Raw genomic sequence first — 452,141 nt, 5'->3', positions numbered from 1 at the left:
GGCGACTAGGCCTTGGTCCACATTTGGGTGCGACAGAACACCGCGACGCAACCGCGCACGCGCAGCCTGGCGCCCTCGCGCTTGACCTGCGCCTTGAAGTAGCGCCCGTCCTCGGGTGAATAGCCGCGCCCTTCGAAATCGTCGCCGTCCGGAGCGAGGTCCCAGAAAATGCGCAGGCCTTTCAGCTTGCGGTCGCGCTCGTCCGCATCGGGATTCTTCGTGTCGCGCGCGCCGCCTGCCGGTTCGGCCACGAGGAAGCGCTGGATACGACCGCAGAAAGCATCGCCGCACGGGTAGAACCGGATTACGCTCTTGCCGTCCTCGGTCTTCCAGTCGCCCGCGATCGAGGCTTGCGGGGCTTCGGCAGTCGAGGGGCCAGCGCCAAGGACGGCAAGGGCGAGGGCGGCGAATGCGGCGGAACGGGCAAGTATCATCAAAATCTCCTTCGCTTGCCTATACGGATGGCAGCAGCAATAAGATGCATTGCAATTGAAAACCTTGGGGAGAGGTTCGTGACCAGATCGCTGTTTGCCGCCATCGCACTGCCCGCGCTCGTCCTCGCCACGCCGGCGCTTGCCGATACGCACATGATCGCGCCGGGCGAGGGCGCGCAGGAACGCCTGCAGGAAGCGCTGATCCTCGCCGAGCCGGGCGACGAGATCGTGCTCGAGCCGGGGCGCTACGCGCTCTCCGACGGGCTCAGCCTCGATGTCGACGGGGTGACGCTGCGCGGCGCGGGAATGCAGGCCTCGGTGCTCGATTTCAGCGGCCAGCAGGGCGCGGGCGAGGGGCTGCTGGTCACCTCGGACAACGTCACCCTGCGCGATTTCGCGGTCGAGAACCCCAAGGGCGACGGGATCAAGTCGAAGGGTGCGGACAATATCGTCTATCACGCGATCCGCGTCACCTGGACTCGCGGGCCCGACGAGAACAACGGCGCCTACGGCATCTACCCGGTCGAGAGCACCGGCGTGCTGGTCGATGCGAGCGAGGTCACGGGCGCGTCGGATGCCGGCATCTATGTCGGCCAGTCGTCGAAGATCACCGTGCGCAATTCGGTCGCGACCGACAACGTCGCCGGGATCGAGATCGAGAACAGCCGCGACGCGATCGTCGAGGGCAATTTCGTGTCCCGCAACACCGGCGGTATCCTCGTCTTCGACCTGCCGAACCTGCCGGTGATGGGCGGCGGCAACGTGCTGATCCGCAACAACCTGGTGATCGCCAACGACACCGACAATTTCGCGCCCGCGGGCAATATCGTCGCCAGCGTACGACGCGGCACCGGGGTGATGGTGATGGCGAACGAGAACGTCTGGCTGCAGGATAATCTCATCCGCGGCAACGAGACCGCCGAGGTCATGGTGATCGCCTACCCGCTCTCGTTCGACGATCCGGACTACAATCCCTATCCGCGCGACGTGGTGGTCGCCGACAACGTGCTGGGCGAAGGCGGCACCGATCCCGATATCGAAGGCGGCGAGATGCTTGTCGCCGCGTTAGGCGGCAAACTTCCGCCGATCCTGTGGGACGGCCTCGAGGAGAACGAGGAACGCTTCGCGCTGCTGGTCCATCCCGACCTCACGGGCTGGACGCTCAACCTTCAGCGCCAGGGCCAGCGGATCGAGGAAGCGCAGCCGGGGCCGCTCGATGCGCCCGCATACGGTCAGGGCTGGAGCATCGAGGGCTGGGGCGCCCCGGAAGAACTCGAGGCGCGGCTGAAGTGATCGCGCGCGCCGCCCTGCTGGCCTCGCTGGCGCTGGCGACCGCGGCGGTCGCCGCGCCGCGCACACCCCAGACGGCAATGGCGCCCGTCAGCGACGTCGCGGTGATGGAGGGCATGCCGCGCCTGCTGTCCGAATATGCCTTCTTCACCGACCTGCGCGAGCAGAACCCGACCTGGCAGGTGGTGCCCTATCGCTTGAACACGCCGTTGTGGTCGGACGGAGCGGACAAGCTGCGCTTCGCCTACATTCCGGAGGGCAAGCAGTTGTCGGCGGACGGAGAGGGCCTGCTCGGCTTCCCCGTCGGCAGCGCATTGATCAAGACCTTCGCCTTTGGCGAGGGCGACGAACGGCGCCTGATCGAAACGCGGGTGCTGCTTCACCGCGCGGATGGCTGGCTGGCGCTGCCCTATCTGTGGAACGAGGAGCAAACCGACGCGAAGCTGGCGCTGGCCGGGGCGCGGGTCGAGGTCGTGACGCCGCAGGGCGAGGCGATCAGCTACCGCGTGCCGAACAAGAACCAGTGCAAGGAATGCCACTCGGTCGACGGCGCGGTGGTGCCGATCGGGCCAAAGGCGCGCAACCTGTCGGATCAATGGCTGGCCGGCCGCTACGAGGCGGATACGCTCGATGCCGTGCCGAGGGTCGCAGTCCGCCTGCCGCTGTGGGAAGCGCGGAAGGAGGCCACGCCCGAAGCGGTCGCGCGCGCCTATCTCGACGTCAATTGCGCCCATTGCCACCGCCCCGGCGGATCGGCCTCGAATTCGGGGCTCGACCTGCGCTGGGGGCAGGACGATCCGGTGAAGATCGGCATCCGAAAGCGCCCCGTCGCCGCGGGGCGCGGTTCGGGCGGACTGGCCTTTTCGATCGCGCCGGGCGATCCCGCCGCTTCGATCATCCTCCACCGGATGGAAAGCCTCGAGCCGGGGGTGGCGATGCCCGAACTCGGCAGGTCGACCGTCGACGAGGAAGGCGTTGCCGCCGTGCGCGCCTGGATCGAGGGAATGGACAAATGAAGTTGTTCTGGCGTGTCCTCGGCGCCTTGGCGGCGGTGCTCGTGGTCGCCTTCCTCGTGCTCCGCACGCCTGACACCGATGCGGCCGAAATGCGCGCCAAATATGGCGGTACGCCCTCGCAGTTCGTGACCCTAGAGAACGACATGACCGTCCACCTGCGCGACGAAGGCCCGCGCGATTCGCCCGCGATCGTGCTGCTCCACGGTTCGAATGCGGACCTGCACACCTGGCAGGCATGGGTCGACGGGCTGCGCGAGGATTATCGCGTGATCCGCTTCGACCAGCGCGGCCACGGCCTGACCGGCCCGGGCGCGCGCGATAGCTATGCGCTCGAGGATTTCGTCGCCGACCTCGACTTGGTCGCCGACGAGCTGGGTCTCGAGCGCTTCGTCCTCGGCGGCAATTCAATGGGCGGCTGGATCGCGGCGGGCTATGCGATGGAACATCCCGGCTGGCTCGACGGGCTGGTCCTCGTCGACGCCGCGGGCGCCCCGGTCGAGCGCGAGGGCGGGGGCAATCTCGCCTTCACGATCGCGCGCATGCCCGTGATCGGCGCTGCCATGAGCCAGCTCCTGCCGCGCTCGCTCGTTGAGCGAAGCCTGTCGCAAAGCGTCTCCAACCAGGCGGTGGTCACGCCCGAAGCGGTCGACCGCTATTGGGAACTCGCGCGCTACCCCGGCAACCGAGCCGCCACCCGCGCGCGTTTCTCCAATACGCGCATGGCTTTCGATGCGAAGGCTGTTGCCGCGCTCGAGATCCCGACCCTGGTCATCTGGGGCGAGGAGGATGCGCTGATCCCGGTCGCGGCGGCGCGCTGGTACGACGAGCGCCTGCCGCAGAGCACGCTCGCGATTTATGCGGGCATCGGCCATCTGCCGATGGAGGAGACGCCGAAACGCTCGCTTGCCGATCTCAGAACATGGCTAAATACCGTTTACCCTTCTCCCGCACCAAAGTGATGAAAGAAAGTTTCATCGGTTATCCGTTTTTTATACCCAAACGGCAAATTCGAGGTGGACTCGGCGCAATCAAATTGTGAGATTGGCCGGTGTTGATTTCGATCGACGGGACTGAAACCCTGCGTTCTGCGGGGGCAATTGGAGGGTCTACATGAATACCAAGATTTTGCTCGGCCTCGCGGCCGCAACCGGCGCGCTGTGCGCCGCAACCCCGGCCGCCGCACAGGCGATCCCCAACAGCTATATCTGTTCGTTCGACAAGGCGCAGGTGAACAAGGGGCAGGTGCGCGCCGAAGCGGTGCGCTCGGCCAACGCCCAGGGCGGGCAGGTCAAGTTCGTTTACGAACACTCGATCCGTGGGTTCGCCGTGAACATTTCCGCCCAGGGCGCGGCGCGCCTCCAGGCGATGGGCAAGATCAAGAATTGCGAACAGGACCAGGTCGCCAAGATCGTCCTGCAGGGCAGGGGCAAGCCCGGCGGCGGTGGTGGCGGGAGCGATCCGGCCCAGACCACGCCGTGGGGCATCGCCCGCGTCGGGGGACCGGGCGGGACCAGCTCGGCCACCGCCTGGATCATCGATAGCGGGATCGATCTCGACCACCCCGACCTCAATGTCGATGTGTCGCGCTCGGTCAATTACACGCGCGACAAGAGCGCGGACGACCTCAACGGCCACGGCACGCACGTTGCGGGTACGGTCGCCGCGATCGACAACGGCATCGGCGTCGTCGGCGTCGCTCCGGGCACCACCGTCGTCGCGGTCAAGGTACTCGATCGCCGCGGTTCGGGCTCCTATTCGGGCGTCATCGCGGGGATCGACTACGTCGCGGCCAACGGCTCGAATGGCGACGTTGCCAATATGAGCCTCGGCGGCGGTTACAGCGCAGAGCTCAATGCGGCGGTCGAAGCTGCGGCGGCGACCGGGGTCAAGTTCGTGCTCGCGGCCGGCAACGAGAGCACCGATGCGGCGACCAAGTCGCCGGCCTCGGCCAACGGTCCGAACGTCTACACGATCTCGTCCTTCGCCCAGGGCGACAACTGGTCGAGCTTCTCGAACTACGGCAACCCGCCGGTCGACTTCGCGGAACCGGGTTCGGCGATCCTGTCGACCTACAAGGACGGCGGTTACGCCACGCTTTCGGGCACGTCGATGGCGTCTCCGCACGCTGCCGGCATCCTGCTGCTCGGCGGAATTCGCGCTGGCGGCACCGTCTCGGGCGACCCGGACGGCAACCCCGATACGATCGGCGTGCGCTGATCGCATCACGTGAATGAGGATTAGGGGCGGCGCGTCGCTGGACGCGCCGCCCCTTTCCTGTCTAGGGCAGCGCAAAATCGCTGGAGGAAAGATTGCGCAAACTCGGATTGATCGGCGGGATGAGCTGGATCTCGACCCGCATGTACTATGAGCAGCTCAATCGCCGGATCCAGAAGGCTCGCGGCACCGAACACAGCGCGCCGTTGCTGATCGAAAGCCTCGATTTCGCGCAGCCGCGTCGTTTCGTGCGCGAAACCAGCTGGCAGGAATTGGCCGATTTCGTCGCCCCGTCCGCGCAGCGTCTCGAACAGGCGGGCGCGACCGCGATCCTGATCGCCGCCAATTCGGTGCACCGGGTCTACGACGACATCCAGGCCGCGGTCGACATTCCCGTGATCCACGTCGCCGACGAGATTGCCGACCGCGTCAATGCCGATGATTCCGGGGTCGCCGCGCTGCTCGGCGCGCGCCACGTGATGACCGGCAATTTCTATCGCGATCGCCTGACCGAGCATGGCCTCCAGTTGATCGAGCCAGAGGAAGAGGTCGTCGCCGAGATCGACGAGATCATCGATACCGAGCTCATGCTCGGCAAGGCGACCAAGGATTCGATGCGCGACATGAAGACGATCATCACCAATCTCGAGCGGCGCGGGGCGGAGGCGATCATCCTCGGCTCGACCGAGCTCGAGATGATTGTAGACGTCGATGCCAACATCATGCCGATTTACGACAGCACGGCGATCCATTGCGAGGCCGGGGCGGAGTGGATCCTGGGCGGCTGAGGCTGCGGTGAAACACCTGTCCCATCTCGCGAGCGATCCGGCAGCCACTCGCGGGCGCGAATTCCTCGCCGACGAGAACCTCCAGCGCGGCCCCCGCAGCGTGTTCCAGCGCGACCGCGACCGGATCGTGCATTCGATCGCGTTCCGGCGGCTGCGGCACAAGACGCAGGTCTTCGTCGCGCCCGACGGCGATCACTACCGCGTGCGGCTGACCCACAGCCTCGAGGTTGCGCAGGTCGCGCGCACGATCGCGCGCACGCTCGGGCTCGACGAGGATTTGACCGAGGCGCAGAGCCTGGCGCACGATATCGGCCATCCCCCCTTCGGCCATGCCGGCGAGAAGGCCTTGGACGATGCGCTGTTCACCCGCGGCGGATGGGATCACAACGCGCAGACGCTGCGCACGCTGATGCGGCTCGAAAGCCCCTATATCGAGCATCCGGGCCTCAACCTGACCTGGGAGTCGCTCGAGGGGCTGGCCAAGCATAACGGGCCGGTGGCCGATCCCGATCCGGCGCTCGCCGCGCTCGACGAGGCCTATCCGCTCGCGCTCGGCGACTGGCCCTCGCTCGAGGCACAGATTGCGGCGATCTCGGACGATATCGCCTACGACAACCACGACATCGACGACGGGTTGCGCGCGGGCTTCCTCGAAATGGACCAGCTGCTCGCGCTCGATTTCGTCGCCGATCGCTGGCGGGCGATCGAGCGGCGCTTCCCGAATGCCTCGGCCGAATTGCGCCAGCGAGAGCTCGTCCGCAGCCAGATCGGCTGGATGGTCAACGACGTGCTCGAGGAAACCCGCAGGCGCTGCGCGGGGATCGACTGCGTCGCCGACGTGCGCGCCGCCGGTCGCCAACTGGTCGGGTTCTCTGACGAGGTTACGGCGCAGGAACGCGCGCTCAAATCCTTCATGTACGAGACCGTCTACTACCACCCCGAGCAGCAGGCGGCGGCGCGCACCGCGAAGGGCGTGATCGAGGCGCTCTACGAAGCTTATGCCGCCGACCCCTCGCTGATGGCCGAGGGCTGGCGCGACGTGCCCGCGGAGGCCGCCGCACGCGCGCGCCACATCGCCGATTTCATCGCCGGGATGACCGATCGTTATGCCATCGACGCCTATCGCCGAATCACCGGCATTTCGCCCGAAGGATTGCAGAATGTCTGATCCCGTGCGGCTGACTCTGGTCGGTGCGACCGGCCTCGTCGGATCGGAAATGATCGCCGCCGCCGTCGGCCGCTGCGACTATCGGTTCAGCGCGGTGATCCGGCGCGAGGTCGCCTTTCCGCGCGGTGCGCGGATGGAGGCGGTGCTCGCCGATCCCGCCGACTGGCCGAGCGCGATCGCCGCGACCGCGCCGCAGGTCTTCGCCTGCGCGCTCGGCACGACCTGGCGGCAGGCGGGCAAATCTGAAGAGGCGTTCCGCGCGGTCGACGAGCGGCTGGTGCTCGACAGCGCCCGCGCCGCGCGCGCCGCCGGGGCGACGCGCGCCATCGTCGTCTCCTCCACCGGGGCGGACCGGCATGCGAAGAATTTCTACCTCCGGGTGAAGGGCGAGGTCGAGAAGGCGCTGGGCGAAATCGGGTTCGAGCGGCTCGACATCCTGCGTCCCGGGCTGCTCAGGGGCGCGCGCGGCGGCGACCGGCGGACAATGGAACGGCTCGGAATCCTCGCCAGCCCACTCACCGACCTGCTGCTCCACGGCAAGTATCGCCAGTACCGCTCGATCCCCGCGCGGATGGTAGCCGAGGCCATGCTGCAACTGGCCGGCGAGACCGCGCGCGGGCGGCAGGTCCACGACAATGACGCAATCCGCCGTCAGGCCCTGCGCTTTCGCCGGAAATCGTAGTTCCTCGCGATTGACAGCCATCGCGGTCACGGCCAGTGATCGCGCATCGCTGAACCGCGCGGGAGAGTGCTCTCGATTCGGATTCCGGACCGAGAGACGCCGAAGGAGCAACCGCCCCGGAATCTCTCAGGCGCAAGGGACCGCGCGGGGCGCATGCGAACTCTGGAAAGCGCCGCTCACGGGTGGCCACCGAAGGGGTAAGCGCGGGATTTCCCGCGTAATCTCTCAGGTCAAACGACAGAGGGGGCTCTGGAAAGTGCGGGTGCGCCCGCGAAGGAGCCTTGCGTGACCGCCGAAGCCGACAATTCCCCCGAAGACGTGATCGAGACCCAGAACCTGCCACTCGATGCCTGGCATCGCGAACGGGACGCACGGATGGTCGAATTCGCCGGCTATCACATGCCGATCCAGTATGAGGGAATCATCGCCGAACACCTCTGGACGCGCGAGCATGCCGGCCTGTTCGACGTCTCGCATATGGGCCAGCTCAGCGTCAGCGGCGAAGGCGCGGTCGAGGCGCTCGAAGCGATCATGCCGGGCGATTTCGCGATCCTGAAGCCGGGGCGGATGCGCTATTCGATGTTGCTCGACGAGGACGGCGGGGTGCTCGACGACCTGATGGTCACCAACGCCGGCGATCACTACGCGCTGGTCGTCAACGGCGCGTGCAAGTGGGACGATATCGGTTTCCTGCGCGAACACCTGCCCGACGAGATCACGCTCACCCATCACGAGGATCAGGCACTACTCGCGTTGCAGGGGCCCGAGGCGGCAGTCGCGCTGGCGCGGATCACCCCGATGGTCGACGAGCTGAAATTCATGCAGGCCGGGCTCGCGGATTGGAACGGCACCCCGCTGTGGATCAGCCGCTCTGGCTATACCGGCGAAGACGGGTTCGAGATCTCGGTCCCCGCGGACAAGGCATGGGCGCTGGCCGAAGCGCTGGTCGCGATGGACGAGGTCAAGCCGATCGGGCTCGGCGCGCGCGACAGCCTGCGCCTCGAAGCCGGGCTCCCGCTCTACGGCCACGACCTCACCACCGACAGCGAACCGGTGAGCGCCGGGCTGACCTTCGCGATAAGCAAGCGTCGCCGCGCCGAAGGGGGCTTCCACGGCGCCGATCGCATCCTGAAACTGCTCGAAAACGGGACCGAAACCAAGCGCGTCGGGCTCGCGCTCGACGGCCGCCGTGCCGCGCGCGAGGGCGATGCGATCATGGCCGGCGACACGCAGGTCGGCACCGTCACCAGCGGCGGGTTCGCGCCCAGCCTCGGCCATCCGATCGCGATGGGCTATGTCGCCTCCGACCGCGCCGGGACCGGCACCGAACTCGAGATCGACGTGCGCGGCAAGCGGCTTGCCGCCACGGTCGTCACAATGCCTTTCGTACCCAACCGCTATTTCCGCTGAGGAGACAGTCAAATGCCCCGTTACTTTACCGAGGATCATGAGTGGATCGACGTTGACGGCGATGTCGGCACCGTCGGTATCACCGACTATGCGCAGAGCCAGCTGGGCGACATCACCTTCGTCGAATTGCCGGAGAAGGGCGATACGCTGAAAAAGGGCGACGCTCCGTGCGTGGTCGATTCGGTGAAGGCCGCCAGCGATGTCTATGCGCCGGTCTCGGGCGAGGTGGTCGAGGTCAATGGCGACCTCGACGGCGAACCCGAACTGGTCAACAACGACGCCGAGGGCGACGGCTGGTTCTTCAAGATCCGCCTCTCCAACGCCGACGAGTTGTCGGGCCTCATGGACGAGGACAAGTATTCGAGCTTCGTCGACAATCTGTGACGAAATTCCCCTCCCGCTGGCGGGAGGGGCAGGGGGTGGGCATGGGCCGCAAGTCCCACCCCGCTGCGACTGAAACCGTTTCGCGGCTCGCGTCTCGCTCCCCTCCCGAAGGCGGGAGGGCAGACTGGGGAAGAAAATGCGTTACCTGCCACTGACCGACGACAACCGCCGCGAGATGCTCGAAGCGATCGGCGCGAGGGAAATCGACGACCTGTTCGTCGACGTGCCCGCCGAAGCGCAGCTTAAGGGCGATATCGAGGGCCTGCCCAAGCAGGCCAGCGAGATGGCGGTCGAAAAGCACATGCGGCGATTGAGCAAGAAGAACCTCGCCGCGAACGACGCGCCGTTCTTCCTCGGCGCGGGAGCCTATCGCCACCATGTCCCGGCGAGCGTCGACCACCTTATCCAGCGCGGCGAGTTCCTGACCGCCTACACGCCCTACCAGCCCGAGATCGCGCAGGGCACGCTGCAGGTATTGTTCGAATTCCAGACGCAGGTCGCGCGGATGTTCGGCACCGACATCGCCAACGCCTCGCTCTACGACGGGTCGACCGCCTGCTGGGAAGCGATCGTGATGGCCGGGCGGATCACGCGCAAATCGCGCGCCGTGCTCGCACATGGCCTTCACCCGCATTACGTCTCGACCGCGCAGACCATGGCGAAGTTCACCAAGGACGAGTTGTTCTCGGGCGCGCCCGATCTCGATGCCGATTGTGACGAGGACGCGATCATCGCCCAGATCGACGACAGGACCTCGTGCGTCGTGGTGCAGTATCCCGACATCCTCGGCCGCATTCCCGACCTCGCAAAGATCGCCGACGCCGCGCACGACAGGGGCGCGCTGCTGGTCGCGGTGGTGACCGAGCCGGTCGCGCTCGGTCTGATCGAAGCGCCCGGCGCGCTGGGCGCGGATATTGTTGTCGGCGAAGGCCAGTCGCTTGGCGTCGGCCTCAACTTCGGCGGACCCTATCTCGGCCTGTTCGGCTGCCGCGAGAAATTCGTCCGCCAGATGCCTGGGCGGCTTTGTGGCGAGACCGTCGACGCCGACGGCAAGCGCGGTTTCGTGCTGACGCTTTCGACCCGCGAGCAGCATATCCGGCGCGAGAAGGCGACTTCGAATATCTGCACCAATTCAGGTCTTTGTGCGCTCGCCTTCAGCATTCACATGACGCTGCTGGGCGGGGCAGGGCTCGAGACGCTGGCGCGCATCAACCACTCGCGTGCGCGGCTCGCGGCGCAGCGGCTGGGCGACGTGAAGGGGGTGCGCGTGCTCAACGACGTCTACTTCAACGAGTTCACCATCGTGCTGCCGTCCGATGCGCGCGAAGTGGTGCGCGAACTGGCCGAACGCGGCGTGCTCGGCGGGGTATCGCTGGGCCGCCTCTATCCCGACGAGGAGGCGCTCGCGAACGGCCTCGTCGTCGCGGTTACCGAAACCTGCACCCCCGAGGACATCGAGACATTCGCCACCACCCTGAGCGCGGTACTCGAAGGAGAAGCGGCATGAACGCGCCCAACGCATCCGGCTGGAAGCCCGCCATGGGCGATGGCAGTGGAGAAGCCGCCCCGACCAGCAGCGGCGACGCCGCGCTGATGCTCGAGGAGAAGCTGATCTTCGAACTCGCGGGCTGCGACACGACCGGCGTCGATTTCGACGAGCAGCCGGGCGAGATCGATCCCGCGCTGGGCCGGTTCGCGCGCAAGCAAAGGGCTCAGCTGCCCGGCCTCAGCGAGCCCGAAACGGTGCGCCACTACACCCGCCTCAGCCGCCAGAACTATGCGATCGACCTCGGTCCGTTCCCGCTCGGCTCGTGCACGATGAAGCACAATCCGCGCCTCAACGAGAAGGTCGCGCGGATGCCCGGCTTCGCCGATGTTCACCCGCTCCAGCCGGTCGACACCGTGCGCGGCGCGTTCGAAGTGATGAACGAGCTCGCGCACTGGCTGATCGAGCTGACAGGGATGCACGGCGTCGCGATGAGCCCCAAGGCGGGTGCGCACGGCGAATTGTGCGGAATCCTCTGCATCCGGGCCGCGCTCGAGGCGCAGGGCGATGCACGCGAGGTGATCCTCGTCCCCGAAAGCGCGCATGGGACCAATCCTGCGACTGCGGCCTTCGCCGGCTACAAGGTCGAGGCAATCCCCGCGACCAAGGAGGGGCGCGTCGACCTCGCCAAGTTGAAGGAACGGCTCGGTCCCGACGTCGCGGGCGTGATGATCACCAATCCGAACACTTGCGGGCTGTTCGAGCGCGACATGAAGGCGATCTCCGACGCGGTGCACGCGGCGGGCGGTTACGTCTATTGCGACGGGGCCAATTTCAACGCGATCGTCGGGAAGGTGCGCCCGGGCGACCTCGGCGTCGACGCGATGCACATCAACCTCCACAAGACCTTCTCGACCCCGCATGGCGGCGGTGGCCCGGGCTCCGGGCCGGTGGTGTTGTCCGAGGCGCTTTCGCCCTACGGGCCGTTGCCCTTCACCGCGCGGATGGAGGACGGCACGGTCCACCTCGTCGAGGAGGAAAGCCTCAAGGAATTCGACCACGCCAAGAGCTTCGGCCGGATGGCGGCGTTCCACGGCCAGATGGGCATGTTCACCCGGGCGCTGACCTATATCCTTAGCCATGGCGCCGACGGGCTGCGGCAGGTGGCCGAGGATTGCGTGCTCAACGCCAATTACGTGCTGCGCCGGCTCGAGGACACGCTCGACGCGCCCTACGGTGCCAGCGGCCCGTGCATGCACGAGGCGCTGTTCAGCGATGACGGGCTGGCCGAGGGTTTCTCGACGCTCGACATCGCCAAGGGGCTAATCGACGAGGGCTTCCACCCGATGACGGTCTATTTCCCGCTGGTGGTGCACGGTGCGATGCTGGTCGAGCCGACCGAGACCGAGAGCAAGGACGGCCTCGACCGGTTGATCGAGAGCATCCGCCACGTCGCGCAGCGCGCCAAGGACGGCGACGAGGCGCTCCACGGCGCTCCGTATTACGCGCCGCGCCGCCGCCTCGACGAGACGCAGGCCGCGCGCAAGCCGGTGCTGGCATGGCAGGGCGAGCCGGGCGTGCCGCGCATCCCCACTCCCAGCGAAGTCGGGGACCGCTAGGGCATGTGGGACGCGCTGTTCTCGGCGACCAACTTGGTCGCTGTGGCGGGATGGGGCGTCCTGATCCTTGCGCCGCGCACCGAAGCCTTGCGGCGCTTCGTGCTGACGGTGCCGATCGCACTGCTCTGCGCGACCTATGCAGTGCTGCTGCTCGGTCTCTCGTCGGGCTCGTTCGACCCCGAGGGCAGCGCGGGCGGCATGTCCGAGCTGTTGGCGAACTATTCGGTCGACGGGATCATGCAACTGTTCCAGTCGCGCGGCGGGGTCGTGGTCGGCTGGACGCATTACCTCGCCTTCGACCTGATGGTCGGCTGGTGGATCGCGGGTGACGCCGATGCGCGCGCCATCCCGCGCTGGTCGCAGGCGGGGATACTGCTCGCGACCCTCATGGCCGGACCGCTCGGCCTCGCGATCTACCTTTTCTACCGCGCGACCCGGCCCGGTATGGAGACCGACGATGCCGCTGGTTGACGACGACAGTCCGCAGGTCCGATTTCCGCCGCCGCTGATTTACTTCGGCTGCCTGTTGCTCGGGCTGTGGGCGGGCCGCACGCTCGAATGGCCGGTGCTCGTGGGAGCCTGGCCCCAAACGCTCGGCTGGGTGCTGGTAGGGCTCGGCAGCGTGCTGATCGGCGCGGCACTCGGCTGGTTCTTTTCGGCCGGGACGAACCCCGAACCGTGGAAGCGCGACAGCGCGCTGGTGACCAAGGGGTTCTACCGGATCACGCGCAATCCGATGTATCTCGGCATGGCATTCGCCTCCTTCGGCATCGCGCTGGTGTTCGGAAGCTTCGGCGCGATGATCGGCACGGTCGTGGCGGTGCTGCTGGTCGACCGTTTCGTGATCGCGCGCGAGGAACGCCATCTCGCGCATGTCTTCGGCGAGGATTACGCGGCATATCGCAAGCGCGTGCGGCGCTGGATCTGAGCCGCATGGGGCCGCCCAGTTCTCCCGCCGCCCTCCGCAATCGCGAACCGATTGCCGACATCCTCGCCGACGAACTCCCCGAGACCGGCCTGGTGCTCGAAATCGCCAGCGGGGGCGGCGAGCACGCAACCTATTTCGCCGAGCGATTCCCCGCGCTCGAATGGCAGCCGACCGATCGCGACGAGCAAGCACGGCTGGCAATGCTCGCGCGCTTCGCAGAAGAAGCGCGTGACAATCTTCGCGGTCCGCTCGGGCTCGATGCAGCGCTGGGACGATGGCCGGTCGAAAGCGCCGCCGCTTTGCTCTGCATCAACATGGTCCATATCAGCCCTTGGCCCGCCACGGTCGGCCTGTTCGAGGGCGCGGCGAGGGTGCTCGCCGCCGAAGCGCCGCTGATCGTCTACGGACCGTTCTTCGAGGCGCGGACCGAGACAGCCATGTCGAACGTCGAATTCGACCACAGCCTGCGCAGCCGCGATCCGCGCTGGGGCCTGCGCCCGCGCGAGGATCTCGACAGGCTGGCGGATCGCTCGGGCTTCGACCTGTCGCGGCGCGTCGAAATGCCCGCGAACAACCTGCTGCTGGTCTATCGCAAGCGCGCATGAAAAAGGCCGGCGCAATGGCCGGCCTTCTCGACTGTTATCGGAGCGTGGCGATCAATCGATCGCGTCTTCACCGGCTTCGCCGACCGATTCGATGTCTTCGCCAAGACCCTTGACCGTGTTGCAGGCGGTCGTGCCGAAGGCGAGAGCTGCCACACCGGTGGCAATAATAATCTTGCGAACCATTGTATTATCCTTCCTGTATGGCGCATCTGCTGCGCAATGGCAGGTCAACGGCTTCACATGACTTAGGTTCCGCCGACGGTCTTGCGCCGAGCGAGGTGGCGTTCGCGCAGGACGATGATCGTGCCCGCCGCGATGATCAGCGGCGCGCCCAGCCACAATGCAGGCCCCGGCAGGCGATCCCAGAACAGCCAGCCATAGGCGGTCGCCCAGACCAGCGCGGTGTAATCCATCACGATCACCGTCGCCGCCGAACCGAACCGCAGGCTCGTGGTCAGCAGCAATTGCCCCGCCGCGCCGGTCAGGCCGACACCGCCGAGCAGGAGCCACCCAGTCGCGTCGTGCGCGCTAGCGAAGAAGGGCAGGAACAGCGCCAGCAGCGGCAGGGTCAGCATGCAGAACCAGAACACGATGCCCTGCGCGGTCTCGGTGCGGTTCAGATCCTGGATCTGGATCGAGACCAGCGCGATCATGAACGCGCCGCCGAGCCCGATCGCGACCCCGAATGGATCGATCGTCGCATTGCCGGGCTGGGTCACGATCAGGATGCCGGCGAAACCGATCGCGACGGCCGTCCAGCGATAGCGGCCGATTTCCTCCTTGAGGAGCACCATGGCGAGGATCACCGCGAAGATCGGGGCGGTGAAATTGAGTGTCGTCGCCTCGGCCAGCGGGAGCAGCGTGACCGCACCGTAGACCAGTGCCATCCCGGTGATCCCGAATAGCGCGCGCACGAAATGGGCGGAGAAGCGGTTGGGCTTCAGGCTTGCGAGGTCGGCGACAATCAGGGTCCAGCCGAACACGATCGGCAGCGTGATCGCCTGTCGCCAGAACACGATTTCGGTGAGGTGGACGCCCGCTTCGCCGGCCAGCTTGACCAGCGCCGACATCGTCGCGAGCACCAACGCGGCGCAGATGCGGAGAATGACCGCCATGAGCGGGCGAGGGGCGGCGACGGTGGAATCCACGTCGCTGGCCTTAGCGACCACGCAATTCGGTGCAAGCCGGGCCGTTGCTATCGGCTATGCAGCGCCCATATGCGCGCGATGGATTTGAACGAGCTCTGGAGCCACATTCGCTTTGCCAGCCCCGCCACGCAGGCGGCGCTGTGGGCGCTCGGGCTGGTGCTGCTCGCGATATTCTCGATCTGGTCGGACAACCGCCGCGTGAAGCGTAGTTCGCCCGATGCGGTCGGCTTCATGCCGTGGACGTTTATCGCGCTGGCGTCGCTGTTCGTTGCCGCGGGCCTCGCGATCGCCGCGGTCAAGGGTTGGAAAGCGGCTTAGAGACAGGCTTCGAGGAACGCCTGGTCGAACCCGAACTGGCGGGCCTTCTCCAGCGTGTAGGGGCGCAGGCCGGACGATCGGTATTCGCCCATGATCTTGCCGTCCTCGCTCTCGTCGAGATATTCGAACTTGAACAGTTCCTGCGTCACGATCACGTCGCCTTCCATCCCGATCACCTCGGTGATGTTGGTGGTGCGGCGCGAACCGTCGCGCAGGCGCTTCACCTGCACGATCAAATCGACCGATTCGGCGATCTGGCGGCTGATGGCTTCTTTCGGGATCTTGATGTCGCCCATCAGGATCATGTTTTCCATACGGCCGAGGCATTCGCGCGGGCTGTTGGCGTGAAGCGTGCACATCGAACCGTCATGGCCGGTGTTCATCGCGGCGAGGAGGTCGAAACACTCCGCGCCACGAATTTCGCCGAGGATGATGCGGTCGGGGCGCATACGCAGCGCGTTCTTGACGAGGTCGCCGATCGTGATCGCGCCCTGGCCTTCGAGGTTCGGGGGGCGCGTTTCGAGCGGCAGCCAGTGCGGCTGCTGCAGGCGAAGTTCGGCGGCATCCTCGATCGTCAGCACGCGCTCGCCCGGGTCGATCATCTTGGACAGCGCGTTGAGCATCGTCGTCTTGCCCGAGCCGGTACCGCCCGAGATCACGACGTTCATCCGGCACGCGCCCGCGATCTTCAACGCGGTGCACATCTTCTCGCTCATCGAGCCGAAGCCCTTGAGCATGTCGAGCGTGATCGGCTTCTCGGAGAACTTACGAATCGAGAGCGCGGTGCCGCGCAGCGAAAGCGGCGGAACGATCACGTTGACACGGCTGCCGTCCTTGAGACGGGCGTCGGCGAGCGGCGTGGTCTGGTCGACGCGGCGACCGACCTGGTTCACGATCCGCTGGGCGATCTGGAACAGGTGCTGCTCGTCGCGGAAGCGGATCTGCGCGAGCTGCAGCTTGCCGTTCTTTTCGACGTAGGTCTGGTCGGGTCCGTTGACCATGATGTCCGAGACGTCGGGATCGTTGAGCAATTCCTCGAGCGGGCCGAAGCCGAGCAATTCGTCGACGAGGACCTTTTCGAGCGCGAACTGCTCGCGGCGGTTGAGCGTGACCTTGAGCTCGGCGAGCACCTCGAGGATGATCGGCCGGAATTCTTCCGACAGTTCATCCTTGGTCAGCGTGGCCGCCGCCTCGGGGTCGACACGTTCGAGCAGGCGCGGGAGCACCTGTTCCTTGATCTTGTGGACGCTGGCCTCGAAACCGTCCTGCGTCGCGGGCTGGTGGACGCTGTTCGAACGCTGGGCGAGCCGCTCCATCGCATCTCCGCCGCGCGGGTTCGCCGACGCGGGCGCATCACCGTCGGCATTGTCGCTCGGAAGCGGGGGAAACTGTTCGCCGCCGCCCGGTGCGGGCGCGTCTTCGTCGCGCTTGGGCGGGGGAGAGCCGCTACCCTTCATCGGGCGGGCGACACCGAAGCTCGGGCGTCCGCCACCCGGGCTGCCATTCCCTCCGCTCCTGCGTCCGAAAGCACTCATTCGCTGCCAATCCCGTTCATTGCGGCGGGCGACCCGCCTCATGTGCGTGCCCTTCTGCAGGGAAATGGTAAATTTTCCGGAAACCTCCCATCGGGCGAAACCTGTGCTGGCCTTTCGAGCGCAGCCCATTAGGGCGCATGCGATGCAACACGACGAACGCACCGGCCTGCTCCTCGCCCTGTTGGGCTTTTCGGTCCTGTCCGCCGGCGACGCGGTGGTTAAGACGATGGCGGGCGACTGGTCTCCTGCGGCGGTCGCGGCACTGCGTTACACGATCGGCACCGTCGGGCTCGGCGTGCTGCTGTGGTGGCGCGAGGGACGCAAGGGCTTCGCCTATCCGCGGCCGGGCGTGCAACTGATGCGCGGGCTGGGCGTGGGCGGGGCGACGCTTGGCTTCTTCAGTGCGGTGTTCGTGATGCCACTGGCGACCGCGACCGCGATCGTCTTCCTCAGCCCGATCATCACCGCCATTCTCGCGATCATGTTTCTCGGCGAACCGTCTCGGCGAGCGACCTGGGTCGCGGCGATCGCAGGCTTCACCGGCGTGCTGGTGCTCCTGCGCCCGGGATTCTCCGATCTCGGCTGGGCCGCCGCTTTGCCGCTGGTTTCGGCCTTCGGGGTCAGCCTGATGATGCTCGGCAACCGCATGTCGGCCAATCTCGCGAGCCCGCTGGCAATGCAGTTCTCGATCGCGAGCATCGCTGCGGTCTTCCTCGTACTCGCCGCGGCGATCGGCGCCTATAGCGGGGTCGAGGCGCTGGCGGTCGGTGCGCCGGACTGGACGGTGGTGGCGCGCTGCGCGATCGTGGCGCTTACGGCCACCACCGCGCACTGGCTCGTGTTCCTCGGCACCACGCGGGCAGGCGCCGCGACCATCGCGCCCACGACCTATGTCCAGATGATCGTCGCGGTGCTGCTCGGCATGGTCCTGTTCGGCGACGTGCCCGATGCACTCACTTTGCTGGGCGCGGTGATCATCATCGGGGCGGGGCTCTACCTCTGGCGCGAAACCGGTCGCGCGCCGCCGCAGGTTCGCGAATGAGCGAGGCGCTGTCCTGCTGGCTGTGCGAACGGCCACTGGGCAAGCGCCTGCAATGGCACCACACCGTGCCCAAATCGAAAAGGGGCCGCGACACGGTGCCGGTCCATCCGATCTGCCACCGCACGATCCACGCCCATTTCACCAATGCCGAATTGGCACGATTCGACGGCGATCGCGCGCCGCTGCTCGAGAACGAGGCGGTGGCGAAATTCCTCCGCTGGATCGCCGACAAGCCACCCGATTTCCACGCGGTGACGCGGCGTCCGAAACCATAGCAAAAGGGCGGCCCCGCAGGACCGCCCTTTCGTTCGCGATCGCGAGCGCCGCTCAGCCGCCGTCGCGATCGTCGGCCAGCTGCTGGAGCAGGTAGACGATCTGCATCGCGCGCAGCTTGGCGCGCTGTTCGTTGTCGACGCCGCCCGAATGACCACCCTGCATGTCCTCGTAATAGAGGTACTCGTCGCCCTGGGCGGCCATGCGCGCCGCGGCCTTGCGACCGTGGCTGGGATGGGTGCGGTCGTCGGCGGTCGAGGTCACGTAGAATACGCGCGGATAATCCTTTTCCTCGAGCAGCTTCTGGTAGGGCGAATAGCCTTCGATCCATTCGCGCTGTTCGGGGATGCGCGGGTCGCCATATTCGCCGATCCACGAGGCACCGCGGCCGATATACTGATAGCGCAGCATATCGAAGAGCGGGATCTGGACGATCGCGGCATTGAACAGGTCGGGTGCCTGGGTGAAGGCGGTGCCGACCAGCAGGCCGCCTTGGGAGCCACCCTCGACGCCGAGATGTTCGGGGCTGGTGATCCCGCGCGCGACGAGATCGCGGCCCACGGCGATGAAATCGTCCCAGGTGCGCTGCTTGTTCTCGCGGATCGCGCTCTGGTGCCAGTTCGGGCCGAACTCGCCGCCGCCGCGGATATTGGCGAGGACATAAGCATTGCCGCGTTCGAGCCACATCTTGCCGGTCGAGCCGAGATAGGAGGGCAGGCGCGGGACCTGGAAGCCGCCATAGCCGCCCATCAGCACCGGCGTGCTGCCGTCCAGCGGCATGGCTTCCGCATGGACCACGAAATAGGGGATCTTGGTCCCGTCCTTGCTGGTCGCCTCGAACTGCTGGATCGTCATGCCGGTCGCGTCAAACCGCGTCGGGCTTTCCTTGACGACTTCGAGGTTCACCCCGTCTTCGGCATAGTAATAGGTGCCGGGCGAGAGGAAGTCGGTCGAGGTGAACATGATCTGGTCGGTCTCGTCGGACGCGGTCGCGACGCCGACGGTCGAATTCGCAGGCAGGTCGATCTCGGTCCAGCCCCAGCCACCGTCCTCGTAATCGAACTTGAGGACCTTACCCTTCACGTTGTCGAGGATCGAAACGTACATCGAGCTCTTGGTGCTGGCCCCGCCGCGCTTGGTCTGGCGCTCGCCGGGTGCCCAGACGAGGACCTTCTGCGCACCGTTGGGATCGGCTTTCCATTCCTCGAGGTCGACCGCGACGATCGAATCCGCGGGGAAGGTGACGCCGTCCGATTCCCAATCGACATCGGTGGTGAATAGCATGTGCCCGTCGATGATGCCGTAGGGGCCGGCCTTCTTCGGCAGGTCGAGCTTCAGCCATTCGCCATCGTGCTCGACATAATATTCGCGTTCGTGGAAGGAAATGCCGCGATAGGCCATGCGGCCGTGCACCGTACCTTCGCCGTCGCGCAGCAGGTAGGCGCCGGCCGAGACGTCGCTCTTTTCGCCGCGGAAGATTTCCTGGGCCTCGTCGATGCTCGTGCCGCGCTTCCACTCACGGGTGGTGAAGGGGTAGAAGCTGTCGGTGACGGTATCATCGCCGAAATCGCGGCTGATCAGCAGCGTGTCCCGGTCGACCCAGCTGGCACCGCCCTGGCTTTCGGGCAGTTCGAACCCGCGCTCGACGAAGTCCAGCGTCTCGAGGTCGAATTCGCGCGCCACGCGGGCATCCTTGCCGCCGTCGGACAGGTAGACCATGCAGCGGGTGCCGTCGGGCGGCAGGCAGCTCATCCCGCCATAGACCCATTCCTTGCCTTCTTCGGCGGCGAGCGCGTCGACGTCGAGGATGGTTTCCCACTCGGGATCGTCGGTGCGCCAGCTCTCGAGCGTCGTGCGGCGCAGCACGCCCTTGGGATTGTCGGCATCCTGCCAGAAATTGACCATCCCGTAATGGGTGAAGCTGACACCCGGGATGCGGTCCTCGGCGTTGTAGATCGCCAGCGCCTCGGCCTTCAGCTCTTCGAACCGGGGATCGGTCTGCAGTGCGGCGATGGTCTTTTCGTTCTCGGCGCGAACCCAGTCGAGCGCGCGCTCACTGCGAGTTTCCTCGAGCCAGATGAAGGGATCGTTTTCGGCTTCGAATTCGGGTTCGACCACGGTGTTGGAATCCTGCGCAGCCAGCGGAGTGGCGGTGATGGTGGCGAGCGCGAGCGAGGCGGCCAGCGCGCGGGTTGATACGAGTTTCATGAGTAAGCGTCCCCTTTCCCGTAAGACAGGCGGGCACAGTGCCATCGGGGGTGGCGAACACAAGTGATTCGACCGAAGCCAGCGCGACGTTCGTCGATTGCGGTCAGTCGCAGGCGTAGACCAAGTGTGGGCGGCGGATACGTCGCGGCTCGTGCAGGTACCCATCCCACACGACACGACAATTCTCTGCCGTGTAATTTTCCACCAACTCGCGGATATCCTGATCGAGCTCGGATCCATAAATCTTGCGTGTGACGATCACTTCCGGACGCGCCCTGATCATCCTGTCCAACTCGTCATAGGTATCGAGATGGCTGACATTGCGCTCGAGCGGATCATAGAGGTGGTTGGAGAAGACCAGCGGGCTCATCGGCATCGCGTCGGCGGTCTCGTAGAACAGGGTCGGGCCGAAAAAGACCAGGAGGCGGCCATCCTCCAAGTTTGCCTTTATCGCCTCGTTCACCGCCTCGTACGAGGCCCGACTATCGCGATAATAGGCAAAGTTGAAGGTCGAACCGAGGATCGAGGCGACCACCACGGTGGCGCCGAACAGCACCGGGCCGACCAGGCGCTTGCCGAAGGCAATCGCCGCAAGCGGGGTGAGGGGGACCAGCAGCGGAAGCAGGTAGTGGGTGAAGGCATTGGCAATCACCGCGAAACCGAGGAAGGCCGCCACCAGCCACCCGAGCATCAGCCCCCGATAGCGCGCGAAGCCGGGCGCACTGCGCTGGAACACCAGCCCCAGCGCCGCGCAGCCCAGGAAGACGAGGATCAGGCGGAAGATCGCGTAGAGGTTGTGCGTCTGCACCGCGAGCCCGAGCGACTGGCGCGCAAGGTTCGACAGGAACATCGCCTGCCACCATTCTCCGATCCAGCCATGCGCGGCAAACCATGCGGCCACGGCCGCGGTCGGGGCGAGCCCGATGGCGATGGCGGCGGCACCGGTCTTGACGATACCGGCCGCTCCCACGCCGTCGCGATGCAGCCGCCACAGTCCGGCGAGGCCGAAGAAGATCGCCTCGAACATCGTCGTCTGCTTGATCGTCAGCGCCAGCGCACACAGCAGCATCGCCGCAAGGTAGCGCCGCATGAACCGCGCGCGGTCGAAATCGAACCACCCGCCGATCACCAGCCATGCTGCGCCCGCGATCAGCAGATTGTAGAACACCGGCCCCTGCCCGCCATAGCCGTCGAGCGGGTGGAGCATGGCGAGATAGGCGATCCCCGCCATGGTCGGGCCCCAGCCGGACATCCACAGTCGGGCTATCCGCGTCAGGATGTACGCCGTGCCCGCGGCGCAGAGCAGCGCGGGGATCTGGTAGGCGAGGACATGATCGGAGAAGGCCGCGAACAGCCAGTACAGCACGAACAGGCCGAAGGGCTTGCGGTCCCAGATATCGATATAGGGGACGGCGCCGTCATGCATGGCCTGGCCGACCATGAAGTAGAACGATTCGTCGACATGGAGGTTGGGGTCACCGAAGCTCGGGAAACGAAACACGAGCGCGGCGAGCAGGAGGATCAGCGCCTCCTGCCACCTGCCCTGCCATCTCGCTGCTGTCGCGCCGTCGTTCATGCGTTCCCTGCCCCGTCGCCCCGGGATAGCGCAATTGCCCGGCGTTGAAAGTCTCGCCGCCCGCTTCTCCGCAGGCGCGCCGGTTCACGAATTGGTGAAACCCGACTGCTATCAGCACTGTCGCCATGATCATGCCGCTTCGCAAATTCCTCAACCTGGTTGGCTGGCTTGTCGTGAGCCTTGCGGCGCTCGTGCTGGCATTCTCCGCGTGGATCATCCTTCCTTTTCGGCCGGGACTGGCCGAGGTGCTGACGACGGCCGAAACGCTGCTGCGCGCCCCCTTCGCCGCGACCACCGTGATCGGCGACAGCCGGATCGAACTGGCCGACGAACCTCAGGGCGCGCTGTTCGCGGGCTATCCCAGCGCCACCAGCCGCGATCTCGAACGGCTCAGCGGTGTGGTGTGCGCGATTTCTTCCGCGCGGGTCACAATCGCGCTCGGGATCAACGACACCAAACCCGACGAACTCGATCTCGCGGCGACGCGCGGCGCATTTGATCGCATCGCCGATCAATGCGCGCGGCCCGATCTGCGCTTCGCCGAGGTCTGGCCCGCCGAACCGGACGTCGAGCCTGCGGGCGCGAATTACGACATCCAGGCGGTAGCGGAGATCACCGCCCATCTCCGCGAGCTGGCCGCGCAGGGGAGGGTGCAGCTTATCTCTGCTCCCGACCTGCCAAGCGGCTTCACCCACGACGGCGTCCATTTTGTGCCCGGGGTTTCGCGCGACTATGCCCGGATGCTTGCCTTCGGTTCCGCGACGCGGGCCGATTAACCCGAATTCAACCGCGTTCGTGCAATCGGGGGCGATGGAACGCGCACCGTTCATCACGCCCGCCATGTCGATCGTGCTCGACGCCGTCCGCGGCGGCGCGGCGCTGGTCGTGCTGGTCGGTCACATGGTGCAGATGGGCATATACACCGGCCCGTTCCCGTTCTCGGACCTGATGCAGCACAATGCGGTGATCGTGTTCTTCGTGCTGTCGGGGCTCGTGATCGCGCATTCGGTTCATGCCCGTCCGGGAACGCTGAAGGACTACGCGATCGCGCGTGCGGCGCGGATCCTCCCGGTCTCGCTGACCGCGCTGGCATTCGGCGCGCTCCTCTACATGGCGGTGAGCGCGCAGGGGCTTGTGCCCAGCGAGGCACCGGCGCCGTATGACGACTTGACCGCCTCGTCGCTCCTCTTGCCGGCCATCTTCCTCAGCGAGAGCGGGGCGGCAGAGGCCGGGCCGGTCTGGAACCCGCCCTACTGGTCGCTGGTCTACGAAGTCTGGTTCTACGCGATCTTCGCTGCGGGGTTTTTCCTGAAGGGAAGGACCCGGATCGCGTTCGTCGTGCTGCTTGGCTTCATTGCGGGTTGGCGGATCCTGCTGATGCTGCCGATCTGGCTGCTAGGTGCCGCTCTCGCGCGCTACCGGCCCAAGCCCGACCTGACCAAGGAGCGTGCCATCCGGCTCGCGATAGTCGGGGTGATCGCGATGCTGCTTGCCAGTGAATTCGCGCGGGCAATCACGACCCCGGTCGGACTGTTCCACAAATCGTTCGGCTACGATCTGAAATACTCGCACTATTTCGTGTCCGACTATCTGTTCGCGATCGGGATCGCGCTCCTGTTCGTCGCCGCACGTCCCTTCGCCGATGCAGGGCAGGCGAGGCTCGAGCGGATCAAGCGCCCGATCGACTGGCTCGCGGGCTTTTCCTTCTCGCTCTACATCTTCCACTGGCCGATCATCTCGGCACTCTCGGCCCATGGGATCGGTGTCAGCGACAGCGTGATGGGTTTCGCGGCGCTGGCGGGCGGGGTGGCCGGCACTTGCGCGCTGATCGCCACCGTCACCGAACATCGCAGCCGCGATATCCGGCGCTGGATGACCCGCAAGCTCGAACCGCGCGTGCCGGTCGTGCCAGCCTGAACGAAAAAGGGCGACCACAAGGCCGCCCTTTCAAGAATTCGATGTGAGAACGATCAGCCCTCGACGTGCTCCGCGAGCACCGTCAGGCCCTTGTCGCCGACCTCGGCGAAACCGCCGCGGACTTCGATCTCTTCAGGCGCAGCGCCCTCGGTCTTGTAGACCTGGACCTTGCCGTCGCGGATCGTCGACATGAAGGGCGCGTGGCCTTCGAGCACGCCGAACTCGCCTTCCGCACCGGGGACGACCACCATGTGGACATCTTCGGAGCGGACCAGCTTGGCCGGCGTGACGAGTTCGAAATGCAGGGCCATGTCTTAGGCGTCCTCGGCCAGCTTCTTGGCCTTTTCGACCGCCTGGTCGATCCCGCCGACCATGTAGAAGGCGGCTTCGGGCAGGTGGTCGTATTCGCCGTCGACGACGGCCTTGAACGACTTCACCGTGTCTTCGAGCTGGACGAACTGGCCCGGGATGTTGGTGAACACCTCGGCGACGTGGAACGGCTGCGAGAGGAAGCGCTGGATCTTGCGGGCGCGGGCCACGGTCAGCTTATCTTCTTCGGAAAGCTCGTCCATGCCGAGAATGGCGATGATGTCCTGCAGGCTCTTGTACTTCTGCAGCGTTTCCTGGACCCGGCGCGCGGTGTTGTAGTGCTCTTCGCCGACGATGCGCGGTTCGAGCACGCGCGAGGTCGAGTCGAGCGGGTCGACTGCCGGGTAGATGCCCAGTTCCGAAATCGCACGGTTGAGGTTGGTGGTCGCGTCCAAGTGCGCGAACGAGGTCGCGGGCGCGGGGTCGGTAAGGTCGTCCGCGGGGACGTAGATCGCCTGCACCGAGGTGATCGAGCCCTTGGTGGTCGAGGTGATGCGTTCCTGCAGGTTGCCCATGTCGGTCGACAGGGTCGGCTGGTAGCCCACCGCCGACGGGATGCGGCCGAGCAGCGCCGAAACTTCCGAACCCGCCTGCGTGAAGCGGAAGATGTTGTCGACGAAGAACAGGACGTCCTGGCCTTCCTGGTCGCGGAAATATTCGGCCATGGTCAGGCCCGACAGCGCGACGCGGGCACGCGCGCCCGGCGGTTCGTTCATCTGGCCGAACACCAGCGCCACCTTCGAACCCTCGGAGATCGCCTGGCCTTCATCGTTCTTGGCGATGACGCCCGCGTCGAGGAATTCGTGGTAGAGGTCGTTGCCCTCGCGGGTACGCTCACCAACGCCGGCGAAGACGGACACGCCGCCGTGGCCCTTGGCGATGTTGTTGATGAGCTCCTGGATCAGCACGGTCTTGCCGACGCCGGCGCCGCCGAACAGGCCGATCTTGCCGCCCTTGGCGTAGGGGGCGAGGAGGTCGATCACCTTGATGCCGGTGACGAGGATCGCGGCGTCGGTCGACTGGTCGACGAAGGCCGGGGCCTCGGCGTGGATCGGGGCGGTCTGTTCGGCACCGATCGGGCCGAGCTCGTCGATCGGTTCGCCGACGACGTTCATGATGCGGCCGAGCGTCTTCGGACCTACGGGGACCGAGATCTGCGAACCGGTGGCGACGACTTCCTGGCCGCGGGTGAGGCCTTCGGTCGAGTCCATCGCGATGGTGCGGACCTGGTTCTCGCCGAGGTGCTGCGCGACTTCGAGGACCAGCGTCTGGTCACCGTTCTTGGTTTCGAGTGCCGAGAGGATCGCCGGCAGTTCGCCGGGGAACGACACGTCGACGACGGCGCCGATAACCTGGCTGATCGTGCCGTTGGTGGTCTGGTTCATTACGGGGGCGGTGGCCATTGCTGTGCTTCCTATGCCTTTACTGCACCGGGCAGTCTTCGGGGATATCGATCAAAGTGTAGGTATCGCCGTCGGCGGCGATGAACGCTTCTCGTTCGGTCGTGTCGCCATCGAGCGTGTAGCGACAGGTAAATTCGGTTCCTTCGCCGGTCGCCGAGCAGTCAGCGTCGATCACATCGCGCTCATAGGCGCACTGCCTCAAGGCATATTGCACCTCGGCAAGGCTCGGAACGTTTTCGTCTGCTTCCAGCTCGGCGGTGTCGCCAAGGCTTTCGGGTGCAGCCGGCGACATTTCGCCGACCGGCGGCACCACGCTCGCCGTATCGTCGCTCACGGCATCATCGGGCGCGGATTCTCCGCACGCGGTGAGCAGGGCGAGGGCCGCGAAAGAAATTAATACTCGCATCACAGCGCCTCCGCGCCCGCGATAATTTCGATGAGTTCGGTGGTGATCGCGGCCTGGCGGCTGCGGTTGTACTGGATGGTAAGCTTGTCGATCAGCTCGCCGGCATTGCGCGTGGCGTTGTCCATCGCGGTCATCGACGCGCCCTGTTCGGAAGCTTCGCGTTCGAGCAGCGAGCCGAACAGCTGCGTCTTGATGTAGCGCGGCAGGAGCTCTTCGAGGATCGCTTCCTCGTCGGGCTCGTATTCGACGATCGCCTCGCCGGTGCTCGCCACGTCCTTGGGATCGGCGTCGACTTCGGGAGTCGGGACCGGGATCAGCTGGTCGACCGTCGGGTCCTGCGTCAGCGCCGACTGGAAGATCGGGTAGACGAGGTGCGCGAAGTCGAATTCGCCGTTGTCGAAGCGTTCGAGAAGGTCGTCGGCGATCGCTTCGGCTTCGTCGAAGCCGGGGGTCTTCACGTCGGCGGTGTCGAAGTGCTTCTCGATCCGGTCGGCGTAGTCGCGCTTGATCGGAGCGCGGCCCTTCTTGCCGACGAGATAGAACTGGACGTCCTTGCCCTCGGCCAGCAGCGCGCGCGCCTTGACCTTGGCGGCCTTGACGATGTTCGCGTTCAAGCCGCCGCACAGGCCCTTGTCGGTGTTGACCACGACCAGCAGGTGACGCTGGTTGCTGCCGCTACCGGCGAGCAGCTTGGGCGCACCGTCGCCGCTCACCTTCGAAGCGAGCGATGCCATCACGCCCGACAGGCGCTGGGCATACGGGCGCGCGGCTTCGGCACGCTCCTGCGCACGGCGCAGCTTGGCTGCCGCGACCATCTGCTTGGCCTTGGTGATCTTCTGGGTCGACTTGACCGAGTTGATCCGGCCCTTGAGTTCTTTCAGGCTAGCCATTTCGGCTCCCTATCTCGTGTTCTCGCGGGTCTTAGGCGAACTGCTTGGCGAACTTGTCCAGCGCGGCGACGACCTTGTTCTTGGTGTCGTCTTCGAACTTGCCGGTGGTGCGGATCTCTTCCAGCACATCGGCGTGTTCGTTGCGCATGAAGCTGAGCATCGCGCTTTCGTATTCGGTCACGCGGTTGGTATCGACGCTGTCGAGGTAACCGTTGGTGCCTGCGAAGATCGACACGGTCTGCTCTTCGAACGGCATCGGCGAGAACTGCGGCTGCTTGAGCAGCTCGGTCAGGCGCGCACCGCGGTTGAGCAGCTTCTGCGTCGAAGCGTCGAGGTCCGAACCGAACTGCGCGAAGGCGGCCATTTCGCGATACTGCGCGAGGTCGAGCTTCATCGAGCCCGAGACCTTTTTCATCGCCTTGGTCTGGGCGGCACCGCCCACACGCGACACCGACAGGCCGACGTTAATCGCCGGACGGATGCCCTGGTAGAACAGGTCGGTTTCGAGGAAGATCTGGCCGTCGGTGATCGAGATCACGTTGGTCGGGATGTAGGCCGACACGTCGCCCGCCTGCGTTTCGATGATTGGCAGCGCGGTCAGCGAACCGCCGCCTTCGGCCTTGTTCATCTTCGCCGCGCGCTCGAGCAGGCGGCTGTGGAGGTAGAACACGTCGCCCGGATAGGCCTCGCGGCCCGGCGGGCGGCGCAGCAGCAGCGACATCTGGCGGTAGGCAACGGCCTGCTTCGAAAGGTCGTCGTAGACGATGCAGGCGTGCATGCCGTTGTCGCGGAAGAATTCGCCCATCGCGCACCCGGTATAGGGTGCGAGGTACTGCAGCGGAGCGGGCTCCGAAGCGGTCGCGGCGACGACGATCGAGTATTCCATCGCGCCGTTTTCTTCGAGCGACTTGACGATCTGCGCGACGGTCGAGCGCTTCTGGCCGACGGCGACGTAGATGCAGTAGAGCTTCTTCTTCTCGTCGTCGCCCTGGTGCGCGTCCTTCTGGTTGATGAAGGTGTCGATCGCGACGGCGGACTTGCCGGTCTGGCGGTCGCCGATGATCAGTTCGCGCTGGCCGCGGCCGACGGGAACGAGCGCGTCGATCGCCTTGAGGCCCGACTGCACCGGTTCGGAAACCGATTCGCGCGGGATGATGCCCGGCGCCTTCACTTCGACGCGGCGACGCTCGGTCGATTCGATCGGGCCCTTGCCGTCGATCGGGTTGCCCAGCGCGTCGACCACGCGGCCCAGCAGGCCCTTGCCGACGGGGACGTCGACGATGGTCTGGGTGCGCTTGACGGTGTCGCCTTCCTTGATCTCGGCGTCCGAGCCGAAGATCACCACGCCGACATTGTCGGCTTCGAGGTTCAGCGCCATGCCCTGAACGCCGTTGGCGAATTCGACCATCTCGCCGGCCTGGACCTTGTCGAGGCCGTGGATGCGGGCGATGCCGTCACCGACGTTCAGAACGGTGCCGGTTTCGCTGACTTCGGCTTCGGTGCCGAAATTGGCGATCTGGTCCTTGATGACCTTGGAAATTTCTGCGGCGCGAATGTCCATGACTGTTTAGCCCTTCATGGCTTGAGCAAGAGAGTTGAGGCGGGTGCGGATCGAGCCGTCGATACGCTTCGATCCGATGGTGACGACGAGCCCGCCGAGGAGGTCGGGGTCGATTCGGGTATCGAGCTTGACCGTGCGGCCTTCGCGCGCGGTCAGCTTCTTCTGCAGTTCGGCGACCTGCGCGTCGGTCAGCGCATGGGCGCTGGTGACTTCGGCCGAGACTTCACCGCGCTGGCCGGCGGCGATCGCGCGAAAGGCGCGGATCATCTCGGGCAGCTTCGACAGGCGGCGGTTTTCCGCCAGCGTGCCGAGGAAGCTCTGCGTCAGCTCCGAAATGCCGAGCAGCGGCGCGATATTGCGCAGCGCCACTTCGGCTTCGCGGCGCGAAACCTTGGGGCTTGTCGTCAGCGAAGCGAATTCGGGCGACTGGTCGAGCGCGGCCTCGATTTTCTCGAGGTCGGTTTCGACCGCGGTCACGGTGCCCGCTTCGGATGCCAGGTCGAACAGCGCGGACGCATAGCGCCCTGCCAGGCTGGCCTTGAGTGCGGCGGAAATCTCCACGCGGTATGGTCCTCTCGGGGCCGGAAAATAAGTGCGACGCCAGGCCGAATCTATCGTGCGGAGGGTGCACCCCGGCAAGGCTGGCGCGCGCCTAGCAACACTCCCGATTCTTTGCAAGACGCTGGCCCGTATCCGGGAAGATCGCACGCCAATTCGCACGATAAATGCGCCAGGATGGATGCCGGCTTTGCGATTCCTGTCGTGCGTCCGGTCAGTCGGCCGCGGCGCTCACTTCGCAGCGATAGACCAGCCGCTCGTTCGGGCGCGCAGGGAGCAGGTCGAGGATCGTCTGCTGGTTCGAGCCGAGTTCGAGCACCTTGTCCTCGCCCGCGTCGCATTTGGGGGCCGAATACTCGCCGCGCGCCTCGCGCGCCTGCTGCATCGTCGACAGCGGGAGAAGATAGCGTTCGGTGAGGAAGATGCCGGTGTCGGGATCGTAGCGGTTAACGGCGACGGTATCGTCCTCGTTGGGCACCAGCACGCGGCTCCACTGGCCGTCGTCGGCACGGGCATACTGGGTGCGTTCGGAGACGCAGCCGTCCTCGGCCCAGGCGAAGGCGAAGTCTCCGCCACCCGAGACGGTCACCCGGCTGCGCGCGGGATCGAGCGTGCAGATGAGATCGCCCGCGACGATCGTCCCGTCCTCGGGCTCTTCGGCCGAGGCTCCGGCCGATTCGGGCAGCATCGCTTCGGCACGCGCCTCGATGTCGGTGATCTCGGGGCGCGAGAACCACGCGAGCAGGCTGCCGAGCAACACGAAGGCCGAGGCGGCACCGGCTCCGATCGCGTATTCGCGCTTCGCCCCCGAAGCGACGAGCCAGGCCGAACCGCCGCCGGCGGCGAAGGCGAGCAGCAGCAGGACCGCGGCGAGCGCCATGCCGTTCTCGCGTTCGGCCATCACTTCGAGCTGCGCGCGGCGTTCGGCGCGGATCATCGCGCGGGTACGCTCGCTCTCGGCGGCGCGGCGCGCGGCATCGCGGCGGCGCTCGGCCGCAGCGGCGCGCTCGGCCTCGTCCTCGTCGAAATCCTCGAGGCTGCGACAGGGCGCGGAGGAGAGGCGCGGCTGCACGTCGGCCTCGCGCAGGAATTCGAGGACTTCGCGCACCGACACGGCGAAGAAGAATTCGCTGTCCGAGCCGTCCGACAAGGTACCGAAGCTGTTCACCCCGATCACACGGCCGCAGCCGTCGACCAGCGGGCCGCCACTGTTGCCGCCACCGATCGCGGCGGTGTGGAGGATCGTCTCGAAACGTTTGGACGATCGCCCGCCCGAGACGTTGCCGCGCGTCTTGACCGGCGAGATCGGCGAAATGAGGTCGCCGAAATCCAGCCCCTGCGCGATATCGACATTGGCTGGGTAGCCGATCGCGAAGACTTCGGCCCCGTCGGGTACCGCGCCGGGAGTGAAGGTCATCGGCACCAGTCTGCCTTCCTCGGTCAGCTTGATCAGCGCGAGGTCGACCCGCGGGGCGAAACGCTGGACGCGGGCGAAGTAGCCGGTCTTGCCCTGGCTCGGGATCACGCCGAGCCGGAGGTCGCTGTCCTCGGCCAGCGGCGCGATCACATGGGCATTGGTCAGCACGAGGTCGCGCGACACGACGATGCCCGAACCGTGGCCGACGATCTCGACCGTGTCGCCATCGTCGGCAACCACGACCACGCGCACCACCGATCGCGCGGCGGCGTTGATATCGGCCTGGTCGGCCTGCGCAGCGGTGGGATGAAGGGCGGTCAGCAGGACCGCGATTGCGAGGATGAGCCGGGTCATGTTGTCGCCTGTCTATGGGGAGCGTCTTTTGACCGCAAGCTTCGGGATGCGCGCTATCCGCCACCGCGCTAGGAAGGACGCATGAGGATCGACGACGACATTCGCTGGAACGCCGTGCTCCGCCGCGACCGCGCCTTCGACGGACGCTTCGTGACCGGCGTGCTGACCACCGGCATCTACTGCCGCCCGAGCTGCGCGGCGCGGCACCCGGCGCGCGCCAATGTGCGCTTTTTCGCCAGCGGGGCGGAAGCGCGCGATGCGGGGCTGCGCGCCTGCAAGCGCTGCCTCCCCGACGACGTCACGCGCGACGAGGCGGCGGTTGCGGCGGCGATCGACGAGATCAAGGCCTCCGAAGGCAAGCCGACACTGGGCGAACTCGCGGTGCTGACCGGCTATTCGGCGAGCCATTTCCAGCGCGTGTTCAAGCGCGCGACAGGGCTTTCGCCCTCGGCCTATGCCCGCGCGCTGCGCGAGGAGCGGGCGAAGGATGCGCTGGGCGGCTCGGCGCGGGTTTCCGATGCGATCTACGACGCCGGCTACGAAGCGCCGAGCCGCTTCTACGACGATTCGAAAGGGAAACTGGGCATGAGCGCGAGCGAATGGCGCGATGGCGGCAAGGGGCGCACGATCCACTGGACCGTGGTCGATACGAGCCTCGGCGCGATGCTGGTCGCCGCGACCGAAACCGGCGTGTGCTGCCTCAGCTTCGAGGAAGGCGAGGACGAATTGCGCGCCCGCTTTCCTAACGCCGAGCTAGTCGAAGGGGGCGAGGCATTTCGCGACCTGTTCGAACGAGTCACCGCAGCGGTCGAACGCCCGGGCACCGGCGGCGACATCCCGCTCGATGTGAAGGGCACCGCCTTCCAGCAGCGCGTCTGGCAGGCGCTGTGCGATATCCCGCCGGGCGAGACCCGTAGCTACGGCGAACTCGCCGCCGCGCTCGGCAAGCCGAAGGCCAGCCGCGCGGTGGGCGGGGCCAACGGGGCGAACAACATCGCCGTGCTGATCCCGTGCCACCGCGTGATCGCCGCCGATGGCGGGCTCGGGGGCTATGCCTACGGCACCGAAATCAAGGCGGAGCTATTGCGGCGCGAGGCCGGCGGAAAAGCCTAGCTGACGCGGAATTCGACGATCCGGCCGTCATTGCGGAAGACGCAGTAGAATTCGTCGTTGCGGCGATCGCGCGTGTCGATGCGGCCGCGGACCTGAACGTATTCGCGATCGGACTGGCGCGCATCTGTGACCTGGACCCGGCCATAACGCGACGCCTCGCGCCCGCAGGCCTCGACCGCGGCGCGTTCGAACTGGCTCAGATTGCGGTCGTCGTAGCGGTCGTTGCCGAGCACGGGGTCGAGCAGCCCGCCGAGCCCGGCGCAACCGCCGAGCAGAAGGGTGGCGGCGAGGGTGGCGGGTACAAACGTCTTTTTCATCGGGGCTCTCCTGGGGGAGGGGATGGCACCTATGTGCCGGATGCCTAGACTACGTTAAGGCTAACGCCTTGTTCCGGTTAACCTTTGCAAGCGTGCGGACGGGTCGCGAGCGCGGGCCGCCACGAAGACCGGGCTTGTCAGTCCGCGCGCGCCCAGCCCTCGCGCGCCGGTTCGAGCGTGTCGAGGAACGCCTCGGCGCTGGTGAGATATTCGCGCTGGCGGTCCTCGCCCATCCGGTCCCAGGTCGCGTAGATCCGGCCGATGCGGTGGTTCTTTTCGAGCCGGTCGCGGTGGCGGTCCATGAAGTGCCAGTAGAGCGGGTTGAACGGGCAGGCACCGTCGCCGGTCTTCTTGTTCGGCGAGTAGGCGCAGCCCGAGCAGTAATTGCTCATCTTGTTGATGTAATTACCGGAGGCCGCATACGGCTTGGAGGCGAGCTTGCCGCCATCGGCATAGAGGATCATGGCCGAGACGTTGGGTAGCTCGACCCATTCGTAAGCGTCGGCGTAGACCACCAGGAACCAGTCCTGCACTTCGCGCGGGGAAATCCCGGCGAGCAGCGCGAAATTGCCGAGCACCATCAGCCGCTGGATGTGGTGCGCATGCGCGTTGTCGCGGGTCGAGCGGATACAGTCGGCCATGCAGGCCATGTCGGTCTCGCCGGTCCAGTAGAATTCGGGCAAGCCGCGCTGTGCGTTCAGGGCGTTTGCCTTCTGCAGGTGCGGCATCTGGTGGAAATAGAAACCGCGCACATATTCACGCCAGCCGATGATCTGGCGGATGAAGCCCTCGACCGAATTGAGCGGCGCATTGGCGTCCCTGTACGCCTGTTCGGCGCGGCGGCAGAGGTCGAGCGGGTCGAGCAGGCCCTGGTTGATGCTGGTCGAGAGCATCGAGTGGAAGAGGTCGTTTTCCCCCGCGACCATCGCGTCCTGGTAGGGACCGAAGCACTCGATCCGCTCGGCGAAGAAGGCATCGGCGGCTCTCTCGACCTCGTCACGGGTGACGGGCCACTCGAACTTTTCCAATGATCCGAAGTGATCGCCGAAACGGTCTTCGACCAGGGCGATAACTTCCTGCGTGATAGCGTCGGGCTCGAACTTGGGCCGCTCGGGCGCGGCGAGCCCCTCTTTGGGCGGCTTGCGGTTCTCGCTGTCGTAATTCCATTCGCCGCCTTCGGGCTTGCCGTCATCGTCAATCAGCAGCCCGGTCTTCCGCCGCATCTCGCGATAGAAGAACTCCATCCGGAGCTCCTTGCGATCCTCGGCCCAAGCATCGAACTCGGCCTGGCTGCAAACGAAGCGATCGTCGCGCAGGATCTCGACTGCGCAGGCGAACTTGTCGGCCCATTGCTCCATGTCCTGCCGCACGCGCCATTCGCCGGCCTCGACCACGCTGACGAGGCGTGGATCATGCTCCTCGATCGCGCGTGCGAGCTCGCCGGTGAAGCTGCCGGAATTGCCATCGTCGTCGAGCTTCACATAGTCGACCGTCCACCCGGCATCGCGCAGTTCCTCGGCGAAGTGGCGCATGGCGGAGAAGACCAGCACGATCTTCTGCTTGTGATGCCTGACGTAGGTTGCCTCGTCCCATACCTCCATCATCAGGACGACCGTGTCATCCTTGGTCCGCCCACGAAGGCTCGCCAGGTCGCGCGTCAGCTGGTCGCCGAGGATGGGAACGAGAACGGGGCCGTCGCTGCTGCTTGCCATGCAAGCGCAACGCGGCCCCGCTCGATTGGTTCAGACTATCTGATCAGGCGGCGGCTTCGACCTTGGTCAGGCAAGGCCATTTCTCCTCGTCCGACTTGTCGTCCCATTCCTTTTCGCTTTCGTCCATCGGGTGATCCGGGCGCAACATGTCGAGCAGCAGCTCGTTGTCGCCGGCTTCGGCCAGCGTGTAGCAGGCCGAAAGCTCGCGCGGATACTTGCCGGCACCGATCAGCGTGCGCCGCAAGAGGCCCTGCGACACCGAATAGCGTTCCTCCTTGGCAAGCCGGTAGGCGAGCGTGTTGCGGATCGAATTGTCGTACCGGGCCAGCACGAAGGCGCGCTCGAGCGAAGCGATCGCATCGTCCGGGGGCGTTTCGTCCGAATAGAGAAAGCTCAGGTAGTAGCCGTAGAGCGGATAGGCGTGATCGGGCTGAAGGTTGTTGGCTTTCGCGAAACGCTCGCGCGCAACCGCGATCTGCGACTTGTCTTCATACCCGCGCATCAGTGCCACGCGGGCGTAGTAGATCGCCGCGTCGACATTGTCCGGATCGATGGCGAGGATGCGCTCGGCGAGCGATTCGGCCTCGTTCCAGTTCTTGGCGTCGAATTCGGCTTCGACCGCGGTGAGGAGGACCGGAACGCTCTCGGGATAACGCGAGACCAGATCGCGCGCGGGATCGACCTGCTTTTTCGCCTGGTCTTCGTCGACACCGGCCTTGGCACGGATCAGCACGTCCATCCGCGCTTCCTCGGCCTCGGTCATCCGGCGTACCGAGACTTCGGGATCCTGCTTGGTCAGGAACGGGACCTTGAGCACCTTCGCGGCGCCGCCACGATAGTCGTCGAGTTCCTTTTCCAGCACGTCGAGATCGCCGAATGCGTTCTTGGCTGCTTCGAGCGGATCGACGCCCTCGTTGATCGCCATCAGGTAGGGGCCGATCTGGCTCCGGCGTTCGGGCGTCAGGTTGAGGAGGCTGGCGAGCAGCCAGCCATGGGCATAGACCCGCGAGGTGTATTCGCGGCTCGGTTCTTCGCCGGGCGCGAACATTTCTTCGAGATCGAGATTCACGACTTTGAGCGCGATACTGCGCTCGGGCGGTACGTCGCCGATAACGAAACGATCCTTTTCGAAGGTCATCGTGCCGAACAGTTCGGCGAAGCCTTCGCTGTACCACAGCGGGTAGGGCGCATCGCGGTGGTGGAACATGAAATAGTGCGTGTATTCGTGGAACACGATGTATTTCGGGTTGATCGGAATATCCCCGGCAGTGCGCTCGAAACCACGTTCGCGGCGGACATCGTCACGGCGGGGGGCGAAGGCGACCGAGCCGGCCGCGTCACCGCGGAAGAATCCGCCGACGCCACGGCGCCCGAGCAACTTGCCCATGTCGCTGGTCTCACCGAAACGGAAGACGGTCACCTTGGACGAAGCGGGAAAATCATCGTCGGACGGGCCGACGCCGCTGATGATCCTCAGCGCTTCGTCCAGTCGCTCGAGTTCCTTGCCGTATTCTTCGGCGTTCTTCTTGGTGTCTTTGGTGTACACCGTGAAGTGCTTCGTATCGACGACGTACCATTCCGCCGCCATTGCCGGCGCGGAAAACAGAACCGCGAACGCGGCGAATAACGATGCGATGATGCGCATGACCCAGTCCCCATAAATATCCGGAAAGCGGATCGCCCCTGCGATCCATCCGTGATTCCCTGTCGCAAAACGTATGACAAGTCTGCCGAGGGGTCAAACGAAGGAATCGGCACTGGATCGAAACCGGCCTGCTCGACAATGCAGGTGCAGCTAGCGGCAAGGCGGGGCGGCGTTCATCCCGATGGCCAGCGCCGCTTAGACCGGTGGGTCCGGGATCTGGTCGAGCGCGCGTTGCGCCGCCTCGCTGTAGCGCGGATCGTTGAGCAAGGATTCGAGCAAGCGACGGGCGATTGCGTGTTCGCCTCGGCGGATCAGTTCTGCCGCATAGGCATAACGAAACGAACGCACGCCTGCGCTACCGAGAAAAGCGCGACCGAAAGCATCGAAGGCTTCCTGCGGGGCGCGTAGGCCCTGTTCGATATTGGTCTGGTAATTGAACACGGCGGCGAAGGGGAACTCCTCCGGCCGTTCGACCAGCGTACCGAGCAGCGCGCGAATCTCGGCGAATTGTTCCGCATCGTCCCCGTCGCCGGCATTCAGCATGCGCGCGAGCATGATCTCGGCCTTCAGGCGGTTCGCATGGGAATGACCGGAATCGAGCGCCAGCGCGCGGTTCACCGCCGCCCATGCCTCCCTGTCCGAGTAGTGCCACGCCTTGATCACAAGCACGTTGTCGGCAAAGCCCAGCCCGCCGAATGCGGGCTCGCCATCGCGTTCGCGGCCCTTGGTCAGCGCGAACTCGGCGGCCGCATATTGATACCAGGTTTCGGCGCTGTCGGGAAACCGTTCGGTCAGCTTGCGCAGGTCCTTCGCCACGTCTTCGCGATCTTCGTCGATCAGGCGGCGGAAACGCGGCACGATCAGCGCCACCTCGTCCTGCCCCATCGGCCGGATGAAGATCTGTTTCGGCGCCTCGGGGTCGATCGGAACCGCCCGCAGCTTGACCTTGCGGCCCATCTTGTTGCGCATGTCCACGGTAAGCGGTCGAAGGTCGCCGAAGACCGCCATCGCTTCTTCGTACGATTTGCCGGCATTGAAGAGCGCAAGGTACCGGCCGATGAGCGCATCGTTGGCAGGATCCGACAAGAGCAGGTTCGTGAACACGGCGTTCGCACTTTGAAGCGTTCTGAACCTGCCGAAGCTTTCCGGCTTCTGGCGCGTGGTCAGCAATTCCTCGATCCGGCTGACGCTCATGGGCTCGTTCATCATGCGCGGGTTGTCGGGCGCTCCCAGCAGGAACTGTCCTTCATCGACATAGGCGGTCGCGAAATAGATCGGCAGGCCGTCCGCCAACCAGTAGGGAAGGGTGCGTACGAACCCGTTGGACAGGTGGAACCGGCCGACGGCGGAATATAGCGGGTAGTAGCGATATCGCGGGTTCTGTCCCGGATCGTATTGCGCGAAGGCTCCCGGCAGGTCGTGCCAGTCGCGCGCCGCGCTGAAGATGCGGTGGCCGAACAGGCCGGAGATGCGGTTCATCCCGCCGTCCAGCCAGATATGGAACTTGCGGCCCGGGCGCAGTTGGGCGGGCATCTGGCGCTGGAGCAGCCGGTTGAACTCCTCCATGTGCAGCGCGACGTCGCGAAGCTCCTCTTCGTCCAGCTCGGCATGGATGACGAAATTCTGCGTTTCGGCTTGAAGCCATTGTGCGGATGCGGGTTGCGCCGAAAATAGCGCGCCCAGCAGCGCAGCCATTGCTGTCAGAAACCTGCGAGACATCCTGCTCCCCCCTGCGACCTGCCGGAAGGCTATCCACCCGGCGGAACGGATGCAATCGCTCGCTAGACGAAGCTGTAGGGATCGATATCGATTCCCACGCGCACGCCCGGACCGAACTGGAAGCCGCCCACCCAGTCGCGGATCGCGTGTTGCAGCTTCGCACTGCGCCGGGCGTTGATCAGGAAGCGATAGCGGTAGCGCCCGCGCAGCAGCGAGAGCGGGGCGGGAGCGGGGCCGAACACCGCGATGTCGGGATGGTCGGGGCGCTGGGAGCCCAGCGCGCGGGCGGCATCGCGCGCCTCGGCCTCGTCCTCGCTCGACACGATGATCGCGGCCCAGCGGCCGAAGGGCGGGGCGCCCGCATCGCGGCGCGCCTCGGTTTCGGCCTCGTAAAAGGCATCGCGATCGTTGGCGGCGAGCGCTTCGATCACCGGGGCATCGGGGTGGCGGGTCTGGATCAGCACCTCGCCCGGCTTGCTCGCGCGTCCGGCGCGGCCTGCGACCTGCGCGACCTGCTGGAAGGTGCGTTCGGCCGCGCGCAGGTCCCCGCCCTCGAGCCCGAGGTCGGCGTCGATCACGCCCACCAGCGTCAGTTCGGGAAAGTGGTAGCCCTTGGTCACCAATTGCGTTCCGACGATGATGTCGATCGCGCCGCCCTCCGCGCTCTCGACGAATTCGGCGATCTTCTCGGGGCTGGTCAGGGTGTCCGAGGTGACCAGCGCGATGCGCGCCTCGGGGAACAGTTCGGAGACCTCGTCGGCGATCCGCTCGACCCCGGGGCCGCAGGCGACGAGGCAGTCGGGCTCGCCGCATTCGGGGCAGGCGGCGGGCGGCGGGACTTCGTGGCCGCAATGATGGCAGGCGAGCCGCTGCGAGAGCCGATGCTCGACCAGCCAGGCGCTGCAATTGGGGCACTGGAAGCGATAGCCGCAGGTGCGGCACAGCGTCAGCGGGGCATAGCCGCGGCGATTGAGGAACAGCAGCGACTGCTCGCCGCGCTCGAGCCGTTCCTCGAGCTTTTCGACCAGCGGCGGCGCGATCCAGCGACCGCGCTCGGGCGGTTTTTCGCGCAGGTCGAGTACCGCGATGTCGGGCAGGGTGGCCCCGCCGAAGCGGCTTGGCAGTTCGAGCTTTTCGTACGTGCCGTTGGCCGCAAGGTGCATCGATTCGAGCGCCGGTGTCGCGCTCGCCAGCACCACCGGTGCGCCTTCCAACTGCGCGCGGATCACCGCCACGTCCCGCGCATTGTAGCGCACCCCGTCTTCCTGCTTGAACGAGGTTTCGTGCGCCTCGTCGACCACGATCAGGCCGAGATTGCGGAACGGCAGGAACAGCGAGCTGCGCGCGCCGATCACCACCTGCGCGCCACCATCGGCGACCGCACGCCACGCCCGCCGCCGCTCGGTCGATCTGCGCGAGGAGTGCCACACCACCGGCTTGGCACCGAAGCGATCCTCGAACCGGCGCAGGAAATTCTCGGTCAGCGCGATTTCGGGGAGCAGAACGAGCACCTGCTTCTCGAGCCTGATCGCCTCGGCGACGGCCTCGAAATAGGTCTCGGTCTTGCCCGACCCGGTCACCCCGTCGAGCAGCAGCGGGGCGAACTCGCCCGCGCGCACCAGCTCTATCATGCGCGCCGCAGCGGCCTGCTGGTCGTCGGTGAGCGTGGGCTGGTCGAAATCGGGATCGGCGGGGCGGTAGGGGCGGTCGATATCGACCTCGACCGGCTCGATCAGACCCGCGCCGACCATGCCGCGCAGCACGCCCTCGGAGACTTCGGCGATTTCGGCTAGTTCGCGGATCGTAGCCTGTTCGCCGTCGAGCCGTTCGAGCGCCTTCCTGCGCTGCGGGGTCAGGCGCGGCGGTTCGGCACCGTCGACCAGCCGGTACTCGGTCATCGTGCGCGCGCCCTTCAGCGCATTGCCGCTCGACAGCACCATCCGCGCGACCGAACTCATTGGCGCGACGTAATAATCCGCTGTCCACTCGACCAGCCGGCGCAGCGGTGCCGCCAGCGGGGGGACCGGCAGCACGCCGAGGATCGGCCGCAGCCGCTCGGCCGGAACGCCCTTCGCCGGGAGACGTTCTTCTTCCCATACCACGCCGATGATGCGGCGCGGGCCGAGCGGCACTTCGACCACCGCCCCCGGTTCCGCCCGCATGCCTTCGGGCACGGCATAATCCAGCGCGCCGAGCGCGGCATTGAAGACGAGGACACGGACGCGGTTCATGTTCGCTCTGGTATATCGGTCGCAAACGACGGAACGCCAGTCGCGTGTTCCGGAATTCGGGGAGTAGATTCGATGGAAAAGACTTTGGACGCGCCGCTCGCCAAACCGCTCGGGCGCCGCGGCTTCATCCGCAACACGCTGGTCGGCGGTGCCGGCCTCGGCGCCCTGGCGACGCTGCCGGGCTGTTCGGCATTCGGCGGCTTCGGGCTGGTCGATGCGATCCAGCGCATCCTGTTCCTCTCGAGCGAGCGCGCCTTCGCGCAGCTTTTGTCGGACGACGGGTTCTGGAACAGCCAGGTCGCGCGGCTCGACCTTCCCGGCGTGATCGGCTCGCGCGGCGACGTGCTGTCCGGCATCCTCACCTCGGTGGTGTTCAAGGACCGGCTCCAGCGCGCCTTCAACGATATCGCCTATGAAGGCGCCGAACGCGCCGCCCCGCTGGTGACCGACGCCGTCCGCACGATCGGCATCCGCAACGCCGTCGACCTCGTCAATGGCGGCCCGACCGCGGCGACGAGCTACCTGCGCAGTTCGATGGGCGCGACGCTGGTCGAGGCGATGATCCCCGAGCTCGGTGGCGCGATGCGTGTGGCGAGCGATCCGCTGGTCGGCCGCGCGCTCGATGCGCTGGTGGGCGTCGACGTGTCGCGCATTGCGACCGATTTCTCGCGCGATGTCGACGATGCGATCTGGCGCCAGATCGGCTTCGAGGAGACCGAGATCCGCCGCGATCCCTACGCCACCAACGATCCGCTGATCATCGGCGTGTTCGGAGCGGGCCGCCGCTGACGAAAGCATGCCCTGCGGGGTGGGAATGAGCGGGCGGCCTCCCTATATCCGTCCCGACTCAACCCTCTTGCGGAGCGCCGCCATGAAATTCTTCGTCGATACCGCCGATACTGCCGCCATTCGCGAGCTTGCCGACACCGGCCTGCTCGACGGCGTCACCACCAACCCCTCGCTGATCGCGAAAGAAGGCAAGGACTTCATCGAGGTCACGAAGGAAATCTGTGGCCTCGTCGATGGCCCGGTCAGTGCCGAGGTCGTCGCGCTCGACCATGCCACGATGATGAAGGAAGCCGACAAGCTCCGGAAGATCGCCGACAATGTCTGCATCAAGGTGCCGCTGACGGTGGACGGGCTCAAGACCTGCAAGGCGCTCACCGACGACGGCACGATGGTCAACGTGACGCTGTGCTTCTCGGCCAATCAGGCGCTGCTCGCGGCCAAGGCCGGTGCGACCTTCGTTTCGCCCTTCGTCGGCCGCCACGACGACAATGGCTCCAATGGCATGGAGCTGATCCGCGATATCCGCACGATCTACGACAATTACGCCTTCGACACCGAGATCCTCGTCGCCAGCGTGCGCCATGCCACCCACGTGCTCGAAAGCGCGCTGATCGGCGCCGACGTGATGACCGCGCCGCCCAAGGTGATCCTCGGCCTGTTCAACCACGTGCTCACAGACAAGGGCATCGAGGGCTTCCTCAAGGACTGGAAGGCGACCGGCCAGTCGATCCTGTAACGCCCGATCCTGTAACGACCGCATCATGAAAGACCGTTCCCCGCTCGACGATTTTCGCAGCGCGCTCGCCGGTGCCGCGCGGGCCGTAGCCCGCGAGCACGAGGTCGAGCTCGCCTGGACCTCGGACCAGGCGTCGGCCAGCGGCAAGTCGATGCGGGTGCCGATGCCCGGGCGCGATCTCGAACCGCGTGCTGCGAGAAAAGCGCGCGGCGCGGCCGATGGCTTCGCGTTGCGGCTGCGGCACCACGACGAATCGCTCCACGCCAGCCGCATGCCGCGCGACCCGCTCGCGCGGATGGCCTACGAGGCGGTCGAGCAGGTCCGCTACGAGGCGCTCGGCGCGAACAATTATGCCGGGATCGGCGAAAATCTCGACGCCGCGCTCGACGATCGCCTCGCGCGCGACCCGATCACCCGCGCCGGTTCGCCCGACGAAGTGCCGCTGTCGACCGCGCTGTCGCTGATGCTGCGTGAGAAGCTGACCGGGCGCCCGATCCCCGAGGCCGCGCAGCACGGCGTCAATATGATGCGCGAGCGGATCGAGGCGCAGGCGGGCGGCGATTTCGAGGCGCTGGCGCTGAGCCTCGACGACCAGGAATCCTTCCAGAAGCTGTCGCTCGACATGCTGCGCCACCTCCAGCTCGAGATGCCCGACGACGACGCCGATCCCGAGGGCGACGAGGGCGAGGACGAGGACGGCGAGGAGGATACGCCCGAGGAGGACACCGACGCGCCCGACGAGGGCGATGCCCAGCCGTCGCCTGACCAGAAACAGGACGCGCGCGGCGAGGAACAGGACGGCGAGTCCGAAGGCGAGATGTCCGATTCCGAGGCCGAGGGCGAGCCCGCCGACGACGGCGAGGAGGGCATGATGCCCGTCCGCCCGAACCGGCCTGCCGACGAGCCGCCCGGTGGGCTCGACTACCGCGTCTTCACCACCCGCTTCGACGAGATCGTCCACGCCGAGGAGCTGTGCGACAACGAAGAATTGGGCCGCTTGCGTGCCTATCTCGATTCGCAATTGCAGGGCCTCCAGGGCGTCGTCACCAAGCTCGCCAACCGGCTCCAGCGCCGGTTGATGGCGCAGCAGAACCGCAGCTGGGATTTCGACCAGGAGGAAGGCCTGTTGGACGCCGCGCGGCTCGCCCGCGTGGTCATCAGCCCGGGCCATTCGCTCAGCTACAAGATCGAGCGCGAGCAGGAGTTCAAGGACACCGTCGTCACGCTGCTGATCGACAATTCGGGTTCGATGCGCGGGCGGCCGATCAGCATCGCCGCGATCAGCGCCGACGTGCTGGCGCGCACGCTCGAACGCTGCGGGGTGAAGACCGAGATTCTCGGCTTCACCACCCGCGCGTGGAAGGGAGGCCAGTCGCGCGAGGCGTGGCTCGCCGACGGCAAGCCGCCGCATCCCGGGCGCCTCAACGATTTGCGGCACATCGTCTACAAGCAGGCCGACGAGCCGTGGCGGCATGCCAAGTCCAATCTCGGCCTGATGATGCGCGAGGGCATCCTCAAGGAGAATATCGACGGCGAGGCGCTCGTCTGGGCCCATCGCCGCCTGATCGCGCGGCCCGAAGAACGCCGCATCCTGATGGTGATCTCCGACGGTGCGCCGGTGGACGACAGCACGCTCAGCGTGAACCATGCCGGGTACCTCGAAGCGCACCTGCGCGGCGTAATCGACTGGATCGAGAAGCAGTCGCCCGTCCAGCTGGTCGCGATCGGCATCGGCCACGACGTGACCCGCTATTACAAGCGCGCGGTGACGATCATGGACGTCGAACAGCTCGGCGGCACGATGATCGAGCAGTTGGCGGGGTTGTTCGAGGAGGAGGGGTGATGGCGAAACTCGGCACCCTCCAGCTAGCTGTGCTCGGGTTCGTTGTTGGCCTCATGTTCTGGGGCCTGTTCATAAAAGTCACCCATACACCCGAGCCGTGGGACCATCCCTATTTCATCCTAGCGTACGTTTCCGCTCTGTTAATTTCGATAGGGCTTGGCGCAATCGCGAAAGGGTCTGCTTGGCTGGCTGGTGCCTTAGTAGTGATGGCGATGTTGCCGGTCATGCTTGCCGTTTCGGGGAATGGTCCACTGATTGTCGTCGGGATACTTCTGCTCATGCTGTTGAGTGCACCCTGTGCCGGAGTTGCGGCGTTGAGCGCTAATCGCAAACGACCTTACTGAACGGATGAAATGACAGTCTCCGAAGCCCTCCAGACCCGCCGCTCGATCCGCAAGTTCACCGACCAGCCGGTCGATCGCGAGCTGCTCGAAAGCGTGCTCAAGCGCTCACAGCGCGCGCCGTCGGGCGGGAACACGCAGCCGTGGCACGGGATCGTGCTGACCGGCGATCCGCTGCAAAAGCTCATCGGCCGCATCCAGCAGGAATTTCCCAAGGGCCGCGCGGCGCATGCGCCCGAGTATCATATCTATCCGCCCGAACTGGACGGGGCCTATGAGGAGCGCCGCTTCGGCGTGGGCGAGGATCTGTACGGCGCGCTCGACATCTCCCGCGAGGAGAAGGGCAAACGGCTGATGTGGTTCGCGGAGAATTTCCGCGCCTTTGGGGCGCCGGTCCTGATGCTGGTGCACACACCCAAATATATGGGCCCGCCGCAATGGTCCGATATCGGCATGTGGCTGCAATCGATCATGCTGCTGCTGCGCGAGGAGGGACTCGATTCCTGCCCGCAGGAGGCCTGGGCGGTCTATGCCCCGCAGATCCGCGAAGTGGTCGATATTCCCGACGACCATATCTTCTTCTGCGGGCTCGCGATCGGCTATCGCGACGCGGACGCGCCGGTGAACAATTTCGACGTCAAGCGCGCCCCGCTCGAGGAAAGCGTCCGCTGGGAAGGTTGGGAATAGCCTCTAGCTCGCACACACGCTGAAATTGGGCCCCTGCCAGCAATCGGGATAACCTTCCGGCTGGGTCGCATAGCCCCAGCGGCGCGTCTGGCCCGATGGCGTGCGGCTGACCACTTCGGCGCGGCCATCGCCCACCAGTCCGACGCTGATCGAGGCGATGCCGGGCATCATCGGCGCGCCGTCGCTGCGCGCGAGCGAGAAATCGCCATTGGCTTCGGGATAGAAGGCGCACGGGCCCTGGTATTCCTGTTTGCCGGTCCTGATCCCGCAGCTCGCCGACCAGCTCGGGCGCGGCGGTGCCTTGCCCTGTCGCGCGGCGACTTCGGGATTGACCTGCGTGCCGGGCTGGACCTCGGGTTTGGGCGGCGGCGCGGGCACCGGCGTGGCGCGCGCGGTCGGGATCGACTTGTCGAGCAGGCCGCCGCGCACCTTGGCCTCGTATTCCTGCGCGGTTTGCTGCTCGGACTTGGGCGCCTCGGCCTCGCGGCTGCCGCAGGCGGCGAGCAGGAGTGCGCAGAGGAGTATCGAGAGTGAGCGACCGGTCATGCCTTCCGCTTGCCTCGCGCCCCCGCGCTTGGCAAGGGCTCTCACGATGACCGACCACCCGCTCAAGCTGTTCAACTCGCTCACCCGAACGATCGAGACGTTCACCCCCGTCCACGAGGGCGAGGCGCGCGTCTATACCTGCGGGCCGACGGTCTACAATTACCCGCATATCGGGAACATGCGCGCCTATGTCTTCGCCGACGTGCTGGGCCGCGCGCTGAGCCATCACGGCTACGACCTGACCCACGTGATCAACATCACCGATGTCGGCCATTTGACCGACGATGCCGATGCGGGCGAGGACAAGCTCGAAAAGGCCGCGGCGAAATCCGAGCGCTCGATCTGGGATATCGCGAAGCACTACACCGAGGCGTACTGGGACGACGTCAAGGCGCTCAACATCCGCCAGCCGGCGCACTGGTCGGTCGCGACCGATTACATCGACGAGATGCTGGCCTTCGCGAAGAGGATCGCCGACGAGCATTGCTACGAGATCGAGAGCGGGCTCTATTTCGACGTTTCGACGGTCGCGGATTACGGCCGGCTCGCGCGCGCCGTCACCGAAGAGGGCGAGGGCCGGATCGAGAGCGTCGAGGGCAAGCGCAACGCGCAGGACTTCGCGATCTGGCGCAAGACCCCGCCGGGCGAGAAGCGGCAGATGGAATGGGATTCGCCGTGGGGGAAGGGCGCGCCGGGCTGGCACCTCGAATGCTCGGTGATGGGCGAGAAACTGCTCGGCTTCCCGTTCGACATCCATACCGGCGGGATCGACCACCGCGAAATCCACCACCCCAACGAGATCGCGCAGAACCAGGCCTTCTGCGGGTGCGGAGGTCTTTCCGAGGCGACCAATTCGGGCGCGCGGATCTGGATGCACAACAATTTCCTCGTCGAGCGCAGCGGCAAGATGAGCAAGTCGGCGGGTGAATTCCTCCGCCTCCAGCTGCTGCTCGACAAGGGCTATCATCCGCTCGCCTACCGGATGATGTGCCTGCAGGCGCATTACCGCAGCGAGCTCGAATTCTCGTGGGACGGACTCGGCGCGGCGCTCACGCGGTTGAAGCGGATGGTGATGCAAGCCGAGCGGCTCAAGGACGCCGAAGCGGGCGATCCCTCGCATCCCAAGTTCGCCCCACTGCTCGACAAGTTCGAGGCCGCGATCGCCGACGATCTCAACACCGCGATCGCGCTCACCGCGTTCGAGGAAGCATTGGCGGTCAAGAAGGTCGATGCCGGGGTGAAGCGCGCGGTGATCGAGCGGATGGACGAAGTGCTCGGAGTCGGCCTGATGGACCTGACCCGCGAGCAATTGCGCGTGCGTCCGAAGGATGCCGAGATCGACGAGGCGACCATCGAAGCGCGCCTCGCCGCCCGCATCGATGCCCGCAAGGCAAAGGATTTTGCCACCTCCGACGCGATCCGCGACGAACTCGCCGCCGCCGGGGTCGAGGTGATGGACGGCGACCCGCTGGGCTGGGAGTGGAAGCTATGACCAAGGCCGTTTTGTCCGCACTGATCCGCCCGCTGGTCGAGCCGCGCCTGCCCGACTGGGTCGAGCCGCTGTGGTTCGCCTCGATCGACGAACTGTACGAACTCGCGCCCGAGGCCGAGATCGGCTGGTTCGATCTCAACGACAAGGAACCGATGATCGAGGGCGTGAAGCGCGCCGGGAAGCTGAAATGGCTCAATTCGATCTATGCCGGGCTCGATTTCCTGCCGCACGATATCCTGCGCGAGCGCGGGGTCACGGTGACCCACGGCGCGGGGATCAACGCCATCACCATCGCCGAATACGTGCTGATGGGGATGCTCGACATCGCCAAGGGCTATCGCGAGGTCGTTCGTGCGCAGGACCGCAAGGAATGGCTGCTCGACAGCCCCGGCAAGCGCGAGCTGGCGGGGAGCAAGGCGCTGCTGCTCGGCTATGGCGCGATCGGCAAGCTGGTCGAACAGCGGCTTGCGGCGTTCGACGTAGAAGTAACCGTTGTGCGGCGCTCGGGCGGCGAGAATGCGCTCGGGCCGGAGCAGTGGCGCGCGCGTCTCGGCACCTTCGACTGGGTCATCCTCGCCGTGCCCGCCACGCCCGAGACCGAAGGCATGATCGGCGCGGACGAGCTGGCGGCGATGAAGGAAGACGCGGTGCTGGTGAACATCGCGCGCGGCAGCGTGGTCGACCAGGACGCGCTGGTCGCCGCGCTCGGGGACAAGACGATCGGCGCGGCCTTCCTCGACGTCACCACGCCCGAACCGCTGCCCGCAGACCATCCCCTGTGGGAGCTCGACAACGCGCATATCACCATGCACCTGTCGGGCCGCGCGCAATCGCAGATGTTCCAGCGCTCGGCCGACCGTTTCATCGAGAATCTCGACCGCTACGAACGCGGCGAGCCGCTGCAGCCGCAATTCGACCTCACGCTCGGCTACTAGTCCTCGTTCAGCACCAGCAGCTCGGCCTCGACCGTCATCACCGGCCCGGGCAGGCTGTCATAGGTCACGGCGCGCACCTGCGCATCGGCCACGAGCAGGCCGGGCAGGGCGAATTCGTGCTCGGGCAGGGCCTCGATAAACCGATCGGCCGCCTCGCAATCATCCGTACCGTGGAAACGCAACGTGACGGTGTGCCGCGCGCCCGAAAAGGTCGCGCTGGCCCAGGCGCGTTCCTCCATCGCGAGCAGATCGGCGATGCCGCCGACCATCTCCTGCAGGGCACAGGCCACGCGCTTCCCCGCGCGTTCGGCGGCGCGCGGAATCGGCCCGGGACGGATCGGATCAACGTACATGGGCGGCTCCATCGCGGTACTTGTTCATGAAATGTTCTATACGTGCTTCTGTGGCGGAACGCGGGATGCGGCCATTGCGCAGATCCTCGACGAAGCGCGGATCATGCGCAGCGAGGCGACCGAACTTGGTCCACGGCATTCCCGTCTCGCGCAGGAAAATCTCGATCTTTCGGATCAGCATCGGGCGGTCTCTCCATCGGCAGGCAGCGAATCGATGAAGGATATGTCCCGCGTGAAATCCTACTTGTCTAGGAAAAATCTTTCGTCTATAGGATTTTCATGGGAAATTCCGACGCGCGCGCCAACCTGCTCGATCTCGCCAACGAACGCGGGGCGAGCCTTGCCGGCCTGTCCACGCTGATCGGGCGCAATGCCTCGTATCTCCAGCAATATATCCGCAAGGGCAGTCCCAAGAAACTCGAGGAGCAGGACCGGCGGACGCTGGCCAAGTTCTTCGGTGTCGACGAGACACGGCTGGGTGCGCCGGCGGATATTTCCTCGATCCATGCCGATCGCTATCTGGCCATCCCGCGCCTCGACGCCGAGGCCGCCGCTGGTGCGGGTGCCGAGGGGAGCGACGAGGCGATCGGCCAGCTCGGCTTCGCCCCGGGATGGCTGCGCGCGCAGGGGCTCGACCCGGCGCACCTTTCGACGATCGCGGTGCGCGGCGATTCGATGGAGCCGACATTGGCCGAGGGGGACGAGATCCTCGTCGATACCCGTCCCGCTACGCTACGCAGCGGCGTCCACGTCGTGCGCGTCGACGACCAGTTGCTGGTCAAGCGCCTCCAGTCCGAGCGTCCCGGCACGCTGATCAGCGACAATGCGGTCTACCCGCCGCTCGAGCGCGCGCCCGAAGAGGTCGAGGTGATCGGCCGCGTGGTGTGGAAGGCCGGGCGGCTGCGTTAGGACGGGAAGCGTTTGTAGTCGTCGCGTCGCAGCGTGAGCATGTAATCGGCCACCACTTCGACATCTGCGCGGCTCAAATCGACATCCATGATGTCGGGATAATTGTGCGAGTCGGCGAGGAAGGCGATCAGCGTCTCGCGCGTCAGCCCGTCGAGATTGGCGATATGCTCGAAGGTCGGCGCCTGCGGGATCGGCGAGAAGGTGCCCGGTGTCACCGCGTGGCAACTCATGCAGGTGGCCTGCACGAGCACCGGCGGCTCGGCCAGTTCGCGGGGCTCCTCGCGCTGGGCCTCTTGGGTCGTGGCGCAGGCGGCAAGCGCCAGGGCGATTCCTGTTGCGATCGCTGCCCTCGGTCCCGTCATCTCCGGCCTCCCTCTTGCCTTCGCGTATTATCGCGGCATCTCTCTCCCTAGGCAAGCAGACGCGCGTTGCATTGATCCCGATCAACCGCCACATCGCCCTCATGTCCGAACAAGCCAAAATACCGAACGAACCCAAAATGAAGGTCGCGCTGCTGCCGGTCACGCCGCTGCAGCAGAATTGCTCGCTCGTCTGGTGCACCGAGACGATGAAGGGCGCGCTGGTCGATCCCGGCGGCGATCTCGACAAACTGAAGGCGGGCGTCGCCAAGGCCGGCGTCGAGCTCGAGAAGATCCTCATCACCCACGGCCATATCGACCATTGCGGCGAGGCGGGTGTGCTGGCGCAGGAATTGTCGCTCCCGATCGAGGGTCCGCACGAAGCCGATCGCTTCTGGATATCGCGGCTCGACGAGGACGGAAGGAAATATGGCATTCGCGGGCAGGTGTTCGAGCCCGATCGCTGGCTCGACGATGGCGACCAGGTGACGGTCGGCAATCTTACGCTCGACGTCTATCACTGCCCCGGCCATACGCCCGGCCACGTCGTGTTCCACCACGCGCCGAGCAAGTTCGCGATCGTCGGCGACGTGCTGTTCCAGGGATCGATCGGGCGCACCGACTTCCCGATGGGCAACCACCAGGACCTGCTCGACGCGATCGTGCAGAAGCTCTGGCCGCTCGGCAACGACACCACTTTCGTGCCGGGACATGGGCCGGTGAGCACCTTCGGGCGCGAGCGGCAGAGCAATCCTTTCGTGGGCGACGCCGCGCTGGCCTAGACGATCCGCGCCGCGATCAGCGCGGCGTACACGGCGAGGCCGATCAGGGTCAGCATGGTGACCAGGACTCCGATCATCCGCGCCTTGTGCGGGGTGTCGGCATCCATCCCGATTCCGTGCGCGATGCGGGCGAGCATGTAGGCGCCGACCACCGCGGCAAGCCAGGTGGATCCGTGACCGGCAAGTTCGATTCCGGCCACCAGCAGCAACACGAAGGGTGTGTTCTCGACGAAATTGAGTTGCGCGCGCATCCGCCGGGTGAGCGGGCCGCCGCCATCGTCGCCGTGCAATACCTTGTGTTTCCCGCGCAGTTGGCCGACCCGCCAGGCGAGCCAGAAATTGAGAATCGCGGCGGCAGCGCAGGCGCACAAGGTGATGGGCAGGATAATCGGCATATCGGGTCTTCCCTCCGGCGCGACCCGTGGCGGCGGCGTTGCTAGCGCGCCCTCGCAACGCTTGCAACGCAACGAGAATCCGCTATAGGGCGCGCCTTCGCCGCATCCGAGGCCCAGTCGTTCCGCGCCCTTGCGCGCGCGGGAGGCATGGCCTAGGTCGGCATCCGAAATTACTGATTATGCGAAAGTAAGGTGCCGAGATGGCAGTCCCCAAAAGAAAAGTATCGCCGCATCGCCGTGGCAATCGCCGCGCCCACGATTCGCTGAAGGTCGAAGCGTTCCACGAATGCTCGAACTGCGGCGAACTCAAGCGCCCGCACAACATGTGCGCGGCCTGCGGCCATTATAACGGCCGCCTCGTGGCCGAGCCCAAGGGCATCTGATCCCTCTTACCCGCCAGCGGGAGAATAACGCATGAGCCTGCCGCGGATCGCCATCGATGCGATGGGCGGTGATGAAGGCGTGCGTGTGATGATCGACGGAGCTGCGCTCGCGCGGCACCGCCATGATCGATTCCAGTTCCTGCTGGTGGGCGACGAGACGCGGATTAGGAAAGCGCTCGAGGCTCACCCGAACCTCGCCGCCGCGTCCGAAATCCTCCACGCCCCCGATACGATCGCCGGCGACGAGAAGCCGAGCCGCGCGATCCGCCGCGCCAAGACCACCTCGATGGGCTTGGCGATCAATGCGGTGAAGGAAGGCAAGGCCGGGGCCGCGGTGTCCGCCGGCAATACGGGTGCGCTGATGGCAATGAGCAAGCTCGCCCTGCGCACGATGCCGGGAATCGATCGCCCCGCGCTGTCCGCGCTCCTGCCCACGCTCGGCGAGCATGACGTCGTGATGCTCGATCTCGGTGCCAACACCGAATGCGATGCGCGCAACCTCGTCCAGTTCGCGGTGATGGGCGCGGCCTATTTCCGCATCGCGACCGGGGTCGACGAACCGCGCGTCCGCCTGCTCAATATCGGGACCGAGGAAACCAAGGGCACCGACGATTTGCAGGATGCCGCGACTCGGCTGAAGGAAGCGGCGGGCGACCTGTCGATCTCGTTCGACGGCTATGTCGAGGCCGACAAGATCAATCGCGGCGAAGTCGACGTGATCGTTTCCGACGGGTTTTCCGGCAATATCGCGCTGAAAGCGGTCGAGGGCGCTGCGCGCTTCGTCACCGACCTGCTGCGGCGCGCCTTTACCAGCTCGCTGCGTTCGAAGTTCGGCTTCCTCGTCTCCAAGCCCGCGACCGAGCTGCTCAAGCATTCGCTCGATCCCAACAATCACAACGGCGCGGTCTTCCTCGGCCTCAACGGGGTGGTGGTGAAGAGCCATGGCAGCGCCAATGCCAAGGGCGTCGCGAATGCCGTCGCGCTCACCGCGCGCCTGCTCGAAAACGATCTCACGGCCCGGATCGAGGCCGACCTCGAGCGGCTCGGCGAAGGCGACTGGCGTAAGGGCGGGCAGCGCTGATGCGTCGCTCGGTACTCCTCGGAACGGGCTCGGCCCTCCCGGCGAAATGCGTCACCAACGCCGAATTGGCGGAGCGGGTCGACACGACCGACGAATGGATCGTCGAACGCACCGGCATCCGCCAGCGCTATATCGCGGGCGAGGGAGAAACCACCGCCAGCCTCGCCACCGAAGCCGCACGCAAGGCGTGCGAGGCGGCGGGTGTCGAACCGTGCGATATCGACCTGATCGTCCTCGCCACCGCGACTCCCGATCATACCTTCCCCGCCACCGCCACCCAGGTGCAGAAGCGCCTCGGCTGCCGCGGCGGGATCGCGTTCGATGTGCACGCCGTCTGCACCGGCTTCCTCTACGCGATGGGCGTGGCCGATTCGATGCTCAAGAACGGGCTCGGATCGCGCGCGCTGGTGATCGGCGCCGAAACCTTCAGCCGCATCCTCGACTGGGAAGACCGCACGACCTGCGTGTTGTTCGGCGACGGCGCGGGTGCGGTGGTGCTCGAAGCGCGCGAGGGTGAACAGGAACGCGGCGTGATCGCAAGCAAGCTCCACGCCGATGGCGAGCACAAGGAACTGCTTTACGTCGACGGCGGGCCGTCGAGCACCGGCACGGTCGGCAAGCTGCGGATGAAGGGGCGCGAGGTCTTCCGTCACGCCGTGGTCAATCTCGCCGAGGTGCTCGGCGAAGTGCTCGAGGAAGCGGGCGTCGCGGTCGAGCAGATCGACTGGGTCGTGCCGCACCAGGCCAATGCGCGGATCCTCGACGCGACCGCGCGCAAGCTGGGACTGCCGGCCGAAAAGGTGGTGGTGACGGTCGACCGCCACGCCAACACGTCGGCGGCCTCGGTGCCGCTCGCGCTCGACACCGCGATCCGCGATGGCCGCATCAAGCAGGGCGACCTGGTGATGCTCGAAGCGATGGGCGGTGGATTTACGTGGGGTGCCAGCCTGCTGAAATTATGATCGAAATATGGTATCGGCGAAATATCCGGGCTTCAAAAGGTCCGGTTCCGTTGCATTTTTGAGAAATTCGACTACGAAAATAACAGGGTCGCGAAAGATAGGTAGAACCGAATGCGTTCGACGAATACGCTGACCAGAGCCGATATATGCGAGGCCGTCCACAAGAAGACCGGCTATCCGAAAAGCGAATCCCAACAACTCGTCGAGGATGTCCTCGACCTGATGACCGAAGCTCTGATTTCGGGCGAGAACGTGAAGATATCCGGCTTCGGCACCTTCCTCCTGCGCGACAAGGCGGAACGCGTCGGCCGCAATCCCAAGACGGGCGTCGAAGTTCCGATCACCCCGCGCCGGGTTCTGATCTTCCGCGCCAGCCAGGCCTTGCGGGACAAAGTCTCCAACGCATGAGCGAGAGCGCTTTCCTCTTCGACGACGGCAAGGATCCGCAGGCGCTGCGCACGATCGGCGAAGTGTCGAATGCGCTCGGGATCAAGCCCCACGTCCTGCGCTATTGGGAAGAGCAGTTCCCGATGCTCAAGCCGACCACCCGCGCCGGCGGTCGGCGTTATTACCGCGCCGAGGATATCGCGCTGGTGCGCCGGATCGACGACCTGGTGAACGCGCAGGGCTATACGCTCAAGGGCGCGAAGAAGGCATTGGCGAAGAAGGTCGAGCCGGTGGGCGAGGCAATCGCCGCGCCGCATCCGCAGCAGCCGGATGAGCGTCCCGGAACGCCGGCCCCCGCGCTGGTGCCGCAATTGCGCGCGATCCGCGATCGGCTCGCCGCGGCGCTCCAGCACTGATTTTCGTTCAGGCCAACTTTCAGGCCAACTCTTCGACCGGATAGCGTCGCACCTCGAGCTTGCACGCCGCCTTTCCGAGGTCGGCCCAGCGATCGACCTCGCAGGAGAGCTGGACATAGGCTCCGGTGGGAAATTTTTCGGCAATGCGCTCGCGCTCGACCGCTGCGGCGTCCTCGCGGATCAGCTCGAGCGCGAGATAGGTCAGACCCGGATTGTGCCCGATAAGCAGCAACCGGCTGAAGGCATCGTCCTGCGCCTGCACGAGGTCGAGCAGGTCGCCGGCGCTGGCGAGATAAATCCGCTCCTCGAACTGGGGCGACAGGCTGCCGCCATAGCCAGCATTGACCTGGTCGAAGGTTTCGCGACAGCGCCGCGCCGGGGAGACGAGCGCGCGCTCGAACTCGCCGCGTTCGCGGCGCATGTATTCGCCCATTTTCGCGGCTGCCTCGATCCCGCGCCTGCTCAGCGGGCGATCGAAATCGCTCGGGGCACCGGCATCCCAATCGGACTTGGCATGGCGCAGTAGGGCGAGGGTCTTCATGCCCCCTGCTACGCACGCGAATAGTGGGACGTTCCAGCTTTTGATTGCTTTTTGTTAACCTCGGCGGCCGCGACTCGCGCGATCGCCTCGTCGAGCGGGCAGCGGATTACCGGCGTACCTTGCGGAAATGCGGTGAGAAAACGGCTCGGGAAGGCGGGCGAAAGCATCACGAACTGGCCGCGGTCGTCGGCTCGGCGCACCAACCGCCCGAACGCCTGCGCGAGCCGCGCACGGATCATCCGGTCGTCATAGGCCTTGGCCCCGCCTTCCGTCTCGGCCGCGGCCAGCCGTCGCGCCCGGTGGAGGATCGTCGGCCGTGGCCACGGCACCTGTTCCATCACCACGCAACGCAGCGAATCGCCGGGCACGTCGACTCCGTCGCGCAGCGCGTCGGTGCCGAGCAGGCTGGCGCGCGGATCGTCGCGGAAAATGTCGGTCAGCGTGCCGGTGTCGATCGGATCGACATGCTGGGCGTAAAGCGGCAGGCCTGTGCGTGCGAGCCGGTCTGCGATCCGGCCATGCACCGCGCGCAACCGGCGGATCGCGGTGAACAGGCCGAGCACCCCGCCGCCCGCCGCCTCGATCAGCCGCGCATAGGCGCCGGCGAGGGCGGGGATGTCGCCCTTGCGGATATCGGTGACAACCAGGATTTCGGCCTGGGTGGCATAGTCGAACGGGCTCTGCGCCGCGAACAGCGCGGGCTTGACCTCGAGGTGCGGCGCTCCGCTGCGCGCGACCGCGCTGGGCCATTCGGGCGCGCCGTCCTCATCGCGCTCGGCCAGCGTCGCGCTGGTCAGCATCACGCCGTGCGCGCCGTCGAGCACGGTGCGTGCAAACGGCTTTATCGGGTCGAGCCAGTGGCGGTGGATCGCGACATCGAATTCGCGTGCGTCCGAGCGTTCGACCGCCAGCCAGTCCACGAATTCGGGGTCGCCGGGGCCGCCGAGCCGGTCGAGCATCGCTTCCCACGCCGCGAGCAGGTCGATCCGCCAGCCGAGCGAGTAGCGCGCACCCTCGACCCGTGCGCGCCCCTGCGCGTCGAGCCAGTCGGGCGCGTCCTCGATCACCGCTTCGAGCCGCCCGGCGAGTTTCAGCAGCGGCTTGCGGATCGCGGCGAGGGCGTCTGCCGCGTTGGCCGCCTGCTCGACGATCGCGCCGTCGAGCCCGGCGGCCTCGGTTTCGATCCCGTAGCCCGCCTCGATCCCGCCGCTCTCGTCGCGGGCATAGGTCGCCGCGCGAACCGCGGCGAGCAATTGCTCGATCGGACCGAGCGGCGCGCCTTCGGCCAGCCTCCCGAGCCAGCCGCTCGCGGGCAGGGCCTGCGCGGCCTCGGTCGCGGCGTCGATCGCCTGGCCGCCGCTTTCGTCGTAACTGGCGATATCGGCGAGCCGCGCGGCGAGGCCGCGGCGGCGGCCTTTGGAACCGCGCTCGGGACCGAGGATCCAGCGCTTCAATTCGATCGCCTCGCTGCCCGACAGGGCGGCGGCGAAGGTGCTGTCCGCCGCATCGAAGACGTGATGGCCCTCGTCGAAGATCACGCGGCTCGGCTTGTTCGCCGTATCGCGCCCGCGCGCGGCGTTGACCATCACCAGTGCGTGGTTGGCGATCACGAGGTCGGCCTGCGCCGATTGCCGCGCCGCGCGCTCGATGAAGCACTTCCGGTAATGCGGGCAGCCGGCATAGACGCACTCGCCGCGCTGGTCGGTGAGCGAGCGGATCGCGCGGCGGCGGAACAGCGTGCCGAGCCAGCCGGGCAGATCGCCCCCGATCATGTCGCCGTCGCGCGTATAGGCAGCCCAGCGCGCCACCAGTTGTGCGAGCACGGCGGGGCGTCCGCCGAAGCCGCCCTGTAACGCGTCTTCGAGGTTGAGCAGGCAGAGATAGTTCTCGCGCCCCTTGCGCACGACCACGGGCGGGGTGCCGTCCTCGCGTGGGGCGGGCCAGGCGCGCGCGCTCTCGCTGCGGAGCTGGCGCTGCAGGTTCTTGGTGTAGGTCGAGACCCACACCGTACCGCCGCTCTCCTTCGCCCACAGCGAGGCGGGGGCGAGATAGCCCAGCGTCTTGCCGATCCCCGTGCCCGCCTGCGCGAGCAGCATGTGCGGCGCGTCGCGGCGCGCACGCGGGGCGAAGACATGCGCGGCTTCGCCAGCATATCGGCGCTGGCCGTCGCGCCGCTCGGCCGCATCGCCGGTAAGCGCATCGAGCTGCGCCTCTATTTCGGCGCGCGACAGGTCGACCTGTTTCGGCTGCGGGCGGTCGTCGTTTTCCTCCCATTGCGGCAGGCGCGAGAAGAGCCATTTCTCCGCCCGCTCGGGCTGGCGGATTTTCGGCATCAGGAGCTGCGCCCACGGCCAGCGCAAACGTGCGAGCGATTGCAGCGAGGACCACGCGCCCTCGCGCTCGCCCCATTCCTCGACCTCGCAGCGATCGAGCAGTTCGGCGGCGGCCTGCCGCAGCAGGGCGGGGACCTCGGCATCGCTCGCGGGGGCGGGAAGGCCGAGCGCTTCGGCCAGCCCCTTGGGCGTCGGCACGCAGAATTGCGCCGGATGAACGAAGGCGAACAGTTCGAGCAGGTCGAGCCCCGAGAGGTCGGGATAGCCCAGGCGGGTCGCGACCAGCGGTGCGTTGAGGATCAGCAGCGGGGTGTCGGCCACCGCCATCACCGCCTCGCCCTTGGCCACCTCGCGCACCGCCCCGTCGCGGCCGCACATCCAGGTGCCGGCATGCGAAGCGTGAAGGGCTGGCAGGTCGAGCGGCGCGGTCACCGAACGGACCATGATGGGCTCGGAACGAAAAGTAAACAAAGGTAAGCGAGAATGTGCCGAGGGCCGTTCCGTTCGTCGCAAGGACTCGGCGGCTAGCCGCGAAACGATTCTTGAATAAGACACTAATTCAACGTGTTGTAGAAATCTGAACCGTGGATTGCGGGAACTGTGACGAAAATGTGCCCGTTTTTAGGGCATGACCAAGACACGCCATATGCTCGCCAGCGCCCCCATCGCGATTGCCGCCATGGCCGCGCTTTCCACCACCCCGCTCGCGGCGCAGTCGGCCGATCCGGCAGCCGCGCCGCCGGTACAGGATACCGTCCCGCAGTCGCCGCCTCCGATCGTGCTGCCCGAGCCGCAGCCGACCGCCAGCCCGGCACCGCTCGTGATCCCCGACTTCGAACCCGAAGTGCAGGGCCAGAGCGCTGCGCAGCCGACCAGCGAACCCGCGGCTCGTACCAGCGCACAGCGCCCCGCCGAGCCGCGCGCCGCCACTCCTGCGGCGCGCACCCAGCCGCGTACGGCTGTCGCCACGACCGCCCCGGCGAGTGAGTCGGTCGCCGAGGCCGAGACGGCTCCATTCACGGAAAGCGCCGACGAGCCGGTCGCCGCTGCCGCCGCGATGCCGACGGTCGATTCGTCCCGGCCGGTAGTGTCTGACTTCGATACCGGTCCGGCTTCGGATGAGGGGGCGACCAATTTCGCGCTGCTCGCCCTGTTGCTCGGGCTCGGTGGCTTCGGCCTGATCGTGTTCCTGCTGATGCGTCGCCGCAAGCGTGCCCAGTCGGTGCCTGAAATCGAGCGTCCGATCGCCGCACCTGCCGCCGCGGTCGCGGTGAGCCCCGCGCCGCGTACCGCCGCGCCGCTCCGCGAACGCCAGGACCGCGCACTTGCCGGCGGAACCAACGCTGCCGGTTTCGCGCCCAGTGCCTTCGCTCGCAGCGATGGCGCGGCGGTCGAACTCCCGCGCGAACTGCCCGCCGATTTCGAGCAGCGCGACAGCCTGCTCAGGCGGATGGTGCAGGCCAAGCCGGACCGGGCTAATCCGTTCCGTTCGCCCAAGGCCCGCGCCAAGCGCGCCCGCCTGATCCTCCAGTCGATCGGGCAGAGCTTCCGCGATCGCAAGCCGCGGATCGACCTGAGCCAGTACACCAATGTCTGGCCCGAACTCCGCGGCTGGAAACCCGCCAACGGTTAGGCTTGGTCGCAGAAGACGAAGCCGGGGGGCGTCCCGCGAGGGGCGCCCCCCAATCGTGTCGAGCCCGATCGAAGCGCTGTCCTACATCCGCCGCCGGGCGTATCTTGCCCGGATGCCAAACGCCCGCTGTCCTCGCCGACCCGAAGGTTACACTTCGACGCTGTTCAATGGACGTCGAGCCCGCGGTTTCGCGCGGCTGGCGGGTGAGCGGACAGTTTTGCAAAGGGGTGGCTTCGGCGGTCCATCGCTCCCTGTTCGCACTTGCAACATCGCAGCGAGTCGGCAAAGGCAATGCCCATGAGCATGGAAGACCTGATCGCCGCCGCCCGCACTTCGAAAGCCTGGCCGTTCCAGGAGGCGCAGCGCCTGCTCAAACGCTATCCCGAAGCGACCAAGCCGGACGGTTCGCCGGTGCTGTTCGAGACCGGCTACGGTCCCTCGGGCCTGCCGCATATCGGCACCTTCCAGGAAGTGCTGCGGACCACGCTGGTGCGCCGCGCGTTCGAGGCGATGATCGGGGCCAAGCCCGAAGACGGCAAGACCCGGCTGGTCGCCTTCAGCGACGACATGGACGGGCTGCGCAAGGTGCCCGACAACGTGCCCAACCGCGAACTGCTCGAGGCCAACCTCCACAAGCCGCTGAGCCGGGTGCCCAACCCGTTCGGGACGAGCCACGAGAGCTTCGCCGCGCACAACAACGCGATGCTGCGCGCGTTCCTCGACCGCTTCGGCTTCGATTACGAATTCATCGCCGCCAACGATCGCTACAACTCGGGCCGCTTCGACGAGGCGCTCAAGCAGGTCCTGCGCAAGAACCAGGACATTCTCGACATCATGCTGCCGACGCTGCGCGAGGAGCGGCGACAGACCTATTCGCCGATCCTCCCGGTCTCGCCCGCCACCGGCAAGGTGCTGCAGGTGCCGGTCGAGGTGGTCGATGCAGAGGCCGGCACGATCCGCTTCACCGACGAGGACGGCAGGGTGGTCGAACAGAGCGCGCTCGGCGGCCAGTCCAAGCTGCAATGGAAGGTCGACTGGGCGATGCGCTGGTACGCGCTCGGCGTCGATTACGAGATGTACGGCAAGGATTTGACCGACAGCGGCGTCCAGTCGGGCCGGATCGTCAAGGTGCTGGGCGGACGCAAGCCCGACGGGCTGATCTACGAGATGTTCCTCGACGAGAAGGGCGAGAAGATCTCGAAGTCGAAGGGCAACGGGCTGACGATCGAGGAATGGCTCGATTACGGTTCGGAAGAGAGCCTCGGTTTCTACATTTTTCCCAATCCCAAGAGCGCCAAGCAATTGCATGCCGGGGTGATCCCGCGCGCGGTCGACGATTACTGGGCGTTCCGCGAGCGGCTGGCCGAACAGGAACTCGACAAGCAGTTGGGCAACCCGGTGTGGCACCTCGCGCGCGCCAATGGCGGGTTCGAGGGCAGCGAGGCACCGGGCGCGGGCGACAGCCTGCCGGTGACCTATTCGCTGCTGCTCAACCTCGTCGGTGTGCTCGGCGCGGAGGCCGATCGCGACCAGGTGTGGTCCTATCTCGGCAACTATGTCGACGATGCCGATCCGGCCAAGCATCCCGCGCTCGATGCGCTGGTGACCAATGCGGTCGCCTACAACCGCGACTTCATCGCCCCGACGCTCGAAAAGCGCGCGCCGACCGACAGCGAGGCGGCGGCGCTGCGTGAACTCGATGCGCGGCTGGCCGATGTCGCGCCCGAGGCCAGCGCCGAGGAGCTGCAGACGATGGTCTACGAGATCGGCAAGGACGAAAGCTACGGCTTCGAGAACCTGCGCGACTGGTTCAAGGCGCTGTACGAAATCCTGCTCGGTTCCCCGCAGGGGCCGCGCATGGGCAGCTTCATAGCGCTCTACGGGATCGACAACACCCGCAAGCTGATCGCGCGGGCGCTGGGCTGAAGACGTTCGCGCCGGGGGGCTCTCAGCCCCAGCGGCGGGTGCGATACCACTTGGTGATGACGTATTTGACCCCTTGGGTCACCGGCGTCCCGGCGTGCATCGTGTCGTAATTGACCAGGCCGTCGGGCGTGGCGTTGTTCCAGATCAGCAGTGCGCCGCGCTGCGGCGGGACCGAGACGCCGATCCGCGTGAAATCGGTCGAGCCGCCTTCCTCGACCTCGTTGAGATAGGCCATCGCGGTCCAACTGCGCTGACCGCCATGCGCCTTCTCCTCGGCCCAGTAATCGGCCGCGGTATAGAACCAGTCGCAATGTTCCTTGAACTGCTGGCCCGGCAGGTAGCGCTGGCCCTGGATGTTCTCGCCGAAACTCGTGTCGATCCCGAGCAGGTCGTCGATCCGGCGATTGATCGAACGGACGAAGGGATCGGCGAAATTTACGTCGCCCGAATAGCTGGTGCGGTACTGGTCCTGGTAGTTCATGTCGAACACGGTCGAGGGCTTGGCGACCCCGTCGACCATTGCGATCATGCGATCGCATTCGGCCGCGCTGAGGAACTCGCCGACCGCGAAGATTTCCGCTCGGTCCTCCATCACGGTCTGCACCCGCGGGTTGGCGGCGAGCCGTTTGCGGACCTTGGCACCGAGCTTCTTGAGCGCGGACTTGTCGGCGGCGGGAGCCTTGGCGGCGTGCGATTGGACGGTGTCGTTCATCGCGCCACACCTACCCAACGCGAAACGTCATTTCCAGACTGCTCTGGCAGCGTCGGACGGGCATGAAAAAAGCCCCCGCCTCGCGATGGAGGCAGGGGCCAGTCTGGTCCCCGAGGACCCGTTTCGGGGACGATCAGTAGAAAAAGTCGTAGATCACGTCGTGCACCTCGCCGGTGTAGATGTTCACCAGCAGCACGTCGTCGTAATAGCGGACCCAGCGATAGGGGCCGTAGACGGCGGGCAGTCGATAGCGCCACGGGTCGACGATCCGGTAGCGATTGCCGAAGAAGATCGATTCGAGGAAGAATCCGATGCTCAGGCGGCGATAGCTGTAATTGCGGTAGGGCGCGTAATAGCGGCCCGCGCGGAAGTAGCGGCGGTTCTGCGCGCGATAGCGGCGCCAGTCGTAACGGCGCTGGTCGCGCCAGCGACGGTTCCAGCGGCGATAGTCGCCCCCGCGATAGTCGCGCGCCCGGCGCTGGTCGCGATATCGTCGCTGGTCGCGATAGGCGTCGCGGGTGCCGGCGCGGCGCCCCTCGCGATAAGCCTCGCGCTGACTGCGACGCTGGTCAGCGCGGCGTTCCTGACGCCGTTCTACGCGACGGTCGCGGCGTTGCTCGGCACGACGTTCCTGCCGGCGTTCCACGCGGCGGTCGCGACGTTGCTCGGCGCGGCGCTCCTGGCGCCGTTCGACCCGGCGGTCGCGACGTTGCTCGCTTCGGCGATCGCGGCGCTGTTCGGCACGGCGCTCCTGGCGTTGCTCGGCTCGTCGTTCCTGGCGGCGCTCGACACGTCGCTGGATCGGGGCCGTCTCTTCGCGCGGTGCGCGCTGGGCTCCGCGCGGCCCGCCGCTGCGGCTTTCGCTCCGGGAGTCGCGTCGCTCGGCACGTCGTTCGCGACGCTCCTGCCGCGCCTGCTGGCGATCCTGTTCGAACGCGGCATTGCTCAGCCCCGCTTCGGCGGTCGCTTCCATGGCGGCGGTCGGCATCGCCATCAAAGCGAGCGCCGCAGCGAGCGCGGCGAGCGCGGTCTGGTTGAGGAGCTTGTTGCCTTGCATGTTCTGCTTCCCTCCATTCCTCCGTCACCCCTTGTGGCGGATTATCTATCTGTTTGTAACCGGTCGAGCGTGACACCAGACTGAACTGGCCTGTTGCTTGCCGTTCAGTTTCAGATAACCTTTCGTGAATGGCGCTTTGCTTGCGGGGAAGGCGCGGCTGGGGCAGGACGGTAGCGATGCTGGAGACCTTCGAAGCGATCCGCGAGGATATCGATCGGCGGCTGGCCGAAGCGGTGCGCGATCGCCGTGCGCCGATGCACACGCCGGTGGTGGCGACCGAGGATGCGGATGCGCGGGTGATGGTGCTGCGGGGCTGGGATCCGGCGAACCGCACCTTGCGCTTCCATACCGATGCGCGCGCGCCGAAGTCCGCTACGGTCGGCGAGGGCGCGCGGGTCGGCGTGCTGTTCTACGACAAAGAGGCCAAGGTCCAGATCCGCGGTCGCGGGATTGGCCGGATCGAAAGTGAAGGTCCGACAGCCGACCGTGCATGGGCTGAAAGCGAGAATTTCGCTCGGCGCTGCTATCTCGGAGCGGCACCGGGCGCGCCTTCGGAAGGACCGACATCTGGTTTGCCGACGCAGTTCGAAGGCGTCGAGCCGAGCGAGAGCGAGCTCGCGCCGGCGCGTGCGAACTTCGCCATCCTGCTCGTCGCGCTCGAGGAGATCGACTGGTTCAGCCTGTCCAAGGACGGGCATCGGCGCGCGCTCGTCACCGCTGACAGTGCTCGCTGGATCGCGCCCTAGCGGCGCAACACGAAGTCCGCTCAGGCGGCGATCACGCCCTGGGAGATCCCGCTGATCGCGGCCGAGACGCGGTCGTGTACACCGAGCTTCTTGAACACGCGCCGTGTGTAGGTGTCGATCGAGCTCGCGCTGAGATCGAGGATGGTCGCGATATCAGAACTCGACTTGCCCCGCGCGATCCATTTGAGGACCTCGTTCTCGCGGTCGGACAGGCCGGCCTTCTCGACCGTGGCATCGCTGTAATAGGCGACCAGCCCGTTATGCACCGCGCTCGAGAAGGATTCGAGCAGCACCAGCGTGGTCGGGTCGACCTCGGCGACGCTGCAGTCGAAACCGAACGAGATCACCGCGTTCAGGCCGTAAGGGCCGAACACCGGGACCATGAATTCGTCGATCACGCCCTTGTCCGAGACCTTGTCCGTGATCTTCGCGATCAACTCGGGTTCGTCGGAACGGAAATGCTCGGTCGCGACGGCGAGCGAAACCGGTCGCCCACTCGAAATGACGTAGCGGTGGCAGGTCGATACCGCCGCTGCGATTTCCTCGCTCGGTTGCGAATGTGATAGCGCACGTTCGGAGGCGAAATAGGTGAAGCTGCGGCACCCGATCACCGAGGAGAACTGCGGCACCAGGTGATAGCTCAGTGAAATGGCGCCGAGCCGCCGCGACGCCTTCAGGATCCCTCGCGCCAGTTCGAAACTCGTGGCTTTCCGCGGGGCGGTGGAAAGCGCCTTGACCAGCGACTGGATCGAGACGTCGACCCAAGGATTTACGGAATTCGTCATAGTCCCAGCTTTCGAATTCCCCCGTTTGCGGCGGCTGCCGCCTTCCGGACGACAACCAGCGATGCCCCCACCCGATAACGTTCAGCTACCGGAGGGACAGTCACGTGCTTCCGTGACAATACTTTGTGGGACCAACGCGTGTATCGGGGTGGCGGAGCCCTTTCGGGGTACCACGCTGCGCAACGACCAGGGCGGAACAACCGTTCCGCCACCGGCCGCTGTCAGCGCACGATCCGCCGCGTAGCGGGGATCAGGCCGCCTGCTTGATCTCGCGCAGGGTGACGTCGAAGGTGATGTCCTTGCCCGCCAGCGGGTGGTTGCCGTCGGCCTTGACCGATTCCTCGCCCACTTCGACGATGTGCAGCATCAGCGGCTGGCCGTCCTGGCCCTGCGCCTGAAGCTGCATGCCCGGCTGCGGGGCCGGTTCGGGCGGCAGGTTGGCGCGCGGGATGTCGATCACCATTTCATCGCGGCGCGGCCCGAAGGCGTTGTCGCTGTCGACCTCGACGGTCTTCTCCGCGCCGACTTCCATGCCGGTCAGCGCTTCCTCGATCTTGGGCATGATCTGCCCCTGGCCGAGCACGACCTGCTGCGGGCCGCTTTCCTGGGTGTTGCCGACGACGGTGCCGTCTTCGGTTTTCACGACGTAATCGATGGTGACGGTGTCACCCTGCTTTGCAGTAGCCATATTGTCCTCTTGGAATCTCGTGTGTGCGGCGCGAAAGTGGCCGCCGGGGGAAGTCGCCGTGTTGCAGGCGCCGAGGTTCCATTGTCGCAAGGCTGCCCGGGCGAGTCAAACGAAGCGGTAGCGCGGCCTGCACGCTTCAGCCCGCGAGCTCGGCGATACGGGCATGCGCGGCGGCCACAGCCTCGGCCTTGGTCTCTTCGCTGACCTTGAGGCCCTCGGCGATCACGAAGACCGGATCGTCGATCCCGATGAAGCCCAGCACGCTCGTAAGGTAGCGCTCGGCATGTTCGACGCTGCGCTGGGCACTGTCCTCGCCATAGAGCCCGCCGCGGGCGATCGCGACGATCACGCGCTTGCCGCCCATCAGTCCCTCGACGCTGCCGTCCTCGCGGTAGCGGAAGGTCTCCCCGGCGACGAGCACGCGGTCGATCCACGCCTTGAGCTGGGTGGGAATGGTGAAATTGTACATCGGCGCGCCGATCACCACCGTGTCGGCGGCCTTGAACTGCGCGAGCGCATCGAGCGAATCCGCCTCGCCGAAGGCGGGCAGGGTGAGGTGGTCGAGCGGCTCGGCGGCAAGATCGCGATAGGTCACGTCCGCGTTGCCGAGCGCCTCGACGATCGCCGCGCTGAGTTCGCGGCTGACCGATGCTTCGCCGCTGATGGAGGAATCGATGTGCAGGATGGTCATGGATAGGGTCTCCGGTCAGAAATGTTGACCAGGCCCATCTATGCGACCATCTAGAACCGGCAAGAACGCAAAACTTCCTGACCAGGTCACACCTCTATGACTGCTCCTTCCGACCACCCCCCTTCCGACCATCCGCATGCCAACCCCGATTGCCGCGCGGTCAGCGAATTGCTGAGCCGGGTGGGCGACAAGTGGACCGTGCTCGTGGTCGAGGCGCTCGCCGAGGAGACGCTGCGCTTCAACGAGCTCAAGCGCCACGTCGGCGGGATCTCGCAGCAGATGCTCACCCGCACGCTGCGCGCGCTCGAACGCGACGGGATGGTCGCGCGCACCGTCCACCCCACGATCCCGCCGCGCGTCGAATACGCGCTGACCGATCTCGGCCGCTCGCTCGCGGAGCCGGTGATGGCGCTGGTCGGCTGGACATTCGCCAATCTGCCGACGATCCACGCCCACCGCGAGACGTTCGATCGCGCGCAGGACGAGGCCGAAGCGGCCTGATCGCGGCGCGGCGTGGACCACCGATCGCAGGGTTTTGAAAAACTCTCGGACACTGTAGAAGTCTGCAATTCCAACCGCTTGCGCTCGGATTCGCGTCCCGCGGTGTAACCTTTCGCGCGGGCCGACGCGCGGCGATGGAGATCGGGCGGGCATGGCGCGATCATACCGCGCGCACTCGATGTAGGACAGCGCGCACCGCCCGGTCCCAATTCCGGAAAAGAAAAGGCCAGCGACACACTGGGTGCGCTGGCCTCTGTCCGGCTGGTGCCGGAATTTGCGAAACGGTTACGGGCTGACCGGATCGTCCTCGCTGTCGGCGACGATGAACACTACGAGCACGAACAGCGCGAAGGCAGCTGCGAGCGCACCGGCATTGCCGCCAAACGCGGCTTCTTCCTCCTGCGGTGCGACAGGAGCCGCTTGCTGCGCCGCGACCGGGGCGGCGACGAGGGTGGCAGCCGCTGTACCCGCGACCAAGGCTTTGGAAAATTTCATAGTCCGCCCTTTCTGTGATTGAATGCATCGTGTTAGGGGCTGTTCACGCAATATGCAAATCATCTCGTCGATGATAGGCCACGGGTCGTCGGGTCGAATTGACCGCGAATTGGCTTGTCTGCGGGCAAGTCCCGCGAGGCGTCAGGCCGCATTTCCGTGCGCCGCGAGGCTGCGTGTCAGCCCTGCTCGGAACCGGACGCCCTGACGCAATAGGCGTCGTAGGCATCGGGGTCGAATGCCTTCATCCCGATCTCGGCGCGAAACTCGGTGACCCGGTCGATATCCTCGACCTCGCCGAAATCCGCCTTGCCCTCCGCGCAGCCGATCTGGGTCGCATAGCGCTGGGGCTTGCCGCGGGCGCGGGCGATGCGATCGAACATCGCGGCATAGTGCCACGGCGTCAGTTGCCCGGCCTCGGCGGCCTCCTTGACCTGCGGGAGGACGCTCTCGGCCAATGAGACATCCCAGTCGAGGTTGCCGTTGCCGTCGAGCGCCATGGCGTGTTGGGCGAGGTACCAGGCGGCGTTCTGCGCCGCTTCGCTGAAGAGCGGCGGCTTGGGCCAGCCGTGCAGCGCGATGACCTGCTTGAGACGCGCGGTGTTGGGCATGTCGACCTTGAACGCGGTCGCTCCCATCGCCTGCCCGAAACAGTTCTGCGCGAGCTCGCCGGAATAGTCCGCGCAGAAAGCGCCTCCCATCGCTTCCCCGCGCGCCCACTGATCGACCCGGTAGCGTTCGAGCAGTTCGGCGGAGAGACAGGCGATGTCGTCGTCGGCGCAGTCCATCGCCTCGAGCGTTTCGAGCTCCGCCGCGAACGCGGCCGAGATCCGCTCGCCGATCGTCATCGCTACTCGCGGTGTCGTCTCTTCCTGGGCAGTTGCCGGAATGGCGAGCGCGAGGCCGAGCCCGGCAAGGCCTGCGGCGATCGATCGATGCATGATGGTCCCCCTCAACGTCGTACGCCCGGCACGCTAGGACCACGGAATGAACGGGAGATGACACCCCCGCCCGATCACCGCCGCTCGAAACTGTCCAGCCCTTCGGCGTCGATGGCACGGGCCTCGATCCGCTCGACCCGCGCGCGGGGAGGGCCGCCTTCCATCGCCGCGACCATCCGCTCGACCGCCTGCCGCTCGCCCTCGACCTGCGCCTCGACCGTCCCGTCGGGCAGGTTGCGGACCCAGCCGGCAAGGCCCAGCGAACGCGCGGTCTCGACCGTCCAGTCGCGGTAGAACACGCCCTGCACGCGGCCATGGATGTTGAGGTGACGGGCGGTCATGCGGAGGTCTCTAACATGCCGCGGTTCCGGACTCACCCGGTCGGTCCATAGCCTCGAACCCGAAATTTTCCGCCAGGTCGCGCCACCCGGGATTGGCGTCCTCGATCAGCCTGATCTTCCAGCCGCGCTCCCATTTCTTCAACTGCTTCTCGCGCCGGATCGCCGCTTCCATCTCCGCATGGACTTCGAACCAGACGAGCATTTTCACGTCGTAGCGCTTCGAAAATCCCTCGAAGGTCCCGTCGCGATGCCGATGGATGCGACCCGGGAGATCGGACGTCACGCCGATATACAGCGTACCGTTGCGCTTCGAAGCGAGGATATAGACGCAAGGCGTGCGTTCGAACGGCATGACCGAGGCCTAAGGCACTGCCCGCGACCCGTCATCCCCCTTTTGGTCTTCCCCAAGCCTCATCGTCATCCCCGCGAAGGCGGGGATCCAGGGCGAACAGGCACCAAGCCAGACTGGATTCCCGCCTGCGCGGGAATGACGACAATGGGGTGGGAAGCGGACAGTTAGTCAGATGTTTGCGCCGCAGTGGGTGAGGGATAGTCGATCCTCTGAGACGTCGTATTCGCCAAACGCTACCTTGTAGGGCCTGTCGTCCAACATCCGTTGATGTTCCGGCACGCGAGCATGGATATGTCGCCCGCCTTTGAACTCTTCGAAACCTGCTTCCCGCAGATCCACATCGATCTTTCCATAATCATACCAATCGTAGTCCCAGCCCAAGAAAGGCTCGGACATAAAGGTATAATGACGCTCCCAGCTATCTAGAGAGCCAATGCATGATACCTTGCTCAGCCGTTGCTCCAGTCGGTCAATAGTCTGCTCTGTTGGTCGACTTGGAATAAATCCGGAAGAGCAACCAGTGAGCGAAGCCGCACACAGTATCAGCAGGAAGCGCATGGCCCATGTTTCGCACAGGCCCTTAATGTCAGCAACCGGGGCGTAAGCGGACATTCCGCTTACGACCCGACACCTCGTCCTACCTAGTCAGCTTCTTGTAACTCACGCGGCTCGGCCGATCCGCGGCATCGCCCAGACGGCGCCGCTTGTCCTCTTCATACGCCTCGAAGTTGCCCTCGAACCATTCGACGTGGCTGTTGCCCTCGAAGGCGAGGATGTGCGTCGCCAACCGGTCGAGGAAGAAGCGGTCATGCGAGATGACCACGGCGCAGCCGGCGAAGTTCTCGATCGCTTCTTCGAGCGCGCCGAGGGTTTCGACGTCGAGGTCGTTGGTCGGTTCGTCGAGCAGCAGCACGTTGCCCCCCTGCTTGAGCATCTTGGCCATGTGGACGCGGTTGCGTTCGCCGCCCGAGAGCTTGCCGACGTTCTTCTGCTGGTCGGGGCCCTTGAAGTTGAACGCGCCGACATAGGCGCGGGTCGAGACGTCGTGGCCGTTGACCTTCATGTAGTCGAGCCCGTCGGAGATTTCCTCCCACACGTTGTTCTTCGGATCGAGATGCGCGCGGCTCTGGTCGACATAGCCGAGGCGCACGGTCTCGCCGATCTCGACCTTGCCCGAGTCCGGCTCTTCCTGCCCGGTGAGGATCTTGAATAGCGTGGACTTGCCCGCGCCGTTGGGGCCGATCACGCCGACGATGCCGCCCGGGGGCAGCATGAAGGAGAGGTCTTCGAACAACAGCTTGTCGCCATAGGCCTTGGTGATGTTCTTGGCTTCGATCACCTTGCCGCCGAGGCGCTCGGGCACCTGGATGACGATCTGTGCCTTGCCCGGCTTGCGGTTGCCCATGTCTTCCTGGAGCTGGTCGAACTTGCGGATACGCGCCTTCGACTTGGTCTGGCGCGCGGCCGGCGTCTGCCGGATCCATTCGAGTTCGCGCTGCAGCGCCTTCTGCTTGCCGCTTTCCTCGCGCGATTCCTGTTCGAGGCGCTTGGCCTTCTTTTCCAGGTAGGTCGAGTAATTGCCCTCGTAGGGATAGTAGGAGCCGCGATCCAATTCGAGGATCCATTCGACGACATTGTCGAGGAAATAGCGGTCATGGGTGATCATCAGCACCGCGCCGGCATATTCCTTGAGGTGGTTTTCGAGCCACTGGACGCTTTCGGCGTCGAGGTGGTTGGTCGGTTCGTCGAGCAGCAGGATGTCGGGCTTCTGGATCAGCAGGCGGGTGAGCGCGACGCGGCGCTTCTCGCCGCCCGAGAGGTTTTCGACGCTCGCCTCGCCGGGCGGGCAGCGCAGCGCCTCCATCGCGATCTCGAGCTGGTTGTCGAGCGTCCACCCGTCGACCGCGTCGATTTCGGCCTGGAGCTCGGCCATTTCCTCGCCGAGCTTGTCGAAGTCGGCGTCGGGCTCGGCCATTTCGGCACTGATCGCGTTGAACCGCTCGACCTTGTCGGCGATGTGGCGCGCGCCGTCCTTGACGTTTTCGAGCACGGTCTTGCTCTCGTCGAGCTCGGGCTCCTGCTCGAGATAGCCGACCGTGATGTTCTCGCCCGGCCAGGCCTCGCCGGTGATGTCGGTGTCGATCCCGGCCATGATCTTGATCAGCGTCGACTTGCCCGCGCCGTTGGGACCGACGATGCCGATCTTGGCACCCTGGTAGAACTGCAGGTTGATATTGCTGAGCACCGGCTTGCTGGCGCCGGGGAAGGTCTTGGTCATGTCCTTCATGACGAAGGCGTATTGCGCTGACATCGAGCGTGTCCTTTGAATCGGGCGATGTGGAAGAAAAGTTCGGGCGCGAGATAGGCGTTGCGGCGCGCGCGGGCAAGCGGGCGTGACAACGGGGAACATGTCGCACGCGGCTTGCGTTCGAAAGACCATGAAACATTTGCTTTTTGCCTCGCTCGCCGTCTCGGCGCTGACCCTCACCGCCTGCTCGGGCTCGGACGATGCCGAAACCGACGCCGCGACGGAGACCGGCACCGCCGCGGTCGATACCTCCGCCGATGACGAGATCGGCGCCAACTGGGCAAGCCGTGAGGGCTACGACAGCGATGCCGAGGCGAGCCGCGAGGAAGCGAGCGAGCAGGGCGGCACGCTCTCGCTGACGCTGCCCGACGGCGTGACCCAGGCGATGCTGGGCGAGCGGACCAAGCGGATGATCGCGGTGCAGGTGCTGCTCGACAAGAGCAACCATTCGCCCGGCGTGATCGATGGGCGAGAGGGCGCCAACACCAATCGCGCGATCCGCTACTACCGCGAGGCCAACGGGCTCGCTGCGGGCGAGGGGATCGACGGCGAGCTGATTTCCGCGCTGCTCGACAATCACGGCGGCGACGTCTTCCGCACCTACACGGTCACCGAGAAGGACGCCGCGACCGAGTTTTCGGACGTGCCCGAGGAATTCCCCGACATGGCGAAGAAGGACGCGCTGGGCTACGAAAGCGCGCGCGAAATGCTCGCCGAGCGGTTCCACATGGACGAGGATTTCCTCGCCGCGCTCAACCCCGACGCCGATTTTGCCAAGGCGGGCACCAAGCTCGTGATCGTCAGCCATGGCGACGACCGGATCGATGCCGATATCGCCAAGGTCGAGGTCCGCAAGGGCGAAGCCACCGTGGTCGGGCTCGACCAGGCGGGCAAGGTGCTGGTGAGCTTCCCGGCGACGATCGGCAGTTCCGACTTTCCCAGCCCGAGCGGCCGGATGAAGGTCGCCGCGATCGCGCCCGAGCCCAATTACACCTTCGATCCCGACGACCAGGACTGGGGCCCGGACGAGACCTTCATCCTCCCGCCGGGGCCGAACAACCCGGTCGGTGGGACGTGGATCGATCTCGGCAAGGATGGCTACGGTATCCACGGCTCGCCCAACCCGCAGATGGTCGCCAAGGAAGCGAGCCACGGCTGCGTGCGGCTGACCAACTGGGATGCTGCGGCCTTCGCCAAGGCGCTGAAAACAGGCACGCCGGTGGAGTTCGTCTAACCGGACTTCACAAAGCGCGGGGAGCGCGGTAGCCCCTCGCGCCATGAACAAGACGCTCTTCGCGCTCGCCGCGCTTTCGCTCCCGCATTTCGCGCTCTCCACACCCGCCGCCGCCCAGTTGGGGCCCGGACCGTGCGAGGATAGCTGCTCGCTCGAGCAGCGCGCCGATGCCGCGCTCGAAGGCGACCAGTTGGCGTGGCACTTCGTCGAGGGGATCACCACCGAGGTCGGGCCGCGCCAGGCCGGCACCGAAGCCGAGCAGCGCGGTCGCGAATGGGCCATGGCCTGGCTGCGCGCGCAGGGCTTCACCAATGTCGCCGACGAACCCTTCATGATGGACACCTGGGTGCCGGGCGACACGCACGAGGCCGAGATCCTCGCGCCCTTCGCGCAGCCGCTGGTGGTCCAGCCGCTCGGCAATTCGGCTTCGACCGGCCCCGAGGGGATCACCGCCGAGGTGGTCTATTTCCCGACCGTCGCCGAACTGCGCGAGGCGCCCGACGGCAGCCTGAAGGGCAAGATCGCCTTCGTCAGCCATGCGATGACCCCGACGCAGGATGGGTCGCAATACGGCTTCGCCGGGCCGGCGCGCTGGGTCGGCGCGGGGATCGCCGCGAGCAAGGGCGCAGTCGCGACCGTGATCAAGTCGGTCGGCACCGATCGCAACCGCCTGCCGCATGTCGGCGGGACCTCCTTCCCCGAAGGGGTCGCGCCGACCCCGGCGGGCGCGCTGTCGGTGCCCGATGCACTCAACCTCGAACGCATGTTCGAACGCGCTGATGGCAAGCCGATCACGATGAAGCTCACGCTGACCCCGCGTCGTCTCGGCCAGACGCAGAGCGGCAATGTCGTCGGCGAGATCGTCGGTCGCGATCCCTCGCTGCCGCCGGTGCTCGTCGCCTGCCACATCGACAGCTGGTGGAACGGCACCGGCGCGTTCGACGACGGTGCGGGCTGCGGCATCGTCGCCGCCGCGGCCAAGCACGTCGCCGCCACCGGGCAGCCGTTGCGCACGATCCGCGTGCTGATGGCGGGCGCAGAGGAAACCGGGCTGTGGGGCAGCCGCGCCTATTCCGACGCGCATATCGACGAGCCGATCGCGGTCGGGCTCGAGAGCGATTTCGGCGCCGATCGCATCTGGCAATTCCAGAGCAATTTCCGCGTGGCCAATCCCGACCTTCATGCCAGGATCGCGCGCGCGGTCGCCCGCTTCGGCGTTTCGGACAGCACCGCAGTCGCCAGCGGCGGGGCCGACATCAACATCGCGCGCGACCAGGAAACGGCGATCATCGACCTGCAGCAGGACGGGACACGCTATTTCGACATCCACCACACGCCCAACGATACGCTCGACCGGATCGACCGCGCACAGCTGCGCCAGAACGTCGCGGTGTGGACCCAGGTGGTCGGAATCCTCGCCAACGAGGAAGGGCCGATCAAACCCTGACACGATCGGTCGGTTTTCCCCGACCCCGTGGAGTTTACTAAAGGGGATTTTAACCCCGCATAACTATACGGCATCGCTGGAGGATTGGGGTAGTCGATGAGCGAAAAGATCCTGGCCATGGCGAATCCAATGCTGTGCGCAGTGTTCGCTGTCGCGTTCTTCGTGCTTTGGCGGCGCGAGACCAGCGCGACCTGGATTGTCATCCTCGCGGCGACCTATGCTTCGCGCGCGGTCGGTTTCTTCGTCTTCCATTTCACCGCTAATCCGAACGGGGTGGCGGCGATCGTCACCATGCACGTGTTCTACTCGGTCAGTGCGATCACGATCGTCTGGGCCATCTGCGCGCGCAACCGCCAATCGGCAGACCTCAAGACCTATCTCCTGATTTCCGTGCTCGGCCTCGCGCTGATCGTCGGCGCGACCTACGGGGCCGATTACAACGCCAGGCTCTACGCGGCCAATGCCAGCTACGGCCTGATCCTCGCGCTCGGCACGCAGACCGCGGCGCGCAAGGTGGAAAAGGATTTCCTCGACAAGGTGATCCTGTTCCTGCTCGCCATGGGCGCGTTCCAGTTCTTCGTCCGGCCGATGCTGGCGATCATCGTCGAAGGCTCGATGACCGCCGAGCAATATCGCGAAACGCCGTTCTACGCGCTGATGGTAGTGTGGCTGGCGCTCGCGTCGCTGCTGATGGCGATGGCGCTGCTCGCCGCCGCGCTGACCGACCAGATGAACGCCATGCGCGAGGAATCGCAGCGAGATTCGCTGACCGGGCTCAAGATGCGCGGACCGTTCGAGGAGGCGGCGATCGCCATGCTCAGCCGCGCCAAGGAACAGAACGTACAGGTCGGCGCGATCGTCGCCGACATCGATCACTTCAAGCAGGTCAACGACATCTGGGGCCACCAGGTCGGGGACAATGCGATCGCCGCCTTCGGCGACCTGCTCGGCTCGACGATCCGCACCACCGACCTTGCCGGTCGCATCGGCGGAGAGGAATTCTGCGTCCTTGTCTGGGATTGCGAATCCGATCCGACCACGGGGCTCGCCGAACGCATCCGCAGCCGCTTCGAACGGCTCCCGATCGAGGGAATTTCGGGCGACGTCCGCTTGACCGCGAGTTTCGGCGTGGCCGCGTGGGATTCGCACGAAGGCTACGGCAAATTGTTCGCTCGCGCCGATGCGGCGCTTTACGCGGCCAAGGAGAACGGCCGCAATCGCGTGGTCGGCGAGGGCTGGGACAATCCCGTCGACGCCACGGTCGATGTGGCCGAATTTGCCGCGCGCCAGGAGGACGACCAGCCGGGCGATCGGCGCTCGGGCGTCCGCGGGATCGCCACCGCCTGACGCCGGGCCGGCTCGGCCCCGACTTGCAATCTCGGTCGCGCGATGGTCCATTCGGCGCGATGATCGTTCCCGGTGAAATTCTCGATACGATTCTGCGCGGCGTGATCCTCGCGACCATCGCCTTGCTCTGGATCGTCGTGCTCATCCGCATCAACGGGCTTCGCTCGCTGTCGAAGATGACGAGCTTCGATTTCGTTATGACGGTCGCGCTGGGCAGCCTCGTGGCGGGGGCATCGCAGGCCGAGAGTTGGCTCAAGTTCCTCCAGCCGCTTGCGGGGATGGTGGGGCTGTTCGTCGCCCAATGGGGGAGCGCGAGGATCCGCAAGAACTCGGCGTGGATGGAAAGGATCATGCAGAATGAACCCGTCCTGCTGATGCGCGACGGCGAAATTCTCGACGAGGCCCTCGAAAAGACGCGGGTCGCCCGCAGCGACCTGATCGCCAAGCTGCGCGAGGCCAATGTGACCGACTATTCGCAGGTGCGGGCGGCGGTACTCGAGACCACGGGAGACGTCTCCGTGCTCCATGGTGAGACGCTCGACGAAGCCTTGCTCGAGGGAGTGCGGAAGCAAACCGGTTCCTGACCGGTGCAAGTGGTCGGGGAGACAGGATTCGAACCTGCGACCCTCTGCTCCCAAAGCAGATGCGCTACCAGGCTGCGCTACTCCCCGACACTTTACTCGGCCTAACGCTTCGCTGCGTGCGGCCAATCCCGGCCCACCGCTTCGCTGCCTGAGGCCTGCGGACCGCGGCGGTGGTGGGCCCGGCAGGACTCGAACCCGCGACCAAGCCGTTATGAGCGGCCAGCTCTAACCAACTGAGCTACAGGCCCCCGCCTGGACTGGCGGTTACCGCGCCCCGATTGAGTATTCAAGCGCGGTTGTACGCGCGAGGCTAATCGAGCTCGACGGCACCCATGATGTCGCCGATATCGGTCGCGCGCACGCCGCGCTGGTCGAGATGGGCGAGGATCTCGCGCCACCAGTCGTAGAATGCGTCGAGATCGTCGTTGTCGCGCACATAGGGGGTGTTGCCGGGCACCAGCGAGGGGCTGTGGAAGGCGAAGTTGAGGATCGGCAGCCCGTCGCCGAGCGCGTGGTCGATCGCGGCCTTGGCCTCGTCGATGCTGACGCCCTCCGGGGTGAGCGGTACGCGGTTGAGGAGGCCGAGCCGCGCCGCCGCGCCGCGCAGCGCGGCGACCCGGCCGGACCGGCGATAGAGCTTCGGGCCATGGCGGCGCAGGAGTCCGGTGAACACGGTGGTCAGCGGCAATTCGAGGATTCGCACGTCGCGCCCGACCCAGGCCGGACTGGAATCACGCGTGCTGAAATCGGGGCCGTCCTCGGCGTGGTAATCGTGATAGGCGCGCACCGAGCTGTCGATCGCGATACCTTCTTCGCCGAGCAGCGCGATCGTGTTGGGCCCGATGCCATAGCGCCCGGCGCGATAGATCTTCGCATCGACGCCGAAGCGCGCGCGCACCGTCTTGGCGAGCGTCGCAATCTTGGCGCGTTCGAGCGCGGGCGGGAGGTTGCCGGCGAAGCTGTTGCGGCAGTTGACCTCCTCGTCGTGCGGCGGGGTGACCCAGGGATGGAGCTGGAGCCCGACATCGGCCTTGCGGCGGCGGAACGCGCCACCGAGGATATCCTGCGCGATCGACGAATTGGCGACCGGATAATCGACGAGGTAACAGGGAATTACCCCGGCACCTTCGCAGAAGGTCTGGAACTTGCGCAGGCGCACGACCGAATCGACCGCGGTATTCTCGCGTGCGAGCGGCTGGGTCCAGTCGAAGTCCTCCTCGACGTCGACCGTGACGAGGAAGGCCGGGCCGAACCCGTCGCGAAAACGCACCGCAGGATGTTCGTCGGTCGGCAAGATTCCCCCCTTGAATTCCCGCTGCGTCAGGTGCCGCCGTCGTTTCCGGCAGCTCCTTCCGTTCCTTCCACCTCGTCGTCGCTATTGGGCGATGCGGTGGCGGTCAACGGCAGGCTGAGGACAAGTTCGTCGCTGTCGCGCTGGAGATCGCCACCCGCGGCGCGTGCTTCGGCGCGGGCGAGGCGCAGCGCGAAGCCGCTCCCGAACATGCCCGCGCTGATCGCATTCTGGCCGTTGGCGATCCCGCCCTCGAACAGCTTTTCACCTTCGCGTTCGGCCAGCCGGCGCGGAATCCCGGCCGAAAACTGGGCGGTGTCTCCCTGGACGGTGAGGCGCAAGGCGAGGAATTCGCCCGGGGCGGTTTCCCCCGCAAGCGTGCCGAGCAGGCGCCACACCAGCCGTTCCCCGTCGCATCGCGACATCGCGATCGGGACCGGTGGCCGGGCGATCCGGCTCTTGAAGCCGCTGACCCGCGGCTGGGTGTAGGTCGCGAGCTGTTCGAGCGTCTGCGAGATCGTGGTCGACAGGTCGCAACCCTCGCCCGCGAGATCGATCTCGCCCCCGGTCAGCCGGGCGAACAATTCGAGCTCCTCGAACCCGGCCATCATCGCCGCACTGTCCGAGGCGATGGTCGCGGCGAAGGCGCGATAGGTGTGCGGGACGTCGCCGAAGATCTGCTGTTGGATCGATTCGGCGAACCCCTGGATCGCGTTGACCGGCGTGCGCAGCTCGTGGAGCAGCTGGCGCAGCTTTTCGGCGCGCTTGGTCGCGCGGGTGACGACCTTGCCCGGGCGGCGCAGGCGCCCGCGGAAATGCATGAAGCGACCGCCATCGGGATCGAACACCGGCATCGCGTCGAGCCGCCACCGGCCCGCGACCGCCGGGGCGCCCGAGATGTCGAGCATCTCGTCCACGATCGGCAGGCGGCGGCGCACGCTGCGCCCGATCCGCTCGCTCGCGCCCGACAGCGAATAGCCGACCAGCATCGGGGCGACCGAACGCGGCGCGTCGACGATCCGGCCGACCCGATCGGTGGTGAAATCGATCGCGGTGATGCGGGTCTCGTCGCCCTGCATCTCGTCGAGCGGCAGGCGCGGCGCGGCGGGGGCCGAACGGTCCGTGCCATCTCCCGCATCCTCGCGGTTCTTGCGGAAGCTCTCGATCCGCTTGACCAGCTCGCCGATATTCTGCGCCGGGTCCGACCTCACCGGTGCGAGCGGGATGGGCTCCTCCCGGGGCGCGGGTTGGGCGGGTGCGGGTTCGGCAGGAGCGGGAGGCGGGGCCTCGGCTTGCGGCTCGGGCGCGGCTTCCTCGTCGATCGGGTCGTCGAGTTCGAGCGGCTCGTCCTCGGGTTCCTCTTCGAGGCCCAGCGCGGCGGGGGTTATGAATGGCGGTGGCGGGATGTCGGCGAGCTGCGATCGGCGCGTTTCCGCTGCGGTCGTGCCTGGCTCGGGCTCGTTCTCTTCTTCTGGCGCGGCAGGTGGTGGCGGCAGCGCCGGAGCCTCGGCCTCGACCCCGATCCGGGCGAGCCGTTCGCTGACTTGCCGCGACAGGCCCGAGCGCCCGCGCAAATGGTCGCGAACCTCTGGCGGGATCGTCGGAATCAGCGCGAGCCATTGGGCATCGTCGAGCCGCGCTCCACGCATCGCGGGGCGCGCGATCTCGGGCTCGTGCAGCGCGAGCATCGACAGCAGGCGCGGCGTCTCGATGCGGTAGCCGGTTTCGGTAATGACCTGCGCCCGCTGCTCGACCGGCAGCTTCTGGCTCAGCTCGGCCAGCAGGACGTAGGCCTCGTCGAGCCGTGCCGAATCGATCCGCTCGGCATGCTTCTGCGCGAGGATGTCGATCAGCTGGCGAAATTGGGTCAGCCGCGCGGCATCGCTGCGCAGGGGCGTGCGCATCACCGTGTCGAGGCGGTCGTCGAAATGCATTCGCGGTTTCAGCGTGGTCCTTGCGATCAAATCTGGCGCATATCCACGCCTTCGCGTCGATTATGCAACGCCGCGGGTTATCATGAGGTTTCCATCGGACGGATCGTTCACTTGCCGACGTAGCAATGCGGGACGTTAACCTTGACGAGCGCTAATATTATTGCTGGAAATTGTTCGAAAGCGCGTTTATGTGTCGCCGCCGTGTAATAGGGGGAATCGTGCATGACCAAGCCGGTCACCAATCTCGATCCAATCGATCGCCAGCTATTGTCCGAATTGCAGGACAACGGACGGATCACGAATGTCGCGCTGGCCGAAAAGGTCGGGCTGACGGCGCCGCCGTGCCTGCGCCGCGTGCGCGCACTCGAGAATGCGGGCGTGATTCGCGGCTACCATGCCGATCTCGATCCGGGCACGCTGGGCTACGGCATCACCGTTTTCGCGATGGTCAGCCTGAAGAGCCAGTCCGAAGAAGCGTTGCAAGCGTTCGAGAGCCATGTCGGCGCGCTGCCCGAAGTGCGCGAATGCCACATGCTCAATGGCGAGATCGACTATATCCTCAAGGTGGTGAGCGAAGACCTCCAGACCTTCCAGAGCTTTCTCACCGGCTACCTCGTCAACGCCCCCAACGTGGCGAGCGTGAAGACCAGCCTGACGATCCGGACCACCAAGCACGAACCGGGCGTGCCGCTGGATTGAGGCGGCTCTCCCCCTGGAGGGGGACTCTCTCGGCTAGCCCTCGCGCTCCTTGAGCCACTCCTCGAGCCACTTGATCGAATAGTCGCCGGTCAGCACGTCGGGCTGGTTGAGCAGTTCCTGGTGCAGCGGGACCGAGTGCTTGACGCCTTCGATCACCATTTCCTCGAGCGCGCGCTTCAGGCGCATGATGCACTTGTCTCTGGAGCGACCGTAAACGATCAGCTTGGCGATCATGCTGTCGTAATAGGGCGGGATCGAATAGCCGGCATAGAGACCGCTATCGACGCGCACATGCATGCCGCCGGCCGGGTGGTAATGCGTGACCTTGCCCGGCGAAGGGGCGAAGGTGAACGGGTCCTCGGCGTTGATCCGGCACTCGATCGCGTGGCCGCGGAACTCGATCTCGTCCTGCGTGTGCGACAGCTCCTTGCCCGCGGCGATGCGGATCTGTTCGCGCACCAGGTCGACCCCCGTGATCGCCTCCGTCACCGGGTGTTCGACCTGCAGCCGGGTGTTCATCTCGATGAAGTAGAACTCGCCGTCTTCCCACAGGAATTCGATCGTGCCGGCGCCTCGATAGGCCATGTCGCGCATCGCCTTCGAGCAGACTTCGCCCATGCGCGCGCGCTCGGCATCGGTGATGACGGGCGAGGGTGCCTCTTCCAGCACTTTCTGGTGGCGGCGTTGGAGCGAGCAGTCGCGTTCGCCCAGATGGATCGCATTGCCGTTGCCGTCGCCGAACACCTGGAATTCGATGTGGCGCGGATTGCCGAGATACTTTTCGATATAGACGGTGGCGTCGCCGAAAGCGGCCTTGGCCTCGCTCCCGGCCTGCTTCATCAGCGTCTCGAGCTTGCTCTCTTCCTCGCAGACCTTCATCCCGCGTCCGCCGCCGCCCGATGCGGCCTTGATGATGACGGGATAGCCGATCTCGGCGGCGATCTTCTTCGCCTCGTCGTAGTCGGAGACGGCGCCGTCGGAGCCCGGGACCAATGGCAGGCCCAGCTCGCCCGCGGTCTTCTTCGCCTGCACCTTGTCACCCATCGTGCGGATATGTTCGGGCTTGGGCCCGATCCAGGTGATGTCGTGCGCCTCGACGATCTCGGCGAACTTGGCGTTCTCGGACAGGAAACCGTAGCCCGGATGGATCGCATCCGCCCCGGCGATCTCGGCTGCGGAAATGATGTTGGCGACGTTGAGATAGCTGTCGGTCGCGGGCGGCGGGCCGATGCACACCGCGTGGTCGGCCAGGCGCACATGCATCGCGTCGGCGTCGGCGGTGGAGTGCACTGCTACCGTCTCGATGCCCATCTCGTGCGCGGCGCGGTGGATGCGCAGCGCGATTTCGCCGCGATTGGCGATCAGGATGCGGGTAACGGACATAATCGCTTACTCGACGACGGCGAGCGGCTGGTCGAACTCGACCGGCTGGGCATTGTCGACCAGCAGCTGCTTGACGGTACCCGATGCGGGCGCGGTGATCGGGTTCATGACCTTCATCGCCTCGACGATCAGCAGCGTGTCGCCGGCTTCGACCTTGTCGCCGACCTTGACGAAATTGTCCGCCCCGGGCTCGGGCGCGAGGTAGACGGTGCCGACCATCGGCGACTTGATCGCGTGGGCGGGGGCCCCATCGGTGGCCGGCGCGGGCGCGTCGCTCGCCGCCGGGGCGGAAGAGGGCGCGAGTGCAGGTGCCGGGGCTGGCGCGGCGAAGTGCTGCGGGGCCGCGGCGACCATGCCGCCTCGCGATACCTTGATCTTGCGTTCGCCGTCCTCGACCTCGATTTCGGTCAGGCCGGTTTCACCCAGCAATTCCGCGAGTTCGCGGACGAGTTTGCTGTCGATATTCATGCCGCTCTGCTTGGAGTTCGCCATGTATGTCCCTGTTTGCTGCGATAGGATGCTGCGATAGGCGGGGCGCTATGCGCCGTGCGCGCCGTGCTGGCAAGAGGGGCGAGCCGGATCGTGCCCGATGGAGGGTCAGAATTCCGCTACGGAATCCAGCGCTTCGAGATAGGAGCGCGCGCCTCTGCCCGCGAAGGAGGCGCGCGCCGCCATGCCGACATAGGAGCGATGGCGGAATTCCTCGCGCTTTGCCGGGTCGGACAGGTGGACCTCGATCACCGGGGTTTCGATAGCGCGGATCGCGTCGTGCAGCGCGATCGAGGTGTGGGTGTAGCCGCCCGCATTGAGCAGCACCGCCTTCGCCCCCTCGGCCTGCGCCTCGTGCAGCCAGTCGATCAGGTGGCCCTCGTGATTGGTCTGGCGGACCTCGATTTCGAGCCCCAGCTCGCGCGCCCGGTCCTCGAGCATCCCGGCAATATCGTCGAGCGTGTCCGAGCCGTAGATTTCCGGTTCGCGCAGGCCGAGCAGGTTCAGATTGGGTCCGTTGAGGACGTAGACGAGGTTGGTCATGCCGTCCCTTATCCCGATCGCTGCGAAAGCAACAGGGGCAGCGCCGAAAGCTCGATCTCCGGTCGTTCCATATCGGATCGGCGCAACCCTGATCCCGAGCTTTCCAAACGAAACATCGGTGATCCGGTCGCTTTCTGCCGAATGAAGCGGAGCTGGCGGTGCCTTCCCGATCCGAAATGGTTCGATCTCGTCTGGCGGGCGATGCGAGACGAAATAGGGTGGCCGGGCAGGTGGAGACGATGCCTGCAGGCACGGGGGATGGGGCATGAGATTTGGCATTTGCCTGATGGCATTGGCGCTGGCCGGCTGTTCGACCGATCGAGCATTGCTGGAATTGAAGCGCGAGCGGCTGCTGCAGATCGAGCAACAGGCATTGTCGATCAGGGGCGGTGTTGAACAGGGCAGTTTCGACCCGACGCGCTACGACCTCTATCTTGCGCTGGATGCCGATGTCTTCACCCGCCTGCTGGAAGGGGTCGAAGGCAATACCGTCGAAGTGGTCGCGTCGAACCGCCCGATCGAGCTGACCGTCGACAAGGTCGAAATGACCTTCCGCCCGGGCAGCCCGGAAATCGAATTGGCGGCGAAGGCACGCGATGTCGGCAACGGATTGATTGCGGAGCTGCAAATGGACAGCCGGCTCGTGATCGAAGGCGATCTTGCCCGGCCCGACGAATTGCTGGCCCGGATTGTCGCGACCCGTATCGTGCCGCGGGTCCGCTGGGGTCCGTTCGATTTCACCAAGCGCAAGTTCGTGCGATCGCTGCTGTCGCTGGAGGCCGCGCGCTTTACCGAGAAGCTGCCTGCCGCCCGGCTCCCGCTGGCCCGCGAATTCGCCTTCGGCAAGCCCGCGAATTCGGTGGATTCGGGGCCGATCAAGACGACCCGGGACAGCTGGATACGCGGCAACCTGTCGTTTCCCTCAACGGAAATCCGGGGGCGATTCGTGGTTCACAACGTCCTGTTCCTCGAAAACGGGATCCATCTATTCGCCAATGTGGAGGGGATTTGAGATGTCTGGACGGTTGATGGTCCTCACCTTGTCGCTCGCGCCGGTGCTGGGCGGCTGTGCTTCCACCGGCGGCCTCGAGCGCGAAATCGCGAGTATCGAAACCCGGGTCCAGTCGGTCGAACGGGAGATCACGGAGGCGACGGCGGATATCGGGGGCGCTGGCAAAGATATCAGGGCCCGAATGCGCTACCGGCCGCTCGTCAGTTGGGCGGAGAGCTTTTCGGCACGCCCGGGCGATCAGCGGACGATAGAGTTTCGCCAGACCTCACGCGACGGCGACGTGTACGAGGTCGAGCACGAATGTCGGTTCACCATTCCCGGCGGCTGGCGTCGACGCGACGGCAAGCGCGCATGGGTCCATGAGGCCAATTCGACCAAGGTCGATCTCGAGATCGGCCGCTTTGCGATCGATCCGACCGAACAGGGCCTCGATTTGCGCACCGACCTGAAAATCGACGGGCGAACCCAGGTCGCCGGCAATTACCGGGTGGCCTGCGGACCGAGCGTGGGCGGGAATATCGGGATCACGGCCACTGCGCGCCCTTCCATCCTGACCCGGGTGACCTTCATCGATGGCCCCGACGGCCTTCCCCGCTATCGCATCGCGTTGGTATCGCCCGATCGGATCGGGCTGGAAATGCGCGGGCATTTTCAATGGTTCACCGTTGGGTTCACGATCCCCTTCGAGAAACTGGCGCGGGAGATCGCGCAGGGCGAATTGAACCTGCTGTTCGCGAAGGATGGGGAGATCGTCCTGCCGGACGGACAGACCCGCACCTATCGGCTTGCGACGATCGAGCCCGGGGTTGCGACATCGACCGAAGGGATGATGTTCGAGACCGACCTCGTCGTCGAGGTCGAACAACCCCGGTAACGTCCGGCCGTCGGCAAAAAACCCGCCGCGCGCCGGACGGGCGGTTGGTCGCCCCGCGGCGACGGTTCGGCGGATTGCAGGTGCCTGCCGATCGAGCCACGCATAATCGGCTCCGGACAACCACGGAGTTCGGTCGATGAAGCCGATTGCCAGTTCCGCCGCGCTCGTCGCGCTCGCCGCCTGCACCTCGATTTCCGCGCAAACCGTCCCGGTCGAGCCGACCGCCTACCGCTGCACCACGGTGCCCTGGCTCGAAGCCGGCAAGCCGCTGGTGCGCGTCAGCGTGAACGGACGCGAACTGACCTTCCTGGTCGATACGGGTGCCGAATATGATGGCTGGATCAAGCCGGAAATCGCGCAGGAGTTGGGCCTGCCGGTCGTCGGTTCGGTCCCGTCGGAAGGCGAGGACGATCCCACCGGAGGCGTACCGTTCTACGGGGCGAAGTCCTTCACGCTCGGCGCGATCACCTTCAGCGATCGGCGACTGGGTGAAATGCCCGAGATCGGCCCGAAGGGGCAGATGTTCGACGGGATCATCGGCAACGGCTTGTTCGCCGACATGCAGGCGGCGTTCGATTACGAGCGGGGGGTGCTGCACGCGACCGATCTAAAGCTCGACAAGGGGAGCACGGTTCCCTTCGACAAATACGGCATCCCGGTGCTGACGCTCGATATCGGCGGCGTGCCCGCCGAGGTGCATCTCGATACCGGCAATTTGGCGAGCCGGCTGTTCGTCACCGCCGAAACCGCCGGCAAGCTCGCGATCGTGGGCGAGCCCGAGGTGAAGGGCCGCGCGATGACCGTATCTGGCGCGTTCGAAGTGATCGAAGGCCGCCTCGCCGGCGCCGTCCGATACGGCGATACGACCTTGCCGATCACCGCCGTGCGGTGGCCGGGAGCCTACGATTCGGGACAGCTCGGATCGCAGGGGCTTGCCGGGCAGACCGTCCGCGTCGATTGGCGCAACCGGCGGGTGTCGATCATGCCCGAGGCCGATGCCCCGACCTGTGATTGAGCGCGGGCCGAGGCGGGGGCGCTAGCGCTCGACGCCCTTGACCTTCCCCCACTGGCGGGCGGCCGTGTAACCGAGATAGCCGGTGCCGAAGAGCGCGTAGAGCTCGTCGGGAAGGCCGCGCAGGTAGGCGGTGATGCCGTTGCCTATATCGAGCGCGATGCGCGCATCGAAGGCGCTGAGCACGCCCATCGGCAGCGCGAACAGGATCAGCGTGTACATGACGTAGAGGAAGGACGGGCGCGCGCGGCTGGTCCAGGGATCGCGCGAACCGGCCTCGGCGACGATCGCCTCCAGCCGCGCGCGCACCAGGTCCATCTCCTGCGTGCCCTCGAGCTTGATCAGTTCGAGCTTGGCCCGTTCGCGCGCTTCCTTGTCGGGGATGACCTTGTCGATGATGGCGGCGATCGGTCCGATCAGCGATTCTATGATACCCATGGTGCTGCTCCTGAAATGGAAAAGCGCACCAGATAACCAAAACGGTTCATGTAGGAAAACTATTTAACCGTCAGACCACACCATAGGCGAGCATTGCGTCGGCGACCTTCTTGAACCCGGCGATGTTCGCGCCACTGGCATAATCCACGCTGCCGTCGTCCCGTTCGCCGTAGGCGGCGCATTTGTCGTGGATGTCGCACATGAGCGAGGTGAGCATCCGGTCGAGCTTCTCGCTCTCCCAGCTGACGCGCTCGGCGTTCTGGCTCATCTCGAGGCCCGAGACCGCGACCCCGCCGGCATTTGCGGCCTTGGCCGGTGCGAAAATCAGCCCGGCATCGCGAAAGCGGTCGGCGGCCGCGGTGGTGCTCGGCATATTGGCCCCCTCGCAGATCGCGACCGCGCCGTTCTCGATCAGCGTCTTGGCGTCGTTTTCGTCGAGCTCGTTCTGCGTCGCGCAGGGTAGCGCCAAGTCGCATGCGACGTTCCACGGGTTCTCCCCCTCATGGAAGCTCGCGCCCTTGAATTGGTCGACATATTCGGACATCCGCCCGCGCCGTTCGAGCTTGAGGTCGAACACGAAGTCGAGCTTGGCGTCGTCGAACCCGTCGGGATCGTGGACGAAGCCGTCCGAATCGGACAGCGTGACCACCTTCGCACCCTCGCTCACCAGCTTGCGCGCGGCGTGGAGCGCGACATTGCCCGAGCCGGAGATGACCGCGGTCTTGCCGTCGAGCCCGTCCTTCGCCTGTTCGAGCGCGGCGCGCAGAAAATAGATCGCGCCGTAGCCGGTCGCCTCGGGCCGCAATTCGGAGCCGCCATAGTCGAGCGCCTTGCCGGTGAGCGCGCCTTCCCAGCGATTGGTGAGCCGCTTGTACTGACCGAACAGGTAGCCGATCTCGCGCGCGCCGACGCCGATATCGCCCGCCGGCACGTCGGTATGCGGCCCGATATGGCGGAACAGCTCGGTCATGTAGCTCTGGCAGAACCGCATCACCTCGGCGTCGGACTTGCCCTTGGGGTTGAAGTTCGCGCCGCCCTTGCCGCCGCCCAGCGGCAGCCCGGTGAGCGAGTTCTTGAAGGTCTGCTCGAAGGCGAGGAACTTGAGCACGCTTTCGTTGACCGATTCGTCGAACCGCAAGCCGCCCTTGTAGGGGCCGATCGCGTTGTTGTTCTGCACCCGCCACCCGCGCTCGACCCGGATATTGTGCTCGTCGTCCTCCCAGCACACGCGGAACGATACGATCCGGTCGGGCTCGGCGATCCGGCGCAGGATCTCGGCCTCGTGATATTCGGGCTTGTCCGCGATCCAGCCCCAGATGTCGTGCGCGACCTCGTGCACCGCCTGGACGAATTCCTCCTGTCCCGGATTGCGCTCGCGCAACCCCTCCATGAAGGTTTCCAGCTTCGGCGCGGTCTTGCTCATTCCCGGTTCCTCGTTCGCTTTTTTGCCCTCCCAACGCGCCAGTAGGGCGGGAGGTCCGGGCAAAGGGATTGGGCGGCGCAGCAAGGCCGCGCGCTTGCGCACCGGGAAGGATTGCGACGGGACGGGAATGTAGGGAGGGGGAGGGTTCCGATGGTCGGGACGACTGGATTCGAACCAGCGACCCCCACACCCCCAGTGTGGTGCGCTACCAGACTGCGCTACGTCCCGACCTGGAACGAGCGCGCCTCTAGACCGGGTCGTTCGCCTTTTCAAGCGCCGCTTCGCAACCCGTGCGGCACCGCGTTGCAGGCGATTGGCAATGCTGCTAGTCGCGGCCCACGAAATTTCGCCGGGACGGGGCTTGGCAGGGGATGGCGTGCCACCCACATCCCTGCTCGACCGCTTCGGCGTCCAACCCGACTAGAACTGAGCCAGGGAGCCCAGCCTTCATGCTTTCCGATCAATTGTCGCTGCTCGTGGCCACCGCAGGTGCTGCGGGCGATCCGCCCTGGTACGTCGCGGCGGTGCCGTGGATCCTGATGTTCGGCATCCTGTGGTTCTTCATCCTGCGCCCGCAGATGAAGAAGCAGAAGGCGCATTACGACAAGGTCAGCTCGATCAAGAAGGGCGACAAGGTCGTCACCGCCGGCGGGCTCATCGGCAAGGTTATCAAGGTCGACGACGACTACGTCGATATCGATCTCGGCGGCGGCACGAAGGTGAAGGCGGTGCGCAACACCATCGCCGACATCGTACCCCCGGGCGGCGCCAAAGCTGCGAACGACTAAGGGACGGACCGAAGAATGCTCGATTTTCCCCAGTGGAGGCGCATCTGGCTATGGGGGCTGACGCTCGTCGCATGCCTCGCCGCGGTGCCCAGTTTCTTCGCGCTAACCGGTCAGGATTATCCCGATCCGCTCAAGGCCGCCTACGACCAGTCGGTCAATCTCGGCCTCGACCTTGCCGGCGGTAGCCACATCCTGCTCGAGGCGGAGCGCAGCCAGGTCGCCGCGCAGCGTCTCGAGACAATGGAGGAAAGCGTGACCGCCGAGATGCGGCGCGCCGATCCGCGCATCCGCATCGGCGACATCTCGCGTCGTGACGGGCGGCTCAGCTTCATGATCGAGAACCCGGTCGACGTCGACCGGGCGCGAGACCTGATCGAGCCACTCACTACCGGCGCGGGCCTCACCGGCCAGCGCGACTGGACGATCCGCGTGGTCGACGGCCAGCGCATGATCTTGACGCCGACCGAGGCGGGGATGGACATGGCGGTCAATAACGCGATGGAAACCGCGGTCGAGGTCGTACGCAAGCGTATCGACGCGCTCGGCACGCGCGAGCCGACGATCATCCGCCAGGGCGACAACCGTATCGTCGTGCAGGTCCCCGGCCTGCAGGACCCGGGCGAATTGAAGGCGCTGCTCGGGCAGACCGCGAGCCTCGAATTCAAGCTCGTCGACGTCGAGGCCTCGGCCGCCGACACGCAGGCCGGCATCGCCCGTCCGGGTAGCCAGATCCTCCCCGGCGCACCGGGCAGCGATTACGAAGGCGCGACGCTCGCCGTGCGCCGTCTCGGCGGGATCAAGGGCGACACGCTCACCGATGCGCGCCAGAGCTTCGATCCGCAGACCAACGAACCGGTGGTCAACATCACCTTCGACAGCTCGGGCGGCCAGCGCTTCGCCAAGCTGACGCGCGAAAACGTCAACCGGCCATTCGCGATCATCCTCGACGACCAGGTGCTGTCGGCTCCGAACATCAACGAACCGATCCTCGGCGGGACGGCGCAGATCTCGGGCGGGTTCACCGTCGAAAGCGCCAACAACCTCGCGATCTCGCTGCGCTCCGGCGCGCTGCCGGTCGATCTCGCGATCGTCGAGGAGCGCACCGTCGGTCCCGACCTCGGCCAGGATTCGATCGAATCAGGTATCCTCGCGATGGGCATCGGGTCGCTGCTCGTGATCTTGCTGATGGTCGTCACCTATGGCCGTTTCGGGATGTATTCGACTGCCGCACTCGTCATCAACGTGGTGATGATCCTCGGCATCATGGCGATCCTCAACACCACGCTCACGCTGCCCGGCATCGCCGGCTTCGTCTTGACGATCGGTGCAGCGGTGGACGCCAACGTGCTTATCAACGAGCGTATCCGGGAGGAGCGCAAGCGAGGGAGGCGCGTCGTCGCTGCGGTCGAGAACGGCTACAAGGAAGCGAGCCGTGCGATCTACGATGCCAACGTCACGAACTTCATCGCCGGCGTGCTGTTGTTCCTGTTCGGCTCTGGCCCGGTGCGCGGCTTCGCCGTCGTGCTCGTGATCGGCCTCTTCACCAGCGTCTTCACGGCCGTCGTCCTCACCCGCATGTGGGTGGCGATGTGGCTGCGCAAGAAGCGCCCCAGCGACCTGCATATTTAAGGAGGACGGCCCCATGAAACTGCTCAAGCTCGTCCCCGACGACACGAACATCAAATTCCTGAAATACCGCATCCCGTTCTACGTGGTCAGCGTGCTGCTGATCGTCGCGAGCTGGGCGCTGGTCGCTACCAATGGCCTCAATTACGGGGTCGATTTCGCCGGCGGCCAGGAAGTGCGCGCGACCTTCACCGAAAGCGCCGAGGCGCCGGTGGCCGAGGTGCGCGAAACGGTGGGATCGCTCGGCTACGGCTCGCCCGTGGTCCAGCGCTTCGGCGAGCCCAACCAGGTCTCGATCCGCGTCCGGTTGCCCGACGAAGTCGCCGAGGACAAGGAAGCGGCGCAGCGCATCGCCAACGAAGTGGTCGGCTCGCTCGAGAGCGAGTTCTCCGATTTCAGGCTCGACGGCAACGACAACGTTTCGGGCAAGGTCTCGGGCGAGTTCTTCACCCAGGCGCAGCTCGCGCTGCTGGTCGCGATGCTGGCGATCGCGCTCTACATCTGGATCCGTTTCGAATGGCAGTTCGGCGTGGGCGCGTTGTTCGCGCTGTTCCACGACGTCTCGCTGACGCTGGGGATGTTCGCGATCTTCCAGATGGAGTTCAATCTGACGACCATCGCCGCTATCCTCGCGATCATCGGCTATTCGCTCAACGACACGATCGTCGTCTACGACCGCATTCGCGAAAACCTGAAGAAGTATCGCAAGATGCCGATCCCCGAACTGCTCGACCTCTCGGTCAACGAGACGCTGGCGCGGACGGTGATGACCTCGCTGACGCTGCTGGTTGCGCTGCTGCCGCTCCTGCTGTTCGGACCCGAGGCGTTGTTCGGCCTCACCGCCGCGATCTTCCTCGGCATCTTCGTGGGTACCTACAGCTCGGTCTACATGGCCGCGCCGATCCTGATCTGGCTGGGGGTCGATTCGCACAGCTTCGTGCCGGAAGAAACCGAGCTCGACCGGCAGGAAAAGGCTGCGCGCGACCTCGGTTAGGCGCGTCGCGCGATCAGCTCATCGTAATGGCGGGCCAGTGCTTCGGCATGGGCCCGCCAGTCGAATTGCTCGACGGTTTCCGCCACCTCGCGGCGCGTGTACCGATCCAGCAGCACCGCGCGGATACCCTGTGCGATCGCCTCGGGCGTGCGCTCGACGATGCGTCCGGCAGATCTGCTGCGCACAACCTCGCGCGCGCCGCCGACATTGGGGATGACGATCGGCGTGCCGCAGGCGAGCGCCTCGACCCAGGCATTGGCGAGCCCTTCGCGCTGCGAGGGCAGCACCATGACTTCGGCGGCCGACAGCAGCACTGGTAGCTGGTCGTGCGATACCCCTCCGAGGAAATGGACCCGATCGGCTACCCCTTCATCCTGCGCGAGCCTTGCCAGCGCGTCGCGCCGATCGCCAGTGCCGAGCAGGGCGAGATGGCCCCGTTCGAGCAGCCCGAGCGCGCGGATCGATAGATCGTGACCCTTGACCGGCAGCAGCGCTCCGACCCCGAGCATTAGCGGCTCGTCGTCGGGCATAGCCAGGCCGAACTCCTCGACGATCATCCGCCGCATCGAATCGTGGTCGAGCGGGCGGAACAGGTCGCGATCGAGACCGGTATAATGCACCCCGATCCCACGCCTTGTTAGAGCGAGGCCCTGCATGTCGCGCGCCAGCGCCTGGCTCACCGCGAGCACCCCTGCGGCGCGATCAAGCGTGGTTCGGATCGCCTTCTTGCTGTGCCCGCCGAGCCCCCAGTAATGCACGTCCGTGCCGCGCGCCTTGACCGAGAAGGGCAGGCCGAGCCGCTCGGCGAGGCCGGCCACTGCCGGTCCGTCGGGAAACAGGAATTGCGCGTCGAGCAGGTCGAACGGGCGTTCGGCATGGAGCCGTTCGGCGATCGGCAGGACCGACCGCCGGATCGCCCACGGATTGATCCGCGCGCCGACCTTGGGGATCAGCGGGAAGGTCGGGCGCAGCACCCGCACACCGCCGTCCACGCTGTCGACCGCAGCCTCCTTCAGTTCGGCATATTCACCCAGCGCCACCGGCGGGACACCGATCGGGTTGATGACCGTGACTTCCCATTCGGTGTACTTCGCCAGCGCTTCCATCGAGCGCGCGACGAACGCGCCGAAGCGCGGTCGGTGGGTGTTGGGATAGAGGGTGGAGACGGTGAGGACGCGCTTCACAGCTTGCGGACCACCATTTCGGCGAGCGCGAGCCAGGGCGGACTGTCGATCACGATCTGGCGCTCGCCCGCGCCGGGCGGGAGCAGGCCGACGCGGCTGCCCTGGCGGTCGATCAGCCGGCCGAAAGCGTAACGCCCGCCCTTGCGCGGAACGAGCACGTCGCGATTGACCGCGCGCTGCGCCTCGTCGGGATCGATCTGCCGCATCCAGAGCTGGTCGCCCACGCGATATTCACCCTGGCTGGTCTCGATCGCGAGCACCATCAGCGCGCCGCCTCCTCCGAGGTCGGTCGGCAGGATCGCGTCGCGCTGGCTGGCGATTGCTTCGGCCCCGCCGTCGGTCAGCCGGGCGACGATCTGCGGATGCGCGGCCTGTTCGGACCGGACGAGCGTTTCGGGCTCGACTCCCAGCGCGGCAGCGATCCGGTCCATCCACTTGATCGAGAGGTTGCGCATGCCGGTTTCGAGCCGGCCGATCGTCTGTGCCGTGGTCGGCGGATCGCAGGCCTCCGCGACTTCGGCGAGCGTTAGGCCCTTGTCCTTGCGAATGGCGCGGATGCGGTTGATCATATGGCGGCTTTCCGATCAGATACGGTTTCTTCTTTCCTACAATGTAACCGATTTGGCAAGTCGATTGCGAAGGAGATTCGCATGAAGAGAGTGCTGGCCGAACGCGAACTGACGAATGAAGGTGCGACCCGCAACAGACCGCGCCGCGGACGCCGCAGCGCGACCGTCAACCTCGCCGAATCGCCGCTGACCTGGCTTCATGCGCGCGGCCACCTGAGCGAGCGGCAGTTCGAGGCGGGTGAGCGGTTGCGCGCCGATTACGAGCGCGCGCAGCTCGCGCCGGGGGTGACGATGCGGTGGGATCCGGTCCGCATAAGAGGGACGGCTTCGGATCGCGAACTCCATCCGACCGAACGCCAGCTGGCGGCCAAGGCGCGCTTCGACGGCGCCATGGCGGCGGCGGGCAGCGGGTTGTCGGACGTGCTGTGGCGCGTGGCCTGCGCGGGCGAAGGGCTACCGGCGGCCGAAAAGGCGCTCGCCTGGCCCGCGCGCAGCGGCAAGCTGGTGCTCAAATTCGCGCTCGACCGGGTCGCGGGGTTTTATCGCGTTTCCTGATCGGCGCGCTTCTTCGCCAGACGCGCCTTGTCCTCGCCCGACAGGCGGGTGCCGATCGCGATCGTGAGCGTGACGTAGATCGCGATCATCAGCGCTCCGCAGGCGGCGACGATGCCGTCCCACAGGCTGAAGCCGCGCCATTGCGGCACGTCGGTGCCGAACACGATCATGCAGATCGTGACGAGGATGAAGGCGATGCGGATCTCGGTCGGGCCGAGGCCGCCATGCGAGAGATGGAACTCGCCGGTGACCTTGGCGAGCAGGAAGGTGTGGATCGAGACGAGGTAGTAGCCGGCGAGCGTCAGCAGCGCGATCTCGAGCTTCACAAACGGGCTGAGCCCCAATCCGCCGAGGATCAGCAGCCCGGCGAGCATGTCCGAGCTGTGGTCGATGAAGAAGCCGTAATTGGGTCGTTCGATGCTGCGATGGCGCGCAATGCTGCCGTCGAGCGAATCGCCGAACCAGTGGACTACGAACAGGCCGATCGCGACCCACAGCAGCACCGGTTCGCTCTCGGCGAAGACGTAGCACAGCCCGATCCCCACCGCGGCGAGGATCGCGAGCAGGGTCAGCTTGTCGGGTGTGACCCATCGGGGCAGCCGCGTGCACAGCCAGTCGAGCGCCGCGCGTTCGGCGCGGGTCACCAGCGTATGCTGGATCCGTTCGATCTTGTCGGGTTCGTCCCGTGACACTCTCATGACAGCGCCTATCGCGGAGTGGTGCTGCGGGTGCAAGCTATTGGCCCGTTCGCGGCAATGGTTTAGGCAGAATGGATGATGGCTCCCGACCGAATTGGCCTTGCGGGCAAGACACGAGGTCGCCTGTACTTCGCCTTGGCGTTACTGGTGTTCCTCTCGACGTTCTTCGGAATGCCGCTCGAAGCAACGGTTGCGATCATCATTGCCTTGGTGATCTGGCAGTTCATCTTCGATCCTGTCGATGTGAGAGGCGAACGAAGATTCCTTGGTTGGAAGGCAAAGGAAACCAAACCATTCGTCGGGAGCATCTTCGGTAGGAAGATCGACGACGAATAGATTCTAGCCCTCGACCCGTTCGGCGAGGTCGAGCCAGCGTTCCTCGGCGGCTTCCTTCTCGGCGCGGGCGGTGCCGATGCCCTTGCTCACGCGCTCGAATCTGGCCGGATCGCTCGAAAAGAGGTCGGGATCGGATAGGATTTCCTCGCCGCGCGCGATCGCCTTTTCCAGCTCGGCGATGCGATCGGGCAGCAGCTCGTAATCGCGCTGGTCCTTGTAGCTGAGCTTGCCCGGCGGGGGAGGCGGCGGCGGTGGCGGCGGTGGTGCGGACTTCTTCTTCGACCGCGCGGTGTTGTCGGTTCGAACCTTCCGCTTCTTCTCCCAGTCGGCATAGCCGCCCGCGACCACGTCGACATCACCGCTTCCGTCGAGGCCGAGCGTGAGCGTGACGGTGCGGTCGAGGAAATCGCGATCGTGGCTGACGATCAGCACGGTGCCCTCGTAATCGGCGATCACTTCCTGCAGCAGGTCGAGCGTTTCGAGATCGAGGTCGTTGGTCGGCTCGTCGAGCACCAGCAGGTTGGAGATGCGGGCGAATTCGCGCGCCAGCAACAGCCGCGACTGTTCGCCGCCCGACAACGTACCGACCTTGGCATCGACGAGGCCGGGATCGAACAGGAATTCCTTCAAGTAGCCCTGCACGTGTTTGCGGTTGCCGCGCACGTCGATCCAGTCGCCGCCCTCGGCGAGCACCTGCCTTACCGTCTTGTCGGGCGAGAGAAGGGCGCGCTGCTGGTCGATCATCACGCCGTTCAGCGTCTTCGACAGCGTGACCGTGCCCTCGTCGGGCTCCATCTCGCCGGTCAGCAGCTTCAGGAGTGTCGTCTTGCCCGCACCGTTGGCGCCAACGATGCCGATCCGGTCGCCGCGCTGCACGCGCAGGTCGAAATTGCGAATGATCGTGCGCTGTTCGCCATCGGGCGTCTCGAAGCGCTTGGCGACTCCCTCGGCCACGATCACCGCCTTGGTCTTGCTGTCGTCGGCCTCGATCGCGAGCTTGGCGGTGCCCTTGGGCGCGAGCATGGCGGCGCGCTGGGCGCGCATCTGCCACAGTTTCTCGAGCCGCCCCTGGTTGCGCTTGCGTCGCGCGGTGACGCCGCGCTCGAGCCAATGCGCCTCGATCTTCAGCTTGGCGTCGAGCTTGTCCGCCGCGCGCGCTTCCTCGGCATAGACCTGCTCGATCCAGGCATCGTAGCCGCCGAAGCCGATTTCCTTGCGCCGCAGCGAGCCGCGATCGAGCCACAACGTGGCGCGGGTCAAGCGCTCGAGGAAGGTGCGGTCGTGGCTGATGACGAGAAACGCGCCCTTGTAGCGCTGGAGCCAGCTTTCGAGCCAGTCGATCGCGCCGAGATCGAGGTGGTTGGTCGGCTCGTCGAGCAGGAGGAGGTCGGGATCCTGTGCCAGCGCGCGGGCGATCGCCGCGCGGCGCTTCTCGCCACCCGAAGCCGTCTTTGCATCGCGGCTCATGTCGATGCCGAGCTGTCCGGCGATCGCCTCGACCTCGAATTGCTGCGGCGCGTCGTCGCCGTGCAGCGCAAAGTCCATCAACGTGTCGTGCGGGCCGAAGTCGGGCTCCTGCTCCAGCATGACGACGCGAGTGTGCGGCTGGATCGTGCGCTTGCCGTGATCGGCCTCGATCTGGTCGGCGACCAGCTTCATCAGCGTGGTCTTGCCCGCGCCGTTGCGGCCGATCAGCGCGAGCCGATCGCGCGGCCCGACATGGAGGTCGATATCGCGGAACAGCCAGCTGCCGCCCTGCTGGAGCGACAGTCCTTCCCAGGACAAGATCGGTGGTTCGGCCATAGGCCGCGCCGCTTAGGCGAGGCGCGGGGAGGGAGCAAGCGCGCTCAGTCGGTCGCCACCGCTCGCTCCGCCTTCTGCTCCTCGACCATCCGCGCCACGTCCTCGAGCAGGGCGGGCGCATCGAACACCACGCCGTCCTTGATCGTCCAGCGCACGCCGCCGATGGTCTCGATTTCGTTGGTTTCGCGGTTCAGGCGGTCGTGGCCGGTGCCGTAGAGCACTTTCAGGTTCGCCAGCGGGTTCTCGGGCACGATCACGAGGTCGGCCAGCTTGCCCACCGCGATCCGGCCCATAGGCGGCTCCTCGCCGCGCGCGTCGTAGATCTCGCGCGCGCCGTTCAATGTCGCGGCCTTGATCACTTCGAGCGGAGTGAGCCCTGCCTCGCGCAGCATTTCGAGCTCGCCGATATAGGCGAAGCCCCAGGTCTGGTAGATATAGCCCGGGTCCGAGCCCGCGGTGACGCGACCGCCGCGATCGTGGAAATCCTTGGTCAGTTCCATCCACTTGACGAAGAAGTGCCGCCAGGCGACCTCCTGCTCGGTGCCCCAATCGTGATAGTAGCTGCCGTGATTGGTCAGGCTCGGCCGGTAGAAATCCATCAGCGAAGGCAGCGTGTAGCGCGCGTGCCAGTCGAGGTTGCGCGCACGCATCACGTCGCGGCTGGCGACGTAGATGTTGAAGGTCGGGCTCAGCGTCACGCCGCTCTCGACGAGGAAATCGACATAGTCGTCCCATTCCTCGCTGCCGGACTCGACCGCGCTGTAGCCGCGCAAGGCGACCTCGCCGAAGCGCGACTGCTCGTCGCGGTAATTATAATCGGCGGGGTAGGGGGCAAGCTGGCCTGAACGCGGGATGCTTTCGAAATGGCCGTAGAAATGGGTGATCCCGTCCATGCCCAGTTCGACCGCGCGTTCGGCGGTGACTTCGCCGAGGCCGCGCTGGCCGAGATGCGCGACCGAGCCGATGCCCTGCTTCTCGGCCTCGTCGAGCGCGGCTTCGAGCACAAGCGGGGTCTCGTTGTTGAAGAACTTGATGCCCCAATATCCACGCTGCTTGATCCAGCGGACCCATTCGCGTGCCTTTTCGGGGGTGTCGGGCGTGCCACGATCCCATTTCGATCCGAACACGGCATGGGGATAGAGCCGCGGCGCGGTGATCGTGTTCGCCGCGCTGCGGCGGGTCATGTCGAGATCGGTCAGGTCGCCGGCAAAGGACACTCCGCGCACGCTGGTTACGCCGTGCGCGAGCCACAGCTTGAAGCCGTAGGAAGGCTGCGGCGCCTTGTCCGGATCGCCATTGTGGCCGTGGACGTCGACGAAGCCGGGGAGGACGTACATGCCTTTCGCCTCGATCACCCGCGCGCCTGCATAGGCCTCGTCGGCGCGGTCGCTGCCGGTGACCGCGGTGATGCGGTTGCCCTCGATCTCGATATCGACCGGGCCTTCGGGCGGCGCACCCGAACCTTCGATCATCGTCGCGCCTTTGACGATCAGTTTCTCGAACGGTCCTTCGCCTTCGCCCGCAGGACGGTCGGGAATCGGTTGCATCTGGGCGAGGGCGGCTCCGCTCCATGCGAGCGCGGCGAAGGTCAGGAGCAGGCGGTGGATCGTGCGAAAGGTCGTCATGCCCGCCTGCCTAACCAAGCGTCGAGCCGATGGAAAGCGGAACGCGCGCATTCACTCGCGCGTAATTCGGCCTCGTGCAGGATCGCTGCAATATCAAGGAGACACGCCCATGTTGCGCTTTGCCATTCCGCTTCTCGCCGCCACCGCCTTCACCGCCACGGTTGCGGCGCCGGCGCAGGCCGGCGAAATCCAGATCCAGGTATCCAACCCGGTGGTCGAGCTCTCGGTCAACGAGATCGTCCGCTCTGCTCCCGACGTGGCGCAGATCGGCGCCGGCGTGCAGACGCAGGCACCGACCGCGCGCGAAGCCCTGGAGCAGAACTCGACCGCGATGGAGCGGATCGTCGCGCGGCTGCGCGCGCTCGGGATCGAGCGCAAGGATATCCAGACCGCCAATTTCAACCTCAACCCGCAATACCGTTACGACCGCGAGAACGAACAACAGGTCTTCACCGGCTACATGGTCAACAACAACGTCCAGGTGATGCTGCGCGATCTCGACCGTGCGGGCGAGGTGCTCGACGCGCTGGTGAGTGCGGGCGCGAACAACATCTACGGGCCGAATTTCATGCTCGAGGACGATGTGGAGGCCAAGGCGACCGCGCGCCGCCGGGCGTTCGAGCGCGGCCTGCGTCAGGCTGAGGAATTCGCGCGGATGGCTGGCTATTCCGGCGTGCGCCTGCTCGAAGTGTCCGAAAGCTTCCAGGGCTACGGCCCGGGACCGCAGCCGCAGATGGCGGTGCGCACCGCCGAAGCTTCGGCCGATGCCAAGGTCCCGGTCGAACCGGGCGAAGTCGCGACCGGGGTAACGCTGGGGCTCAAATACGAGATGACTCGCTAGCGCGACTGTACCTGAACGGGACGGTGGCAGAGGTATTCACTGGTCATTCAAGCCTCGCCCGATAGGACGCTTGCATCATGTTTCGCATTCTCGGTCTTTCCCTCGCGCTGACGCTCGCGCTGCCTTCGGCGGCGCAGGCGCAGTCGCGCGACGAGCAGGTCGAGGCGCGCAAGGAAATGCGAGCCGGCCGCCAGCTCACGCTCGATGAAATCCATCGCCGCGTGGTCCCCCAGTTCGAGCGCAAGGGGATGGAATACATCACCTTCGAATGGGACAATTCGGCCAAGGTATACCGCCTGAAATTCTTCGACGACCGGCAGGTGGTGTGGGTCGATGTCGACGCCCGCACGGGGCGCGTGCTGCGCATCCGCAGGTAGTTTGCGGCTGAGGACGCCGATGTCGCTCGCATTGACCATTGATCCGCAAACCTCCATCTGCGCCTCTGAACACAAGCCCAACCGGGGAATTGCAAGACCCATGCGGATCCTGATCGTCGAGGACGAGCCCACGCTCGGCCAGCAGTTGAAATCCACGCTCGAAGGCAATGGCTATGCCGTCGACCTGTCGACCGATGGCGAGGACGGCCATTTCCTCGGCAGCACCGAGGATTACGATGCCGTGATCCTCGATCTCGGCCTGCCCGAGATCGACGGGCTCACCGTGCTCGGCATGTGGCGCAAGGAAGGGCGCAAGTTCCCGGTCCTCGTGCTCACCGCGCGGGACAGCTGGTCGGACAAGGTCGCCGGCCTCGATGCCGGGGCCGACGATTACCTCGCCAAGCCGTTCCAGACCGAAGAACTCATCGCCCGCCTGCGCGCGCTCATCCGCCGCGCCTCGGGCAATACCTCGCCCGAACTGGTGGCCGGCGACGTGCGGCTCGACACCCGCTCGGGACGCGTCACGCTCGACGGCGAACCGGTCAAGCTGACCGCGCAGGAATACAAGCTGCTCGCCTACCTGATGCACCACAAGGGCAAGGTGGTCAGCCGCACCGAGCTGATCGAGCATATCTACGATCAGGATTTCGACCGCGATTCGAACACGATCGAGGTCTTCGTAACCCGCATCCGCAAGAAGCTGGGTGCGGACGTCATCACGACCATCCGTGGCCTCGGATACAGCCTCGACGATCCCGCCGACGCGCCCCGGGCCTCGTGATCCGAGCGATCCTGCCGCGGCGGTAACGCCGAGGGGCGAGGAGGCGCGGATCGAGGCCGAGGCGGCGGCGTCGGGGGCACCCGATCGCGACAAGCCCGTCGAACACACCGGCTCGCTCGGCCGGCGGATGATGCTGATCGCGGCGGGGTGGATCACGATCCTGCTGCTGGTCGGCGGTCTCGCGCTCGACCGCACCATCACCAATCTGCTCGAGCGCAATCTCGACGAACGATTGAACTACATCCTCACCTCGATGGTCGGCTCGGCCGAAATCGATGCCGAGGGCGACGTCTGGTTCAACCGCGTGCTCGGCGACCAGCGATTCCTCGAACCCAATAGCGGGCTCTACTGGCAGATCGACGGGACCGACAAGGAACCCTGGCCCTCGCGCTCGCTGTGGGACCGCACGCTGACCCTGCGCAGCGATCATACCCAGGCCGAGCCGGTCTATTACAACAGCGACCAGTTCGAGGGCGAGAGGCTCCGCATCGTCGAGCGGTCGACCACGCTGCCCGGCAGCGCCAGCGACTGGACCTTCGCGGTCGCCGCCGACCGCGCCGAGCTCGAGGCCGAGATCGCCGAGATCCGCTCGATCCTGTTCTGGTCGTTCATCATCCTTGGTTTCGGGCTGGTCCTGCTCGCCTGGCTGCAGGTCTATTACGGCCTGTCCCCACTGCGGCGCGTGCGGCGTGCGATCCAGCGCATGCGCGGGGGCGACGAGCACCGCGTCACCGAGCCGCTCCCACTCGAAGTCCAGCCGATGGTGACCGAATTGAACGGGTTGCTCGCGCATTCGGAAAAGCAGGCCGAGGAAGCGCGCATGCATGCGGGCAATCTCGCGCATGCGCTCAAGACCCCGCTGACCGTGCTGGTCAACGCGGCGACCGCGCGCGATCCCGACCTCTCCAAGCTGGTCCACCGAGAGACCCGCGTGATGCAACGCCAGGTCGAGCACCACCTCGCCCGCGCCCGCGCGGTCGGGCGGCGCGCCACCGGCTTGTCGCGCGCCGCGGTCTGGCCGAGTGCCGAAAGCGTGTTGCGCGCGGTGACCCGGCTCTACGAGGACACCCGCTTCGACCTTGACGGCAACAAGCAGGCGCTGGTCGCGATCGAGCGGCAGGATCTAGACGAAATCCTCGGCAATCTGATCGAGAATGCCGCCAAGTATGGCGGCGGTTCGGTTTTCGTTACGGTCGACGCGCAGCCCGACGATCCCGATTTCTGCGACATCTGGATCGAGGATGACGGGCTCGGTATCCCCGAAAAGGACCGCATCCGGATCTTCGATCGCGGCGCGAGGCTAGACACCGGCAAGCCCGGCACCGGCCTCGGCCTCGCGATCGTGCGCGACGTGGCGGAGATCTACGGCGGCGGCGCCGAGCTGCTCGAGAGCGAGGACCTCGGCGGCTTGCACGTGGTCCTTCGCCTGCCCCGCTCGAAGAATGCGCGCGACGACTGATCTGGTCGCTTTTTTCCGCGCCGGGGACGGAATAAGGCGGCGCATGCGCGAGATTTTCCTCCTGCTGGCCGCTGTCGCCGCGTTATGCGTCGCACCTGCCCACGCTCAGTCCTACGAACTCGACGAAACCGAGCCACGCATCGAACGTTCGCTCGCGGCGATGCGCGAAGGCCAGGCGGCAGGCGAGGCGGGGGATGAGGAACTCGCCGAGCGCCGCTTCCGGGAGGCGCTGGCGCTGCGGACCGCCGCGCTCGGTCCGCTCCACTGGGCGACCGGCAATGCCAGCCTGCAACTGGCGCTGGTGCTCGATCGCAGCGAGCGCACGGAAGAGGGGTTCGCCGCTTTCGAGGCCGCGATCGCGGCCTATCGCGCCTCACGGCCCGAATTGCTGGCGACGTCGCTCGACGATTATGCCCACGCGCTGGAATCCGCCAGCCGTTACGAGGAGGCGGAACGCCTGCGCCGCGAATCGCTCCAGGCACTGGCCTTCTCCGATTTCACCGAAGCGGAGCGCGAGGAGCTGGCCGTCGAATGGTCTCTTCGGCTCGGCACGATCCTGCGCTGGCAGGGACGCCATGCGGAGGCGATCCCGTTGCTGGAGGCCTATCTCGCGCGCGTCGATACGGGCAGCGAGGAGGATGGATATCGCTTGGCAGTGACGCTGTTCGACCTCGCCTATGCGCTGGCCGGGACGGGCGAGGCCGAGCGGGCGACGGCGCTTTATGGACGGATCATCGACACCTATCGCGCACCGGGCGATCTCGGCGACGGACTGCTGGTCGCCAGCCTGCTCAACCAGACCAACCTGCACGACAATGCCGGTCGCTTCGAAGCGGCGATCGTCACCATGCAGCAGCGCGTCGATTATCGCCTGCAGCTGGGCGACGATCCGGCCGAGATTGCGATGGACATGATGCGCGTGGCCGACCTCAATAGCCGGATCGGGCGGGCGGACCGGGCGGAGGCGTTGCTGCGCCAGGCGCTGGCGCAATACGAGGCAGTCGCACCCCCGCTGCGCCTCCAGCGTCTCGGCGAACTGGTGAAATGGGCCTACGATGCGGGCCTGCCCGCGCTGGCCGAGGATATCGCGCGGGCGCGGCTCGAACTGGCCGATCGAAGCGGCGACCTGGCGCAGCGCGCCGACGCGCTGACCGCGCTCGCCAACGTGTTCCTCGACTTGGGCCGTCCCGACGAGGCCGCGCCGTTGATCGCCCGGGCCGATGCGATCCTGACTGGTTCGGAAGCGGACCTCGCTCTCCAGCGCGGCGTGGTCCAATATGTCCGCGGGCGCAGCCTGACGCTCGCCGATCCCCCGCAGGCCGAGATCGCGTTGTTGGCCGCAATCAGGGAATTCTCCGGGCTGGAAGGGTGGCTGAAGGCGAATGAAGCGGTGTCGCAAGGGCTGCTCGGCCGCATCTACCTGCTCCAGCAGCGCCATGCCGAGGCGTTGGCGCGGTTCGAAAATTGCGCCGCCCTGTTCCGGCAACATGCCCCCGGCTATCGCGGCGATATCGTGATGTGCGAGACCGGCGGGGCGGAAGCGCTGGCGGGGACTGGCGAAGTCGATGCGGCGATCGCGCGCTTCCTGCCGATGCTGCCGCTGATGCGGCGCGAGCTCAGCGATCGTAGCCCGGTGATGATCGACCGGTTGGGCGCGCTGGGTGAAATCTACGGCCTGCGCGCATCTTCGGCGCGCACGGCGCGGCACTGGTTTCGCGATGCGGGTCGCCGGATCGCGACCCTGACCGAGCGCCAGGCCACCGATCTCGAGGCCAGTCGCCTTGCCCGGCGGTTCAGCCGGATTTACCGCAATCTCGTGGCCACCGACTGGCAATTGGCGCAGCAAGCCTCGAACACCGCGGCGAACGACTGATCGCAGGGAGACTTCAGTTCATCGTTCATTCAACCCCCGTTCTTTATGAACGAAGGCACCGTCGAACAGGCAGGGGAATTATCGTGAGAACATCCATCATCAAGCCCGCAATAGTCGCCATGGCCGCTGCCACGCTCGGCGGATGCAGCACGCTGGGTCTCTATGGCGTGTATGGCGACCCGTATGACCCGTATTTCGACAACGGCTATTACGACCCGTATTACGACGACTACTATTACGGCTGGTACGACAGCTATTATTACCCGGGTACCGGCTATTACGTCTACGACAGCTGGGGCAAGCGCCATCGCTGGTCCGACCGCCATCGCCGCCACTGGGAACGCCGCCGTGCCTACTACCGTGAACGCAGCGTCGCGCGCGACATCCGCGAGAACTGGGCAGGCTACACCCGCGGCGACGACGGTCGCTATCGCGACCAGCGCCGCGATCGCCGGGCCGAGCGCCGCGGGGAACGGCGCAGCGAACGCAGGGCCGAGCGCCGCGAGGAGCGCCGGGAAGAGCGTCGCGCCGATCAGCGCGGTGCCGAACAGGGCAGTGTCCAGCGCCGGGTCACGCCGCGCGTGCAGCAGGAGGTCGATCGCCGCGAAGCGCGCGGTATCGAACGCGGCGTACGCGGCCGCGACCGCGTCAGCGAAAGCCGTCCGGCGCCCGTCGATCGGCAGGTCCAGCAGCGCCGCCAGCGGCAGGCGGTAACGCCGCCGGTGCCCCAGCGTCGCGCCGCGCCCGCACCGGCGCCGCAGCCCAGTGCGCAGGCGCCCGCCCGTCCGCAGGCCCAGGCACCCACCCGCCGCGCGGCGACGCCGGCACCGGCGCCCGCGCCCCGCACCGAACGCCGCCAGGCACCCAGCCGCAATAACGGGGCTCCGCGCAAGGAACCCGATTGATCTCGTAGCAAGCGCCGTTGCGCGCAATATTCTTGCAAAGCCGCCGGGCTGTGTGCACGGCGGCTTTGTCATGTCTGCAGACGTTATTCCCCTTCCGCGCAGGGAAAATCCCTCGCTCGATCCGCTCCTCTCGCTGACCGCGAGCGGCATGAATTCGGTCAATCACATCATCCTCGACCGGATGCAGAGCGACATTCCGCTGATCCCCACGCTCGCCGGCCACCTGATCTCCGGCGGCGGCAAGCGCATGCGCCCGATGCTCACGCTCGCGAGTGCGGCGCTGCTCGAATATGAAGGCGACCGGCACCACAAGCTCGCCGCCAGCGTCGAGTTCATCCACACCGCCACGCTGTTGCACGACGACGTGGTGGACGGGTCGGACCTGCGCCGCGGCAAGAAGACCGCCAACCTCGTCTTCGGCAATCCGGCGAGCGTGCTGGTCGGCGATTTCCTCTTCAGCCGCAGCTTCGAACTGATGGTCGAGGACGGCAGCCTGAAGGTGCTCAAGATCCTCTCGAATGCCAGCGCGGTGATCGCCGCGGGCGAGGTCGACCAGCTCACCGCGCAGCGCCAGATCGAAACCAGCGAGGAACGCTATCTCAACATCATCGGCGCGAAGACCGCCGCGCTGTTCGCCGCCGCCTGCCGCATCTCCGCCGTCGTCGCCGAGCGCGGCGAGGCCGAGGAACAGGCGCTCGACGCCTATGGCCGCAATCTCGGTATCGCGTTCCAGCTGGTCGACGATGCGATCGATTACGATTCGAGTGCCGACGAGATGGGCAAGGGCCGCGGCGACGATTTCCGCGAAGGCAAGATGACGCTCCCGGTGATCCTCGCCTATGCCCGCGGCGACGAGGCCGAGCGCGCGTTCTGGAAGGACGCGATCGCCGGGCGGCGTTCGACGGACGAGGATCTCGCCGAAGCGGTGCGGCTGATTGCCAAGCACGATTGCGTCGAGGCGACCCGCGAACGGGCGCGCCATTTCGTCCAACGCGCGATCGACGCGATCGGCTGCTTCCGCCAGAACGCAGCGCGCGACGCGATGGAGGAAGCCGCGCTGTTCGCGGTCTCGCGCCGGTTCTAGTCCTTCGAGACTCGCTCCCTTGCGCGGCGCTTCCACAGATACCAGCAACCGCCCCCGGCGAGCGCACAGGCGCCGAGGATCACCACCCCGACCAGCATTCCGCTGATCAGGATCCCGGTGGTCAGCCCCACCACGATCTCGAGCAATTCGCGCATGCAGCGACCCTAGGGACATGCACGGGGTTTGTGAATCCCTGCGAGGACTATGTAAGAACCCGCTGGAAATGAGCGCAGACCTCCCCATCCACGACGTCCTGCCCGATCTGCTCGCGCATTTGCGCGCGCGGTCGTCGGCGGTGCTCGTCGCGCCACCTGGGGCGGGCAAGACCACCAGTGTCGCCCCCGCGCTGCTCGATGAGGACTGGTGCGAGGGCACGGTGATTCTCTTGAGCCCGCGGCGGGTGGCCGCGCGCGCAGCGGCCGAGCGGATGGCCGAATTGCGCGGCGAGAAACCGGGCGAAACGATCGGCTATCTCACCCGGCTCGACACGAGGCGCTCGGCGAACACCCGCGTGCTGGTGATGACCGAGGCGATCTTCGTCGCCACGATCCGCGATGATCCCGAGCTTGCGGGCGTTTCCGCGGTGCTGTTCGATGAGGCGCACGAACGCCATCTCGACAGCGATTTCGGCCTGGCGCTCGCGCTCGAGAGCCAGGGCGCGCTGCGCGAGGACCTGCGGATCGTCGTGATGTCGGCGACGATCGACGGGGCCCGCTTCGCGGCGCTGATGGGCGATGCCCCGGTGGTCGAGAGCGAGGGCCGCGCGCATCCGCTGCGGATCGAATGGCTCGGCGCGAAGCCCGAGCTGCGGATCGAGGACGCGATGGCCGATGCGGTGGCGACCGCGTGGAAGGCCGAGGAGGGCGACCTGCTCGCCTTCCTGCCAGGATTCGGCGAGATCGAACGCACCCGCGAACGGCTCGAAAGGCGCCTTCCGGACGTGCCGGTGCTGCCGTTGCACGGACAGGTCGATCCGGCGGGGCAGCGCGGGGCGATCCGGCGCGATCCCGACGGCCGGCGCAGGATCGTGCTGGCGAGCGCGATCGCCGAAAGCTCGGTCACGCTCGACGGGGTTTCGGTCGTGGTCGATGCAGGGCTCTCGCGCCGTGCTGAGTTCGATCCGGCCGCGGGCACCACGCGGCTGGTGACCGTGCAGGCAAGCCGCGCCAGCGCCGATCAGCGCGCGGGCCGTGCCGCGCGGCAGGGCCCCGGCGTTGCCTATCGCCTGTGGAATGCTGCCGCGCACGCCGGTCGCCCGGCCTACGATCCGCCCGAGGTCGAGACCGCCGATCTCGCCCCGCTCGCACTGGGTCTGGCCGAATGGGGCGCGAGCGCCGACCAGCTCGCCTGGCTCGATCCGCCGTCGGTAGCGGCGATGGCGAGCGCGCGCGAACGGCTCATGGCGCTCGATGCGCTCGAAGCGGAGGGCGGCATAACACCGCGCGGCAGGTCGCTCGCCCAGCTTCCGATGGGCCCGCAGCACGGCGCGATGCTGCTGTTCGGGGCGGAACACGGCGTGGGCGAGGACGCGGCGAAGCTGGTCGCCCTGCTGCAGGATCGCACGCTCGGCGGACGGGGCGAGGATTTGGAGCAGCGCCTGTCGCGCTGGAACGGACAGCGCGGCGGCAAGGCCGATGCGCATCGGCGGCTGGCGCAGGGCTGGGCGAAGCGCGTCGGGAAACTCGCCAAACCGGCCCAGGCATCGTCTCCCCCGCTCGGGATTATCCTCGCAGCCGGGTTGCCGCAGAACATCGCGCGGCGGCGCGATCAATCGGGCGAATACTGGATCAGCGCAGGCGGGCGCGGCTACCGGCTCGATCCCGCCAGCCCGCTCGCGCGCTCCGATTGGCTCGCGATCGGCGATGCGCAGGGGAGGGCCAAGGAAGCGCGGATCATGGCGGCGGCCACGCTGACGCTCGAAGCGCTCGAACAATGGCTTCCCGAGCGATTCGATCGCCGTTCGACGCTAGCCTGGCAGGAAGGCAAGGTCCGCGCGAAGCTCGAACGCCGGCTCGGCGCGATCACGCTGGCGAGCGAACCCGATCCGAATCCCGACGCAGAGGCGGTCGCCGCCTTCCTGCTCGAAAAGGCGCGCGAGACGATCGCCGAGCTCCTGCCGCCGACCCTGCTGGCCCGCGCCCGCTATGCCGGGATCGAGGCGCTGTCGCCCGAGGCACTGGCCGAAAGCGGCGACCAGTGGCTCGCGCCGCTACTCGAAAATCGTCGCGACCTCGCCATCGCGCCCGGGCGTCTCGCCGACGCCGCGCTCGGCCTCGTCGATTGGGACGACCGCCAGCGGCTCGATTCGGTCGCGCCGCGCCAATTCACCAGCCCGGCGGGGACCACCCATGCGATCGACTATGCCGATCCGGCGGGACCGAGTGCAGAGGTGCGGGTGCAGGCGCTATTCGGGCTCGATTCGCACCCGGTGATCGGGCGTGGGGAGGCGGCGGTGCCGCTGCTTATCAAGCTCACCAGCCCGGCCGGGCGCCCGCTGCAATCGACCGCCGACCTGCCGGCCTTCTGGCGCGGGAGCTGGAGCGACGTGCGCAAGGACATGAAGGGCCGCTATCCCAAGCACCGCTGGCCCGAGGAACCGTGGGCCGAACAGCCGAGTTTGAAGACCAAGAACGCCTTTGCAAAATCGGGTGGCTGAATTAGGGGAGCCGCATGGCCGCGAGAATCTACCAACGTCCCAAGAGCGCGATGCAATCGGGCAAGGCGCAGACCGATCAGTGGGTGCTCGAATTCGGGCCCGCCGAGGCGCGCCGTGCCGATCCGCTGATGGGCTGGACCGGCAGCGGCGACACGCAGGTGCAGGTCGTGCTCAAATTCCCCACCTGTGAAGCGGCGCAGGAATACGCCGCCAAGCACGGGATCGCTGCGCGCGTCCACCAGACGCCCAAAAAGACGCTCAAGATCCAGGCCTACGCCGACAATTTTCGCTAAGCGCAACGCTTGAAAGTTACGCCGACCCTCGCCATATGGGCGCTGGGAGTCGGGTGGACGTTTGCGTTCGCTCACCGGGTCAGGTCCGGAAGGAAGCAGCCCAGGTGAATTGCGACGGGTCGCTCGGCTCCTTTTGATTTTTTCACGACATCGACGATTCTCTGCTTCGACAAGCCTCGCGCCAGTCGCTAGCGTTGGCGCGTGACCGATTCCGATCCGAACGAACCCGCGCTCCCCACCGAAGAGGAGCCGAAGCCGACCGCTGCCGAGCTCGAGGCGGCGGGGCAAAACTCGATGTTCGGCGGGCCCGAACCGGCGCCGCCGGTGGCGCAGGAGCCGCCTGCCGCGCCGACCGCGACCGAAACCAAGTCCGAAACGTCGCCCGCCAAGGCGCCACCTGCCACCGCGCAGCCCTACCGCGTGCTCGCGCGCAAATACCGGCCCCAGACCTTTTCCGAGCTGATCGGGCAGGACGCGATGGTCCAGACGCTGGGCAATGCGATCGCGCGCGACCGGCTGGCACACGCCTTTTTGATGACCGGGGTGCGCGGGGTCGGGAAGACCTCGACCGCGCGACTGATCGCCAAGGCGCTCAACTGTGTCGGCCCCGATGGCGAGGGCGGGCCGACGATCGATCCGTGCGGCGTGTGCGAGCCCTGCGTGGCGATTTCCGAAGGCCGCCATATCGACGTGATCGAGATGGACGCCGCCTCGCATACCGGCGTCGACGACGTGCGCGAGATCATCGAGGCGGTGCGCTATGCTGCGGTTTCGGCGCGCTACAAGATCTACATCATCGACGAAGTCCACATGCTTTCACGCAATGCTTTCAATGCGTTGCTGAAAACTCTCGAGGAACCGCCGGGGCACGTCAAATTCCTCTTCGCGACCACCGAGGTCGACAAGGTGCCGATCACGGTGCTGTCGCGCTGCCAGCGTTTCGACCTGCGGCGGATCCCGACCGGATTGCTCAAGAAGCATTTCGCCAGGGTCTGTGAGGCTGAGCAGGTCGGGGCCGAGGACGAGGCGCTCGCCATGGTCGCCGCCGCCGCCGAGGGTTCGGTGCGCGACGGGCTCTCGATCCTCGACCAGGCGATCGCGCATGCCGATCTCGCGGGCGAAGGCACGATCGCCGCGGCGCAGGTGCGTGAGATGCTCGGCTTGGCCGATCGCGGCGCGGCGCGGACTTTGTTCGACGCGCTGCTCGAGGCCGATGCCGAGAAGCTGCTCGACGAGATGGACCGCCAGTTCGCGCTGGGCGTCGAACCCCTCGCGATGCTCCGCGCAGTGATGAATTTCGCCCACCGCGCGACCGTCGCGCAGGTCGGCGGGCGGGTACCCGATGCCGCGAGCGAGGAGGAGCGCGTGGCGATTTCGGGCTATGCCGAAAACGTGCCGACCGGCCAGCTCCATCGCCTGTGGCAATTGCTGCTCAAGGGCTACGAGGAAGTGCGCGCCGCGCCCGATCCGCTCGCCAGTGCGCAGATGGCGCTGCTGCGCGTGCTGCACGCCGCCGAACTGCCCGATCCGGGCGAACTGGCCAAGATGATCGCAGAAGGCGGCGCGAATATCGGCGGCGGGTCTCCGCAGTCGGCGCCCACGGGCTCTTCCGATAAGCCTGCCGCGACCGCTGCTGCGCCCGCGGCACCCGACTGGGAGCGGCTGGTGGAGCAGGTCGAAGCCTCGGGCGAATTGCTGGCGGCGCAGAACATGCGCGGCTGGGTGCGGGTGATCTCGCTGGAAGACGGCAAGCTCGTCTATGCGCTCGCGCCAGGGTTTTCGGGCGATCTCGGCCCCGAATTGCGGGACTCGCTGCTCACCGTCACCGGCAAGCGCTGGCAGGTAGAGATCGGAGAGGGCGAGGGTGCCCCGAGCCTCAAGGAACGCGCCGATGCCGCGCAGGAGGCGGATCGTCGAGAAACGCTTGAACAGCCGCTGGTAAAGGCCACCTTGGCGGCATTCCCCGATGCCGAGATCGTCGACGACGGTCCCGGCAGCGAAACCACATTCAGCAAGAGAGCCTGATACCATGCAGTCGATGGAAGAAATGATGAAGGCGGCGCAGGAAGCGGCGCAGAAGATCCAGCAGCAGATGAGCGACGCGCAGGCCAAGCTCGAGGAGATCGAAGTCGAAGGCGTCGCCGGCGGCGGCATGGTCACGGTCAAGTGCACCGCCAAGGGCCGCGTGATCGGCGTGACGATCGACGAGAGCCTGATGAAGCCGGAAGAAAAGCAGATGGTCGAGGACCTCGTCGCGGCCGCCTTCAACGACGCCCGGCAGAAGGCCGATGCCGCCAGCGCCGCCGAGATGGAGCGCATCCAGGGCGGAATGGGCCTGCCCCCGGGGTTCAAGATGCCGGGGATGTAGCAGCTCAGGCCCCGTTCATCGGGTTATTGCAACGGTTTACGCCAGGGTCGCGACGGATATCCGGAGAAGGAGATTCCCGATGCCCATCAAGACCGTCCTGATCGTCCTGTCATCCACCCTGCTTGCGGCCCCGGCTGGAGCGGTCGGCGACGAACTCGAACCGCTGGTCGAACCGGCGGTCAAGGCGCAATGGCTGAACAATGCCGAGGTCGAACGAATCTTCGTGCGCGAAACCAAGGGTTTCTCGCGGTTCGAGGCCCGCCCGGCAATGAAGATCGGATTGATGGTCGAGCCCGATGGCACGGTGACCGAATGCCTGCCGCTGGCGCTCGAGGAGGGTGGTCCGGCCTATGGCGCGGAACTCTGCCCGACGATCGTCGCGCACGCGCGGTTCGAGCCGGCGCGCGATGTCGATGGCAACGCCATCCGCAGCGTCTACATCGCCTATTTCAAGGAATTCCGCCCCGGCTCGGCCGCCGAAAACAGGGATTTCGGCTAGTCGCTTTCCTACCGGCGCGCGCTCGTGCAGATTGGCTGCATAACGCGCGTCGATTGCCGTTGCGGATTCCTTCGCCTGGACAGTGTAACACCCGGTCCATGCCCCGCCTTCGGCGCGGGTCCACAGCTAGGCGCGCACTCGGCATTGCGGGCGGGCGGCGGGCTTCCCATATCTCCGGTGAAACGGTGCGCTAACCAGAGCGCGCCTAGATATACTGGACGGCTAGCATGAAACTCTTCCCTCTCCTCCCCCTGCGCGACATCGTCGTCCTGCCCGGCATGGTGGTGCCGCTGTTCGTGGGCCGCGACAAGTCGGTCGCCGCGCTCGAGGCGGCGATGGAGAACGACAAGGAGATCTACCTCCTCGCGCAGCTCGATCCGGCCTGCGACGATCCCGACGAAGACGATCTCTACACCGTCGGCGTGATCGCCGAGGTGGTGCAGATGCTCAAGCTGCCCGACGGCACCGTGCGCGTGCTGGTCGAGGGACGCGAGCGCGCGAGGCTCGAATCGCTCCGGCTCGATGGCGACAGGATCGTCGCCTCGGTCGAGGAACTCGAGACCGTGTCGGCCGGCGGCACCGAAGTCGCCGCGATGATGCGGCAGGTGATCGAGCAGTTCGGCGAATACGCCAAGCTCGACAAGAAGCTGACCGACGATGCCGGGCAGGACCTGGCCGAGATCGACGATGCCTCGCTGCTCGCCGATGCGGTCGGCGCGAACCTCAACACCAAGGTCTCGGACAAGCAGGCGCTGCTGAGCGAGACCGACCCGATGAAGCGGCTCGAGATGGTGTTCTCCTTCATGGAGGCCGAACTCGGCGTGCTGCAGGTCGAGAAGAAGATCCGCGGCCGCGTGAAGCGGCAGATGGAGAAGACCCAGCGCGAATATTACCTCAACGAGCAGTTGAAGGCGATCCAGAACGAGCTCGGCGGCGAGGGCGAGGACGGCGACGAACTGGCCGAGCTGCAGGAAAAGATCGACTCGCTCGAGCTGACCAAGGAAGCCAGGGACAAGGCGCAATCCGAGCTCAAGAAGCTCAAGAGCATGCAGCCGATGAGCGCCGAGGCGACCGTCATCCGCAACTATCTCGACGTGCTGCTGGGACTGCCCTGGGGCGAGAAGTCGGAGCTCAAGCAGGATATCGGCGAGGCGCAGGAAGTGCTCGACGCCGATCACTACGGGCTGGCCAAGGTCAAGGACCGGATCATCGAATATCTCGCGGTGCAGGCGCGCACCAACAAGCTCAAGGGCCCGATCCTTTGCCTCGTCGGCCCGCCCGGGGTCGGCAAGACCTCGCTCGGCAAGTCGATCGCCAAGGCGACGGGGCGCGAATTCGTGCGCCAGTCATTGGGCGGCGTGCGCGACGAGGCCGAGATCCGCGGCCACCGCCGCACCTATATCGGCTCGCTGCCGGGCAAGATCGTCACCAACCTCAAGAAGGCCGGGACCTCGAACCCGCTCTTCCTGCTCGACGAGATCGACAAGCTGGGCCAGGATTTCCGCGGCGATCCCGCCTCGGCGCTGCTCGAAGTGCTCGATCCCGAGCAGAACGCCAAGTTCCAGGACCATTACCTCGAACTCGATATCGACCTGTCGGACGTGATGTTCGTGACCACCGCGAACAGCCTCAACCTGCCGCAGCCGCTGCTCGACCGGATGGAGATCATCCGGCTCGAGGGCTATACCGAGGACGAGAAGGTCGAGATCGCGCAGCGCCACCTGCTGCCCAAGCAGATCGAGGACCATGGGCTGACCGAAGGCGAGTTCGAACTCACCGAAGAGGGCCTGCGCGCGCTGATCCGCCACTACACCCGCGAGGCGGGCGTGCGTACGCTCGAACGCGAGATCGCGCGACTGGCGCGCAAGAGCCTGCGCAAGATCCTCGAAAAGGAAACCGACAGCGTCACGATCACCGCGGACAATCTCGGCGACTTCGCCGGGGTGCGCAAATTCCGCTACGGGCGCAGCGAGGACGAGGCGCAGGTCGGTGCCGTTACCGGGCTCGCCTGGACCGAGGTCGGCGGTGAATTGCTGACGATCGAAAGCGTCACGACGCCGGGCAAGGGCGACATCAAGACCACGGGCAAGCTCGGCGAGGTGATGAACGAGAGCGTCGCCGCGGCGTTCAGCTTCGTGAAGGCGCGTGCGCCGGCCTACGGCATCAAGCCCTCGATCTTCCAGCGCAAGAACATCCACATCCACCTGCCCGAAGGCGCGGTGCCCAAGGACGGGCCGAGCGCGGGCATCGGGATGGTCACGTCGATCGTCTCGACGCTCACCGGAATTCCGGTGCGTCCCGAAGTGGCGATGACCGGCGAGGTCACGCTGCGCGGCCGCGTGCTGCCGATCGGCGGGCTCAAGGAAAAGCTGCTCGCGGCACTGCGCGGCGGGATCGAGACCGTGCTGATCCCCGAGGAGAACGAGAAGGATCTCGCCGAGATTCCCGACCGCATCAAGGACGGGCTCGAGATCGTGCCGGTAAAGCATGTCGACGAAGTCCTGGCCCGCGCGTTGACCGATTCGCTCGAGGCGATCGAGTGGACCGAGGCCGACGATCTCGCGAGCCAGCCGCTCCATCCCGCGGGCGCTGTGACGCCCCCTCCGACCGCCCATTGAGACCCCAGCGCAACGCTTTATCGCACTATTCGCTGTATTTCGGCGGTTTTCGGGCGAATTGACCTTTGACAGCGCTTCGAAAAAAGTCTCAATTCGCGGCTTCGCCCCACGGTGATTCCACCGGGGTACGTATTCAAACCAACTTCTAGGGGGAGCTTCATGAACAAGAATGACCTGATCAGCACCGTCGCCGACAATTCCGGCCTGTCTCGCAGCGATGCGGGGAAAGCCGTCGAGGGCGTGTTCGATGCGATCCAGGATTCGCTCGGCAAGGGCGAGGAAGTTCGCCTCGTCGGTTTCGGGACCTTCTCGGTCGCGCATCGCAAGGCTTCGACCGGGCGCAACCCGCGCACCGGCGAAACGATGCAGATCAAGGCGTCCAACCAGCCGAAGTTCAAGGCCGGCAAGGGCCTCAAGGACGCCGTCAACTAAGACGCGTTCCAGCGAACTGAGAGGCCCCGCCGGAGCGATCCGGCGGGGCCTTTTTCATTGGCGCGTGATTTCAGCGCGCAGCGATGGCGTAAAGCGAGACCGCGGCGGCGTTCGACACGTTGAGGCTTTCCATCGTCTCGCTAATCGGCAGGCGGGCGAGCGCGTCGCAATGTTCGGCAATGTTGTGCCGCATGCCCGGGCCTTCGGCGCCAAGCACGATCGCGACGGGGCCTGCGGGGAGCGCTTCGCCGAGCGTCGCCTCGGCTTCGCCCGCGAGGCCGAGTCGCCAGTACCCGGCGTCCGCGACCTGGTCGAGCGCGCGCGCGAGGTTGACCGCGCGGACCCACGGCACCGTTTCGAGCGCGCCCGAGGCGGCCTTCGCCAGCGCGCCGCCCTCGGGCGGGGAGTGGCGGTCCTGGGTGAGGATCGCGCAGGCGTCGAACGCGGCCGCCGAACGCAGGATCGCGCCGACATTGTGCGGGTCGGTGACCTGGTCGAGCACCACCAGCGGGCGAGAGGGATCTCCGTGTAGCACATCTTCGAGGAACACCGTCTCGAGCGGTTCGCAATCGAGCACGATCCCCTGGTGCGGCGCATCGCGCGACACCAACCGGTCGAGATCGGGATTGTCGGCATATTCGATCGGGAAGTCGTGCGGGAGTTCGCCGTCGAGCGCCTCGATCGCCTCGTGCGTCGCCCACAGCTTGCGATGCTGGCGCGCCGGGTTCTTCAGCGCGGCCTCGACCGCGTGCCGCCCCCACAGCCGCACCGCACCCTTGCCCGCGCGCCCGCTGCCGCGACCGCCCTTCATCCGCCCGGCGCGTCCGCGCAGCACTCGTTCCTTGCCCTTCTTGCCCACGATATCGTTCCTTGCCTGTCGTTATGCGGCGGTCCCTGCCAGCGAGCCCATTGACAGGCAAGCGCGGCTTCGCCAATGGGGCGCCTCTCGGTCGCGCGAGGCTCTCCGGAGCTTGCCGAACCAGCGGGTCCGCCCGCTTCCGACACCGGTATGGACAGGTGGCCGAGTGGTTAAAGGCAGCAGACTGTAAATCTGCCCGCGCAAGCGTACGCTGGTTCGAATCCAGCCCTGTCCACCACCGCCCGTTCTCGGAACATCCCCGAAAAGCCCTAGAAATCTCAGAAAACCAAGGGTATTCTGCCTTTCGATGGCCGCCCCTGTTCGCTGCTATTTGTCTACAACCGACAGTGAGTGTGGGGAAGGTGTGGGGAAGGAGGTGGGCTTCCCCACACTGCGGCTCTCTTAATTGACCTCCAGAAATGTGGGGAACGAGAATGGGCAAACTTACGGCGGTGGCGGTCAAGGCCGCTTTGGCGAATCCGGGCACCTATCAGGACGGTGACGGACTTTTCCTGAAAGTTGGAAAAACTGGTGCGGCTTCCTGGCTTTTGCGACTCCAGCGCGATGGCAAACGACAGGATATTGGTCTGGGTAGTGCGAAGCTGGTGACGCTGGCGGAAGCGCGTGCGAAGGCTGCTGAACTCCGCAAGGCTGTAAAGGTCGAGAAACGCGACGTACTGACGGAGCGGAAGGACGAGGAAGCCGCCAAGGTCACTTTCCGCGAAGCCGCTACCCAATATCATTCCGAGAACGAAGCTGGCTGGAAAAGCGATGTCTATGGTCGGCAATGGCTGGCCAGTCTGGAAAACTACGCCTTCCCGAAGCTTGGCGACATGACGACTGGTGGAATCACTGCCGCCGATATCATCTCGGTCCTCACGCCGATCTGGCAGGAAATCCCCGAAACAGCCCGCCAGGTTCGGAATCGGATTTGCGCGGTGCTAGATTACTCCCATGCAAAGGGTTGGCGCTCTTCCGAAGCTCCATCAGGCAATAGCAGCCTCAAGGCAGGGCGAGGGCTGCCGCGACAGATCAAGAAACCGGCAAACCGCAAGGCGATGCCATACGTGGCCGTTCCTCCGTTCCTGACCGCGTTGCGCCGCAAACCATCCTATTCGCGTCTGGCGCTAGACCTTCTCATTCTGACGGGCGTTCGCTCGCAGGAAGTGCGGCTCGCGAAATGGGACGAATTCGATCTGGACCAGCGCCTTTGGACAATCCCAGCCGAACACATGAAGCGCAGCAGGGCGCACATCGTGCCGCTTTCAGAAGCGGCCTTGGCGGTGCTTGTGAAGGCGGACGCAATGCGGCTTGAGGGAGCCGAAGTGGTATTCCCCGGCATGACGGGAAAGGCGATGTCCAACATGACGCTGCTCAAGGTCATGCGCGACATGCAGGAGCCGTTCCACGTCCACGGTTTCCGCTCCAGCTTCACCGACTGGGCGGCGAACGAAGGCTTCCCCAATGCGGTCGTCGAAGCGGCACTGGCGCACAAGACGCCTGACGCTGTACAGGCCGCCTATCGCCGCACCACATACCTTGGCACGCCGGATAATCCCGGTGCGCGCGTGAAGCTGATGGAAGCGTGGGGGAATTATTGCGCGGGTACTGCCGGAGCAAATACGCCGATCAATGAAGGCGGCTAATCTGACGCTGGTCATGCAAACAGCGATTAGCCTTGGTTAGCCCGACAGCCATATTGCTGGGCGAGCATTTTCTTCCCATCGAGCGCAGCAAGCTCTGTCCGCATGGCCCCAAGCATCTGTGTTTCCAAAGTGCCGCTATTGGCTTCCCTCAAGGCATCGATCTGAGTTCGGTATTGGGCGACAGTATTCTCATCTAGCGTGAAAGGACACTCTTCGTATGGCCATTCGTTCTCACCGGTGCCGTATGTCGTTGTGTCTACGAATGAGAGGCGGCTCATGGTTCTCAAACCGCCACTGCAGTTTCGGTCACCTTGATAGAGATCGAGGCCCCGAACCGGACCGTCGAATCCTTCAGCCGCCCACCATCGAGCGCATCCGGCTGGGACATTATCCTCCCAAGTCCAAACTAAGCCGAAGCCCTTCCATTGATAACTGGCATCAGCACGGGATGGCACGTCTTTTGGCTTTGGAATGAGAGGGTCAATGATTGGGACTAACCAACCATATACGAAAATCGGGCCGATTGGCGTCAGCGTAATGAGCAACGTCGGTACGACAATTGCAAACAAGGCGAGAATGCTTTTCCTCATCCGATTGACGATCACAGATTAACTGCGGCAAGTCATCGATATTCGTGGGGTTGAGCAACCTGCAGATCATTTCGTGCTGAGGTTGGCATTCTACACACCAAGCCATTCGAGTCCGTGCGGCAGCTCTTCCGCCGCAAAATCTACCTGAAGGACTCTTCTGCTTTTCGGCGCAGAGGCAGCGTCGGACGCGTGAAGAATTGGCGTTGCGTATAGCCATACATCGCCAGCTTCGGCCAAACAGACCGCTGTTCCGCACCTGTCTACCACTCCCTTGACCCGATCTACGGCTATTCTTCCGTAGGTGTGGGATCCAGGAGCAATGAGCAGTGGTGCATTGCTAGCGGGCACATTGTCGATGTGCGCCCTCACCGTCACCATGCGGGTAAGAAGATCAAATGGCGGTGCAACGTGATTCATACCGCTTTTCAAGGTCCAGGGGCCAAACCCCGGTGCATCTCGCCTTTCTTTGACACAGATTGTTCGGTCTTGGTGCCAAGCGAGTGCCCAATTGCTTATCGTCGATTTGTTGAAGAGAATTGCCCTAACCGGTCGGGAAGAGTTACCCAAAGCGCTTGCGGCTATTGCCCCTATCGGACCTTCTCTCGCAAGAATTGGATCGAGCGCGGGTATCCCATGCAAACGAACGCCCGCCCCATCTGCTGGAACCTCGGCAAGCGCTGATATCACATCGTCAATGCAATGGGAGATCGCGCCTTTGAATAGCTGCGCCCCATAGGCTGCAAATTGAGTTGTCGGACGGTCTTTCAACATCCACTTCGCTAAGCATGAGAAACCCCTTTCGGCAACGCCCGCGATTGAGTTGATACGTCATTGCGCGATCCGAATTGAGCAACTGACCGGCCTTTCTTCCTTCCGCGCCTTTTCGGTGCATCGGCTCAATTTTTCGCGGTTTGCGCTAAGGACACGCTGCGCCTCCGCCAATTCTTCCCAAGCTTCGGGGTTCTGAGACCGGATGAGCCTGATTCCTGCTTCCACAATGGACGGCTCTCCAACAGACTTGCGAGCCATCCGTTCGGGTAGCTGCCAGCTTTCTGGCATGGCGCGGGCGATGGTGCCGGGGAGAATCGACCAAAGCAGGATGCCGACCAAGAATCCCATGCCTGCAAAGCGCCAGGTCTGACGCTTCTGCTCGTCCTCGGCGCGGACTCTTCCGACAATTGCGGCGAGCCGGCCGGTTGCATTGTCCAGATCTTTGCGGCCCTGTCGGAACAGGTCGCTGCTGTCGCACAGCATGTCGAGCGAGGCGCGCTTGATCTGAACCGCAATGTCTTCCGGCGTCAGCTCGATGGCAGGCTTGTTGCCGATTGCGGTTAACGTCTTGGAGACCTGTGCCAGCTGATCGGCCATCTGGCCGAGCGTTGCCGTGTAGTCCGGGATTACGATGTCGGCGCGCTCCCTGGCCATGTTCTGGACCGTATGCCGCACCATGGCCATTTCGCCTTCAAGACGGGCGAAGGCTTCTGTTGCCGGATCGGATTCTTCCGCCGTATCAATTTCCGGTTCTGCCTCCGGGGCGGGAGGTTCCTCCACTTCAAGGTCCAACTGTACTTCTTCGATTTGATCGTCTTCCATCATTCAGCTCCTAAATGCCCATGTCGAAAGCGCGGGTGCGTTCACGGGCGAGGGTTGCGGTGAGTTCTTTGGCGATGCTGCGTTCCGGCTTCGGATCGATGCCAAGTTCGCGGGTCTTGCCGCGCAGCAGGCCTTCGACTTGCGGGTCGCGTTCAAGCGACTTCGCCAGCTCGTTCTGCTTTGCCGATACGCGGACAGCACCGGCGCGGTCGCCCTGCTGTTCAAGCTGCTTGCGCGCCGTGCTGAGTCCCTGCCAATCACTGACAAAGCGCTCGGATCGCAGCGCAGGATCGGTGCGCACTGCGGCCTCTTGGTTCATGGCGCGCATGGCCTCCTGGCTACGCCCGCCAGCGGCCTCTGGGATCAGCTCAGGCCGCCGCTCCAGCGCCTTGGCGAGATCGGTGGCCGCATGGGGCCGAATCGCGTCGAGCGCTTTTCCTGCCTTCTCCAGCGCGTCCTTCTGGTGCGGGAGAACGGGCAAGCCCTGGGCTTGCATCGTTCCGATATCGCCAAGCGCGCGGGCATAGCGTTCGACCGCGCGACGCTGGTCGTTCTGCGTGTTCGACTTTGCCGGAAGCGGTTCGAGCTGACGGGCCTGCGGTCGGAAGTTTCCGAAGATGGATTTGGCCTTCTCCGGCACTTGCCGAACCATCGCCATTACCCGCTCGCGGAAGCTGATTCCGCGCAGTTCGGCGAAAGCCTGCTCGGGCTTGTAGTCGCCCGCCATATCTTTCCCGCGCTCGCGGCTAAGGGTGCGAACAAGTTTGGACTGGTCGGCAAAGTCATCGCGCCCATAATGCAGCGCTAGCCCCTCGCGGTGACGCGACATGGCGACATAGGCGGAATGGCTGTCCATGCCCGGTGTGGCGAGAATATGCGTGCGGTCCACTGTCATGCCTTGCGCCTTGTGGATCGTGGCGGCGTAGCCATGATCGATGTGGGCGTAGTACTTGGTGTCGAAGGCAACTTCCCGCCCATCGTCCGTGCGCACGGCCATGCGCTGCGGGCTGGACATCGCGACCGTGCCGAGCGTCCCGTTCTTCACCCCAAGTTCGCGTTCGTTGCGCAGGAAGATGATGCGGTCCCCCGATGCAAATTTCCGTTCGCCGCGTGCGGCCTTGATCGTGGCATCGGCACCTAGCGCGCCAGCCACGCGCATTTTCTCGCGCGCCATCTGGTTGAGCTCGCGGACCTCGTCATTGGTGTGGGTAAGGATGATCCGTCTTTCGTCTGGGCTGTCCTGCCGCTCGCGATCCCAACGCTCGACAAGCTCTGTCCGTGCGACCTCGCGGGTGTCGGTGGCATAGACCATGCCGCGCTCTTCGTAGGTGCGGATCGCTTCGCCCGTGCGGCCCGTGGCGAGCTGCCTGGTCGTATCCTGCTGCCATGCCGATAGCTGACGGCGAACCTCGCTGATCTCGACCCCGCCGTGGCGCTCGTGGATTGCCCGGAATGCTGCACCTGCCTCGATGGCCTGGAGCTGTTGCTGGTCACCGACTAGGACAAGTTTCGCACTGGACTTTGCGGCATGGGACAGCACGCGCTCCATCTGGCGCGTGCCGACCATACCCGCTTCGTCAATGACGAGCACATCCTTGGCAGTCAGCTGCTCGCACCCTTTGCCCCATTGATGCTCAAGGCTGGCGATGGTGCGCGATGCGATGCCGGAGCCGTTTTCCAGACCCTCGGCGGTAATGCCGGACAGGGCTGCGCCACGCACATTGTAGCCCGCGCTTTCCCATGCCTCGCGCGCCACGCCCAGCATCGCGCTTTTGCCGGTCCCGGCATAGCCAACGATCACGGCAAGGCCACCCTTCTTGGTGACATACTCGAAGGCGGATTTCTGCTCGCCTGACAGCACCAGACCGCGCTTCGCGGCGCTTGCAAACGCGGCGTTCCGCTGCACATCATTTACGGCGTGACCAGCGCGTTGCGCCATCGCGTCGGCAGCGCAATGCAGGCGCTGTTCGGTCTCGATCATCGCCCGCGAAGTGAAGCGGTCTTGCCCGCGTCCATCCTTGCCCAATGCGATCAGCTCGGGCGCCGCGCGCACGGCATTGTAGGCGGCGTCAAACTGCTCCTTCCCGTCGCTATGCCGGTGAACAAAGGCGGCAAGGTCGCGCCTGGTGAAGGTGGCTTGCTGGTGCGTGATCGCATCCAAGGCCAGCGAGGGATTGGCGATTATGCGTTCGCCATTGCGCTGGGCGATGGCGCGGTGTTCCTCAATCCGCTCGGCTTCCAGACCGCGTCCGCCAATGCGCGAGGCGGCGGGACCGATCTTGTCCTGCGGTTCCAGCGCAATGCCCTGCGCTTCCAGGCTGCGATGATCGATCCGCGTATCGATGTCGCGTTCCGCCAGCGCGCGGTTGACATGATCGGCCCAGCGCTCGCGCCACTGCTCGATCAGCGCGGTCTTGTTCCAGTCGCGGACTTTTGCGCCAAAGCCATCCTTGGTAACCTCGCGCATGGTCAGCATGACGTGGGCGTGCGGCTTGGCTTTGCCGTCCTCGCCAATATCCCAATGGACATTGAGATCGGCGATCATGCCTTTTTCGACGAATTCAGCCTTCACGAACTCGCGCGCCAGCCTGATGTTGTCTTTCTTCGACAGTTCGCGGGGCAGGGCGAACTCGACCTCGCGGGCAAGCTGCGCATCCTTGCGCTTCTCCGCAGCTTCGACCGCGTTCCACAAAGTGGCGCGGTCGGCGAGGGCTTCGGGTGCGCCTTTGGGCAGCATCACTTCGGAATGAAGAACGCCTGCCTTGTTGGTGAAATCGTGGGTTCTGTCGATCCGCTCATCGTGCAGTTGCTCGCCCGCACGATAGGCCGCAGCCGCCACGGCACTGCGTCCGCTCGACCTTCCGATGACCTTCGCGCTGAAATGAAAGATTGCCATGTCGGCAATCCAGTTACACCGCAAACGCCACGTCGGCACGACGTATAAGCGCGCCCTCTCATGATAAAATCCTGATCGGGACTAGGCGGTATCACACTGTCCCGGCGACCTTACTGCATTGAGATAGCTCACCGATTATCATGTCTCCATCACACCAACGATGGAGATATCCCATGCGCAAACCCCGCGATTTTGATTCGGAGCTCAAGGCCCTCGCCGACAAGGCCAAGCAGATGAAGGAACGCCGCGTGCGCGACCTCGGCGCGCTGGTCACGGCAACCGGAGCCGACGCACTCGATGCGGATGTGCTGGCGGGCGCGCTGCTCGAGGCTGTCGACAACAACGACAAGGCTATAAGCGAGGGCTGGCGCAAGCGCGGCGCGGCCTTCTTTCAGGGCAAGCAACGCAACACTGCGAGCGGACCTCGGCAGCAGCCGGAAGGCACTCTCCCGCTCGATGGCGGCGCGGCATCGGCTTGAGGCAGCAAAGGCACGAACCGACATGCGCGAATGGCAGGTCAAACGACGCGAACGAACCCGGCAACTGATCGAACTGGGCGGCTTGGTTGCCAAGGCCGATCTGGTAGAGCTGACCGATGATGATCGCGCCGCCCTCTACGGCGCATTCCTCACCGTCGCCGCCAAGCTGCGCGGGCCGGATGGTGCGCAGGCGCTGGTGCTGTTCCGGCGCAAGGGCAAGCGGGCGTTCGAGGCAGAGCAGTCTGACTGAGCGACAAAAGAAAGCGGCTCCGGTCCCTGTGAAATGGAGTTGATTGCTCGCGTCAGCTTTGCGCCCCACATCCAGCCATCGAAGGTTCAACGACGATCGCCTGAAAGCGGACATCGGATCAGTAGGCTCGATCTGGCAGCAACGTCGGACGGTCCGGAACGGCAGGTTTTGGGGAGTGAACGAGGGATAGCTGCCCTTCGTTGCGGCCATGTCCGATGGCAGCTAGCCGAGATCGATTTTACCGGCATTGCGGCTTCGCGCTTGTTTGAATAGGTCTGGCCCGGAATCCACTGGCAGGGAATGAGGCTATGCGAGAACATGAGGTGCGGCGGCAAGTTGTCAGCGAAATGCATTTGCGTCGCTGGCCGCTGTTGCAACTGCCGGTCGCAGTGTTCCAGTGGGTGCTTGAGGTTGGGCCTGGCGAGCGTGAGGCGGAGCGCTCAGTCTTGTCCGCTCTGTGCGGAAGCCAATCGGATGAAGAGAATCCGCGCCACCTGTCAGGTGCACTCTCCGGCGACGTCTCCTTTACATGGGAGCGACAGAGCGAAGGTTCGACGCTGACAGTGTTTTGTCCGGGACGCGCCATCGAAGTTTTGCTCGCCCCCGGACTGGACTCTTCGGTGGGCGAGGCCATTGACTGGGCGGAAACCCTGCCGGGCGCAATCATTCGCGCGACATCGATCTGGGTTGGTGGCGACGAAGCCGAAGTCGAAAGGGCATTGCCCGCGGTTGATTTCAACCGCAGCGAGCTTGTGTCGTGCGGCCTCTCCGGGGGAGTGCGTATCTGGTCGGATTTTCGCATTCACCCCGATGGCCGGGGGCGCCTTGTGGTGTCAGCCGGGGAAGTCGACCGGAGTGATCTCACCCGGCAACTGCAGCAATTGCAGGAGCTTGGGAATTACCGCAACAAGGCGCTCTTGGGGCTGCCGGTGGCGCAAGAGGCCTGGCCAAGGCTGGACGCGGCCGAACGCGAATTGGCCGCACTGGCCAAGGCCGTCACTTCCTCGGCGGCCTCTGACGATGATTTGCTGGCGCAATTGTCTGACCTCAGCCTGGAACTTTCGACCATTGCCACGTCAATCGACTATCGCATGAACGCTACCGCAGCCTATTCGCGTCTGGTGGAAGAGAGGCTCGCACAACTTGCTCCGGAACCGATCCGTGGGTTCGCTTCGCTCGTCGACTTCACTGAACGCCGCTTCCTGCCGGCAGCGCGCACCTGCGCCGCCTTGACTGAGCGCGAACGTCAGCTGACACGGCGTGCGCGCCAAATCTCCGAACTGCTGCGCGCCCGCATCGAGACGCGGATCGAGAACCAGAACGCGAAACTGCTTCGATCGATGGAGCGCAGCACGACGATGCAAGTGCGCTTGCAGCAGATCGTCGAGGGCCTCTCCGTAGTGGCCGTGAGTTATTATGCCATCGGCCTGCTAGGGTATGCCATAAAGGGTGCGTCCCATCACTTTGACTGGGTTGATCCGGAAGTTGCGATCGCTTTGCTGGTGCTGCCGGTCCTGGGATGCGTGTGGTTTGCGCTCCATTCGCTCAAAAAGCGGGTTCTGGGCGGCGATTAGCTGCATTCACGCGGAAATTGCGCACGCGACAACGCCTGTGACCAGCCCACAAGCTCATCTCATTGTTAAGTTGGCAGGCGAAATGCAAACTTTCCTTGCACATCGGGCGCGACTGGCGGTAGCAGTTGCGGTCCGCTGCATGTTGGGAGGTGCATTTGGCCGGGGAATTGACGATCCTTGTTGTTTCGCGCGACGATGCGCTGATCAGCGCGGCGCGAGCTGGGCTGAAGGAGCGGGCTGATTACCGGCTGGTCATAGCTGAGGACGGCAAGACCGCGCAGGAGCGGCTCAACGACATCGAAGTACACCTCTTGCTTTGCGATCTCGACACGGTGGACGATGCCCAGGACAACATACTGACACGCGCGCGCGTTTCACATCCGGGGGTTTGTCGAATTGCGGTCTCTTCGCAGAATCGCGACGATGCTGACAGCGAGGCAGTCCGTCGCTCTGCCGCCTATCTCTATCTGTTCAAGCCGCTAACACCTCATCAGATTGCGCTCATGGTAAAGCGCAGCCTGGAAATGAACGAACTTTCGCGACGGCATCGCCTTCTTTCGCGTGAACTGAAGATTTCGGTCGATGACCAGATCTTCGAGGAACGCGTGGATATGTCAGTCAAGGGCGGTTACTCGCAATTCGAGAAGCTCGTTTATGCCAGCGCCAAGATGGCTGATTTGATCGTTGAAGCGCGCAAGGCGGCAGTCACCGATCTGCCAGTCCTCATCGAGGGCGACACCGGGACGGGCAAGGAACTGCTGGCGCGAGCGATCCATTTCAACTCTACACGTGTCGATTCTCCGATCCATGTACAGAATTGCGGCGGTATGCTGGATTCCACGCTCCATTCCGAATTGTTCGGACATGTGCGGGGGGCTTACACCGGAGCCACCGCAGACCGGCTTGGGCTGTTCCGTGCCGCAGATGGCGGAACGGTGTTCCTTGACGAAATTTCAGATGTTTCGCCGAGTTTCCAGGTCAGCCTGCTGCGCTTCCTTCAGAATGGCGAGGTTAAACCGCTAGGGTCGGACAAGTTGTTGCATGCCAATGTCCGGATCATTGCGGCGTCGAACCGGCCGCTTCTGGAAATGGTCGAAAAAGGCGAATTTCGGCGTGACCTGTATTATCGTCTCAAGGGCTTTTCGCTGAGCATCCCGGCGCTGCGGGACAGGCGGGAGGATATTCCTGTTCTTACAGATTTCTTCATCGAGAAATATGCCGGAGTAGTCGGCCGCAGGGTAATTGGCATTACGCAGAGTGCGCTCGACAGGCTGCAGGCTCATCAATACCCAGGCAATGTCCGGGAACTGGAAAGCGAGATCAGGCGCGCGGTGGCGCTGGCTGAAAATGGTGGTTACATTACAGAGCGTAACCTCTCGGCCGTGTTTGATAATCTCGTTGTTGCCCCGGATGTCGGCCAGCAGGCGGAAATGGAAGGCGGCACACTCAAGGAGATGGTCGAGCGTCTGGAGCAACGGGTCGTGGTAGGTGCACTCACCCGTTTTCGCTGGAACCAGAGCAAGGCTGCCGACGCGCTGGGGCTATCCCGCGTGGGCCTGGCCAACAAGATCAAGCGCTACGGTCTGCATGATGGCTGACGGTGGTCTCATGCAGGAGCAGGAGCAGGAACGGGAGTGGCAGTGAAATGGCAGACCGGGACAATGTTGTTCGCTTGCGTTTTTCCCGCATGCCCTATCCGGGGCAAGAGGCGCCACAAGACCTCGGCTCGACAAAGCTGACGCGAACAGCGGGTGCAGGACTTTCTGGTGCGCATGGCCATTGGTGCGGGCGCTGCAAAGGCATCTGGTATTCGGCGTTCGGCGAAGTTGAATGCCCGGTCTGCGGCAACCGGCACGGCTAGCCTGAACGGTTGGCATACGCACCTCCTGCGGCTCCGACTGCAAAGAATGTTTCAAGGAGTGCGTGCAAAGTTTCTTTGCATTTTCTTCGCCGAAAATAAGGGCTTCGCCATACGATATTGAAAATGCTTTAGTATTTTTCTGGCACGAATCATGCTTAATGTCCTCCCATGGCCCGCAGGGGCATTTGGCCGGTCGGGCACTCCGCCGGGAAGTTGGGAGACTGAGAAATGGCGAATCTGTTGTGGCTTCAAGGCGGTGCGTGCTCTGGCAACACCATGTCCTTCCTTAATGCCGAGGAGCCCAGCGCATGCGATCTGGTGACGGATTTTGGCATCAATGTCCTTTGGCATCCCTCGCTTGGCCTCGAGCTGGGTGAGAATGTCAAAGTCATGATGGAAAAGTGCCTTTCCGGCGAAATTCCGCTCGACATTTTCGTGTTCGAAGGCAGCGTCATCAATGCGCCCAACGGTACGGGCGAATGGAATCGCTTCTGCGGTCGTCCGATGAAAGACTGGGTGGCAGATCTTTCTGCCAAGGCGCAATTTGTTGTGGCTATTGGCGATTGCGCCACCTGGGGCGGCATCCCGGCAACGGCTCCCAATCCGTCTGAAAGCGAAGGCTTGCAGTTCCTCAAGCGGGCCAAGGGTGGAGCGCTGGGCGAAGGCTTCACGTCTCAGGCTGGCCTTCCGGTCATCAATATTCCCGGCTGCCCCGCTCACCCTGACTGGGTAACGCAGATCCTTGTCGCCGTTGCCACGGGCCGCGCGGGCGACCTGACGCTGGACGAATTCCATCGGCCAAAGACCTTCTTCTCCAGCTTCACGCAGACGGGCTGCACCCGCAACATGCACTTCGCCTACAAGGTCTCGACCACGGCCTTCGGTCAGCGCAAGGGCTGCCTCTATTACGATCTGGGGTGCCGCGGCCCGATGACTCACAGCCCCTGCAACCGCATTCTGTGGAACCGCGTTTCGTCCAAGACCCGTGCTGGCATGCCCTGCCTTGGCTGTACGGAACCGGAATTCCCCTTCTTCGATCTCGCCCCAGGAACTGTCTTCAAGACCCAGACTGTGATGGGCGTGCCGAAGGATCTTCCGCTAGGGGTTGATCGTACCGGCTACGTCAAGCTCACAGCTGCCGCCAAGGGTGCGGCTCCGGCGTGGGCCGAAGAGGATATCTTCGTCGTCTGATTCATGAGGGTTCATGGCGCGCAGCGAAGCGCGCCGCACACAGAATTTCGGGAGAATTACAATGGCAGCTACACAAACCCTCGACATCTCGCCCGTTGGCCGGGTGGAGGGCGACCTTGATGTCCGTGTCGACATCGAGAACGGGATCGTCACCAATGCATGGACGCAAGCGGAAATGTTCCGCGGCTTCGAGGTCATCCTCAAGAACAAGGATCCACAGGCCGGGCTTGTCGTTACGCCTCGTGCTTGCGGAATCTGCGGTGCCTCGCACCTTTCCTGTGCGGCATGGGCGCTTGACACTGCCTGGGGTACGACCGTTCCGCGCAACGCCATTCTCGCCCGCAACCTCGGGCAAATCGTCGAAACCATCCAGTCGATCCCGCGCCATCATTATGGCCTGTTCATGATCGACTACACCAACCAGAACTATGCGAAGTCCAAGTTCTACGAAGAAGCGGTGAAGCGCTATGCGCCCTTCACAGGGACCTCCTATGAAGCGGGTGTGACCATTTCGGGCCGCCCGGTAGAAATCTATGCCCTGCTTGGCGGGCAGTGGCCGCATTCTTCCTTCATGGTTCCCGGCGGCGTGATGTGCGCCCCGACTCTGACCGACGTGACCCGCGCATGGTCGATCCTGGAGCATTTCCGCCGCAACTGGATCGAACCGCTGTTCCTTGGATGCTCGATGGAGCGCTATGAGGAAATCAGGACTTATGACGACCTGATGGCGTGGCTGGACGAAAAGCCCGAGCATGCCAATTCGGACCTTGGCATGTTCATCCGCATGTCGCTCGATATCGGGCTCGACAAATATGGCAAGGGCCACGGCAAGTTCATCTCCTGGGGCTATCTCCCCCATGAAGACCGTTACAACAATCCGACGATTGAAGGTCGCAATGGCGCGGTCATCATGAAGTCGGGCGTGTTCGATGGTGCCAGCGACACTTTCAAGCTCATGGATCAGGGCAACACCCGTGAGGACATGCAGCATGCCTGGTACGATGAAGGTGACGGCCTCCATCCGTTCGACCGGACAACCAATCCGGTAGCCAAGAACGACATCGACACAGACGGAAAGTACAGCTGGTCAACCGCTGTCCGCCACAGCGACAACGGACGTCTTGAAGCAGGGCCGCTGGCTCGCCAGCTGATAGCAGGTGGCGATCACGGCGAGAGTTGGCAGCACAGTGATGGCCTGGTGCTCGACATGTATCGCAAGCTGGGCGGCGCTTCGATCTACCTGCGTCACTTCGCCCGTCTGCACGAACTGTGCAAACTCTATCGGGAATCCGAGCGAATTCTGCGCGAGTTCCGCCTCAATGACGAGTGGTACATCAAGCCGACCGAGCGCGATGGCCAGGGATGGGGCGCGACCGAGGCTGCGCGCGGTGCCTTGTGCCACTGGATCGACGTGCGCGATGGCAAAATCCACAACTACCAGATCATTGCTCCGACCACCTGGAACGTTGGTCCGCGGGCGAGCAATGGCGAGTTGGGGCCGATCGAGGAGGCACTCATCGGCACCCCGATTGCAAATACTTCCGATCCGGTTGAAGTCGGGCATGTTTGCCGTTCCTACGACAGCTGCCTGGTTTGCACGGTCCACGCACACGATGCGAAAACGGGCGAGGAACTGGCCCGCTTCCGCACAGCTTGATATCGGGTCGCCGGGTGGGAGGACGCTGCAAGATGTCTCCCACCCGAGGCTGCGAATAGAATAACAACCCGTTGGGAGAATGCGCCGGAATGACTGGCGACAACACCGAATTGCAGCGCCAGCGCGAATGGCTCTTGTCCCGGTATGGCGTGGTGCCTTCGGAGGCCGATCATGCGACACTTCTGCGCATGATCGAGGATTATCTCAACGAAGGGCTGGAAACGCAGGTAGAGCCATTCCCCGAAACGGACCGCGAATTTTCAGGTATTCTTGATGAGTTAAGGGCGCTCGACCCGGATGATCTAAGGGCCAAGCTCGACATTTCCGGCTGGTTGCTTCGCCCATACGGGGCAGACGAGATGCGCTGTCAGGAATGCATGTATTATCTGGTCCACAGGCGCTGGTGTGACCTGCCGGAGCTAAGCTTGCCCGCCGAGCCCGAATGGTGGTGCCGCCTCTGGCGCATTTGAAGGAGTTGCGCATGGCCACTGATGCAGACGAAACCCTACGGCAGGAAATCGCGGGTCTTCTGGCTGGCGGCCTTGAAACCGAAGTCTTCCCCAGAGCCGAAGACTCTGCGCAGGTCAACGCGATCGTGTCCCGCCTGCAATCGGAAGGCAAGGATCTTGCTTCCAAGCTTGTGGTTGCTGGCTTTACAGATCACACCATCACGGCTGATGAACTGGAACAGCCCTGCGAAACCTGCATGTATTACCTTATCAAGCGCCGCTTCTGTGATCTGCCTGAACTTATGCTGCCGGTTGAACCCGAGTGGTCGTGCCGCCTGTGGCGAATTTAGACGCACCTGCCACTGCGATCATTGGCTGCGGCAATATCAATCGCGGTGATGACGGGGCTGGTCCGGCCGTCATCGCCCGGCTTGCTGCTGAAGATTTGCCGTCTGATGTAGAGCTGCTGGATGCCGGCACTGATGGGATGGCAGTGATGTACCGTGCGCGCGGGGCGCAGCAGCTTATCGTGATCGATGCAAGGGAGCCCGAAGGCAAGCCGGGGGCTATCTACGAGGTTCCCGGCGATGTGCTGGCGGCAGAACCGGTCCATGGCGTGGGTCTTCACGCGTTCCGTTGGGACAACGCCCTGTTTGTGGGACGCAAGATCTTTGGCGATGACTTCCCTTCTGATGTGCAAGTCTATCTGATCGAAGCGCAGACGCTGGACTATGCCACCGAGCTTTCCGGGCCGGTAGTTGCAGCGGTCGAGAAGGTGGCGGCCAAGATCGCGGCGCGGCTCGTCATCGCCCCCGAGGCTTAAGTCATGGAGCACACCATCTCCGTCGCGCGCGGGACGATCCGGTTTCCCGCAGGCCTGGTCGCTACCTATTTCTCGGGCATCGATGCAGTTGCGGTGCTGATCGATGGCGCGACCTTGCGGATTTTGCCGGTCTTTCACGCGGCGGCCGGAGGAGCGCTGTTGAAACAACGCAATGCTCAAGGCGATCGGGTGGTTGGCGCTTTCGATGTGTTCGAGGCGCATGGCCTCGCCGACTTCGAGGCGCAGGACGTCCCCGTAAGATGGTCAAGCGGAGACGCGGCGCTTCTTGCGGACCTTCCCGTAACTGATAACTAAGTTTACATAACGAAAAACTGATAGACAATTCATCCGGCGCTCGTTTTAAGAGCTGCAAGGCCCGAATCCGATCAAGGGGAGGCCGGGGAGAGTCGGGATGGTTGCGCTCAGTCGCACAGAGGATCAGCTGGCGGCCGCCTTGAAGGTGGTGGAGGAAAGTGACGCTTCGGTTATCGAGAAAGCCGAAATGCTCATGGAAATTGCCATGGGTCTTCAACAGCGGCCGAAGGAAGCCGACGACCTGCTGGCAGCCATCGAACTCTATGAACAGGCAATCCATCAGTGCGGAGACCAGGATGCACTGCTGACTGCCCGGATTCGTGCGCGAATGGCCACGGCGTTGATGGCAATACCCTCCGAAATTGCCGCACCGATCGAACAGGCTCGTGACCTGCTGAAACAGGCAATATCGGTTTTGGCAGAGGGCGGCAGCGGCGAAGAGCTGGCTGAAGCGGAAATGAACCTTGGCCTCGCCCTGCAGACGCTTGCAGGCGCAGGCATGGCGCGAATTACAGATGCAATATCCGCCTATCAGCGATCGCTGCGGACGTTCAACAAGCTGCGTCATCCACGCGAATATGCCATTCTGAACAACAATCTGGCGACCGCCTTCCTCTCCGTTCCGATTACGAGCGATAGCGGCAAGATCAGCGAAGCGCTGGCGGTGCAATCATTTGAAGAAGGACTTTCGGCGGTCAATCTGATCGATCAGCCGATGGAATATGCAATGCTTCAGAACAATCTGGGCAATGCGCTGCAATATGCATCATCGAGCCACCGGGTCGAGAACGGTTTCCGCGCGCTGGAAGCCTATGACGAGGCGTTGAAGGTGCGCCAGCGGGACAACACTCCGCTTGAATATGCCAACACCATAGCGAACAAGGCCAATTGCCTTTGCAACCTCCCTGACGATCCGCAAGACGGAGAAGCGGGCAATCCACGCAACATCGCGCAGGCGATCAAGCTTCTGCGCGAAGCGCGCGAAATATTTGCCGCTGCCGGAGCGCAGGACCGGGCCGAGAGCGCGGCGCAAACAATCATCGAACTTGAAATGGCAGTGCGCGGCGAACCCTCGCGCGCCAACGGCGGATTTTAGAGAACAATGGAGGTGAATTTGCTCGTAATTTTACTGCTGGCCCTGGTGGCCGGAATAGCAGGGGCTCTTGTCGGCGGCGCGCTCTCGGGCCTGAAGATTGGCGGGGCTGCGCTGGGCAAGCAACTGGCAGCCCAACTGGGCGGGCTATACGGCCTGCTCGCCGGAGTTCCCGGTGTAGTCATGGGACTCGCCGTGCTGTTTTTCATGCAATCGGCCTGAGGGAGACTACCATGTTTGATATGGTTTTCAGTTCAACCAAGTTGTTTTTTCAGGGCAAGCTGTTCCAGGATACGGCCCTCGCCATCCGTCTACTTGTGACCGGGGCTGCCGCAGCTACCGTTGCAACTGTATTGGTTGGCATGGTTGCACCACTTTGGGTAGCGGCGATTGCCGGGGGCCTGGTGGGCGGCTTGCTTCAGCCTTACCTCTACCGGAACATCAAGTACGCCTGATCCGATGTCAGAGGCGGATCCCCAGCGGCCCGAGCCAACGCTTTCCCGCCTGCTGGGGGATCTGACCGCGCTGGAAGCGCTGGCAGAGAACTGGGAAGAAGGTGCACGTAATGGTGCGCAGGCACGGGCAGCGGCGCTTGATGCGCTCAATGCCGAAGCCTTCCGTCGCCTGATCCGTTCGCTGCGTGAGCTGCCCGGCGCAGCCGAGGCCTTGCGTCAGGCGGCGGCGGACGAGGTGGTCTATTGCGTGCTCCGCCGCCATGGCATCCTCAAAGCCAGCCTGTTCGAGCGGGTCGATGCCGCGCTTGCCACGGTGCGCCCGACGCTGGCCGGCCATGGCGGCGATGCCGAACTGGTCGAAGTATCTGGCGACAAGGCAGTGGTGCGTTTTCTGGGGGCCTGTGATGGATGTCCCGCTTCGGCGCTGACTTTCTATGCCGGGGTAAAGAAAGCAATCACAGAGCAAGTGCCCGAAATCCGCGAAGTCAAGCAGGCCAAGGGGCTGGGCGGCGGCGGTGGTGATACGGTGCATTTCACTTCTCCCTTCGCCGCGCATGAGCATGAAGGCTGGCTCCATGCTCTGCAACTAACTGAATTGCCCGACGGGACGACTTCTGTCCTGGAGCTGGAAGGGCGTTCGCTGCTGCTTTCGCGATTCGGGGACAAGGTTACCTGTTTCGAGAACGCCTGTGCGCATCTTGGCATGCCGATGGACCAGGCGGAAATTGCCGATGGCTTCATCACCTGCCCGCATCATGGTTTCCGTTATGCGCTCGAAAGCGGTGAATGCCTGACGGCACCAGAAGTGCAATTGCAACCCCATGCCGTACGCGTCCGAGGGGATGCCATCGAACTGAGGCTGACGCGATGAAAGTATCGCTCGCGCCCTCCTTCCGTCCGGTCAAAGCCGAAGGGACGCAAATCGCGGGGGCACCGCTGCTGGAAGAAGGCGGGCCGCGCGTGGTACTCGGCTGGTCGCCGGGCGACGTTGCAACGCCGCTATCTCCCGCCGCTGCAAGCCTGTTCGGGCCGCGCGGTGTCTGCCTGCATCCTGATGGAACATTGTGGGTCGCGGATACCGGGCATCATCGGCTGCTGGGATGGCGAAAGATCCCACAATCGGACAATGAGCCTGCCGATATTCTGATCGGCCAACCGAGTTTCTGCCGCGAAGGCCGCAACGCCAAGGGGCCTCCCGGTCCTGCTACGCTCAATGTGCCGACTGGCCTGTGCGCATGGCGCGGCGGATTGGCCGTGGCTGATGCCTGGAACCACCGCGTGCTGATCTGGCGCGAAGTGCCAACAGGCAATGGCCAGCCAGCCGATCTGGTGCTGGGTCAGGAGGATAGTGAATCCGTTCTGGCCAATCGCGGCGCTGACCGTCCAACCTCGGCCAGCCTGCACTGGCCCTATGGCGTGGCCGAAGTGGCCGGCAGACTGGTCGTATGCGACAGCGGCAACCGCCGCCTGCTCGTTTGGAGCGATCCTTCAGAAACCGGCCAGCCAGCCGATCTGGTGCTGGGCCAGCATGACTTCTCTACGCGCGACGAGAACGCGGGCGGCGAAGTCACGGCGATGTCGATGCGGTGGCCGCATGGAGCCTGCTGGTGGAATGGCCATCTCGCGCTGGCAGACAGCGGCAACAACCGTGTGATGCTGTGGCGTGGATTTCCAGAGCACAATGGCTCGCCTTGCGACGCAATTCTGGGACAGCGGGACACCGCACATTGCGATCACAATATGTCCTCCTACTATCCCAGCGCGGCCAGTGTGAACATGCCCTATGCGACGGTTGAAGCCGGTGGCCAGCTGATTGTGGCCGATACCGCGAACTCGCGTCTGCTCGGCTGGGCAGACAGCGCCACCGGCATTGCGGCGAACCAGCTTTGTGGTCAGCCGGACTTCGCCAGCAAGGGCGACAATCGCTGGGGCATGCCCGAACGAGACAGCCTGTGCTGGCCCTATGGCCTGTCAGCGCTGGGTGATCTGGTGGCGGTTGCCGATAGCGGCAACAATCGCGTCCTTTTGTGGAATCTGGCGCGGTGACCGGCGAACGCCTTTTGGTACGCGGCCAGGTGCAGGGCGTAGGCTTCCGGCCCACTGTATGGCGGGTTGCACGCGAGCTTGAGCTAACCGGTGATGTGCGCAACACCAGCAGCGGGGTTGAAATTCGCCTTTGGGGCGAAGCGGTGTCGCGCTTTGAAAGCGAACTGCGCGCGGCGCTGCCTGCATTGGCGCGGATTGATGCGATAGAACGCGTGGCAATTGATGCTGTGCGGCCCGAGAGCTTCGTTATCGGTGCATCGGAAGGTGACGGCATGCGCGGGGCTGTAACGCCCGATGCGGCAATCTGCTCCGCCTGCCTTGAAGAAGTGCGCGATCCTTTCGAGCGTCGCTATCGCTACCCCTTTACCAATTGTACCGAATGCGGGCCGCGTTTCTCGATTATCGAGACCGGCCCCTATGATCGTGCCCGCACGACCATGAGAGGTTTCGCGATGTGCCCGGAATGCGGAGAGCAATATTCCGATCCGACAGACCGGCGCTTCCATGCCCAACCTATCGCGTGCCATGTTTGCGGACCGCGCGCATGGATCGAGCGCCTTGGCCCCGGTACTGTTAATCACGAAGCCTTTTCGATGATGGACGACGTGGATGCCGCAGGCGGCATGCTGATGAACGGGCATATCGTCGCCATCAAGGGGCTTGGCGGCTTTCATCTCGCCTGTGATGCCACCCGCGCGGAGGTGGTGGCCGATCTGCGTATGCGAAAACGGCGCAGGGGCAAGGCCTTTGCCCTGATGGCGCGCGATCTGGACGTTATCCGCCGTTATGCCGAATTCTCGGATCAGGAAGCCGAACTGCTGGCATCGCCTGAAGCGCCGATCGTGTTGCTGCGCGCATCGGGGGAGCCGCTGGCTGAAGCGGTGGCGCCGGGGCTGGACCGGATCGGCTTCATGCTGCCTCACACCCCGCTGCATCACCTGCTGTTGCGGCGGATGAAGCGCCCGGTGGTGATGACTTCGGGCAATCTCTCAGGCCGCCCGCAATGTACCTCTAACGAGCAGGCCCGTGCCGAACTGGAAGGCATTGCCGAATTTGCGCTGATGCACGACCGGCACATTGCCAACCGGATCGACGACAGCGTTACGCGGGTCGATCTGGGCCGGGTCCGGCTGCTGCGCCGCGCGCGCGGCTACGCCCCCAGAGCTATCGACTTGCCCACCGGCTTTCCGCGCGACCTCTCGCTGCTGGCCATGGGTGCGGAGCTCAAGAACAGCTTCTGTCTGGTGCGCGATGGCGAAGCTGTGCTGAGCCAGCACATGGGCGATCTGGAGGATGCGGCCACCGAAGATGATGTGCGCCGCAACCTCGATCTTTATACCCAGCTCTACGACCATCAGCCAGCGGCAATCGCGGTGGACGCGCATCCCGAATATCTTTCGACCAAGCATGGGCGCGAAATCGCGGATGGACGACCGGTGATCGCGGTACAGCATCACCACGCCCATATCGCCGCCTGTCTGGCCGAAAACGGCCGCTCGCTCGATGCCGCCCCTGCACTGGGAATTGCGCTTGACGGTCTGGGCCTGGGTGATGACGGCACGATCTGGGGCGGTGAGTTCCTGATCTGCGATTATCGCGGATACCGTCGTGCCGGGATGCTCAAGCCGGTCGCACTACCGGGTGGGACTGCGGCGATCCGCGAACCCTGGCGCAATGCCTATGCCCATTTGATGGCGCAGATGGGCTGGGCCGAATTCGCGATGAATTTCGCTGACCTGCCATTGTTTGCCCGCCTTTCCGCCATGCCGCGATCCACGATCGATGCGATGATCGCCAGCGGCACCAATAGCCCACTTTCTTCCTCATGCGGGCGGTTGTTCGATGCCGCAGCGGCGATCTGCGGTCTCGCCTGGGATCGGCAGGAATATGAAGGACAGGCAGCCATGTTGCTGGAAGCAGCAATCGATCCGGCGGCGCTGAATGAGCCGGACGATCTGGCCTATCCTTTTTCCATTCCGTTGCTGGGCGGGCGTGGGCTTCCCTATGTTGAACCGCTCGCCGTGTGGCGGGCGATGCTGGGTGACCTGCTGCTGAATACGCCGGTTGGGGTGATGTGCGCGCGGTTCCATCGCGGCCTCGCACGGTCTGTTGTGGCCATGGCGCAGCGCCTGACCGCAGACGATGGCCCTGATACTGTGGCCCTGTCTGGCGGCTGTTTCCAGAACGCCACGCTGTTCCGCCTGGTCCATGAAGGATTGGAACAGCTGGGGCTCAACGTCCTCAGCCACTCGAGAGTGCCCGCCAATGATGGCGGTCTGGCTTTGGGGCAGGCCGCTGTGGCCATGGCCCATTTGCACGAAGCGACCGCGGAAACCGAAAATGGGAGAGAAGTATGTGCTTAGGTATTCCGGGGCAGATCGTGGAGATCACCGATGCCGGGCGCAAGCTGGGCGTGGCCAATGTCTCCGGCGTGCGGCGCCCGGTCAACCTCGCCTGCGTTATTGGCGAAGGCAGTGTCGAAGACCTGATCGGCACATGGGTGCTGATCCATGTCGGATTTGCCATGAGCAAGATTGACGAGGATCAGGCGGCCGAAACACTGCGCATCCTGACCGAGCTGGGAGAGGCGCAGCAGGAACTTGCAGCCATGCGCGACGGCGATCGCGCGTTGGGAGACGCGCAGTGGTGACCACTGGCCCTGCCTTGAATGCGCTTTATCCGCATATGCGCAGAGGTGGCGAACAGCTCCGTGCCTCGGCGCAAAGCCTGCGCCATTCGGTTGAAAGCAAGGCTCGGGACCACACTGAGGTGTTCGGCAAGTTTTTTGCAGAACAGGCAGACGAACTGGTCGCCGCCGCGACCACGCTGGCCGCAAGCTATCGCCAGGGCGGACGCCTGCTGGCCATGGGCAATGGCGGATCGAGCTGTGATGCCGCGCATGTCGCGGTGGAGTTTCTCCATCCAGTGACCGCCGGAAGGCCGGCGCTGGGTGCGATCAACCTCGCGGCCGATGTCGCGATGCTGACGGCAGTCGGTAATGATGTCGGACAGGACCATGTGTTCGTGCGTCCGCTGATTGCCCACGGGCGGCACGGTGATTGCCTGATCGGCTTTTCGACCAGCGGCAATTCCGCAAACCTCATCCGGGCTTTTGCCAAGGCGCGGGAGATGGGCATTGCCACGATCGGCCTGGCGGGTGGTGACGGGGGCGAGATGGCCCGCGCCGGACTGGATCATCTGCTGGTGGTCCCAACAGGCTCGATCCACCGGGTGCAGGAATGCCACCTCGCGGCCTATCACATCCTCTGGGACCTGACCCACACGCTGCTAGCCAATGACCGGGCCGCACCGCTGGAGGCAGGCGCATGAAGTATGTCGACGAATTCCGCGATCCGGTTCGCGCCGGTGTCCTGCTCAAGGAAATCGAGGCCCTGACTGCACAGATCATGGCCGGGCGCGATCGCCCGGTCGTCATCATGGAAGTGTGCGGCGGCCACACGCATTCGATCTTCCGATACGGCATCGAGAAGATGCTTCCGCCGGAAATCGAGTTTGCCCATGGGCCGGGCTGTCCGGTTTGCGTGTTGCCGATGGGCCGGGTCGATGATTGCGTGGAACTGGCTATGAAGCCGGAGGTGATCTTCACTACGTTTGGTGATGCCATGCGCGTGCCGGGATCGCGGCTCAGCCTGCTAGGCGCAAAGGCCGAAGGGGCCGATGTGCGGATGGTCTATTCACCACTCGATGCCCTCGCGCTGGCCCGTGCGAACCCGGACCGCGAAGTGGTTTTCTTCGGCCTCGGCTTCGAGACGACGATGCCCTCCACAGCCCTGACAATCCTGCAGGCCCAGGCAGAAGGGATCGGCAATTTCTCGCTGTTCTGCAACCACATCACCATCATCCCCACGATCAAGGCGATCCTCGATTCACCCGATATGGGGATCGATGGCTTTCTCGGGCCGGGCCATGTCTCGATGGTCATCGGCACTGATCCCTATGACTTCATCGCACGCGACTACCACCGTCCGCTGGTGGTCGCCGGCTTCGAACCGCTCGACGTATTGCATTCGGTTTGGATGGTGCTTCGGCAGATGGCCGAAGGCCGGGCGGAGATCGAAAACCAGTATGACCGGATTGTGCCACGCCATGGCAATGAAGCTTCGCTGGCTGCGGTTACGGAAGTATTCGAACTGCGGGAATTCTTCGAATGGCGCGGGCTGGGCTCGATTGACCATTCTGGCGTCCAGATTCGCGAGGCCTATGCGGCCTGGGATGCTGAGCGAAAATTTGCCGTTGCATCGCCTAGCATTCCGGATCCCAAGGCTTGCCAGTGCGGCGAAGTGCTGAAAGGCGCGATCAAGCCATGGCAGTGCAAGCTGTTCGGTCGGTCGTGCACACCGGAAACACCGATGGGTGCCCTGATGGTTTCGTCTGAAGGAGCATGTGCCGCCTATTATCAGTATGGCGGGATCGATGCGGTGCCGGAGCCAGCGCAATGAACGCTGTAACTCCCACTGGCAACGGACGGCTGCGAGCGGAGCGGGTGACGCTGGCGCATGGCGGTGGCGGCAAGGCCATGCGGGATCTGATCGAGGATGTGTTTACCTCGGTTTTCGAACCCGACGGGTTGGAAGACCAGGCGCGGTTGAGCCACGAAATGTTGGCCGTGGAGGGTGCCCGGCTGGCCTTCACCACGGACAGTTTCGTAGTGCAGCCGCTCGAGTTCCCCGGTGGCGATATCGGCAAGATTGCGGTTTGCGGCACAGTTAACGACCTTACCGTCGGCGGCGCGCAACCGCTGTGGCTGTCGGCGGCCTTTATCATTGAGGAAGGCACCGAAGTCGCCTTGCTACGCCGCGTGGCAGCGGCCATGCGTAGGGCGGCCGACGAGGCCGGTGTGCGGATCGTGACCGGCGATACCAAGGTGGTTGAGCGCGGTGCTGCCGATACGCTTTTCGTCACCACTTCCGGAGTGGGAGTCATCCCTGCTGGACGCGAACTTGCCGCGGAGAAAGTTCGCGCGGGCGATGTCGCGCTGGTCAACGGTGTATTGGGTGATCATGGCGCCGCCATTCTGGCCGCGCGTGGAGACATGGCTTTCGAGGCGGATATTCGTTCGGATTGCCGCCCGCTCAATCACCTGATGGAAGCGGTGATCGAAGCCGCACCGGGTGTGCGCTGTGCGCGGGATGCCACCAGAGGAGGCCTGGCCAGCGCACTCAACGAAATATCGCAAGCCTCGGCCATCGGGATCGAGATCGACGAGGCCAGATTGCCAATGAGGGCCGAGGTCAAGGGCGTGTGCGAACTGCTCGGGCTTGATCCACTCTATCTCGCCAATGAAGGGGCGCTGGTGCTGTTCGTTCCAGAGGAGCAGGCGGAAGCTGCGCTGGCAGCCATGCGCTCAACCGAGGCAGGGCGCGATGCAGCCATTATCGGGCGCGCGGCAGAGATGCGCAGCCCGCGCGTGGTCATGCATAGCCTGTTCGGCGGAAGCCGGATCGTCGACATGCTGGTCGGCGAGCAACTGCCGCGTATCTGCTGAGGGAGAAGACCTGCCATGCAACTCTCGTTGATCGCCCTGGGTTTCCTTGCCGGAATGGGCCATGCGCTCGAACCCGATCACCTCGCCGCAGTCGGTGCCATGGCCACGGGACGGAATTCGCGCCGGTCGATGGTGCTGCGGGGTGCTGCGTGGGGGCTAGGGCATACGCTCACCCTGCTCGCGATCTGTTCTGCAGTGATCCTGCTGGGCATGGCATTGACAGGCCGCACGGCAGCCCTTCTGGAGAGCGCCGTTGGCTTCATGCTGATTCTGCTGGGGGGTGATGTACTTTGGCGGATGCGCAAGGCACGGGTGCATTTCCACCTGCACGATCATTCCGATGGCGAACGTCATTTTCATGCTCACAGCCATCTTGGCGAACGGGCGCCCCATGATGCGAGCCGCCACGAACACTCTCACCCCCACAAGTTTCCCTTGAAAGCGCTGGCTGTCGGGCTGGTGCATGGCGCGGCAGGATCGGCTGCCCTGCTTACCCTGGCAGTCGCTTCGGTTGGTGATCCTCTGCTGGCGGTTATCTATGTCCTGCTGTTCGGAGTTGGCTCAATTGCAGGAATGGCTGCGCTCAGCTTTATCGCCTCCTGGCCGCTTGGCTATGCAGAGCGTGTTGCCTTGCGACTTCATCGAGCGCTGAATCTGTCGTTGGCTGTGCTGGCACTTGGCCTGGGATTGCACACGATCTACGCCAACCTGTCTGGCGTGTTGGGGGCGGCCTGATGCACGAGCTGTCTCTTGCCCGGAATATTGTCGCCATTGTTGGTGATCACGCGCAGGGTCGGCGGGTGTCGCGTGTGCGCCTGGCAGTCGGCCCCTATGCCTGCGTAGAGCGCGAGGCGATCCGATTTTCATTCGAGGTGGCGAGCGAAGGTACGCTGCTCGAGAAGGCTGCACTCGAATTTCTGGAAGGCGAGACCGACCAGTTCATCATCAAGGATTTCGATATGGAGGAAATGGCCTGATGTGCGGCACCTGCGGATGCACCGATCCTGACAACGAGATCGCGATGATTGACCCGGAAACCGGAAAGCGAGTGCTGCTTCGCAGCGGCGATGACCATTCCCACGATCATGACCACTCCCACGATCATGACCACTCCCACGATCACACTCATTCACACGATCATGATCATTCACACGGGCACCATCATCACCACCATCATGATCACGGGCATGACCATCACCACCACGGCGAACAAGCGGCGCGTGTATCACTGGAAACCGCCGTGCTTGACCGGAATGATCGCCAGGCGGCTCGCAACCGGGGCTGGTTCGAAGGGCGCGGTGTTGTCGCGCTCAATCTCGTCAGTTCGCCAGGGGCTGGCAAGACGACCTTGCTCGAAACCACGATCCGGGCGCTGGAAGGAAGTCTGCCGATTGCCGTTATCGAGGGTGATCAACAGACGGCCAATGACGCCACGCGCATTCGCGAAGCGGGGGCCCGTGCAATCCAGATCAACACTGGGGCCGGCTGTCACCTCGAAGCCGATATGGTTGCCCGCGCTGTTGAAGAACTCGCACCGAAATCCGGCTCGTTGCTGCTGATCGAGAATGTCGGCAATCTTGTTTGTCCGGCGATGTTCGATCTGGGTGAACGGATGAAGGTCGCCGTTATCTCCACCCCGGAGGGCGAGGACAAGCCACTCAAATACCCGCACATGTTCCGCGCAGCAGAGCTGGTGTTGATCAACAAGATCGACCTCGCCCCGCATGTTGGATTCGACGAGGCCGCATGCCGTGCAAACATCTCCGCAGTAAACCCCAATGCGCTCGTCTTGCTGGTTTCCGCCCGCACCGGTGAAGGGATGGACGCGTGGTACGATTTTCTGCGAGCAATGGCGTCAGCAGCCGCAGATGGCGGGTGCCTCATTTAGGCGGGACTGCCCACGGGATTAAGATCGTCATCTTGCCCTATCGAGGAATGGCGTCTTTCTTTAGTTTTAGCGCACAGACCGGACGGTCCGAAACCGGCCCAGATTCGGCCATTTCGGGTGGCCAGGTTAGGCAGGAAATGAATTTCTCGCTTTATGCAAACTCGAAATCGGCAACGGTCGCCATTGCGGCGGATTCTGAATTCGATTCGCGCGAAATCCGGCACCGGTGGCACAGGAATCCGTCGTCGCATGCGCTCATTCGCGCAAGGCTGGCTCAATATCAGGCCAACGCAGAATAATGTTCAGAACTGAAGCTGGCGATGTCGTTTATCCTACAAAGTCTTTAACCGTCCAGAATCCTTTCAAGTAACTCAAATCGCTAAGGATGCGTCTGAATTTCCGCTCGTTCGACCTCTTGCGTTACGTCGAAAAGTTCTCACTATGTTCCGTAGAGGGGCTGCCAATGTCAAAGTGAGAACGCCCAATGTCCAATACCGAACGCATTATCCGACTGAAGACCGTGCTCGACCGAACCGGTCTCTCCCGCTCCACCATCTATCGCAAGATCGCAGAGGGCACTTTCCCGACGCAGGTGAAAATTAGTGTCCACGGCGCGGGCTGGCATGAGTCTGCTATAAATCGCTGGATCGCCGATCCCGTTCACTACCGCGAAGAAGATCTGGCTGAATGAGCGGTCAACGAACAGTCGAGCCGATCTGCGTCCGGGTCAATGATGCCGCACGCATGATCGGCGTCGGGCGCACAAAGCTCTACGAACTGATCTCCAGTGGCGAGCTCGAAACCATCAAGATTGGCAAGGCAACGCGCATCACGACAGCCAGTTTGCATAGGTTGGTGGAGCGGCATCGGGCATTGAACTGACCAGGCCGCTAACTCGCAATTGGACAGCGTCAGACCGTACCATTATGTTGCGATCAGGCGCAGCACGAACCACCCATTTATTCAGCTTTCCGGTCAAAACGCTGAACAGAACCACCGTTAAATGAACGAAAATGTGGGGGAGAGTGTGGGGGAAGGCCTGCGTTTGTTCCAAGAACAGGATTGATATCAAAAGGTTATTTTTTCGGTTCGATTCAAGCCCTGCCACCACCGGTACACCAGACTGACATCGAAAGACGACCGCCAAGAGCGCGGCACCTGCGCGACATGCACGCGAAGCGGGCGTGACGGGCCTTGACCGACGCATCGATTTGGCGCTGTGTCCATGAAAATCTCACTGATCGGCACCACCGATTGGACTTCTTCTAATGATACATTATATCATCGGCAGAGGAGCAATGACCATGGCAGACACAGCGCTGGCCGCCGCCGCCGAACAGATCGAGCGCGCGCGGGCCGAAAAGAGCAAACGCCCCACGATTGCGGGGTTTTTCGACGAGGCGACCAACACGATCAGCTACGTCGTGCACGATCCCGCCACGCGCGAGGCGGCGGTGATAGATTCGGTGCTCGATTACGAGGCGGCCTCCGGCCGGACCTCGAACGGCTCGGCCGACCGGATCGTCGAATATATCGAACAGAACGGGCTGTCGGTCACCTGGCTGATCGAAACCCACGCCCATGCCGATCACCTTTCCGCTGCGCCCTACCTGCAGGACAAGCTCGGCGGGAAGCTTGCAATCGGGCGTGAGATCATCCGGGTGCAGGACGTGTTCGGCAAGATATTCAACGCCGGATCCGATTTCGAACGCGACGGATCGCAGTTCGATCGCCTGTTCGACGATGGCGACACCTTCGCGATCGGCGAGCTCGAGGGGATCGCCTTGCATGTGCCCGGCCACACCCCGGCCGACATGGCCTTCATCGTCGGCGATGCGGCGTTCGTCGGCGACACGATCTTCATGCCCGATTTCGGCACCGCGCGAACCGATTTTCCCGGGGGCGATGCGGCGCAGCTGTTCCGCTCGATCCGGCGCCTGCTCGAGCTCCCCCGCGAAACGCGGATATTCCTCTGCCACGACTACAAGGCACCGGGGCGTGACGACTATGCGTGGGAGACCACCGTCGGCCAGCAGCGCGACGAGAACGTGCATGTGAAGGACGGCACCACCGAAGAGGAATTCGTCGCCATGCGCACCGAGCGCGACAGCACGCTGGCGATGCCCAAGCTGATCCTGCCCAGCGTGCAGGTCAATATCAGGGGCGGTCGCCTGCCCGATCCGGAGGAGAACGGCGTGAGTTACATCAAGATTCCGGTGAACGCGGTATGATGCTGCCCGGTTTTCCCGAAGCCGCCCCGCTCGAAGGGTTCGTCGGTGGGCTGCTGATCGGCCTCGCGGCGCTCGTCATGCTGCTCGGCACCGGCCGCATCGCCGGCGTGTCCGGCATGCTTTCGCGCGCCGTCCTCCTCAACCGCTCGGGTACGCCCTGGGTGGTGGCAGCGTTGTTCGTCGTCGGACTTGTCGTCGGCTCAGTGGTGTTCGCCCAAACGGTCGGTCCGGTCGAGGCGGATTTCCCGCCCGGCTGGGGCTGGCTGGTCGCGGGCGGGCTCGTGGTCGGATTCGGTACGCGGCTCGGCAGCGGCTGCACCAGCGGCCACGGCGTGTGCGGCATGTCGCGCCTGTCCAAGCGCTCGATCGTCGCCACGCTGACTTTCATGGCGACCGGATTCGCCACGGTCGCGATCGTCAACGCTGCGGGAGGAGCATGGTGATGCGTGCATTTCTTGCTCTCCTGTCCGGAGCGATTTTTGGCTTCGGTCTCGCGCTCTCGGGCATGATGAACCCCTCGCGCGTGCGGGGCTTCCTCGACCTGTTCGGCGAATGGGACCCTACGCTCGCCTTCGTGATGGGCGGGGCGATGCTGGTGATGGCGCTCGCTTGGTTCGTCCAGGCGCGAATGGCCGCGCCGATCGCGGAGGCCGAATTCCACCTGCCCGGAACCCGGGCGATCGATCGCCGCCTGCTCGGCGGAGCCGCGCTGTTCGGGATTGGCTGGGGCCTCGCCGGCCTGTGTCCGGGACCTGCGATCGCATCGCTTGGCACCGCCTTCCGGCCAGCGCTGATCTTCGTTGCCGCGATGCTTGCCGGCATGGCCGTGTTCGCGCTCCTCGATCGCAAGCGGACCTAGGCGCCGATGCTCGATACGATGCAATGGGTGCTCGGCGCGCTGTCGGGCGGGCTGGTCGGCTTTTCGCTCGGCCTGGTCGGCGGGGGCGGATCGATCCTCGCCGTGCCGTTGATGGTCTACCTCGTCGGGGTCTCGCAGCCGCATGTCGCGATCGGGACGAGTGCGCTGGCGGTCGCCGCCAATGCGGCGACCGGCCTGCTCCAGCACGCCCGGGTCGCCAATGTCCGCTGGAAGGCAGGACTGCTGTTCGCCGGGGCGGGCATCCTCGGTGCCTTCGGCGGTTCGACCGCGGGCAAGAACTTCGACGGGCAGGGCCTCCTGTTCCTGTTCGCGATCCTGATGATCTTGGTCGGTGCATTGATGCTGCGCTCGCGCAAGGACGCGGGCGAGACGGGTGCGGACCTGACTCGGGCGAACGCGCCGAAGGTGATCGGCTACGGGCTCGGCGCCGGGGTCGTCAGCGGGTTCTTCGGGATCGGCGGCGGATTCCTTATCGTCCCTGGACTGATCGCCGCGACGCGGATGCCGATGATCGCAGCGGTCGGCACCAGCCTCGTCGCGGTGACCGCGTTTGGGCTGACGACGGCGGCCAATTACGCCTTTTCGGGGCTGGTGAACTGGGAGCTGGCGCTGGTCTTCATCGTCGGCGGCGTGCTCGGAAGCTTCCTCGGCACGCTCGCCGCGCGTCGGCTTTCAGGTGGCGGGCACCTCAAGACGGTGTTTGCCGGGCTGATCTTCGTCGTGGCGGCCTATATGCTGTGGCAGAGCGCCTCCGCGCTCGGCATCTAGCGATAGACGAGCGATTGTCGCACAGCGGGACGGTGTCGCTTCGGGACTGCATCGCGCGGGAACTTGTGGTGCGGCCCATGCGCTCTTAAAGGCCATGACCATGTCATCACAGATCGTCGATAACCGCGGGAATGGCGAAGCCGGCTGGAGCTGGCCCGCGATCCATCCCGAAGGCCGCAAATACGGCCTCGCCGTGTTTGGGCTGAGCCTCGTATTCGCCTTCCTCGCTTGGGAAACCCTGGCCTGGCCGCTCGCCTTCCTGTCGCTGGGCGTGCTCGCCTTCTTCCGCGATCCGGTTCGCGTCACCCCGCAGGGCGAGGACAACATCGTTGCCCCGGCCGACGGCCTCGTCACGCTGATCGAACAGGTCCCGCCGCCCGCCGAGCTGGTGAGCGATGACGGGCAGGGCGGCGAAGGGCTCGGCGAAGAGCCGGTGACCCGCGTCTCGATTTTCATGAGCGTGTTCGACGTCCACATCAATCGCTCGCCGATGGCGGGGACGATCAAGCGGGTGATCTATGTCCCCGGCAAGTTCCTCAACGCCGATCTCGACAAGGCGAGCGAAGAAAACGAACGCCAGCACATCCTCGTCGAACGCGCCGACGGCCGGCGCATGGGCTTCACCCAGATTGCCGGCCTCGTGGCACGCCGGATCGTGCCGTTCGTGAAGCCGGGCGACACCGTCGCAGCGGGCCAGCGCGTCGGGCTGATCCGCTTCGGCAGCCGGGTCGACGTCTACCTCCCGCGCGATACGCAACCGCGCGTGGTGCTCGGGCAGAAGATGGTCGCGGGCGAAACCGTGATCGCCGAGATGAGCCAGCAGCCGCTGATCGAGGGTGTCTCCCAGTGAGGATGTCGACGTGAGCAAGCCGCAGGGAATGGGGCGCCGACGCGAAATTCGCGGGCTGACGCTGCGCACGCTCATTCCCAATGCGATCACCGCGGCGGCAATGTGTCTCGGTCTGACCGCGATCCGCGCCGCGATCATGCAGGATTGGGATGCGGCGGTGCTTCTGGTGTTCGCTGCAGGGATCCTCGATGGGCTCGACGGCCGCACCGCGCGCTTCCTCAATGCCCAGTCCAAATTCGGGGCCGAACTCGACAGCCTGGCCGATTCGCTCAGCTTCGGAGTCGCCCCGGCGCTGATCATCTACCTGTGGTCGCTGCAGTTCCTGCCGCGGATCGGCTGGTTCGCCGCGCTCGCGGTGGCGGTCGCCTGCGCCTTGCGGCTGGCGCGTTTCAACGCGCAGATCGATACCGACGAACAACCCCACAAATCCGCCGGATTCCTGACCGGGGTGCCTGCGCCGGTGGGGGCAGGGGTCGCCTTCCTGCCGATGTATCTGTGGCTCGAGACCGACAATCCGGTCCTGCGCGAGCCGGTGTTCGTCGCGATCTGGCTGGTGGTGATCGCGTTCCTGATGATCTCGAATACCGCCACGCTCAGCTGGACCTCGCTGCGGCCGCGCCGGAGCATCCGGCTAGAACTGTTGCTGCTGACGGGGCTGGTGGTTGCCGCGCTGATCCTAGAGCCGTGGATCGCACTGTCGGTGATCAGTATCGGTTATCTCGCGACGGTGCCGTACAGCATCCTGCGCTATCGCCGGATCAGGCGGCAGCGCGCAGAGGCCGCGGCGACGAAGGACGCGCCGGAACACCCCGCTTAGCATCGCACGGCGCGCGCAAGGTAAAGGCGGCGGGATCGCGCAGCGAATCGCGGTCGATCCGGGCGAGCTTCCCCTGCCATTCGTCATGTTTCGCCATCAGGTAGCCGGTATCGCGGACCAACACGTAAAGCGCGAAGGAAGCGGCGGCGGCAATCACGGCGGTGATCAGAATGGAGGTCATCTCTGGATTTCCTACGCTTGAAGCGGGGTTATTCCCGGCATGTTACGGATCGAAAACGGCGCCGGATGGTCGGCAGTTCCGCAATCTGTTCCATCGGTTTCCTGTTTGTTCCACACCTGTTCCTGTTCTGTCAACCGAAATCGCGGCCAAGCGAATCGGGTTTGCGACGAAATTCGGGCTGGAAATCGTGTGCCATCCCCGCTAAGGGCGCGCATCCGCAGATGAATCGGGTGCATTCCGCATCCGGCAATCGGCGGAAAATCCACATGGGAAGCGCTGACATACCGGTGCTCGCCGCGGGCCAACCGCTCGGGTTCCAGCTTCCCAGAGGCACAACCGGAAAGGAATTCCCTATGGCGGCTCCCACCGTCACGATGCAGCAATTGATCGAGGCCGGCTCGCACTTCGGCCACCAGACCCCCCGCTGGAACCCGCGCATGAAGCCGTACATCTTCGGCGCGCGCAACGGCATCCACATCATCGACCTGTCGCAGACCGTGCCGCTGTTCGCGCGCGCGCTCGATTTCGTCGAGCAGACCGCCCGCGCGGGCGGCAAGGTGCTGTTCGTCGGCACCAAGCGCCAGGCGCAGGACGCGATCCGCGAAGCGGCGCTGTCCTCGGGCCAGCACTTCGTCAACCACCGCTGGCTCGGCGGCATGCTGACCAACTGGAAGACGATCAGCCAGTCGATCAAGCGTCTCAAGGCGCTCGACGAGCAGCTCGGCGGCGAGATGAGCGGCCTGACCAAGAAGGAAATCCTCCAGCTGACGCGCGAGCGCGACAAGCTCGAGCTTTCGCTCGGCGGGATCCGCGACATGGGCGGCCTGCCCGACGTCATGTTCGTGATCGACGCGAACAAGGAAGACCTGGCGATCAAGGAAGCCGCCGTGCTCGGCATTCCGGTGGTCGCGGTGCTCGACACCAACACCGATCCGACCGGTATCGCCTTCCCCGTCCCGGGCAACGACGACGCGGCGCGTGCCATCCGCCTGTATTGCGATGCGATCGCCGAAGCGGCGCGCGCGGGCAAGGGCGGTTCGCAGGGCGCCGACGCCGGCGACATGGCGAACCCGCCGGCCGAAGAAGCGACCGCCTGAGCGAACGTTTCGGGCGCCGGGTAACACCGGCGTCACAGATACATTCCAGTGCGCCGGGCGATTCCTTCGATGAGCCCGGCGCCTCACACCACAGCAAATAAAGGATTCACCTCATGGCCTATACCGCCGCTGACGTGAAAGCCCTGCGCGAACGGACCGGCGCGGGCATGATGGATTGCAAGAAGGCGCTCACCGAAACCGACGGCGACATGGAAGCCGCGGTCGACATGCTGCGCGCCAAGGGCCTTGCCGCCGCGCAGAAGAAGTCGAGCCGTACCGCGGCCGAGGGCCTCGTCGGCATCGCCGTCGAAGGCACCAAGGGCGTGGCCGTCGAGGTCAACTCGGAAACCGACTTCGTCGCCAAGAACGACCAGTTCCAGGACTTCGTCAACAAGACCACGCAGGTCGCGCTGCAGTCCGACAGCGACGACATCGAAGCGCTGCGCAACGCCGATTACCCCGGTGGCGGCACGGTCGGCGATGCGCTGACCAACAACGTCGCGACGATCGGCGAGAACCAGCAGATCCGCCGCATGCGCACGATCTCGGTCGAGAACGGCGTCGTCGTGCCCTACATGCACAACGCGATCGCGCCGAACCTCGGCAAGATCGGCGTGCTCGTGGCGCTGGAAAGCGAAGCCGGCGCCGACGTGCTCGAACCGCTCGGCAAGTCGCTCGCCATGCACATTGCCGCGGCGTTCCCGCAGGCTCTCAACGCCGAAGGGCTCGACCAGGACGTGATCGAGCGTGAACGCGCCATCGCGCAGGAAAAGGCTGCCGAAAGCGGCAAGCCCGAAGCCGTGCAGGAAAAGATGGTCGACGGCGCGATCGCCAAATTCGCCAAGGAAAACGCGCTGCTCAGCCAGATCTACGTGATGGACAACAAGACGCCCGTCGCCGAAGTCGTGAAGCAGGCCGGCAAGGACGCCGGAAAGGACATCGTCCTCAAGGACTATGTCCGCTTCCAGCTGGGCGAAGGCATCGAGAAGAAGGAAGAGGATTTCGCCGCCGAAGTCGCCGCCGCGATGAAGGGCTGATCCTTTCCGAAACCGAATCGAGCGGCCGCGGGGTTTCGATCCGGCGGCCGTTTTCGTTCGCGCCGTAGAGGGCGGCGTAAACCTACCGGTCCTCGCTGCTCTCTTCTTCCGCCCCCAGCGCCACGGCGCTGGTGCGCGGGATGCTCTGGAAGGCGGACTGGTCCTCGCTCGGAACCGGATCGGCGGCATATACGCGCCACAGGCCGAAGCCGGTCGCCAGCAGCGCGGTCGCGCCGATCGCACCGAACAGGCCTGCCGGTCCGGCCATTGCCATCGCCAGCGAGCCGACCAGAGGTCCCGCCACCGCGCCGAGTGAATAGAGCAGGACGAGGCCGCCGCTCGCCCCGACGCGCTCATGCGCCTCGATATGGTCGTTGGTATGCGCGACGCACAGCGGATAAAGCGCGAAAGCGACACCGCCGAACAGGCTGCCCAGCACGAACAGCAGGCCGCGATGGTCGCCGACCAGCGCGATCGCACTGGCGACCAGCGCCGCGGCTAGAAAGATCGCCACGATCACCTTGCGCCTGTCGAACCGGTCGGACAGCAAGCCGAGCGGCCACTGGAACAGCACCCCGCCGCCGATCGCACAGGAGGTGAAGAAGGCGACGTCGGCAAGGCTCAGCCCCACCCGCCGCACGAACACCGCGGCTAGGGCATAAAACGCGCCCAGCATCAGTCCGGTCGCCGCGGTCCCGATCATCCCCAGCGGCGAAATGGCATAGAGGCGCGTGACCGAGAGCGGCTGCAATTCGCCGATGTCGGGTTGGGGGACCCGCGTCAGCACCACCGGCAGCAGCGCCAACGACAGCAGGATGGCCGAAAACATGAAGGGCAGGGCGGGGGCGTCCTCGCCGATATTGAGCAGGAACTGCCCCATCGCCTGGCCGAGATAGAGCGCCACCATGTAGGCTGCGAGCGCCGAGCTGCGGGTGCGTGTGTCGGTGCGCTCGCTCAGCCAGCTTTCGAGGCAGACGAACACCCCCGCGATCGCGAAGCCGTCGATAAAGCGCAACACCGCCCAGAAAGCGACGTCCTGCCACAGGGCATAGGACAGGCTGCTGGCCGAGAAAACCGAGACGAAAGCCGCGATCGAGCGGATATGACCGACCTGTGCGATCAATCCGCCGACCCGAAGCGATCCGACCGTCAGACCCGCGAAATAGGCCGTGCCGACGAGGCCGATCAGCGGCGCCGCCGTGCCGTCGTTCTCGAGCCTCACCGCGAGCAGCGTCGACAGGAAACCGCTGCCCGCCATGATCATGAAGATCGCAAGCAGGAAGGTCCGGACCTGGTTGAACGCGGCAATCATGGCCGCGCGCTATAGGCTCGAGCGCTGCCATTCGCCAGCGCAGTGCGCCTCCTCGGCCTCTCGCGCTCACAGCGCCCCCTTTCCCTTTGCGTGTCCGTCAATCATGGCTAAGGAGCCGCAAGCCCGCCAGAAAACGGAAAAATCATCCATGCCGCTCACCTCCGCCAAACGCATCCTCCTGAAGCTCTCGGGCGAGGTGCTGATGGGCGAGCAGGAGTTCGGGATCGATCCCGGCTTCGTGCAGGAGCTCGCGCGCGAGGTGAAGACCGCCAAGGAAACCGGGCTCGAAATCTGCCTCGTGATCGGCGGCGGCAATATCTTCCGCGGGATGGCGGGCGCGGCGCAGGGCATGGACCGGGCACAGGCCGATTACATGGGCATGCTGGCGACGGTGATGAACGCGCTCGCGATGCAGAATGCGCTCGAGCAGCTGGGCGTCGAAACCCGGGTACAGAGCGCGGTGCAGATGGACCAGGTGTGCGAACCGGTGATCCGCCGTCGCGCCGAACGGCATCTCGAAAAGGGCCGCGTGGTGATCTTCGCCGCCGGCGTCGGCGCGCCCTATTTCACCACCGACAGCGGGGCTGCCTTGCGCGCGGCCGAAATGCGCTGCGACGCGCTGCTCAAGGGCACCAGCGTCGACGGCGTATACGATAGCGACCCCAAGAAGAACGCGGACGCAAAACGTTTCGAAACCGTGAGTTACGACCGTGTGCTCTCGGACAATCTCAAGGTGATGGATGCCTCGGCCGTGGCGCTCTGCCGCGACAACGACATCCCGATCGTCGTCTTCTCGATCCGCGAGAAGGGCAATCTGGCGCGGGTCCTGTCGGGCGAAGGCGTGCAGACCATAGTCAAGACAAAGGAAGGCTGAGCGATGGCCAAATACGACAAATCCGATCTCGAACGCCGGATGAAAGGCGCGGTCGAGGCGCTCAAGAGCGACCTTTCGGGCCTGCGCACGGGCCGCGCCAATGTCTCGCTGCTCGATCCGGTGCAGGTCGAGGTCTACGGTTCGCTGATGCCGCTCCAGCAGGTTGCCACGGTCAATGCGCCCGAACCGCGCATGCTCGCGGTGCAGGTGTGGGACAAGGCCAATGTCTCGGCGGTCGAAAAGGGCATCACCAAGGCCGGGCTCGGTCTCAACCCGCAGACCGACGGCCAGACCGTGCGACTGCCGATCCCCGACCTGACCGAGGAACGCCGCAAGGAGCTCGCCAAGCTCGCCGGGCAATATGCCGAGAAGGCGCGGATCGCGATCCGCAACGTCCGCCGCGACGGGATGGAAAATATCAAGGACGACGAGAAGAAGAAGGAAATCGGCGAGGACGACAAGAAGCGTCTCGAGACCGAGGTCCAGGAAATGACCGACAAATATGTCGCCGAGGCCGACAAGGCCGCCGAGGAGAAGGAAAAGGAAATCCTCACTCAGTGAGCTTTTCCGGGTTCGTCCCGAGCTTGGCTCGGGGCGTTCGCGCAAACGTGCTACGCAGTCGCAGAGGGCGTACGGCGCCACCGGCTCGGCACGAACGGATGTGGAGTATCGTTCCCTGACCGCAAACCGCGCCAGACACGTCGCGATCATCATGGACGGCAATGGTCGCTGGGCCAAGCGCAAGCACCTGCCGCGCGCGATGGGGCACAAGCGCGGGGTCGAGGCGGTGCGCGCGATCGTGCGCGCGGTGAAGGACATCGATCTCGAGTGCCTGACCCTCTACGCCTTCAGCTCGGAGAACTGGAAGCGCCCCGAGGACGAGGTCGACGACCTGATGAACCTCATGCGGAAGTTCATCAAATCGGACTTGCCCGAGTTCATCGAGAACGACGTGAAGCTCCATATTATCGGCGACTGGCAAGGACTTGCGCCCGATATCGTCGAATTGCTCGAGGATGCGCTCGAGCGCACGAAGCACGGCACCCGCACGCTTGCCGTGGCACTCAATTACGGCTCGCAGCAGGAAATCGCGCGCGCCGCGGCCACGGCTGCGGACGCGGGGGAGATTACCGCCGAGAGTATCGCGAGAAACCTCGACACCGCGGCGCTGCCCGATCTCGACTTGCTGATCCGCACCAGCGGCGAAGTCCGCCTGTCGAATTTTCTGCTGTGGCAGGCGGCCTATGCCGAGATGATGTTCGTCGACACGCTGTGGCCCGATTTCACCCCCGATCACCTTCGCGCCGCGCTCGACGACTTCGCCAACCGGGAGCGCCGTTTCGGTGGCCGGTGAGAGCGAACCCGTCCCCGTCGCGGTGAAGACCAGCGACCTGCCGGTGCGCGCCGCATCGGCAGCGGTGATGATCGTGCTGGCGGCGGGCGCGCTGTGGGCCGGAGGGAGCGTGTGGCATGTGTTCGTCGCGCTCGTCGCGGGAGCGTGTTTCTTCGAATTCAGTCGCCTCGTCCGGCGCGGGTGGGGGCGGGGCCCTGCCGCCACGCTAGCGGTGTTCGCGGGGGCGGCCTATATTGCGATCGCCGGCTACGCGCTCGCGATCCTGCCGGTCGCGGTGGTGTTCGGCGTGATCGCGGTGGTGATCGCGACCGATACCGGGGCCTATTTCAGCGGGCGGACGATCGGCGGCCCGAAGATCGCGCCCCGGATCAGCCCGTCCAAGACCTGGGCGGGTCTTGTCGGCGGAGCGATCGCGGCGGGGCTCGTTGCAGCCGGCGCATTCGTCTACAATACCGGCGAATTCGAGCTGCGGCCGATGTTGTTCATCGCCTTCGCGATCGGCGCCGTGCTCGCAGTGCTCGCGCAGGCGGGCGACTTCTTCGAAAGTTGGCTCAAGCGGCGCGCAGGAGTGAAGGATTCCTCGCGTCTCATCCCGGGCCATGGCGGTGTGTTCGACCGTATCGACGGCATGCTGCCGGTTGCCATCGCCTCGTATTTTCTGTGGGCCGCCCACCCATGACCCGTTCGATCTCCATTCTCGGCGCGACCGGCTCGGTCGGATCCTCGACGCTCGACCTCGTGCGGCGCAACCGCGCCGGCTGGCGGGTCGTCGCGCTGACCGCCAATTGCAGCGCGGCCGAACTGGCCAAGCTGGCGCGGGAGTTCGGCGCCGAGATCGCCGTGGTCGGAGACGAGAGCTGCCTTTCGGACCTGCGCGACGCGCTCGGCGACAGCGGCATTGCGGCGGCCGGCGGCGCTTCTGCGCTGGTCGAGGCCGCCGCGCGCCCGGCCGACGTCACCGTCGCCGCGATCGTCGGCTGTGCGGGCCTCAGGCCCACCATGGCGGCGATCGAGCGCGGCGGGGCGGTCGCGCTTGCGAACAAGGAAGCGCTGGTGTCTGCCGGCGAGGTAATGACCGCCGCGGTAGCGAAGCATGGCGCGACGCTGCTGCCGGTCGATTCGGAGCACAATGCGATCTTCCAGTGCCTCCAGGGCAACCGCATCGAGGACGTCCGTCGCATTACGCTGACCGCCAGCGGCGGCCCGTTGCGCGGCTGGAGCCAGGCCGAGCTCGAGGCCGCGACTCCGGCGCAGGCGGTCGCGCATCCCAATTGGGATATGGGCGCCAAGATCAGCGTCGATTCGGCGACGATGATGAACAAGGGCCTCGAACTTATCGAGGCGCACCACCTGTTCCCGGTTGGTCTCGACCGGCTCGATATCGTGGTCCATCCGCAAAGCGTGATCCATTCGATGGTCGAATATCGCGACGGCTCGACACTGGCTCAACTCGGCCCTTCGGACATGCGCGTGCCGATCGCCAGCGCGCTCGCATGGCCCGACCGGATGGACACGCCGATGGAGCCGCTCGATCTGCCCGCGCTCGGCACCCTCACCTTCGAGGCTCCCGACGAGGAGCGCTTCCCCGCCACCCGGGTCGCGCGCGAGGCGGCGCAGGCAGGTGGGGGCGCACCCTGCGTGCTCAATGCCGCCAACGAGGTCGCGGTGGCGCGGTTCCTCGACGGGAGCTGCAAGTTCACCGATATCGTTTGTGTTAATGAGGTCGTGCTAGAACGGCACCAGGACGATCCGGCACCGAACTCGCTCGACGACGTTACGATGCTGGACGAAAGCGCGCGTGCCACCGCCCGTGCCGTACTGGAAAGCCTTTGATCCGTGTTCGATAGCCCCAACCTCTTGATCTACATCCTCGCCTTCGCGCTGGTGCTCGGCCCGCTCGTGCTGGTGCACGAACTGGGTCATTACCTCGTCGGTCGCTGGTTCGGGGTGAAGGTCGAGGCCTTCTCGATCGGTTTCGGCAAGGAATTGACCGGCTGGACCGACCGCCGCGGTACGCGCTGGAAGCTCTCCGCGCTCCCGCTGGGCGGCTACGTCCAGTTCGCAGGCGACATGAACCCGGCGAGCATTCCGGACAGGGATGCGCTCGATGCTGTCGCTCCCGAAGCGCGCAGCGAGCAATTTCATTTGAAGCCGCTGTGGCAGCGCAGCCTGATCGTGCTCGCGGGCCCGGTCACAAACCTGCTGGTCGCGGTGCTGATCTTCGCGGCGTTCTTCATGATTTACGGCAAGCCGGTGCCCGGCGACGTCGAGAACGAGAGCGTCGTCACCGGCTATGCCGAGCAATCGCCCGCGCGCGATGCCGGGATCCGGATCGGGGACCGGGTGGTCGCCGTCGACGATGTCGAGACCGAGACCTATCGCGAGGTGCAGCGCGAAATCTTCTATCGCCCCGGGACCGAGATCACGGTCCATGTCATGCGCGATGGCGAGCGGGTCGGCATCCCCGTCACCACGCGGCGCGAAAGCATCACCGACGAGTTCGGCAACAAGAGCGATATCGGCCTGATCGGGATCATGGCCGAGCCGAGCCCGCCCGAATTCGTTCCCGTCGGTCCGATCGAGGCGATCGGCATGGCAGGGCGCCAGAGCGTGCTGATCGTCGACATGATGATCACCGGGATCGGCCAGATCGTGAGCGGGACGCGCTCGGTCAAGGAACTCGGCGGGCCGATCAAGATCGCCAAGTATTCGGGCGAGCAAATGACCCTCGGAGCGCTCGCCTTCGTCAATTTCATCGCCCTGATCTCGCTTAACTTGGCATTCATCAACCTCCTGCCAATCCCGACCCTCGATGGCGGGCACCTGGCTTTCTACGCGGCCGAAGCGGTCCGTCGGAAACCCATCGGTCCCCGCGGTCAGGAGTGGGCGTTCCGCACCGGTCTAGCCTTCGTGCTCGCGCTGATGCTGTTCGTCACGGTGAACGATATCGCCTCGCTGCCGATCTTCGGCGGTTGATCAGGGCGGAAATTCGGGGAGGGCCTGCGCCGCAGATGCGACGCGAACTTGATACTCTCACACGCTTCGGGCAAGGGGCGACGGGTGCGTTGGGCCCGTCGGCAACAACGCGCGACTTTACTGGCCGGCCCGGGGCGTCGGCGCAAAATCTGCAATCGGGACCCTTATGACCGCTCAAGTTTCCGGACGGGATCGTTTCACGTTGAAGACGCGCTCCGTCGCCTCGCTTCTCGCCGCAACCGCATTGGCCGGCATGCCGGGCATCGCTCTGGCGCAGGACACCGGCGCCCAGGCCGCGCCGACCCCCGCACCGACGCCGACTGCCGCGCCGCAGCCCGCTCAGGCGCAGCCCGACATCATCCGCTCGATCGCGGTGATCGGTGCGCAGCGGCTCGAGCCCGACACGATCATATCCTACATCCGCCTGCGCAACGGCCAGCCCTATACGCCCGAAGCGGCGGACCAGGCGCTCAAGGACCTCGCGGCGACCGGGCTGTTCGCGGATTTCACGATCCGCAACAACCAGGGCAACATCGTCATCACCGTGGTCGAGAACCCGGTGATCAACCGCATCATCTTCGAGGGCAACGACCGGCTCAAGCCCGACAAGATCCTGCCCGAAATCCGGCTGTCGCCGCGCCAGATCTTCACCCGCGCCAAGGTGCGTGCGGACGTCAACCGCATCATCGAGCTGTACAAGCGCCAGGGCCGCTTCGCCGCCACGGTCGAGCCCAAGATGGTGATGCTCGACCAGAACCGTGTCGACGTGATTTTCGAGATCGACGAAGGTCCCAAGTCCAAGGTTCGCAAGATCAACATCATCGGCAACGAGGTGTTCTCCGACGGCGACCTGCGCGGCGAGATGGTGACCAAGGAAGCGAGCTTCCTGCGCATCTTGTCGAGCGGGACCAGCTACGATCCCGATCGCCTCGCCTTCGACCAGCAGAACCTGCGCAAGTTCTACCTCACCAACGGTTATGTCGACTTCCGCGTCGTCTCGGCGGTGGCCGAGCTCACGCCCGACCGGCGCGACTTCATCATCACCTACGTCGTGGAAGAGGGCGAGCGCTACAAGTTCGGCGACGTCAAGGTCGACAGCCAGATCCGCGATTTCGACTCGAGCGTCCTGACCAGCCAGCTGCCGATGAGCACTGGCGACTGGTACGACGCGCAGGCGGTCGAGGACACTGTCGAACAGCTGACCGAAACCGCCGGTGCCTTCGGCTATGCCTTCGCCGACGTCCGTCCGCAGTTCGAGCGGAACAAGGAAGCCGGCACGATGGACGTGACCTTCCTGATCAACGAAGCGCCGCGGGTCTACGTCGAGCGGATCGACATCAACGGCAACACGCTGACGCAGGACAAGGTCATCCGCCGCGAATTCCGTGTGGTCGAGGGCGATGCGTTCAATTCCTTCGCGATCGCGCGCACCAATGCGCGGATCAATTCGCTGGGCTATTTCCAGGAAGGCTTCGAAGTCGAACAGAAGCCGGGCAGCGCGCCCGACCGGATCGTGCTCGAAGCCAATATCGAGGAAAAGCCGACCGGCGAACTCCAGCTTTCGGCAGGCTTCTCGTCGATCGAGCAGTTCATCTTCCAGGGCTCGATCCGTCAGAAGAACTTCCGTGGGCGCGGCCAGACGGTCGGCGTCAGCGCGAGCTATTCTGGCTATTCGCGCAGCGCGCAGCTGAGCTTCTCCGAACCCTACGTGTTCGATCGCAACATCTCGGCCGGGATCGATATCTACTATCGCGATCTCGACAACGGTTTCCGCAACCTGCGGAACACCACTTACGAGCAGCAGACCGCGGGCTTGCAGGCGCGCCTCGGCATCCCGATCACCGAATATATCTCGGCGCTCGGTCGCTACACGCTCAATTTCGAGGACGTGACGGTCGACGAGAGCCAGTTCTTCTCCGACCTCGATGGCGACGGCGTGCCGTCGTGCGAACCGCTGCTTGCCGGTCGCTACCTGTGCGATTCGCTCGGCAATCGGGTCAGCTCGATCCTCGGTGCGTCGGTGGTCTATGACCGTCTCGACAACCGCGTCCGTCCGTCGAAGGGCCAGCTGGTCACCTTCAATGCCGATTTCGCTGGCCTCGGCGGCGATGTGAACTACCTGCGCCTGCGCCTCAACGCGTCGCAGTACTTCCCGCTCGGCAACGGCTTCATCTTCTCCCTCAGGGGCGAAGGCGGTGCGATCCGCTCGTTCGACGATCGCGGCATCCCCGGCACTGACGACGTTCGCCTGACCGACCGCTTCTTCCTCGGCGAAGGACAGATCCGCGGTTTCGACATCCGCGGCATCGGTCCGCGCGTGATCCGCCGTCCGATCATCGCCGACGAGAACGGCGTAGGCGTGCCCTTGCAGGACCGCGAGCGGGTGGTCGACGATGCCCTCGGCGGCAAGGCCTATTACCTCGGCCGGGCCGAACTCGAGATCCCGCTGGGATCGGGTGCGCGCGAACTGGGGCTGCGGCCGTCGATCTTCGCCGATGTCGGCGCGGTCTTCGGGCTGCGCGATCCGATCCTCCAGCAAAGTCCGTTCCCGGACGGGATATTCCTGCCGAGCCGGGATACCGACGGTAATCCCCTGTTCAGCCAGGTATTCGATACTAACGGCGACGGAACGCCCGAAACCTCCATCACGACCAATCCGCTGGCGCCGGACGGCTCCGCCAATACGGCGATCGGCAGTACGATCCCGCCCTTTGTCGAGGAATATGTCGGCGACACCGCTGCACCGCGCGTGGCGATCGGCGTCGGCGTGAACTGGAACTCGCCTTTCGGTCCTTTCCGGATCGATTTCGCCCATGTCCTGGTCAAGCAGGAAGGCGACGACACGAAGGCCTTCACATTCAATGTAGGAACGCAATTCTAATGAAATTCAAAGCACTTACCGCCGCACTCGCGCTGACCGCCGGGGCCGCCGCCGCGACTCCCGCCGCCGCGCAGGTGCAGGGCTCCATCGCCATCGTGAACGCCCCCGCCGCGGTCGCGCAGACGCAGGCCTTCCAGTCCGCCTATCAGCAGATTGCCGCGACCTACCAGACGCAGCGCACCACGATCCAGGAGCGCCAGCAGCAGCAGAACACGTTGCTCCAGCAGCTCGACACCAACAGCGACGGCAATCTCGACGAAAACGAGCAGCGCGCCGCGCAGGGCACGCCGCAGGCGCAGCAGTACGCTCAGCTCGACCAGGAGATCGCCGGCCTGCAGAACCAGATCGACCGCGCGCGCGTCTATGCCGTGGAGCAGATCCTGCGCCAGTACAGCACGACCGTACAGCAGATCGTGACGCAGGACGGCGTGGCCGTGCTCCTGTCGCCCGACAGCGTCCTTTACGCCCAGCAGGGTGCGGACATCACGCCCAAGGTCGTGACGGCGATCAACACCGCTCTGCCCAGCGTGCAGACCGCTATTCCTGCCGACTGGCAGCCGAGCCGTCAGGCGGTTGCGGTGTTCCAGCAGGTCCAGCAGCTGCTGATGGCCGCCGCCCAGCAGGCTGCACAGCAGCAGCAGCCGCCGCAGACCACCGGCGACTCGCGCATGTAATCGGTTCCCGCCCCCCGCGCGGGGGCGGGCCGATCGTTGAATCCATCCGACAAGGGGCAACCATGGCGGACGATACGTCTTTCGACATTACCAAGGTGCTGAAGGCGCTTCCGCACCGCTATCCGCTGCTTCTGGTCGACCGGGTGCGCGAGCTCGAGAAGGGTGAGCGCATTCACGCCGTGAAGGGCGTGACTTTCAACGAGGAATTCTTCCAGGGGCACTTCCCGGGCCGTCCGATTATGCCCGGCGTGCTGCAGGTCGAAGCGCTGGCGCAGGCCGCCGCGATCCTCGGAATCGAAACGCTCGAACTCGCGGGTACGGGCAAGCTGGTCTATTTCATGGGGATCGAGAACGCCAAGTTCCGTTCCCCCGTGGAGCCGGGTTGCCTGCTCGATCTCAAGGTCGAATTCGTCCAGAAGCGCAGCCGCGTCTACAAGTTCAAGGGCGAGGCCAGCGTCGAAGGCAAGACGACCTGCAATGTCGAGTTCACCGCGATGATCGCGGATCCTCCCGCATAGTGCTTGCGTTTTCGCGCGCCCGCGATTAACGGCACGCTTCACCGAAATTCCATCATCCGAGGGCCGGTCGGAACCGGTCCGTTCGCGGAGATATGACATGAAGACCGATACGCATCCCGAATACCACACGATCAAGGTCAAGATGACCGACGGCACCGAGTTCGAAACGCGCTCCACCTGGGGCAGCGAAGGCGACACGCTGACGCTCGACATCGACCCGACGAGCCACCCGGCCTGGACCGGCGGCGGCCAGCGTCTGCTCGACAAGGGCGGTCGCGTGGACAAGTTCAACAAGCGTTTCGGTGGGCTCTCGCTCAAGAAGAAGTAAGCGCTTCAACAGCTTGCCGATCGCAAGATCGGCCGGGGAGGGCGGTCCGACGGGGCCGCCCTTTCTATTTTTTTGGCCGTTCTCTTTTCGGTCAACTAGCGTGGCGGACGCAGCGCGTGGCGATCGGCCTCGCGCGGAGCCGCTCGATCGCGATCTCCTCGCCGCACACCGCGCACCGGCCGTAAGTGCCCTTCTCGATCCGGTAGAGCGCCATCCGGACCTGCGCGATCTCCTGTTTGAGGACATCGTCGACTCCCGTCAGTGCCTCGTCGTCGGCGAGATCGATCGCCTGGTCGTCGAGGTCCGATTCGAGCGGATGACGCAGATCGTCCTCGATCACGTCGGCGCGTTCGATCAGCTCGTCGAGCCGGGTGCGCAATTGCTGTTCGAGTTCGCTGTAGTCGCTCATTGCCATGGCCTTTCCCGATACCATTTGGTGATCACGTATTTCACGCCGCTGCGCACCTTCATGCCGTGATGGAGCGTGTTGACGTTGCCGCTGCCGTCGGGCTTGCGGTTGTTCCAGCATAGCAGCTTGCCCTTCTTGGGCTGCACCGTCTTCCTGATTGCCTTGAACCGCGTGCCGCCACCGGCCTCGACATCGTTGAGGTAGATCATGAAGGTCCAGGTGCGCTGGCCCGCGACGCTGCAATATCTCTCCCAGTCCTCCCCGTCGGGATTGAACCAGTCGGTGTGCTGCTTGAATTCCTGCCCCACCGCGTAACGCTGGCCCTGCGGGGTCTCGCCATGCGCGGGGTCGATGCCGTGAAAGGCGTCGAGCCGGCGTTCGAGCTCGGCGACATGGGGATTGGTCACGTCGAGATCGCAGGTCTCGCTGGTACGGAAATGCACGTCGCCATTGTAATCCGCCACGGTAGAGGGACGGCGATCGGCCTCGATCAGCGCAATCAGTGCATCGCACAGCTCGTCGGGCAGGAAATCGTCGACCATGAACAGGTCGAGCTTGGGCGTGGGGGCATGCCTGACGCCGGGATGGGCGCGCAGGATTTCCGGAGTCGTCTCGCCGGCCGAATGCATGCCCGGTGGATACCGACTCGCAGGCCGCTCGCCAACCGGTCGATTCTGGGCACGACACAATATTGCGATAATCGGGTTGCGAAGCACTTTTTACTTCCCAAATCGGGCCCGCTGTGCAACAGGCGCGCGCCTCGCAATTCCTTGCTTGAAACGGGGAACGCGACGTGCCTAAGCGGGCCTTTCGGCACGCTTTTGCGGCGGTATGGCGATCGTAGCTCAGTTGGTTAGAGCGCCGGTTTGTGGTACCGGAGGTCGGGGGTTCGAGACCCCTCGATCGCCCCATCCGCCCCCTTCAATCGCAGCGTGCCCCGATAGGGAGAGGCGTGATGAGCGCACTTTGGGACCTGCCCGATTACGACGATCACGAAGTCGTCCATTTCGTTCGCGATCACGCCAGCGGGCTTAGCGCGATCATCGCGCTGCATTCGACCCATCTCGGCCCCGCCGCGGGCGGCACGCGCTTCTGGCACTATGCCGACAAGACCAACGCGGTGAAGGACGTCCTGCGCCTGTCGCGCGGGATGAGCTACAAGAACGCCATGGCCGGCCTGCCGATGGGCGGCGGCAAGGCGGTGATCCTCGCCGACGAAGACCGCACCAAGACGCCGGCAATGCTCGCCGCCTTCGGCGATGCAGTCGAACGCCTCGGCGGTCGTTACGTCACCGCCGAGGATGTCGGGATTTCGGTCGCCGACATGCAGGCCGTGGCCGAACGCACCTCCTTCGTTTCGGGTCTCCCGGCCGAAGGCGACAATGCGGGCGGCGATCCCGGCCCGTTCACCGCGTTCGGGATCTTCCTCGGTATCCAGGCCGCGGCGAAGTTCAAGCTCGGCCGCGACAGCATGGACGGCGTGCATGTCGCGATCCAGGGCACCGGCAGCGTCGGCGGACGGTTGGCGCGCCTTCTCGCCAAGGACGGAGCGAAACTGACGCTCGCCGATATCGATGCCGACGGCGCGAACGACCTCGCCAGCGAGCTCGGTGCCGAAATCGTCTCGACCGACGAAATCATGCAGGTCGAATGCGACGTGTTCAGTCCCAACGCGCTGGGCGGCGTGCTCGACGATGCCAGCATCGCCGCGCTGCGCTCCCCGATCGTGGCGGGCGGCGCGAACAACCAGCTCGCGCGCCCAGAACACGGGAAGCTGCTCGCCCAGCGCGAGATCCTTTACGCCCCCGATTACGTCATCAATGCCGGCGGAATCATTTCGGTCGCGAGCGAATATTTCGCCAAGACCGAAAACCGCGAAGTCGACGTCGCCGAAGTGCGCGAGCGGATCGCCGAAATTCCGGGGCGGCTGGTGTCGATCTGGGAAGAGGCCGCCAACTCGGACCGGACTTCGGCCGAGATCGCCGACGCCCGCGCGCAAGAACTGATCGGGCGCGGATAGACATTGGGCGAGGGCGCGAAAGCCGCTAAGGCCGCACCATGCACGGATATGCCAATCCTGCCCGTTTCCTGAAGATTGCGCGCTGGCTCACGCCGGTGTTGCTGGTCGTCGGCCTCGTGCTGGCGGGCGGAGCGCTGGCCTGGGGCCTGACGCAAGTCCCGCCCGAACGACTGCAGGGCGAAACCGTGCGCATCCTGTTCGTGCACGTGCCCACCGCGTGGCTCGGCATGGCCGGCTGGACCACGATCGCCGGGGCGAGCTTCGCCTATCTGGTCTGGCGCCACCCGCTTGCAGACATCGCCGCGCGGGCCGCTGCCTGGCCCGGCGCCTGCTTCACCGCGATCTGCCTCGCCACCGGCTCGATCTGGGCGCGCCCGACCTGGGGCGTGTGGTGGGTATGGGACGGGCGCCTGACCAGCTTCCTGATCCTGCTGTTCCTCTATTTCGGCTATATCGCGCTGTCGAACGGCGCCGCGCAATCGGAGGCTTCGCGTCGGATCCCGGCGATCTTCGGACTGGTCGGCGCGATCAACATCCCGATCATCAACCGCTCTGTCGAATGGTGGGAAACCCAGCACCAGCGCGCGAGCATCACCGCGGGCACCTCGTCGATCGACGCGGCGTTCCTGTGGCCGCTCGGCATCGCAGTGCTCGGATTCACCTGCATCTTCGGCGGAGTGCTGCTGGCGCGGATGCGCGCGATCCTCGCCCACAGCCAGGCAGAGGCGCGGCTGCGCCGCAAGGCGATGCAGCCATGATCCGCGAATCGATCGACCAGTGGCCCTATGTGCTTGCCGCCTACGCCGTTGCGGCGCTGGCGACGCTGGCGCTGGTCGGCTGGAGCTGGATCGCGATGCGTCGCGCCGAGAAGCGGCGTGAGGAGGCCAAGCGCAAGTGAGCTGGAAACCGAAGCACCAGCGGATGGCGTTGCTCGGCGTCGCGCTCGTCGCGATCGTCGGCGCGGTGCTGCTCGCCATGTGGGGGCTGCGCAGCCAGGCGAGCTATTTCTACGTGCCCGCGCAGGTCGAGAGCGATCCGCCCGCGGTCGGCCAGAACATCCGCCTCGGCGGCATGGTGCTCGAGGGATCGCTCGGACAGGCAGACGACGGAGTCTCGATCCTGTTCACCGTGCACGACGGCGAGGCGCAGGTCCCGGTGCGCTATCGCGGCATCCTGCCCGACCTGTTCGTCGAGGGATCGGGCGTCGTGGCCGAGGGACGGTTCACACCGGAAGGGACCTTCGTCGCCGATACGCTGCTCGCCAAGCATGACGAGAACTACGTGCCACGCGAACTCGAAGAAATGACTGCCGCGCAGGCCAAGGCTGCGGTCGCGGAGACCACAAAGTGATCGCAGAACTGGGGCTGCTGGCGCTGTGGCTCGCTGCGGGCCTGTCCGGATTCCAGCTGTTCGCGGCGATCCTTGCCGGGCGCGGCGCGGCGGTGCTCGGGGAGGCGATCCGGCCGGTCGCGGTGATGCAGGGGCTGCTCGCCGCCTTTGCCTTCGCGATGCTGGTATGGCTGTTCGCACGCACCGACCTGTCGGTGGCGCTGGTCGCGCAGCATTCGCACTCGGCCAAACCGTTCGTCTACAAGCTGTCGGGCGCATGGGCCAACCACGAAGGCTCGATGCTGCTGTGGGTGATGGTGATGGCGTTCTCCGGTGCATTGGTGGCGCTGTTCGAACGGCGGCTGTCGGCCGCAACGATGCGCGCCACGCTCGGCGCGCAGGCGATCGTGACCCTGGGTTTCTACGCGTTCCTGCTGATCAGTTCGAACCCGTTCGAGCGGCTCGCGACCCCCGCGGTCGAGGGCAACGGGCTCAACCCGCTGCTGCAGGACCCGGGCCTCGCCTTCCATCCGCCGACTCTCTACTTCGGCTATGTCGGGCTCTCGGTGGCATTCAGCTTTGCGGTCGGCGCACTGGTGACCGGCGAGGTCGGGCGCGATTTCGCGCGCACGATGCGCAGCTGGGTGCTCGCCGCCTGGGTCTTCCTGACACTCGGGATCGCCGCCGGTTCGTGGTGGGCCTATTACGAACTCGGTTGGGGCGGATGGTGGTTCTGGGACCCGGTCGAGAACGCCTCGCTGATGCCGTGGCTGGCGGCGACGGCGCTGTTCCATTCGACCAGCGTGCTCGCCTCGCGCGATGCCTTGCGCGTGTGGACGGTGATGCTCGCCGTGGTCGCCTTCTCGATGGCGATGGTCGGGACCTTCCTCGTCCGTTCGGGTGTGCTGACGAGCGTGCACGCCTTCGCCGTCGACCCCGAGCGCGGGACCTTCATCCTTGTCCTGCTCGGAATCTTCATCGGCGGTGCGCTTGCGCTGTTCGCGCTGCGGGCGGGCAAGATTGCCGAGGGATCGCGCTTCAGTTGGAAGAGCCGCGAGGCCTCGCTCGTGGTCAACAACGTGCTCTTGACCGCGCTGCTCGGGATCGTGCTGCTCGGCACGCTTTACCCGTTGCTCACCGAGTCGATGGGGACGCGCGTGTCGGTCGGACCTCCCTATTTTAACCCGGTCGGCGCGATCTTCTTCTTTCCGCTGGTGCTGGCGATGATGGTCGGCCCGCTGCTGCGTTGGCGCGACACGAAATGGACCCCGGTGGTCCAGCGCCTCGCCCCCGCATTCGCGGCGATGGCTTTCGTGGCGCTGCTGGTGGTGATCGACGGCAGGGCAGGGCTGTTGTCGGGCACCGGCCTCGTGCTTGCCGCCGGCCTCGCGCTCGCCAGCCTGTTGCCGCTGGCTCGCCGCAAGCCATGGCGCGCCCCGCTGACGCTGTGGGGCATGGTGGTCGCGCATTTCGGGCTCGCGGTAACGCTCGCGGGCGCCTCGGCGGAAAGCGCGTTCATCGAGGAACGCCTTGTGTCGCTGACCCCCGGCGAAAGCACGCGGATCAGCGGATGGGACGTCACGCTGCGCGGCACCATACCCGTAGCCGGGCCCAACTGGACCGCAATTGAGGGTGAGCTTGCCGTTTCGCGCGACGGCGCGATCGCAACGATCCTCTCCCCGCAGCGTCGCAGCTTCTGGTCGCCTCCGCAGACGACCACCGAAGCCGCGCTGTGGACGCGCTGGAACGGGCAGCTCTACGCGGTGCTCGGCGAGCCCGCCGAAAGCGGCAAGCGCAAGGTCCGCCTGTGGTGGAAACCCTTCGTGACGCTGATCTGGTATGGTGCGCTGCTGGTCGCGCTGGGCGGCTTGCTGGCCTTGTCGGACCGCGCACGCTCGGCCTTGCGCCGGTCGATCGCCGTAGGGCGCGCCACCCAACGGCGGGAGGTCGCCTGATGCGCAAGCTCTTCATCTGGGTCCCGCTAGTGATCTTTGTGGCTTTCGCAGGCCTGGCGATCTGGGCGCTGGTCGCACCTCCTTCGCGCGACATCCCCAGTCGGCTGGTCGGCCAGCAGCTCCCCGAATTCGCGCTCGACCCGCAGATTGCCGGTCGTCCGGGCCTCTCGCGCGCCGATTTCCGAGCGGGCGAGGCGCGGATGATCAACGTTTTCGGGAGCTGGTGCATCCCCTGCCGGGTCGAGAACCCGCAGCTGGTCGAACTCGCGCGAGCCGGCGTGCCGATCGATGCGGTCGCAGTGCGCGATACACCGGCCCAGGTGCAGACCTTCCTCGCGCAATATGGCGATCCGTTCCAGCGCATCGGGGCCGATCCGAATGGCCGCTTCCAGGTGATGCTAGGCAGCGCGGGCGTGCCCGAAAGCTTCATCGTCGATGGTGCGGGGGTGATCCGCTACCAGCATATCGGCGAAATCCGCCCCGAACAGGTGCCGGAAATCATCGAGAAGTGGCGGGAGGCGTCACGATGAAGTGGCTGGCACCCCTGCTGCTGACGTTTGTCGCGCAACCGCTCGCCTCGCAGGAAGCCGCGGTGACGAGTCCCTATGCCGATCGCCAGCTGGAAGATCCGGCGCAGGAAGCCGCGGCGCGCGACCTCATGCACTCGCTGCGCTGTATCACCTGCCAGAGCCAGTCGATCGCCGACAGCGACGCGCCGATGGCGGCCGACATGCGCAGCCTCGTGCGCGAGCGAATTGCGGAAGGCGAAAGCCCCGACGAAATCCGCGACTGGCTGGTCGAACGCTATGGCGCCTACGTTACCTTCGAACCCGAACTCGACGCCACGACCTGGCCGCTCTTCGCCGGGCCGCTGCTGATCCTGCTTGCGGTCGGCGGGCTTGCCTGGAGCCGGATCCGGCGCAAGGGACGCGGCTGATGGCGTGGATCCCTATCATCCTGTTCGTGGTGCTGGTGATGGCGGCGCTGGTGGTCGTGCTCAAGCTCGAGCGCGGCGCGTGGGAAGCGGTCGCTGCGGCGCTGGTGCTCGGGGCTGCCGGCTATGCCCTGCAATCGGAACCCGGTCAGGCGGGTGCGCCCAAGCAACTTACGAGCGAGGCCGGCTACGATGGAGCCGCACTGGTCGAGGCGCGCCGCCAGTTCGAGGACGAAGCGATCTCGCCGACCCGCGAGATCGTCACCGCCGATGCACTCGCCCGCAATGGACGGTTCGAATACGCGGCCGGTCTCCTCAATGGCTACCTGCGCGAAAACCCCCAGGATTCCGAGGCCTGGACCGCGCTAGGCAATGCCCTGTTCGCGCAGGCCGAAGGCAATCTCACTGAGGCTGCGACCGAGGCCTATCGCCGCGCCGCGATCGCCGACGAGGCCAATCCGGCACCCTATTTCTTCCTCGGCGTCGGCTGGCTCACCGCGGGCGAATTCGATCGAGTGCTTGAATTGTGGGCGCTCGCGCTCGAGCGTACCGAAGAGGGCACACCCGCACGCGCTGTGATGGAGGCGCGGGTGGCGCAACTCGGCATGATGCTCGAGCGCGCTCGCCGGATGCCGGAATCGCCCCGAAGCGAGACGGAATGAACGCACGTTTGCCCTGGCTGCCGCGTGGTGATAGAGCGCGCGCCTTCGCGCCTGCGGGATCGACCGCATCCGCACTTCGAGTCGGCCAGCAACAGGCACTGCGATGAGCGCTAGCACCAGCGACAACATTCCCGAACCCGGCGATTCCGGGGCCGCCAAGGACCGGACCGCCAATGGCGGCCATCGCAAGGGTGCGACCAAGGGTGCACTCGCGCTCGGCGCGATCGGCGTCGTGTTCGGCGATATCGGCACAAGCCCGCTCTACGCCTTCCGCGAGACTTTTTCGGCGCAGCGCGACTATTCGATCCCGGTCGACGCGCTGCACATCTACGGCGTCGTCAGCCTGATTTTCTGGTCGATGCTGCTGGTCGTCGCGATCCAGTACGTCACCATCCTGATGCGCGCGGACAATAACGGGCAGGGTGGCAGCCTCGCCTTGGTTGCGCTGCTCTCGCGCCGTATGAAAGGGGGCCGATGGGCATGGCTCGTCGTGCTTCTCGGCGTCTTTGCAACTTCGCTGTTCTACGGCGACAGCATGATCACACCGGCGATTTCCGTCCTCTCCGCGGTTGAGGGGCTCACGGTGGTGAATGAATCTCTCGATCCGCTTGTCATTCCGATCGCGCTGTTTCTCCTCGTGTTCCTGTTCCTGCTGCAAAAGCGCGGGACGGCAACGGTGGGCAAGCTCTTCGCCCCGGTGATGGTGGTGTATTTCTGCGTGATCGCCACGCTCGGCACGATCCAGATCGTCGGCCACCCCGAAATCCTCGCCGCGCTCAACCCCTATTATGCGATCCAGTTCTTCATCACCGATCGCTTCGTCGCATTCCTCGCGCTGGGTGCCGTGGTCCTCGCGGTGACCGGTTCCGAAGCACTGTATTCGGACATGGGGCATTTCGGACGCGGGCCGATGCGGCTTTCGTGGTTCGGCTTCGTCATGCCGTGCCTGCTGCTCAACTATTTCGGCCAGGCGGCGATGATCGCCTCGCTGCCGCTGGCCGAGGCGCAAGAGGCAGTCCGCAACCCGTTTTTCCTGATGGCGCCTGAACAACTGCGTCTGCCGCTGGTGATTCTTGCCACCATGGCGACTTTCATCGCCAGCCAGGCGGTGATCTCGGGCGCGTTCTCGATCACCCACCAGGCGATGCAGCTCGGCTTTATCCCGCGTATGTCGATCCGCCACACCAGCGAGACCGAGGCCGGGCAGATTTACATCCCGGTCGTCAACTGGGCGCTGATGGTGGCGGTGATCCTGCTGGTGCTGACCTTCAAGGACTCGTCCAACCTCGCGAGCGCCTACGGCATCGCGGTGACCGGTGCGGTGACGATCGATACGCTGCTGATGGCGGTGCTGCTGGTCGGCGTGTGGAAATGGAAGTGGTGGTATGCCGCGCCGGTGGTTCTGCTGTTCCTGGTGGTTGACGGGGCCTATTTCGCCGCGAACCTGACCAAGATCCCCGATGGCGGGTGGTTCCCGCTGGTCGTGGGTGGGGTGGTCTTCACCATGCTCACCACCTGGGCGAGGGGACGCAAGCTGATGCGCGCACGCATGGCCGAAAGCGGGCTGCCGCTCGAAGTCTTCGCCAAGAGCGCGCGCTCGTCGGCCAAGCGCGTGCCGGGCACAGCGATCTTCATGGCCTCTGCAAGCAAGGGCGTGCCATCGGCGCTGCTTCACAACATCAAGCACAACAAGGTGCTGCACGAGCGCGTGGTGGTGTTGACGGTGCAGGTGGAAGACGTGCCGGTGGTCGATCCTGCCGACCGCTGCGAGATGATCGACCTGGGCGACGGATTCTATCGCTTGGTCCTGCATTACGGCTTCGTCGAGGAAACCGACCTGCCCAAGGCGCTGACCGCGCAGGATCTGTGCGGCGGACCGTTCGACCTAATGAAGACCAGCTTCTTCCTCTCGCGCCAGACGCTGCTGGCCTCGGACAATCCGGGCATGGCGCTGTGGCGTGAAAAGCTGTTCGCGTGGATGTTGCGCAATGCCGCGACGCCGATGGACTTCTTCCGCCTGCCGACCAATCGCGTGGTCGAACTGGGCAGCCAGCTGAAGATCTAGTCCTGGGGAATTATTCCCCCGTATGCGGCTTGTCCTTCAATGCGTCTTCTTCGACCGCGAGGCCGTGCTTTAGCAGCATCGGGACCTGCGCAAAGGTAAAGAGGAAGGTCGCGGGCAGGAACAGCCACAGCTTCGCTGCGAGCCAGGTTTCGAAATCGAACTGCAGTCGCAGCACCTCATTGGTGACGGCGAGCAAGAGGAAGAACACGCCCCAGCGCAGGGACAGCTTGCGCCAGCCTTCCGCGTCGAGCCCTTCGAACGCCGCTTCGAGCAGGTATTTGAGCAGCGCGTGGCCGCGCCACACGCCGACCAGCAGCGCGATGCCGAATCCGGCATAGATCAGCGTGGGCTTGAGCTGGACGAAGACAGGGTCGCGCAGGATAACGGTCAGCCCGCCGAAAAAAACGATCAGCGCGGTCGACAGCTTGAGCATCGGCGACACCTTGCCGAGCCTGAACTTGGAATAGAGAAGTGCGGCGACCGCCGCGATCATGAAGGCGCCGGTGCCCCACACTACCGCGATGACGTTCTGGATCGGGTTATCGCCCTCGGGGGCAAAATATTTGTAGACGCCGAAGAAGACGATGATCGGGCCGTAATCGACCAGCAGGTTGGCGAGGCCAGACTTGGGCTTGGGGGCAGGGGTATCGGTCATCAAGCCACTCCCGCAATGACGCGCGCGACGAGGTCGGGGTCGAAGGGGCGCAGGTCATCCATCTTCTCGCCGACGCCGATCGCGTGGACAGGGAGGCCGTATTGCTCGGCCGCGGCGACCAGCACGCCGCCCCGCGCGGTGCCGTCGAGCTTGGTCATCACGATCCCGGTCACGCCCGCCATCTCCTTGAAAACTTCGATCTGCGACAGTGCGTTCTGGCCATTTGTCGCGTCGAGCACCAGCACGACGTCGTGCGGCGCCTCGGGATTGAGCTTGCCGAGCACCTTCCGGATCTTCGCTAGCTCGTCCATCAGCTCGCGCTTGTTCTGGAGGCGGCCGGCGGTGTCGACGATCAGCGCGTCGGTGCCGATATCGGTCGCCTGCTTGACCGCGTCGAACACGATCGATGCGGGATCGCCGCCTTCAGCGCCCGCGACCACCGGTACGCCGAGCCGCTCGCCCCAGACTTTCAGCTGGCCGATCGCGGCTGCGCGGAAGGTGTCGCCCGCCGCCAGCATGACTTCGTAATCGTCCTCCTGGAACAGGTGGCCGAGCTTGGCGATGGTGGTGGTCTTGCCGCTGCCGTTGACCCCGATCACGAGGATCACCTGCGGGCGGGGAAAAGCCGTGACTTCGAGCGGCTTGGCCACCGGTCGCAGGATTTCGGCGATCTCGACCGCGACCTGTTCGCGGATCGCGCGTTCGTCGGCACCGCCTTCGAAGCGATGCTCCTCCAGCTTGTCGCGGATCCGCGCGGCGGCGCGCGGGCCGAGGTCGGAAACGATCAGCGCGTCCTCGATCTCGTCGAGCTGCGCAGGGGTGAGCTTCGTCGTCCCGCCGAGCCCGGCGAGATTGCCCGAGAGGCGCTCCGACGTTTTCTTGAAGCCGCCCGTCAGGCGTTCGGACCAACTCAGGCTCAAACCAGCATTCCTTCTTCAACTTTGCTCGGTGCGATGCGCACGATTTCGCCGGGCTCCGATGCACTATGGGGTCCGTCTCCGACCCTGAAAGGCGCAAAATCGGGGGCATGGCCGACTCCGCCCTTTTCGACCAGCACGTCCTGCGCGATCCCGACGCGGCTTTCGAGCCATTCCCGACGAACCCGCGCGACCTCTCCGCGAAGCGCCTTGGCGCGCGCCTTGATCGTCAGGCCGTCGACCTGCGGCATCCGCGCAGCCGGCGTGCCGTGGCGTGGCGAGAACGGGAAGATATGGCCGTGAACGATGTCGAGCTCGCCGATGATCGAAAGGTTGGCTTTGTGTGCTTCTTCGCTCTCGGTAGGGAAGCCGGCCATCAGGTCGGCACCGATCGCGATCTCGGGCCGGCGCGCTTTGAGCCACGCGACCAGCGAGACCGCGTCGGCGCGGCTATGGCGCCGCTTCATCCGCTTGAGAATCAAATCGTGACCATGCTGCAGCGAGAGGTGCACATGCGGCATCATGCGCGGCTCGTGCGCAAGCAGGTCGAGCAGGGTATCGTCCAGCTCGATCCCGTCGACCGAGGACATCCGCAAGCGGCGGACCTCCGGGTGGCGGGCGAGGATCGCCTCTACCAGTGCACCGAGCCGCGGTTCGCCGTGCAGGTCGTGCCCCCAGCTGGTGACGTCGACCCCGGTGAGCACGATTTCGGCCGCGCCGCGGTCTAGATGGCGCTCGATATCGGCGATGACCTCCGGGATCGGGCGAGAGCGGCTGCGCCCGCGGCCCTGCGGGATGATGCAGAAGGTGCAGCTGTGATCGCAGCCGTTCTGAATCTCTATGAAGGCGCGGGTGTGCTCCGGGGCGAGGACGCGTTCGGGCGCGACGTTCCAGCGCCGCGGATCGCGCTTTTCGGCATTGGGCACGAGGCCGTCGACCTCGGGCATCGCGGCGAGCTGGTCGCGTTCGGTCTCGGCCGCGCAGCCAGTCACCAGCAGGCGCGCTTCCGGGTGTTCGCGCCGTGCGCGGCGGATCGCCTGGCGAGTGTGCCTCACCGCCTCGCTCGTCACCGCGCAGCTGTTGATCACTACGAGGTCGTCCTCGCGCGACAGAATGCTGCGGATTTCCTCGCTTTCGGCAAGGTTCAGGCGGCAGCCCAGCGTGACGACGTGCGCGCCCATCAGGCGGCACCGTAATCGGCGGGATCGAAACTGCCGCGGAAGCTTTCGCTCGCGGGTCCGCGCATGGTGATCTGCCCGTCTTCATCGTAAGAGATGACGAGCTCGCCGCCCGGCAAGGCGACGGTGACAATACGATCGGTGAGACCGCGTTCGACCGCGGCGACCACCGCGGCGCAGGCGCCGGTGCCGCAGGCGCGGGTCAGCCCGGCGCCGCGTTCCCACACGCGCAGCGAGATGCGGTCGCGCGAAGCCACGCTCGCGACGCCGACATTGACGCCTTCGGGAAAGACGGGATCGCGTTCGATCGTCGGGCCGAGCGAGCCGAGCTCGACGTCCTCGGTCGCGGTTACGAAGAACACCGCGTGCGGATTGCCAACATTGACCGCGAAGGGGCGTTCGAGCCCGTCCCAAGAGAGCGGCATTTCGCTCGTGTCCATCCCGTAGTCGAGCGGGATATCCTTCCAGCCGAAGCGCGGTCGGCCCATCGCCACCGCCGCGCCGCCACCTTCGGGGGTGACCTCGAGCATCCCGCCGCCGGTTTCGATCCGGGCGGCGCTGCCGTGGAAAAGCGCGATCGCGCGCGAGGCGTTGCCGCAGGCCTCGACCTCGCCGCCATCGGCGTTGAAGATCCGCATGCGGAAATCGGCGACTTCGGACGGTTCGAGCAGGATCACTTGGTCGCAGCCGATGCCGGTGTTGCGATCGGCGAGGGCGGCCGCCATTGCGCGGTCCATGTGCACGTTTTCGCGCGCGCGCTGGTCGATCACGACAAAGTCGTTGCCGAGCCCGTGCATCTTGGTGAAATCGACACGCATGATGCGCGGTCTAGTAGGCGGCTGGACCCGGCAGGTCCAGCATCCGGACGACGGGAGCGTTCAGCCCTTGACGACCGAGCCGGCATCCTTGCGAAACGCGGCCGCACCGTCGACGACATTGGTCTTGAAGGTGGGATTTTCCTTCCGCAGCCGGTCGAGCTTGCGCAACCGGGTGCGAATGAGGTCGGCCGGCTCGGGGCGACCGTAGAGGTAGCCCTGGCCCTTGAAATTGCCGAGGCCGCGCAGCTTGGCGAGCACTTGCTCGTTTTCGATCCCTTCGGCGGTGATCGGCAGGCCGAACCCGTCGCCCAGCGACGTGATCGCCTCGACGATCTTCATGCCTTCCTGGTCCTCGGGCAGGTTCGAAACGAAGCTGCGATCGATCTTGATCCGGTCGAACGGGAGCGAGCGCAGCTGCGCCAGCGAACTGTAGCCGGTACCGAAATCGTCAAGGCTCACGGTGACGCCCTGGTTCTTGAGGCTCGAAACCAGCGAGCGGACCAGGCCGATATTCTCGTGCAGGCAGGTCTCGGTGACTTCCACGTCGAGGCGGTTGGCGGGGAAATTCGCTTCGACCATCAGCTTGAGCAGGCGCTGTGCGAACCAAGGATCGCGCAGCTGGACCGGCGATATGTTCACCGACAGCGTCAAATCCTCGTCCCATTCCTTGGCGTGGTCGAGTGCCTTGCGGATAAGCTGTTCGGACAATTCGCCGATCACGCCGAGTTCCTCGGCAATCGGAATGAAGACGTCCGGGTTGACGATCCCGAGTTGGGGCGAGTTCCACCGTGCCAGCATCTCGAAACCGACGAGTTCGCCCGTCGCGACGTCGATCTGCTGTTCGTAATAGGGTTCGAACTCGTCCTCGTGCAGCCCGCGGCGGATCCCGGCCTCGAGCTGGCTGCGGAACCGCAGTTCGTGCTCCATCTGGTGTTCGAACCAGTAGTAGCGGTTCCGGCCGTGCTTCTTCGCGTGGTACATCGCGATGTCGGCGAAATGCATGAGGCTCGCCGCATCGGTCGAGCCGTCGCTGCCGGGACGGCCGGAATCACTCCGCGCGAGCCCGATCGAGGCGGTGATATCGAGCGCGATGTCCTCGTGCGCGATCGGCTTGCAGATCCGTTCGATGATCCGCTTGGCAAGGTCGTCGACCACCTGCGGATGATCGCTCTCGAACCTTACCACGCAGCCGAACTCGTCCCCGCCAAGTCGGGCCAGCAGGCTTTCTTCGGGCAGGATAGAGCTGATTCGCTCGGTAATCTCGCTCAGCACCGTGTCTCCGGCGCGGTGTCCGTTGACATCGTTGATCGTCTTGAAGTTGTCGAGATCGATCATCAGGAACGCGATCGCATCGTCACCATCCTCGCAGGTGGCGATCAGGCGGTCGGTCTGCTTGTTGAGGCTGCGGCGGTTGAGGCAGCCGGTCAGCGGATCGGTTTCGGCCAGTATGCGCGCATGTTCTTCTGCGGCACGGCGTTCCTGGACTTCGACCCGCAACTCGCGATAGCGGCGCCAGCCGAAAATGATCAGCGCGATGTTGAGCAGCAGGGCGTTGGTCAGCACCGTATCGGGGCCCGCGATCCCTTCGAGCTGGGCGCGCACGATCTGGGGCAGGACGGCGCTGCCGGTGCCAAGGAACATGATGATGGCGGCCGCGGCGATGCCGAGCGCGATGAGATCGCGATCGGCCTGGGATTTGCTGTCGACGGGCTTTGCTTTTCTAGCAGACAACGCCTTACCCCCTTGAAACACGACCGAGGGGCTAGCCGCTTAAGCTTTATTTTTTGTTAAACGCGGCGGGAATCCGCGGTTATTTGAGCAGGCCGATCTCGCGCAAGCGCTGCTTCAGATAGTCGTCGGCGGTGATGCTTTCCGGGTAGCGATCGGGATTTTCAGCCGAAATGCACTGCGGCAGCGTTTCGAAGCGGTAGTCGCTGCGCAGGTGGAGGAAGAACGGCATCGAATAGCGGCTGTGCTTGGCGCGCTCGCCCGAGGGGTTGAGCACCCGATGGGTGGTCGAAGGCAGGTAATGGTTGGTCAACCGCTGGAGCATATCGCCGACATTGATCGCGAGCGCGCCGTCGGGCGGCGACACGTCGAGCCATTCTCCGGCGCGGGTCTTGAGCTGGAGCCCGGCTTCTTCGGCACCGAGGAGCAGGGTGATCAGGTTGATGTCCTCATGCGCACCGGCGCGGATCGCGCCTTCCTCGGCATCGTCGCCGAGTGGCGGATAATGCAGCAGGCGCATCACCGAATTGCCGTCCTCGATCGGGCCGTCGAACCAGTTTTCCTCGAGGCCGAGATAGACCGCGATCCGCGACAGGATCTTCGCCCCGGTCTCGTCGAACGCGGCGAAGAGTTCTTCCATCGTCTCGCGAAAGCCGGTGGGCGCGTCGGGCCAGATATTGTTGGGCTGGCTGTCGGCCAGCGGGTGGCCTTCGGGCAGGTCGCGGCCGACATGCCAGAATTCCTTGAGGTCGTGTGCCTTCGCATCCTTGGCGATCTCGGTCCCGAACGGGGTGTAGCCCCGCGCACCGGCCATGCCTTCGAGGTGATAGCGGTGTTTCTCCTCGCGCGGGAGGGCGAAGAACTCGGCGGTCAGCTTCCAGGCGCGATCGATCAGGTCGGAATCGATCCCGTGATCCTTGACCATCGCGAAGCCGAAGGTGCGGAAGCTGTCGCCGATATCCTGCGAGAACTGGCCGGCGGGGGCCTCGAGCGAGAGGACGGGAAGGGTTTCGAGCGGCATTGGCAAAGTCCGATTCAACTGGTTATGGCGCGCCCCATAGCACCCCGGAGAGAAATTTCATGAGCAATCTGCCCGAAAATCCCCGCTACTGGCTGATGAAGTCCGAGCCGTTCAAATACGGCTGGGACGACCTGGTCGCGGAAAAGGAGGGCACCTGGGACGGGGTGCGCAACTATCGCGCCCGCAACAACCTCGCCGCCATGCGCGTCGGCGAGCAGGCGTTCTTCTACCACTCGCGCGAGGGGCTGGAAATCGTTGGCATCTGCGAGATCAGCGTTGCCGACATCCTCGACCCGACCGACGAGACCGGGAAATGGGCGGCGGTGAAGGTCGTGCCCAAGACCAAGCTGCCCAAGCCGGTAACGCTAAAGCAGATCAAGGCCGAACCCAGTCTAGCCGATTGCGAACTGGTGAAGCTTTCGCGGCTCTCGGTCGCGGAAATCACCCCAGAGGAATGGTCGATCATCTGCGGAATGGCCGGCATCTGATCGCACGGTCGCATGCGAGTCTCGGTTCGTCGCCGGAGCGGAAACGCGTTCTCCGGTCGCCCGTTTTCTTTTCACAATGCGGCAATCAAGCCGTTGAAGCTGAAAGGAAATTCTAATGGGTGAACTGAAAGAGAAGATCAAGGGCAACGCCAACGAAGCGGCTGGCGAAATCAAGCAGCAGTCGAACGATCCCGAGACCCGCTCCGAAGGGCGCGAGCAGGAAGCCAAGGGCAAGGCCCAGCAGTTCAAGGGCGAAGTCGAAGGCAAGCTCGGCAACGACATCTGATCGCACTGCGATCGACAGGAAAAGGCCGCTCCGGAAACCGGGGCGGCCTTTTCTATGCCCGGCTGCGCAGCGTGCTGAGCTTCAAACCCGAGGCGGCGAGGTTCTCGATTTCGGTGCGACAATGGATCAGTCGTAGGCCAGAGCGCCCAGCCGCTTCCTTGATCGCCGCATCGAATCCGGCATTGTCGTCCGCGGTCGCGGTCCATGCGCCGAAGGCCTCGCCGAACCTGGCGAAGTCGGGATTGGCGAGCGTGGTACCCGAGACCCGCGCTGGGTAGTCGCGTTCCTGGTGCATGCGGATGGTGCCGTAGACCCCGTTGTCGATCACGAGCACGAGCAGGTCGAGATCGAGCGCGGCAGCGGTCGCGAGTTCCTGTCCGTTCATCAGGAAATCGCCATCGCCCGCGACCGCGACCACGCTGCGGTCGGGGAAACGCCGCGCGGCGGCGACGGCGGCGGGGACGCCGTACCCCATCGCACCCGCGGTCGGAGCAAGCTGTGAGGGGTAGCCTTCATACGGCCAGTAGCGGTGCCACCAGCCCGAGAAATTGCCGGCCCCGTTGCAGATGATCGCATCGGCAGGCAGCAGCTCGCGCATCGTTTTGACGGCGAGCGCGAGGTCGAGCCCGCTCGTCCCGCTGGCCTGCGGAGTGGACCAGTCGATCCACTCGCGATGCGCCTCGGCCCCGGCGTCGAAATCGATCACCTCGTCGGCCAACAGCGCGGCGCTTTCGGAAAACTCCGCCATGTCGGCACAGATCGCGAGGTCGGCCCGGTAGACCCGGCCGAGTTCTTCCGGATCGGGGTGGACATGGACCAGCGTCTGGTCGGGATGGTCGGGGGTGAGAAGTTCGTAGCCGTCGGTCGTCGCCTCGCCGAGTCGCGCCCCGACCGCGATCACGAGATCTGCTGCGCGGACCCGCTCGATCAGCTTGGGATTGGGGCCGTAGCCGAGATTGCCCGCCCACACGCTGCTCGAATTGGGCACCGCATCCTGCCGGCGGAAGGCCCCCGCAACGGGCAGCCCGACCGCTTCGGCGAAAGCGGTGAAGTGATCGCGCGCCTTGGCATTCCAGCCGGCGCCGCCGACGATCGCGATCGGCGCGACGGCGTCGCCGAGCATAGCCATCAGCGCACCCATAGCGTCGGGGCAGGCGGCCTGCGCGGGGCGGACGACTTGCGGGCGAGGGGAGATCCCGTCGATCTCCTCGCGCAGCATGTCTTCGGGGAGGGCGAGCACGACCGGTCCGGGCCGTCCGGCGATCGCGACCGACCATGCACGCGCGACATATTCGGGAATGCGCGCCGCATCGTCGATCCGCGCCGCCCATTTGCACATCGGTCCGAACACGGCCTGGAAATCGAGCTCCTGGAAGCCCTCGCGATCCTTCATCCCGCGATCGACGTCGCCGACGAACAGGATCATCGGCTGCGAATCCTGGTGTGCGACATGGACCCCGATGCTGGCATTGGTCGCGCCCGGGCCGCGGGTCACGAAGCACACGCCCGGTCGCCCGGTCATTGCGCCGTCGGCGCAGGCCATGAACGCTGCGCCGCCTTCCTGGCGGCACACCACGGTGTCGATCGCGGGCACATCGTGGAGCCCGTCGAGCACGGCGAGGAAGCTTTCGCCGGGGACGGTGAAGATCCGGTCGCAGCCCTGTTCGAGGAGGCAATCGACCAATAGGCGGCCGGCGAGTTTGGAATGTTCTGTCATGGGACGCATGCTCTAGCGATCCGGCGGAACGGTGCAATTGCGAAGCAGACTGTCCCAAGCCTGTGCAGTTCGAAAATACATGGTTAACGCGGGAGCCACATGGTTACCGAAGCGTTAACAGCCCCGACATGAGAAGAGCACTGGTCCTTACCGACGAGGGTGCACGGCACCCGTTCCGGATGTCGCTGCCCCGCCATGTCACCCGCATTCCGGTACCGCCGCAGACGACGGCAACACGACCGTGGATCACGCGGCAGGATGCGCGGACCTTCGTCCACTTCTACGTCGCCTGCTTCGTCGCGACGCTGCTCTACATTTCCTGAGCGGGCGGCGCCTCGGCGGCGATTTCGGCCTTGTAGAGGATCGCGCCGAGCCACGCCGAGACCAGGCACATCGCCGCGCTCAGCAAGACCTGCTCGACGATCGGGACCCCGGCCGCACTGAGGCCGATCGCGACCAGCGAGCCCACCGCCATCGCCAGCGCGTTGACGATATTGTTCGCGGCGATCGTGCGCGCGGCCTGCGAGGTTTCCACGAAGGTCGTGAGGAAGGCGTAGAGCGGGACCACGAACATCCCGCCCGCCACCGCGATGCCGAGCAGCGCGAGCATCAGCGGGATCGCCATGCGCTGATGGACGAAGCCTTCGGCATCGAGCAGCGCGCCGCCTTCGAGCGGCTGCCACAGCTGGCAGACGAAATAGAAGATCACCACGAAACCGCCCATCGCGATCACCGACATCGGCGAATAGCGTGCCGAGACCTTGCCCTTGAGCAGCGCGTTGATCGAGACCGATCCGATCGCGACCCCGATCGAGAAGATCACGAGGAACAGGCTCGCCACCTCCTTGCTCGCGGTGAGCACGTTCTTGGCCAGCGGCGGGAACTGGATGAACAGCACGGTGCCGATCGTCCAGAAGAAGCTGATCGCCACGATGGCGAGAAACACGCGCTTGTCGACCAGCGTGTCGCCGATCAGCCTTTTCGAGGCGCGCCACACGTTCCAGTCGAGCTTTTCCGGTTCCATCAGCGGCGGCGCTTCGGGCACTTGCCGCCCGGCGACGTAGCCGATCACCGCGGTCGCGATCGTCGCGATGGCCGCTACCTCGACCGGGATCCAGCCAGCGAGGATCGTGCCGAACAGGATCGCGATATAGGTCCCCGCCTCGACCAGCCCGGTACCCGCGAGTACTTCTTCCTTGTGCAGGTGCTGGGGCAGGATCGCGTATTTGATCGGCCCGAAGAAGGTGGAATGCATGCCGAGCGCGAACAGCGCGGCGAGCATCAGCGGGATCGCGAACAGGTCGATCGCGATGCCCTGCCACGCCATCAGCAGCCCGGCGCCGCCGATCAGCATGATGCCGATCTCGCACAGCTTCACGATGCGGATGATCTTCGCCTTGTCGCGCATGTCGGCAAGCTGGCCGGAGAGCGCGGAGAAGAGGAAGAACGGGATGATGAAGATACCCGAGGCGAGGGCGGAGAAGCTCGCCTCGGCACTTTCGGAATTGTAGATGCTGTAGACGACGAACAGCACCATCGCGTTCTTGTAGAGATTGTCGTTGAAGGCACCGAGCAATTGGGTGACGAAAAGCGGGGCGAACCGCCGTGTCCGCACGAGGTGCGTGGATGTCGTCATGTCGCTTCCCGGTAGCCCCTTGGTGCCGCCGTCCGTAACGGTTCAAGCCTGCAGCACAAGGCTTTTGCAGCGTCGATCCCCCTGTTAAGGCGGACGCGGAAAGACCAGGGGATCGTCCGCGCGCCATGCTCAACCTGCCCAATATCCTGACGCTGACGCGGATCGTGATGGTGCCGCTGCTGGTGGCGCTGATGTGGTGGCCCAACTGGACCACGGGCTACCTGTTCGCCTTCGCGCTTTACTCGCTGATGGCGCTGACCGATTATTTCGACGGCTATCTCGCCCGCTCGAGCGGGACGGTATCGAAGCTCGGCCAGTTCCTCGATCCGATCGCCGACAAGATCATGGTCGCCGCGGTCATCCTCACGCTGGCGGCGCAGGGCGTGCTGCGCGGGCCGTACGTGGGCGACGCGCATGTCGTTGCGGGGCTGATCATCCTGATCCGCGAGATCGCGGTCTCGGGCCTGCGCGAATTCCTCGGCCCGCTGAAGATCTCGATGCCCGTCAGCCGCCTCGCCAAGTGGAAGACGACCTTCCAGCTGCTGGCGCTCGGCTCGCTGATCCTCGGGCGCGGCCTACCCGAATGGACGGTGATGCTGGGCGAACTCGAAGCCAACGTGCCGCACACGGTCGGCCTCGCCACGCTGTGGGCGGCGGCGCTGCTCACGGTCGTCACCGGCTGGGACTACCTCCGCGTCGGCCTCAAGCACATGGATTGATGGACCGCCGACCGGGGGTGTTTGCAAAACTTCGCCGTTCGAGAAACCCAAGCGATTGCAGTCGCTTGCGCGCGTTCTTGCGGGCGCGGGTGTAACCTTAGCCGCGACCGTCTCCGCGCCCGCGTGGCGAAGGCGAGGCGAGGCTGAGGGCCGACAGAGAAAGAGGATCGATGCCATCGCGCGATGATGGCAGCTTGCGACGATGTAGGAAAATACGCTCGATCGCGGCTGGTGGGAGGGAAGCGGACTTCAGGTCGCGCGCAATTGCGGTGCAGCGTCGGCGATCACGCGAACGGCGGAGCGAAGGAAGATCAACGCCATCACACCACCAATCGCGATGTCGGGCCAAGGCGAGGCGAACCACCAGACAAGCGCAGCGGCGAGCAGCACGCCGCAATTATTGATCAGGTCGTTCCTCGAGCATTCCCAAGTGCTCGCCATGTTGACGTCCTGGTGCCGGAATCGGGTGAGGAGGCGGAAACACACGAGGTTGGCGGCGAGCGCCAAGGTGCCAAACGCCACCATCAGCGTCGAGGACGGCGGCACGCCGCTCTCGATCTTGAGCGCCACGTTGACCGCGATCCCGAGCCCGAGGCATAGAATCACCACCCCTTTGAGCATCGCTGCCCCCGCCTTCCAACGATCCGAGCGCGCGAGGGCATAGATGCTAACCGCGTAAACCACCGCATCGCCCAGCATGTCGGAGGCATCGGCCATCAGCGCGGTGGACCCGGCGATCACGCCGGCGCCGAATTCGAGCACGAACATCACGGCGTTGATGGCGAGGACGACCACGAGCACGCGCCGCTGCTCGCGCTGGCGGGCAAGCTTTTCAAGTTCGGTGGACTTGGCGGAACAGCAATCGGCCGACATGCAGGCTATGTGGTTGCGACAGTGGATGTCCGCAACCGGTTCGTTAGCGGTCGGTCCGCTCCTGGCACATCGCTAGCTCGGCGAAAGCGTCGCAAAATGGTTGGGAAAGCACCCGGTCCGCTTTCAGGATCAAAGCCGCGAAAGCCGCCGTCGGAAGGCTCGACAGCAACACGCTCATGTATCGCCATTCCCCCTCGCTTGCTGGTCCCTTCTAGCAATGCCTCTATCGGAATTGTCGAGACTAGCATCAAAACTCTTTTAGTGATGCGACCAAGTGGGAATAAAACTCAATCAACCAAGGAAAATCGGATCAAAGATTCTAATTCTCAGATCAAACTGAGCCACTATTCGCTCGAATATCCATTTTACGTGGTCAGATAAGCCACATATCCTGCGTAAAGAACTAGGAATAAACCGCCCTCCCACCGCTTAAGCGTCCATCCGGTGCGTAGGAATAGTCCAAGCAGTGCCGTCGTGCCTAGGAGCACCCATATGTCGAAGGAAGCGATTTCCGTCGGGATCGCAATCGGTTGAACGATCGCAGTAACACCAAGAATGCCAAGCACGTTGTAGATGTTCGAGCCAATAATATTGCCCAGCACGACATCTGAGTGACGACGCAAAGCTGCAACCACACAAGCTACGAGTTCGGGCAGCGAGGTGCCTACCGCGACCACGGTCAGTCCAATTACGGTCTCGGCCACCCCGAGGTTACGCGCTATCTCGATGGCTCCGTCGACGAGCAATCGCGCACCGACAATGGTGCCGACGATCCCCGTTAGAGCGAGGCAGAGTCCGACGAGCAGGCTCATTCCGGGAGAGGTTGCATCCACTGCGAGATGCTCGTGCATTTCCGCGCCTTCGTCAGGACTCTTCCTTTCGCTGCGATAGGCCCAGACGATGTACCCTACGAGCAGCGCCAGCAAGCCGATGCCCACTGGACGGCTGAGGAAACCGAACAGCACTGCTGCCAGACAGGCAAGCGTGGCTGCCGCCAGCGCCAGCCCGTCGCGCCGAAATGCCGCCGGACTGACCGCCAGCGGCAGGATCAGCGCCGAAACGCCCAGAATTAGAAGAATGTTCGCAATGTTGGAGCCGACGATATTGCCCACCGCGATACCGGGCGCTCCGTCCATCGCGGCGAACAGGCTGGTAACCAGCTCGGGGGTCGAGGTGCCGAACCCGACAATCGTGAGACCGGCAAGCAGAGGGGAAACACCAAGCCGGGAGGCAACGCCAACGGCTCCCCGGACGAGTATGTCGCCACCCACGGCGAGCAAAACGAGACCCAGAATGACAAGCAGGATCGTCATAGACCAGTTCCGAAAATGAGGTTTGCTCCCAATCGCATCGCCGCCAATATGCTCGCGGCGGCCGTCGCAATGGCCGCTCGTGCATTCAGGACACGGGATCGATTGAAGGCGACGACCAGCCGGTTGAAATCGGCATGATCGAGAATTTCTTCCCGGGAAACCCGGCGCAGCCCTCTCTGGCTTGCTTGCCACCAGAAGAGTCCCGAAACCAAAGCCGCCATGACAATGGACAAGTCGAAAAGGATGAAAAACACAGGCATGAGCGAACCTCGAGGCACGTATCAGCCAGCCGTAGCGAAATGCGGGGAGGCTAGCCTAATGTCGAAGAGTTGGACCGACCAAGCTGACCGTTAATCGAAGAAATCGGACAAGACCGATCTCTTCTTCTTCGGACGCCGATCATCATAGCGCTTTTCATAGCGGTCATCCCGGTGCCGGTTGTGCCTGTCGTCATCACCCTGCAGCAGAGAGGCAGCCATTCCCATAAGTCCGCCCGCATTTCCCGCGCGACCCCAGGCTTTGTCACCTGTGACATCGCGTGCAGGCTGTGGAGCGGTGCGTTCGATGATCTTGTCCAGCTCCCCGCGATCGAGCCAGACACCGCGACAAGAGGGACAGAAATCGATTTCGACCCCGCCCCTATCGGACATCGACAAGCCGGTGCGGCACACCGGGCACAGCATCGAAGAGACAGCTTCTTCAGTACGCATGAATTTTCCTTCCTGACGTTGGCTCGACAGCCAACCATGTTCGGTATCCGCTCGGAAAGAAGCGCTGATCTGAGGCAAAAGGCAAAAAACCCCAAGATCAGCCCCCCTTCTGGGAGCGATCCGACATCACGGGCAATGCGATACATACATCATCCGCCAGAGGGGCCCGGCTCGCGAAAGCAGTATAGGCAGTCGGCCATCGGACTACAATCGAAACTGGGATAGCTGCGCAACAATTGCCGCGCGTGACCGATGAGTTCAACCAGTACCACTACCTCACCGATGGACGCAGAGTTGTCACCCGAGGCGGAATACGAAGCTGCATTCGGCTGAAAAGCGTGGGCTGAGCCAACGGCAGTTATCGGGAAACGGGAGAGGCCATCCAATGACCGCTTCCGGGTCGCTAGCCGACGGTCCGCTTCTCGAGGGCATAGCGGCGAAAGCTGCCGTCGTTCAGCCCGCGCGCAATTCCTCGGCCAGCAACCTGAATTCGTCGCCGCGCGGCGAACCCTTGCGCCAGACCAGTGCGATTTCGCGGTTGGGAGTGTCCGACTTGAGCGGGCGCGCGATCACGCTGGTGCCTTCGAGGATTCCCGCATCGAGCGCCATTTCGGGCAGCATCGTGACGCCGAGACCGTTGTCGACCATCTGCACCAGCGTGTGCAGGCTGGTGCCGATCATCGTCGCCGACGCGCGCAGTTCGGGGCGGTTGCAGGCGGCCAGCGCGTGGTCCTTGAGGCAATGGCCGTCCTCGAGCAGCAGCAACCGGCCCTCGTCGATGAATTCGGGCTTGATGATCTCGGGCGGCTCGCGCGGATCGTCGCCGGGGAAGGCGACGTAGAGCGCGTCGAGCTCGATGATCTCCTGCTCGGTCTCGCCGGTGGGGTAGGGGAGCGCGAGCAGCACGCAATCGGCCCGTCCGTGATGGAGCGATTCGATCGCGTCGGCGCTGGTTTCCTCGCGCAGGAACAGGCTGAGCTCGGGGCGTTCGCGGCGCAGGCGCGGGAGCATGCGCGGCAACAGGAACGGCGCGATCGTGGGAATCACGCTCATGTGGATCTGCCCCGACAGCGGCTTGCCGCTGGCCTGGACGAGATCGGACAGTTCCTCCGCCTCGCGCAGCACGCGATGTGCCTTGGCGACGATCTGCTCGCCGAGCGGGGTGAAGCGGGTCGAGCGCCGCGTGCGTTCGACCAGCGTCACCTCGAGCGCGGTCTCGAGATCGCGCAGGCCCGCCGACAGCGTCGACTGCGAGACCGAGCAGGCATCGGCCGCGCGGCCGAAATGGCCGTGCTCGTGCAGGGCGACGAGATATTGCAGCTGGCGCAGGGTCGGCAGGTGAATCGTCATGCGACGGCGCTATTCGACCCGCAGGCGGACGGCAAGTGTTGCACCTTCCTTCCCCGGCACTTGCCGCGTCGAGGAAGGGGTCAGCCCTGCGGGCCCTCCGGCGGTGCATCGCTGATCTTGCTCATCTTTAGCCGACCGTTCTCGACCGCGAAGCCGGTCCGGCCCTCGACCAGTTCGAGCGCGTCGCGGCCGAACACCTCGAACCGCCAGCCCTCGAGGATCGGCAGGTCCTTGCGCTGCCCGGCGGCGAGCGCCTCGAGCTCGTCCGACTTGGTCAGCAGGCGCGAGGCGACGTCGATTTCGCGCGAGCGGATCTTGAGCAGCAGCTTGAGCAGGTCGGCGACCAGCGCGCCTTCCTTGCCCAGCGGGGCCCCGACCTTGCGCTTGGGGCGTTCGTCCTCGGGCAGCGGCTGGGCGCCGGCCAGCGTCTTCATCAACCGCTTGCCGATCTCGTTCTCGGCCCAGGTCTTGGACAGGCCGCGCACCTTGGCGAGATCCTTCTGGGTCTTGGGCGGGTGGCTGGCGAGGTCGGCAATGGTCTCGTCGCGCGCGATGCGTCCGCGCGGGATGTCCTTGTCCTGCGCCTCGCGCTCGCGCCATGCGGCCAGCGCCTTCAGCCGGCCCAGCACGGAGGGGTTGCGCCCGCTGGCGCGCACCCGCTTCCAGCTCTGCTCGGGGTCGACCGCGTAATTGTCCGGATCGGCGAGCTTTTCCATCTCCTGGTTGAGCCACGCGCCACGTCCGGTCTTGACCAGCTTCTCGAGCATCATCGGGAAGATCTTGGCGAGATAGGTGACGTCGCCGATCGCGTATTCGAGCTGGCGGTCGGTCAGCGGACGGCGGCTCCAGTCGGTGAAGCGCGCGCCCTTGTCGACCGTCTTGCCGAGCCAGCTTTCAACGAGGTTGGCATAGCCGATCTGTTCGGACTGGCTGATCGCCATCATCGCGATCTGGGTGTCGAAGATCGGCTGCGGGGTGCCGCCGGTGAGGTTGTAGAAGATTTCCACGTCCTGCCCGCCGGCATGGAAGACCTTGAGCACCTCGTCGTTCTCGCACAGCAGGTCGAGCATCGGGGTGAGGTCGATCCCGTCGGCGAGCGGATCGACCGCCGCGGCCTCTTCCTCGTTGCCGAGCTGCACGAGGCACAGGAGCGGGTAATAGGTGTTCTCGCGCATGAATTCGGTGTCGACCGCGACGAAATCGTGCTCGGCGAGCCGCTTGCAGAGCTTCGCGAGTTCTTCGGTGGTGGTGATGAGGGGGTGTATCTTCATTTTGTCCTTCACTCGTGTGGACGGTTCACCGCCCGGCGGGGTCACGCAGCTTGACAAAAGCCGTCGCTTCCCCTGTTGACGCGCGCGCAAAGCGCCTATGCGCCATTCCAAGAAATTCGCGCGCCTCTAGCGCCATATCGTCCGAAATGGGAAGAGTCCTCATGCACGCCTATCGTACCCACAATTGTGCCGCGCTGACCAAGGCCGACGTCGATGCCACCGTTCGCCTGTCGGGCTGGGTGCACAACAAGCGCGACCATGGCGGCGTGCTGTTCGTCGACCTGCGCGACCATTACGGGATCACCCAGATCGTCGCCGACGAGGACAGCCCCGCGCTGCCCGTGCTCGACAAGATCAAGCTGGAATCGGTCGTCACGATCGACGGCGTGGTGAAGGCGCGCGCCGATGCGGCGGTGAACCCCAACCTTCCGACCGGCGAGATCGAGGTGTTCGCGCGCGACGTGACCGTGCAGAGCCGCGCCGACGACCTCCCGCTGATCGTCAATTCGGCGGAGGACTATCCCGAGGAAACGCGGCTCAAATACCGCTTCGTCGACCTGCGGCGCGAGCGGGTTCACGCGAACATCATGCTGCGCAACCAGGTCATCACCAGCCTGCGCCGGCGCATGATCGACCAGGGCTTTTCCGAATTCCAGACCCCGATCCTCGGCGCTTCGAGCCCCGAGGGCGCGCGCGACTACCTCGTGCCGAGCCGCCTCCACCCGGGCCGTTTCTACGCGCTCCCCCAGGCGCCGCAGATGTTCAAGCAGCTGCTGATGGTCGCCGGGTTCGACCGCTATTTCCAGATCGCGCCGTGCTTCCGCGACGAGGACCTGCGCGCCGATCGCAGTCCCGAATTCTACCAGCTCGACTTCGAGATGAGCTTCGTCACGCAGGAAGACGTGTTCCAGGCATTGGAGCCGGTGCTCGCGGGCGTGTTCGAGGAGTTCTCCGGCGGCAAGAGCGTGACCCCCGCGGGCGAATTCCCGCGCATCCCCTATGCCGAGGCGATGCTCAAATACGGCACCGACAAGCCCGACCTGCGCAACCCGCTGATCATTTCGGACGTCACGAGCCACTTCGAGAAATCGGGCTTCGGCCTGTTCGAGAAGATCGTCGGCGGCGGCGGGCGCGTCCGCGTGATCCCGGCACCGAACACCCATGAAAAGAGCCGCAAGTTCTTCGACGAGATGAACGACTGGGCGCGCCGCGAAGGTTTCGCCGGGCTAGGCTACGTCACCCGCAAGGGCGGCGAGTTCGGCGGCCCGATCGCCAAGAACCACGGCACCGAGGGCATGGAGAAACTCTATGCCGAGCTCGGCCTCGGCGAGAACGACGGGTTGTTCTTTGCCGCGGGCAAGGAAAAGGACGCCGCCAAGCTCGCCGGTGCCGCGCGCACCCGAGTGGGCGAGGAACTCGAGCTGATCGAGCAGGGCTGTTTCAAGTTCTGCTGGATCGTCGATTTCCCGATGTTCGAATACGACGAAGACCTGAAGCGCATCGATTTCAGCCACAACCCGTTTTCGATGCCGCAGGGCGAGATGGAAGCACTCGAAACCAAGGACCCGCTCGAAATCCTCGCCTGGCAGTACGACATCGTCTGCAACGGCTACGAGCTGTCCTCGGGCGCGATCCGGAACCACAAGCCCGAGATCATGTACAAGGCGTTCGAGATCGCCGGCTATTCGCAGGAAGAGGTCGACGCCAATTTCTCGGGAATGATCGAGGCCTTCAAGCTCGGCGCGCCGCCGCATGGCGGTTCGGCCCCTGGGATCGACCGCATCGTGATGCTGCTCGCCGACGAGCCCAATATCCGCGAAGTGATCGCCTTCCCGTTGAACCAGAAGGCGCAGGACCTGATGATGGGCGCGCCCAGCGTGGTCAGCCCCCGCCAGCTTCGCGACGTGCATATCCGCACGATCGACCCGCCCAAGGCAGACGATGCGGAAAAGGCGCGGGTCGACAATATCGGCGATTGATCTGCCCGAGAGGGTGCTTCCGTCGACGTGAAAAGGGCGCGGGATTCCTCCCGCGCCCTTTTCGTCGGAACAGGCGGTGCGCTCAGCTCTGCTGGTGCGCGATCACGTCTCCGAAGCGCTCGCCCTGGCGGATCTCGTCGTAGACCTGCTGGACGACCTGCCGCTCCTGGGCTTCGAGTTGGTCGCTTTCGAGCGCCTCGCTGAACTTCCTGGCGATGTAGTCCTCGCCTTCCTCGACGCGCTGGGCGGCGGCTTCGTCGTTTTCTTCGAAGGCGCTGGTGATGCTCGCCCACATCTGGTGGGCTTCGCCTGTCACGGTGCCCTTGGTAACTAGCTCCTCGCCCTGCTGTTCGAGCTGGGCGTTCATCTGGCGCAGCGTCTGTTCGCGCTGCTGGCAACGCTGGTTCAGCGCCTGCTCGAGCTGCGGACTGTCGGCTTTTTCGGCTGCCTTGCGATAGCCCTCGACAGAATCGAAGGTGGTGTCGGTGAGGCTCTTGAAAACGGTACTGGTCATGGTTTGCGTCCCTTCAGTCTGGAATACACCTAACCAACCGCTCAGACGCGCGGTGGGTCCGTGCTTCGCGGCGTCGGGACGCAAGCATGGCTCGCTTCAACCGGTCTCCTCGACAAACACGTACTCGTGCTGCGCGTCGAGCAGCTTCAGCGTGCGCCTGCCGTCCTGTTCGCCGATGACGAACGGGAAGCCGAAGAAGCCCGGGGTCATCATGATGATCGAGTCGGTCCCGTCGTCATTCGCCTTCGTACCGATCGCGGATCTGCCCGATGTCAGCGTAGCGTAGTAGGTATCGCCCTCGCGGCTGATCGTGAGCGGGCCGAGCTCGGGGCTGACATAGCGCGAGGCAAGCGCGGCAAGGGTTTCGGGATCGCCCTTCTCGACGATGCCCTCGCGAGCCTTTTCACGTGCTTCGGCACCCAGGCTGACCGCAGCGGCGAGGCTTTCCTCGGCCTCCTTGTTCCCGTCATAAAGCACTTCGAGCAGTTTGCGCTGGAACAGGCCCAGAAGGCCCTGTCCGGTGTCCGAATTGGTCAGCAGGACCGCTGCGACGCCATCTTCCGGAATGAACCAGAAGTTGCTCTTGAAGCCGATCAGGCTGCCACCGTGCATGTAGATCGACTTGCCGAGATTGGCCGATTCCATCAGCCCCATCCCGTACCAGCTGTCCTCGCCGGTCGCGACGTAGCGCTCGCGCCGCTTGAGCAGGTTTTCGGCCGAGACCAGATCTGTTCCGTCCTCCAGCGTGCCTTCGCGCAATTCGTTGAGCGCGTAGAGCGCCATGTCGTGCGCGGTCGACCAGGCCCCGCCGGCGGGGCGATAGGGATAGACCATGTAGTTCCAATCCATCGGCGCGGCCTGGACCTCGCCGGAAAAGCCACGAGCATGCGGCCGCGCCCAGTTGTCATCCATCGCCGCCGCGTAATCGAACGTCGTCCGCTCCATTCCGAGTGGTTCGAAGATGCGCTCGTCCATTGCGCGGTCGAAAGCGGCGCCGATTTCCATGTCGGGATAGAGGAGGTGGCCGCCGATATAGCCAGCCGCACTCGCCATCAGGTTGTTGTACTGGAACACCTCGCCGAACCCGCTGGTCGGCTCGGTCGCCGCGAGTTGGACGAAGGTATCGCTCGCGGGCGTCTCGCGGCTGGTGTTCATCACCCACTGCATGTCCTTGCGCGGCAGGCCGGTGCAGGCGCAGATCAGGTGTTCGACACGCACGCTGTCGGTCGTTTCGGCGCTGCCGAGCCGGAATTCGGGATAGACGTCTGTGACCTTCTGGTCCCAGCCGAGCTTGCCGTCATCGACCAGCGTGGCGAGCAGCAGTGTCGCCATGCCCTTGGTGTTCGACGCGACCATGAAGCTCGTATTTTCGTCGACGGGCTGGGCTCCGGCGCGCCCGGTGGTCCCTAGGCCGCCCTCCCACACGATCCGGTTGTCCTGCACCAGCGCCAGGCCGACTCCGGGGATCTCGAGCCCTTCCATCGCGCGGGTGACGTAGTCGGTCAGTTCCGCGATCCGTTCGGGGGTGAGTTGGTGCGCATCGCGGCCGGCGAAGCTTTCCCGCTCGTAGTCGGTCGGCCGGAGCGAACCGAATGCCTGGTTGATCTGCGCACCGCGCTTGGCGATCGTGGCCAGCGCACCGTTGATGAGCACGACCGTCCACGTATCGCCCTTGCGCAGGGCGACGCCCTGGACGGCGAGCTTCTCTTCGGGCGAGGTCTTGTAGTTCACCACCGTGATCTGGTCCCAGCCGTCGCGTGCGGGCGGTTCCTGCGCGATCAGCACCTCGCGGTCGAAGCCGGGATCGAGGCGCGACCAGGCCGCGGCGACGGCGGCTTCGCCATTTTCCGCCTCGTCCACGCCCAGCACCGCGGCGGTCGCATCGCCTTCGGGGGCGGTGAACACCAGGATTCCATCGCGCGCGTCGCGCATCCATCCGGGAATCGGTGCCATCTGCGCGCCCGTTCCGGTGTCGATCGCCTCGACCTGTTCCTGCGGAGCGGCCTCCTGCGCGACGAGCGGGAGGGGCGAAGCGGCGGCCAGCAGAACCGAACTAGCAAAGGCGAGGCGTTTCATGCGGTTGATCTCCCTGTCGTTTGTCGCGAGGTTACAGTGAATCCGTGGCAGGTCAATTTGACGGCGGGGCATCCCTGCCCCTTGCCTTGCGCGCCCTCGTTCATTAGGGCGCAAGGCAATTCAAAAACCCCTATTCAAGAGAAGGGCCGTACATGAGCGATACCGCCGACCGCGTGCAGAAGATTGTCGTCGAACATCTCGGCGTCGAAGCCGACAAGGTGACCCAGGAAGCCAGCTTCATCGATGATCTTGGTGCCGACAGCCTCGACATCGTCGAACTGGTGATGGCCTTCGAAGAGGAATTCGGTGTCGAAATCCCCGACGATGCGGCCGAAAAGATCACCACCGTCGGCGATGCCACCAAGTATATCGAAGAGCACAAGGGCTAAGCGCCTTTTCTGCCACTTACCGCGCGCTGACCGGCGACGCGGCCTGACAGGCCCGACCCCATCGCGGGCCGGGCCTGTTGTATTTCGGAGAATGTGAATGCGTCGAGTGGTCGTTACAGGGCTGGGACTCGTTACCCCGCTGGGAGGCGATGTCGAAACCTCGTGGAAGAACCTGATCGCGGGCAAGAGCGGGGCGGCGTCGATCACCCGCTTCGACACCGAAGGTCACAAGTGCACCATTGCCTGCGAGGTGAAGGACAAGGACCACGAATTCGGGTTCGATCCCGACAAGCGGGTCGATCACAAGGTCCAGCGCCAGGTCGATCCGTTCATCGTCTACGGGATCGACGCGGCCGGGCAGGCGCTCGAGGATGCCGGTCTCGAAGACATGGACGACGCGCTGAAGGAGCGCACCGGTTGCTCGATCGGTTCGGGCATCGGCGGCCTGCCGGGGATCGAGAGCGAGTCGATCGTGTTGCACGAGCGCGGTCCGGGCCGTGTGTCGCCGCACTTCGTCCATGGCCGCCTGATCAACCTCATCTCGGGCCAGGTCTCGATCAAGTACGGGCTGATGGGCCCCAACCACGCGGTGGTGACCGCCTGTTCGACCGGCGCGCATTCGATCGGCGACGCCGCGCGCATGATCAAGGACGGCGATGCCGACGTGATGCTGGCGGGCGGGGCCGAATCGACGGTCAATCCGCTCGGCGTGGCCGGTTTCGCGCAAGCGCGCGCGCTCAACACCAGCTACAACGACCGGCCGACCGAGGCGAGCCGCCCCTACGACAAGGACCGCGAAGGCTTCGTCATGGGCGAGGGCGCGGGGGTTCTCGTGCTCGAGGAATACGAACACGCCAAGGCGCGCGGCGCGAAGATCTACGCCGAAGTGGTCGGTTACGGCCTGTCGGGCGATGCCTATCACGTCACCGCACCGCATCCCGAAGGCAAGGGCGCCGAACTCGCCATGCGGATGGCGCTGAAGAAAGCAGGGATGGAGCCGGGCGATATCGACTACGTCAACGCCCACGGCACCTCGACCATGGCCGACACGATCGAACTCGCCGCGGTCAAGCGCGTGCTGGGCGACGATCTGGGCGGGGCTTCGATGAGCTCGACCAAGTCGGCGATCGGACACCTGCTCGGCGGCGCGGGCGCGGTCGAGGCGATCTTCTGCATCCTCGCCATGCGCGACCAGATCGTTCCGCCGACGCTCAACCTCGACAATCCGGACGAGGGGACCGAAGGCGTCGACCTGGTGCCGCACACCGCGAAGAAGCGTGAGGTGAAGGCGGTGCTCAACAACAGCTTCGGTTTCGGCGGGACCAATGCCTCGCTGGTGATGAAAGCGGTCGGGGACTGACACAATGAAGCGCCGCGGCGTCCTGTTCGGCTTCGCATTGCTGGCCGCGGGCCTGGCCCTGCTGGGCTTCCTCCTGCTGCCCTGGTACGCGGACGGCCCGCTCGACGAGGATCGCAACTTCGTCGTGCCCCAAGGCTCGAGCCTCGCGAGTGTCGCCCAAAAGATGGAGGAGGAGGGCTTGCTCTCCTCCGCCGACGGCTTCCTGCTGCGGGCCAAGTTCCTCGGCGGCAACGCCCCGATCAAGGCGGGCGAGTTCTCCTTTCCCGCCGGGGCCAGCCCGGCGCGCCTGCTCCAGCTGATGCAGGACGGCGACGTGATCAATCGCATGATCACGATCCCCGAGGGGCTGCCCTCGATCCTCGTGTACGAGCGGCTGATGGCGAACCCGCTGCTGGTGGGCGAGATCGACGTGCCCGAAGACGGCACGATCCTGCCGCAGACCTACAGTTTCGAACGCGGCGAGCCGCGCGCCGACGTCGTCCGGCGGATGCAGGCCGCGATGCGCCGGGTGCTGGCCGAGGAATGGGAGAAACGCGGCACCGACCTGGCGGTCGCGACCCCCGAGGAAGCGCTGGTCCTCGCCTCGATCGTCGAGAAGGAAACCGGCGTGCCCTCCGAGCGGCGGATGGTCGCGGGGCTTTATTCGAACCGCCTCAAGCAGGGGATCCGCCTGCAGGCCGATCCGACGATCATCTACCCGATCACGCGCGGCAAGCCATTGGGGCGCCGGATCCTCCAGTCGGAGATCGACGCGGTCAACGATTACAACACCTATTCGATGGTCGGGCTGCCCAAGGGGCCGATCACCAATCCCGGTCGCGAATCGATCGCCGCGGTGCTCAATCCGGCGCAAACCGATGCGGTCTACATGGTCGCCGACGGCACCGGCGGTCACGTGTTCGCGTCGACATACGAAGAGCACCGGGCCAATGTGGAAAAATGGTTTGCCATCAGGAGGGCACGTGGAGAACTCTGACGACGCACCGTTGATCATGACCGCGCAATTGTCGCGCGATGTCGGTGCCTGGGCCACGGGCCTGCGGCGGGCGCATTTTCCGCGCAAGCAGAACTTTCTCGATGCGCATGTGACGCTGTTCCACGCGCTGCCGGCCTTCGCGCTCGAGGAAGTGAAGGGCTGCTGTGCGGTGCTCGCCGGCCAATACGGCCCGGTCGATGCCCGTGTGACCGGGGTCATGAACCTCGGCGGGGGGACCGCGATCAAGGTCGAGAGCGAGGGGATGGACCGGATTCGCGACGAATTGCAGAACCGCTTCCACGGCCTGCTGACCCAGCAGGACCAGGGCGGCAAGAAGCTCCATATCACGATCCAGAACAAGGTTTCGGACAATCGGGCGACAGCATTGCAGGAGGAACTCGAGGCGGTCTTCAAGCCGCGCGATTTCCAGTTCCCGGCGCTCGAACTGCACCGCTATCGCGGCGGTCCGTGGGAGCTTGTAAGGGGCTATCCGTTCCGCGGCCTTTCGCGCGCTTGACCGCGGGGCAAACGCGCCGTAAGTGCGCGCCTCGCCCGCCGGTTCCGAGACGATCGGGGCCGCCCGGCGCGCCCATGGGGCGGAGTAGCTCAGGTGGTTAGAGCAGCGGAATCATAATCCGCGTGTCGGGGGTTCGAGTCCCTCCTCCGCTACCAATTTTCCGATAATTTGACGCGAAATCCGGGTGGCTGGGGCCCGGGCAAATGGCGTTGGTCGATTGCCCGTTGCCCGGTGAATAACCGGGGCTAGGTCCGCCAGATGACCCGGATTCTGCTCGCTTTAATAGCGTTGTGCACATCGATTGGCGCCCAGGCCCAGGATCTCGTCGTCCGAGGCGATCGGCTTTTCCTCGCGATCGAGGTCGAGGGAACCGATACGGTCGCCCTGCTCGACAGCGGAGCCGAGCTGACGGTCATCAACCAGCCCCTTGCCGATGAAATCGGGCTTGGCGGCGGTGAGGAGGTCGCAGCCCGGGGAACCGGCGCGGCAACAACCACCGCGAGCCTCGTCGAAAGAGTGTGGCTCAATGCGCTCGGCCGCAAGATCGATCTCCCGCTGGTGGCGGTGATGGATCTGTCGGACATCGAGCGCCGCCTGGTGGGTTCGGCCGTACCTGTCATTCTTGGACGCGAGTTCTTCGACCAGGGGCCGCTTTGGATCGACATCGAGGGCGGTACGATCGAATGGCTCGCGGAAGGCGCCGCAACCGCCGGCGAACCGCTGCAGCTTGAAGCCGCGCACGGTATCGAGACGATCCCGGTGACGTTTGGCGAGAGCAACGTGGTTCGGGCCGATTTCGACCTCGGCAATGGGACCGGGCTCCTTGTCTCGCCGGCGCTGGCTCGCGATCTCGGTCTCGAGCCGGTGGGGGTCGAACCCGGGGGCGGCATAGGTGGCGGCGTGGGGCGCCTTGTGGTTCGCGTCCCGCAACTGACCATTGCCGGGAAAACCTTCCATAACGTGCGAGCTCACATATCCGAGAACCTGCAGGTCGCGGCGAATGTCGGTGTGGGCCTCCTTCGCAATTTCCTGATCGTCACGGACTTTCCGAACCGGCAGGTTTGGTTGCGTGAACGGGAGAAGAGCGAAAAGCCTCCCGTGGAAGTCATGGTGGTCGCGACCATGCATGGAGGCCATGCCGATAATCCGCGCTACTCCTATGAGGATTTCTACTCGCTGGTCGCGGCGTTCGCCCCCGACCTCGTGGGTACGGAGATCAGGCAGGAGGATCTCGACCGCGGCGAGGACTATCTCGCGCGCAACTATCCGCTCGAGATGCGCGAGCTTGCACTCCGCTATTCGGATCGCATCGTGGGTATCGACTGGTTGGGCGAAGATCTCGAGGGGCGCCCAGTCCCCGAGAATTACTGGCGCGACCTGAGTCCGATTACCCGCCTTCAACGTCAGCTTGCGCAGGACGATGCGCTGCGCTCACCCAAGGTCGAGGAAGCGCAGGCGCGCCAGCGGCGAATTCTAGAGGGCGCAACCGCAGCCTCGTTGAACGACGGGCAGTATGATCTCGCGACCTCGGCATATTATCTGGCGCTCGCCGAGTTGCTCGAAGGATCGCAGTTCGCCCGGCTGACTGAATTCTATGCGGAGAGAGACCGTCGGATCAGCCTGAACGCGATGGCTGCCGTAGCCCTTTTCCGCAGGACGAGACCGGGAGGCGGCGGGAGGATCCTCTTCGCGGTAGGTGCCGATCATCGCGGTCCGCTTGTTGACGCGCTTCGGCAGCAATTCGGCAACAATGTTCGCTTGGTGCCGGTTCGCTAAGAGGGATCGATCGGCTGCCTCGAGCGAACAAGCGAGCCCAATTCCGCGTGTCGGGGGGCGGGGCGCTCCTCCACTACCATTTCCAAACCTTCAGGCAGCAAATTCCCATCGCATTTTCGGTGCGGGGCCGAGTCGCTTGTATAACATAATCGCTGCGTGCAGCAATCAATAGCTGCACTGCGTAAAAACATTTATACAGATTATCGAAATATAATTCCGCAACGTTCTCCGCTTTCAATCAAAATATTAGCATTAAATAATGAGCTAGTGAATGGCGCTGCATGAATTGCTTGACTCCGGGTTATTCAAAATTAACCAATTGACGGCTGATTGGAATTAAGTGGTCGCTACCTCGGAAACGCTTAGTCGAGTATCCGACTTTGCGGGCGATTACTGGCGGCCGGGGTGGCGATTTCCAATGAACAGGGGGTTCTTTGGGTTCCAGAATGCCGCCCGCCCGAGGAGAGAAATCATGAGAAAATTGGTCTCAATCGCCGCCTCCGTTGCCCTGGCCGGCTCTGCATCGATCGTCGCGGTGCCCACGGCCGTTTCGGCACAGGGGGCGAGCACGCTGGTAGACGCATGCAAGCAATTCTATGACATTGCTGGTTATGAATCGATTGGAGACTGCGTCGGGTCAATTCGCAGCCAGGCACCGCGCACCTGCCGTGCGCTAGAAGGCACGCCGATCTATACCATCTTGGGCTTCCGCAACCGAGGTGATTGCGTGGCCTATATCCGCAACTTACAGAACGGTTGATCGGACATTTCTGTTGGGGGCGATCGGCAATCTCGGTCGCCCCCTGCGGAGCGCAGCAGCTGTTTGGTGATATGGGCAGCCAAGTCGCTTCTCCGCTACAAGTTGCCGGACCGGTAGCGGCCAAGGCCCCGCCTCCATCAATCGTAGACCGTCTCCAGCAGGAAGACCTTTCTCGCCATTAGGTCCTCGCCGACGGCGCGCGCCATGATTGCCGCCACGTCGCCGCGGGCGGCCTTGCCTTGCGGGTCGACATCGTCTCCCAGCCGAACATTGCCCGTTTCGCCCTCGTCGGTGAGCGCAACCGGGCGCACGATGGTGTATTCGAGTCCCGAGCGCTTCAGGTGCTCGTCGGCATCGTGCTTGGCTTCGAGATAGTGCGCGAGATCGGAATCGGGGTCGGGATCGCCGGCTCCGACCGAACTGAGCATCACGAAGCGTCGGACCCCCTTGCCGGCGGCGAGATCGATCAACCGCTTGGCCCCGTCGCGATCGACCTTGCGGGTCATCTCCTCGTCTGTGTCGCCGCCCGAACCCGCGGCGAACACGACGACGTCGGCATCCGCGCAGACATCGTCGGGCAGGTTCGTCAGGTCGGCTTCGCGCAGCTGCGTGTCCTCGGGCAGCACGCTCGTGTCGGAAGATGCTCGATGCATCGCGATCGGAGTGTGGCCGCCGTCATTGAGCTTGCGGACGATGCGGGCGCCGGTGTTGCCGGTCGCGCCGGCGATCAGGATATTCATACTGTCAGTCCCTGTTCGATTGGGTCGCGGCCCCGTGCGGGCCTGGTACGCCCCATCAATGGCCGACCGGACAAGAAGTTGCCGCATGTGCGGGCAGGCGGTGCGCGATTGCGGCGGGCCGTCCGGACCGTGTCCGCCCGGGATGGTGTGCGGGTCGGAGGGCGAGTTCCTTCGCCGCTTTCGATCCTCTGACCGTCCTCGCGCGCTGGAACGGGTCGGTTTCGTCGCCGGAAAGTCCGGCTTCGTCGCGGATCCGGCCTTTGGGCGACGATCGGACCGACCTTGGCTACGGGGGCGCGCCAAAACTGCGCCGAAATCCCATTGCGATTCCCGGAGCACCGAATTCCTCGGCGTTTCGAGAATCCGTGACGAATGCGTCACCAAGTTAGGGATTGATGAAATGAAGACTACTCTACTTGCGACCGCGATGTTCGTCGGTTCGCTCGGTTTTGCCGCACCCGCCTTCTGCCAGGACGCAGGAGCGTTCACCGGTCCGTGGGTCGCGGCCACCGCCGGTTACGACAATTTCGATGCCGGCACCGAAGAAGACAGCGAAGCGGAAGACGGCGCCGTCTATGGCCTCGCGTTCGGCTACGATTTCAACCTCGGCGGGCTGGTCGTCGGCGTCGAAGGCGAAGTGACCGAAAGTTCGGTCAGCGCCACCGGAACCGACATCCTCGAAGAGGGTGACGAACTGACCCTGTCCGTCGGCCGCGATCTCTATGCCGGCCTGCGTGTCGGCTTCCCGGTGTCGGACAAGGTGATGCTGTTTGCCAAGGGCGGCTATTCGAACCAGCGCATTTCGGCGACCTACACCCTCGACGACGAAACCGTCTCGGAAAGCGATACCGTCAATGGTTTCCGCCTCGGCGCGGGTGTCGAACTCGACCTGGGGCAGCCCTTCGCGCGCCTCGAATACCGTTACTCCGATTACGGGTCGTTTTCGGACACCGAACTGGAAACGAGCCGTCACCAGGTCATGCTGACCGCCGGCCTCCGCTTCTGAGGCAAACCCCGTCCATCCCCCCTGGACCTCGGAAGCACGCCCGCCCGGTGAAAGCCGGGCGGGCTTTTTCTTGCGACAAAGGATCCGGCTCGGCGATCAAGCCGCGCGGCCGAAGACTTTCAGCACTTCCTTGACATAACTCGGCCCGACCTGGACGGCGACGCCGTCGCGCAGGACCAGGTTCACGCCGCCCTTGCCTGGTCGTTCGATCCGCTCGACTAGGCTCGGTCTCACGAAGGCCGAGCGATGAACCCGCATCAGTGCCTTGGGATCGAGCGCCGTTTCGAGCGCGTTCATCGAGATGCGGTGCAGGTAGCTGCGGGTCGCGGTGTGAAGCAGCACGTAGTCCTTTGCGGCTTCGATCCATTCGATCTGGTCGACATCGAGCCGCGCCTGTCCCTCGCGCACTGCCACCCATATCTCGCGAACGAACGTGTCGGGTTCGCCGGTCAGTGCTTCGCCACGCGCCGCGGCGGCTACCAGATCGATCCGGCGTCGGGCGCGGATTATGGCCTGCCGCAGGCGATCGAACCGCACCGGCTTGAGCAGGTAGTCCGCCGCATCCACTGCGAAGGCATCGGGGGCAAAGTTTTCGAAGGCCGTGACGAACACGATTTCGGGTCGTTCGTCTTGCGGCAGATCGGAGGCAAGGCTCATCCCGCTGCCTCCGGGCATCTGGATGTCCAGGAGCACGAGGTCCGGCCTCAGGCTGGCGATGGCGGCACCTGCGTCGCGCGCATTGCTGGCCGTGCCCACGATTTCGACATCTTCGATGGCGCCGAGGAGTTCGCGCAACCGATCGACGGCGAGTGCTTCGTCGTCGACGATGAGCAGGCGCAGGGTCATTCCGAAGGAAATTCCAGCGGCAAGCGGACGATGGCGATAAAGCCGGCTTCGCGCTGGATCGTCTCCAGCCTGCCTTCATGGCCATAGACGGCTTCGAGGCGGTCGCGGACATTGCGCAATCCCACGCCGGTGCCGCCTTCGGAGGCGTTGCAAACCGAACAATCGTTCTCCACGGCGACGACGAGTTCGGTCCCTTGCGCGCGTGCCGAAATCGCGATGGATACCTTCGTTTCGCTCGGCGCAAGCCCATGCTTGACCGCGTTCTCGACCAGCGGTTGCAGCAGGAAATGCGGCAGCTGCGCATCGCGCAACGACGGAGGGCAGTCGATGCTGAGATCGAGCCGGTCGCCGAACCGGATCCGCTCGAGCCCCAGATAGGCATCGATCGTCTCGAGTTCTCCCTCGAGCGTTTGCGGGGCATTGGGATCGCCCGCCAGGGTCGTGCGGAGGAACTCCGAAAGACTGGTGAGCATCAACTCCGCATCCGCATTGCGCTTCGTGACCACGAGCGACGAGATCGAATTGAGCGTGTTGAACAGGAAGTGCGGGTTGAGCTGGTAACGCAGCGCGGACAGCTTCGCGCGGTTCGCGAGCGACTGGGCTTGGGCAGCCTGCGTGCGTGCCTCCTGCAATTCCCATTGCTGCAAGCGGTGTGCCTCGAGCGTTTCGAGCGTCCAGAACGCGACCGCGATCAACGAGTATTGCGAGACGAATATCGCGAAATTCCCGGACCATTTGACGGCATAGGCAACACTGGCGCCATGTTCGCGTCCGAAGAAAGCATGGATCCCGTCGAACAGGGCAATATCTACAGCAGCGAGCGTCCCGGCGAGCAGCAGAACAGCCAGCGCCGAACTAGCGAAACCGACCGTCTTGCCCATCGTCCGGAACCGTGTCGTCAGCCCCAGCAGCAGAAACGAAAATCCAAGCCCGACCGCCGAGACGCTGTAATGGGACAGCACGGCAGGCAGGTCGAAGCCGTCATTGCCGCGCAGGATATAGGGCAGGAGATACAACGTCCCGCAGGCGAACCAGATCAACGCGATCAATCCCAGCGTGCGCCGCCGTTGCCGCGTGAGGGACAATCCAAGAAGCTGAGGCGCTATGGCGCCATTCCGGGTGGGCTCGTGTGGCAAGACAGGAACGGAGGGGATGCTGGCCATCTAGTCGTCCAGCGCGCTGTTGGCCGGGTCCCAGAAGACCGCCAGGCTCGTGGCCGCCACGGTAATCGTCCGTGCAAGCCCGCTGTCGCGGCCATCTGCGAGGAACAATACGGGCGCACCGTTGAGCTCGACCGCTCCGACCGGCTCGCCCTCCTGCTCGAAAACGTATCCGATGGGATTGGCCATTTCGATCGGCGACCCGTCAAGTCTGTGGATCGAGCGAATTTGCACCGTTTCACCGCCCAGCGCAATCTCGCCGTGCCGCTCGCGCCGCGACAACGCTCCGCCGAGTCCGCGCCGGACTTCCTGGAGTTCGAAGCGGGCCGGGAAGGGGCGTCCATCAGCGGTGAAATCGCAGCGATAGGCCATTGGTCGTGTTTCGAACTCGGCGATGCCGAGGTCGATACGCTTCTCGCTCACCTTGCAGGCGGCTTCGATCGTGCTGCCGATGGCGGGTCCGGACATCACGAATGACGTGTGCCCATGATTCTTCACGAAGACATCGAAGACCGCGAGCCGCCGTTCGGACCGCGTGAACGAACCGTGATATGCGCCGACTTCGAAGCGGCCGCGGGTGCCGCCGCCGATACCGGCAAAGGGCTGTCGGACCGAGGTCTCGGCAAGATCGCTCGGCAGTCGCATCCGCGCCGGTTCGACGATCGAACAGGCGCCGAGCAACGTTACGGGAATCAACAACTGGAGTATGCGCATCGGGCAAACCTTCAGCGAAGCCCTGCTGGGCCGGGATGGCGAGCATGGAGGCGAGCTCGACATTTCCCTTTTTCACTCGCGATGAGGAGGATCCGTCGCTGAACTTGGACGATCCTGCGACGAAGATGTCCTTCGCCCACTGATTACGCTTGACCCTGACACGATGTCAGGGTTCATATGTGTCATCGGCCAAGGAGAAACGCCGATGCAAGATCACGATCGTTGCCACCATCGCCATGGTGCAAATTCGCACGCCGAACACGGCGCCGCCCAAGCTATCGACCCTGTCTGCGGGATGACCGTCGATCCGGCGGCAACCCCGCATCACGCCGACCACGCCGGGCAGGAATTCCATTTCTGCAGCGGCCATTGCCGCGAGAAATTCATCTCCGATCCGGAGCGCTGGCTGAGCGATCGCCCAGCGGTCGAGGAGAAAGATGCGCCGGAGGGAACCATGTGGACCTGCCCGATGCATCCGGAGATAAGGCAGGATCATCCGGGATCGTGCCCGATCTGCGGCATGGCCCTGGAACCGGAACTGGTCGATCCGAATGCCGGGCCGAGCGAGGAACTGGTCGACATGACCCGCCGGTTCTGGATCGGCCTGGCGATGGCGCTGCCCGTCTTCGTCCTGGAGATGGGCGGGCACATGTTCTCCCAGATTCACCAGCTTGTTCCGATGGGACTCTCGGGGTGGATACAGTTTGCCTTGGCGACACCGGTCGTCCTGTGGGCCGGGTGGCCGTTCTTCGTGCGAGCTGCCGACTCGATCCGCACCCGCAACCTCAACATGTTCACGCTCATCGCGTTGGGGACGGGCGTGGCCTGGATTTACAGCGTCGTCGCCATATTCGCGCCGCAGGTCTTCCCGGCGGCGTTCAGGGCCCATGATGGGTCGGTAGCGGTCTATTTCGAGGCGGCGGCGGTGATCACCGTGCTGGTCCTCCTGGGGCAGGTGCTCGAGCTGCGCGCGCGCGAACGCACCTCCGACGCGCTCAAGGCCCTCCTCGGACTCGCTCCGCAGACGGCGCGGATGGTGACCCCCGAAGGAGATCGGGAAGTCGCGATCGAGGAGCTCGTGATCGGCGACGTGCTCCGTATCCGTCCAGGAGAGAAGATCCCGGTCGACGGTTCGGTGACCGAAGGATCATCGGCGGTCGACGAAGCCATGGTCACCGGGGAGCCCATTCCCGTTGCCAAGGCGGTTGGCGATACCGTCATCGGGGGAACGATCAATGGCACGGGCACCCTGGTCATGGTCACCGAGAAAGTCGGCCGCGACACGCTGCTGTCGCGGATCGTCCAGATGGTGGCCGAGGCACAGCGTTCGCGTGCGCCGATCCAGCGGCTCGCCGACCAGGTGGCGGGATGGTTCGTGCCGCTCATCCTCGTGATCGCCGTGGCGGCCTTCGCTGCGTGGGCCGTGTTCGGCCCCGAGCCGCGATTGGCCCACGGCCTGGTTGCGGCCGTCGCGGTCCTGATCATCGCCTGTCCCTGTGCCCTCGGCCTGGCCACGCCGATGTCGATCATGGTCGGCGTCGGACGCGGCGCGGAACTCGGCGTGCTGGTGAAGAACGCCGAAGCCCTCGAACGTCTCGAGAAGGTCGACACGCTGGTCGTCGACAAGACCGGAACGCTGACCGAAGGGAGACCCTCGGTGGTGGCGGTCGAAGCGATCGGCGAGATCGGGGAGGATGTCCTGCTCCGCCTCGTCGCAGCGGTCGAGCAGGCCTCCGAACACCCGTTGGCAGAGGCGATCCTGAGAGAAGCCGACCGCCGGTCGATCGACATCCCCCAGGCGAGCGACTTCACCTCGCCCACCGGCAAGGGTGTGCAGGCCACCGTCGAAGGTCGCGAAGTCGTCATCGGCAATGCCCTCATGCTGGCCGAACGCGGAATCGAGGTTGCGGAGCTTTCGGATCGTGCCGATGCCTTTCGCGATGATGGTGCGACAGCTGTACTCGTGGCCATCGATGGCGCGCCGGCCGGGGTGGTCGCCGTTGCGGATCGGGTGAGGCCGACCACGCCCGAGGCGCTCGCGTCGCTTCGGGCCGATGGGGTGACGGTGGTCATGTTGACCGGCGACAATCGCCGCACCGCCATGGCGGTCGCCCGCAGGCTGGGGATCGAAATGGTCGAAGCCGACGTGCTGCCCGACCAGAAAAAGGACGTCGTCGAGAAGCTGCGACATAAGGGCCGCATCGTCGCCATGGCCGGCGACGGAGTGAACGACGCCCCCGCGCTCGCCGCGGCCGATGTCGGCATCGCCATGGGCGGCGGGACGGATGTGGCGATCGAGAGTGCAGGGGTGACCTTGCTCAACAGCGACCTGACGAGCATCACGCGCGCTCGCACGCTCAGTGCAAAGACGATGGCGAATATCCGCCAGAACCTCGTCTTCGCCTTCGGCTACAATGCGCTCGGAGTTCCGATAGCTGCGGGAATTCTCTACCCGCATTTCGGGATCCTGCTTTCACCCGTGATCGCGGCGGCCGCCATGTCCCTGTCGTCGGTGAGCGTGATCGCCAATTCGCTCCGCTTGAGGAGGGCCAGGATTTGAACATCGGAAGCGCAGCGAAGAAGTCGGGGATCTCCGAACGAATGATCCGACATTATGAGAAGATCGGCCTGATCCCGGCGCCCTTGCGCCGGGACAGTGGCTATCGCGACTATTCCGATGCCGACGTGCAGCGCCTCAATTTCATCGCCAACGCGCGCGACCTTGGCTTCACGATGCAGGAAATCGGCGAACTGCTCGACCTGTGGGGAGACGAGCACCGTGCGAGCGCCCAGGTGAAGTCGCTTGCCTTGGCCAAGGCCGAAGAACTGGGGCGGAAAGCCCAAGCGCTCTCGGCCATGCGATCGAGCCTGCTGCACCTTGCCGAGAACTGCCATGGCGACGATCGGCCCGGATGTCCGATCATCGACGTCATGGCTGGCCAGAACTGATCGATCCGGGCGAGCGACATCTGCAATATTGGCGATGAAGTCTTTCCCCTGCGAGGGAGGAAGAGACTTCTACCACTGCCATCCGCAACCGGCATTCGGTCCGGCTCCGCGTCAGTCGTAGACCGTCTCCAGCAGGAATGTCTTTCCTGCCAACAGGTCGTCGCCCACGGCACGCGCCATGATAGCCGCCACATCGCCGCGCGCGGCCTTGCCTTGCGGGTCGACATCGTCGCCCAACCGGAGATTGCCGGTTTCGCCGTCGTCGGTGAGCGCGACCGGGCGCACGATCGTGAAGTCGAGGCCCGAGCGCTTGAGGTGCTCGTCGGCTGCATGCTTGGCTTCGAGATAAGGGGCGAGATCGGACTCTGGGTCGGGATCGCCGGCCCCGACCGAACTCAGCATCACGAAGCGTCGTACCCCTTGTTCGGCCGCGATGTCGATCAAACGCATGGCCCCGTCGCGATCGACCTTGCGGGTCATCTCCTCGTCGGTATCACCCCCCGATCCGGCGGCGAACACCACGACGTCGGCATCCGCGCAGACATCGTCGGGCAGGTCGGTGAGGTCGGCTTCGCGCAGGCTCACATCATCGGGCAGGACGCTGGTGTCCGAAGACGCGCGATGCATCGCAATCGGCGTGTGACCACCGTCTTTCAGCTTGCGGACGAGGCGGGCGCCGGTGTTGCCGGTCGCGCCGGCGATCAGGATATTCATGGTGTCGTTCCCTGTTTGAATGGGTCGCGGCCCATTGCGGGCGCGGGTACATTCCATCAATCGATGGGACGGCGCGAGGTTGCAGCGCCTGCGGGCAGACGGTGCGCGGCTGCGACGACCCGCGCGACGACCAAGGCAGCGCTCGGGTGAGTTGATCGGCCGGACGATCTCGCGCATCATCATCGAGGGGCGCGCAGATCGGGACACGAGTGGCGGCATGATCATTCATACGCGGCTGAATGACGGCACTGCGGTGTGCATCCGGACGGTTCGGAAGGACGACGAGCAGCGTCTAACCCAAGGCATCGCCAAGCTGTCGACGGAGTCGCGCTACCTGCGTTTCTTCTCGGGCATGCGTCAGCCGCCCCAGCACGTGATCGACGCACTGCTCGATGTCGACGGACACGATCATATCGCGTGGGGTGCGATTGCCAGCGATGAACCGGGGCAACCTGCGCTCGGAGTGGTCCATGCGTTTCGCGACGCGGACGATCCCGGGCAGGCCGAATTCTCCGTCACGGTGATCGACGAATATCAGGGGCGCGGCATCGCCAGGTTGCTGTCGACGGTGCTGCTGCTCGATTGCCGCCGCGAGGACCTCGAAAAGCTCACCGTGCACATCCTGCCCGAGAACAGGGCGGCCATCCTGCTCGCCAAGTCGCTGGGCGCGGACCACGTGCATCGGGAAAGCGGCGTCACCATCTTCGATATCGAGATCGAGCCGGCCCTCGCATCGCTCCGGGAGGTGTCGGACGTACCTGGAATAGCGGACGTGTTCGCAGCGTTCGAAGCCGGCGAGGCGTGAGCCGCGCGCCGCTCGACTGCCTTGAATGCCTGCGCTCGGTCGATTTCGACATTTCGCTAGGAGAGCACTTCAAGGCCTCGCTGCCACGCAACAAACTCATCTAGAAGGATAACTATCGACCCCAATTTTAACCAAAAAACTATTTCTCGCGTATATGGCGGACCAGATGCATTGGGTCCTGCAATTTCTCTTTCCGGCGAAGAGCTTGCGCGAGCAGCGCGAACAGATTGTGGGGACGTTCGAGAACCTGCGGCGGCAGATCCCGCTGCTCTACGCGGTGGCTCTCGTCAATCTGATCGGCATGCATGTCGCGACCAACGGCGACGAACTCCGGTGGCTCTCGCCGATCACGCTGCTGTCGGGCATTCTCCTCGGCCGAATGATCTACTGGATCGTGTTCCAGAAGCCGATCGAGGATTTCGCCAAGATCCGCCGGGAACTCATCAAGATGGTGGTGTTCACCGTCATCCTGAGTTTCGGTTTCTCGATCTGGGCGCAGTCGCTGATCACCGGATATCCCGACGAGACGATGACGATCCTGCTCTACAGCGTGCTTGCGGCGCTCGGGGCGGCCTATGGCCTGGCCAGTTTCCCGCGGGCGGCGGTGATTCCGTTGCTGATCCTGGGGATCCCGGTCGCCGTGCGCCTGTTCGCGATGGGCAATGCCTCGATGCGAGGGGTTGCGGTGAGCCTGGTGCTCGTCCTCCTGCTCGTGACCTGGCTGTTGCACGAACATGGACTTGCCCTGTCGCGCCTCGTTCATGGCCAGATCGCGATCGTCCGCGAGCGCAACCGGGCCGTCGTGGCGGAGCTCGACGCGATCAAGCGCGCGGACGAAGACGCCTTGAGCGGCCTCGCCAATCGCGGGCGGCTGGTGAAGGAAATCGAGAAATCCATCGTTCGCGGTCCGATTTCGGGCGGTGGAAGCGTGCTCGCCATCTGCGATCTCGACGGGTTCAAGTCCGCGAACGATGCTTTCGGGCATGCCGCAGGTGACGCGATCCTCAGGGAATATGCCGGGCGGCTGACGCAGGCATTCGGCGATCAGGCGCTCGTGGCTCGCCTGGGGGGTGACGAATTCGCGGTCTTCTGGCCGAACGGCTTGCCGAAAGAAGGACTCGCAGCGGCGGCCGAGAAGATCTGCAGCCTGGCCGGTGAACCCGTCGAATGGGAAAACAAGGAACTGATCGTGGGCGCTTCCTGCGGGGTTACCGAGGCAGGACCGTTCAGCTGGTCGGAGAGCGAGTTCTTCCGCCAGGCGGACTCGGCGCTCTACAAGGCGAAGGCATCGAAGAGAGGTACCTGGCATCTCTATGATCTACCCCAGTTCGAGGCCGATCAGAGACGCACGAAAATCGAGACGCTGATCCTTTCCGGAGCCGCCATCGACGAGATGGAGATTCATTTCCAGCCGATCTTCGAGATCGAGACCGAGGCCCCCGTCTTCGCGGAGGCCCTCGCGCGCTGGAACAGCCTGGACTTGGGCCTCGTGACCCCCGACGAGTTCATTCGCGTGGCCGAAGACCTCGGCGAGATCGATCGCCTGAACGAAAGCCTGTTCGAGAAAGCCGTTTCGATCGCGACGCACTGGCCCGAAGACCTTTCGCTGTCGTTCAATCTCAGTGCCGTCCAGCTGGGGCGCTCGGCTGCCTCCGAACGGATCATCCGCATCGTCGAGAAACACGGGATGGCGCCGCAGCGGATCCAGTTCGAAGTGACGGAGACGGCGATCCTGGCCGATCTCGGATTCGCCGAGAGGGAGTTGAAGAAGCTGTCGGATCACGGCTTCGTCATCGCGCTCGACGATTTCGGATCGGGCTATGCGTCGGTGGCCTATCTGCGCGAGCTGTCGTTCGACACGATCAAGCTCGACGGCTCACTTCTCGAGAACGTCCTCGAGAGCGAACGATCGCGGCAGATCCTGCTCGGACTCGTGAATTTGTGCCATGCGGCGGGCGCGAAATGCGTCGCCGAACATGTCGAGACCAACGAGCAGCTCCAAATCGCGCAGGCGATGGGTTGCGATTTCGTCCAAGGCTATTGTCTCGGAAAGCCGAGCACGAGCGAAGCCATGTTGGAGACGCTCGGCTTCGGTGGAGAGCCGTCTCCCATCAAGTTGCGGCGCCTCTCGAACGCAAGCTAGCCGGGAATCCACGCCGCGAGTTGGTCGCAAGCGGTGTGCGCGTTGCAATTGGCGCGGGCGGGTTCGTGCGGAGCGACGGGCGTTTGACGCAAATCAAGGACGTGGTGCTGCGCTGGTCCTATCCGCAGGCCATGAGCAGCGACCACAACCCCGGCTTGTCGACAACGAGTGAACAGTTCGATCGCTTCGCTTCGGCGATCCTGCCGTGCGGAATCAGCGACCGGGCATTTGCGCGATTCCGCTCGCTGGCGCGGTTCGATGGCGCCGCGACCGGGAAGGCGCCCTTGGCAAAGACGGGAGAGGACCAGATCGTCTTCGTCGCCAGCGGAGCAACCAAGCTGGTCGCCCATGCCACGCACGGGCGCGAACAGATCGTGGCGTTTCACTTTGCCGGAGATCTCGTTTCGGTGCCGGCGCGCGCCGCGCATGCCTATACTCTCGTCGCCTTGCAGCCATGCGCGCTCGTCACTTTTCCGGCCGCGGCCTTCATGCTGGCAGCGCGCGCGGAGGCGGGCCTGCTCAACGAGGTGTTGCAGCGGGCGTTGCGGGCGCTCGACCGAAGTCGCGAGAAATCGATCATCCTGGGGCGCAAATCCGCGCAGGAACGCGTCGCGAGCTTTCTCACGATCATGGCCGAACGGATCGGCGCGCCGCAGGACGGCGGTTGCGTGCTGGACCTTCCCATGTCGCGCCGCGACATCGCCGACAGCCTCGGCCTGACGATCGAAACCGTCAGCCGCCAGTTCGGCGAGCTGCGCGATCTCGGGCTGCTCGATACCTCCGGTCGGTCGATCGTCAAGCTGCACGATCTCGCCGGGCTCGATGCGAGAGCGGGGCATCTGCCGGTCGCGGCATGAAAATTCATTCAATTTGACATGGATCAATGAAGCGCGGGGCGCCCGGTCCTACCCGCTGGCAAAACGGACGGAGAATCTGGTGCAAGCAGAATCGGCTTTAGCCCGCACGGGCCTTTGGTTCATTATCACGATCCTGGCTGTCATGGCGGTTGCGACCGCGGCCGACCGCGCCTTCGCGGCGCAGGCTACGATCGTCGCCGTGATCGCCTTCGCGCTGATGTGGATGAGTGCGGTCCGGTTCGATCCGGTGACCAGTGGTCGCAGCTTCTTCAAGATGCCCGAAGGACCCTCCCGCTACGATGACGACGTCGTCCGCTGGGGCGTCGTCGCGACGATGTTCTGGGGCGTCGTCGGGCTGCTTGCCGGCCTGTTCATCGCGATGCAGCTGGCCTTTCCGCAGCTCAATTTCGAACCCTACCTCAATTTCGGGCGGGTCCGGCCGCTGCACACCAGCGCAGTGATCTTCGCCTTCGGCGGCAACGCCCTGCTGGCGACCAGTTTCCATGTCGTCCAGCGCACCTGCCGCACCCAGCTGGCCTTTCCCTCGCTCGCGCGGTTCGTGTTCTGGGGCTACCAGCTGTTTATCGTCCTCGCGGCCAGCGGTTACCTGCTCGGGATCACCCAGTCGAAGGAATATGCCGAGCCCGAATGGTATGTCGATCTGTGGCTGACGATCGTCTGGGTTGCCTACGCGATCGTGTTCATCGGCACCATCATCCGCCGGCACGAGCCGCATATCTACGTCGCGAACTGGTTCTATCTCGCCTTCATCGTGACGATCGCGATGCTCCATATCGTCAACAACCTGGCCGTCCCGGTGAGCCTTGTCGGCTCGCAGAGCTACGTCCTCTTCTCGGGCGTGCAGGATGCGCTGGTCCAATGGTGGTACGGCCATAACGCGGTCGGTTTCTTCCTGACTGCCGGCTTCCTCGCGATGATGTACTATTACGTGCCGAAGCAGGCCGAGCGACCGGTCTATTCCTACCGCCTTTCGATCATCCACTTCTGGTCGCTGATCTTCCTCTACATCTGGGCCGGGCCGCACCACCTCCATTACACCGCGCTGCCCGACTGGGCGCAGACGCTCGGCATGGTGTTCTCGGTGATGCTGTGGATGCCCAGCTGGGGCGGGATGATCAACGGGCTGATGACCTTGAACGGCGCGTGGGACAAGGTCCGCACCGATCCGATCATCCGCATGATGGTGATGGCGCTGGCCTTCTACGGCATGAGCACTTTCGAAGGGCCGATGCTGTCGATCAAGAGCGTCAACAGCCTCTCCCATTACACCGACTGGACCATCGGCCACGTCCATTCGGGCGCGCTCGGCTGGAACGGCCTGATCACCTTCGCCTGCGTCTACTACCTCGTCCCGCGGCTGTGGAAGCGCGAGCGGATGTATTCGCTGCGAATGATCAACTGGCACTTCTGGCTCGCGACGCTGGGCATCGTCTTCTACGCCGCGAGCATGTGGGTGGCCGGCATCACCCAAGGGCTGATGTGGCGTGAATACGGGGCCGACGGCTACCTCGTGAACAGCTTCGCCGACACCGTCGCCGCGCTCCACCCAATGTTCATCATGCGCGCCTTCGGTGGTCTCCTCTACCTCGGCGGTGCCCTGGTCATGAGCTACAATGTCTGGATGACGCTGGCGGGCAAGCTGCGCGAAGAAAAGCCGCTCACCGACGCGTCCTACGATCCCGAAGCCGACCGTCCGATCGTCGATCGTCCCGCCGCAGTGCCTGCCGAATAGGAGCCGACCGATGAGCATGGCCGACAAGCACAAGAAACTCGAACGCAACATCACCCTGCTGGCGGTGTGCACCTTCATCGCTGTGGCGATCGGCGGGATCGTGCAGATCACCCCGCTTTTCTACCTCGAGAACACGATTGAGAAGGTCGACGGGATGCGGCCCTATACCCCGCTCGAGCAGGCGGGCCGCGACATCTATGTTCGCGAGGGTTGCTACACCTGCCACAGCCAGATGGTCCGTCCGTTCCGCGACGAGGTTGAACGCTACGGCCATTACAGCCTCGCCGCCGAAAGCATGTACGACCACCCGTTCCAGTGGGGGTCCAAGCGGACCGGCCCGGACCTGGCCCGCGTCGGCGGAAGGTATTCCGACGAATGGCATGTCCAGCACCTCGAGGATCCGCAAAGCGTGGTGCCCGAAAGCATCATGCCGCAATACGGCTTCCTCGCCGAAACCCCGCTCGAGATCGGCGATCCGGCGGCCAAGCTGACCGCGCTGCGCCGCGTCGGGGTGCCTTATTCGGACGAAGATATCGGGCGGGCGATGGCCGACCTGATTTTGCAGGCCGATCCCGATGCCGCCGGCGACGTCGATGATTTCCTTGCGCGCTATCCGAAGGCCCAGGTGCGCGATTTCGATGGCGACCCCGACCGCATCACCGAGATGGATGCGCTGGTCGCCTACCTCCAGATGCTGGGCACGCTGGTCGATGTCGATAGCGCCGCCGCGCAGGAAGAGCTCGCGCAGGAGAAGGGTCGATGAGCTTCTACGACACCCTGCGCCACTTCGCCGACAGCTACGGCCTCGTCGTAATGCTGCTCATCTTCTTGGCATTGTGCGCCTGGCCCTTCCGGCCCGGTTCGAAGAACCGCAATCGCGCCGCGGCGCGCTCCATTTTCAAGGATGGTATCGATGGAGAATAAGCGCATCGATGAACCGACCGGCACCGAAACGGTCGGCCACGAATGGGACGGGATCGAAGAACTCGACACGCCGATGCCCCGCTGGTGGTTGTGGACGTTCTATCTCACGATCCTGTTCTCGGTCGGCTATGTGATAGCCTATCCGGCCTGGCCGCTGGTCGACAAGGCGACTGCGGGCGTGCTCGGTTGGTCGAGCCGCGGCGAGTTGGCGAAGGAAATCGATGCGGCCGACTTGGCGCGGGAAAGCGTCCGCGAAGCGCTGGCGCGCGTCCCGATCGAGCGCCTGCCCGAAGACAGCGCCCTGATGGCGCAGGCGGTCGCGGGCGGCCGGGCGGCCTTCAAGGTCAATTGCAGCCAGTGCCACGGCTCGGGCGCGGCGGGCAGCCAGGAACTCGGCTATCCCAACCTCAACGACGACGACTGGTTGTGGGGCGGCGACCTCAAGGCGATCGAATACACGCTGACCCACGGCATCCGGCAGGCCGGCCACGACGAGACCCGTACGAGCCAGATGCCCCCGTTCGCGGGAGCTTTCGACCCGGCCCAGCTAGACGCGCTGGTTTCGCATGTCCTGTCGCTCAGCGGGAAGGGCCAAACGAGTCCTGCCGGTGCCCAGCTCTATGCCGATAACTGCGTGGCCTGCCACGGCGCTTCGGGCGAAGGCGATCGTGCGGTCGGCGCGCCGCGCCTGAACGATGCCATATGGCTTCGCGGCAGCAGCCGGGAAGCGATCATGCGCCAGATCCTCAACCCGCGCATGGGCATGATGCCGAAGTGGGAAGGGCGGCTCGACCCGGTCACCATCAAGATGCTGGCAGCATACGTCCACTCGCTCGGTGGGGGGGAGGACTTCGTCGAAGTCGCCGAGGATCCCGAGGTCGAGGTAGATGAACAACCCTGACCATCCCGGCGGCAAGGCCGAGCGCGACCGTTCGGTCGTCGTGGAGGACGGTCTCGCCAAGACCAACGAGCCCGTCAGCAGCGCGGTAGCCGAACCGGGTGCGGCCGCGCGTCGCCACGAGCCGCACGAGCCGCCGCGCCAGCACCTGCAGGAAAAGCTCTACAAGCCGCGCGAACCGGTCCACAACAAGCGGATCGACGGCCCCTTCCGCCGGTTCAAATGGTTCGTGATGCTGGTGACGCTCGGCATCTATTACGTCACGCCGTGGCTGCGCTGGGACCGCGGGCCCTATGCGCCCGACCAGGCGGTGCTGGTCGATATGGCCAATCGCCGCTTCTACATGTTCGGGATCGAGATCTGGCCGCACGAATTCTACTTCGTCGCAGGCCTGCTGATCATGGCCGGGATCGGCCTGTTCCTCGTCACCAGTGCGGTGGGCCGCGCGTGGTGCGGCTATGCCTGCCCGCAGACGGTCTGGACCGACCTTTACCAGCATGTCGACCGGCTGATCGACGGCGACCGCAATGCGCGCATCCGGCTCGACCGCGCCCCATGGACCTGGGGCAAGGTCTTCCGCCGCGGCTTCAAGTGGACGATCTATGCGCTGATCGGCCTGGTCACCGGCGGCGCCTGGATCCTCTATTTCGCCGACGCGCCGACGCTGTTCCGCGATTTCTTCGCCGGCGAGGCGGCACCGATCGCCTACGTCACGGTCGCTATCCTGACGCTGACCACGGTGACGCTCGGCGGGTTCATGCGCGAGCAGGTGTGCATCTACATGTGCCCCTGGCCGCGCATCCAGAGCGCGATGCTCGACGAGAAGTCGCTGATCGTCACCTACAAGGACTGGCGCGGCGAACCGCGCGGCAGCCTCAAGAAGGCGAAGAAGCAGCCCGAGGCGTTCGGCGATTGCATCGATTGCATGCAATGCGTGCAGGTCTGCCCGACCGGGATCGACATTCGCGAAGGTCCGCAGATCGGCTGCATCACCTGCGCGCTGTGCATCGACGCCTGCGACAAGGTGATGGCCGAGATCGGCCGTCCGCGCGGCCTGATCGATTACGCCACGCTTGAGGATTGCGAGCGCGAGGCCAAGGGCGAGACCCCGCGTTCGCCCTGGCGCACGCTGCTGCGACCGCGCACGGTGGCCTACTCGCTGATCTGGGGCAGCATCGGGCTGGCGCTCCTCTTCCTGCTCGGGGTGCGCAGCCATACCGAGCTGACGGTCTCTCCCGATCGCAATCCGCCCTTCATGCTGATGAGCGACGGCTCGGTGCGCAACTCCTACACGCTCAAGCTGCGCAACATGGAGAGCCGCCCGCGCGATATGGAAGTCTCGATCGAGGATCTGCCCGGCGCGCTCATGTGGTCCGACACGATCCGCCGTGCCGATGCCGCGCGCGCGCAGACCGTCACCGTGCCGGCCGACCAGACGCAAACGGTGCGCGCTTATGTCATGGTGCCGGCAGGCACGCCGGCGCGGGACTTCACGTTCCGCATCACGTCGCAGGACGAACAACGCGAGACAGATGCCGTCGAGACTCGCTTCTCGGCCCCGGGAGACGACCAATGAGGCAGCAATTCACCGGCAGGCACATGGTGGCGATCCTCGTCGGCGGTTTCGGGATCGTGATGGCGGTCAATTTCTACATGGCGTCGCTCGCCACCCAGGGCTTCGGCGGGGTAGTGGTCGAGAATTCCTACGTCGCCAGCCAGAAGTTCAACGGCTGGCTCGAAGAGGCCCGCGCGCAGGACGAACTCGGCTGGTCGGCGGATGTTTCGCGCGATGCCGACGGACGCCTGCGCGCGACCGCCGCGGGGGTTCCGGTCGGGGCCGAGATAGCCGCCCGACTGCGCCGCCCGCTGGGCCAGCCTGAGACACGTGAGGTCGTCCTGCTCGGTGAGGGCGGCGGGGCCTATGGATCGGCCGAGGCGATACCCGCCGGTCGCTGGATCGTGCGCGTGACGATCAGTTCGGGCGCCGATCGCTGGACCCGCGAACTGCGTCTCGAATGAACGCGCCCGTCGCCATCGATGCGCCTCGAACAGACGATCTGCTCGACACGCGCTTCACCGTGCCGGGGATGCGCTGTGCCGGCTGTATCGCCAAGGTCGAGCGCGGATTGAACGAACTCGAGGGGGTCGCGAACGCCCGCGTCAATTTCTCCGCCAAGCGGGTCGCGGTGCAACACGATCCGCGCCTCGACGAGGAGAGCCTGGTCGAGGAGCTGCGCCGTCTGGGCTTCGAGGCGCAGGCGCTCGCGGAAAACCCACTGGCGCAGGACGATAGCGAAGCGAAGGCGCTGCTCCGAGCGCTCGCCGTCGCCGGCTTCGGCATGATGAACATCATGCTGCTTTCGGTGAGCGTCTGGTCGGGGGCGGGCGGGGTGACGCGCGAGCTGTTCCACTGGCTCTCGGCGCTGATCGCGATCCCGGTGATCGCCTATTCGGGGCGCCCGTTCTTCGCCTCGGCGGCGATGGCGCTGCGCTACCGCCGGACCAACATGGACGTGCCGATTTCGATTGGCGTGTTGCTCGCGACGGGCCTCAGTATCCACGAGACGCTCTCCGGGGGCGAGCATGCCTATTTCGACAGCGCGGTGATGTTGCTGTTCTTCCTCCTCGCAGGCCGCGCGCTCGACGCGACGATGCGCAACCGCACCCGCGCCGGCATCAAGGCGCTGCTGGGGCGGATGGGGCGAAGCGCGGGCGTGGTGCAGGCGGACGGATCGATCGCCCGGCTCGACGCGGATAGGCTCGAATCGGGTATGGTGATGCTCGTGGCGGCGGGCGAGGCGCTCGCCGCCGACGGGGTCGTCGAGCAGGGCAGGGGGGCGATCGATAATTCGCTGCTCACCGGGGAAAGCGTGCCCGTTCCGGTCGGCGAGGGAGCTGAAGTCCATGCCGGGGCGATCAATTTGCTCGATCCGATCCACGTCCGCATCACCGCCACCGGCAGCGATACCGCGATTGCCGAGATCGCCCGGCTGATGGACGAGGCGGGCCAGTCGCGCAGCCGTTATGTCCGGATCGCCGATCGCGCCTCGCGCCTCTACGCCCCCGCGGTCCATTCGCTCGCGGCGCTGGCCTTCGTGGGATGGATGATCGCGGGCGCGGGATGGCACCAGTCGCTCGTGATCGCGATCGCGGTGCTGATCATCACCTGTCCCTGTGCGATGGGGCTCGCGGTCCCGGCGGCGCAGGTCGTCGCCTCGGGCGCGCTCATCCGCAGGGGCCTGCTGGTCAAGGACGGCAGTGCGCTCGAACGGCTGGCCGAAGTCGATACGGTCGTCTTCGACAAGACCGGCACGCTGACGCTGGGGGAACTGCGGGCCGAGGTGGATGCGCTCGACGCCGAGCAGCGATCGGTTGCGCTCGCGCTGGCCCAGGCCAGTCGCCACCCGCTCAGCGTGGGACTGGCAAGGACATTGGCCGAGCGCGATGTCCGGCCCGCCGAGGTCACCGCCATCGTCGAGCGTGGGGGCCAAGGCATGTCGGGCCGCCACGGCGATCAAGCGGTGGCATTGCAGAAGCCCGAAGGCGCGGGTGCCGTCCCCGCGGTCGACCTTCGGATCGGCGATCGGGTCGCCTCCATCGCCTTCGCCGATCGCCTGCGCAGCGATGCCGGCGATGCGGTGGCCCGCCTGCGAGTGCTGGGGCTCGCCCCCTCCATCATCTCCGGCGACGGTGACCGGGCCGTGGCCGAGATCGCATCGGGGCTGGGAATCGCCGGGGCGGGCACGATCGATCCGGCCGGCAAGCTCGCCACGCTCGAGGCAATGAAAGCCGAAGGCCGTCGCCCCCTGATGGTGGGCGACGGGCTCAATGACGGACCGGCGCTCTCCGCGGCGCATGCCTCGATCGCTCCGGGCACTGCCAGCGACGTCAGCCAGCAGGCGGCCGACGCGGTCTTCATCGGCGAGCGGCTGATGCCCGTGGCGCTGGCCGTCCAGGTAGCGCGGCGCACGATGGCGGTGGTGCGGCAGAATTTCGGGTTTGCGATCGGCTACAACGTCCTCGCCGTCCCGCTGGCGCTGGCCGGCTTGGTCACGCCGCTGATCGCCGCGATCGCCATGTCGCTGAGCTCGCTGGTGGTCGTCGGAAATTCGCTGCGACTGGCGCGCGCGGCTAAGGACGACGTGGCATGAGCGTGCTCGCCTATCTCATCCCGATCGCGCTCGGCATGGGGGCGCTCGGCCTCGCCTTGTTCTTCTGGGCGATGCGCGACGGTCAGTTCGAGGATCTCGACGGCGCGGCCAATCGCATCCTCATCGACGAGGACGAGGGCGAGAACGTCGGCGAGGAGGAAACCTCGTGAATGCGTTCTATCCGGCGCTCGTGGTGCTCCTGCCTGCTTTGCTCGGCCCCCTGCCGGCCGAGGAAGACCGGATTTCCTTCGCGCCTTGCGGCAGCGACGAGGTGGTGACGATCGAGATTCCCCGCGAGGCCCCCAGGCCGGCGAAGGACGCTCCGTGCCACGCCAAGGCATGTCACGCGGCCTGCAACCGCAAGCAATTTGATCCAGCGCAATGACTGAGGTCCGCGCCTCGCCCAAAGCGAGGGGCATGTGGACCTATCACCCCGACCTGCTCGCGACGCCGGTGCCGCGCTACACCAGCTATCCCACCGCCGCCGAATTCGGCGCGCTCGGCACCCACGACTACCGCCAGGCGCTCGAAACCGTCTCGGGCGACGTATCGCTCTACCTCCACATCCCCTTCTGCGAGAAGATCTGCTTCTATTGCGGCTGCAACACCGGGGCGGCGGGACGGCGGCACCGGCTCGAATCCTATCTCGCCGCGCTGCACCGCGAGATCGAGACCGTCGCTGCGCTGCTTCCCGCCGGTACGAGGGTAGGGCGGGTCGCGTTCGGCGGTGGCAGCCCGAATGCCATTGCGCCAAGCGACTTCATGCACCTGGTCGAGGCGCTGGCGACCCGGTTCGACCTCACCGATCCGGTCTATTCGATCGAGCTCGATCCGCGCACGATGACCCGCGAATGGGCGTCGACCCTAGAGACCGTGGGCGTCGAACGCGCCAGCCTCGGCGTGCAGACATTCGCCGCGCATTGCCAGCAGCGGATCGGGCGGGTCCAGTCGGAGGACTTGATCGTCCGGACCACCGACTGGCTGCGCGAAGCGGGCGTGAGCTCGCTCAATTTCGACCTGATGTACGGCCTGCCGGGCCAGTCGCGCGAAGACCTGCTCGACAGCCTTCATCGGACCCGCGTGCTCGGGGCCGACCGGATCGCCCTGTTCGGTTATGCGCATGTCCCGCATATCGTGCCGCGCCAGCGGGCGATCGATGCGAGCGACATGCCCGACCAGGCCGAGCGCTTCGCGATGGCGGCGCTCGGCTACGGCTATCTCGTCACCCACGGTTACACGCCCGTCGGCTTCGATCACTTCGCCCTGCCCGGCGGCGACCCGCTCGCGCATGCGGCCCTTTCGGGGCAGCTCCGCCGCAATTTCCAGGGCTTCACCGACGACGACGCCCCCAACCTCGTGGGGCTCGGCGCGTCGGCTATCAGTGTATTTCCGCATTTGCTGGCGCAGAACGAAAAGAACAGCGGTCGCTACCGGATGCGCGCGGGCGCAGGGAGGCTGTGCGCCGACAGGGGCATCCACCGTTCGCCCGAGGAGCGCCTTCGCGGCGATACGATCGAGGCGCTGCTGTGTCGCGGCGAAGCCCGATTGCCGCCATGCCTGCTGAACGAGGTGCGGGGTGGGCTTGAGCCTTTCATCGATCGCGGCCTCGTGTCGTTGCACGACGACCGCCTGACCATCGAACCCGACGGGCTGCCCTATGCGCGCACCGTCGCCGCATTGTTCGACCCGCATCGCAAGATGTCCCAGCGCCGCTTCAGTTCGGCGGTCTAGCAAATAGGGAGACTGACACATGCCGCTCTGGTTCTTTCCCGCCCTGATGGGCGTCCTCACCGTCATCAGCCTAGTGGCAGGCATCTGGCTGCTACTGCATCTGCAGGATCTGGCTGCGACCTTTTCCGGGCGTGCCGATGGCGAGATGGTCCGTGGCCCCGGCAAACGCCGCGCATCGAAGGGGAGCGTGTGGCTGGCACTTATCGCCTTCAATGCGGGGTGGATCGGCTGCCTGCTGATCTGGATGCTCGTCATCGGCGGCGAGGCCAATACGGTGACCGACGCCGCCGCGTGAGGCGTTGCCGGGTTCGTGCACTTGCTGACCGCGAGGCAACACATCCGGGCGAAAGATGGATCGAAATGCGCTCTTGCAGGTGTTACGGCGCCCGCAATCGTCGCATTCCCCCTCCATTTGCCCCGAAAGTCCGCCATGCCCGCCTCGCCGTTTCGCCGGTTCGACAAGATCCACAATGTCCGCGATTTCGGCGGGTTCGGAAGCGCCGGGGGCGGCAGGGTGAAGCGCGACCTGCTATGGCGGGCAGGGCACCAGGCCGATGCCAGCGATGCCGATCTCGAAGCCTTGGATGCACTCGCGCTGGCGCATGTCGTCGACCTGCGGGGAACCAGGGAGCGCGCCAAGTGGCCGAGCCGCCGGTCCGAGCGCTTCGATGCCCAGGTGATCGCCTTCGAAGGCGAAACCGCCGGGCTTGCGCCGCACATGGAAGCGGTGAAGGGCGCGCTCGACGTCGACAGCGCGCGGCAGGCGATGATCGACCTCTACGCCGCACTGCCCGAGCGCGAAGGTTTGAACGCGGTCATCCCGCGCTATTTCGCTGCGCTCGCCGAAGGGAAGGGCGCGAGCCTCGTCCATTGCGCGGCGGGCAAGGACCGCACCGGGATCGCCTGCGACCTCGTGCTCCATGCGCTCGGCGTCCATCCCGACGACCGGATGCAGGATTACCTGCTGACCAATTCGGCGCCCGACAACGAGGAACGGATCGCGCACGGCCTGTCGATGGTGGGGGAGAAATACGGTATGCGTGATGCGGAAGCGGGGCGCGTGATCATGGGCGTCGAACCGGCCTTCCTCGAGGCCGCGCGCGCCTCGCTGGTCGAAGCCGAAGGCTCGATCGACGCCTATCTCGAGCGCCGCTGGGGCGTCGACGAGGAGATGAAGGCGAAAATGCGGGGACACCTCTGCGAATAAGTCGGATGCGGATTTGCGCATGAGGCCGCGCGCAACTATCTCGGCCCCTCACACGAAATCGACGGGTAGTCATGGCAGTTCACAAGACCAAAATGCTTATTATCGGCTCGGGCCCGGCGGGGCTTTCGGCCGCGATCTACGGCGCGCGCGCAGGGATGGAGCCGATCGTCGTCCAGGGCATCCAGCCCGGTGGCCAGCTGACCATCACCACCGATGTCGAGAACTACCCCGGCTTTCGCGACGTGATCCAGGGCCCGTGGCTGATGCAGGAAATGCAGGCGCAGGCCGAACATGTCGGCACGCGAATGATGTGGGACACGATCACCGAGGTCGTCACCGACCAGGGCAGCCCGTTCCGCGCGATCGGCGATGGCGGCGACGAATATGTCGGTGACACGCTGGTGATCGCCACCGGCGCGCAAGCGAAATGGCTATCGGTGCCGGGCGAGGCCGAACTGGGCGGCAAGGGCGTCTCGGCCTGCGCGACCTGCGACGGGTTTTTCTATCGCGGCAAGAAAGTCGCGGTGATCGGCGGCGGCAACACCGCGGTCGAGGAAGCGCTCTACCTCACCAACCATTCGGACGACGTCACGCTGATCCACCGCCGCGACGAGCTGCGGAGCGAGAAAATCCTTCAGGATCGCCTGTTCGCCAACGACAAGATCACCCCGCTGTGGAACAAGACGGTCGAGCGGTTCGAGGGCGGCGACAAGCTCACGCACCTCGTGCTGCGCGACACGCAGACGGGCGAGGAATCGACACTCGTGGTCGACGGTGCCTTCGTCGCGATCGGCCATGCGCCCGCGACCGAGCTGTTCAAGGACAAGCTGCCGATGGACGAGAGCGGCTATTTGCTGGTCGAGCCCGGCACGCCCAAGACCGCGATCCCCGGCATCTTCGCCTGCGGCGACGTGATGGACCATACCTATCGCCAGGCGGTGACCGCGGCGGGGACCGGCTGCATGGCGGCGCTCGATGCCGAGCGTTTCCTCGCAACCGCGGAATTCAGCGCGAAGGAAGCGGCGGAATAATCCGTCAATCTTCCAGAAGCTTGACGAGATTTTCTTCGAGCCATTCGAGACTCTTTGGCTCGATAAAGGCGTGCGATGCGTCGTCGCAAACGGCAATCCGTCGATCGAATTTGGGCCAGCTGCCGCGGAATTGCTGACCGGTCCGGTCGCGCCCGGCGATCAGGATCGAAACCGGGCCCTCGAACCGAGCCAACCCCGTGCGCAGATCGTCGACCAGACCGGAGGGCTTCGGGGCGGGGCGGAGCATGGCGAGAAGCGATTTCACCACCGCGCCGAACTTCACCTCGCCGCGCAGAACGCGCTTGATCGCCGAACCGCTCTTGAGGCGCCGGCGATAATGCGCGCGTAGCGTTTGCGGGTTGGTCTCGGGCGCTTCGTCGTCCTCGAACGTCCACGGATTCGCCAGCGCGAGCGCATCGGCACCGCCACCGCCTTCGAGCATCAGCAGGCTCGCGGCGTCGCAATTCCCGTACGCGACGATCCGCTCGACCGATGGGGCCTCGGTGCGGAAGGCGGCGAGGGCGGCGGCGAGATCGTCCCCCGCGCCGCGATAGCCGCGATTCTCGCCCTCGCTGTCGCCGATGCCGCGCCGGTCGTAGCGAAACACCGGAAACCCGCGCGCCGCGATCCGCGTTGCGAGCGCGGCCTGGATTCCTGCCGGGCCCGAGCGGATCTCGTTCCCGCCACCGACGATGAGCAGGCCGACAGGGCGTGAACCTTCGTCGAGTGTGGCGAGACACGCGTCATCGCCGACCGTGAAGGAGAGGTGCCGCCGGGTCATGCGGTCAGCTCCCTGGCAACGATGGCCGCCAGCGCATCGGCCTGTTCGGGCGCGTCGCCGGGTTCGGCGCGCAGCCACATCCCGCCGCCGCCGACCGCGTCGCGGTCGATCGTCGCAAGACCCGGTCGGACGGGTACGTGGCGCTGGGTGAGAGCCGCGATCATCGATGCCCCCAACCGGTATCCGGCGAGATCGATTCCATCCCGCAGCCCACGCTCGAGCAGCATAGTGGCGTTTTCCTCGCGCCCCGCTTCGCGCGCGGCGATGGTGCGGCTGCGCAGCATCCGGTTGAGCGTCTGCGCACCGGCTACCGGTGCGTAGAGCAAGCCGGGGAGGTCGACGGGAACGAACATCGCGCCCCCGCGCACGCCGACGACATGGGTGGCGCGGAAGTGCTCCGCGGCGGCGCTCGCGGCGCTCTGCCAGCCCTCCGCATCCTGCCGCTCGAGTTCTGCAGTGCTCTCGTTCGTCCCGGGCAGGTCGATCAGGAAGCTGTCGATGTCGGCGCGATCGAGCCGACGCATCGTCTCGACGAGGAGACGGCGCATCTTGTTCATCTCGTCGAACAGCGGCGGGACGATGAGCAGCCGGCTGGTGCGGGCGCGGTCGATGGCAAAGGTGTATTCCGGGGGGGTCCCCCCGGTTGCGGCATAGCGCGCGATCAAGCCGCCGCCGCGCATTTGGCGCGCACGAAATCGCGCAGCCCGCCGAAGGTCTCGAGCATCTCGCCATCGACATCCTCGTCGTCGATCACGATCCCGAAACGATCTTCGATCTCGGTGAGCAGCGTGGCGACGGCCTGGCTGTCGAGCTCGGGCAGGTGCCCGAACAGGCCAGTCTCGGCGTCGAATGCGGCGACGCGCTCGGCGTCGAGCGCGAGGATATCGGCGAGGACCTGGCGCAGCTTGGCGTCGACGGGATCGTCGATCGCGCTTTCTATCGCATTTTCGGTGGCATGGCTGGTGGCCATCGGAGCTCCCTCGGCGGCGTTGGCGGGCCTGTAACCGCCCTTTTCCCCTCCGGCAAGCCGGGCTTTCAAAGCGTTCCGCACAAGCACAGGCCAGTTGCGCCAATGGCGCGGATCATGTGCCTCGATTCGGTAGCGCGGTCGCGCACCTTCCATCCAGTCGCGCTTGTAGCCATCGTCCCCGGTGCCGAAATCGACCGTCTTCACGTGGTCCTCGTCGATCGCGTCGCGCATCATCGTCGCGGTCAGCACCGAACCCGGCGAGAGGCGCTCGGCATCGGGTAGGTGGGCGAGCTTGTGGATGTAGGCGGTGGCGCGCTCGACGGTCCATAACTGCGCCGCGATCGGGCGCTCATCGGAGTCGTAGGCGAAACCGAACCGCAATCGTCCCTCCGCTGCCTCGGCTTCGGCAAAGGCGCGCCAGAAGGAGAAGGATGCCTCTTCGGGCTTCCAGCTGGCGCGGTAGATGGCCTCGTAGCTGCGCCAACGCGCGTCGTCGACGAAGCGGGTGGTTTCGGTCACGACCTTCCTACCCTTGCGCGCAATCGTGGTACGCAGTCGCCCCGGCCGTGCCGCGAAGTAATCCTCGAAAGTGCGCCCGTCGACATCGAGCCAGTGATTGGTGTCGTCCTGCTCGCACGAGACCGACCATCCCGCGCCACGGAGTGCTTCGCACACCGGTTCGACGACGCCGCTTTCGACCGGGAGGCGGTCGAGCGTCAGGCGAGAGAATCGGCGCCTTAGATCGCGGGCCAGCGGCGTGACGAGTTCGGCGAGCGCATCGGGTCCGCTGGCCAGCGGACGGGCCGTGAAGCTGTAGAAATTCGCCAGCGATCGCGAGGACCTGCCGGTGCGAGCGAGCGGCCAGACCAGCGCCCGCTCGCCGTCTACGGCGAGCGCGACGATCGGATCGATGCCGCATTCGCGCTGCAACAGCGCCCACCATTCGGGCCGATCGAACGGCGCGTGCGCCTGCGCCAGAGCGAGGGTGGCGCGCGGATCGGCTTGCAGTTTGCCGATATCGTCGAAATACTCGATTGCGACAGTCATCGCCGGTTCGAAAGGCCCCCTCAACTGCGACCCTTACCGCCATCGCGTCCGCTCGACCACCTCGCATTGATGGGCCAGCCCGACGCGCCGGCCCTGCGGCTGCGCGATCGCGTGCTGAGCTATGCCGAGCTCGAGGGCAACGTCGCGCGGCTCGCGGCGTGGCTGGCGCAGCGCGTCGAAGCCGGGGCTCGCGTCGCGAGCTGGGCGGCGAAAGGCCGGCTGACCTGCGTGATGCCGCTGGCGGCGGCGCGGGCCGAGCTCGTCCATGTGCCCATCAACCCGCTGCTCAAGCGCAGCCAGGTCGCGCACATCCTGGCCGATAGCGGGGCCGAATTGCTGGTCGGCAATCACGGTCGGCTGGTAACCCTCGAACCGGGCGATTTCCCGGGCGAGATCGTCGAGGAACGGACCGCGCTCGAGGAGGCCGACGCGCTGTCGGATGGGTTGGAACCGGGCGAAGGCGCGCCGCACGACCTCGCCGCGTTGCTTTACACCAGCGGTTCGACCGGGCGGCCCAAGGGCGTGATGCTCAGCCATGCCAATTTGTGGCTGGGGGCCGAAAGCGTGGCGCAATACCTCGCGCTCGAAGGGTCGGACCGGGTGCTGGGCGTGATGCCGCTGAGCTTCGATTACGGCCAGAACCAGTTGCTGTCGGCCTGGTATGCGGGGGCCAGCGTCGTGCCGCTCGATTACCTGTTCCCGCGCGACCTGATGAAGGCCGTGGAGGAGCACCGCATCACCACGCTCGGCGGAATGCCGCCGCTATGGCACCAGTTGCTGACCCTCGATTGGCCGGACGACGCCAAGGCATCGTTGCGCCGGCTCACCAATACCGGGGGCGCGATGGGCGAAGCGCTGGTGCGGCGGCTGTGTGACCAATTCCCGGACGCCGCACTGTTTTCGATGTACGGCCTGACCGAGGCCTTTCGCGCGGCCTATCTCGATCCGGCGCTGGTCGATGCGAAACCCACTTCGGTGGGCCGGGCAGTCCCGCATGCCGAACTGTTCGTGGTCGATCCTGCGGGCGAGCCGGTTGCAGCGGACGTGGAGGGCGAGTTGGTGCAATGCGGACCGCTGGTTGCACAAGGCTATTGGCAGGCGCCGGAGAAGACCGCCGAGCGCTTTCGACCGGCGCCGCGCGCATCGCAATATGGCGGGACCGCGGTATGGTCAGGGGACCGGATGCGCCGCGATGCCGACGGCGACCTGCATTTCGTCGGGCGCGACGACGCGATGATCAAATCCTCGGGCAACAGGATCAGCCCGCAGGAAATCGAGGAGGCGGCGATGGGAAGCGGATTGGTACGTCAGGCGATCGCCTTCGGACTGCCCGACAAGGCACTCGGCCACCGCATCGCGCTGGTCGTTTCCGCCGATGTCGAACGAGCCGAAGAACTATCCGATATCCTGCGGAAAGAATTGCCGACTTTCATGCAGCCCCATGTCATAAAATGGCGCGATAGCCTGCCACATACGCCCAATGGGAAGCTCGACCGCAAGCGGGTCCTGGCGGAGTTGGCGTCATGAAGCCGCTCGGGCCGGTCCCCGCCGGATTTGCGGCTGTCGACGGCGAATTGGCGCTTGGCGGCGTCAAGATATCGGAGTGGCTGGCCGAGGCCGGTGACACGCCGATTTTCCTCTATTCGGGCGATATGATCGCCAAGCGGATCGAAGCTTTGCGAACCGCTCTGCCTGACAGGATCGAGCTAAATTATGCCGTAAAGGCAAACCCTTGGCCGCCTCTTCTCGAATTCATCGAACCGCTGGTCGATGGGTTCGATATCGCTTCGGCAGGCGAATGGCTGCTGCTCGACGAGGCCGGGATTGCCGCGCGCCGCACCAGTTTTGCCGGACCGGGAAAGCGCGACGAGGAATTGCGTACGGCAATCGAGGCCGGGGTCACGCTCAATTGCGAAAGCGCGGGCGAGGCCGACCGCGCGCTGGCGATCGGAGAACGCCTCGGGCGCGCGCCGCGCTTGGCGATCCGCGTCAATCCCGATTTCGAGCTGCGCGGCTCGGGGATGAAGATGTCGGGCGGGGCGAAGGTCTTCGGGGTCGATGCGGACAAGGCGGCGGGGCTGGCGCGGCGCGTTGTCGATGCCGGGGTCGACTGGCAGGGGTTTCACATCTTCGCCGGGAGCCAGTCGCTCGACGCCGATGCGATTTCCGAGGCACAGCGCAATACGATCGATCTCGCGCGTCGGCTGGCGAACGAGGCCGGGATCACGCTGCCCAAGCTCAATCTCGGCGGCGGATTCGGCATCCCGTATTTCGCGGGGGACGAGCCGCTCGATCTGTACGCGGTGGGCGAGAAGCTGCACGAGATCGCCGCGCCGGACGTGCTTCCGGGCACGCGGTTGGTACTCGAGCTCGGACGTTACCTCGTCGGGCAGGCCGGGGTGTACCTGACGCGGGTCGTCGACCGGAAGGAAAGCCAGGGCGAGACCTTCCTCGTCATCGATGGCGGGCTCCATCACCAGCTAGCCGCGAGCGGCAATTTCGGCGCGGTGGTCAAGCGTAACTATCCGATCGCCGTGGCGCACCGGTTCGACGCCGAGCCTGAGGAAGTGGTCAATATCTGCGGCTGCCTCTGCACACCGCTCGACCGGCTGGCGACTCAGGCGCATCTACCGCGGGCCGAGGTCGGCGATCCGATCGCGATCTTCTGCGCAGGGGCTTACGGTGCCACCGCCAGCCCGATGCACTTTCTCGGGCATGGCCCCGCGCGAGAAATGCTCGTATAAGCGTCCCGAAACGGGACTGGATCGCAGAATCACAGGGAATCCAAGCGTTAGGCCACCCAAGGCTAACGCTATGTTCACCATTTTCCGCGATAGCCCACATACAGAAAACCCGGCCTGCGGCCCGTTCGCTCTCGGCGTGCGTGCGGCAAGGTGTCGGAAAACAAGGTGTAAGCGATGACGATCCGAACCCGAGTAGCCGCGCTGTTCGCACTCTTGCTTGCCCCGCTCGCGCTCGGCGCGTGCAGCGGGACTTCGGGCGCTCCCGAGCTGCCGCCAGCGCGTTTCGTCGCCTTGCAGGAGGGGCCGGGCGAGGAATACGTCATCGGCCCGCTCGACGAGCTGACGATTTTCGTCTGGCGCAACGAGGAGCTCGGCGCGAAGGTCCAGGTCCGTCCGGACGGGCGCATCACGACCCCGCTCATCCAGGACATGCCTGCGGTCGGCAAGACCCCGACCATGCTGGCCGAGGACATCAAGCTGGCGCTGTCCCAATATATCGACGAGCCGCTGGTTTCGGTTATCGTCAACAAGTTCGCCGGCACCTTCAGCCAGCAGATCCGCATCGTCGGCGCGACCGAGAAACCCGCCTCGATCCCCTATCGCGCGAACATGACCGTGCTCGACGCGATGATCGCGGTCGGCGGCCTGTCCGAATATGCCAGCGGCAACAAGGCCAAGCTTATCCGCTTCGACAAGACCGCCGGCACCCAGCGCGAATATTCGCTGCGCCTGTCGGACTTGCTCAAGGACGGAGACAGCAGCGCCAACGTGCTGCTGATGCCGGGCGACGTCATCATCATCCCCGAAAGCGCGTTCTGAGGGCGCCCCGGGTGAACGGCCAGGAACCATGAACGGCATGTCCTCCATCTATGACGAGTTGCGCGCGGCTGCGTTCACCGTCTGGCGGCGCAAGTGGCTCGCGCTCGCGGTGGCGTGGGGCACGTGCACGCTCGGCTGGATCCTCGTCGCGCTGGTCCCCAACAGTTACGAATCGCGCAGCCGCATCCTCGTCCAGCTCGAAGACCCGCTCGCGCAGCAGGTTGGGATCGGGGTCCAGGACCGCCGCCGCGAAATCGATCGCGTGCGCCAGACGCTGACCGGTGCGCTCAATCTCGAGAAGGTGGTGCGTTCAACCCGGCTCGGGGACGACGTGAACAGTGCGCGCGAGATGGAAAGCGCCGTGCTCGCCCTGTCGAACAACATCGAGGTATCGAGCGAGCAGGACAATTTGTTCGTCATCACGGGGAAAAGTGGCGACAGCAGCCTCTCCGATTCCGAAAATGCATTGCTGGCGCAGGATATCGTCCAGAAGATGATCGATATCTTCCGCGAGGAAAACCTCGCCGGTGGCCGCGGCGAACTGACCGAGACGCTGGCCTTCATGGACCAGCAGCTGGAAGAGCGTTCGAAAGAGCTCGAAGCGGCAGAACAGCGCCGTCTCGCGTTCGAATCCTCCAACCCCGAGTTCGCGCTCGGCGGCGGTGCCCTCGTCCAGCGGCTCGAAGCGGCGCGGTCGCAATTGCGTGCGGTCGAAGCCGATCTCGCTGCGGCGCAGAGCGCGCTCAGCGCGATTAACGCACAGCTCGCCTCGACGCCGCGCCGGATCGTTGGCGGCGGGGCGGACAATTCGATCGCCGGTTCGGTCGCCCGGGCCAAGGCCGATCTCGCCGCGATGCGGGCCCGGGGTCTGACCGACAATCATCCCGACGTGATCGCCCAGAAGAACCAGATCGCGAGCATGGAAGCGCAGGCGCGGGCCGCCGGCGGTGGGGGCGCCCAGGGCCAGCTCAACCCGGCCTATTCGACGCTCGAGTCGCTTCGCGCCGACCGGCAGGCCAGCGTGCTCGCACTGCAGACGCGCAAGGCCGGGCTGCAGGCCGAAGTCGCCGACCTCTCGTCCAAGCAGTTCAGCAACCCGCAGCTCGCCGCGGAGGCGCAACGCATCGGGCGCGATTACGACGTGCTCAAGGACCAGTACGACAAGCTCCTGCGCGACCGCGAGGAACTGCGCCTGCGCGGGCAAGTCGAGACCGAGCGCAGCGCGGTGAAATTCCAAGTCATCGACCCGCCGACGACGCCCGTTTCGCCCGCCGCGCCCAATCGTCCGCTGCTGTTGATCGGCGTCTTGATCGCCGGGATCGGGGCCGGGATCGCAGCGGCCTTCGTGATCGGCCAGCTTCGCTCGACTTTCGCCACCACAGCGCAGCTCGAGAAATCGCTCGGCCTGCCGGTGCTCGGGGCGATCACCCATACCTGGACGCAGTCGGGCCGTGCGTTGCGCGCCAAGCGGCTCAAGCTCTTCTACGCCGGCAGCGGTGCGCTAGCCGGGGTCTGCGTGCTGCTGCTTGCGGCCGAGTTCATCCAGCGTGGCATGGTGGCGTGAGGGAGAAGGACGACATGAACGACCAGACCCCCATTCGCCAGGGCGAGGCGCGCGACGAGAAGCCGCGCGACAAGGCACAGCCCTCGCTGCTCGAGCGCGCTTCGGCGCGGTTCGGTTTCGACGGCTTCGCCTCGCCCAAACTGCCCGATATCCCGGTGCCCGACAAGCGGCGGGCCCCCGCACGACCGGCCGCCGCACCGGCAGCTTCTGCCTCCGACGAAGCACCTGCAACGAAGGACGATGCGCCGCGCAACGAGCGCGCGCCGATCGGACCGCCGCTGGTCTTCTCGGGCAAACCGCAAGCGCTCGATCGCGACCTGCTCCACGAAACCGGGATGATCGTGCCCGACGGGTCGGTCAGCGCGCTGCTCGAGGAATTCCGGATCGTGAAGCGCGAGCTGTTCGCGAAATCGACGATGTTGCGCGGCAGCGACGATCCCAGGCTTCGCAACAAGGCCAACCGGGTGCTCATTTCCTCCCCGCTGCCGGGTGAGGGCAAGACCTATTGCGCGACCAATCTCGCGCTCGCCATTGCGGCCGAGAAAGAAAGCGAAGTGCTTCTCGTCGATGCCGATTTCGCCAAGCCCTCGGTGCTTTCGACCCTCGGCCTCGAGGGTGGGCCCGGCTTGATGGACGCGCTGGTCGATCGCGACATGAATATCGCCGACTGCGTCATTCCGACCGACCTGCCGGGGCTCAACGTGCTTCCCGCCGGGCGCAGCACCGGATCGGACACCGAATACCTGACCACCCGCCATGCGCGCGAAACGATCGAAAGCCTGGGCCGTGGTGCGGCGCAAAGGATCGTGATTTTCGACAGCCCACCCGCTTTGGCGGCTTCGCCCGCGGCCGAGCTCGCCAAGCTGGTCGGACAGACGCTGGTGGTGTGCCGGGCCGATACGACCGGTCGCAGCGCCCTTGAAGACACCGTTTCGCTGCTGTCGGGCTGCAAGGATATCGAATTGCTGCTGAACGCCGTCCAGTTCAGCCCTTCGGGCCGTCGTTTCGGTTCCTATTACGGATACGAGGTGTGACCATGCGTATCGTACCCCTGCTTTCGGGCGCCGTAGCGCTGGCCGCGATCACCGCGACGCCGCTTCAGGCGCAAGCGATCGGCGCGGAAAGCGTGGTCGACGAGGACACCGGCACCGACGGTGATATCTCCGCCTCCACGCGGCGCGGACCGCGCTATTCGATCACGCCCTATATCGAGGCCCAGCAGGTCGCGCTGTTCCAGATCCGTCCCGGCGACGACGTCGCGACCTATTCGGTGCTCGCCGCCGGAGTCGACATGACCGCCGCGGCCCGCCGCGTGCAGGGCGGGCTGTCGCTGCGCTACGAGCGCCGCATCCAGTGGGACGACGATATCGGCGATAGCGACACGGTGAGCGGGATCGGTCGCGTGGCCGTCGCGGTCGTGCCCGATACGCTCCAGATCGAGGCCGGCGGCCTCGCCACCCGCACGCGGACGGACGGTGCCGCCTTTCCCGGCCAGCTCGATATCGGCGACAGCGTCAGCCAGGTCTATTCGGTCTATGCCGGTCCCAGCGTCCAGACCCGGGTCGGCGACGTGACCGCGCAGGCTTCCTATCGCGCGGGCTACAGCAAGGTCGAAGCGCCGAACGCGATCGTTTCGGCGACCACCGGCGACCGCGTCGACCTGTTCGACGAGAGCACCACCCACCAGGCGACCGCGCGGGTCGCGTCGGCTCCCGGCGGGGTCCTCCCCGTGGGCGTCGGCGTCGGCGGCTCCTATTACCGCGAGGACGTCTCCAATCTCGACCAGCGGGTCGAGGACATCCGGCTGCGCGCCGACGTGACGCTCCCGGTTTCGCCCACGCTCGCCTTCGTCGCTGGGGTCGGATACGAGGATGTCGAGGTCTCCGGACGCGACGCCTTGCGCGATGCTGCCGGCGATCCCGTGATCGGGCCCGACGGGCGTTTCGTCACCGATCTCGCTTCGCCGCGCATCCTCGCCTACGATGTCGAGGGCGTGATCTACGATGCAGGGGTCCTCTGGCGCCCGAGCCGACGGACCGCGCTGCAGGCGACGATCGGCAAGAAATACGGCACGCTCAGCTTGACCGGCAGCTTCAGCTGGCAGCCGACCTCGCGTACCTCGCTCAATGTCGGGGTCTACGACACGGTCACCGGCTTCGGCGGCAGCCTCGTCAATTCGCTCGCCTCGCTGCCGACCGATTTCGGGGTGATCCGCAACCCGGTCACCGGCGAACTTTCGGGCTGCGTGATCGGTACCGAGGGCGGCAATTGCGTGAGCGGGGCCTTCGGCAATTTGCGCGCCGCGGCCTATCGCGCGCGGGGCGTATCGGCCGGTTACAATGTCGATCTCGGCACCGCGCAGGCCGGGATCGCCGCGGGCTACGAGCGGCGCGAGCTGATCGGATCGCAGGGAACGGTCTTCGCCGATCTCAATGGCCTGATCGACGAGACCTATTTCACCACTGCCTATCTCGGCGGCAAGATCGATCGCCGGTCGGGCTATTCCACCAACGCCTATCTCTCGCTGTTCGATGCGGCAGATCAGGCCGGTGGTGGCCTGAATGGTGCAATCGGCGCACAGGCAGCCTATTATCGCGAGCTGATCGACAACCTTTCCGCCACCGCGGCGGTCGGGATCGACGGCGTCGAGCTGGAAGACGCGGTCGATGTCTGGACCGCCTCGGCACGGCTCGGCCTGCGTTATTCGTTCTGATCCAGGGGCACTGAAGCATGTACGAAGAATATTACGGCCTCAAAGCGCGCCCCTTCGCGCTCGCGCCCGATCCCGATTTCTACTTCGAGAGCGTGACGCACAAGAAGGCGCTGTCCTATCTCGGCTACGGGCTGTCGCAGGGCGAGGGCTTCGTTGTCGTCACCGGCGAAATCGGGTCGGGCAAGTCGACGCTGGTCGCGCACTTGATGAAGAAGATCGACCCGGCGCGGCTGACCGCGGCGCAGATCGTCACCACCTCGCTCGAGGACAAGGACCTGCTGTCAGTGGTCGCCAATGCCTTCGGGATCGACCTGCCGAGCGGGGACAAGCCGCGTGCGCTGGGCGCGATCGAGGCGTTCCTGCATGACGAGGCGCGTGAAGGCCGCCGCTGCCTGCTGATCGTCGACGAGGCGCAGAACCTTTCGATCGGCGCGCTCGAGGAATTGCGCATGCTGTCGAACTTCCAGCTCGGCGCGCATCCGCTGCTGCAGACGCTGCTGCTCGGCCAGCCCGAGTTTCGGCAGAAGATCGAGGCCCAGAGCCTCGAACAATTGCGCCAGCGCGTGATCGCCTCGCACCACCTGACGCCGATGGGCGAGGACGAGGTCGAGGAATACGTGCTCCACCGCCTGCGGGTGGTCGGCTGGGAAGGGCGGCCCGAATTCACCGACGATGTCTTCCCCGCGCTCTACCAGGCGAGCGAGGGCGTTCCGCGGCGGATCAACCAGATCTGCCAGCGCCTGCTGCTCGCCGCGTCGGTCGAGGAAACCGACACGATCGACCTCGACATGTTCGATCGCGTGCTCGACGAGATGGAGAGCGAAGGCCATTCGGCGGTCGAGGATCACGCCGAACGCCAGGAAAAGCCCGTCCATGCCCCGACCAAGGTCGAAAAGGCCGCTGCGGCCGAAGCCTCTTCTGTGCGAGGGGCGAACACGCAGGACGTGCTGCACCAGCTGGCCGAACGGCTCGCCTCGCTGACCGCGGCACCGGCGGAAAACGGGGCGGGTCGCGACCACGAGGCGCGCGAGGCGATCGCGCGGATCGAGGCAAAACTGGAGCAGCTCGGCGCGGAAGCCGATCCCGACGCCGCGCGCGCCATCGCCACGCTCGAAGCGCGCTGTGCGGCACTCGAGGAAGCGAATGACCGCCTGTCCGAGCGCCTGACCGAGCAGGAGCAGACGCTCCGCCATACGCTCACCATGCTGATCGAATGGATCGAAGGCGGTGAAGATTCGCGCAAGATCGCCTGATCGCGATATAGGCTGAGCCATGGACACGCCGCGCCACTCTCCGACCGGGCCGACCAACGGACTTTCCGTCGACGTCGAGGAGTGGTTCCAGGTCGGCGCGTTCGAGAACGTGATCGATCGCGGCGACTGGGGCGAAATCGGCGACCGGGTCGAACGCAATGTCGACGCGATCCTCGAAATGTTCGACGAGGCCGAGGTCAAGGCGACCTTCTTCACGCTGGGCTGGGTCGCTAAGCGGCATCCAGCCGTCATGCGCCGGATCGCCGAACACGGCCACGAGATCGCCAGCCACGGCTGGGATCATGCGCGCGTTTTCACGCTGACCAAGGAAGAATTCGCCGAGGACCTGAAACGGACCAAGGCCGTGCTCGAGGACGCGACCGGGTTTGCGGTGACGGGCTACCGCGCGCCAAGCTTCTCGATCGATGCGCGCACCCCGTGGGCCTACATGGTGCTGGCCGAACAGGGCTACGCCTACAGTTCCTCGGTCGCGCCGGTGGTGCACGATCACTATGGCTGGCGCGAGGCCCCGCGCTTCGCCTTCCGCCCGCTGGCCTATTCGAACCTCGTCGAGATCCCCGTCACGACCGCCGAATTCGCCGGGCGACGCCTCGCCGCGGGTGGCGGCGGCTTCTTCCGAGTGCTGCCCTATGCCTTTTCGCGCTGGGCGATCCGCCAGGTCAACCGGCGCGAGAACCGCCCCGCGGTCTTCTACTTCCACCCGTGGGAAATCGATCCGGGCCAGCCGCGGCTCGAGGGCGCACCGCTCAAATCGAAGCTGCGCCACTACACCAATCTCGACAAGATGGGCGACAAGCTGCGCCAGCTGGTGCGCGAATTTCACTGGGGACGGATGGACGTGCTCGCCGCGCGCGAGGCCGGGCGCGCGACCGACCTGGCGGCGTGACCATGCCGTTCGCCGCCGATAGCTGCGCGCTCCGGATTGCCGATCCGGACGATGCGGCCGCCGCGCGTTTCGTGGCCGATCATCCTGCCGCACAGCTGTTCCACCGCCCTGCCTGGTCGCGGGCGGTCGAGGCCGCGACCGGACACCGCGCCGAGGTGCTGGTGGCCGAAGATGCACAGGGCGTCGCGGGGGTCGTGCCGTTCAACATTATCCACTCGCCGGTCTTCGGACGCATGATCGCCGCCTCTGGCTTCGGGGTCGGGGGTGGTGTGCTGCTGCGCGCGGGCGCGCGCCCGGCGCCGTTCTTCGCCGCGCTCGAGGAGCTGGCGCTTCGCGAAAACTGCCCGACGGTCGAATTGCGCGGCGGTGCCATGCCGCAAACGCGCGCCGGCTGGTCGATCCGCACCGACAGCCATGCCAATTTCGTGCGCGACCTCGCCGCCGACGACGAGGCCGAACTGCTCGCCATCCCGCGCAAGCAGCGCGCCGAAATCCGCAAGGGATTGAAGCAGGACTTCGCGATCGAGATCGGCAGCGGACGGCGCGATCGCGATGCGCATTACGCGGTCTATGCGACCAGCGTCCGCAATCTCGGTACGCCGGTCTTCCCGCGCGCGCTGTTCGAAGAGATGCTCGACCGCTTCGGCGACGATGCCGATATCCTCACCGTCCGGCACCAGGACGAGCCGGTCGCCAGCGTGCTGAGCTTCTACCATCGCGGCACGGTCATGCCCTATTGGGGGGGCGGGACCTGGGCAGCCCGGAACCTGCGTGCCAACGAACGGATGTATTTCGAGCTGATGCGTCATGCCCGGAGCCGCGGCTGTACACGCTTCGATTTCGGTCGCTCGAAGACCGCCAGCGGGCCCTTCGCGTTCAAGAAGAACTGGGGGTTCGAGCCCGAACCGCTGTCCTACGCCAGCTGGACCGCGCCGGGTGCCGAACGCCGCGATGCCGATCCGACGAGCGAGAAGCACGGGCTCGCGATCCGGTTGTGGCGGAAGCTACCGCTCCCCATGGCGAACCGGATCGGTCCGTGGATCGCCACCGGGCTGGGCTGACGCGATGGGTGACATACTCTTCCTCGCGCATCGGATCCCGTTTCCGCCGAACCGCGGCGACAAGATTCGCTCGCACCATGTCCTGAAGGCGCTGGCCAAGCTCGCGCCGGTCCATGTCGGTTGCCTCGCCGAGAACGCCGCCGACCGGGCGCAGGAGCAGGAGCTGGCAGCGGTCGCCGAAAGTCATTGCCTCGCCGACCGGAAGGGGGCGCTGCCCCTCGACGGGTTCAGGGCGCTTGCGACCGGACGCCCGTTGAGCGAGGCGACCTTCGGGTCACGCAAGCTCCGGCGCTGGGTCCAACGCACGCTCGCCACGCGGCAGGTCGACGCGATCTACGTATTCTCGGGCCAGATGACCCAATACCTGCCCGATCGCTTCGAAGGGCGGCTGGTGGTCGATTTCGTCGACGTCGATAGTGCCAAGTTCGAAGCCTATGCCAAGGATGGCGGCGCGATGGCACCGATCTGGCGGCGAGAAGCAGAAAAGCTGCGGGCGCTCGAAGCGGAATTCGCCGCCCGCGCCGATCACGCATTGCTCGTGACCGAGGAAGAGGCCGCACTGTTCCGCGAGCGCCTGCCCGAGGGGTGCGACGCCGATATCCGCGTGCTTCGCAACGGGATCGACACGGTGCTGTTCGATCCGGCGCGGGTGAAGGTGAACCCGTTGGTCGGGAAGGAGATTCCGCGGCTGATCTTTACCGGCCAGATGGATTATCCGCCCAACGTCGCCGCCGCGGAACGCCTGGCGAAGCGCATCCATCCGCTACTGCGCGAAGAGGTATCGGTCCACATCGTCGGCCGCGATCCAACACCGGAAGTCCGCGCTCTCAAAAGCGAGCATGTCTGCGTATGGGGTGCGGTTGCCGATATCCGGGATTATCTGTGGGGGGCGGATATTGCCGCCATCCCGCTCGAAGTCGCGCGCGGGGTACAGAACAAGGTGCTCGAGGCGATGGCGATGGGACTGCCCTGTGTCCTAAGCGAGGGTGCAGCTACGGGAATACCCGCGCAAGACGGGCGAGATTTCGCGATCGCCCGCAGCGACGAGGAATTCGCCGCGAAGATCGATCGTTTGGCGGTCGACCTGCCGCGCGGCCGGGAGATGGGCAGCAACGCGCGTCGCTGGGTGGTCGAGCATGCGAGCTGGGAATCGGCGCTGGCGGCGCTTCCCGGATTGATGGGCAGGGAGGCACCGGCATGAGCGAGCTCGCCGCCCGCCGCCGCGCTATCTGGGATAGCCTGCCCGCTACATGGCGTGGCCCCGCCGCGCGGCTCGTGGCGAGCTGGCTCGCGCTGATCGTCCTGTTCATGCCCGATTGGGCCGACATGGCCGACCAGTGGTGGAACGCCTCGACCTACAACCACATCCTGTTCGTGCCGCTCATCTCGGCCTGGCTGGTGAGCCTGCGTTGGCCGCAATTGCGTCAGCTGGAACCGCATGCTTGGTGGCCTGGCCTGGTCCTCGTCGGCGGCGCGGCGCTCGTCTGGCTTCTGGGCGCGTTTTCGGGCTTCAACCTCTTCCGCCATTTTGGCGCCGTGGCCTTGCTGCCGGCGAGTGCCGTCGCGCTGCTCGGGCCGCGCGTGACGCTCGGCCTGCTGTTCCCGCTGGCCTACCTCATGTTCCTCGTTCCGTTCGGCGACGAACTGGTGCCCGCGCTGCAGATGATCACCGCCGAAATCTCGATCGGCCTAGTCCATGCGAGCGGCGTGCCCGCGATCATCGACGGGGTATTCATCGAAACCCCGGTCGGGGTGTTCGAGGTCGCCGAGGCGTGCTCGGGGGTCAAGTTCCTCGTCGCGATGGTCGCGTTCGCCACCTTCGTCGCGAATCTGTTCTTCCGGAGCTGGTGGCGGCGGGCGGGCTTCATGGCCTTTGCCGTGGTGGTGCCGATCGTCGCAAACGGGATCCGCGCCTGGGGAACGATCTATATCGCGCAGTCGCAGGGCGTCGAGTTCGCCGCCGGGTTCGATCACATCGTCTATGGCTGGGTGTTCTTCGCGCTGGTGTTGGTGCTGGTGCTCGCGCTGTCGTGGAAATTCTTCGATCGCGAGGCCGACGACCCGATGATCGATGCCGAGGCGATCGCAGAACGCGATCTCGGACCACTCTCGCACGGGCAGGCGCGACCTCTGCTCCTGCTGCTGGCGACGGGTGCGATGGTCCTTGCGGTGCAGCTCTGGGCCGGTTCCGCCAATGCGATGGAAGCCTCGGTACCCGAGCGGATCGATCTCCCCGCGGTCGAGGAGTGGGAGCAGATCGACTACGCGCCCGCGCTGGCGTGGGAGCCTAAGGCCGCGGGGGCGCAGCATCGCCTGCTCGGCCGCTATCGCGACGGGCAAGGTCGGACGCTCGACGTGTTCGTCGCGCTTTTTGCTACGCAGCGCGAAGGGGCCGAGCCCGGCGCCTTCGGGCAGGGCGCGCTCGATCCTGCGTCCGACTGGGCGTTCAACGGCGAGGGCGCCCCGATCGCCGACGCCAAGAGCGAGATGTTGCTCGGCGCGGGAAGACAGGGCCGCGCTGCCGCGACCTTCTACCGGGTCGGCGACCGGCTGACCGGCAGCCGCGCCGCGCTCAAGCTCGCCGCGATGCGCGATCGCCTGCTGCTCGATCCGCGCCCGGTAACGATGCTGGTGCTGTCGCCCGAGACCCGCGACCCTGACGAGGCGGCGGCCATTATCGCCGATTTCCGCGAAGCGACCGGTCCGCTCGGGACATGGCTGGACCGCTTGACGGCGGGCGGCTAGGCGAACGCCCATGTGCGGGATCGCGGGGATTTTTCATCATGGCACGCCCAAGCCGGTCGATCCCACGCGGATCGAGCGGATGTGCGATGCCCTGGAGCATCGCGGTCCCGATGGCTCGGGGGTGTGGACCGCGCCCGGGGTCGGGCTCGGCCATCGCCGGCTGTCGATCATCGACCTCGAGGGATCGCCGCAACCGATGCCCTCGGCCGACGGTCGCGCGATGCTCACCTTCAACGGCGAAATCTACAACTACCGGGCGCTGCGGCGCGAATTGCAGCAACAGGGCGCGCGCTTCCGCACCGATGGCGACAGCGAGGTCATCCTCGCCGCCTGGCAGCGCTGGGGCCCCGATTGCCTGCAGCGGTTGCACGGCATGTTCGCCTTCGCGATCTACGACCTCGACCAGCGGCAAATCTTCCTCGCGCGCGACCGGTTGGGGGTGAAACCGCTCTACATCGCCGACCTGCCCGACGGTAGCATCGCCTTCGCATCCGAGATGAAGGCGCTGCTCGCGCATCCCTTGCTCCCGCGCGAAGTCGATCCGCTGGCGGTCGAGGACTATCTCGCCTGGGGCTTCGTGCCCGAGCACCGCTCGATCCTGAAGCACGTCCGCAAGCTGATGCCGGGACACTTCCTGCTGGCCGGTCACGACGCAGCGCTGCCCGCGCAGCGCAAATGGTGGGACGTCAGTTTCGCGGAGAAGGCGCGCGGGAAGAGCGACGACCTCGAGGCCGAACTGCTCCACCTGATGCGCGAGGCGGTAGGGAGCCGGATGGTGGCGGACGTGCCGCTCGGCGCGTTCCTCTCGGGCGGGGTGGACAGCTCCTCTGTCGTCGCGCTGATGTCAGAAGCGAGCGCTGCGCCGGCGACGACCTGTTCGATCGGCTTCGATGTCGCCGCGCTCGACGAGAGCGCACATGCCCGCAAGGTCGCCGAACTGTTCGGAACCGATCACCACGCGCGGACGGTCTCGCCAGACGACTGGTCGGCGGTCGATCGCCTCGCGGGGATTTACGACGAGCCGTTCGCCGATGCTTCGGCATTGCCGACGCTCGCGGTCTCGACGCTTGCGCGGGAGCACGTGAAGGTGGCGCTCTCGGGTGACGGCGCGGACGAAGCATTTGCGGGCTATCGACGGCACAAGTTCCACGCGGCCGAGGAACGGGTCCGAGCAATATTGCCGGGGAGCCTGCGCGAGCCGCTCTTCGGCACCCTCGGGAATCTCTATCCCAGGGCCGACTGGCTGCCCCAGAAGCTGCGCGCCAAATCGACCCTGCAGTCGCTCGCCGGCGATGGCGCGGCGGCCTATGCCCGGGCGGTCGGGGTCACGCCGCCGGCGGTGCGCGCCTCGCTCTTTACCGAGGACTTCGACCGCGCGCGCGGCGATTACCGCGCCGAAACCGTAGTCGAGGAGATGATGCGCAATGCGCCCGCTCGAACCGGGCTCGATGCCGCGCAATATGCCGATCTCAAGTTCTTCCTGCCGGGCGACATCCTGACCAAGGTCGATCGCGCGAGCATGGCGGCCGGGCTCGAGGCGCGCGAACCCTTGCTAGACCATCGCCTTGTGGAATTCGGCGCGCGCCTGCCGCAACGGCACCGTTTGCGTCGAGGCGAGGGCAAGTGGCTGGTCAAGAAAACGATGCAGCGCTACCTGCCCGACGACATCCTCTACCGACGCAAGCAGGGCTTCGTGACACCGATCGCGCACTGGCTGCGGGGCCCCCTGGCGCAGGAGGCGCGCAAGATTGCGCGCGGGTCGTGGCTTTCGCGCACCGCTTGGTTTCAGGAGAAACCGCTTTCACGCCTCGTCGAACAACATATTGCGGGTCGCGCCGATAATTCGCGCGTTCTGTGGCAGATGTTGATGCTCGAAAAAGCCCTGTCGCGGATCGATCTGCGCTAATTTTCCGAAAGTAATTGCCTGATTTTGGCACACTTCCAAAGTCTTGGTTAATTTTTCCTTGCCATGACGACTCCGTAAAGAATAGCCTTGGGGCATCTAAGACGGGATCGCAGCGTGTATCGGCGGTTTTGTCCAGCGGGCCAGGCAGATCGGAGATCGCCATGGATGGAATGGGGGACGACATGCGCGATACCAAGCCGGTCTTTGCGACCGCCAAGCCGAATGGTGCCGATGCGCTGATCGAACGGGCGAACCGGCGTCTTGCCGTGCCCGAAGCGCTGACGTCGCTCGACGAGCTCGACGTTCTCTACGATGACAAGATCGCTGCGCTGTGGACCTTCATGCGTCCCACCGGGCGGCCCAGCTTCACCCCGCCGATGCTCGGCGATTTCGAGCGCTGGCAGGACCTGATCGGCCGGAATTTCGGGCCGGAGAAGCTGCCGCTGCGCTATTTGCTGCTCGGCAGTCGTGCGCCCGGCGTGTTCTGCTTCGGCGGCGACCTCGAGCTTTTCGCCCAGCTGATCCGGCGCGGCGATCGGGACGGCCTGCGCCATTACGGTTATCGCTGCGTGCGCATCCTCGAACGCAATATCCGCGCGCTCGACCTGCCGCTGATCACGATCGGACTAGTCCAGGGCCAGGCGCTCGGCGGCGGGTTCGAGGCGCTGCTCAGCTTCGATTTCATCATCGCCGAACGGAGCGCGACCTTCGGCCTGCCGGAGATCATGTTCGGCCTGTTCCCCGGCATGGGCGCGCACGCCATCCTCACGCGCAAACTGGGCTCGGCGATGGCCGACCGCCTGATCCTCTCGAACGAGACGTGGAGCGCCGAGCAGATGTACGATCTCGGCATCGTCGACGTGCTGGTCGAGGACGGGCAGGGCGTCGAGGCGGCCCGCGAGTTCATGGTCAAGTCCGAGCGCCGCCATCCCGGCCTGGTCGCGGCCAAGAAAGCGACGCGCATTTCGGCCCCGACCCCACTGGCGGAGCTCTGCCAGATCGTTGACCTGTGGGCCGATGCCGCGCTCGATCTCTCGCCGAGCGATCTCAAGCTGATGCAGCGGCTCGCCTCGGCCCAGTCGCGGCTGGCCGACAGGTCGCGCGCCGCCTGACCGGCAAGCCCTCAGCGGGCGTCGACCATCACCACTTCGGCGTCGCCGAGCGCCTCGACCGTGATCGTGTCTTCACCCGTCACGGCAACACCATCGCGCGGTTGCGCCTCGACGCCGTTGACCCGGATCCGGCCAGTCGGCGCGACGAGGTATTGATGGCGCGAACCGTCGGTGCGCCATTCGGCCGACTGTCCCGCTTTGAGCGTTGCCGCGACAACCTTGGCATCGGTGCGGATCGGTAGCGCGCCGTCTTCATCGGGCGTGCCGCTGGCGAGGATTTCGAAACCGCCCTCGCGGCCTGCCTTCGGGAATTCGCGCTGGCCCCAGCCGGGCGCTTCGCCGGTGCGGGTCGGCATGATCCAGATCTGGAACAACGTCGTCGCCTCGTCCTCGAGATTGTACTCGGCATGGGTGATGCCGGTGCCGGCGCTCATCACCTGCACGTCTCCCGCGGCGGTGCGGCCCTGGTTGCCGAGCGAATCCTTGTGCGAGATCGCCCCGGTCCGCACGAAAGTGACGATTTCCATGTCGCGATGCGGGTGCGGGGGGAAGCCCGAACGCGCCGCGATCGTATCGTCGTTCCATACGCGAATCGCGCCCCAGCCCATGCGCTCGGGGTCGTGGTAATTGGCGAAGGAGAAGTGATGGCGGGCATCGAGCCAGCCATGGTCGGCGTGGCCCAGACTATCGAACGGACGGATATCGATCATCGGTTTTTCCTGCATCGGCGAGGTGTTTACGCCGGAATTATCGATAATGTAGTGGCCCGGCTTCGGACCGCAAGAGGGTTTCAGTCTTCGCCGTGGCCGAGAGCCATGTAGTCGGCGCTCTGCATCTCCTTCAGGCGGCTCACGGTGCGGTCGAATTCGAACGCGCCGTCGCCGGAGACGTAAAGGGCTTCGGGTTCGGCATCGGCGGTGACGAATAGCTTGACCCGAAGCTCGTAGAGCGCGTCGACCAGCTTGGTGAAGCGGATCGCCTCGTTGCGCATCTCAGGGCCCATTTGCGGGATCCCGACGACTATCACGCTGTGGAATTCGCGCGCGATCGCGAGATAGTCCGACGCACCGCGATTTTCGCCACACAGCCGCTTGAAGCTGAACACGGCGACACCCTTCAGCGCCTTGGGAACGTGCAGCGTGCGACCGCCACCCAGATCGAGATCGCAGGACGGGACATGCGCGGCATCTTCGGGTTTGTAGTCGGTGAGGCGGAAGAAGGCTTCGCGGACCTGCGCGGTCGCCGCATCGCCGAGCGGGGTGTGCCAGGCCGCGATGCTGCCCAGCCGGTCGAGCCGGTAGTCGGTCGGACCGTTCAGCGGCAACACGTCGAGCCGTTCCAGCACGAGGTCGATGAAGGGCAGGAACAGCGAGCGATTGAGGCCGTCCTTGTAGAGATCGCGCGGTGGCCGGTTGCTGGTCGTGACCACCGTTACGCCTTCATCCACCATCAGAGCGGTGAACAGGCGCGCCATGATCGCAGCGTCGGCGGTGTTGTTGACGACCATTTCGTCGAATGCGAGGCAGCGGACATCGGACGCGATCCGCTTCGCGACGCGCCCCACCGGGCCTTGGGCCTGCTGTTCGCGCTCCTCGCGGATCATCGCGTCGACTTCGAGCATGAAGGCATGGAAGTGGACTCGCCGCTTCTGCTCGATCCCGAGCGTGGCAACGAACAGGTCCATCAGCATCGACTTCCCGCGACCGACCCCGCCCCACATATACACGCCGCGCGGGGCCTCCGGCGCGCGACCGAGCAACCTACCGAAGAAGCCGCCTTCGCCGCCGCTTTCGAGTGCGCGCTGGAGCGCTTCGAGCCGTTCGGCGGCGGCACGCTGGTCCGCATCGGGCTGCAATTCGCCGCGCGCGACGAGCGCCTCGTACTCGGCGAGCATTCCGCTCATGCCTGCGATTTCAGCTTGCGGACGATCCCCGAGTAGCTCGCGACGACGTCGTCGTCCTGCAGCGCGGTCCCGCGCACGAACAGCATGCTGCCGGTCTCGCGCACGATCTCGCTGACCGCATCGAGCGGGCGTTGGGGATCGCCGGCCCCGACGAATTGGGTCGAGAGTTCGACCGTCACTGCGAACCCGTCATGCCCGCTTCCGAGGACGTGCATCGTCGCGAACAGCGCAATGTCGATCAGGCCGAGCGTGGTCGCGCCGTGGATGTTGTCGCCCAGGTTCGTGTGGTGGCGCTGTGGGAACATCCGCAACCGGCACTGCTCGTCCTCGCGCCGGACCCACATCGGGCCGAGCACGGCGGTATTGTAGCGGGTAGTGTCCTCGAGGTTCCAGCTATGCCAGCCGGGCTCGCCGGTCTCGCTTTCCGGGAGGGCGCGGTAATCGATGAACGACAGCGGTGAATCGCTCACTTACGCGGTGCGCTCCACCTCGAGCTTCTTGATCTCGGCGATCGCCTTGGCCGGGCTCAGGCCCTTGGGGCAGACATTCGCGCAATTCATGATCGTGTGGCAGCGATAGAGCTTGAACGGGTCTTCGAGCTCTGCCAGCCGCTCGCCGGTCATCTCGTCGCGGCTGTCGGCGATCCAGCGATAGGCCTGAAGCAGGATCGCGGGACCGAGGAACTTGTCCGAATTCCACCAGTAGGACGGGCACGCGGTCGAGCAGCAGGCGCACAGGATGCATTCGTAGAGGCCATCGAGCTGTTCACGCTGTTCGGGTGATTGCAGCCGCTCCTTGCCATTGGGCGTTGGGCTGACGGTCTGCAGCCACGGGCGGATCGAGGCGTATTGCGCGTAGAAATGCGTGAAATCGGGGACCAGGTCCTTGACCACTTCCATGTGCGGCAGCGGGGTGATGCGGATTTCGCCCTTCAGATCCTCGATCGCGGTGGTGCAGGCGAGGCCGTTCTTGCCGTTCATGTTCATCGAGCACGACCCGCAGATGCCCTCGCGGCACGAGCGGCGGAAGGTCAGCGTCGGATCGATGTCGTTCTTGATCTTGAACAGCGCGTCGAGGACCATCGGCCCGCAATCGTCGAGATCGATCTCGAACGTGTCGTAACGCGGGTTCTCGCCGCTGTCGGGATCGTAGCGATAGATCTTGAACGATTGCACACGCTTTGCGCCCTCGGCCTTGTAGGTCTTGCCGTCCTTACGGATCTTCGAGTTCTTCGGGAGCGTGAAAGTAGCCATGATCTATCCGGAATCCTTGCGTGTGCGGCCCTATCTAGCGCCTGTGGCCAGCGCGGCAAGGGGGAGGGCGGAGAGATCCGCGCAGGGGAGACATGGACCGCTTGGACCACACTCGGGGGGACAATTTATCTCACCGATCAACGCCATCGATTTTCCCGAAGCCAAGCGGATAGAAACCGGGGCCCATGCGTCAGAGATACGACACCGGACGGTTGGAGGACAGCGATAGATGACAGCAGTGGTTTTCGGCGGAAATGGCGGGATCGGCGCGGCGCTGGTCGAGGTGCTGGCAGCGCGCGGCGAGGCGGTCCATGCCTTTTCGCGCACCCCAATGCCCGGACTCGAAACCGTGGTCCCGCATGTCGGCGATCCGTTCGACGAGGACTGGCTGGCGGGCGAGCTCGCGCGTGTCGGCGAGGCAACGCTGGTCATCGTGGCGAGCGGGGTTCTGACCCTGCCCGGCGGCACCGGTCCCGAAAAGAGCTATCGCGCGCTCGACGCGGCGGCGATGGGCGAGGTGCTGCGGATCAACACCGTGCTGCCCGCGTTGATCGCCAAGCACGCGCTTCCGCTGCTACCGCGCAAGGCGCGCGGCGTGTTCGCGGCGATTTCCGCCAAGGTCGGGTCGATCGCCGACAACGGTCTCGGCGGATGGCATTCCTACCGCGCGAGCAAGGCCGCGCTCAACATGCTGGTCAAGAATTTCGCGATCGAGCTCGCCCGCACGCACAAGCAGGCGGCGGTCGTCGCGCTGCATCCGGGCACGGTCGACACCGCGCTCAGCGAACCGTTCCAGCAGGGCCTGCCCGAGGGCCAGGTGCGGCCTCCGCAAGAGGCGGCGCGCGACCTGCTGGCGGTAATCGACGCGGTGACGCCGCAGGACAGTGGATCGCTGATCGCCTTCGACGGCGAGCGTTTGCCTTACTGAAACGAACCATCGTCATCCCCGCGCAGGCGGGGATGACGAGGTTAATCTAGGCGAGCCTCACTCCCCGAAGGTGCGCTGCCACCAGCCGCGGCGCGGCTTGGCGGGCTTGTCTTCCACCGTCGCTGCGGCGCTTTCGGTCTCGCGCGCTTCGGCCACCGGGGCGGCAGGTTTCTTCGCGGTCGGCTCGGCATCGGCCTTCTTGGCCGCGGGCTTCCTGCGCGCGCGCTTGGGCTTTTCCTCGGCCTTGGCGTCCTCGGCCGGGGCATCTTCGGTATCGGCCTTCGTCTTGCGCGGAGCGCGCTTCGCCTTCGGCTTCTCCTCGGCCGCGGGAGCGACCTCGGCGTCGTCGACCTTCTTGCGACGGGTGCGCTTGGGCTTCTCCTCGGACTTGGCGTCCTCGGTCGCTTCCTCGCCGCCCTTTTCGGCCTTCTTGGCCGCGGGCTTGCGACGCGCGCGCTTCGGCTTGTCTTCCTTGGCCGCGGCTTCTGCGACGACGGGTTCGTCCTCGGGACCGGCCACGACCGCGATATCGTCGTCGAGCTGCTCGCTCACCTGCTCGAGGTTCTCGGCGTCTTCACCCGTCGGCGTATCCTTCTTGCGACCGCGTCCGCGACCGCCCCGACGCCCACGCCGACGGCGCTTCTTCGGACGACCTTCGCCGTCTTCATCGTCGTCGCTCCCGCGTTCGCCGGAATTGTCGTTGTCGCCCTCGTCGCCGTCGTTGCCGTCATCCTGTGTCTTGTCTGGCTTGCCGCCGCGTTGCTTGTTGCGGCCGCGACCGCCACGGCTGCGCGACTTCTTCTTCGGACGATCGTCTTCCTCGTCCTCGTCTTCGAAATCGTCTTCGATGATGTCGTCTTCGGGCTCGTCATCTTCGACGATCGGCTCGAATTTCGGTCGTGAGGCTGGCTTGGGGCCCGCGCTTTCGACCCGCATCTTGGCGCCTTCGTCCTCGCCCTCGGGCACCACATGGACGGTGACGCCATAGCGTTCTTCGATTTCGGCGAGGTCGCCGCGCTTGTCGTTGAGCAGGTAGATCGTGGCTTCCTGGCTCGCATAGAGCTTGATCACCGTGCCCTTGCCCTTGGCCGCCTCGTCCTCGATCAGGCGCAGCGCGCTGAGTGCCGAGCTTGAGGCGGTGCGGACGAGGCCGGTGCCGTCGCAATGCGGGCATTCGCGGGTGGTCGCCTCGAGCACGCCGGTGCGCAGGCGCTGGCGGCTCATCTCCATCAGGCCGAAGCCGGAAATGCGACCGACCTGGATCCGCGCGCGATCGTTCTTGAGCGCGTCCTTCATCGCACGTTCGACCTTCCGGACATTGGAATTGTAATCCATGTCGATGAAGTCGATCACGACCAGTCCGGCCATGTCGCGCAGGCGCAGCTGGCGGGCGATTTCCTTGGCCGCCTCAAGGTTGGTGTGGAGTGCGGTCGCCTCGATTCCGTGCTCCTTGGTCGAACGGCCCGAGTTGATGTCGATCGAGACCAGCGCCTCGGTCGGATTGATGATCAGATAGCCGCCCGACTTGAGCTGGACCTGCGGGTCGTACATCGCGCGCAGCTGGTCCTCGGCGCCGTAGCGCTGGAACAGCGGGACCGGGTCCGAATAGGCTTTCACCCGGCGCGCATGGCTGGGCATCAGCAGCTTCATAAAGGCCTTGGCCGATTTGTAGCCTTCCTCGCCCTCGACCAGCACTTCCTCGATCTCGCGATTGTAGACGTCGCGGATCGCGCGCTTGATCAAATCGCTGTCCGAATGGATCAGCGCGGGCGCGGCCGAGCCCAACGTCTTCTCGCGGATCTCGTCCCACAACCGGGCGAGATAATCGAAGTCGCGCTTGATCTCGGTCTTGGTGCGCGACAGCCCGGCGGTGCGGACGATCAGGCCCATCGTCTTGGGCAGGCTGAGGTCACCGACGACCTTTTTCAGCCGCTTGCGGTCGCCCGCATTGTTGATCTTGCGCGAAATGCCGCCGCCGCTGCTGCTGTTGGGCATCAGCACGGTGTAACGGCCCGCGAGGCTGAGATAGGTGGTCAGCGCGGCACCCTTGTTGCCGCGTTCTTCCTTCACGACCTGGACGAGCAGGACTTGGCGGCGCTGGATGACGTCCTGGATCTTGTAGCGACGACGCAGCGCGCGGCGACGTTCGCGGACTTCGTCGACTTCCTTGGCGCGGGCACGGCCCTGGCGGCGACCCTTGCCGGTCTTGCCACCCTTGCCGCGACCGCCCTTGCGACCGCGGGACCTGCGACCGTTCGAGGAATCGTCATCCTCGTCGGAATCGTCGTCCTCGTCTTCATCGTCGTCGTGGTCTTCGACTGCTTCGCCTTCTTCGAGGGTGGCGACCTTGTCCTTTTCGCTGCCGTCGATTTCCTCGAGGCCGTCTTCGGCGATTTCCTCGACCAGGCTTTCGCCGGTCTCGTCGTCGGCGTCGTATTCGTCGCCCGGCATTTCGCCGCGCTCTTCCTCTTCGGCGCGCAGGCGGGCTTCTTCTTCGGCCGCCTCCTGTTCCTCGGCGATCAGCGCGGCACGATCCTCGGCCGGGATCTGGTAATAATCGGGGTGGATTTCGCTGAAGGCGAGGAAGCCGTGGCGATTGCCGCCGAAATCGACGAACGCGGCCTGAAGGCTCGGTTCGACCCGCGTCACCTTCGCGAGGTAGATATTTCCCTTGATCTGCTTGTGATCGGAGGATTCGAAATCGAACTCCTCGATCCGGTTGCCTTTAAGTACCGCGACCCGCGTTTCTTCCGGGTGGCGCGCATCGATTAGCATACGCGTGGGCATTGAATATTCTCCGTGCACCCGACGGCGGCGCACCTTGCTGGGCAAGGGGCAGGGCGGGCGGGTGCAATGTCATGAGGGCCGGCATCGCATGGCGGGCATGTGCCGCCGCGTGGTGCCGGACGTTCGGATAAAAGCCGCGGAAGGATCCGGCGGCGGTGTGCGTGTCTGCGAGGCGGGACGTGCCGAACGCCGCAAGGGCTGCAAGGCCCTGCGCGCTGTTTCCGGTCATCGTTCCTGAAGTCACCTGCATCAACCTGTTGCGGCGGACGGTACGATCTCCCGTGCGGAAGATGCGCGACCGGTGCCGAGTATTCTGTGTCGGCGGGGATTTCCCCCGGTGTCAGCAGGACTAGCAGCGCGTTGTCCGTGCCACAAGCATTGTTCATAGCGGCGCGCGCGGAATTTGCGCGGCTCCGCCAAGCCGCTAAGGCTGGGCGCACCATGACGCGCCGGGTCCTCCTCGCTCTCATCATCGCGATCCCGCTCGGCCTGCTGGCGGGCGTGGCGGCGCTCGCAATGCGCGGCAGTGCGGGCGTACGCACGGCCGAGCCCGCGGGCGAATACGTCGTGCGCCTGCAATTGCCAGATGCGGGTGGCGAAATCGGGCTCCCTCCGGTGCAGGGCCCGCAGGATTCCTCGCGCCCGCTGGTGGTGATCGACGCCGGTCACGGGGCGGGCGATCCAGGAGCGGTGGGCAACGACCTGCGCGAGAAGGACGTAACGCTGGCGATCGCGCTCGCGGTCCGCGACCGGTTGCTTGCCGAAGGCGGGATCCGCGTTGCCATGACCCGCGACGACGACAGTTTCCTCGTGCTCGAGGAGCGCGCCAATATCGCGCGGCGACTTGGCGCCGACCTGTTCGTCTCGATCCATGCCGACGCCGCCGAAAACGACGGTGCCACCGGGGCGACCGCCTATCTGTTGTCCGAGGAAGGATCTTCGGCGCAGGCCGAGGCTTTCGCCGAGCGCGAGAACCGCAGCGTGACGGTCAATGGCGTGCAATTGTCCGAGCAGGAGGATTCGATCAACGCGATCCTCGTCGACCTGTCGCAGCGCGAAACTGAGGCCCGTAGCCGCGAACTCGCCGAGCTGATCGTGCGCGAAGCGGGTGACGTGCCGTTGCGCGGGAGGCCGGTCCAGTCGGCCAATTTTACCGTATTGCGCTCGCCCGACCTGCCCTCGCTCCTGTTCGAGGCCGGGTACATTTCCAACGAAGCGGACGCCGCGCGTCTGGCGACGGGCGAGGGACAGCGCGCGATCGCCGATTTGCTCGCGCGCACGATCCGGATCTACTTCGCGCGCCAGGCCGCGCTTTGACCGCTCACGGTTCGGCGACATTCATTTGCGCTGCAGCGCCGCGGCGCTAAAGCGAGATCGCAATGGAAGAGACGCAGCCTTTCCTCGCCTATCTCAGATACCGCGCGACCCGCGACCCGGGCGTGCTGTGGCAGGGCTTTCGCGAACAATGGGCGACGAGCCGCCGGTTTCGCTGGCTGACCCGAATCGGGCTCGGCCTGCTGATCCTCGCGCTCGCCCTGTGGGTCGCGCTCATGCGCAACCTGCCCGATGCGAAGACGCTGGTGACCTATCAGCCGCAGCTGCCCACCATGGTCCGCGGGATCGATGGCGAGGTGGTCCACTCCTACGCTCGCGACCGGCGCGTACAGTTGCAGTTCGGCGATTTTCCCGAGCCGGTGATAAACGCATTCCTCGCCGCCGAGGACGAGACCTTCTGGCGCCATGGCGGGGTCGACATCACCGGTACGCTCAACGCCGTGCTCGACTACGCGACCAAGGCGGGCTCGGGCCAGCGCGCGGTCGGGGGGTCGACGATCACCCAGCAGGTCGCCAAGAACATCCTTCTCGGCGACGAATATTCGGTCACGCGCAAATTGCGCGAGATGGTTCTCGCGCAGCGGATCGAGGAAGTCCTGACCAAGCAGGAAATCCTCGAACTTTATCTCAACGAGATTCCGCTCGGCCGCCGCAGCTTCGGGGTGCAGGCGGCGAGCCGCGCCTATTTCGGCAAGGACCTCGACGAACTTGAGCTGCACGAGGCGGCATTCCTCGCGATCCTTCCCAAGGCGCCCGAACGCTATGGTCGTGCGCGCTATGAAGACCTCGCGCTGCAGCGGCGCGCGACCGTCCTCAACCGGATGGAGCGCAATGGCTGGGCGACGCGCGAAGAAATCGCCGCCGCCAAGGCCCAGCCGCTCGGCCTCGTACGCGGGAGCACCAACATCCAGCGCGCCGATGCCGGTTACTATCTCGAGGAAGTCCGCCGCATCCTGATCGAGGAATACGGCGAACAGGCCGAGGACGGTCCCAACAGCGTCTATGCCGGAGGGCTGTGGGTTCGCACCGCGCTCGATCGCGAGGTCCAGGACGCCGCTCGCGATGCGCTGCGCCGTGGGCTGCTGCGTTATCACGGCGGGCGGGGCTTCGCCGGACCGATCGCGACGCTCAATCCCGACAAGGGCGATCTCGCCAGCCAGCTCGCTTCGTCGAATCTCGGGATCAATTACCAGGACTGGCGCGTCGGCGTCATCACCGAGGGCGGCAGCGCGCCGCGCATCGCCTTCACCAATGGCGACGAAGGTTCACTGTCGCGCGCGCCCTCCAGCCTCAAGCCGGGCGATGTCGTCGCCGCGACGAAGCAGGGCGAAACCAGTTTCCGCCTCGAATACGTCCCCGCGATCTCGGGCGGCTTGTTGGTCCAGCAGCCGCAGACGGGGCGCATCATCGCGATGCAGGGCGGGTTCGACGCGCGGCTTGGCTCGTTCAACCGCGCGACCCAGGCCGAACGCCAGCCGGGTTCCACGATCAAGCCGTTCGTCTACGCCACCGCGCTCGATCGCGGGATGACTCCCGCCAGCATGGTCGACGACAAGGCCTTCTGCGTCTGGCAGGGCGCGCAGCTGGGCGAGAAATGCTTCCGCAACTTCAGCCGTTCGGGTGGCGGCACGCACACGATGCGCTGGGGGCTCGAACAGTCGCGCAACCTGATGACCATCCACATCGCCGACGCGGTCGGCATGGAAAACGTCACCGGCACGTTCAAGCGAATGGGGATCGGCGATTACGACCCCTATTATTCCTTCGCGCTCGGCGCGGGCGAGACCACCGTGGCGCGCATGGTCAACGCCTATTCCGCGCTCGCCAATAACGGCGTCCAGTACGAAGCGAGCCCGATCGACTACGTCCAGGATCGTACCGGCAAGGTCATCTGGCGCGCGGACAAGCGCCGCTGTGACGGCTGCAACATGACCGAATGGGACGGCAAGCCGATGCCGCGCTTCGCGCCGCGCGGGAAGCAGGTGATGGACCCGGGCACCGCATTCCAGACCACCCACATGCTGCGCGGCGTGGTCCAGCGCGGCACCGCGCTGACGCTCGCGAGCCTCGATATCCCGCTGTTCGGCAAGACCGGGACCACCAACGGCCCGACCGACGTGTGGTTCGTCGGCGGATCGCAGCAACTCGTGGCCGGGGTCTATATCGGTTACGACAATCCGCGCGATCTGGGCGGATACGTCCAGGGCGGGACCTATGCCGCGCCGATCGTACGGCAGCTGATCGAGGAAACCAAGGATCGCTGGGGCACCGAGCCGTTCGTCGCGCCGTCCGACATCCGCATGATCCGGATCGATCGCCTGTCGGGCAAGCGCGTCTTTGCCGGCACGCCGGGCGAGGACCGCCGCGCGCAGGTGATCTGGGAAGCCTTCAAGGCCGATACCGAGCCGCCGCGCCGCGCCGATGCCGACCTGTTCGACAGCCGCCGCCAGGCGATCATCGCCGCGGTCCGTGCGATCCGCAATCCCAGCCCGCGCCGCACTGCGCCTGCCGAGGAGCAGGTGATCGAGGAAGATTTCGCCGAGGAGCAGGGCGGGATTTATTGACAGGTGGGCGCGAGACTTCAGCGCGCCCGCAACCTCAACTCACACCCGCAGATCCGCGAAGGTATCGCACTGGTCCTCGTCCTCGGTGCTGAAACCGCGACGCAACCATTGCATGCGCTGGGCGCTGGTCCCGTGGGTGAAGGCTTCGGGGTTCACCCCGCGGCCCGACCGTTCCATGATCGCATCGTCGCCGATCGAGGCGGCTGCGTTCATGCCCTCCTCGAGATCGCCGCGTTCGACCTGCGAACGGTTCTTCGCGGCCCACACACCGGCATAGCAATCGGCCTGCAATTCCATCCGCACCTGCAAATCGTTCGCCCGCCGCGGGTCCTGCTGCTGGGCGCTGCGAATCTGGCTCGCGAGGCCGGTGAGGTTCTGGATGTGGTGGCCGTATTCGTGCGCCATCACGTAGAGTCGCGCGAAATCGCCCTGTTCGCCCGACATCTGCGCGAGCTGGTCGTAGAAGCTGGTGTCGATGTAGATGCCGAGGTCTGCCGGGCAGTAGAACGGACCAACCGCGCTGCTCGCCGCACCGCAGCCCGATCGCACCCCGCCCGAATAGAAGGTCAGCGAGGGTTGGCGAAACTCGATGCCGGCCTCGCGGAATTCGGGAGCCCAGGTCTCATTGAGCGATTGCAGCGCGCTGCACGCCTCGCGCGAATAGGTATTCTGGCTGCACAATTCCTCTTCGCTTACATCCGATTGGCTGCTCCCGGTGGATTCTTGCACCGAGCCGATCGTCGAGAGCGTCGTCATCGGATCGAGCCCGAAGAAGACCGCGCCCAGGATCGCGATCACGATCGCGCCGCAGCCGAGCTTGCCGCCCGCGCCGCCGCCGCCTCCGCGCACGTCGATCTTGCTTGTGTCGAACGGGTTGAGCCGCATGATTTTCTCCCCTGCATCCGGCCCTTATTGTGGACAGCGCGCGCGCCAAGCGCGATGGACCGTTTCCACCCACAACAGCCAAGGGGCGATAATGTTTCTCGAAGGACGCCGCGCACTCATCACCGGATCGACATCGGGCATCGGCCTCGCCGTGGCCCGCGCCCTGCGGGCCGAGGGGGCGCAGATCGTGCTCAACGGCTTCGGAGATGAGGGCGAGATCGCGAAAATCGTCGACGAACTCGATGCCGTCCATTCGGGCGCCGATCTTACCGATCGGTCCGCGATCGAAGCGATGATGGAGGAACACGGCCCGGTCGATATCCTCGTAAACAATGCGGGGATGCAGCACGTTGCGCCGGTCGAGGAATTCCCGGTCGAAAAATGGGACAAGGTGATCGCGCTCAACCTGACCGCCTGTTTCCACACCATCCGGCTCGCCGTACCGCACATGAAGCAGCAGGGGTGGGGACGCATCATCAACACCGCGAGCGCGCATTCGAAGACCGCATCGCCGTTCAAGACCGCCTACAACGCCGCCAAGCACGGGCTCGACGGGCTGACCAAGACGGTCGCGCTCGAGCTCGCGCAGAGCGGCGTGACCGCCAATTGCATATCGCCGGGCTATGTCTGGACGCCGCTCGTCGAAAACCAGATCCCCGACACCATGAAGGCCCGTAACCTCTCGCGCGACGAAGTGATCAACGACGTGCTGCTCGCCAAGCAGCCGACCAAGCGTTTCGTGCAGCCGGAGGAAGTGGGGGCGCTCGCCGCGTTCCTGTGCCGCGAGGAAGCGGGCAATGTCACCGGCGCGAACTGGAGTATCGATGGCGGCTGGACCGCCGAGTGAAGGGACTGACCACGATGAAGAAGCTTGCAATCCTTGCCCTGCCGCTGCTGGCGCTCGCGCAACCCGCCGTCGCGTTCCAAGCCGAACCCGCGCAGGAAACCACCATGCCGATCGACGCCGGCGCGGTGGACGTCCCCTCGCAGGCCGACACCGAGACGATCCTGCTCGATCACATCCGCATCCTCGCCAGCGACGACTACCTGGGCCGCAAGCCCGGCACCGAGGGCGGTCGGATGACGGTCGCCTACCAGGTAGAGAAGCTCAAGGAATACGGCTTCGAGCCGGGCTGGAACGGCAGCTTCGAACAGGAAGTACCGTTCACCGCGGCGATGGCGCCCAAGCTCACCGTGACCGCGGCGGGGACCGAGATCACGAGCAACGACCTGCTCGCGCTTCAGGGCAATACCGATTTCGCGGATGTCGAACTGGTGACCGTCGCCAGCGCCGACGATGTCGACGAAGGCGTCGACGGCAAGCTGCTCGTCTTCAACGATTTCTCGCTGGCGCGTTCGCTGGCGCAGACCGCCGTGGCCGAAGGCGCGCGCGGTGCGATCATTCTCGCGCCCGCGGCGATGGTCGAGCAGTTTCGTCCCGGCGCGACGCGCGAGCGTGTCAGCCTGAAGCAGGCCGGTGACGATGCCGGCGGTCCCAACTTCATCGTCGTCGGTCCGGAAGCCGCCGAAAAGCTGAAGACGGCGCTGGGCGGCGAGCTCAGCGGCAAGATTTCGGGGACCTACACCGCCACCGGTCGTGACTTCACCTCATCCAACGTGATCGGCAAGCTGCCGGGCTCGCGGCCCGAGGCCGGCGCGATCGTGATGCTGGCGCATTGGGACCACACCGGCGAATGCGGCGCGCCCGACGACGAGGACCGGATCTGCAACGGCGCGGCGGACAATGCCTCGGGCATCGCCGCCATGCTCGAGACCGCGCGCCGGCTCGCGCAGGGCCCGCAGCTCGAACGCGACGTCTATATCCTCGGCACCACCGCCGAGGAGATGGGCCTGCTGGGCGCGCGCTATTTCGCTGAGAACCCGCCGGTCCCGCTCGCGCAGATCCATGCCGCGCTCAATATCGACATGATTTCGATCGCGCCCGAGGGCAAGCCGCTCACGGTGATCGGCTGGAAGCGGACCCCGCTCGACGCCTCGATCGAGGGTGTCGCAGCATCGCTCGGCCGCACGGTCGAAGTCGGCGAGGAATCGGACCTCTACGTCCGCCGCCAGGATGGCTGGGCACTCATGAACCGGGGCGTGCCCTCGGTGCTGGTCAGCAGTTCGTTCGGCGACAAGGACATCCTCGATGCCTTCATGTCGACCCGCTATCACCGCGCCAACGACGAAATCTGGGAAGGTTTCGAACTCGGCGGCGCGGCGGAGGACGTGCCGGTCTATGTCGCGCTGATGCGCCACTGGGCCACCGAAGCGCTCTATTCGAAACCCGAGGGTTGGGCGTTCGAGGACGGCGCGGGCGAATAATCTCTCGAAGTTTTCCGGCTTCGCCCCTAGCGGCAGGTTCCCGGTGCGGTTACATGGGCCGCCACGAATCTGCCGCTAGAGGAATTACGCGTGGCCATTGAAATACCGCTCGGACTGACTTTCGACGACGTGCTGCTGCGCCCGGCGGAAAGCTCGGTGTTGCCGAGCCAGGCCGATACGCGCACCCGGCTGACCCGAGAAATCTCGCTCAACATCCCGGTCGTATCCTCCGCGATGGACACCGTTACCGAGGCCGACATGGCGATCGTCATGGCGCAATTGGGCGGTATCGGCGTGCTCCACCGCAATCTCACCAACGAGGAACAGGCCGCCGCGGTGCGCGCGGTCAAGCGCTATGAAAGCGGCATGGTGGTGAACCCGATCACGATCCTGCCCGACGCCCCGCTGGGCGAGGCACAGGCGCTGATGACGCAGCACAAGATCAGCGGTATCCCGGTGGTCGACAAGCGCGGAAAGCTCGTAGGCATCCTGACCAATCGCGACGTCCGCTTTGCCGACAATCCGCGCCAGCCGGTCCGCGAACTGATGACCAGCGAGAACCTCGCGACGGTCAAGGTCGGGGTCAGCCAGGAAGAGGCGCGCCGCCAGCTCCACCAGCGCCGGATCGAGAAGCTGCTGGTGGTCGACGAGGCCGAGCACTGCGTCGGGCTGATCACGGTCAAGGACATTGAGAAGGCGGTCACCTATCCCGACGCAACGAAGGATTCGAACGGCCGCCTGCGGGTCGCCGCCGCGACCACCGTCGGCGACAAGGGCTTCGAGCGCAGCGAAATGCTGATCGACGCCGAAGTCGACGTGATCGTGATCGATACCGCGCACGGCCACAACAAGGAGGTCTCGCGCGCGGTCGAGCGGGTCAAGAAGCTCTCCAATTCGGTCCAGATCATCGCCGGCAACGTCGCCACCGCCGAGGCGACCAAGGCGTTGATCGATGCCGGGGCGGATGCGGTCAAGGTCGGCATCGGCCCGGGCTCGATCTGCACCACCCGCGTGGTCGCGGGCGTCGGCGTGCCGCAGCTGACCGCGGTGATGGACAGCGCCGAAGCGGCGGCCGAGGCCAATGTGCCGGTGATCGCCGATGGCGGCCTCAGGACCAGCGGCGACGCGGCCAAGGCGCTTGCGGCGGGCGCATCGACCGTGATGGTCGGCTCGCTTCTCGCCGGGACCGCCGAGGCACCCGGCGAGACGTTCCTCTACCAGGGGCGTCGCTACAAGGCCTATCGCGGCATGGGCAGCGTCGGCGCGATGGCGCGCGGCAGCGCCGACCGCTATTTCCAGCAGGACGTCTCCGACGCGCTCAAGCTCGTCCCCGAGGGGATCGAGGGCCAGGTTCCCTACAAGGGCCCGGCGGGCGAGGTCGTCCACCAGCTGGTCGGCGGGGTGAAGGCGGCGATGGGCTATACCGGCTGCGGCACGATCCCCGAACTGCACGACAAGGCGCAGTTCGTCCGAATCACCAATGCCGGACTCGCCGAAAGCCACGTCCACGACGTCGCGATCACCCGCGAGGCCCCCAATTACCCGACGCGCTGAGCCATGAAGCCCGCCGCCCGGGTCCAGTCGGCGATCGAAATCCTCGACAATGTGATCGAGGCGGCTGCCACTGGCGGCCCGCCCGCCGATCGCATCCTGGCCGAGTGGTTTCGGGGCCACCGTTTCGCCGGATCGAAGGACCGCCGCGCGATACGAGATCTCGTCTACGACGCGATCCGCGCCTGCGGACCGGTGCCCGAAAGCGGACGCGCGGCGATGCTGCGACTGGTCGAAAGCGGTGTGATCCCGGAGGAACTGTTCGACGGTTCGGATTACGGCCCCGCGCCGATCGCCAAGGGCGAGGGCGCGGCGAAAGGCGGGGGCGCGCCCGACTGGCTGGTCGCGCGGCTCGCAGCATCCGAAATCGCCGGACCCGAAGCCGATGCCCTGCTCGAACGCGCTCCGCTCGACCTGCGCGTCAATGCTCTCAAGGCCTCGCGCGCATCGATCCAGTTTCCCTTCGAAGCGGTCGAAACCGACGCGCCCCAGGGCCTGCGGCTCCCTCCGGGTTCGCCGATCGAGCAGGATGCGGCCTGGCGCGACGGGTTGGTCGAGGTCCAGGATACCGGCTCGCAGCTTGCCTGTATCGCCGCCGGCGTCGAGCAGGGCGAGACGGTGCTCGACCTGTGCGCCGGGGCTGGCGGCAAGAGCCTGCACCTTGCCGCGATCATGAAGAATGCCGGGCGCATCGTCGCCAGCGATATCGATCGCACGCGCCTGTCACGGCTCGCGCCCCGCGCCGAACGGGCGGGCGCGACGGCGATCGAGACCCGGCTGCTCGATCCGAAGAAGGAGCTCGAAGCGCTGTCTGATCTTGCCGGCCAGGTCGACCACGTCTTCGTCGACGCGCCGTGCAGCGGCACCGGCACCTGGCGGCGCAAGCCCGAGACGCGCTGGCGCCTGACCCCCGAACGGCTCGCCGCCTTTTCGGCCACGCAGGACATGCTGCTCGACCTCGCGGCAAGGCTGGTGCGCCCGGGCGGGAAGCTGCATTTCGTCACCTGCTCGCTGCTCGACGAAGAGGGCGCGGATCGCGCCGCCGCCTTCCTTGCGCGCCATCCGGACTGGAGCGCCCAGCCGATCGACCTGCCTTCCGGGCGGGCGCGGGGCGTCGGGCGGCGGCTGACGCCCTATCACGATGGAACCGACGGCTTTTTCATCGCAGGTTTTGTTTCGCCGTGATAGCAAGCGGGCAAATGGACGAGCCGTCTCGCCTCACGCACACCCTTTGGGAGCAGATCATGCGCTTTACCCCCGCCGCCCTCGCGCTTTCGACCGCCTTCGCGCTCACCGCCAGCTCGCTGATCGCCGCGCAACGTGCCGAACCCGATCCGCGCGCGCAGGCCTTCGTCGAGGATGGCCGCGCGGCGCTGGCCGCAGGCGAGATCGTACCGGCGGTCGATGCGTTCGAGGCCGCGCTGGCGATCCAGCCGGGCAATCTCGAAGCCTATCTCGCGCTAGCCGAGGCGATGCGCGCCAAGGGCCTGCCGGGCAAGGCGATCCGCTATTACCGCGTGGTGCTCGACGCCGAGCCGCGCAATGTCACCGCGCTGGCGGGCGAAGGCATGGCGCTGGCCGAGAAGGGCGCCTTCGAGCGTGCTCGCGACAGCCTCGCCCGCGCCGAGGCGATCTGCGGCAATTGCGCTGCAGCGGTCCAGTTGTCGGCGCTGATCGTCGAACGCGAGAGCGCGCCGCAGATGGCGGAAGTGCCGGTCGAGGAACGCACGGTCGACAATTGAGCCTGCCGCCGCGGGCTTTCAATCTATCTCGCGAAATTCCTCGACCACGGTGCGATAGACCGGCTTCTTGAACGGGATGATCAGCTCGGGCAGCGAGGCCCGGTCGACCCAGCGCCATTCGGAAAATTCGGGATGCGAATGCGCCTCGAGGTCGATGTCCTCGTCGGTGCCGAGGAAGCGCGCGCAGTACCAAGTCTGGCGCTGGCCGCGATACTTGCCACCCCATAGCTTGCCGTGAAGTTCGGGCGGGAGGTCGTAGAACAGCTCGTTTTCGGTCTCGGCGACGAATTCGACATGCTCGCGCCGGACGCCGGTTTCCTCGTGCAGTTCGCGATAGGCGGCCTCGCGCAGGTCTTCGCCCTCGTCCACGCCGCCCTGCGGCATCTGCCACCAGTCGCCTTCCTTGGTGTCGATCCGCTTGCCGACGAAGGCCTGGCCGTCGCCGTTGATCAGCATCACGCCCACGCAGGGGCGATACTGCGTCGCGTCCTTGTTGGCGGCGCTCATGCGACGTGTCCGTGGCGGCGCAGCAGCAGGTGCATCGCGTCGAGCAGCGCGCCGACGTCGTTCTGCGCGCTCGGCATCGCCTTTCGCAGCGTGGCGAAGCCGTGGATATTGCCCTGCGCCTCGAGATAGGTCGTGTCGACCCCGCGCTCGATCATGTGCTGGGCGTATTCGCGCCCCGAATCGCGCAGCGGATCGAGCCCGGCGGTGATCACCACGGTGGGCGGCACGTTTTCCGCTTCCTCGAGCAGCGGAAACATCCGGTGGCTCAACGGATCGCCGCGATACTGGTCGCTGAACCATTTCATCGCTGCGCCGGTGAGCAGGAATCCTTCGGCGAAATCGCGGAAGCTCGCCGTCTGCGAGATATCGCCCGCGATCGGGTAGATCGGCGCCTGCAGCACCACCGGAACCTCGGCCGGCTCGACGCCGAGTGCATGGGTGGTGACGATGGTGAGGTTGCCGCCCGCGCTGTCGCCGGTGATGACCAGCCCGGTGAATTCCCGGCCCAGTTCCTTCGGAGAAGTCGCGATCCACCGCGCCGCCGCCTCGCAATCGTCGGGCGCGGCGGGGAAGGGGTGCTCGGGCGCGAGGCGATAGTCGACCGACACCACCGGCAGGTCGAGCGTGGCGCAGATCTCGGTGCAGAGCGAGTGATAGACTTCGAGATCGCCGATCACGTGGCCGCCGCCGTGGAGGAACACCACCACCGGGCCGGGCGCGCGCTCTTCCTGCGTATCGTAGAAGCGCAGCGGAATGTCGCCTTCGGGGCCGGGACAGGTGAGGTCGCGGATCACCGCGAGCGCGCGCGGCTCGGCCTCGGCGATCGCGCCTAGCGCGCGCATCCCCGCGCGCCCTTGCTCGACCGGCAGTTCCTCGACCCCCGGTCGGCCCATCTGTTCGAGCATGGCGAGGAAGCCGGCGACGTCGTCGCGTACGTAGTGTTCGGTATCGGTCACGCAAATTCTCCTGTCGAGGCTTTCAACCGCTCGCTTAACGCGGTGTTCCGGAGGAGGAAAGCAGGGTTGTCCGCGCCGCCAGTCGGGAGCATAGGGGCTGGCCAACCAACGGGACATTCATGGCCACCGCAGTACACAATTCCGACGCTCCCGCAGCTCCCGACGCCATCGTCGTCCGCTTTGCCGGCGACTCCGGCGACGGGATGCAGTTGACCGGCGGGCAGTTCACGCTCTCGACCGCGCTGGCGGGCAACGACCTCGCGACCTTCCCCGATTTCCCGGCGGAAATCCGCGCGCCGCAGGGCACGCTGTTCGGCGTCTCGGCGTTCCAGATCAATTTCGGTAGCCGCGAGATCAATACCGCGGGGGACGCGCCCGACGTGCTGGTGGCGATGAACCCGGCCGCGCTGAAGGTGAACCTGAAGTCATTGAAGCCCGGCGGTCTGATCATCGCCGACACCGGCGCCTTCACCAAGCGCAACCTCCAGAAGGCCGAATACGAGACCAATCCGCTCGAAGACGGCAGCCTGGCCAAATACGACCTGCTGGCCTTCGACATCTCGGCGCGCACGATCGAGGCGGTCGCGCCGTTCGGCCTCGGCAACAAGGATGCGCTGCGCTCGAAGAATATGTGGACCCTGGGCCTCGCGCTGTGGATGTTCGACCGCGACCGCAAGCCGATCCACGACTGGCTCAAGCAGAAGTTCGCCAGGAAGCCCGAGATCGCCGACGCCAATATCGCGGCGCTCGATGCCGGGCACGCCTATGGCGAGACCGCCGAGATCGCCGGTCCGCTCAAGCAGGTCGAACTGCCGCCGGTGCCGAGCGAACCGGGCCTCTATCGCACGGTGACGGGCGCGGAGGCGATCAGCCTCGGTCTCGTCGCTGGCGTGCAGCTGGCCGAACTGCCGATGTTCTTCGGCGGCTATCCGATCACCCCGGCTTCCGCGATCCTGCACCACCTCGCGCGGCTGAAGGAATTCGGCGTTACGACCTTCCAGGCCGAAGACGAGATCGCCGCGATCTGCGCCGCCATCGGCGCGAGCTGGGCGGGGAGCCTCGGCGTCACCTCGTCCTCGGGCCCGGGAATCGCGCTCAAGACCGAGGCGATGGGGCTCGCGATCATGACCGAGCTGCCGCTGGTGGTGGTCAATTCGCAGCGCGGCGGGCCCTCCACCGGCCTGCCGACCAAGACCGAGCAGAGCGATCTCTACCAGGCGGTCTATGGCCGCAACGGCGATGCGCCGATGCCGGTGGTGGCCGCGCGCAGCCCGTCCGACGCGTTCGATTGCGCGATCGAGGCGGTGCGGATCGCGGTCAAGTACATGACCCCGGTGATGCTGCTGACCGACGGCTATATCGCCAACGCCGCCGAGCCGTGGAAGGTGCCGAACCCGGCCGATTACACCCCGTTCCCGGCGCAGTTCACCACCGAGAAGCAGGGAGAGGAACTGCTCCCCTACGCCCGCGACGAACACGGCGCGCGGCCGTGGATCAAGCCCGGCACGCCCGGCCTGATGCACCGCATCGGCGGGATCGAGAAGGCCGAGGGCACCGGCCATATCGACTACGCGCCCGACAACCACCAGCGGATGACCGATGCCCGCCGCGACAAGGTGCTCGGCGTCGACGTACCCGACCAGGACGTCTGTCTCGGCGAACCCGGCGGCAAGCTCGCGGTGGTGGGCTGGGGCAGCACCTTCGGCCCGATCCACCAGGCGGTGGGCCGCGCGCGCGCCAAGGGCTGCGACGTAGCGCAGATCCACGTCCGCCATATTTGGCCGCTCCCCGCCAATCTCGGCGAGCTGCTGCGCGGCTACGATCACGTGCTGGTGCCCGAGATGAACACCGGCCAGTTCAAGACCGTGCTGCGCGACCAGTACCTTATCGACGCGATCCCGCTCACCAAGACCAGCGGCCAGCCCTTCCAGATCGCCGAGCTCGAAGCGGCGATCGGCAAGTTCTTCGATGATATCGAGGGGAACGAAGGCGGCGAGGTCCCGGCCAACGATCAGCAACTTCCCAGCACGGAGGCTGACTGATGTCGCGGATTTCTCCTCCCGCGTTGTTGCTATTCGCGCTCTTGGTTCTCGCTGCTCCGTTCTACATGACCGGGCAGTGGGCTGCTTCGCTAGGTGAAGCTCAAAACAGTTCGGTTCTCGCGATGTCGATAGGGCTAGTCGTTGCCATGATAATGGGGATCCTGCTCCTACCTATCGTTCGTCGGATGTTCGCCGACGGCTATGGTAAAGAACAATCAGAAAAACGAATACGCTCGACGATTATCGCCCTTGTCGGATTGGGGTTGATGCCTTGGGTTGCCCCACTCCTAGGTGGATCGGACGACTACATCTGGAAGTTTTTTTCCGGAGTTTACGCAGGTGTGGGGCTGCACGTCCTCCTGCATGCCTATCTAATGGGAAAGTCAAAGCAAAATGAACGCCCCAGCTAATATCGAAACCACGCTTAAGGACTGGGTCACCGACCAGGAGGTCCGCTGGTGTCCGGGCTGCGGGGATTACGCGATCCTCAAGGCCGTGCAGCGCACGCTGCCCGAGCTCGGCTGCGATCCGGCGAAGACCGTGTTCATCTCCGGCATCGGCTGTTCGAGCCGCTTTCCCTATTACATGGAGACCTACGGCTTCCACACCATCCACGGCCGCGCGCCGGCGGTGGCGACCGGAGCCAAGCTCGCCAATCCCGAACTCGACATCTGGCTGGTGACCGGCGACGGCGACGGGCTGTCGATCGGCGGCAACCACCTGATGCACGTGCTGCGGCGCAACGTGAACATGCAGATCATGCTGTTCAACAACGAGATCTACGGGCTCACCAAGGGCCAGTATTCGCCCACCAGCCGCGAGGGCACGCGTAGCCCTTCGACTCCGCTGGGCAGCTACGACCACCCGGCGCGCCCCGCCGCCTTCGCGCTCGGATCGGGCGCGCGCTTCGTCGGCCGCGGCTTCGACGTATCGAAGCACCTTCCCGACGTGCTCAAGGCGGCCCACGCACACCAGGGCGCGGCCTTCATCGAAATCTTCCAGAACTGCATCGTCTACAACAAGGACGTGTTCGACGATTTCGCCGCGCCCAAGGGCGCCGAGGATCGCCAGCTCTGGCTCGAGGACGGCAAGCCGATGCTGTTCGCGGGCGACGCCAAGGGCATCACGCTCAACCGCGAGACATTGAGCCTCGAAGTGGTCGACGTGACCGACGGTGACTGGGAAGCGGCGGGCGTGATCGTCCACGACGTCAAGAACCGCTCGATCGCGCACATGCTGGTCGAAATGCCGTTCGGCCCGTTCCCGATGGCACTCGGCGTGCTCTACGACGATCCGCACCCGACCTTCGAGACCGCGGTGATCGAGGATCGCGCGCGCGCCAGCGAAGGCAAGCAGGCCGATCTCGCCAAGCTCCTCGGCTCGGGCCAGACCTGGACCGTCGACGGCACCGCCCAGGACCCGCAGTAGGGGGTTTCCCCGCAAGATCTGCATAGCCGGATAGAATATCTTATCAACTCAGCGTAACCATAAGATTTTGAACATTTTTGTTTTCCGTACGTTGGTAGGGTGCATGCGGTCCAGATCGCGGACCCGACCACCAGCAAACAGGGAAAAAGAAATGATCAAGAAGGTAACTCTCGCAGCCACCGCTTCGCTCGCGCTTGCCCTCGCGGCTTGCGACGACGGTGCAGAAGTCGAAGACGATTTGGGTGTCGACGACACCGCGATGGCAACCGACGACGGAGCAATGGCGGATGATGCCTATCCTGTCGCGGGTGACCTCGACGAAGAACAGCAGGCGCGCCTGGATGCAATGGACGTCCAAGGGACCAGCGACGAATATGATCGGAACATGGACGCGATGAGGGCCGGTGGCTCTGCGTCCGACGATGCAGCGGGCTCAAGCGGCTCCGAGGCGATGTCGAGTGACGACGCGCCCTCTGGCGAAAGCCGAGCTTCGTCGGGCGAAGCGAGGGAATCGAGCAACGAGGCGCAACCCCTGCGTCCACGCGGACAGATGGACTTCGCCTTCCTCGACCGCAATGGCGATGGTGAATTGTCGGTTGCCGAATACGCGATCTGGGCGGTGCCTGTGAATCCCCGAGAGCAAGCCGACAACGATGCACTGCGTCCCTATCTCTCGGCCGAGCAGATCAACGAGGCCGGGCGCACCTTCTTCTACTTCGATAGCGATGGCGACAGCTACCTTTCGCCCGGTGAGTTCATGACCGCGCGAAACAGCGCCATAACGCCGTAACAGGCCAGTAAAACAAGGCGACGATGTTGTCTGCAAGAGGCGGCGGGCCAACCTGCCGCCTTTTCGTTTGCATGCCCGGAGTAGGCAGGCCATTCCGCCGCGATGGACAATCTCACGCATAGCCTCGTCGGCGCGGTGATCGGGCAGGGGGGGCTCAAGCGCAAGACCGGGCTCGCCATGCCCGCGCTGATCATCGGGGCGAACCTGCCCGATGTCGATGCGGCGTGCTTTCTGTGGCTCGACGGGGCGGAGCATCTCGGTTTTCGGCGCGGGATCACGCATGGGCCCATCGCCTGGGTGCTGCTGCCGCTGGTACTGGCGGGACTGCTCTATGGCTGGGATCGCTGGCAGGCGCGGCGCGGCAAGCGGCCCGAGGGGCGGCTGCCGGTGCATTTCGGCTGGCTCTACGCGCTGTCCTTCATCGGCTGCCTGACCCACCCGGCGCTCGACTGGCTCAACGTCTACGGCATCCGCCTGCTCGAGCCGTTCTCGAGCCGCTGGTTCTACGGCGACGTGCTGTTCATCATCGACGTGTGGCTCTGGGCGATCCTCGGCATCGGCCTGTGGCTGTCGCTCCGGCGCGAGAAGCTTGAGCGCGAATGGCGTCGGCCCGCGTGGATCGCGGGCCTGATGGGACTTGCTTATATCGGCTTGAATGGGCTCATTACGGTCGGATCAGAGCGTGCAGTACGGGATGTCACGGGCGCGGAATTGGTGATCGCATCGCCGATCCCGCTTAGGTTCTGGGAGCGTGAGCTGATTTCGACCGACGATTGGTTCGGCTATCAGATCAATGGCATGTATCGTGTTGGTGACAAATCGATAGGCGATTGCTGGTTAGATTTGGCAAGGGAGTCGAACGATCAGCTCGACGCATTCTTGTTTTGGTCGCGTGCGCCGATTGTCGTTGCCGATCCTTCGGGCGACGGATGGCTCCTCCGAGACGCGAGATTCCTCGATTCACGAGCGGTTGATCGGTTCACGGTGAAATTTGACCAAGACGTGTGCCTCAGGCTTGTGACTCGAGACTTCGATCTAAAGGTCACTCCGACGGATCCATCTTCCTGACGGTCTCGCTGTCCGCCGCCGCCTTGGCCGGGGCGTAGAACAGCGCCGCGGCGAGGAACGCCCAGCCGGCGCCGCCTAGCCAGCCCGCGGTGACGTCGCTGGGGAAGTGGACGCCGAGCATCACGCGGCTCCACGCAACCATCGCGCTCAGCACCATGGCGAAGCCGATCACCGTGTAGCGCACCGAGTGGCGGCGACTGAGCGCGGCAAAGGCGATCGCCATGCCGATATAGACAACCGCCGCGCTGAAGCTGTGGCCGCTGGGGAAGCTCTCGCCCCCGGCCTCGGTCAGGTGCGGCACGATCTGCGGGCGCTCGCGGCCCACCAGAAGCTTCATGCCGGTATTGGCGAGCCAGCCGCTTGCGACGGTCAGCGCGTAGATCACCGCCTCGCGGCGCAGCTTGAGGAAGAGCAGCGCGACCACCGCCGCGATGGCGAACAAATTGCGCAGGAACACGCCGCCGACCGCTGTGACGTCGCGTACGCTCTCGAACACCAGCTCGGGACCGCGCGGGCCCAGTTCCTCGCCGGTGCGGTAGGACATCAGGCCCCACTGGTCGAAGCCGCCAGTGAGCCCGTTGGTGACTAGGTAGACCACCACCGCCCAGCCGGCCCAGCAAATCGCGGCGGCGATGATCGCCTTCTTCCGGTCGATCCCGAAGCCGCGTTCGGGCAGCCGGATGGTATCGGCAGGGACGGTGGGGTCGTGGGGCGTGACCTCGCCCTTCTTGTGTTCATCCATGCCCGTTGGAACCGCCAACGGGGTGATCCCGTTCCGACGCCATGAGTTCTCCCCAGATCGTCTGGCTGCGGCGCGACCTGCGCCTCGTCGACCAACCCGCCCTCCATGCCGCCGCCGAAATCGGCCCGGTGATCCCGGTCTACGTGCTCGACGACGACCGCGCGGGCGACCATGCCTATGGCGGCGCCTCGCGCTGGTGGCTGCACCATTCGCTCGAAAGCCTCGGCAGGTCGCTCGGAAGCCGTCGTTCGCGCATCGTCTTGCGGCAGGGCGATGCCCCGCAGGTGCTCGCCGCGATTGCCGACAAAGTAGGCGCGGGCGCGATCCATGCCAATCGCCATTACGAACCCTGGTGGAAGGAGGCCGAGGACGAACTCGCGGACGCGCTAGGCGACCAATGCGAGTTGGTGCTCCACGACGGCAATTACCTGATGCCGCCGGGCAGCGTGACGACCGGTTCGGGCGATCCCTACAAGATCTATTCGCCCTTCGCCCGTTCGCTGCTCGAATGTCTCCCGCCGCGCGATGCACTCGACGCGCCCGCTACGCTGCATTCTCCCGAGAGCTGGCCCGAGAGCGACGACGTCGACGATTGGAACCTGCTCCCGACCGGGCCCGACTGGGCGGGCGGCCTGCGCGATTTCTGGGAGGTGGGCGAGGATGCCGCCCACGCGCGGCTCGACTGGTGGGCCGACGAGGTCGCCGATTACGACGAGGGCCGCAACCTGCCTTCGCAGGACATCACCTCGCGCCTCTCACCGCATCTCCACTGGGGCGAGATTTCACCCGTACAAATCTATCACCGGCTCAAGGACCTGCGCTCGGACGGCTGGCAGACCTTCCTCAAGGAGATCGTCTGGCGCGATTATGCGCAGAACGTGATCTGCCAATTCCCCGATTATGCGCGCGAGAGCTATCGCGAATATGACGAGCGCAAACTGTGGCGGAACCCCGATGCCGGGCACCTGATCCGTGAGGACCTCGCATGCTGGCAGCAGGGCATGACCGGCTATCCCATCGTCGATGCCGGGATGCGCCAGCTGTGGCAGACCGGCTGGATGCACAACCGGGTGCGGATGATCTGCGCCAGCTTCCTCGTCAAACACCTGCTGATCGACTGGCGGCATGGCGAGCAGTGGTACTGGGACTGCCTCGTCGATGCCGATTACGGCAACAATGGCGTCAACTGGCAGTGGATCAGCGGCACCGGGGTCGACAGCAACATGTTCGTGCGGATCATGGCCCCGCTGACCCAGAGCGAGAAGTTCGACGCGGCGGGCTATATCCGCGAATACGTCCCCGAACTCGCCGGTCTGAGCGACGACGAGATCCACGATCCCGCCGACGACAGGCGCGGCAATTACCCGGTCAAGATGATCGGTCACAAGGAAGCGCGCGAACGGGCGCTGGAAGCCCATCGCGCCGCCAAATAGGCGGGTGGACTAGCTGCGCGGGGCGCGGCTAGGGGGTGCGTCATGCGTAAGACCCTGACCCTCTTTTCCGCCGCTGTGGCGCTCACCGCCTCACCTGCCGCCGCGTTCGACCTGCCCGAAGGCGTGCGTGCGATGATCGAGGCCGCGATCGACAGCGGCGACCCGGCCAAGGTCGCGACCGTGATCGAGCTCGCGCGCCAGACCCATCCCGAGGATGCGGCCGAGATCGATGCGCTCGAAACTGCCTTCCGCACCGGTCAGGAGGCTGCGGCGCAGCAGCAGGCGGCGGCCGAGCGCGAAGCGATCGAGAACGCCGGAATCTTCGAGCGTTGGGGCGGGAAAGGCCAGGTCGGGGCCTTCCGCTCGACCGGGAACAGCGAAAATATCGGGCTGACTGCGGCACTGCGGCTCGAACGCGAGGGTGCCGACTGGACCCACCTGCTGCGCGGCAATGCCGATTACCAGGAGAGCCGGGGCGTGGTGACCCGCGAGCGCTTCCTCGCCGCTTACGAGCCGCGCCTGCAACTGGGCGACAATCTGTTCGCCTATGGCCTCACCCAGTTCGAGCGCGACCGGATTTCGGGCTTCTCGGCCCGCTACATCGTTTCGGGCGGTTTCGGCTGGTCGCCGATCGACGGCGACGGCATCTCGCTCGCGCTGCGCGCGGGCCCCGCATGGCGCTACACCGATTTCATCGCCGAGCCCGACCGCGAGCGGCTCGCCGGGCTCGCCGCGGTCGATTTCGACTGGAAGGTCGCCGACCGCATCACCGCGACGCAGGATGCGAGTGCGGTCGTCGCGAGCAACAACACCACGCTATCCTCGCTCACCGGGGTCGAGTTCGGCGTGACCGATCGCTTGAGCACGCGGGTCTCGTACCAGGTCGACTATGAAAGCGATCCGCCGGTGGGGAAGGTCGATACCGACACGATCACGCGCTTCACGCTGGTCTACGGTTTCTGACGCGATTCCGCTTCCCCAGAGGGTGCCCGGCAGCTAGCCTCCATGCGATGGACGCAATTCTCGAGATCGAAGGGCTGACCAAGGTCTATGCCGGCGGCCTCAAGGCACTCGACGACGTCGACCTGACGATCCGCAAGGGCGAGATTTTCGCGCTGCTCGGGCCCAATGGCGCGGGCAAGACCACTCTGATCGGTGCGGTGTGCGGGCTCGTCCGCCCGACCTCGGGCTCGATCCGCGCCTTCGGTCACGACCTTGCGACCGACTGGCGCGACGCACGCCGGCGCATCGGCCTCGTGCCGCAGGAGCTTTCGACCGACATGTTCGAGCCGGTGCGGCGCGCGGTCGCCTATTCGCGCGGACTGTTCGGGCTCGCGCCCGACCCCGCGCGGATCGAGCAGATCCTCAAGAGCCTCAGCCTGTGGGACAAGCGCGACGAGCGGATCATGGCGCTGTCGGGCGGGATGAAGCGGCGCGTGCTGATCGCGAAGGCGCTCGCGCACGAACCCGACCTGTTGTTCCTCGACGAGCCCACCGCGGGGGTCGACGTCGAACTGCGCAAGGGTATGTGGGCGATCATCGACGAGATGCGCGCGCGCGGCGTCACGATCATCCTCACCACCCATTACATCGAGGAGGCCGAGGAGATGGCCGACCGGGTGGGCGTGATCAATCGCGGGAAAATCGTGATGGTCGACGAGAAGGCAGCGATGATGGCGCGGCTCGGGCGGACCGAAGCGCATATCGCGCTCGGCCGGCCATTGACGGAAATCCCGCCCGCGATCGCGCGTTTCCCGGTCGAGCTCGAAAAGGACGGCACCTCGCTCTGCTACCGCGGCGGCGACGGTACGGGGAAGGGCAAGGAAGAGGTCGCCGAACTGACCAAGGCGCTGCTTGCCGAGGGAATCGACTACATCGGGATCGATATCCGCGACAGCAGCCTCGAGGACATCTTCGTCTCGCTGCTGGGTGAGGAGGCGGTCGCATGATCAATTGGCGCTCGACCTGGTCGATCTACACCCGCGAGCTGATGCGCTTCCTGCGCACGGCCTTCCAGTCGGTGCTCGCCCCGGTGCTTACGACTTCGCTCTATTTCATCGTTTTCGGCGCCGCGATCGGCGGACGGATGCCCGACCTTGGCGGGGTAGATTACGGCGCCTTCATCATTCCTGGCCTGCTGATGCTGACGCTGCTGGGAGAGACCACCAGCAATTCCAGCTTCGGCATCTACATGCCGCGCTTCACCGGCACGATCTACGAGCTGCTCAGCGCCCCCGTGGGTGTGGCGGAAACGCTGATCGGCTTCGTCGGGGCGGCGATGACCAAGAGCCTGATCCTTGCCGCGATCATCCTCGTCACCGCGCGCCTGTTCGTCGACTATTCGATCGCGCATCCGCTGCTCGCGGTGGTCTACATCATGCTGGTCGCCGCGGCCTTCAGCCTGTTCGGCTTCATCCTCGGCATCTGGGCGGACAATTTCGAGAAGCTCGGGATCATCCCGATGCTGTTCCTCACCCCGCTGACCTTCCTTGGCGGAACGTTCTATTCGATCGACATGTTGCCCCAGCCCTGGGACACGATCGCGCTAGCCAATCCGATCGTCTACCTCGTCAGCGGGCTTCGCTGGACCTTCTACGGCAGCGCGGATGTCGATATCTGGATCAGCTTCGCGATCACGCTCGGCTTCCTCGCGCTGTGCGTGGCGATCGTGGCCTATATATTCCGCACGGGCTGGCGACTGCGCGCGTGACGGGCTAGGCGCGAGCTCGCAATGACCCGCTTCCAGTTCACCATCCACGCCACCGACGGCGCCGCGCGCACCGGCGAAATCGCGATGCGCCGCGGCACGATCCGCACGCCCGCCTTCATGCCCGTCGGCACCGCCGCGACGGTCAAGGCGATGAAGCCCGAGACCGTGCGCAAGACCGGCGCCGACATCATCCTCGGCAACACCTACCACCTGATGCTCCGCCCCGGGGCGGAGCGTGTCGCCAGACTGGGCGGCCTGCACAAGTTCATGAATTGGGATCGCCCGATCCTGACCGATAGCGGCGGCTACCAGGTGATGAGCCTGTCGGACCTCAGGAAGCTGACCGAGCAGGGCGTCGAGTTCCGCAGCCATCTCGACGGTTCGAAGCACATGCTCACGCCCGAGCGGTCGATGGAGATCCAGCGCCTGCTCGGCTCCGACATCGTGATGGCGTTCGACGAATGCCCGCGCGCCGATCGCCCGCTCGACGAGATCGCGGCGAGCATGGAGATGAGCATGCGCTGGGCCAAGCGCAGTCGCGATGCCTTCGATGCCGGGGGCGAGCATGCCGAGGGCGCGGCGCTGTTCGGGATCCAGCAGGGCGCGCTCGACGAGAAGCTCCGCCAGCGCTCCGCCGAGGCGCTCACAGAGATCGGCTTCGATGGCTATGCGATCGGCGGGCTTGCGGTGGGCGAGGGGCAGGAGGCAATGTTCGCGACGCTCGATTTCGCGCCCGGCCAGCTTCCGCAGGACCGTCCGCGTTACTTGATGGGTGTCGGCAAGCCCGACGATCTCGTCGGTGCGGTCGAGCGCGGGGTCGACATGTTCGATTGCGTGCTGCCGAGCCGTTCGGGCCGCAACGGCCAGGCGTTCACCTGGAACGGTCCGATCAATCTGCGCAATGCCCGCTTTGCCGAGGATACCGATCCGCTCGACGATCGCTGTTCGTGCGACACCTGCGGCACCTACAGCCGCGCCTACCTCCACCACCTCGTCAAATCGGGCGAAATCCTCGGCGCGATGCTGATGACCGAGCACAATATCGCCTTCTACCAGCAGCTTATGCAGGCGATGCGCGATGCGATCGGCGAGGGGCGTTTCGCGACCTTCGCGTCCGACTTCCGGCGGGATTATTGCAAGTGACGCGGTTCGATATCGGTCGGCAGACACGCGAACAGCGTGCGGGCCTGCTGGTGGTGATCGGGCTGCTCTCGCTGCTATTGTGGCAGACCGCGATCGGCAGCATCGTGCTCTATCCCTTCACCATTCTCGCGACCTGGTTTCATGAAATGGGCCATGGCCTGACGAGCATGCTCACCGGGTCGGAATTCGAACGGCTGGTGATCTATGCCGACGGGTCGGGCCAGTCGCTGTCGCGCACGCCGGTGGACCAATCGCGCTTTGCCGATGCGCTGGTGGCTGCGGGCGGGCCGCTCGGGCCGCCGCTTGCGGGCGCCGGGCTGATCCTTGCCTCGCGCACGGCGAAGTCCAGCCGCATCGCACTGTCGATCCTCGGCGCGTCGCTGCTCTTATCCTGCCTGATCTGGGTGCGCAGCCTGGTCGGCCTCGCCGTGCTCGCGCCGTTCGGGGCGGCCCTTCTCGCGCTCGCGTGGAAGGGTTCGCGCGACTGGTCGCGCTTCGGCGTCCAGGTGCTCGGCGTCGAGGCCGCGATCAGCACCTGGCAGCATCTCGGCTATCTCTTCACCGCCGGCGGCGTGGTCGGCGGAATCTCGCAGCGCTCGGACACGCAGGTGATCGCCGATGCGCTGGTCCTGCCCTACTGGTTCTGGGGCGGCGCGATCAGCCTCGGCATAGCGCTGCTGCTGTGGTGGAGCCTGCGGCGCGCGCTCCGGTGAGGCTTCGCGCCTTGTTGCGAAAGTAGTGTTAACCGCCGGTATAGGCCGTCGTTATCAGGCCCTTCCAATCGATCCGTGTTTCGCTAAGCTCGCCCGGTAAAACGGGAATTGGGTCGGGGAAACTCATGAAAATCTGCAAAGCCATTCTGGCCGCGACTGCGGCTGCCATCGTCACGCCTGTTGCTGCGCAGGATGCCGAAGAACTTGCCGCGCGTTACGGTTCGCGACCGTCGATCCTCGACATCAGCCTCTCGCCTTCGGGGAACAAGCTGGCGATCGTCGCGCCCGATTCCACCCATGGCGAGGTGGTGAAGGTCATCGACCTCGCCGGCGGCGCGGAGATGCAGAGCATCATGCGCAACACCGAGCAGAACGGAGATATCACGTCCTGCGACTGGGCCACCGAAGTACGGCTCGTGTGCGAGCTCGACGGAGCGGTCGAGCGCGACGACGGGGCCCTCCTGTGGTTCTCGCGCATCTTCTCCTTCAATGAAGACGGCAGCGATATCGAGGTACTTACCCAGAGCCGCAGCTTTCGCGCGCTCGGGTTCCGGCAGGATGGCGGCTCGATCGTCGCGCTCGACGTCCCCGGCGAGGAAAACAACATTCTCATGACCCGCGACTACGTGCCCGAGATGACCGTCGGCACGCGTCTCGCAAACGAGGAATCCGGCCTCGGGGTCGATGCCGTCGACATCACCAACCGCCGTCGCAAGGTCGTCGAACGTCCCGACGACAAGGCCAGCGCCTTTGTCGCCGACGAGACGGGGCGCGTGCGGCTCAAGGTCCTCAGCGCACGGCGGGGCGACGGGACGCTCCTCGGCCGTCGGATGTACTATTACCGCCCCGCCGGAGACGATGGCTGGCGCGAATTCGAACAGGTGACGATCGACGGTAAGGAACGAACCGACTTCGTGCCGGCCGCCGTCGATTCGAAACGCAACGTGGTCTACGGGTGGGATACCATCGGCGGCTACGACGCGATCGTCGAGGTCAAGCTCGACGGTAGCGGTGAAGGACGCGTCGTGATGATGCGCGACGACGTCGACGTCGACCGCCTGATCCGCATCGGTCGCAAGCGCCGCGTCGTCGGCGCGAGCTATGCGACCGAGAAACGCGCGGTCGAGTATTTCGACAGCGAACTCGGTGGGCTCGCGAGCGAACTCGAGAAGGCGCTGCCGGGCAATCCGCTGGTCGACATCGTCGGGGCGAATGCGGACGAAAGCAAGCTGCTGCTGATCGCCTCGAGCGACACCGATCCCGGCATGCTCTACATGTTCCACAAGGACACAATGCAGCTCGAACCGCTGCTGCCGATGCGCGACTATCTCGTGAACAAGCCGATGGGCGAGATGCGGCCAGTCACCTTTCCCGCCCGGGACGGCACCCAGATTCCCGCGTACCTCACCTTGCCGCCGGGCTCAGATGGAAAGGGCCTGCCCGCGATCGTGCTGCCGCATGGCGGGCCCAGCGCCCGCGACGAATGGGGCTTCGACTGGCTGGTGCAATTCTTCGTGGCGCGCGGCTATGCCGTGCTCCAACCCAATTATCGTGGCTCGGCGGGCTATGGTCAGGCGTGGTTCGGCCGCAACGGCTTCAAGGCTTGGGAAACCGCGGTGGGCGATGTCAACGACGCGGGCCGCTGGCTGGTGTCCGAGGGAATCGCATCCGCGGACAAGCTCGCGATCGCCGGATGGTCCTATGGCGGCTACGCGGCGCTGCAATCGCAGGTGCTAGATCCCGAGCTTTACAATGCGGTGGTGGCAATCGCGCCGGTCACCGACCTGCAGGACCTGCGCCGCGAAGCGCAGCCCTACACCCATTCGATCCTGGTCGATCGTTTCGTCGGCGACGGCCCGCATATCGAGGCGGGGAGCCCGGCGCGACATGCCGATCGCTTTGCCGCACCGGTTATGCTGGTGCACGGGACGCTCGACAGGAACGTGTCGCATAACCAGTCGCGCAAGATGGAAGACAGGCTCGAGGACGCCGGCAAGCCGGTCACCTATATCGAGTTCGAAGGGCTCGAGCACGGCATCCGCGACAGCCAGGCGCGCAAGAAGATGCTGCTCGCGATCGACGGCTTCCTGTCCGAGGCGCTGGGCGACTGAGCTCAGCGGGGCGGCACCAGCCATTCGCGTTCGCGATCGTAGCGCCAGCCTTCGGGCAGGCGGGCTGCGATCGCGGCGAGACCGGGATTGACCGGCGACAGCGCGCCCGCATTCGCCCCTTCGACCCGGTAGACCCGACCGTCCGGGCCGACCTTGAGCGTCATGACAAGGCCACCGGGAAGGCCGGGGGCACCTGATTCCGCGCCGAGCGCGAGCGCTGCGCGTTCGCGCAGGTCGAGTTCCTGCGAGATATAGAATGCGCGGGTCGCAGCGGTTTCCTCGCCGGCGAAGGCGGCATCGGCCAGCTGGAGCACTTCGGCAAAGGTGAGCCCCGGCGGCATCGGGTCGGAATCTTCGCCGTCGGCGACGATCAACTGGTTGAGCAGGATTTCCTCGAACGCGATTTCGCCGCGGACGACCATCCGGTTGCTGCGCCCGATCAACGGTACATCGGCGGGGATCGCCCCGCGCGCATCGCCGCTGAAAAGCGATTTGCCATTGAGCTTAACGAAATAGCGCCCCGATTCGAGCCAGATGACATGGAGTTCGTTGTCGGCGGCCCAGTCGATCGTTGCGGGAAACTCGCCCGCCTCGACGTAATCGTCCCAGCCTTCGCGGGTGCGCTTGGAGATCAACATCTCTCCTTCCTGGTCGATTCCCAGCCAGAGATAGCCATCGGGGCTGTTGCCGAGCATGAACTGGAGCGGGTTGTGCCGCCGGTCGGCGATGTCGATGCCGCGAAACTTGAGGACGAGCTCGACCCCGTCGACCTCGGCCGGCAAATTGGCGAGCCAGTAGCTCGGCGTGCCCTCGATCCCATCGTCCGAGAGCGTGCGGCTGGTGAACGGAAAGCCGCCGTATTTCTTCGCCGCCTCGCTCTTGTCGCCGACGATATCGCGCGCCGCGAGCACGGCTTCGGCCGAATCGGCCGGCGTCCGGGCGTAATAGACCGGGTAGCGCTGGATATCGGGATCGGTGAATACCGCGTCTATGTCGGTCGGCAGCGTCTGTGCGTGCGCCGGAGCCCAAAAACCCAGTGCAGCGATAGCCAGCGCAATTCGCGTGATGAAAGAATGGATTGCGGTCAATGTGCTCTCCCCTCGTAATTCGAGCAGGGAAAACCTTGCAGTTGGCGCAAGCGGGGTAAACCCACACTTTCTGACGAATAGCCGGTGCGACCTCGCAAACGAAAAGGGCGGCCCCGCGGGACCGCCCTTTCGAACATCTGGCTGGAAAACCGATCAGCGCGAATAGAATTCGACGACCAGGTTCGGTTCCATCGTGACCGGGTAGGGCACTTCGTCGAGCTTCGGCACGCGGGTGAAGGTCACCGCGTCGTTGCCTTCGGCGACGACGTAATCGGGCACTTCACGCTCGGGCAGGCTCTGCGCTTCGATGACCAGCGCCATATCCTTGGCCTTGTCGCCGAGGCTGATCACGTCGCCGACCTTGACGCGGGCCGAGGGGATGTTGGTCTTCACGCCGTTCAGCTTGATGTGGCCGTGATTGACGATCTGGCGCGCGGCGAAGATCGTCGGGGCGAACTTGGCGCGGTAGACGACCATGTCGAGGCGCTGCTCGAGCAGGCCGATCAGGTTCTGGCCGGTGTCGCCCTTCATCGCGGCGGCTTTCTTGTAGGTCGCCTTGAACTGCTTCTCGGTGACGTCGCCGTAATAGCCCTTGAGCTTCTGCTTGGCGCGGAGCTGCAGGCCGAAGTCGGACATCTTGCCCTTACGGCGCTGGCCGTGCTGGCCGGGACCGTAGGAACGCTTGTTGACCGGGGAATTCGGGCGACCCCAGATGTTTTCGCCCATCCGGCGGTCGAGTTTGTACTTGGCGCTCTTGCGCTTCGACATGAGTCTTCTCCAAAAGTTGCGGACCAGCCCAAGGACGATTCCCCTGCTGGCCATTCAACCCGGCATCGCACCGCCAGGGCTCAATCCCTGACGCGGCCACCGCTTCACCGGGGTGCGGGGCCAAATTCGTTCGACTTAATGGAAGTCGCGCGAAGCGAGGCGCCCATTTAGCAAGAAAGCGCGACCGGTCAAGTCTCGACAGGCGAGGCCGCACGGGGCAGGGGGGGGCGCCATGAACGACGCAATCAAACTCCCCGAGGACTGTTCCTCGATGCCCGAAGTGCGCGCCGGGGTCGATGCGACCGACCGCCAGATCATGGCGCTGCTCGAACGGCGCTTCGGCTACATGCGCGCAGCCGCCCGAATCAAGCCCGATCGCAGCGCGGTGCGCGACGAGGCGCGTAAGCGCGAAGTGATTGAAAACGCCGTGGCCGATGCCCGCAATGCCGGGCTCCCCGAGGCCCCGTTGGAGGATATCTGGGATCGTCTGGTCGAGGCGTCGATCGCCTACGAATTCAACGAATTCGATCAGACGCGCGGCTGACCCGCGGTTTCCTTCAGTCTGTCAGATCCGGCCTGTTCGTCAACAATCTGGGCGCCGCATCTCGATCCTGGCTTTCGTTACCCACTCTGGAAGCCGCTTCGCTGTAAAGCACATCGTTTTCGCCGAGCGGTGCCCCGTCCTGCTGCAGCTCCTGCATGACCTCGCGCGTTGCCAACCGGTCCTCACGGGCCGTCGACATGGTCCGGCAGACGCGCTGCGGGACGCGCGATCCGACAGCGGTCACGTTGCGGCAGACCGTCTTTTCCTTCTCGCCCGACACGACAAGCTTCTGATCCGGCTTGGTCGCCGTGTCACCGTCGGCCTGCGCGACAGCCTCGGTCTCCGTCGGCTCATCTCCGGCTACCGTCGTCGACGGCTGGCCTTCTTCTGCGGCGGGAGCATCCTGCGGCGCGCTCTGGAATGCGGCGACTGGCGCCGCCACCAGCGCAGGCAGGGTGGCGAAGAGAAGGGCGAGAACGGGGAGGCGGAATTGGCGCATGGGAATCTCCAGTGACAAAATCTCCGGTTAATTCCCGTTAATGATGCGCTTATAGCATCGCTCCGTCAATTGATGACGAATTCGCGCATGGAGCGCTTGATCCCGCAAAGTCCCGCGATCAGTCGCGCTTGCTATCGCGAATCGAATCCTGCGTGCCGCGACGTTCGGCGTCCCATTCGGCCCGCGTCATGCAGACCTTCTGGCTGAACCGGCTCCCCATGTTCTTGATCCGCTTGCAGATCTTCTTCTGGTCCGCCTCGTCGGCTTCGCGCTTCTCGGAGTCCTGCTTTTCCTTGGTAGCGGCGACTTCCTGCTCGCTTTCCTGTTCGGGGTTGGCCTGCGCGGCGAAAGCAGCGGGGCTCGCAGCGAAAACGAATGCGGCTACGGCGAGGGAAAGCTTGGACATTTGCGACTCCTTGAATTCAGGGTGATGGTGTGAAGGCTCGGCGATCGAGCGTCAAACCTTCACCCGTCGGTTGGGCGTTTATCTTTGGAAAGTGAGGACAAAACACCACGCATGGTCCGCACCTCGAGATGGTTCCAGCCCGGCTTGGTCAGCATCGTGCGCAAGGTCCGCCGGGTCGCATCGGCGCGCGAGGGCGGGAGGAAATAGCCGCGCGGCTCGAGCATCGCGGCCAGTTGCTCGAACATACCGTCGAACTCTTCCTGCGAGGCCGGGGGCAGGGCGTCTTCATGTGTCGGCTGCACCAGGCCTTCGGCGTTCTTGGACCATTCGTAGGCGCACAGGATCACGGCCTGCGCGAGGTTGAGCGAACCGAACTCGGGGTCGATCGGCACGGTCAGGATCGTCCGGGCGAGCGCAACGTCATCGGTCTCGAGCCCCGAACGCTCGGGTCCGAACACCAGCGCGCTGCGCCCGCTGTCGGCATGGATCGCGTGCGCGGCCTCTTCTGGCGTGACGACTGGCTTGGTCACCCCGCGCTTGCGCACCGTGGTGGCATAGACATGCGCACAATCGCTCACAGCCTCGCCAAGGCTGTCGAACACCCTCGCTCCTTTGAGCACGTCGTCGGCGCCCGAAGCGGCGGGGCCCGCGGCCGGATTGGGCCAACCGTCGCGCGGGGCGACGAGCCGCATCTCGGTGAGGCCGAAATTGCGCATGGCGCGCGCGGCCTTGCCGATATTCTCGCCCAGTTGTGGCCGGACGAGCACGATTACGGGCTGATTATTCGCCGCCGACATCGCGGACCGTACTGGCGAATTCCTCGAAATCGCGCGCTTCGCTGAAATCCCGATAGACGCTGGCGAAGCGGATATAGGCGACGCTGTCGAGCTGGCGCAGCCCGTCCATCACCATTTCGCCGATGCGCTGCGAGGAAATCTCGCTGTCGCCGGCGGTTTCGACCTGACGCTGGATGCCCGAGACGAGCTGGTCGATCTTTTCGCGCGAGACGTCGCGCTTGCGGCAGGCAAGCAGCACCGAATGCTCGATTTTCGAACGGTCGAAGGGTTGGCGGCGGCCTTCCTCGCCATCGGCTCCGGTCTTGACCACGGTGATGTCGCGCAGCTGGACGCGCTCGAAGGTGGTGAAGCGCGCACCGCACTGGCTGCACTGGCGGCGGCGGCGAATCGCGGTGTTGTCCTCTGTGGGGCGCGAATCCTTTACCTGGCTGTCTTCATGCGCGCAGAAGGGGCAGCGCATCTATGGACGCAACCGTTTGTACAGCATGATGCCCGCGCCCGCTAAGCCGCCGACGACGGGGCCAATCACGGGCAGGATCGCGCCCGCGACGGCTCCGGCGGCCGCGCCGAGCAATACCGGCTTGGTCGAAGGGTGCTGCATGCCCTGCTTCGCCATGCCCGAAATCTCGGCCTTGGCATCGGGCAGCAGGTCGTGATCCTGGTGGCGGGGGTCCTTGGGGTCGCGGTCGGTCATGGTCACATCTCCGGATAGATCGGGTGGGCGGCGCAAAGCGCGGCTACTTCGCCGCGCACGCGCTCTTCCACCTGGGCATCGCCCTCGGCCCCGTTATGCGCCATTCCTTCGACCACGTCAGCGATCAATCGACCGATGGTCTCGAATTCCCGTTCACCGAAACCGCGCGTCGTCCCGGCCGGAGTGCCGAGGCGGATGCCGCTGGTGACGAAAGGGCTGCGGGTGTCGAACGGGATGCCGTTCTTGTTGCAGGTCAGCCAGGCGCGATCGAGGCCCTTCTCCGCGTCCTTGCCGGTGACGTCCTTTGCCGAGAGATCGATCAGCAGCGAGTGGTTGTCGGTCCCGCCCGAGACGACGCGCAACCCATGCTTTTCGAGGCTCGCGGCGAGCGCGCGGGCATTGGCGACCACGGCATCGGCATAGGCGCGGAAGCTGGGCTGCAGCGCTTCGCCGAACGCCACCGCCTTGGCCGCGACGACATGCATCAGCGGGCCGCCCTGCATGCCGGGGAATACCGCCATGTTGATCGGCTTGGTCAGCTCCTCGTCGTTCCACAGGATCACACCCGAGCGCGGTCCGCGCAGCGACTTGTGCGTGGTGGTGGTGACGACATGCGCATGCGGGATCGGCGAGGGGTGCGCGCCGCCCGCGACCAGACCCGAGATATGACTCATGTCGACCAGCAGGTAGGCGCCGACTTCGTCGGCGATCTCGCGGAATCGCGCCCAGTCCCACACTCGCGAATAGGCGGTGCCGCCGGCGATGATCAGCTTGGGCTTGTGCTCGCGGGCCGTGGCGGCGACCTGATCCATGTCGATCAGCTCATCTTCCTCGCGCACGCCGTACGCTACCGGATTGAACCACTTGCCGCTCATGTTCACCGGCGAGCCGTGGGTCAGATGCCCACCCGAATTTAGGTCGAGCCCCATGAAGGTGTCGCCGGGCTGGAGCAGCGCGAGAAACACCGCCTGGTTCATCTGGCTGCCGCTATTGGGCTGGACGTTGGCGAACTTGCAGCCGAACAGTTCCTTGGCGCGCTCGATCGCGAGCGTCTCGACCTCGTCGGCATAGTCACAACCGCCGTAATAGCGCTTGCCCGGATAGCCCTCGGCATACTTGTTGGTGAACACGCTGCCGGTCGCCTGCAGCGTGGCGAGGCTGGCGATGTTCTCGCTCGCGATCAGCTCGATCTTGTCCTGCTGGCGCGCCAATTCCTTGCGGATTGCGGCATGGACCGCCGGATCGGCGGTTTCGAGATTCTCGGTGAAGAAGCCAGCGGGCTTCGTTGCGGTCCGTTCGACGTTCATTTGGGCTCCGACAGCTTATCGACGCGGCGCTGGTGGCGCCCGCCTTCGAATTCGGTGGTGAGAAAGGCGGTGACGCAGGCTTTTGCCATGTCGAGGCCCGTCAGCCGCGCGCCGAGGGCAAGGCAATTGGCATCGTTGTGTTCGCGGGCGAGCGTGGCCGAAAGCGGTTCGGACACCAGCGCGCAGCGGCACTTGGGGTTGCGATTGACCGACATCGAGATGCCGATGCCCGAGCCGCACAGCGCGATCCCGCGCTCGGCGGTTCCATCGGCGACGACACCGGCGAGCTTGTAGCCGAAATCGGGGTAATCGACGCTGTCGTGGCTGTCGGGGCCGAGATCGGCGACTTCGTGCCCTTCCTCGATCAGCCACTCGCGTAGCTGGGTTTTCATCTCGATGGCGGCATGGTCGGAAGCAATGGCGATACGCATGGGGGCCGACATAGTCGCACGCGGCGATTCCCTCCACCCCGCATCCGGCCTTTTTCGACCGTGGATTGACGCAAGCGTCCTTTTCAGTCTCCTTGCGTGCAACAGGGAGAGGACGATGAAGCAGCGTGTCGTGTGGTTCGTGGCGGCGATGGTCGTCGCAGTGGTGCTGGCGATAATGGCGACCACGCCGCCCGCGCCGGACACCGCAACCAGCAATCCCGTCGAGCCGTCGACCCAGCGCGCTTTTGCGCATGTCGAACGGATCGCGGCGCAGCCGCATCCGACCGGCAGCACGGCCAATGCCGTGGTCCGCGACTACCTGGTCGGCGAACTCGAGGCGATGGGACTCTCGGTCGAGACGATGCGCGGCACGCTCGACGAGGCGGGGCAGGCCAAGCTCGATTACTGGCGCGACAAAAGCAGCGAAACGCCGACCGAATTCGTCAATGTGATCGGGGTCCTGCCGGGGGCTGATCCCACGCTGCCGGCGGTGGCGCTGATGGCGCATTACGATAGCGTCTGGGGTTCGCCCGGCGCGTCGGACGATGCCGCGGGTGTGGCCTCGATCCTCGAAGCGGTGCGCGCGATCGCTGCGGCGGGCCCGGTGGAGCGCGATATCGTGGTCGTGCTGACCGACGCCGAAGAACTCGGTCTCGTCGGGGCACGGCAATTCTTCGGCGAGAACCCGCTGGCGGAGCGGATCGGCTCGATCGTCAATCTAGAGGCGCGCGGTGGCGGCGGTGTCGCCAGCATGTTCCAGACCTCGCCCGGAAATGCCGAGGTGGCGCGGGTCTACGCCCGAACGGTCGATCATCCGTCCACTTCGTCGCTGGCGACCTATATCTACTCGGTCCTGCCCAACGATACCGACCTGAGCGCGGCGCTCGACCGTGGTGGCTACGCGGCCTTCAATATCGCCTTCATCGGTCGCTCTGGACTTTACCATTCGCCGCTCTCGACGCCCGAGAACCTCGATCGCGGTTCACTCAACCAGATGCTCGGCCAGACACACGCCCTCGCGCTCGCATTGGCGAATGCCGCAACGCTTCCTCGGGAAACGGGCGATGCGGTGTTTTTCGATGCGTTCGGACTGGCGACGATCGTCTATTCGCCGTGGATCGGCTGGGTCATGCTGGTGCTTGGGATCGGCGGATACGCTCTCGCCTGGTGGCGGCGCGATCGAACAGAAAGAGGGTTCGTCAGCGGAGTGGGGCGGATGGCCGCGCTGATCCTCGTCGGTGGTGTGCTGCTGTACGGTCTCAACCTCGTTTCGGGGGCCGGGACGGGCGCGGGCTATTACGACCGGCTCGCCGCGATTCCGAAGCTGACCACGATGGCCTTGCTCGTGGTGCTCGGCCTCGCAGTGGCCTTGTGGGGCAGGGGGACGACCGGTTTCGCCCAGCGATCGGGTGCCGCGACGCTGATCGCGTTGCTGGCGATCGCCAGTCAGGCAATGGCCCCGACGGCGGCCTATGTCATCGTCGTGCCGGTGATGCTGATCGGCATCGCCGCAGCCGTGCGAAGCCTGGCGGGCGATCGGTGGGGCAGGCTGGCAGCCGCCATCGTCGCTGCCTTGGTGACCGGATACATGCTTTCACTCGGCTTCCAGGTGATGCAGGGGGTAGGCCCGACCATGCCCTATGCCGCGATGCTGCCGGCAGCGATCGGCATACTTTGCTGGCTCCCACTTTGGCCCCGGATCCCGCAACCGCATACCGTCGCGATCGTCCTGTTGCTGGGGGCGACGGCAGTGGCGCTGTGGGTCCGCTTCGATCCCGTTCCCCCTAGCGTCGCGGCCTATTCCCCGCTGAAGCCGGGATGATAGATCGCGCGACATCCGCCCCAGAACGCCCGTTTACCGACGCGAATGATCGGAAAATCCCGCGAGGCTGAACGAACCATTCTATATCCTTTCTTTACCAGTTGGGATTAGGAGACGCGCATGAACGGCGACCTCCACGTAGCCCTGCCGGATGGCGCCCAGCCGCTTCGATTCGAGGCGATCGAGAACGACTCGATCCAGCGTATCCTCAAGGCAACCCGGACCCACCTGGGTGCCGAAATCGCCTTCGTCGGGCGCTATATCGACGGCGACCGGCGCGAGTTGATGTATGTCGACACGGAGCTCGACCTTCCGATGGGCCCCGGATTCAGCGAGCCGCGCGAAGAGAGTTTCTGCTGGCACATCCTCGAAGGTCGATTGCCCGAGCTGATCCGCGATGCCGCCGATCACGAGTTCGCCAAGGCACTGCCGATCACCGAAATGCTGCCGGTCGGCTGCCACCTCAACGTTCCGCTTCGTCTGTCAAATGGCGAAGTGTTCGGCAGCTTCTGCTGTCTCAGCCGGACCGCCGACCGGAGCGTATCGGAACGCGACATGGATGTGTTGCGTGCTTTCGGAAAACTCGCCGGTGAGATGATCGAGACGTCGCTCGTGCGGGACGAGGAAGCGAACCGGCTCGACCGCAAGATCTGCGATGTCATCGCGGAAGGCGGGATCTCGACCTACCAGCAACCGATCCACGATTTGTCCAGCCTGCGCGTCGTCGGGGTCGAAAGTCTTTCACGCTTCGAAGATGCAGACCGGCGCAGCCCCGAACAATGGTTCGAGGAGGCGAAATCGGTCGGTCGCGGGCTCGAGCTCGAACTAGCAGCGATCAAGAGCGCGCTCGATGCCGATAGCCTGGCGGGGAGCGAGGCCTACATCTCGGTCAACGCCTCGCCCGAAACCGTGATGAGCGGCGAGATCGCGCGGCTGTTGCGCCACTATTCGGGGCGTAAGGTCGTGATCGAGCTGACCGAACACGAGCAGGTCAGCGATTTCACGGCCTTGCGCGACGCGCTCGGGGAAATCCGCCAGCACGCGCGGATCGCGGTTGACGATGTCGGTGCAGGTTACGCCGGATTGCGCTACCTCGTCGACCTCGCCCCCGACCTGCTCAAACTGGACATGAGCCTAACTCGCGAGATTCACACCGATCTCGCGCGGCAGGCGATGGCCAAGGCGATCGTCCATTTCGCCAAGGCGATCGGTGCCGACGTGATCGCCGAAGGGATCGAAAACGCCCAGGAACTCGAAATGCTCAAGGAAATCGGCGTTAGCTACGGACAGGGATACTATTTTTCCAAGCCGATCCCGGCTGGGGACATTCCCGCCTACTTCGCGGTTCACGGGCACAACGCTGTCGCTGCAAGCTAATCGCCTTCCGGGTCTAAAGCCCAAGGAAGTCAAGCCATTGCCGCAAACGCCCGCCTGATCTCATCGATCGAATAGGGCTTCGTCACCGTGGGAACATGCGCCAGTTCGGCGGGGTGTGCTGCGTCGCCATACCCCGTGGCGAAGACGAAGGGGATGCCTTTGTCGCGCAAGGCATGGGCGACGATGTAGCTCGTCTCGCCGTGAAGATTGACGTCGAGGATGGCGCCCCCGAAATCCTTTTCCACAATGCTTGCAAGTGCCTGATCGTTGGTGGCGGCCACGGCGACCTCGGCGCCTTCAGCAAGCAGCGCGTCTTCTAGATCGAAAGCAATGATCGGCTCGTCTTCGAGGATGAGCATGAGGCGATCCCCGAGTTTCATATTTCGGCCTCGATGCTGCAATGCAGTCCCTCGCTATTGTAGTCGATCGATCCGTGATCGCGCCGCCCACCCAGGCCCCGCCCGATGAGCCGCGTCCCGAAACCGGTTTGCTCGGGCTTTTCAACCGACGGTCCGCCGCTTTCATGCCAGTCGAATTGCAGCATGCGATTTTCGTCTTGCTCGACTTCGTCCCAGGAGATCGAAATACGGCCCGTGCTGCTCGAAAGCGCGCCGTATTTGAGTGCATTGGTGGCGAGTTCGTGGACCACCATGGCGAGCGCGACCGCGGCTTGAGGATCGAGCGTGATCTGCGGCCCGTCGAGCGACACACGCTCGGTCTCGCTGCCGACGCTCGCCGCAAGCGACTTGACCACGATGTCGGAAATGTCGGCCGACGCCCAGTTCGACTCGGTCAGCATGTTGTGCGCACCCGCCAAGGTAGCGAGCCGCGCGAAGAACGCTTGCAGCCCGGGGTTGCGATCATCGCTGCGGAACGACTGGCGGGCGAGCCCCTGGACCACGGCGAGCGTGTTCTTCACGCGATGGTTCAGCTCATTGATCAGGATGCGTTGGCGTTCTTCGGCTTCGACCTCCTCGGTCACGTTGTGCCCTTGCACGAACACGCCAGCGACTTGGCCCGAGGGCTCGAAGATCGGCTGGAAGATGAACTCAAGAAAAGCGTCGTGCGACTTGCCGTCGAGCTGATCGATAAACGAAACCGGCTCGCGCCTGCCGAAATAGGGTTCCTGCTCCGAATGCACCCGGTCCAGTGTTTCGACAAAGCCTTGCTCGATGACCTCTGGCAGCGCTTCGGCTACCGTCAGTCCGATCAATTCACGATGGCCGACGAGATCGCGGTAGGCCGCGTTAGCCATGGCAAAGCGATGCTCGGGTCCTGTCAGGATGGCGACGAAGCCGGGGGCCTGTTCGAGCAGGTTGCGCAGCCGTTCGCGCTCGGCGGCTGCACCCTGATACCGTTCCTCGACCGTGCGCGCGCGTTCGAGCACACCGGTCGAATCGCGCAGGCGACGGAGCTCCTTGAGCTCGGTAACGTTGACTGTGTGTTGGAGGATCAGTTCGACCGCGCCTCCGGCATCGAGGATCGGCGTGTGCGTCGCGCTCCAGAAATGGGTTTCGGTCGAACCGTCGCGGTTGGGGATATCATAGCGGATATGGGCGATCTCGTCCGGTTCACCGGTCGCAAGCACCCGATCAAACGAATCCTTTAGCTGGCGGTAGCTCTCGCCCTCACTCGGGAAAGCTTCGAACATCGAGAGACCGGCGATATCGTCCAGTTCACGCATGGTTACGCGCAGATAGGCGTGGTTCGCCCAGACGATCTTGAGATCGGGCGCGAGCACGACATAGGGGTTCGGCGAGTGCGCAAGCAGGCTCTCGAAATTGATGGTCACGTACGCAACACCATGGCTATGACGATCCCTCCAATCTGCGCAACATGGCTGCGCAGGTGCGACACGTTCGTTCGGGCGCACCTTCGCAATCCGCGAGGCGAATGGCGGTTCCGATTAGCGGAAAATTTGCCAGGCTTGGCTGGTTGGCGAAGCGCTTACTGGTCCAGGAAGCTGCGCATCTTGCGGCTGCGGCTCGGGTGCTTGAGCTTGCGCAGAGCCTTGGCCTCGATCTGGCGGATACGTTCGCGGGTAACGCTGAACTGCTGGCCGACTTCCTCGAGCGTGTGATCGGTGTTCATGCCGATGCCGAAGCGCATGCGCAGCACGCGTTCCTCGCGCGGGGTTAGGCTCGCCAAAACGCGCGTCACCGTTTCCTTGAGGTTGGACTGGATCGCGGCATCGACCGGGATGATCGCGTTCTTGTCCTCGATGAAATCGCCGAGATGCGAATCCTCCTCGTCGCCGATCGGCGTTTCGAGGCTGATCGGTTCCTTGGCGATCTTCATCACCTTGCGGACCTTTTCGAGCGGCATCGAAAGGCGCGCGGCCATTTCCTCAGGAGTCGGCTCGCGGCCTTCCTCGTGCAGGAACTGGCGGCTGGTGCGGACGAGCTTGTTGATCGTCTCGATCATGTGGACCGGGATGCGGATCGTGCGCGCCTGGTCGGCGATCGAACGTGTAATCGCCTGCCGGATCCACCACGTCGCGTAGGTGCTGAACTTGTAGCCGCGGCGGTATTCGAACTTGTCGACCGCCTTCATCAGGCCGATGTTGCCTTCCTGGATCAGGTCGAGGAATTGCAGCCCGCGATTGGTGTATTTCTTGGCGATCGAGATCACCAGGCGCAGATTCGCCTCGACCATTTCCTTCTTGGCGATGCGCGCCTCGCGCTCGCCCTTCTGCACCATGTTGACGATGCGGCGGAACTCAGGGAGCGCCATGCCGGTATTCGCCGCGATATCGGCGATTTCCGACCGGATGCGCTCGACATTGGCTTCTTCCTTCTCGGCGAAGGCTTTCCACTTCTTGTCGGTCTTCGCAATCTGGGCGAGCCAGCCTTCGTCGAGCTCGTTGCCCTCATAGGCCTTGATGAAGTCGATGCGCTTGATCTTGTGCCGCTCGGCGAGGCGCAGGATCTGGCCGCCCAGCGCCATCAGGCGGCGGTTGAAGGCATAGAGGTTGTCGACCAGGAATTCGATCTTCGTGGCGTGGAACTGCACCGCCTCGACCTCGGCGGTCAGCTGTTCGCGCAGGTCTTCGTACTTCTTCTCCTTCGCGGCGGAGAATTCGTCGCCGCGGGCGAGCGTGTCTACGCGCTCGGCCTGGATCTTCTCGAATTTCTTGAACAGGTCGGTGATGCGGCCGAAGCGCTCGAGCGCCTCGGGCTTCAGCGCGGCTTCCATCTGGGCGAGCGAGAGGGTGTTGTCCTCCTCTTCCTCGTCCTTCTTCTTGCCGTTTTCGCCGTCGCCGTCCTCGTCGTCGCCGTCCTCGTCGTCATCGTCGTCATCGTCGTCGTCGACGATGGTCGGACCGGCGGAATCCTCGGTGATCTCGCCGTCATCGTCGCCGTCGTCATCGTCGTTCATCTTGTCGGCGGGCGGTTCTTTCGAAAGCATCGCATCGAGATCGAGGATCTCGCGCAGCTGCATTTCCTCGTCGTTGAGCGCTTGTGACCACTGGATGATGGCGTGGAAGGTGATCGGGCTCTCGCACAGGCCGAGGATCATCATGTCGCGGCCCGATTCGATCCGCTTGGCGATGGCGATCTCGCCCTCGCGGCTGAGCAATTCGACCGCGCCCATTTCGCGCAGGTACATACGCACCGGGTCGTCGGTGCGTTCGTTGCTGGCCTTCTTCTTGGGCGCGGGTACGTTCTGCTTGTTCTTGTCGTCGCCGCCCGAGATCTCCGCGACCTGCTCCTGCTGGCGCTCCTTCTCGGCCTCGGCCTCCTCGTCGCTCTCGACGATATTGACGCCCATCTCGCTGAGCGAGGACATCACGTCCTCGATCTGTTCGGACGTCATCTGGTCCTGCGGCAGGGCCTCGTTGAGCTCATCATAGGTGATGTAGCTCTTCTTCTTGGCCTTGCTGATGAGCTTCTTGATCGACGCCTCGTTGAGATCGATCAGGGGCGCGTCTTCATTCGCGCTCTTGTCCTTGGTTTTGGTCGCCATGCTCGCCCTGCAATAAAATTTCATCGCCAGCGGAGCCGTTAGCCGGCTCCGTCGCGCGTGCGGCCGATATCTGCCGCAAACGCTCCTCGAATTCCTGCTTCCTGGTCAGCAAACGCTGCTGATCGGCAAATGCTCCCTCGGGATCGGTGTCGAACCGGGCGGCGGCATCGGCGAGTGCTGCGTCGAGCGCCGGTCGTTCGACCAGCAGCGCCACAGCCTCGGCCAGATCGCTCACCGCTTGTACGGGGTCTGCATCGTCGGCCAGGAAGGACAAGGGTAGCCCCGCTTGTGTTCGTTGCGCGGGCGGTTCTTGGTCCGGTTCGCCCAATGTGGGCGTTTGCCCTTCCGTGTCAAGCGCGGCGCGCTCCAAAAGGCGAGTCGCCGTAGCGCGCTGTTCGGGCAGAGCGAATTCGATACCTGCGATCGCCTCGGCATGGCGCTCGATTTCATCGGGGAAACGTTCGAGCCCGGCGAGCACCGCATTGGCCAGCCGGTCGCGCAGTCCTCCGCCCGATGCGGCCGACAGGCGCGAAGCGCTCGAAGCGGATGGGCGGCTCGCGGGCGCGGGCTTGCCGGACCACTTGCCGCGCGGCTGGAACTGCCGCGGTTTGAACTCGCGGCGAGGGAAGGCATAGGCCGAGAACCGATCCATCAGTTCGCGCTTGTAGAGCGAACGGATGTCGGGATGCGCGATCGCGTCGACATGTTCCATCAGTCGCGCCTTTAGCCCGGCCTTTTGCTCGGGTGTATCGAGCGGACCGGCAGCGCTTTCGTGGTCCCACAGCACTTCGGTGATCGGGCGGGCGTGCTCGATCACCTCGAGCAACGCGCCCTTGCCGCGCGCCCTGAGCAGATCGTCGGGGTCCTGGCCCTTGGGCAGCACCGCGATCCGCATGCTCTTGCCCGGAGCGAGCAGGGGAAGGGCACGGCTCACCGCGCGCATCGCTGCGCGCTGGCCAGCACTGTCACCATCGAGGCACAGGATCGGCACGTCGACCACGCGCCAAAGCAGTCCGAGCTGGTGCTCGGTCAGCGCGGTGCCGAGCGGCGCGACGACTTCCTCGATCCCCGCCGCCGCGCAGGCGATCGCGTCCATGTAGCCTTCGACCACGAGCAACCGCCCGCTCTTGCGCGCGAGCGGACCGGCGCGGTCGAAATTGTAGAGGTTGCGTCCCTTGTCGAACAACGGCGTGTCGGGCGAATTGAGGTATTTGGGCGCGCCCTCGACGTCGTTCAGGATGCGCCCGCCGAACGCGATCACCCGCCCGCGCGGATCGCGGATCGGCAGCATCAGCCGCCCGCGGAACCGATCGTAGGGCTCCTTGCCTTCGACCTCTATCCGCAGGCCCCCCTCGACCAGCATCTCCTTGGGATAATCGCTCAGCGCCTTGCCCAGCGAGGTGCGATCCTCGGGCGCGTAACCGAAGCCGAAGCTTTCGATCGTCCTGGCCGAAATTCCGCGTCGTTCGAGATAGGCGCGCGCCTCGGCCCCCTGCGATCCGTCGAGATTGGCGCGGAACCAGGTCTGCGCGGCGTCCATCAGGTCCCGCAGGCCTTTGGCCTCTTCCTGCCGCTTGGCGGTGCGCGGGTCGGGCGCGGGCACGTCCATCCCGGCGATCAGGGCAAGCTCCTTCACCGCGTCCATGAACTGGAGGCCCTGTTGCTCGGTCATCCAGCGGATCGCGTCTCCATGCGCCTCGCAGCCGAAACAATGGTAGAAGCCCTTCTGGTCGTTGACGTAGAAGCTCGGCGTCTTCTCGTTATGGAACGGGCAGCAAGCCTTGAACTCGTGGCCCGCGCGCTGGAGCTTCACCGTCCGCCCGATCAGGGTGGACAGCGTGATCGCGTTGCGCAGTTGATCGAGCCATTGGGGGGAGAGCATTGCCCTCCGCGTTTAGCCGCCGCAGCCCGCTAAAGTCGAGTGTGTCCGATCACCCAAGGCAGGCGTTGGCCGAGCCTTGTCCGTCGCCCGGATAGGGGCCGTCGCCGGTCGCACGGATACCGTCGGCGTCGATCGCGTAGGCGCTGGCGGCGCCGGCGGGCGGGACGGTCGATTGCCAATAGAAGGTCAGCGGCTCGCTCGCTTCCCACTGGTCGCCGCCGTCACCGGCTGAGATCGTCCATGCGAGCGCGCCGTCGTCGCAGGTGATCACGATATCCGCCTTCTCGCCGATCGCCGCGAGCGCCTCGGCCTTGGCATACCCGGCGGTGCCCGTGAATCCAGTCGCCGGGCGGGTCATGCGGAACAGCGTGGCGCGTTCGACATCGGACGAATCCGCCCCGTCGCCCGCACCGGTGGTCGGATCGTTGTCTTCGCCCGGATAGACGATGTGGACATAGGTGTAGACGGTGCCGCGCGGCGCGGTGGCGGGGTCGCAGGTCGACATATCGGCAGGGCAGGCGACGTAGGACGTGATGTCGCCGAAGATCCCCGCCTCGTTCGACAGCGTGGTCTTCACCTCCGGCCCCTGTGGCCCGACGATCTTCGCGCCGAGTTCGAGATTGGCGAAATCGCCCGCTTCGAGCGCAGCCGCTGCGGCCTCGCGCTCGGACTCGGTGTCGACGTTGTCGAGATCGGTCTCGTCGGCACCTGCGACCGTACTCGGGTCCTCGGCGCAGGCGGCCAGCGCCAGCGCGGCGCAGGCTGCGAGCGGGAATGCAGTGCGGATCATGCGATTTCTCCCCTGTTTGCCGTTACGACTCACGGGAGAGCAGGGCGGTTCCGGTTAACCAAAACTCGCTTTGACGAGCCCGATGGCCTTGCCGAAATCCATCTGCCCGGCATGGCGCGTCTTCAGCTCGGCCATGACCTTGCCCATGTCCTTGATGCTCTCGGCACCGACATCGGTCTTCACCTGCGCGATCGCGGCCTTCATCTCGCCCTCGTCCATCTGCTTGGGCAGGAAGTCCTCGATCACGTCGAGTTCGGCCTGTTCCTCGGCTGCTTTTTCGGCTCGGCCGCCGTCTTCGAACATCTGGATCGATTCGCGGCGCTGCTTGGCCATCTTCATCAGCACTTCGGTGACGAGCACGTCGTCGTCGGGCTGTTCGCTGGCGGTGCGCAGCTCGATATCGCGGTCCTTTACCTTCGCCAGGATCATGCGGATCGCGCCGAGGCGCGCCTTGTCCTTGTTCTTCATCGCTTCGATCTGGGCGGCTTTGAGGTTCTCGCGGATCATGGGTCTCTCGTTCCTGTGGAAATATTGCGGCGGATCGCCGGATGGAGGCGATATAGGCGATGAAACGCGTTTTGACAGCTTGACCGGCGGGAGGCGCTTCCCTAGCGGTCACGACTTAGCGACATCGCCGGACAACTGCTTAACGGAGCGCCCCAAACATGGCCCTATCCGCCTTTCGCCACGCGCGCCCGCCAGCCGGGGCCACCGGCGTCCTCGTATTGGCGGATGGCACCCATATCTGGGGCAAGGGATTCGGCGCCACCGGCGAGGCGGTCGGCGAGGTGTGCTTCAACACCGCGATGACCGGCTATCAGGAGGTGATGACCGATCCCTCCTACGCCAAGCAGATCGTCACCTTCACCTTCCCGCATATCGGCAATGTCGGCGCGAACGAGGAGGATATCGAGAGCAAGGTCGAGGCCGCACTGGGCTGCGTTGTGCGCGAGGATATCACCGCGCCCAGCAATTTCCGCAGCGCCGAGGATTTCACCGCCTGGATGGCGCGCCACGGCAAGATCGGACTCGCCGGTGTCGATACCCGCGCGCTAACCCGGCGCATCCGCCAGTCGGGCGCGCCCAACGCGGTGATCGCGCATGCGCCCAACGGCAAGTTCGACCTGAAGGCGCTGGAAAAGCGCGCCGCCGAATGGCCCGGCCTCGAGGGCATGGACCTCGCCAAGCGCGTCAGCCGCGAGAAGCAGGAAAACTGGGAAGGCGGCGCCTGGACGCTGGGCAAGGGCTATGGCCGTGCTCCGCGCGATGCCAAGCCCCACGTCGTCGCGATCGATTACGGCTCGAAGGACAATATCTACCGCAACCTCGTACGCGCCGGGGCGAGGGTGACGGTGCTACCCGCAACCGCAACCGTCGAACAGGTTATGGCGGAGAAGCCCGACGGCGTGTTCCTTTCCAACGGCCCCGGCGATCCGGCGGCAACGGGCGAATATGCGGTGCCGGTTATCCGCGAATTGCTCGACAAGGACATGCCGATCTTCGGCATCTGTCTCGGCCACCAGATGCTCGCCATCGCGGCGGGGGCGAAGACGACCAAGATGCACCAGGGCCACCGCGGCGCGAACCACCCGGTCAAGCGGCTCGATTCAGGCGTGGTCGAGATAACCAGCATGAACCACGGCTTCGCGGTCGATAACGACACGCTGCCCGACGACGTGCTGGAAACCCATATCTCGCTGTTCGACGGCTCGAACTGCGGCATCGCCATCAAGGGCAAGCGCGCCTTCGGCGTCCAGTACCACCCCGAAGCCAGCCCCGGCCCGCAGGACAGTTTTTATCTCTTTGAGAAATTCGTTGGGATGCTCGGATAATGCCCAAACGCACTGACATTTCCTCCATCCTCGTCATCGGCGCGGGCCCCATCGTGATCGGGCAGGCGTGCGAGTTCGATTATTCGGGCACGCAGGCGATCAAGGCGTTGAAGGAGGAGGGCTATCGCGTCGTCCTCGTCAATTCGAACCCGGCGACGATCATGACCGATCCCGAGTTCGCCGATGCGACCTATATCGAGCCGATCACCCCCGAGGTCGTCGCCAAGATCATCGAGAAGGAACGCCCCGACGCGGTGCTGCCGACGATGGGCGGGCAGACCGCGCTCAACTGCGCGCTCTCGCTTAATAAGGACGGCACGCTCGAGAAATTCGGCGTCCAGATGATCGGTGCCGATGCGAAGGCGATCGACAAGGCCGAGGACCGCCAGCTGTTCCGCGAGGCGATGGACAAGATCGGTCTCGAAAGCGCCCGTTCGGGCATCGCCAATTCGGTCGACGAGGCATTCAAGGTGCTCGAACGCACCGGGCTTCCCGCCATCATCCGCCCGAGCTTCACGCTCGGCGGCACCGGCGGCGGCATCGCCTACAACAAGGCCGAGTTCGAGCGGATCGTGCGCTCGGGCCTCGACGCCAGCCCCACGACCGAGGTGCTGATCGAGGAATCGCTGCTCGGCTGGAAGGAATTCGAGATGGAGGTGGTCCGCGACCGGGCGGACAATTGCATCATCATCTGCTCGATCGAGAACGTCGATCCGATGGGCGTGCATACCGGGGACAGCATCACCGTCGCCCCCGCGCTGACGCTGACCGACAAGGAATACCAGATCATGCGCACCGCCTCGATCGAGGTGCTGCGCGAGATCGGCGTGGAGACCGGCGGTTCGAACGTCCAGTTCGCGGTCAATCCCAAGGATGGCCGCCTGATCGTGATCGAGATGAACCCGCGCGTTTCGCGCAGTTCGGCGCTCGCCTCGAAGGCGACCGGCTTTCCGATCGCGCGCGTCGCGGCGAAGCTTGCCGTCGGCTACACGCTCGACGAGTTGACCAACGAGATCACCGGCGCGACCCCTGCCAGCTTCGAGCCGACGATCGACTACGTGGTCACCAAGATCCCGCGCTTCGCGTTCGAGAAGTTCAAGGGCGCCGACAATTCGCTGTCGACCGCGATGAAGTCGGTCGGCGAGGTGATGGCGATCGGCCGCAACTTCCAGGAATCGATGCAGAAGGCGCTGCGCGGGCTCGAAACCGATCTCGACGGCTTCAACCGCTATCTGCCTTTGGAAGGCATGGCGAAGGACCGGATCGTCGCCGAGCTTTCGCAGCGCACGCCGGACAGGTTGCTCAAGGTCGCGCAGGCCTTCCGCGAGGGGCTGAGCGTCGAGGAAGTCCACGAGGTCACGCATTACGACCCGTGGTTCCTCCGCCAGATCGAAGCGATCGTCTATGAAGAGAGCATGATCGCGCATGAGGGCCTGCCGCGCAGCGCCGAAGAATTGCGGCGGATAAAGTCGATGGGCTTTTCGGACCGGCGGCTGGCGACGCTCGCGGTGCGCAGCGTCGGCGTGGCGGGAGGCATGGCCGAGACGCAGGCGCGTTCCTCTGGCCTGCTTCACGACGCGCTGCGCGCGATGGCCGGTGCGACTTCCGAAGAGGAAGTGCGCAAGCTGCGCGAGAAATTCGGTGTGCGCCCCGTGTTCAAGCGGATCGACAGCTGCGCCGCCGAGTTCGAGGCGATCACGCCCTACATGTACTCGACCTACGAGGCTCCGAGCTTCGGCGAGCCCGAGGACGAGGCCGCACCATCCGACCGGCGCAAGATCGTGATCCTCGGCGGCGGTCCGAACCGGATCGGGCAGGGGATCGAGTTCGACTATTGCTGCGTCCACGCCTGCTTCGCGCTCAGCGAGGCCGGGTTCGAGACGATCATGGTCAACTGCAACCCGGAAACCGTCTCGACCGATTACGATACCTCCGACCGGCTCTATTTCGAGCCGCTGACCGCCGAGGACGTGCTCGAGATCCTGCGCAAGGAGCAGGAGAATGGCGAGCTCGTCGGCGTGATCGTGCAGTTCGGCGGACAGACCCCGCTCAAGCTCGCGGGCGCGCTGGAAAAGGCGGGCATCCCGATCCTCGGCACCAGTCCCGACGCGATCGATCTTGCCGAGGATCGCGAACGCTTCGCCAAGCTCGTCAACAAGCTGAAATTGAAGCAGCCGATGAACGGCATCGCGCGCAACCGCGACGAGGCCGCCGCCTGGGCCTCGCGGATCGGCTACCCGGTGTTGCTGCGCCCCTCCTATGTGCTCGGCGGGCGCGCGATGGAAGTGGTCGACAGCGAAGCCCAGCTCGACGACTACATTCGCACCGCGGTCAGTGTCTCGGGCGACAGCCCGGTGCTGGTCGACCAGTATCTGCGCGATGCGGTCGAATGCGATGTCGATGCGCTGTGCGACGGCGAGCAGGTCGTGATCGCGGGCGTGATGCAGCACGTCGAGGAGGCCGGCGTGCATTCGGGCGACAGCGCGTGCACCCTGCCGCCGCACTCGCTCCCGGCCGAGATCATCGAGGAGATGGAACGCCAGGCCGAGGCCTTGGCGATGTCGCTCGGCGTGGTCGGCCTGATGAACGTGCAGTTTGCGGTCAAGGACGGCGAGGTCTACCTGATCGAGGTCAACCCGCGCGCAAGCCGCACCGTGCCCTTCGTCGCCAAGGCGATCGGACAGCCGATCGCAAAGTTCGCCGCGCGGGTGATGGCGGGTGAGAAGCTCGCTGACCTGCCGAAGATCCGGCGCAAGATGGATTACATCGCGGTCAAGGAAGCGGTGTTCCCCTTCGCGCGCTTCCCCGGGACCGACCCGGTGCTTTCGCCCGAGATGAAATCGACCGGCGAGGTGATGGGGCTCGACCGCGATTTCGCGATGGCCTTCGCCAAGTCGCAGATGGGCGCAGGCGTGAAGCTGCCGAAGGACGGCAAGGTGTTCGTCTCGGTCAAGGACACCGACAAGCCGATCATCCTGCCGGGAGTGAAGAAATTGCTCGCCTTGGGCTTCGAGGTGGTCGCCACCGGCGGCACGCACGATTTTCTCACCGAAGCGGGCCTTTCGGTCGAACGCGTGAACAAGGTCGCGCAAGGGCGGCCGCACATCGTCGATGCGATCGTCGACCGTGAGATCGCCCTCATCCTCAATACCACCGAGGGCTGGCAATCGCTCAAGGACTCGCAATCGATCCGCCAGGCGGGGCTCGAACTGAAGTTGCCTTACTACACCACCGCCTCGGCCGGGCTGGCCGCGGTGGAGGCGATCGAGGCGCTTGGTTCGCGGGAGCTTGAAGTGCGCGCGCTGCAACACTATTATAGCCCGGACGAATAAAGAGCGAACTTCCCGAAAACTGCAACAATCGGCCGTCTTAGTGCTTCGGTACCGGGCGGAGAGCAGGCTTTTGACGGAATTCGCCCGGAAGGACGGAAGACCATGGATAAAGTCCCGATGCTGGCGGAAGGCTACGAAAAGCTGACCGCGGACCTCAAGGCGCTGCGTGCCGAACGCCCCAAGATCGTCGAGGCGATCGAGGAAGCCCGCGCGCACGGCGACCTGTCGGAAAATGCCGAATACCACGCCGCCAAGGAACGCCAGGGCCAGGTCGAGGCGCAGATCGGCGAGCTCGAGGACCAGATCAGCCGTGCGCAGATCATCGATCCGACCACCTTGTCGGGCGACAAGATCGTGTTCGGCGCGACCGTCACGCTGCTCGACGATGAGGACAAGCCGGTCAAATACCAGATCGTCGGCCCGGCCGAGGCAGACGCCAAGAAGGGCCGGATCACCTATTCGAGCCCGCTTGCGCGCGCCCTGATCGGCAAGACCAAGGGCGACGAGATCGAGGTCACCGTGCCCTCGGGCGACAAGTTCTATCTCGTCGACGAGGTCGCTTTCGTTTGAAGTGAAGTGTATTACAGGAAATGGGAAGGGCGCCTCGAATGGGGCGCTCTTTTTCGTATCAGCCGAGCCAGACCTGCGATCCCGCTCCGCCGACCCATAATACGAGCAACCAAATCGATTCCCAGCCGATCCCGGCCGGGCCCTGCTTCTCGCGCCGCAGCAGGCCGAGCAGGAGGACCGTCGTCATCAAGGCGACCAATGCCATCCAGAAAACCGTTCGTTCGCTTACCGCGTGATAGATACTGCCGTCGCGATAGGCGAAATCGCTTGCCGAGATGAAAAGCGCGTCGAACATGTTGCCGCCGATGATCCCGCCGATCGCCAGCTGGAGCGCGCCGCGGCGCACGGCCGCGATCGTCGTCACCAGTTCGGGCAGCGAAGTGATCACGGCGGTGAGCAGGGCGCCGACGACGCCTTGCGAGATATTATACCTTGAAGACATCTCGATCCCGACTTCGCCGAGAACCCAGCCGCAAGATCCGACGATGACGAGGAGGCCGAAGAAGCTCGCGGCGAGATTTATGGTTTCCCGCGGATCGTGCTCGGTGTCATCCGCCTCATTGCGGAGGTCGGGCGTCTGCCGCGGGAGCCACATCGGTCGCTCGTGGATGCCGTGCGCGCTGCTCAGCCCGATCAGGTAGACCGCGATCATCAGTGGGCTGAGCGGATTGAAGCCCCACACCACGATCGGCGGCAGGGTAAACGCTAATATCGGCAGGATCGAAAGAACAATAAGGACCGTCGCCTGCCCGAGATTGACCGGGCTGGCGCCGGCATGTTCGAGATTGACCCGGCGATAGAAGAGGTCGGCGAGGGCCAGGAACATGGTCTGCGCGGCGATCCCGCCGAGCGCGTTCGAAACCGATAAATCGGGCGCGCCCTGCGCTGCGGTCGAGACCGAAGTGACAATGCCGGAGATGCTGGTGCCCGCGCCAAGCAAGACGGCCCCGATCAGCGCTTCTCCCAATCCGGTTCGATCGGCGATAATATCGGCGATCTTCGCCATCTTGCTGCCGAACCAAGCAATGATCAACGCGGCTGCGGCAAGGATCAGGATTAGGGTCGTATCGCCCAACAGGGCCGGTTCGAGCATAGCAGCCCTTTTGTTGCGCTATGCCGTCAATGGATGGTTGAGCGGCGTGTTCCGATTATCGCCGCGCGGCGCTCGTCCCGCCAGATCCGCGCGCGTCGGGGAAGCGCGGCCATTCGCCACTGGCGAGCGCCATGCGGCTGGCCGAGGACGCGCCGGCCTGGCGTTCGTACATCCAGTAGTTCTTGAGCACGATCGCGACGTAGGCGCGGGTTTCCCAATAGGGGATCGATTCCATCCACAGCAGCGGATCGCCTTGGTCGACGATCTCGGTGTTCCAGCGGGTGATCGGGGTCAGGCCGGCGTTATAGGCGGCCATGATCTTGAGCAGGTTGTCGCGTGTGGCGGAGGTGTCGCGCAGCATTTCGAGGTTGCGCTGGCCGAAGGCAAGGTTGATCCGCGGATCGGTCAGGTCGACGGCGCCGGCGTTCATGCCGAGTGAGGGGGCGTGCTGGCGCACCGTGATCGGGGTGATCTGCATCAGGCCCTTGGCGTCTGCCGGACTGACCACCGCGGTGCGGAAATTCGATTCCTGCAATGCGTGGGCGAAAGCGAGGGCAGGGTCGACCCGCCAGCCGCCGACAGGCTGCCACCGTACAACCGGATAGCGCGCCGCGGGTTCGTAACCGCCGCCCGACGGCGCGTTGTGGGCCATCCAGATCTGGGTCTGCGGCAGGCCAAGTTCGCGGGCGAGGCGGGTGAGGGCGCGGTGCTGCTTTGGGTCGCCGATCTTGGCCTGGTGGCGCAGCACCTCGTCGGCCAGGCCTTCGCGATCGAGCTCGACCAGCTTCACCGCCAGCTGGACGTTCGGCAGCCTGGAAAGCTCGCGCCAGTCCTCGGCGGAGAAATCGGGGCCGTAATGCGGATCGGGCAGCTGGGTGCCGAGCGCAGCGGCGGCGATCATGCCGTAGAGCGTCTCGTCGCGATTGGCCGCATCGCGGAGCAGGCCCTGCGCCTGGTCGGGCTGGCGGCAGCGGATGTGGCTGCGCGCCTGCCAGTAGAGCGCGGCCGAACTCAATTCCTCGTTCTGCGACCAATAGGCGCTGCGCTGGAACGCGTCGGCGGCGGTGGCGCAATCACCCAGACGCCATGCGGCAAGACCGGCGACCCACCAGCCTTCAGCGACCCATGCGCCGCCGCCATCCTGTTCGATCGTGCGCGCAAGCGCGAGCGCTTCGGTGTCGCGGTTCTCGATATAATAGCTCCACGCAACGCGCTGGCGCCATTCGGCGCGCGCATCGGACCCCAGTTGCGGGTCGACCTCGTCAAGCAGTGCGTGCGCGCCGGCCGGATCGTCATTGGTGATCGCGTCGCGGATGCGCGCTTCGACGTCGGACGGCAAGGAACCGTCTGCGACCGAGCGCGGCTTGATCCGCTTCGGGCTGTAGCCGGTCGAAGAAAAGCGCCGGGTTCCCGGCAGGTCGGGTAATTGCGCGGCCCCGCGCCGGATCGCGAGCCGGCCAATCTGTGCGGCTTGGGGGAGATCGGTCCCGCGGGCGAGCCAGTCGTTCAGCCGGTCGAGCGGGATTTCAGGCGAATTGGCGTGGAGATAGTATTCGGCCATTGCGAGCTGGTGCATCGGGCCGCGATCGCCTTGGGCGAGCAGTTCCTCGACCCTTGGCCAGTCCTCGCGCCGGATCGCGGCGAACAGCTCGGTGTAATAGGCGCGGTCCTCGGCCGACAGCAGCGCCGGCACGCGGGGGCTCTCCGCCAGCGCCTGGTAGTAACTGACGGTGCTGGTATTGGCCGAAACCGCGGTGGGGATCGTCGCGATCGCCGCCGCCGCTGCCATGCCGATCGTGCCGAGCCGAAGATTGGGCATATACGCCTAGTGTCCTGTCCACTCCAACCAATCCCGCCAGAGCTTCGCCTTGGTGCGCGGTGCCTTGCGCATCGCAGCCAAGCCCATTCCGGCGAGGATTGGGACCTCTAGCCCATCTTGGTTAAGACCGCGTAAGCCGACATCGCGTTGCGCCGGATCGTGCTGCAAAATCGACCGGACGTTCTGTCCGAGGACCAGCAGGCGCTCGGGCCGCACCAGCGCGATATGGCGCCATGCCAAGGCTGCAAAACCGGCGGCGTGGCGCGCCTGCCAGTCGGGCGCCGGATCGTGACGCGGGAGGATCGCGGCGCGATAGACCTTTTCCTCGTCAAGCCCGGCTGCGCGCAAGAAGGCCGAGAGCAGCTTGCCGTCGGGGCCCGACAACAGCGTGTCGCGGTCCTCGCGCTCGGGCTGGCCGACCAGTACCATCAGCTCCGGCCTCGCCGCACCGATGGGCGCTATCCGGCCACCGGTCGCGCCGGCATCGAGCTCGGGAGCCCTGATCCACCATTCGCGGAAGGCGTGCAGCGTTGTCGGCCAGTCCTCGGGCGCGCCCAGCGTAGGCGCGGCGGGTTTCTCCGGCTCTGGCTTGCGTTTGGGCGGGACCGGCACCGGCGCGGGCTCGCCTTCTTCCGCCGCGTCGGGTGCGGGTTCGGCCAGGAAACCGCTCGCATCGTCCGAATAGGCGTAGTCCACCCCGGCTTCGCGCCACCAGCCGATAACGGCTTCCATCGCCTTTTCGGCGCTATTTTCGCGTGGTTCGGCCATAGGGTTCCCGTGCGACACCCTTGACCCCGCGGGGGCTCGCGGGTCAAGGCATGCCCCACACCTTATCACGTGCAAGAGGCGAAGCATGAGCGAACGCGAATCGATGGAATACGACGTCGTCATCGTCGGCGGCGGCCCCGCCGGGTTGGCGGCGGCGATTCGGCTGAAGCAGGTCGATGCGGACCTTTCGGTCTGTATCCTCGAGAAGGGCTCGGAGATCGGCGCGCATATCCTCTCGGGCGCGACGATCGATCCCAAGGCGCTCGACGAGCTGTTGCCCGACTGGCGGGACGACGGCTGTCCACTGGCGGAGGTGCCGGTCACCGACAACCAGCACTGGATCCTGACCAAGGGCGGCAAGACCGAGCTGCCGCACCTCTTGATGCCGCCGCTGTTCTCCAATGACGGCAATTACACCGGATCGCTCGGAAACCTGTGCCGCTGGTTGGCCGAAAAGGCCGAGGCGCTCGAGGTCGAGATCTTTCCCGGCTTCCCCGCCGCCGAGGTCGTGTTCGATGAAAACGGCAACGTGAAGGGCGTCGCCACGCGCGACATGGGCATCGCCAAGGATGGCAGCCACAAGCCCGACTATCAGCAGGGCATGGAACTGCACGGCAAGTACACCTTCTTCGCCGAGGGCGTGCGCGGGCACCTGTCCAAGCACCTGATCGAAAAATTCGACCTGCGGGCCGACGCGCAGCCGCAGACCTACGGCCTCGGCATCAAGGAATTGTGGGACATCGAGCCGGGCAAGCACGTGCCGGGCCGCGTGATCCACACGCAGGGCTGGCCATTGTCCGAAAACGAGGCGTGGGGCGGGGGCTTCCTCTACCACCAGGCCAACGGGCAGGTCGCCTTGGGCTTCGTCACTGCTCTCGATTATGCGAATCCCTATCTCTACCCGTTCGAGGAATTCCAGCGCTGGAAACAGCATCCGGCTATCCGCGAGGTGCTCGAGGGCGGCAAGCGCGTGTCCTACGGCGCGCGCGCGATCAACGAGGGCGGCTGGCAGTCGGTGCCCAAGCTCGACATGCCAGGCGGCGCGCTGATCGGCTGTTCGGCCGGCTTCGTGAACGTGCCGCGGATCAAGGGCACCCACACCGCGATGAAGAGCGGGATGCTCGCCGCCGAAGCCGCCGCCGCCGCGATCAAGGCCGGGCGTGCGCAGGACAGCCTGTCCGAATACGATCAGGCGGTCCGCGACAGCTGGATCGCGACCGAGTTGAAGCTGGTGCAGAACGCCGAACCGCTCGTCGCAAAGTTCGGCGGCGCGCTGGGGACGGTGCTGGCGGGTGCGGACCTGTGGATGCGCACGCTCAAGATCGGCCTGCCCATCGCGATGAAGCATCATCCGGACAACGAGGCGCTGCAGCGCGCCGACCTCTTCAAGCCGATCGACTATCCCAAGCCCGACGGAGTGATCAGCTTCGATCGCCTGTCCTCGGTGTTCCTCTCGAACACCAATCACGAGGAAGACCAGCCGAGCCATCTCGTGCTCAAGGACCCGGACATCCCGGTGAACTACAATTTGCCGGTCTTTGCCGGGCCGTCGCAGCGCTACTGCCCGGCAGGGGTGTACGAATTCACCGGGGTCGAGGAAGGCAATCCAGAGTTCGTGATCAACGCGCAGAACTGCGTCCACTGCAAGACCTGCGACATCAAGGACCCGCTGCAGAACATCGAATGGACCGTGCCCGAAGGCGGCGGCGGTCCCAATTATCCGAACATGTGACGCGCCGGTGGCGCTGACCGAAACCGCCTATGCCAAGATCAACCTCGCGCTGCATGTCCGCAGGCGGCGCGAGGATGGCTATCATGAACTCGAGACGCTGTTCGCCTTCGTCGATGCGGGCGACGAGCTGACCGCGCGCGACGCGGTGGAGGATCGTCTCGAGGTCATGGGCGAATTCGCCGGGGCGCTCGACGATCCGTTCGACAACCTCGTGATGCGCGCGCTGGGCAAGCTGCCGCGCGCCGAGGGTATGGCGCTGACGCTCGAGAAGAACTTGCCCGTAGCGGCGGGGCTCGGTGGGGGGTCGGCCGATGCCGGAGCGGTATTCCGACTGGTCGAGCGAATGCATGGCTGGCCCGACGACTGGCAGGCGCGCGCCGCCACGCTCGGTGCCGACGTCCCGGTTTGCGTGAAGAGCGAGACGTCGATCGGTCGCGGCACCGGCGCCGATTTCGACCCCGGGCCGCAGGACCTGGAGGGCACGCCGGTACTGCTCGTAAACCCGCGCACACCGCTCGCCACCGGGCCGGTCTTCGCGGCCTGGGACGGCGAGGATCGAGGTGCGCTGCCCGGCGGCACGGCGCGCGAAATTACGCTTGCGGGGCGAAACGATCTCGAAGCCCCGGCGCTGTCGCTCTGCCCGCTGATAGATGATGTGCTCGGCGTGCTGCGCGACACGCCTGCATGGCTCGTGCGCATGTCGGGCTCGGGCGCGACCTGTTTCGCGCTGTTCGACCACGCGGCTACGCGCGACGCCGCTTCGGCGGCCATCGCTGCCTCGAATCCCGATTGGTGGCAGCTCGCGGGAAGCCTGCGATGAGCAAGATCGCGCGGATTGTCGGAGAGCCCAGGTTCGGCGGGATCATGGTTGTCTGCGATCATGGCGGACGCCGCGTGCCCGAAGGTCTTGATCTCGGGATCGAAGAGGCCGACATGAATCAGCACATCGCTTACGATATCGGGGTTGCCGAGATCGCCGAACTTATGGCGGAGAACCCCGGCACGGCAGCTTTCATCGCCGAATACAGCCGGTTGGTGGTGGACCTCAATCGACGCGCCGACGATCCCGCTGCGATTCCCGAAAGGAGCGACGGGCGCGCCATCGCGGGCAATGCCGAAATCGACCGCGCGGCGCGGCTGATGGAATATCACCACCCGTTCCATGGCGAACTCGAACGCCAGCTCGAAGCGACGCCGCCAGCGCTCACCGTGTTCCTGCACAGTTTCACGCCTCGGATGGCAACCGACGACAGCGAGCGGCCTTGGCAATGCGGGGTGCTCTACGACCATGACGATCGCGGGGCGATGATCGCGAAGCGCTTGCTGGAAGAGGAAGGCTTTCTCGTCGGCGACCAGCAGCCCTATTCGGGGGCGGTGTACAATGCCACGATCCTGCGCCATGCCGAGGAACCGGGCCGCCCCTACCTCTATCTCGAGGTACGACAGGACCTGATCGACCGTGCCGACGGCCAGGCCGAATGGGCCGAGCGCCTGCACCGCGTCTGCAACCGCATAGCGATGGAGTTGATGTGAAACGCCTGACCCTTCTTCTGTTGCTCCTCGTTGCCGCCTGTTCGCAGCCCAAAGAGGGGGCGGAGAGCGGCGAACCCGCGGCCGCTCCCACCGGCGAAACAATCGCCTGCGCGCTCGGCGGGAGCGAAAGCTTCGACAGCAAGTGCGTCGTCGAGCGCAAGGGTAACGATGTGGTCCTGCATCACCCCGACGGGGGCTTCCGCAGGTTCGTGCTCGACCCGGGTGGGGGCGGCCTGGTCGCTGCCGATGGCGCCGATAGTTCGAGCCAGCGGATCGAAGGCGACTGGCTGCTCCTGACCGTCGGCGGCGATCGCTACCGGATACCCTTCATTGCCGTGCCCGACGACGATGGCTGAGCCGATCGTCACCGGCGAAGAGATGCGCGACGCCGAGCGGGCGGCGATCGGGGGTGGTACCTCGGTCGACACGCTGATGCGGCGCGCGGGCGAGGGCGCGGCAGACTGGATCTGGCGCATGTCGGCAGGGCGCAGTGCGACCGTGCTGTGCGGCCCGGGGAACAATGGCGGCGATGGTTATGTCATCGCGCGCCGGTTGCGCGAGCTTGGCGCGAAGGTCTCGGTAGTCGCCCCGCTCGCGCCGAAGACCGATGCGGCCCGCTCGGCGCGCGCCGAATGGGGCGATCCGGTGTCCGAGGAGTGGAGCGAGGACGGCGGCGACGTGTTCGTCGACGCGCTGTTCGGGACCGGTCTTTCTCGCGGTTTGTCCGCAGAGCTTCAACAGCTTGTCCACAGGCTCGCCAACAGGCACGGGCTGTCGGTCGCGGTGGACCTGCCGAGCGGCGTGTCGAGCGACGATGGCGCATTGTTCGATGATATTCCCTCCTACGACCTCGCGCTGGCTCTCGGCGCGCTCAAGCCGGCGCATTTCCTCCTGCCGGCGGCGGCGCATATCGGCTCGCTGCGGACGGTCGATATCGGGCTCGGCGATATCCGCCATCGCGCCGAAACACTCGATCGACCGCAGATCGAGGCACCGCGGGCCGACGCGCACAAATATTCGCGCGGGTTGGCGCTGGTGGTCGGGGGTGCGATGCCCGGGGCTTCGCTGCTCGCCGCGCGGGCGGCTCAGGGTGCGGGTGCGGGCTTCGTGCAGTTGGCGAGCGACGAGACGGCAGCGGTGCCGCATGATATCGTGCAGGTCGACGGCGATCTCGAACACGCGTTATCGGACGAGCGGATCGACGCAGCCTTGGTCGGCCCCGGGCTGGGTCGCGACCAGGACGCCTCGCGGAGGCTGCAGCGCGCGCTGGCGGCCGGGATACCGCTGGTGATCGACGGGGACGCGTTGCGGCTGATCACCCCGTCCGCGACCCGCTTCGAGCGCGAATGGGACGACAATATCCTCACCCCCCATGAGGGCGAGTTGCAGGCGCTCGAGGAGCATGGCGGGATCGAAGCGCGCGGCAGCAGGCTCGACCGCGCGCGGCGGGTCGCCGACACATACGGCGCGATCGTGATCGCCAAGGGCCCCGACACCGTGATTGCCTCGCCCGACGGGCACTGCGTCTGCGCACCACGCGCGCCCAGCTGGCTGTCGGTCGCGGGTTCGGGCGACGTCCTCGCCGGGATCGCGCTGGCGCGGCGCGCGGTGTCCGAGGACCCCGACGCGTTCGACGCCGCGTGCGATGCGGTGTGGCTGCATGCCGAAGCCGCGCGATTGGCGGGCCCGTCGTTTGCCGCCGGCGAGCTGGCCGACCGCGTCTCGGCGGCGCTCGGATCGGCGCTGGCGGTTGCCCGATGAGCGAGGCGATCGTCCGCATCGCCGCGCGGGGCGAAGGCGTCACTGCCGAGGGCCGTCATGTCCGCGGAGCCGTCACCGGCGATCACGTGTCCGGCGACGGCGCGATCGTGCCTGGACCGCACCATGTTGCGCCTCCATGTCGCCACTTTCCCCAATGTGGCGGATGCCAGTTGCAGCAGGCCGACAGTGCCGCGCTCGAACAGTTCGTGCGCGAACGCGCGGCGATGGCGGCCGGGGGGCAGGGGATCGCGGTCGGCGAAGTGTGTTCCGCCGAGCTCTCACCGCCGCGCACAAGGCGCCGCGCGACGCTGCACGCGATGCGTGCGGGCGGCGGTATCCTGATCGGCTTCCGCGAGGAGAAGTCGCATCGCCTGATCGATCTCGCCGAGTGCCACGTGCTCGACCCGGCACTGTTCGCGATGGTCGAGCCGTTGCGCGGCCTGCTGGCAGGCTTCCCGGGCAAGCTCGCGGTCGACATCACGCTGACGCTGGCGGACCAGGGCGTCGACTGCCTGATCAAGGGATTGCGCGTCGAGGGTCTCAAGCAGGAGGAGGCGCTGCTCGATTTCGCCGGCGAGCACGGTGTCGCGCGGCTCGCAATCGATGACGGGCTGGGGCCCGAGAACCGCTGGGAGCCCGAGCCGGTCACGATCACGCTCGGCGGGGTACCTGTCGCGCTGCCGCACGGCGCGTTCCTGCAGGCGACGCCGCAGGGCGAGGCGGCGCTGGTCGGCACGGTGGTCGAGTGGGCGCAGGGCAGCAAGGTGATCGCCGACCTGTTCGCGGGCCTCGGTACCTTTACCTTCCCGCTCGCTGCTTCGGCCAAGGTCCTCGCGGTCGAGGCGGCGCGCGATGCGCATCTGGCCTGCAAGGCGTCGGCAAGCGTGTCGAAGCGCGCGGTCCACGCGCTGCACCGCGATCTCTATCGCAACCCGCTGCGACCCGAAGAGATGGCCGGCTGCGACATGGTGGTGCTCGATCCGCCGCGCGCGGGGGCGCGGGCACAGGTCGAGCAGCTCGCCCAGGTGCCGCCGACAGCGAAGCTCGCGCGGATCGCCTATGTCAGCTGCAACCCGGCAAGCTGGTCGCGCGACTGCAAGGCGCTGGTCGAGGCGGGTTGGCGCTGCGCCGAGCTACGCCCGGTGGGGCAGTTCCTGTGGTCGACCCATATCGAGCTCGCGAGCCTGTTCGTCCGCGACTAGCGCGGGCTTCACAAGTGGATGTCGAACACCGCGATCGCCGCGTGGAAGGTGAGCGCGATCAGCACCAGCGTCGACAGCGTGAACAGGCCGAAGCGTACCGCCACCTTGTTCACCGTCGCCTGCACCAGCGAGTGCAGCACGCGCAGCACCACGTAGGCCCAGCCGAGCCACAGGTTGAACCCGTCGCCCTGGCCGACGATCGCGATCACGATGGCGACCGCGTAGAACACGGTCGGCGCCTCGTGCAAATGGTTGTAGTTCTGCGCCTTCCACTGGACTTGCGGCGACAGGCGCTGGTCGAGGACGCCGACATTGCGCGCATCGTCGGGCTTGATCCCCGCCTTGCTCATCGCTGGCAGGCGGGTGGCGTACATCCATAGCCACATCAGCAGCGTCCAGCCGGCCAGCGCGACGACCGGCTGGAGGATCCCCATGCCCGTCACTGGATCAGGTCCGTGCCGGCGAACACCGTCATCGACAGCGCCCGCAGCGCGAGCACGGCGAGCGCCAGCGTCGAGAGCAGGAACATCAGGAAGCGCACCGGGATGCGGTTGACGGTCGCTTGCCAGATCGAATGCAGGATGCGGATCGCGACATAGGCCCAGGCGAGCGCCACATCGAGGCCGTTGGCGCCCATCATCGCGAGGATGATGACGGTCGGGTAGAAGATCGTCGGCTGTTCCATCAGGTGCGCGTAATTGTGCGATTTCCACTGCACCTCGCGCGGCAGCACCGCCTCGAGATCCTGTCCGCGCCCACCCGGAGGGCCATTCTTCAAATCGACGTTGCTCTTTGCCATCGCCGGAAAGCGGGTGCCCGCCATCCAGACCAGCATGATGATCGACCAGAAGACGAGCACCGCGGCCGGTGCGAGCATTTGCGCCTGCATTTGAAATCCCTTCCCTGTTTTGCCCGGCAGACTAGGTCTGCGGTGGCGAAAAGCAACCTAGTCCGTCGACCCCAGTACAGCGGCGAAGCTCGCCGCATCCGTGTTGCCGCCGGTGAGCAGGACGACCGCGTCCCCGTCGACCGCGATCTTGCCCGCGAGCACCGCCGCGAGCGCGGCCGCGCCGCCCGGTTCGAGCACCAGCCGGAGGTGCGCGAAGGCGAAGCGCTGGGCTGTCCGGATCTCGGCCTCGGTGGCGCGCGCCCATTCGCTTGCGCGCTCACGCAGGATGTCGAAGTTGATGGGGCGCGTGGCGAAGGTCTGGAGCGCGTCGCAGGCGGTCGGCGGCGGGTCGTCGATCGACTGGATTTCACCCGTCTCGAGGCTGCGGCAGACATCGTCCCAGCCCTCTGGTTCGACCAGCGCGATCGCGCTGTCGGGGCAGGCGAGGGCGAGACCGGCGGACAGGCCGCCACCGCCGCAACAGGCGACCAGCTTCGACGGTTGGCGGCCGAGCTGGCGGGTGATCTCGATGCCGGCGCTGCCCTGGCCCTCGATCACCCAGGGATCGGCATAGGCGTGGACGTGAGTCGCGCCGCGCTCGCCGGCGATGCCTTGCGCGATCGCCTCGCGGTCCTCGGTCATGCGGTCGTAGGTGACGACCTCCGCGCCCAGCGCCCGGGTGCGGTCGAGTTTCACCTGCGGCGCATCCTCCGGCATCACGATCGTCGCCGCGATACCGAGTTCGCGGGCGGCCCAGGCGACGCCCTGCGCGTGGTTGCCGCTCGACACGCCGACGACGCCCGCCGCACGCTCTTCTGCCGACAGGTCGGTCAGCCGGTGCCAGCCGCCGCGGATCTTGAACGCGCCGATCGGCTGCAGGCACTCTGCCTTGACGTGGAAGCGCAGATCGTCGTGCTCGACCGGGAGCAACGGCGTGGGTGGCAGCCTGGCGGCGATCTTGTCGGCCGCGGCCTGCACGCCCGCGCGGGTGGGTTGGCGCTGCCCGCTCATCGGCTCGTCGCTCCTGCGCCACGGATGGACCGCGTGTTACACTGTCCAGGCAAGAAAATTTCCCGGATCGAAAGCGCGCCAGCGTTCGGAATTCGCGATGAAAGGGCAAGTGTTTCCATCCGCACCTTTTGCCCGTTCGCGGCGCGGTAGGAAAGCGTCGGATCATGTTGCGGTGTCGGCGCATTCCCTTATGTGGGCGCCACATACGAAATCTACGGAGCGAACATGAGCAAGGTATTGGTGATCGGCGCGGGCGGCGTGAGCTCGGTCTGCGTGCACAAGATGGCGATGAATGCGGACATTTTCGGCGAGATCCACCTTGCCAGCCGCACCAAGAGCAAGTGCGATGCGATCGCCGAGAGCGTGAAGGAACGCACCGGGCAGGAGGTTGCGACCTACGAGATCGACGCCGAGGAAGTGCCCGCGATGGTCAATTTGATCCGCAAGATCGAGCCTTCGCTCGTGGTCAATCTCGCGCTGCCGTACCAGGACCTGCCGATCATGGACGCCTGCCTCGAAACCGGCGTGGATTACCTCGACACCGCCAATTACGAGCCCAAGGACGAGGCCAAGTTCGAATATCACTGGCAGTGGGCATATCACGACCGCTTCAAGGAGGCGGGCATCATGGCGCTGCTCGGCTCGGGCTTCGATCCGGGCGTCACCAGCGTGTTCGCGATGTGGCTGAAGAAGCACAAGCTCAAGACCATCCGCCAGCTCGACATCCTCGATTGCAACGGCGGTGATCACGGCCAGGCTTTCGCCACCAATTTCAATCCGGAAATCAATATCCGCGAAGTCACCGCGCCCGCGCGCCACTGGGAAAACGGCGAGTTCGTCGAGACCCCTGCGATGGGCAAGCGGATGGTGTTCGACTTCGAAGGCGTGGGCGCCCGCGCGGCCTACATGATGTATCACGAGGAGCTCGAAAGCCTGTCGAAGTTCATCCCCGAACTCGAGCGCGGCCGCTTCTGGATGACCTTCGGCGACGAGTACATCAAGCACCTCACCGTGCTGCAGAATGTCGGCATGACGAGCATCGACCCGATCAAGTACAAGGGCCAGGAAATCATCCCGCTGCAATTCCTCGCCGCGGTCCTGCCCAAGCCCGAAAGCCTCGGCGAGACGACCAAGGGCAACACCAATATCGGGGTGATCGCGACCGGCGAGGCGCTCGACGGATCGGGCGAGAAGACCTTCTACATCAACAATATCTGCAGCCACGAAAAGGCGTATGAGGAAACCGGCAACCAGGCGGTCTCCTACACCACCGGCGTCCCCGCGATGGTCGGCAGCGCGATGATGCTGACCGGCAAGTGGAAGGGCGACGGCGTGTTCAACATGGAGCAAATGGATCCCGACCCGTTCCTCGAGATGCTCGGTGAACAGGGCCTGCCCTATCAGGTGAAGGAACTCGACCGCCCGGTCGATTTCTGATCGCGTGAAGATCGGTTCGACGCTGATCGAGGCCGTCCGCGGCAACATCGTGACGATGGAGTTCGACGCTATCGTCAACGCGGCCAATTCCTCATTGCTCGGTGGCGGCGGCGTCGATGGCGCGATCCATCGTGCCGCCGGGCCGGATCTCGTCCACGAATGCCGACTGCTTGGCGGTTGCAAGACCGGGCAGGCCAAGACCACCAAGGGCTACCGACTCCCGGCGGAGCATATCATCCACACCGTCGGCCCCGTCTGGCGCGGCGGCGGCAATGGCGAGCCCGAACTGCTCGCCAGCTGCTACCGCCAGTCGCTCGAGCGTGCTGTCGAAGTGGGGGCGCGGACAGTCGGTATCCCGGCGATTTCGACCGGTCTATTCGGCTATCCGCTGGACCGCGCGGCTGAAGTCGCGGTGGAATCGATTGCAGGTTTTTTGGAAGAACGGACCGACTGCTTCGAGCGTATCGCGCTGGTCTGCTTCGACGATGACGCCAAGTCGGCCTTCGACACGGCATTGGAGGAATACTGATGGAAACCAGAGCAGGCGATCCGGGCGCCTTCCGCCAATTCGACCTGTCGCGGGTCGACAGCCCCTCCTTCGTGATCGACGCGGCCAAGCTGCGCGACAATTGCCGGATCCTCGCCGAAATCCGCGACGAGGCCGACATCAAGGTGCTGGCGGCATTGAAGGCGTTCAGCATGTGGAGCGTTGCGCCTCTGATCGGGGAATATCTCGACGGCGTGTGCACCTCGGGCCTGTGGGAAGCGCTGCTCGCCTCCGAACACTATGACGGCGAGATCGCGACCTACAGCGCGGCCTACAAGCCCGAGGACATTCCCGAGGTCTGCCGCCTGTCCGACCACGTGATCTTCAATTCGCCGCAGCAGATCGCGCGCGCGGCGCTGATCCTCGAGCAGGCGCGCTCGCAGGGCAACGATTTCGACGTGGGCCTGCGGATCAACCCGCAATCGCCCGAGGGCGAAGTGCCGCGCTACGATCCGTGCGCGCCGCATTCTCGGCTCGGCTTCCCGCTCGACCAGCTGACCGATGAGCACATGGAGGGGGTCAATGGGATCCACTTCCACACGCTGTGCGAGCAGGATTTCGAGCCGCTCCATCGGACCTGGGACAAGGTGTTCGACGCCATCGAACCTTATTTCGACCAGCTCGACTGGATCAACATGGGCGGCGGGCACCACATCACCCGCGCCGATTACCAGCGCGAGGAACTGGTCGAATTCCTCAAGGACGCCAAGGAAGACACCGGCTGCGAGATCTATCTCGAACCGGGCGAGGCGGTGGCGCTCGATGCGGGTATCCTCGTCGGCACCGTGCTCGACACCCACGTCAACGAAATCCCGCTGGCGATCACCGACGTCTCCGCCACCTGCCACATGCCCGACGTCATCGAGGCGCCCTATCGCCCCGCCATGCTGGGCGAGCAGGGGGAGGGGAGCCCGGTCCGCTTCGGCGGTCCGTCCTGCCTCGCGGGCGACGTGATCGGGGATTACGTCATGCCCGGCAAATGCGAGCCGGGTGCGCGCTTCGCCTTTCTCGACCAGGCGCATTACTCGATGGTCAAGACCACGACCTTCAACGGCGTGCCGCTGCCCTCGATCTGGCTGTGGGACAGCCAGACCGACCAGCTCGAGCAGATCCGCAAGTTCGGTTATCGCGATTTCCGCGATCGGCTGAGCTGACGATCTCGGAACGCATGGCCGCGCGGCGGCATTGACCGTACGAACCTGCATGTTTCGCGCTTGCATCTGCGCGCAACGGCTCTATATGCGCGCTTCCGCTGCCCCAAGGGGACTTCCTAACCGCAAGGCAGCTTGTCGTTTCATGGTTTAACAAACCGTTTTGGGGGTCCCTTGAATTGCACCATTTCCCTGACGCCAAGGCTGTAGTCGACGCCCTCGAGCCCGACGAGCCCGTGATCCTCGACCGGCCGCACGCGGCCCGGCGCGCGGCGCGTTTCTTCGTCGAGAAGTTCCCCGGCAAGTCGCTTTACGCGGTGAAGGCCAATCCTTCGCCCGACCTGCTGCGCGTCCTGTGGGATGCCGGGGTGACGCATTACGACGTCGCCTCGATCGCCGAGGTGCGCCTCGTGCGCTCGATCCTGCCGCAGGCAACGCTGTGCTTCATGCACCCCGTCAAGACCGCGCGCGCAGTGGCCGAGGCCTATCACGAGCACGGCGTGAAGGTGTTCAGTCTCGATTGCCGCGAGGAGCTCGACAAGATCGTCGCAGCGACCCGCGACGAGGCCGGCAACGACGCCGCCGATCTCGCGCTGCTGGTGCGGCTGCGGGTCTCGTCCGAGCACGCGCAGCTCTCGCTCGCGAGCAAGTTCGGGATCGACCTCGCGGACGCCACCGGGCTACTGCAGGCGACCCGGCAGGTCGCCGACACCTTCGGCATCTGCTTCCACGTCGGCAGCCAGGCGATGACGCCCTTCGCCTACGTGCAGGCGATGGAGCGCGTGCGCGCGGCGATCGTCGCGGCCTCGGTCACGGTCGACGTGATCGATGTCGGCGGGGGGTTCCCGAGCGTGTATCCCGGCATGGAACCGCCGCCGCTCGAGGACTTCTTCGGCGCCATCCACAATGCCAACGAATCGCTCCCGATCTCTTATTCCTCCGAGCTGTGGTGCGAGCCCGGCCGCGCGCTGTCGGCGGAATACAATTCGCTGATCGTGCGGGTCGACCGTCGCCGCGGCGACGAGCTCTACATCAATGACGGTGCCTATGGCGCGCTGTTCGACGCCGCACATGTCGGCTGGCGCTTCCCCGTCCGCCGACTGGGCGACAACGGCACACCCACCGATGCCGAGACCTATCGCGAATTCGCCTTCTACGGCCCGACCTGCGACGATGCCGACTACATGGCCGGCCCGTTCCTGCTGCCCGAGGATATCGGTGCCGGCGACTATATCGAGATCGGCATGATCGGCGCCTATGGTGCGACGATGAAGACCGGCTTCAACGGCTTCGGCGGCGCGACCGTGGTGACCGCGACCGACGAACCGATGGCGAGCCTCTATCGCGACGACCGCGAGATCGTCCGCCGCGACAACGTGGTGAGCCTGCGCTAGACAGCACAATCTCCATGTGTATTATATAAGCAATACACATGGAGATGACGATGCTGAAACAGATGCTAATTGCGGCGATTGGTGTAATTGCGTTCGCGACACCGTTGCCCGCGCAGGAAGCCCCGCCGACCACGCAGGTGATGGTTCTCGGCAGCTATCACTTCTCCAATCCAGGCCTCGATGCTGTCAATCTCGAAGCGGACGACGTTCTGTCGGAACGGCGCCAGCGCGAGATCCAGATCCTGGCGGAGACGCTTGCCGAATGGCGTCCGACCAAGATCGTCGTCGAACGTGTTGTCCCGGCACCGACATTTCTTGATTCGCGCTACGCGGATTACGAGAAATCGCTCGCGACGCTGCGGGGGGAGGACGTCCAGATAGGATACAGGGTGGCGAAGATGCTCGATCACCCGGCGGTCTATGGATTCGACGAGCAACCCCAAGGCGATGAACCCGACTATTTCCCGATGGGTCCGCTGATGGAGTTCGCCAAAGAGAACGATCAGCAGAATGTCGTCGCGGGACTCATGGCGATCGTAGAGGCCAAGATGGCTGAAGAACAGGCTGCAATGGAAGGCCGTTCGATTGCTGCAAATCTGCTGATGCACAACGATCCAGAAGTTCTCACTTCGATGCACGACCGCCTGTATTACGGGTTGATCGAGATCGGTGATGGCGAGGATCAACCCGGAGCTGTGCTGAACGCAATGTGGTACATGCGCAATGCCAAGATGTTCGCCAAGATGGACATGGTCGCTGAGCCAGGCGATCGGGTGTTGATGATTGTCGGCAGCGGACACGCCACCTGGATGCGTCATTTCGCCCAACGCACGCCGGGCTATAGCCTCGTCGAGAGCTATCCTTATCTCGAGCTGGCCGACGCCCGCAGCGCGGATACGGAATAACGATCCCGATGCACCCGCCGCAATTTCCGTGAAGCGTGGGTCTACCTGCGAAGAACCCCACGCCTTGTGCGGGGTGCGCCGGATCGACGACTTGCGTCACCCTCTTCGGCTTCGTAGCATGTTGCTCGTTACTAACCGTTCATCAAAGGATACTGTATGACCGCCGGGCCCATCGTCGTCGCCACCGATTTCAGCGCCCGTTCGGACCGCGCGGTCGATCGTGCGATCCTGCTCGCCGAGCAGCTCTCGCGCCCGCTCAAGGTAATTCACGCGACCGAATTGTCGGAGAATTCGCAGGCCGATCGCAAGCGACTCGAGCGCCAGCTGCGCGAGCTCGTCCGCGATGCCGATTGCGAGGTCGAGCTGCTGTGTCCGAGCGGGACCGTGCCCGAGGCAATCATCGGCGCGGTGCGCGAGTCGGGCGCATCGCTGCTGGTGATGGGCGTCGCGCGCTACAATTCGGTCGGCGACTACTTCCTCGGCACCGCGGTCGATCACGTGCTGCGGTACAGCGAAATCCCGACGCTGGTGGTCAAGCGGCGTGCATCCGGGCCGTATCGTCGCGTCCTCGTCGGCACCGATTTTTCCGAGGCCTCGCGGCAGGTGCTCGACCAGGCGCAGGCGCTGCTGCCCGAGGCCGATTTCCATGCCGTGCACGCCTATCACGTCCCCTTCGACGGCTGGCAGAAGGCCGAATATATCCGCGACGAACTGCGGGAGCACGTCGACTCCGAGATGGCGAAATTCACCCGCGACCACGACCACCTCGAGGGAGAGACGGTCGAGGGCGAGACCGGGCGGGTGATCGCACGCGCGCTCGAGCGGCACGATTGCCAGCTGATCGCGATCGGATCGCACGGTCACAGCGGCTTCCGCCAGGCGCTGCTCGGCAGCACCACCAGCGACCTCCTGCGTGAACTCGATGCCGACGTGTTGGTCTTTCCGCCCGCGAAGGACGCCTAGCGCGGCGGCCGCGCCGCGAGCGCGTCAGAATCGGACCGTTTTCATCGCTTCTCGCCCGTCCTATTCGAGCGGTGGGCATCTGCGAAGGAGTCTGCCGTGGATTTGAAGAGGCTGGGCCGCAATACCGTCGCGGCGATCGCTGTCCTCGTTGTGTCGGGCACCGCTATGGGGGCGGCGCAGGCGCAGCGCCAGGATGCGGCCGGCGGAGACACGATCACCGTGCTGCGGAAGGACGAGACCTACACCTATTTCCTGCACGCCTCGAACGGGGCGGTCCGATATTGCAAGCTGTGGGAAGGTTACAGCCCGAGCATCACCTGCACGGAGTGGACCTGACCTATCCGGCCCCGCCGACGACCACTTCCATGAAGCGGCGCGGGGTTTTCGGCTGTTCGGGCACGATACCCTTGGTCTCCGCACCCTGCGGCAACGCTTCGAGCGGCATGCCGGCGGCGGCGAGGGCATAGGGGCTGATCCGGTGGCGGGTGCACAGGCCCCCCGCACCGTCCGACACCAGCGGTGCCTCGAACTCGACCCCGAATTTTTCTTCCTTGGAATGCTTGACCACACCGACGGCGAGCTGGCCGCCGCCCAGATCGAGCACGATCGGCTCGCCCTCCGGCACCCCGACCAGTCCTTCGACCAGCGCGCCGGTGGTCGAGAGGTCGCGCATCACCGCCGTGTAGCGATGATCCTCGTGGATCACGCCTATGCGGCGATAGACCGAGCGACGATCGGGCCGGTGGGTCTCCGGGCCGTCGGGTTCGATCCGCAACTCGTCGGCCTCGATCAGCTCGGCGATCTCGGCGGCGGGCATCGCCTTGGAGTAGAGCCAGCCCTGGATATATTTTGCACCCTTCGACTTGACCAGTTCGAGCTGGTCGAACGCCTCGACGCCCTCGACCGTCACATCCATGCCCAGCGCGTCGGACAGGCCGATGATCGCGGCGATGATCTTGGCGCTGTTCTGGTCTTGCAGGGTGCAGGAGTCGACGAAGCTCTTGTCGACCTTGAGCTTGTCGAACGGCGCGGCGCGCAGATAGCTGAGCGAGGAATAGCCGGTGCCGAAATCGTCGAGCGCGATGCGCACGCCGAGTTTCTTCAGCTGGTCGAAGGTTTCCTCGACCGTCTCGCTATCGCCCATGAACACGCTCTCGGTCAGTTCGAGTTCGAGCCGATCGGGATCGAGCTCGCTCGCCGCGAGCGCGTTGGTGACGAGGCTGACGAAACCCTTCTGCGCGAACTGCTTGGCCGAGACGTTGACCGCGACGCGGACCGATTTCGGCCAGGCCTTGGCATCCTCGCAGGCGCGCCGCAGCGCCCATTCGCCGAGCTGGTTGATCAGTGCACTGCTTTCGGCGACCGGAATGAAAGCGGATGGCGGCACCGGACCGCGCTCGGGATGCTCCCACCGCATCAGTGCCTCGAAACCGACGACCATCGAATTGTCGCACTGGACGACCGGCTGGTAATGCAGCTCGAGCTGGTCTTCGTTGAGCGCGATCCGCAAATCGTCGAGCAGCTCCTGGCGTTCCTCCTCCTCGTCCTTGAGATCGGCCGAGTAGAAGCGGAACTGGCCGCGCCCACCGTGCTTGGCGGCATAGAGCGCGAGGTCGGAGGCATGGATCAAGTCCTCGCTCTCGAGCGCGTCATAGGGCGCGATCGCGATCCCGACTGAGGTCCCGATGACAGCGCGCTTGCCGTCGATCGGATAGGGTTGCGAGACGATCTGGATGATCTTGTCGGCCAGCTCGCCGAGTTTCCCGCGATCGTCGATATCGGGCAGGATGATCTGGAATTCGTCGCCGCCCAGACGGCCGATCTCGCCGCGGTCGCCGACGATCGATGTCAGGCGTTCGGCGACGGTCTTGAGCAGCTCGTCGCCGGCCTGGTGGCCCATCGTGTCGTTGACCTGCTTGAACTTGTCGAGGTCGAGCATCATCAGCGCGCAATTGCGCTTGGCCGTCTTGAACGCGGCGAGCACGCTGTCGATCCGGCGGCTCATCCGGTGGCGGTTGAACAGGCCGGTGAGCGAATCGTATTCGGCGAGGCGGCTGTCCTCGAGCTTGCGGTTGTATTCGACCGTCACGTCCTTCGCCGCCCCGCGATAGCCGAGGAAGTTGCCCTCGGGGTCGAGTTTGGGGTGGGCCGAGACCTGCCACCATTTCTGCGTTCCGGTCCTGGTCTCCGGAAGCATGCAACGCACCACGGCATCGGTCAGCTTGCCCCGCGCCTTGATCTGGAATTTGAGCGGGCGCGAGGAGCGGCCGTCGGGATCGTCGGGATCGGTTTCGAACAGGGACGCGAAGGGCTGCGCCAACAATTGCGACGGATCGACGCCGAGATGCTCTGCCGCGCCAGGCGACAGGTAGATCAGCTTGCCGTCGCCGTCGGTCGCCCAGATCCACGCAATTCCGGTGCGCTCGAAATCGTCGAGCACTTCGAGCCGCGCCTTCGCATCGGTGAAACCAGCCGCATCCGCGAACTCGGGACCGCCCGCATCCGCATGCGTCGGAACCTCGGCAGCGCTGCCTCGATTTCGGAAAAATGCCATCGTCGTCCCTGTGCGGGGGCGTCCTTTTACGCGCACCGCCCCAAGGCAATGTCACGGTAAGGTTTCCATTCGCCTAACGATTTTCGTTTTGTCGCGCCGAGATCGTGTCAGGGATCGACGAATTTTCTCGCGGATTCGCGGCGATGCGGGCATCCCGGCCAGCAGCAAGGGCGCTTCTTGCCCTCGAGTATCTCCTCGCGCAGCCGCGCACGGCGCTTTTCGCGCGTCGCCTCCTGCTTTGCCGAGATCGTCCAGCAGATCCATTCGTTGCGCGCCAGCGCAGTCAGCGCGTGCCATTTTTCGGCCAGTTCGGGGCTGGCGTCGAGCATGGCCTTGAGTGCGGGAGGTGTACGGTGGCGAAAGTCGGGGTCGGCAACCGCAACCACGGATCAGGCGGCCTGGCGCAGTTCCAGGTCGAGCCGGTCCCAGATCTCGACCAGCGCGGCGACGAGTTCGCGCATCATTTCCTCGCTGTGCGCGGGGCCGGGGGTGAAGCGCAGGCGCTCGGTGCCGCGCGGCACGGTCGGGAAATTGATCGGCTGCACGTAGACGCCGTATTCGGCGAGCAGGATGTCCGAGATCTTCTTCGCGCGCACCGGATCGCCGACCATAAGCGGGACGATATGCGTGGTGCTGTCCATCACCGGCAGGTTGGCTTCGGCCATCAGCGCCTTGAGCCGGGCGGCGGCGAGTTGCTGCGCGTCGCGCTCCTCGCTGGAAGCCTTGAGGTGTTTGACCGAGGCCAGCACGCCCGCGACCAGCACCGGGGAGAGCGAGGTGGTGAAGATGAAGCCCGGGGCGTAGCTGCGGATGCAGTCGATGATCTTCTTGTCGGCCGCGATGTAGCCGCCCATCACGCCGAACGCCTTGCCCAGCGTGCCCTCGATGATGTCGATCCGGTGCGCGGCCTCGTCGCGCTCGGTGATCCCGCCGCCGCGCTTGCCGTACATGCCGACCGCGTGGACCTCGTCGACATAGGTCAGCGCGTTGTATTTCTCGGCGAGGTCGCAGATCGCGTGGACCGGGGCGACGTCGCCATCCATCGAATAAACGCTTTCGAACGCGATCAGCTTGGGCGCGTCACGATCCTCGGCGGCGAGCAATTGCTCGAGATGGTCGAGATCGTTGTGACGGAACACCCGCTTGTCGCAGCCCGAATTGCGGATCCCGGCGATCATGCTCGCATGGTTCAATTCGTCGGAAAAGATCACGCAGCCCGGCAGGAGCTTGGCAAGCGTCGACAGGGTCGCGTCGTTGGAGACGTAGCCGCTGGTGAAGAGCAGCGCGCCTTCCTTGCCGTGGAGGTCGGCCAGCTCGTGCTCGAGCTCGACATGGTAGTGGGTGTTGCCGCCGATATTGCGCGTGCCGCCCGAACCCGCGCCGACATCGTGCAGCGCCTCTTCCATCGCCTCGATCACCTTGGGGTGCTGGCCCATCGCGAGGTAGTCGTTCGAACACCACACGGTGATCGGTTTCGGGCCGTTATGCCCGGCGAAGCAGCGTGCGTTGGGGAAGGCGCCCTTGTTGCGCAGGATGTCGATGAAGACGCGGTAGCGCCCTTCCTCGTGGAGGCGTTCGATCGCCTGGTCGAAGATATGCTGGTAGTTCATCGGTGCATCGATTCCGTGCGCGGTGCACTAGCGCCGTAACCCGCCGATTAGAAGGATTGTCTTTGCGAACGACTCGCAAGAATTCAGAGGGTTTCGCACGCCTCGAGGCCGTAGCGGGCGAGCGCGGGTTCGAGCGCGGAGAAACGTCCGTCGGGCGCGGTCAGGACAAGCCGGTCGGGGCGGTCGCGGGTGAATGATTGGCCTTCGAGCAGGTGGGCGACCCGCCGGGCGATCCCTTCGGCCCCGTGGACGAAGCGCATGCGCCGAGGATCAGGGCCCAGCGCGGCGCGCAATTCGTCCTCGACCAGCGGGAAATGGGTGCATGCGAGCACCACCGTGTCCATCCGCTCGCCTCCGGGCTGCTGGCGGAAGGCGCGGGCGACGCGTTCGAACACCGCCGGGTCGGGGGTGCCGCCGTGGAGTTTTTCCTCCGCCGCCGCCACCAGCTCGGCCGAGCCGTGGCGCAGCAGGATGCAGCCATTGGCGAAATCCTGCGCCAGGGCATCGACATAGGCCTGGCGCACGGTCGCCTCGGTGCCGAGCAGGCCGATCACCCCGCTCTCGGTCAGCTTGGCGGCGGGCTTGATCGCGGGCACCGTGCCGACCACCGGCAGGTCGAGCGCGGCGCGGACGTCTTCCAGCGCGATGGTCGAGGCTGTGTTGCAGGCGATCACGACGAGGCGGGGGCGGTAGCGTTCGACCAGCCGCCCGAGCAGCGCCGGGATCCGCGTCGCGATCTGCGCCTCGCTCTTGGTGCCGTAGGGATAGCCCGCATTGTCCGCGGCATAGACCACCGGTGCTTCGGGCAGTTCGCGGCGCACGGCCTCGAGCACCGACAATCCGCCGACGCCGGAATCGAACAGCAGGATGGGAGCGGTCGCTTGTGAAATGTCCAATTCCGTTCGTCCTGAGCTTGTCGAAGGACCGTTGTTTCTACTAGCGTTGCGCATAAGCAGGACAGCCGCGCTTCGACAAGCTCGGGGCGCACGGGGAGGCCAAGATGTTCGAATTCAACACCGAAACCGGGCTAGCGATGCTCGCCGCCTACCTCGTCGGTTCGATCCCGTTCGGCCTGCTGCTGACCAAGGCGGCGGGGTTGGGCGACGTCCGCGCGCAGGGCTCGGGCAATATCGGCGCGACCAACGTGTTGCGCGCCGGGGGCAAGAAGCTCGGCGCGGCGACCTTGCTGCTCGACCTGCTCAAGGGGCTGGCGGGCGTGCTGATCGCGCGCTTCGCGTTCGGAGAGGATACGGTGCCCTATGCCGCCGTCGCCGCCGTGCTGGGCCATTGTTTCCCGGTCTGGCTCGGCTTCAGGGGCGGGAAGGGCGTGGCGACCAATGCGGGCGTCGCCTTCGGTCTCGCCTGGATGCTGGGTGCGGTCTACGCGATCGCCTGGCTCGGTGTCCTCGCGGTGACGCGGATCAGCTCGCTGGCGGGAATGACGGCGGTGGTGGTCACGGCGGTGGCCGCGTGGTTCGCGGGCGAGACGGAAGCGTTCATCGCGCTGGCGGTGATCGCGGCGCTCGTTCTGTGGCTCCACCGCGCGAATATCGGGCGGCTGCTCAAGGGTGAGGAACCTAAGGTCGGTTCGAAGACGTGAGCGCGCTCACCCGTGACGAGGCCTTCGCACGCATCCGCCTGCTGCGCTCGCCCAATGTCGGGCCGGTGGGCTACCGGCAATTGCTCCAGCGCTTCGGCACCGCTGCCAGGGCGATCGAGGGACTGCCCGATCTGGCGCAGCGCGGCGGGCGAAGGATTACCCCCACGCCGGTCGGCAAGGTCGAGGGAGAGATCGCGGCGGTGAAGAAGGCCGGCGCGCGATACCTGTTCCACGACCAGCCCGATTACCCGCCGCTATTGGCCGAGCTCGACAGCGCGCCGCCGATCCTGACCTATCGCGGCGATCCCGCACTGGCGGCGAAGCCTTGCGTGGCGATGGTCGGTGCACGCAACGCCTCGGCGGCGGCGGTCAAGCTGGCGCGCGATTTCGCGGCGAAGTTGGCGGCCGAGGGTTGGACCGTCGTTTCGGGCCTCGCGCGCGGGATCGACGGGGCGAGCCACGAAGGCGCCATGCCCAGCACGATCGGTGTCATCGCGAGCGGAATCGATATCGCCTATCCGTCGCAGCACGCAGAACTGCAGGAACGGATCGCCAACGAGGGCCTGCTGATTGCCGAACAGCCCCCCGGTACCGAGCCGCGCGGGCGGCACTTCCCCTCGCGCAACCGCATCATCGCCGGGCTGGCGGCGGGCACGCTGGTGGTCGAGGCCGCCCCCAAATCGGGTTCGCTGATCACCGCGCGGTTGGCGGGCGAGGCGGGGCGCGAGGTGATGGCGATCCCTGGTAGCCCGCTCGACGCGCGCAGCCACGGTTGCAACCAGCTCATCCGCGAAGGCGGCGTGCTGGTCCAGTCGGCGGACGAAGTGATCGAACTGCTCTCCGGCTTCGACGGCAACCCGCGCAGCACGTTCCGCGAGGCAAGCGCACCGATGTGGGAGCCCGTCGAGGATTTGTCCGAAGCCGAACCCGCTGAGCTGGCCGACTGGCTTACCACCGCACCGGTCGCGGTCGACGAACTGATCCGCCAGTCGGGCGAGGACGCGGCGGCGGTTCAATTGGCGCTGCTGGAGCTCGAACTGGCCGGACGGTTGGAGCGGCACGCGGGTGGCCGAGTCAGTCTGCGCTAGGCCGCACTCTCTACGGATTTGATTTCAAATTCGAGATCGTAGGGGTCGAGTTTGTCGGTTCGAGCAGGCGTGACTGTCCAAAATTCGATTTGGTCGATGAGTCCGTTGGCTTGGAAGAGGATGATCCCCATGCCGTTCTCAATTCCAGACACCTCGGCGAATGCATGTGCGACGTCCGATTTGGACTGGGTCATCAAAGGGGCATCTTTCTTAACCTTCAGCGTCGTGAAAAATCCGACACCCGTATTCTCTCTCTTAACGACCTCTGCGTTCGCCACTTGCATTTCCAAGGTGGGCCTAGCTTCGGGACACGCCTCGATCATGCGCGAGAGCCCAGCGTTCTCGAGATTTGTAAATTTCATTCTGCAAGCATTGATCGGGCGAGGGCTGCCTTGCAAGCCGATCGACCACAAACCCGCTTGACGAATCGCGCGGCTCGCTGACCATCGCGCGTACGTACACGTACACACGTAAGGGACTGCCCGAACTCACATGCAGCTTGTTATCGTCGAATCGCCGGCCAAGGCGAAGACCATCGAGAAATACCTCGGCAAGGACTACAAGGTCCTCGCCAGCTACGGCCATGTCCGCGACCTGCCGCCCAAGGATGGCAGCGTGCGCCCGGACGAGGATTTCGCAATGGACTGGGAGGTCTATGCCGACCAGCGCAACCGCTCGCAGGTCAAGGCGATCGCCGATGCGGCCAAGAAGGCCGACCGCCTGATCCTCGCAACCGACCCCGATCGCGAGGGGGAGGCGATCAGCTGGCACGTGCTCGACCTGCTGAAGAAGCGTAAGGCGCTGCCCGCCGAGGTCGAGCGGGTGACCTTCAATGCGATCACCAAGCAGGCGGTGACCAACGCGATGGAGCATCCGCGCCAGCTCGACCAGGACCTGATCGACGCGTATTTCGGCCGCCGCGCGCTCGATTACCTGTTCGGCTTCACGCTTTCGCCCGTGCTGTGGCGCAAGCTGCCCGGCGCGAAGTCGGCGGGCCGCGTGCAATCGGTCGCATTGCGGCTGATCGTCGATCGCGAGCGCGAGATCGAGGCGTTCAAGTCCGACGAATACTGGTCGGTCGTCGCCAAGATGGAGCAGGACGGCACCGGCTTCGACGCGCGGCTGGTCAAGTTCGAGGGCGAGAAGCTCGAAAAGCTCTCGCTCGGCAATGAGGGCATTGCGGGCAAGGCCAAGACGGCGGTCGAAGAGAGCGAATTCCGCGTCGTCGGCGTGGATACCAAGCCGTTGCAGCGCAGCCCCGCTCCGCCCTTCACGACCTCCACGCTGCAGCAGGAGGCCGCGCGAAAACTCGGCTTTTCGGCCAGCCACACGATGCGGCTCGCGCAGTCGCTCTACGAGGCGGGCGCGATCACCTACATGCGTACCGACGGCGTCTCGATGGAAGGCAGCGCGATCGCCAGTGCGCGCAAGGCCATCACGCGCCGTTACGACGGACATTACCTCCCCGAAAAACCGCGCCAGTACAAGACCAAGGCCAAGAATGCTCAGGAAGCGCACGAAGCGATCCGGCCGACCGATTTCATCAAGGAAAAGGCCGGGCGCGGCGACGAGGAAAAGCTCTACAAGCTGATCTGGACGCGCGCTCTGGCGAGCCAGATGGCCTCGGCGCGATTGGAGCGCACGACCGTCCATTTCGAGGACGCGACCGGCCAGCACGGCCTTCGCGCCAACGGCCAGGTGGTGAAGTTCCCCGGCTTCCTCGCGCTGTACGAGGAAGGCATCGACAAGCGCGGCGACGAAGAGGACGAGGACGGTTTGCTGCCCTTCCTGCGCGAGGGCGATGCGCCGGCGAAGCGCGAGGTGATCGCGACCCAGCACTTCACCCAGCCACCGCCGCGCTTTTCCGAGGCCTCGCTGGTCAAGCGGCTCGAGGAGCTCGGCATCGGGCGTCCCTCGACCTACGCCTCGACGATCCAGACGCTGCGCGATCGCGATTACGTGCGGATGGAGAAGAACCGCTTCCACGCCGAGGAAAGCGGGCGCCTGCTGACCGCCTTTCTCGAACGCTTCTTCACTCGTTACGTGGCGTTCGATTTCACCGCCGGGATGGAGGACGAACTCGACGAGGTCTCGGGCGGGCGTGCCGAGTGGAAGAAGGTGCTCGAAGCCTTCTGGCGCGACTTCAAGCCCAAGAGCGACGAGGTGATGGAGCGCAAGCCCTCCGAAGTCACCGAGGTGCTCGACGGCTTCCTCGAGGATTACCTGTTCCCCCCGCGCGAGGACGGGACCGATCCGCGCCTGTGCCCGCGCTGCCAGGACGGGCGGCTCGCGCTGCGCGGTGGCAAGTACGGTGCATTCGTCGCCTGCTCGAACTATCCCGAATGCAAGTTCACCCGCCGTTTCGCCCAGCCGGGCGCCGATGGCGAGGATCCGGCCGAAGATACCATCATGGGCAAGGATCCCGAGACCGGTCTCGAGGTCGAGCGCAAGACCGGGCGATTCGGACCCTACATCCAGCTGGGCGAGGGCAAGGACGCCAAGCGCGCCTCGATTCCCAAGGACCTCGACGACTTCGATCTCGAATGGGCGCTGAAGCTGCTCTCGCTGCCGCGCGTGATCGGCCAGCATCCCGAGACAGGCAATGATATCGAAGCAAGCATAGGGCGTTACGGGCCTTACCTCAGGCACGATGGCAAGTATGCCAAGCTGCAATCGACCCGCGACGTCTTCGACACCGGCATGAACGCCGCGGTCACGCTGCTGGCCGAAGCCGCCAATCGCAAGGGCGGCGGGCGCGCCAAGGCCGAGCCGATCAAGACCTTCGGCAAGCACCCGGTGTCCGAGGCCGAGATGAAGGTCCTGCCGGGCCGCTACGGTCCCTATGTCACCGACGGCACCACCAACGCCACGATCCCGCGCGACATGAAGCCCGAGGACGTGACCGAGGCAGACGCCATCCGCCTGATCGACGAGCGCGTCGCCAAGGGGCCGGCCAAGAAGAAGGGCCGCAAGAAGGCCCCGGCGAAGAAGAAGGCACCGGCCAAGAAAAAGGCTGCAGCCAAGAAAAAGGCTCCGGCAAAAAAGAAGGCGGCCGAGAAATGAGCAAGGAGCGGTTCGAGCGCCACAAACAGCCCTGGCGCCCCGACGAGGCCGGCCAGCTGCGAATGCTGGCCGGGAAGGGGCAGGGGCTCAAGCAGATTGCCAAGGCGCTGGGCCGGAGCGAGGAATCGACCCGCGACTTCGCCAAGAAGAACAAGGTCGCGATCGCGAAGAAGCGCTAGCGGCGGACCCAGATCTCCACTTCGCGGGTGCCGCGGGGCAGGGCGGCGGTGCGCTCGTATCTCGTCGCCAGCGCCTCCTCGAGCACCGCGCGGGTGCGAGCATTGTCGGGATCGTTGTACGGCTCGGCCATCTTGACGATCACCTTGGGGCGCGCGGCTACGATGCGTTCCATCTCGGCGATGGTGTCGATGCCGAGCGCGTGTTCTTCCTTGAAGCTGTTGAGGTGCGTCGGGAAGACGTAGGGCGTCACCGTGCAGGCGCCGGTGGCGTGATAGAGCGCGACGTCGCCTTCGTAGACGTATATGCAGTCGTCCGGCGCGATCGCCTCGGCCACCGTGTCGCGGACCGCCGCGAATTCCTCGCGGCTGCCGTCGATCTGGACGCGGATCACGGTGTGGAGGATGGTGCAGGCCACCCCGAACACCACTACCCCGATCGCGAGCTTGCGGCGCAGGCCATGCCGACCGAGCGCGCGCGCGCCGAGCACGAAGAACGGGACCAGCAACGGGCCGACATAATGGTCGTAATAGGTTCCGATGATCATGAACCCGGCAAACGCGGCGATCGCCCAGCCGGTGACGAAATCGAGCACCGGCGTGCCGTGGTATTTGAGCCCGAGCTTCTGTGGCGCCCACAGCATCAGCAGCCATAGCGGGCTGAGGAAGAACAATAGCACCGGCAGCCGGATCAGCGGGCCTGAAATGCCGCTCTCGCGCTCGAAGATCGAGACGAAATTGGCGTAGAAATAGGCTTCCATGTCGCCGTGATTGGCGTACCAGCCGAGCGCGATCGCGGTCGGCACCAGTGCGCAGCCGACCCAGCCGAGCGCCATCGGCAGGATGCTCCAGCGGTGGAGGCCGACGCGGTGAGCCAGCCACAGCAGTGCGAGGCCGAAATAGATCCCCTCGAACACCACCGTGTACTTTACCTGCATCGCGCTGCCGAGCGCGAGCATGGCGAGGCAACCGCCGAAGAACAGCTTGTGCACGTTGCCGTCGCGATAGCGCCGCGCGAGCCACCATGCGGTGAGCGCGACGAAGAGGTTGTAGAACACCGGGGCCTGCCCGCCGACGAGGCTGAACCCGGCGAGATAGATCGGGTAACAGGCGGCGGCGATGAAGGCGCCGTCGGGCGGCGCGATCATCCGTGCGATCCGATAGATCACCCACGCGGTCGTCCCCGCGAACAGGCCGGCGACCACCTGGTATTGCAGCACGTCCCAAGGACCGAGCGCGCTGGTGGCCGCATAGATGAAGAACAGCCCGATCGGCTTGCGATCCCACAGTTCGACATAGGGGAGCGCGCCCTCGAGCATCCGGCTACCGACGAGCAGGTAAAACTGCTCGTCATTGTAGAGCACCGGGTTCCCGAAGCTGGCCGCACGGGTCAGCGCGGTGATGAGCAGCAGGATCAGGAACACCCGCCCGTCGGCATACCACGGCCGCGGCGGGTTCGGCGCGGCATGGTGCGCGCGATCGGCAGGCGCGGCGGTCACTTCGACCAGTCCAGCCCCATTTCCTCGTAGAATTCGCGATCCTCGTCCCAGCCTTCCTGGGTTTTCACATGGAGGAAGAGGTGGACCTTCTGGCCGAGGATCTCGGACAGCTCCTTGCGTGCGGCTTCGCCGATCGACTTGATCATGCTGCCGCCCTTGCCGAGCACGATCGAACGTTGGTTGTCGCGCTGGACGAGGATCTGCTGGCGGATTTCGACGCTGCCGTCTTCGCGATGGGTGTAGCTTTCGGGGCGGACCATGCTGTCATAGGGCAGTTCCTCGCGCAGCTGCTTGTAGAGCTGTTCGCGGGTGACTTCGGTGGCGAGCAGGCGCTCGCTCGCGTCGGAGACCTGGTCCTCGGGATAATGCCACGGGCCTTCGGGCATCGCCTTGGCGAGTTCTTCCTTCAGCTCGGGTACGCCGTCGCCGGAAAGCGCGGAAACGAAGAACACCTCGTCGAAATCGACCATGCCGGTCAGTTCCTGCGCCAGCGCCAGCAGCGGTTCCTTGACCGCCTTGTCGACCTTGTTGAGCACCAGGATTTTCCGCTCCTTGCGGTCCTTCAGCTGTTCGAGCAGCGGCATCAGCTCGTGCCGGCGCTGCTTGATCGGGTCGACCAGCAGCAGGACGGCATCGGCCTCCTCGGCGCCTTCCCATGCTGCGGAGACCATCGCCCGGTCGAGCCGGCGGCGCGGGGCGAAGATGCCGGGCGTGTCGACCAGCATGATCTGGGTCGGCCCGTGCAGCGCGATGCCCATCAGCCGCGTGCGGGTGGTCTGCGCCTTGGGCGAGACGATCGCGACCTTCTGACCGACCAGCTGGTTGACCAGCGTGGATTTGCCCGCATTGGGCGCACCGATCACGGCGACGACGCCGCACTTGCTCTGCCCGCTCTGGTTCTTGTCGTCAGCCATGGGTCTCGATGAACTTTCTCGCCGCCTGGGTTTCGGCGTCCTGCTTGCTGTTGGAGGTCGCCTCGACCGAGCCGACTCCGTGGATTTCGACGCGCACCGTGAAGCTGCGCGAATGGTCGGGACCCGACGTGTCCACCACCGAATAGCGCGGCGGGCGCTTCTGGTTGCCCGCGGCCCATTCCTGCAGCGCGCTCTTGGGGTGTTTCGAACGCCCGGTCTTGCCCGACAGCGTATCGGCCCACAGCCGCTCGACCATCGCGCTGGCGCGGGTGAAATCGCCGGTCACGAACGCCGCGCCGATAACCGATTCCATCACGTCGCCGAGGATGTTGTCGCTGTCTGCCCCGCCATCGTCGCGCGCCTGCTTGCCGAGGCGGATATGGTCGGCAAGGCCGCAGGCGCGGGCGATATCGGCGCAGGTCCCGCGGCTGACCAGTGCGGCGAGCCGCTGGGCGAGCTTGCCCTCGGCCTGGTGGTCGTGGACGTAGAGCCAGTGCGCGACGGCGAGGCCGAGCACGCGATCGCCGAGGAATTCGAGCCGTTCGTAATCGCGCTTGTGCCCGGTCGAGCCGTGGGTCAGCGCGTCGATCCAGACGTCCTCGTCCCCCAGCTCGCCACCCGCCAGCGCACGCAGGTAATCGCGCGTCTCGTCGGACAGGGCGGGGCGGGTCAGAGCCCGTCTCCGATGCGGTCCCACCTTGCAGCGGTGAACCAGGTCCACGGCAGGACGTATTCGGCGCTGCCGTCGGTCGACCAGATCCGCGCCTGCGCCTTGCCCAGCAGCAGCTCGACCGGCACGAAGCCGACCCCGCCGCCCGGGACTGCCGGTGCGCGGCTGTCCAGTGAATTGTCGCGGTTGTCGCCCATCATGAAGACGTGGCCTTCGGGCACGACAAAGACCTGCGTGTCGTCATAGCGCGAGCGACCGAAATCGAGCGTCATGTAGGTGACGCCATTGGGCAGCGTCTCGCGGTATTGCTCGTAGCGGCAGATGCGCGATCCATCGTCGCCGGTGCTGCGGAATTGCGCGCCTGCGCAGGTCGTGTTCCCCGACATCGGCTGGATGAATTCGCCGACCTTCTCGCGCTTTACCGCCTCGCCATTGATGTAGAGCGCGCCGCCCTGCATCTGGACTTGGTCACCCGGCAGGCCGATCACGCGCTTGATGTAGTCCTCGTAGCTGACCGGGTGCTTGAACACCGCGATATCGCCGCGCTCGGGCTCGCTGCCGAAGATGCGCCAGTCGCCCACCGGCGGTTCGAACAGCAGCGAATAGCGCGTGTAGCCGTAGGACCACTTGCTCGCCGCGAGGTAATCGCCGTTCCACAGCTTGGGCAGCATGGATTCGCTCGGGATCGAATGCGAGGCGAAGAAGAAGCTGCGGAATATGAACACGACGAGCGCGAGCTTGAGCACGAAGACGAAGAGGCTGTCTTCCTTCTTCTCGGGCTTTTCGGGCGTATCGGCTTCCGTTTCGACGGGGGTTTTGGCGGTCTCGTTCATCGCGCGCTGCCGTGTCGCCATTGCGCGCGAAAATCAAGCATGCGCGCCGTGAATGAGGCCTTTATTCGACCGGCGCACGCCACTAGGCGTTGGGGCGTGTCCACTCGAACGGAGCCCTGTGCGTGAGCGATCCCCAAGCCATCTGGAAAGAACTGACCCTGCTCGACAAGCCCACGCTGGCTTCGCTGTTCGAGGAGAAGGGACGCGTCGAGGACTGGTCGCAGGCGCTCGACCTGCCGGGCGGGAGGATCCGGTTCGACTGGTCGAAGACCCATCTCGACGACGCGCATGGCGAGGCTTTCGCCAAGCTCGCCAAGGCGATGGGCTTTGCCGACAAGCGCCGCGCGCTGTTTGCGGGCGAAGTGGTCAACCCGACCGAGGAACGCGCCGCCGAACACACGGCCGAGCGCGGGCACGGGGCGGACGAGGCGGTGGCGCTGGCCGATGCGCTGCACATGCGGATGCGCGGGCTGGTCGAGGCGATCCACGCCGGCGCGTTCGGCGAGGTGAAGCACCTGATCCATGTTGGCATCGGCGGCTCGGCGCTCGGTCCGGCTCTGGCGCTCGATGCGCTGGCAAGAGACGATGCGAAGGTCGACGTGCATGTCGTTTCGAACGTCGACGGCAATGCGCTGAAGGCGGCGTTCAAGGCCTGCGACCCGCAAACCACGATGCTCGCGATCGCCTCGAAGACCTTCACCACGATCGAGACGATGACCAATGCGCAGTCGGTGCTCGACTGGATGGGCGAAGGCGGCGTGTCCGACCCGCAGGGCCGCGTCGTCGCGCTCACCGCCAATCCCGACGCCGCACTCGATTGGGGCGTCGACGAGACGCGGATCCTGCCCTTCAGCGACACGGTCGGCGGGCGCTATTCGGTGTGGAGCTCGATCGGCTTCCCGGTCGCGCTCGCGCTGGGCTGGGAGGGCTTCGCCGCGATGCTCGAAGGCGCAGGCGCGATGGATGCGCATTTCCGCGAGGTCGATGGGCTGGAGAATTTGCCGCTGCGCGCCGCCTTCGCCGATCTTTACTACACCCATCTGCGCGGCAGCCAGACCCGCGCCGTCTTCGCCTATGACGAGCGGCTGCGGCTGTTGCCCGACTATCTCCAGCAGCTCGAGATGGAGAGCAACGGCAAGCGCGTCACCGCCGAGGGCAAGCCGGTCCACGGTCCCACGGCGCCGATCACATGGGGCGGGACGGGCACCGACGCGCAGCACGCGGTGTTCCAGCTATTGCACCAGGGCACGCACCTCGTGCCGGTCGATTTCATCGCCAGCATCGCGCCCGGCCACGATCTCGACCCCGCACATCACGAGATCCTGCTGATGAACTGCTTCGCGCAGGGCGCGGCGCTGATGGCGGGCAAGGAAAGCGACGATGAAGATTTGGGGGGCGCGCGCGCCTATCCCGGCGACCGCCCCAGCGCGACGATCCTGTGCGATGCATTGAATCCCGCCACGCTCGGCGCGCTGATCGCCTTCCACGAACACCGCACCTTCGCCAGTGCCGTGCTGCTCGGCATCAACCCCTTCGACCAGTTCGGCGTCGAACTCGGCAAGCAGATCGCCCGCGCGATGGAAGAGGACGAGGGGGATTTCGATGCGAGTACGAGCGCGCTGCTCGATGCGGCGGGATTGGGGTAAGCCACGGTTCGATTTTGAAAGAAGATCTTCGTCGAGCTTATCGCCTACGAAGAGAAGGAGCGAGCCTCGTTCGTTACCCGGGAAATCGGTTGCGGCCGGATCGGTCGAGCGAGCGTGCCCGGGAGCTTCGCGTAGAGCGCAAGCGCCTTGGCGGTGCGGGCGCATTCGATGGCGGCGCCGCGGGTTTCGGGATCAGGCATCGCCACCTTCGCCCGCCTCCCGCCGCTCGCGTGCCTTGCGCGTCTGTTCCTTCTGGCGCTCGCGCATTCGCAGGCGGGTCTGGCGCGGCGAATGTTGCCGGATATTCCAGATCACCACGCCTGCAAAGGCTACCAGCAATGCGATCAGCGCATAGGCGATCATGAGCCGGACCGTCATGACGATCGCGTTCTTGCAGAATGGCGGACAAATTGCGGCGACATGGCGGCTCCTTCATGCGGGAGCGCGGTATCGTCTCTCAGTTCCGGCAGCGCGTTTCGGTGGCCGGAATATTGCTGACGCTAGTGCATCGGCGCCCTTTCGCCAAGCCTGTTGTGCATTGCACAAAGGCAATAGAGATTGACTTTCGTGCTGCACTGCACCACATGGCTCCCATCGAAGCGCCAGCCAGCGTGAAGCGGCGGCCTTTATGGCGAGCCCCGGCGCGCTTCGGTCCTATCTCCCAGACTTCCCTTTTCACGCGGGCGGTTTTTTACCCCCGCGCCGCGCGAGCTGTGTCTCCGCGCGTCGCATATATTGCGAGTTAAAAACTCTACATGACCACTACATTCGACCAACTCGGGCTCTCGCAGCCCGTCCTCCAGGCGCTCGATCTCAAGGGCTATTCCGAACCCACCCCGATCCAGGCGCAGGCGATCCCGCCCGTGCTCGAAGGGCGCGACCTGCTGGGCATCGCCCAGACCGGCACCGGCAAGACCGCCGCGTTCATGCTCCCGAGCATCGACCGGCTGCGCGAGGCGGACAACCAGACGCCGTTCAAGTCCTGCCGCATGCTGGTGCTCGCGCCGACGCGTGAACTTGCCGGGCAGATCGCCGAATCCGCCAAGGATTACGGCGCGCTCGCCGGGCTCAAGGTGCACAGCATCGTCGGCGGCACCTCGGTCAACAAGGATCGCAACAAGCTGCATCGCGGCACCGATATCCTCGTCGCCACGCCGGGCCGCCTGCTCGACCTGATCGACCAGAAGGCCTTCAACCTTTCTGGCGTGGAAATCCTCGTCCTCGACGAGGCCGACCAGATGCTCGACCTCGGCTTCATCCACGCGCTTCGCAAGATCAGCCAGCTGGTTCCGCAGGACCGCCAGACCCTGTTCTTCAGCGCCACCATGCCGACCGCGATCAAGGAATTGGTCGGCAAATATTGCAACAACCCCGTCACCGTGTCGGTTACGCCTGCGGCCACCACCGCGGAACGCATCGACCAGTACCTCTTCATGGTCCAACAGGACGAGAAGCAGACGCTGCTCGAGATGATCCTGTCCGAGCGACATCCGGTGCCCGGCAAGTTCGAGCGCGTGCTGATCTTTGCGCGTACCAAGCATGGCTGCGACCGGATGGTGAAGAAGCTCTCTCAGTGCGGCATCCCGTCCAATGCGATCCACGGCAACAAGAGCCAGCCGCAGCGCGAACGTGCGCTGGGCGAGTTCAAGAGTGCCAAGACGCCGATCCTGATCGCGACCGATGTCGCCGCACGCGGGATCGATATCCCGGGCGTCAGCCACGTGATCAATTACGAGCTGCCCAACGTGCCCGAACAATATGTCCACCGCATCGGCCGCACCGCGCGCGCCGGGGCGGACGGGATCGCGATCGCGATGTGCGCCGAAGACGAACGCGCCTATCTGAAGGACATCCGCAAGACGACCGATGCCGAATTCGAACGGCTCGACTTGCCGGAGAATTTCCGCGCCGTGGTCGAAGGCGTCGGCCCGACCAAGCGCGCCCCTCCGGGCCAGCGCGCCCCGCGTGCGAACGTCAAGCCGCGCCAGGGCGGCGGACAGCGCAAGCCCGGCGGCGGTCGTGGCGGCAAGCCGCAGGGCCAGGGCGGCGGACAGCGTTCGGGTGGACAGCGCTCGGGAGGACAGGGCGGAGGCGGAAACCGTCGCCGCAACCGTCGCGGCGGGCGCAACAATACTTGACCCGCCCCAGCCGGCTTGTCAGGCGCTGACCCGCGCCAACAAGCTCGGAGAGCGATAAGCAATGACCGCCACCATCCTGTTCCTGCTGCTCGGCTTCGTCCTGCTGGTGGGAGGTGGCGAATTGCTGGTGCGCGGCGCGGTGCGGATCGCCGAACGGCTCGGCCTGTCGCCGATGCTGATCGGGCTGACCATCGTCGGTCTCGGTACCTCGACGCCCGAACTCGCCGCCAGCGTGCAGGCCGCACTCGCCGGTTCGCCGGGGATCGCGCTCGGCAATATCGTCGGCTCGAACATCGCCAACACGCTCATGATCCTCGGCGCGGCCGCGCTGATCGCGCCGGCCGTGATGTCGCACAGCGTGCTGTGGCGCGATGGAATGGTTGGCGTCGGCGGCGTATTGCTGCTGATGCTCGCGGGCCAGACGATCGGGCTCGATCGCTGGGCGGGGGCTGCATTCCTGCTCGTTCTCGCCGTCTATCTCTGGCTCGCCTTCAAGCAGGAGGCGACCGGGGTCCACGGCGCGGCGGGCGATCGTGCGTTGGCCGTCGAGGGTGCCGACCCCGCGCTGCTGCCGCATGACGAGCCGAGCGGCTCGCTGTGGAGCGCGGGCGGATTCTTCCTCGTGGGCATGGCGCTGATCGTCGCGGGCGGGGTGGTGCTGGTCGACGCAGCGGTCGATATCGCCGGACGGCTCGGTGTGTCGGACACGGTGATCGGGCTGACCATCGTCGCCGCCGGGACTTCGCTGCCCGAACTCGCCACCACGATCATCGCCGCGATCCGCAAGCAGGGGGATATCGCGCTGGGCAACGTGCTGGGTTCGAACATCTTCAACATCTTCTTCATCGGCGGGATTACCGGCCTCGTCGCGCCGGGGCCGATCCCCGGCGGCATCCTGCAGACCGATCTGTGGATCCTGCTGGCCGCTGCCGTCGCCGCGATCGTCTTCGCTTACACCGGCGGCAGGCTCGGCAGACGCGAAGGCGGCGTGCTGCTTGCCTCCTACGTGCTTTTCATCCTCTTCACTGCCGGCTTGCTCCGGTTCTAGGAAGGCTCACATGTCCGACACCGACTACGACTACGATCTTTTTACCATCGGCGGCGGCTCGGGCGGCGTGCGCGCGAGCCGCGTCGCGGCGGCACACGGCGCGAAGGTCGCGCTGGCGGAGGAATACCGGATTGGCGGGACCTGCGTGATCCGCGGTTGCGTGCCCAAGAAGATGCTCGTCTACGGCGCGCATTTCGCCGAGGACCTCGAGGATTGCGAAAAGTTCGGCTGGAGCATCGAGGGCAAGAGCTTCGACTGGGTCAAGCTGCGCGACGCGGTGCTCGCCGATGTCGACCGGTTGAACGGCCTCTACACGGAAACGCTCGAGAACCACGATGTCGAACTGTTCCACGAGAAGGCGAGGCTGACCGGCGAGCACGAGATCACGCTCGCGAGCGGCAAGGTCGTCACCGCGAAGCATATCCTGATCGCCACCGGTGCCACCCCACGCATTCCCGATTGCCCCGGGCACGAACTCGGCATCACCAGCAACGAGGCATTCCATCTCGACGAGATGCCCAAGCGCGTGCTGATCGCGGGCGGGGGATACATCGCCAACGAGTTCGCCGGGATCTTCAACGAGTTCGGCAGCAAGGTCACGATCATCAACCGCACCGACGTGATCCTGCGCGGATACGACGAGGCGGTGCGTGACCGGCTGCTGCAGATCAGCATGATGAAGGGCATCGATTTCCGCTTCAACGCCGAGTTCCGCGGGATCGAGAAGACCGATGACGGGGCGCTGTGCGTCTCGATGACAAACCACGACGATCTCGAGGTCGATTGCGTCCTCTTCGCCACCGGGCGCGTGCCGCACACCAAGGATCTCGGGCTGCAGGAGATCGGTGTCGAACTGGGCGATCACGGCGAAGTGCTGGTCGATCGCTTCTCGAAGACCAATCTCGATCATGTCTATGCGGTCGGCGACTGCACCGACCGAATCCAGTTGACCCCGGTCGCGATCCGCGAGGGCCAGGCCTTCGCCGACACGGTCTTCGGCGACAAGCCCAGCGCGGTCGATCACGATTGCGTCGCCAGCGCGGTGTTCAGCCACCCGCCGATCGCCGCGGTCGGGATGACCGAGGGCGAAGCGCGCAATAAGCTCGGCGGGGTCAAGGTCTACCAGTCCGATTTCCGGCCGATGAAGAACGTGCTCGCGGGTCGCAACGAACGCTCTCTGTTCAAGATGATATGCGACGCGGAGGACGACCGGATCGTCGGGATCCACATGATCGCGCCCGAAGCGCCCGAGATGATGCAGGCGGCGGCGGTCGCGGTGAAGGCCAAGCTGACCAAGGCCGATTTCGACGCGACCACCGCGATCCACCCGACGATGGCCGAGGAACTCGTGCTGATGCGGTGAGGGCGGATCGGTGCTAGACGGGGCGCACACGGAGGACCCGACATGCCCAAGACCATCCTCGTCACCGGCGGCACAGGCTATATCGCCGGCGAGATCATCGACCAGCTGCTCGAGGCCGGGCACGTGGTCCACACCACGGTGCGCGATCGCAGGAAGAGCGAGGGCGGATTGCGCGATCGCTTCGATGTCGGCGCGGCCAAGTTCAAGATCTTCCAGGCCGATTTGATGGACGATGCCGGCTGGGCCGAGGCGAATGCGGATTGCGACGCGGTCGCCCATGTCGCTTCGCCGATCTCGACCCGCACGCCCAGGCACGAGGACGAGATGATCGTCCCCGCGCGCGAAGGCACGATCCGCGCCTTGCGCTTTGCCAAGCAGGCGGGGGTTCGGCGCTTCGTCCAGACCAGCTCGGTCGCCGCGATCGCCTATGGCCGCGACGAAAAGTCCTATCGCGTCGACGAGAGCGCCTGGACCGACATCACCCATCCCGACGTCACGCCCTATGCCAAGTCGAAGACGATCGCCGAGCGCGCCGCGCGCGACTGGATGTTCGCCAATGGCGGGACGATGGAATTCGTCTCGGTCAATCCCGCGCTGGTGCTTGGACCGATCGAGACGCCCGATTTCTCCCCCTCGGTGGTGGCGATGAAACAGGTGCTCGACGGATCGATGCCGATGGCGCCCGATCTCGGTTTCGGGGTGGTCGACTTGCGCGATTGCGCCGATCTGCACGTGCGCTGCCTGATGGAGCCGGGTCTCGCCAACGAGCGTTTCATCGCCTCGGGCAGGTTCATGAAACTGATCGAGATCGCCGATGTGCTGCGCGCCAGGCTGCCCGCCGAGCACACGAAAAAGGTCCCCAAGCGCGTGATGCCCAACTGGATGGTGAAGGCGATCGCGCTCGTGAACCCCGGGCTGCGCTCGATCATGAACGAGCTGGGCAAGACCCGCGACCTCGATACGAGGCATACCAAGGACGAGCTCGGCTGGGAAACCCGCCCGGTCGAGGAGACCATCGTCGATTGCGCGGAAAGCCTGATCGCACATGGCGTCGTGAAGGTTTGAGTGTCACGCAAGACGCAAAGAGATTTACGTAAAACGTAAAATACATATTGCGAATCGCTAATTTCACGCTATCACACCCTTCATCCAATCGAAGGAGTGTCCGATGAGTGCCAAGCTGATCCGCCGGATCGTCGAATTTTTCATCCTCGTGTGTTTCCTCGGGATCGCGCTCGATCTCGCGCGGACCGTGCTGGCCGCATTGTCGGGCAATTTCGGGACGGTTGGCTGGCATGTCTCGGCGGCCGAACCGCGCACCACCGAACTGGGCGGTACCGGCGACATCGCCTGGTCCGACGGGACGCTGACGGTGACGGGCCAGCCGCTCGCGCACATCATCGACCTGGTCGGACATTTCGCCTCGGTCGCGCTGCTGGTGCTCGCGCTGCTGGCGCTGCGGCGGGTGCTGCTCGCCTTCGCTTCGGGCGAGGTCTTCACGACCGCCAATATCGAGGCACTGCGCAGGATCGGTTACGCCTTGCTCGCGATCTGCGTGATCTCGGTCGTGAGCGTGCTGATCCTCCAGCCGATCATCCTCGGCGCAGTCGAAATGCCCGCGGGTTATGTGCTGCATCCCTCGCTGTCGTGGAACCTCGACGAGGTGCGCAATGTGTGGCTCGAATACGATGTGCCGATCTTCACCTTCCTGCTCGGCGGGCTGGCGTTGCTGGTGGCCGAGGCGTTCCGCAACGGGATGGCCTATCGCGAAGACAGCGAGAGCGTGGTCTGATGGCGATCGTGACCAATCTCGACGTCGTGATGGCGCAGCGCAAGATCAGCCTGAAGGACCTTGCCGAGCGGGTCGGTATCTCGGTGACCAACCTCTCGCTGCTCAAGACCGGCAAGGTGAAGGGCGTGCGTTACGCCACGCTCGAGGCGCTGTGCCGCGAGCTCGATTGCCAGCCCGGCGACATCCTCGAGTATCGCGAAGGAGATGCGGGCGGAGATTGACGCAGCGTGTCGCGAGGCTCTAACCGCTCCGCAACGAACAAGGGAGAGCGCATGTCCGCCAATATCGCCGAAATGGAACGCCGCCGTGAAGCCGCCCGGATGGGTGGGGGCCAGAAGCGGATCGACGCGCAGCACGCCAAGGGCAAGCTGACCGCGCGCGAACGGCTCGACGTGCTGCTCGACGAGGGCTCGTTCGAGGAACTCGACACCTATGTCGAACACGACTGCGTCGATTTCGGGATGCAGGACAACAAGATCCCCGGCGACGGCGTGGTCACCGGCAGCGGCACGATCAACGGGCGGCTGGTGTTCGTCTATTCGCAGGATTTCACCGTCTTCGGCGGCTCGCTTTCGAAACGCCATGCGGAGAAGATCTGCAAGGTGATGGACATGGCGATGAAGGTCGGCGCGCCCGTCATCGGCCTGAATGACTCGGGCGGTGCGCGCATCCAGGAAGGCGTCGCCTCGCTCGGCGGTTATGCCGAGGTGTTCCAGCGCAACGTGCTCGCCTCGGGCGTGGTGCCGCAGCTCAGCCTCATCATGGGCCCGTGTGCGGGCGGGGCGGTCTATTCCCCGGCGATGACCGACTTCATCTTCATGGTGAAGGACAGCTCCTACATGTTCGTCACCGGGCCCGAGGTGGTGAAGACCGTCACCAACGAGGAGGTGACGCAGGAGGAACTTGGCGGCGCGGTGACGCACACGACCAAGACCAGCGTCGCCGATATCGCCTATGAAAACGATATCGAGGCACTACTCGCGGCGCGCGATTTCATCGATTACCTGCCGCTGTCGAACCGCGAAGAGGTGCCCGAGCGCCCCACCGCCGATCCGATCGAGCGCGAGGAACCCAGCCTCGACACGCTGATCCCCGACAACGCCAACCAGCCCTACGACATGCACGAGGTGATCCGGAAGGTGCTCGACGAGGGCGAGTTCTTCGAAATCCAGCCCGCGCACGCCGCCAATATCCTTTGCGGCTTCGGCCGCATGGAAGGGCGCACCGTGGGCGTGGTCGCGAACCAGCCGATGGTGCTCGCCGGCGTGCTCGACATCAATTCGTCGAAGAAGGCCGCGCGCTTCGTGCGCTTCTGCGACGCTTTCGACATCCCGATCCTGACCTTCGTCGACGTGCCCGGCTTCCTTCCCGGCACGAGCCAGGAGCACAACGGCATCATCAAGCACGGCGCCAAGCTGCTGTTCGCCTATGCCGAGGCGACCGTGCCGAAGATCACCGTCATCACCCGCAAGGCCTATGGCGGCGCCTACGACGTGATGGCGTCGAAGCATTTGCGCGGCGATCTCAACTACGCCTGGCCCACCGCCGAGATCGCGGTGATGGGCGCGAAGGGCGCGGTGGAGATCATCTTCCGCCAGGACCGCGACGATCCCGAAAAGATCGCCGAAAAGACCAAGGAATACGAAGACCGCTTCGCCAACCCGTTCGTCGCGGCGAGCCGCGGCTATATCGACGAGGTCATCTACCCGCACTCGACGCGTAAGAGGATTGCCCTGGGGCTGAGGAAGCTACGCGGGAAGCAGCTTGAGAACCCGTGGAAGAAGCACGATAATATTCCGTTGTGATTGATACGATCGAATTGCCAGTCGCGAAGGTCGCGATAACGATAGCGTTGTTGTTTATCGGTTACATTTCGATTCAACGAACTTCGGGACACGATGCAAGAGTGGCAGATGGCGAGCCTTCGGTTGCAGACTGTGAGGGTCTAGGAAAGCGATGGCAGAACCCTGCTGCGTCACTGTTTGGGGTTGCTGCGTTTTTATTGGCCGCATTCTTGTGGACACCTTGGGCTGAGAGAATTGCGCGTTCCCCAGAGTTTGTCCCATTTCTGATTGCAGCGTTTTTTCCACTCGCGCTTTTGATCACGGTTCGAGGGGCGATAACAGGGAAGGTATTGCCTTTGATGAGCATGGCCTTTGGGCCATACGTTTATAAAAGGCAGCCTCGACGTTTTGTCGCCTCGATGATTTGGAACATTCTTATCAGTGGCTTAACTTTGTTTCTGGCGCTTGATGCTTGGGATAATATCTTATGAAACTCGGTCGTCTCAACCATATCGGCGTCGCGACGCCGTCGATCGCGGAATCGATCCGCTATTACCGCGAGGTGATGGGCGCGACGAAGTTCCACGAGCCGTTCGATCTCGAGGCGCAGGGGGTGAAGGTCTGCTTCGTCGATACGCCCGATGCCGCGGGCGAACTCGGCAAGGGCACGCAGATCGAGCTGATCGAGCCGCTGGGCGAGGATTCGCCGATCGCCAAGTTCCTCGAGAAGAACCCGGCCGGGGCGCAGCACCACGTCTGCTACGAGGTCGAGGATATCGAGGACGCGCGCAAGTGGTTCGAGGAGATGGGCAAGCGCATCCTCGGCCCCACGCGCATCGGCGCGCATGGCACCCCGATCTTCTTCCTCCACCCGAAGGACATGATGGGCCAGCTGACCGAGATCATGGAAACGCCCAAGGGCGACGCGCACTGGTCGAATTGACCTGAGCGGTAGTAGACACTTGCCGTCATCCCCGCGAGGGCGGGGATCCAGCGTCCGACGTTGCAGTGGATTCCCGCCTTCGCGGGGATGACGGAATTGTGGAGAGAACATGCCCGATTACGAACATATCCGCGTCGAAGCAGACGGTCCCGTCACCACGATCACGCTCAACCGGCCCGAGCGGCTCAATGCGATGCCGCCCGAGATGGCGGTCGAATTGCGCGACGTGCTGGCCGATCCGGGCGCGGCGCGCTGCGTGCTGATCACGGGCAAGGGGCGTGCCTTCTGTTCGGGCGCCGATCTCGCGGCCAAGCGCGACCGGCCGGTCTCGGGCGGGCGCGGGGCCTATGACAGCCTCGCGATGAGCTACAACCCGCTGATGGTGCAGATGGCGCAGTGCCGCGTGCCGATCGTCGCGGTGGTCAACGGGCCTGCGGCTGGGATCGGCTGCTCGGTCGCGCTGGCGGCGGATTTCGTGGTCGCGGGTGCGAGCGCGTATTTCCTCCAGGCCTTCGTCAATATCGGCCTCGTGCCCGATGGCGGGGCGAGCTGGATGCTCCCGCGCCTCGTCGGCAAGGCGCGGGCGACCGAGATGATGATGCTCGGCGAGAAGATCGGCGCCGAAAAGGCAGAGAACTGGGGCCTGATCTACAAGGCGGTGGCCGACGATGCGCTGATCGACGAGGCGCGGGCGCTCGCCACCCGGCTCGCCAACGGCCCGACGCTCGCGCTGGGGCAGATGCGCGCCAACATCATGCACGCCTTGCAGCACGATTTGCCCAGCGCGCTCCACCAGGAAGCGCTCGGCCAGCACCGTGCGGGCGACAGCAAGGACGCGATCGAGGGCGGCATGGCCTTCCTCCAGAAGCGCAAGCCCGAGTTCAAGGGGGAGTAGCTTTCCCGCGCGCGACCTTTGTGCTTAAGGGCGTGGCATGACCGACAAGACACCGACCTACGACGACTGGAAAGCCAAGGCCGACAAGGAAGTGAAGGGCCGCGATCTCACCTGGCACACGCCCGAGGGGATCGACGTCAAGCCGCTCTACACCTCCGAAGATACCGAGGGACTCGATCCCGGCGTGCCCGGCATGGCGCCGTTTACCCGCGGGCCCTACGCCTCGATGTATACCGGCCGCCCGTGGACGATCCGGCAATATGCGGGCTTCTCGACCGCCGAGGAATCGAACGCCTTCTATCGTCGTAACCTCGCCGCGGGTCAGAAGGGCCTCTCGGTCGCCTTCGACCTTGCGACCCACCGCGGCTACGACAGCGATCACCCGCGCGTGGTCGGCGATGTCGGCAAGGCGGGGGTCGCGATCGACACCGTGCGCGACATGGAGATCCTGTTCGACCAGATCCCGCTAGACGAGATGTCGGTCAGCATGACGATGAACGGCGCGGTGATCCCGGTGATGGCGTTCTACATCGTCGCGGCCGAGCGCAGCGGGGTCAGCCAGGAGAAACTCTCGGGGACCATCCAGAACGACATCCTCAAGGAGTTCATGGTCCGCAACACCTATATCTACCCGCCCGAGCCGAGCATGCGGATCGTGCGCGACATCATCGCCTACACCTCTAAGCACATGCCCCGTTTCAACTCGATCTCGATCAGTGGCTATCACATGCACGAGGCCGGGGCGACGGCGGTGCAGGAGCTCGCCTTCACGATCGCCGACGGCAAGGAATACGCCCAGCGCGCGATGGAAGCGGGGCTCGACATCGATGCCTTCGCGCCGCGCCTCAGCTTCTTCTGGGGCATCGGCATGAATTTCTTCATGGAGATCGCCAAGATGCGCGCCGCGCGTGCGCTTTGGCACGATGTCATGGAAGGGCTGGGGGCACAGAACCCCAAGTCGAAGATGCTCCGCACGCACTGCCAGACCAGCGGCGTCTCGCTGCAGGAGCAGGATCCCTACAACAACGTCATCCGCACCACGATCGAGGCGATGGCGGCGGTGCTCGGCGGTACGCAGTCGCTCCACACCAACGCGCTCGACGAGGCGATCGCGCTGCCGACCGATTTCTCCGCCCGCATCGCGCGCAACACGCAGCTGGTGATCCAGGAAGAGACCGGCATCACCAATGTCGCCGATCCGCTGGGTGGTTCGTACTACATCGAGAGCCTCACCGATGCGCTGGTGACCGAGGCCAAGAAGATGCTCGACGAGGTCGAGGCCGCGGGCGGGATGACCGAATACGTCGCCAGCGGGAAGCCCAAGGCGGCGATCGAGGAAGCCGCCGCCGCCAAGCAGGCGAGCGTCGATCGCGGCGAGACCGTGATCGTGGGCGTGAACAAGTACCGCCGCGACAAGGAAGACGAGATCGACACGCTCGATATCGACAACCACAAGGTCCGCCAGAGCCAGATCGCGCGGCTCGAGAAGGTGCGCGCAGCGCGCGACGATTTCGCCTGCAAGGCCGCGCTCGACGCGCTCGCGCGCGGCGCCGCCCAGCGCGAGGGCAACCTCCTCGCGCTCGCGGTCGAGGCCGCGCGGCACGACGCGACCCTGGGCGAGATCAGCGAGGCGATGGAAGACGCTTTCGGACGCTACGACACCAGCCCGACGCCGGTGCGCGGGGTCTATTCCGAGGCTTATGCCGACGACGATCGCTATGCGCAGGTGGTCGCGGGCGTGAAGGCGGTCGAACGCCGCCTGGGCCGCGCGCCCAAGCTGATGGTCGCCAAGATGGGCCAGGACGGCCACGATCGCGGCGCTAACGTGATTGCATCCGCCTTCGCCGACATGGGCTTCGAGGTCGTCTCCGGCCCGCTGTTCCAGACGCCCGAAGAAACCCGCGACATGGCGATCGAGAACGGTGTCGACGCGATCGGCGCGAGCAGCCTCGCGGCGGGTCACAAGACGCTGATCCCTGAACTGATCGGCCTGCTGAAGGATGCGGGCCGCGCCGACATCAAGGTGATCGCCGGCGGCGTGATCCCGCAGAAGGATTACGACTTCCTCCGCGATGCAGGCGTGCAGGGCATCTACGGCCCGGGCAGCAACGTGGTCGAATGCGCGGCGGACGTGCTGCGCCTGCTGGGCCACAACATGCCGCCCGCCGGTGAGGATCTGGACGAGGCGGCGGAGTGACCGATGTATAAAACTTTGGTTCGAAATATGGTCAGTCGCCGGTTTCGAGGCAAAGGAGGTGCGAGTACGAAGCGCTTTACGCTCAAGCAGACGGGAAAAATCATCGCCGCTCAGCAGAGAAAGAAACGAGAGCGTCAACTGACCACCGAGCCCGAACTCATTTCGGCACTAGGGAATGGTCCAACCTTTGTCAGCCGAATATATCGGAAGTATCGGACACAATTTAAGGCTGAGAATCACGAGCCAAAAAGGTGTTCGGCGTTTCTCAATCACGTCGCAAAGTCGCGAATGCTTAATGGATCGCTTTGGAGTGACAAGGCAGTCGAGAGCATGTTCCGACGGGCAGAAATCATGGAACGCAGAAAAAAATGACCCAAATCCGCACCGACTGGACCCGCGAGGAAATCGCGGACCTTTTCGACCTCCCTTTCACCGAGTTGTTGTTTCGCGCGGCGACGGTCCACCGGGAGTTCCATCCGCCCGAGCAGGTGCAGCTCTGCACGCTGCTCTCGATCAAGACCGGCGGGTGTCCGGAGGATTGCGGCTATTGCTCGCAGTCGGTGAAGGCCGATAGCGGTGTCGAGGCGACCAAGCTGATGGACGTGCAGCGCGTGCTGCAATCGGCGGCGCAGGCGAAGGATGCAGGCTCGCAGCGCTTCTGCATGGGTGCCGCCTGGCGCAATCCCAAGGACCGCGACATGCCCAAGATCGTCGAGATCGTGAAGGGCGTGCGCGAAATGGGGCTCGAAACCTGCATGACGCTGGGCATGCTGACGCCCGAGCAGGCCGAGATGCTCAAGGAAGCCGGGCTCGACTATTACAACCACAATGTCGACAGCAGCCCCGAATATTACGAACGGGTGATCTCGACCCGCAATTTCCAGGACCGGCTCGATACGCTGCAATACGTCCGCGATGCGGGGATCAACGTGTGCAGCGGCGGGATCGTCGGCATGGGTGAGACGCGCGAGGACCGCGTCGGCTTCGTTCACACGCTCGCCACGCTCGAACAGCATCCCGAAAGCGTGCCGGTCAACGCGCTGGTCCCGGTCAAGGGCACGGTTCTGGGCGACATGCTGGCCGACACGCCGCTGGCCAAGATCGACGATATCGAATTCGTCCGCACTGTCGCGGTGGCGCGGATCACCATGCCGATGAGCATGGTGCGGTTGTCCGCGGGCCGCGAGAGCATGAGTGAGGCGACGCAGGCACTGTGCTTCCTGGCGGGTGCGAACTCGATCTTCACCGGCGACAAGCTGCTCACCGCGCCCAATGCCGGCGACGACAGCGACGCCGCGCTGTTCGACAAGCTCGGGCTGACCGCGCTGCAAGGCGATGAGCCGCTGCGCGCGTGCAAGGTAATGGAACCGGCGGAGTGAAGTCTTTCCTTCGTCGTTCCCGCGAATGCGGGAATCCAGTTCCATCGCGGTCCGGATGGATTCCCGCCTTGGCGGGAATGACGAGGTAGTTGGTGACCCTCGGCTTCTCCGTCCCTGACCTCCTTCCCAGGGCACGCGGCGGGGGCGTGCTCAAGATGGGGCTCGCCAAGCTCGACGAGAGCGAATGGCTCCAGCCCGATCCTAACCTGCAGGCGCGCGCCGAAGGCTTTGCAGACTACCCCGAAGGTATCCAGCATTTACCCGAAGGCGAGGCGCCGGGAGCGGAGCTGGCCACGATGCTCGGCCTATCCGGCGGCCTTCCCGAAGCCGCTGCCACGCATCACGAGGATATGTGCTTGCTCACGCTCCGCGAGGGTGAAGAGCAATACCGCCTCGTCGGTGCGGCGGTAGCGTGGCCCTCCGACTGGACACCTGCCGAAAAACTGGGCCTGCCGCTGCGCGCGCTACATGCGCCGATTCAGGGGTACGAGGAACAGCTCGCCACCGGCGTCGACAATTTCATGGGCAAGCTCAAGCCGGGCGCGATCTACGGGCGCTGCAACTGGTTCATCGCCGCGACCGATGCGAAGCGCTGGGTCGCCGAACCACCGGAGGTCGCCTTCGCGCACGTCACGCGCGAGAATGCGGGCGAGACCCTGTTCGTCCGCTCCGAACGCCAGACGCTGCGCCGCCTGCCCGAAACCGGCGCAATCCTGTTCACGATCGGCGTCTATGTTGCGCCGCTCGGCACCTTGTCCGACGCCAATGTCGCCATGCTCGCCCGCGCGGTCGGCACGCTGGTCGAGGGCGAGGGGGATCGGCGCGGCGCGGGGGCTTACGCCGACGCGCTAATCGGCTATGCGGCTGCACGAGACATGGAGAGGTCGACTTAGTGTTCAAGAAAATCCTGATCGCCAATCGCGGTGAAATCGCCTGCCGCGTGATCCAGACCGCCAAGCGGATGGGGATCGCCACCGTCGCGGTCTATTCCGATGCCGATGCCCGCGCGCCGTTCGTGAAGATGGCGGACGAGGCGGTGCATATCGGCCCGGCGCAGGCGGCGGAGAGCTATCTCGTCGCCGACAAGATCATCGCTGCCTGCAAGCAGACCGGGGCCGACGCCGTGCATCCGGGTTACGGCTTCCTGTCCGAGCGCGCGAGCTTCGTCGAGGCGCTCGACAAGGAAGGCATCGCCTTCATCGGCCCGCCGGCTTCCGCGATCGCAGCGATGGGCGACAAGATCGAATCTAAGCGCATCGCGAAGGAGGCCGGGGTCAATACCGTGCCCGGCTCGCCCGACGCGATCGACACCACCGAGGAAGCGCTCAAATGGGCCAACGACATCGGCTATCCGGTGATGATGAAGGCCAGCGCGGGCGGCGGCGGCAAGGGCATGCGCCTCGCGTGGAACGACACCGACGTGAAGGAAGGCTTCGAAGCCACCCAGCGCGAGGGCAAGAACAGCTTCGGCGACGACCGCGTGTTCATCGAGAAATTCATCGAGGACCCGCGCCACATCGAGATTCAGATCCTCGGCGACAAGCACGGCAACGTGATCTATTTGAACGAGCGCGAGTGCTCGATCCAGCGCCGCCACCAGAAGGTGGTCGAGGAAGCGCCGTCGCCCTTCGTCACCGAGAAGATGCGCAAGGCGATGGGCGAGCAGTGCGTCGCGCTGTCCAAGGCGGTCGATTATCACAGCGCCGGGACGGTCGAGCTGATCGTGTCGGGCGCGGACAAGACCGGCGAGAGCTTCTACTTTCTCGAAATGAACACCCGCCTGCAGGTCGAGCATCCGGTGACCGAGGCGATCACCGGCGTCGACCTCGTCGAGCAGATGATCCGCGTCGCCGCGGGCGAGAAGCTCGAGATGACGCAGGACGACGTCACGATCGACGGCTGGGCGATCGAGAACCGCGTCTATGCCGAAGATCCCTATCGGGGCTTCCTGCCTTCGACCGGGCGCCTCGTGCGCTACGATCCCCCGCTGCCGGGCTGGACCAATGACGGCAGCGCAAACGGCCGCCGCGGGGTCGACGGCGTGCGCGTCGACGACGGCGTGTTCGAAGGCGGCGAAGTCTCGATGTTCTACGACCCCATGATCGCCAAGCTGGTGACCTGGGGCGAGACGCGCGACGAGGCCGCCGACCTCCAGGTGCTCGCGCTCGACGCGTTCGAGATCGAGGGGCTCGGCCACAATGTCGATTTCCTGAGCGCGATCATGCAACACGAGCGCTTTCGCTCGGGCGAACTGACCACCGGCTTCATCGCCGAGGAATACCCCGAAGGCTTCGAAGGTGCTCCGGCCGACGAGCAATTGCTGCGCCGCCTGTCGGCGATGGCGGGCTTCATGGCTACGGCCACCAGCGACCGCGCCAAGCGGGTCGACCAGCAATTGAACGGCGCGCCCGATCCGCAATACGACTGGGCGATCCGGATCGGCGAAACTTCGCGCGACGTCACGATCACCGAAGACGAAATCGTCGTCGACGGCGAGGCGATCGACCTGTCGATGGAATACACGCCGGGCGACCGGATCGTGCACGCGCTGTTCGACGCCGACGAGGACGGCGAGGGCGGCGATCCGCTCACCGTGCAGGTGCGCCGCACGAACACCGGCCTTGCGCTCACCACGCGCGGGGCGACGCACGAATTGCGCATCCTGCCCGCGCATGTCGCACCGCTGGCGCAGCACATGATCGAAAAGGAACCGCCGGACCTTTCGAAGATGCTGATCTGCCCGATGCCGGGCCTGCTCGTCAGCCTCCATGTCGAAGAGGGCGAGGAAGTCCAGCCGGGCCAGCCGCTCGCGACGGTCGAGGCGATGAAGATGGAGAACATCCTCCGCGCCGAGAAGGAAGGCACGATCGCGAAGATCAACGCCGCGGAAGGCGACAGCCTCGCGGTCGATGCCGTGATTCTCGAGCTGGAATAGCCAGTGACGCAGTCCGCCGGACAGCTGTTCGCTGCGATCCGCGAGGAGGGCGATGGCTTCGCCGCGCAGGTGCCGCCCGAATGGGCGCAGGGGCGCACGGCCTATGGCGGATATTCGACGGCGCTCGCCTACGAGGCCGCGCGACGGGTGAGCGAGGACCTGCCGCCGCTGCGCTCGGCGCAAATCGCCTTCGTCGGTCCGCTCGCGGGCGACGTGACGTTGCGCGCGAAAGTGCTGCGACAGGGGCGCAACGCGACCTGGATCGCAGCCGAGATCGAGGGCGAGAAGGGTATCGGCCTGACCGCGACCTTCGTGTTCATGCGCGCTCTCGAAAGTGGTTATGCGTTCAGCAACCGCCCGGCGCCCCGAGACCTGGTCAGTCTCGACCAAGCCTCGCATCTCCCCAGTCACGATGCGCGGCCGACCTTCACGAGCAATCTCGAACTGAAATTCGCGCGGCCCAAGCTCGACGAAGCGGAGCCCTCGCTCACATGGTATGCGCGGCTCGAGGATCGGGACGGGCTCGACCCGACGACCGAGCTTCTGCTGCTGGCCGATGCTTTGCCGCCCGGCGTGCTCGGGCTCGGTCCCGTGCGGGCCCCGATGAGCTCTATGATGTGGCAGGTGAACCTGCTGACCGACGATCCGGCGACGCGGGATGGCTGGTTCCTGCTTGATAGCCGCGCCGATCACGCGCGCGACGGCAATTCGAACCAGGACATGTCGGTGTGGGATCGCGACGGTCGCCCGCTGGCGGCGCAGATGCAGTCTTTCGCCCTGTTCGGCTGAGCGCTCGCTAGTGCGCCTGTAGCTCCGTATCGAGGAACGCCGCGACGTCTTCGAGGTCGGCATCGGGGTGCACGAACGCCTCGCCGATTTCGCGCAGCAGGATCAACGGAACCTTGCCGCCACTGGCCTTCTTGTCGTGCAGCATGAGCGCAGCAATCGCCTCGCCGTTCGCTTTTATGCCGAGCGCGGCGAATGAAGATGGCAAGCCGGAAAGTCCAATGGTCTCATCGATTTGCTGCGCAGCATTGATCGAGAGGCATCCGAGCCGCACCGAGTATTTCGCTGCAAGCGCCATGCCCAGCGCGACGGCTTCGCCGTGGAGCAATCGGTCCGAGAACCCCGTTGCCGCTTCGAGCGCATGGCCGAAGGTGTGGCCGAGATTGAGCAGCGCGCGCGCGCCAGTGCGCTCGGTCTCGTCCTGCGCCACGATCGCCGCTTTGGCGCGGATACAGTGCGTGACCGCCTCGCCGCGAAGGTCATGATCGTCGGCGAGCAGCGCGGGTGCGTTGGCGGCACACCACTCGAAAAATTCGCGATCGCCGATCAGGCCGTATTTGATCACCTCGGCAAACCCGGCGCGCAGTTCGCGCTCGGGCAGCGTGTCGAGCAGGTCGATATCGGCGAGCACCAGCCCGGGCTGGTGGAACGCACCGACCATGTTCTTTCCCGCTGCCGAATTGATCGCGGTCTTGCCACCGACCGAACTGTCGACCTGCGCGAGCAGCGTGGTGGGCACCTGGATGAAGCCGCAGCCGCGCTTGTGGATCGCGGCAGCGAATCCGGCCAGATCGCCGACCACACCGCCGCCGAAGGCGACGATATGATCGCCGCGCGCCACGCCCTGTTCGAGCAGCCAGTCGCTGAGCGCTTCGAGCCCTTGCCAGCTCTTGGCGCCTTCGCCCGGATCGACGACGTGCCAGGCGATCGCCCGTCCCGCCCCGGTGAGGGCGGCATCGAGCGCGGCGCCGTGCAGCGCCTTCACGTTTCCGTCGGTCACGACGCATACGCGCGCCTCGGGGAGGAAGTCGCCGGCGAGCAGTCCGATCGCATCCACCAGTCCGCGGCCGACGATCACCTCGTACGAAGCCGAAGGAGTGGAGACTCCTATCCGATCCATCGCTCGATCCCTTTCGCGATGTCGAGCGCGACCTTGCGGTGCGCGCCGCGCCCGCTTTTCACCCAGATCGGTGCCGCGCCGTAATCGGCCAGCCTGCGCCTGCGCAATTCGGCCAGCTTTTCCCGTGGATCGCCTTCGCGCAGCAAGGGTCGAGTGTCGCGCCGTGTCGCGCGTTCGGCCAGCGTGGCATCGTCGCTGTCGAGCCACACCGAGATTGCGCGCGAAAGGATCAACTGTCGGGTCGTCGGTTCGGAGAACGCGCCGCCCCCCGCCGCAATGACCATGCCCTTGCCGGCCGAATCGTCGAGCAGGCGGGTGAACACCCGGCGTTCCCCGTCGCGAAAATGCTCTTCGCCAAAGCGCTCGAAGATCTCCGCGACCGTGAGGTTCGCCGCGCGCTCGATCTCCTCGTCGACATCGACGAAATCGACCCCGAGCAATTCGGCCAGCCGACGACCTACCGTGCTCTTGCCCGCGCCCATCAGGCCGACAAGCACCACCGGCCGGTCGAGCCGTTGTGCCAGCGTGGCAAGTTCGGGTTGCGACATGTCGGGCATTGAAGCGGCGGCTATAGATCGGCTAGGCGAGGCGCAAGCGCGTTTGGAGCAGGGTCGGAAATGGCTGGCAGGATCGGTAAGGGTATGTGGGTCGCTATCGGCGCGGTATTGCTGCTCGCGATCCTCGTGCTTGCCTGGATCGACGGCGGCGAACGCGAGATCGAGCTGATCGTCGAGGATATTCCCGTGCCCGAAGGAGCGCGCTGATGCGTAAGGCCTATCTCGCCCTCGGTGGCGCGCTGGTACTCAGCTCGGCAATTGCGGTTGCGGCGATGCAGGAAGAGACCCCCGCCGCTCCGGCTCCGAGCCCGGAGGCGACGGTATCCGAGCCCGTGGTGCAGGACATCGGTCGCGATGCCGCGCCCGCGGTCAGCCTGCCGCGCAACCTCCCTTCGCTCGAAGAGCTCGAACGGATGTCGGACGACGAGTTCGAGGAATTGTTCGATCTCAAGCCCAAGGCCGATATTCCGGCAGCGGCGCGGCGTTCGCTGCGCGCGGTGGGCCTGCTGGCCGAAGGCGAGGGCGGGTTGGAGGCGGCCGCGCTCGGGCCGCAACCGGCGGCCCTGGTCGAAGCCGCGCTGCGCGGCAATCGCGGCCGGCTCGTCTCGCGCTGGGGGCATATCGTGTTGCGCCGCGCGCTGGCCTCGCGCCTCGCCGCGCCAGAGGGAATGGACCCGGTCGATTTTGCCGCGATGCGAACCGCGCTACTGGTACGGATGGGCGAGGGCCAGGTTGCGCGCGGCCTCGCCCAGCAGGTCGACAATATCGCCTATGACACGGCGATGACCGCCGCGGCCTTCGATGCCTTCGTCGCTACCGGTGACGTCGTCGGGGCCTGCCCGATGCTCGAGATCGTGAGCCCTTACGATGCCGAGGATCCGCGCATCAAGGTCACCCGCGACATCTGCGGCGCTTATTCGGGACGCAGCGCGGCGGCGCTGCGGCAGCTCGAGCGCAAGCGCCAGCAGGGTGTGCTCTCGCGCACGGAGATGCTGCTCGCCCAGCGCTATGCCGGTGCCGGTGGTTCCACTCGCCGTGCGGTCAATATCGAATGGGACGGGACCGACGAACTCACCCCGTTCGCCTATTCTCTCGCGGTCGCGACCGGGCTCGACGTGCCCGACAGCCTGCGCGCGGGCGCGGGCCGTTATTACGCCATGGTCGATGCGACCTCGCCGGCGCTCGCGCTCGACGACCGTGCGTCTTCATCGTGGTTCGCAGCCGCGAACGGTGTATTGTCCTCACAGGCGATGGTTGACCTGCTCAGCATCGCTTACGGGACGGGCGACACCGGCACCGTTCTCGCCGATCGTGCCGAGGTACTGCGCCGCGCCTATGTTGCCGCCGATCCGGAAGAGCGGATGAGCGCGCTTCGCACGCTGTGGAGCGCCGATGTCAATGCGCCCTACGGGACGCGCGTCGCGACCGCCTATGCGGCCGCCCGCATGCCGGTCGACGAGGCTTTCGCCGACGATGGCGACGAACTGGTCGCCGCGATGCTCGCCGCCGGGCTCGATCGCAACGCGCTGCGCTGGACCGGGGTGGTCGAAAACGGATCGAAGGCCTGGGCGATGCTCGCGCTCGTCAATCCACAGCGCGATGCGGTGTCGGTCGGCGAGGTCGGTGACAGCGACCACGCAACCCGCCTGTTTGTCGCCGGACTGGCCGGGTTGGGTAGGGCCAGCGACGGCGTGGCGCGCGACTACGATATCGACCTCGCACGGCAAACCCGCTGGACCCGTGCGATCTCGGGTGCGGCGGACAGCGGCAGCGCGCCGCTGGTCGCGTTGCTTGCGGGGCTCGGCATGCAGGGCGACAGCTGGGCCAAGATGACCCCGCTGCATCTCTACCATATCGTCCGCGCGCTCGACCGGGTGGGGCTTTCCGCCGAGGCCCGGATGATCGCGGCCGAGGCGGTCGCGCGCGGGTGAGCGACACCGCAGGGCATTCCGCGGCAATCGCGGATTTCCTCGAGATGATGGCGGCAGAGCGCGGCGCTGCGGCGAATACCTTGGCGGCCTATGCGCGCGATCTCGACCAGGCCGAGGCGGTGATAGGCGACCTGCTCGAGGCCGAGCGGGACGATCTGCGCCAACTGCCGGGGCACTGGGCCAAGCTCGCGCCCTCGACCGTGGCGCGCAAGGTCTCGGCGCTGCGGCAGTTCTACGGCTTTGCGGTGGACGAAAGGCTGCGCGCGGACGATCCCTCCTCCGCGCTGCCCACCCCCCGCCTTCGCCGGCCGTTGCCAAGGATCCTCTCGCAGGCGCAGGTCGAGGCCTTGCTCGAACGCGCCGAGACCGAGGCCGAGGGGGAAGCGCCGGCCAAGTTGCGGATGCTGGCCCTGCTCGAGATGCTTTACGGCTCGGGCCTGCGCGCGACCGAGCTGGTCTCGCTGCCACTGAGCGCGGTCCCTCGCGATGCGCCCTTCGTGACGGTGACGGGCAAGGGCGGACAGCAGCGCATGGTCCCGGTGTCGACGCGTGCCCGCTATGCGCTGGCGCGCTGGGCCGCATGTCGCGGGGCCGAAGCGAAAGGTGATGGTTCGCGTTTCCTTTTCCCCTCCCGCGGGAAATCGGGCCACCTGACCCGGATTCGGCTCTACCAGCTGTTGCGCGAACTGGCCGCGCGCGCGGGATTGCCGCCCGAAAAGGTCAGCCCGCACGTGCTGCGCCATGCCTTCGCCACACACTTGCTGGAGGGCGGCGCGGATTTACGCGTGCTTCAGACGCTGCTCGGCCATGCCGATATCGCGACCACGCAGATATACACCCATGTCGATGCGGCCCGGCTCGTGGAGCTGGTGAACACGCGGCATCCGCTCGCCGCGCGCAAGCGCGGAACATAGCTGGCCCTTGCCGCGCGCGGGCGGGGGCGGTAGCGGGTCCGCATGGCATCCTATCTCGAATTCGAGAAACCGATCGCGGAGATCGATTCGCGCATCACCGAGCTTGAAAGCGCGTCCGGAGAGGACGTCGACCTTTCTGGCGAGATCGAAAAACTGCGCGAGAAGCGCGCGACCTTGCTCGGCGGGACCTATGCGCGGCTCAGCCCGTGGCAGAAGACCCAGGTCGCCCGCCACCCGGGCCGCCCGCACTTCCGCGATTACGTCGCCAACATCTTCGACGATTTCGTCCCGCTCGGCGGCGATCGCTACTTCGCCGAGGACGAGGCGATCATCGGCGGGCTGGCGAAGCTCGGCGAGCGCCGGGTCGTGCTGATCGGCCACGAGAAGGGACACGACACCGAATCCCGGCTCCGGCACAATTTCGGCATGGGCAAACCCGAAGGCTACCGCAAGGCGATCCGCCTGATGGACCTCGCCGGGCGGTTCGGCCTGCCGGTCGTCACGCTGGTCGATACCTCGGGCGCGTTTCCCGGAATCGAAGCGGAAGAGCGTGGCCAGGCCGAGGCGATCGCCCGGTCGACCGAGGCCTGCCTCGCGCTGCCGGTGCCGATGGTTTCGGCGATCGTCGGCGAGGGCGGATCGGGCGGCGCGGTCGCGTTGGCGAGCGCCGAACGCGTGCTGATGTTTGAACACGCGGTCTATTCGGTTATCAGCCCCGAAGGTTGCGCGTCGATCCTCTGGCGCACCGCGGAAAATGCCCCCGATGCCGCGGAAGCGATGAAGATGACCGCGCAGGACCTGCTCAAGATCGGCGTCATCGACCGGATCGTCGCCGAACCCGTCGGCGGCGCGCATCGGGCACCGGAAAAAGCCTGCGCTTCGCTCGGCAAGGCGCTCGAGGAAGAACTCGAAACGCTGGGTGAGTTGGACTCGACCCGCCTTCGCGCGATGCGCGAGGAACGCTTCCTGCGGATGGGCGAGGGCTGACCGCCCTTGCGGCCAGAAAAGCGGTTCGCTCGGGAACTTTAGCCACGGACAACGGATTTCCTCTGACATAATCGCCCGCACATCGACCGCGGGCCTTGAGTGCACCGTCCACCAGAAGGCGGGGCGCGTCAGAGGAGATGCGAAGATGCCGAAAACCGCTTTGAAGACCACCACCGCCGCCATCACCTGCCTCCTGCTGAGCGGCTGCGCCGCCGGCGCCGGCCTGCTCGGCGGCGGGGGTGATTACGACATCAACCAGGTGCCCGAACCGATCAGCGCCGAAGATCGCGCGCAGGGTGCCGAATACCATCCCAAGCTGCTGGCCGAATTCGGTGGCGAATATACCGGCCCGGGCGGTGCCTATGTCGAACGCGTGGGCAAGAACATCGCCGCGCAGTCCGGTCTCGCCAACGGCCGCGACGCCTATACGGTCACGCTGCTCAATTCCTCGATCAACAACGCCTTCGCGATCCCCGGCGGTTACGTCTACACCACCCGTCAGCTGGTCGCGCTGATGGATAACGAGGCCGAACTCGCCGGCGTGCTCGGGCACGAAGTCGGCCACGTCGCCGCACGGCATGTCGAACGCCGCCAGGCCGAAGCCCAGCGCAACAGCATTCTCGGCACCGTCGGCGCGATCCTGTCGAGCGTATTCCTCGGCGGTTCGGGCCTCGGCGACACGCTCGCCCGCGGCTTGCTCCAGGGCTCGCAGCTGCTGACGCTCAGCTATTCGCGCGGGCAGGAACTCGAGGCCGACAAGCTCGGCGCGCTCTATCTCAACCGCGCGGGCTACGACGAACGCGCGATGGCGACGGTTCTGTCGAGCCTCGCGGCGCAGAACGCGCTCGATGCGCGGATGATGGGCCGCGGCGAGACGCGCGTGCCCGAATGGGCGTCGACCCACCCCGATCCCGCCTCGCGCGTGCAGGAAGCGCTCGCCGAAGCGCAGAAATACGATGTCGGCGGAATCACCGCGCGAGACCAGTTCCTGACCAATATCGACGGCATGCTCTACGGCGACGACCCTAGGCAGGGGATCGTCGAGAACGGGACCTTCATCCATCCCGACCTCAAGCTCGCCTTCCGCGCGCCGCAAGGTTTCTATCTGGTCAACGGCACCCGTGCGGTGTCGATCGGCGGACAGTCGGGGCAGGGGCAGTTCACGATGGCTCCCTATAACGGCGATCTCGACCGCTATGTCCGCAGCGTCTTTGCCGGTCTCTCGGACCAGCAGCAGATCCAGCCCTCGAGCGTCCAGCGCACGACGGTCAACGGTATTCCCGCCGCCTATGGCGTCGCGCGGGTCAACACCGGCAACGGCCAAGTCGACGCAACGGTATTCGCCTACGAATTCTCGAACGGACAGGCGTTCCACTTCCTCACGGTGACCCAGGCCGGCAATGCCGGCGTGTTCAACTCGATGTACGAATCGATGCGGCGGATCAGCGATTCGGAAGCGGCCAATGTCCGCCCGCGCAAGGTCGACATCTACACCGTGCGTTCGGGGGATACCGTACGCTCGATCGCGAGCCGCATGAGCTATTCGAATTACCAGCTCGAACGCTTCCTCGTGCTCAACGACCTCGAGGCGAACGCGAACCTGCGCGCCGGGGACAAGGTCAAGCTCGTCACCTACTGACGTCTGACGCCGATCGCGCATAGGAAAAAGGGCGGCGAGTTGCCTCGCCGCCCTCTTCGATTTCGCTAAGCGCTTGGCTTAGACCGAGCTCGCCATCTTGGTCGAGGCGGTGTTGAAGGTCGTCTGCAGCTGAGTGCCGAGGCCCTGCATCGCGGTCACGGCGGCAACCGCGATCAGCGCGGCGATCAGGCCGTATTCGATGGCGGTGGCGCCGGCTTCGTCTTTGATCAGCTTGTTGAAGAATTTCATCCTAAGTCTCCTGGTTTGCAGTCACTCTACCCGGCTCACCCAAAATGCCGCGTGTTGAGTAATTTCGGGGGTAGCCCCGATTAGTTGATAATTTCCTAAACCGAGTTCGCCTGCGCGGTGGCGGTCGAGATATCGTTCGACACGGTGTTCCACATCTGCGAATTCTCGTCCGCGAGGCCGGTTGCGACGCCGACCAGGCCAAGGAAGATCATGGCGATGATGAGTCCGTATTCGACCGAGGTCGCGCCGCGCTGGTCGCGCAGCATGGCCTGGAGAAATTGCTTTCCGGTCATCATGTCATCCCTGTTGGTCACGGCTTCTGGTGTATTGACCGATAAGGGCTAACGAATTCTTTATGGCGGGACCATTTTTGCAAAGTAATCCGACATTAACGATAGTATCGGCTGCCGCTCTTATTTCCCGAAACGGCGAAATTCTCGTCCAGCAATGCCCGCCCGGACATCGGCATGCCGGCTTGTGGGAATTTCCCGGCGGAAAGGTGGAAATGGGCGAAACGCCCGAGGGGGCACTGGTTCGCGAACTGGCCGAGGAGTTGTCGATCGAGGTCGACCCGGTCGACTGCATGGTGGGCGCCTTTGCCAGCGATCCGGACCAGCGAATCGAACACCGTTCGCCCTATGTCGTACTTCTTTACACTTGCCGCCGCTGGCGCGGCGAAATCGTGCCTTGCGATGGACAGGCGGTGCGCTGGATCGCTCGCGACGCACTCGATTCCCTCTCGATGCCGCCGCTCGACGTGCCTTTGGCGGCGTGGCTCAAAAAGGGCGGATAAGCCGCTTGCAATGCCGGGAACCCGCCCCTATTAGGCCCCCTCCAATGCGCGCCCGTAGCTCAGCTGGATAGAGTACCTGACTACGAATCAGGTGGCCGGAGGTTCGAATCCTTCCGGGCGCGCCACAAAAGGCCATCCTCCGACGGGAGGGTGGCCTTCTGTGGTTCTGGGTCCCTGGAAGGCAAATTGGTGCCCCGCGGATCTCTTGTGATTTCTCGCCGGTGATCGGTCGCACCGATCCGCGCTCCCACCAAATCCAATTGTTGCGGAACCGCTTGGCCTGATTCCCTGTTCTGTTGGCAAGATTGTTTGCAAAGGGAGCCGACATGGCCACGCAAGATATTTTCGCCCGCCTCAAGCAAGACCACGAACGCCATCGGGAGTTGCTCGACAAGCTGGGCGAAACCCACGGCGACAGCGACGAACGCAAGAGCCTGCTCGAAGAGTTCACCAAGGAGGTGAAGGGCCATGCCGCAGCAGAGGAGCAGGCGCTCTATTCGACCATGCTGCGCAAGCCCCCGACCACCGACGAAACGCGTCATTCGGTCGCCGAGCATCACGAGATCGAGGAAGCGCTCAACGACCTTGCCGCGACTGACATGAGCTCGAGCGCGTGGCTGACCAAGTTCAAGCAGCTCGACCACGACTACCGCCACCACATCGACGAGGAAGAAGAGGATCACTTTCCCGACTTCGCCGAGCACCTGACCGAAGAGGACGTCGAGCACATGGAAAAGGTGTTCGAACGGCGCAAGCGCGAAGAGAAGTCCGAGGCCGAGGTGACTCCAGAGAAGAAGGAAGACGCCAAGGAATAGGCCGATGACCGGGGAGGGCACGAAACCCGTTGGCGATGAGGCTTTCGACCGGTCGGTCGAGCCCGGGGTCTGGCGCTATGCCAAGGCCTCGCGCGCGACCATGATCGTCGATGCGGAGGATTATTTCGCGCGGATGCAGCAGGCGATGCTGAAGGCGCAGAAGCGAATCCTGTTGGTGGGATGGGATTTCGACACGAGGATCCACCTCGCCGCCGGTCGCCGTTGGTACGAGCGCTTCAAGGATGCGGGCTTCCCCCGGCGCCTCGGCAGTTTCCTGCTGTGGCTCGCGCGCCATCGCGACGGGCTCGAATTGCTGATCCTCAAATGGAGTGTCGGGTGGGTCCAGTTTCTCGCGCGACCCGGCATGCTGTGGGACGTGATGCGAATGTGGCCCAAGCGCGCGATCGACTTCAAGTTCGATACCCGCCACCCGATCGGGTGCTCGCATCATCAGAAGATCGCGATCCTCGACGATCGCGTCGCCGTGTGCGGCGGGATCGACATGACCAGTGAGCGCTGGGACACGCGCGACCATCGCGAGGACGACGAAGATCGCACCACGCCGCGCGGGACCTCCTACTGCCCGTGGCACGATGCGACGATGATGCTCGAGGGCGATATCGCCAGGTGCCTCGGAGAGCTCGGCCGCCAGCGGTGGCGGAACGCGGGCGGCGATGAGCTCGAACCGGTCGAGAGCGAAGAATCGCCCTGGCCCGACGATCTCGACGCGCAGTTCGAGGACGTCGAGATCGGCATCGCGCGGACGCGTGCCGAATACGAGGAATTGAGCCAGATCTGCGAGATCGAGACGCTCATGCTCCGCCAGATCGCGGGGGCGAAGAAGTTGATCTATTTCGAGAACCAGTACCTGACTTCGCGCAAGATCACCGATGCGATCGCCGAGCGCCTGAAGGAGGACGATCCGCCCGAAATCGTCATCGTCCACCCGACCACCGCCGAAGGCTGGCTTGAAGCGCAGGCGATGGACCACGCGCGTGATTGCCTCGTCCATTCGCTGCGAGAGATCGATGACAAGGACCGGTTCGGGATCTACGTCCCCTATACCGGCGAAACGCCGATCTACGTCCACGCCAAGATTGCGATTTTCGACGACGAGATCCTGCGGATCGGTTCGGCCAACCTCAACAATCGCTCGATGGGCCTCGACAGCGAGACCGACCTTTTCATCGACAAGACCCGTCCTGCCAATGCGCATCTCGGCGATGAAATTCGCGACGTGCGGGTCTCGCTGCTGGCCGAGCATACCGGTATGACCGAAGCCGCGGCGCTCGAGCAACTCGCGCGCACCGGATCGATGAAGGCCTTCATCGCCGATTACGGCACGCGTGCGTCGCGCCAGCTGCGGTCCTACGAGCCGCCCGAAAAGGGCGAGATCGAGGAGACGCTGGCCGGTTCAGAACTGCTCGATCCCGAACGGCCGGACGACATGTTCGAACCGTTTGCCAAAGGCGGGCTTTTCCGCGATGCGTCCCCGCTCGCGCGTGCATGGTTCAAGATCAGAGGATAATTCGCATGAGCAGTATCGTCGGCCCCGATGAGGACGACCCCCGCGGCAAGCCGCCGGTGCCGGATCACGTGCAGGACGCCATCCGTACGCTGATCGAATGGACCGGCGACGATCCGACCCGCGAGGGCCTGCTCGATACGCCCGCGCGCGTCGCTCGCGCGTGGAAGGAATACTGCATCGGCTATACCGAGGACCCGGCCGTCCACCTGAGCCGGGTGTTCGAGGAAGTCGGCGGTTACAACGAGATCGTCCTACTGAAGGACATTCCGTTCCAGTCGCATTGCGAGCACCACATGGCACCGATCATCGGCAAGGCGGCGATTGCCTACCTGCCCAATGATCGGGTCGTCGGCATTTCCAAGCTTGCCCGCGTGCTCCACGGCTTCGCGCGGCGCCTGCAGGTGCAGGAAAGGCTTACGGCGGAAGTTGCGGACTGCATCTGGGAGAACCTCCAGCCGCAGGGGGTGGCGGTGGTGATCGACGCGCAGCACAGCTGCATGACCGCGCGCGGCGTTCGCACCCCGGGCGTGGGCATGGTCACCAGCCGGATGATGGGCACCTTCCTCGACGATCCGCGCAGCCGCGAGGAAGTGCTGCGATTGATGGGGTACGGCTAGACCGGCCAACCCAACGCGCCGCCGATACGCCCGATCGACCAGTAGCCGGCGAAGCCGACCGCAATTCCGGCCAGCAGCGTCGGGATGAAGGCTACCCCGTTGCGCAACATCAGCGCAATCGCGAGGAAGGCGGGCAGCGAACCGATTACGTATAGCGTACTGGCAATCGCGAGGTCGGCGACCTGTCCCTTGTCGCCGGTATCGCGCCACAGCCAGACGAGCGCGAGCGTGCTGACCAGCGGCAGCGAGGCGATCAGCCCGCCGACGCCCGGGTTGCGACGTGAGATTTCGGAGGCCAGCGCGATCAGGACACCCGATACGAGCGCCTTGGTCGCCAGATAGCCCCAATCCATTCCGGTAGGGATCAGCCTTGGAGTTGGCCGAGCATGTGATCGGCGCTCGACACGCTGAAATCGCCCGGCTCTTCGACGTTGAGTTCCTTTACCACGCCGTCCTCGACGATCATCGAATAGCGCTGGCCCCGCTTGCCCATGCCGAAGGCCGAACTGTCCTGACTGAGCCCGGTTGCCTGCGCGAAATCGCCATTGCCGTCCGCCAGCATCGTCACCGCCGACGCGTCGCCGGCCTGCTGCCATGCGCCCATGACGAACGCATCGTTTACTGCGGTACAGGCAATTTCGTCGATGCCCTTGGCCTTCAGTTCCTCGGCTTTCTCGACATAACCTGGCAGGTGACGCGCCGAGCAGGTCGGGGTGAAGGCCCCGGGGACCGAGAACAGCGCGACGGTCTTGCCGGCGAAGTAGTCGCCGCTCTGGACCGGTTGCGGGCCATCGGGGGTCGCCTTGACCAGCTGGATGTCGGGAAGCTTGTCGCCAACGGAAATCGTCATATCGTCATGTCCTGAAATTGAGGTGCGAACCCGGGAACGTATGGAGGCGATATAGGGTCCTGACACGGGCCCGCCATGGTTAATTTCGCTTTACCGCCCTTGGGATGGTTTTCGAAAGTTTGAACGTCGACTCTCCGTTCAGCAGTTTGGGGCTGCTTGGAGGGAATGACATGAAATATATCAAAGGGCTGGGCTTGGGCCTGGCGGCAGCGGGACTGCTGTCGGCAATGCCTGCAACGGCGCAGGATGCGTCGCACGAACGGGTGCGCGAACTCGGCATCATGCTGATGGTCACGTCGCTGCGCTGTCGCACGACGGTGGACGATTTCCAGCAGGACTACCGCGATTTCAGCGCGCGCCATATCGACCGGCTGAACGCCGCGAGCCGCTCGATGCAACGCGAGCTCGAGAGCCGCCACGGCAAGCGCGGAGCCAAGCGCCAGCTCGATCGGCTGAGCGTGCAGATGGCCAATACCTACGGCCAGGGGCACCCGTTCCTCGATTGCGCGCAATTGAAGCGTCTCGCGTCCGATCTGGCGCAGGGAGACAACGCGGCTCTCATCGCCGCCTCGCGGGACCTCCTGGCCGACGGCCGAGGCGGGTCCGCCACCTACGCTAGGCGCTAGGCGATACTTCGGTCGGGGCTCATATAAAGACATCTTTATATTTGCTTCGCGCCGGGGGAGAGGCTAAGGGCGGCGCCGGTCCCTGCGCCGCCCTTGGTTTGTCTGCATTCGACGGCCTGGAACGGCGCGTATCACGCAAGTTTCAGGAGAATACCGTGGCTGCTGCCAAGGATTACGTCATCAAGGATATCGGGCTGGCCGGATACGGCCACCAGGAAATCCGCATCGCCGAAACCGAAATGCCCGGCCTCATGGCCATCCGCGAGGAATATGGCGACGCGCAGCCATTGAAGGGCGCGCGCATCACCGGATCGCTTCACATGACGATCCAGACCGCGGTGCTGATCGAGACTCTGCGCGCGTTGGGCGCGGAAGTTCGCTGGGCGACCTGCAACATCTATTCGACGCAGGATCACGCCGCCGCAGCGATGGCCGACCAGGACATCCCGGTCTTCGCCGTGAAGGGCGAGACGCTGGCCGAATATTGGGATTACGTCGGCAAGATCTTCGACTGGTCGACCGAGGACGATGCCGACCAGACGGCGAACATCATCCTCGACGATGGCGGCGATGCGACGATGTTCGCGCTGTGGGGCGCGCGCATCGAGGCGGGCGAGGAAATGCCTGCGCCGCAGAACGCCGAAGAAATCGAGATGCAGCGCGCTCTCAAGGAATTCCTCAAGAAGAAGCCGGGCTATCTCACCCAGTCGGTAAAGAACATTAAGGGCGTCTCCGAAGAGACCACCACCGGCGTCCACCGCCTCTATTCGCTGGCGAAGAAGGGCAAGCTCCCGTTCCCGGCGATCAACGTCAACGATAGCGTGACCAAGTCGAAGTTCGACAACCTCTACGGTTGCCGCGAATCGCTGGTCGACGCGATCCGTCGCGCGACCGACGTCATGCTCTCGGGCAAGGTCGCGCTGGTCGCCGGCTTCGGCGATGTCGGCAAGGGCTCGGCGCAGTCGCTCCGCAATGGCGGCGCGCGCGTGCTCGTCACCGAAATCGATCCGATCTGCGCGCTGCAGGCGGCGATGGACGGGTTCGAGGTCGTGACCATGGAAGAAGGCGTCAAGCGCGCCGATATCTTCGTGACGACCACGGGCAATGAAGACGTCATCACCGCCGAGCACATGAAGGCGATGAAGCCGATGAGCATCGTCTGCAACATCGGCCACTTCGACAGCGAGATCCAGATCGGCGCGCTCGACAACTACGAGTGGACCGAGCTGAAGCCCGGCACCGACCTGGTCAAGTTTCCCGACGGCAAGGAAATCATCGTTCTGGCCAAGGGCCGCCTCGTGAACCTCGCCTGCGCCACCGGTCACCCCAGTTTCGTGATGAGCTGCTCGTTCACCAATCAGGTGCTGGCGCAGATCGAGCTGTGGAAGAACGACGATCAGTACGAGAACGACGTCTACGTGCTGCCCAAGCATCTCGACGAGAAGGTCGCCGCGCTCCACCTCGACAAGCTCGGCGTGCAGTTGACCAAGCTGAGCCAGAAGCAGGCCGACTATATCGGCGTGCCGGTCGACGGGCCGTTCAAGCCCGAACACTACCGCTACTAAGCGACGGGATTCGACAAGAACGGGGCGTTCCGGCGACGGAGCGCCCCGTTTCTTTGTTCATCGAAGTTGCGTCCGCGCGCGAGCCGTCATAGCTCACGGGGAATGGAATTTTCGCCTACCACACTGGCGCTGATCGGGGTCGTGCTCGGCGGGTGGACGCTGGCCGCGCTCGCGGCGATCTACCTGGCGAGCCGGGCGACCGGCCAGGCGCGCGACATGCGCACCGGATTGAAGCGCATGCAGCGGATGCTCGACGAATCGCCGGCGCTTCCGCTGCTGGTCCGTTCGGATGGCAGGATCGAGGCTTCGGCCCGGCTCGCCGGCTGGTTCGGGCTCGACCGGATGCCGACCTATCTCAGCGAGCTGGCCGAGGGAGAAAGCGGCCTCACGCACCAGCAGGTCGAAACGCTGCAGAAGAACGTCCGTCGCACGCAGAAGACGGCTGCCCCGTTCCGCATGATGATCACTCCGCGCGGCTCGTCGCGCAGTCTTTCGCTGCGCGGCCACCTGGCCGATCCGCAGGTCTCGCCCGGCGGCGCCGCGCTGGTCTGGGTGTTCGATTTCTCCGACAGCGAGAGCGAGCTGGCGCGCCTGCGGGCCGAGGCCAAGCGCGCGCAGGGCGATTTCGCTGCGCTCGTCGGCCTGCTCGAAGCGGCACCCATGCCGATGTGGTTCCGCACCGAGCAGGGCAAGATCCGGCTGGTCAACAGTGCTTACGTTGCCGCCGTCGGCGCGCGCGATGCCGAAGAGGTGGTGGCCGAGCAAATCGAGCTTATCGAACCGGTCAACGGGCTGGGTGCGGCCCAGGTCGCGCGCGAGGCGGGCCAGCAGCGCCAGCCGATCGAGCGGATGGTGACCTCGACGATCAACGGCCAGCGCCGCGCGCTGCGCGTATCCGACCTCCCGCTGGGCGAGGAAGGGATTGCGGGCTACGCGATCGATGTCGAGGACATGGAAGAGCTCGCGCGTAGCTTCAAGGCGTTCCGGACGGCGCAGCGCAACATGCTCGACAAGCTATCCGCCGGCGTCGCCCAGTTCGATTCGAACCGCCAGCTGATCTTCGCCAACCGGCCGTTCCAGCGCAGTTTCGGCATCAGTTTCGAGCAGATGCGCGAGCGGCCAAGCTTCAATCGCTGGCTCGATATCGCCCGCGACCAGAACCGGGTTCCGCAGGTGCGAGATTTTCCCGCCTGGCGGACCGAGCGCGAGGAATGGTTCACCTCGAACGAGACCAACGAGGAAAGCTGGACGCTGCCCAACGGCACCCATCTGCGAATCTTCGCCCAGCCTGATCCCGATGGCGGCTTGCTGCTGCTGGCCGAAGACCGGACCGAGCAGCTCAAGCTATCGGCGTCGCAGGACACGCTGCTCCGCACCCGGACCGCGACCTTCGACAGCCTGTTCGAATCGATCGCGGTGTTCCGGCCCGACGGTCGCCTCCAGCTCTGGAACCGCCGCTTCATGGCGGATTGGGATCTCGAAGAAGAGTTCCTCGACCAGCATCCGCGGATCGACGACCTGCTGACCCATATCCAGAAGAGCCTGCGCGAGGGCGAGGAAGCCGGGCAGATCGGCGACGTCGTACGCGCCGCAACGCTCGACCGCTCGCAGGGTGTCGGGCGAGTGAGCCTGTCCGATGGCCGCATTCTCGAATTCGCCGGGGTCCCGTTGCCCGACGGGAACGGGCTGCTGACCGTGCTCGATATCACCGATGCGCAGAAGGCCGAGGAGGCGCTTCGCGCGCGCAATGCCGCGCTGGTCGAGGCCGACGCGATGAAAACGCGCTTCCTTGCGAATATGAGCTACGAATTCCGGACCCCGCTGACCTCGATGCGCGGCTTTGCCGAGCTGCTCGAGACCGGGCTCGGTGGCGAGCTGACCGAAGACGGCATGGCCTATCTGCGGGCGATCCTCGATTCGGTCGAGCAGGTCGAGAACGTGCTCGACCTGTCGCAGAGCGAGGCGGGCATGCTCCCGCTGGTCAAGGAATCGATCGTACTCGAGCCGTTCCTCCAGGCGATCATCGATTCGCGGCGCGAGAAGATCGACGCCAGGGGGATCAGGCTCGAACTGCGGACCGGCGAAGAAGAAACCCGCATCCGGGGCGACGAGCGCCGCCTTGCGCGGGCGATCGGGCATATCCTCGACAATGCGATCAACGCGCTGCCCGATGGCGGGCGGATTCTCGTCAAGCTGCTCGCCCGCGGGGACGGTGTGCGGATCGTGATCTCGGATGACGGGATGGGTATGGACGCACTCCAGATCGCCCGCGCGCTCGACGGGCTGATGGTCAGCGCCGACGGAAAGACGGTCGAGAGGCGCGTCAATTACGGCCTTCCCCTCGCGAAGCGGATCGTAGAGGCGCATGGCGGCCGGCTCGAGGTCATGTCCGAAGAAGGGCAGGGCACCGCGGCGCTGATCGATATTGCCTGAAATGCGCCGCGAACTGCCCGATCTCGCAGCAGTCGCCGTTTTGGGACGCGACATCGCAGCCCGGTTGCGGGCCGGGGACGCCGTCGCGCTGTCGGGCGATCTCGGAGCGGGCAAGACGACGCTCGCGCGGGCGGTGATCGAAGCGGCAGGCCATCGCGGCGAGGTACCGTCGCCTAGCTTCACCATCATCGAGGCATACGACACGCTCGATCCGCCGATCGTCCACGCCGATTTCTATCGGCTCGAAGACCCCGCCGAGCTCGAGGAGATCGGTCTCGACGAGTATCGCGAGGACGCTGCATTGCTGGCCGAATGGCCCGATCGGGCGGGTGGCTTCGATCACGAGGCGGGCTGTCTTTCGATCCGTCTCGAAAAGGATGAGGGTACCCGTTTCGCCATTGTCGAAGGCGGCGCGGGCTGGCAGGGACGCATGCCATGAACGACCTGCCAGACGGCGCCGACACTTTCCTTGCCGATGCCGGATGGGGCAGCGCGCGCGCCGAAGCGCTGACCGGCGATGCCTCGTTTCGCCGATACTGGCGGCTGACCCGTGGCGATGACAGTGCGCTGCTGATGCACGCGCCGCCGCCCAACGAGGATATCCGTCCTTTCGTCCGTGCCGATCGCTGGTTGCGCGAACAGGGCCTGCGCGCGCCCGAAATCCATGCCGAGGACGACGCCAGCGGCTTCGTCTTGCTCGAGGATTTCGGGGCCGCGCGGATGCGCGACTACCTCGACGAATGGCCGCAGGATGAAGCCGATACCTATCGCGGCGCGATCGACGCGCTGGTCGAGCTGCACAAGAAGCCCGCCGGACCGTTTCCCGATTACTCCTGGGCGGAATATGCCCGCGAAGTACGCTTGTTCACCGAATGGTACTGCCCGGCGCAGGGGCTGGAAGTCGATGCCGACGGCTATATCGACGCTTGGCAGGAGGCGTTGCTGCCGGTGCTGCGCAACCAGCGTGCCGAAGATGGCGGGGCCGTGACCGTGCTGCGCGATTACCATGCCGAGAACATCATGCTGCTCGGGGCACTGACGAGGCAGGGCCTGCTCGATTTCCAGGACGCTCTGGTCGGGCACAAGGCCTACGACGTCGTCTCGCTGCTGCAGGATGCGCGCCGCGACGTCGCGCCCGAACTCGAGCGCGAGATGCTCGACTACTACCTTGCCAAGGCCGAACCGGGCGCCGAGTTTGAAGCCGACTATGCACGGCTCGGTGCGCAGCGGAATGCCAAGATCGTCGGCATCTTCACCCGCCTGTGGAAACGCGACGGGAAGGCCCGCTATCTCGACCTGATCCCGCGGGTGTGGGACTTGCTCGAGCGGGACCTGGGGCATCCATCGCTGGCCCCGGTGGCCCGCTGGTTCGACGCCAATATCCCGCGCGAATTGCGCGAAAACGGCGGCGGGAGTTTCGAGGCATGAGCGAACTCGCGAGCGATTGCGCGATGGTGATGGCGGCAGGATTCGGCAAGCGCATGCGACCGCTGACCGCCACCCAGCCGAAGCCGCTGGTGAAAGTGGCGGGACGCCACCTGATCGATCACACGCTCGACGAGCTCGCCGATGCCGGGATCGCCAGGGCGGTGGTCAACGTCCACTACCTTGCCGACGCGCTCGAAGCGCATGTGAGGACGCGGAAGATTCCCGCGGTCGAGATCTCGGACGAACGGGAAGAGCTGCTCGAGACCGGCGGCGGGATGATCCGCGCGCAGGACCGGCTTCCCGATCCGTTCTTCTGCCTCAACAGCGACAATATCTGGCTCGACGGCCCTCGCGACGTGTTCACCGAGCTGAGCCGGGGCTGGGATCCCGACGAGATGGATGCGCTGCTGTTGATGGTGCGACACCACAATGCGCGCAATTACCGCGGCGAGGGCGATTTCTACCTCGACCCACTGGGCCGCATCACGCGGCGCGAGCCGGGGCGGGTCGCGCCCTATATCTTCACCGGGATCCAGCTCGTCTCGCACCGCCTGCTGCGCGATGCGCCCGCGGGCAAGTTCTCGACCAATCTGCTGTGGGAACGCGCGATCGCGGAAGGCCGTTTGCACGGGCTCGTCCACACCGGCGAGTGGTTCGAGGTCGGCACGCCCGAGGCGATCGCGCCCACCGAAGCCGCGCTCGCGGAACGCTGAGGCGCGGGTGGGGAGCGGACGCCCGCAAGTCTACTCGATCGCCGCGCATCGCGGTTTCGCCGATGCGCTCGCCGCCGGATTGATCCCGCGCTATCGCGACGACCGCTTCGGCCTCGCCAAGCTGACCTTGCTCCTGCCCAGTCGCCGCGCAGCTCGGACGGTGACCGAGGCCTTCGTGCGCGCTTCCGACGGCGGGCTGCTATTGCCGCGCATGGCGGTGGTCGGCGACCTCGATCTCGACGAGACGCTCGGCCCGCTGCTCGATCCGATCGGCGAGGATAGCGCCGCGATCCCGCCCGCGGTCGATCCGACGCGCCGCTGGCTCGAACTGGCGCGGCTGCTCAAGGATCATGACCCGTATTACGCCAAGGACGACCGGTTGCTCGCCGCATCGCGGCTGCGGCAGGCGCGCGAAATCGCAGGCACGATGGATCGCCTGCTGGTCGAGGGAATCGCGCCCGGAGAGCTGTTCGAGGAGCGCGTGCTCTCCCTTTTTCCCGAGCTCGCCAACCACTGGCAGGATTCGACCCGTCTGTTCGCGACGATCCAGGCGCACTGGCTCGCCCTGCTCGACGAGCGCGGCGAGGTCGATGCGCCCACCCGGCGCAATCGCCTGTTCGAGCATGCCGCCAGGCGCTGGAGGGAAAACCCGCCAACCGAGGCCATTGTTGCTGCGGGGGTCACCAGCGCCTCGCCCTCGCTGGCGAAGCTGCTGCGGACGGTCAGCGAGCTCGAAAACGGCGCGGTGATCCTGCCCGATCTCGACTTCTCGCTCGATGACGAAGTGTGGGCCGATCTCGGGCTCGCCGGCCAGTCCGAAGAGGCGGGCGGACCGCCGATCGGGCGCGCCGATGCGCTGACCCATCCGCAATATCACCTGAAATTGCTGCTCAACCGGATGGGCGTGAACCGCGCCGAGGTCCAGCCGTGGCACCGCGCGGGGATCGCGGCCGCGCGCCCCGATCGCAGCACCGCGATCTCGAACCTGTTCCTTCCGCCGGGGCCCTCGGCGCGCTGGGCCGGGCTCGATATCGAACAGCGCCGGCTTGCCGGTGTGACGCTGATGGAGAGCGCCAATCCCGAGGAAGAGGCGCAGGCAATTGCGATCCGGATTCGCGAGGCGCTCGAAACGCCGGAGAAACGCGTCGCGCTGGTAACCCCCGATCGCGGATTGGCGTCGCGCGTGGTCGCGCACCTGCGCCGCTGGCATATCGAGGCCGACGACACCGCGGGTACACCGCTGCCGCAGACTGCGCCCGGGCGTCTGTTCCTGCTCGCGGCCGAGCTGATGGGCGGCGAGGGCGGGCCGATCGCGCTTTCCGCGCTGTTGCAGCACCCGCTGGTCATGCGCGAAGGTGATCGCGCCCGCTGGCTCGAGAATGCGCGCCGGTTCGATCGAGAATTGCGCGGGCCGCGCCCGGCACCGGGTCTCGCACCCCTGCGCGCGGTGGCGGAGAAGAATAGGCTCGGCGATTGGTGGGGCGAGGTCGAGGCCCTGCTCGCCCCGTTGTTCGAACCGCGCGAGGAGATCGCGCTCGATGCGGCGCTCGACCTGCTTGCCGAAACCAGCGAAGCACTCGGCTCGGTCGGGTTGTGGGGCGGGGCGGAAGGCCGCGCGCTGTCCGCCTTCCTCGAGGAATTGCGCGAGCAGGCTCGTGCCGTCCCGACCGCGCTCGAGCCCCGCGAACTCCCGTCGATCCTGCGCGAGGCGATGGAGCGCGTCGCGGTGCGCCCGCCCTGGGGCGGCCATCCGCGCGTCTCCATCTACGGGCTGCTCGAAAGCCGGATGAGCCGTGCGGAGCTCGTTATCTGCGGCGCGATGCACGAAGGCTCCTGGCCCGCCGCACCGGCGCCCGATGCGCTGCTACCACCTGCGATCATGCGCGCGCTCGGCGTGCCCGATGGCGAGTTCCGGATCGGGCTTTCCGCACACGACCTTTCCGCCGCGCTCGGGGCGCCCGAGGTGATTCTTAGCCACGCCCGCCGCGACGCGAGCGGGCCGGTGATCCCCTCGCGCTTCGTGCTGCGGGTCGAGGCGCTGATGGGCGAAACGCTGGCCGACAAGCACCGCGATCACGACGCCGTGACGCTGGCGCGGGCGATCGACGATGCCGAACGCGGAGACGCGGCCGCGCGACCTGCGCCAAGGCCGTCGGCCGAGCAGCGGCAGGTCAAGGTTCGCGTGACCGCGCTCGACCGGCTGCTGGGCGATCCCTACCAGTTCTATGCTTCCGAAATCCTGCGCCTCAAGGCGCTCGATCCGCTCGACGCCGAACCTTCCGCCGCGTGGAAGGGCACCGCGGTGCACGACATCCTCGAACGCTGGCACAAGGGCGAGGGCGAGCTCCACGTTCTTGCAGCCGACGAACTCGCGAGGATGTCGGGCCACCCGCTGGTGCGGCACCTGTGGTGGCCTCGGCTCCAACAGGCTCTCGACTGGGTGGTGAAGCATACCGAGGAGTTCGCCGAGGAGGGGCGCGTGCCGATCGCATGGGAGGTCGATGGCGAGATCCCGATCGCCGGTGCGGTGCTCAAGGGGCGCGCCGACCGGATCGATCGTCTCGAAGACGGCAGTCTCGCGATCCTCGATTACAAGACCGGTAGCCCGCCCTCGAAGGCGCAGGTCGAGCACGGCTTCGCGCTCCAGCTCGGGCTGATCGGGCTGATGGCGCGCGAGGGCGCGTTCAAGGGCGTGCGCGGAACGCCCGAAAAGTTCGAATATTGGTCACTCGCCCGCGCACGTGACGGAAATTTCGGCTATGTCGAAACCCCGCATCCGGGGCCTCGCGGGAAACGCGGGATTCCGCGCGATGAATTCCTCGATCGGACCGAAGACTTCCTGCGCAAAGGTATCGCGAAATTCATCACCGGCGACGCGCCCTTCACCGCGCGCGAGAACCCCGATTACGAGGGGTATAACGATTACGACCAGCTGATGCGGCTCGAGGAATGGATCGCCGCGCCGGAGGACGGGGCGTGAGCGCGAAGATATTCAGGCTGGCCGATGCGCAGGCCGAAGCTGTCGATCCGCGCGACACCGTGTGGCTCGGCGCATCGGCGGGCACGGGGAAGACGCAGGTCCTCTCCGCGCGCGTGCTGCGATTGTTGCTCGAACCCGATGTGTCGCCGTCCGAAATCCTGTGCCTGACCTTCACCAAGGCGGGCGCTGCCGAAATGGCCGAGCGCGTCAACGGCGTGCTCGCACGCTGGGTCCGGCTCGAAGAGACGAAATTGGCGAAGGAGCTGGCCGATATCGGCGCCGATGTCGGACGGGAAACGATCGCCCGCGCGCGTACGCGCTTCGCCGCGGTGCTCGACTGCCCCGGCGGGGGCCTGCGGATCGATACGATCCACGCCTTCTCGACCTGGCTGCTGTCGGCGTTCCCGCACGAGGCCGGGCTGCAACCGGGCCTTCGCGCGATGGAGGAACGCGAGGCGGACCTGCTCGCGCGCGAAGTGCTCGCCGACATGCTGCTCGATGCCGAGAAACGGAACGATAGCAAGGTGCTCGACGCGCTCGCCGCGCTGTCGCTGAGGTTCGGGCCGGACGGGGCGGAATGGTTCCTGCGGCGCTGCGCCAAGGCGCACGAAGCCTGGCACGGAACGCGGGGGTTCGTCCCGCCGCTGCGCCCCCGGCTGCTCGCGTTGCTCGGGCTACCGTCCGACGCGTCGCGTGAAACGCTGGCGGAACTCTGCGCCGACGACAGCTTTCCCGTCGGGCAACTGCGCCATTGCGAGGCGATCCTACGAGCGTGGAACACCAAGACCGGCCTCGCGGGGGCTGACGCCATCGCCGCGTGGCTCGGGGCAGAGCCGGCCATTCGGCTCGAAACACTCGAATCTTTCCGCGGTACGGTACTGACCAAGGAGGGAAAACCGGCACGCCTCGCCAACATTCTCAAGGTCGATGACACCTATGGCCCGGCAATCGACGACATGGTCGAGGCGCTCGAACGGGTCGAAGGCGCGTTGCGGCTCCTTGAACTTGCCGACTGGCTCGCTCCGGCGCTCGAGCTCGGCCGCGAATATGCGCTGGCATGGGAAGAAGCGAAACTGCGCGAAGGACTGATCGATTTCGACGACCAGATCCGCCTCGCCGCGAAATTGCTCACCCGCGCAGACGTCGCCGACTGGATCCGCTTCAAGCTCGACCGCCGGTTCGACCACATCCTCGTCGACGAGGCGCAGGACACCAATGCCGCACAATGGAAGATCATCCTCGAGGGGCTGGCGCAGGAATTCTGGACCGGCGAGGGCTTGCACGGGCTCGAAACCCGCACGCTGTTCGTCGTCGGAGACTACAAGCAGGCGATCTTCGGCTTCCAGGGTACCAGCCCGGAGAATTTCCGCAGGGCGCGGGATCTCGTCCGCGAACGCATGGCGCGCTATCGCGATGCGTGGCAGCAGGCCAATGCCCGCGCGAACGAGAGCGCTGGGCCGCGCGGACTTCAGGAACTCGGGCTCGGACGCTCCTTCCGCACCGCCAGGCCGATTCTCGATTTCGTCGATCGCGCGATCGCCGCGATCGGGCCCGAGCAGATCGGGCTGCGGCCGCAGGATGTCGAGCCGCACGAGGGCGAGGAGCGCCCCGGCACGATCGGCCTGTGGCGCCCGGTCGGTTTCGACGAGGGCGAAGAGGCAAGCGAGGGTCCCGATGCCGAAGGCGGCGACTGGATCCAGCCGACCGACCGCCGGCTCGCCACGCGGATCGCGCAGCAGGTCAAGGACATGCTCGACAAGGGCTTCCCACTACACAAGGGCGGATCGCGCAATGCCGGGCCGGGCGACGTCATGGTGCTGGTGCGCCGGCGCAAGGACCTCGCCGGGCTGATCGTCGCGCGGCTGCACCAGGAGGGCGTGCCGGTCGCGGGCGTCGACCGCCTGCGGCTTGGTGATCCGCTCGCGGTGCAGGACCTGCTCGCGGCGCTGCGCTTCGCCGCGCAGCCATTGGACGACCTAAACCTCGCCGCGCTGCTGGTCTCGCCGCTGGTGGGCTGGTCGCAGGAGCAATTGCTCCAACACGGCTATCGCGAGCGCAACATCCGGCTGTGGGAGCATTTGCGCGCCTCCTCGCATTCCGAAGTGCTCGCACTGCGCGACCACATGCGCGGCCTGCTCGAACGCGCCGATTTCGAACCGCCCCAACGCCTCCTCCACTGGCTTCTCACCGGTCCGTGGCAGGCACGGCGGCGTCTCGTCGCGCGATTGGGACGCGAGGCCAACGACCCGATCGACGAATTGCTCAATGCCGCGCACGCCTATGCGGTGTCGCAGGTGCCGAGCCTCACCGGGTTCCTCCACTGGCTCGACGCGGGCGAGGGGGAATTGAAGCGCGAGGCGGGCAAGGCGGGCGAGCAGGTCCGCGTGATGACCGTGCACGGTTCGAAGGGGCTCCAGGCGCCGATCGTGATCCTCGCCGACGCCGCCGACAATCCGAAAAACTCGCGCGGGAATGCACTGGCGCTGGCCGAGACCGGGCCGGGTCGGGAGGATGCGCCCGAGCTGCCCATGCCCGCGATTCCCGCCGACCAGCGGGCCGGGCCTCTCGCCGAGGCAAAAGCCGAGGCCGATGCCGAGATGCTGCGCGAGCACTGGCGGCTGCTCTATGTCGGCATGACCCGCGCCGAGGAAGCGCTGTTCGTCACCGGCTCGCTCGGCGCGCGCGAAAAGGCGCCGCACGGGGACAGTTGGTACGCACGGCTCGAACCGCTGTTCGACCCCGATGGGTGGGTCGAGGGGCGACGAGGAATTCCGGTCAACGTGATCGGCGGACCCGGAGAGCCGCATGCCGCCACGCATGCCTCGGCCAGCGAATCAATCGCCCTACCCGACTGGCTCGCGCGCCCGGTCGGACCCGAGCCGCGACCGCCGCGGCCGCTCGCGCCATCCTCGCTCGGCGAGGAAGAGGCCCCGGACCCGCCGCTCCCGCCCGGCGAGGCCGGACCGGCCGCGCGTCGGGGGACGCTGATCCACCGCCTGCTCGAACGCCTGCCCGATGTCGACCCGGCCGAACGCGAGCACCGGGCGCTGACCTGGCTCGCGACCCAGGCGTCCGATATCGATCTCGAAATACACCAAGAAATCGTCGCCAGTAGCTTGAAAGTCCTAGACGATCCGAATTGGTCTGAGCTTTTCGGTCCGCACGCGCTGGCGGAGGTTCCGATCGCGGCGACCGTGGGCGAAGCGGTGATCGCGGGGACTATCGACCGGCTGTTGATCGAGGACGATCGCGTTCTCGTGGTCGATTTCAAGACGACGAGGCGACCGCCGGAAAACCTCGCCGAAATGCCGCCCGCAACCCTGCGCCAGATGGCCGCCTACGCCGCCAGCCTGCGCGCGATCTATCCGGGGCGGAGCGTGGCGGCGGCGGTCCTCTACACCCACGCGCCGCGCCTGCTCGCGCTCCCGCCCGAGTTGCTCGAATCCGAAGGACCGCGGGCGCGGTCGGATCGTAGCGAGGGGTGACCGCCGCGCGCGTGGTTGCGTAACATCGTCCACGCCCTAGATAGCGTGACAACTGATAAGGAGCTCCCATGTCCACCACCGCCGTCACCGATGCCGATTTCCAGTCCAAGGTCCTCGAGAGCGACAAGCCCGTGCTGGTCGATTTCTGGGCCGAATGGTGCGGCCCCTGCAAGATGATCGCCCCCGCGCTCGAGGAAATTTCCGAAGAGCTGGCCGACAAGGTGACGATCGCCAAGATGGACATCATGGAAAGCACCGAGGTGCCGCAGAAATTCGGCGTCCAGTCGATCCCGCTGATGGTACTGTTCAAGAATGGCGAACCGGTCGCGCAGAAGCTCGGCGCGGCGCCCAAGTCGCAGCTCCAGAGCTGGCTCGAAAGCGAACTCTGATTGTTTCCGGCTGAGCGGGCTCAGCCCATCGCGGCGACCCGCTCCGCCAGTTCATTCCACAATTCGTGCGAAGCCGCGCCGATCAGACCGGCGCGCTGCCAGTCGTCGGGGCGATATTCGCTCCCGTCGAGCCGCGCGACCTTTCCGCCTGCCTCTTCGAGCCACAACGCGCCCGCAGCGTGATCCCACGGCAGCGTCCGGTTGAACAGCGACACGTCGTTCTCGCCCAGTGCGAGCCGCGGATACTGTTCGGCGGCGCAGCGCGGGATGTCGACCAGCCGGTAATGCGGCGCGATATGCTCGCGCACTGCCTTGCGCTCGGCCGCATCGAGGAAGATCGTCGAAATCGCGGCGACCGGCGGGGATTGCTCGCTGGTCCTCGCCGTTACGCGGTCTCCATCGACAAAGGCGCCTTTGCCTCGGCCTGCGTGGCAGAACCGGTCCGATTGGCAATCGTAGATCCAGCCGGCGATGGTCTCCCCGCCATCGGCCAGCGCGACCAGCACGCCAAAGGGCGGCTTCCCGGCCGCGAAATTGTTGGTCCCGTCGAGCGGATCGACGATCCAGCACAGCCCTAGGCCGAGCCGGTCCATGATCGCCGGATCGTCCTCGGCGGCTTCCTCACCGACCACGTTTGCCTCGGGCAGGATCTTTGCCAGACCTTCGGTGAGAATCGCCTCGCTCTCATGGTCGGCGACGGTCACGACATCGTCGGTGGCCTTGTTTTCAATCTCGCCCGCGGACAGCGACCGGTAGCGCGGCATGATCGCGCGCCGCGAGGCATCTTCCATCACCGCGCGAACCTGCTCGGTCAGGCGATCGCTCACGAACGATAATCCGCGTTGATCGAGATATAGCCGTGGGTGAGATCGCAGGTGTAGACCCGCGCGCGGCCGGAACCGATGCCCAGGTCGGCCTCGACGACGATCTCCTCACCCTTGAGATGCTGGGCGACCGGCGCTTCGTCGAAATCTTCGACCGCACGGCCCTCGCGCGCGACTTCGACCCCGCCGAAGCGGATCGAGAGACGGTCGCGGTCGGCCGGTTCGCCCGCCTTGCCGACCGCCATCACCACGCGACCCCAATTGGCGTCCTGCCCCGCGATTGCGGTCTTCACCAGTGGCGAATTGGCGATGCTCATCGCAACGCGATGCGCGCTGTCGTCCGATTGCGCGCCCGAGACCCGGATCTCGATGAACTTGGTCGCGCCTTCGCCGTCGCGCACCACGAGCTTGGCCAATTGGTCGCAGAGATCGGCGAGCGCACTGGCGAAGGCGTCGGCACCTGGGCTGTCGTGGTCGACGAGCGGGGCATTGCCCGCCGTGCCGGTGCCGAAGGCGAGCACGGTGTCGCTGGTCGACGTGTCGCTATCGACGGTGATACTACCGAAGCTCGGCCCGTTGGCTTCGGACAGCAATTCCCGGAGCAGTGCAGGCTCGATCGCCGCATCGGTCACGACATAGCCAAGCATCGTCGCCATGTCGGGCGCGATCATGCCACTGCCCTTGATCACGCCGATCAGCCTCACCTCCGTGTCGCCGATGAAGGCGCTGGCGTGCGCGCCCTTTTCGAAGGTGTCGGTGGTGCCGATCGCGCGCGCGAGCTCCAACCAGTCACATGGCTCGGCGGCGAGGGCAGCATCGACGCCGGCGCGCGCCTTGTCCTTGGGTAGTGGCACGCCGATCACGCCGGTCGAGGAAACGAAGACTTCGTGCGCTTCGCAGCCGAGTCCCTCGGCCACTTGCGCCTGGATCTGTTCGACCGCCTCGCGCCCCGCTGCGCCGGTGAAGGCGTTCGAGTTCCCGGCATTGACCACGAGCGCACGCGCCCGACCGCCTCCGATTTGCACGCGACCGGCTTCGACTTCGGGCGAGGCGCAGGCGCTTTTCGTGAACAGGCCGGCGACCGCGGTGCCCTCGGCGAACTCGACCAGCGTCAGGTCGCAGCGATCCCATTCCTTGTAGCGCGCCCGCGCCACGCGCGGCGTCGCCCCGTCGATCGGCGGCAGGTCGGGAAAGGGGCGGGCGAGCGGTGAGCGATCGAGGTCCATGTCAGGCACGCGAATATGACCTCGCCCTCCCGCCCGCAAGCAATTGTCCCTTGGCGGTTTACGTCCGTGAACAAAGCCACTACATCTCATTGCACGATGCTACGCCGTCTTCTTACCTGCCTTGCGCTCCTGACCGGCCTTGCCGCCGTTGCCGCGCCTGCGCAGGCAGAGAATGTCCGCTCGCTGGTTTCGCAGGTCGAGGCCGCCACCGGCGACCCGGCCGAGTGCAAGTCCGACGAACGGACCTGCGAATGCCGCGAAAAGGCGAGGGATGGCAGGAAGGCCGAAGACAAGGCGTGTCCGCGCGAAAAGCGGCGCACGATCTACATTCCGCCGATCTATATCAGCGCCGACCTCGCGCTCGAATAGCGCACCCCGGAACATTTCCGATCCAGCTGCTGCGCGCCCGGGCCTCTTGCCGCGGGCGCATCCCCTTACATTGATACGAAAGTTTGACGCCCATGTTCGGCAATCTCGCCAAGACTCTCTTCGGCTCGTCCAACGACCGTTACGTCGCCTCGATCCAGAAGATCGTCGCCACCATCAACGCCTATGAAGACCAGATCGTCGCACTGACCGACGAGGAATTGCAGGGCCAGACCGAGAAGTTCCGCCGCCAGCTCGAAGAGGGCAAGACGCTGGACGACATCATGCCCGAAGCCTTCGCCACCGTGCGCGAAGCCTCGAAGCGCGTGCTCGGCATGCGCCATTTCGATGTACAGATGGTCGGCGGCGTGGTGCTCCATCGCGGCGAAATCGCCGAAATGCGCACCGGCGAGGGCAAGACGCTGGTCGCCACGCTGGCGTGTTACCTCAATGCGCTCGAGGGCAAGGGTGTGCACGTTGTCACCGTCAACGACTACCTCGCCCGCCGCGACGCCGAATGGATGGGCCAGGTCTATCGCTGGCTCGGCCTGAGCGTCGGCGTGATCGTGCCCAACCTGCCCGAACCCGCCCGGCGCGAGGCTTACGCGGCGGATATCACCTACGCGACGAACAACGAGCTCGGCTTCGATTACCTGCGCGACAACATGAAGCATGAGCGCAGCCAGATGGTCCAGCGCCCCTTCAACTTCGCGATCATCGACGAAGTCGACTCGATCCTGATCGACGAGGCACGCACCCCGCTGATCATCTCGGGCCCGACCGAGGACAAGTCCGATCTCTACATCGCGGTCGATGCGGTGGTGAAGCGGATCGAAGAGGACCTCTACGAAGCCGACGAGAAGACCAAGAATGTCCAGCTGACCGAAGACGGCATCGAATGGGCCGAGCGCGAGCTCGAGAAGGAAGGCCTGCTCGAAGGCGACAACCTCTACGATATCGAGAACACGCAGGTGGTCCACCACCTCGACCAGGCGTTGAAGGCCAACGTCATGTTCAAGCGCGACACCGATTACATCGTGAAGGACGACAAGGTCGTCATCATCGACGAATTCACCGGTCGCATGATGGATGGCCGCCGCTGGTCGAACGGCCTCCACCAGGCGGTCGAGGCCAAGGAAGGGGTGAAGATCGAGCCCGAGAACCAGACGCTCGCCTCGATCACCTTCCAGAACTATTTCCGCATGTATCCCAAGCTTTCGGGCATGACCGGCACCGCCGCGACCGAAGCGGCCGAATTCTGGGACATCTACAAGATGAACGTGGTCGAGATCCCGACCAACGTCCCGGTCCAGCGGATCGACGAGGAAGACGAGTTCTACAAGAACACGCTCGACAAGTTCAAAGCGATCGCAAAGGCGATCGCAGAGAAGAGCGCGCAGGGCCAGCCGGTGCTTGTCGGCACCGTATCGATCGAAAAATCAGAGCTGCTGTCCAAATTCCTCGACGAGGAAGGCGTGAAGCACGCAGTGCTCAACGCCCGCTTCCATGAAAGCGAGGCGCATATCGTCGCGCAGGCGGGACGCATCGGTGCGGTCACCATCGCCACCAACATGGCCGGCCGCGGCACCGACATCCAGCTCGGCGGCAATGTCGATTTCCGCATCGACGATGAGCTCGGCGAAATGGAAGAAGGCCCCGAACGCGACGCCGCGATCGAGCGGATCAAGGCCGAAGTCGAGGAAGAGAAACAACGCGTCAAGGAAGCCGGGGGCCTGTTCGTGCTCGGCACCGAACGCCACGAATCACGCCGCATCGACAACCAGCTGCGCGGCCGCTCGGGGCGCCAAGGCGACCCCGGCCTGTCGCGCTTCTACCTCTGCCTCGAAGACGATCTGCTGCGCATCTTCGGACCGGACACGCTGTTCGCCAAGATGATGAATTCGAACCTCGCCGACGGCGAGGCAATCGGCTCGAAATGGCTCTCCAAGGCGATCGAGACCGCGCAGAAGAAGGTCGAGGCGCGCAATTACGAGGCGCGCAAGCAGGTCGTCCAGTTCGACGACGTGATGAACGACCAGCGCAAGGTCATCTACGAACAGCGCGCCGAAATCATGGATTCCGAAACCGTCGACGACGTCATGCTCGATATGCGGAACGACACGATCAACGCGATGGTGACCGATCACTGCCCGCCGGGTTCCTACCCCGAACAATGGGACCTCGAAGGGCTCAAGGAGCGGATCGACGAGGTCCTCAACATTCCCGCCCCGATCGAGAGCTGGATCGAAGAGGATGGTATCGACCAGTCTGATATCGAGGAGCGTCTCGCCAAGGCGGTAGACGAGAAGATGGAAAAGAAGATCGCGGCCACCGATGCCTCGATCTGGCGCTCCGTCGAGAAATCGGTCCTCCTCCAGCGGCTCGATCACCACTGGAAGGAACACCTGGCGACGCTCGATGCGCTCCGCACGGTCGTTTTCCTGCGCGCACATGCGCAGAAACAGCCGATCAACGAGTACAAGCGCGAGGCGTTCGGCCTGTTCGAGAACATGCTCGACGATCTGCGCGAAGACGTGACGAAAATCCTCGCCACCAACGATATCCGCGTGCCGCCGCCGGCGACCGAGGACCTGCCCGACCTGCCCGATTTCCTGACCGGTCATATCGACCCGCTGACGGGCCGCAACGATGCCGCGGGCGAAACCGCCGGTGCGGCCGCGATGATGGCCCAGCTCGGCGCGCAGCCGCAGGGTGCCGAGGGCGAGGGGGACGATCCCTATGCCGGCATGAACCTCAACCGCAACGCGCCGTGCCCGTGCGGATCGGGTGCGAAATACAAGCATTGCCACGGCAAGGCGGGCTGAGTTGAGCCCGCCCATCCGGGCGGGCTTCCCCGGCGCCATTCTCTCCGCTTCGCTCCGAGGCACCTGCGGTCGGGCGGATGCCCGCCGCCCCGCGTTTGAGAGCGCCAAAACGAAAAAAGGCCTCGCGTCAGCGAGGCCTTTTTCATTTCCGCGAGAGGGGGATGGCTCCCCGAGTTGGATTCGAACCAACGACCAAGTGATTAACAGTCACCTACTCTACCGCTGAGCTATCGGGGAATACCCGCCCTCGTGCGGAAGCGCGCCTATATGCGGCGCGATTCCCGATTGCAAGACCGCTTTTGGCCAAACCGCCACGGAAATTTCCGCCGCCGCCAATTCAGGTGACGAATTGCTCGGCGACGATCCGTTCCTCGAGCGTCTGGCCCTTGTCGAACAGCAGGGTGAGCGTACGCGAAGTGTCGATCGAGACGGTGACCTCGTCGATATCGCGCAGTTCCTTCTGGTCAGCGACAGCAGCGACCGGGCGCTTGTCGGGATCGATTACGCGGAAGCCGATCTCGTAGTGATCGGGCAGGATTGCCCCGCGCCAGCGACGCGGGCGAAACGGGCTGATCGGGGTCAGCGCGAGCAGGTTCGAGGTCAGCGGCAGGATCGGCCCGTTGGCCGAGAAATTGTAGGCGGTCGACCCGGCCGGGGTCGCGACGAGCACGCCGTCGGCCGACAGCTCGGTGATCCGCTTGCGGCCGTTGACGTGCACTTCGAGCTTGGCGGTCTGGCGGGTCTCGCGCAGCAACGAGACCTCGTTGATCGCGTGGTATTCGCGCGTTTCGCCCGATTGGGTATGCGCGCGCATGCAGAGCGGCTTGACCGCGACCGGCTGCGCACGGGCGACGCGTTCGATCAGCGGGCGGGTGCGCTTGATGCGGTTCATCAGGAATCCGACCGTGCCGAGATTGAGCCCGAAGGCGGGGATTACGCGCCGTTCGTCGAGCATGGCATGCAATTGCTGGAGCATGAAACCGTCGCCGCCAAGCACGACCGCGGCGTCGGCATTCTCGAGCGACACGAAATCGCCTTCCTCGCGCAACAGGTCGGCGGTTTGCTGTGCCGCCTCGGTTTCGGCTGCCAGCAGCGCCAGTTTCCCGATTTCGACCGTCATCCAGCTCTCCCTTGCGCGTCCGCGCCTCGTTATGGACCGGCAGCGCCGATGGCAATGGGATGTAATCTTTGCCCGGCCCGCTTGCCAGCGCTCCACCGCGGCGGCATGGACCGGAAACGATGGGCGGCCCAGATCCAACCTCCGAGCTCGAGCGCGATACCCTGACCGGCCTGCCGGTCGTCGGCGAAGCCCGCGCCCGCCTGCGCGACTGGCTCGAAGACGCGAATGGCGACGACGAGGCACCGCTGGTCCATGCGGCGCTGCTGGGACTCCGCCGGTTCGAGACGATCAACCTTGCCTATGGCGAAAGCGCCGGCGACGTGGCGCTGGCCGAGGTCGCGCGCAGGCTCAACCGCTTTCTCGAGGATGATATCGAGGGCGAATGGATGCTCGCGCGCGGGCGCGGTGGGCACTTCGTGATCATCGCGCGCGGGCCGTGCAGCCGCGAACGCTGGGAATGGCTGGCCGAGGAACTCGCCGATTCGATCGCCCTGCCAATCAATGCCAACGAAGGCGTGCTGCGCCTCTCGCCGCGGATCGCCTTGCTGCGGGTCCTCGCCAACGAGCGTGCCGACACCGCGCTCGACCGCTTGGGCATCGCGCTCACCTCGCTCCAGCGCGACCAGAACCGCCGCGTCCAGTGGGCCGATGGCGAAGAAGCGCTGATTGGGCGCAGCGGCGCACAGCTCGAGGCCGACCTGCTCCGCGCGATCGATCGCGACGAAATCGAGATCCTGTTCCAGCCGCAATATTCGCTCAGTGACAACGCGCTGGTCGGGGCCGAGGCGCTGGCGCGTTGGCAGCATGGCGAGCTTGGCCTCATCGGTGCATCGGCGCTGTTCACGATCGCGGAGCGCGCCGACCACCTGATGCCGCTGTCGCGCCACATCGCGATGCGCGCGCTCGAACTGGCGAGCGAGTGGCCGGCGCATTTGCGGCTGTCGCTCAACGTCACGCCCGCCGATCTCGCGGACAATCGCTTCGCGGCGCAATTGCTCAACGTTTTGCGTCAGACCGCCTTTCCGCCACAGCGGCTCACGATCGAGGTGACCGAACACGCCTTGCTCGGCGACCTGAGGACCGCGCAGCGCAGCCTCCAGCAATTGGCCGAGCAGAAAATCGAGATCGCGTGCGACGATTTCGGCGCGGGGTTCTGCAATTTCCGCTATCTCAAGGTGCTGCCGATCGGCGCGATCAAGCTCGACCGCTCGATGGTCGAGGGCGTGCTCGACGACAGCCGCGATCTCGAAGTGCTGCGCGCGATCATCGCGCTGGGGAAGGCGCTGCGCCTGAAGCTCATCGCCGAGGGTGTCGAGGACGAAGCCTTGCGCGTGCTGCTCGCCGACGAGGGCTGCGACACCTATCAGGGGTTCCTCGGCGGGCAGCCGATGTCTTCGCGCCAATTCCTTGAGCTGATACGGCCCTGAAGGATCAGGCGGCGCGCGCTTCCTGCTTGCGCTTGCGGCGGACGATCCCCGAGAGCCCTTTGGTGAGCTGGAACAGCCCGTTCAAACGCGATTGCGGATCGCCCCAGCTGCGCGTCACCACCAGCTTCATGTCGGGACGCAGCTTGGCGGTACCCTTCAGCCGGTCGACATAGGCGATCAGCCCCGGGCCGTCGGGGAAGTCGTCATTGTGGAAGGTGACCAACGCGCCCTTCGGACCGAGGTCGATCTTGGCGATATGGGCTTCGATCGCCTGCTGCTTGATCTCGATCAGCTTGACGAGGTTGGCGGTCGGATCGGGCAACGGGCCGAAGCGGTCGATCATCTCCGCCGCGAGCGCCTCGAGCTCGGCCTTGCCCTCGACCTGGTTGAGGCGCCGATAGAGCGCCATCCGTACCGCGAGATCGGGCACGTAATCCTCGGGGATCATGATCGGCGCATCGACGGTGATCTGCGGCGAGAGGCCCAACGTGTCCTTCTCGAGTCCCGCATCGCCCGCCTTGGCGGCAACGATCGCGTCCTCGAGCATCGACTGGTAGAGCTCGAACCCGACTTCGCGAATATGGCCCGACTGTTCGTCGCCGAGCAGGTTCCCGGCACCACGCAGGTCGAGATCGTGGCTGGCAAGCTGGAAGCCCGCGCCGAGGCTGTCGAGATCGCCGAGCACCTTGAGACGCTTTTCCGCGACTTCGGACAGCTGCGTATCGGCCGGATAGGTCAGGTACGCATAGGCGCGCAGCTTGGCCCGGCCGACCCGCCCGCGCAGCTGGTAGAGCTGGGCAAGGCCGAAACGATCGGCGCGGTGAATGATGATCGTGTTGGCGCTGGGGATGTCGATCCCGCTCTCGACGATGGTGGTCGAAAGCAGCACTTCGTACTTGCCCTCGTAGAACGCGCCCATGCGGTCCTCCACCTCTGCGGGCGTCATCTGGCCGTGCGCGGTAATCGCCTTGATCTCGGGAACGTGCTCTCTCAGCCAGTCCTCCACATCGGCCATGTCGGCGATGCGCGGCACGACGATGAAGCTCTGCCCGCCGCGATGGTGTTCGCGCAGCAGCGCCTCGCGCATCACCATGTCGTCCCATTCGGTCACGTAGGTGCGCGTGGCGAGGCGATCTACCGGCGGGGTCTGGATCGTGGATAGCTCGCGCAGTCCCGACATCGCCATCTGGAGCGTGCGCGGGATCGGCGTCGCAGTAAGGGTGAGCACGTGAACGTCGGCGCGCAGCTGCTTGAGGCGCTCCTTGTGGGTCACCCCGAAACGCTGTTCCTCGTCGACGATCACGAGGCCGAGATCCTTGAAATTGACGTGTTTCGAGAGGATCGCGTGGGTGCCGATCACGATATCGACCTTGCCGCTCTCGATCCCCTCGCGGGTTTCCTTCGCCTCCCTGGCGGGGACGAGGCGCGACAGGCGACCGATCTCGAGGGGGAAGCCGGAAAAACGCTCGACGAAATTGGTGTAGTGCTGGCGCGCGAGCAGCGTGGTGGGGGCGACGACCGCGACCTGCTGACCGTTCATCGCCGCGATGAAGGCGGCGCGCAGCGCAACCTCGGTCTTGCCGAAGCCGACATCGCCGCAGACGAGGCGGTCCATCGGGCGACCGGTGGCAAGATCGCGCAGCACGTCGTCGATCGCGGCGTCCTGGTCGTCGGTCTCCTCCCAGGGAAACTTCTCGACGAACTGGTCATAGGAGCTCTTCTCGGGCTCGATAACCGGTGCCTTGCGCAGGCTCCTCGCGGCGGCGGTCTTGAGCAGTTCGTGAGCAATCTCGCGGATGCGCTCCTTGAGCCCCGCCTTGCGCCGCTGCCACGCCTCGCCGCCCAATTTATCGAGCGGCACGGTGTCGCTCTCGCTGCCGTAGCGCGAGAGGACGTCGAGGTTCTCCACGGGTATGTAGAGCTTGTCGCCGCCAGCATAGGAGAGCTGGACGCAATCGTGCGGGCTCTTGCCGACGGGGATCGATTGCAGCCCTTCGTAGCGCCCGATGCCGTGATCCATGTGGACGATCAAATCGCCCGGGCTGAGCGCCGAAATCTCCGCCATGAAGGCGTCGGCGCTCTTGCGCTTCTTCTTGCGCCGCACGAGCCGGTCGCCGAGCAGGTCCTGTTCGGTGACGAGTTCGAGTTCGTCATTGGCGAAGCCGGTCTCGAGCGGGAGCACCAGCGCCACCGGCTGCTTCTTCGCGGCGAGGCCGAGCGCCTCCTGCCAATTGTCGGCGAGGCGTGTCTTGGTGCCCGCTTCCTCGAGGATCGAGGCGATGCGCGAGCGGCTGCCCTTCGAATAGGCAGCGAAGATCGCCTTGCCGTCCTTGGCGCGCTGGCCGAGATGCCTGGCCGCGGTGTCGTAGGCGTTTTCGCCGCGGGCCCGTTCGGGGGCGAAATCGCGCGCCGCCTTGAATCCGAAATCGACCGACTTGTGCCCCTCGGGCTCGGCGAAGTGGCTGGCGCGGTGGACCGGGCGCTCGGCGAGGATTTTCCCGAGCTCATCCCCGGTCAGATAGAGCGCGTCGGTATCGAGCGGGCGATAACTGCCCGAAGCCTGTCCCGAGGTTTCGCTGCGCTGGCGGTAATAGTCGGCGATGTCCGACAGCCGCTCGTCGGCCGCCCCGATCGCACCGGCATCGATCACCGTCACGTCGTCGCCGAGATGGTCGAAAAGCGTGGTCAGTCTGTCTTCGAACAGCGGGAGCCAGTGCTCCATTCCCGCGAGCCGGCGCCCCTCGCTCACCGCCTGGTAGAGCGGGTCCTGCGTGGCATTGGCGCCGAACATTTCGCGATAGCGTGTGCGGAATCGCTTGATGCTGTCCTCGTCGAGCAGCGCTTCGCTCGCCGGGAGCAGCAGGTGTTCCTCGACATTGCGCACGGTCAGCTGCGTGTCGGTGTCGAAAACGCGCAAGGATTCGAGCTCGTCGCCGAAGAAATCGAGCCGTAAGCCGCCTTCCAGTCCGCTCGGATAGACATCGAAGATCGAGCCGCGCACCGCGAATTCGCCCGCGTCGACCACAGTGTCGGTGCGGTTGTAGCCCTGCCGCTGGAGCAGTTTTGTCAGGCTGTCGTGGCCGATCTCGACCCCGGCTTTGAGCTCGCGGACCGATTCGCGAATGCGGAAGGGCGAAAGCACGCGCTGGGTCACCGCGTTGGCACTGGTCACCAGCAGCTGGTTCGCGCCCTTGGCCTGCAACCGGTGGAGCGTCGCCAATCGCTGCGCGCTGACCGACAGTGCAGGGCTCGCGCGGTCGTAGGGCAGGCAATCCCATGCCGGGAACTGCAGTACTTCCAGTTCGGGCGCGAAATAGGCCGCGGCCTCGGCGACCGCGCGCATCGCCTGCGCATCGGGCGCGATGAACACCGCGCGGCGCGAGGCGGCGCGGGCGAGGTCGCTCATCACCAGCGGCTGCGCGCCGCGGGCGATCCCGGCGAGCGTCAGCGGCTCGGTTGCACTCAGGATGCGGGAAAGATCGGGCATGTGCTTAGCTCAAAGGCGCGCGCGGACGCAGGTTCCCGTCCGTGGCGTGGTCACCGCGGAATATCGACGAAATCGAGGCGCTGCATCGCGTCCATTTGCGGGCCGGCGAAACGCTCGGGAACTGCGGCGGTTCTGAGCATCCAGGCCATGACGTCGACATCGTCTTCCTCGAGCAGGGCCTCGAACCAGGCGAGCTCGGCTTCGCCCCAGCCATCGGCATAGCGATCGAAGAACCCGCCGAAGGTGTAATCGGCCTCGCGCGTGCCGCGATGCCACGCGCGGAATTTCGCCTTAGCGAAGCGCTGGGTAAGGTCGGTCGGTTCGGACATGGAGAGGGCTCCTAGCTAAGCCTTCGCGACTTGGATAGGGGAGGAGAAATGCGGCCCGAAATCCTCAATCCGATCTTTGCGGAAGTCAGCACGCTCGAGGGCGTCGGGCCCAAGCTTGCCAAGCCGCTCGACCGGCTCGGGCTCGCGAAGGTCAAGGACGTCGCCTACCACCTGCCCGAACGCTTTGTGGAACGCCGTGCGGTCGCCGATCTCGACGAGGCGAGCGAGGGCGAGCAGATCGTCATCGCGCTCACCCCGACCGAGCACCGCGCCTCGCGCAACGGGCGCGGGCCGTACCGGGTGCTGGCGCAGGATGCGAAGGGCAATATCTGCGCGCTGACCTATTTCGGGCGTGCTTCGTACACCGCGAAGAAATTGCTGCCGGTAGGCGAGCAGCGCTGGATCGCCGGACGGCTCGATCGCTACGGCGACATGCTGCAGATCGTCCACCCCGATCATGTCGCGGAGAAGGCCGATGCGCTGTCGGGCAAGCAGGTCGAGCCGGTCTATCGCCTCGCCGAGGGTCTGACCCAGCCGCGCGTGGCGAGCCTCGTCGAACAGTCGCTCGCGCTGGTGCCCGAGCTTCCCGAATGGATCGAACCGGGCAAGGCCGATGGCGAGGGTTGGCCCGCCTGGCGCGACGCGCTCCATCTCGCGCATCGCGGCCCGCACGAGAAGGCGCGCGACCGGCTCGCCTATGATGAACTGCTCGCCAATGCGCTCGCGCTGATGCTGGTCCGCGCCGACAATCGTAAGCGCAAGGGCGCGCCATTGAAGGGCGATGGGAGCTTGCGCGACAAGTTGCAATTGCCGTTCCCGCTGACCGGCGCGCAGACCCGCTCGATCGCCGAGATCGAGGGCGACCTCCAGCAGGAATCGCCGATGCTGCGATTGCTCCAGGGCGATGTCGGCTCGGGCAAGACGGTGGTCGCCTTGGAAGCGATGCTGGTCGCGGTCGAGGCGGGCGCGCAGGCGGCCTTGCTCGCGCCCACCGAGATTCTCGCACGCCAGCATTTCGAGACGCTCCGCGACATGGCGCGCCCGACCGGGGTCGAGATCGCGCTGCTCACCGGGCGCGACAAGGGCAAGGCGCGCGAGAGCATCCTGATGGGGCTGCTCGACGGCAGCATCGACATTGTCGTCGGCACCCACGCGATCTTCCAGGACAGCGTTTCGTACAAGAACCTGGCCTTCGTGGTGATCGACGAGCAGCACCGCTTCGGGGTGGGCCAGCGGCTGATGCTCGCGCGCAAGGGAAAGCGCACCCCGCACACGTTGGCGATGACCGCGACCCCGATCCCGCGCACGCTCACCCTCGCGCAGTATGGCGAGATGGACGTCTCGCGGCTCGACGAGCTTCCGCCGGGCCGCCAGGCGATCGACACGCGGGTCATTTCCGCCGAGCGGTTGTCCGAAGTCGCCGATGGGGTCGCGCGGCATATCGCCAGCGGCCAGCAGGCCTATTGGGTCTGCCCGATGGTCCGCGAAAGCGAGACCGAGGACATCGCCGCCGCCGAGCAGCGCTATGCGAGCCTCAAGGCGCGTTTCGACGATGATATCGTGCTCGTCCACGGCCAGCTTCGCCCCGAGGAAAAGGACGCGGCGATGGAGCGCTTCGCGTCCGGCGAGGCGAAAGTCCTCGTCGCGACCACCGTGATCGAGGTCGGGGTGGACGTGCCCAATGCCACGCTGATGGTGATCGAACAGGCCGAGCGCTTCGGGCTTGCCCAGTTGCACCAGCTGCGCGGACGTGTCGGGCGCGGATCGGAGAAATCGGTCTGCCTGCTGTTGCGCGGCGAGGCGCTGTCCGAGACGGGCCGCGAACGGCTCGCGTTGATGCGCGAGACGCAGGACGGGTTCCGCCTCGCAGAGGAAGACCTGCGACTGCGCGGCGGCGGCGAATTGCTGGGGACACGGCAATCGGGCGAGGAAGCCTTCCGCATCGCCGATCTCGAACAGATCACGCGGCTGCTGCCCGCCGCGCACGACGATGCGCGCCTGCTGATGGAGCGCGACGGCGGCCTCACCGGCAAGCGCGGCGAGGCGGCGCGGATCCTGCTCTACCTGTTCGAGCGCGACTGGGGCGTCCAACTCTTGCGCGGCGGATAGGAATCGCGCATCAACCCCGAGCTTAGGGAAGGGGGATCCATGCCGAAAATCCGCAATTTGCTGGCCAGCGCCTGCGCGCTTGCCGCCGTCGCGACGCCGCTCGCCGCGCAGGACACGCCGATCGTATTCGAAGGCGCAACCATCATGACGATGGCGGGCGAGACGATCGAGAACGGCGCGCTGGTGATCGAGGACGGCAAGATTGTCGCGGTCGGTACTTCGGTCGATATTCCTTCCGGTGCCGAGCGGCGCGATGTGAGCGGCATGGTCATCATGCCGGGTATCGTCGACACCCATTCGCATATCGGCGGCGTGTCGGGAGCCGACAGTTCCTCGCCGATCCAGCCCGAAGTCCGTGCGATGGATTCGATCAATCCGCGCGATGCCCGCATCGCCAAGGCGCGGGCAGGGGGCGTGACCACCGCGAACGTCATGCCCGGCTCGGGTTATCTGATGAGCGGGCAGACCTTCTACATGAAGCTGCGCGACGGAGAGACGATCGAGGATATCGCCTATCTATGGGACGATGGCACGGTCATGGGCGGCATGAAAATGGCCAACGGCACCAACCCGATCCGCAGCACATCCGGCTTCCCGGGCACCCGCGCAAAATCCGCCGCGCTTGTCCGCACCCGTTTCGTTGCCGCGCAAGCCTATTGCGAAGGGAATAAGGAAAAGCGCGATCTCGCCAACGAGGCGCTGTGCGAGGTGCTCGGTGGCAAGCGGATCGTCCATTTCCACACCCACCGCGCGGACGACGTGATGACCGCGATGCGGCTGCGCGACGAATTCGGCTTCCGCATGGTGATCCAGCACGGGCTCGAAGCCTACAAGGTGGCCGACCGGATCGCGGCGGCGAACACGCCGGTCTCGGCGATCCTCGTCGATTCGCCCGGCGGCAAGCTTGAGGCGATGGGCGCCTCGCTGGCTGCCGGGGGTATCCTCGAGCGCGCCGGCGTGCTGACCGCGCTTCATTCGGACGACGGGATCATCGATTCGCGGTTGATGTTCCGCCAGGCGGGGCTCGCCGTTCGCGCCGGGATGACCCGCGAGGGCGCGCTGCGGGCGCTGACGGTAAACGGCGCGCGCATGCTCGGCCTCGACGACCGGGTGGGTTCGCTCGAGCCGGGCAAGGATGCCGATTTCCTGGTGCTCGATGGCGATCCGCTGTCGGTCTACACCGATATCCGCGAAACCTGGGTCGAGGGCGAAAAGCTGTTCGATCTCTCCGAACCCGAGCAGGCGATCTACGCCACCGGCGGATACGGCGCAGGAGAGGATACCATGCCCGGCGAGGTGCTCGACCACGGCGGCGATGTTCTGGGAGGCGGCCAATGAGCGCGCGTAAATTCACCATTGCCGCGGCGATCGTCGCCTCGGCGCTGTCCTCGACCGCGCTCGCGCAGGATCTCGTGGTCAGGGGCGAGCGGGTCTACACCATGGCGGGCGCCGCGATCGAGAACGGCGTGGTCGTGATCGAGGACGGCAAGATCGTCGCGGTCGGGCCCGAAGCGAGCACCGAAGTCCCCGAGGGCTACGAGCAATTGAGCGCTCGGGTGGTTACGCCCGGTCTGGTCGATGCGCACACCGTCGTCGGCCTGACCGGCTATTCGAACCAGCCCGACGAGCAGGATTTCCTCGAAACCTCGAGCCCGATCCAGCCCGAACTGCGCGCGATCGACGCCTACAACCCCGACGAGCGCCTCGTCGACTGGGTGCGCGGATTCGGCGTCACCACGCTCCACACCGGGCACGGCACCGGCGCGCTGATTTCCGGGCAGACGATGGTGGTCAAGACCGTCGGTCTGACCGTCGACGATGCGATGGTCGAACGCCGCGCGATGGTCGCCGGCAATCTCGGGCCCGGCGCGCTCGGCAATGGCGGCAAGGCGCCCGGCACGCGCCCCAAGCAGATCGCGATGCTGCGCGAGGCGCTGCTCAAGGCGCAAGCCGCACCTGAGAAGAAGGACGAAAAGCCAAAGCGCGACCTCCAGGCCGAAGTCATGCGCGACGTGCTGGCGAAGAAGCTCCCGCTGATGATCACCGCCAACCGCGCGCAGGACATCATGGGCGCACTCCGCCTCAAGCAAGAGTTCGACCTCGACCTGGTGATCGACGGCGCGGCGGAGGCGTATCTCCTGCTCGACGAATTGCGCGATGCCGGTGTCGCTGTGATCCTTCACCCGACCATGACGCGCCAGTTCGGCGATTATGCCAATGCGAGCTTCACCACCGCCGCGGCGTTGCGCGAGGCGGGCATCCCCTTTGCGCTGCAATCGGGTTACGAGGCCTATGTCCCGAAGACCCGCGTGGTTCTGTGGGAAGCGGGCTTCGCGGTCGGACACGGTCTCGCCTTTGAGGACGCTCTGCGCACCGTCACGATCGATGCCGCACGGATCATCGGAGTGGGCGATCGTGTCGGCTCGCTCGAACCGGGCAAGGATGGAGATATCGCAATGTTCGATGGCGATCCGTTCGAATACACGACGCATGTAACCGGCGTGGTGATCGACGGCGTGGTGGTGAGCCGCGAGGCGAACTAGCGCGAGAGCTTGTCGGCGATGGCGCTGGCGGCCTCGGTGACCACGCGCCAGGTGAAATCGAACGCATCGTCGCCCGCATAATAGGGATCGGCGACGGTCTCGCCTTTGCGTCCCTCGATCATGTCGAGGACCAACCCCAACTCCGCCGAGCCATCGCCGGGACGGATCGCGCGCAGATTGGCGAGGTTCTTGTCGTCGAGCGCGAAAATGTGCGTGAAACGGTGGAAATCGTTAGGCACAGCCTGCCGCGCACGCAGGCCGGAAATGTCAGCGCCGTTCTCCGCCGCGCAGGCGATCGCGCGCGGATCGGGTGGGTTGCCGACATGGTAGGCGGCGGTCCCGGCCGAATCGACCTCCCAGTCGAGCCCGCGTCGGAACAGCTCGGCCTGCATCGCACCCTCGGCCATCGGCGAGCGGCAGATATTGCCGAGGCAGACGAAGAGGATGGACGGTTGGGAAACGTCGGCCTCCCGCGCTAACGCAAGTGAAATGGTCGGGGAGAGAGGATTCGAACCTCCGGCCCCTGCCTCCCGAAGACAGTGCTCTACCAGGCTGAGCTACTCCCCGACCGAGCGCGCCGCCGGAGCGGTGCGTCGAGGCAGGCGCGCCCTATAGGAGGCACTTGGCGGGGTGGCAAGCGGGCATTTGGCGCTCTAGGACATTCGCATGGCAAGCGTCCCCGTACAGACCGATTCTCGCACCGACCCCGATCACTGGGAGTGGCAGTATCTCGACCTGATGCGCCGCATCTGGGAGCAGGGGAGCGAGCGCCAGGACCGCACCGGGGTCGGCACGCGCTCGATCATGGGAACGATGCTGCGATTCGACCTCGCCGGTGGCGCAATGCCGCTGGTCACCACCAAGCGGGTCTACTGGAAGACCGCTACGCGCGAATTGCTGTGGTTCCTCACCGGCGAAACCAATATCCGCCCGCTCGTGCTGCAGGGTGTGAAGATCTGGAACGAGTGGCCGCACGCCAATTATGTTCGCGAGACCGGCGAAGAGATCGCGCTCGACGATTTCGTCGCGCGAATCGCCGAGGACGAGGAATTCGCCGCGCGCTGGGGCGATCTCGGCCCGGTCTATGGCAAGCAGTGGGTCGACTGGCCGACCTACGAGCCGGTCGGCGATGGCACTTATCGCCAAGGCCAAGGGGTGAACCAGGTCGCCGAGGTGGTTCGTTCGCTGAAGGAAAATCCGGGCAGCCGGCGGCACATCATCGAGGGCTGGAATGTCGCCGAGCTCGATTCGATGGCGCTGCCTCCGTGCCACAAGACCTACCAGTTCCAGGTCGGGGAAGGGCGGCTCAACCTCGTGCTTTACCAGCGCAGCTGCGATGTCGCGCTGGGCCTGCCGTTCAACCTGTGGAGCGCGGCGGCATTGCTGCGGATGATGGCGCAGCAGACCGGCTACGAACCGGGCGAACTCGTCTGGATGGGCGGCGACACCCATCTCTACCTCAACCACGCGCACCTGGTGGAGGAACAGCTCTCGCGGGTGCCAAAAGGTGCGCCGGTGCTGGAACTCGCGCGCACTCCCGATAGTATTTTCGACTACAGGATCGAGGATTTCGTCGTCAGCGGCTATGCGCCGCAGGCGCCGATTGCCGCACCGGTCGCAGTCTAGGCGCGTCAACCGCGCCGCGCAGCCGGGGCTTCACAAATAGCGCGCAATAAAATAACGCGCGCCCGACATTCGCTTGCCGACTCAGGAGCACTGGGGCGGCTCCACGGGAGACCTTCATGGCCGGTAACGGCACCAACGACAGGCGCGGCAACCTGCCCCCGCTGTCGCTCCACGTTCCAGAACCCAATTTCCGTCCCGGAGACGCGGTCGATTTTTCGCATATCGGCGTGACCGAGCCGGGCGCGCAGCCGCGTCCGGACGAGGCCTGCGAGGCGGCGGAAACGCACCCGCTTTGCAACGACCTGATTCGGGTGCTCGGCGACGACGACAAGGCGCACGGTCCGTGGGATCCCAAGCTCGATCCCGACACGCTGCGCCGGATGCTTCAAGCGATGGCGACCACGCGCGCATTCGACGAACGCATGTTCCGCGGGCAGCGCCAGGGCAAGACCAGCTTCTACATGAAGTGCACGGGTGAGGAGGCGACCAGCATTTCCGCCTCGATGGCGCTGGCGGACGACGACATGGTGTTCCCGTCCTATCGCCAGCAGGGCATCCTGATCCAGCGGGGCTACCCGCTCGTCGAGATGATCAACCAGATCTACTCGAACGCGGGCGACAAGCTGAAGGGCCGCCAGCTGCCGATCATGTATTGCAGCCGCGAGCACTCGTTCTACACGATCAGCGGCAATCTCGCGACGCAGCTGCCGCAGGCGGTCGGTTACTCGATGGCCTCGGCGATCAAGGGCGACACCCGGATCGCCGCGACCTGGGTCGGCGACGGTTCGACCGCCGAGGGCGATTTCCACGCCGCCTGCACCTTCGCCAGCGTCTATCGCGCGCCGGTGATCCTCAACGTCGTCAACAACCAGTGGGCGATCTCGAGCTTCTCGGGCTTCGCCGGGGCCGAGAATGCCACCTTCGCCGCGCGCGCGATTGGATATGGCATCGCCGGGCTGAGGGTCGACGGCAACGACGCGCTTGCCTGCTATGCCGCCGAGCGGTGGGCCGCGAATCGCGCCCGCGCCAATGCCGGCCCGACGCTGATCGAGTTCTTCTCCTACCGCGCCGAGGGACATTCCACTTCGGACGATCCCAGCGGCTATCGCAGTGCGCAGGAGCGCGAGGAATGGCCGCTCGGCGATCCCGTCATGCGTCTCAAGAAGCACCTCATCGCGCTCGGCGAGTGGGACGAGGAGCGGCAGGAGGAAATGGATCGCAAGGCCGCCGAGGCGGTCAAGGCCGCGACCAAGGAAGCCGAGAAGCTCGGCACGCTCGGCCACGGCATGCACCAGCCGTTCGAAACCATGTTCGAGGATGTCTACGAAGAGATGCCCTGGCACCTGCGCGAGCAATGCGAGCAGTCGCTGCGCGAAAAGGAAATCAAGTTCGGAGAAGGGGATCCGAAATGAGCGGTTCCCAGACGAAGAAGAAGCCGCAGCAGGGCGCCGACGGCGAACGCCGCCTGAACATGATCGAGGCGATCAACGATGCGCTCGACGTGATGATGGAACGCGACGAGAACGTCGTCGTGTTCGGCGAGGACGCGGGCTATTTCGGCGGCGTGTTCCGCTGCACTGCGGGCCTGCAGGAAAAATACGGCAAGAGCCGCGCCTTCGACGCCCCGATCAGCGAATGCGGTATCATGGGCGTTGCGGTGGGGATGGGGGCCTACGGCCTGCGTCCGGTGCCCGAGATCCAGTTCGCCGACTACATCTATCCGGGCTACGACCAGATCGTCTCCGAAGCGGCGCGCCTGCGCTATCGCTCGGCGGGCGAGTTCACCTCGCCGATCACGATCCGCTCGCCCTATGGCGGCGGGATCTTCGGCGGGCAGACCCACAGCCAGAGCCCCGAGGCGCTGTTCACCCACATCTCGGGCGTGAAGACGGTGGTCCCGTCGACCCCGCACGACGCCAAGGGCCTGCTGATCGCTGCGATCGAGGACAACGACCCGGTGCTCTTCTTCGAGCCCAAGCGGATATATAACGGCCCGTTCGAAGGCTATTACGACAAGCCCGCCGCGGCCTGGCGGTCGCATCCCGACAGCGCGACGCCCGAGGGGTATTACAAGATCGAATTGGGCAAGGCGAACGTGGTGCGCGAGGGCGAGGCGCTGACCGTGCTCGCCTACGGCACCATGGTCCATGTCGCGAAGAAGGTGTGCGAGGAGAAGGGCGTCGATGCAGAGGTGATCGACCTCAGAAGCCTCGTCCCGCTCGATATCGACACGATCGAGGCTTCGGTCGAGAAGACCGGCAAATGCCTGATTGTCCACGAGGCGAGCCGCACCTCGGGCTTCGGCGCCGAGCTTTCCGCGCTGGTGCAGGAGCGCTGCTTCTACCACCTCGAAGCGCCGATCGAGCGCGTGACGGGCTTCGACACGCCCTATCCGCACAGCCTCGAATGGGCATATTTCCCCGGCCCCGTCCGCATCGGACAGGCCATCGACCGACTTTTGCAGGAGTGAGCCGCATGGGCCGCTACACATTCAACCTCCCCGACATCGGCGAAGGCATTGCCGAGGCCGAGATCGTCGATTGGCACGTCAAGGTCGGCGACACGGTCGACGAGGATGATCGCCTCGCCGATATGATGACCGACAAGGCCACCGTCGAGATGGAAAGCCCGGTCGCTGGCAAGGTGGTCGAGATTGCCGGCGAGATCGGCGATACGATCGCGATCGGCTCGATGCTGGTGGTGATCGAGACCGAAGGTGAAGTCGAGGTCGAGGAAGTGGCCGACGTCGAGCCCGCGCCCGCGCCCAAGGCGGACGAGGTCGAGGAGCGGATCGAGGTCGAGACCTCGGACGCGTCCGATGCCGACGATGCGATCGCGGCCGATCCGGAGCCCGCGCCCGCGCCGGCACCGACGCCCGCCCCCCAACCGGCCCCCGAGCCGACCAACCAAACCAAAGTCCTCGCGTCTCCGGCGGTTCGCGCTCGCGCCAAGGATCTCGGCGTCGATCTCGGGCAGGTGAAGCCCGCCGAAGACGGCCGCATCCGCCACGGCGATCTCGACGCGTTCCTGTCCTACAATGGTGGCTATTCGGCCGGGAAGGCGCGCGCCGACGAGGAAAAGAAGGTCATCGGCATGCGCCGCCGCATCGCCGAGAACATGTCCGCCTCGAAGCGCAACATCCCGCATTTCACCTATGTCGAGGAAGTCGACGTCACCGCGATGGAGGAGCTGCGCGCGCAGCTCAACGCGAACAAGGGCGACAAGCCCAAGCTCACCATGCTGCCGCTGCTGATCAGTGCGATCTGCCAGACGATTCCCGATTTCCCGATGATCAATGCGCGTTACGACGACGAGGGCGGCGTGGTGACGCGCCACGGTTCGGTCCACCTCGGCATGGCGACGCAGACCGATGCCGGGCTGATGGTGCCGGTGATCAAGGACGCGCAGTCGAAGAACCTGTGGCAGCTCGCCAACGAAATCCTGCGCCTCGCGGAGGCCGCGCGCGACGGGAAGGCGAAGTCCGACGAACTGTCGGGCTCGACGCTCACCATCACCTCGCTCGGCCCGCTGGGCGGGGTCGCGACGACGCCGGTCATCAACCGGCCCGAAGTCGCGATCATCGGCCCGAACCGGATCGTCGAGCGCCCGATGTTCGTGAAGGGCCCTGACGGCACAGAACGGATCGAGAAGCGCAAGCTGATGAACATCTCGATCAGCTGCGACCACCGCGTCGTCGATGGCTGGGACGCGGCAAGCTTCATCCAGCAACTCAAGCGGTTGATCGAGGCCCCGGCCAACATCCTCGCGAGCTGACGCGCATGAAAACCGACCCGCGGATCGACGACTATATCGAGAAAGCGGGCAGTTTCGCGCAGCCCATCCTGCGCCACCTTCGCATGCTCTGGCAGCAAGCGCTGCCCGAGGGCGAGGAGGGCGTGAAATGGGGCATGCCGCATGTCATGATGGGCGGCAGGAATGTCGCCGGGATGGCGGCGTTCAAGGCGCATTGCGCGATGATCATCCATCCCGAATCGTCGACCGCGGAAGGGATGGGCCAGCTGGGCAAGATTCGCGCGCTGGAAGACCTGCCGGCCGATCGAGAGCTCGTTGTCCGGCTGCAGCAGGCAGCCGGCGCTGTGAAAGCCGGGCGCAAGCCCGCAGCAAAGCCCAAGCCCGCGATTCCCATGCCCGACGATTTCGCCACCGCACTCGATCGGGCCGAACGCGCGCGCCAGGCGTGGGACGGATTCACCGACGCGCAGCGGCGCGACTATCTCGCCTGGATCATCGGGGCCAAGCGCGAGGCGACTCGAGCGAAGCGAATCGCGACCGCCTGCGAATGGATCGGCGAGGGCAAGAAGCGCAACTGGAAGTACGAAAACTGCTGATTCCAGCACGCTCCGACGCCCCGATACGGGGATAGGTGATTTTTCCCGATTTCGTTCGTTGACAAGGGTCCGCCTGCGCCGTAGTGGCGCGGCTCCCAAGTGGCTACGCGGGTGTAGCTCAGTTGGTTAGAGTGTCGGCCTGTCACGCCGAAGGTCGCGGGTTCAAGTCCCGTCACTCGCGCCACTTGGGGATTTTCTCCATCGCATGATTGTCCTTGCGCCAGCCCCTCGGGGCCTGCGATGAGGCGCGTCGAACATGCTATCGGAGACCGTTCCTTGCTGACCCTGCACCATCTCGAATATTCGCAGAGCTTCCGTATCCTCTGGCTGCTCGAGGAGCTCGAGGCGGATTACAATCTCCGCAAGTACGACCGCGATCCGGAAACGCGGCTCGCCCCGACCGAGCTCAAGGAATTGTCGCCGCTCGGCACCGCACCCGTCATCACCGATGACGAGGGGCTGGTGCTCGCCGAGAGCAATGCGGTGATCGACCATATCCTCGATTCGCATCCCGACAGCACGCTGCGCCCCGGTGCGGGCGATCCGACGCGACCCGACTACCTGTTCTGGTTCCACGCCGGGAACGGGAGCCTGATGCCGATGCAGTTCATGAACGGCATCCTGACGGTTATGACCGCGCGCACGCCGGCGCTGCTGCGCCCGGTGGTGAAGAAGGTAACGGGTAAGGTGCGCGAGATGCTCGTCCAGCCGCGCCTCAAGGCGATCTTCGATCAGATGGAAGCCGATCTTGGCCCCAATGAGTGGCTTGCCGGCGACAAGCTCACCGCAGCCGACATCACGCTGAGCTATTCGATCTTTTCGGCGGAAGCGCAGGGGCGCATCGGGGCCGACCGACCGAACATCCGCCGCTGGCTCCAGCAGGTCCGCGATCTGCCCTCGTTCCAGCGCGCAACCGAAAAGGATGGCCGCGAAACGATGGTCTTCAGCTTCTAGGCGGGTGGATGCTGCCCGTTTCCATCCAGATCAGGAAACGGCGCAGGGGCACGAGCCACAGCACGCCGAGCACCAGGTACACCAAGGTCTGCAAAAGCGCGTTCCAGCCTTCGATCGCGGGGGCGATCCAGGTCGCGATCGCGATCCCGTACAGTGCCAGCGCGAGCAGCAGGCCGAGGATCCCGATCGGGATGCGCCAGGTCGGCTCGGTCCGCATCAGCCGCGCTCGTAAATCTTGGTGGGGGTGACGACGAAATCGAGATGCTGGTCGTGCTCGTCCAGCGGGAGGCTTTCGACCACCTGCGCATCCCACGCCATGCCGATCGCGATCGTATCGCGGTTCTTCGCCAGCCAGCGGTCGTAATGCCCGCCGCCGCGCCCGATCCGGTCGCAATTCGCGGTGAAGCCCAGTCCGGGCACGAAGATCACGTCGGGGATCATCTCGGCCGCGTCGGAAGTCGGCTGCACGCCGCCGAACGGATCCTTCTCGAGCTCGTCCTCGTCGAACGGGTCCTTCCATTCGCGAAAGGTGATCCCGTCGCGTGCATGCGCGGCCCACGGCAGCGCGAGCTTGTGCCCGCGCTCGTGGAAGAACTCGGCATAGCGGATCGTCGGCGCCTCTGTGGTGCGCGAGCGATAGAAACCGATCGACGCGTCCTTGGGTAGTTTCTTCACCAGCACTTCGGGCGGGCGCAGGAAGCGCAGCGCGGCAGTGCCCTCGTCATGGCTCTCGAATTCCGCGCGGCGGATCTGGCGCATGCGGTTGCGGGTCGCGTCTTTCGTGTCCAACTGCTTCGTCCCCCCTGAAATCGGTAGCGGCGGAGCCACCATGGGTCGTTTGCCGTGAAATCCACTGACGCCAAAACGTCAGGTGGGCGCCGTTTACCCCGATCCCACGGCCGAACCGGTGGATCAGGGCAGGGACAGCTCCCTAGGATTGCTTATAGCCTCAGGGATATTCGGTCGGCTCGTTCCGGGCAGCCCCGCCTGGTGCGGTATTTAGGTATTCGGCGCCGCCTGCTCAAGCCGCGATGCGAGGCTTTCGAGCCGGTTGGCGATCGAATCCAGCGTTTCGTCGCTTGCCGCGGGCGTGCCGCCGCCCTTCGGCGCTGCGCTCTTCACCTCGTCGGCGAGCAGGAGCGAGGCGAACAGCAGCATTTCGGACGGCGAACGGTTGTCGACATTGGCCTCGCGCACCTTGTCGTCGATCATTGCGCCGAGCTTGCGGATCTGGTCTTCCTGCCCGTCGCGGCAGCCGACGCGGAAATCGCGACCGCCGATCGAAAGGGTGACGTTGCTCACTTGCCGTTCCCTTCCGAGGCATCGGCGATCAGCGCATCGATATCGCCCAGGGCCTGGCTCACTTCCTCGCGCAGGGCGTCGTGCTGGGTGGCGAGGAGATCGCGCTCGGCGAGCCGCTTGGGCAGGGCGGATTCGATCCGCGCCAGCGCGGCGTCGATCCGGGATAGCGCATGCGAAGAGCTGTCCATCCTTCCCGGCTAGTCCCTTTGTCGGGCAAAGCAAGGGCTTGGCGGCTTTTGGTGAGGACTTATCCCAAGAAACGCGTCGCCAGCGCGCTTGACGTGCCCCGGCACCGTTGCAAGGGGAGACCGCGCACGCGACTCACGCCGACCTCCCGGAGCCGACCAACATATGAGCCTCGATCCTTCCCGCCTCGCGCCGATGGCCGATGCGATCCGCGCCCTGTCCATGGATGCAGTACAGGCGGCGAATTCCGGCCATCCGGGTATGCCGATGGGCATGGCCGACGTGGCGACGGTGCTGTGGTCGAAATTCCTCAAATTCGATCCCTCGGCCCCCGACTGGGCCGATCGCGATCGCTTCGTGCTGAGCGCGGGCCACGGCTCGATGCTGATCTACAGCCTGCTCCACCTGTCGGGCTACGAACGTCCGACGATGGACGACATCCGCAATTTCCGGCAACTCGGCAGCCCCTGCGCCGGGCACCCGGAAAACTTCCTGCTCGATGGCGTCGAATGCACCACCGGCCCGCTGGGGCAGGGCCTCGCGATGGCGGTGGGCATGGCGATGGCCGAACGCCACCTCAATGCCGTGTTCGGCGACGAGCTGGTCGATCACCGTACCTGGGTGATCGCGGGCGACGGCTGCCTGATGGAAGGCATCAACCACGAGGCGATCGGGCTTGCCGGACATCACGGCCTCGGACGCCTCAACGTCCTGTTCGACAGCAATGCGATCACCATCGACGGCTCGACCGACCTGTCGACCTGCGAGGACATCCCCGCGCGCTACCGCGCCACCGGATGGCACGTGGTCGAGTGCGATGGCCACGATTTTGCCGAGATCGAACAGGCGCTGGCTGCGGCGCGCGACGAGACCACCAAGCCGTCGCTGGTCGTGTGCAAGACCGTTATCGGGAAGGGCGCGCCCAACAAGCAGGGCACTGCCGCGACCCACGGCGCGCCGCTGGGCGACGACGAGATCGCCGCCGCGCGCGAGGAACTGGGCTGGAACCACCCTCCGTTCGAGATCCCGCAGGATATCCGCGACGACTGGCGCGCCACCGGAGAGGCGGGCAAGTCCGCGCATGGCGAGTGGAAACAACGCCTCTCGGGCCACGCCATGGCGAACGAATTCGAGCGCCGGATGGCAGGTGAATTGCCCGACATGGGCGAAATCGAAAAGGCGTTCGCCGCTTGGCTCGACGACGACCAGAAGGTCGCCACTCGCAAGGCCTCGCAGATGGCGCTCGAGGTGATCAACCCGCTGGTGCCCGAGACGATTGGCGGCAGCGCCGATTTGACCGGTTCGAACAACACCAAGGCGGGCGAAATCGGTCCGTTCACCGCCGACGATTACTCTGGCCGCTACCTCTATTGGGGCATCCGCGAATTCGGTATGTCGGCGGCGATGAACGGCATGGCGCTGCATGGCGGGGTGATCCCCTATGGCGGCACCTTCCTGATCTTCAGCGATTATTGCCGCAACGCGATCCGTCTCTCCGCGCTCCAGCAGACGCGCGTGATCTACGTGATGACGCATGACAGCATCGGGCTCGGCGAAGACGGGCCCACGCATCAGCCGATCGAGCAGGTGATGAGCCTGCGCCTGATCCCCAATCTCAACGTCTTCCGCCCGGCCGACGTGATCGAAACCGCCGAGTGCTGGCAGCTCGCGCTGCAAGACAAGTACACGCCCTCGGTGCTGTGCCTGTCGCGCCAGGGCCTGCCGCAGGTCCGTCATGATGGCGATATGCTATCGGCGAAGGGCGCCTATCGCCTCAAGGCTGCCGATGCCGATCGCAAGGTGATCCTGATCGCGACCGGTTCGGAAGTGGCGCTCGCGCTCGACACCGCCAAGGCGCTCGAGGAGAAGGGCGTCGGCGCGGACGTGATCTCGATGCCGTCAATGGAACTGTTCGAGCAGCAGGACGAGGCTTACAAGGCCGACCTCCTGCCCGATGCAGCACCAAGCGAAATCCTGCGCGTTTCGATCGAGGCCGGCGCGACTTTGGGCTGGGAACGCTACACGATGGCGAACGGCCTCCAGATCGGTCTCGACCGTTTCGGCGCCTCCGCGCCCGCGGGCGACCTGTTCGAGAAATTCGGTTTCACCGTGGACGCGATCGTCCCGCAAATCATGAACAAACTCAAAGCCTAATCAGGAGTTATTCACATGGCGACCAAGGTTGCAATCAACGGTTTCGGGCGCATCGGTCGCCTTGTCGCGCGCGCGATCCTCGAGCGTGACGATCACGATCTCGAACTGGTCAGCATCAACGATCTCGCCGACACCAAGTCGAACGCGCTGCTGTTCCAGTACGACAGCACCCATGGCCGCTTCCCCGGCAGCGTCGACGTCGATGGCGATCACCTCGTCGTCAACGGCAAGAAGATCGCCGTCACCAGCGAGCGCGATCCGGGCAACCTCCCGCATGGCGAGCAGGGCATCGACATCGTGCTCGAATGCACCGGCTTCTTCCAGAGCCACGAAGCTGCCGAACCGCACCTCAAGGCGGGCGCGAAGCGTGTGCTGATCTCGGCCCCGGCGAAGAACGTCTCGGCCACGATCGTCTACGGCGTGAACCACGACACGCTGACCAGCGAAGACGTGATCGTGTCGAACGCCAGCTGCACCACCAACTGCCTGTCGCCGGTCGCCAAGGTGCTGCACGACACTGTCGGGATCGAGCGCGGCTTCATGACCACGATCCATTCCTACACCAACGACCAGCGCATGCTCGACCAGATGCATGGCGACATGCGCCGGGCGCGCGGCGGGGCCCAGAACATGATCCCGACCACCACCGGCGCCGCCCGCGCGGTCGGCCTCGTCCTGCCCGAACTCGCCGGCAAGCTTGACGGCTCCTCGGTGCGCGTCCCGACGCCGAATGTCAGCCTCGTCGACCTCGTCTTCACCCCCGGCCGCGACACCAGCGCCGAGGAACTGAACGCCGCGCTCAAGGCCGCGTCCGAAGGCGCGATGAAGGGCGTGCTCGACTACACCGACCAGCCGCTCGTCAGCAGCGACTTCAACCACTATCCGGCCAGCTCGACGGTCGACAGCCTCGAAACCAGCGTGATGGAAGGCAAGCTCGCCCGCGTCGTCAGCTGGTACGACAACGAGTGGGGCTTCTCGAACCGCATGATCGACACCGCCGGCGTGATGGCGGGGCTGATCTAGGCCCTATCGTCACCGCGGCGCAGGCCGGGGTCCAGACGGCAGGTGTCGCACGGTCCAGACTGGATTCCGGCATTTGCCGGAATGACGGAGTAAATGATGGCGCAGTTCAAAACCCTCGACGATCTCGGTGACATCGCCGGCAAGGTCGCGCTCGTGCGCGTCGATCTCAACCTGCCGATGAAGGACGGGCGCGCGACCGACCTCACCCGGGTGAAGGCGGTCGCGCCCACGATCCTCGAACTTTCGGACAAGGGGGCGAAGGTCCTGCTGCTCGCGCATTTCGGACGACCGAAGGGCATGCGCCACTCGACGCTCTCGACCAGCTTCGTGCAGGACGATGTCGAGGACGTGCTGGGCAAGGAGGTGATGTTCATCTCCGAGGTCGGCGGACCGGTGGTCGAACAATCGATCGGCATCCTGCGCAACGGCGATATCGGCCTGCTCGACAATGTCCGGTTCTGGCCGGGCGAAGAGGCGAACGATTCCGAATTCGCCAGGGCGATGGCCGAACATGCGGACCTTTACGTCAACGATGCGTTCTCGGCGGCGCATCGCGCGCACGCCTCGACCGAGGGGCTCGCGCACCTGCTGCCCGCCTATGCAGGCCGCGCGATGGAGGCCGAACTCAAGGCGCTCGACGCTGCGCTCGGTTCGCCGGAAACGCCGGTCGCGGCGGTGGTTGGCGGGGCCAAGGTCTCGACCAAGCTCGCCGTGCTCGAAAACCTCGTCCACAAGGTCCAGCACCTGATCATCGGTGGGGGCATGGCGAACACATTCCTCGCCGCCCGCGGGGTGAATGTCGGCAAGTCGCTGTGCGAGCACGACCTCACCGATACCGCCAACGCGATCATGGACGCGGCCGACCAGGCGGGCTGCACCGTGCACCTGCCTTACGATGTCGTGGTGGCGAAGGAATTCGCGGCCAATCCGCCCAGCAAGCGGGTCTGCAACGTCCACGAAGTCGGCGCCGACGAGATGATTCTCGATATCGGCCCGCTCGCGGTCGAGGCGCTCGCCGACGTGCTCAAGACCTGCCGCACGCTGGTCTGGAACGGTCCGCTCGGCGCATTCGAGACCGAGCCCTTCGACGAGGCCACCGTCGCGCTGGCCAAGACCGCCGCGGCGCTAACGCAGGACGGATCGCTGATCTCGGTCGCAGGCGGTGGCGACACCGTCGCCGCGCTCGCGCATGCAGGGGTCGAGAGCGAGTTCACCTATGTTTCGACTGCCGGTGGCGCGTTCCTCGAATGGATGGAAGGCAAGACCCTGCCCGGGGTCGCCGCGCTGAAGGGCTGACCCGATGAACCGCCGCGATCTCTTTCCCACCCCGTTCGCTGCGGACACGCTCAAGAGCCCCGAAGGCATCGCCGAGCTGCGCCGCTCGATCGAGGCGGAGCGGACGCGCGACGCGAACGGGGTCCAGATTTCGAATGTCGGCGGGTGGCATTCGAACACCAACATGATCGACTGGGGCGGCGAGGCGGCGCGCGCGCTCGCCTACAAGGCGATGACGATGGCCGACGAACTCACCATCGACAGCAAGTCACCCCATGCCACGCGCTATGGCTGGGTGCCCGAGATGTGGGCCAATGTCAGCGTCGCGGGCAACGCCAATCAGTATCACTACCACCCCGGCAGTTTCTGGTCGGCGGTCGCCTATATCGACGACGGGTATGAGGGCGACGACGATCCGGCACTCGGCGGGGAGCTGCAATTGCTCGACCCGCGCATGCCGATGGTCCGGATGACCGCGCCCGACCTGCGTCTCGCCGACAGCGAAGGCGCTCAGATGGCGAACGAGGTCTCGCTGCGTCCGAGCTCGGGCCAGATCGTGATCTTCCCCAGCTGGCTCCAGCACGCGGTGCGCCCGTTCCACGGCAAGGGCACCAGGATCTCGATCGCGATCAACCTGATCGCCGCGCTCAAGAAACCGCATTAGCCGTCAGCGATAGTCCGGATTGGGTGCGTCGAAGCGGCGGCCCTCGTTCCACAGGTCGACCGAATTGCCGTGGCAGGGAATCCCGCCTGCATCCTTGAGCATGCGCGCCATGTGGAGCAGGTTCCAGGTCGCGAAGGTGGCATTGCGGCGGGTGAAATCGTTGTCGAAACCGACATAGCCGTCTCCGTCTTCCTTCGCGTCGCCATAGCTGGGGCCGGGTCCGGCTTCGCCGATCCAGCCGGCATCGGCCTGCGGCGGGATCGTGTAGCCGACGTGCTGGAGTGAATAGAGCAGGCCCATTCCGACATGCTTGATGCCGTCCTCGTTGCCGGTGACGATGCACCCGGCAACCTTGCCATAGAACGCGTATTGCCCCTTGTCGTTGGTCTCCCCGGACTGGGCGTAGAGCCGTTCGATCAGGCGCTGACAGACCGACGACTTCTCGCCCAGCCAGATCGGCGTGCCGACGATCAGGATGTCGGCCGCTTTCACCTTCTTCCATATCTCGGGCCAGTCGTCGCGCTCGGCGCCGTGATCTGTCATGTCGGGATAGACGCCCGGGGCGATGTCGTGGTTGACCAGCCGCACCTGTTCGAGGTCGACCCCGTTGCGGACGAGGATCGTTTCGGGAATCCCGAGCAGCTTGTCGGTATGCGACCCCTCGGGTGACGGCTTGAGCGTGCAGTTGATCGTCAGCGCGCGGAGATCGGAGAAGTCGGTCCGGTTTTCCGCGCAGAGCCCTTCCTGGATGTCGTCGAGCATTCGAAGCCTCGCGTCCTGGGTGTTCCCAATTGGTACGCGCGAGCCGCGGAAAAGTTACATGTGAACGTTCTCGGCACATTGCCGCCACGGGGCGTGCTGGGTAGAGCGCGGGCAGCTTTTCACCGAGGACGACGCGTGCGCGAGGCGCATGGGAAAGGGACATCCATGAATTTCGACGAGATGAAACAGCGCATGGCGACGGGTAAGGGCTTCATTGCCGCGCTCGACCAGTCGGGCGGTTCGACGCCCAAGGCGCTGGCTGCCTACGGCGTGGCCGAGGACGAGTGGGGCGGCGAGGAAGAAATGTTCGCGCAGATCCACAAGATGCGCTGCCGGATCGTCGACTCCCCGAGCTTCTCGAACGGCAAGGTGCTCGGCGCGATCCTGTTCGAGAAGACCATGAACGGGTGTTCGGGCGACGGCTCGCCGATCCCCGAACTGCTCGCACGTCGCGGTGTCGTGCCGTTCCTCAAGGTCGACAAGGGCATGCATGACGAGGAAAACGGCGCGCAGCTGATGAAGCCGATGCCAACCCTCGACGAGGATTGCGCGCGTGCGAAGGAACTCGGCGTGTTCGGCACCAAGATGCGCTCGGTCATCCACGAGGCGAACGAGGACGGCGTCGCCGCCAACATCGCGCAGCAGATGGATTTCGGCCTCCAGATTCTCTCGAACGGCCTTGTCCCGATCCTCGAGCCCGAAGTCAGCCTCAAGAGCGGCAGCCGCGCGCAGGCCGAGGCGCTGGTGCTGTCCAACGCCCTCGACCAGTTGAACCGTGTGCCGGAAGGCCAGCAGGTGATGTGGAAGCTCACCATCCCGGCCGAACCGAACCTTTACCAGCCACTGATCGACCACCCCAAGGTGCTGCGCGTGGTCGCGCTGTCGGGCGGCTACAGCCGCGAAGAGGCGTGCCGCGAACTGGCCAAGAACGACGGCATGATCGCCAGCTTCAGCCGCGCGCTGCTCGAAGTGCTCAATGCCAAGATGGACGACCAGCAGTTCGACCAGGCGCTTGGCAACGCGATCGACGAGATCGCCTGCGCCAGCGTCGGCGACTAATTGTCGTCGAAAGCGAACCGGTAGTTCGCGACCGGGATCTGCCGTTCCGCCTGGCGCTCGGGAAGGACCGAGGTCAGGCGGACGGTTTCGCCGCGGATGGTGTAGGGCTCGCCCGGTTCGAGCTCGACCGTCTGGCGCCAGCCGATCCCGTCGAGCCGGGTTTCGAGGACCGCGCGCCCGGCCTGGATGCAGCGCGCATTTTCGGGGCAGCGGCTGTCTTCGATCAGGCGCATCGGCGTCACCACGAGCCCGTTCGACACCCAGACGGGCTGGTTGAACGGGACCAGCGCGCCCTTGGCCGCGATCTCGCGGTCCGAGCTGACGATGGGCGAGGGCGGGACGACCGCGCAGGCCGCGAGGCTCAGGGCGGCGGATGGCGCGGCGAACAGGGCGAGTGTCTTCATCGCGCCGAGATAACACCGCTACAAATGACGCATGCATGAATATCGACGAACGGCATCGCGTGCGTTAGCAGCGCTCGCATGTCCGATTGCCAACTCTATCTCATCTCGCCGCTCGACGTCGGCGGCGACTTCCCCCAGCGGCTCGAACGCGCAGTCCAGGCCGGGCCGGTCGCCGCGTTTCAGTTCCGGGTCAAGGATATCGACCAGCACGAGGCCGCGCGGCTCGCCGAGCCGTTGCAGGCGATCTGCGCCGCGCACGAAGTCGCCTTCGTGGTCAACGACGACGTCTCGCTCGCCAAGCGGCTCGGCGCCGACGGGGTTCACCTGGGGCAGGGCGACGGCGACGTGCGCGAGGCGCGCGAACGACTGGGCCGCGAGGTCCAGATCGGGGTGACCTGCCATGCCAGCCGCCACCTCGCGCTCGAAGCCGGAGAGGCGGGGGCGGATTACGTCGCCTTTGGTGCGTTTTTCCCGAGCCAGACGAAGGAGAGCGAGCACCGGCCCGAACTCTCCTTGCTCGAATGGTGGTCCGAAATGGTCGAGATCCCGAGCGTCGCGATCGGCGGGATCACGCCTGACAATTGCGCGCCGCTGATCGAGGCAGGGGCCGATTTCCTCGCCGTCAGCAATGCGGTCTGGAGCGGCGACGAAGTCGCGGCGGTAGAGGCCTTCGCGGCGAAGCTGCGCTAGGCCCGCGCTCTCTGGCGCGGGCCGCGAACCGCCGCTAGGGTCCGCGCCATGAGCACCCTCGATCGCATCGTCACCATCCTCGTCACCGCGACGCTCGTTTCGGCGGGCTGGATCGTCGCCTGGCCTTCGGTCTTCGGCGAGGGCGAGGGCATCCTCGATGTTCGCAGCACCGCAAGCGATTCGAAAGGGTCGACAGGCGGCGATGCGCCACCTGCGGGAGACGCCATGCCCGCACCCGAAGGCGTCCCCGATATCGCCGATCGACGTCCCGCGCCGCTCGCCCCGGGCGAGCTGGTGGTGCCGGTGCAAGGGATCGCGGCAGACGAGCTCATAGATACGTTCGCGCAGGCCCGCGAAGGCGGCATTCGGCGGCACGACGCGATCGACATCATGGCTCCGCGGGGGACACCCGTGCTCTCCGCCAGCGCCGGGACGGTCGAGAAACTGTTCGACAGTCGCAAGGGCGGGCTCACCGTCTACATCCGCGCGCCAGGCGGCGAACGGATGCACTATTACGCGCATCTCGATGCCTATGCCGACGACCTGCGCGAGGGCCAGCAGGTGCGTGCGGGCGATCCGATCGGCGCCGTCGGATCGAGCGGCAATGCCCGGCCCGACGCCCCGCACCTCCACTATGCGATCATGGAACTCTCGCCCCACGACGACTGGTGGGAGGGGACGCCGATCAATCCCTACCCGCTGCTGACCGGAAACTAGTTCGCCGGTCGGCGCAGGCAGCGCACCGGGGTCAGCGAGCCTTCTTCGATCTCGCGGATGCTGTCGTCCCCGGTCACGCGGAAATTGCGGCCCCTGAACGGCCCGCTGGTCATCGTCACCCGGTCGCCGAGACGCAGGTAGATGCCGATGTCGTCGCCGACGCGGTAGCGCGAGCCGCGGATCGTCTCGAAATCGAGCGCCGGGCGGACCTCGCGCGCGTCGCCGCTGGCAATGCCGGGTACCGCGCAGGACCAGTATCCGCGCAGCAGGACCGACAATTGCCCGGCGGCGCGTTCCTGCGCCGGGGCGACCGGTGCGAGCAGCATGGCGGACAGGGCCGCGATCGAGAGGATGAGGCGTTGATACATCGGATCGGCTCGTAGCAGCTTCCCCCGCTTGCCGCCACAGCGCCCAGCGGCTAGAGGCGCGCCACACAGCGCAGCGCGCGAACCCCATTCCATACGAAGGCGAACCCCCATGAAGATCAGCGGCGTCGATATCCGCCCCGGCAACATCATCGAATACGAAGGCGGCATCTGGAAGGTCGCCAAGATCCAGCACACCCAGCCGGGTAAGGGCGGGGCCTACATGCAGGTCGAGATGAAGAACCTGCAGGACGGCCGCAAGACCAACGTGCGCTTCCGCAGCGCCGACACGGTCGAAAAGGTGCGCCTCGACACCAAGGACTACCAGTTCCTCTATGAAGAGGGCGACATGCTCGTCTTCATGGACACCGACACATACGAGCAGATCAACCTGCCGTCGGACCTGCTCGGCGATGCGCGCCCGTTCCTCCAGGACGGGATGACCGTGCAGCTCGAACTGTGGGAAGAAAAGCCGATCTCGGTCCAGCTTCCGAGCCAGATCGAGGCCGAAATCGTAGAGGCCGACGCGGTGGTGAAGGGGCAGACTGCCTCTTCCAGCTACAAGCCCGCCGTGCTCGACAACGGCGTGCGCATCATGGTTCCGCCGCATATCGAAAGCGGCACCCGGATCGTGGTCGACGTCTACGAGCAGAGCTACGTCGGGAAGGCCGGGTAAGCCGCCATGCCCGTACTCCCCGGTATCATCCGCGTCATGGAAAAGGCCGCGCGCAAGGCGGGCGGCCGGTTGCGCCGCGACTTCGGCGAGGTCGAGCACCTCCAGGTCAGCCGCAAGGGCCCCGCGGACTTCGTCTCCAAGGCCGACACGCGCGCCGAACGCGCGTTGTGGGACGAATTGAAGCATGCGCGCCCCGACTGGGGCTTCGTGCTCGAGGAATCGGGCGAGATCGAAGGCGATCCCGACAAGCCGCGTTTCATCATCGACCCGCTCGACGGCACCAGCAATTTCCTCCACGCGATCCCGCATTTCGCGATCTCGATCGCGGTGCAGGAGCCCAAGCTGGGCGGCGGCGGTTGGGGCGAAGTCACCAGCGGCATCGTCTACAACCCGATCACCGACGAAACCTTCTGGGCCGAGAAATCGAACGGCGCGTGGCTGCATGACGGACGCCTGCGGGTCTCGAACCGCAAGCGGCTCGACGAGGCGCTGATCGCCACCGGTATTCCCTTTGCGGGCGCCGGCGATCCGGCCGAATGGAGCGCGATCTACAATCGCCTCGCCCCCGAAATCGCCGGGATCCGCCGGTTCGGCGCCGCCTCGCTCGATCTCGCCTGGCTCGCCGCGGGACGCTTCGACGCGTTCTGGGAAACCGGGCTCAAGCCGTGGGACACCGCGGCGGGCTGCCTGCTGGTGCGTGAAGCGGGCGGGTTCGTGTCCGACTATCGCGGTCGCTCGCTGCCGATCTGCGACCAGGAAGTGCTCGCGGGCAACGACACGCTTCATTCCAAGGTGCACAAGCTCGTCGTCGATGCACGCAGGAAGCTGGCGAGTTCGGCAGGTTGACCGTCATCCCCGCGAAGGCGGGGATCCAGCGAAGCACCTCGCTGCACCGCTCTGGATTCCCGCATCCGCGGGAATGACGATTTTTGAATGGATTGCTTGAAGCCTCGCAATCCCCCCGATAATGCAGCGTTCCACGCTGGAGGGGCCCCTGTGGCGGAATTGGTAGACGCGCTCGACTCAAAATCGAGTTTCCATGTGAAGTGCCAGTTCGAGTCTGGCCAGGGGCACCATACGGCCAAGCTGCGAGCGTCATCGGGTTGACCACCGTCCTTACCATGCCCAGTTTCCACGCGCTCGCCGCGCTGGTGGTGACGATCGCGATGTTCATCGGCTTTGCGCGCGGCAAGATGCCGATCGAGATCATCTCGCTGCTGACCATCGCGGTGATCGCGGTCGGCCTGTATTTCTTCCCGCTTCCGGGCCACCAGCCGACGGACGGGCTCCAGCTCGCGTTTTCGGGGTTCGGCCATTACGCGCTGATCACGATCTGCGCGCTGATGATCCTCGGTCGCGGCCTGGTGGTGACCGGCGCGCTCGATCCCGCCGCGCGCTTTCTCGAACGCGTGTTCCGGATGAACCTGCAACTCGGCCTGCTGGTCTCGCTGGTGATCACCTTCGTGTTGTCGATGTTCGTCAACAATACGCCGGTACTGGTGCTGATGCTGCCGATCTTCGCCGCGCTTGCCTCGCGCGGGGCGCTGCCGAGTTCGAAGACGCTGATCCCGCTCAACGCCGCGTCGCTGCTGGGCGGGGTTTCGACCACGATCGGGACCTCGACCAATATCCTCGTCGTCTCGATCGCCGCCGATCTCGGCATGCGCGAAATCGGGGTGTTCGACTTTACCCCGATCGTCCTGCTCGCGGCGCTGGTGGCGCTGCCTTATGTCTGGCTCGTGATGCCGCGCCTGCTCGGCGACAACCGGACTAAAGACCTCAAGGAAGCCCGTCGCTTCGAGGCACGTCTGCGCATTCGCGAGGAAAGTGAACTCGTCGGCATGGACCTCGAGGAGCTGATCGCGAAATTGCCCAAGGACGTCCGCTTCCACGGAACCAAGGAAGGCAAGCTCAAGGCGCAACAGCGCCTGCTCGTTACCGGCACGCATGACGGGCTCGAGGATGCGATGCGGATCCTCAAGGGCGAAGCTGCACCGATCTGGGTGCTCGATCGCATCCGTCGCACGGCCGACGAGACGCGCGAAGACATCCTCGTCGTCGAGATGACGGTGACGGCGGATTCGCGGCTCATCAACCGCACGCTGCCCGGCAGCGGGATTGCCGATCACTACCAGGTCGCGGTGCTCGGGATCCACCATCCGCCGCGCGTGCTCGGCCAGTACGAGGGAGAAGGTCCCGGCGGCGACCATCGCATCACCGAAGGCGACGTGCTGCTCGTCATGGGTCTCGAAGACGATCTGCGCAAATTCTCCAGCAGCGACAGCCTCCTCGTGCTCGAAGGCATGCGCGAAGTCCCGCGCCGTTCGAAGGCGGTGCTCGCCGGCGCGATCATGGGCGGCGCGGTGATCACCGCCGCGATCGGGCTGTTTCCGATCGCGATCGCTTCGCTGGCCGGGGCGATCCTGATGTTCGTGACGGGTTGCGTGAAATTCGACCGCGTCGGACGCGCCCTCTCTGCGCAGGTGATCGTGCTGGTCGCCGCCAGCATCGCGCTCGGTCGCGTGATCGATGATAGCGGGGCAGCGGACTGGCTCGGCCAGACCCTTTCCCTCGGGCTGGTACATCTGGCCCCCGCCGCCGTGCTCGCGGCGGTGATGATCTTCGTCACCTTCCTAACCAACTTCGCCTCCAACGCGACTGCCGCCACGGTCGGCACGCCGATCGCCTTCAGCATCGCCAACCAGCTCGGCCTGCCCGCCGAACCGCTGGTCCTCGCCGTGCTGTTCGGCTGCAATCTCTGCTACGCCACCCCGATCGCCTACCAGACCAACATGCTGATCATGTCGGAAGGCAATTACCAGTTCGGCGACTATGTCCGCACCGGGGTGCCGCTGGTGCTGATCATGGTGGTGACGCTCTCGATCGCACTGGTGGTCAGCTACGGCATCTAGCCGCTTTCCTATTCGCGCGCGCTGTGTCAGCTTGGCCGGCAATGGGTGGCTGGCCGGGGCCGAAGATTCCTTCCCCTGGACAGTGTAACACCTGGTCCATGTCTCGATTTGGGGGAACGCCGATGAAACGCCTGATGACTACGCTCGCCGCCGGAGCCGCACTGCTCGCCACGCCTGCCGCGGCCGACGAATTGCGCGACAGCCTGGGCGAAAAGATGCCCGCGCTGATGGAGCTCTACAAGGACCTCCACGCCAATCCCGAGCTCAGCTTCGAGGAGGTGCGCACCGCCGCCAAACTGGCCGAGCTGATGCGCGACGAAGGCTTCGAGGTGACCGAGCAGGTCGGCCGCACCGGCGTCGTTTCGGTGATGCGCAACGGTGACGGGCCGGTCGTGATGCTGCGCGCAGACATGGATGGATTGCCGGTGGTCGAGCAGACCGGGCTGCCGTTCGCCTCGACGCAGACGGCGACCCCCGCGAGCGGCGTCACCACCGGGGTGATGCATGCCTGTGGGCACGACACGCACATGGCCGCCTTCATCGGTGCGGCGCGGCTGCTGGCCGAACGGAAGGACGAGTGGTCGGGCACGCTGGTGATGATCCTCCAGCCCGCCGAGGAGCTCGGCCTCGGCGCGCTCGCCATGCTCGAGGACGGGCTCTACACCCGCTTCCCCGAGCCCGACTATGCGATCGCCTTCCACGATGCGGCGCAGTTCCCGGCCGGCATGATCGGCTATTCGCCCGGCTATGCGCTGGCCAATGTCGACAGCGTCGACATCACCGTGCCGGGCATCGGCGGGCACGGTGCCTATCCGCACACCACCAAGGACCCGATCGTGCTCGCCTCGGCGATCGTGATGAAGCTGCAGACGCTGGTCAGCCGCGAGAGCTCGCCGCTCGATCCGGCGGTGATCACCGTCGGCAGCTTCCATGCCGGCGCGAAGCACAACATCATCTCGGACGAGGCCAAGCTGCAGCTGACGGTGCGCAGCTACTCCGACGAATCGCGCAAGCTGCTGCTCGACGGGATCGCCCGGATTGCGCGCGGCGAGGCGATCGCGGCCGGGATGCCCGAAGACAGGATGCCCACGGTGACGGTCGAGGATCCCTATACGCCGAGCACCTACAACTCGCCCGATTACACCGAGACCGTGATGGCGGGCTTTCGCGAGCGGTTCGGCGAGGACCGCGTGATGCAGGTGCCCAGCGTGATGGGTGGCGAGGATTTCAGCCAGTTCCTGCGCAATGGCGACGACGAGATGAAGTCGCTGATCTTCTGGGTCGGCGGGGTCCCGCAGGACCAGTACGACGCGGCGCAGGAGAGCGGCGAGGGACTGCCCTCGCTGCACAGCCCGTTCTGGGCACCCGACGCAGAGAAGGTGATCGCTACTGCATCCGAGGCGCTCGCTGCCGAAACGCTGCGGCTGATGGCGAAATAGGGGAAACGGCGACCGCCGGATCGCGCGCTAACGTGATCGGCGGCCGCCTACTCCTCCCCAGGAGATTACGCGATCAGGTGTAGCTCCCGAGCCGGTGGTGCAGCGCCGCGATCTTGCCGAGCTCCTTGGCGTCGTCGGTGGTCCTGGCGTGGCTCGAGAGGGCCTCGCGGATGAGCCGGAAATCGGCGGTCGAGAGCAGTGCCCTTGCACGGGTGGGCTCGCGATTCGGTTGGGTCAGCGTGGCGGTGGTCATCATGCGGCCTCCTTGTTGAACTGGTCCGCTTCGGTCGATTCGGCGAGCGCGGTGGTCGAGCTGGCGCCGCCCGACAGCGCGGTGGCGACGGCGTCGAAATAGCCGGTCCCGACCTCGCGCTGGTGGCGCGTGGCGGTGTAGCCGTCGGCCTCGCTGGCGAACTCGGCCTGCTGGAGCTCGGAATAAGCCGCCATGCCGCGATCCTTGTAGCCCCGGGCGAGCTCGAACATGCCGTGGTTCAATTGGTGGAACCCGGCGAGGGTGACGAACTGGAACTTGTAGCCCATCGCCCCGAGCTCGCGCTGGAACTTCGCGATCGTGGCCTTGTCGAGATTGGCTTCCCAGTTGAAGCTGGGCGAGCAGTTGTAGGCCATCATCTTGCCCGGATGCGCCTTCTGCACCGCCTCCGCGAAACGCTTCGCCTCGTCGAGATTGGGCTTGCTGGTCTCCCACCAGAGCAGGTCGGCATGCGGTGCGAAGGCGATGCCCCGCTTGATGCAATGATCGACCCCGGTCCCGTCCCTGAGACGGAAGAATCCCTCGGGAGTGCGCTCACCGGTGAGGAATTCATGGTCCCGCTCGTCGACGTCGGAGGTGATGAGCCGCGCGCTCTCGGCATCGGTACGCGCGATCAGAACGGTGGGTACGCCAGCAATATCGGCGGCAAGACGCGCGGCATCGAGGTTGCGGATATGCGCCTGGGTCGGGATCAGCACCTTGCCACCCAAATGGCCGCACTTCTTCTCCGCGGCGAGCTGGTCCTCGAAATGCACGCCTGCCGCGCCTGCGGCAATATAGGCCTTCATGATCTCGAAGCAGTTGAGTGGACCGCCGAACCCGGCCTCGGCATCGGCGACGATCGGGACCAGCCAGTCGCGGCTGACCTCGCCCTCTGCGTGTTCGATCTGGTCGGCGCGGAGCAGCGTGTTGTTGATCTTGCGCGCCAGCTCGGGCCCGGCATTGGCGGGATAGAGCGACTGGTCGGGATACATTGCGCCGGCGGTGTTGGCGTCGGCCGCAACCTGCCATCCCGACAGGTAGATTGCCTTGAGTCCGGCGCGGACCATTTGCATCGCCTGGTTGCCTGACAGCGCGCCGAGCGCGTTGATGTAGTCCTCGTGCTTGAGAAGCTCCCACAGCTTGAGCGCGCCGCGGCGTGCGAGCGTGTGCTCGATCGGCACCGAACCGCGCAGGCGGGCGACCTCGGCGGCGTCGTAGGGGCGCTCAATCCCGTCGAAGCGATCGGCGGGGGCAGGAATGAGGTCGTCGAATTGCGGCATGGAGGATTCCTTCGGCGGTGAAGGGCTGATCATTGGGTGCCGCGATCCTCCCGGGCCCGCCAGAAAAATTGACAAAATAACTTGTCGCACTTGCCGTTTCAGCGCAGAAAACGCTGTAAGGATGTAAAGAAAGTGACAGGATGGTCGAACAATCATCGGTTCTCGGCGGGGCTGCACTTCGCAGGATCCGCCGCCGCGAGGGGCTGACCCAGGCCGCGATGGCCGACCGGCTCGACATCTCGCCGAGCTATCTCAACCTGCTCGAGCGCAACCGGCGCCCCATCTCGGCACGCCTGATGGTCTCGCTCGCCGAGGCGTTCGATTTCGATCCGCGCGACCTGCGGCAGGAAGAACAGGTCGGCGGGATCGACGGGTTGCGACGGCGGCTCGCCGACGAGCGTTTCGCCGACCTGCAAATCGATCGCGAGGACGTGGTCGAGTGGTTGTCGGCGGCACCGCAGGCTGCCGTTGCATTCGCCCGCTTGTTCGACGCGGGCGCTGCGGGCGGGGGCAGCGCGGATCAATCGCCGGCGATCGAGGTCCGCCGCGAAATCGAGCGCTGGCGCAATCATTTTGCCGATCTCGACCATGCGGCCGAAGCCCTCGCTGACGAGCTGCGGCTGTCGACCAGCGACCTGTTCGCCGCACTTTCGACCCGGCTGCGCGAAAAGCACCAGCTTTCGGTCCGGATCGTACCCGGCGAGGTGATCCCGGGCCTCGTCCGGCGGCTCGATTTCCACGCCCGGCAATTGCAGTTGTCAGAGATGCTGCCCCCGCATTCGCGCACCTTCCAGCTCGCGCTCGAAATGGCCCAGCTCGAGGCGCGCGAATTGCTCGCCTCGCTCTCCGAGGCTGGAGATTTCTCGTCCGACCAGGCGCGGACGCTCTATCGTCGCCACCTCGCTGGATACTATGCCGCCGCCCTGATTATGCCCTATGGGCGTTTCCTGCGGGCGTGCGAGGCGACCCGCTACGATTTCGCGATTCTCGAACGGCGCTTCGGGGTGGGCTTCGAACAGCTCGCACACCGCCTCACCACGCTGCAGCGCGTCGGCCAGCGCGGTTTGCCGTTCTTCATGCTCCGGGTCGATCGGGCGGGCCAGTTTTCCAAGCGATATGTCGGCGCGAGCGAGGCTGATTTCCTCGAGAGTGAGGGAAGCTGTCCGCTCTGGCGGTTGCATCATGCCTTCGAAAACGGCGGCAGGCTGGCGACCCAGCATGTAGCGGTCCAACAGGTCGATGGACGCGAAACCCGATGGCTGACTTTCTCCAAGCGGGTTGAGCGCGGCAGTGCGGGGGGCGATCGCCCGGGCGAGTTCGTCGTCGGTCTCGGCATTGCGGCACGATTGGCCGAAAGCCTCGCCGGCGCGCGCGGCCTGGCGCTCGCCGACGAGGGCGCGGAGCGGATCGGCCCGGCCTGCGTTCGCTGCCCGCGCGAGGATTGTCTCCAGCGTTCGCTCCCGCCGCACGGGCGAACGCTCCGCTTCGAACGTCACACCGCGCCAACAACCCCGTTTCCGCTCGCCGATTCGCCGGTTTGACCTGCAAACGCGGGAGGGAACCGGGACGCATGCCGTCGGTTTCCGACTGACACTATTGGGAGAAGGATAATGACCGAAGAGCGTACCACGAGAGTGCAGGATCCCGATGGCTCGACGCATACGACGACGACCGTCGTTCACGACGAACCGGCGCGAAGCGGCGGTTCGGGATGGCTAATTGCGCTCGTGCTGATCATTGCGGTGATCGCGGCCATCTGGTTCTTCACCCAGCAATCGGGGTCCGAAATCGCCAAGGACAACGCGGTCGCCGGGGCGGCGGAAGCGGTCGAAGGGGCCGCGGAGAGCGTCGACCAGGCGGCAGACAGCGCGCGCGAGCAACTCGACGGCGAATAACGCCAACCTGTCGGCGCGCCTTACAGCGTAAAGCGCGCCGACACTGTAAAATTTACCGACATTTCATAATCCCGGGCTATATAGTCCCTCGATAAGGGGCGGCTTGGGACCATGATCCGCGTATTCAAACACTACGTTTCGCACGCAGTGCTGGTGCTCGGCGCGCTCGACGCGCTGTTGCTGGTGCTGTGCGGCGAAGCGGCATGGCGTTTGCGCGCCTATCAGGCGGGGATCCATCCCGGCTTCTTTGCCGATCGTGCGGGGAGCCTGGTGATCTACGCCTTGCTGGCACTGACCACGCTTGCGGCGGTGGGCCTCTATCGCGCCGAGGAACTGCGCTCGCCGCGCTATGCGCTCGCGCGGTTGCTGGTCGGCCTGTCGCTGACGGTATTCGTCATCGGTTTCGTGGGATTCTTCTTCCCCGGAGCGACCTTCTGGCGTTCGACCCTGCTCTCGGCACTGATGCTGTCCGGCGCGGCCTTGCTCGCCTTGCGGATCGTGCTCGACAAGGCGATCGACGTCGAAGGTTTCAAACGGCGCGTCGTCGTGCTCGGTGCGGGCCAGCGCGCGGCGCGACTCAAGGCGCTGTCGCTGCGCCCGGAAAGCGGGTTCCGGATCGTCGGTTTTGTCGCGATGACCGAGCAGTCGGCGGTTGCGGAGGCGATTCCGCGCGCCGATATCGCCGATCTCTCGCGCCACATCGACCGGCTTGACGGGACCGAGGTGGTCCTCGCGCTCGAGGAGCGACGCAATTCGCTGCCGTTGAAGGACCTGCTCAAGGTCAAGACGGCGGGTGTCTCGGTCAACGAGTTCTCGAGCTTTCTCGAACGCGAGACCGGACGGGTCGATCTCGACACGCTCAATCCGAGCTGGTTGATATTCTCGGACGGGTTCTCCTCCGGTCGCGCGATTTCGAGTGCGGTCAAGCGCGGCTTCGATATCGTCGCCTCGGGGCTCGTGCTTGTCCTGACTGCGCCGATCGTCCTGCTGTTCGCACTGCTGGTCAAGCTCGATAGCCGGGGTCCGGCCTTCTATCGCCAGACGAGGGTCGGGCATTACGGCCAGCAATTCGATCTCATCAAGCTGCGCTCGATGGGAACCGACGCCGAACGCGGCGGCGCGCAATACGCGCAGGAAAACGATCCGCGCATCACCCGGGTCGGGCGCTTCATCCGCGCCACCCGGATCGACGAGCTGCCGCAATGCTGGAACGTGCTGAAGGGCGATATGAGCTTCGTCGGCCCGCGTCCCGAACGCCCGCAATTCGTTCGCGAGCTCGACGAAGTGCTGCCCTATTATGCCGAGCGCCATATCGTGAAGCCGGGCATCACGGGCTGGGCTCAGGTCAATTATCCCTACGGTGCCTCGATCGAGGATTCGCGGCACAAGCTCGAATACGACCTCTATTATGCGAAGAACTATTCGCTGTTTCTCGACCTGCTGATCGCGCTTCAGACACTGCGGGTGGTCCTGTGGAACGAGGGCTCGCGATGATCGACGTGCCCGCCGCCTTCGCCAACCTGACCTACATTGCCGGGGCTGCGTCCGCCGCGGGGGTTGCGGCGTGGATCTATCCTCGCCGTGAGCGCTTCGGCAGGGCCGGGGGGGCAATTGTCGCAGCGCTGCTCATTTCCGCGATCTGGTGCGTGGTGGCGCTCTCGGGCGGCGGCGTGAACATCGCCGGGGCGATCGCCTTCAGCGCGACCTATCTCGCATGGCTGTTCGCAACCTATCGCCTGTTCTCAATCGATGGTCGCGATCAAAGCCTCAAGCCGATCCGTTCGGTCGCGCTGGTGCTGTGCTTCGTCGAGGCGCTCCAGCTGGCACTGGCGGTCGCGATGCCGAGCCTGCCACTCGAAGGCGAGTCGGCGCGCGTGGTTTTCAGCCTGTTGGTGCTGTTCCGCTTGATGGTCGCGGTCGGTGCGCTGGTCCTGGTCCACAACCTTTATGTCGGCGGGGGCGCTTCGGCGCGCAAGCTGCTGCGCTGGCCGGCGAGCGCGCTGGCGCTGATGTGGGTCTACGACCTCAACTTCTTCACCATCGCCTACCTGACCGGCGGCATCCCGGAGACCTTCGCGGCGCTGCGCGGACTGTTGCCGCTGGCGATGGCGGCGCTGATCGCGCCGGGCGCTGCGGTGACGGGCCGTGCACTCAAGCTCGCCCCCTCCCGATCGGTGGCGTTCCAGAGTTTCTCGCTGATGGTGATCGGCGGCTATCTCGTCGCGATGGTCGGGATCGCGCAATGGCTCGCCTATCTCGGCGGCGATTTCGCGCGGACCATACAGCTCGCCTTCGTGGTCACCGCATCGGTGATCGCGGTCTTGTTCCTGCCCTCCGCCAAGCTGCGCAGCTGGCTCAAGGTCACGCTCACCAAGCACCTGTTCCAGCACCGCTACGACTATCGCGAGGAGTGGCTGCGGTTCACCCGCACGATCGGGCGTGCGGGAGAGGCGACCACGCCGCTGTTCGAACGCGCGGTGCACGCGATCGCCGATATTACAGACAGCCCCGGCGGGATCCTGCTCGTCCCGGGGGAAAACGGCGACCTCCAGCTCGCCGCGCGCTGGAACTGGGCGTCGCTCGACGTGCCGGCATCGGCCATGAGCGCCGAGCAGGCCGATTTCTTCACCCGCGAGGATTTCATCGTCGATCTCGATGCGATGCGCAGCGGCGAATCGCAGGCGCGCGAAAGCGAGTTCGTGCCAGAATGGCTGACCGCGGCCGAACGGGCATGGGCGATGGTTCCGCTGATCCATTACAAGCGCCTGACCGGGATGGTCGTGCTGATGCGGCCGCAATATTCGCGCCAGCTCGACTGGGAGGACTTCGATTTGCTCAAGGTCGCGGGCCGACAACTCGGCAGCTACCTCGCCGAACGCGAAGGTCAGGAGGCGCTGGTCGAATCGCGCCAGTTCGACGAGTTCAATCGCCGCATCGCCTTCGTCATGCACGACATCAAGAACCTCGCCAGCCAGCTGACCCTGCTCGCGCGCAATGCGGAGAAACATGCCGAAAATGCCGAATTCCGGCAGGACATGCTGGTGACGCTGCGCAATTCGGCCGAAAAGCTCAACGGCTTGCTCGCGCGGCTCGGGCGCTACAATGCGGGCGAAGCCGTCGCGCCCGGCGCGGTCGAGATCGGCGAACTGCTCGAACAGATGCGGTCGCGGTTCGCGCCGATCCACCCCATCGAATTGACGATGAAGGACAAGATCGCCGTCCATGCCGACCGGCATGCGCTCGAACAGGTCCTCGCGCACCTGATCCAGAACGCGATCGATGCGACGAGCGACGACACCGCGGTGCTCGTCAACCTGAAGCGCGACAGTGCACACGGTGTGATCGAAATCATCGACTCGGGCACGGGAATGAGCCCCGACTTCGTGCGCGGAGGGCTGTTCAAGCCGTTCGTGTCATCCAAGCCGGGCGGGTTCGGTATCGGTGCCTTCGAAGCACGCGAACTGGTCAAGGCGATGCGCGGACGGCTCGAAGTCGAATCGCGCGAAGGGCTTGGCTCGCGCTTTGTTGTCCTGCTCCCGCTCGCCGAACTTTCCAGACTCTACCACAATCAAGAGCGCAATAGCGCGGAGGCCGCCGAATGAGCGAACCCAAACCCAAACTGCTGATCGTCGAGGACGACGAGGGCCTGCAGGCACAGCTCAAATGGGCCTACGAGGACTTCGAGGTGGTCGCCGCCACCGATCGCGCTTCGGCAATCGCCGCGCTACGGTCCGAAAGCCCGGCTGTGGTAACGCTCGATCTCGGCCTGCCGCCCGATCCAGACGGTACCAGCGAAGGCTTCGCCGTGCTCGACGAAATCATGGCGCTCAAGCCCGACACGAAGGTCGTCGTCGCGAGTGGGCACGGAGCCCGCGAAAGCGCGCTCGAAGCGATCGCCAAGGGTGCCTACGACTTCTACCGCAAGCCGGTCGATATCGAGCAGCTCGGCCTGATCGTGCGCCGCGCACTGCAATTGCACCGGATCGAGGAAGAGAACCGCAAGCTCGCCGCGCGGGCAGGCGACGACAACAAGGTGCTCGGGCGGATGATCACTGCGGCGCCTGAAATGGTGCGCGTCGCCCGGACGATCGAGCGAGTCGCCAACACCGCCGTCTCGGTGATGCTGCTCGGTGCGAGCGGGACGGGCAAGGAACTGCTTGCGCGTGGCCTGCACGATGCCAGCGACCGGGCCGATGGCGAGTTCGTCGCGATCAACTGCGCGGCGATTCCGGAGAACCTGCTCGAAAGCGAGTTGTTCGGGCACGAGAAGGGCGCGTTCACCGGTGCGATCAAGACCACCGAGGGCAAGATCGAGCAGGCCGATGGCGGGACGCTGTTCCTCGACGAGGTCGGCGACATCCAGCTGCCGCTGCAGGTCAAGCTGCTGCGGTTCCTGCAGGAGCGCGTGATCGAGCGCGTCGGTAGCCGCAAGTCGATCCCGGTCGATACGCGAATCGTCTGCGCCACCCACCAGAATCTCGAGGCGATGATCACCGACGGGCGTTTCCGCGAGGATCTCTATTATCGTCTCGCCGAGATCGTGGTGAAGATCCCGTCGCTCGCCGAACGTCCGGGCGATGCCGCGCTGCTCGCCAAGGCATTCCTCGCCAATTACGCGTCCGAGATGAACCCGTCGGTGAAGGGTTTCGCGCCCGATGCCTTGCAGGCGATCGACGAGTGGAACTGGCCCGGCAATGTCCGCGAGCTCGAGAACCGCGTGAAACGCGCGGTGATCATGACCGACGGCAAGCTGGTCGGCGCGGAGGATCTCGATCTCGGAGACGAGGACGACGAGGCCGACGTCCTCAACCTCAAGGCCGCGCGCGAGAAGACCGACCGCAAGGTGATCCGCCGCGCGCTGTCGCGGACCGACGGGAACATCTCGAGCACCGCCAAGCTGCTCGGGATCAGCCGGCCCACGCTGTACGACCTGCTCAAGCAGTATGACCTGCAGACCTGACCGGTCGAGCCGCCGCCGCCTCTCGCTCGGCCTCGCGCTGGCCTTGTGTGCCGGCGGGGCCGCCGTCGCGGCTCCGGCGCAGCTCGATACGGCGCGCGATGCCGTGGCCCGCGGCGACACCGTCGCCGCGGATGTCGCGCTCGACCGGATCGAGGCCCGCGGCGTGCAGCCCGGGACGATCGCGGTATTGCGCGGTGAGAACTGCCTGCTCGAAGGCAATTTGTCGTGTGCCCGGCAATGGCTGGAGCCCGGAGAATTCGCCGAGGGAGAAGCGCTGCGCGGTTTCCAGCTGCTCGGGCGGCTCGAACGACGCGCGGGCAACCCGGCGGCCGCGGCCCAGGCTTATGACCGGGCGCTCGCGATCGACAATCGCAATCCCGATCTGTGGGTCGATATTGCGGAGTTCCGCTATACCGGGAGCGAGGAGGCACTGGCCTTCGATGCCCTGGCCTTCGCGCTGAAGCTCGACCCGCGCCATCCACGTGCGCTTGCCCTCCAGGCGCGTCTGGTCCGCCAGCGGGACGGCCTACTGCCCGCGCTCCCATTCTTCGTCGAGGCGATCGATGCCGCGCCGGGCGATCTCGCCCTGCTGCTCGATTATGCGGCGACGCTGGGCGAAGCGGGGCAGGCCACGACGTTCCTCGCCGCCTCGCGGTCCGTCGCCGAGCGCGGGGGTGCGAACCGAGCACTGTACCAACAGGCCGTGCTGGCAGCCCGGGCGGGCGATTTCGAGACCGCGCAGACCTTGATCGAGCGGGTGCCGTCGCAGGGCGAAAGCGACGGCGCGGCGGCATTTCGCGCGATCGTCGCGCTCGAAACCGACCGGGTCAGGAATGCGCAGCAGCAGTTCGAACGACTCTACAACCGCGACCCGGAAGACCGGGTGATCGCACGGCTGTATGCGCGCGCGCTGGTCCGCGGCGATCGCAACAGCGCGATCGTCACGATCTTCGGGGGGAGGGCGGCGAGCGCCAATGCCGATCCCTATCTAAAGACGATTGTGGCGCGCGCCTATGAACGTCTTGGCCGGCGCAGCGAGGCAGCCTCCTTCCTGGACGCTGCGCCGCAGACGACTGCACGCGGGTTTTCGGGGATCGACGCGCTCGGACCCGAGGTCGGGGCCGTCGCCTATCGCGAGGATCCGACGCGATTCGTGGCGGTGCGCGATTACGTCCGCGCCCTGATCGGTACCAACCGGAGCGCGCTTGCCCGGTCGGTCAGCGAGGAGCTGGTTGCGCGCTTTCCCGATACGCGCGATGCGCGGGTCCTGGCGGGCGATGCCGCGCTCGCCGATCGAGACATGCGCGCTGCGCTCGAGCAGTACGAGCGCGCCGCGGCGATCCGCTTCACCGACCGCCTGCTGGTGCGCATCGTCGGCGCGCTGGAAGCTTCTGGCAGGTCCGTCGAAGCGCGCAGGGTCGCGCAGTCCTACCTCGCTAAAAGGCCGGGCAATGCGACGGCTTCGCGCATCGTCGCGGCGCAGGCGGCGAATGCCGGCGACTGGGAACTTGCCCGCAGTGTGCTCGACTACCTGCTGCGTAGCTCCGGCTCGCGCGATGTCGTGTTGCTCTCGCTTGCCTCGCAGGCGGCTGCCAATCTGGGCGACGGCGAAAACGCGCTGCGGCTCGCCGAGCAGGCGATGGAATTGCAGCCCAATAACGGGCTGGCTGCTGCGAGCCTCGCTTTCGCGCACGAGCGCAACGGCGCTTCACGCGAAGTGGCACGTCGTCGCGCAGGCCTCAATCCGGATGGCTCGCGATACCCGCGCGCGCTCAATCGCCTGTGGGAAGCGGCGCGCGGCGGTTGACGCGGACCGACCACCAGAAGGAGAGGCCGATCAGCGCCGCCCCGATCAGGCCGGTGATCGTTTCGGGGATGTGCACCAGCGCGCTGAACAGCATGATTCCGCCCAGCGTGATGATCGCCCAGAACGCACCGTGTTCGAGGAACTTGTACTGCGCGAGCGTGCCCTTGCGCACGAGGTGGATGGTCATCGAACGCACGAACATCGCGCCGATCGAGAGGCCGAGCGCGATCACGACCATGTTATTCGACAGGGCGAAGGCCCCGATCACGCCGTCGAAGCTGAACGAGGCGTCGAGCACGTTGAGGTAGAGGAAGCCACCAAGGCCCGAGCGCACCACTGCGCCCTGCAGGCGTGCGGCCTCCTCCTTCATTTCGAGTACGGCATTGATCCCCTCGACCGCGATGAAGGTGACGAGACCGAGAATGCCCGCGACGACGAAAGTCAGCGCGTCTTCGGTGGGAAGCTGGGTCGAGATACCCCAGATCACCAGCAGCAGGATCGCGATCTCGATCGCCGGCAGCGCGGCGAATTTGGTGAGGTTGCGCTCCAGTACCGAAATCCAGTGCACTTCCTTGTCCGCGTCGAAGAAGAACTTGAGGCCGACCATGGCAAGGAAGGCTCCGCCGAAGCCGGCGATCCCGATATGGGCGCCGCTGACGATGCGTTCGTATTCGACCGGATCGTTGAGCGAGAGGCGGATGGTTTCCATCGGCCCGAGCCCGGCCGCGATCGCGACGATCGCGAGCGGGAAGACGATCCGCATCCCGAATACCGCAAAGGCGATCCCCCAGGTGAGGAAGCGGCGTTGCCAGACCTCGTCCATGTCCTTGAGTACCGAGGCATTGACCACGGCATTGTCGAAGCTGAGCGAAATCTCGAGCACCGATAGCACCACGATGATCCACAGCAGTTCGAGCGTGCCGAGGAAGGTGCCGCTGCTTTCCCAGCCGTACCATGTACCGAGCCCGAGACAGGCGAGCGTGAAGATCAGCGAGAAGCCGTAGAAACGAAGTAGGGTCTGCATGGGGGGTTACTTCTTGGGTTGGTAGGTCTGTTCGGGACCGGGGAAACTGCGATCGCGCACGTCCGAAGCGTATTGCGCCGCGGTGTCGGCGATCGTGGTGGCGATGTCGCCGTATTTCTTCACGAAGCGCGGAACGCGTTCGAACATGCCGAGCATGTCGTCGACCACGAGGACCTGGCCGTCGCACTTCGCCGAGGCGCCGATGCCGATTGTGGGGGCGGAGACCTGTTCGGTGATGGCGATTGCGATGGGCTCGACCACGCCCTCGATCACGATCGCGAAGGCACCGGCCTCGTCGAGCGCCTTCGCATCGCCGACGATCTTTTCGGCTTCTGCATCGCTGCGCCCGCGTGCTGCATAGCCGCCGAGCACGTTGACCGCCTGCGGGGTGAGGCCGACATGCCCCATCACCGGAATCCCGCGCTGGTTGAGGAAGGCGACCGTTTCGGCCATCGCTTCGCCGCCTTCGAGCTTGACCGCGGCGGCGCCGCTTTCCTTTAGCAGGCGGCTCGCATTCTCGAACGCCTGCTGCGGCGACTGTTCGTAGCTGCCGAAGGGCATGTCGACGATCACGACCGCGTGATAGCTGCCGCGCACAACGGCGGCGGCGTGGTTGGCCATCATCTCGAGCGTGACCGGGATCGTCGACGGCAGGCCGTAAATCACCTGGCCGAGCGAATCCCCGACCAGCAACATGTCGCAATGCTCGTCGAGCAATTGTGCCTGCCGCGCGGTGTAGGCGGTGAGCATGACGAGTGGCTCTTCGACCTTGCCGTCCTGCTTGTGCGCACGGATCTTCGGCACGGTCAGGCGCTTCATCGGCGCAGGCGTCGGATTGGCGCGTGAGGTCGAGGTGTCGAGCTGGAAAGTGGTGGACATGGCCCCCCTCTAGCAAATTGTGCACTCGACGCGAGGGGGAAGTGCTTGCTAGCAGGTCGGCGAAGGCGGCCGCTGGGGTCGCGGGAGGATTCTGGAATGGTAGCAGCCACCGATATGCACGGCATCGAAAAGCGCGAAGGCTGGTCCTCGCGTTCGGCCTTCATCCTCGCCGCGATCGGCGCGGCCGTCGGGCTCGGCAACATCTGGCGTTTCCCGACGCTGGCGGGCGAAAGCGGTGGCGGGGCCTTCGTCCTGTTCTACATCGGTTGTGTGTTCCTGCTCGGCCTTCCGCTGGTGCTGTCCGAAATCTTCATCGGCAAGGCGGGCCAGACCGACGCGGTCGGCTCGATCCGCCACGTCGCCGCGCACTCGCGGGCGAGCAAGAGCTGGGGCCTGTTTGGCGGTCTCGGCGCGCTCGCCGCGTTCCTGATCCTCAGTTTCTATTCGGTCGTCGCCGGGTGGGTGCTGTATTATGTTGGTGTGTTCGCCGCCGATTTCGGCGGTGCTCTGCTCGCGGGCGAACCGTTCCGCGGCGCGCTGGCGGGCGAGGACCACGGCGCGATACAGCAGCGGCTCGGTGACATGTTTGCCAACGTTCCCCTGCTCCTCGGCATGCATGCCGCCTTCATGGGACTGACCTTCTACATCATCGCGCGCGGTGTCGGCAGCGGTATCGAGAAGGCCGCGACGATCCTGATGCCGATGTTCTTCGCGCTGCTGGTTGGGATCGTGATCTACGGCGCCTTCGTCGGCGATTTCGGCGAAGCGGTAGCATTTCTGTTCACCCCCGACTGGTCGAAGCTGACACCCGGCGTCATGAACTCCGCGCTGGGTCAGGCGCTGTTCTCGCTTTCGCTCGGTGTGGCCGGCCTGATTACCTATGGTTCGTATATCGGGGGCTCGGACAGGCTTGGTCCGACCGCTGGGATCATTGCCGTCGCCGATACCTCGGTCGCGCTGCTCGCGGGCCTGATGATCTTCCCGATCGTGCTGTCGGTCGGGCTCGATCCCGCCGCGGGGCCGACCCTGGTATTCCAGACGCTGCCCTTCGCGTTCCAGGAAATGCCCGCCGGATCGTTGATCGGTCTGCTGTTCTTCCTCCTCATCCTCGTCGCCGCGGTAACGAGCTCGATCTCGCTCCTCGAAGTGCCGACCGCCTGGGGGATCGGCGAAATGAAGTGGAGCCGGATGAAGTCGGCCACGATCTTCGGCCTCGGCTCGTTCGTGATCGGGATCTTCTGCCTGCTCGGCTACAACGTCTGGGCCGATGTTCGCCCGCTGGGATTCTGGGACATCTTCGCGGAAACCGACATCCTCGACACGGTCGACGGCTTCACCGGCAAGATCATGCTGCCGTTGGGCGCGTTCTTCACCGCGATCTTCGTGGGCTGGAAGGCCGATCGCAGGCTGGTTGCGGAGACGACGGGGCTTTCGCGGTTTTGGCTCGGCGTGTGGCGCTTCCTGATCGCCTGGCTGTGCCCGATCGCGGTGGCGATCATCCTGGTGACGGGGCTGTTCCCCTCTATCCTCGGCCAAGGCTAATTTGCGGGTGGCGCGCAATAGCGATTGCGCGCCACACAAACGACGCTAATTCCGGCGATTGCGGACGATGAGTCGGGTAGGTCCCGGCGGCGCGGTCCGCCTGGGTCTTCCGCCGATGTTGCTGGGAAGGGTCAAGCCGCTCGAGGCAATCCTCGAGACGGCCGAAAAGAAGTCGCTCCATCGTTCGCTCGGTCCCATACAGTTGATGCTGTTCGGCATCGGCTGCATAATCGGGACAGGAATTTTCGTGCTCACCGCTGCGGGTGCGCAAAAGGCCGGCCCTGGCCTCATGCTCGCCTTCGCTATCGCAGGGGTGATCTGCGTGGTCGCGGCGCTCTGCTATGCCGAGATCGCCGCGGCGGTCCCGGTATCGGGCTCCGCCTACACTTACACCTATGCCACGATGGGCGAATTGCTCGCCTGGACCGTGGGCTGGGCGCTGGTGCTCGAATACGCAATTGCGGCCAGCGCCGTTTCGGTGGGGTGGTCCGGCTACTTCGCCGGGTCGATTCTGGGCGAGACGCTGGGGATCCATCTTCCGCCATGGCTATCGGCGGGGCCGCTCGCACTGGGCGGCGTGGAGGGCGGGTTGATCAACCTTCCTGCCGCACTGATCGCCCTGCTGGTCACCTGGCTCCTGATGATCGGAACGAGCGAAAGCGCGAAGGTCAATGCGGTGCTCGTCGCGATCAAGGTGACGGCGCTGACGATCTTCATCGCACTCACCCTGCCGCAGGTCGATGTCGAACAGTTCAATCCGTTCCTGCCTGCCGGCGTCTTCGGGGGCTTCGGTACCGGTGTGGGCGCGGTCGGCGCCGCGGCGACGATCTTCTTCGCCTATGTCGGATTCGATGCGGTCTCGACCGCGGCCGAGGAAACCCGCGACCCGCAGCGCAACGTCCCGATCGGCCTGGTCGGCTCGCTGCTGTTCTGCACGGTATTCTACATCCTCGTCGCGGCGGGAGCCATCGGGACGATCGGAGGGCAGCCGATCATGGGGCCGGGCGGGATCCCGTTCCCGGCCGGTTCCGAGGAACTGGCGCGGCAGTGCGCGCTGCCGGTCCATGCCGGTGCGTTGGTGTGTTCGGACGAAGCACTTGCACACGTGCTGCGCCAGATCGGTTATTCGGGCATTGGCAATGCACTGGGCTATGCCGCCTTCCTCGCGTTACCCTCGGTGATCCTCGTGCTGCTGTTCGCCCAGACCCGTATCTTCTTCGTGATGAGCCGCGACGGGTTGCTTCCCGAGCGACTCAGCCGCGTGCATCCCAAGTGGAAGACGCCCCACGTGGTCACCGCGCTGACCGGCGCGGTGGTGGCGCTGGGCGCGGCATTCTTCCCGGTCGGGCAACTCGCCGATATCGCCAATGCCGGCACGCTTTATGCCTTCATGATGGTAGCTGTCGCGGTGATGGTGCTGCGGCGGACCGACCCGGCGCGCAAGCGGGCGTTCCGCGTCCCCGCATTGTGGTTGATCGGGCCGGCGACGATACTCGGCTGCCTGTTCCTTTTCTTCAACCTGCCGCGCGAAGCGATGATCGTTCTTCCGGTGTGGTCAGTGATCGGCCTGGTAATCTACTTCGGTTACAGCCGGTCGCGCAGTCACCTCGGACATGGCGTGGTCGAAGTACCCGAGGCGGAACTGGACTTGATCGAGCCGGATACGCCGGCCATCCACTAGATAGAAGAAGGGCCGCGATCGTCTCGCGGCCCTTTTTGTTTGTCGTTGTTGAGGTGCGGCGATCAGATATCGACGTGCTTGACGTGCTCTTCCTCGGCTTCTTCGTGGACGTCCATGCCGAGCGCCATCTTGGCGGTGTTCAGGAGGCCGAGATCGCCGTTCCAGATTTCCGCTTCGCCGAGGTCCATGCGGAGGAACAGCAGATCGGGATCGTCCTTGCCGCCATCGTACCAGGCCTCGACGAAGTTGTTCCAGAACTGGTCGAAGCGTTCCTGGCTGGTTTCCTTGGCTAGCGTGCCGTTGAAGCGCGCGTACATTTCGTGGCCCTTGCCCTGAAAGGTCGCGGTGACCGCGCCGAGCCGGGCGAAATCGCTTTTCGTGTGGGTGAAGAACCAGATCGCACTGTTGGCGTGCTTGTCGAGCTGCGGGCTCATCGGCACCGCACTCGACGAATCGTCTTGGCGCTGGAGGAACAGGAAGGGCGAATCGGCAAGCGCCTTCCAGAATTCTTTCTTCAACTCGTCGGGATTGCCTTCGGCCGTTTTCATACGGGTCTCCTGTATGTGTTTGGTTTTCCAACGCGCGAGGCGGCGATGCTATCCGAGGCGTGGACGATTTCCTCCGCCCCGGCTTGCTAACGGAACAAAGATAGAACAGAATGGTTGTTCGATTCGCTTCCGCCCGAAACAGAGCCGCAAAACGAGCAATGCATGCCTTCTTCCGCCACACCGCCCAAACTGACCAACGCCGCCGAACTGCTCGCGCGCGGGGCGGTGCCGTCGGCGCAATGGCGCCCCGGTCTGGGGGAGGCAGCGTGTCATGCCGAAGTTTTCGCCCCCGCGCGCGAGGCGAGCGGCGCGGGGCTGGCGCTCGCCCTGGCGCGCGATGGCTGGCGCGACCTGAATGGCGGCGAACTGGCCGACGTTTCGGACGAGCGCGGCATATTGTGGGTGCAGGATGCCAGGGCCGCGAAGCTCGGCGGGCTGCCCTATCGCGCCGGACTGCCCGAGGATTGGCGGCGGCGGTTGATCCACGTCCTCGCCCCCCGGCCGGTCGATGCGCTGTTCGCGCTCGAGGAGGGGGTGCGCTGCCGCGAGCTCGCGTTCGTGATCGGCGAGCTGGCGGGCAATCCGCGCGAGCTCGATTTCACCGCCTCGCGACGGCTGACGCTGGCGGCCGAGCGGCATGGCGTGCCGCTCTACCTCGTGCGGCTCGATGCCCGGCGCGACCTGTCCGCCGCGCGCATGCGGTGGGAGGTGGCGAGCGCCTCGTCGCCGGCCCCGCGCTGGAACGCCGCTGCGCCCGGGGTGCCCGCCTGGCAGGCGGAGCTGTTCCGCTCGCGCCGCCACCGGCCCGGGCGCTGGACCCTGCACGATGAGCGCGGCGGGCTCGCCACCCTGGCTGCCGTCGCGTGCTCCGATGAAGGGCGTATCGCGTCGGATCCTCGCGATCTGGCTGCCGACGCTGGCGATCGATCGCTGGCGGCTCGCCCGGGGATGTGAACGCGGCGAGGGCGCGGACGGCGCGCCGCTCGCACTGGTCGGCGAAACCGCGCACGGTCCCCGGATCGAGGCGCTCAACGCGGCGGCGTTCGAGGCAGGGGCGCGGCCCGGCACCATGCTTGCCGATGCCCGCGCCCTGTGTCCCTCCATCGCGGTCGCCCCGGCCGATCCGGCGGGCGACCTCGATTTCCTCGAACATTTCGCATTGTGGGTGCGCCGCTGGGGGCCGTGGAGCGCGATGGATGCGCCCGACGGCGCGTTGGTCGATGTCTCGGGCGTCGCGCACCTGTTCGGCGGCGAAGCACGGCTGCTGGCCGATGTCGCGCGCAAGGTTTCGGCGCGCGGGCTGCTGTCGCGCAGCGCGATCGCGCCCACGGCGGGCGCGGCCTGGGCGCTGGCGCATCATGGCGCGGACGGCAGCATCCTCGCCCCCGATGTCGATGCCGAAGCCCGCCTCGCCAACCTGCCCGCGGCCGCGCTGCGGCTCGATGGCGACGTGCTGGCGATTTTGCGACGGCTCGGGCTCAAGCGGCTCGGCGATCTCACCACCCGCTTCGGCAGTCGAGACGGGCGCGATGCGCTCCACCGGCGCTTCCGCAACCGCAGGTCGCCCGCCGCCAACCCGCTGGTGCGGCTCGACCAACTGCTCGGCAAGGTGCCAGAGCCGCTATTGCCGGTGGTCCCGCAGGAGATGCCGCTGGTCCAGCGCCGCCTCGCCGAACCGATCCGCCACCGTGCGTTGCTCGACCGGGTGCTGGCTGACCTCGCGCTCGACATGGCGCGCGCGCTCGAGGGCAAGGGGGAAGGCGCGCGGCGGCTCGAGCTGGGCATGTGGAAACTCGATGGCGAGGTGCTGGTGCGCACGCTCGAACTCGCCGCCGCCACCCGCGAGGCGGGGCACATCACGCGGCTGTTTTCCGAAAAGCTCGACGATGTCGACGCCGGGTTCGGGATCGAACTGGTGCGGCTGCGTGCGAGCTGGTCGCAACCGCTCGGCCTGTCGCAGGGCGATTTCGAGGCGGCGGCGGAGGAACACGGCACCTCGCTCGCGGCCTGTATCGACCGGCTCAGCGTGCGGCTCGGCGCGCAGGCGGTGCGCCGCCCGGTGCCGCATGCCAGCCACCTGCCCGAACGTGCGCAGCGCTGGCAACCGCCGCTCGAACCGGTGCCGCCCGCGCAGGGCGAGTTGGCCTTTCACCAGCGCCCGCTCAAGATGCTCGAGCAGGCCGAGCGGATTTCCGTGCTCTACGCCACGCCCGATGGCTATCCCAAGACGTTCCGGTGGCGCGGGCAGCGCCACGATGTCGTGCGGGTCGAGGGGCCCGAGCGGATCGCGCCCGAATGGTGGCGCGAGCGTTCGACGGTGCGATTGCGCGATTACTACCGGATCGAGGATGGCGAGGGGCGCCGCTACTGGATCTATCGCCACGGCATTGCGGGCGACGGGCGCGGCGGCGCCCCCGACTGGTACCTGCAGGGCCTGTGCGCCTAGTCCTGGCGGGCCGCGCGGAACATCAGCGTCACAACCAGCCAGCCCGCCGCGAACACCAGTACCGGCCCCCAATCGGGCTGCGAAGTGAATTCGGCCGCGAAGCCCGTGGCCAGCACGACGAGTGCTTGCACACCGGCGATCGCCATCATTTTGCCTGCCTGCGCGCGAACGACGAACGCCGCGAGGACCCCCGCCAGCGCCATGACGTTGAACGTCGTGTTGATATCGAGCGACTCGTTGCCGATGATGCCGACCGCGCCATTGACCCAGAAGGTCAGGAAGGTGCCGCCGATGAAGCCGAGCATCGCCGCGCGATAGGACCAGTCCCGGCTCTTGCGGACGGTGAACTCGAGCGCGACGCCGACCGCGACGAACAGGATGCCGGCGAATATGAAGTCCTCGCTGCCCCAGTTCACTTCGTCGGTCAGTTGCATGGCGAGCGCGGGCAGGGCGAGCAGCAGCGCCGCACCGCCCCAGTAGATGATGCGCCACAGCCGGCCGGCCAGTGGATCGCGGTTGACGGTATCGTTCATGGTCTTGCCTTTCCTTGTGTAACCGGAGCAACTGATCGGGAAACCCGCGATGAAAGGCATGAGCGATCGCTGAGGAAACCGTGAAATCGACCGCCGGACCGCTGCAATTCGACCGTTTCACACTGATTCCGGCGCAGCGGCGATTGCTCGATGATGGCGAACCGGTCGCGCTGAGCGGGCGCTACCTCGATGCGCTCGTCCTGCTCGCCAGCGAACCGCAGGCGGTGATCACCAAGGAGCGGTTGCACGAGGAGGTCTGGCGCGGCGTCCCGGTGACCGACGAGGCGATCACCCAGTGCATCCGGGCGCTGCGCAAGGCGCTCGGCGACGATGCGACCTCGCCCAGTTTCATCGAGACCGTGCCCAAGCACGGCTATCGTTTCATCGCAGCGCCGGGAACGGCGGCAGACACGCCGCCTCCAGCTACTCCGGCCCAAGGGAATAGCGCGACGGCGCGGGCCGGGGCCATGGTGCTGGGCGGGGCGGCCGCAGGAGCGTGCGTCGGGCTGGTCTACGGGTTCGCGGCGGCGCAAAGCGCGGGTTCGTCACTGTCGCTGTTGCTGGTGATGATCTGCGTCGCCGCGCTGGCGGCGGGTGTCTCTGCGCTCGGAATCGCACTGGGGATCGTACTGATCGGCGGACGCGAGCATGAGCCGTGGCGCACCATGTTCGGCGGAGCGCTGGGCGGGTTGCTGACAGGTGCGCTCGCAAACCTGCTGGGTCGGGATGCCTTCGGTCTTTTGTTCGGCTCCAGCCCGGTCGCGATGACCGGCGCGGTCGAAGGTCTCGTGCTGGGCTTGGCCTGCGGCGTGAGCGTTGCGCTGCTCGATCTGCGTGGTCATCGGATGGCGCTTGGCATGGCGGCGGTACTGGGCGCGGCGACGGGGGCGTTGCTCATCCTGCTTGATGGAACGCTTTTCGGCGGGAGCCTCGCCTCGCTGGCGCAGAGCTTTCCCGGTTCGGCGCTCGCGTTGCCGTGGGGTGGCCAGTCCGGCGGTGGTGCCTTGGCGGTCGGTTTCGGGGCGATGGAGGGATGTCTGTTCGTCGCTGGTATTGTGGCTGCTGTCGGTTGGGTCGGTCGCCGCTGAAACAATCATTGCGACGAAACGAGCGCGATTCCGACCGCCGGGACTAGGCAAACCCGACAAGGGAACATATAGTGAACATGTGGCGCAGAAATCTCTCATCGACCGGCTCGCGATTCTCGCCGATGCGGCGAAATACGATGCCTCCTGCGCGTCGTCGGGCACGGCGAAGAAGAACAGTTTGGGCGGCAAAGGCATCGGGTCGACCGAGGGGATGGGCATCTGCCACGCCTATGCGCCCGACGGCCGCTGCATCTCCCTATTGAAGGTGCTGCTGACCAATCACTGCATCTTCGACTGCCATTACTGCATCAACCGTAAGAGCTCAAATGTCGAGCGCGCGCGCTTCACCCCGCAGGAAATCGCCGACCTCACGCTGAGCTTCTACCGCCGCAATTATATCGAGGGGCTGTTCCTGTCCTCGGGCATCGTGAAGAGCTCGAACCACACGATGGAGCAGCTGGTCGAGTGTGCGCGCATCCTGCGCCAGGAATACGATTTCCGCGGCTACATCCATCTGAAGACGATCCCCGAGGCCGATCCCGAGCTGGTCCACCAGGCGGGCCTCCATGCCGATCGCGTCTCGATCAATGTCGAGCTGCCGACCGATAGCGGGCTTACCCGGCTCGCGCCCGACAAGGATGCGCGCCAGATCGAGGGCGCGATGGGCGGGATGAAGATGGCGATCCGTCAGGCCAAGGACGAGACGAAGCGTTTCCGCCATGCGCCGCGTTTCGCCCCGGCGGGCCAGTCGACCCAGATGATCGTCGGCGCGGATGCCGCGAGTGATGCCGATATCGTGGGCAAGGCGAGCCGCCTCTACGACACTTTCCGCCTGCGTCGGGTCTATTACAGCGCCTTCTCGCCGATCCCCGATGCGAGCGCGGTGCTGCCGTTGAAACGTCCGCCGCTGATCCGCGAGCATCGGCTCTACCAGTCCGACTGGCTGATGCGGTTCTACGGCTACGCGCCCGGCGAGGTGATGCAGGCGACCGAGGCGGACGGGAACCTGCCGCTCGATATCGATCCCAAGCTCGCCTGGGCGCTGAAATTCCGCGAGCGGTTCCCGGTCGACGTCAATCGTGCGACCCGCGAGGAGCTGCTCCGTGTGCCCGGTCTCGGGGTGAAGGCTGTGGGCCAGATTATCGCCTCGCGCCGCCATCGCACGCTGCGATTGGATGACGTCGCACGGCTGACCGTGTCGATCACCAAGGTCCGCCCCTTCATCTGCGCGCTCGACTGGCGGCCCGTCATGCTGACCGACCGCGCCGATTTGCGCGCGCTGCTGGCGCCGAAGCGGGAGCAGTTGGAGCTGTTCGCGGCATGACCGCGCTGCAGCACGTCGAGCTGGGCACCTATTACGTGGTGCATCTGATCGAGCCCGACGATTTCGATTTCTGGCGCGAACGCGCGCGGGCGCTGGTCCGGTGCGATGTGCCACCCGATCGGATCGCCTGGGTCGAACCGGGTGGCAGCGGGGATCTCTTTGCCCATGGTGAGCGCCGGATGCCGATCCCGGACGACGACGCGCCGCCGGTGCGCGCGAGCAAGCGGTTCGTGAAGCTGGCGAAGAACGCGATCCTTCATTCCGATCCCGAACGCTTCGCGCTGCTCTATCGCCTGCTGTGGCGGTTGCAGGCCAATCCCCGCGCGATGGAGAACAAGGCCGATCCGGACGTGCGGCGGATCGAGGAGCTCGACAAGAACGTCCGCCGCGACAGCCACAAGATGCACGCCTTCGTGCGTTTCCGCCTCGTCGAAAACGAGGAGGATGACGAGGAGCACTACGTCGCGTGGTTCGAGCCCGAGCACCATATCCTGCGCGCCAATGCGGGCTTCTTCGTGCGCCGCTTCGCCAACATGAAATGGTCGATCCTGACCCCGCAGGGCTCGCTGCACTGGGATGGCGAGGCGCTGACCGAGGGTCCGCCCGCGCAGCGCGACGATGCGCCCAGCGGCGATCCGACCGAGGATCTGTGGCGCAAGTACTACGCCTCGATCTTCAACCCTGCGCGGCTCAAAGTGGGCGCGATGCTCAAGGAGATGCCGCGCAAATACTGGAAGAACATGCCCGAGGCCGCGCTCATCCCCGAACTGGTCGCGGGTGCGCAGAGCCGCGAATCGCAGATGGTCGCGGCGGGCGCGCTCGAGTTCGAGCAACGCCCCGATACGCTCGCGGCGATCGACACCGCCATCCATGCCTGCCGCAAATGCCCGATCGGCGAACTCGAGAACGAGGCGGTGATGGGCGAGGGACCGCAGGACGCGACCCTTATGATCGTCGGCGAGCAGCCGGGCGACCACGAGGACCGGGCCGGGCGCCCCTTCGTGGGGCCGGCGGGGCAATTGCTCGACGTCCATCTCGAACAGGCCGGGATCGATCGTCGCCGCGCCTATGTCACCAACACGGTCAAGCACTTCAAATATGTCCAGCGCGGCAAGCGGCGCCTGCACCAGAACCCGGGGGCGAAGGAGATCGACACCTGTCGCTGGTGGATCGAGGCCGAGCGCGCGATCGTGAAGCCGAAGCTGGTACTCGCCATGGGCGCGAGCGCGGCGCGGGGCATGCTCGGCAAGACGGTGAGCATTTCGCGGGCGCGCGGCGAACCGATCCTGCTCGAGGACGGGAGCGAGCTGTGGATCACCGCGCATCCGTCCTACCTGCTCCGCCTCGAGGGCACAGCGCGCGAGGAACAGGCGCGGCTGTTCGATGCCGATCTCGTCGCGGTCGCCGAACGCCTGGCGGAACTGGAGGCGTGACATGCCCGAGGCTCCGCTCACGCCCGACAAGCGCCGGATCGAGCTCGATCCGGACCTGATCGCCGCGCCGCCGCGCGCACCCTTCGTCGAACTCGGCCTCGTCTCCTGCTTCAGCTTCCTGCGCGGGGCTTCCGACGCGGTCGACCTCGTGATGAAGGCCCGCTCGCTCGGCTACGATGCGATCGGGATCGCCGACGCGAACAGCATGGCCGGCGTGGTGCGCGTCCATACCGAGGCGCACACGCTCAAGCTGCGGCCATGTATCGGCTGCCGGATCGAGACGGTCGAGGGCCTCGCCTTCCTCGCCTATCCGAAGGATCGCGCCGCCTATGGTCGCCTGTGCCGCCTGATCAGCGCCGGCAGGATGGCAACGCTCGACGGCGAATGGCAGGAGAAGGGCGCGTGCGACATCTCGCTCGCCATGCTGGCGAAACATGCTGAGGACGTGCAGCTGATCCTGGTGCCGCCGGATGATCTCGAAGCGAAGTTCACCATCGCGGTGCCGAACAATGTGGTGCCGTTTCCGGGTATGGATTCGCTCGCAGTGTCTTCGCGCGACATCGCCCTGTCCTTCGGTGAGATCCTTCCCCACCTCGCAGGCCAGCTTCCCACGCTGAAGCACGTCGCCGCCAGTCATCTCTACACTGGCGACGACATCGCGCGGATCGACCGCCTCGATGCGCTGGCGAAGGCGAACAACCTTGCGCTCCTCGCCACCAACGACGTGCATTACCATGCGCCCGAACGCCGCCCGCTGCAGGACGTGATGACCGCGATCCGGCACAGGACTACCGTCGCCGCCGCCGGGCACCTGCTCCATGCCAATGCCGAACGGCACCTCAAGTCCCCACAGGAGATGGTCGCGCTGTTCGCGCGCTGGCCGCATGCGATCGCGGCGGCGCGCGCGGTCGCCGATGCCTGCGATTTCAGCCTGTCCGAACTGCGCTACGAATATCCGGAGGAGATCTATCCCGACGGGATGGGACCGCAGGAATTCCTCGAGGTCGAGACCTGGTGGGGCGCGGTCGAGCGCTATCCGCGCGGTGTCCCAGAAACGGTCTTCGCCACGCTTGAGAAAGAGCTCGCGTTGATCGCGAAGATGGATCTCGCGCGCTATTTCCTCACGATCAAGGATATCGTCGATTTCGCGCGTTACGGGGTCGAACCGCCGATCCTGTGCCAGGGGCGCGGCAGCGCGGCCAATTCGGCGGTCTGCTATTGCCTCGGCATCACCAATGTCGATCCGTCGAAGCACCAGCTGCTGTTCGACCGCTTCATCTCGGAGGACCGCAAGGAGCCGCCCGATATCGACGTCGATTTCGAGCACGAGCGGCGCGAGGAGGTGATTCAGCACATCTATCAAAAATACGGACGCCACCGCGCCGGACTGTGCGCCACCGTGATCCATTACCGTCCCCGCATGGCAATCCGCGAGGTCGGCAAGGCGATGGGGCTGACCGAGGATGTCACCGCCAAGCTCGCGGGCACCGTGTGGGGCGGGTGGGGAACCGAGATCGGCGAGGCGCATGTCGGGGAAACGGGGATGGACATCACCGATCCGCATTTGCGCCGTGTGCTCGCGCTGACGCGGCAGATGATCGGGATGCCGCGCCATCTCAGCCAGCATGTCGGCGGCTTCATCCTCACCGAGGGCGCGCTCACCGAGACCGTGCCGATCGGCAATGGCGCGATGCCCGAGCGCAGCTTCATCGAGTGGGACAAGGACGATATCGAGGCGCTGGGCATCCTCAAGGTCGACGTGCTGGCGTTGGGCATGCTGACCTGCATCAGGAAATGCCTCGACCTGCTCGAAGATCATCACGAACGCCGGTTGAGCCTCGCCAGCGTCCCGCGCGAGGATCCCGAGACCTACGCCATGCTGCGCAAGGGCGATTCGCTCGGCGTGTTCCAGGTCGAGAGCCGTGCGCAGATGAACATGCTGCCCCGGCTGCGCCCGCGCGAATTCTACGATCTCGTGATCCAGGTCGCGATCGTGCGTCCGGGCCCGATCCAGGGCGACATGGTGCACCCCTATCTCAAGCGCCGCCGCGGCGCGGAGCAGGTGGTGATCCCGGCACCGGACGCCGCCCATGGCCCGCCCGATGAACTCTCCAGCATCCTCGAGCGCACGCTGGGGGTGCCGATCTTCCAGGAACAGGCGATGAAGATCGCGCTCGATGCCGCGAAGTTTTCCTCGAAGGAGGCCAACCGGCTGCGCAAGGCGATGGCGACCTTCCGCAGCCGTGGCATGGTCGACGAGTTGCAGGACATGATGGTCGAGCGGATGGTCGATCGCGGCTACGATCGCGACTTCGCGCAGCGCTGCTTCAACCAGATCCGCGGCTTCGGCGAGTACGGTTTCCCCGAAAGCCATGCCGCCAGCTTCGCCCACCTCGTCTACGTGTCGAGCTGGCTCAAATGCCATTTCCCTGCGGCATTCGGCTGCGCGTTGCTCAATTCGCAGCCGATGGGCTTCTACGCGCCCGCACAGATCGTTCGCGATGCGGTGGAGCACGGGGTCGAAGTGCTGCCGGCGGACGTGAACCTGTCGGCCTGGGATTGTACGCTCGAGACCGTCGGTGAGGCGCAGGAAGCGCAAGAAGGGCGGCTCGACCGGCATATCGCGCTGCGGCTCGGGCTGCGACAGGTCGATGGCCTGCCCGAACACGTCGCCGCGCGGCTCGTGGCCGAGCGCGAGGCGAACGGGCTCTATGCCGATGTCGCAGCGCTGCAGGAGAGGGCCCGCATTGGCCCGGCGCATATCGAGCGGCTCGCCAGCGCCGATGCGTTCGGTTCGCTCGGGATTTCGCGCCGCGTGGCGCTGTGGGAGGCGCGTAGCCTCGTCGGCGGGGTCGACCTGCCGCTGTTCCGTGCGGCCGAAGCGCGCGAGGAAGGGCGCGAGCGCGAGCCGACGCAATTGCCGCAGATGCCGCTCAGCGAGGAAGTGGTGGCCGATTACCAGACCACGCGATTGAGCCTGAAGGCGCATCCGATGGCCTTCCTGCGCGCCGACCTCGCCGAGCGTGGCTTCGTGCGCGCCTGCGACCTGAGGGAACGCAAGTTCCGCTCGATGGTCAATGTCGCGGGCGTGGTGCTGATCCGCCAGCGCCCCGGCTCGGCCAAGGGGGTGTGCTTCATCACGCTTGAGGACGAGACCGGCGTCATCAACCTCGTCGTCTGGCCCGACCTCAAGGAGCGCCAGCGCAAGGTGGTGATGGGTGCACGGCTGATGGAGGTCCGCGGCAGGGTGGAGTATGACGACGAGGTGATCCATGTCATCGCCAGCCACATGACCGACGCGACGCACCAGCTCCATCGCCTGTCCGACGACATGCTGACCCCACAGCTCGCGCGCGCCGACCACGTGAACCATCCGCTGCCCGCAAAACTCCACCAGCGCGAAGACGGCGAGGACTCGCCTCCGGGCAATCGCGAATGCGGGTGGCACGATCCGTCCTCGCGCGGGCATCCGCGCGATGTGCGCATCATTCCCAAGTCGCGCGATTTCCATTGAGGAAACCTGCGCACTGGCCACCGACAGGACGGTTCTCGCCTTACGACAGGTGGGCGCTGGCGCTGCTGCTGATCGGGGCGGTCGTCGTCGGTGCGCGCAGCTGGCTCGCCGCGCATCCCCAACACGATCCCTGGGCGCCGCTAGACCTCAACGATCCCGTAGGCTGGGCGACCGATCGCAAGCTCGTGGCGCTGCGCGACCGCCCACAGGAATGCCGTGCGGTGCTGGAACGCAGCGGGATCGATTTCACCGCCTTCGAACCGGCGGGCGAGGGGGCGTGTCGCCGCGAGGACAGGACGGTCCTCGCTCCTCAGCCCAATCGCGGCCTCAGGCTGCGTCCCGGTGCGCCACAGGCGACCTGCGCGGTCGCTGCGGGACTGGTGCTGTGGATGGACAAGGTCGTCCAGCCCGCGGCGCAGGAGCACCTCGGGAGCCGGATTGTCGCGCTCGATCACCTGGGGACCAACAATTGTCGGCGAATCGGTGGTGGCGACAGCGGCCGCTGGAGCGAGCATGCGACCGGCAATGCGATCGATATCGCGGCCTTCCGGACGGAGGATGGACGGACGATCAGCGTGCTGCGCGACTGGGAAAACGATCCGGACGATTCGGCTGCCGCCACCTTCCTGCGTACAGCGCGCGACGGGGCCTGCGACATTTTCGGCACGACGCTGTCGCCCGATTACAATCCGGCGCATGCCGACCATTTCCACCTCGACCAGGCCGGAGGCCGGGTGGGCTGGAGCGTGTGTCGCTAGTGCCATCGATGTGGGGGAGAAAATGCCACCGCATGGTGACCCCTACGGGAATCGAACCCGTGTTTCAGCCGTGAAAGGGCCGCGTCCTAACCGCTAGACGAAGGGGCCATGCATGCGGTGGAGGCGGCCCATTACGGTTCGTTGGAGCGGCGGTCAACCCTTCAATCGGCCCAAATCGCATCTTCGACGATTAACTCGGCTTCGCGGCGGCCCGACCAGTCGTCGACCTTGGGTCGACCGGCCAGCCAGAACCGCCGCGAACCACGATTGTTGAGCAGCGCCTGGCCCATTTCGCCCTCCGCCGCGCGGAAGGCGATCGCCTTGAAACGGGCACCGTCCTCGCCGCGCACGATCATACGGACGTGGTCCTTGCCGACGACGTCGCACTTGATCGCGTGCACCGGACCGACAGCGATGCGCGGTCCCGGCCAGCCCATGCCGTAGGGCCCCGCCTCTTCCATCGAATCGACCAATTCGGGGGTGAGCCCGCCCGGTGCGACCGCGAGGTCGAGCTTCATCTCGCGATTGCCCTGTGCCTCGCCGACGTCGCGCGCGAGCCGATCATCAAGGAAGTCGGCGAGGGCATCGATCTTGTCGGCATCGACCGTGAGACCCGCCGCCATTGCGTGTCCGCCGCCTGCGATCAGCAGTCCGGCTTCGCGCGCGGCGATGATCGCCGCTCCCAAATCGACGCCCGCGATCGATCGTCCCGAACCCTTCCCGGGTTCGCCGTCGGCGCCGTGCGCGATCACGATCGCGGGCCGACCGGTCTTTTCCTTGATCCGGCCGGCGACGATCCCGATCACGCCCGGATGCCAGCCGGCGCCGTGGAGGAGCTGGACCGCGCGATTGCCCTGTCCGGCGAGCTGCGCCTCGGCCTCTTCCTGCACCTCGCTCTCGATCTGGCGGCGATCCTCGTTGAGTTCGGAAAGGCGTTTGGCGATCTCGGCGGCCTCGTCGGGATCCTCGGTCGTCAGCAGCCGCACGCCAAGCGTCGATTCGCCGACCCGGCCGCCGGCATTGATTCGCGGACCGAGCGCGAAGCCGAGGTCGCTGCACACGGGAGCGCGCTGCAGGCGGCTCGCATCGAGCAGCGCCGACATGCCGGTATTGGCGCGGTGGCGCATGACCTTGAGCCCCTGCGCGACGAACGCCCGGTTGAGCCCGCGCAGTGCGGCGACGTCGGCTACCGTGCCCAGCGCGACCAGATCGAGCAGCGAGAGCAGGTCGGGCTCCTTGCGATCCTCGAAATAGCCGCGCCCGCGCAGCGTGCGCACGGTGGCGATCGCCAGCAGGAAGGCGACGCCGACCGCCGCGAGATGGCCGTGTGCGGCCGCTTCCTCGATCTCGTCGAGGCGGTTGGGGTTCACCAGCGCCAATGTCTTCGGCAGATCGGGCGCGCATTTGTGATGGTCGACCACCATGACGTCGACGCCGGCGTCGTGCGCCGCACCGAGCGCCTCGTGCGCCATCGCACCGCAATCGACGGTCACGATCAGGCTCGAACCGCCCTCGGCGATCTTGAGCAGCGCATCGCCCGAAGGGCCGTAGCCCTCGAGCAGGCGATCGGGAATGTAGTGACCGGCATCGTGCCCCAGCATGCGGATCAGCCGGATCAGCAGTGCCGCGCTGGTCGCGCCGTCGACGTCGTAATCGCCGTAGATCGTCACCGCCTCGCGCGCGATGACCGCTTGGGCGAGCCGTTCGGCGGCGGCATCCATGTCCTTGAAGATCGACGGGTCGGGCAGGAACGACCGGAGGCTCGGGTTCCGTTCGCGATCGAGGTTCTCGGGAGTGACCCCGCGCGCCAGTAGCAGCTGCGCGACGAGGTCGGTGCCGCTGGCGATGTCCTGCATCGCGCCCCCGCGCCAGATCCAGCGCTGGCCGGTGAGCGAAGTTCCGAGATCGGTGATCGAGCGCGCCGCGAGTGTCATGGTTCGAGGCTATCCCGCCCAGGGAGCGGGCGAAAGACCCTTGGCCCCGCTGTCCCCTGTGCGATAGGACCGGCGGCATGCTCGCGATCATATGGCACAGCCGCACCGGAACCGCCGAGGCGCTCGCCCGCGCCGCCAAGGAAGGGGCGGGCGACGGCGCGGTGCTGCTGTGCGCAGAGGACGTTTCGCCCGACGACCTGCTCGAAGCGCAGGGCTATCTCTTCGCCTGTCCGGAAAATCTCGCGACGATGAGCGGCATGATGAAGGAAATGTTCGACCGCTGCTATTACCCGGTGCTCGGGAAGATCGAGGGGCGTCCCTACGCCACGCTCATCGCGGCAGGGTCCGACGGCAGCGGCGCGCAGGCACAGATCGACCGGATCGCGAAGGGCTGGCGGCTCAAGCGTGCCGCCCCACCGGTGATCGTCAACATGGATGCGCAGACCCCCGAGGCGATCCTCGCGCAGAAGACCGTTCCGCCCGATCGACTGGCCGAAGCGAACGAGTTGGGCGAAGCGCTCGCGGAGGGACTCGAACTCGGTATCTTCTGAGTTTCACATCCATTTCGGACCGGTCAGCGATCTAGGACTCGACGCGCGAGCGCCACGACGCCAGAAACCGGTTCTGATCGCGGAAGACGGCTTGCAAGGGGGAAATTGCGTACCGGCATGGCATGGGAAGTGCTGTATCCTTCCGGCTCGGTGCCGAGGCTCGAACGCCTGCAGGCCGCATTCAATGCGGTCGGCGATGATGAGAGCCGAATGCCCGCACTCTCCTGCCAACGGCTCGTCAATCCGGCATCGGGATACCCCACGATCGAATGCATGGTCGGCGGACTGGGATTCGATATCGCCGCAATCGGCGTCTGGAATCGCGAAGAACACGCCGCGATCGAACACTGCTTCGACGTCGAACCGGACACCTTCTTCAACCGCGCCGGGCTCACGATCGTCCCCGGCCCCGATATCGCCAACATGGCGCATGCGATGCCGGTGGTCCGGGCAGGGGCGATGCTGGTCCGCCGGATCGTCGATTTCAAGTCGCCTCTCGCGATCGTGTGGCGCCCGATCGGCAGCGCGATGGAACCGGGCTACTTCAGGCGCGTGGTCGACGCCTGGCTGGCGGGCGGGCCGTTTCCCGCACTGGGGATGGTCGGATTGCGTTCCGCGCCCGATGGCGGCTTGCACAGTCACGGCTTGGCGCTCTTTACAGGGCAGGAATTGCGCCTCGATCCCGCGATCGCCGAGGCGGGATCAGAAGGCTGGGCGCTCGCGGCCCGGTTGATCGACCGGCTCGTCGAAAGCGATGCGGTCCAATCACCGCTCGAACTATCCGGAGAAGGCGGACGCACGATTCGGCTCGCGCCCTCCGCCAATGGCCGGTTCGTCGTCGTCGAATGGAGTGAATGATCGATCGGCCAGCGGCGGAAGGGGTCGGGAAATACGCCCATGCCTGCCGTTCTCGCGGATCAATCGACCCGGCTCGCCCGCCTACGATCCGGCGATGCAGAAACATCACCTCCTCCCGCTGGCGCTCGTGACGCGAGGGACTTTCGATCGATTCTTCGCGGCGGTCGATCCCGGCCGCCTGCTGTTCGAGGATTTTCGCGCCAACGGCTTGCTCCTGCCCTGTCGCGAACCGCAGGTCCTGAAACTCGGCCTGCCGCTCCATCGCGGCCCGCATCCGCGCTATTCGGAGGTCGTCTGGCAGCGTGTCGGGCAGATCGAGCGGGACTGGGCCAAAGCGACGGACGAGTCTTCGCGCAGCAAGGCCAAGCATTCCCGCATGCGACTGCTCCTGCTCCAGCGCGGCCTGCGGCGCCAGCTGGTTGCTCCCGGGCGCCGGATGCGGCTCAATATGCGCGACCCGCTGGGCGAGGGCCGCGATTTCACCGAGCTCGACCGGATGGCCGCGCTGCTGTGGGCGGCGACCCGGCACTAATCCTCAGTCGACGAAGGGGGCGGTTGCGGCCTGCAGGCGCTGATGTGCGGCGCGGTACTCGGCTTCGAGCCGGTCGACGCGCTCGGCCACGGTATCGACCGCCTTGACCGCGCCGACCCCCTGGCCCGAGCCCCAGATATCCTTCCATGCCTTGGCCTTCGAATTCCCGCCCGAGCCGAAATTCATCTTGCTCGGATCGCTTTGGGGAAGATCGTTTGGATCGAGCCCGGCCTGCTCGATCGAGCCCTTGAGGTAATTGCCGTGCACCCCGGTGAAGAGGTTGGTGTAAACGATGTCGTCAGCGCCGCTCTTCACGATCTCGTCCTTGTAGCCTTGCTCGGCATTGGCTTCGACCGTCGCGATCCAGGGCGAGCCAATATAGGCAAAATCGGCACCCAGCGCCTGTGCGCCGAGCACCGCCGCGCCATTGGCGATCGAACCCGACAGCGCCACCGGCCCATCGAACCATTCGCGGATTTCCTGCATCAAGGCGAAGGGCGATTGCGTGCCGGCATGGCCCCCGGCGCCCGCGGCGACCGGGATCAGCCCGTCGGCGCCCTTTTCGATCGCCTTGTTGGCGAAGCGGTTGTTGATCACGTCGTGCATCGTGATCCCGCCCCAATTGTGCACCGCCTGGTTCAATTCCTCGCGCGCGCCCAATGAAGTAATGATCATCGGAACCTGCCATTTCTCGCAGACCTGCATATCCTCCTCTAGCCGGCCGTTCGTGCGGTGGACGATCTGGTTGACCGCGAACGGAGCGGCGGGGCGATCCGGGTTGTCACGATTATGCGCCGCGAGCTCCTCGGTGATCTGGTGCATCCATTCGTCGAGCATGCCCGAGGGGCGCGCGTTGAGCGCGGGGAAACTGCCGACGATCCCCGCCTTGCATTGCGCGATCACCAGCTCGGGCCCCGAAACGATGAACATCGGCGATCCGATGATCGGCAGGCGCAAGCGGTCGAACGGGGCGGGGATGGGCATGGGTCGCGGTCTCCGGAATTAATCGGTCGGTTAACGCGTCGCATAGGCGAGACGCGGCTCCGGTGTCGAGCGCCTTTGCGCGGGAAAGGGCGGTGTACCCCTAGCTAAAGCGGCGAGCCTGTCCTAAGCGCGCGGGCCGTAGCTTTGGAGGACCTGACATGCGTGCCGAAGGGCAGGCCCATATCGACCGGATCGACGCCGCGCTGGCGCTGGTGCGCAAATCGCTCGACTGGGAGAAGGCGCTGCGCCGTCTCGACGAGCTCGACGCGCGCGTGCAGGACCCGACCCTGTGGGACGATCCCAAGGCGGCGCAGGCGATCACGCAGGAGCAAAAGCGGCTAGAAACCGCGGTCAATACCGTGCGCGAGATCGAGAGCGAGAAAAACGACGCGATCGAATTCGTCGAAATGGGTGAGGCCGAGGGCGACGACGATGTCGCCAGCGAAGGTCTCGCCACGCTCGAGAAGCTCGCCGATCGCGCCGATGCCGACAAGGTCCAGGCGCTGCTTTCGGGCGAGGCCGACGGCAACGACACCTATCTCGAGATCCACGCCGGCGCGGGCGGTACCGAAAGCCAGGACTGGGCGGAGATGCTGCTGCGAATGTATGCCCGCTGGGCCGAACGCCGGGGCTTCAAGGTCGAGACGGTCGAATACCAGGCCGGCGACCAGGCGGGCATCAAGAGCGCGACGCTGCTGCTCAAGGGTGAGAATGCCTATGGCTACGCGAAGACCGAGAGCGGCGTGCACCGCCTCGTCCGCATCAGTCCGTATGACAGCTCGGCGCGGCGGCACACCTCGTTCAGCTCGGTCTGGGTGTACCCGGTGATCGACGACGATTTCGAGGTCGAGATCAACGAGAGCGACCTCAAGATCGACACCTACCGCGCGAGCGGTGCCGGCGGGCAGCACGTCAACACGACCGATTCCGCGGTTCGCATCACCCACCAGCCCACCGGAATCGTCGTCGCGAGCCAGAACGACCGTTCGCAGCACAAGAACCGCGCGACCGCAATGAACATGCTCAAGGCGCGCCTGTTCGAACGCGAAATGGCCGAACGCGAGGCCGCCGCCGGGACCGAGTACGAGAGCAAGACCGATATCGGGTGGGGCCACCAGATCCGCTCCTACGTCCTTCAGCCCTACCAGATGGTCAAGGACCTGCGCACCGGCGTTACCTCGACTTCGCCCGACGACGTGCTCGACGGCGCGCTTGACCAGTTCATCTCGGCGGCGCTGGCGCAGAAGGTGACCGGCGAACAGGTCGATGTGGAGGACGTCGAGTAGGGCTGCATTGCGCCCGGTCGGGTTTGCAAGCTAGACGCACGCTATGAGCCCCCCAAGACATCTCGCCGTTTGGTTGCTCGCCGGCCTCGCGCTGGCGGGTTGCGAACGTGTCGAGGAAGACCTCGACCGGCCCGCGAGTTCACGCGAGTTTCCGCGGGCGCACCGTCCGGTTGCGGATGTCACGGGCAATTCGGCCGGCACCGAAATTCGCCGCGACGAATTGGGCGAAGCGCAATTGGTGATGGACCTCGCCGATATCGGCGACGGAACGACAGTGGCCGATATCGGCGCGGGCGAGGGCTATTACACCGTGCGCCTGGCCGAACGTGTCGGCGGCCGGGGCCGGGTGCTGGCGCAGGACATCGATCGCGACGTTCTCCGCCGGCTCGGCACGCGGGTAGAGCGCGAACGGCTCGACAATGTCTCGCTCACCCTGGGCCGCGGAGACGATCCGCGCCTGCCCAAGGACAGTTTCGACAGGATCTTCATGGTCCACATGTATCACGAGATCCGCGAGCCCTATGCGTTCTTGTGGCGACTTCGCCCGGCGCTCAGGGAAGGCGGGCAGGTGATCGTGGTCGATCGCGACCGTCCGCCCCAAAACCACGGCATGCCGCCCGCATTGTTGTTTTGCGAAATGCGCAGCGTCGGCTATCGGCTTGTCGAGTTCATAAGAAAGCCCGAGATCAGGGGCTATTACGCACAATTCGAGCTCGAGGGGGATCGGCCTGCGCCATCCGGGATCGAGCCGTGCACGCCGCCCAAGACGAAGCTTGGAAGCGTGACGATAGAGGATAACTGATACATGGCATTCAAGGGTCTCCAACCCATCAATTACGGCGGGCGCGAAGTCTGGCCGCTGATCGAAGGCGGCAAGGGCGTCTCGGCTACCAATCACATGAGCTCGGGCGCCTGGGCCGCCGCGGGCGGAATCGGGACGGTGAGCGCCGTCAATGCCGACAGCTATGACGAGGACGGCAATCCGATTCCGCAGGTCTACCCACAGGCCACCCGCAAGGAACGGTTCGAGCAACTGATCCGCTACGCGATCGACGGAGCGACCGAACAGGTGAAGCGCGCGCACGAGATCGCCGACGGTCGCGGCGCGATCAATATCAACGTGCTTTGGGAAATGGGCGGCGCGCAGCGCGTGCTCGAAGGCGTGCTCGAGAACTGCAAGGGCATGATCACCGGGGTCACCTGCGGCGCGGGCATGCCCTACAAGCTCGCCGAGATAGCCCAGCGGTTCAACGTCCATTACCTCCCGATCATCAGCTCGGCGCGCGCTTTCCGCGCGCTGTGGAAGCGCAGCTATTCCAAAGTCCCCGACCTGATGGCGGCGGTAGTCTACGAGGATCCGTGGCTGGCCGGCGGGCATAACGGCCTGTCGAACGCTGAGGACCCGACCAAGCCCGAAGATCCCTATCCGCGGGTCAAGGCGCTGCGCGAGACGATGCGCGCCGAAGGCGTTTCCGAGGACACCGCGATCGTGATGGCGGGCGGCGTGTGGTTCCTGCGTGAATGGGAAGAGTGGATCGACAATCCCGAGCTCGGCAAGATCGCCTTCCAGTTCGGCACGCGGCCGCTACTGACCAAGGAAAGCCCGATCCCGAACGTGTGGAAGGACATGCTGCGCACGGTCGAGCCGGGCGACGTGCTGCTCCACAAGTTCTCGCCCACCGGCTTCTATTCCTCCGCGGTCAAGACGCCGTTCCTCTACGACCTGATGCATCGTTCGGAGCGCCAGATCCCGATCTTCAAGCGCGACGAGGAAGAGGGGACGATCCCGCTCGCCGATCACGGCAAGGCGAAATATTTCTTCGTCCATCCCGGCGACCAGCGCAAGGCGCAGGCGTGGATGCACGAGGGCTTCACCGAGGCGCTCAAGACGCCCGACAACACCGTCGTGTTCGTGACCCCCGAAAGCGCCGAACAGATCCGCGCCGACCAGCAGGGTTGCATGGGCTGCCTCTCGCACTGCCAGTTCTCGAGCTGGAAGGATCATGACGACCACACCACCGGCCGCCTCGCCGATCCGCGCAGCTTCTGTATCCAGAAGACCTTGCAGGATATCGCGCATGGCGGCGATCCGGACGAGAACCTCGCCTTCGCCGGCCACGCGGCCTACCGTTTCAAGCAGGACCCGTTCTATTCGAACAATTTCACCCCGACGGTGAAGGAACTGGTCGAGCGTATCCTCACCGGGGACTGACGTGGAAATCGGCGTCGCGGACCTTGTCGACGACGACGTCCGCGCCCTGATTTCGGACCACCAGCGGCAGATGTCCGAAGGTTCCCCGGCGGGAACGTCCTTTGCGCTCGACCTCGCGGGGCTTGACCGCCCCGAGTTGACCGTCTTTGCCGCGCGGGACGGGGGTGACCTCTTGGCCGTCGGTGCCTTGATGGCGCTCGATGCCGGGACCGGTGAGGTCAAGTCGATGCGGACGGCCAAATCGGCGATGGGGCGTGGGATCGGGCAGGCGATGCTCGACCATATCGAGGGTGTCGCCCGCGAACGCGGATATCATGCGCTGTTCCTGGAGACCGGAACCGGCGAAACATTCGCGCCCGCCAACAGGCTCTATGCCCGCAATGGCTTCGAACGACGCGGACCGTTCGGTGCCTATCGCGCGAGCGATTTCAATATTTTCTACGAGAAGAGGCTCTAGCGCCAGAGCTGCAAATCGCGGATCGCGGCGGCCATGTCCTCGTCGCTCTCGGGCCGTGCGATCACCCGTTCGACGAGCTGCCAGTTCCTGCGAAGGCGCGATTTCTGCCAGATATCGGTCAGCCCGAAGGCACCCGTCCATTCGCGCGCGCCCATCTTCATCTCGAATTGGACGGGGGTCACGAACACCGCCGTCTTGCCGAGTTTGCGCGCGTAAATCTCACCAAAGCGATAGGCTTCAAGCTTGAACCTACCGGACGAGGCGTCGAGCCAACTCGGGCGATCGAGGATCGCGCCGCGGCTGCCGCCGAGGTGAAAGATGAAGTCGCGCGACATCATGCCGCGCATCGCCTTGCGGTCGCGCACCATCCAGGCGCGCATCAGCTGGTGCTCGAGCGTTTCGATCTTGGCGGCGAACTGGTCCATGGGCTCAGCCACCTAGCGGATGGGGCGCGCGGTGCAAGCGTGGAGCGCCGGATCAGTCGAGCTTGAAGGCGTGTTCGCCATGGGAGGCACTGTCGAGCCCGTGGCGCTCGCTCTCTTCACCGACGCGCATCGGCAGGAACAGCGAGACGGCCAGCGCGATCAACGCGGTCGCCACCGCCGAATAGCCGCCGACGACCGCAATGCCGGTCAGTTGCGCGATGAACTGGTCGCCGAAGGCGACACCTTCGGTCGTACCGCCGAACGCGGCGAGGCCGAACACGGCGAACAACAGCGTGCCGAGCATCCCGCCAACGCCGTGGACCGCGAAGACGTCGAGCGAATCGTCGATGTGGAAACGGTGCTTGATGAGGCGGATGGCGAAGTAGCAGACCGGGGCGGCGAGCAAGCCGAAGATGATCGCCGCGCCCGGCGCGACCGCGCCTGCGGCGGGCGTGATCGTCGCGAGCCCGGCGATCGCACCGGTGGCGAAGCCGATCCCGGTCGACTTGCCGAACGATACCTTCTCGATCGCGATCCACATCAGCGCGGCGGTCGCTGCGGCGGCGTGGGTGTTGATGATCGCGGTCGAGGCATCGTCGGTCGCGGTGAGGGCGGAGCCGCCGTTGAAGCCGAACCAGCCGACCCACAGCAGTGCCGCGCCGATCATGACCAGCGTCGGGCTGTGCGGCAGCATCGGCTTGGCCGGGAAACCGTTGCGGCGCCCTAGCAGCAGCGCGACGACCAGCGCCGAAATCCCCGCGGTCGTATGGACGACCAGACCGCCTGCAAAATCGTAGACGCCGAGGTCGGACAACCAGCCTCCGCCCCAGATCCAGTGCGCGACCGGGGCATAGACGATCAGGCTCCACAGGGCGCAGAAGGCGACCACCCAGCCGAAGCGGGCGCGTTCCACCCAGGCCCCGGCCATCAGCGCGGGGGTGATCGCGAAAAAGGTCATCTGGAACAGGGCGAACGAGCTTTCGGGGATCGTCGTGTCGGCGCGCCAGGCATCGAGGCGGATCATCATCCAGCGACTGCCGTCGCCGATCCAGCCGCTGCCGACCTCGCCGAAGGCCAAAGTGTATCCGACCACGACCCACAGCAGCGAGCAGATCGCGACGATCGCGCCGACCTGCAGGTAGACCGACATCGCGTTCTTCACGCGCACGAGTCCGCCATAGAACAGCGCGAGACCGGGGATCGCCATCATCAGCACGAGCGCGGATGCGGTCAGGATCCAGGCGGTATCACCGCTATCGGCCACATCGACGGTGATCGCGGTAACGGGTTGCGCGCTTGCCATCTGCGGCAGGAGAGCGGCCCCCATTGCCAGTGCAGCGGTCAGGTAACGCATATTTCCCCCGTCGATCCGAAATGTTTCGACTAGCTAACGCGCAATGCTGCACTGCGGCAAGGGCAAAGCCGCGCAATAATCTTGCTTATACCCAACCTTCGAGCACCTGGTCGGGCGGACGATGTCCGTCGGCCCAAATGCGGATATTGGCGATAACCTTCTCGCCCGAGGCCTCGCGGCCCTCGACGGTGGCGCTGGCAAGGTGGGGCAGGGTGAGGACGTTGGGGACCTTGAGCAGCCGGGGGTCGACCTTCGGCTCCTCGGGATAGACGTCGAGCCCGGCGCCGCCGAGGCGTCCATCTTCGAGCGCTTCGATCAGTGCATCCTGGTCAACCAGGTCGCCGCGTGCGGTGTTGATCAGGCAGGAGCCCGGTTTCATCAATCCGATCCGCCGTGCATCGATCAAGTGATGCGTTTCCTCCCCGCCTGGCGCGTGGAGCGAGAGGATGTCGGCGCAGCGCATCAGGTCGTCGAGATTGTCGACATAGGTCGCACCGAGCATGTTCTCGAGCGCCTCGGGGAGGCGCTTGCGGTTGTGATAGGCGATTTCGAGCCCGAAGGCGCGTGCGCGGTGCGCGACCGCCTGTCCGATCCTTCCCATCCCGACGATCGCAAGGCATTTGCCGCGCAGGCCGAAACCCAGCATCGAGCACGGTGCCCAGCCGGTCCATTCCCCACTCCGCACGAGTTCGACGCCTTCGCGCATGCGGCGCGGCACGCCGATAATCAGCCCCATCGTAAGGTCGGCCGTGTCGTCGGTGAAAACGCCGGGCGTGTTGGTCACCATGATCCCGCGTTTCCGCGCCGCGGCGAGGTCGATATGTTCTACCCCGGCACCGAAATTGGCAATCAGCCGCAAATCCTCGCCCGCGCTCTCGATAAGGTCGGCGTCGATCCGGTCGGTCACGGTCGGGACCAGCACGTCGCATTCGCGCATCGCCGCCCCAAGGGCATCGCGATCGAGCGGCGAATCGTCGCGATTGAGTGTGACGTCGAACAATTCGCCCATCCGCTGTTCGACATGCGGCATGAGCCGGCGGGTGACCCGGACGCGCGGGGTTCCTTCGATACGGCGGTCGACTTGCTCTTCGCTCATGCACGAAAGGCTTGGCCTGCGTGGTCGCGCTAATCAAGCACCGCTTGTTTCGCAGCGACGAACAATTTATTCGCAATTCCGATGTCGATCGTACGTTTCCCCATGATTTTTATGGCCTTGGCCGGATTGCTGCTGGCGTGGCCGAGCGCGGCGCAGGATGCCGAGCCTCCCTATTGGGTCTCGCTCAAGGTCGACCGCGCGAACATGCGGGTCGGGCCCGATCGGTCCTATCCGATCGACTGGGTCTATGTCCGGCGCGACCTGCCGCTGAGGGTGGTGCGCAAATCGGGCGGTTGGCGCCTGGTCGAGGACCAGGACGGGGCGCGGGGGTGGATGCTCGCGCGCTTTCTCAGCCGCGATCGCACTGCCACCGTCACGGTCGAGGGGCTTGCCGCGATTCGCGCAGAGGGATCGCCGAGTGCCAAACTATTGTGGCGCGCGCAGCCGGGTGTGATCGGCAGGCTGGGCGAATGTGCGAATGGCTGGTGCGAATTCGCGATCGGCGACAGGCGGGGTTGGATCGCCGGCGAGAGCATCTGGGGCGAGGGCCCACCCTGACCGACGAAAAAGGGCGACCCGCGGGCCGCCCTTTCACGTGATTTCCGATTGTTCTCGGAAGCCTCAGAGCATCTCGACCGCGACCGCGGTGGCTTCGCCGCCCCCGATGCAGAGCGAGGCGACGCCGCGCTTCTTGCCCTGTTCCTTCAAGGCGTTGAGCAGGGTGACGATGATCCGCGCGCCGCTGGCGCCGATCGGGTGGCCCAGCGCGGTGCCACCGCCATTGACGTTGATCTTGTCGTGCGGAATGCCGATGTCGCGCATCGCGAACATCGCGACGCAGGCGAACGCTTCGTTTACTTCCCACAGGTCGACATCGTCCTTGTCCCACCCGGCATTGGCGAGGACCTTCTCGATCGCGCCGATCGGGGCTGTGGTGAACTTCGACGGTTCCTGTGCATGCGCGGCCATGCCGACGATCTTGGCGACCGGTTTCGCACCGCTTTCCTTCGCGAGCGAGTCGCGGGTCAGCACCAGCGCCGCGGCACCGTCCGAAATCGAGCTCGAAGTCGCAGCGGTGATCGTGCCGTCCTTGGCGAAGGCGGGGCGCAGACTCGGGATCTTGTCGGGGCGACCGCGACCGGGCTGCTCGTCCTTGTCGACCGTCACGTCGCCCTTCCGAGTCGAGAAGGTGACGGGGACGACTTCGCCGTCGAACGCGCCGCTTTCGATCGCAGCATTGGCGCGGCGGAGCGACTCGATCGAGTAGTCGTCCATTTCCTCGCGGGTCATCTGGTATTCGTCGGCGGTATCCTGCGCGAAAGTGCCCATCGCACGGCCTTCCTCATAGGCATCTTCGAGCCCGTCGAGGAACATGTGGTCGTAGGCGGTATCGTGGCCGAGCCGCGCGCCCGAGCGATGCTTCTTGAGCAAATAGGGAGCATTGGTCATGCTCTCCATGCCGCCTGCGATGGCATAATCCATCGTCCCGCCGGCGAGCGCTTCGGCGGCCATTATGACCGTCTGCATGCCCGAACCGCAGACCTTGTTGACCGTGGTCGCCTGGACCGACTTGGGCAGGCCCGCCTTGATCGCGGCCTGGCGTGCGGGGGCTTGGCCGAGACCGGCAGGCAGCACGCAGCCCATGTAGATGCGGTCGACATTCTCGCCGTCGACCCCGGCGCGCTCGACCGCGGCCTTGACTGCCGTGGCGCCGAGCTCAGTCGCCGAAACGTCGGCCAGCGCGCCCTGCATGCCGCCCATCGGCGTACGGGCGTAGGACAGGATGACGACGGGATCTTGCTCGGAAAACTGGGCCATGGGGAGGGTGCCTCTCGATTGTTGGAACTGTGTTTGGCGCGCGGTCTAATGCTGCATTGCGGCATTGGCAAATCGGCGCGCCGTTCGGGCCAGATATATGACGCGCTTGCCTCGGAACAACGATTGCCCGACATACGTAGCAAGACGAAACGTAAATTTCCGGGAGAACAACGATGGCGGACAAGGCCGAACTGCAGGCGATCCTCGACACTCAGCGTGCGGCCTTCACCGCCTCCCGACCCGAGCCGCTGGCGCTGCGACGCGACCGGATCAAGCGCGTCATCGCGCTGCTGACCGATCATTCGCAAGTCCTGTGCGACGCGATGAGCGAGGATTTCGGCAACCGCTCGCCGCAGCAATCGATGATCACCGATATCGTCGGCACCGTGAACTTCGCCAAATACTGCCTCAAGAACCTCGACAAATGGGCGAAGGCGGACAAGCGCCACATCCAGTTTCCGCTCAACCTCATGGGATCGAAGGGAGAGGTTCGCTACGAGCCGAAAGGCGTCGTCGGCATCCTCAGCCCGTGGAATTTCCCGGTCAATCTCAGCTTCGGGCCGCTCGTCCAAGTGTTCGCCGCGGGCAATCGGTCGATGATCAAGCCGAGCGAATTCACCGAGACGACGAGCGAGGCGATGCGCCAGCTGGTCGAGGAGTATTTCGCGCCCGAGGAATTGGTCGTGGTGACCGGCGGACCCGAGACGGCCCACGCCTTCTCCTCGCTCCCATTCGATCACCTCGTCTTCACCGGGTCCACCGAGACCGGGCGCAAGGTGATGCAGGCGGCGGCCGAAAACCTCGTCCCCGTCACGCTCGAACTCGGCGGCAAGTCGCCGGTCGTGCTCGGCCGCAGCGCCGATTTCGCAAAGGCGGGCGAGCGAATCGCGATGGGCAAGATGATGAATGCCGGGCAGATATGCCTCGCACCCGACTACATGTACGTCCCCGAGGACCGGCAGGACGAGGCGATCGACGCGGTCCGAAAGGCTGCGAGCGCGATGTACCCGACCCTGCTCGACAATGACGATTACGCCTCGGTCGTGACCGACCGGCATTTCGACCGGTTGCAGGGCATGGTCGCCGATGCCCGCGAAAAGGGTGCCGAGGTGATCGAGGTCAATCCCGCCGGGGAGGACTTCTCGAACACCAATGCGCGCAAGATGCCGCTGACCATGCTCACCGGCGTGACCGACGAGATGCAGGCGATGCAGGAGGAAATCTTCGGCCCCGTGCTGCCGGTGAAGACCTATCGCGAGGTCGGCGAGGCGGTCGATTACATCAATGCCAACGACCGTCCGCTTGGCTTGTATTACTTCGGCAGCGACGAGGGCGAGCGTGAGCATGTCTTGGGTCGCACGATCTCGGGTGGCGTGACGGTCAACGACGTTGTCTTCCACGTCTCGATGGACGACCTGCCCTTCGGTGGCGTCGGGCCCTCGGGGATCGGCTCGTATCACGGACCCGAAGGTTTCAAGGAATTCAGCCACGCGCGCTCGGTCTACCATCAGACGAAGGTTGACGTGGCGGGCCTGGCAGGGCTCAAACCGCCCTATGGCGAAAAGACCGACAAGGCGATCAAGCGCCAGCTCTGATTGGGTGAAACTGATTGCGCTGCTGGTCGCGCCACTGCTCTTGGGTGGCTGCGCGCTGGCGGCTCTGGGATCGGCGGTCGGCGCCGCGGCCGTAGGGCCCGGACAGGTCCAGCCTGCAACATGGCGCAAGGTCGATGTGTCGACCGGCCAGATTCAGGACATCGGCGGGCTCGAGCAGCTGGCGCGCGATTTTCCCGACAGCTCTTCGGTGCGCCTGCGCCTCGGCACCGCCTATATCCGCGAAGGCGACAAAGCGAAGGCGGCCGAACAGGTCGGATGGCTGCTCGACCGCGGTTACGCCTTCACCGAGGCAGGTCAGGCGACGCTGATCGCTTTTTTTGAAGATTTCGATCCGCAGCTGAATGGGCGGATTGGTCGACAACCGGAAACGATCGCCGACAGCAGCGTGGTCGCAACCGTCCCCGCAGGAGCGCGCCTGATCGAGGATGTCGTCCAGGATCCGGTCCTGGGTGGCTGGGTGGTGTCGAGCATCGTCGATCGCGCGATCTATCATGGTACCGAGACGTCAGGGCAATGGAACTGGCGGCGTCACGACATTGCCGGGGCCGGCAGTCTCGCCGGCAGCGTCCGCGCCAACATCGCGCCGACATTGTGGTTCGCATCGGGCGCCTACGACGTCACGCCTGCACCCGACACCGCATTTCGCGGACTGATCGCCTATTCGGTCGCCGATGGCACCGTCGTCCACCGTATTGCCGCGCCGGAAGGAGCAACGCCGAGCGACATCGCCCTGTCGGGTAAAGGCCCGCTCTATGCTTCGGACCCGCTCTCGGGCGCGGTCTACACGGCGGGGACGGATGATGCGGAACTGCGCATGCTGGTCGAACCGGGAACCTTGCGCTCGCCGCAGGGGCTCGTGCCTCTGCCCGGTGGCCACCAGGTGATCGTGAGCGACTATCGCTATGGGTTGGCGCGCATCGATGTCCGAAGCGGATCGGTACGGAGGATCGCCGCCACGGTGCCGGTCGCGCTCGACGGATTCGACGGTTTATGGCTGATCGACGGCAAGATCGTAGGAATCCAGAACGGCTTCTCGCCGCAACGCATCGTCTCGCTGACTTTCGATCGGAATTACACTCAGGTGACTGACGTCGCGATCCTCGAACAGGCGCATCCCGATTGGATCGAACCGCTGGGCGGGACGATTCTCGGGCGCGCCTTCTATTATATCGGCAATGGGCAATGGTCGCGGTTCGGGGAGGGCGGAATGGCAAGGACCGACGCACCACCCTTGCCGACGCACATTCGACGGTTGCCGCTGCCGTCCCCAACCGACTGAAGAAATCGGGCTAAATCCCGGGCTCCGGCCCCTTGCACCACGGCATGCGGACCTCTAGAGGCGGGGCCACATCCGAAACCCTCACGGAATCGTACCCTTGGTCGACCTCTCGCAATACCTGCCCATCCTCCTGTTCCTCGGCATCGCCGTGGTTCTGTCGACGGCTTTCGTGTTCCTGCCGATGGGCGTTTCGCGCCTGACGGGATCGCACAAGCCCGACGCCGAAAAACTGAGCGAATACGAATGCGGCTTCCCCGCCTTCGAGGACTCGCGCGGTCGGTTCGACGTGCGGTTCTACCTCGTCGCGATCAGCTTCATCATCTTCGATCTCGAAGCCTCGTTCCTGTTCCCCTGGGCGGTCAGCCTCGAATATACCGGCTGGACCGGGTGGGGCGCGATGATGGTATTCCTCGCCATCCTGGGTCTCGGCCTCGCATACGAATGGAAGAAAGGGGCTCTGGACTGGGAATGAGCACTCTTACCGAAACTCCCGCCGGGCGCGATCCGCGCATCCAGCCGACCGCACAGCCGGGCGAGGTCCGCATGCCGGACCAGTCCTATTTCGATGCGGTCAATTCCGAGATCAACGATAAGGGCTTCCTCGTCACCTCGACAGAGGAACTGTTCCAGTGGGCGCGCACGGGCAGCCTGTGGTGGATGACCTTCGGCCTCGCCTGCTGCGCGGTCGAGATGATCCACGTCAATATGCCGCGCTACGACATGGAGCGCTTCGGGGTCGCCCCGCGCGCCTCCCCGCGCCAGTCCGACGTGATGATCGTCGCCGGCACGCTGTGCAACAAGATGGCCCCGGCCCTGCGCAAGGTCTACGATCAGATGTCGGAGCCCAAATACGTCATCTCGATGGGCAGCTGCGCCAATGGCGGCGGCTACTATCACTACAGCTATTCGGTGGTGCGCGGCTGCGATCGGATCGTGCCGGTGGACATCTATATCCCGGGCTGCCCGCCGACGGCGGAAGCGCTGCTTTACGGCGTGATGCAGCTGCAGCGGAAGATCCGCCGCGAAGGGACGATCGAGCGCTGATATGGCCGTCCTCCACTCCGCCCCGAAATACGCTTCGAACGACGGCTTGCTCGATACGCTCGGCAAGGCGCTCGGCGACATGCTCGTGGAATCTCGCGAAGAGCACGGCGAACTGCTGTTCACCGTCAAGCGCGAGAGCATCGAGGATGCCCTGCGCCTGCTGCGCGACGAGCACGAATACCAGCAGCTGATGGAAATCGCGGGCGCCGACTATCCGTCGCGCAACGAGCGTTTCGAAGTCGTCTACATGCTGCTCAGCCTGACCAGGAACCACCGCGTGATGGTCAAGGTCTCGACCGACGAGG

General features: G+C 65.4%; 443 protein-coding genes, 12 tRNA genes, 2 other RNA genes and 2 riboswitches (1 of these 459 only partly in view). Of the genes, 296 read left to right on the top strand and 161 right to left on the bottom strand.

Annotation, left to right across the window (positions count from 1 at the left end; translation table 11 throughout):
• Nucleotides 1–5: 5 nt before the first annotated feature.
• On the bottom strand, nt 6–434 hold the full coding sequence (locus T8S45_RS06640; protein WP_322295117.1) for a DUF2147 domain-containing protein: 429 nt from the start codon (nt 432–434) through the stop codon (nt 6–8).
• Nucleotides 435–512: 78 nt separating this feature from the next.
• On the opposite strand from T8S45_RS06640, the gene T8S45_RS06635 reads away from it, so the two are divergent.
• The 14 genes from T8S45_RS06635 to T8S45_RS06570 all read left to right on the top strand — a co-directional run bounded on the left by T8S45_RS06635 (nt 513) and on the right by T8S45_RS06570 (nt 14,024).
• Nucleotides 513–1,727, top strand: a complete 1,215-nt coding sequence (locus T8S45_RS06635) for a parallel beta-helix domain-containing protein (protein ID WP_322295116.1) — start codon at nt 513–515, stop codon at nt 1,725–1,727.
• Nucleotides 1,724–2,740: an SO2930 family diheme c-type cytochrome gene (locus tag T8S45_RS06630; protein WP_322295115.1), complete on the top strand. Its 1,017-nt coding sequence runs from the start codon at nt 1,724–1,726 to the stop codon at nt 2,738–2,740. Before T8S45_RS06635 ends, T8S45_RS06630 begins: the two co-directional genes overlap by 4 nt.
• A complete protein-coding gene (locus T8S45_RS06625; RefSeq protein WP_322295114.1) occupies nt 2,737–3,699 on the top strand; it encodes an alpha/beta fold hydrolase in 963 nt (320 codons plus the stop codon). Before T8S45_RS06630 ends, T8S45_RS06625 begins: the two co-directional genes overlap by 4 nt.
• A 151-nt stretch (nt 3,700–3,850) precedes the next feature.
• Nucleotides 3,851–4,957, top strand: coding sequence for a S8 family serine peptidase (locus T8S45_RS06620; protein ID WP_322295113.1), 1,107 nt, complete (start codon nt 3,851–3,853; stop codon nt 4,955–4,957).
• 92 nt (nt 4,958–5,049) lie between these two features.
• A complete protein-coding gene (locus tag T8S45_RS06615) occupies nt 5,050–5,742 on the top strand; it encodes an aspartate/glutamate racemase family protein (protein WP_322295112.1) in 693 nt (230 codons plus the stop codon).
• Nucleotides 5,743–5,749: 7 nt separating this feature from the next.
• Nucleotides 5,750–6,910 carry a deoxyguanosinetriphosphate triphosphohydrolase gene (locus T8S45_RS06610; RefSeq protein WP_322295111.1) on the top strand — a complete coding sequence of 387 codons (1,161 nt, stop codon included), beginning with the start codon at nt 5,750–5,752 and terminating at the stop codon, nt 6,908–6,910.
• The gene (locus tag T8S45_RS06605) at nt 6,903–7,592 is read left to right on the top strand and encodes an NAD(P)H-binding protein (protein ID WP_188642166.1); all 690 of its coding nucleotides are present in this window, start codon (nt 6,903–6,905) and stop codon (nt 7,590–7,592) included. The genes T8S45_RS06610 and T8S45_RS06605 overlap by 8 nt, the downstream gene beginning before the upstream one ends.
• A 49-nt stretch (nt 7,593–7,641) precedes the next feature.
• Nucleotides 7,642–7,745: riboswitch (glycine riboswitch) on the top strand.
• Nucleotides 7,746–7,843: riboswitch (glycine riboswitch) on the top strand.
• A 34-nt stretch (nt 7,844–7,877) separates the two neighbouring features.
• The gene (gene gcvT, locus T8S45_RS06600; RefSeq protein ID WP_322295110.1) at nt 7,878–9,002 is read left to right on the top strand and encodes a glycine cleavage system aminomethyltransferase GcvT; all 1,125 of its coding nucleotides are present in this window, start codon (nt 7,878–7,880) and stop codon (nt 9,000–9,002) included.
• 12 nt (nt 9,003–9,014) lie between these two features.
• The gene (gcvH, locus tag T8S45_RS06595) at nt 9,015–9,386 is read left to right on the top strand and encodes a glycine cleavage system protein GcvH (RefSeq protein ID WP_188642164.1); all 372 of its coding nucleotides are present in this window, start codon (nt 9,015–9,017) and stop codon (nt 9,384–9,386) included.
• A gap of 136 nt (nt 9,387–9,522) precedes the next feature.
• Nucleotides 9,523–10,893: an aminomethyl-transferring glycine dehydrogenase subunit GcvPA gene (gcvPA, locus tag T8S45_RS06590; protein ID WP_322295109.1), complete on the top strand. Its 1,371-nt coding sequence runs from the start codon at nt 9,523–9,525 to the stop codon at nt 10,891–10,893.
• Nucleotides 10,890–12,491, top strand: coding sequence for an aminomethyl-transferring glycine dehydrogenase subunit GcvPB (gene gcvPB, locus T8S45_RS06585; RefSeq protein WP_188642162.1), 1,602 nt, complete (start codon nt 10,890–10,892; stop codon nt 12,489–12,491). The genes gcvPA and gcvPB overlap by 4 nt, the downstream gene beginning before the upstream one ends.
• Before the next feature lie 3 nt (nt 12,492–12,494).
• Complete coding sequence (locus T8S45_RS06580; RefSeq protein ID WP_322295108.1) at nt 12,495–12,962, top strand: ABA4-like family protein; 468 nt, start codon at nt 12,495–12,497, stop codon at nt 12,960–12,962.
• Nucleotides 12,949–13,419 carry a methyltransferase family protein gene (locus tag T8S45_RS06575; protein ID WP_322295107.1) on the top strand — a complete coding sequence of 157 codons (471 nt, stop codon included), beginning with the start codon at nt 12,949–12,951 and terminating at the stop codon, nt 13,417–13,419. The genes T8S45_RS06580 and T8S45_RS06575 overlap by 14 nt, the downstream gene beginning before the upstream one ends.
• A gap of 5 nt (nt 13,420–13,424) precedes the next feature.
• Nucleotides 13,425–14,024 carry a DUF938 domain-containing protein gene (locus T8S45_RS06570; RefSeq protein WP_322295106.1) on the top strand — a complete coding sequence of 200 codons (600 nt, stop codon included), beginning with the start codon at nt 13,425–13,427 and terminating at the stop codon, nt 14,022–14,024.
• A 51-nt stretch (nt 14,025–14,075) separates the two neighbouring features.
• On the opposite strand, the gene T8S45_RS06565 is transcribed toward T8S45_RS06570, so the two are convergent.
• Together T8S45_RS06565 and T8S45_RS06560 are read right to left on the bottom strand one after the other, a co-directional pair.
• Nucleotides 14,076–14,207, bottom strand: coding sequence for an entericidin A/B family lipoprotein (locus T8S45_RS06565; protein ID WP_322295105.1), 132 nt, complete (start codon nt 14,205–14,207; stop codon nt 14,076–14,078).
• A gap of 62 nt (nt 14,208–14,269) precedes the next feature.
• Nucleotides 14,270–15,172 carry a DMT family transporter gene (locus tag T8S45_RS06560; RefSeq protein WP_322295104.1) on the bottom strand — a complete coding sequence of 301 codons (903 nt, stop codon included), beginning with the start codon at nt 15,170–15,172 and terminating at the stop codon, nt 14,270–14,272.
• Nucleotides 15,173–15,250: 78 nt separating this feature from the next.
• Between T8S45_RS06560 and T8S45_RS06555 the strand changes: the two genes are divergently transcribed.
• Nucleotides 15,251–15,490 carry a hypothetical protein gene (locus T8S45_RS06555; RefSeq protein ID WP_322295103.1) on the top strand — a complete coding sequence of 80 codons (240 nt, stop codon included), beginning with the start codon at nt 15,251–15,253 and terminating at the stop codon, nt 15,488–15,490.
• Here the strand turns inward: T8S45_RS06555 and T8S45_RS06550 are convergent.
• On the bottom strand, nt 15,487–17,025 hold the full coding sequence (locus T8S45_RS06550) for a TadA family conjugal transfer-associated ATPase (RefSeq protein ID WP_322295102.1): 1,539 nt from the start codon (nt 17,023–17,025) through the stop codon (nt 15,487–15,489). The genes T8S45_RS06555 and T8S45_RS06550 overlap by 4 nt on opposite strands.
• A 142-nt stretch (nt 17,026–17,167) precedes the next feature.
• Here T8S45_RS06550 and T8S45_RS06545 point away from each other — a divergent pair, with 142 nt between their 5' ends.
• Entirely contained in the window at nt 17,168–18,067 is a 900-nt protein-coding gene (locus tag T8S45_RS06545; RefSeq protein ID WP_322295101.1) for a DMT family transporter, read from the top strand.
• Nucleotides 18,064–18,342: an HNH endonuclease gene (locus T8S45_RS06540; RefSeq protein ID WP_322295100.1), complete on the top strand. Its 279-nt coding sequence runs from the start codon at nt 18,064–18,066 to the stop codon at nt 18,340–18,342. Before T8S45_RS06545 ends, T8S45_RS06540 begins: the two co-directional genes overlap by 4 nt.
• A gap of 52 nt (nt 18,343–18,394) precedes the next feature.
• On the opposite strand, the gene T8S45_RS06535 is transcribed toward T8S45_RS06540, so the two are convergent.
• Nucleotides 18,395–20,548 (bottom strand): prolyl oligopeptidase family serine peptidase, encoded by a 2,154-nt coding sequence (locus T8S45_RS06535; protein ID WP_322295099.1) that lies wholly within the window; start codon nt 20,546–20,548, stop codon nt 18,395–18,397.
• Nucleotides 20,549–20,651: 103 nt separating this feature from the next.
• Nucleotides 20,652–22,124 carry a hypothetical protein gene (locus tag T8S45_RS06530; RefSeq protein ID WP_322295098.1) on the bottom strand — a complete coding sequence of 491 codons (1,473 nt, stop codon included), beginning with the start codon at nt 22,122–22,124 and terminating at the stop codon, nt 20,652–20,654.
• Nucleotides 22,125–22,249: 125 nt separating this feature from the next.
• Between T8S45_RS06530 and T8S45_RS06525 the strand changes: the two genes are divergently transcribed.
• Nucleotides 22,250–22,900, top strand: coding sequence for an SGNH/GDSL hydrolase family protein (locus tag T8S45_RS06525; protein ID WP_322295097.1), 651 nt, complete (start codon nt 22,250–22,252; stop codon nt 22,898–22,900).
• Nucleotides 22,901–22,934: 34 nt separating this feature from the next.
• Nucleotides 22,935–24,041 (top strand): acyltransferase family protein, encoded by a 1,107-nt coding sequence (locus T8S45_RS06520; RefSeq protein WP_322295096.1) that lies wholly within the window; start codon nt 22,935–22,937, stop codon nt 24,039–24,041.
• 53 nt (nt 24,042–24,094) lie between these two features.
• Here the strand turns inward: T8S45_RS06520 and T8S45_RS06515 are convergent, their stop codons facing one another.
• The 7 genes from T8S45_RS06515 to T8S45_RS06485 all read right to left on the bottom strand — a co-directional run bounded on the left by T8S45_RS06515 (nt 24,095) and on the right by T8S45_RS06485 (nt 30,999).
• Complete coding sequence (locus T8S45_RS06515; RefSeq protein ID WP_188642150.1) at nt 24,095–24,352, bottom strand: ATP synthase F1 subunit epsilon; 258 nt, start codon at nt 24,350–24,352, stop codon at nt 24,095–24,097.
• 3 nt (nt 24,353–24,355) lie between these two features.
• The gene (gene atpD / locus T8S45_RS06510; RefSeq protein ID WP_188642149.1) at nt 24,356–25,813 is read right to left on the bottom strand and encodes a F0F1 ATP synthase subunit beta; all 1,458 of its coding nucleotides are present in this window, start codon (nt 25,811–25,813) and stop codon (nt 24,356–24,358) included.
• A gap of 19 nt (nt 25,814–25,832) precedes the next feature.
• On the bottom strand, nt 25,833–26,219 hold the full coding sequence (locus T8S45_RS06505; protein WP_322295095.1) for a hypothetical protein: 387 nt from the start codon (nt 26,217–26,219) through the stop codon (nt 25,833–25,835).
• Entirely contained in the window at nt 26,219–27,109 is an 891-nt protein-coding gene (locus T8S45_RS06500; RefSeq protein ID WP_322295094.1) for a F0F1 ATP synthase subunit gamma, read from the bottom strand. The genes T8S45_RS06505 and T8S45_RS06500 overlap by 1 nt, the downstream gene beginning before the upstream one ends.
• Before the next feature lie 31 nt (nt 27,110–27,140).
• Nucleotides 27,141–28,670 (bottom strand): F0F1 ATP synthase subunit alpha, encoded by a 1,530-nt coding sequence (atpA, locus tag T8S45_RS06495; RefSeq protein WP_188642147.1) that lies wholly within the window; start codon nt 28,668–28,670, stop codon nt 27,141–27,143.
• Between the two features lie 6 nt (nt 28,671–28,676).
• Nucleotides 28,677–29,231, bottom strand: coding sequence for a F0F1 ATP synthase subunit delta (locus T8S45_RS06490; RefSeq protein ID WP_322295093.1), 555 nt, complete (start codon nt 29,229–29,231; stop codon nt 28,677–28,679).
• A gap of 211 nt (nt 29,232–29,442) precedes the next feature.
• Nucleotides 29,443–30,999 (bottom strand): S1C family serine protease, encoded by a 1,557-nt coding sequence (locus T8S45_RS06485; protein ID WP_322295092.1) that lies wholly within the window; start codon nt 30,997–30,999, stop codon nt 29,443–29,445.
• A gap of 81 nt (nt 31,000–31,080) precedes the next feature.
• On the opposite strand from T8S45_RS06485, the gene T8S45_RS06480 reads away from it, so the two are divergent.
• Entirely contained in the window at nt 31,081–32,112 is a 1,032-nt protein-coding gene (locus T8S45_RS06480) for a bifunctional transcriptional activator/DNA repair enzyme AdaA (protein WP_322295091.1), read from the top strand.
• Here T8S45_RS06480 and T8S45_RS06475 read toward each other — a convergent pair.
• The 5 genes from T8S45_RS06475 to T8S45_RS06455 form a co-directional block, all read right to left on the bottom strand.
• Nucleotides 32,109–32,429 carry a hypothetical protein gene (locus T8S45_RS06475; RefSeq protein WP_188642143.1) on the bottom strand — a complete coding sequence of 107 codons (321 nt, stop codon included), beginning with the start codon at nt 32,427–32,429 and terminating at the stop codon, nt 32,109–32,111. The two genes, T8S45_RS06480 and T8S45_RS06475, sit on opposite strands and share 4 nt — an antisense overlap.
• A 137-nt stretch (nt 32,430–32,566) precedes the next feature.
• The gene (locus T8S45_RS06470; RefSeq protein WP_322295090.1) at nt 32,567–34,141 is read right to left on the bottom strand and encodes a cryptochrome/photolyase family protein; all 1,575 of its coding nucleotides are present in this window, start codon (nt 34,139–34,141) and stop codon (nt 32,567–32,569) included.
• Nucleotides 34,142–34,184: 43 nt separating this feature from the next.
• Nucleotides 34,185–35,786: a tetratricopeptide repeat protein gene (locus T8S45_RS06465; protein ID WP_322295089.1), complete on the bottom strand. Its 1,602-nt coding sequence runs from the start codon at nt 35,784–35,786 to the stop codon at nt 34,185–34,187.
• Between the two features lie 195 nt (nt 35,787–35,981).
• Complete coding sequence (locus T8S45_RS06460) at nt 35,982–37,481, bottom strand: hypothetical protein (RefSeq protein WP_322295088.1); 1,500 nt, start codon at nt 37,479–37,481, stop codon at nt 35,982–35,984.
• 86 nt (nt 37,482–37,567) lie between these two features.
• Nucleotides 37,568–39,736, bottom strand: coding sequence for a primosomal protein N' (locus T8S45_RS06455; protein WP_322295087.1), 2,169 nt, complete (start codon nt 39,734–39,736; stop codon nt 37,568–37,570).
• A 72-nt stretch (nt 39,737–39,808) separates the two neighbouring features.
• Between T8S45_RS06455 and T8S45_RS06450 the strand changes: the two genes are divergently transcribed.
• From T8S45_RS06450 to T8S45_RS06430, 5 genes are all read left to right on the top strand, one after another.
• Complete coding sequence (locus T8S45_RS06450; protein WP_322295086.1) at nt 39,809–40,525, top strand: DUF4197 domain-containing protein; 717 nt, start codon at nt 39,809–39,811, stop codon at nt 40,523–40,525.
• A gap of 82 nt (nt 40,526–40,607) precedes the next feature.
• Nucleotides 40,608–41,261, top strand: coding sequence for a fructose-6-phosphate aldolase (gene fsa, locus T8S45_RS06445; RefSeq protein WP_322295085.1), 654 nt, complete (start codon nt 40,608–40,610; stop codon nt 41,259–41,261).
• A 25-nt stretch (nt 41,262–41,286) separates the two neighbouring features.
• Complete coding sequence (cobT, locus tag T8S45_RS06440; RefSeq protein ID WP_322295084.1) at nt 41,287–43,104, top strand: cobaltochelatase subunit CobT; 1,818 nt, start codon at nt 41,287–41,289, stop codon at nt 43,102–43,104.
• A complete protein-coding gene (locus T8S45_RS06435; protein WP_188642135.1) occupies nt 43,104–43,448 on the top strand; it encodes a hypothetical protein in 345 nt (114 codons plus the stop codon). The genes cobT and T8S45_RS06435 overlap by 1 nt, the downstream gene beginning before the upstream one ends.
• A 9-nt stretch (nt 43,449–43,457) precedes the next feature.
• Nucleotides 43,458–44,132 carry a nitroreductase gene (locus T8S45_RS06430; protein ID WP_322295083.1) on the top strand — a complete coding sequence of 225 codons (675 nt, stop codon included), beginning with the start codon at nt 43,458–43,460 and terminating at the stop codon, nt 44,130–44,132.
• Between the two features lie 3 nt (nt 44,133–44,135).
• On the opposite strand, the gene T8S45_RS06425 is transcribed toward T8S45_RS06430, so the two are convergent.
• A complete protein-coding gene (locus T8S45_RS06425; RefSeq protein WP_322295082.1) occupies nt 44,136–44,678 on the bottom strand; it encodes a hypothetical protein in 543 nt (180 codons plus the stop codon).
• A 46-nt stretch (nt 44,679–44,724) separates the two neighbouring features.
• Here T8S45_RS06425 and cysS point away from each other — a divergent pair, with 46 nt between their 5' ends.
• Nucleotides 44,725–46,170, top strand: coding sequence for a cysteine--tRNA ligase (gene cysS, locus T8S45_RS06420; RefSeq protein WP_322295081.1), 1,446 nt, complete (start codon nt 44,725–44,727; stop codon nt 46,168–46,170).
• Nucleotides 46,167–47,105: a D-2-hydroxyacid dehydrogenase gene (locus T8S45_RS06415; protein WP_322295080.1), complete on the top strand. Its 939-nt coding sequence runs from the start codon at nt 46,167–46,169 to the stop codon at nt 47,103–47,105. The genes cysS and T8S45_RS06415 overlap by 4 nt, the downstream gene beginning before the upstream one ends.
• On the opposite strand, the gene T8S45_RS06410 is transcribed toward T8S45_RS06415, so the two are convergent.
• Nucleotides 47,102–47,458 (bottom strand): hypothetical protein, encoded by a 357-nt coding sequence (locus tag T8S45_RS06410; protein WP_322295079.1) that lies wholly within the window; start codon nt 47,456–47,458, stop codon nt 47,102–47,104. The two genes, T8S45_RS06415 and T8S45_RS06410, sit on opposite strands and share 4 nt — an antisense overlap.
• On the bottom strand, nt 47,448–47,639 hold the full coding sequence (locus T8S45_RS06405; protein ID WP_188642130.1) for a hypothetical protein: 192 nt from the start codon (nt 47,637–47,639) through the stop codon (nt 47,448–47,450). The genes T8S45_RS06410 and T8S45_RS06405 overlap by 11 nt, the downstream gene beginning before the upstream one ends.
• Before the next feature lie 98 nt (nt 47,640–47,737).
• On the opposite strand from T8S45_RS06405, the gene T8S45_RS06400 reads away from it, so the two are divergent.
• Nucleotides 47,738–48,367, top strand: coding sequence for a S24 family peptidase (locus T8S45_RS06400; RefSeq protein WP_322295078.1), 630 nt, complete (start codon nt 47,738–47,740; stop codon nt 48,365–48,367).
• Here T8S45_RS06400 and T8S45_RS06395 read toward each other — a convergent pair.
• Nucleotides 48,364–48,729 carry a hypothetical protein gene (locus T8S45_RS06395; protein WP_322295077.1) on the bottom strand — a complete coding sequence of 122 codons (366 nt, stop codon included), beginning with the start codon at nt 48,727–48,729 and terminating at the stop codon, nt 48,364–48,366. The genes T8S45_RS06400 and T8S45_RS06395 overlap by 4 nt on opposite strands.
• A gap of 137 nt (nt 48,730–48,866) precedes the next feature.
• Between T8S45_RS06395 and T8S45_RS06390 the strand changes: the two genes are divergently transcribed.
• Complete coding sequence (locus T8S45_RS06390) at nt 48,867–49,508, top strand: MBL fold metallo-hydrolase (RefSeq protein WP_188643146.1); 642 nt, start codon at nt 48,867–48,869, stop codon at nt 49,506–49,508.
• On the opposite strand, the gene T8S45_RS06385 is transcribed toward T8S45_RS06390, so the two are convergent.
• Nucleotides 49,505–49,903: an MAPEG family protein gene (locus T8S45_RS06385; RefSeq protein ID WP_188642127.1), complete on the bottom strand. Its 399-nt coding sequence runs from the start codon at nt 49,901–49,903 to the stop codon at nt 49,505–49,507. The genes T8S45_RS06390 and T8S45_RS06385 overlap by 4 nt on opposite strands.
• Nucleotides 49,904–50,103: 200 nt before the next feature.
• Here T8S45_RS06385 and rpmF point away from each other — a divergent pair, with 200 nt between their 5' ends.
• From rpmF to T8S45_RS06360, 5 genes are all read left to right on the top strand, one after another.
• The gene (gene rpmF, locus T8S45_RS06380) at nt 50,104–50,286 is read left to right on the top strand and encodes a 50S ribosomal protein L32 (protein WP_160615644.1); all 183 of its coding nucleotides are present in this window, start codon (nt 50,104–50,106) and stop codon (nt 50,284–50,286) included.
• Nucleotides 50,287–50,317: 31 nt separating this feature from the next.
• Entirely contained in the window at nt 50,318–51,367 is a 1,050-nt protein-coding gene (gene plsX, locus T8S45_RS06375) for a phosphate acyltransferase PlsX (RefSeq protein WP_322295076.1), read from the top strand.
• Entirely contained in the window at nt 51,367–52,329 is a 963-nt protein-coding gene (locus T8S45_RS06370; protein ID WP_188642125.1) for a beta-ketoacyl-ACP synthase III, read from the top strand. Before plsX ends, T8S45_RS06370 begins: the two co-directional genes overlap by 1 nt.
• Nucleotides 52,330–52,440: 111 nt before the next feature.
• Nucleotides 52,441–52,737, top strand: coding sequence for an integration host factor subunit alpha (locus T8S45_RS06365; RefSeq protein ID WP_322295075.1), 297 nt, complete (start codon nt 52,441–52,443; stop codon nt 52,735–52,737).
• Nucleotides 52,734–53,132, top strand: a complete 399-nt coding sequence (locus T8S45_RS06360; protein WP_322295074.1) for a MerR family transcriptional regulator — start codon at nt 52,734–52,736, stop codon at nt 53,130–53,132. The genes T8S45_RS06365 and T8S45_RS06360 overlap by 4 nt, the downstream gene beginning before the upstream one ends.
• A gap of 19 nt (nt 53,133–53,151) precedes the next feature.
• On the opposite strand, the gene T8S45_RS06355 is transcribed toward T8S45_RS06360, so the two are convergent.
• Complete coding sequence (locus T8S45_RS06355) at nt 53,152–53,673, bottom strand: SixA phosphatase family protein (RefSeq protein WP_322295073.1); 522 nt, start codon at nt 53,671–53,673, stop codon at nt 53,152–53,154.
• Between the two features lie 8 nt (nt 53,674–53,681).
• Nucleotides 53,682–56,450, bottom strand: coding sequence for an ATP-dependent DNA helicase (locus T8S45_RS06350; RefSeq protein ID WP_322295072.1), 2,769 nt, complete (start codon nt 56,448–56,450; stop codon nt 53,682–53,684).
• A 184-nt stretch (nt 56,451–56,634) separates the two neighbouring features.
• Between T8S45_RS06350 and T8S45_RS06345 the strand changes: the two genes are divergently transcribed.
• Together T8S45_RS06345 and T8S45_RS06340 are read left to right on the top strand one after the other, a co-directional pair.
• Nucleotides 56,635–57,639: a hypothetical protein gene (locus tag T8S45_RS06345; RefSeq protein ID WP_322295071.1), complete on the top strand. Its 1,005-nt coding sequence runs from the start codon at nt 56,635–56,637 to the stop codon at nt 57,637–57,639.
• 297 nt (nt 57,640–57,936) lie between these two features.
• The gene (locus tag T8S45_RS06340) at nt 57,937–59,565 is read left to right on the top strand and encodes a lysine--tRNA ligase (protein ID WP_322295070.1); all 1,629 of its coding nucleotides are present in this window, start codon (nt 57,937–57,939) and stop codon (nt 59,563–59,565) included.
• A gap of 22 nt (nt 59,566–59,587) precedes the next feature.
• On the opposite strand, the gene T8S45_RS06335 is transcribed toward T8S45_RS06340, so the two are convergent.
• Complete coding sequence (locus tag T8S45_RS06335) at nt 59,588–60,277, bottom strand: prolyl hydroxylase family protein (protein ID WP_188642118.1); 690 nt, start codon at nt 60,275–60,277, stop codon at nt 59,588–59,590.
• Nucleotides 60,278–60,410: 133 nt separating this feature from the next.
• A complete protein-coding gene (locus tag T8S45_RS06330; protein ID WP_322295069.1) occupies nt 60,411–61,334 on the bottom strand; it encodes an RcnB family protein in 924 nt (307 codons plus the stop codon).
• A 176-nt stretch (nt 61,335–61,510) separates the two neighbouring features.
• Between T8S45_RS06330 and T8S45_RS06325 the strand changes: the two genes are divergently transcribed.
• Entirely contained in the window at nt 61,511–62,080 is a 570-nt protein-coding gene (locus T8S45_RS06325; RefSeq protein ID WP_322295068.1) for a PNPOx family protein, read from the top strand.
• 20 nt (nt 62,081–62,100) lie between these two features.
• Here the strand turns inward: T8S45_RS06325 and T8S45_RS06320 are convergent, their stop codons facing one another.
• The 3 genes from T8S45_RS06320 to T8S45_RS06310 all read right to left on the bottom strand — a co-directional run bounded on the left by T8S45_RS06320 (nt 62,101) and on the right by T8S45_RS06310 (nt 64,244).
• Nucleotides 62,101–62,865: a helix-turn-helix domain-containing protein gene (locus tag T8S45_RS06320; protein ID WP_322295067.1), complete on the bottom strand. Its 765-nt coding sequence runs from the start codon at nt 62,863–62,865 to the stop codon at nt 62,101–62,103.
• 250 nt (nt 62,866–63,115) lie between these two features.
• Nucleotides 63,116–63,553: an FKBP-type peptidyl-prolyl cis-trans isomerase gene (locus T8S45_RS06315; protein WP_188642115.1), complete on the bottom strand. Its 438-nt coding sequence runs from the start codon at nt 63,551–63,553 to the stop codon at nt 63,116–63,118.
• A 136-nt stretch (nt 63,554–63,689) separates the two neighbouring features.
• Nucleotides 63,690–64,244, bottom strand: a complete 555-nt coding sequence (locus T8S45_RS06310) for an FMN-dependent NADH-azoreductase (protein WP_188642114.1) — start codon at nt 64,242–64,244, stop codon at nt 63,690–63,692.
• Between the two features lie 96 nt (nt 64,245–64,340).
• On the opposite strand from T8S45_RS06310, the gene T8S45_RS06305 reads away from it, so the two are divergent.
• Nucleotides 64,341–64,745: a winged helix-turn-helix transcriptional regulator gene (locus T8S45_RS06305; RefSeq protein WP_188642113.1), complete on the top strand. Its 405-nt coding sequence runs from the start codon at nt 64,341–64,343 to the stop codon at nt 64,743–64,745.
• A 285-nt stretch (nt 64,746–65,030) separates the two neighbouring features.
• On the opposite strand, the gene T8S45_RS06300 is transcribed toward T8S45_RS06305, so the two are convergent.
• The 6 genes from T8S45_RS06300 to ettA form a co-directional block, all read right to left on the bottom strand.
• Nucleotides 65,031–65,240: a hypothetical protein gene (locus T8S45_RS06300; RefSeq protein ID WP_188642112.1), complete on the bottom strand. Its 210-nt coding sequence runs from the start codon at nt 65,238–65,240 to the stop codon at nt 65,031–65,033.
• Nucleotides 65,241–65,416: 176 nt separating this feature from the next.
• Complete coding sequence (locus T8S45_RS06295) at nt 65,417–66,178, bottom strand: DUF6624 domain-containing protein (RefSeq protein WP_322295066.1); 762 nt, start codon at nt 66,176–66,178, stop codon at nt 65,417–65,419.
• A 74-nt stretch (nt 66,179–66,252) separates the two neighbouring features.
• The gene (locus T8S45_RS06290) at nt 66,253–66,519 is read right to left on the bottom strand and encodes an acylphosphatase (protein ID WP_322295065.1); all 267 of its coding nucleotides are present in this window, start codon (nt 66,517–66,519) and stop codon (nt 66,253–66,255) included.
• Between the two features lie 10 nt (nt 66,520–66,529).
• Nucleotides 66,530–66,871 (bottom strand): GIY-YIG nuclease family protein, encoded by a 342-nt coding sequence (locus tag T8S45_RS06285; protein ID WP_322295064.1) that lies wholly within the window; start codon nt 66,869–66,871, stop codon nt 66,530–66,532.
• 168 nt (nt 66,872–67,039) lie between these two features.
• On the bottom strand, nt 67,040–67,429 hold the full coding sequence (locus T8S45_RS06280) for a hypothetical protein (RefSeq protein WP_188642108.1): 390 nt from the start codon (nt 67,427–67,429) through the stop codon (nt 67,040–67,042).
• Nucleotides 67,430–67,508: 79 nt separating this feature from the next.
• Nucleotides 67,509–69,182 carry an energy-dependent translational throttle protein EttA gene (gene ettA, locus T8S45_RS06275; RefSeq protein ID WP_322295063.1) on the bottom strand — a complete coding sequence of 558 codons (1,674 nt, stop codon included), beginning with the start codon at nt 69,180–69,182 and terminating at the stop codon, nt 67,509–67,511.
• A gap of 127 nt (nt 69,183–69,309) precedes the next feature.
• Here ettA and T8S45_RS06270 point away from each other — a divergent pair, with 127 nt between their 5' ends.
• The 4 genes from T8S45_RS06270 (at nt 69,310) to T8S45_RS06255 (ending at nt 73,791) form a co-directional block, all read left to right on the top strand.
• Entirely contained in the window at nt 69,310–70,413 is a 1,104-nt protein-coding gene (locus tag T8S45_RS06270; protein ID WP_322295062.1) for a L,D-transpeptidase family protein, read from the top strand.
• A gap of 43 nt (nt 70,414–70,456) precedes the next feature.
• Nucleotides 70,457–71,860: a M20/M25/M40 family metallo-hydrolase gene (locus tag T8S45_RS06265; RefSeq protein WP_322295061.1), complete on the top strand. Its 1,404-nt coding sequence runs from the start codon at nt 70,457–70,459 to the stop codon at nt 71,858–71,860.
• 96 nt (nt 71,861–71,956) lie between these two features.
• Nucleotides 71,957–73,207 (top strand): GGDEF domain-containing protein, encoded by a 1,251-nt coding sequence (locus tag T8S45_RS06260; RefSeq protein WP_322295060.1) that lies wholly within the window; start codon nt 71,957–71,959, stop codon nt 73,205–73,207.
• A gap of 59 nt (nt 73,208–73,266) precedes the next feature.
• Nucleotides 73,267–73,791 (top strand): DUF421 domain-containing protein, encoded by a 525-nt coding sequence (locus T8S45_RS06255; protein WP_322295059.1) that lies wholly within the window; start codon nt 73,267–73,269, stop codon nt 73,789–73,791.
• Between the two features lie 10 nt (nt 73,792–73,801).
• Here the strand turns inward: T8S45_RS06255 and T8S45_RS06250 are convergent.
• From T8S45_RS06250 to T8S45_RS06235, 4 genes are all read right to left on the bottom strand, one after another.
• Nucleotides 73,802–73,878 (bottom strand) — tRNA-Pro (locus T8S45_RS06250).
• 84 nt (nt 73,879–73,962) lie between these two features.
• Nucleotides 73,963–74,039 (bottom strand) — tRNA-Ile (locus tag T8S45_RS06245).
• Nucleotides 74,040–74,101: 62 nt separating this feature from the next.
• The gene (locus tag T8S45_RS06240) at nt 74,102–75,085 is read right to left on the bottom strand and encodes a polysaccharide deacetylase family protein (protein ID WP_229658128.1); all 984 of its coding nucleotides are present in this window, start codon (nt 75,083–75,085) and stop codon (nt 74,102–74,104) included.
• Between the two features lie 26 nt (nt 75,086–75,111).
• Entirely contained in the window at nt 75,112–77,016 is a 1,905-nt protein-coding gene (locus T8S45_RS06235; RefSeq protein WP_322295058.1) for a sensor histidine kinase, read from the bottom strand.
• Between the two features lie 222 nt (nt 77,017–77,238).
• Here T8S45_RS06235 and T8S45_RS06230 point away from each other — a divergent pair, with 222 nt between their 5' ends.
• Nucleotides 77,239–77,715 carry an Lrp/AsnC family transcriptional regulator gene (locus T8S45_RS06230; RefSeq protein WP_188642101.1) on the top strand — a complete coding sequence of 159 codons (477 nt, stop codon included), beginning with the start codon at nt 77,239–77,241 and terminating at the stop codon, nt 77,713–77,715.
• A gap of 33 nt (nt 77,716–77,748) precedes the next feature.
• Here T8S45_RS06230 and accC read toward each other — a convergent pair whose 3' ends face one another.
• The 3 genes from accC to T8S45_RS06215 form a co-directional block, all read right to left on the bottom strand.
• A complete protein-coding gene (gene accC / locus T8S45_RS06225; protein WP_188642100.1) occupies nt 77,749–79,098 on the bottom strand; it encodes an acetyl-CoA carboxylase biotin carboxylase subunit in 1,350 nt (449 codons plus the stop codon).
• Nucleotides 79,099–79,104: 6 nt separating this feature from the next.
• Nucleotides 79,105–79,566 carry an acetyl-CoA carboxylase biotin carboxyl carrier protein gene (accB, locus tag T8S45_RS06220; protein WP_188643143.1) on the bottom strand — a complete coding sequence of 154 codons (462 nt, stop codon included), beginning with the start codon at nt 79,564–79,566 and terminating at the stop codon, nt 79,105–79,107.
• Nucleotides 79,567–79,695: 129 nt separating this feature from the next.
• On the bottom strand, nt 79,696–80,130 hold the full coding sequence (locus tag T8S45_RS06215; RefSeq protein ID WP_322295057.1) for a type II 3-dehydroquinate dehydratase: 435 nt from the start codon (nt 80,128–80,130) through the stop codon (nt 79,696–79,698).
• 265 nt (nt 80,131–80,395) lie between these two features.
• Between T8S45_RS06215 and T8S45_RS06210 the strand changes: the two genes are divergently transcribed.
• The 3 genes from T8S45_RS06210 to T8S45_RS06200 all read left to right on the top strand — a co-directional run bounded on the left by T8S45_RS06210 (nt 80,396) and on the right by T8S45_RS06200 (nt 83,031).
• Nucleotides 80,396–81,142 carry a hypothetical protein gene (locus T8S45_RS06210; RefSeq protein WP_322295056.1) on the top strand — a complete coding sequence of 249 codons (747 nt, stop codon included), beginning with the start codon at nt 80,396–80,398 and terminating at the stop codon, nt 81,140–81,142.
• A 1-nt stretch (nt 81,143) separates the two neighbouring features.
• Nucleotides 81,144–82,016: a hypothetical protein gene (locus tag T8S45_RS06205; RefSeq protein ID WP_322295055.1), complete on the top strand. Its 873-nt coding sequence runs from the start codon at nt 81,144–81,146 to the stop codon at nt 82,014–82,016.
• 136 nt (nt 82,017–82,152) lie between these two features.
• On the top strand, nt 82,153–83,031 hold the full coding sequence (locus T8S45_RS06200) for an aspartyl protease family protein (protein WP_322295054.1): 879 nt from the start codon (nt 82,153–82,155) through the stop codon (nt 83,029–83,031).
• A 21-nt stretch (nt 83,032–83,052) separates the two neighbouring features.
• On the opposite strand, the gene T8S45_RS06195 is transcribed toward T8S45_RS06200, so the two are convergent.
• The 3 genes from T8S45_RS06195 to T8S45_RS06185 all read right to left on the bottom strand — a co-directional run bounded on the left by T8S45_RS06195 (nt 83,053) and on the right by T8S45_RS06185 (nt 85,117).
• Nucleotides 83,053–83,466 (bottom strand): holin family protein, encoded by a 414-nt coding sequence (locus T8S45_RS06195; protein WP_322295053.1) that lies wholly within the window; start codon nt 83,464–83,466, stop codon nt 83,053–83,055.
• Nucleotides 83,467–83,536: 70 nt separating this feature from the next.
• Nucleotides 83,537–84,889, bottom strand: coding sequence for an NADP-specific glutamate dehydrogenase (gene gdhA, locus T8S45_RS06190; RefSeq protein ID WP_322295052.1), 1,353 nt, complete (start codon nt 84,887–84,889; stop codon nt 83,537–83,539).
• Between the two features lie 151 nt (nt 84,890–85,040).
• Nucleotides 85,041–85,117: transfer RNA gene (locus T8S45_RS06185), tRNA-Pro, on the bottom strand.
• A gap of 221 nt (nt 85,118–85,338) precedes the next feature.
• On the opposite strand from T8S45_RS06185, the gene yajC reads away from it, so the two are divergent.
• The 3 genes from yajC to secF are packed head-to-tail and all read left to right on the top strand — an operon-like array spanning nt 85,339 to nt 88,297.
• On the top strand, nt 85,339–85,677 hold the full coding sequence (gene yajC / locus T8S45_RS06180) for a preprotein translocase subunit YajC (protein ID WP_322295051.1): 339 nt from the start codon (nt 85,339–85,341) through the stop codon (nt 85,675–85,677).
• Between the two features lie 15 nt (nt 85,678–85,692).
• Nucleotides 85,693–87,306, top strand: coding sequence for a protein translocase subunit SecD (secD, locus tag T8S45_RS06175; protein WP_322295050.1), 1,614 nt, complete (start codon nt 85,693–85,695; stop codon nt 87,304–87,306).
• A gap of 13 nt (nt 87,307–87,319) precedes the next feature.
• The gene (gene secF, locus T8S45_RS06170) at nt 87,320–88,297 is read left to right on the top strand and encodes a protein translocase subunit SecF (RefSeq protein WP_322295049.1); all 978 of its coding nucleotides are present in this window, start codon (nt 87,320–87,322) and stop codon (nt 88,295–88,297) included.
• On the opposite strand, the gene T8S45_RS06165 is transcribed toward secF, so the two are convergent.
• Nucleotides 88,294–89,481 (bottom strand): glycosyltransferase, encoded by a 1,188-nt coding sequence (locus tag T8S45_RS06165; protein ID WP_322295048.1) that lies wholly within the window; start codon nt 89,479–89,481, stop codon nt 88,294–88,296. The genes secF and T8S45_RS06165 overlap by 4 nt on opposite strands.
• Complete coding sequence (locus T8S45_RS06160) at nt 89,478–90,050, bottom strand: helix-turn-helix domain-containing protein (RefSeq protein ID WP_322295047.1); 573 nt, start codon at nt 90,048–90,050, stop codon at nt 89,478–89,480. The genes T8S45_RS06165 and T8S45_RS06160 overlap by 4 nt, the downstream gene beginning before the upstream one ends.
• Before the next feature lie 81 nt (nt 90,051–90,131).
• Here T8S45_RS06160 and T8S45_RS06155 point away from each other — a divergent pair, with 81 nt between their 5' ends.
• Complete coding sequence (locus T8S45_RS06155; protein WP_322295046.1) at nt 90,132–90,605, top strand: DUF6456 domain-containing protein; 474 nt, start codon at nt 90,132–90,134, stop codon at nt 90,603–90,605.
• Here T8S45_RS06155 and T8S45_RS06150 read toward each other — a convergent pair.
• Complete coding sequence (locus tag T8S45_RS06150; protein WP_322295045.1) at nt 90,590–91,303, bottom strand: CDP-alcohol phosphatidyltransferase family protein; 714 nt, start codon at nt 91,301–91,303, stop codon at nt 90,590–90,592. The genes T8S45_RS06155 and T8S45_RS06150 overlap by 16 nt on opposite strands.
• A gap of 75 nt (nt 91,304–91,378) precedes the next feature.
• On the opposite strand from T8S45_RS06150, the gene T8S45_RS06145 reads away from it, so the two are divergent.
• Complete coding sequence (locus T8S45_RS06145; protein ID WP_322295044.1) at nt 91,379–91,639, top strand: hypothetical protein; 261 nt, start codon at nt 91,379–91,381, stop codon at nt 91,637–91,639.
• 3 nt (nt 91,640–91,642) lie between these two features.
• On the opposite strand, the gene T8S45_RS06140 is transcribed toward T8S45_RS06145, so the two are convergent.
• Together T8S45_RS06140 and T8S45_RS06135 are read right to left on the bottom strand one after the other, a co-directional pair.
• Nucleotides 91,643–93,442, bottom strand: a complete 1,800-nt coding sequence (locus T8S45_RS06140; RefSeq protein ID WP_322295043.1) for an ABC-F family ATP-binding cassette domain-containing protein — start codon at nt 93,440–93,442, stop codon at nt 91,643–91,645.
• 44 nt (nt 93,443–93,486) lie between these two features.
• The gene (locus tag T8S45_RS06135; RefSeq protein WP_322295042.1) at nt 93,487–95,067 is read right to left on the bottom strand and encodes an amidohydrolase family protein; all 1,581 of its coding nucleotides are present in this window, start codon (nt 95,065–95,067) and stop codon (nt 93,487–93,489) included.
• Between the two features lie 109 nt (nt 95,068–95,176).
• On the opposite strand from T8S45_RS06135, the gene T8S45_RS06130 reads away from it, so the two are divergent.
• The 7 genes from T8S45_RS06130 (at nt 95,177) to T8S45_RS06100 (ending at nt 102,387) form a co-directional block, all read left to right on the top strand.
• Complete coding sequence (locus T8S45_RS06130; RefSeq protein WP_322295041.1) at nt 95,177–95,908, top strand: SIMPL domain-containing protein; 732 nt, start codon at nt 95,177–95,179, stop codon at nt 95,906–95,908.
• Nucleotides 95,909–95,985: 77 nt separating this feature from the next.
• Nucleotides 95,986–96,285, top strand: coding sequence for a PepSY domain-containing protein (locus T8S45_RS06125; RefSeq protein ID WP_188642080.1), 300 nt, complete (start codon nt 95,986–95,988; stop codon nt 96,283–96,285).
• 100 nt (nt 96,286–96,385) lie between these two features.
• The gene (locus T8S45_RS06120) at nt 96,386–97,066 is read left to right on the top strand and encodes a response regulator transcription factor (protein WP_188642079.1); all 681 of its coding nucleotides are present in this window, start codon (nt 96,386–96,388) and stop codon (nt 97,064–97,066) included.
• Nucleotides 97,014–98,525 (top strand): sensor histidine kinase, encoded by a 1,512-nt coding sequence (locus tag T8S45_RS06115; RefSeq protein ID WP_407654931.1) that lies wholly within the window; start codon nt 97,014–97,016, stop codon nt 98,523–98,525. The genes T8S45_RS06120 and T8S45_RS06115 overlap by 53 nt, the downstream gene beginning before the upstream one ends.
• A gap of 43 nt (nt 98,526–98,568) precedes the next feature.
• The gene (locus T8S45_RS06110) at nt 98,569–100,398 is read left to right on the top strand and encodes a tetratricopeptide repeat protein (protein ID WP_322295040.1); all 1,830 of its coding nucleotides are present in this window, start codon (nt 98,569–98,571) and stop codon (nt 100,396–100,398) included.
• Nucleotides 100,399–100,481: 83 nt separating this feature from the next.
• Entirely contained in the window at nt 100,482–101,303 is an 822-nt protein-coding gene (locus T8S45_RS06105) for a hypothetical protein (protein ID WP_322295039.1), read from the top strand.
• 70 nt (nt 101,304–101,373) lie between these two features.
• The gene (locus T8S45_RS06100; protein ID WP_188642076.1) at nt 101,374–102,387 is read left to right on the top strand and encodes a polyprenyl synthetase family protein; all 1,014 of its coding nucleotides are present in this window, start codon (nt 101,374–101,376) and stop codon (nt 102,385–102,387) included.
• Here T8S45_RS06100 and T8S45_RS06095 read toward each other — a convergent pair.
• Nucleotides 102,384–102,542, bottom strand: coding sequence for a hypothetical protein (locus tag T8S45_RS06095; protein ID WP_188642075.1), 159 nt, complete (start codon nt 102,540–102,542; stop codon nt 102,384–102,386). The genes T8S45_RS06100 and T8S45_RS06095 overlap by 4 nt on opposite strands.
• Nucleotides 102,543–102,610: 68 nt before the next feature.
• On the opposite strand from T8S45_RS06095, the gene hrpB reads away from it, so the two are divergent.
• The 8 genes from hrpB (at nt 102,611) to T8S45_RS06055 (ending at nt 111,253) form a co-directional block, all read left to right on the top strand.
• Nucleotides 102,611–105,043 (top strand): ATP-dependent helicase HrpB, encoded by a 2,433-nt coding sequence (gene hrpB, locus T8S45_RS06090; RefSeq protein WP_322295038.1) that lies wholly within the window; start codon nt 102,611–102,613, stop codon nt 105,041–105,043.
• Nucleotides 105,044–105,057: 14 nt separating this feature from the next.
• On the top strand, nt 105,058–105,336 hold the full coding sequence (locus T8S45_RS06085; protein ID WP_188642073.1) for an ETC complex I subunit: 279 nt from the start codon (nt 105,058–105,060) through the stop codon (nt 105,334–105,336).
• Nucleotides 105,337–105,378: 42 nt separating this feature from the next.
• Nucleotides 105,379–105,473, top strand: an RNA gene (ffs, locus tag T8S45_RS06080) — signal recognition particle sRNA small type.
• A 64-nt stretch (nt 105,474–105,537) separates the two neighbouring features.
• Nucleotides 105,538–107,361, top strand: a complete 1,824-nt coding sequence (locus tag T8S45_RS06075; RefSeq protein WP_322295037.1) for a DNA polymerase III subunit gamma/tau — start codon at nt 105,538–105,540, stop codon at nt 107,359–107,361.
• Between the two features lie 4 nt (nt 107,362–107,365).
• Nucleotides 107,366–107,704 (top strand): YbaB/EbfC family nucleoid-associated protein, encoded by a 339-nt coding sequence (locus T8S45_RS06070; protein WP_322295036.1) that lies wholly within the window; start codon nt 107,366–107,368, stop codon nt 107,702–107,704.
• A gap of 79 nt (nt 107,705–107,783) precedes the next feature.
• Nucleotides 107,784–108,203: a hypothetical protein gene (locus tag T8S45_RS06065; protein ID WP_322295035.1), complete on the top strand. Its 420-nt coding sequence runs from the start codon at nt 107,784–107,786 to the stop codon at nt 108,201–108,203.
• A gap of 227 nt (nt 108,204–108,430) precedes the next feature.
• The gene (lon, locus tag T8S45_RS06060; protein ID WP_322295034.1) at nt 108,431–110,821 is read left to right on the top strand and encodes an endopeptidase La; all 2,391 of its coding nucleotides are present in this window, start codon (nt 108,431–108,433) and stop codon (nt 110,819–110,821) included.
• A 159-nt stretch (nt 110,822–110,980) separates the two neighbouring features.
• Nucleotides 110,981–111,253 (top strand): HU family DNA-binding protein, encoded by a 273-nt coding sequence (locus T8S45_RS06055; protein ID WP_188642069.1) that lies wholly within the window; start codon nt 110,981–110,983, stop codon nt 111,251–111,253.
• Between the two features lie 70 nt (nt 111,254–111,323).
• Here T8S45_RS06055 and T8S45_RS06050 read toward each other — a convergent pair whose 3' ends face one another.
• A complete protein-coding gene (locus T8S45_RS06050; protein ID WP_188643140.1) occupies nt 111,324–112,064 on the bottom strand; it encodes a TrmH family RNA methyltransferase in 741 nt (246 codons plus the stop codon).
• 200 nt (nt 112,065–112,264) lie between these two features.
• On the opposite strand from T8S45_RS06050, the gene T8S45_RS06045 reads away from it, so the two are divergent.
• Both T8S45_RS06045 and T8S45_RS06040 read left to right on the top strand, forming a co-directional pair.
• Nucleotides 112,265–112,350: transfer RNA gene (locus tag T8S45_RS06045), tRNA-Tyr, on the top strand.
• Between the two features lie 196 nt (nt 112,351–112,546).
• Nucleotides 112,547–113,758 (top strand): tyrosine-type recombinase/integrase, encoded by a 1,212-nt coding sequence (locus tag T8S45_RS06040; RefSeq protein ID WP_011541155.1) that lies wholly within the window; start codon nt 112,547–112,549, stop codon nt 113,756–113,758.
• A 26-nt stretch (nt 113,759–113,784) separates the two neighbouring features.
• Here T8S45_RS06040 and T8S45_RS06035 read toward each other — a convergent pair whose 3' ends face one another.
• From T8S45_RS06035 to traA, 4 genes are all read right to left on the bottom strand, one after another.
• Nucleotides 113,785–114,348, bottom strand: coding sequence for a hypothetical protein (locus T8S45_RS06035; protein ID WP_322295033.1), 564 nt, complete (start codon nt 114,346–114,348; stop codon nt 113,785–113,787).
• A gap of 90 nt (nt 114,349–114,438) precedes the next feature.
• A complete protein-coding gene (locus tag T8S45_RS06030; RefSeq protein ID WP_011536516.1) occupies nt 114,439–115,119 on the bottom strand; it encodes a phytanoyl-CoA dioxygenase family protein in 681 nt (226 codons plus the stop codon).
• Between the two features lie 57 nt (nt 115,120–115,176).
• Nucleotides 115,177–115,944 carry a DUF6118 family protein gene (locus T8S45_RS06025; RefSeq protein ID WP_011536517.1) on the bottom strand — a complete coding sequence of 256 codons (768 nt, stop codon included), beginning with the start codon at nt 115,942–115,944 and terminating at the stop codon, nt 115,177–115,179.
• A gap of 7 nt (nt 115,945–115,951) precedes the next feature.
• Nucleotides 115,952–118,837, bottom strand: a complete 2,886-nt coding sequence (gene traA / locus T8S45_RS06020; RefSeq protein WP_041384243.1) for a Ti-type conjugative transfer relaxase TraA — start codon at nt 118,835–118,837, stop codon at nt 115,952–115,954.
• A gap of 173 nt (nt 118,838–119,010) precedes the next feature.
• Here traA and T8S45_RS06015 point away from each other — a divergent pair, with 173 nt between their 5' ends.
• From T8S45_RS06015 to pssA, 31 genes are all read left to right on the top strand, one after another.
• Nucleotides 119,011–119,316: a conjugal transfer protein TraD gene (locus T8S45_RS06015; protein WP_011536519.1), complete on the top strand. Its 306-nt coding sequence runs from the start codon at nt 119,011–119,013 to the stop codon at nt 119,314–119,316.
• A 22-nt stretch (nt 119,317–119,338) separates the two neighbouring features.
• The gene (locus tag T8S45_RS06010; protein WP_041384259.1) at nt 119,339–119,566 is read left to right on the top strand and encodes a conjugal transfer protein TraD; all 228 of its coding nucleotides are present in this window, start codon (nt 119,339–119,341) and stop codon (nt 119,564–119,566) included.
• 308 nt (nt 119,567–119,874) lie between these two features.
• Entirely contained in the window at nt 119,875–121,140 is a 1,266-nt protein-coding gene (locus tag T8S45_RS06005) for a DUF3422 family protein (protein ID WP_062342853.1), read from the top strand.
• Nucleotides 121,141–121,289: 149 nt separating this feature from the next.
• Nucleotides 121,290–122,738 (top strand): sigma-54 dependent transcriptional regulator, encoded by a 1,449-nt coding sequence (locus tag T8S45_RS06000; protein WP_011536522.1) that lies wholly within the window; start codon nt 121,290–121,292, stop codon nt 122,736–122,738.
• A 491-nt stretch (nt 122,739–123,229) separates the two neighbouring features.
• Complete coding sequence (locus tag T8S45_RS05995) at nt 123,230–124,192, top strand: NADH-quinone oxidoreductase subunit B family protein (protein WP_011536524.1); 963 nt, start codon at nt 123,230–123,232, stop codon at nt 124,190–124,192.
• 61 nt (nt 124,193–124,253) lie between these two features.
• Nucleotides 124,254–125,849: a nickel-dependent hydrogenase large subunit gene (locus tag T8S45_RS05990; protein WP_041384245.1), complete on the top strand. Its 1,596-nt coding sequence runs from the start codon at nt 124,254–124,256 to the stop codon at nt 125,847–125,849.
• An 89-nt stretch (nt 125,850–125,938) separates the two neighbouring features.
• On the top strand, nt 125,939–126,319 hold the full coding sequence (locus tag T8S45_RS05985; protein ID WP_007015745.1) for a hypothetical protein: 381 nt from the start codon (nt 125,939–125,941) through the stop codon (nt 126,317–126,319).
• 11 nt (nt 126,320–126,330) lie between these two features.
• Complete coding sequence (locus tag T8S45_RS05980; RefSeq protein ID WP_041384263.1) at nt 126,331–126,648, top strand: hypothetical protein; 318 nt, start codon at nt 126,331–126,333, stop codon at nt 126,646–126,648.
• Nucleotides 126,636–127,121: a hydrogenase maturation protease gene (locus T8S45_RS05975; RefSeq protein WP_011536528.1), complete on the top strand. Its 486-nt coding sequence runs from the start codon at nt 126,636–126,638 to the stop codon at nt 127,119–127,121. Before T8S45_RS05980 ends, T8S45_RS05975 begins: the two co-directional genes overlap by 13 nt.
• A 3-nt stretch (nt 127,122–127,124) precedes the next feature.
• A complete protein-coding gene (locus tag T8S45_RS05970; RefSeq protein ID WP_011536529.1) occupies nt 127,125–127,436 on the top strand; it encodes a hypothetical protein in 312 nt (103 codons plus the stop codon).
• 97 nt (nt 127,437–127,533) lie between these two features.
• Nucleotides 127,534–128,532 (top strand): tetratricopeptide repeat protein, encoded by a 999-nt coding sequence (locus T8S45_RS05965; RefSeq protein ID WP_011536530.1) that lies wholly within the window; start codon nt 127,534–127,536, stop codon nt 128,530–128,532.
• Between the two features lie 6 nt (nt 128,533–128,538).
• Nucleotides 128,539–128,751, top strand: a complete 213-nt coding sequence (locus T8S45_RS05960; protein WP_011536531.1) for a hypothetical protein — start codon at nt 128,539–128,541, stop codon at nt 128,749–128,751.
• 11 nt (nt 128,752–128,762) lie between these two features.
• A complete protein-coding gene (locus tag T8S45_RS05955; RefSeq protein WP_041384247.1) occupies nt 128,763–128,984 on the top strand; it encodes a hypothetical protein in 222 nt (73 codons plus the stop codon).
• 4 nt (nt 128,985–128,988) lie between these two features.
• Nucleotides 128,989–129,855 (top strand): NifU family protein, encoded by an 867-nt coding sequence (locus T8S45_RS05950; RefSeq protein ID WP_041384249.1) that lies wholly within the window; start codon nt 128,989–128,991, stop codon nt 129,853–129,855.
• The gene (locus T8S45_RS05945; RefSeq protein WP_041384250.1) at nt 129,852–131,030 is read left to right on the top strand and encodes an NHL repeat-containing protein; all 1,179 of its coding nucleotides are present in this window, start codon (nt 129,852–129,854) and stop codon (nt 131,028–131,030) included. The genes T8S45_RS05950 and T8S45_RS05945 overlap by 4 nt, the downstream gene beginning before the upstream one ends.
• A complete protein-coding gene (gene hypF, locus T8S45_RS05940; RefSeq protein ID WP_231735371.1) occupies nt 131,027–133,393 on the top strand; it encodes a carbamoyltransferase HypF in 2,367 nt (788 codons plus the stop codon). The genes T8S45_RS05945 and hypF overlap by 4 nt, the downstream gene beginning before the upstream one ends.
• 17 nt (nt 133,394–133,410) lie before the next feature.
• On the top strand, nt 133,411–133,680 hold the full coding sequence (locus tag T8S45_RS05935) for a HypC/HybG/HupF family hydrogenase formation chaperone (protein ID WP_007015755.1): 270 nt from the start codon (nt 133,411–133,413) through the stop codon (nt 133,678–133,680).
• A complete protein-coding gene (locus T8S45_RS05930) occupies nt 133,677–134,360 on the top strand; it encodes a D-sedoheptulose-7-phosphate isomerase (RefSeq protein WP_231735368.1) in 684 nt (227 codons plus the stop codon). The genes T8S45_RS05935 and T8S45_RS05930 overlap by 4 nt, the downstream gene beginning before the upstream one ends.
• Entirely contained in the window at nt 134,357–135,490 is a 1,134-nt protein-coding gene (hypD, locus tag T8S45_RS05925) for a hydrogenase formation protein HypD (RefSeq protein ID WP_011536537.1), read from the top strand. The genes T8S45_RS05930 and hypD overlap by 4 nt, the downstream gene beginning before the upstream one ends.
• A complete protein-coding gene (gene hypE / locus T8S45_RS05920) occupies nt 135,487–136,536 on the top strand; it encodes a hydrogenase expression/formation protein HypE (RefSeq protein ID WP_011536538.1) in 1,050 nt (349 codons plus the stop codon). Before hypD ends, hypE begins: the two co-directional genes overlap by 4 nt.
• A gap of 15 nt (nt 136,537–136,551) precedes the next feature.
• Nucleotides 136,552–137,271 carry a HoxN/HupN/NixA family nickel/cobalt transporter gene (locus tag T8S45_RS05915; protein WP_011536539.1) on the top strand — a complete coding sequence of 240 codons (720 nt, stop codon included), beginning with the start codon at nt 136,552–136,554 and terminating at the stop codon, nt 137,269–137,271.
• On the top strand, nt 137,271–137,513 hold the full coding sequence (locus T8S45_RS05910) for a hydrogenase maturation nickel metallochaperone HypA/HybF (protein ID WP_011536540.1): 243 nt from the start codon (nt 137,271–137,273) through the stop codon (nt 137,511–137,513). The genes T8S45_RS05915 and T8S45_RS05910 overlap by 1 nt, the downstream gene beginning before the upstream one ends.
• Nucleotides 137,513–138,424, top strand: coding sequence for a hydrogenase nickel incorporation protein HypB (gene hypB, locus T8S45_RS05905; protein WP_011536541.1), 912 nt, complete (start codon nt 137,513–137,515; stop codon nt 138,422–138,424). Before T8S45_RS05910 ends, hypB begins: the two co-directional genes overlap by 1 nt.
• Before the next feature lie 484 nt (nt 138,425–138,908).
• Nucleotides 138,909–139,115, top strand: coding sequence for a helix-turn-helix transcriptional regulator (locus T8S45_RS05900; protein ID WP_011536543.1), 207 nt, complete (start codon nt 138,909–138,911; stop codon nt 139,113–139,115).
• Nucleotides 139,112–139,306 carry a helix-turn-helix domain-containing protein gene (locus tag T8S45_RS05895; RefSeq protein WP_041384254.1) on the top strand — a complete coding sequence of 65 codons (195 nt, stop codon included), beginning with the start codon at nt 139,112–139,114 and terminating at the stop codon, nt 139,304–139,306. The genes T8S45_RS05900 and T8S45_RS05895 overlap by 4 nt, the downstream gene beginning before the upstream one ends.
• Nucleotides 139,307–139,728: 422 nt before the next feature.
• On the top strand, nt 139,729–140,655 hold the full coding sequence (locus T8S45_RS05890; protein ID WP_188642068.1) for an MBL fold metallo-hydrolase: 927 nt from the start codon (nt 139,729–139,731) through the stop codon (nt 140,653–140,655).
• The gene (locus tag T8S45_RS05885; RefSeq protein ID WP_322295032.1) at nt 140,652–141,098 is read left to right on the top strand and encodes a YeeE/YedE family protein; all 447 of its coding nucleotides are present in this window, start codon (nt 140,652–140,654) and stop codon (nt 141,096–141,098) included. The genes T8S45_RS05890 and T8S45_RS05885 overlap by 4 nt, the downstream gene beginning before the upstream one ends.
• Nucleotides 141,098–141,514, top strand: a complete 417-nt coding sequence (locus T8S45_RS05880; RefSeq protein WP_322295031.1) for a DUF6691 family protein — start codon at nt 141,098–141,100, stop codon at nt 141,512–141,514. The genes T8S45_RS05885 and T8S45_RS05880 overlap by 1 nt, the downstream gene beginning before the upstream one ends.
• 6 nt (nt 141,515–141,520) lie before the next feature.
• Nucleotides 141,521–142,303 carry a sulfite exporter TauE/SafE family protein gene (locus tag T8S45_RS05875; protein ID WP_322295030.1) on the top strand — a complete coding sequence of 261 codons (783 nt, stop codon included), beginning with the start codon at nt 141,521–141,523 and terminating at the stop codon, nt 142,301–142,303.
• 100 nt (nt 142,304–142,403) lie between these two features.
• On the top strand, nt 142,404–143,153 hold the full coding sequence (locus T8S45_RS05870; RefSeq protein ID WP_322295029.1) for a phosphatidylserine decarboxylase: 750 nt from the start codon (nt 142,404–142,406) through the stop codon (nt 143,151–143,153).
• 28 nt (nt 143,154–143,181) lie between these two features.
• Entirely contained in the window at nt 143,182–143,970 is a 789-nt protein-coding gene (pssA, locus tag T8S45_RS05865; RefSeq protein ID WP_322295198.1) for a CDP-diacylglycerol--serine O-phosphatidyltransferase, read from the top strand.
• Here the strand turns inward: pssA and T8S45_RS05860 are convergent.
• Nucleotides 143,912–144,151, bottom strand: a complete 240-nt coding sequence (locus T8S45_RS05860) for a hypothetical protein (protein ID WP_322295028.1) — start codon at nt 144,149–144,151, stop codon at nt 143,912–143,914. The two genes, pssA and T8S45_RS05860, sit on opposite strands and share 59 nt — an antisense overlap.
• A gap of 353 nt (nt 144,152–144,504) precedes the next feature.
• Between T8S45_RS05860 and rpsB the strand changes: the two genes are divergently transcribed.
• Both rpsB and tsf read left to right on the top strand, forming a co-directional pair.
• Nucleotides 144,505–145,248, top strand: a complete 744-nt coding sequence (rpsB, locus tag T8S45_RS05855) for a 30S ribosomal protein S2 (protein WP_322295027.1) — start codon at nt 144,505–144,507, stop codon at nt 145,246–145,248.
• A 113-nt stretch (nt 145,249–145,361) separates the two neighbouring features.
• Nucleotides 145,362–146,285: a translation elongation factor Ts gene (tsf, locus tag T8S45_RS05850; RefSeq protein ID WP_322295026.1), complete on the top strand. Its 924-nt coding sequence runs from the start codon at nt 145,362–145,364 to the stop codon at nt 146,283–146,285.
• An 82-nt stretch (nt 146,286–146,367) separates the two neighbouring features.
• Here the strand turns inward: tsf and T8S45_RS05845 are convergent, their stop codons facing one another.
• The gene (locus T8S45_RS05845) at nt 146,368–147,597 is read right to left on the bottom strand and encodes an MFS transporter (RefSeq protein WP_322295025.1); all 1,230 of its coding nucleotides are present in this window, start codon (nt 147,595–147,597) and stop codon (nt 146,368–146,370) included.
• Nucleotides 147,598–147,745: 148 nt separating this feature from the next.
• Between T8S45_RS05845 and pyrH the strand changes: the two genes are divergently transcribed.
• From pyrH to rpmE, 10 genes are all read left to right on the top strand, one after another.
• A complete protein-coding gene (pyrH, locus tag T8S45_RS05840; protein WP_188642059.1) occupies nt 147,746–148,471 on the top strand; it encodes a UMP kinase in 726 nt (241 codons plus the stop codon).
• A 3-nt stretch (nt 148,472–148,474) separates the two neighbouring features.
• Nucleotides 148,475–149,032, top strand: coding sequence for a ribosome recycling factor (frr, locus tag T8S45_RS05835; protein ID WP_322295024.1), 558 nt, complete (start codon nt 148,475–148,477; stop codon nt 149,030–149,032).
• A gap of 151 nt (nt 149,033–149,183) precedes the next feature.
• A complete protein-coding gene (gene uppS / locus T8S45_RS05830) occupies nt 149,184–149,825 on the top strand; it encodes a polyprenyl diphosphate synthase (protein ID WP_322295197.1) in 642 nt (213 codons plus the stop codon).
• On the top strand, nt 149,815–150,504 hold the full coding sequence (locus tag T8S45_RS05825) for a phosphatidate cytidylyltransferase (protein WP_322295023.1): 690 nt from the start codon (nt 149,815–149,817) through the stop codon (nt 150,502–150,504). Before uppS ends, T8S45_RS05825 begins: the two co-directional genes overlap by 11 nt.
• A complete protein-coding gene (dxr, locus tag T8S45_RS05820; RefSeq protein ID WP_322295022.1) occupies nt 150,501–151,658 on the top strand; it encodes a 1-deoxy-D-xylulose-5-phosphate reductoisomerase in 1,158 nt (385 codons plus the stop codon). Before T8S45_RS05825 ends, dxr begins: the two co-directional genes overlap by 4 nt.
• Nucleotides 151,659–151,661: 3 nt before the next feature.
• Nucleotides 151,662–152,801 carry an RIP metalloprotease RseP gene (gene rseP, locus T8S45_RS05815; protein WP_322295021.1) on the top strand — a complete coding sequence of 380 codons (1,140 nt, stop codon included), beginning with the start codon at nt 151,662–151,664 and terminating at the stop codon, nt 152,799–152,801.
• A 166-nt stretch (nt 152,802–152,967) separates the two neighbouring features.
• On the top strand, nt 152,968–155,682 hold the full coding sequence (gene bamA, locus T8S45_RS05810; protein ID WP_322295020.1) for an outer membrane protein assembly factor BamA: 2,715 nt from the start codon (nt 152,968–152,970) through the stop codon (nt 155,680–155,682).
• On the top strand, nt 155,682–156,356 hold the full coding sequence (locus tag T8S45_RS05805) for an OmpH family outer membrane protein (protein WP_322295019.1): 675 nt from the start codon (nt 155,682–155,684) through the stop codon (nt 156,354–156,356). The genes bamA and T8S45_RS05805 overlap by 1 nt, the downstream gene beginning before the upstream one ends.
• Nucleotides 156,357–156,418: 62 nt before the next feature.
• Nucleotides 156,419–156,874, top strand: coding sequence for a 3-hydroxyacyl-ACP dehydratase FabZ (gene fabZ, locus T8S45_RS05800; protein WP_322295018.1), 456 nt, complete (start codon nt 156,419–156,421; stop codon nt 156,872–156,874).
• A gap of 97 nt (nt 156,875–156,971) precedes the next feature.
• The gene (rpmE, locus tag T8S45_RS05795) at nt 156,972–157,202 is read left to right on the top strand and encodes a 50S ribosomal protein L31 (RefSeq protein WP_188642052.1); all 231 of its coding nucleotides are present in this window, start codon (nt 156,972–156,974) and stop codon (nt 157,200–157,202) included.
• 91 nt (nt 157,203–157,293) lie between these two features.
• Here rpmE and T8S45_RS05790 read toward each other — a convergent pair whose 3' ends face one another.
• Together T8S45_RS05790 and T8S45_RS05785 are read right to left on the bottom strand one after the other, a co-directional pair.
• On the bottom strand, nt 157,294–157,611 hold the full coding sequence (locus T8S45_RS05790) for a TraR/DksA family transcriptional regulator (RefSeq protein ID WP_322295017.1): 318 nt from the start codon (nt 157,609–157,611) through the stop codon (nt 157,294–157,296).
• A complete protein-coding gene (locus T8S45_RS05785) occupies nt 157,608–158,240 on the bottom strand; it encodes a prolyl hydroxylase family protein (RefSeq protein ID WP_322295016.1) in 633 nt (210 codons plus the stop codon). The genes T8S45_RS05790 and T8S45_RS05785 overlap by 4 nt, the downstream gene beginning before the upstream one ends.
• Before the next feature lie 205 nt (nt 158,241–158,445).
• On the opposite strand from T8S45_RS05785, the gene T8S45_RS05780 reads away from it, so the two are divergent.
• From T8S45_RS05780 to T8S45_RS05735, 10 genes are all read left to right on the top strand, one after another.
• A tRNA-His gene (locus T8S45_RS05780) sits at nt 158,446–158,522 on the top strand.
• Between the two features lie 44 nt (nt 158,523–158,566).
• The gene (locus T8S45_RS05775; protein WP_322295015.1) at nt 158,567–159,631 is read left to right on the top strand and encodes a Leu/Phe/Val dehydrogenase; all 1,065 of its coding nucleotides are present in this window, start codon (nt 158,567–158,569) and stop codon (nt 159,629–159,631) included.
• A gap of 38 nt (nt 159,632–159,669) precedes the next feature.
• Nucleotides 159,670–160,389: a heme ABC transporter permease CcmC gene (gene ccmC, locus T8S45_RS05770; protein ID WP_188642048.1), complete on the top strand. Its 720-nt coding sequence runs from the start codon at nt 159,670–159,672 to the stop codon at nt 160,387–160,389.
• Nucleotides 160,386–160,529, top strand: a complete 144-nt coding sequence (gene ccmD / locus T8S45_RS05765; RefSeq protein WP_322295014.1) for a heme exporter protein CcmD — start codon at nt 160,386–160,388, stop codon at nt 160,527–160,529. Before ccmC ends, ccmD begins: the two co-directional genes overlap by 4 nt.
• The gene (gene ccmE, locus T8S45_RS05760) at nt 160,526–160,981 is read left to right on the top strand and encodes a cytochrome c maturation protein CcmE (protein WP_322295013.1); all 456 of its coding nucleotides are present in this window, start codon (nt 160,526–160,528) and stop codon (nt 160,979–160,981) included. The genes ccmD and ccmE overlap by 4 nt, the downstream gene beginning before the upstream one ends.
• Entirely contained in the window at nt 160,978–162,915 is a 1,938-nt protein-coding gene (locus tag T8S45_RS05755; protein WP_322295012.1) for a heme lyase CcmF/NrfE family subunit, read from the top strand. Before ccmE ends, T8S45_RS05755 begins: the two co-directional genes overlap by 4 nt.
• Nucleotides 162,915–163,445, top strand: a complete 531-nt coding sequence (locus T8S45_RS05750; RefSeq protein WP_322295011.1) for a DsbE family thiol:disulfide interchange protein — start codon at nt 162,915–162,917, stop codon at nt 163,443–163,445. Before T8S45_RS05755 ends, T8S45_RS05750 begins: the two co-directional genes overlap by 1 nt.
• The gene (locus T8S45_RS05745) at nt 163,442–163,852 is read left to right on the top strand and encodes a cytochrome c-type biogenesis protein (RefSeq protein ID WP_322295010.1); all 411 of its coding nucleotides are present in this window, start codon (nt 163,442–163,444) and stop codon (nt 163,850–163,852) included. The genes T8S45_RS05750 and T8S45_RS05745 overlap by 4 nt, the downstream gene beginning before the upstream one ends.
• A complete protein-coding gene (locus tag T8S45_RS05740) occupies nt 163,852–164,511 on the top strand; it encodes a tetratricopeptide repeat protein (RefSeq protein WP_322295009.1) in 660 nt (219 codons plus the stop codon). Before T8S45_RS05745 ends, T8S45_RS05740 begins: the two co-directional genes overlap by 1 nt.
• 103 nt (nt 164,512–164,614) lie before the next feature.
• On the top strand, nt 164,615–166,576 hold the full coding sequence (locus T8S45_RS05735) for a potassium transporter Kup (protein WP_322295008.1): 1,962 nt from the start codon (nt 164,615–164,617) through the stop codon (nt 166,574–166,576).
• Nucleotides 166,577–166,586: 10 nt separating this feature from the next.
• Here T8S45_RS05735 and T8S45_RS05730 read toward each other — a convergent pair whose 3' ends face one another.
• The 6 genes from T8S45_RS05730 to T8S45_RS05705 form a co-directional block, all read right to left on the bottom strand.
• Complete coding sequence (locus T8S45_RS05730; protein WP_188642041.1) at nt 166,587–167,231, bottom strand: inner membrane-spanning protein YciB; 645 nt, start codon at nt 167,229–167,231, stop codon at nt 166,587–166,589.
• Nucleotides 167,231–168,151 carry a signal recognition particle-docking protein FtsY gene (gene ftsY / locus T8S45_RS05725; RefSeq protein ID WP_188642040.1) on the bottom strand — a complete coding sequence of 307 codons (921 nt, stop codon included), beginning with the start codon at nt 168,149–168,151 and terminating at the stop codon, nt 167,231–167,233. Before ftsY ends, T8S45_RS05730 begins: the two co-directional genes overlap by 1 nt.
• A complete protein-coding gene (locus tag T8S45_RS05720) occupies nt 168,148–169,329 on the bottom strand; it encodes a MiaB/RimO family radical SAM methylthiotransferase (protein ID WP_322295007.1) in 1,182 nt (393 codons plus the stop codon). The genes ftsY and T8S45_RS05720 overlap by 4 nt, the downstream gene beginning before the upstream one ends.
• A complete protein-coding gene (gene dapF, locus T8S45_RS05715) occupies nt 169,329–170,144 on the bottom strand; it encodes a diaminopimelate epimerase (protein WP_322295006.1) in 816 nt (271 codons plus the stop codon). Before dapF ends, T8S45_RS05720 begins: the two co-directional genes overlap by 1 nt.
• A gap of 60 nt (nt 170,145–170,204) precedes the next feature.
• Nucleotides 170,205–171,875, bottom strand: a complete 1,671-nt coding sequence (locus tag T8S45_RS05710) for a putative bifunctional diguanylate cyclase/phosphodiesterase (RefSeq protein WP_322295005.1) — start codon at nt 171,873–171,875, stop codon at nt 170,205–170,207.
• A 79-nt stretch (nt 171,876–171,954) separates the two neighbouring features.
• Complete coding sequence (locus T8S45_RS05705; RefSeq protein WP_322295004.1) at nt 171,955–172,893, bottom strand: isopenicillin N synthase family dioxygenase; 939 nt, start codon at nt 172,891–172,893, stop codon at nt 171,955–171,957.
• A 59-nt stretch (nt 172,894–172,952) separates the two neighbouring features.
• Here T8S45_RS05705 and T8S45_RS05700 point away from each other — a divergent pair, with 59 nt between their 5' ends.
• Together T8S45_RS05700 and T8S45_RS05695 are read left to right on the top strand one after the other, a co-directional pair.
• Complete coding sequence (locus T8S45_RS05700) at nt 172,953–173,381, top strand: EVE domain-containing protein (protein ID WP_322295003.1); 429 nt, start codon at nt 172,953–172,955, stop codon at nt 173,379–173,381.
• 115 nt (nt 173,382–173,496) lie between these two features.
• Complete coding sequence (locus T8S45_RS05695; RefSeq protein ID WP_188642036.1) at nt 173,497–173,667, top strand: CsbD family protein; 171 nt, start codon at nt 173,497–173,499, stop codon at nt 173,665–173,667.
• A gap of 52 nt (nt 173,668–173,719) precedes the next feature.
• Here the strand turns inward: T8S45_RS05695 and T8S45_RS05690 are convergent, their stop codons facing one another.
• Nucleotides 173,720–175,384 (bottom strand): thiamine pyrophosphate-dependent enzyme, encoded by a 1,665-nt coding sequence (locus T8S45_RS05690; RefSeq protein ID WP_322295002.1) that lies wholly within the window; start codon nt 175,382–175,384, stop codon nt 173,720–173,722.
• Between the two features lie 128 nt (nt 175,385–175,512).
• On the opposite strand from T8S45_RS05690, the gene T8S45_RS05685 reads away from it, so the two are divergent.
• A complete protein-coding gene (locus tag T8S45_RS05685; RefSeq protein WP_188642034.1) occupies nt 175,513–175,707 on the top strand; it encodes a hypothetical protein in 195 nt (64 codons plus the stop codon).
• Here the strand turns inward: T8S45_RS05685 and T8S45_RS05680 are convergent.
• Nucleotides 175,695–177,020: an MFS transporter gene (locus T8S45_RS05680; protein WP_322295001.1), complete on the bottom strand. Its 1,326-nt coding sequence runs from the start codon at nt 177,018–177,020 to the stop codon at nt 175,695–175,697. The genes T8S45_RS05685 and T8S45_RS05680 overlap by 13 nt on opposite strands.
• 125 nt (nt 177,021–177,145) lie before the next feature.
• On the opposite strand from T8S45_RS05680, the gene pgsA reads away from it, so the two are divergent.
• The gene (pgsA, locus tag T8S45_RS05675; RefSeq protein WP_188642032.1) at nt 177,146–177,739 is read left to right on the top strand and encodes a CDP-diacylglycerol--glycerol-3-phosphate 3-phosphatidyltransferase; all 594 of its coding nucleotides are present in this window, start codon (nt 177,146–177,148) and stop codon (nt 177,737–177,739) included.
• Between the two features lie 249 nt (nt 177,740–177,988).
• On the opposite strand, the gene T8S45_RS05670 is transcribed toward pgsA, so the two are convergent.
• The 7 genes from T8S45_RS05670 to rnd form a co-directional block, all read right to left on the bottom strand.
• Nucleotides 177,989–178,612, bottom strand: coding sequence for a cation efflux transmembrane domain-containing protein (locus tag T8S45_RS05670; protein ID WP_322295000.1), 624 nt, complete (start codon nt 178,610–178,612; stop codon nt 177,989–177,991).
• Nucleotides 178,613–178,655: 43 nt separating this feature from the next.
• Entirely contained in the window at nt 178,656–178,790 is a 135-nt protein-coding gene (locus T8S45_RS05665) for a hypothetical protein (protein WP_322294999.1), read from the bottom strand.
• Nucleotides 178,791–178,977: 187 nt separating this feature from the next.
• Nucleotides 178,978–179,925: a calcium/sodium antiporter gene (locus T8S45_RS05660; protein ID WP_322294998.1), complete on the bottom strand. Its 948-nt coding sequence runs from the start codon at nt 179,923–179,925 to the stop codon at nt 178,978–178,980.
• Nucleotides 179,922–180,185, bottom strand: a complete 264-nt coding sequence (locus T8S45_RS05655) for a hypothetical protein (protein ID WP_322294997.1) — start codon at nt 180,183–180,185, stop codon at nt 179,922–179,924. The genes T8S45_RS05660 and T8S45_RS05655 overlap by 4 nt, the downstream gene beginning before the upstream one ends.
• A 90-nt stretch (nt 180,186–180,275) precedes the next feature.
• The gene (locus T8S45_RS05650; protein ID WP_322294996.1) at nt 180,276–180,635 is read right to left on the bottom strand and encodes a TFIIB-type zinc ribbon-containing protein; all 360 of its coding nucleotides are present in this window, start codon (nt 180,633–180,635) and stop codon (nt 180,276–180,278) included.
• Between the two features lie 453 nt (nt 180,636–181,088).
• The gene (locus T8S45_RS05645) at nt 181,089–181,985 is read right to left on the bottom strand and encodes a hydrogen peroxide-inducible genes activator (protein WP_188642026.1); all 897 of its coding nucleotides are present in this window, start codon (nt 181,983–181,985) and stop codon (nt 181,089–181,091) included.
• A gap of 80 nt (nt 181,986–182,065) precedes the next feature.
• The gene (gene rnd, locus T8S45_RS05640) at nt 182,066–183,256 is read right to left on the bottom strand and encodes a ribonuclease D (RefSeq protein WP_188642025.1); all 1,191 of its coding nucleotides are present in this window, start codon (nt 183,254–183,256) and stop codon (nt 182,066–182,068) included.
• A gap of 161 nt (nt 183,257–183,417) precedes the next feature.
• On the opposite strand from rnd, the gene aspS reads away from it, so the two are divergent.
• Nucleotides 183,418–185,235: an aspartate--tRNA ligase gene (gene aspS, locus T8S45_RS05635; protein WP_322295196.1), complete on the top strand. Its 1,818-nt coding sequence runs from the start codon at nt 183,418–183,420 to the stop codon at nt 185,233–185,235.
• Nucleotides 185,236–185,317: 82 nt separating this feature from the next.
• On the opposite strand, the gene T8S45_RS05630 is transcribed toward aspS, so the two are convergent.
• Both T8S45_RS05630 and T8S45_RS05625 read right to left on the bottom strand, forming a co-directional pair.
• Complete coding sequence (locus T8S45_RS05630) at nt 185,318–185,749, bottom strand: ferritin-like domain-containing protein (RefSeq protein ID WP_322294995.1); 432 nt, start codon at nt 185,747–185,749, stop codon at nt 185,318–185,320.
• A gap of 96 nt (nt 185,750–185,845) precedes the next feature.
• Nucleotides 185,846–187,825, bottom strand: a complete 1,980-nt coding sequence (locus tag T8S45_RS05625; RefSeq protein ID WP_322294994.1) for a serine hydrolase domain-containing protein — start codon at nt 187,823–187,825, stop codon at nt 185,846–185,848.
• A gap of 152 nt (nt 187,826–187,977) precedes the next feature.
• Here T8S45_RS05625 and T8S45_RS05620 point away from each other — a divergent pair, with 152 nt between their 5' ends.
• The 7 genes from T8S45_RS05620 to T8S45_RS05590 all read left to right on the top strand — a co-directional run bounded on the left by T8S45_RS05620 (nt 187,978) and on the right by T8S45_RS05590 (nt 193,603).
• Nucleotides 187,978–188,214: an acyl carrier protein gene (locus T8S45_RS05620; RefSeq protein WP_006834437.1), complete on the top strand. Its 237-nt coding sequence runs from the start codon at nt 187,978–187,980 to the stop codon at nt 188,212–188,214.
• Nucleotides 188,215–188,311: 97 nt separating this feature from the next.
• On the top strand, nt 188,312–189,574 hold the full coding sequence (gene fabF / locus T8S45_RS05615; protein ID WP_188642022.1) for a beta-ketoacyl-ACP synthase II: 1,263 nt from the start codon (nt 188,312–188,314) through the stop codon (nt 189,572–189,574).
• A gap of 4 nt (nt 189,575–189,578) precedes the next feature.
• A complete protein-coding gene (gene mltG, locus T8S45_RS05610) occupies nt 189,579–190,550 on the top strand; it encodes an endolytic transglycosylase MltG (protein ID WP_322294993.1) in 972 nt (323 codons plus the stop codon).
• On the top strand, nt 190,537–191,067 hold the full coding sequence (locus T8S45_RS05605) for a 2'-5' RNA ligase family protein (RefSeq protein ID WP_322294992.1): 531 nt from the start codon (nt 190,537–190,539) through the stop codon (nt 191,065–191,067). The genes mltG and T8S45_RS05605 overlap by 14 nt, the downstream gene beginning before the upstream one ends.
• A 78-nt stretch (nt 191,068–191,145) precedes the next feature.
• Nucleotides 191,146–191,222: transfer RNA gene (locus T8S45_RS05600), tRNA-Met, on the top strand.
• A 103-nt stretch (nt 191,223–191,325) separates the two neighbouring features.
• Entirely contained in the window at nt 191,326–192,843 is a 1,518-nt protein-coding gene (locus T8S45_RS05595) for a retropepsin-like aspartic protease (RefSeq protein WP_322294991.1), read from the top strand.
• Nucleotides 192,844–193,315: 472 nt separating this feature from the next.
• On the top strand, nt 193,316–193,603 hold the full coding sequence (locus tag T8S45_RS05590; protein WP_322294990.1) for a hypothetical protein: 288 nt from the start codon (nt 193,316–193,318) through the stop codon (nt 193,601–193,603).
• A gap of 137 nt (nt 193,604–193,740) precedes the next feature.
• On the opposite strand, the gene T8S45_RS05585 is transcribed toward T8S45_RS05590, so the two are convergent.
• On the bottom strand, nt 193,741–194,343 hold the full coding sequence (locus tag T8S45_RS05585; RefSeq protein WP_322294989.1) for an SDR family oxidoreductase: 603 nt from the start codon (nt 194,341–194,343) through the stop codon (nt 193,741–193,743).
• A gap of 400 nt (nt 194,344–194,743) precedes the next feature.
• On the opposite strand from T8S45_RS05585, the gene T8S45_RS05580 reads away from it, so the two are divergent.
• Complete coding sequence (locus T8S45_RS05580; RefSeq protein ID WP_322294988.1) at nt 194,744–195,349, top strand: outer membrane protein; 606 nt, start codon at nt 194,744–194,746, stop codon at nt 195,347–195,349.
• 96 nt (nt 195,350–195,445) lie between these two features.
• On the opposite strand, the gene T8S45_RS05575 is transcribed toward T8S45_RS05580, so the two are convergent.
• From T8S45_RS05575 to T8S45_RS05565, 3 genes are all read right to left on the bottom strand, one after another.
• A complete protein-coding gene (locus T8S45_RS05575) occupies nt 195,446–196,195 on the bottom strand; it encodes a LytR/AlgR family response regulator transcription factor (RefSeq protein WP_322294987.1) in 750 nt (249 codons plus the stop codon).
• Nucleotides 196,192–197,235, bottom strand: a complete 1,044-nt coding sequence (locus T8S45_RS05570; protein WP_322294986.1) for a sensor histidine kinase — start codon at nt 197,233–197,235, stop codon at nt 196,192–196,194. The genes T8S45_RS05575 and T8S45_RS05570 overlap by 4 nt, the downstream gene beginning before the upstream one ends.
• A gap of 123 nt (nt 197,236–197,358) precedes the next feature.
• A complete protein-coding gene (locus T8S45_RS05565; RefSeq protein WP_322294985.1) occupies nt 197,359–198,069 on the bottom strand; it encodes a VV20781 family protein in 711 nt (236 codons plus the stop codon).
• A gap of 205 nt (nt 198,070–198,274) precedes the next feature.
• Between T8S45_RS05565 and T8S45_RS05560 the strand changes: the two genes are divergently transcribed.
• Both T8S45_RS05560 and cueR read left to right on the top strand, forming a co-directional pair.
• Nucleotides 198,275–200,629 carry a heavy metal translocating P-type ATPase gene (locus T8S45_RS05560; protein ID WP_407654930.1) on the top strand — a complete coding sequence of 785 codons (2,355 nt, stop codon included), beginning with the start codon at nt 198,275–198,277 and terminating at the stop codon, nt 200,627–200,629.
• Nucleotides 200,626–201,018, top strand: coding sequence for a Cu(I)-responsive transcriptional regulator (cueR, locus tag T8S45_RS05555; protein ID WP_322294983.1), 393 nt, complete (start codon nt 200,626–200,628; stop codon nt 201,016–201,018). Before T8S45_RS05560 ends, cueR begins: the two co-directional genes overlap by 4 nt.
• A gap of 111 nt (nt 201,019–201,129) precedes the next feature.
• Here the strand turns inward: cueR and T8S45_RS05550 are convergent, their stop codons facing one another.
• Nucleotides 201,130–201,732 (bottom strand): SDR family oxidoreductase, encoded by a 603-nt coding sequence (locus tag T8S45_RS05550; RefSeq protein WP_322294982.1) that lies wholly within the window; start codon nt 201,730–201,732, stop codon nt 201,130–201,132.
• Between the two features lie 151 nt (nt 201,733–201,883).
• On the opposite strand from T8S45_RS05550, the gene T8S45_RS05545 reads away from it, so the two are divergent.
• The 16 genes from T8S45_RS05545 (at nt 201,884) to trxB (ending at nt 217,232) form a co-directional block, all read left to right on the top strand.
• The gene (locus tag T8S45_RS05545) at nt 201,884–202,537 is read left to right on the top strand and encodes a GNAT family N-acetyltransferase (protein ID WP_322294981.1); all 654 of its coding nucleotides are present in this window, start codon (nt 201,884–201,886) and stop codon (nt 202,535–202,537) included.
• Nucleotides 202,538–202,691: 154 nt separating this feature from the next.
• The gene (locus tag T8S45_RS05540) at nt 202,692–204,680 is read left to right on the top strand and encodes a putative bifunctional diguanylate cyclase/phosphodiesterase (RefSeq protein ID WP_322294980.1); all 1,989 of its coding nucleotides are present in this window, start codon (nt 202,692–202,694) and stop codon (nt 204,678–204,680) included.
• A 131-nt stretch (nt 204,681–204,811) separates the two neighbouring features.
• Nucleotides 204,812–205,537 carry a helix-turn-helix domain-containing protein gene (locus T8S45_RS05535; protein ID WP_322294979.1) on the top strand — a complete coding sequence of 242 codons (726 nt, stop codon included), beginning with the start codon at nt 204,812–204,814 and terminating at the stop codon, nt 205,535–205,537.
• A gap of 142 nt (nt 205,538–205,679) precedes the next feature.
• Nucleotides 205,680–207,290: a cytochrome-c oxidase, cbb3-type subunit I gene (ccoN, locus tag T8S45_RS05530; RefSeq protein ID WP_188642009.1), complete on the top strand. Its 1,611-nt coding sequence runs from the start codon at nt 205,680–205,682 to the stop codon at nt 207,288–207,290.
• Nucleotides 207,291–207,300: 10 nt separating this feature from the next.
• Complete coding sequence (ccoO, locus tag T8S45_RS05525; protein WP_322294978.1) at nt 207,301–208,053, top strand: cytochrome-c oxidase, cbb3-type subunit II; 753 nt, start codon at nt 207,301–207,303, stop codon at nt 208,051–208,053.
• Nucleotides 208,050–208,214 carry a cbb3-type cytochrome c oxidase subunit 3 gene (locus tag T8S45_RS05520; protein ID WP_188642007.1) on the top strand — a complete coding sequence of 55 codons (165 nt, stop codon included), beginning with the start codon at nt 208,050–208,052 and terminating at the stop codon, nt 208,212–208,214. The genes ccoO and T8S45_RS05520 overlap by 4 nt, the downstream gene beginning before the upstream one ends.
• On the top strand, nt 208,204–209,115 hold the full coding sequence (gene ccoP / locus T8S45_RS05515; RefSeq protein WP_322294977.1) for a cytochrome-c oxidase, cbb3-type subunit III: 912 nt from the start codon (nt 208,204–208,206) through the stop codon (nt 209,113–209,115). Before T8S45_RS05520 ends, ccoP begins: the two co-directional genes overlap by 11 nt.
• Nucleotides 209,102–210,688, top strand: a complete 1,587-nt coding sequence (gene ccoG, locus T8S45_RS05510) for a cytochrome c oxidase accessory protein CcoG (protein WP_322294976.1) — start codon at nt 209,102–209,104, stop codon at nt 210,686–210,688. The genes ccoP and ccoG overlap by 14 nt, the downstream gene beginning before the upstream one ends.
• Entirely contained in the window at nt 210,685–211,131 is a 447-nt protein-coding gene (locus T8S45_RS05505) for a FixH family protein (RefSeq protein ID WP_322294975.1), read from the top strand. Before ccoG ends, T8S45_RS05505 begins: the two co-directional genes overlap by 4 nt.
• Entirely contained in the window at nt 211,128–213,263 is a 2,136-nt protein-coding gene (locus T8S45_RS05500; RefSeq protein WP_322294974.1) for a heavy metal translocating P-type ATPase, read from the top strand. Before T8S45_RS05505 ends, T8S45_RS05500 begins: the two co-directional genes overlap by 4 nt.
• Nucleotides 213,260–213,433, top strand: coding sequence for a cbb3-type cytochrome oxidase assembly protein CcoS (ccoS, locus tag T8S45_RS05495; RefSeq protein WP_322294973.1), 174 nt, complete (start codon nt 213,260–213,262; stop codon nt 213,431–213,433). The genes T8S45_RS05500 and ccoS overlap by 4 nt, the downstream gene beginning before the upstream one ends.
• Entirely contained in the window at nt 213,430–213,648 is a 219-nt protein-coding gene (locus T8S45_RS05490; RefSeq protein WP_322294972.1) for a hypothetical protein, read from the top strand. The genes ccoS and T8S45_RS05490 overlap by 4 nt, the downstream gene beginning before the upstream one ends.
• A gap of 32 nt (nt 213,649–213,680) precedes the next feature.
• Nucleotides 213,681–214,994 (top strand): radical SAM protein, encoded by a 1,314-nt coding sequence (locus T8S45_RS05485; protein ID WP_322295195.1) that lies wholly within the window; start codon nt 213,681–213,683, stop codon nt 214,992–214,994.
• 19 nt (nt 214,995–215,013) lie between these two features.
• On the top strand, nt 215,014–215,289 hold the full coding sequence (locus T8S45_RS05480) for a hypothetical protein (protein ID WP_322294971.1): 276 nt from the start codon (nt 215,014–215,016) through the stop codon (nt 215,287–215,289).
• 135 nt (nt 215,290–215,424) lie between these two features.
• Nucleotides 215,425–216,201 carry a tyrosine-protein phosphatase gene (locus tag T8S45_RS05475; RefSeq protein ID WP_322294970.1) on the top strand — a complete coding sequence of 259 codons (777 nt, stop codon included), beginning with the start codon at nt 215,425–215,427 and terminating at the stop codon, nt 216,199–216,201.
• Nucleotides 216,202–216,272: 71 nt separating this feature from the next.
• Nucleotides 216,273–217,232: a thioredoxin-disulfide reductase gene (trxB, locus tag T8S45_RS05470; protein ID WP_322294969.1), complete on the top strand. Its 960-nt coding sequence runs from the start codon at nt 216,273–216,275 to the stop codon at nt 217,230–217,232.
• Nucleotides 217,233–217,236: 4 nt separating this feature from the next.
• Here trxB and T8S45_RS05465 read toward each other — a convergent pair whose 3' ends face one another.
• Genes T8S45_RS05465 through T8S45_RS14185 form a run of 3 tightly spaced genes read right to left on the bottom strand, consistent with a single transcriptional unit; the run spans nt 217,237 to nt 220,030 of the window.
• Complete coding sequence (locus tag T8S45_RS05465; RefSeq protein WP_322294968.1) at nt 217,237–218,013, bottom strand: hydrolase 1, exosortase A system-associated; 777 nt, start codon at nt 218,011–218,013, stop codon at nt 217,237–217,239.
• Nucleotides 218,010–218,693 carry an alpha/beta hydrolase family protein gene (locus T8S45_RS05460; protein ID WP_322294967.1) on the bottom strand — a complete coding sequence of 228 codons (684 nt, stop codon included), beginning with the start codon at nt 218,691–218,693 and terminating at the stop codon, nt 218,010–218,012. The genes T8S45_RS05465 and T8S45_RS05460 overlap by 4 nt, the downstream gene beginning before the upstream one ends.
• Nucleotides 218,675–220,030, bottom strand: coding sequence for a GNAT family N-acetyltransferase (locus tag T8S45_RS14185; protein WP_407654929.1), 1,356 nt, complete (start codon nt 220,028–220,030; stop codon nt 218,675–218,677). Before T8S45_RS14185 ends, T8S45_RS05460 begins: the two co-directional genes overlap by 19 nt.
• A gap of 24 nt (nt 220,031–220,054) precedes the next feature.
• Here T8S45_RS14185 and T8S45_RS05445 point away from each other — a divergent pair, with 24 nt between their 5' ends.
• From T8S45_RS05445 to T8S45_RS05385, 13 genes are all read left to right on the top strand, one after another.
• Nucleotides 220,055–221,557, top strand: coding sequence for an acyl-CoA ligase (AMP-forming), exosortase A system-associated (locus tag T8S45_RS05445; RefSeq protein WP_322295193.1), 1,503 nt, complete (start codon nt 220,055–220,057; stop codon nt 221,555–221,557).
• Entirely contained in the window at nt 221,554–222,774 is a 1,221-nt protein-coding gene (locus T8S45_RS05440) for a pyridoxal-dependent decarboxylase, exosortase A system-associated (RefSeq protein ID WP_322294966.1), read from the top strand. Before T8S45_RS05445 ends, T8S45_RS05440 begins: the two co-directional genes overlap by 4 nt.
• A 174-nt stretch (nt 222,775–222,948) precedes the next feature.
• Entirely contained in the window at nt 222,949–223,593 is a 645-nt protein-coding gene (locus T8S45_RS05435) for an XrtA/PEP-CTERM system exopolysaccharide export protein (protein WP_188641994.1), read from the top strand.
• Nucleotides 223,594–223,630: 37 nt separating this feature from the next.
• The gene (locus T8S45_RS05430) at nt 223,631–225,157 is read left to right on the top strand and encodes an XrtA system polysaccharide chain length determinant (RefSeq protein WP_322294965.1); all 1,527 of its coding nucleotides are present in this window, start codon (nt 223,631–223,633) and stop codon (nt 225,155–225,157) included.
• Between the two features lie 14 nt (nt 225,158–225,171).
• Nucleotides 225,172–226,191 carry an AAA family ATPase gene (locus T8S45_RS05425; protein WP_322294964.1) on the top strand — a complete coding sequence of 340 codons (1,020 nt, stop codon included), beginning with the start codon at nt 225,172–225,174 and terminating at the stop codon, nt 226,189–226,191.
• A 2-nt stretch (nt 226,192–226,193) separates the two neighbouring features.
• Nucleotides 226,194–227,870, top strand: a complete 1,677-nt coding sequence (locus T8S45_RS05420; protein ID WP_322294963.1) for a preprotein translocase subunit YajC — start codon at nt 226,194–226,196, stop codon at nt 227,868–227,870.
• A 17-nt stretch (nt 227,871–227,887) separates the two neighbouring features.
• On the top strand, nt 227,888–229,123 hold the full coding sequence (locus T8S45_RS05415) for an XrtA/PEP-CTERM system-associated ATPase (protein ID WP_322294962.1): 1,236 nt from the start codon (nt 227,888–227,890) through the stop codon (nt 229,121–229,123).
• A gap of 19 nt (nt 229,124–229,142) precedes the next feature.
• Nucleotides 229,143–230,030 carry an XrtA system polysaccharide deacetylase gene (locus tag T8S45_RS05410; protein ID WP_188641989.1) on the top strand — a complete coding sequence of 296 codons (888 nt, stop codon included), beginning with the start codon at nt 229,143–229,145 and terminating at the stop codon, nt 230,028–230,030.
• Entirely contained in the window at nt 230,027–231,091 is a 1,065-nt protein-coding gene (locus T8S45_RS05405) for a FemAB family XrtA/PEP-CTERM system-associated protein (RefSeq protein ID WP_407654928.1), read from the top strand. Before T8S45_RS05410 ends, T8S45_RS05405 begins: the two co-directional genes overlap by 4 nt.
• A 4-nt stretch (nt 231,092–231,095) precedes the next feature.
• Nucleotides 231,096–232,292: a TIGR03087 family PEP-CTERM/XrtA system glycosyltransferase gene (locus tag T8S45_RS05400; RefSeq protein WP_322294961.1), complete on the top strand. Its 1,197-nt coding sequence runs from the start codon at nt 231,096–231,098 to the stop codon at nt 232,290–232,292.
• A complete protein-coding gene (gene xrtA, locus T8S45_RS05395; protein ID WP_322294960.1) occupies nt 232,289–233,836 on the top strand; it encodes an exosortase A in 1,548 nt (515 codons plus the stop codon). Before T8S45_RS05400 ends, xrtA begins: the two co-directional genes overlap by 4 nt.
• Nucleotides 233,837–233,846: 10 nt before the next feature.
• A complete protein-coding gene (locus T8S45_RS05390) occupies nt 233,847–235,742 on the top strand; it encodes an XrtA/PEP-CTERM system amidotransferase (RefSeq protein WP_322294959.1) in 1,896 nt (631 codons plus the stop codon).
• 182 nt (nt 235,743–235,924) lie between these two features.
• A complete protein-coding gene (locus T8S45_RS05385) occupies nt 235,925–236,854 on the top strand; it encodes a crotonase/enoyl-CoA hydratase family protein (RefSeq protein ID WP_322294958.1) in 930 nt (309 codons plus the stop codon).
• Between the two features lie 11 nt (nt 236,855–236,865).
• On the opposite strand, the gene T8S45_RS05380 is transcribed toward T8S45_RS05385, so the two are convergent.
• From T8S45_RS05380 to T8S45_RS05365, 4 genes are all read right to left on the bottom strand, one after another.
• Nucleotides 236,866–237,564 carry a pirin family protein gene (locus T8S45_RS05380; RefSeq protein WP_188641984.1) on the bottom strand — a complete coding sequence of 233 codons (699 nt, stop codon included), beginning with the start codon at nt 237,562–237,564 and terminating at the stop codon, nt 236,866–236,868.
• 80 nt (nt 237,565–237,644) lie between these two features.
• Nucleotides 237,645–238,757 carry a cell division protein ZapE gene (gene zapE / locus T8S45_RS05375; protein ID WP_322294957.1) on the bottom strand — a complete coding sequence of 371 codons (1,113 nt, stop codon included), beginning with the start codon at nt 238,755–238,757 and terminating at the stop codon, nt 237,645–237,647.
• Nucleotides 238,754–239,227 carry a PaaI family thioesterase gene (locus T8S45_RS05370; protein WP_322294956.1) on the bottom strand — a complete coding sequence of 158 codons (474 nt, stop codon included), beginning with the start codon at nt 239,225–239,227 and terminating at the stop codon, nt 238,754–238,756. The genes zapE and T8S45_RS05370 overlap by 4 nt, the downstream gene beginning before the upstream one ends.
• On the bottom strand, nt 239,228–240,010 hold the full coding sequence (locus T8S45_RS05365) for a succinate dehydrogenase iron-sulfur subunit (protein ID WP_322294955.1): 783 nt from the start codon (nt 240,008–240,010) through the stop codon (nt 239,228–239,230).
• A 229-nt stretch (nt 240,011–240,239) separates the two neighbouring features.
• Here T8S45_RS05365 and T8S45_RS05360 point away from each other — a divergent pair, with 229 nt between their 5' ends.
• Nucleotides 240,240–240,938: an SDR family NAD(P)-dependent oxidoreductase gene (locus T8S45_RS05360; protein ID WP_322294954.1), complete on the top strand. Its 699-nt coding sequence runs from the start codon at nt 240,240–240,242 to the stop codon at nt 240,936–240,938.
• A gap of 57 nt (nt 240,939–240,995) precedes the next feature.
• On the opposite strand, the gene T8S45_RS05355 is transcribed toward T8S45_RS05360, so the two are convergent.
• On the bottom strand, nt 240,996–243,725 hold the full coding sequence (locus tag T8S45_RS05355) for an Rne/Rng family ribonuclease (protein ID WP_322294953.1): 2,730 nt from the start codon (nt 243,723–243,725) through the stop codon (nt 240,996–240,998).
• A 441-nt stretch (nt 243,726–244,166) separates the two neighbouring features.
• Between T8S45_RS05355 and T8S45_RS05350 the strand changes: the two genes are divergently transcribed.
• Nucleotides 244,167–245,042, top strand: a complete 876-nt coding sequence (locus T8S45_RS05350; RefSeq protein ID WP_322294952.1) for an N-acetylmuramoyl-L-alanine amidase family protein — start codon at nt 244,167–244,169, stop codon at nt 245,040–245,042.
• Between the two features lie 62 nt (nt 245,043–245,104).
• Nucleotides 245,105–247,624 carry a penicillin-binding protein 1A gene (locus T8S45_RS05345; protein ID WP_322294951.1) on the top strand — a complete coding sequence of 840 codons (2,520 nt, stop codon included), beginning with the start codon at nt 245,105–245,107 and terminating at the stop codon, nt 247,622–247,624.
• A 39-nt stretch (nt 247,625–247,663) separates the two neighbouring features.
• Here the strand turns inward: T8S45_RS05345 and ypfJ are convergent, their stop codons facing one another.
• Nucleotides 247,664–248,509 carry a KPN_02809 family neutral zinc metallopeptidase gene (gene ypfJ / locus T8S45_RS05340; RefSeq protein ID WP_322294950.1) on the bottom strand — a complete coding sequence of 282 codons (846 nt, stop codon included), beginning with the start codon at nt 248,507–248,509 and terminating at the stop codon, nt 247,664–247,666.
• 91 nt (nt 248,510–248,600) lie between these two features.
• Here ypfJ and T8S45_RS05335 point away from each other — a divergent pair, with 91 nt between their 5' ends.
• The 5 genes from T8S45_RS05335 (at nt 248,601) to T8S45_RS05315 (ending at nt 254,127) form a co-directional block, all read left to right on the top strand.
• A complete protein-coding gene (locus T8S45_RS05335; protein ID WP_322294949.1) occupies nt 248,601–249,356 on the top strand; it encodes a 3-hydroxybutyrate dehydrogenase in 756 nt (251 codons plus the stop codon).
• A 14-nt stretch (nt 249,357–249,370) separates the two neighbouring features.
• Nucleotides 249,371–250,834, top strand: coding sequence for a M20/M25/M40 family metallo-hydrolase (locus T8S45_RS05330; protein ID WP_322294948.1), 1,464 nt, complete (start codon nt 249,371–249,373; stop codon nt 250,832–250,834).
• A gap of 96 nt (nt 250,835–250,930) precedes the next feature.
• Entirely contained in the window at nt 250,931–252,388 is a 1,458-nt protein-coding gene (gene guaB / locus T8S45_RS05325; protein ID WP_188643125.1) for an IMP dehydrogenase, read from the top strand.
• 3 nt (nt 252,389–252,391) lie between these two features.
• Nucleotides 252,392–253,570: an RsmB/NOP family class I SAM-dependent RNA methyltransferase gene (locus tag T8S45_RS05320; RefSeq protein WP_322294947.1), complete on the top strand. Its 1,179-nt coding sequence runs from the start codon at nt 252,392–252,394 to the stop codon at nt 253,568–253,570.
• Nucleotides 253,571–253,584: 14 nt separating this feature from the next.
• Nucleotides 253,585–254,127 (top strand): tetratricopeptide repeat protein, encoded by a 543-nt coding sequence (locus T8S45_RS05315; RefSeq protein ID WP_322294946.1) that lies wholly within the window; start codon nt 253,585–253,587, stop codon nt 254,125–254,127.
• Nucleotides 254,128–254,145: 18 nt separating this feature from the next.
• Here T8S45_RS05315 and T8S45_RS05310 read toward each other — a convergent pair whose 3' ends face one another.
• Entirely contained in the window at nt 254,146–254,634 is a 489-nt protein-coding gene (locus T8S45_RS05310; RefSeq protein ID WP_322294945.1) for an RNA pyrophosphohydrolase, read from the bottom strand.
• A complete protein-coding gene (locus T8S45_RS05305; RefSeq protein WP_322294944.1) occupies nt 254,631–255,590 on the bottom strand; it encodes an alpha/beta hydrolase in 960 nt (319 codons plus the stop codon). The genes T8S45_RS05310 and T8S45_RS05305 overlap by 4 nt, the downstream gene beginning before the upstream one ends.
• A gap of 119 nt (nt 255,591–255,709) precedes the next feature.
• Between T8S45_RS05305 and T8S45_RS05300 the strand changes: the two genes are divergently transcribed.
• From T8S45_RS05300 to T8S45_RS05280, 5 genes are all read left to right on the top strand, one after another.
• Complete coding sequence (locus T8S45_RS05300; RefSeq protein ID WP_322294943.1) at nt 255,710–257,632, top strand: 2-oxoacid:acceptor oxidoreductase subunit alpha; 1,923 nt, start codon at nt 255,710–255,712, stop codon at nt 257,630–257,632.
• Entirely contained in the window at nt 257,632–258,042 is a 411-nt protein-coding gene (locus T8S45_RS05295) for a hypothetical protein (RefSeq protein ID WP_188641968.1), read from the top strand. The genes T8S45_RS05300 and T8S45_RS05295 overlap by 1 nt, the downstream gene beginning before the upstream one ends.
• Nucleotides 258,026–259,060 carry a 2-oxoacid:ferredoxin oxidoreductase subunit beta gene (locus T8S45_RS05290; protein WP_322294942.1) on the top strand — a complete coding sequence of 345 codons (1,035 nt, stop codon included), beginning with the start codon at nt 258,026–258,028 and terminating at the stop codon, nt 259,058–259,060. The genes T8S45_RS05295 and T8S45_RS05290 overlap by 17 nt, the downstream gene beginning before the upstream one ends.
• A gap of 151 nt (nt 259,061–259,211) precedes the next feature.
• On the top strand, nt 259,212–259,850 hold the full coding sequence (locus tag T8S45_RS05285; RefSeq protein WP_322294941.1) for an EF-hand domain-containing protein: 639 nt from the start codon (nt 259,212–259,214) through the stop codon (nt 259,848–259,850).
• 102 nt (nt 259,851–259,952) lie between these two features.
• Nucleotides 259,953–260,918, top strand: a complete 966-nt coding sequence (locus tag T8S45_RS05280; RefSeq protein ID WP_322294940.1) for a metal-dependent hydrolase — start codon at nt 259,953–259,955, stop codon at nt 260,916–260,918.
• Here the strand turns inward: T8S45_RS05280 and T8S45_RS05275 are convergent.
• Nucleotides 260,893–261,660 (bottom strand): phosphatase PAP2 family protein, encoded by a 768-nt coding sequence (locus tag T8S45_RS05275; RefSeq protein ID WP_322294939.1) that lies wholly within the window; start codon nt 261,658–261,660, stop codon nt 260,893–260,895. The two genes, T8S45_RS05280 and T8S45_RS05275, sit on opposite strands and share 26 nt — an antisense overlap.
• Before the next feature lie 41 nt (nt 261,661–261,701).
• Here T8S45_RS05275 and T8S45_RS05270 point away from each other — a divergent pair, with 41 nt between their 5' ends.
• From T8S45_RS05270 to T8S45_RS05240, 7 genes are all read left to right on the top strand, one after another.
• On the top strand, nt 261,702–263,093 hold the full coding sequence (locus tag T8S45_RS05270; protein ID WP_322294938.1) for a cryptochrome/photolyase family protein: 1,392 nt from the start codon (nt 261,702–261,704) through the stop codon (nt 263,091–263,093).
• Nucleotides 263,094–263,135: 42 nt separating this feature from the next.
• Entirely contained in the window at nt 263,136–264,056 is a 921-nt protein-coding gene (locus tag T8S45_RS05265; RefSeq protein ID WP_322294937.1) for a DUF481 domain-containing protein, read from the top strand.
• A 47-nt stretch (nt 264,057–264,103) separates the two neighbouring features.
• Nucleotides 264,104–265,042, top strand: coding sequence for an ABC transporter ATP-binding protein (locus tag T8S45_RS05260; protein ID WP_322294936.1), 939 nt, complete (start codon nt 264,104–264,106; stop codon nt 265,040–265,042).
• Nucleotides 265,039–265,803, top strand: a complete 765-nt coding sequence (locus T8S45_RS05255) for an ABC transporter permease (protein WP_188641961.1) — start codon at nt 265,039–265,041, stop codon at nt 265,801–265,803. Before T8S45_RS05260 ends, T8S45_RS05255 begins: the two co-directional genes overlap by 4 nt.
• Nucleotides 265,804–265,824: 21 nt before the next feature.
• A complete protein-coding gene (gene tgt / locus T8S45_RS05250; RefSeq protein ID WP_322294935.1) occupies nt 265,825–266,946 on the top strand; it encodes a tRNA guanosine(34) transglycosylase Tgt in 1,122 nt (373 codons plus the stop codon).
• Nucleotides 266,943–267,659: a M50 family metallopeptidase gene (locus tag T8S45_RS05245; RefSeq protein WP_322294934.1), complete on the top strand. Its 717-nt coding sequence runs from the start codon at nt 266,943–266,945 to the stop codon at nt 267,657–267,659. Before tgt ends, T8S45_RS05245 begins: the two co-directional genes overlap by 4 nt.
• A 125-nt stretch (nt 267,660–267,784) precedes the next feature.
• Nucleotides 267,785–269,770, top strand: coding sequence for an alpha/beta hydrolase family protein (locus T8S45_RS05240; RefSeq protein ID WP_322294933.1), 1,986 nt, complete (start codon nt 267,785–267,787; stop codon nt 269,768–269,770).
• A 2-nt stretch (nt 269,771–269,772) separates the two neighbouring features.
• Here the strand turns inward: T8S45_RS05240 and T8S45_RS05235 are convergent, their stop codons facing one another.
• Both T8S45_RS05235 and rpsD read right to left on the bottom strand, forming a co-directional pair.
• A complete protein-coding gene (locus T8S45_RS05235) occupies nt 269,773–270,858 on the bottom strand; it encodes a hypothetical protein (protein ID WP_322294932.1) in 1,086 nt (361 codons plus the stop codon).
• A gap of 153 nt (nt 270,859–271,011) precedes the next feature.
• Complete coding sequence (gene rpsD / locus T8S45_RS05230) at nt 271,012–271,626, bottom strand: 30S ribosomal protein S4 (RefSeq protein WP_188641957.1); 615 nt, start codon at nt 271,624–271,626, stop codon at nt 271,012–271,014.
• A gap of 232 nt (nt 271,627–271,858) precedes the next feature.
• Between rpsD and T8S45_RS05225 the strand changes: the two genes are divergently transcribed.
• Nucleotides 271,859–272,170, top strand: coding sequence for a chorismate mutase (locus T8S45_RS05225; RefSeq protein WP_322294931.1), 312 nt, complete (start codon nt 271,859–271,861; stop codon nt 272,168–272,170).
• Between the two features lie 13 nt (nt 272,171–272,183).
• On the opposite strand, the gene T8S45_RS05220 is transcribed toward T8S45_RS05225, so the two are convergent.
• The 7 genes from T8S45_RS05220 to rpiB all read right to left on the bottom strand — a co-directional run bounded on the left by T8S45_RS05220 (nt 272,184) and on the right by rpiB (nt 276,304).
• Nucleotides 272,184–272,669, bottom strand: coding sequence for a hypothetical protein (locus tag T8S45_RS05220; protein ID WP_322294930.1), 486 nt, complete (start codon nt 272,667–272,669; stop codon nt 272,184–272,186).
• A gap of 118 nt (nt 272,670–272,787) precedes the next feature.
• On the bottom strand, nt 272,788–273,075 hold the full coding sequence (locus T8S45_RS05215; protein ID WP_188641954.1) for a hypothetical protein: 288 nt from the start codon (nt 273,073–273,075) through the stop codon (nt 272,788–272,790).
• Nucleotides 273,076–273,134: 59 nt separating this feature from the next.
• Complete coding sequence (locus tag T8S45_RS05210) at nt 273,135–273,872, bottom strand: RNA methyltransferase (RefSeq protein WP_322294929.1); 738 nt, start codon at nt 273,870–273,872, stop codon at nt 273,135–273,137.
• Complete coding sequence (gene nrdR / locus T8S45_RS05205) at nt 273,856–274,332, bottom strand: transcriptional regulator NrdR (RefSeq protein WP_188641952.1); 477 nt, start codon at nt 274,330–274,332, stop codon at nt 273,856–273,858. The genes T8S45_RS05210 and nrdR overlap by 17 nt, the downstream gene beginning before the upstream one ends.
• Complete coding sequence (locus T8S45_RS05200; protein ID WP_188641951.1) at nt 274,333–274,566, bottom strand: hypothetical protein; 234 nt, start codon at nt 274,564–274,566, stop codon at nt 274,333–274,335. It abuts the gene before it with no gap.
• A gap of 2 nt (nt 274,567–274,568) precedes the next feature.
• Nucleotides 274,569–275,873, bottom strand: coding sequence for a serine hydroxymethyltransferase (glyA, locus tag T8S45_RS05195; protein ID WP_322294928.1), 1,305 nt, complete (start codon nt 275,871–275,873; stop codon nt 274,569–274,571).
• On the bottom strand, nt 275,870–276,304 hold the full coding sequence (gene rpiB, locus T8S45_RS05190) for a ribose 5-phosphate isomerase B (protein ID WP_188641949.1): 435 nt from the start codon (nt 276,302–276,304) through the stop codon (nt 275,870–275,872). The genes glyA and rpiB overlap by 4 nt, the downstream gene beginning before the upstream one ends.
• Nucleotides 276,305–276,419: 115 nt before the next feature.
• On the opposite strand from rpiB, the gene T8S45_RS05185 reads away from it, so the two are divergent.
• Entirely contained in the window at nt 276,420–278,126 is a 1,707-nt protein-coding gene (locus tag T8S45_RS05185; RefSeq protein WP_322294927.1) for a M20/M25/M40 family metallo-hydrolase, read from the top strand.
• Between the two features lie 120 nt (nt 278,127–278,246).
• Nucleotides 278,247–279,503, top strand: coding sequence for a sensor domain-containing phosphodiesterase (locus tag T8S45_RS05180; protein WP_322294926.1), 1,257 nt, complete (start codon nt 278,247–278,249; stop codon nt 279,501–279,503).
• A 29-nt stretch (nt 279,504–279,532) separates the two neighbouring features.
• Here T8S45_RS05180 and T8S45_RS05175 read toward each other — a convergent pair whose 3' ends face one another.
• The 6 genes from T8S45_RS05175 to T8S45_RS05150 form a co-directional block, all read right to left on the bottom strand.
• Nucleotides 279,533–279,862, bottom strand: coding sequence for a response regulator (locus tag T8S45_RS05175; RefSeq protein ID WP_229658111.1), 330 nt, complete (start codon nt 279,860–279,862; stop codon nt 279,533–279,535).
• A gap of 17 nt (nt 279,863–279,879) precedes the next feature.
• Complete coding sequence (locus tag T8S45_RS05170) at nt 279,880–281,295, bottom strand: PAS domain-containing protein (RefSeq protein WP_322294925.1); 1,416 nt, start codon at nt 281,293–281,295, stop codon at nt 279,880–279,882.
• A gap of 155 nt (nt 281,296–281,450) precedes the next feature.
• Nucleotides 281,451–283,469 carry an RNA polymerase sigma factor RpoD gene (gene rpoD, locus T8S45_RS05165; RefSeq protein ID WP_322294924.1) on the bottom strand — a complete coding sequence of 673 codons (2,019 nt, stop codon included), beginning with the start codon at nt 283,467–283,469 and terminating at the stop codon, nt 281,451–281,453.
• On the bottom strand, nt 283,435–285,351 hold the full coding sequence (dnaG, locus tag T8S45_RS05160; RefSeq protein WP_322294923.1) for a DNA primase: 1,917 nt from the start codon (nt 285,349–285,351) through the stop codon (nt 283,435–283,437). Before dnaG ends, rpoD begins: the two co-directional genes overlap by 35 nt.
• 49 nt (nt 285,352–285,400) lie before the next feature.
• Complete coding sequence (locus tag T8S45_RS05155) at nt 285,401–286,141, bottom strand: hypothetical protein (protein WP_322294922.1); 741 nt, start codon at nt 286,139–286,141, stop codon at nt 285,401–285,403.
• Nucleotides 286,142–286,195: 54 nt separating this feature from the next.
• Nucleotides 286,196–286,648, bottom strand: a complete 453-nt coding sequence (locus T8S45_RS05150; RefSeq protein WP_322294921.1) for a GatB/YqeY domain-containing protein — start codon at nt 286,646–286,648, stop codon at nt 286,196–286,198.
• Nucleotides 286,649–286,806: 158 nt separating this feature from the next.
• On the opposite strand from T8S45_RS05150, the gene carA reads away from it, so the two are divergent.
• The 3 genes from carA to greA all read left to right on the top strand — a co-directional run bounded on the left by carA (nt 286,807) and on the right by greA (nt 291,875).
• Nucleotides 286,807–287,973, top strand: a complete 1,167-nt coding sequence (gene carA / locus T8S45_RS05145; protein WP_188641940.1) for a glutamine-hydrolyzing carbamoyl-phosphate synthase small subunit — start codon at nt 286,807–286,809, stop codon at nt 287,971–287,973.
• Nucleotides 287,973–291,305 (top strand): carbamoyl-phosphate synthase large subunit, encoded by a 3,333-nt coding sequence (gene carB / locus T8S45_RS05140; RefSeq protein ID WP_322294920.1) that lies wholly within the window; start codon nt 287,973–287,975, stop codon nt 291,303–291,305. The genes carA and carB overlap by 1 nt, the downstream gene beginning before the upstream one ends.
• A gap of 102 nt (nt 291,306–291,407) precedes the next feature.
• Entirely contained in the window at nt 291,408–291,875 is a 468-nt protein-coding gene (gene greA, locus T8S45_RS05135) for a transcription elongation factor GreA (protein ID WP_188641938.1), read from the top strand.
• Nucleotides 291,876–291,933: 58 nt separating this feature from the next.
• Here the strand turns inward: greA and T8S45_RS05130 are convergent, their stop codons facing one another.
• The 3 genes from T8S45_RS05130 to T8S45_RS05120 are packed head-to-tail and all read right to left on the bottom strand — an operon-like array spanning nt 291,934 to nt 295,555.
• Nucleotides 291,934–292,968, bottom strand: coding sequence for a sodium:calcium antiporter (locus tag T8S45_RS05130; RefSeq protein WP_322294919.1), 1,035 nt, complete (start codon nt 292,966–292,968; stop codon nt 291,934–291,936).
• A 55-nt stretch (nt 292,969–293,023) separates the two neighbouring features.
• Nucleotides 293,024–294,787 carry a transglycosylase SLT domain-containing protein gene (locus tag T8S45_RS05125; RefSeq protein ID WP_322294918.1) on the bottom strand — a complete coding sequence of 588 codons (1,764 nt, stop codon included), beginning with the start codon at nt 294,785–294,787 and terminating at the stop codon, nt 293,024–293,026.
• A gap of 6 nt (nt 294,788–294,793) precedes the next feature.
• A complete protein-coding gene (locus tag T8S45_RS05120) occupies nt 294,794–295,555 on the bottom strand; it encodes a uracil-DNA glycosylase family protein (protein ID WP_322294917.1) in 762 nt (253 codons plus the stop codon).
• Between the two features lie 85 nt (nt 295,556–295,640).
• Here T8S45_RS05120 and T8S45_RS05115 point away from each other — a divergent pair, with 85 nt between their 5' ends.
• Genes T8S45_RS05115 through T8S45_RS05090 form a run of 6 tightly spaced genes read left to right on the top strand, consistent with a single transcriptional unit; the run spans nt 295,641 to nt 301,783 of the window.
• Complete coding sequence (locus T8S45_RS05115; protein ID WP_322294916.1) at nt 295,641–297,287, top strand: electron transfer flavoprotein-ubiquinone oxidoreductase; 1,647 nt, start codon at nt 295,641–295,643, stop codon at nt 297,285–297,287.
• A gap of 7 nt (nt 297,288–297,294) precedes the next feature.
• Nucleotides 297,295–298,107, top strand: a complete 813-nt coding sequence (locus T8S45_RS05110) for a 4-(cytidine 5'-diphospho)-2-C-methyl-D-erythritol kinase (RefSeq protein WP_322294915.1) — start codon at nt 297,295–297,297, stop codon at nt 298,105–298,107.
• Nucleotides 298,104–298,820 (top strand): N-formylglutamate amidohydrolase, encoded by a 717-nt coding sequence (locus tag T8S45_RS05105; RefSeq protein ID WP_322294914.1) that lies wholly within the window; start codon nt 298,104–298,106, stop codon nt 298,818–298,820. Before T8S45_RS05110 ends, T8S45_RS05105 begins: the two co-directional genes overlap by 4 nt.
• A complete protein-coding gene (locus T8S45_RS05100; RefSeq protein WP_322294913.1) occupies nt 298,817–299,176 on the top strand; it encodes a hypothetical protein in 360 nt (119 codons plus the stop codon). Before T8S45_RS05105 ends, T8S45_RS05100 begins: the two co-directional genes overlap by 4 nt.
• Nucleotides 299,169–300,581, top strand: coding sequence for an NAD(P)H-hydrate dehydratase (locus T8S45_RS05095; protein ID WP_322294912.1), 1,413 nt, complete (start codon nt 299,169–299,171; stop codon nt 300,579–300,581). The genes T8S45_RS05100 and T8S45_RS05095 overlap by 8 nt, the downstream gene beginning before the upstream one ends.
• Nucleotides 300,578–301,783 (top strand): class I SAM-dependent RNA methyltransferase, encoded by a 1,206-nt coding sequence (locus T8S45_RS05090; RefSeq protein ID WP_322294911.1) that lies wholly within the window; start codon nt 300,578–300,580, stop codon nt 301,781–301,783. Before T8S45_RS05095 ends, T8S45_RS05090 begins: the two co-directional genes overlap by 4 nt.
• Before the next feature lie 8 nt (nt 301,784–301,791).
• On the opposite strand, the gene T8S45_RS05085 is transcribed toward T8S45_RS05090, so the two are convergent.
• The 3 genes from T8S45_RS05085 to T8S45_RS05075 are packed head-to-tail and all read right to left on the bottom strand — an operon-like array spanning nt 301,792 to nt 303,683.
• Nucleotides 301,792–302,217 carry an MAPEG family protein gene (locus tag T8S45_RS05085; RefSeq protein ID WP_322294910.1) on the bottom strand — a complete coding sequence of 142 codons (426 nt, stop codon included), beginning with the start codon at nt 302,215–302,217 and terminating at the stop codon, nt 301,792–301,794.
• 5 nt (nt 302,218–302,222) lie between these two features.
• Nucleotides 302,223–302,672, bottom strand: coding sequence for an MAPEG family protein (locus tag T8S45_RS05080; protein WP_322294909.1), 450 nt, complete (start codon nt 302,670–302,672; stop codon nt 302,223–302,225).
• 57 nt (nt 302,673–302,729) lie between these two features.
• Nucleotides 302,730–303,683 carry a threonine ammonia-lyase gene (locus tag T8S45_RS05075; RefSeq protein ID WP_322294908.1) on the bottom strand — a complete coding sequence of 318 codons (954 nt, stop codon included), beginning with the start codon at nt 303,681–303,683 and terminating at the stop codon, nt 302,730–302,732.
• 225 nt (nt 303,684–303,908) lie between these two features.
• Here T8S45_RS05075 and T8S45_RS05070 point away from each other — a divergent pair, with 225 nt between their 5' ends.
• The 7 genes from T8S45_RS05070 to T8S45_RS05040 all read left to right on the top strand — a co-directional run bounded on the left by T8S45_RS05070 (nt 303,909) and on the right by T8S45_RS05040 (nt 310,416).
• On the top strand, nt 303,909–305,120 hold the full coding sequence (locus tag T8S45_RS05070) for a saccharopine dehydrogenase family protein (protein WP_322294907.1): 1,212 nt from the start codon (nt 303,909–303,911) through the stop codon (nt 305,118–305,120).
• A gap of 4 nt (nt 305,121–305,124) precedes the next feature.
• Nucleotides 305,125–305,649: an O-acetyl-ADP-ribose deacetylase gene (locus tag T8S45_RS05065; protein ID WP_322294906.1), complete on the top strand. Its 525-nt coding sequence runs from the start codon at nt 305,125–305,127 to the stop codon at nt 305,647–305,649.
• Entirely contained in the window at nt 305,649–306,821 is a 1,173-nt protein-coding gene (locus tag T8S45_RS05060; RefSeq protein WP_322294905.1) for a carboxynorspermidine decarboxylase, read from the top strand. The genes T8S45_RS05065 and T8S45_RS05060 overlap by 1 nt, the downstream gene beginning before the upstream one ends.
• 176 nt (nt 306,822–306,997) lie before the next feature.
• Nucleotides 306,998–308,212: a type III PLP-dependent enzyme domain-containing protein gene (locus T8S45_RS05055; protein WP_322294904.1), complete on the top strand. Its 1,215-nt coding sequence runs from the start codon at nt 306,998–307,000 to the stop codon at nt 308,210–308,212.
• Between the two features lie 38 nt (nt 308,213–308,250).
• The gene (locus T8S45_RS05050) at nt 308,251–309,117 is read left to right on the top strand and encodes a DUF5694 domain-containing protein (RefSeq protein WP_322294903.1); all 867 of its coding nucleotides are present in this window, start codon (nt 308,251–308,253) and stop codon (nt 309,115–309,117) included.
• A 156-nt stretch (nt 309,118–309,273) separates the two neighbouring features.
• Nucleotides 309,274–310,080, top strand: a complete 807-nt coding sequence (locus T8S45_RS05045; RefSeq protein WP_322294902.1) for a universal stress protein — start codon at nt 309,274–309,276, stop codon at nt 310,078–310,080.
• 96 nt (nt 310,081–310,176) lie between these two features.
• A complete protein-coding gene (locus tag T8S45_RS05040; protein WP_188641924.1) occupies nt 310,177–310,416 on the top strand; it encodes a hypothetical protein in 240 nt (79 codons plus the stop codon).
• 1 nt (nt 310,417) lies between these two features.
• On the opposite strand, the gene T8S45_RS05035 is transcribed toward T8S45_RS05040, so the two are convergent.
• From T8S45_RS05035 to murI, 4 genes are all read right to left on the bottom strand, one after another.
• On the bottom strand, nt 310,418–312,634 hold the full coding sequence (locus T8S45_RS05035) for a putative bifunctional diguanylate cyclase/phosphodiesterase (RefSeq protein WP_322294901.1): 2,217 nt from the start codon (nt 312,632–312,634) through the stop codon (nt 310,418–310,420).
• 107 nt (nt 312,635–312,741) lie between these two features.
• Complete coding sequence (locus T8S45_RS05030) at nt 312,742–313,020, bottom strand: YdeI/OmpD-associated family protein (protein WP_322294900.1); 279 nt, start codon at nt 313,018–313,020, stop codon at nt 312,742–312,744.
• A 3-nt stretch (nt 313,021–313,023) separates the two neighbouring features.
• The gene (hemA, locus tag T8S45_RS05025; protein WP_188641921.1) at nt 313,024–314,244 is read right to left on the bottom strand and encodes a 5-aminolevulinate synthase; all 1,221 of its coding nucleotides are present in this window, start codon (nt 314,242–314,244) and stop codon (nt 313,024–313,026) included.
• Nucleotides 314,245–314,327: 83 nt separating this feature from the next.
• Nucleotides 314,328–315,140 (bottom strand): glutamate racemase, encoded by an 813-nt coding sequence (gene murI, locus T8S45_RS05020; protein ID WP_322294899.1) that lies wholly within the window; start codon nt 315,138–315,140, stop codon nt 314,328–314,330.
• Between the two features lie 104 nt (nt 315,141–315,244).
• On the opposite strand from murI, the gene plsY reads away from it, so the two are divergent.
• Nucleotides 315,245–315,844 (top strand): glycerol-3-phosphate 1-O-acyltransferase PlsY, encoded by a 600-nt coding sequence (gene plsY, locus T8S45_RS05015; protein WP_322294898.1) that lies wholly within the window; start codon nt 315,245–315,247, stop codon nt 315,842–315,844.
• The gene (gene dprA / locus T8S45_RS05010) at nt 315,841–316,932 is read left to right on the top strand and encodes a DNA-processing protein DprA (protein WP_322294897.1); all 1,092 of its coding nucleotides are present in this window, start codon (nt 315,841–315,843) and stop codon (nt 316,930–316,932) included. The genes plsY and dprA overlap by 4 nt, the downstream gene beginning before the upstream one ends.
• On the opposite strand, the gene T8S45_RS05005 is transcribed toward dprA, so the two are convergent.
• Nucleotides 316,929–317,294, bottom strand: coding sequence for a hypothetical protein (locus T8S45_RS05005; RefSeq protein WP_322294896.1), 366 nt, complete (start codon nt 317,292–317,294; stop codon nt 316,929–316,931). The genes dprA and T8S45_RS05005 overlap by 4 nt on opposite strands.
• A 130-nt stretch (nt 317,295–317,424) precedes the next feature.
• Between T8S45_RS05005 and topA the strand changes: the two genes are divergently transcribed.
• Both topA and T8S45_RS04995 read left to right on the top strand, forming a co-directional pair.
• A complete protein-coding gene (gene topA, locus T8S45_RS05000) occupies nt 317,425–319,995 on the top strand; it encodes a type I DNA topoisomerase (RefSeq protein WP_188641917.1) in 2,571 nt (856 codons plus the stop codon).
• Nucleotides 319,992–320,174: a hypothetical protein gene (locus T8S45_RS04995; protein ID WP_322294895.1), complete on the top strand. Its 183-nt coding sequence runs from the start codon at nt 319,992–319,994 to the stop codon at nt 320,172–320,174. The genes topA and T8S45_RS04995 overlap by 4 nt, the downstream gene beginning before the upstream one ends.
• Here the strand turns inward: T8S45_RS04995 and T8S45_RS04990 are convergent.
• From T8S45_RS04990 to lepB, 4 genes are read right to left on the bottom strand one after another with little or no spacing between them, the layout of a single operon-like run.
• Nucleotides 320,171–321,670 (bottom strand): ArnT family glycosyltransferase, encoded by a 1,500-nt coding sequence (locus tag T8S45_RS04990; RefSeq protein WP_322294894.1) that lies wholly within the window; start codon nt 321,668–321,670, stop codon nt 320,171–320,173. The two genes, T8S45_RS04995 and T8S45_RS04990, sit on opposite strands and share 4 nt — an antisense overlap.
• Nucleotides 321,667–322,584: a GTPase Era gene (gene era, locus T8S45_RS04985; protein WP_188641914.1), complete on the bottom strand. Its 918-nt coding sequence runs from the start codon at nt 322,582–322,584 to the stop codon at nt 321,667–321,669. Before era ends, T8S45_RS04990 begins: the two co-directional genes overlap by 4 nt.
• The gene (gene rnc / locus T8S45_RS04980; RefSeq protein ID WP_322294893.1) at nt 322,577–323,281 is read right to left on the bottom strand and encodes a ribonuclease III; all 705 of its coding nucleotides are present in this window, start codon (nt 323,279–323,281) and stop codon (nt 322,577–322,579) included. Before rnc ends, era begins: the two co-directional genes overlap by 8 nt.
• The gene (gene lepB, locus T8S45_RS04975) at nt 323,254–324,087 is read right to left on the bottom strand and encodes a signal peptidase I (RefSeq protein WP_322294892.1); all 834 of its coding nucleotides are present in this window, start codon (nt 324,085–324,087) and stop codon (nt 323,254–323,256) included. Before lepB ends, rnc begins: the two co-directional genes overlap by 28 nt.
• Nucleotides 324,088–324,209: 122 nt before the next feature.
• Here lepB and pgi point away from each other — a divergent pair, with 122 nt between their 5' ends.
• On the top strand, nt 324,210–325,733 hold the full coding sequence (gene pgi, locus T8S45_RS04970) for a glucose-6-phosphate isomerase (RefSeq protein WP_322294891.1): 1,524 nt from the start codon (nt 324,210–324,212) through the stop codon (nt 325,731–325,733).
• 192 nt (nt 325,734–325,925) lie between these two features.
• Here the strand turns inward: pgi and T8S45_RS04965 are convergent, their stop codons facing one another.
• The gene (locus T8S45_RS04965; RefSeq protein WP_188641911.1) at nt 325,926–326,111 is read right to left on the bottom strand and encodes a hypothetical protein; all 186 of its coding nucleotides are present in this window, start codon (nt 326,109–326,111) and stop codon (nt 325,926–325,928) included.
• Nucleotides 326,112–326,488: 377 nt separating this feature from the next.
• Between T8S45_RS04965 and T8S45_RS04960 the strand changes: the two genes are divergently transcribed.
• The 15 genes from T8S45_RS04960 (at nt 326,489) to T8S45_RS04890 (ending at nt 342,996) form a co-directional block, all read left to right on the top strand.
• Entirely contained in the window at nt 326,489–327,871 is a 1,383-nt protein-coding gene (locus T8S45_RS04960; protein ID WP_322294890.1) for a DEAD/DEAH box helicase, read from the top strand.
• 61 nt (nt 327,872–327,932) lie between these two features.
• The gene (locus T8S45_RS04955; protein WP_322294889.1) at nt 327,933–328,919 is read left to right on the top strand and encodes a calcium/sodium antiporter; all 987 of its coding nucleotides are present in this window, start codon (nt 327,933–327,935) and stop codon (nt 328,917–328,919) included.
• Between the two features lie 10 nt (nt 328,920–328,929).
• Nucleotides 328,930–330,282 carry a glutathione-disulfide reductase gene (gorA, locus tag T8S45_RS04950; protein ID WP_322294888.1) on the top strand — a complete coding sequence of 451 codons (1,353 nt, stop codon included), beginning with the start codon at nt 328,930–328,932 and terminating at the stop codon, nt 330,280–330,282.
• Nucleotides 330,283–330,324: 42 nt separating this feature from the next.
• Nucleotides 330,325–331,347 (top strand): NAD-dependent epimerase/dehydratase family protein, encoded by a 1,023-nt coding sequence (locus tag T8S45_RS04945; RefSeq protein ID WP_322294887.1) that lies wholly within the window; start codon nt 330,325–330,327, stop codon nt 331,345–331,347.
• 103 nt (nt 331,348–331,450) lie between these two features.
• The gene (locus T8S45_RS04940; protein ID WP_322294886.1) at nt 331,451–332,074 is read left to right on the top strand and encodes a DUF2975 domain-containing protein; all 624 of its coding nucleotides are present in this window, start codon (nt 331,451–331,453) and stop codon (nt 332,072–332,074) included.
• Nucleotides 332,074–332,295: a helix-turn-helix domain-containing protein gene (locus tag T8S45_RS04935; RefSeq protein WP_322294885.1), complete on the top strand. Its 222-nt coding sequence runs from the start codon at nt 332,074–332,076 to the stop codon at nt 332,293–332,295. Before T8S45_RS04940 ends, T8S45_RS04935 begins: the two co-directional genes overlap by 1 nt.
• Nucleotides 332,296–332,346: 51 nt before the next feature.
• The gene (locus tag T8S45_RS04930; RefSeq protein ID WP_322294884.1) at nt 332,347–333,879 is read left to right on the top strand and encodes an acyl-CoA carboxylase subunit beta; all 1,533 of its coding nucleotides are present in this window, start codon (nt 332,347–332,349) and stop codon (nt 333,877–333,879) included.
• On the top strand, nt 333,876–334,349 hold the full coding sequence (locus T8S45_RS04925) for a hypothetical protein (RefSeq protein WP_322294883.1): 474 nt from the start codon (nt 333,876–333,878) through the stop codon (nt 334,347–334,349). The genes T8S45_RS04930 and T8S45_RS04925 overlap by 4 nt, the downstream gene beginning before the upstream one ends.
• Nucleotides 334,346–334,801 (top strand): methylmalonyl-CoA epimerase, encoded by a 456-nt coding sequence (gene mce, locus T8S45_RS04920; RefSeq protein WP_188641904.1) that lies wholly within the window; start codon nt 334,346–334,348, stop codon nt 334,799–334,801. The genes T8S45_RS04925 and mce overlap by 4 nt, the downstream gene beginning before the upstream one ends.
• A 109-nt stretch (nt 334,802–334,910) precedes the next feature.
• Nucleotides 334,911–335,696, top strand: coding sequence for an enoyl-CoA hydratase-related protein (locus T8S45_RS04915; protein ID WP_322294882.1), 786 nt, complete (start codon nt 334,911–334,913; stop codon nt 335,694–335,696).
• Nucleotides 335,697–335,733: 37 nt separating this feature from the next.
• Entirely contained in the window at nt 335,734–337,893 is a 2,160-nt protein-coding gene (gene scpA, locus T8S45_RS04910) for a methylmalonyl-CoA mutase (RefSeq protein WP_322294881.1), read from the top strand.
• Between the two features lie 368 nt (nt 337,894–338,261).
• A complete protein-coding gene (gene bioB, locus T8S45_RS04905; protein WP_322294880.1) occupies nt 338,262–339,272 on the top strand; it encodes a biotin synthase BioB in 1,011 nt (336 codons plus the stop codon).
• Nucleotides 339,273–339,364: 92 nt separating this feature from the next.
• A complete protein-coding gene (locus T8S45_RS04900) occupies nt 339,365–340,165 on the top strand; it encodes a heme-dependent oxidative N-demethylase family protein (RefSeq protein ID WP_322294879.1) in 801 nt (266 codons plus the stop codon).
• Nucleotides 340,165–342,207 carry an ATP-binding protein gene (locus tag T8S45_RS04895; RefSeq protein WP_322294878.1) on the top strand — a complete coding sequence of 681 codons (2,043 nt, stop codon included), beginning with the start codon at nt 340,165–340,167 and terminating at the stop codon, nt 342,205–342,207. The genes T8S45_RS04900 and T8S45_RS04895 overlap by 1 nt, the downstream gene beginning before the upstream one ends.
• Nucleotides 342,208–342,210: 3 nt before the next feature.
• Nucleotides 342,211–342,996 (top strand): thioesterase family protein, encoded by a 786-nt coding sequence (locus T8S45_RS04890; RefSeq protein WP_322294877.1) that lies wholly within the window; start codon nt 342,211–342,213, stop codon nt 342,994–342,996.
• A gap of 7 nt (nt 342,997–343,003) precedes the next feature.
• Here T8S45_RS04890 and aroB read toward each other — a convergent pair whose 3' ends face one another.
• The gene (gene aroB, locus T8S45_RS04885; RefSeq protein ID WP_322294876.1) at nt 343,004–344,113 is read right to left on the bottom strand and encodes a 3-dehydroquinate synthase; all 1,110 of its coding nucleotides are present in this window, start codon (nt 344,111–344,113) and stop codon (nt 343,004–343,006) included.
• The gene (locus T8S45_RS04880) at nt 344,101–344,670 is read right to left on the bottom strand and encodes a shikimate kinase (protein ID WP_188641896.1); all 570 of its coding nucleotides are present in this window, start codon (nt 344,668–344,670) and stop codon (nt 344,101–344,103) included. The genes aroB and T8S45_RS04880 overlap by 13 nt, the downstream gene beginning before the upstream one ends.
• Before the next feature lie 60 nt (nt 344,671–344,730).
• Here T8S45_RS04880 and T8S45_RS04875 point away from each other — a divergent pair, with 60 nt between their 5' ends.
• From T8S45_RS04875 to T8S45_RS04855, 5 genes are all read left to right on the top strand, one after another.
• A complete protein-coding gene (locus T8S45_RS04875; protein WP_188641895.1) occupies nt 344,731–344,877 on the top strand; it encodes a hypothetical protein in 147 nt (48 codons plus the stop codon).
• Entirely contained in the window at nt 344,877–346,601 is a 1,725-nt protein-coding gene (locus tag T8S45_RS04870; protein ID WP_322294875.1) for a hypothetical protein, read from the top strand. Before T8S45_RS04875 ends, T8S45_RS04870 begins: the two co-directional genes overlap by 1 nt.
• On the top strand, nt 346,598–347,515 hold the full coding sequence (locus T8S45_RS04865) for a tyrosine recombinase (RefSeq protein ID WP_322294874.1): 918 nt from the start codon (nt 346,598–346,600) through the stop codon (nt 347,513–347,515). The genes T8S45_RS04870 and T8S45_RS04865 overlap by 4 nt, the downstream gene beginning before the upstream one ends.
• A gap of 42 nt (nt 347,516–347,557) precedes the next feature.
• Complete coding sequence (locus T8S45_RS04860) at nt 347,558–348,502, top strand: acetyl-CoA carboxylase carboxyltransferase subunit alpha (RefSeq protein ID WP_188641893.1); 945 nt, start codon at nt 347,558–347,560, stop codon at nt 348,500–348,502.
• Between the two features lie 145 nt (nt 348,503–348,647).
• Entirely contained in the window at nt 348,648–350,141 is a 1,494-nt protein-coding gene (locus T8S45_RS04855) for a M48 family metalloprotease (protein ID WP_322294873.1), read from the top strand.
• A 78-nt stretch (nt 350,142–350,219) separates the two neighbouring features.
• Here T8S45_RS04855 and T8S45_RS04850 read toward each other — a convergent pair whose 3' ends face one another.
• Together T8S45_RS04850 and T8S45_RS04845 are read right to left on the bottom strand one after the other, a co-directional pair.
• A complete protein-coding gene (locus tag T8S45_RS04850) occupies nt 350,220–350,390 on the bottom strand; it encodes a Flp family type IVb pilin (protein ID WP_188641891.1) in 171 nt (56 codons plus the stop codon).
• Between the two features lie 95 nt (nt 350,391–350,485).
• Complete coding sequence (locus T8S45_RS04845) at nt 350,486–350,704, bottom strand: Flp family type IVb pilin (protein WP_188641890.1); 219 nt, start codon at nt 350,702–350,704, stop codon at nt 350,486–350,488.
• A 41-nt stretch (nt 350,705–350,745) separates the two neighbouring features.
• Between T8S45_RS04845 and T8S45_RS04840 the strand changes: the two genes are divergently transcribed.
• The 5 genes from T8S45_RS04840 (at nt 350,746) to folE (ending at nt 354,143) form a co-directional block, all read left to right on the top strand.
• The gene (locus T8S45_RS04840) at nt 350,746–351,183 is read left to right on the top strand and encodes a (deoxy)nucleoside triphosphate pyrophosphohydrolase (protein ID WP_322294872.1); all 438 of its coding nucleotides are present in this window, start codon (nt 350,746–350,748) and stop codon (nt 351,181–351,183) included.
• Nucleotides 351,184–351,231: 48 nt separating this feature from the next.
• Nucleotides 351,232–351,308 (top strand) — tRNA-Arg (locus T8S45_RS04835).
• A 201-nt stretch (nt 351,309–351,509) separates the two neighbouring features.
• Nucleotides 351,510–351,998, top strand: a complete 489-nt coding sequence (locus T8S45_RS04830; RefSeq protein WP_188641888.1) for a hemerythrin domain-containing protein — start codon at nt 351,510–351,512, stop codon at nt 351,996–351,998.
• A 4-nt stretch (nt 351,999–352,002) separates the two neighbouring features.
• Nucleotides 352,003–353,526: a phospholipase D-like domain-containing protein gene (locus T8S45_RS04825; RefSeq protein ID WP_322294871.1), complete on the top strand. Its 1,524-nt coding sequence runs from the start codon at nt 352,003–352,005 to the stop codon at nt 353,524–353,526.
• A gap of 5 nt (nt 353,527–353,531) precedes the next feature.
• On the top strand, nt 353,532–354,143 hold the full coding sequence (gene folE / locus T8S45_RS04820; RefSeq protein ID WP_188641886.1) for a GTP cyclohydrolase I FolE: 612 nt from the start codon (nt 353,532–353,534) through the stop codon (nt 354,141–354,143).
• Here folE and T8S45_RS04815 read toward each other — a convergent pair.
• Together T8S45_RS04815 and T8S45_RS04810 are read right to left on the bottom strand one after the other, a co-directional pair.
• A complete protein-coding gene (locus T8S45_RS04815; RefSeq protein ID WP_322294870.1) occupies nt 354,140–354,496 on the bottom strand; it encodes a DUF3147 family protein in 357 nt (118 codons plus the stop codon). The two genes, folE and T8S45_RS04815, sit on opposite strands and share 4 nt — an antisense overlap.
• Nucleotides 354,497–354,507: 11 nt before the next feature.
• Nucleotides 354,508–354,993 (bottom strand): peroxiredoxin, encoded by a 486-nt coding sequence (locus T8S45_RS04810; RefSeq protein WP_188641884.1) that lies wholly within the window; start codon nt 354,991–354,993, stop codon nt 354,508–354,510.
• Nucleotides 354,994–355,163: 170 nt separating this feature from the next.
• Here T8S45_RS04810 and T8S45_RS04805 point away from each other — a divergent pair, with 170 nt between their 5' ends.
• The 9 genes from T8S45_RS04805 (at nt 355,164) to trxA (ending at nt 368,612) form a co-directional block, all read left to right on the top strand.
• On the top strand, nt 355,164–355,619 hold the full coding sequence (locus tag T8S45_RS04805) for an S-adenosyl-L-homocysteine hydrolase (RefSeq protein ID WP_322294869.1): 456 nt from the start codon (nt 355,164–355,166) through the stop codon (nt 355,617–355,619).
• A 155-nt stretch (nt 355,620–355,774) separates the two neighbouring features.
• Nucleotides 355,775–357,184, top strand: a complete 1,410-nt coding sequence (ahcY, locus tag T8S45_RS04800; RefSeq protein ID WP_188641882.1) for an adenosylhomocysteinase — start codon at nt 355,775–355,777, stop codon at nt 357,182–357,184.
• A 102-nt stretch (nt 357,185–357,286) separates the two neighbouring features.
• On the top strand, nt 357,287–359,617 hold the full coding sequence (locus T8S45_RS04795) for a PAS domain-containing sensor histidine kinase (RefSeq protein ID WP_322294868.1): 2,331 nt from the start codon (nt 357,287–357,289) through the stop codon (nt 359,615–359,617).
• A 1-nt stretch (nt 359,618) separates the two neighbouring features.
• Complete coding sequence (tsaE, locus tag T8S45_RS04790) at nt 359,619–360,056, top strand: tRNA (adenosine(37)-N6)-threonylcarbamoyltransferase complex ATPase subunit type 1 TsaE (protein WP_322294867.1); 438 nt, start codon at nt 359,619–359,621, stop codon at nt 360,054–360,056.
• Nucleotides 360,053–361,045: an aminoglycoside phosphotransferase family protein gene (locus T8S45_RS04785; RefSeq protein WP_322294866.1), complete on the top strand. Its 993-nt coding sequence runs from the start codon at nt 360,053–360,055 to the stop codon at nt 361,043–361,045. The genes tsaE and T8S45_RS04785 overlap by 4 nt, the downstream gene beginning before the upstream one ends.
• Nucleotides 361,042–361,758, top strand: a complete 717-nt coding sequence (locus T8S45_RS04780; RefSeq protein WP_322294865.1) for a nucleotidyltransferase family protein — start codon at nt 361,042–361,044, stop codon at nt 361,756–361,758. The genes T8S45_RS04785 and T8S45_RS04780 overlap by 4 nt, the downstream gene beginning before the upstream one ends.
• Nucleotides 361,759–361,765: 7 nt before the next feature.
• Nucleotides 361,766–364,738: a PD-(D/E)XK nuclease family protein gene (locus tag T8S45_RS04775; RefSeq protein ID WP_322294864.1), complete on the top strand. Its 2,973-nt coding sequence runs from the start codon at nt 361,766–361,768 to the stop codon at nt 364,736–364,738.
• A complete protein-coding gene (addA, locus tag T8S45_RS04770) occupies nt 364,708–368,223 on the top strand; it encodes a double-strand break repair helicase AddA (protein ID WP_407654927.1) in 3,516 nt (1,171 codons plus the stop codon). The genes T8S45_RS04775 and addA overlap by 31 nt, the downstream gene beginning before the upstream one ends.
• A 68-nt stretch (nt 368,224–368,291) precedes the next feature.
• A complete protein-coding gene (trxA, locus tag T8S45_RS04765) occupies nt 368,292–368,612 on the top strand; it encodes a thioredoxin (protein ID WP_188641875.1) in 321 nt (106 codons plus the stop codon).
• A 20-nt stretch (nt 368,613–368,632) separates the two neighbouring features.
• Here the strand turns inward: trxA and T8S45_RS04760 are convergent, their stop codons facing one another.
• Complete coding sequence (locus T8S45_RS04760) at nt 368,633–369,403, bottom strand: inositol monophosphatase family protein (protein WP_322295191.1); 771 nt, start codon at nt 369,401–369,403, stop codon at nt 368,633–368,635.
• Between the two features lie 32 nt (nt 369,404–369,435).
• The gene (gene argJ / locus T8S45_RS04755) at nt 369,436–370,662 is read right to left on the bottom strand and encodes a bifunctional glutamate N-acetyltransferase/amino-acid acetyltransferase ArgJ (RefSeq protein ID WP_322294862.1); all 1,227 of its coding nucleotides are present in this window, start codon (nt 370,660–370,662) and stop codon (nt 369,436–369,438) included.
• 96 nt (nt 370,663–370,758) lie between these two features.
• On the opposite strand from argJ, the gene T8S45_RS04750 reads away from it, so the two are divergent.
• Together T8S45_RS04750 and secA are read left to right on the top strand one after the other, a co-directional pair.
• Entirely contained in the window at nt 370,759–371,031 is a 273-nt protein-coding gene (locus T8S45_RS04750) for a hypothetical protein (protein ID WP_188641874.1), read from the top strand.
• Between the two features lie 92 nt (nt 371,032–371,123).
• The gene (gene secA / locus T8S45_RS04745; RefSeq protein ID WP_188643115.1) at nt 371,124–373,853 is read left to right on the top strand and encodes a preprotein translocase subunit SecA; all 2,730 of its coding nucleotides are present in this window, start codon (nt 371,124–371,126) and stop codon (nt 373,851–373,853) included.
• A 162-nt stretch (nt 373,854–374,015) separates the two neighbouring features.
• Here the strand turns inward: secA and T8S45_RS04740 are convergent.
• Nucleotides 374,016–374,090: transfer RNA gene (locus tag T8S45_RS04740), tRNA-Asn, on the bottom strand.
• A 100-nt stretch (nt 374,091–374,190) separates the two neighbouring features.
• The gene (locus tag T8S45_RS04735; protein WP_322294861.1) at nt 374,191–374,973 is read right to left on the bottom strand and encodes an NAD kinase; all 783 of its coding nucleotides are present in this window, start codon (nt 374,971–374,973) and stop codon (nt 374,191–374,193) included.
• Nucleotides 374,974–375,092: 119 nt separating this feature from the next.
• Here T8S45_RS04735 and T8S45_RS04730 point away from each other — a divergent pair, with 119 nt between their 5' ends.
• Complete coding sequence (locus T8S45_RS04730; RefSeq protein ID WP_322294860.1) at nt 375,093–376,400, top strand: EAL domain-containing protein; 1,308 nt, start codon at nt 375,093–375,095, stop codon at nt 376,398–376,400.
• 4 nt (nt 376,401–376,404) lie between these two features.
• Here the strand turns inward: T8S45_RS04730 and mfd are convergent, their stop codons facing one another.
• Both mfd and T8S45_RS04720 read right to left on the bottom strand, forming a co-directional pair.
• Nucleotides 376,405–379,887 (bottom strand): transcription-repair coupling factor, encoded by a 3,483-nt coding sequence (gene mfd / locus T8S45_RS04725; protein ID WP_322294859.1) that lies wholly within the window; start codon nt 379,885–379,887, stop codon nt 376,405–376,407.
• A 50-nt stretch (nt 379,888–379,937) separates the two neighbouring features.
• On the bottom strand, nt 379,938–380,216 hold the full coding sequence (locus T8S45_RS04720) for an FAD assembly factor SdhE (protein ID WP_188641870.1): 279 nt from the start codon (nt 380,214–380,216) through the stop codon (nt 379,938–379,940).
• Between the two features lie 48 nt (nt 380,217–380,264).
• Between T8S45_RS04720 and recG the strand changes: the two genes are divergently transcribed.
• The 3 genes from recG to T8S45_RS04705 are packed head-to-tail and all read left to right on the top strand — an operon-like array spanning nt 380,265 to nt 384,868.
• Nucleotides 380,265–382,325 carry an ATP-dependent DNA helicase RecG gene (gene recG, locus T8S45_RS04715; RefSeq protein ID WP_322294858.1) on the top strand — a complete coding sequence of 687 codons (2,061 nt, stop codon included), beginning with the start codon at nt 380,265–380,267 and terminating at the stop codon, nt 382,323–382,325.
• 39 nt (nt 382,326–382,364) lie between these two features.
• Nucleotides 382,365–383,663 carry an amidohydrolase family protein gene (locus T8S45_RS04710; RefSeq protein WP_322294857.1) on the top strand — a complete coding sequence of 433 codons (1,299 nt, stop codon included), beginning with the start codon at nt 382,365–382,367 and terminating at the stop codon, nt 383,661–383,663.
• Nucleotides 383,660–384,868, top strand: a complete 1,209-nt coding sequence (locus T8S45_RS04705; protein ID WP_322294856.1) for an amidohydrolase family protein — start codon at nt 383,660–383,662, stop codon at nt 384,866–384,868. The genes T8S45_RS04710 and T8S45_RS04705 overlap by 4 nt, the downstream gene beginning before the upstream one ends.
• On the opposite strand, the gene T8S45_RS04700 is transcribed toward T8S45_RS04705, so the two are convergent.
• Together T8S45_RS04700 and T8S45_RS04695 are read right to left on the bottom strand one after the other, a co-directional pair.
• Entirely contained in the window at nt 384,865–385,359 is a 495-nt protein-coding gene (locus tag T8S45_RS04700; protein ID WP_322295190.1) for a low molecular weight protein-tyrosine-phosphatase, read from the bottom strand. The two genes, T8S45_RS04705 and T8S45_RS04700, sit on opposite strands and share 4 nt — an antisense overlap.
• Nucleotides 385,359–385,435 (bottom strand) — tRNA-Pro (locus T8S45_RS04695). Before T8S45_RS04695 ends, T8S45_RS04700 begins: the two co-directional genes overlap by 1 nt.
• A 99-nt stretch (nt 385,436–385,534) precedes the next feature.
• Between T8S45_RS04695 and thyA the strand changes: the two genes are divergently transcribed.
• The 7 genes from thyA to T8S45_RS04660 all read left to right on the top strand — a co-directional run bounded on the left by thyA (nt 385,535) and on the right by T8S45_RS04660 (nt 391,797).
• Complete coding sequence (thyA, locus tag T8S45_RS04690; protein WP_322294855.1) at nt 385,535–386,494, top strand: thymidylate synthase; 960 nt, start codon at nt 385,535–385,537, stop codon at nt 386,492–386,494.
• Nucleotides 386,495–386,610: 116 nt separating this feature from the next.
• Complete coding sequence (locus T8S45_RS04685; RefSeq protein ID WP_322294854.1) at nt 386,611–387,906, top strand: 3-methyl-2-oxobutanoate dehydrogenase (2-methylpropanoyl-transferring) subunit alpha; 1,296 nt, start codon at nt 386,611–386,613, stop codon at nt 387,904–387,906.
• Nucleotides 387,903–388,964: an alpha-ketoacid dehydrogenase subunit beta gene (locus T8S45_RS04680; RefSeq protein ID WP_322294853.1), complete on the top strand. Its 1,062-nt coding sequence runs from the start codon at nt 387,903–387,905 to the stop codon at nt 388,962–388,964. The genes T8S45_RS04685 and T8S45_RS04680 overlap by 4 nt, the downstream gene beginning before the upstream one ends.
• 5 nt (nt 388,965–388,969) lie before the next feature.
• Nucleotides 388,970–390,268, top strand: a complete 1,299-nt coding sequence (locus T8S45_RS04675) for a dihydrolipoamide acetyltransferase family protein (RefSeq protein ID WP_188641861.1) — start codon at nt 388,970–388,972, stop codon at nt 390,266–390,268.
• A gap of 5 nt (nt 390,269–390,273) precedes the next feature.
• Nucleotides 390,274–390,843 (top strand): YdeI/OmpD-associated family protein, encoded by a 570-nt coding sequence (locus tag T8S45_RS04670; RefSeq protein WP_322294852.1) that lies wholly within the window; start codon nt 390,274–390,276, stop codon nt 390,841–390,843.
• Between the two features lie 107 nt (nt 390,844–390,950).
• Nucleotides 390,951–391,027, top strand: a tRNA-Asp gene (locus T8S45_RS04665).
• Between the two features lie 92 nt (nt 391,028–391,119).
• Nucleotides 391,120–391,797 (top strand): glutathione S-transferase family protein, encoded by a 678-nt coding sequence (locus T8S45_RS04660; protein WP_188641859.1) that lies wholly within the window; start codon nt 391,120–391,122, stop codon nt 391,795–391,797.
• Here the strand turns inward: T8S45_RS04660 and T8S45_RS04655 are convergent.
• From T8S45_RS04655 to T8S45_RS04640, 5 genes are all read right to left on the bottom strand, one after another.
• Nucleotides 391,787–392,014, bottom strand: a complete 228-nt coding sequence (locus T8S45_RS04655) for a DUF2842 domain-containing protein (RefSeq protein ID WP_188641858.1) — start codon at nt 392,012–392,014, stop codon at nt 391,787–391,789. The genes T8S45_RS04660 and T8S45_RS04655 overlap by 11 nt on opposite strands.
• Entirely contained in the window at nt 392,014–392,586 is a 573-nt protein-coding gene (locus tag T8S45_RS04650) for a 5-formyltetrahydrofolate cyclo-ligase (RefSeq protein WP_229658105.1), read from the bottom strand. The genes T8S45_RS04655 and T8S45_RS04650 overlap by 1 nt, the downstream gene beginning before the upstream one ends.
• Before the next feature lie 28 nt (nt 392,587–392,614).
• Nucleotides 392,615–392,784, bottom strand: a non-coding RNA gene (gene ssrS / locus T8S45_RS14205) — 6S RNA.
• Nucleotides 392,785–392,796: 12 nt separating this feature from the next.
• Nucleotides 392,797–393,099, bottom strand: coding sequence for a cell division protein ZapA (locus T8S45_RS04645; RefSeq protein WP_188641856.1), 303 nt, complete (start codon nt 393,097–393,099; stop codon nt 392,797–392,799).
• Nucleotides 393,096–393,287: a hypothetical protein gene (locus T8S45_RS04640; protein ID WP_188641855.1), complete on the bottom strand. Its 192-nt coding sequence runs from the start codon at nt 393,285–393,287 to the stop codon at nt 393,096–393,098. Before T8S45_RS04640 ends, T8S45_RS04645 begins: the two co-directional genes overlap by 4 nt.
• A gap of 163 nt (nt 393,288–393,450) precedes the next feature.
• Here T8S45_RS04640 and tkt point away from each other — a divergent pair, with 163 nt between their 5' ends.
• From tkt to T8S45_RS04620, 4 genes are all read left to right on the top strand, one after another.
• Nucleotides 393,451–395,439 carry a transketolase gene (tkt, locus tag T8S45_RS04635; RefSeq protein ID WP_188641854.1) on the top strand — a complete coding sequence of 663 codons (1,989 nt, stop codon included), beginning with the start codon at nt 393,451–393,453 and terminating at the stop codon, nt 395,437–395,439.
• Between the two features lie 15 nt (nt 395,440–395,454).
• On the top strand, nt 395,455–396,462 hold the full coding sequence (gene gap, locus T8S45_RS04630) for a type I glyceraldehyde-3-phosphate dehydrogenase (protein WP_188641853.1): 1,008 nt from the start codon (nt 395,455–395,457) through the stop codon (nt 396,460–396,462).
• A gap of 96 nt (nt 396,463–396,558) precedes the next feature.
• Complete coding sequence (locus tag T8S45_RS04625) at nt 396,559–397,758, top strand: phosphoglycerate kinase (RefSeq protein WP_322294851.1); 1,200 nt, start codon at nt 396,559–396,561, stop codon at nt 397,756–397,758.
• A gap of 4 nt (nt 397,759–397,762) precedes the next feature.
• Nucleotides 397,763–398,401 (top strand): 2OG-Fe(II) oxygenase family protein, encoded by a 639-nt coding sequence (locus tag T8S45_RS04620; RefSeq protein ID WP_322294850.1) that lies wholly within the window; start codon nt 397,763–397,765, stop codon nt 398,399–398,401.
• A 3-nt stretch (nt 398,402–398,404) separates the two neighbouring features.
• Here the strand turns inward: T8S45_RS04620 and T8S45_RS04615 are convergent, their stop codons facing one another.
• Nucleotides 398,405–399,163: a flavodoxin family protein gene (locus T8S45_RS04615; protein ID WP_322294849.1), complete on the bottom strand. Its 759-nt coding sequence runs from the start codon at nt 399,161–399,163 to the stop codon at nt 398,405–398,407.
• A 165-nt stretch (nt 399,164–399,328) separates the two neighbouring features.
• On the opposite strand from T8S45_RS04615, the gene T8S45_RS04610 reads away from it, so the two are divergent.
• A complete protein-coding gene (locus T8S45_RS04610) occupies nt 399,329–400,222 on the top strand; it encodes a fructose bisphosphate aldolase (RefSeq protein WP_322294848.1) in 894 nt (297 codons plus the stop codon).
• Here the strand turns inward: T8S45_RS04610 and T8S45_RS04605 are convergent.
• Nucleotides 400,219–400,626 (bottom strand): hypothetical protein, encoded by a 408-nt coding sequence (locus tag T8S45_RS04605; RefSeq protein WP_188641848.1) that lies wholly within the window; start codon nt 400,624–400,626, stop codon nt 400,219–400,221. The two genes, T8S45_RS04610 and T8S45_RS04605, sit on opposite strands and share 4 nt — an antisense overlap.
• 78 nt (nt 400,627–400,704) lie before the next feature.
• Between T8S45_RS04605 and thiE the strand changes: the two genes are divergently transcribed.
• Together thiE and T8S45_RS04595 are read left to right on the top strand one after the other, a co-directional pair.
• Nucleotides 400,705–401,316 (top strand): thiamine phosphate synthase, encoded by a 612-nt coding sequence (gene thiE, locus T8S45_RS04600; RefSeq protein ID WP_322294847.1) that lies wholly within the window; start codon nt 400,705–400,707, stop codon nt 401,314–401,316.
• Nucleotides 401,317–401,364: 48 nt separating this feature from the next.
• Nucleotides 401,365–402,033, top strand: a complete 669-nt coding sequence (locus T8S45_RS04595; protein ID WP_322294846.1) for a M23 family metallopeptidase — start codon at nt 401,365–401,367, stop codon at nt 402,031–402,033.
• Here T8S45_RS04595 and T8S45_RS04590 read toward each other — a convergent pair.
• A complete protein-coding gene (locus T8S45_RS04590; protein WP_188641845.1) occupies nt 402,030–402,401 on the bottom strand; it encodes a hypothetical protein in 372 nt (123 codons plus the stop codon). The genes T8S45_RS04595 and T8S45_RS04590 overlap by 4 nt on opposite strands.
• Nucleotides 402,402–402,510: 109 nt before the next feature.
• On the opposite strand from T8S45_RS04590, the gene efp reads away from it, so the two are divergent.
• The 5 genes from efp (at nt 402,511) to T8S45_RS04565 (ending at nt 407,425) form a co-directional block, all read left to right on the top strand.
• Entirely contained in the window at nt 402,511–403,074 is a 564-nt protein-coding gene (efp, locus tag T8S45_RS04585) for an elongation factor P (RefSeq protein WP_188641844.1), read from the top strand.
• Nucleotides 403,075–403,080: 6 nt separating this feature from the next.
• Nucleotides 403,081–403,920, top strand: a complete 840-nt coding sequence (locus tag T8S45_RS04580; RefSeq protein ID WP_188641843.1) for an inositol monophosphatase family protein — start codon at nt 403,081–403,083, stop codon at nt 403,918–403,920.
• 144 nt (nt 403,921–404,064) lie between these two features.
• Nucleotides 404,065–404,150: transfer RNA gene (locus T8S45_RS04575), tRNA-Leu, on the top strand.
• 45 nt (nt 404,151–404,195) lie between these two features.
• On the top strand, nt 404,196–405,986 hold the full coding sequence (locus T8S45_RS04570) for an SLC13 family permease (protein WP_188641842.1): 1,791 nt from the start codon (nt 404,196–404,198) through the stop codon (nt 405,984–405,986).
• Between the two features lie 122 nt (nt 405,987–406,108).
• The gene (locus T8S45_RS04565) at nt 406,109–407,425 is read left to right on the top strand and encodes an amidohydrolase (RefSeq protein ID WP_322294844.1); all 1,317 of its coding nucleotides are present in this window, start codon (nt 406,109–406,111) and stop codon (nt 407,423–407,425) included.
• Between the two features lie 73 nt (nt 407,426–407,498).
• Here the strand turns inward: T8S45_RS04565 and T8S45_RS04560 are convergent, their stop codons facing one another.
• Both T8S45_RS04560 and aceA read right to left on the bottom strand, forming a co-directional pair.
• Nucleotides 407,499–407,681 carry a hypothetical protein gene (locus T8S45_RS04560; RefSeq protein ID WP_322294843.1) on the bottom strand — a complete coding sequence of 61 codons (183 nt, stop codon included), beginning with the start codon at nt 407,679–407,681 and terminating at the stop codon, nt 407,499–407,501.
• A complete protein-coding gene (aceA, locus tag T8S45_RS04555; protein WP_322294842.1) occupies nt 407,678–408,958 on the bottom strand; it encodes an isocitrate lyase in 1,281 nt (426 codons plus the stop codon). Before aceA ends, T8S45_RS04560 begins: the two co-directional genes overlap by 4 nt.
• Before the next feature lie 140 nt (nt 408,959–409,098).
• On the opposite strand from aceA, the gene T8S45_RS04550 reads away from it, so the two are divergent.
• The 6 genes from T8S45_RS04550 (at nt 409,099) to T8S45_RS04525 (ending at nt 417,620) form a co-directional block, all read left to right on the top strand.
• On the top strand, nt 409,099–410,499 hold the full coding sequence (locus T8S45_RS04550) for a helix-turn-helix domain-containing protein (protein ID WP_322294841.1): 1,401 nt from the start codon (nt 409,099–409,101) through the stop codon (nt 410,497–410,499).
• A 69-nt stretch (nt 410,500–410,568) separates the two neighbouring features.
• Nucleotides 410,569–410,853, top strand: a complete 285-nt coding sequence (locus T8S45_RS04545) for a hypothetical protein (protein ID WP_322294840.1) — start codon at nt 410,569–410,571, stop codon at nt 410,851–410,853.
• A 111-nt stretch (nt 410,854–410,964) separates the two neighbouring features.
• Entirely contained in the window at nt 410,965–412,347 is a 1,383-nt protein-coding gene (locus T8S45_RS04540; protein ID WP_322294839.1) for a TIGR03013 family XrtA/PEP-CTERM system glycosyltransferase, read from the top strand.
• Nucleotides 412,344–414,455 (top strand): XrtA/PEP-CTERM system histidine kinase PrsK, encoded by a 2,112-nt coding sequence (gene prsK / locus T8S45_RS04535; RefSeq protein ID WP_322294838.1) that lies wholly within the window; start codon nt 412,344–412,346, stop codon nt 414,453–414,455. The genes T8S45_RS04540 and prsK overlap by 4 nt, the downstream gene beginning before the upstream one ends.
• Nucleotides 414,452–415,813 carry a PEP-CTERM-box response regulator transcription factor gene (gene prsR / locus T8S45_RS04530; protein WP_322294837.1) on the top strand — a complete coding sequence of 454 codons (1,362 nt, stop codon included), beginning with the start codon at nt 414,452–414,454 and terminating at the stop codon, nt 415,811–415,813. Before prsK ends, prsR begins: the two co-directional genes overlap by 4 nt.
• Nucleotides 415,797–417,620: a tetratricopeptide repeat protein gene (locus tag T8S45_RS04525; protein ID WP_322294836.1), complete on the top strand. Its 1,824-nt coding sequence runs from the start codon at nt 415,797–415,799 to the stop codon at nt 417,618–417,620. The genes prsR and T8S45_RS04525 overlap by 17 nt, the downstream gene beginning before the upstream one ends.
• Here the strand turns inward: T8S45_RS04525 and T8S45_RS04520 are convergent.
• Nucleotides 417,586–418,644, bottom strand: a complete 1,059-nt coding sequence (locus tag T8S45_RS04520; protein ID WP_322294835.1) for a DUF475 domain-containing protein — start codon at nt 418,642–418,644, stop codon at nt 417,586–417,588. The two genes, T8S45_RS04525 and T8S45_RS04520, sit on opposite strands and share 35 nt — an antisense overlap.
• 6 nt (nt 418,645–418,650) lie before the next feature.
• Nucleotides 418,651–419,523, bottom strand: a complete 873-nt coding sequence (panB, locus tag T8S45_RS04515) for a 3-methyl-2-oxobutanoate hydroxymethyltransferase (protein ID WP_188641833.1) — start codon at nt 419,521–419,523, stop codon at nt 418,651–418,653.
• 96 nt (nt 419,524–419,619) lie between these two features.
• Between panB and T8S45_RS04510 the strand changes: the two genes are divergently transcribed.
• Nucleotides 419,620–421,065, top strand: coding sequence for a sodium-dependent transporter (locus T8S45_RS04510; RefSeq protein ID WP_229658102.1), 1,446 nt, complete (start codon nt 419,620–419,622; stop codon nt 421,063–421,065).
• 115 nt (nt 421,066–421,180) lie between these two features.
• Nucleotides 421,181–422,746 (top strand): amino acid permease, encoded by a 1,566-nt coding sequence (locus T8S45_RS04505; RefSeq protein ID WP_322295189.1) that lies wholly within the window; start codon nt 421,181–421,183, stop codon nt 422,744–422,746.
• 62 nt (nt 422,747–422,808) lie between these two features.
• Here the strand turns inward: T8S45_RS04505 and T8S45_RS04500 are convergent, their stop codons facing one another.
• Nucleotides 422,809–423,294 (bottom strand): pyridoxamine 5'-phosphate oxidase family protein, encoded by a 486-nt coding sequence (locus tag T8S45_RS04500; RefSeq protein ID WP_188641832.1) that lies wholly within the window; start codon nt 423,292–423,294, stop codon nt 422,809–422,811.
• 162 nt (nt 423,295–423,456) lie between these two features.
• Between T8S45_RS04500 and T8S45_RS04495 the strand changes: the two genes are divergently transcribed.
• Entirely contained in the window at nt 423,457–424,248 is a 792-nt protein-coding gene (locus T8S45_RS04495) for a hypothetical protein (RefSeq protein WP_322294834.1), read from the top strand.
• A complete protein-coding gene (locus T8S45_RS04490; RefSeq protein ID WP_322294833.1) occupies nt 424,166–425,740 on the top strand; it encodes a DUF6504 family protein in 1,575 nt (524 codons plus the stop codon). The genes T8S45_RS04495 and T8S45_RS04490 overlap by 83 nt, the downstream gene beginning before the upstream one ends.
• Here the strand turns inward: T8S45_RS04490 and T8S45_RS04485 are convergent.
• Nucleotides 425,737–426,273 (bottom strand): hypothetical protein, encoded by a 537-nt coding sequence (locus T8S45_RS04485; RefSeq protein ID WP_322294832.1) that lies wholly within the window; start codon nt 426,271–426,273, stop codon nt 425,737–425,739. The two genes, T8S45_RS04490 and T8S45_RS04485, sit on opposite strands and share 4 nt — an antisense overlap.
• Before the next feature lie 80 nt (nt 426,274–426,353).
• On the opposite strand from T8S45_RS04485, the gene T8S45_RS04480 reads away from it, so the two are divergent.
• The 5 genes from T8S45_RS04480 (at nt 426,354) to T8S45_RS04460 (ending at nt 434,390) form a co-directional block, all read left to right on the top strand.
• Nucleotides 426,354–427,361 (top strand): winged helix-turn-helix domain-containing protein, encoded by a 1,008-nt coding sequence (locus T8S45_RS04480; RefSeq protein WP_188641829.1) that lies wholly within the window; start codon nt 426,354–426,356, stop codon nt 427,359–427,361.
• Nucleotides 427,362–427,440: 79 nt separating this feature from the next.
• Nucleotides 427,441–428,685, top strand: coding sequence for a putative DNA modification/repair radical SAM protein (locus tag T8S45_RS04475; RefSeq protein WP_188641828.1), 1,245 nt, complete (start codon nt 427,441–427,443; stop codon nt 428,683–428,685).
• Nucleotides 428,682–430,118: a UdgX family uracil-DNA binding protein gene (locus T8S45_RS04470; protein ID WP_322294831.1), complete on the top strand. Its 1,437-nt coding sequence runs from the start codon at nt 428,682–428,684 to the stop codon at nt 430,116–430,118. The genes T8S45_RS04475 and T8S45_RS04470 overlap by 4 nt, the downstream gene beginning before the upstream one ends.
• Before the next feature lies 1 nt (nt 430,119).
• Entirely contained in the window at nt 430,120–433,632 is a 3,513-nt protein-coding gene (locus T8S45_RS04465; RefSeq protein ID WP_322294830.1) for an error-prone DNA polymerase, read from the top strand.
• Complete coding sequence (locus T8S45_RS04460) at nt 433,629–434,390, top strand: extensin-like domain-containing protein (protein WP_322294829.1); 762 nt, start codon at nt 433,629–433,631, stop codon at nt 434,388–434,390. The genes T8S45_RS04465 and T8S45_RS04460 overlap by 4 nt, the downstream gene beginning before the upstream one ends.
• A 33-nt stretch (nt 434,391–434,423) precedes the next feature.
• On the opposite strand, the gene T8S45_RS04455 is transcribed toward T8S45_RS04460, so the two are convergent.
• Together T8S45_RS04455 and recJ are read right to left on the bottom strand one after the other, a co-directional pair.
• Nucleotides 434,424–434,498: transfer RNA gene (locus T8S45_RS04455), tRNA-Glu, on the bottom strand.
• A gap of 53 nt (nt 434,499–434,551) precedes the next feature.
• Nucleotides 434,552–436,324, bottom strand: coding sequence for a single-stranded-DNA-specific exonuclease RecJ (recJ, locus tag T8S45_RS04450; RefSeq protein WP_322294828.1), 1,773 nt, complete (start codon nt 436,322–436,324; stop codon nt 434,552–434,554).
• A 77-nt stretch (nt 436,325–436,401) separates the two neighbouring features.
• Here recJ and T8S45_RS04445 point away from each other — a divergent pair, with 77 nt between their 5' ends.
• From T8S45_RS04445 to T8S45_RS04435, 3 genes are all read left to right on the top strand, one after another.
• Complete coding sequence (locus T8S45_RS04445) at nt 436,402–436,875, top strand: flavodoxin family protein (protein WP_322294827.1); 474 nt, start codon at nt 436,402–436,404, stop codon at nt 436,873–436,875.
• A 105-nt stretch (nt 436,876–436,980) separates the two neighbouring features.
• The gene (locus tag T8S45_RS04440; protein WP_322294826.1) at nt 436,981–437,733 is read left to right on the top strand and encodes a hypothetical protein; all 753 of its coding nucleotides are present in this window, start codon (nt 436,981–436,983) and stop codon (nt 437,731–437,733) included.
• The gene (locus tag T8S45_RS04435) at nt 437,630–438,265 is read left to right on the top strand and encodes an AHH domain-containing protein (protein WP_407654926.1); all 636 of its coding nucleotides are present in this window, start codon (nt 437,630–437,632) and stop codon (nt 438,263–438,265) included. Before T8S45_RS04440 ends, T8S45_RS04435 begins: the two co-directional genes overlap by 104 nt.
• Before the next feature lie 3 nt (nt 438,266–438,268).
• Here T8S45_RS04435 and T8S45_RS04430 read toward each other — a convergent pair whose 3' ends face one another.
• Complete coding sequence (locus tag T8S45_RS04430) at nt 438,269–439,249, bottom strand: NAD(P)H-dependent flavin oxidoreductase (RefSeq protein WP_188641820.1); 981 nt, start codon at nt 439,247–439,249, stop codon at nt 438,269–438,271.
• Nucleotides 439,250–439,407: 158 nt separating this feature from the next.
• Here T8S45_RS04430 and prfB point away from each other — a divergent pair, with 158 nt between their 5' ends.
• Genes prfB through T8S45_RS04410 form a run of 4 tightly spaced genes read left to right on the top strand, consistent with a single transcriptional unit; the run spans nt 439,408 to nt 443,204 of the window.
• A complete protein-coding gene (gene prfB / locus T8S45_RS04425; RefSeq protein ID WP_322294825.1) occupies nt 439,408–440,535 on the top strand; it encodes a peptide chain release factor 2 in 1,128 nt (375 codons plus the stop codon).
• Between the two features lie 43 nt (nt 440,536–440,578).
• Nucleotides 440,579–441,337, top strand: a complete 759-nt coding sequence (locus T8S45_RS04420; protein WP_188641818.1) for a class I SAM-dependent methyltransferase — start codon at nt 440,579–440,581, stop codon at nt 441,335–441,337.
• 3 nt (nt 441,338–441,340) lie between these two features.
• Nucleotides 441,341–442,747, top strand: coding sequence for an NAD(P)H-dependent flavin oxidoreductase (locus T8S45_RS04415; protein ID WP_188641817.1), 1,407 nt, complete (start codon nt 441,341–441,343; stop codon nt 442,745–442,747).
• Between the two features lies 1 nt (nt 442,748).
• The gene (locus tag T8S45_RS04410; RefSeq protein ID WP_322294824.1) at nt 442,749–443,204 is read left to right on the top strand and encodes a GNAT family N-acetyltransferase; all 456 of its coding nucleotides are present in this window, start codon (nt 442,749–442,751) and stop codon (nt 443,202–443,204) included.
• Here T8S45_RS04410 and T8S45_RS04405 read toward each other — a convergent pair.
• The 3 genes from T8S45_RS04405 to T8S45_RS04395 all read right to left on the bottom strand — a co-directional run bounded on the left by T8S45_RS04405 (nt 443,201) and on the right by T8S45_RS04395 (nt 446,079).
• A complete protein-coding gene (locus tag T8S45_RS04405) occupies nt 443,201–443,641 on the bottom strand; it encodes a nuclear transport factor 2 family protein (protein WP_322294823.1) in 441 nt (146 codons plus the stop codon). The genes T8S45_RS04410 and T8S45_RS04405 overlap by 4 nt on opposite strands.
• 40 nt (nt 443,642–443,681) lie before the next feature.
• Complete coding sequence (locus tag T8S45_RS04400; RefSeq protein ID WP_322294822.1) at nt 443,682–444,983, bottom strand: ammonium transporter; 1,302 nt, start codon at nt 444,981–444,983, stop codon at nt 443,682–443,684.
• Nucleotides 444,984–445,068: 85 nt separating this feature from the next.
• Nucleotides 445,069–446,079 (bottom strand): 2-hydroxyacid dehydrogenase, encoded by a 1,011-nt coding sequence (locus T8S45_RS04395; RefSeq protein WP_322294821.1) that lies wholly within the window; start codon nt 446,077–446,079, stop codon nt 445,069–445,071.
• 102 nt (nt 446,080–446,181) lie between these two features.
• Here T8S45_RS04395 and T8S45_RS04390 point away from each other — a divergent pair, with 102 nt between their 5' ends.
• A complete protein-coding gene (locus tag T8S45_RS04390) occupies nt 446,182–446,637 on the top strand; it encodes an SH3 domain-containing protein (RefSeq protein WP_322294820.1) in 456 nt (151 codons plus the stop codon).
• Nucleotides 446,638–446,700: 63 nt separating this feature from the next.
• Here T8S45_RS04390 and T8S45_RS04385 read toward each other — a convergent pair whose 3' ends face one another.
• Entirely contained in the window at nt 446,701–447,897 is a 1,197-nt protein-coding gene (locus T8S45_RS04385; RefSeq protein ID WP_322294819.1) for an acetyl-CoA C-acyltransferase, read from the bottom strand.
• Between the two features lie 173 nt (nt 447,898–448,070).
• Here T8S45_RS04385 and T8S45_RS04380 point away from each other — a divergent pair, with 173 nt between their 5' ends.
• The 5 genes from T8S45_RS04380 to T8S45_RS04360 form a co-directional block, all read left to right on the top strand.
• Nucleotides 448,071–449,492, top strand: a complete 1,422-nt coding sequence (locus T8S45_RS04380; protein ID WP_322294818.1) for a coniferyl aldehyde dehydrogenase — start codon at nt 448,071–448,073, stop codon at nt 449,490–449,492.
• Between the two features lie 4 nt (nt 449,493–449,496).
• Nucleotides 449,497–450,792, top strand: a complete 1,296-nt coding sequence (locus tag T8S45_RS04375; protein WP_322294817.1) for an SMP-30/gluconolactonase/LRE family protein — start codon at nt 449,497–449,499, stop codon at nt 450,790–450,792.
• A gap of 97 nt (nt 450,793–450,889) precedes the next feature.
• On the top strand, nt 450,890–451,264 hold the full coding sequence (ndhC, locus tag T8S45_RS04370; RefSeq protein WP_188641809.1) for an NADH-quinone oxidoreductase subunit A: 375 nt from the start codon (nt 450,890–450,892) through the stop codon (nt 451,262–451,264).
• The gene (locus tag T8S45_RS04365; protein WP_229658097.1) at nt 451,261–451,836 is read left to right on the top strand and encodes a NuoB/complex I 20 kDa subunit family protein; all 576 of its coding nucleotides are present in this window, start codon (nt 451,261–451,263) and stop codon (nt 451,834–451,836) included. The genes ndhC and T8S45_RS04365 overlap by 4 nt, the downstream gene beginning before the upstream one ends.
• Before the next feature lies 1 nt (nt 451,837).
• Nucleotides 451,838–452,141, top strand: the start of a protein-coding gene (locus T8S45_RS04360) for an NADH-quinone oxidoreductase subunit C (protein ID WP_322294816.1). Its footprint extends 572 nt past the window's final position; 304 of the gene's 876 nt are visible here — the first part of the coding sequence; its start codon is at nt 451,838–451,840; its stop codon lies off the right edge, out of view.

It is taken from the genome of Pseudoblastomonas marina, from assembly GCF_034374265.1.
GTDB lineage: Bacteria > Pseudomonadota > Alphaproteobacteria > Sphingomonadales > Sphingomonadaceae > Alteriqipengyuania_A > Alteriqipengyuania_A marina.
This window is presented reverse-complemented; position numbering and strand designations above follow the sequence as displayed.

Coding starts and splice junctions, on each gene's coding strand:
- T8S45_RS06640 (WP_322295117.1), bottom strand. CDS start 434: ATGATACTTGCCCGTTCCGCCGCATTCGCCGCCCTCGCCCTTGCCGTC.
- T8S45_RS06625 (WP_322295114.1), top strand. CDS start 2,737: ATGAAGTTGTTCTGGCGTGTCCTCGGCGCCTTGGCGGCGGTGCTCGTG.
- T8S45_RS06620 (WP_322295113.1), top strand. CDS start 3,851: ATGAATACCAAGATTTTGCTCGGCCTCGCGGCCGCAACCGGCGCGCTG.
- T8S45_RS06605 (WP_188642166.1), top strand. CDS start 6,903: ATGTCTGATCCCGTGCGGCTGACTCTGGTCGGTGCGACCGGCCTCGTC.
- gcvH (WP_188642164.1), top strand. CDS start 9,015: ATGCCCCGTTACTTTACCGAGGATCATGAGTGGATCGACGTTGACGGC.
- gcvPA (WP_322295109.1), top strand. CDS start 9,523: ATGCGTTACCTGCCACTGACCGACGACAACCGCCGCGAGATGCTCGAA.
- gcvPB (WP_188642162.1), top strand. CDS start 10,890: ATGAACGCGCCCAACGCATCCGGCTGGAAGCCCGCCATGGGCGATGGC.
- T8S45_RS06580 (WP_322295108.1), top strand. CDS start 12,495: ATGTGGGACGCGCTGTTCTCGGCGACCAACTTGGTCGCTGTGGCGGGA.
- T8S45_RS06575 (WP_322295107.1), top strand. CDS start 12,949: ATGCCGCTGGTTGACGACGACAGTCCGCAGGTCCGATTTCCGCCGCCG.
- T8S45_RS06570 (WP_322295106.1), top strand. CDS start 13,425: ATGGGGCCGCCCAGTTCTCCCGCCGCCCTCCGCAATCGCGAACCGATT.
- T8S45_RS06565 (WP_322295105.1), bottom strand. CDS start 14,207: ATGGTTCGCAAGATTATTATTGCCACCGGTGTGGCAGCTCTCGCCTTC.
- T8S45_RS06555 (WP_322295103.1), top strand. CDS start 15,251: ATGGATTTGAACGAGCTCTGGAGCCACATTCGCTTTGCCAGCCCCGCC.
- T8S45_RS06550 (WP_322295102.1), bottom strand. CDS start 17,025: ATGAGTGCTTTCGGACGCAGGAGCGGAGGGAATGGCAGCCCGGGTGGC.
- T8S45_RS06545 (WP_322295101.1), top strand. CDS start 17,168: ATGCAACACGACGAACGCACCGGCCTGCTCCTCGCCCTGTTGGGCTTT.
- T8S45_RS06540 (WP_322295100.1), top strand. CDS start 18,064: ATGAGCGAGGCGCTGTCCTGCTGGCTGTGCGAACGGCCACTGGGCAAG.
- T8S45_RS06535 (WP_322295099.1), bottom strand. CDS start 20,548: ATGAAACTCGTATCAACCCGCGCGCTGGCCGCCTCGCTCGCGCTCGCC.
- T8S45_RS06530 (WP_322295098.1), bottom strand. CDS start 22,124: ATGAACGACGGCGCGACAGCAGCGAGATGGCAGGGCAGGTGGCAGGAG.
- T8S45_RS06525 (WP_322295097.1), top strand. CDS start 22,250: ATGATCATGCCGCTTCGCAAATTCCTCAACCTGGTTGGCTGGCTTGTC.
- T8S45_RS06520 (WP_322295096.1), top strand. CDS start 22,935: ATGGAACGCGCACCGTTCATCACGCCCGCCATGTCGATCGTGCTCGAC.
- T8S45_RS06515 (WP_188642150.1), bottom strand. CDS start 24,352: ATGGCCCTGCATTTCGAACTCGTCACGCCGGCCAAGCTGGTCCGCTCC.
- atpD (WP_188642149.1), bottom strand. CDS start 25,813: ATGGCCACCGCCCCCGTAATGAACCAGACCACCAACGGCACGATCAGC.
- T8S45_RS06505 (WP_322295095.1), bottom strand. CDS start 26,219: ATGCGAGTATTAATTTCTTTCGCGGCCCTCGCCCTGCTCACCGCGTGC.
- T8S45_RS06500 (WP_322295094.1), bottom strand. CDS start 27,109: ATGGCTAGCCTGAAAGAACTCAAGGGCCGGATCAACTCGGTCAAGTCG.
- atpA (WP_188642147.1), bottom strand. CDS start 28,670: ATGGACATTCGCGCCGCAGAAATTTCCAAGGTCATCAAGGACCAGATC.
- T8S45_RS06485 (WP_322295092.1), bottom strand. CDS start 30,999: ATGACCCGGCTCATCCTCGCAATCGCGGTCCTGCTGACCGCCCTTCAT.
- T8S45_RS06480 (WP_322295091.1), top strand. CDS start 31,081: ATGAGGATCGACGACGACATTCGCTGGAACGCCGTGCTCCGCCGCGAC.
- T8S45_RS06475 (WP_188642143.1), bottom strand. CDS start 32,429: ATGAAAAAGACGTTTGTACCCGCCACCCTCGCCGCCACCCTTCTGCTC.
- T8S45_RS06470 (WP_322295090.1), bottom strand. CDS start 34,141: ATGGCAAGCAGCAGCGACGGCCCCGTTCTCGTTCCCATCCTCGGCGAC.
- T8S45_RS06465 (WP_322295089.1), bottom strand. CDS start 35,786: ATGCGCATCATCGCATCGTTATTCGCCGCGTTCGCGGTTCTGTTTTCC.
- T8S45_RS06460 (WP_322295088.1), bottom strand. CDS start 37,481: ATGGCTGCGCTGCTGGGCGCGCTATTTTCGGCGCAACCCGCATCCGCA.
- T8S45_RS06455 (WP_322295087.1), bottom strand. CDS start 39,736: ATGAACCGCGTCCGTGTCCTCGTCTTCAATGCCGCGCTCGGCGCGCTG.
- T8S45_RS06450 (WP_322295086.1), top strand. CDS start 39,809: ATGGAAAAGACTTTGGACGCGCCGCTCGCCAAACCGCTCGGGCGCCGC.
- fsa (WP_322295085.1), top strand. CDS start 40,608: ATGAAATTCTTCGTCGATACCGCCGATACTGCCGCCATTCGCGAGCTT.
- cobT (WP_322295084.1), top strand. CDS start 41,287: ATGAAAGACCGTTCCCCGCTCGACGATTTTCGCAGCGCGCTCGCCGGT.
- T8S45_RS06435 (WP_188642135.1), top strand. CDS start 43,104: ATGGCGAAACTCGGCACCCTCCAGCTAGCTGTGCTCGGGTTCGTTGTT.
- T8S45_RS06430 (WP_322295083.1), top strand. CDS start 43,458: ATGACAGTCTCCGAAGCCCTCCAGACCCGCCGCTCGATCCGCAAGTTC.
- T8S45_RS06425 (WP_322295082.1), bottom strand. CDS start 44,678: ATGACCGGTCGCTCACTCTCGATACTCCTCTGCGCACTCCTGCTCGCC.
- cysS (WP_322295081.1), top strand. CDS start 44,725: ATGACCGACCACCCGCTCAAGCTGTTCAACTCGCTCACCCGAACGATC.
- T8S45_RS06415 (WP_322295080.1), top strand. CDS start 46,167: ATGACCAAGGCCGTTTTGTCCGCACTGATCCGCCCGCTGGTCGAGCCG.
- T8S45_RS06410 (WP_322295079.1), bottom strand. CDS start 47,458: ATGTACGTTGATCCGATCCGTCCCGGGCCGATTCCGCGCGCCGCCGAA.
- T8S45_RS06405 (WP_188642130.1), bottom strand. CDS start 47,639: ATGCTGATCCGAAAGATCGAGATTTTCCTGCGCGAGACGGGAATGCCG.
- T8S45_RS06400 (WP_322295078.1), top strand. CDS start 47,738: ATGGGAAATTCCGACGCGCGCGCCAACCTGCTCGATCTCGCCAACGAA.
- T8S45_RS06395 (WP_322295077.1), bottom strand. CDS start 48,729: ATGACGGGACCGAGGGCAGCGATCGCAACAGGAATCGCCCTGGCGCTT.
- T8S45_RS06390 (WP_188643146.1), top strand. CDS start 48,867: ATGAAGGTCGCGCTGCTGCCGGTCACGCCGCTGCAGCAGAATTGCTCG.
- T8S45_RS06385 (WP_188642127.1), bottom strand. CDS start 49,903: ATGCCGATTATCCTGCCCATCACCTTGTGCGCCTGCGCTGCCGCCGCG.
- rpmF (WP_160615644.1), top strand. CDS start 50,104: ATGGCAGTCCCCAAAAGAAAAGTATCGCCGCATCGCCGTGGCAATCGC.
- plsX (WP_322295076.1), top strand. CDS start 50,318: ATGAGCCTGCCGCGGATCGCCATCGATGCGATGGGCGGTGATGAAGGC.
- T8S45_RS06370 (WP_188642125.1), top strand. CDS start 51,367: ATGCGTCGCTCGGTACTCCTCGGAACGGGCTCGGCCCTCCCGGCGAAA.
- T8S45_RS06365 (WP_322295075.1), top strand. CDS start 52,441: ATGCGTTCGACGAATACGCTGACCAGAGCCGATATATGCGAGGCCGTC.
- T8S45_RS06360 (WP_322295074.1), top strand. CDS start 52,734: ATGAGCGAGAGCGCTTTCCTCTTCGACGACGGCAAGGATCCGCAGGCG.
- T8S45_RS06355 (WP_322295073.1), bottom strand. CDS start 53,673: ATGAAGACCCTCGCCCTACTGCGCCATGCCAAGTCCGATTGGGATGCC.
- T8S45_RS06350 (WP_322295072.1), bottom strand. CDS start 56,450: ATGGTCCGTTCGGTGACCGCGCCGCTCGACCTGCCAGCCCTTCACGCT.
- T8S45_RS06345 (WP_322295071.1), top strand. CDS start 56,635: ATGACCAAGACACGCCATATGCTCGCCAGCGCCCCCATCGCGATTGCC.
- T8S45_RS06340 (WP_322295070.1), top strand. CDS start 57,937: ATGAGCATGGAAGACCTGATCGCCGCCGCCCGCACTTCGAAAGCCTGG.
- T8S45_RS06335 (WP_188642118.1), bottom strand. CDS start 60,277: ATGAACGACACCGTCCAATCGCACGCCGCCAAGGCTCCCGCCGCCGAC.
- T8S45_RS06330 (WP_322295069.1), bottom strand. CDS start 61,334: ATGCAAGGCAACAAGCTCCTCAACCAGACCGCGCTCGCCGCGCTCGCT.
- T8S45_RS06325 (WP_322295068.1), top strand. CDS start 61,511: ATGCTGGAGACCTTCGAAGCGATCCGCGAGGATATCGATCGGCGGCTG.
- T8S45_RS06320 (WP_322295067.1), bottom strand. CDS start 62,865: ATGACGAATTCCGTAAATCCTTGGGTCGACGTCTCGATCCAGTCGCTG.
- T8S45_RS06315 (WP_188642115.1), bottom strand. CDS start 63,553: ATGGCTACTGCAAAGCAGGGTGACACCGTCACCATCGATTACGTCGTG.
- T8S45_RS06310 (WP_188642114.1), bottom strand. CDS start 64,244: ATGACCATCCTGCACATCGATTCCTCCATCAGCGGCGAAGCATCGGTC.
- T8S45_RS06305 (WP_188642113.1), top strand. CDS start 64,341: ATGACTGCTCCTTCCGACCACCCCCCTTCCGACCATCCGCATGCCAAC.
- T8S45_RS06300 (WP_188642112.1), bottom strand. CDS start 65,240: ATGAAATTTTCCAAAGCCTTGGTCGCGGGTACAGCGGCTGCCACCCTC.
- T8S45_RS06295 (WP_322295066.1), bottom strand. CDS start 66,178: ATGCATCGATCGATCGCCGCAGGCCTTGCCGGGCTCGGCCTCGCGCTC.
- T8S45_RS06290 (WP_322295065.1), bottom strand. CDS start 66,519: ATGACCGCCCGTCACCTCAACATCCATGGCCGCGTGCAGGGCGTGTTC.
- T8S45_RS06285 (WP_322295064.1), bottom strand. CDS start 66,871: ATGCCGTTCGAACGCACGCCTTGCGTCTATATCCTCGCTTCGAAGCGC.
- T8S45_RS06280 (WP_188642108.1), bottom strand. CDS start 67,429: ATGCGCTTCCTGCTGATACTGTGTGCGGCTTCGCTCACTGGTTGCTCT.
- ettA (WP_322295063.1), bottom strand. CDS start 69,182: ATGTCAGCGCAATACGCCTTCGTCATGAAGGACATGACCAAGACCTTC.
- T8S45_RS06270 (WP_322295062.1), top strand. CDS start 69,310: ATGAAACATTTGCTTTTTGCCTCGCTCGCCGTCTCGGCGCTGACCCTC.
- T8S45_RS06265 (WP_322295061.1), top strand. CDS start 70,457: ATGAACAAGACGCTCTTCGCGCTCGCCGCGCTTTCGCTCCCGCATTTC.
- T8S45_RS06260 (WP_322295060.1), top strand. CDS start 71,957: ATGAGCGAAAAGATCCTGGCCATGGCGAATCCAATGCTGTGCGCAGTG.
- T8S45_RS06255 (WP_322295059.1), top strand. CDS start 73,267: ATGATCGTTCCCGGTGAAATTCTCGATACGATTCTGCGCGGCGTGATC.
- T8S45_RS06235 (WP_322295058.1), bottom strand. CDS start 77,016: ATGCATTTCGACGACCGCCTCGACACGGTGATGCGCACGCCCCTGCGC.
- T8S45_RS06230 (WP_188642101.1), top strand. CDS start 77,239: ATGACCAAGCCGGTCACCAATCTCGATCCAATCGATCGCCAGCTATTG.
- accC (WP_188642100.1), bottom strand. CDS start 79,098: ATGTCCGTTACCCGCATCCTGATCGCCAATCGCGGCGAAATCGCGCTG.
- accB (WP_188643143.1), bottom strand. CDS start 79,566: ATGAATATCGACAGCAAACTCGTCCGCGAACTCGCGGAATTGCTGGGT.
- T8S45_RS06215 (WP_322295057.1), bottom strand. CDS start 80,130: ATGACCAACCTCGTCTACGTCCTCAACGGACCCAATCTGAACCTGCTC.
- T8S45_RS06210 (WP_322295056.1), top strand. CDS start 80,396: ATGAGATTTGGCATTTGCCTGATGGCATTGGCGCTGGCCGGCTGTTCG.
- T8S45_RS06205 (WP_322295055.1), top strand. CDS start 81,144: ATGTCTGGACGGTTGATGGTCCTCACCTTGTCGCTCGCGCCGGTGCTG.
- T8S45_RS06200 (WP_322295054.1), top strand. CDS start 82,153: ATGAAGCCGATTGCCAGTTCCGCCGCGCTCGTCGCGCTCGCCGCCTGC.
- T8S45_RS06195 (WP_322295053.1), bottom strand. CDS start 83,466: ATGGGTATCATAGAATCGCTGATCGGACCGATCGCCGCCATCATCGAC.
- gdhA (WP_322295052.1), bottom strand. CDS start 84,889: ATGAGCAAGACCGCGCCGAAGCTGGAAACCTTCATGGAGGGGTTGCGC.
- yajC (WP_322295051.1), top strand. CDS start 85,339: ATGCTTTCCGATCAATTGTCGCTGCTCGTGGCCACCGCAGGTGCTGCG.
- secD (WP_322295050.1), top strand. CDS start 85,693: ATGCTCGATTTTCCCCAGTGGAGGCGCATCTGGCTATGGGGGCTGACG.
- secF (WP_322295049.1), top strand. CDS start 87,320: ATGAAACTGCTCAAGCTCGTCCCCGACGACACGAACATCAAATTCCTG.
- T8S45_RS06160 (WP_322295047.1), bottom strand. CDS start 90,050: ATGATCAACCGCATCCGCGCCATTCGCAAGGACAAGGGCCTAACGCTC.
- T8S45_RS06155 (WP_322295046.1), top strand. CDS start 90,132: ATGAAGAGAGTGCTGGCCGAACGCGAACTGACGAATGAAGGTGCGACC.
- T8S45_RS06150 (WP_322295045.1), bottom strand. CDS start 91,303: ATGAGAGTGTCACGGGACGAACCCGACAAGATCGAACGGATCCAGCAT.
- T8S45_RS06145 (WP_322295044.1), top strand. CDS start 91,379: ATGATGGCTCCCGACCGAATTGGCCTTGCGGGCAAGACACGAGGTCGC.
- T8S45_RS06140 (WP_322295043.1), bottom strand. CDS start 93,442: ATGGCCGAACCACCGATCTTGTCCTGGGAAGGACTGTCGCTCCAGCAG.
- T8S45_RS06135 (WP_322295042.1), bottom strand. CDS start 95,067: ATGACGACCTTTCGCACGATCCACCGCCTGCTCCTGACCTTCGCCGCG.
- T8S45_RS06130 (WP_322295041.1), top strand. CDS start 95,177: ATGTTGCGCTTTGCCATTCCGCTTCTCGCCGCCACCGCCTTCACCGCC.
- T8S45_RS06125 (WP_188642080.1), top strand. CDS start 95,986: ATGTTTCGCATTCTCGGTCTTTCCCTCGCGCTGACGCTCGCGCTGCCT.
- T8S45_RS06120 (WP_188642079.1), top strand. CDS start 96,386: ATGCGGATCCTGATCGTCGAGGACGAGCCCACGCTCGGCCAGCAGTTG.
- T8S45_RS06110 (WP_322295040.1), top strand. CDS start 98,569: ATGCGCGAGATTTTCCTCCTGCTGGCCGCTGTCGCCGCGTTATGCGTC.
- T8S45_RS06100 (WP_188642076.1), top strand. CDS start 101,374: ATGTCTGCAGACGTTATTCCCCTTCCGCGCAGGGAAAATCCCTCGCTC.
- T8S45_RS06095 (WP_188642075.1), bottom strand. CDS start 102,542: ATGCGCGAATTGCTCGAGATCGTGGTGGGGCTGACCACCGGGATCCTG.
- hrpB (WP_322295038.1), top strand. CDS start 102,611: ATGAGCGCAGACCTCCCCATCCACGACGTCCTGCCCGATCTGCTCGCG.
- T8S45_RS06085 (WP_188642073.1), top strand. CDS start 105,058: ATGGCCGCGAGAATCTACCAACGTCCCAAGAGCGCGATGCAATCGGGC.
- T8S45_RS06070 (WP_322295036.1), top strand. CDS start 107,366: ATGCAGTCGATGGAAGAAATGATGAAGGCGGCGCAGGAAGCGGCGCAG.
- T8S45_RS06065 (WP_322295035.1), top strand. CDS start 107,784: ATGCCCATCAAGACCGTCCTGATCGTCCTGTCATCCACCCTGCTTGCG.
- lon (WP_322295034.1), top strand. CDS start 108,431: ATGAAACTCTTCCCTCTCCTCCCCCTGCGCGACATCGTCGTCCTGCCC.
- T8S45_RS06055 (WP_188642069.1), top strand. CDS start 110,981: ATGAACAAGAATGACCTGATCAGCACCGTCGCCGACAATTCCGGCCTG.
- T8S45_RS06050 (WP_188643140.1), bottom strand. CDS start 112,064: ATGAAGGGCGGTCGCGGCAGCGGGCGCGCGGGCAAGGGTGCGGTGCGG.
- T8S45_RS06040 (WP_011541155.1), top strand. CDS start 112,547: ATGGGCAAACTTACGGCGGTGGCGGTCAAGGCCGCTTTGGCGAATCCG.
- T8S45_RS06035 (WP_322295033.1), bottom strand. CDS start 114,348: ATGAGGAAAAGCATTCTCGCCTTGTTTGCAATTGTCGTACCGACGTTG.
- T8S45_RS06030 (WP_011536516.1), bottom strand. CDS start 115,119: ATGTTGAAAGACCGTCCGACAACTCAATTTGCAGCCTATGGGGCGCAG.
- T8S45_RS06025 (WP_011536517.1), bottom strand. CDS start 115,944: ATGATGGAAGACGATCAAATCGAAGAAGTACAGTTGGACCTTGAAGTG.
- traA (WP_041384243.1), bottom strand. CDS start 118,837: ATGGCAATCTTTCATTTCAGCGCGAAGGTCATCGGAAGGTCGAGCGGA.
- T8S45_RS06015 (WP_011536519.1), top strand. CDS start 119,011: ATGCGCAAACCCCGCGATTTTGATTCGGAGCTCAAGGCCCTCGCCGAC.
- T8S45_RS06010 (WP_041384259.1), top strand. CDS start 119,339: ATGCGCGAATGGCAGGTCAAACGACGCGAACGAACCCGGCAACTGATC.
- T8S45_RS06005 (WP_062342853.1), top strand. CDS start 119,875: ATGCGAGAACATGAGGTGCGGCGGCAAGTTGTCAGCGAAATGCATTTG.
- T8S45_RS05995 (WP_011536524.1), top strand. CDS start 123,230: ATGGCGAATCTGTTGTGGCTTCAAGGCGGTGCGTGCTCTGGCAACACC.
- T8S45_RS05990 (WP_041384245.1), top strand. CDS start 124,254: ATGGCAGCTACACAAACCCTCGACATCTCGCCCGTTGGCCGGGTGGAG.
- T8S45_RS05985 (WP_007015745.1), top strand. CDS start 125,939: ATGACTGGCGACAACACCGAATTGCAGCGCCAGCGCGAATGGCTCTTG.
- T8S45_RS05980 (WP_041384263.1), top strand. CDS start 126,331: ATGGCCACTGATGCAGACGAAACCCTACGGCAGGAAATCGCGGGTCTT.
- T8S45_RS05970 (WP_011536529.1), top strand. CDS start 127,125: ATGGAGCACACCATCTCCGTCGCGCGCGGGACGATCCGGTTTCCCGCA.
- T8S45_RS05965 (WP_011536530.1), top strand. CDS start 127,534: ATGGTTGCGCTCAGTCGCACAGAGGATCAGCTGGCGGCCGCCTTGAAG.
- T8S45_RS05960 (WP_011536531.1), top strand. CDS start 128,539: ATGGAGGTGAATTTGCTCGTAATTTTACTGCTGGCCCTGGTGGCCGGA.
- T8S45_RS05955 (WP_041384247.1), top strand. CDS start 128,763: ATGTTTGATATGGTTTTCAGTTCAACCAAGTTGTTTTTTCAGGGCAAG.
- T8S45_RS05950 (WP_041384249.1), top strand. CDS start 128,989: ATGTCAGAGGCGGATCCCCAGCGGCCCGAGCCAACGCTTTCCCGCCTG.
- T8S45_RS05945 (WP_041384250.1), top strand. CDS start 129,852: ATGAAAGTATCGCTCGCGCCCTCCTTCCGTCCGGTCAAAGCCGAAGGG.
- hypD (WP_011536537.1), top strand. CDS start 134,357: ATGAAGTATGTCGACGAATTCCGCGATCCGGTTCGCGCCGGTGTCCTG.
- hypE (WP_011536538.1), top strand. CDS start 135,487: ATGAACGCTGTAACTCCCACTGGCAACGGACGGCTGCGAGCGGAGCGG.
- T8S45_RS05915 (WP_011536539.1), top strand. CDS start 136,552: ATGCAACTCTCGTTGATCGCCCTGGGTTTCCTTGCCGGAATGGGCCAT.
- T8S45_RS05910 (WP_011536540.1), top strand. CDS start 137,271: ATGCACGAGCTGTCTCTTGCCCGGAATATTGTCGCCATTGTTGGTGAT.
- hypB (WP_011536541.1), top strand. CDS start 137,513: ATGTGCGGCACCTGCGGATGCACCGATCCTGACAACGAGATCGCGATG.
- T8S45_RS05900 (WP_011536543.1), top strand. CDS start 138,909: ATGTCCAATACCGAACGCATTATCCGACTGAAGACCGTGCTCGACCGA.
- T8S45_RS05895 (WP_041384254.1), top strand. CDS start 139,112: ATGAGCGGTCAACGAACAGTCGAGCCGATCTGCGTCCGGGTCAATGAT.
- T8S45_RS05890 (WP_188642068.1), top strand. CDS start 139,729: ATGGCAGACACAGCGCTGGCCGCCGCCGCCGAACAGATCGAGCGCGCG.
- T8S45_RS05885 (WP_322295032.1), top strand. CDS start 140,652: ATGATGCTGCCCGGTTTTCCCGAAGCCGCCCCGCTCGAAGGGTTCGTC.
- T8S45_RS05880 (WP_322295031.1), top strand. CDS start 141,098: ATGCGTGCATTTCTTGCTCTCCTGTCCGGAGCGATTTTTGGCTTCGGT.
- T8S45_RS05875 (WP_322295030.1), top strand. CDS start 141,521: ATGCTCGATACGATGCAATGGGTGCTCGGCGCGCTGTCGGGCGGGCTG.
- T8S45_RS05870 (WP_322295029.1), top strand. CDS start 142,404: ATGTCATCACAGATCGTCGATAACCGCGGGAATGGCGAAGCCGGCTGG.
- pssA (WP_322295198.1), top strand. CDS start 143,182: ATGGGGCGCCGACGCGAAATTCGCGGGCTGACGCTGCGCACGCTCATT.
- T8S45_RS05860 (WP_322295028.1), bottom strand. CDS start 144,151: ATGACCTCCATTCTGATCACCGCCGTGATTGCCGCCGCCGCTTCCTTC.
- rpsB (WP_322295027.1), top strand. CDS start 144,505: ATGGCGGCTCCCACCGTCACGATGCAGCAATTGATCGAGGCCGGCTCG.
- tsf (WP_322295026.1), top strand. CDS start 145,362: ATGGCCTATACCGCCGCTGACGTGAAAGCCCTGCGCGAACGGACCGGC.
- T8S45_RS05845 (WP_322295025.1), bottom strand. CDS start 147,597: ATGATTGCCGCGTTCAACCAGGTCCGGACCTTCCTGCTTGCGATCTTC.
- pyrH (WP_188642059.1), top strand. CDS start 147,746: ATGCCGCTCACCTCCGCCAAACGCATCCTCCTGAAGCTCTCGGGCGAG.
- frr (WP_322295024.1), top strand. CDS start 148,475: ATGGCCAAATACGACAAATCCGATCTCGAACGCCGGATGAAAGGCGCG.
- uppS (WP_322295197.1), top strand. CDS start 149,184: ATGGACGGCAATGGTCGCTGGGCCAAGCGCAAGCACCTGCCGCGCGCG.
- dxr (WP_322295022.1), top strand. CDS start 150,501: ATGACCCGTTCGATCTCCATTCTCGGCGCGACCGGCTCGGTCGGATCC.
- bamA (WP_322295020.1), top strand. CDS start 152,968: ATGACCGCTCAAGTTTCCGGACGGGATCGTTTCACGTTGAAGACGCGC.
- T8S45_RS05805 (WP_322295019.1), top strand. CDS start 155,682: ATGAAATTCAAAGCACTTACCGCCGCACTCGCGCTGACCGCCGGGGCC.
- fabZ (WP_322295018.1), top strand. CDS start 156,419: ATGGCGGACGATACGTCTTTCGACATTACCAAGGTGCTGAAGGCGCTT.
- rpmE (WP_188642052.1), top strand. CDS start 156,972: ATGAAGACCGATACGCATCCCGAATACCACACGATCAAGGTCAAGATG.
- T8S45_RS05790 (WP_322295017.1), bottom strand. CDS start 157,611: ATGAGCGACTACAGCGAACTCGAACAGCAATTGCGCACCCGGCTCGAC.
- T8S45_RS05785 (WP_322295016.1), bottom strand. CDS start 158,240: ATGCATTCGGCCGGCGAGACGACTCCGGAAATCCTGCGCGCCCATCCC.
- T8S45_RS05775 (WP_322295015.1), top strand. CDS start 158,567: ATGAGCGCACTTTGGGACCTGCCCGATTACGACGATCACGAAGTCGTC.
- ccmC (WP_188642048.1), top strand. CDS start 159,670: ATGCACGGATATGCCAATCCTGCCCGTTTCCTGAAGATTGCGCGCTGG.
- ccmD (WP_322295014.1), top strand. CDS start 160,386: ATGATCCGCGAATCGATCGACCAGTGGCCCTATGTGCTTGCCGCCTAC.
- T8S45_RS05750 (WP_322295011.1), top strand. CDS start 162,915: ATGCGCAAGCTCTTCATCTGGGTCCCGCTAGTGATCTTTGTGGCTTTC.
- T8S45_RS05745 (WP_322295010.1), top strand. CDS start 163,442: ATGAAGTGGCTGGCACCCCTGCTGCTGACGTTTGTCGCGCAACCGCTC.
- T8S45_RS05740 (WP_322295009.1), top strand. CDS start 163,852: ATGGCGTGGATCCCTATCATCCTGTTCGTGGTGCTGGTGATGGCGGCG.
- T8S45_RS05735 (WP_322295008.1), top strand. CDS start 164,615: ATGAGCGCTAGCACCAGCGACAACATTCCCGAACCCGGCGATTCCGGG.
- T8S45_RS05730 (WP_188642041.1), bottom strand. CDS start 167,231: ATGACCGATACCCCTGCCCCCAAGCCCAAGTCTGGCCTCGCCAACCTG.
- T8S45_RS05720 (WP_322295007.1), bottom strand. CDS start 169,329: ATGGGCGCGCACGTCGTCACGCTGGGCTGCCGCCTGAACCTTGCCGAA.
- dapF (WP_322295006.1), bottom strand. CDS start 170,144: ATGCGTGTCGATTTCACCAAGATGCACGGGCTCGGCAACGACTTTGTC.
- T8S45_RS05705 (WP_322295004.1), bottom strand. CDS start 172,893: ATGCCGCTCGAAACCCTTCCCGTCCTCTCGCTCGAGGCCCCCGCCGGC.
- T8S45_RS05700 (WP_322295003.1), top strand. CDS start 172,953: ATGAGCAATCTGCCCGAAAATCCCCGCTACTGGCTGATGAAGTCCGAG.
- T8S45_RS05695 (WP_188642036.1), top strand. CDS start 173,497: ATGGGTGAACTGAAAGAGAAGATCAAGGGCAACGCCAACGAAGCGGCT.
- T8S45_RS05690 (WP_322295002.1), bottom strand. CDS start 175,384: ATGACAGAACATTCCAAACTCGCCGGCCGCCTATTGGTCGATTGCCTC.
- T8S45_RS05685 (WP_188642034.1), top strand. CDS start 175,513: ATGAGAAGAGCACTGGTCCTTACCGACGAGGGTGCACGGCACCCGTTC.
- T8S45_RS05680 (WP_322295001.1), bottom strand. CDS start 177,020: ATGACGACATCCACGCACCTCGTGCGGACACGGCGGTTCGCCCCGCTT.
- pgsA (WP_188642032.1), top strand. CDS start 177,146: ATGCTCAACCTGCCCAATATCCTGACGCTGACGCGGATCGTGATGGTG.
- T8S45_RS05670 (WP_322295000.1), bottom strand. CDS start 178,612: ATGTCGGCCGATTGCTGTTCCGCCAAGTCCACCGAACTTGAAAAGCTT.
- T8S45_RS05665 (WP_322294999.1), bottom strand. CDS start 178,790: ATGAGCGTGTTGCTGTCGAGCCTTCCGACGGCGGCTTTCGCGGCTTTG.
- T8S45_RS05660 (WP_322294998.1), bottom strand. CDS start 179,925: ATGACGATCCTGCTTGTCATTCTGGGTCTCGTTTTGCTCGCCGTGGGT.
- T8S45_RS05655 (WP_322294997.1), bottom strand. CDS start 180,185: ATGCCTGTGTTTTTCATCCTTTTCGACTTGTCCATTGTCATGGCGGCT.
- T8S45_RS05650 (WP_322294996.1), bottom strand. CDS start 180,635: ATGCGTACTGAAGAAGCTGTCTCTTCGATGCTGTGCCCGGTGTGCCGC.
- T8S45_RS05645 (WP_188642026.1), bottom strand. CDS start 181,985: ATGACGATTCACCTGCCGACCCTGCGCCAGCTGCAATATCTCGTCGCC.
- rnd (WP_188642025.1), bottom strand. CDS start 183,256: ATGAAGATACACCCCCTCATCACCACCACCGAAGAACTCGCGAAGCTC.
- aspS (WP_322295196.1), top strand. CDS start 183,418: ATGCACGCCTATCGTACCCACAATTGTGCCGCGCTGACCAAGGCCGAC.
- T8S45_RS05630 (WP_322294995.1), bottom strand. CDS start 185,749: ATGACCAGTACCGTTTTCAAGAGCCTCACCGACACCACCTTCGATTCT.
- T8S45_RS05625 (WP_322294994.1), bottom strand. CDS start 187,825: ATGAAACGCCTCGCCTTTGCTAGTTCGGTTCTGCTGGCCGCCGCTTCG.
- T8S45_RS05620 (WP_006834437.1), top strand. CDS start 187,978: ATGAGCGATACCGCCGACCGCGTGCAGAAGATTGTCGTCGAACATCTC.
- fabF (WP_188642022.1), top strand. CDS start 188,312: ATGCGTCGAGTGGTCGTTACAGGGCTGGGACTCGTTACCCCGCTGGGA.
- mltG (WP_322294993.1), top strand. CDS start 189,579: ATGAAGCGCCGCGGCGTCCTGTTCGGCTTCGCATTGCTGGCCGCGGGC.
- T8S45_RS05595 (WP_322294991.1), top strand. CDS start 191,326: ATGACCCGGATTCTGCTCGCTTTAATAGCGTTGTGCACATCGATTGGC.
- T8S45_RS05590 (WP_322294990.1), top strand. CDS start 193,316: ATGAGAAAATTGGTCTCAATCGCCGCCTCCGTTGCCCTGGCCGGCTCT.
- T8S45_RS05585 (WP_322294989.1), bottom strand. CDS start 194,343: ATGAATATCCTGATCGCCGGCGCGACCGGCAACACCGGCGCCCGCATC.
- T8S45_RS05580 (WP_322294988.1), top strand. CDS start 194,744: ATGAAGACTACTCTACTTGCGACCGCGATGTTCGTCGGTTCGCTCGGT.
- T8S45_RS05575 (WP_322294987.1), bottom strand. CDS start 196,195: ATGACCCTGCGCCTGCTCATCGTCGACGACGAAGCACTCGCCGTCGAT.
- T8S45_RS05565 (WP_322294985.1), bottom strand. CDS start 198,069: ATGCGCATACTCCAGTTGTTGATTCCCGTAACGTTGCTCGGCGCCTGT.
- T8S45_RS05560 (WP_407654930.1), top strand. CDS start 198,275: ATGCAAGATCACGATCGTTGCCACCATCGCCATGGTGCAAATTCGCAC.
- T8S45_RS05550 (WP_322294982.1), bottom strand. CDS start 201,732: ATGAATATCCTGATCGCCGGCGCGACCGGCAACACCGGCGCCCGCCTC.
- T8S45_RS05540 (WP_322294980.1), top strand. CDS start 202,692: ATGGCGGACCAGATGCATTGGGTCCTGCAATTTCTCTTTCCGGCGAAG.
- T8S45_RS05535 (WP_322294979.1), top strand. CDS start 204,812: ATGAGCAGCGACCACAACCCCGGCTTGTCGACAACGAGTGAACAGTTC.
- ccoN (WP_188642009.1), top strand. CDS start 205,680: ATGGCGGTTGCGACCGCGGCCGACCGCGCCTTCGCGGCGCAGGCTACG.
- ccoO (WP_322294978.1), top strand. CDS start 207,301: ATGAGCATGGCCGACAAGCACAAGAAACTCGAACGCAACATCACCCTG.
- T8S45_RS05520 (WP_188642007.1), top strand. CDS start 208,050: ATGAGCTTCTACGACACCCTGCGCCACTTCGCCGACAGCTACGGCCTC.
- ccoP (WP_322294977.1), top strand. CDS start 208,204: ATGGAGAATAAGCGCATCGATGAACCGACCGGCACCGAAACGGTCGGC.
- ccoG (WP_322294976.1), top strand. CDS start 209,102: ATGAACAACCCTGACCATCCCGGCGGCAAGGCCGAGCGCGACCGTTCG.
- T8S45_RS05505 (WP_322294975.1), top strand. CDS start 210,685: ATGAGGCAGCAATTCACCGGCAGGCACATGGTGGCGATCCTCGTCGGC.
- T8S45_RS05500 (WP_322294974.1), top strand. CDS start 211,128: ATGAACGCGCCCGTCGCCATCGATGCGCCTCGAACAGACGATCTGCTC.
- ccoS (WP_322294973.1), top strand. CDS start 213,260: ATGAGCGTGCTCGCCTATCTCATCCCGATCGCGCTCGGCATGGGGGCG.
- T8S45_RS05485 (WP_322295195.1), top strand. CDS start 213,681: ATGTGGACCTATCACCCCGACCTGCTCGCGACGCCGGTGCCGCGCTAC.
- T8S45_RS05480 (WP_322294971.1), top strand. CDS start 215,014: ATGCCGCTCTGGTTCTTTCCCGCCCTGATGGGCGTCCTCACCGTCATC.
- T8S45_RS05475 (WP_322294970.1), top strand. CDS start 215,425: ATGCCCGCCTCGCCGTTTCGCCGGTTCGACAAGATCCACAATGTCCGC.
- trxB (WP_322294969.1), top strand. CDS start 216,273: ATGGCAGTTCACAAGACCAAAATGCTTATTATCGGCTCGGGCCCGGCG.
- T8S45_RS05465 (WP_322294968.1), bottom strand. CDS start 218,013: ATGACCCGGCGGCACCTCTCCTTCACGGTCGGCGATGACGCGTGTCTC.
- T8S45_RS05460 (WP_322294967.1), bottom strand. CDS start 218,693: ATGCGCGGCGGCGGCTTGATCGCGCGCTATGCCGCAACCGGGGGGACC.
- T8S45_RS14185 (WP_407654929.1), bottom strand. CDS start 220,030: ATGACTGTCGCAATCGAGTATTTCGACGATATCGGCAAACTGCAAGCC.
- T8S45_RS05440 (WP_322294966.1), top strand. CDS start 221,554: ATGAAGCCGCTCGGGCCGGTCCCCGCCGGATTTGCGGCTGTCGACGGC.
- T8S45_RS05435 (WP_188641994.1), top strand. CDS start 222,949: ATGACGATCCGAACCCGAGTAGCCGCGCTGTTCGCACTCTTGCTTGCC.
- T8S45_RS05430 (WP_322294965.1), top strand. CDS start 223,631: ATGTCCTCCATCTATGACGAGTTGCGCGCGGCTGCGTTCACCGTCTGG.
- T8S45_RS05425 (WP_322294964.1), top strand. CDS start 225,172: ATGAACGACCAGACCCCCATTCGCCAGGGCGAGGCGCGCGACGAGAAG.
- T8S45_RS05420 (WP_322294963.1), top strand. CDS start 226,194: ATGCGTATCGTACCCCTGCTTTCGGGCGCCGTAGCGCTGGCCGCGATC.
- T8S45_RS05415 (WP_322294962.1), top strand. CDS start 227,888: ATGTACGAAGAATATTACGGCCTCAAAGCGCGCCCCTTCGCGCTCGCG.
- T8S45_RS05410 (WP_188641989.1), top strand. CDS start 229,143: ATGGACACGCCGCGCCACTCTCCGACCGGGCCGACCAACGGACTTTCC.
- T8S45_RS05400 (WP_322294961.1), top strand. CDS start 231,096: ATGGGTGACATACTCTTCCTCGCGCATCGGATCCCGTTTCCGCCGAAC.
- xrtA (WP_322294960.1), top strand. CDS start 232,289: ATGAGCGAGCTCGCCGCCCGCCGCCGCGCTATCTGGGATAGCCTGCCC.
- T8S45_RS05390 (WP_322294959.1), top strand. CDS start 233,847: ATGTGCGGGATCGCGGGGATTTTTCATCATGGCACGCCCAAGCCGGTC.
- T8S45_RS05385 (WP_322294958.1), top strand. CDS start 235,925: ATGCGCGATACCAAGCCGGTCTTTGCGACCGCCAAGCCGAATGGTGCC.
- T8S45_RS05380 (WP_188641984.1), bottom strand. CDS start 237,564: ATGATCGATATCCGTCCGTTCGATAGTCTGGGCCACGCCGACCATGGC.
- zapE (WP_322294957.1), bottom strand. CDS start 238,757: ATGAGCGGAATGCTCGCCGAGTACGAGGCGCTCGTCGCGCGCGGCGAA.
- T8S45_RS05365 (WP_322294955.1), bottom strand. CDS start 240,010: ATGGCTACTTTCACGCTCCCGAAGAACTCGAAGATCCGTAAGGACGGC.
- T8S45_RS05360 (WP_322294954.1), top strand. CDS start 240,240: ATGACAGCAGTGGTTTTCGGCGGAAATGGCGGGATCGGCGCGGCGCTG.
- T8S45_RS05355 (WP_322294953.1), bottom strand. CDS start 243,725: ATGCCCACGCGTATGCTAATCGATGCGCGCCACCCGGAAGAAACGCGG.
- T8S45_RS05350 (WP_322294952.1), top strand. CDS start 244,167: ATGACGCGCCGGGTCCTCCTCGCTCTCATCATCGCGATCCCGCTCGGC.
- T8S45_RS05345 (WP_322294951.1), top strand. CDS start 245,105: ATGGAAGAGACGCAGCCTTTCCTCGCCTATCTCAGATACCGCGCGACC.
- ypfJ (WP_322294950.1), bottom strand. CDS start 248,509: ATGCGGCTCAACCCGTTCGACACAAGCAAGATCGACGTGCGCGGAGGC.
- T8S45_RS05335 (WP_322294949.1), top strand. CDS start 248,601: ATGTTTCTCGAAGGACGCCGCGCACTCATCACCGGATCGACATCGGGC.
- T8S45_RS05330 (WP_322294948.1), top strand. CDS start 249,371: ATGAAGAAGCTTGCAATCCTTGCCCTGCCGCTGCTGGCGCTCGCGCAA.
- T8S45_RS05320 (WP_322294947.1), top strand. CDS start 252,392: ATGAAGCCCGCCGCCCGGGTCCAGTCGGCGATCGAAATCCTCGACAAT.
- T8S45_RS05315 (WP_322294946.1), top strand. CDS start 253,585: ATGGACGAGCCGTCTCGCCTCACGCACACCCTTTGGGAGCAGATCATG.
- T8S45_RS05310 (WP_322294945.1), bottom strand. CDS start 254,634: ATGAGCGCCGCCAACAAGGACGCGACGCAGTATCGCCCCTGCGTGGGC.
- T8S45_RS05300 (WP_322294943.1), top strand. CDS start 255,710: ATGGCCACCGCAGTACACAATTCCGACGCTCCCGCAGCTCCCGACGCC.
- T8S45_RS05295 (WP_188641968.1), top strand. CDS start 257,632: ATGTCGCGGATTTCTCCTCCCGCGTTGTTGCTATTCGCGCTCTTGGTT.
- T8S45_RS05290 (WP_322294942.1), top strand. CDS start 258,026: ATGAACGCCCCAGCTAATATCGAAACCACGCTTAAGGACTGGGTCACC.
- T8S45_RS05285 (WP_322294941.1), top strand. CDS start 259,212: ATGATCAAGAAGGTAACTCTCGCAGCCACCGCTTCGCTCGCGCTTGCC.
- T8S45_RS05280 (WP_322294940.1), top strand. CDS start 259,953: ATGGACAATCTCACGCATAGCCTCGTCGGCGCGGTGATCGGGCAGGGG.
- T8S45_RS05275 (WP_322294939.1), bottom strand. CDS start 261,660: ATGGATGAACACAAGAAGGGCGAGGTCACGCCCCACGACCCCACCGTC.
- T8S45_RS05270 (WP_322294938.1), top strand. CDS start 261,702: ATGAGTTCTCCCCAGATCGTCTGGCTGCGGCGCGACCTGCGCCTCGTC.
- T8S45_RS05265 (WP_322294937.1), top strand. CDS start 263,136: ATGCGTAAGACCCTGACCCTCTTTTCCGCCGCTGTGGCGCTCACCGCC.
- T8S45_RS05260 (WP_322294936.1), top strand. CDS start 264,104: ATGGACGCAATTCTCGAGATCGAAGGGCTGACCAAGGTCTATGCCGGC.
- T8S45_RS05255 (WP_188641961.1), top strand. CDS start 265,039: ATGATCAATTGGCGCTCGACCTGGTCGATCTACACCCGCGAGCTGATG.
- tgt (WP_322294935.1), top strand. CDS start 265,825: ATGACCCGCTTCCAGTTCACCATCCACGCCACCGACGGCGCCGCGCGC.
- T8S45_RS05240 (WP_322294933.1), top strand. CDS start 267,785: ATGAAAATCTGCAAAGCCATTCTGGCCGCGACTGCGGCTGCCATCGTC.
- rpsD (WP_188641957.1), bottom strand. CDS start 271,626: ATGTCGAAGCGCAAGAGCGCCAAGTACAAACTCGACCGCCGGATGGGC.
- T8S45_RS05225 (WP_322294931.1), top strand. CDS start 271,859: ATGAACGACGCAATCAAACTCCCCGAGGACTGTTCCTCGATGCCCGAA.
- T8S45_RS05220 (WP_322294930.1), bottom strand. CDS start 272,669: ATGCGCCAATTCCGCCTCCCCGTTCTCGCCCTTCTCTTCGCCACCCTG.
- T8S45_RS05215 (WP_188641954.1), bottom strand. CDS start 273,075: ATGTCCAAGCTTTCCCTCGCCGTAGCCGCATTCGTTTTCGCTGCGAGC.
- T8S45_RS05210 (WP_322294929.1), bottom strand. CDS start 273,872: ATGTCGGCGGCGAATAATCAGCCCGTAATCGTGCTCGTCCGGCCACAA.
- nrdR (WP_188641952.1), bottom strand. CDS start 274,332: ATGCGCTGCCCCTTCTGCGCGCATGAAGACAGCCAGGTAAAGGATTCG.
- T8S45_RS05200 (WP_188641951.1), bottom strand. CDS start 274,566: ATGACCGACCGCGACCCCAAGGACCCCCGCCACCAGGATCACGACCTG.
- glyA (WP_322294928.1), bottom strand. CDS start 275,873: ATGAACGTCGAACGGACCGCAACGAAGCCCGCTGGCTTCTTCACCGAG.
- rpiB (WP_188641949.1), bottom strand. CDS start 276,304: ATGCGTATCGCCATTGCTTCCGACCATGCCGCCATCGAGATGAAAACC.
- T8S45_RS05185 (WP_322294927.1), top strand. CDS start 276,420: ATGAAGCAGCGTGTCGTGTGGTTCGTGGCGGCGATGGTCGTCGCAGTG.
- T8S45_RS05180 (WP_322294926.1), top strand. CDS start 278,247: ATGAACGGCGACCTCCACGTAGCCCTGCCGGATGGCGCCCAGCCGCTT.
- T8S45_RS05175 (WP_229658111.1), bottom strand. CDS start 279,862: ATGCTCATCCTCGAAGACGAGCCGATCATTGCTTTCGATCTAGAAGAC.
- rpoD (WP_322294924.1), bottom strand. CDS start 283,469: ATGGCGACCAAAACCAAGGACAAGAGCGCGAATGAAGACGCGCCCCTG.
- dnaG (WP_322294923.1), bottom strand. CDS start 285,351: ATGCTCTCCCCCCAATGGCTCGATCAACTGCGCAACGCGATCACGCTG.
- T8S45_RS05155 (WP_322294922.1), bottom strand. CDS start 286,141: ATGATCCGCACTGCATTCCCGCTCGCAGCCTGCGCCGCGCTGGCGCTG.
- T8S45_RS05150 (WP_322294921.1), bottom strand. CDS start 286,648: ATGATCCGCGAGAACCTCAAAGCCGCCCAGATCGAAGCGATGAAGAAC.
- carA (WP_188641940.1), top strand. CDS start 286,807: ATGGCCCTATCCGCCTTTCGCCACGCGCGCCCGCCAGCCGGGGCCACC.
- carB (WP_322294920.1), top strand. CDS start 287,973: ATGCCCAAACGCACTGACATTTCCTCCATCCTCGTCATCGGCGCGGGC.
- greA (WP_188641938.1), top strand. CDS start 291,408: ATGGATAAAGTCCCGATGCTGGCGGAAGGCTACGAAAAGCTGACCGCG.
- T8S45_RS05130 (WP_322294919.1), bottom strand. CDS start 292,968: ATGCTCGAACCGGCCCTGTTGGGCGATACGACCCTAATCCTGATCCTT.
- T8S45_RS05125 (WP_322294918.1), bottom strand. CDS start 294,787: ATGCCCAATCTTCGGCTCGGCACGATCGGCATGGCAGCGGCGGCGGCG.
- T8S45_RS05120 (WP_322294917.1), bottom strand. CDS start 295,555: ATGGCCGAACCACGCGAAAATAGCGCCGAAAAGGCGATGGAAGCCGTT.
- T8S45_RS05115 (WP_322294916.1), top strand. CDS start 295,641: ATGAGCGAACGCGAATCGATGGAATACGACGTCGTCATCGTCGGCGGC.
- T8S45_RS05105 (WP_322294914.1), top strand. CDS start 298,104: ATGAGCAAGATCGCGCGGATTGTCGGAGAGCCCAGGTTCGGCGGGATC.
- T8S45_RS05095 (WP_322294912.1), top strand. CDS start 299,169: ATGGCTGAGCCGATCGTCACCGGCGAAGAGATGCGCGACGCCGAGCGG.
- T8S45_RS05090 (WP_322294911.1), top strand. CDS start 300,578: ATGAGCGAGGCGATCGTCCGCATCGCCGCGCGGGGCGAAGGCGTCACT.
- T8S45_RS05085 (WP_322294910.1), bottom strand. CDS start 302,217: ATGGGGATCCTCCAGCCGGTCGTCGCGCTGGCCGGCTGGACGCTGCTG.
- T8S45_RS05080 (WP_322294909.1), bottom strand. CDS start 302,672: ATGCAGGCGCAAATGCTCGCACCGGCCGCGGTGCTCGTCTTCTGGTCG.
- T8S45_RS05075 (WP_322294908.1), bottom strand. CDS start 303,683: ATGAGCGGGCAGCGCCAACCCACCCGCGCGGGCGTGCAGGCCGCGGCC.
- T8S45_RS05070 (WP_322294907.1), top strand. CDS start 303,909: ATGAGCAAGGTATTGGTGATCGGCGCGGGCGGCGTGAGCTCGGTCTGC.
- T8S45_RS05060 (WP_322294905.1), top strand. CDS start 305,649: ATGGAAACCAGAGCAGGCGATCCGGGCGCCTTCCGCCAATTCGACCTG.
- T8S45_RS05050 (WP_322294903.1), top strand. CDS start 308,251: ATGGAGATGACGATGCTGAAACAGATGCTAATTGCGGCGATTGGTGTA.
- T8S45_RS05045 (WP_322294902.1), top strand. CDS start 309,274: ATGACCGCCGGGCCCATCGTCGTCGCCACCGATTTCAGCGCCCGTTCG.
- T8S45_RS05035 (WP_322294901.1), bottom strand. CDS start 312,634: ATGGCATTTTTCCGAAATCGAGGCAGCGCTGCCGAGGTTCCGACGCAT.
- hemA (WP_188641921.1), bottom strand. CDS start 314,244: ATGAACTACCAGCATATCTTCGACCAGGCGATCGAACGCCTCCACGAG.
- plsY (WP_322294898.1), top strand. CDS start 315,245: ATGTTCGAATTCAACACCGAAACCGGGCTAGCGATGCTCGCCGCCTAC.
- T8S45_RS05005 (WP_322294896.1), bottom strand. CDS start 317,294: ATGAAATTTACAAATCTCGAGAACGCTGGGCTCTCGCGCATGATCGAG.
- topA (WP_188641917.1), top strand. CDS start 317,425: ATGCAGCTTGTTATCGTCGAATCGCCGGCCAAGGCGAAGACCATCGAG.
- T8S45_RS04995 (WP_322294895.1), top strand. CDS start 319,992: ATGAGCAAGGAGCGGTTCGAGCGCCACAAACAGCCCTGGCGCCCCGAC.
- era (WP_188641914.1), bottom strand. CDS start 322,584: ATGGCTGACGACAAGAACCAGAGCGGGCAGAGCAAGTGCGGCGTCGTC.
- lepB (WP_322294892.1), bottom strand. CDS start 324,087: ATGAACGAGACCGCCAAAACCCCCGTCGAAACGGAAGCCGATACGCCC.
- T8S45_RS04965 (WP_188641911.1), bottom strand. CDS start 326,111: ATGACGGTCCGGCTCATGATCGCCTATGCGCTGATCGCATTGCTGGTA.
- T8S45_RS04960 (WP_322294890.1), top strand. CDS start 326,489: ATGACCACTACATTCGACCAACTCGGGCTCTCGCAGCCCGTCCTCCAG.
- T8S45_RS04955 (WP_322294889.1), top strand. CDS start 327,933: ATGACCGCCACCATCCTGTTCCTGCTGCTCGGCTTCGTCCTGCTGGTG.
- gorA (WP_322294888.1), top strand. CDS start 328,930: ATGTCCGACACCGACTACGACTACGATCTTTTTACCATCGGCGGCGGC.
- T8S45_RS04945 (WP_322294887.1), top strand. CDS start 330,325: ATGCCCAAGACCATCCTCGTCACCGGCGGCACAGGCTATATCGCCGGC.
- T8S45_RS04940 (WP_322294886.1), top strand. CDS start 331,451: ATGAGTGCCAAGCTGATCCGCCGGATCGTCGAATTTTTCATCCTCGTG.
- T8S45_RS04935 (WP_322294885.1), top strand. CDS start 332,074: ATGGCGATCGTGACCAATCTCGACGTCGTGATGGCGCAGCGCAAGATC.
- T8S45_RS04930 (WP_322294884.1), top strand. CDS start 332,347: ATGTCCGCCAATATCGCCGAAATGGAACGCCGCCGTGAAGCCGCCCGG.
- mce (WP_188641904.1), top strand. CDS start 334,346: ATGAAACTCGGTCGTCTCAACCATATCGGCGTCGCGACGCCGTCGATC.
- T8S45_RS04915 (WP_322294882.1), top strand. CDS start 334,911: ATGCCCGATTACGAACATATCCGCGTCGAAGCAGACGGTCCCGTCACC.
- scpA (WP_322294881.1), top strand. CDS start 335,734: ATGACCGACAAGACACCGACCTACGACGACTGGAAAGCCAAGGCCGAC.
- bioB (WP_322294880.1), top strand. CDS start 338,262: ATGACCCAAATCCGCACCGACTGGACCCGCGAGGAAATCGCGGACCTT.
- aroB (WP_322294876.1), bottom strand. CDS start 344,113: ATGGATCGGATAGGAGTCTCCACTCCTTCGGCTTCGTACGAGGTGATC.
- T8S45_RS04880 (WP_188641896.1), bottom strand. CDS start 344,670: ATGCCCGACATGTCGCAACCCGAACTTGCCACGCTGGCACAACGGCTC.
- T8S45_RS04875 (WP_188641895.1), top strand. CDS start 344,731: ATGGCTGGCAGGATCGGTAAGGGTATGTGGGTCGCTATCGGCGCGGTA.
- T8S45_RS04870 (WP_322294875.1), top strand. CDS start 344,877: ATGCGTAAGGCCTATCTCGCCCTCGGTGGCGCGCTGGTACTCAGCTCG.
- T8S45_RS04860 (WP_188641893.1), top strand. CDS start 347,558: ATGGCATCCTATCTCGAATTCGAGAAACCGATCGCGGAGATCGATTCG.
- T8S45_RS04855 (WP_322294873.1), top strand. CDS start 348,648: ATGCCGAAAACCGCTTTGAAGACCACCACCGCCGCCATCACCTGCCTC.
- T8S45_RS04850 (WP_188641891.1), bottom strand. CDS start 350,390: ATGAAATTCTTCAACAAGCTGATCAAAGACGAAGCCGGCGCCACCGCC.
- T8S45_RS04840 (WP_322294872.1), top strand. CDS start 350,746: ATGGCGGGACCATTTTTGCAAAGTAATCCGACATTAACGATAGTATCG.
- T8S45_RS04830 (WP_188641888.1), top strand. CDS start 351,510: ATGGCCACGCAAGATATTTTCGCCCGCCTCAAGCAAGACCACGAACGC.
- T8S45_RS04825 (WP_322294871.1), top strand. CDS start 352,003: ATGACCGGGGAGGGCACGAAACCCGTTGGCGATGAGGCTTTCGACCGG.
- folE (WP_188641886.1), top strand. CDS start 353,532: ATGAGCAGTATCGTCGGCCCCGATGAGGACGACCCCCGCGGCAAGCCG.
- T8S45_RS04815 (WP_322294870.1), bottom strand. CDS start 354,496: ATGGATTGGGGCTATCTGGCGACCAAGGCGCTCGTATCGGGTGTCCTG.
- T8S45_RS04810 (WP_188641884.1), bottom strand. CDS start 354,993: ATGACGATTTCCGTTGGCGACAAGCTTCCCGACATCCAGCTGGTCAAG.
- T8S45_RS04805 (WP_322294869.1), top strand. CDS start 355,164: ATGAAATATATCAAAGGGCTGGGCTTGGGCCTGGCGGCAGCGGGACTG.
- T8S45_RS04795 (WP_322294868.1), top strand. CDS start 357,287: ATGGAATTTTCGCCTACCACACTGGCGCTGATCGGGGTCGTGCTCGGC.
- tsaE (WP_322294867.1), top strand. CDS start 359,619: ATGCGCCGCGAACTGCCCGATCTCGCAGCAGTCGCCGTTTTGGGACGC.
- T8S45_RS04785 (WP_322294866.1), top strand. CDS start 360,053: ATGAACGACCTGCCAGACGGCGCCGACACTTTCCTTGCCGATGCCGGA.
- T8S45_RS04780 (WP_322294865.1), top strand. CDS start 361,042: ATGAGCGAACTCGCGAGCGATTGCGCGATGGTGATGGCGGCAGGATTC.
- addA (WP_407654927.1), top strand. CDS start 364,708: ATGGATCGCCGCGCCGGAGGACGGGGCGTGAGCGCGAAGATATTCAGG.
- trxA (WP_188641875.1), top strand. CDS start 368,292: ATGTCCACCACCGCCGTCACCGATGCCGATTTCCAGTCCAAGGTCCTC.
- T8S45_RS04760 (WP_322295191.1), bottom strand. CDS start 369,403: ATGGAAGATGCCTCGCGGCGCGCGATCATGCCGCGCTACCGGTCGCTG.
- argJ (WP_322294862.1), bottom strand. CDS start 370,662: ATGGACCTCGATCGCTCACCGCTCGCCCGCCCCTTTCCCGACCTGCCG.
- T8S45_RS04750 (WP_188641874.1), top strand. CDS start 370,759: ATGCTACGCCGTCTTCTTACCTGCCTTGCGCTCCTGACCGGCCTTGCC.
- secA (WP_188643115.1), top strand. CDS start 371,124: ATGTTCGGCAATCTCGCCAAGACTCTCTTCGGCTCGTCCAACGACCGT.
- T8S45_RS04735 (WP_322294861.1), bottom strand. CDS start 374,973: ATGACGGTCGAAATCGGGAAACTGGCGCTGCTGGCAGCCGAAACCGAG.
- T8S45_RS04730 (WP_322294860.1), top strand. CDS start 375,093: ATGGGCGGCCCAGATCCAACCTCCGAGCTCGAGCGCGATACCCTGACC.
- mfd (WP_322294859.1), bottom strand. CDS start 379,887: ATGCCCGATCTTTCCCGCATCCTGAGTGCAACCGAGCCGCTGACGCTC.
- T8S45_RS04720 (WP_188641870.1), bottom strand. CDS start 380,216: ATGTCCGAACCGACCGACCTTACCCAGCGCTTCGCTAAGGCGAAATTC.
- recG (WP_322294858.1), top strand. CDS start 380,265: ATGCGGCCCGAAATCCTCAATCCGATCTTTGCGGAAGTCAGCACGCTC.
- T8S45_RS04710 (WP_322294857.1), top strand. CDS start 382,365: ATGCCGAAAATCCGCAATTTGCTGGCCAGCGCCTGCGCGCTTGCCGCC.
- T8S45_RS04705 (WP_322294856.1), top strand. CDS start 383,660: ATGAGCGCGCGTAAATTCACCATTGCCGCGGCGATCGTCGCCTCGGCG.
- thyA (WP_322294855.1), top strand. CDS start 385,535: ATGGCAAGCGTCCCCGTACAGACCGATTCTCGCACCGACCCCGATCAC.
- T8S45_RS04685 (WP_322294854.1), top strand. CDS start 386,611: ATGGCCGGTAACGGCACCAACGACAGGCGCGGCAACCTGCCCCCGCTG.
- T8S45_RS04680 (WP_322294853.1), top strand. CDS start 387,903: ATGAGCGGTTCCCAGACGAAGAAGAAGCCGCAGCAGGGCGCCGACGGC.
- T8S45_RS04675 (WP_188641861.1), top strand. CDS start 388,970: ATGGGCCGCTACACATTCAACCTCCCCGACATCGGCGAAGGCATTGCC.
- T8S45_RS04670 (WP_322294852.1), top strand. CDS start 390,274: ATGAAAACCGACCCGCGGATCGACGACTATATCGAGAAAGCGGGCAGT.
- T8S45_RS04655 (WP_188641858.1), bottom strand. CDS start 392,014: ATGCGGACCGAGCCGACCTGGCGCATCCCGATCGGGATCCTCGGCCTG.
- T8S45_RS04640 (WP_188641855.1), bottom strand. CDS start 393,287: ATGGACAGCTCTTCGCATGCGCTATCCCGGATCGACGCCGCGCTGGCG.
- tkt (WP_188641854.1), top strand. CDS start 393,451: ATGAGCCTCGATCCTTCCCGCCTCGCGCCGATGGCCGATGCGATCCGC.
- gap (WP_188641853.1), top strand. CDS start 395,455: ATGGCGACCAAGGTTGCAATCAACGGTTTCGGGCGCATCGGTCGCCTT.
- T8S45_RS04625 (WP_322294851.1), top strand. CDS start 396,559: ATGGCGCAGTTCAAAACCCTCGACGATCTCGGTGACATCGCCGGCAAG.
- T8S45_RS04620 (WP_322294850.1), top strand. CDS start 397,763: ATGAACCGCCGCGATCTCTTTCCCACCCCGTTCGCTGCGGACACGCTC.
- T8S45_RS04615 (WP_322294849.1), bottom strand. CDS start 399,163: ATGCTCGACGACATCCAGGAAGGGCTCTGCGCGGAAAACCGGACCGAC.
- T8S45_RS04610 (WP_322294848.1), top strand. CDS start 399,329: ATGAATTTCGACGAGATGAAACAGCGCATGGCGACGGGTAAGGGCTTC.
- T8S45_RS04605 (WP_188641848.1), bottom strand. CDS start 400,626: ATGAAGACACTCGCCCTGTTCGCCGCGCCATCCGCCGCCCTGAGCCTC.
- thiE (WP_322294847.1), top strand. CDS start 400,705: ATGTCCGATTGCCAACTCTATCTCATCTCGCCGCTCGACGTCGGCGGC.
- T8S45_RS04595 (WP_322294846.1), top strand. CDS start 401,365: ATGAGCACCCTCGATCGCATCGTCACCATCCTCGTCACCGCGACGCTC.
- T8S45_RS04590 (WP_188641845.1), bottom strand. CDS start 402,401: ATGTATCAACGCCTCATCCTCTCGATCGCGGCCCTGTCCGCCATGCTG.
- efp (WP_188641844.1), top strand. CDS start 402,511: ATGAAGATCAGCGGCGTCGATATCCGCCCCGGCAACATCATCGAATAC.
- T8S45_RS04580 (WP_188641843.1), top strand. CDS start 403,081: ATGCCCGTACTCCCCGGTATCATCCGCGTCATGGAAAAGGCCGCGCGC.
- T8S45_RS04570 (WP_188641842.1), top strand. CDS start 404,196: ATGCCCAGTTTCCACGCGCTCGCCGCGCTGGTGGTGACGATCGCGATG.
- T8S45_RS04565 (WP_322294844.1), top strand. CDS start 406,109: ATGAAACGCCTGATGACTACGCTCGCCGCCGGAGCCGCACTGCTCGCC.
- T8S45_RS04560 (WP_322294843.1), bottom strand. CDS start 407,681: ATGATGACCACCGCCACGCTGACCCAACCGAATCGCGAGCCCACCCGT.
- aceA (WP_322294842.1), bottom strand. CDS start 408,958: ATGCCGCAATTCGACGACCTCATTCCTGCCCCCGCCGATCGCTTCGAC.
- T8S45_RS04550 (WP_322294841.1), top strand. CDS start 409,099: ATGGTCGAACAATCATCGGTTCTCGGCGGGGCTGCACTTCGCAGGATC.
- T8S45_RS04545 (WP_322294840.1), top strand. CDS start 410,569: ATGACCGAAGAGCGTACCACGAGAGTGCAGGATCCCGATGGCTCGACG.
- T8S45_RS04540 (WP_322294839.1), top strand. CDS start 410,965: ATGATCCGCGTATTCAAACACTACGTTTCGCACGCAGTGCTGGTGCTC.
- prsK (WP_322294838.1), top strand. CDS start 412,344: ATGATCGACGTGCCCGCCGCCTTCGCCAACCTGACCTACATTGCCGGG.
- prsR (WP_322294837.1), top strand. CDS start 414,452: ATGAGCGAACCCAAACCCAAACTGCTGATCGTCGAGGACGACGAGGGC.
- T8S45_RS04525 (WP_322294836.1), top strand. CDS start 415,797: ATGACCTGCAGACCTGACCGGTCGAGCCGCCGCCGCCTCTCGCTCGGC.
- T8S45_RS04520 (WP_322294835.1), bottom strand. CDS start 418,644: ATGCAGACCCTACTTCGTTTCTACGGCTTCTCGCTGATCTTCACGCTC.
- panB (WP_188641833.1), bottom strand. CDS start 419,523: ATGTCCACCACTTTCCAGCTCGACACCTCGACCTCACGCGCCAATCCG.
- T8S45_RS04510 (WP_229658102.1), top strand. CDS start 419,620: ATGGTAGCAGCCACCGATATGCACGGCATCGAAAAGCGCGAAGGCTGG.
- T8S45_RS04505 (WP_322295189.1), top strand. CDS start 421,181: ATGTTGCTGGGAAGGGTCAAGCCGCTCGAGGCAATCCTCGAGACGGCC.
- T8S45_RS04500 (WP_188641832.1), bottom strand. CDS start 423,294: ATGAAAACGGCCGAAGGCAATCCCGACGAGTTGAAGAAAGAATTCTGG.
- T8S45_RS04495 (WP_322294834.1), top strand. CDS start 423,457: ATGCCTTCTTCCGCCACACCGCCCAAACTGACCAACGCCGCCGAACTG.
- T8S45_RS04490 (WP_322294833.1), top strand. CDS start 424,166: ATGAAGGGCGTATCGCGTCGGATCCTCGCGATCTGGCTGCCGACGCTG.
- T8S45_RS04485 (WP_322294832.1), bottom strand. CDS start 426,273: ATGAACGATACCGTCAACCGCGATCCACTGGCCGGCCGGCTGTGGCGC.
- T8S45_RS04470 (WP_322294831.1), top strand. CDS start 428,682: ATGACCGCGCTGCAGCACGTCGAGCTGGGCACCTATTACGTGGTGCAT.
- T8S45_RS04465 (WP_322294830.1), top strand. CDS start 430,120: ATGCCCGAGGCTCCGCTCACGCCCGACAAGCGCCGGATCGAGCTCGAT.
- recJ (WP_322294828.1), bottom strand. CDS start 436,324: ATGACACTCGCGGCGCGCTCGATCACCGATCTCGGAACTTCGCTCACC.
- T8S45_RS04445 (WP_322294827.1), top strand. CDS start 436,402: ATGCTCGCGATCATATGGCACAGCCGCACCGGAACCGCCGAGGCGCTC.
- T8S45_RS04435 (WP_407654926.1), top strand. CDS start 437,630: ATGCGGTCCAATCACCGCTCGAACTATCCGGAGAAGGCGGACGCACGA.
- T8S45_RS04430 (WP_188641820.1), bottom strand. CDS start 439,249: ATGCCCATCCCCGCCCCGTTCGACCGCTTGCGCCTGCCGATCATCGGA.
- prfB (WP_322294825.1), top strand. CDS start 439,408: ATGCGTGCCGAAGGGCAGGCCCATATCGACCGGATCGACGCCGCGCTG.
- T8S45_RS04420 (WP_188641818.1), top strand. CDS start 440,579: ATGAGCCCCCCAAGACATCTCGCCGTTTGGTTGCTCGCCGGCCTCGCG.
- T8S45_RS04415 (WP_188641817.1), top strand. CDS start 441,341: ATGGCATTCAAGGGTCTCCAACCCATCAATTACGGCGGGCGCGAAGTC.
- T8S45_RS04400 (WP_322294822.1), bottom strand. CDS start 444,983: ATGCGTTACCTGACCGCTGCACTGGCAATGGGGGCCGCTCTCCTGCCG.
- T8S45_RS04395 (WP_322294821.1), bottom strand. CDS start 446,079: ATGAGCGAAGAGCAAGTCGACCGCCGTATCGAAGGAACCCCGCGCGTC.
- T8S45_RS04390 (WP_322294820.1), top strand. CDS start 446,182: ATGATTTTTATGGCCTTGGCCGGATTGCTGCTGGCGTGGCCGAGCGCG.
- T8S45_RS04385 (WP_322294819.1), bottom strand. CDS start 447,897: ATGGCCCAGTTTTCCGAGCAAGATCCCGTCGTCATCCTGTCCTACGCC.
- T8S45_RS04380 (WP_322294818.1), top strand. CDS start 448,071: ATGGCGGACAAGGCCGAACTGCAGGCGATCCTCGACACTCAGCGTGCG.
- T8S45_RS04365 (WP_229658097.1), top strand. CDS start 451,261: ATGAGCACTCTTACCGAAACTCCCGCCGGGCGCGATCCGCGCATCCAG.